The sequence below is a fragment of the Neoaquamicrobium microcysteis genome (assembly GCF_008180155.1).
In the GTDB taxonomy this organism is placed as follows: domain Bacteria; phylum Pseudomonadota; class Alphaproteobacteria; order Rhizobiales; family Rhizobiaceae; genus Aerobium; species Aerobium microcysteis.
In genome coordinates, this window is the sequence record NZ_VSZS01000067.1 from 1 (window position 1) to 425,000 (window position 425,000).

Below are 425,000 nucleotides of genomic sequence, written 5' to 3' on the forward strand. Positions count from 1 at the left end.
CCCCGTCGACCGGACGAGGCCAATCCCGCACGCCGCTCTTCCCCTTTGGTCAGCCCGGTGGCCACCCAAGCCCTCCGGGTAAGAGCGCATGCAGGATAAAGGCGCACCAAACGGGGGTGGACGAAATTCCGCAGAAAAAATTCGGGGGCCAGGACCGCGGTCGCGCGCAATGCTCTACTGGTGAAGCACGGATCATGAAATACAATCGCAAACCCACAGACTGCGAGGCAGCCACATGGTGCGGTTCGAATTCGAGGCCGAGGCTATCCACTGGCGGGGACCGTCCCCATACTTCTTCGTGCCGCTGCCTGCTCAGCATGCAGACGAGATTCGACGCCTGTCGAAGCTCGTGAGCTACGGTTGGGGCGTGATCCCGGTCGAGGCGACGATCGGCGACGTGCACTTCACGACTTCGCTGTTTCCTAAGGACCAGACCTACCTGCTGCCTTTGAAAGACGCCGTGAGACGCAGGTGCAGCGTGACGGCAGGCGACGTTGTGAGCGTCAGCATGGCGCTCAGCGTGAAGGACAGTTAGTCGTCAGGCTCGGCCTGTCACGCCGCGCCGAAGACCGCCCCAACGAAGCCGGTCAGCGCCATCGCTGCCGCTCCCCAGAAGGTGACGCGCAGAACCGGGCGCAACATGGGAGCCCCGCCCGCCCGCGCGCCGATCGCGCCCAGCAACGCCAGCGACAGGAGGGATATGGCCGACACCACGATGACCACGTTTTCAGGTGGGCTCACGACGGCGGCCATCAAGGGCAGCACGGCGCCGGCGGCAAAAGTGGCGGCCGATGTCATGGCAGCCTGCACGGGCCGGGCGGTCGAAACTTCCGTGATGCCCAGTTCGTCACGGGCATGAGCGCCCAAGGCATCGTGCGCCATCATCTGCTTGGCGACTTCTCGGGCAAGGTTATATTCCACGCCCCTCGCCTTGTAGATCTGCGCCAGTTCCTCCAGTTCCATGTCCGGCATATCCCGCAACTCGGCCCGCTCGCGGGCGAGATCGGCGTTTTCGGTGTCGGACTGCGAACTGACCGAGACGTACTCGCCGGCGGCCATGGACATCGCGCCCGCCACAAGCGCAGCCGTGCCGGCAACGAGTATCGCGCTGCTGTCGCTCGATGCGGCCGCTACGCCGACGACGACGCTGGCGGTCGAGAGGATGCCATCATTGGCGCCGAGCACGGCCGCACGCAGCCAACCTACGCGTTCGACCAGATGGCTTTCCCGGTGTGTGGAGGATCGCACCATAGCCTTTGCAAATGCCTCCTCTGTCCTGGCGGCTATCGCGCCGCGCGTTCAATGCCCATCGAACGAAACCAGCGTGCGAACGGAGACGCCCAGCGCTTCCAGCTTCGCGCGGCCGCCCAGGTCGGGCAGATCGATGACGAAGCAGGCCGCCTCGATCTGCGCGCCCATCTGGGTGAGCAGCTTGACGGCAGCCTCGGCCGTGCCGCCGGTGGCGATCAGGTCGTCCACGAGGATGACGCGCTGGCCGGGCGCGATGGCGTCCTTGTGCATCTCCATCTCGTCGAGCCCGTATTCGAGCGAGTAGGCGACGCGCACCGTCTCGTGGGGCAGCTTACCCTTCTTGCGGATGGGCACGAAGCCGGCCGACATCTGATGCGCGATCGCGCCACCGAGAATGAAGCCGCGCGCCTCGATGCCGGCGATCTTGTCGATCTTGGAGCCTGCCCAGGGGTGCACCAGCTCGTCCACCGCACGGCGAAAGGCGCGCGCATCGCCCAGCATCGTGGTGATGTCGCGAAACAGGATGCCCGGCTTCGGATAGTCGGGGATCGTGCGGATGGCGGAAAGAAGCGTTTCTTCGAGCGTCGATTTCACTGTAGTGTCCCTGTTGCCCGCCATTCATGACCGGCAACGGCCCAAAAGAAAAGGGCGGCCTAAGCCGCCCCCGATCTTTTGTGGCGAAGCGCGATCAGTGATCGACGCCGCCCCAGACCTTGCGCTTGGTGAGGTAGACCAGCCCGCCGAACAGGACGAGGAAGATCATGACGTTGAAGCCCATGCGCTTGCGCGCCTCCAAATGAGGCTCCGCGGTCCACATGAGGAACGCAGCCACGTCGTGGGCATACTGGTCCTGCGTCTCGGGCGCACCGTCGTCGTAGGTGATCTGGCCGTCGGAAATCGGGTCCGGCATCGACAGCGAGGTGCCGGCGATGAAGTGCGGGTTGTAGTAGGTGCCCGGCTGCTGGTTGTAGCCTTCCGGCGCATCCTGATAGCCGGTCAGCAGCGAGTAGATGTAGTCCGGCCCGCTCTCGGCATACTGGGTGAATATGTCGAAGACGAAGGTCGGAAAGCCGCGCTCGACCGCACGTGCCTTGGCGATGAGCGACAGGTCGGGCGGGGCCGCGCCGTTGTTGGCGGCGGCCGCCGCTGCGGCGTTGGGGAACGGCGACGGGAAGTGGTCTGACGGTATCGCCGGGCGGGTGAACATCTCGCCGCTGGAATCGGGGCCGTCCTCGACCTCGTATTCGGCGGCCAGAGCCCTAACCTGCGCTTCGGAATAGCCGAGCGCCTCGAGCGTGCGGAATGATACGCGCTCCAGCCCATGGCAGGCCGCGCAGCCTTCGCGATAGACCTTGAGGCCGCGCTGGAGCTGGCTCCTTTCGTAGGTGCCGAAAGGCCCTGCGAAAGACCAGTCCTGCTCCACCGGCTTGACCAGCGGATATTCCGCGGCCTGCACCGCATGTGCGGCGCCGAGTGCGATGCCGAGCGCGGCGAAACCCTTGATGAAAGAATTCATAATCAAGTCCTTGTCTGCCTTGAGCCGCTCAGCCTTTGGTTTCCGGGGAAGCCGTCGCACCGGTCGGATGTGCGGTGCCGCTGCCCTTGTTCTTCTCGAGCACCGCCTCCGTGATCGAGTTGGGCAGGCGGCGCGGCGTCTCGATCAGCCCGAGGATGGGCATCACGACCAGGAAGAACGCGAAGTAGAACAGCGTCGAAACCTGCATCGCCGGGATGTACCAGCCTTCGGCCGGACGCGAACCGAGCCATCCGAGGAAGACGGCGTTCACGAGGAACAGCCAGAAGAACAGCTTGTACCACGGGCGATAGACAGCCGAGCGAACCTTCGACGTGTCGAGCCACGGCACGAAGAACAGGACCGCGATGGCGCCGAACATGGCCAGCACGCCGCCGAGCTTGGAGTCGATCGGGCCGATGTTGAAGGTGATGGCACGCAGGATCGCGTAGAACGGCAGGAAGTACCATTCGGGAACGATATGCGCCGGCGTCTTCAGCGGGTCGGCCGGGATGTAGTTGTCGGCGTGGCCCAGATAGTTCGGGATGTAGAAGACGAAGTAGGCGAACATGGCCAGGAAGACGATCATGGCGAAGCCGTCCTTGATCGTCGCGTAGGGCGTGAAGGCCACGGTGTCGGTCTTCGACTTCACCTCGATGCCGGTCGGGTTGGTCTGGCCGGTGACGTGCAGCGCCCAGACGTGCAGCACCACGACGCCCGCGATCATGAAGGGCAGCAGGTAGTGCAGCGAGAAGAAGCGGTTCAGCGTCGGGTTGTCGACCGCGAAGCCGCCCAGCAGCAGCGTCTGGATCCACTCTCCTACCAGCGGAATGGCTGTGAAGAAGCCGGTGATGACGGTGGCGCCCCAGAAGCTCATCTGGCCCCACGGCAGCACGTAGCCCATGAATGCGGTAGCCATCATCAGCAGGTAGATGATGACGCCCAGAATCCACAGCAGCTCACGCGGCGCTTTGTAGGAGCCGTAGTAGAGACCGCGGAAGATGTGGATGTAGACGGCGATGAAGAACATCGACGCGCCGTTGGCATGCAGATAGCGAATGAGCCAGCCGGAATTCACGTCGCGCATGATCTTCTCGACCGAATCGAAGGCGAGCTCCGTCGAGGCTGCGTAGTGCATGGCCAGCACGATGCCGGTGACGATCTGAACCACCAGCATCAGCGAAAGAATGCCGCCGAAAGTGTAGGCGTAGTTCAGGTTGCGCGGAACCGGATAGGAGACGAACGAGTCGTGCACCAGCCGCGGCAGCGGCAGGCGTGCGTCGAACCAGCGTCCGATGCCGGTCTTGGGCGAATAGGTCGAGTGTCCACCGCTCATGGTCTAATGCTCTCTCTTTCCCTCAACCGATCCTGATGACCGTATCGGATATGAATTCGTAGTTCGGAATGTGCAGGTTCTCGGGCGCCGGACCGCTGCGGATGCGGCCGGCCGTGTCGTAGTGCGAGCCGTGGCAGGGGCAGAACCAGCCGCCGAAATCGCCGGCCTGGCCGAGCGGGACGCAGCCCAGATGCGTGCACGAACCGATCATGACGATCCAGTTTTCCTTGCCTTCGCCGGCCGAGCGCTCGAGGTCGCTGGCGGGGGCGTCGGCACCCAGGTTCTCGTTGCGGGCAAGCTGGTCGGGCAGTTGGTCGACCGAAACCGACTTGGCTTCCTCGATCTCGGCGTCGGTGCGGTTGCGGATGAAGATCGGCTTGCCGCGCCACTTGGCCGTCACCGACATGCCCGGCTCGATCGCCGAAACGTCGACCTCGACGGTAGCGAGCGCCAGCGTGGAGGCATCCGGGCGCATCTGGTCTATGAAGGGCCATACGACGGCGCCGGCGCCGACGACGCCGGTCATCGCGGTGGCGATGTAGAGAAAATCGCGGCGGTTATGCTCGGTCGATTCGTTCGCGCTCACGGGCACAGGGTCCTTTCGCCTCATTGTCGCCGGAAGGAACCCGCATGACCTTGTAAACCGTCCTGCTCACCACCCTGCGTCCGATGCGTTGGCGGCTGGCGACGGCTGGCGGATTCCCCCTGCATTTGGCGATGGTTTCTATGCGCGCGGTCATCGATTGTCCAGTATCACGAGACCGTGGGGGCAGATTGTCGCGCCCCCGCAGCTTAGGCCGCCGCGAAGGACGCACGCGCGGCCTGTCTGCTAAACCTTGCCTTAAGGCGCGGTATGTTTCCGTGTGGGGATGGAAGTACTCTTCACAGTGCTGATCGCTTTCGTCGCCGGCTGCGCCTCCATCGGCCTCGTGCTGCTGCGCCAGAGACGGCTGGCGGCCCGGATAGCGATGCTCGAGCAGCAGACGACATGGTATCACGATGCGCTGCGCATAGCCGGCGCGGGCATCTGGCAATGGAACATCGAGGAGGACCGGTGGCACTGGATGGAAGATATCTTCCAGACGCCGGGCTCCACGCTCGACTATCACATCGCGATGAGCGAAGATTTTCACCGCCACCTCCACCCGGATGATCGGGACCTTTACCGGTCCATCGAAGCCGCTTGCAGGGAAGGTCAGGAATCATATCTGGTCGAATATCGGTATCGCCTCGACAACGGCGAGATACGGTGGTTTCGCGACATAGCCCATCGCGTGGCTTCCGCCGGAGAGGGAGCACCGACCATCTTCGGCATCACGATCGACGTGACCGAGGAAAAGCAGCGGACCCTGGACAGGGAGCGGCGTTCCGATCAGGACGACCTGACAGGCCTGCCGAATCGTCGCGCCCTGATGGAGCATCTCGCGGATCGCCTCTTCGACGAGACCGAGTTCGCATTGGCTTTCGTGGATCTCAACGGCTTCAAAACACTCAACGACCAGCATGGACATGCTTCCGGCGACGCCTGTTTGAGACTTCTGGGGAGAACCCTGTCCGCCAGTCTGCACGACGACGAGTTCGCGGCGCGGATGGGCGGCGATGAATTCGTCATCATCATACCGGCAAGCGACGATGAAACCGCGATCGATCGCACATCATCGCTGATCGGCGATGCGTTGACGGTAGCCAACAGGGGCATCCCCAAGGGCCGCATCGGCGCCTCCGCCGGACTGGCGTTCCATCCCCGCCACGCAACCACCCGTGAAGGATTGCTTGGAGCGGCAGACAGCGCGATGTACAGGGCGAAAGCGAGCGGAAGGTCGCTCGCGCTCAGCGTTTATGGCGACGACGACGCCACGTCGCAACGCAGCGCATGACGGCCGGAGGCCGCTATCACATCGACCCGAGCCTTGCGAGCACCTCTGCCGGGATGGCGTAGTCGCGGATGGCGTCGTTGTGGCGGCGCATACCGCAAAGCTCGCGCTGGATGAAATAGACATAGACCGCATCGGCGGCGTCCCTGAGCAGTGCCGGGCGCTGCGGCGATTCTTTCCCCGCCTCGCCGAGCCGCCTCAACGCCCTTTCGACGCGCGCGCCCGCGCGGCCAAGGGAGGCAGCCTTTTCGCCGGCGATCTCGTGGTCGAGCGGATTGAGGCCGCCGGATGACGAGCGACCGGCAAGAGCGTCACCGGAATACCTCGAGGGCGGGCGCAGCGACATGGCAGCTACTCGGCTGCAAGGCTCGATGCCAGGAACCCGCCGGACTGGCGCTTCCAAAGCTGGGCGTAGAGCCCGTCGCGCGCGATCAGCTCGTCATGGGTGCCCTCCTCCACGATGCGCCCTTCGTCGATGACGACGAGGCGGTCGAGGGCCGCGATAGTGGAGAGCCGGTGGGCGACGGCGACGACCGTCTTGCCTTCCATGAGACGATAGAGGTTTTCCTGGATCGCCGCCTCGATCTCCGAATCGAGCGCCGACGTCGCCTCGTCCAGCACGAGGATAGGCGCGTTCTTGAGCATCATGCGCGCGATGGCGATGCGCTGGCGCTGCCCACCGGAAAGCTTGACGCCGCGCTCGCCCACATGGGCCTCGTAGCCGCGCCTGCCCTTGGGATCGCTGACGCCGACGATGAATTCGTGCGCAGCGGCACGCCTTGCCGCCTCGACGATCTCCTCGTCCGACGCGCCGGGCTTGCCGTAGGCGATGTTGTCGCGGATCGAGCGGTGCATGAGCAGCGGGTCCTGCGCGACGACGCCGAACTGCGCGCGAAGCGACGCCTGCGTGACGTCGCGGATGTCGGTTCCGTCCAGCAGAATGCGGCCGCCCTCGACATCGAAGAGCCGCAGGGCGAGGTTGACTACGGTCGTCTTGCCGGCTCCTGAAGGTCCGACCAGCGCGACCCGCTCGCCCGGTCTGATATGCAGGTTTAGCCCCTCGATCACGCCTTCGCCCTTGCCGTAGTGGAAGGTGACGTTCTCGAAATTGAGGTCGCCCTTTACGCGCGGCATCGTTTTCGCCGCAGGCGCATCGCGCAGCTCGGGCCTGACCGAGATGGTTCCGGTGGCGTCCTGCACGGTCGCGAACGAGCGGATGAGGCCGTTGATGTTGAACATCATGTAGCCGGACATCTGGTTGAGCCGGAAGACGAGGCCCATCGCGGCAGCGATCTCGCCAGTGGTGGCCGAGCCTGCCATCCAACCGCGCACGGCGAGCCAGAAGACAGCGGCCATCATGAAGCCGTTGAGGATCGCCACCGCCGAACGCACGCTGGTGATCGCCCGCGTCAGGCCCTTCACCGCGCCGAGATAGCGCTCCATGCCGTCACGCACATAGTCGTTTTCGCGGTGGCCGCTGTCGAACAGCTTCACCGCCATGATGTTGGTGAAGGCATCGACCAGCCGGCCGTTGAGGATGGAGCGTTCGTCGGCGGTTCTGCGCCCCGCCGCGCGCAGGGGCGGCAGGAGCATCCAGGCCGTCCCGACATAGGCGGCGAGCCACACCGCCAGCACGAGCCCCATCATCGGGTCGAGCAGGATCAGGATGGTTGCCGCCAGGACGAGGAAGGACAGGAAGCTCCACATCGTCTGCAGCGACGAGACGATGAAGTCACCGGTAGCTTCACCGCCCTGCAGTATCTTGGTGGCGATGCGGCCGGCGAAATCGTTCTGGTAGAAGGAATAGGGCTGCTCGATCACGCGTCGGAACGACTGCCAGCGAACGAGCTGGTAGAAGGACGGCACGATGATCTGCTGTTCGACCACCGCGTTGGCGACCATGATGGCCGCACGGATGACAAGCACGAGCACGAGAAATGCGGCAAGCTCCATCCAGTGGTCGGTGAGAAGCTGCGTAGGCGACGACGATTCCAGCAGGTCGATCAGCCAGCCGAGCGACCAGTAGAGCGCGGCATCGACGGCGCCTGATAGCCCGCCCACAATCAGAAGCAGGATGAACGGCCCCTTGGCCTGGCGGGCGAAGAACAGGATGAACTGCCACGCATCGCGCGGCAGCACGTCCCGTTCGGTGTCGGCGAATGGCTCGATGACACCTTCGGCCTTGCGCCAGATGCGCTCGGCAAAGCCATCATCCTTGCGTTCGTCGACTTCGCTCATTCGGCCGCGATTTCCTTTTCCGGTTCGGGCGCGGGGTCGTCGTGCAGCAGGAAGCCGCCGGACTGTCTCTGCCATAACTGGGCATAAAGGCCGCCCTTGGCAATGAGCTCGTCATGGGTGCCCTGCTCCAGCACCCGGCCCCTGTCCATCACGACCAGCCGGTCCATCGCGGCGATGGTGGACAGCCGGTGCGCGATCGCGATGACCGTCTTGCCTTCCATCAGCCGGTAGAGGTTCTGCTGGATCGCCTCTTCCACCTCTGAGTCGAGCGCCGAGGTCGCCTCGTCGAGGATCAGGATCGGAGCATCCTTGAGCATCACACGCGCGATGGCGATGCGCTGGCGTTGGCCACCGGAAAGCTTCACGCCGCGCTCGCCGACATGGGCGTCCAGTCCCTTACGGCCCTTCGGGTCCGTCAGGCTTCCGATGAAGTCGAGCGCTTCGGCACGGCGCGCCGCCTCCACGACCATCTCCTCGCTCGCTTCCGGACGGCCATAGAGGATGTTGTCGCGAACGGAGCGATGCAACAGCGAGGTGTCCTGCGTGACGACGCCGATATTGGCGCGCAGGCTGTCCTGCCCGACCGCGGCGATGTCCTGCCCGTCGATCGTCACGCGGCCGCCCTCGATGTCGTAGAAGCGCAGCAGAATATTGACCAGCGTCGACTTGCCGGCGCCCGAGCGGCCGACGATGCCGACCTTCTCGCCCGGCCTGATGGTCAGCGACAAGTCCTCGATCACGCCCTTCTGCTTGCCGTAGTGGAAGCGCACGTGGTCGAACGCGATCTCGCCCTTCGAGACGACGATCTCCTTTGCGTTCGGCTTGTCCTCCACGAGACGCGGCAGAGAGATCGAGCGGATGCCGTCCTGCACCGTGCCGATGTTCTCGAACAGGCCGGACACCTCCCACATGATCCACTGCGACATGCCCCAGAGCCGCAGCACGAGACCGAGCGCAACGGCGACCGCACCGATGGATACGGCGGCACCCAGCCACAGCCAGATCGCGATGGCCGCAACCGAGGCAAGCAGCATGGAATTGAGGAAATAAAGCGTGCCGTAGAGACCCGTCACCAGCCGCATCATGCCGTGCACGGTGACGAGGAAGTCACTCATGCCTTCTTTCGCGAAGGTGGCTTCCCGCTGCGCGTGGCTGAAGAGCTTGACCGTCTGGATGTTGGCGTAGCTGTCCACCACGCGGCCGGTCATCACCGCGCGCGCGTCGGCCTGCTGCTCGGAAACCTTACCCAGCCGCGGGATGTAGTAGTAGAGAAGCGCGACATAGGCGACGAGCCAGACGGCCAGCGGCGCAGCCAGCCTCCAGTCGGCCGAGCCGACCAGAAACAGCACGCCGAGGAAGTAGACCACCACGTAGTTCAACACGTCGATGAGCTTGATGACGCATTCGCGCACCGCCAGCGCCGTCTGCATCAGCTTGGTGGCGATGCGGCCGGCGAACTCGTCCTGATAGAACGTCATCGACTGTTTCAGCAGGTAGCGATGCACCTGCCAGCGGATGCGCATCGGGAAATTGCCGAACAGCGACTGGTGGTTGAGCCAGGAATTGAACAGCACGATGCCCGGCAGCGCGAACAGCACGACGAAGGCCATGCCCGCGAGCTTCCAGCCTTCGGTCTGGAGGAAGGTTTCGCGGTTCTGCGCGGAAAGCCAGTCGACGATGTTGCCAAGGAAGCCAAACATCCACACTTCGGTGAGCGCGATCAGCGAGGTGAGGATGGCGGAAACCGTGATGAGCGCCCACGAGCCCTTCGTGTAGTGCATGCAGAAGGCGACGAGCGTCTTCGGCGGCTCCACCGGTTCTTCGGGCGGAAACGGGTTCAGGAGGGATTCGAACCAGCGATACATGATGAAATCTTCTCTGCGTTTTACTTGTGCCCGCTGCGCGGACCAATATGGGCTTTGCGGGGCGATCCCTTGAGGGATGCGCCGGGATTGTCGGTCTTTGCCAGTCTGGCGATCTCCTGACCCCGCTTGAGCGGAGAAGCCGGAAGATGGGGTTCTCCAGCCTTCCCGCCAAGCGCCAGCCGGAAAGCTGCTGACAGCGGCGCGTCAGCAGCAGATGCAGGCTGGCCGACCGTTACGGGCAACGTTTCGATCTGCTTGTTTGTCGGCATGGTGCGGTTCCTTTCGATCAGGGACGGCAGCGGCGCTCAGGCCGCCAGCCTGTTCTTGTCGTTCTGATGTTTTGAGGCCGGCTGCGGCCTGGGCCGCCAGAAGCCGCACGAACCGTCATCGTCGGATGACGGTTCGTCTTTCTCCGCGCCTGTGAACAGGGCGATCAGCCGCGTGATGAATAACGGGCGCGTGGCTACCCACACATCGGGCAGATCGGACAACTGGCCGCGATGCGGCCGCTGCCGGGGCGCCGGCGCACCCGGCCCGAAGACCAGAAGCGACCAGGCATACTGGCGCGCGTCGTGCAGCGAATGCGGCCCCGAGCGGGGGCGCTGGTGGTGATAACGCATGGCGAAAATCCTCGAGGATCGGAACTTGCGATCCGGCGGATGCCGCGTCGATGCTGATCAGTCAGGGAAGAAGCGTCGAACCGACTCCGCCGTCAGGCGAAAAGCCCACGGAAGGGGCGAATGGCGTCAATGGTCATTTTGCAATCCATCATTGCTTCCCCTTCGGTTCGAGTTGACGATGGCAGCCCTATAGACCTGTTCCGCGCGTCTGGCTAGGTGAAAGCTGACGTTACGGAGCCACGCGGCACCGACTGTTGCATTCCGGTTACTCTTTAGAAGACGATGATCTTGCCCTCTCCTGCCCCGCACGACCTGCGCATCGCGCTCTACCAGCCTGACATTCCCGGCAACGCCGGCGCCATCCTGCGTATGGCGGCCTGCCTCGGGCTCGGCGTAGACATCATCGAACCTGCCGGCTTCGACATGACCGACCGCGCGCTGAAACGTGCCGGCATGGACTATCTGGAGATGGCCGCGCTGACGCGCCATGTCTCCTGGGAGGCGTTTCAGGAGTGGCGGGCTGGCGAGCGGCGAAGGCTGATCCTGTTCAGCACGCGAGCGAGCGATCCCTACACGGGTTTCAGATTTGCCGATGGCGACGTGCTTCTGTTCGGCCGCGAATCGGCAGGTGTGCCTGACAGCGTGCACGAAGCCGCGGACGCGCGCGTGACGATAAGGATGCAGCCCGGTGCGCGCAGCCTCAACCTGGCGCTGTCGGCTGCGATGGCGGCCGGCGAGGCGATCCGCCAGACGACCCGGTGATTGCGCGGGAAAGTATGATTTGTCGGCCATGAGGCATCCTTCTCTCGTTTCGAAGGACGCCTTGATACAACCTCAACAAAAGTTGAGGTCAAGAGCCGATAAGATGGAAGGTGTAGACGCGTCAATCCGCCGTAGGCAGGCGGCGGATAGTGAACTCGATGACATCGTCCGGCCGCTCGCACCAGCTTTCGATCTCGGTCCAGTAGGCCTGTTTCGGCCAGCGGTCGAACCACTCACGCGCCTTCTCGCGCGCGGCATTGCGGGGCAGCATGAAAGTCTCGCGAATGAATCCGTCGCGCACCTTGCGGCCGGTGTCCGCGCGGCGCCTTTCGAGGCTGCGCTTGAGACTGTCGAGCGGCGGTCGTGCGGGAACGCGCACCTGAAACTCCCCCGGAAAGTCCTTGACCCTCACAGGCAACAGATTAGGGATCGCAGCCAGACTTGACGAGTCCTTTTGCGTGCGCGCGGATTTGCCCGCAAAGCGGGGACCGAATGGAGACATGAATGCAGCGTCCGGAACTGCCGGCAGGATTGCCGGAAGGGATCGAGGATAAGAAGGCGGCGGCCAAGGCCTGGTTCGAGGAACTGCGCGACCGCATCTGCGACACGTTCGAGAAGATCGAGGACGACCTGTCCGGTCCGCAGGCCGGCTGGTCGCCCGGCCGCTTCGAGCGCACGCCGTGGGAACGCGACGGCGGCAAGGGCGGCGGTGGCGTCATGTCGATGATGTATGGCCGCGTCTTCGAGAAGGTCGGGGTCCACTGCTCAACCGTCCATGGTGAGTTCTCGCCCGAGTTCCGCAGCCAGATACCGGGTGCGGAGGAAGACCCGCGCTTCTGGGCGTCGGGCATTTCGCTGATCGCGCATCCGCAGAACCCGAACGTACCGGCCGTGCATATGAACACGCGCATGGTGGTCACCACCCGCCAGTGGTTTGGCGGCGGCGCTGACCTGACGCCCGTGCTGGAACGCCGGCGCACCCAGGAAGACCCGGACACCGTAGCTTTCCACAAGTCGATGAAGTTCGTGTGCGACAAGCACCCGGCCGTCGCCAGCCACGACAAGTTCAAGAGCTGGTGCGACGAGTATTTCTTCCTGCCGCACCGCAAAGAGCCGCGCGGCGTGGGCGGCATCTTCTATGACTGGCTGAAGACGCCGGAGGAAAATGGCGGCTGGGACGCCGATTTCCGCTTCACGCAGGATGTGGGCCGCACCTTCCAGATCGTCTACAACCACATCGTGCGCAAGAACTTCAACGAAAACTGGACCGAGGCCGACCGCGAGGAACAGCTGATCCGGCGCGGGCGCTATGTCGAGTTCAACCTGCTCTACGATCGCGGCACGATCTTCGGGCTGAAGACCGGCGGCAATGTCGATTCGATCCTTTCGAGCCTGCCGCCCGAGGTGAAGTGGCCATAGTCAGCAGCCGCACTCCGCGGTTCGCGCATGCGGATGGCCGATCGGCAGATCGCCGAGTTCGGCCTGGCTCATGGCTCGCAGAGCCGGATGCGACAGGGGATCGCTGCGCCAATGCTCGCCCTCAGTGTATGCGCGCGGCTCGAGCAGGCGGCTTGTGATATTCAAGATAAACTGGAGCATGACAACCTCCATCTCTGATGTCATGCCGATAACATTGCACCGATATGGCTTCGTCACTATGGAGTTTGGCTGCCGCTTCATATAGAAAAACTATATGAAGGAGCTGAACCGCGTCCATCTCAATGGCCTGCGCGCGCTGGAAGCAGTGGGCCGGCTCGGCTCTCTGCAGAAGGCGGCCGATGAGCTTGGCGTGTCAGTGGGTGCGGTGAGCCAGCAGGTGCTGAAGTCGGAGGCGCAGCTTGGCCGCGCCGTATTCGACAGGTCGGGACGCGGGCTGACGGCGACCGGGTTCGGGGCGGCGTTCCTCGCGCGGCTGACCAACGGTTTCCAGGCGCTCGACGATGCGGTCGCCTCGTCGCGCACCCATGCCGATTCGATCCTTACCGTCTCGGTCGCGCCCGTCTTTGCGTCCAAATGGCTGGTCCCGCGTCTGTCGGCCTATTCGCGGGCGGAACCCGACATCATCGTGCGCCTCGACGCCTCTGTCACGCTGATCGACCCCGATACATCGGATGTGGACATAGCCATCCGCGTCGGCGACGGAAAATGGCCGGGCGTGAAAACGGACTTTCTGCTGCCGCAGGAGGTGTTTCCCGTCTGCTCGCCGGCGCTGGCGGGGCGGTTGCGCGTGCCCCGCGACCTGATGAACGCACCCATCGTGCGCGACGCCAATTCGACGCTGAGCTGGAATGTCTGGCTGGAACGTTTCGGCATGGATGAAAGCCAGCTCGGCGACGGACATTCATTCACCGACGCCGCCTTGTGCCTCGACGCGGCGATCGCCGGACAGGGCGTCATGCTGGCATGGCAGACGCTGGCTCACTATGCGCTTTCGGTCGGGCAACTGGTTGCTCCCTTCCCGCAGCGAGCAAGCACCGGGCTGGGCTATTACCTCGTCAGTTCCGCCACCCGCCGGGAGCCTGCCAAGGTGACCCGCTTCAAGCGCTGGATCAAGGCGGAACTCGCCCGCGACTTCCCTGCAAACCGCCCTGTCGATCTGTAGCGAAAACGAAAATCAGGCACTGATGCAACGCGGCAACAGCGCGCCCAACCCTTTGCATATGCTCAGCTTTCCGACAGGTAAACCACGCAGGTTTCCATAGCGATGACGCAGTGCACAAATCCGTGAACGAAAAACGCGATCACGCCACGTGACAGACCGAAACAATGGCAGTAGACACCGCGCCGGCTTGGGGAGAGGCGGCCGTTTGAGGGCGGCCGCCTCTCGGGGAACCTACGTCGGCGCGGAGGTCGATCACATCTTCGCCGACGGTAAGGTTTCAGTAAAACTTTAACCATCAGGATCGCGCCATGGCGACCAGACGGACCCTCTTCCTATCATCGTTTCTCGCGCTCGCGGCAGCGGCGACGCCTTCACTGGCTGTCGAACCGCCGGTCACGACTGCGATGCTGCAGCAGGCTTCGGTCTCGACCGACGTGGTGACGCGGGAAAGCGGCTTCGTGCATCGGCTCTATCGCCCGGAAAAGCCGAGCGACCGCACCATCATCATGATGCACGGCTCGGGCGGCGACGAGACCACCCTGGCGGCGCTGGCCGCCAGCATCGCGCCGGACGCGACGCTCATCGGCATCCGCGGCCGCGTCGTGCAGAACGGCGTCAAGCGCTGGTACAAGCGCATCACGCCCACCGAGTTCGACCAGCAGGACGTTCGCGCAGAGGCCGATGCCTTCGTGTCGTTTCTGACCACGATGGCGAAGGAACAGGATCTCGATCTCTCGAAGGTGACGTTTCTTGGCTATTCGAACGGCGCCAATCTGATCGCGGCGCTCTCGCAACTGCATCCCGGCGTCGTGCGCAAGGCGGTGCTGTTGCGCCCGATGCCAGTGCTTGCCGAAGCGCAGCAAGTGGACCTGTCGGATTCGCGCTTCCTGACCATCGCTGGCGAAAACGACAAGCTTTACTACCCCTTCGCGCCCAAGCTGGAGACGATGCTGCGCGGATGCGGGGCGAGCGTGGAAGCGCGCGTCATCCGTTCGGGCCACGGGATCGGCGAGGAAGACGCCCGCATCGCTGCCGAATGGCTGGGCAGCCCTGCAAAATAGGCGAACATTTCGGCAACCGAATCCGAGCCTGCCGTGTTATCCTTTTTGCCCGTGACCAGACGGACAAGAAGGAGAAGAACGATGAAAGAGTTTCATTGCGGCTCGCTCGTCCCCGGCTGCGACTGGCACACCAGGCACCCGGAAGAAGCTGAAGTGATGCGCCGCGCGGTAGAGCACATGCGTGAAACCCACGGCGAGTCCACCATCCGCGAAACGATGGTCGAAGCAATCCGGTCGCGCATCGAGACCAAGCGCGACGCCGCCTAGTTCGCCTTGAGAAAACCCGCGGCGCGCTTGAGCAGCGCGTCGCGATCAAGCTGAAACCCGCTATCCACCCACGTGTCCTCGAGCTTTCGGAGCGTGTGGCCCAGACTCTTCTCCTGTTTTGCGCCGAGCGCGACGAGGTCGCTGCCCTTGAGAGGGAAGGTTGGCTTCGTCCAGTTGTCGAGCGCGCGCAGGAGGCGTGCATAGCCGCCGGCTTCAATCAGCGCGCCATCGTCCTGTGCGGACTGCGCAGCGCGTGCGCGCGAGGCGGCAAGAGATAGACGCAGCCGGTCGCCGATGCCACCGGCGTCACCGCGATAGGCCGCCTTTGCCAGCGCCATCTCGCTTGCCTGATGCTGCAGAGGCGCCGAACGAGCCCAGGCAGCCAGGCGCTCACCCTCCGCGTTCGACATCCTGAGCCGCTTCGCCAGCGCTTCCATGCGGACCTCATCAGGTACAACGATGGATGCGAGCCGCAGCAGCGGGTCGGGCGTCCATCCCAGATCCCGCTCGGCCGCCACAAGACCGTGGATGGCGTCGATGCCCCATTTCTCGCTCTCGGGCAGGATGGCGGTGAGCACGCCGGCCTGCCGCATCCACAGGAGCGCGCGGGAGGGGTCGGGGGCGCTGAGCAGCTTCTTCAACTCCGCCCAGACGCGCTCCGCGGATAGAAGCGAGAGCCCATCCTTCAGCCGCGCGCTGGCGCGGATGCCGTCAGCGTCGGGCCGCCCGGCCCCGTACCACGCGAAGAAGCGGAAGAAGCGCAGGATGCGCAGGTAGTCTTCGCGGATGCGCGCCTCGGCATCGCCGATGAACCGCAGCGTTCGCGATTGAAGGTCGGCCAGCCCACCCACCAGATCGATGACCTCGCCGTCCACGGTCGCGTAAAGCGCATTGATGGTAAAGTCGCGCCGCTCGGCGTCGCGCTTCCAGTCACGGCCGAAGGCGACGCGCGCACGCCGCCCGTCGGTCTCGACATCATCGCGCAGAGTGGTCACCTCATAGGTACCGCCGTCGGCGATCACGGTGATGGTGCCGTGGTCCTTGCCGGTGGGTATGGTCTTGAAGCCGGCGGCCTTCGCCCGCCGCTCGGTCTCGTCGGGCAGGTTGGTGGTGGCGATGTCGATGTCGGTGACCGGCTGGCCTAGCAGCGCGTTGCGCACCGCGCCGCCCGCTATCCGCGCTTCCTCGCCATCGATTGACAGGGCCGCCAGCAGCTTCTGGAGGCCGGCGTCGTTCAGCCAGTCCGCGCGACCGGCGATAGATGATGCGCTCACGCGTAGAGCCTTTCGTAGAGGGTGCGGATGATGCCCGCCGTCACGCCCCAGATGTAACGCTCGCCGAACGGCATGGTGTAGAAGAAACGCTCCTGCTCCTGCCAGACGCGGCTCGACTTGGTGTGGTTGGCCGGGTCCATCAGAAACGATAACGGCACCTCGAAGGCGTCGTCCACCTCGTCCTCGTTGATGGTCAGCATGAAGCCGGGCTTCACCACCGACAGCACCGGCGAGATGCGGAAGCCGGAGCCGGAAACGTAGTCGGGCATGCGGCCGACGACCTCGATAAAGTCCTGAGACAGGCCGATCTCTTCCTCGGTCTCGCGCAGGGCGGCGAACTCGGGCGTGGGGTCGGTCGGGTCGATGCGCCCGCCGGGAAAGGCCACCTGCCCGGAATGGCTGCGCAGCTTTTCCGTGCGCTTGGTGAGGATCACGCTCGCCTCGTCGCCGCGATCCACCACGGGGATGAGCACCGCCGCATCCCGCAGCCGGGCGTTGGCGAAAAGCGCCTTCAGGTCGGGGTTGAGGCTGTGGTCGCCATAGTCCGTCTCGCCGTGCGGAGCCTGCTCGGCCGCGGCGCGGCGGCGGAAATCGTCGGCGGTGAACTGGCCAAGCGCGGGAGCGTGCATTCAGGCGCTGAGCCTCTTGAGCTTGTCGACCGGCATGATCGGGAACACGGCACCCTTCGAGCGGACGGCGAACATCAGCACGCCGTCGATGTCGATCTCCTCGCCGAGTTCGGCAAGCTCGTACATCACCGGCCGCGCGACCAGCGCCTCAAGTCTGCCCCGCACCAGCAGGTAGGGCTTGAGCCCATCGGTATCTTCCTCGTCTACGAAACGGACCGGATTTTCCGGCCCCGCCTCCACCACGTCCCCGACATTCGTGCGGAAGGTGAGAACCTGCGCGTCGCCCTCACCGCTCGCGTTGACCTCGACGGCGACGAAATGCGCGTCCTCGACACGGATGCCCACCTTCTCGACGGGCGTGACGAGATAGGTCCTGCCGTCCTCGTCCTTGCGCAGCACGGTGGAGAAAAGCTGCACCAGCGGCATGCGGCCGATGGGCGTACCGAGATAGAACCAGGTGCCATCGCGCTTGATCTCCATGTCGAGATCGCCGCAGAAGTCCGGGTTCCAGCGCTCCACTGGCGGAAGGCCCTTTCCGGCGCGCGCCGCACGGCCGATCAGCGCCTCCAGCCCGGCGGTGTTGGAAGCCCCGCTCAAGCTGCCTTCGCTATCTCGGGCGCTATTATCTGTGCGTATGGTCATCGTCACGAAATAGTCACTGTTGTTCCGCTTGTCAGCCTTGTTGCGTGTTTTAAGTTCAGCGGACGCGCAACGCCAAGGGCGATGCCCGAGTCGCAACAGACGAGGAACCCGACGCTCATGAGCGTAATCATCAAGGAACCCGCCCTCAGCGAATCGCAGATGGTCGCCGAGGCGGAGAGCGCTTTGGCCGACATCTCCAGAGTGCGCGACGCGGTCGGCACCGTGATTTTCGGACAGGAGAGCGTCGTGGAGCGCACGCTGGTGGCGCTTCTGGCAGGCGGTCACGCGCTTCTGGTGGGCGTGCCGGGACTTGCCAAGACCAAGCTGGTGGAAACGCTGGGCGTGGTGCTGGGCCTGGACGGGCGGCGCATCCAGTTCACCCCCGACCTCATGCCTTCGGACATTCTGGGGTCCGAAGTGATGGAGCAGGACGAAAAGGGCACGCGCTCCTTCCGCTTCATCCGCGGGCCGATCTTCGCGCAGTTGTTGATGGCCGATGAGATCAACCGCGCCTCGCCGCGCACCCAGTCGGCCCTGCTGCAATCGATGCAGGAATATCACGTCACCGTCGCGGGCCAGCGCCACGACCTGCCCGCCCCGTTCCACGTGCTGGCAACCCAGAACCCGCTGGAGCAAGAGGGCACGTACCCGCTGCCCGAGGCACAGCTAGACCGCTTCCTGATGCAGGTGGACATCCTCTATCCCGACCTTGCCGCCGAACGGCGCATCCTGCTGGAAACGACCGGCGTGGACGACGCGAAGCCACACAACGTGCTGACTGCCGAGCGGCTACGGGAGATCCAGGCGCTTATCCGGCGCATGCCCGTGCCGGAAAGCGTGGTCGAAGCAATCCTCTCGCTGGTTCGTTCCGCGCGTCCCGGACAGGGCAATGCCGAGACCGACAAGCATGTGGCCTGGGGCCCCGGCCCGCGCGCCAGCCAGGCGCTGACGCTGTGCGCCCGCGCCCGCGCGCTGTTCGACGGGCGGCTGGCGCCTTCCATCGACGATGTGCGCGCACTGGCCGAGCCGGTGTTGCAGCACCGCATGGCGCTGACATTCGCGGCGCGCGCCGAAGGCATGAGCGTGCGCGACGTGGTCGGCAGGCTGGCGAAAGCGGCCGGCTGATGGCGCGCATAGGCGAGGCGGCAGCACCGGTCGCAGCACGCGACGCCCTCGCCCGCGCTCGCCTTCGCGCATCGCTTGTTCCCGACCTGCTGGTCGAGGCCCGCCGCGTCGTCAACACGGTGATCGCCGGCTGGCACGGTCGCCGCAAGCGCGGCATCGGCGAGAATTTCTGGCAGTTCCGGCCCTATGTCGAAGGCGAGACCATGTCGCGGATCGACTGGCGGCGCTCGGCCCGCGACGACCATATCTACGTGCGCGACAAGGAGTGGGAAGCCGCCCACACGGTCTGGCTTTGGGCCGACCCATCGCCATCCATGCTCTACAAGTCGCAGACCGCCACCGTATCCAAGGAATCGCGCGCGCTGGTGCTGACACTGGCGCTGGCCGAACTGCTTTCTCGCAGCGGCGAGCGCATCGCATGGCCCGGCCTGACCGACCCGTTCACCGCGCGCAACGGCGCGGAGCGGCTGGCCTCGCATCTGATCCATGCCGGCGAACTGCCAGCGCGACCCGAATTGCTGCCGCTGCGCCGGTTCAGCGATATCGTCGTCGTCAGCGATTTTCTCGACCCGGTGGATGAGACGCAGGCGTGGCTAGACCCGCTGGCGCGGCGCGGCGTACGCGCGCACCTGATCGAGATTTCCGACCCGGCGGAGGAGACGTTTCCCTATACCGGCCGCACCGAGTTCAGCGACCCCGAGACCGGGCAGAAGCTGACGGCGGGCCGCGCCGAGCTTCTGTCGGAAGACTACCGCCGCCTCTACACCGCGCGCCGCCAGTCGCTCGCGGCATGGTGCGGCAAGCTGGGCTGGAGCTACACGGTCAACCACACCGACAGACTGGCCTCCGAAGCGCTGGTCAAGGTGCACATGGCGATGACCGCCGACGTCGGATACGGGACACGCTGATGGGCTGGCTGCCGCTCTCCTTCGGCTTTCCAGCCATCCTCGTCGGCCTGCTGGCCCTGCCCGTCATCTGGTGGCTTCTGCGTCTCACGCCGCCCAAGCCGCAGACGGAAACCTTCCCGCCGCTGCGCATCCTCGCCCACGTGGTGAGGAAGGAGGAAACACCGCACCAGAGCCCGTGGTGGCTGACGCTGCTGCGGCTGCTGATGGCTGCGCTGATCATCTTCGCACTGGCCGAACCCGTGTTCAACGCGCGCGAGGCGACGCCCGCGAGCGGCAGCGCAACGGCAATCGTGATCGACAATGGCTGGGCCAGCGCCAATGACTGGGAGGTGCGCGTCGCCACCGCCGAGCGGCTGATCGCAGACGCCAACGATGCAGGCCAGCCCGTTGTTCTGGCATTCACCGCCGAGCGCGCCAACGAGGAAATCGGCCCCTTCGACGCGGCCACCGCGCGCGAACGGTTGAACGCCGCCGAGCCGCGTCCCGTGCCGACCGACAGGCAGGCGATCTACGCCCGCGTCGCGCAGGCGCTGGAAAGCATGCCGGGCGCCAGCGTCGCTGTCCTTTCCGACGGGCTTGCGGCGGAAGGCGACGAGACCGCCTTCACCACGCTTCTGGGCAACGGTGCCTCGCGCCTCGTCTGGGTGACGCCCGGTGATCTGGCGATGGTGGGCATCGCGGACAGCGAAAACCTCGCCGAAGCCTTCACGTTCACCGCCATTAGGCCGGACACCGACGCGCTGCCGAGGCAGGCCGTTGCTGCCGCTTTCGACGATCGCGGCAGGCGCATCGCCGAGGCGAACCTGACCTTCAGCGCGGGCGAGACCGAGGCGGAGGGCCGCTTCGCCGTGCCCTTCGAGCTGCGCAACGATTTCGTCTCCATCGCCGTGGACGGCGAGAACCAGGCGGCGTCCGTACGCCTGCTGGATGAAAATTCCCGCCGCCGCCGCGTGGGCCTCATCTCGCAGTCGGAGGCCGATGCCGCCCAGCCGCTGCTGTCGCCGCTCTACTACATACGACGGGCGCTGGAACCATTCTCCGATCTGGTCGAGGCGTCGAGCACCGATCTCGCCGAGGCGATCCCGCAAATCCTAGAACAGCGGCCCGCCATGATCGTGATGGCCGATGTGGGAACCCTGCCCGACACCGCGCGCGAGCGGCTGGTGGAATGGATGAACCAAGGCGGGACGCTGGTACGCTTCGCCGGATCCAGAATGGCGGCGGCCGGCGACGACGAGGAATTGCTGCCTGTACGGCTGCGAACGGGCGAGCGCGCGCTTGGCGGCGCACTGTCCTGGACCGAGCCGCAGCCGGTGACGGAATTTCCGGCAAGCGGACCGTTCGCCGACCTTGCCCCTCCATCCGAAGTGACGGTGTCGCGGCAGGTTCTGGCGGAGCCGACCTCCGACATCGTGGAGCGCACATGGGCCAACCTGGCCGACGGCACGCCGCTGGTGACAGGTGCGCGGCGCGGCGACGGAACGCTGGTGCTGTTCCATGTGACGCCGGAGGCGACTTGGTCGAGCCTGCCGATCTCCGGCTCGTTCGTGGAGATGCTGCGCCGCATCGTCCAGCTTTCACGCAACCAGGGCCGCATCGACGCGGCGGGCGACGGCAGCGCGGGAGCGCTCGCACCCTACCGCATGATCGCCGCCGACGGCCAGCTCGTACCCCCCGGCCCCGAAGCCCGACCGCTGGCGCAAGGCGCGACGCCCGCCGTCGAAATCGAGAACCCGCCCGGCTTCTACGGCACGGAGGAAGGCGTGGTTGCCCACAACCTGCTGCAGCCTGACGCTACATTCACACCAATCGCCCAGCCCCAGACAACGCTGCCCGTGACACGAGCGGCCTACGCCTTCGACGAGGCGGTAGACCTGAAAGGGCCGCTGATCGCAGCCGCAATCGCGCTGATGGTGCTCGACACGCTTGCGGTGCTGTGGATGGGCGGGGCATTCGCGCGCCGGCCGGCACGAAAGGCAGCTCCGTCGGCCGCCGCCGGCGCGCTGGTCGTCGCACTTGCAGGCGGACTTGCTCTGCTCCATGCCTCGCCCGTTTGGGCGCAGGACATCCAGCCCGGCGACGAGGAGGCAATCGCCGCCATCTCGCAGACGCGCATCGCCTATGTCGTCACCGGAAACGGCTCCATCGATTCCGTCAGCCGCGCCGGGCTTCAGGGCCTGTCGCGCTATCTCATCGACAAGACCGCGCTGGAGCCGGGTGACCCGGCCGGCGTGGACATCGAGACCGACGAGTTGGCCTTCTACCCGCTGATCTACTGGCCGATCGACGAGGCGGCGACCATGCCTTCGGAAGCCGCGCTCGCACGCGTGGACGCCTATATGCGCGAAGGCGGCACGGTGCTCTTCGACACGCGCGACCAGTATTCGACCGGCTTCGACGCCGGCTCCACCAGCCCGTCCACGCGCCGGCTGCGCGACATCCTTGCGTCCATGAACGTGCCGCCGCTGGAGCCGGTGCCGCAGGACCATGTGCTGACCAAAACCTTCTTCATCATGCCCGACTTCCCCGGCCGCTTCAGCGGCAGCCCGCTATGGGTGGAAGCCTCCATGGATGCCGCCAACCCCGACAACCGCCCCGTGCGCACCGGCGACGGCGTGACGCCGATCATGATTACCGCCAACGATTTTGCGGGAGCCTGGGCCATCGACGCCAGCGGCGCGCCGATGCTGCCGACCGTACCGTCGGACCCGATGCAGCGGATCTACGCCTACCGCGCAGGCGTCAACATCATGATGTACATGCTGACCGGCAACTACAAATCCGACCAGGTGCATGTGCCTATCCTGCTCGAACGGCTGGGGCAGTAGAAGATGAACTGGTCGCTGTCGCTCGAGCCGCTTCTGTCCTGGGGTTGGACCGCTGCAATCCTGCTGCCGGTGGCAGCGCTCGTTGCAGCCGGGCTGTTCCTGCGCCAGCGCGGATCGTGGCTTCGTCTGGCGGCGCTCGCCGCACTCGCCGTCGCGCTGCTGAACCCGGTGCTGCTGGACGAACAGCGCGAGCCGCTGCAAAGCGTCGTAGCCCTGGTGGTCGACCGCAGCCAGAGCCAGGATATCGGCGACCGCGCGGAAACCACCGACCGCGCTGTGGAGGAACTGCAGGCGCGGCTGGCCCGCTTCCCGCAATTCGACGTGCGGGTGGTGGAGGCCGGACGTGCGGATTCGGCCGACGACCGCACGCAGACGCGGTTGTTCGGTGCGCTCGACAGCGCCTTCCGCGACGTGCCACCCTCGCGGGTCGCGGGCTCGATCATGGTCACCGATGGACAGGTGCACGATGCACCCGCGCAGGCGGAAGCCGGCGGCGCGCCTTTGCACGTGCTGGTGACCGGCGACGAAGACGAGTTCGACCGCCGCATCCGCTTCGAGCGCGCGCCGCGCTTCGGCATCGTCGGTCGCCCGGTCGATCTGACTTATCGAGTCATCACCACGGGCGACGAGCGCGGCCCGGTTTCCGTGCGCGTGCTAGTCAATGGCGAGCAGGTATCGGTCGAGCAGGCCATCATCGGGCAGGAAACGCCGCTGGAACTGGTGATCCCCAATGCCGGCAAGAACATCGTCGAGCTTGCGATCGACACCGCGCCGGGCGAGCTGACCGACACCAACAACCGCGCCATCGCGATGATCGACGGCATCCGCGAGAACCTGCGCGTGCTGCTGGTCTCCGGCGAGCCGCATGCCGGTGAGCGCACATGGCGCAACCTCCTGAAGTCGGATGCCTCGGTCGATCTCATCCACTTCACGATCCTGCGCCCGCCGGAAAAGCAGGACGGAACGCCCATCAACGAGCTGTCGCTGATCGCCTTCCCCACCCGCGAGCTTTTCGTGGAGCGGATCAACGATTTCGACCTCATCATCTTCGACCGCTACCAGCATCGCGACGTGCTGCCGATCCTCTATTACGACTACATCGCCGAATATGTGGAGAATGGCGGCGCACTGCTGATCGCGGCAGGCCCTGAATATGCCGGCAACCAGTCGATCTCGCGCACGCCGCTGATGGCGGCCCTGCCTGCCATGCCGACGGGCAATGTCGTCGAACAGGGGTTCTACCCGCGCCTGACCGAAACCGGCGAGCGCCATCCCGTGACGCGCGGCCTCGAAGGTTCGGCCGCCGAGCCGCCTCAATGGAGCCGCTGGTTCCGCCTTATCGACATCCAGCAGCCGGACGGTGAGGTCGTCATGCAAGGGGCGGAAGACCGCCCGCTGCTGGTGCTCAACCGTCGTGGCGAAGGCCGCGTCGGCATGCTCCTGTCGGACCAGGGCTGGCTGTGGGCGCGTGGCTTCGAAGGTGGCGGGCCGCACGTCTCGCTCTATCGCCGCATGGCGCACTGGCTGATGAAGGAGCCCGAGCTTGAGGAGGAACGGCTGACGGCCGCCGGTCGCGGCATGACGCTGGACATAGCCCGTCAGACGATGAGCGAAGACCCCGGCCGCGCAACCGTGATCTCGCCCTCCGGCCAGTCGATGGAGGTAGCGCTGGAGCCGTCTTCGCCCGGCCTGTTTGCGGGTTCGGTCGAGACCGACGAAATAGGCCTTTACCAGATCGGCAATGGCGACCTGACGACGCTGGCCCATGTCGGCCCCGTCAACGCGCCGGAATTTCAGGATACGGTATCGACGACAGAGGTTCTGCAACCGGCGGCTGACGCTTCCGGCGGCAGCGTGAGACGGCTGGGTACGACGCTGACCGGCGGCATAGCCGTGCCGAACGTCGTGCCAGTTCGCGCTGGCGGCGAAGCCTCCGGCCGCGACTGGATCGGCCTGCGCACCACCAATGACAGCGTGCTGCGCTCTGTCAGCCGGGTGCCGCTCTTTGCCGGCTTCTTTGGACTGGCCCTGCTGCTGATGGCGCTCGGCTCGATGTGGTATCGCGAGGGGCGGTAGGCGACTTACTCCGCCGCAGCGCGCAAATCTTCCGCCGCTCCCGCAGCCAACCCCGCATGCTCTACCGCGCCCGCGAAGCCATCGAGCGCGCCCGCTTCAAGTTCGGCGGCCAGCAGCCGCCTGGGATCGACCGGGCGGGGCATGGTGAGCTGGCCGGCGGGCACCACTTTCGAAAAGCCGAGCGGCGCATAATACGGCGCATCGCCGACCAGGATCACGAGTGTCCAGCCATCCTTGCGGGCGGCTTCCAGCGCGATGGCGACCAGCTTCTTGCCGATGCCGAGGTTCTTGTAGGCCGGCCTCACCGCCAGCGGGCCGAGCAGCAGCGCCCTGCCCTTGCCCGCCGCGATCGGCGTCATCCGGACCGATGCGACCACCTGACCTTCGACAAGCGCCACGAAGGAAAGGTCGCGCCGGTGCGGCCCGCCCTCCCGGATCTTGTAGGCCGCGCGCGCAAAACGCCCCGGCCCGAACGCTTCGGCGTTGATGTCTTCGATTTCGGTATCGTGCGCGGCAAGTTCCTGCGCGTAGGCGACGTCGAGGCTCATGGTCGGTATCCGGTTTTCAAGCAGGGGAACGAACGGCGCGGCCATTGCCGCAGGCGCCTTGCGGCGCTTCAGCCCATTCGTCGTCGCTCGAAACGGATAGTCGTCACGGAAGTTTCCTCCGCCCGCATATCGCGGACCAAAATCCCGCTATCATCAAATTCCGCGCGCCGCAATCGAAGATTGGCGCATGCGGTGACGAACTGTTCAGCGCCGCGCACGTTTCCCCCTCATGGCCATGCACCTAAATAGATGGAAACAGCGACGGAGTTGAACGATGGGCCTTCTGGTCGACGGCATCTGGAAGAACGAGTGGTACGACACCGGCAAGGACGGCAAGTTCAAGCGTTCGGAATCGCAATTCCGCGACTGGATCACCAAGGACGGCAAGCCGGCCGAAGGCCGCGAGCGCGGCTTCAAGGCCGAGCCCGGTCGCTACCATCTCTTCGTTTCCTATGCCTGCCCGTGGGCGCACCGCACGCTCATCTTCCGCAAGCTCAAGAAGCTGGAGGATGTGATCTCCGTCGATGTCGTCCACCACTTCATGGGCAAGAACGGCTGGACCTTCGTCAAGGAAGACGGGGCCACCGGCGACACTCTGTACGGCAGCGAATTCCTGCACCAAATCTATACGAAGGCCGACCCCTCCTATTCCGGCCGCGTGACCGTGCCCGTCCTGTGGGACAAGAAAGAGCAGACCATCGTATCCAACGAGTCGGCGGAGATCATCCGCATGCTGAACTCGGCCTTCGACGAGTGGGGCGACGCATCGCTTGATCTCTCGCCGCTGTCGCTGCGGGGGCAAATCGACGCGGTCAACGAACGCGTCTATCCGGCGATCAACAACGGCGTCTACCGCGCCGGCTTCGCCACCACGCAGGAAGCCTATGAGGAGGCGTTCGACGATCTCTTCGACGGGCTGGACGAGATGGAGGAGCGGCTGGGCCGCCAGCGCTACCTCGTTGGCGACCGGATGACCGAGGCCGACTGGCGCCTGTTCACGACGCTGGTGCGCTTCGACGCGGTCTATTTCGGCCACTTCAAGTGCAATTTGCGCCAGATCGACGACTATCCGAACCTGTCGAACTACCTGCGCGATCTCTATCAGATACCGGGCGTGGCCGAGACGGTCGACATCCTGCACATCAAGGCGCACTACTACGCCAGCCACGAGACGGTGAATCCGACACGCATCGTGCCCAAGGGCCCGGAGCTCGACTTCCTCGCCCCGCACGACCGCAACCGGTTTAGGAAGGCGGCCTAGGCCTCACCACTCCGCGGCGGGCTCGTCGCCGCCGAAAATCTCGGCTATCCGCCGCCGGGTGGCGGGGCTGGTATGCTCCGGCAGCGCGTCGAGCGGGAAGAAGCCGGCCTCCGCGATCTCCATGTCCGGCTGCTTCGGAGCGGACTGGCGATAGTCGGTGATGAGATAGACGGCGACGTGGTCGCGGCGGCTCGAACGCCGGTTGAAGTGGATCGAGCGCAGAGGCGGCGCAGAGGGGAGCTCGATATTGCCTTCCTCCGCCAGTTCGCGCTGTAACGCCTCGAGCGCCGTTTCGCCCGTTTCCACGCCTCCGCCGGGAAACTGCCAGCCCGGAACGTAAGTGTGGCGAATGAGGAAGACCGTATTCGCGGCCTCGTCGTACACGACGCCCCGCACGCCCAGCGTCATCGGCCTGCGCAGTAGGAACCACGTGTGGAACAGCCGCCCGCGCACGCGCGCCCACAGGCGTTCCCGCATGAAAGTCGGTTCGTCGTCGCTCATGGGTAAATGGCCCTTCCAGCGTGCTTCAGCCGCGACATCACGCCGTAACCGGCATGAAATGTGGCCTTCGGCGGTTCCCACCCTTTGCCAACATGCTCTAAAGGTGAGGGATGTTCAGGCTCGCCCATCTCTCCGACATCCATCTTGGCCCGCTGCCCGACCTCGCTTACCGCGATCTCGTTTCGAAGCGGATAACGGGATACATCAACTGGCGGCGAAACCGGCGCACCAACCTGCATGAGGGCATCATCGACGCCATCGTCGATGACATCCATGCGTCGAAGGTCGATCATATCGCAGTTTCGGGCGACCTGATGAACCTCGCGCTCGACGGCGAGGTGGCACTGTCCACGCTGTGGCTGGAAACGCTGGGCAAGCCGAACGATGTATCGGTTGTACCGGGCAACCACGACGCCTATGTGCCGCGCGCGCTCGACAAGGCATGCGCCGCGTGGGCGCGCTGGATGCATGGCGACGGCATGAAGGAGCCTGCCAGACGCGGATCTTTCCCCTATATGCGGGTACGCGGGCCGATGGCGCTGATCGGCGTGTCGTCGGCACGCGCTACCGCGCCCTTCATGGCCAGCGGCTTCTTCGGCGAAAGCCAGGCCGAAAGGCTGGGCCACATGCTGGACGAGGCGCGCAGCAACGGGCTGTGCCGCGTCATCATCATCCACCATCCGCCGGTGCGTGGCGCCGATCCGGCACACAAGCGCCTGCTGGGCATTGGCCGGTTTCAAGACGTGATGCGCGCCCACGGCGCCGAACTCATTCTGCACGGCCACACACACAAGCCGACGACGCACTGGATCGGCGGGCGCGACAGCGACATACCGGTCGTCGGCGTAGCGGCGGCCGGACAAGGCCCCGGCGGCAGACGCCCTCCCGGCCAGTACAACCTGATCGAGATCGGCGGCGAGCAGAATGCGTGGCGCATCGCGCTGACGCGGCGCGGCCTCTCGGACACGAACGGCGAAGTTCACACGATAGGCGAGGAAAAGCTGGCGGGCTGAGTGCCGGCGCACCGGTTCAGAATCTCAGCCCCGCCGTGATCCTGTCCCATGACAGGAGAAGGATGATGACTGCGCCGACGAGGCCGCCCAGAAGCACGACGCCCACACCGCGCATGAAGGATTTGCCCTTGCCGGTCGTTTCGTCGGCCCTTTCCGGCATGTTGGCCGTGCGCGGGTCGACGGTCTCTACATCGCCTTCCAGAATGCGGCGGCGTTCCAGCACGCGCTCGGCAATGTAGCGCGTGACCTGACTGGCGACTGGCTTCATGTCGGCCGATTCGGCCAGAACCACGCGTCCCATCCGCGTGTCGCGCAGGAAGCGGTAGGTACGACGGTCGCGCCCCATGGTCACATGGGCGACGGAATCGATCCATAGTCGCGGCTGTGCGCCCGCAGAGATGGCGAAGTCGAAGCGGTCGTCATCTTCGGGAACTTCGTCAAACACCGGCTGGAGATCCTCGGCCAGCAGTTCCAGCCGCGTTCGCTGCGCTTCGCGGATGTCCACGACCACGTCGTCGCGGTCGGCGACCGCGTTCTTCACCTCGCGGATCGCCTCGGCAAGGCGTCCAACCGCCTTTGGCGGCTCATTGCGGTTTTCGACTGGCTCACTCATGCCCGCCTCCAATGCTTGGTTAAGCCTTGGTTAACACAGACGGCGGGCGAAATCACGGCGCGCCGGCGCTTGCACACCGGTTATCGCGTCAGCCGCCGAGGCCGGCGGTACGGGCGATGAGAGCCGCCATCTCGTCGGGCGCTTCGTCGGGCAGCATGTGGCCGAGGTCAGCGAACAGGTGGACGCCGAAGCGCCACGGCAGAGCGCGTGCCTGTCTGGAGGGCAGAACGTTGTCGAGCTCGCCCCAGGCGACGGTGACGGGCATGGCCAATGCCTCCAGCCGCTCGCGCGGGAGTTGCCCCTGCTTGCCGTCGCGCGCGAGCCCCTGCGCCATGGACATCAGCTTTTCCGAACGCCCCTCGCCTGCGCGCGCGGTCAATGCGTGTGCGACAGTCTCTTCCGGTACCGGCGACATCCAGCCGAACATCGCTTCCAGACAGGGACGAAGCGACGCCTCATCGCGCGCCGCGGCGTATCGCGTGAGCAGCCGATGGTTGATCTCCGGCCCGAACCCGCCCGGCGACAGCAGCGTCAGGGACGCCACACGGGCCGGGTCGAGGATCGCCATCAGAGCGGCTACCGCGCCGCCCATCGAATGGCCGGCGACATGCGCCTTCTCGATCCCGCGCGAGGCCAGTTCGCCCAGAATGGCCTGAGCGGCCACCTTGGCGGAACCGGCATCGGGATAGCCTAAAGAACCGGCGTGGCCGGGTAGGTCATAGGCAAGCGTCCTCGCTTGCGTCGCAAGCGTATTCTGGATCGGTGCCCAGACGGCATGGCTGCCGCCGAAGCCGTGCAGCAGCACGACGATCGGCCCATCATCGCCGACCTCCCGCACGAAAAGCGACATCGCTCACCTCCAGAATCGCATTCAACGAAGGCGGACGTTTTCACGAACGCGGCGTGGGGTAAAGCTGCGGGGTGGGACCCGGCACGGTCAGAAGATTTGGATCAAGCGCTGCCGGGCAGCACTCAGCTCGCGCCCATGAGCCCGGCGCTGCGCAGAGCGGCAACGAACCTCGCGGACAAATCTTCGGGGTAGTTGCCGTTGCGAAAGAATGTTTCGGGGTCGGCGGCCAGCAAAGACCGGCCGTTCTGCAGGTCGGCGAGCAGTCGCGTGGCTTCCTCCGTCTGCCCCAATTCATGCGCCGTCACCAGTCGGGCTGCGATGTAATGAGCGCGACTGCTGGAACCCAGAGCACTGACCGCGTTGGACGCCGCATCCAGGTCTCCTCGCATGAAATGGCCGAGGAAGAGCCCGTAGTCCCACCAGGTCGGATGCGAGCTGGCCGCGGCCACCGCGCGTTGCAGAATGGGCGTGCCCTGGTCGTAGTCGCCGGCGAAGATGCGCGCATAGCCATAGGCTGCCGCCATGCCGAGATCGAAAAGGTTCAGTTCGTACGCCTTACGCGTCCAGCGCAGGGATTCTGCCGGGCTTGCGGTGCGCGACAGCACATAACCCATGGAGCGGTGCGCGTAAGGGCTGTTGGGAGCCATCTGCACCGCCACCCGCGCATATTCGAGTGCTTCGCGCGCCGACGGCTGCGCCGGATAGCGGTAGCGGTTGACGATGGCCTGAATGTGCAGCGAGGCGAGCTCCGCATAGACGAGCGGCGACTTCATCTCGGTTTCAGCCAGTTCCTCAAGGCATTCATAGGCCGCCCGATGCGCCGCCGCGTTCTGGTTGCGATAGAACATCTCATTGAGCGCGAGGCAGCGGATCAGCACCGTCTCGGCGCCGCTTTCCGCCAGATCGGCATAGATGACGCCGGAAACCGGCGCGACCGAGGTCAGGAGATCGGCGATGTCGTCGTCCAGTTCCGCCTGGTCACTGCCCTCGGTGGCGAGGTTGCGCGCAAGCAGAACCTTGCCCGAAGCCATGTTCTGCAATTCCAGATGCACCTCTCCACCCGCCTGCTCGACCACGAAGAGGAAGTCGGTGCGGCGGCGTGGCCCGTCCATCTGACCACCACTGGCGCGCGCGATGAAATTGACGGTGTCGAACGCTACGAGGCCACGGCGCAGCGCTGCAGCAACCCGCTCGACCTCGGCGTTTCCTTCCTCGATCCTGATGAACACCGACGGCAGCATCACCTGCGAAACTGAGCCTGTCGCCTCCAGCGCAGCGAAAGGCGTCGTCGAGCCAGCCTGAATGCTCTCCCCAAGAGCCGGCGAGGAAGGCGAAAGCGAGCGATAGAACATCGCGCTGCTCAACAGGACAGCCAGCACGAGCCCAGCAGCGATCATGCCCAATGGCCGCGCCGGCCTCATGCTGGCCGCCGGTTTGCCCGCGGTTTCGCCGATGTGCGCGGCAGCAGCCGGATCGTCCACCATTGACCCATGGGCCGCGGGATCCGTATCCATCGTGTGGTATTCGGGCACGTAGCTGCCGCGCGGAATGGCGATGCGCAGCGCATCGCCGGCCCCCTCCCCGGCATAATAATGCTCCAGAAGGTCTCGCAGCCGGCCCGCCTGCACCCGCACCACGGTATCGGTGGCGGGATCGAAGCGCTCATCCTTGCCGAACACGTCGATGCCGATGGAAAAGCCCTTAAGCCGGTCGGCGTGACCCGACAAGTCCTGGCAGACGATGTAGCGCAGGAGGTCGCGCGCGCGTTCAGAGCGCGCAAAGACTTCGCTTGCGACAATTCGGTCAAGCGCTTCACGAACCTGATCGGCGGGGGGCATGGAACGCCGCAAGTATCGACCCTTCCCGGGAGCAAAGGTAAGGAGCCCATATAATACCTGCGATGGGGCGCCGCACAAACCGCCGAACGGTTGATAACGGCATCCGTCGGCACAACCCGTTGTCGCGCCGACGGAAAATATTTTGAGAACCGCGCCGGCGACCTCAGCGTGAGATGCGGTTGGCCGCCGAGACGACGGCTTCGAGCGATGCGGCGACGATGTTGGTGTTGATTCCCGCGCCGAAGATTCGCCCGCCCGGATGCTCCACCTCCATGTAGGAGATGGCCGCTGCGTTGGAGCCGCGCTGCATGGAATGCTCGGAATAGTCGAGCACGGAGAGCGCGATGCCCAAATGCCGCGACAGAGCATCGACGAAACCGTCGATCGGGCCGGTGCCCGTTCCCGAGATCGTCACTTCCTTGCCGCCGTCGAGAATCACCGCCTCCACCACGCGTTGGCCCTTTTTCGCTGTGTCCGGGTAGGTGTTGTGATCGACGAATTTGAGCCGCGCGCCGGGCTGATCGACATAGACCTCAAGGAAGCGCTCGTAGATGCGCTTCGCAGGCACTTCCTTGCCTTCCGTGTCGGTGATCTGCTGGATGTCCTGGCTGAACTCCACCTGCAGGCTGCGCGGCAGGTTGAGCCCGTAGTCGGCCTGGAGCACATAGGCGATGCCGCCCTTGCCCGATTGCGAGTTGATTCGGATGATCGCCTCGTAGCTGCGGCCCACATCCTGTGGGTCGATCGGGAGATACGGCACTTCCCAGAGCGGCTTGTTGGCGGTCTTTATCGCCTTCATGCCCTTGTTGATCGCATCCTGATGCGAGCCGGAGAACGCGGTGTAGACCAGTTCGCCGACATACGGATGGCGCTCGGGCACCTTCATCTGGTTCGAATATTCGAATACGTCCTTCATGCGGTTGATGTCGGTGCAGTCGAGCTCCGGATCGACGCCCTGCGTGTACATGTTGAGCGCCAGCGTCACGAGATCGACGTTGCCGGTGCGCTCGCCATTGCCGAACAGGGTGCCTTCCACGCGGTCGGCGCCCGCCATCAGGCCCAGCTCGGTCGCAGCGATGCCGGTGCCACGGTCGTTGTGGGGGTGCAGCGACAGGATGATCGAATCGCGCCGGTCGAGATTGCGGTGCATCCACTCGATCTGGTCGGCATGGATGTTGGGGGTCGACATCTCCACCGTTGCCGGCAGGTTGAGAATCAACCTGTTCTCGGGCGTCGGCTGCACGATCTCGGTCACCGCATTGCAGATCTCGAGCGCCACCTCCAACTCGGTACCGGTGAAGCTTTCCGGCGAATACTCGAAGCGGAAGCCGCCGCCGGCCTTCGCCGCCATGTCGGTTATCATCTTGGCCGCGTCGGTCGCGATCTGCTTGATACCGGCCACGTCCTTGGCGAAGACGACGCGGCGCTGCAGCTCGCTGGTGGAGTTGTAGAAGTGGACGATCGGCGTCTTCGCGCCCTCCAGCGCCTCGAAAGTGCGCGTAATCAGTTCCGGCCGGCACTGGACGAGCACCTGCAGGTCGACATCGTCGGGCACGTTGCCTTCCTCGATGCACCAGCGGGCGAAGTCGAAATCGGTCTGCGAGGCGGAGGGAAAACCGATCTCGATCTCCCTGAAACCCATATCGAGCAGCAACTGGAACATGCGCGCCTTGCGGTCGTGCCCCATCGGATCGATGAGCGCTTGGTTGCCGTCGCGCAAATCGACGGAGCACCAGATGGGCGCCTTCTCGATGCGCTTGCCCGGCCAGGTGCGATCCTTGAGGTCGATCTGCGGATAGGGCTGATACTTTTCGGCCGCGTCGGCCATGCCCCTGGGCTTGGCGTTCGCTGCAATGCGGGACTGTTCGTTCATCGTCGTCTCTCCGGCGCCGGCCGGGCGTCAATGCCACGGCGCGAGGCGCGCTTCCATGATTTTCTGGCTCTGGTTCTGGCAAGGAGCAGGTGCGCCGGCGGCGGCACGTCGACCGCCGGGCGCTCCTTCAGCGAGCCCGGCGATCGCCGCTAAGGCCGAGAAGAAGAAGCGTGGAGAAAAGCGCGCGCACGGTCTCGCCCGCGAAGGCGGACGGACGGACGGAAAAGGAGGCGCTGCGCTTGGTCATGGGCGGGTGATAGCCGAAGAGTGGGCGGGTGGCAAGCCGGGAGGCCGGCGCATGACCGGATCGCTTGGAGCCGGTCATGCGAGACGCCGCCTCAGTGCGGACGGATGTTCTGGTTCACGTTGAAGAAGTTGGTGGGATCGTATTTACCCTTCAGCGAAACGAGGCGTTCGAAATTGTCGCCATAGGTCGCCTTGAGACGATCGCTGTCCTCGTCATCCATCATGAAGTTCACGTAGCCGCCTCCGTCCGAATAGGGATGGATGGCGTTCCAGTAGCCCTTGGTCCATCGCGTGATCTCGCCGGCCTTCTGCGGGTTGGCATCGATGCCGGCGATGACCATCGACCACGTCGCGTCGCGCGTGTTCCAGGCGGTATCGTTTCTGCCGGCACGCCTTACCGCGCCGTCGATGGGATAGAGATGCATGAGCGAGAGCGTGCTCGGCAGTTTCTTCGCATGCTCGATGTGCACGTCGATCGCCTCGTCGGTCAGTTCCCTGACGAAATCGCCGCGCCAGTACCATTGCAGGCCCTTTGGCATCAGCGGGTCGAACATCGATTGCAATGCCGGGAACGGCATCATGCCCATCCAGTTGAAGAGCGGCTGGGGCAATTTCCCGAGCAGCCCGCCCATCACCCTCCTGGCCTCGTCCTCGGGACCGTTATAGCAGGAGATGACCGCGCAGACCCGCTTGCCCTGATGTTCGGCTGGAAACGGATCGACCGGGGGAACGGTCTTCAGGCCGACGAACGAGCCGAGCTCTTCCGGCGCCGACGGAAGAAAGTCGCGATAGGCCCGCATGACCTGGACGGCGTCGTCGAGGTCCCAGAAGATCGGCCCGCCATAGACCATGCTGACGGGGTGCGCCTGGAAAAGGAAGCTTGTTACGATACCGAAATTGCCGCCGCCGCCACGCAAACCCCAGTAAAGGTCCGTATTTTCCTTGGAGTTGGCGATGACCATGCGGCCGTCCGCCAACACGACATCCGCCTCGAGCAGGTTGTCGATCGTCAGGCCCCACTTGCGGGTGAGGTAGCCGGTTCCGCCTCCCAGTGTCAGCCCGGCGATGCCCGTCGTCGAAACGATGCCCGCCGGCACGGCGAGCCCATAGACATGCGTCGCGTGATCGACGTCGCCCTGCGTACAGCCCGGGCCGACGCGAACGGTACGTTTGTCGGGATCGACGCGTACGCCCTTCATCATGCCCATGTCGATGACCAGCCCGTCCTCGACACTGCCCAGACCCGGCCCGTTGTGGCCACCACCGCGGATGGCCACGCGCAGGCCGTTCTCTCGGGCGAACTTCACCGCGGCGACGACATCGGCCACGTCGGCGCACCGGGCGATCAGGCGCGGGTGCTTGTCGATCATGCCGTTGTATAGGCTTCGCACTTCGTCGTAGTCTGGGTGCCTTCGACCGATCACGGGTCCACGCATCGTCGAGGCAAAGGTTTCTGCAAGCGCATCCTGCATAGTTTCCTCCTGTGGATTGCCTCCCGGCCACCAGTCGCGGCAGACACGCTTCGTCGCGCCCGCGGCGCCTGCCGCACCCCGTGTGGAGCATACGGCGTGGACGCGCGGGTCAGACAAGTCGGATGGTTGATGAAAGCCGGTCCGACGCACATGGCACATCCCTCCTCCGACGCCCGGCGCCGGTGAAAGAAGCTCTGCCGCCCCTACCTGAGATTTACTGCGTCGATCGTCGCGGACGACCAGAAATGCGGAGATATCCCGCAATCGCTCGACTGCCGAAGAATACTCCCGGCCAATTTCGAGCGCAATTGATTCCTGCGTCCGGCATCACCGCTACGTCGATCGATCGCAAGCGCACGATGGCGCTGCGATCGACCGGCCCGGACGCCGGCGGCGTCTACTTGTCCACCCCACCCCAGACAGCTTCGGCAGTGCGAACGACGAGGTCGAGTTTCCGCTTCTGGTCATCCTCGGTGACCTTGTTGCCTTCCTCGGTGGAGGCGAAGCCGCATTGCGGGGCGATACCGAGTTGGTCGATGTCGGCGAACTTCGATGCCTCGTCGAACTTGCGCTTCAGGTCGTCGAGGTCTTCAAGATCGCCCGTCTTGGTGGTGATGAAGCCCGGCATTACGCGCTGCTTGCCCTTGGCCAGAAGCCGCAGGGGCTCCAGTCCGCCAGCGCGCTCGGTGTCGTACTCCATGAAGAAGACATCCACGCCGGTCTTGTTGAAGATCGCATCGGCGGCGGGGTCGTACGCACCCTCGGCGGCGTGGGTGGAGGCGAAATTGCCCCGGCACATGTGCATGCCAATGACCATGTCGGACGGGCGATCCTTGATGGCCTCGTGCATCATCCAGGCATAGCGGTCGATCAGCCAGTCCGGATCGTCGCCTTCAGCCTGCTTGGCTGCGCGGTGCTTGGGATCGCAGAGATAGGCGAAGAAAATGTCGTCCATCTGGAGATAGCGGCAACCGGCGTCGTAGAACGCCTTCACCGCCTTGGCGTAGGTCGTCGCCAGATCGGCAAATAGCACCTCGACGTCGTCGCGATATTCCTTCGGATGGATGTCGGCCTTGGCGACGCGGAAATGGCAGCAGCTCGGCCCGGGGATCGAGATCTTGGGCATCACGTTCGTCGCCGAGGCGACGAAGCGGTAGTGCTCCAGCATCGGATGGTCCGACGGGAAGTCGAGCTTTTCCTTGATGGTCGGGTAGATGGGGCGCAGCTTGACGCCGTGGAACTGCACGCCCTCGTCGCGCTCCTCCAGGTCGAAGCCGGAGAGTTCGCCCATGAAATCGTAGTGCCAGAACGAGCGGCGGATTTCACCATCGGTGACGACCGGCAGGCCGGCATTCTCCTGTGCCTTCACCACAGCACGGATCGCCTCGTCCTCGACGGCGGCAAGTTCCTCAGCGTCGATCGCTTTGTCCTCGTAGAAACGCTTGCGCGCATCCTTCACCGATTGCGGCCGCAGCAGGCTACCCACATGGTCGGCGCGGTAAGGCGGCCGGGCTATGCCTGCCTTCGGTTCGGTTGCAGCGGTCATGGCGTTTCCTCTCGCTTAGGCGTCGTGTGGCCGCCCGCTAACACGCCAGGTGCGCCGGCGCCATCCTCTTGACAGTGCTTTGTGTACTGAATGTATTTGCGGTACGACGTGCGGCGGAGACCACGCCGTCCCCGACGAAAGGACGCGACCATGGCTCAGGAGGCCCGCCACGAAAAGGGCTCCTCACAGACGCTCAAGGCGGTGCTGGGGGTGCGCGACCTGGTGTTTTCCGGCTCGATACCGCCCGGCGAGCGACTGTCGGAGGTGAGTGTCAGCGAGAAGCTCGGCCTGTCTCGCACGCCCGTGCGCGCCGCCCTCGCCCGGCTTGAGCAGGAAGGTATTCTGGAAGCGATTCCCTCGGGCGGCTATTCGGTGCGCCTGTTCACGGAAGCCGATGTGATCGACGCGATCGAGCTGCGCGGGGTGTTGGAAGGCACGGCCGCGCGGCTGGCTGCCGAACGCGGTGTGACGTCGGCGCGCCTCACCGCCTTCAAGGCGCTGGTGGCGAGGCTGGACGAGGTGGTCGAGGTGCCGCCGGAGACGATGGACCTTGACGACTACATCGCCCTGAACGCCGAATTTCACGAAATGCTCGGCACGCTTTCTGGCAGCCGCATCGTCCAGCGCGAGATCGAGCGGGTGATGAACCTGCCGTTTGCCGGCCCCAGCGCTTTTCTTAAGGCGCAGACCGACGTGCCTGCGTTTCGCGCATCGCTGGGGGTCGGGCAGGCGCAGCATCGCGCGATTGCGCTGGCGATCGAGATGCGCGAAGGATCTCGCGCTGAATCGGTGACGCGCGAGCATGCGCGTCTCGCCCGGCTCAACCTCGACTTCGTCATGAAGGACCGCACACTGATCGAACGCGTGCCGGGGCTTATGCTCGTCACCGGATGAAGGCGGGCCGCCGGCCGCGCAGGCCGTTGCAGCCACCAACGAAGGTCGGGCTTTCCCCGACAAACGTTCTATCGTATAACAATCGTCACTTGCTTGGGAGGATACCGAAATGCACAAGATCAAGACCATGCTTCTCACCGCCGTTGCGCTTGGCGCGATGACGGCCATGTCCTACGCGCAGGAAGTGACCCTGCGCCTTCACCAGATGCTGCCGCCGCAGGCCACCATCCCCGCCAAGGCTTTGACCCCGTGGCGCGAGAAGGTGATGGCCGACTCTGGCGGACGCATCCAGATCGACCAGTTCGATGCCATGTCGCTGGGCGGCACGCCGCCGCAGCTCGTCGACCAGGTCACCGACGGCGTCGTCGATCTGATCTGGACGGTCATCGGCTATACGCCCGGCCGCTACCCGACGACGGAAACCTTCGAGCTGCCGTTCTTCATGACGACCGGCGAGGCCACCTCCAAGGCGTTCCACGAATATTGCGAAAAGCACTGCGCCGACGAGTTCTCGGGCATGAAGGTCATCGCCTGGCACGCCCACGGCCCCGGCCTCATCCACTCCAAGAACCCGGTCAACACGCTTGAAGACATGAGGGGCCTGAAAATCCGCGGCGGCTCGCGCGTCATCAACCAGATGCTCGAGGCCCTCGGCGCCACGCCGGTCGGGATGCCGGTGCCGGCTGTTTCGGAAGGCCTATCGAAGGGCGTCATCGATGCCACCACGATACCGTGGGAAGTGACGCCGTCGCTGCGTGTCTCGGAACTGGTCAAGAACCACACCGGCTTCTCGGGTGCGCACGGTCTCTACACGCAGACCTTCGTGTTCGCGATGAACCAGGCCTCTTACGACCGCCTGCCCGACGACCTCAAGGCGATCATCGATGCCAATTCCGGCATCGAGACGGCTGCGCAGTTCGGCCGCGTGATGGACGAGGGCGACAAGGGCGGCCTCAAGATCGCTGAAGACCTGAACAACAACATCATCACGCTCGACGAGGCCGAGACGCAGCGCTGGAAGGACACCGCCACGCCGCTGATCGACGCCTGGATCGCGGAGATGAGCGGCAAGGGCCTCGACGCTGCCGCCCTCGTGGCGGAAGCGCAGGAGCTCATCAACAAGCACACGCCGGGGCTCTGACAACGGCAAAATCGAGGAAAAGCGGCCGGCATTGCCGGCCGCTTTTTTTATGTTTCGACGATAAGCAGCTCGAAGGTCACGCAAACGGGATTGCTGCCGCGCTGAAGCCTGCCTTGATGGATAGCGCCGTCCAGCCCGACGAGGGCGACATCCAGTGTGCAGCGCGGTTCACCATCGACACTGGTAACCGTCCCATTCGTGAAGAAGACCTCGGTGGCGTAGGACGGCACGTGGCGGCCATCCGTGAAATCGACACCGACGAGACTGCCGACTCCGTGCACCGTTGCAGCAGCAAAGCCATGCTCCCTGCAGACGGTTTCAATGGCGGACGAAATGTCGCCGTTGGGCTTCACCGTGCAGGCCAGCGCGCGTTGTGCGCCGCCGCCGGTTTTGCCTGGCGCGGTGGCCTCGGCTGCGAACAGTTTGAAGTTGGTCTCGGCATCGTCGCGGGCGATATAGGCCGCGCCATCGAGCCCCCAGCTCTGCACCTCGACATGCTGCGCCAAGAAAGCCTCGTGCGGCAGGAGGTGCCCGGCCCGCTCGGTCCCGTCGGCCTGCCGCCATATGCCGTGGCAGTGGATGAACGGCTCGCCGTCGCGCTCGCCGGCAATCACGCCAGCCTGCACGATCGTCACCACACCGTCGGGCGCGCGCGTGTCGCTATACCACGCCACGTGGGCGGCGTCGGGGGCCGGCGCTGGGATCACGTAGCGCATCGGCGCAACGCGCACGTCTTCCAGATGCACATAGCCGGACGCGAAACCGGCCTCGGCCAGCGCGCCAGTGACTGCGGCGTTGACGCTTTGCCCGGCCTCGAGTTGCAAGGTCAGCGGATGCGCGCGGCAGGCTGCGACTTTCTCCCGTTCAGGTGAAACCGGCCCCGGGTGGCGCAGCGACCGCATGCTAGTTTGCGAGCCCGGCGTGAATGAAGCCACCATCCACGGCCAGCACCTGGCCGTTGACGTAGCTCGCATCCGGCGACAGCAGGAAGGCGACGGCGGTCGCGATCTCGCGCGGCTCGCCGTAGCGGCGCTGCGGCACGCGCGCGCGCCACTGGCGGCGTACGTCGTCGGTGTGTACCGAGCGTGCCAGCGGCGTATCGATCGGCCCAGGCGCGATGGCATTCACACGGATTCCGCTCGGCCCCAGTTCGTTGGCGAGAACCAGCGTCAGCAGGTTCTGCCCGCCCTTCGACGCGCCGTATGCGGCGCGGCCCTTGTTGCCCGTAAGTCCGGAAACGGAGGTGATGTTGACGATGCCGCCTTCCTTCCCGTCGCGCAGCCACAGCCGTGCGGCAGCGCGCGCGACGATGAAGGTACCGGTGAGATTGACATCGACGATGCGGCGAAAATCTTCCACGCTCGTCTCGACGGCCGGGCAGTCCATGCCGATGCCGGCGCAGTTGACAACGCCGGCAAGCGTCTCCTCGCCCGCGACGACGGCCACCGCGGCTTCGACCGCACCCTCGTCGGTGACGCTCAGCGCATGGCCCCGCGTCCGCGCGATGCCAAGGGCGTCGCAAGCCTCATCCAGCGCTTCCCGTTTGAGGTCGAACAGATGCGGGGTCCAGCCACGCTCTTGGAGAACGCGGGCGGTTTCGAGCCCGATGCCGGACGCGCCGCCGGTGATGATGACGGCGCCGCTCAAGCCGCCGGCTCCAGTTCGCCCCGTTTGGCCAGTTCCTCGCGGATCAGCTTCTTGGCTATCTTGCCATAGGCGGATTTGGGCATCTCGCTCCAGAACACGAACCGCTTCGGCATCTTGTATCGGGCGATGCGTTCTTCCAGCCATGGTCGCAGGTCGATGTCGGCGGGTAAGAACCCGTCACGCGGCACGCACACGGCAACACCCACTTCGCCCCAGACAGGATCTGGGACGCCAAGCACGGCCACCTCGCTGATACCGGGATGCAGCAGGATCTTCTCCTCGATCTCGCGCGGATAGATGTTCGAGCCGCCCGATATGTACATGTCGGACGCGCGGCCGGTGATGTAGACGAAACCGTTCTCGTCCATGTGCCCAAGGTCGCCGGTGCGGAACCAGCCGTTTCGGAAGGCCTTCGCGTTGGCTTCAGGGTTGTCGTAGTAGCCGGCAAAAACGGCAGGGCCGACGACGCAAATCTCGCCGGTCTCGCCGGCCGCGACCTCCTCGCCCTTATCGTCCTGGATTTCGACCTGCATGCCGGTGCGCTCGAAGCCGCAGGTGCCGATACGGGTATGCGGCCCGTCTTCCAGCGAATGCAGCGCCGGCGGCAGGACGGTTATGTTGCCCGTCACCTCGCCCAGCCCGAAATACTGCACCAGCACCGTCCCCAGCGCCTCTAGCGCGCGCTTCTGATCGGCACGGTACATCGGCGCGCCGGCATAGATCACATAGCGCAGGGAGGAATGATCGACGCGGGCGACGGCCGGGTCCTCCACCAGCATCTTGAGAATTGTCGGCACGGTGAAGAGGTTCGTGACACGCCAGCGCTCGATCAGCGACCAGATCGCGCCGGCTTCGAACTTGTCGGACGCCGACAGGATCGTCTTGACGCCATGCGCAACCTGCACCAGCTGGTGGACGCCGGCACCGTGCGACAGGGGCGCCACAACGATGGATGCGTCACCCGGACCGGTGCCCGGCATGAGGTCGCAAAGATGGTTGGTCACGACGAAGCCCATCTGGCCGTGGGTGAGCACGGCGGCCTTCGGCCGCCCGGTCGTGCCCGAGGTGAAGAAGAACCAGCAGGGATCGTCGCGATCGACCGCCGCAGTCTTTACCGCCCTGCCCTCATGGCGCGCGACGATTTCGTCGTAGCCCTCGCCGAAGGGCGCTTCGCCGATGGCGATGACGAAGTCGAGTGCGGGCGAAGCCTCCTTGCATGTCCTCGCGTGTTCGGGGAACGCGGCCGAGCAGATCATGCCGCGCGCACCGCTGGCCTGGGCCAGCCAGGCGACCTCGTCGGGCGTTTGGCGGAAATTGGTCGGCACCCACACCGCGCCGACGCGGAAGCAGGCAAACATGGATTCGAACATCTGGTTGCAGTTGGCCGACTGCACGAGGATACGGTCGCCCTTCGACACGCCGAACTCGGTCGCCAGCGCATGCGCCATGGCGTTGACGCGCGCCTCCATGCGCGCCCAGCTCCACGTCTTCTCGCCCCAGACGAAGCCGATGCCGTCGGGATCGCGCCGCGCGGCCTGCGTGAGGAAATGCGACAGGTTCATTACCCGCGTCGTACTGGGTGCGACGCCGCCTGCTGCGCTCATTTCGACAGTCTCCTTTCAGCGGGCCGCGCGGCACCATTGTCGCGCGCGGAATGTCTCGATGCGAACATCTGCGCCAGCTTGCCCTCGACGAGGCGCGCTTCCTGCAGCAGGTAGCCGGCCAGCTCGCCCTGTCGCGCCTCTTGCATGCGGCTGTCGATGGCCGCGATGCTGAGCGCGCCTGCGATACGGTTCTCCGGCGTTTTCAGCACCACGCCGACGCCCCACGAATTTGCAAAGATCAGCCCCGGATTGAGCGCGTAGCCCTTGCGTCGCGTGGTCTCGACATCCTGCCGGATTCGCTCGGCCGGGAGCATCGGATACTTTTCTAGAAGCACCTCGGCATTGGCGGCAAGCGCGGCATCCACCTCGTCGTCTGGCAGCGCTGCTAGCATGGCAAGAGAGCCGGCGCCTACCCCCAGCGGGTGTTCGAAACCCGCCTGCAAGGCATGGGTGCGCACGGGATAGGTGCCTTCCTCGCGGTAGAGGCAGACCGACCACATGTCGCGCCGCACCGAGAGAAAGCTGGAATCCTCGGTCTTCTTGGACAGCCGCAGCAGGCTCTCCATCGTTATCTGAAGCAGCCCGAACCGCCGCGAGGCGAGGCTGCCGATCACATAGGCCTCCTCGCCCAGATAGTAGCGTCGGCTCTCCGGGTCCTGATCGACCATGCCTGCGCGCATCAGTGCCAGAAGCAGCCGCCGGCAGGTAGGCTTGTTGAGCCCGCTTTCCTCGACGAGATCGGACAGCGACACGCCCCGGTCGGCGTGCCGGCCGACCATCGAGAGCAGGCCAAGCGCGCGATCCACGCTTTGCGAGCCGGTGGCGTCCCTGTCAGTCGCGCGTAGGGATGACATGGTCAGGCGAACTCCGCGACCGCGCAGCTCTGCCCGCCATCGACAGGCAAACAGACGCCGGTGATGAAGCGCGCATCGTCGGATGCGAGGAACACGGCAGCGGCCGCCACGTCCCACGCCGTGCCCATCTTGCCCAGCGGCACCATGGCGTTGCGCGCGGCAACCATCTCGTCCACCGAGCCGTACTGGCCGGAAATCTGCTTGTAGATCAGCGGCGTGTCGATGAGGCCGGGCATGATGCAGTTGGCGCGGATGCCCTGTCGCGCGTACTGCATGGCCAGCGCCACCGTCGCCTGGTTCACCGCCGCCTTGGTGGCGTAATAGGCGAAATAGGGGTAGCCGACATAGCGGATGGCAGCCAGCGACGAGATGTTGACGATGGCCCCGCCGCCCGCCTTCAGCATGTGCGGCAGCACCGCCTTCGCCGTGCGGTAGACCGGGCCGATATTGAGGTCGAGCGCGGCCTGAAATTTCTTTTCGTCCAGTTCCACCGGCCCGCCCATATGGGTGACGCCGACATTGTTGTGCAGGATGCCGATGCCGCCGAAAGCCTCAGCCGTCTTCGTAGCGGCAGCCTCAATGGAAGCGAGATCCGTCACGTCGGCGGCGATGGCGATCGCCTCGAAACCTTCGTCGCGGATGATCGCCGCCGTTTCCTCAGCCGCCTCCGCTACGAGGTCCACGCAGGCCACCCGCGCACCCTCGCGCGCGAACGCGACGGCTGCAGCCTTGCCGTTGCCCCAACCGGGACCGGACGAACCAGCGCCGAACACGATGGCGGATTTTCCCTGAAGACGACCTTTCAATCCATGCTCCAAATAGTGCGATGACGCTGCCATCGGCCTGAAAGCGGGTTTGCGCCTTCAGGCCGACGCAGGTTCCGGTCAGCCGAGATCGGCGCCGACTGCCTTTTCGAGGATCGCCCAGGCGTCTTCGCCATAGGTGGACTTCCACTCCGCGTAGAAGCCCGCATCAGTTAGCTTCTCGCGGAAGGACGCGGCATCCGCCTCGTTGATGGCCATGCCGTTCGATTCCAGTTCACCGCGCAGGCCTGCGTTCAGCTCGGCCACGTCGGCGCGCTCGTTCAGCGCCGCCTCGTCGATGTTGCGCGCCACGATCTCGCGCACGTCCTCGGGCATGCGCTCCCATGCGCGCTTGTTGGCGAGGAACCAGAAGCCGTCCCACATGTGGTTGGTGAGCGAGAGGTACTTCTGCACCTCGAACAGCTTGGCCGTCGAGATAATGGCGAGCGGATTTTCCTGGCCATCGACGATACCGGTCTGCAGCGCCGAATAGACCTCGGCGAAGTTGATGCTGGCGGGTGCGGATTCGAACGCGGCGAACATTGAGGTCCACAGCGGGCTTACCGGCACGCGGATCTTGAAGCCCTTGAGATCGTCCGCCGTGGCGATCGGGCCGACCGACGAGGTGATCTGGCGGAAGCCGTTGTCCCAGATCTTCTCCATGACGACGAGGTTCGACTTCTCGATCTCGCCGCGCACATAGGCGCCCAGTTCGCCATCCATTGCGGGCCACACTTCGTCGTAGCTCGGGAAGGCGAAGCCAATGCCACTGATCGAGGCGTTGGCGACGAGCGTGGACAGGATCAGCGGCGACAGCGTGAAGAACTCGACGCCGCCCGACCGCACCTGGCTGAGCATGTCGGTGTCTGCGCCGAGCTGGTTGTTCGGGAAGATCTGGATCGCGACGCGCCCGCCCGTCTCCTCGCGGATCTTGTCCATCGCCTCCTGCGCGCGCACGTTCATCGGGTGCGTCAGCGGCAGGTTGTTGGCGTATTTGTAGTTGAACTCGGCCGCCTGTGCGCCGGCGTATCGGATCGTGCTGACCAGCGGCACGGCCGCCGCCCCGAGCATCAGTGTTCTGCGGTTCAGTTTCATGCAGGTTTCCTCCTTGGTTGCATGTGTGTTGACTGTCAGAGATAGGCGATCGACAGGGCCGGCACGGCTGCGATGATGAGCAGGCCTACGACGAGCGCGCCGAGATACGGCCAGATCGCTCCCATGGCCTCGTCGGGCGAGACCTGCCCGATCTTGCAGGCGATGTAGAAGCCGATGCCGATGGGCGGGGCCATCAGGCCGATGTTCATCGCGGTGACCACAACCATCGCGTAGTGCACATCGTGGATGCCCATCTGCTTGGCGATGGGGAACATCAGCGGCGCCATCAGCACGATTGCCGGCAGGCCTTCGAGCACGCAGCCCAGCACGATGAAGACGACGATGGTGACCAGCATGTAGGTGAACCAGCCGCCCGGCAGATCACGCATGTAGCCTGCAAGCTGATGCGCGAAACCGGTCTGGGTCAGCGCCCATGCCATGGCCGACGCCGTTCCGAGGATCAGCAGGATCGCGCCCGACAGGGCGGCCGTCTCGACCAGCATGCTGTACATCTTGGCAGGCCGGATGCCGCCATAGAGCACGATGCCGATGATGAAGGCGTAGAGCACGGCGATGGTGGAAACCTCGGTGGCAGTGGCTATGCCGCCACCCACGGCGCCTCGGATGATGAAGGGCAGGAGAAGCGCTGGAGCGGCGATCAGCAATGCTGTGCGGATGACCTTGAACGAGGCGCGCTGCACGCCTTCCATGCTTTCGCCGCGCGCCTTCCAGCGGGCCAGTACCGCCAGCGCGAGCAGCAGCACCATGGCGATGACGAAGCCGGATGTGAACAGCGCCGCGATGGAGACGCCCGCCACCGACCCCAAGACGATAAGCACGATGGAGGGCGGCACCGTGTCAGCCATGGCGGCGCCAGTCGCCAGCAGCGCGATCATCTCCTTGGGCTTGTGGCCGCGCCGCTTCATCTCGGGAAACAGCGCCGGCGCGACGGTCGCCATGTCGGAGACCTTGGAGCCCGAAATGCCCGAAACGAGGAACAGCGAGCCGAGCAGAACGTAGGACATGCCGGCCTTCACATGCCCCAGCAGCGACGCCATGAATTCGACGATGGCCTTGCCCATGCCGGTGGCGTCGAGAATGCAGCCGAGCAGCACGAAGATCGGCACGGACAGCAGGATGAGGCTCGACATGCCCTCGTCCATGCGGCCGATCATCACGATCATCGGAACGTGGGTGGAGAAGGTGAGGAAGGCGATGGTGCCCATGCCGAAGCAGAACGCGATGGGCACGCCGAGCACGAGGCAGAACGCCGCCACGCCGACGAGGAAAATGAGGATGTTGCTGTGGCCAAGGCCGAGAAAGACAGGCGAAAGCAGCCATCCGACCACGCCGAGCGCGGCTACGACCGCAACCGATTTGGCGATGTCTGCCATGCTGGAACTCGCCAGCAGATGCTTGATCGCGACCAGCAACATGAGTGCGAGACCAAGCACGATGGCCGAAACGCGATAGCTGACCGGGATTTTGAGCGCGGCGGAGGTGACATAGGATTCCTCGCGCACATATTCGACGGCCGGCAGGATCAACGCGGCAAGAACGGTGATGGCGATCACTAGCGCCAGCGTGTCGACAAAGCCGCGCAAGCGCTCCGGAAACAGCGACAGGAAGACTGTCAGCCGCAGATGCTCGTTGCGGTCGACGGCAATGGCGGCGCCGAGCATGGCCAGCCAGAGGAAGGAAATCGAGGCTGCCTCGTCCACCCAGACGATGGGTGTGTGCAGCACGTAGCGCGCCACCACGCCTGTCAGCAGCAGGCTGACGATCACAAGCAGCAGCGCGGCCGCAACGACTTCCACCGGCCGCATCAGCGCCGAGCCCGGCCGCGCACCGACGACCTCCGCCTGCGTTTCGATAGTCAGCGCTTCCTCGTTGGCAGACGCCATCGCTATGTCTCCTCCCGTAGGCCATCCGGGCGGGGCCGCCGGATGCCATGGCAGGCGAAACACCGGCTTCCGACCCGTCGAAGGGCCGGCCCTCCCGCCGGTTCGCCTGTCTTTTCCATTGCACCGATCAAGTGATCCACAATATGGACCATCGATACATAGTTTCCAGCCTTTGGTTACACAGAATCGATAGCAGCGCAATAAGTGATTGCCTCTTATGATCCACAATATGGATCACACTCCGTGACACCTCGCTCGGCTCAACTTGCTCACCTGTGGATGCAATCTTTTAGTGCAATCTTATACAACTTTCGAGTGCATCGCTGATCTACACTTCGCAGAGGTCCGCCTGCTTCAATTGCCGCATGGGCAAGCATTTCTTATCGAGGCGATTGATCGACGGGCTCCGCTCTCAACGGGCGGGTACAGCTGCAGTCGAATTCGCGCTGCTATGCCCGCTCTACCTGTTCCTTCTTCTGGGGATGAGCGCCTACGGCATCTATTTCGGCGCAAGCCATTCCGTGCAGCAGCTCTCGGCCGACGCAGCGCGGGCCGCAATTGCCGGCGCAAACGCGACCGAACGCAGCACACTGGCCGCCGGCTTCATCCAGCGAAACGGCAATGGCTACGCCTTCATCGACCCGGCCATGCTGGCCGTCACCGTCGGCGACAGCACGACTGACCCCGGCCAGTTCGACATTCTGCTGAGCTATGACGCGCGACACCTGCCGATCTGGGCGCTCTTCGACGGAATCGCAATGCCCGGCCAGACCATCGAGCGTCGATCCACCATCCGCATCGGAGGCATATGACGTCTTCACTTCGCCCGAAGGCGCGAGCCATCCGCCGGTTGCTGCACGACGGCTCCGGCCAGTTCGCGCTGATGACGGCAATCATGACGCCCGTCGCGATCACGCTGGCGGCGTTCGCGGTCGACGCCGGCTCGCTTTACGTGGAGAAGCGGCAGGCGCAAGCGCTGGCCGACCTTGCCGCCATCACGGCCGCTGCCAACATCGACAGGGCGCAACTGGCTGCGCGCACTACGCTGCAAGACAACGGCGCAGGCGACGCGCCGGGCGACAGCCTCGTCGCCACCACAGGGCACTACGACCCGGTCGCACCGGTCGGAAACCGCTTCGTCGCCGGCGGAATGCCTGTCAACGCGGTGAAGGTGGAATATCGGACCACCGGCGCGCGCTACTTTGCCGGCGCGATCATCCCGCCACCACCGATTGGCGTCTCGGCCGTCGCTGCCACTTCGGCAGACGCCGCTTTCTCCATCGGCTCGCGGCTTGCGGCTCTCGACGGTGGCGTCGTCAACGCGCTGCTGGGCGGGCTCACCGGCTCCAGCATCTCGCTCTCGGTGATGGACTACAACGCGCTGCTGAACGCAGATGTGAGCCTGCTTGCCTTTCTCGGAGCGCTGGCCGTGGAACTGGATCTCACCGCGGCAAGCTACAACGAGGTGCTCGGCGCCGACGCGACCATCGGCCAGATCGCACGCGCATTGTCGAAGACGCCGGGCCTTCCCGGCGACGTGCGCTCCGCGGCCGCCCACCTCGCCGCGCAAGCAAGCGGCAATCTGGCACGAACGCTCCGGCTCTCGCGGCTCATCGAGGTCGGCGGCGGTAGCGGTAACCTGCTGTCCACCGCCATCGAGCAGGTCGGTGCGCAGGTTAACGTGCTGGAACTGCTGACCACCAGCGCCATCGTCGCGGGACACGGCCGGCAGGTGGCACTGAACCTCGGCGCGAGCGTTCCCGGCCTGCTCGCCACGACGGTCGAACTCGCCATCGGCGAGCCGCCCCAGCATGCACCTTGGTTCCGCATCGGCTCCGGCGGCGAGGTGGTGCGCACGGCGCAGACGCGGCTGGCGCTGACGGCGGAAATCGGCGGGCTTGGCGGGCTTTTGGGCACACGCATCCGCATCCCGCTCTATCTGGAACTGGCCTTCGCCGAGGCGCGGCTTGCCAGCGTTACCTGCCCGTCGGGCCGGGCCGACAGCGTTCGCGTAGCGGTCGATGCACGCCCCGGCATTGCCAACCTCTACCTCGCCGAAGTGGATCGCACCAAGCTGGCGGGCTTCGCCAACCCGATGGCGCGCTCGCCGGCACGGCTCATACAGATGCCACTCGTGAACGTGACCGCACAAGCCCACGCCGAGATCGCCGAGACGGGCTATCGGACGCTGAATTTCACCGCTGCCGACATCAGGGCGCGTACGCCAAGGCAAGTATCGACGCAGGAGATAACGTCCTCGCTGACGAAATCGCTGTTCTCCAGCCTGTCGCTCGACGTGAACGTGATTGGACTTGGCCTCGGCCTGCCGTCGAACCTGACGGGACTGCTCGGCCAAACGGTGGGAGCGGCCGCACCCTCGCTGGACGCCGCCCTCGCACAGGTTCTTTCCACGCTCGGCCTTTCGCTCGGGCAGGCGGACGTGCGTGTGCATGGCGCAAGCTGCGGCCGCGCGGTGCTAGTGCAGTAGGTGGGAGCAGGCTCCGTCTAGGCAGCGACGATCGCCCAGCCTAGCGGCGGCAGCGCCGTTTCCGCGACGACCGTCTGCTCGGCGCCAAAATTGAACATGCACAGAAGCCGTTCGCCGTCGGCCTCGCGCACGAAGGCGAGCACGTCGTCGCCGTGGCCGTCTAGAATGGTGATGCTGCCGCGCGTCAGCGCCGGGCTTGCCTTTCTCATGGCCAGCATCCTGCGATAGTGGTGCAGCACCGAGCCCGCATCATTCTCCTGAATCTCTACCGCCTTGCCGGCGTGCGCTGCTGGAACAGGCAGCCAAGGCTTGCCACTCGAAAAGCCGCCGCTGGGTGCTCCTGCCTCCCACACCATCGGCGTGCGGCAACCGTCCCTGCCCTTGAAGCCCGGCCAGAAGCGGATGCCGTATGGGTCACGCAGATCCTCGAAGGCGAGTTCGGCTTCGGTCAGGCCGAGTTCCTCGCCCTGATAGAGGCAGATCGACCCGCGCAGGCAGCAAAGCAAAGCTATGGCGAACCGTGCGACGGCATCCGTGTCGCCGCCAGGTGGTGTGAAACGCGAGACGTGGCGGATCACGTCGTGGTTGGAAAACGCCCAGCATATCCAGCCGTCGGGTGCGGCCGCCTCGAAATCCTCCACGCATCGGCGCAGATGCGCGACGGAGAAATCGGGGCTGAGCAGGTCGAACGTGTAGCACATGTGCAGCTTGTCGCCGCCTGATGTGTAGGCCGCGACCGTGCGCAGCGAGCGGTCGGCATCGCCCACCTCCCCCACCGAGGCACGCGCTCCATACTCGTCGAGCAGTGCCCGAAACCGAGCCAGAAAAGCGAGATTTTCCGGCTGCGTCTTGTCGTAGAGATGTTCCTGATAACCGTAGGGATTGGTGTCGGGCACATCGTGAGCCGCGCCCGGCCGGAGCGCCGGGTTGTCGCGCAGAAGCTTGTCGTGGAAATACATGTTGACGGTGTCGAGCCTGAACCCGTCGACGCCGCGCTCCAGCCAGAAACGCACCGTATCCAGCAGCGCATCCTGCACCTGCGGATTGTGAAAGTTGAGGTCGGGCTGCGAGGTGAGGAAGTTGTGCATGTAATACTGACGGCGCACGGAATCCCACTCCCACGCCGGCCCGCCGAATATCGAGAGCCAGTTGTTCGGAGCGATGCCGTCGGGCTTCGGGTCTGCCCAGACATACCAGTCTGCCTTTGGGTTCGTGCGGCTCGTCCTGCTTTCCTCGAACCACGGATGCCGGTCGGAGGAATGCGACAGCACCTGATCGATGATGACCCTGAGCCCCAGCCGGTGCGCTTCCTTCACCACCGCGTCGAAATCAGCCAGCGTGCCGAAAAGCGGATCGACGTCGCAATAATCCGACACGTCGTAGCCCATGTCGGCCATGGGCGAGGTGAAGAACGGCGACAGCCACACAGCATCGACGCCCAGCGAGGCGGCATGGTGAAGGCGCTGCGCCACGCCCCGCAGATCGCCCAGCCCGTCGCCCGTCGTGTCCTGGTACGACCGCGGATAAATCTGGTAGATCGTGCAGCCCCGCCACCAATCCGCGTCAACCACCGGCCGTTTCCTTTCCTGCTATCGTCACGTCGTCAGGCCCGATCGTGACCCGCACGTCACTCAGAACCATAACCAGCGACCGCCGGGCGGGGTCTCCCCAGTCGGCGACCGTCATGGGTTCGCCGTCCTCGCGCAGCCACCGCACGTCGCCCTCGCCCAGAAGCGTGGTATCGCGCAAGACGGCATGGCGCGAGCGCAGTTCGCCCAGTTCTCGAACGAATGCTTCCAGGTCGCGGTCGCGCCCGGCCCAGTCCAGCCAGGTGATTTCGTTGTCCTGTGCGTAGGCGTTGTTGTTGCCGCCCTGCGTGCGGCCGAACTCGTCGCCCGCCGTCAGCATGATCGCCCCGCGCGAGGCAAACAGCAGCGCCAGCAGGGCCTTCAGGTCGCGCCTGCGCAGGGCGACGACACTGGTATCGCCGCTCGGCCCTTCGACGCCGTGGTTCCACGAGAGGTTTTCACTGTGGCCGTCGCGGTTATCCTCGCCATTGGCATGGTTGTGCTTGTGTTCGTAGGCGACGAGGTCAGCCAGCGTCATGCCGTCATGGGCGGCGAGGAAATTGACGCTGCGCGACCGCTCGCCGGTGAAGATGTCGGAAGAGCCCGCAAGCCGTGTCGCCAGCCGCCCGATCATGCCGGGATCGCCGCGTTGGAACCGGCGCACATCGTCGCGGAACATGTCGTTCCATTCGAGGAACGGTGCGGGGAAATTGCCAAGCTGATAGCCGCCGGGGCCGATGTCCCACGGCTCGGCGATCAGCACCCGACTACCGATTTCCGCATCCTCGACCATAGCCCGCAGCAGGGGCGCAGCAGGGCGGAAGCCGGAGGCATCGCGCCCGAGGATCGGCGCGAGGTCGAAGCGGAACCCGTCCACCCCGGCATAGCGGATGAAGGCGCGCAGGGTATCCAGCACGATTTCATGCACCATCGGATGGTCGCAGGCGACCGTGTTGCCCGTGCCGGTATCGTTGACGAGCCGTCCCTGACCATCGTGGCGATAGTAGGCCCGCGCGTCGAGCCCGCGCAGCGACAATGTCGGGCCGAGCACGTCGCTTTCGGCCGTGTGGTTGAAGACGAGGTCGAGGATGACGCCTATTCCCGCCTCGTGCAGCGCCGCCACCGTCTCGCGCAACTCCTGCCAGCCCCCCGGGGCAAGGCGCGGGTCGAGCGCCATGAACGAGATGGGGTTGTAGCCCCACGCATTCTGCAAGCCCAGCGACGGCAGGTGCCGCTCGTCCATCCACGCGGTGATCGGCATGAGCTCGACGGCCGAAACGCGCAAGGCCCGCAGATGGTCGATGATGGCCGGATGCGCGAGCGCACAAAGCGTGCCCCGCTGTGCCTCAGGCACCTCCGGGTGGCGCATGGTGAAAGCGCGCACGTTGATCTCGTAGATCAGCCCGCCCGGCTCGAAAAGCGGCGGGCGAAGCGGCAGATCGGGAAGTTTGCAGACCACTGTCTTGGGCATCAGCGGGGCGGTATCGCCACCCTCCCCGCGCGGCGCGGCAAGGCGCGCGTCGTAGCGATAGGGCCGGTCGATCTCCAGCGCATATGGATCGACGAGCAGCTTGTCCGGATCGAACCATAGACCGCTTTGCGGCTCGTAGGGTCCGTCGGCGCGAAAGCCGTATCGCGCGCCCACCTTCAGGCCCGGCACGAACACCGAGTACACACCGCCCTCGTCCTGTGTCATTTCCATGCGCGCAGATTCGCGGTCCTGATCGTCGAACAACGAAAGCCACGCCCGTTCGGCCGCGCCCGACCAGACGGAGAAGCGCACACCATCTGCCTGCACATGGGCGCCGAGCCGTGCTTCCCGCATCTTCAGGTGATGACGCTCGGGCTCGGGCGGCCGGTATGCTTGCGGATCCCTGCGATCCTGTCGGCCGCCGCGATGAGGTCGGCAAGCGCTGCCTGCGTTTCCATGTCGTGCCTTGAGGGCTCCGGCTCGAAGCGCTCGATATAGACGCGAAGCGTCGCGCCGGACGTGCCGGTGCCTGACAGCCGGAACACCACACGCGAGCCGCCCTCAAACAGCACGCGCACGCCCTGGTTTGCGCTGACGGAGCCGTCCACGGGATCGAGATAGGCAAAGTCGTCGGCCGTGGCGACCGTCAGCCCCTCGACACTCGATCCGGGCAAGGTCGCCAGCTTGCCGCGCAGCGCCTCCATCAGCGCGTTGGCGTCGTCGGTGTCCACGCCCTCGTAGTCGTGGCGCGAATAATAGTTGCGGCCGTAGGTTGCCCAGTGCTCGGTGACGATCTGCCTCAAGCTCTGCCTGCGCACGGCCAGAATGTTGAGCCACAGCAGCACGGCCCAAAGCCCGTCCTTCTCGCGCACGTGGTCGGAGCCCGTGCCCGCACTTTCCTCACCGCAGATCGTCGCCAGCCCGGCGTCGAGCAGATTGCCGAAGAACTTCCAGCCCGTCGGTGTTTCGTAGAGGCCGATGCCCAGCTTCTCGGCAACGCGGTCGGCCGCGGCACTCGTCGGCATCGAGCGCGCGATGCCCTTGAGACCGGCGCTGTAGCCGGGGGCGAGATGCGCATTGGCCGCCAGCAGCGCCAGCGAGTCCGACGGCGTGACGAAGATGCCCTTGCCGATGATGAGATTGCGGTCGCCGTCGCCATCAGAAGCCGCGCCGAAATCCGGCGCGTTCTGCGACATCATCAGGTCGTAGAGATCGCGCGCATGGACGAGATTCGGGTCCGGGTGATGGCCGCCGAAATCCTCAAGCGGCACCGCATTGCGCGCAGTGCCCGGCTCCGCGCCAAGCCGCCTTTCCAGGATTTCCACCGCATAGGGCCCGGTCACCGCGTGCATGGCGTCGAACACCATGCGGAAGCCAGACGAAAACAGCGCGCGGATGGCGTCGAAGTCGAACAGGATTTCCATCAGTTCGGCATAGTCGGTGACGGGGTCGACCACCTCCACCGCCATGTCTCCGGCCGAAAACACGCCGGTTTCGTCCAGATCTATGTCCGGCAGGTCGGCGATGGCGTAGCGATCGATCTCGCGTGTGCGCGCATAGATCGCCTCGGTGATCTTCTCCGGCGCGGGGCCCCCATTGCCCACATTGTACTTGATGCCGAAATCCTCGTCCGGCCCGCCGGGGTTGTGACTTGCCGAAAGCACGATGCCGCCAAACGCGTCGTTCTTGCGGATGAGGTGCGAGGCTGCGGGCGTGGACAGAATGCCACCCTTGCCGACGATCACCCGGCCGAAACCGTTGGCGGACGCCATCTTGATCGCCGTCTGGATCGTCTCCCGGTTGAAGAAGCGGCCGTCGCCCCCGATCACCAGCGTCTCGCCTCGATAGCCCGCAACCGAATCGAAGATAGACTGGATGAAGTTCTCGACGTAGTTCTTCTGCTGGAACACCGGCACCTTCTTGCGAAGGCCTGACGTGCCGGGCTTCTGGTCCTGATACGGCGTGGTCTCGACGATCGAGATCATCGGCTGTGTCTCTCCTGTTTATGCGGCAATCGAGCGGTACAGCTTGACATAATCCTTCGCGCTCGCTTGCCAGGATACATCCGCTTTCATGCCCTGTTTTTGCATCGCCGGCCAAGCCCCGTCGTCCCCAAACACGCCGACAAGACGCCACACGGCATCGACCAGCGCTTCGCCGGACTCGGGCGCGAACTGGAAGCCGGTGGCCACCCCGGCCGCGAGTGCTGCATGGTTCGCGTCCACGATCGTGTCGGCAAGACCGCCCGTGCGCGCCACCACCGGCACACAACCGTAACGCAGGCCATAAAGTTGCGTCAGGCCGCAAGGCTCGAAGCGCGACGGGATGAGGATCGCGTCAGCCCCGCCCTGCAGCAAATGCGACAGCCCTTCGTCATAGCCGACGACCACGCCGACACGGCCACGATGGCGGGCCGCACCCGCAAGAAGCACCCCTTCAAGGCCCTGGTCGCCAGCGCCGAGTATGGCAAGGCGCGCGCCTGCGGCGACGATGCGGTCCAGCTCGGCGGCAAGGATGTCCATGCCCTTCTGCCACGTCAGCCGGCTGACGACACAGAGCAGCGGCCCGGCGTCATGGTCGAGGCCGAAGCGCGTCTCAATCGCATGGCGGTTGGCACTGCGGTGCTTAAGCGTACGCACCGTGTAGCGCGAGGCCAGATGGGTGTCCGTCTCAGGGTTCCACTGGCCGGTGTCGATACCGTTGAGGATGCCGTGAAGCTGGCCGGCGCGCAGGTTTAGCAGCCCGTCGAGGCCCATGCCGAATGCCGGCGTGCGGATTTCACTGGCATAGGTGGGGCTGACGGTGGTGATGGCGCTTGCTGCCTGCAGCCCCGCCTTGAGGAACCCGACGCCGCCGAAATATTCGACGCCGTCCAACCCCATGGCATGGGCAGGCAGGCCCAGTTCGGCAAATATCGAGGCCGGAAACTGCCCCTGGAATGCCAGGTTGTGCACGGTAATCACCGAGGGTGGCGCGGAAGCATCCCCATAGCGCAGATAGGCTAGCGTGAGGGCCGCCTGCCAGTCGTGCGCATGCACGATATCTGGCCGCCATCCCGCAATCGCGCCCCCCGCAACGTCTGCGGCAGCGCGGGAGAAGGCGGCGAACCGCTTCCAGTTGTCGGGCCAGTCGACGCCGCCCGCATCGCCATACGCGCCGCCGGGGCGGTCGAAGAGATGCGGCGCATCCAGCACCAGAAGGTCGAGCCCGTCGATCTCGACGCCCAGCACCTTCGCCTTGCCGCCGAACAGATCCGGATAGCTATGCAGCGCCCTCGCCCTCTTCGGCAGGCGTGCGACGACGGAAGGGTAGCCCGGCAGCATCGTTCGCGTGGAAACGCCGAGCCCAGCGAGCGCGCCGGGAAGTGCACCGGTCACATCGGCCAGCCCGCCGGTCTTGATGAGCGGAAAAACCTCGGAGGCGACGGAGAGGATTTTCACGCGTGGCCTCCGGAACCGTTATCAGTAATGCGGTTCAACTGTAGCGATCCCAAATTCAGTCCAGCCTGTCGATCATAGTCTGGGTGATAAGACACACGCCCTTTTCCGTTCGGCGGAAGCGCTGTGCGTCGAGCTTGGGGTCCTCGCCAACGACCAATCCTTCGGGGATCTTCACGCCCCGGTCGATGACGACGCGGGTCAACTGCGCGTTGCGGCCCACATGGCAGTTGGGCAGCACCACCGCCTCGTCCAACGAGGAGAATGAGTTGACCCGCGCGCCGGTGAAGATGAGGCTACGCCGCAGAGCAGCGCCCGAGATGATGCAGTCGCCCGCGACCAGAGACGAGATGGCAGAGCCGCGCCGGCCTTCTTCGTCATGCACGAACTTTGCCGGCGGTTTGATCTCCGCATAGGTCCAGATCGGCCAGTCTCGATCGTAGATGTCGAGTTCCGGCGTGATGTCGGTGAGGTCGATATTCGCTTCCCAATAGGCGTCCACCGTGCCCACGTCGCGCCAGTAGGCCTCGCGCTCGAAGCTGGAACGCACGCACGATTTGGCGAAGCGATGCGCCACCGCCTTACCGTTCTTGACGATGTAGGGGATGATGTCCTTGCCGAAATCGCGGCTCGACTGAGGGTCGGATGCGTCGCGGCGCAACTGGTCCATCAGGAACGCGGTGCGGAAGACGTAGATGCCCATAGATGCCAGCGCGTAATCCGGCTTGTCGGGAATGGCGGGTGGATCGGCCGGCTTTTCCACGAAGGCGATGATCCGGTCCTTTTCGTCCACGTGCATGACGCCGAAGCCGGTCGCCTCCATGCGCGGCACCTCCAGGCAGCCAATGGTCACGTCCGCACCCTCATCGACATGCTGGCGCAGCATCAGTTCGTAGTCCATCTTGTAGATGTGGTCTCCGGCAAGGATGACCATGTACTCGACGCCGTAATCCTCGATGATATCGGCATTCTGGAACACCGCATCGGCGGTACCCTCGTACCATTGCGTTTCGGAGACGCGCTGGCTGGCAGGCAGGATGTCGAAGCTTTCGTTGCGCTCCGGCCGGAAGAAGTTCCAGCCGCGCTGGAGATGGCGGATCAGCGAATGGGCCTTGTATTGCGTCGCGACCCCGATACGGCGGATGCCCGAGTTGAGCGCGTTGGACAGCGCGAAGTCGATGATCCGCGTCTTGCCGCCGAAATAGACGGCGGGTTTGGCGCGTACATCGGTAAGCTCGGCGAGCCTGCTTCCGCGCCCGCCTGCCAGCACATAGGCCATCGCGTCGCGAGCCAGCGGCTGTGGTCGTTTCTGCTCCATCGTTCCCTCCTCCTCCCGACCTTTTACGGTACGTATTCCAGCATGATCGTCGCCAGCGGCGGCAGCGTCATGCGCGCCAGCCCTCCCGACGCCTCGACCTGCCCCCCATTGCCCTTGCCGCCACCGCCGTAGTCTTCGGCATCGGTGTTGACGATCTCGCGCCACGTGCCGTCGGCAGGCAGCGGCACGGCATAGCTCTCGCGGATGACGGGTGTGAAATTGGAGATGACAGCCACCAGTGGCGCATCAGGCGCGCTGCGCAGCCATGCGAACACGGAGTTCTGCGCGTCGTCGGCGATGAGCCACCGGAAGCCCTCCGGCTCGCAGTCGCGTGCGTGCAGTGCTGGCTTGTCGCGATAGGCGCGGTTCAGATCGCGAAGGAGCCTGCGCACGCCTTCATGCGCCGGCGCTCCGAGCAGGCCCCAATCGAGCGCGCGGGCCTCGCTCCACTCGCGCCGCTGCGCAAATTCCTGCCCCATGAAAAGCAGCTTCTTGCCAGGATAACCCCACATGAAGGCGTAATAGGCGCGCAGCGTCGCGAACTTCTGCCAGTCGTCGCCCGACATCTTCGACAGGAGCGTGCCTTTGCCGTGCACGACCTCGTCGTGGGAAAGCGGCAGTACGAAGTTTTCCGAGAAGGCGTAGAGCAGTCCGAAGGTGATGTCGTTGTGGTGATGCTTCCGGTGGATGGGCTCGCGCGCCATATACTGCAGCGTGTCGTGCATGAACCCCATGTTCCACTTGAAGCCGAAGCCAAGCCCGCCTTCGTGCACCGGATGCGAGACCTTCGGCCACGACGTGGATTCCTCGGCGATCGTCATGACGCCGGGATGCGCGCCGTAGACGGCAGCGTTCATCTCCTGAAGAAAGGAAACAGCTTCTAGATTCTCGCGCCCGCCATGCTCGTTGGGTATCCACTCGCCCGCCTTGCGCGAATAGTCGAGGTAGAGCATCGAGGCGACCGCATCGACCCTCAGTCCGTCGAGATGGTATTTCTCGGCCCAGAACAGAGCGTTATTGACGAGGTAGGACATCACCTCCCGCCGGCCGAAATTGTAGATCGCGGTGTTCCAGTCGGGATGGAAGCCTTTGCGCGGGTCGGCATGTTCGTAGAGCGCGGTGCCGTCGAACATGGCGAGCCCATGCGCATCCGTGGGGAAGTGCGCCGGCACCCAGTCGAGGATCACGCCGATGCCCGCCCTGTGCGCCCCGTCGATGAAGCGCGCAAAGCCCTCCGGCTCGCCGAACCGCGCCGAAGGCGCATAGAGCCCGGTTGTCTGGTAGCCCCAGGATGGGTCGTAGGGATGTTCGGTGATCGGCATGAACTCGATGTGGGTGAAGCCCATATCGACGACGTAGGGGATCAGCCGTTCGGCCAGCTCGTCCCATGAAAGGAACGCATCACCCTCGCCCCTCTGCCAGGAGCCGGCGTGTACCTCGTAGATCGAGACCGGCTGGCGGCGATGGTCGGCGCTGCGCCAGAAGTCGCGGTGTGCCCCGTCGCCCCAATGATGCGCGGGCGGATGATCGGTGATCGAGCCCGTCGCGGGGCGCAGTTCGGCGCGGAAGGCGAACGGGTCGGCCTTGAGTGGCACGCGCGACCCCTTCGCGCCGACGATCTCGTATTTGTAGATGCGGCCCGCGCCGATATCCGGCACGAAGACCTCCCATATGCCGGTATCCAGCCGCTTGCGCATCGCATGGCGGCGACCGTCCCAGTCGTTGAAGTCGCCGACGACGGATACCCGCCGGGCGTTGGGCGCCCATACGGCGAAGTGCACGCCGCTCGCTCCCTCGTGGTCGATGATGTGCGCGCCCAGCTTGTCGAACAGCCGCAGATGCGACCCCTCGCCGATATAGTAGTCGTCCATCGGCCCAAGCACCGGCCCGAAGGAGTAGGCGTCGGTCACCCACCACTCGCCGGCCGCGTTGCGAGCACGGTATTTCAGGGGCTGGCGTTTGCGGATGGAAAGCTTGCCGTCGAAGAAGCCGCCATCGTGGCGCCGGGTCAGCTCGCCGGCTTCCTTGCCGGCCAGTGTGAAGGCTTCAACACTTTCGGCGTGGGGAATGAAGCAGCGGGCGATGAAACCCTTGCCGGATTGATGCACGCCCAGGACGGCGAAAGGATCGCCATGCGAACCTGACACAATAGCGTCGATATCGCCGCGAGGCGTGATTTCAGGAACCTGCTTGCTGGCCCTGGTCCTCCCGGCTGGGGTCATCGAGACGCGGCCTTCTCCTCCACACAACTCACTCTACGCACGAACTATGCCCTCCGTCACGCGGGCACTTTCCAGATCTCCCGCGCATATTGCCGGATCGTGCGGTCGGACGAGAACCAGCCGACGCGCGCCGTATTGCGGATCGCCATGGCAAGCCAGCGCGGGCTGTCGCGCCACAACTCGTCGACATGGCGCTGCGCGTCGGCGTAGGCGTCGAAATCCGCCGCGACCATGAACCAGTCGTGGTCGTAGAGCCCGCCGATCAGCTCCTTGTAGCGGTCGGGATCGTCTGGCGAAAACACGCCGGACGAAATCGCCTCAAGCGCCTGTCTCAGCTCGGGCGAACCCTCGATCACCGCGCGGGGCTGGTAGCCGCCGGCCCTGCGCTCGGCCACTTCCTGCGCGGTGAGGCCGAAGATGACGATGTTCTCTTCGCCCACGCATTCGCGGATTTCGACATTCGCACCGTCGAGCGTACCGATGGTCAGCGCGCCGTTGAGCGCGAACTTCATGTTCCCGGTGCCCGAAGCTTCCAGCCCCGCCGTCGATATCTGCTCCGACAGGTCGGCGGCCGGGATCATCACCTCGGCGGTCGAGACGTTGTAGTTGGGCACGAACGCGACCTTCAGCAGGCCGCGAACCGACGGGTCGCTGTTGATGACGCGCGCGACATCGTTGGCAAGCTTTATGATGAGCTTGGCATTGTGGTAGCTGGGCGCGGCCTTGCCGCCGAAGAATTTGACGCGGGGAAGCCAGTCTTTCTCGGGATGCGAGCGTATCTGGTCGTAGAGCGCCACCGCCTCGATGATGTTGAGCAGCTGGCGCTTGTATTCGTGGATGCGCTTGATCTGGATGTCGAACAGGGCGGACGGATCGAGCCGCAGTCCCATGCGATCGGCCACCAGACCGACCAGCTTTTCCTTGTTGGCGCGCTTGACGCCGGCGAACCGCTCCTGAAACGCGCTGTCTCCCGCGAAGGCATCGAGCTCCTTCAGCGCGTCGATGTCGTCGAGGAACCGCTCGCCGATGGCGTCGCGGATAAGATCGGTGAGGCCGGGGTTGCACTGCATCAGCCAGCGACGCGGGGTGATGCCGTTGGTCTTGTTGTTGATGCGTGCGGGATAGAGCCTGTGAAGGTCGGCGAACACAGTCTCTTTCATCAGGTCGGTGTGCAGGGCCGACACGCCGTTGACCGAAAATGCCGCGACAAAGGCCAGATTGCCCATGCGCACGCGTCGCTCGCCGTCTTCGTGGATGAGCGAGATCGCCCGCACCTGCTCGTCGGAAAAATCACCCGTCGAGCGCACCTTGAGCAGCACCTCGGCATTGATCGCGTAGATGATCTGCATGTGGCGCGGCAACAACCGCTCGAACAGCGGCACTGGCCAGCTCTCCAGCGCCTCGGGCAAAAGCGTGTGATTGGTGTAGGCGAAGGTGCGGCACGTGATGTCCCACGCAACGTCAAAGTCGTGGCCGTGAACGTCCATCAGGAGACGCATCAGCTCGGCCACCGCGATGGCCGGGTGCGTGTCATTGAGATGGATCGACGCCTTTTCGGGCAACGAGGTGAGGTCCGGATATTGTGACAGGTGCCGCCGTACGATGTCCTGTATGGACGCGGCCGAGAAGAAATATTCCTGCCGCAGCCGCAGTTCCTGCCCGGCCTGATGGCTGTCGGCGGGATAGAGCACGCGCGTGAGCGCCTCGGCCTTGTTGCTCTCGCGCAGCGCCCCGATGTGGTCGCCCGCATTGAAGGCATCGAGCAGGATCGGGTCGATCGGCATCGCCGACCACAGCCGCAGCGTATTCACGCGCTTGCCGCGCCAGCCAACGACCGGCGTGTCGAACGCGACGGCGAGAAAGCGCTCCGTCGGCTTCCACACATGGCGCTCCAGTCGCCCGTCCTTCGACGTGACGGAGGTTACCGAACCGCCGAAGCCGACCTCGTATGCGCCTTCGCGCCGCTCGAACTCCCACGGATTGCCATGCTCCAGCCACGTTTCCGGCAGTTCAACCTGCCATCCGTCGTGAATTTCCTGCCGGAAGAGACCGTGGACGTAGCGAATGCCGTAGCCATGGGCCGGAATGTCCACGCTGGCCATGGACTCCATGAAGCATGCGGCGAGCCGTCCAAGACCGCCATTGCCCAGTGCTGCATCGGGCTCCAGCCCTGCGATGATGTCGATTTCCACGCCGTGGATCGCCAGCGCCTCGCGCATCTGGTCCATCAGCCCGAGATTGGAAAACGCATCGCGCATCAGCCGGCCGATGAGAAACTCCATCGACAGGTAGTAGACGCGCTTGTCGCCCCGCTCGTAGGCGCGACGGGTCGATTCGATCCACCGATCGACGACTCGGTCGCGCACCACCTTGATGGACGCAGTCAGCCAGTCGTGCCGCGTCGCGACCGACGGCTCCTTGCCGACGCGGTACTTCAGGCATTCGATAATTTCGGCTGCGAGTTTCAAAACATCCGCCTTCTTGGCTGCCGGATTGGCGGATGCGGAAGATCTGGTCAAAGTCATCATGCCCCCGATATGCCCGGCCGATTGCGACCGCGCATGAGCGATTATCCAGACTTCCTCCCGAATTGAAATGCTATCGGATTGAAGAGCCGCTTTCAATCGATTAAAGCAACCACATCCAAACGGAGGTGCCGATGATCCTGTGCTGCGGCGAAGCGCTGATCGACATGCTGCCGCGCAGCACGAGCGAGGGAGAGCCGGCCTTTGCGCCGTATGTGGGCGGAGCGGTGTTCAATACCGCCATCGCGCTGGGAAGGCTCGGTGCCCAGACGGCTTTCTTTTCAGGCATTTCCAACGACCTTTTCGGCCGCCGCCTCAGCGACGCACTCACCGCCAGCAAGGTGGACCTGCGCCACGTGCGCTTCTCCGACAAGCCGACGACGATGGCTTTCGTCCATCTGACCGACGGCCACGCCACATACACCTTCTATGACGAGAATACGGCCGGCCGGATGCTTGAAGAGGCTGATCTTCCGGCGCTTGATGATGAGATAAAGGCGCTGCACTTTTCCTGCATCAGTCTGATTCCGGAACCCTGCGGCTCGACCTATGAAGCGCTGATGCGCCGTGAGCACGAGCACCGCGTCACGATGCTCGACCCCAACATCCGCGCCGGCTTCATTCCCGACAAGGACCGGCATCTGCTGCGCATGCGGCGTATGATCGCCATGGCCGACATCGTCAAGCTGTCCGACGAAGACCTCGCCTGGTTCGGCGAGACCGGCAGTCATGACGAGATCGCCGGCCGCTGGCTGCACGCAGGGCCGAAGGTGGTCGTCATCACACGCGGCGGCAAGGGCGCTGTCGGCTACACGAAGGATGCGCGGGTAGACGTTCCGGCACGCCCGGTGACAGTCGCCGATACCGTGGGCGCCGGCGACACCTTCAACGCCGGCATCCTCGCATCGCTCGACGAGGCCGGCCTCCTGCACAAGGAAGAACTGGCAGTACTGTCGGAAACAGACCTGCGCGCTGCGCTGGATTTCGCCATGGGGGCCGCCGCTGTCACCGTCTCGCGTCCCGGCGCGAACCCTCCATGGCGGCATGAGCTTGGCTGAAACGATGGGCGAAGCTTCAACCTTGCCGCCCGTGGTGGTGATGGGCGTCGCGGGCTGCGGCAAGTCGGCCGTTGGGGCCGCGCTCGCCCGCGCGCTCGGTGCGGATTTCATCGAGGGTGATAGCTTCCATCCGCCCGAAAACGTTGCGCTTATGGCAGCCGGCACGCCGCTCACCGACGATAACCGCGCCGGCTGGCTAGACACGGTCGCCGGCGAGATCGCGGCACGAACGGCAAGAGGCGCGCCGGTCGTCGCCACCTGCTCGGCGTTGAAACGCAAATACCGCGACCGGCTGCGCGCGCAGAACCCGTCGCTTGTGTTCGTCCATCTAGCGCTCGATCGCGAGACGGCGTTTCGCCGCGTCGGCATGCGAAAGGGCCACTTCATGCCGACCAGCCTGGTCGAGAGCCAGTTCGCCGACCTGGAGCCCCCGTCCGGCGACGAAGCGGCGCTGGCGCTTGACGCGACGCGGCTGATCGAAAACCTTGTGAGCGAGGCTTCGTCGTACATACGCTCACGCGAAAAATAGTCTTTACGGGAAACCGGAGCTTCGGGAGGAGAAGGCATGTCGGAAGGCCCCTACGAGATTATCGACCCACGCTTTGCGCGCCTCGTCAACGGCACGGCAAAGGTGGAACGGCTCTACACCGGCTGCCGCTGGGCTGAGGGGCCGGCGTGGTTCGCGGCCGGACGCTACGTCGTCTGGTCCGACATTCCCAACAACCGGATGATGCGCTGGGACGAGACCGACGGCAGCGTCTCGGTCTTCCGTGAGCCCGCAGGCAACACCAACGGCAACACGGTCGACCGACGTGGTCGTCTGGTGAGTTGCGAGCATGGCGGCCGGCGCATCAGCCGCACCGAATATGACGGCCGCGTCATCACTATCGCCGACCGCTGGAAGGGCAAGCGCTTCAACTCGCCCAACGACGTGGTCGTGCGCTCAGACGGCACGATCTGGTTCACGGACCCGACCTACGGCATCGACAGCGACTACGAGGGCGACAAGGCCGAAAGCGAAATCGGCGCGTCCTACGTCTACCGCGTCGACCCGGTAACCGGCACGGTCGACGCGGTCGTCACGGACATGGTCAAGCCGAACGGGCTGGCCTTTTCACCCGACGAGACGAAGCTATACGTCGTCGATACCGGCCGCTCGCACGGTCCGGAGAACCCGGCCAACATGCGCGTCTACGACGTATCGGCAGAAGGCAAGGTGTCCGGCGGCACGGTCTTCGCCGACTGCACGGCTGGCTTCTTCGATGGTTTCCGTTTCGACACGGAAGGACGCATCTGGACGAGCGCGGCCGATGGCATTCACTGCTACGACACCGACGGTACGCTGATCGGGAAGGTGCTGATCCCTGAGGTGGTGTCGAACTGCGTGTTCGGCGGCGCCAAGCTCAACCGGCTTTTCATCACCGGCACCACCTCGCTCTACTCCGTCTACCTGCTGGTAAACGGCCACCGTACCTACTGAAACGCGGCGTCGTAGGCGGCGATCGAGGCACGGGCACGGGCACGCACCTCATCCGCGCTCATGCCTGGCCGGTAAAGGCTGGTGCCGAGGCCGAATGTGCGGATACCGGCGGCGGCGTAGTTCTCGAAGTCGGCTTCCGACACACCGCCCACCGCTCCGATCTCGAGTTCAGGCGGCAGCACCGCGCGCACGGCCTTGATGCCTGCGGGCCCAAGAACGCTGGCCGGGAAGAACTTCAGCGCCGACGCGCCGGATCGCACGGCAAGCAGCGCCTCGGTGGCCGTGAATACGCCCGGCATCGACACCAAGCCCTTCTCGCCGGCCCGCGCGATGACGGCTGGCTCGACGTTCGGGCTTATCATCAGCCGGCCGCCGACATCAGCCAGCCGGTCCACGTCGGCGACTTCCAGCACCGTGCCAGCGCCGACGAGGCAGCCCTGCGGCGCAAGCCGCACCGCCTTGCCGATGGAGACGAACGGCTCCGGCGAGTTGAGCGGGATTTCCAGCGCCTCGAACCCTTCCTCGATCAGCGCCGCAGCGATAGGCTCGATCTCGTCCGGCCCTACGCCGCGAAGGATCGCGACGAGCGAACGCCTGAGCTGCGGCCATGCGGTCATGTTCCGTCTCCCCATATCGTGTTTGCCGCGCGCAGCAGGCCGGCGCGCACCGCCTTGTCCGCATCGATGGCCTGCACCCGCGCACCTACCGCGTCCAGAGCGGCCGCATAAAGCGTGCCCAGCCGCCCGGAGGCGACGAGCGCGGTATCGCCGCTGCCAAAGCGCGCCCGCGCGCCGGCTATCTCCAGCCCGATGAGCAGGCCTGAAAGCCGCGCCCCGCCTTCCGCACCGTCGCGCAAGCCTAGCAGCGGGCCTGAGCGGATGGAAAACAGCCTTCCGATCGCCAGGTTCGGCTCGTCCACTGCCTCGCGCACCGCGCGGACGAAGACCGGGTCGTCGGCCGCCACCTGCTGCCCTTCGTCGATGGCCAGCCGCAGGATCGAGTGCGAGGCGAGTACCGCATAGGTCTCGCCGGTCATGAAGGTGGCGAAGCGTGCGACCGCGCCGTCTTCCAGCGCCACCCATTTGGAATGCGTGCCAGGCATGCAGACGAGACCCGCTCTCATGCCGCTGGCGATCACGCCCAGAAGCTGCGTTTCCTCGCCGCGCATCACGTCCGGCCAGTGCGGGTCGCGCTGCGCGACGCCCGGCAGAATGCGCATGTCTCGGGAATGCTCCACCTTCACCGCACGCGCAGCCGCATCGTCGAGGGAAGCCGGCGTGTCGATGTAGGCCGCTTCCTTCCATCCCTGCCGCGCGCCGACCATGCCGCATGCAACCGCGGGCAGGCCCTCGGGCGCGCCGAGTTCGGCCAGATGACGCTCGAGCACGGCGGCAAAGCCTGTCTCCATAGCCTTCATCATGCCTTCGTCGCTGCGCGCCTCGCCGAGCACGGCGCCATCGCGCGAAAGCAGCCACAGGCGGAACGACGAGGTTCCCCAGTCCACCGCAGCGACGAACGGCTCTCCTCCCATTCCCGCCTCCTCAGGCAAACGGCACCGCGGCCGTGCCAAGCGGCAGCTTGGCCTCGTCGTCTGGCTCGACATGGATAACAACGCGAACCGACGGTATTTCGTCGCCCAGCGCCGCCTCTATCCTGTCGCAGATGGCATGGCTTTCGCCCACGCTCATTGCCGCGTCTACCACCATGTGAAACTCGATGAAGGTCGCACGCCCCGCAATGCGCGTCTTCAGGTCATGCACCTCCAGCGCGCCGGCCGAATTGGTCGAGATGATGTCGCGGATGCGCATGTTCTCGTCGATCGGGACGGCGCGATCCATAAGCCCGTCGAGCGACGAGGTGATGACCTTCCAGCCCTGCCACAGGATGTTCAGCGCCACCAACAGCGCCAGCAACGGGTCGAGGAAATGCCATCCTGTCAGCACCGCGGCAACGAGGCCGATGATGACGCCCACCGATGTGACCACGTCGGTCATGACGTGGTGGCCATCGGCTTCGAGCGCCGGAGACTTGTCGCGCCGCCCGACGCGGATGAGCAGCAGCGCCCAGAAACAGTTGATGGCGGCGGCAACCCCGTTGATGGCAAGCCCCTCCCAGGGCTGCTCCATTGGCGAGAGATCCTGCCAGCTTCGCCATACCGCACCCATGATGAGCAACGCCGCGACGACGATCAGCACGCCTTCCAGCACCGCGGAGAAATACTCCGCCTTGTGGTGGCCGTACTGGTGATCACGATCGGCCGGCTTGTGGCTGACCGAGATCGCCCAGAAGGCGGCGAAGCCAGCGATCACGTTGACGATGGATTCCAGCGCGTCCGAATAGAGCGCCACCGAGCCCGTCACCCACCACGCGACGAACTTGAGGCCCATCACGCCGAACGCGACGACGATGGACCACGCCGCGAGGCGTCGTATGCGCTGCTTGGTGGTCATCGTCCCTAGGCAGCCTTCACCTTCGCCTTGCGCGGCAGATGCGCCACAACGTTCTCGATCATGCGCATCCCCGCATTCTGGCCAAGGGTCATGATCGATTCCGGGTGGAACTGCACCGCCGCGACAGGTTCGCTCCTGTGCTCGAATGCCATCACGACGCCGTCCTCGGTCTCCGCCGTTACGAGGAACTCGTCCGGCAGGCGAACCGGATCGGCGAAGATCGAATGGTAGCGCCCGACCGTCACCTCCTTCGGCAGGCCGGAGAAGATCGTACCCGGCTTGTTGACGCGGATGCGCGAAGGCTTGCCGTGCATGGGAACTGCAAGCTGGCGCAGTTCGCCGCCATAGGCTTCCGCCAGCGCCTGCAACCCGAGGCACACGCCGAAGATCGGCAAGTCACGTTTGCGCGCTTTCTCGATAGTCGCTTTCGTGTCAAAATCTTTCGGGCTGCCCGGTCCGGGCGACAGCACGACGAGATCGGGATTGATGCGGTCGAACACTTCTTCGGCAACCGGCGTGCGCACGGTCGAAACCGTCGCCCCTGTCTGGCGGAAATAGTTCGCCAGCGTGTGCACGAAACTGTCCTCGTGGTCGACCAGCAGGATCGACACGCCCTCGCCCACCTTTGCGCTCTCGCGCTCTGCCGCAGACGCATTGCCGGCCGACGCCTCGCGTATGGCGGCCAGCATCGCCGATGCCTTCAACTCCGTTTCGGCCTCTTCCTCGGCCGGGTCGGAATCGTAGAGCAGTGTCGCGCCGGCGCGTACCTCGGCAATGCCATCCTTGATGCGGATGGTCCGCAGCGTCAGCCCGGTGTTCATGTCGCCGTTGAAATGCACCATGCCGATCGCGCCGCCATACCAGCCGCGCGGGCTCTTCTCGTGGTTCTCGATAAAGCGCATCGCCCACAGCTTCGGGGCGCCCGTCACGGTGACAGCCCATGCGTGCGACAGGAAGGCGTCGAATGCGTCCATGCCCTCACGCAGGCGGCCCTCGATATGGTCGACCGTATGGATGAGTCGCGAATACATCTCGATCTGGCGACGGCCGATGACGCGCACCGAGCCCGGCTCACAGACGCGGCTCTTGTCGTTGCGATCGACGTCCGAGCACATGGTCAGCTCGCTCTCGTCCTTCTTGGAGTTGAGCAGCTTGAGTATCTGCTCGCTGTCGGAAATCGCATCGTCGCCGCGCTTGATGGTGCCTGAAATCGGACAGGTCTCGACCCGCCGCCCGTTGACCCGAACGAACATCTCCGGCGACGCGCCGATCAGATATTCGCCTTCGCCGAGATTGATGAAGAAGGAATAGGGCGACGGATTGATCTTCTTGAGCCGCCGGGTGATGTCCGAGGGCTTGGATTCGCAGCGCTCGAAGAACATCTGCCCCGGCACCACCTCGAACAGGTCGCCCCGGCGGAAGCTCTCCTTGGCCTTGTCCACCAACCGCGCATATTCGCCAGGCTCGTGGTCGCAGCGCGGCGGGATGCGGTCCGACGCGCGGAACGGCTCTTCCACGCTGTCGCGCGGCAGGCCCTCGGTGGAAAAGCCCTCGCCCGCATAGTCGTAGCGATCGTGCCAGGCCTTTGCCTGATGGTGATCGACCACGAGGATTTCATCGGGCAGGAACAGCACCAGATCGCGCTGGCTTTCGCCGCGCTTCAGCTTCTCCTCGACACGGTCGAACTGGAAAGCGAGATCGTAGCCGAATGCGCCATAAAGCCCGAGATTGCTGTCTTCCGGCGAGCGGAAAAGATCTACCAGCGCCCGCAACAGGGTAAAGACGGTGGGTGCCTTGCTGCGCTCCTCCTCGGCGAAGACACGGCCGGGTTCGGCCACCTGGATAGCGACCAGCTTGCCGGTCTGTTCACTGATCGTCACGTCCGGCGAAGCACCCACCGTCCTTGCGATCAGCGGCAGCAGCACCTCGCCACGCGCGTTCAGCGCTTCGATGCGCACCGCCCTGCCCTTGGCGCTGACAACCAGCGGTGGGTCGATCATCGCGGTGTCCCAGCGCGTGTAGCGACCCGGATATTCGTAATTGGAGGAAAAAACGCAGCCGCGCCGCGAATCCAGCGCGTCGATATAGGTCTCGATCGCACCTTCATAGGGCGTGTCGTGGCGCTGGCGGGTGATCGCGACGCCCCCGGCCGTCACGAAGCGCTCCGCGCCGTTTTCAAGCAGTTCCACCGTCATTCATCCGTCTCCATCGAGGTTTCCGGATCAGCTTGAAAACAAAATGGCCGCCCGGAAATCCGTTGCGGCCACCACATTTCACGCGCACGCGTTCGCTGGCCGCTAGCTAGCTGGCCCACCACCAAAGGGTCTTGTTCGAACGCGCGATCATCGCAAATTCATTAGCGATCTTGGCGGTCCGGCGCAACTGCCATGTCGCGCTTCCAGTAGATCATCTGCCGGCACCGAGCCGCAGCGACGCATCTTCAACATTCACCCGCCGCCAAAGCGCCTGCGTGACGGAATAGAGCGAGAACGCCAGCAGGCCGGCGCCCATCATCGCCAGCAGCACCCATCCCATAGGCAGGCCGATAATGAAATCCAGCGCGTCGCCAAGCCCCGGCGTATCGGCACCGTCGCCCGACCCTCTAACGCCACGGGTAATGAACAGGATCGCGATCACCGCGAACACCAGTCCACGCGCGCACAGCCCAGTGATCGCCACCGGGTCGAGCCATTCATCGAAGCGCGGCGGCACCTTGATATGATCGCGATAGCGCTTGCGTATCGCCTTGACGAAATGCGCACCGGCCACGACGAGAAATACACCGGCCAGCAACCAGGCAGCAGGCCGCGCGCCGACGAGGCCCGACAGGAACTCGGCAAATGCGCCGCCATTGCCCTCTCCCGCACCGTCGTCGGCGCCTCGCCAGAGCGAAAACGTGAAGATGGTCAGCACGGAGTAGCTGAACCCGGACGCGAGCAGCCCCGCCCTGACGCCGAGGCCCTTCGGGTCGAAGCCGTGGTGATCCGGATCGAAGATGGCCTGTATGAAGCGCCAGATCGCATAACCCGCGAGACCAGCTATCAGCACCAGAACGACGACATCGCCGAAAGCGCTGCTGGACATGAACTCCAGCGCGCCGCGCGTATCTTCCGTCTCACCGCCCCGGATCGCGGCGGAAAGGGCAAAGAGAGCAATCACTAGATAGACGACACCGCGAGCGGCATAGCCGAGCCGCGCGACGGGCTTTATCCAGGTGGGATCGACCTGGGCGGCGCGTGCGATTTTCATCGCGCCTTTTCCCGAGCGCGCTCGCGATACACACGCAACGCGGCGACGACGAGCCACGAAAGGCTGGCCCAGGCGACACCCAGCGCCCAGCCTGCGGCCACATCGCTCGGCCAGTGCACGCCGAGATAGACGCGGCTGATGCCGACTGCGAGCGTCAGCAAGACCGCTACCGACAGCACGTAGCCGCGCACAAGCGTGGAATCGACCAGCCGCATGATGAGCGAAGCGAGCGTGAGATAGACGACGGCGCTCATCGTGGCATGGCCGCTCGGAAAGCTGGGCGTGTGAATGGCAACCAGGTGATCGACAATATCGGGGCGCGGCCGATCATAGACCAGCTTGAGCACGTGGCCCGCTATCGTGCCCGTCACGATGGATGCCAGCACGAACAGCGCCGGTCCGGCCATTCGCATCATGAAGAGGTATCCGACGACGACGGCTACCATTACGACGAGGATCGGATAACCACCCAGTGCGGTGATCTCGACCATCGTTTCCTCGAGCCAAGGCGGGCCGATCACCTGAGAGCGGTCCGACGGATCGCGGAAGAGCAGCAGCAGCGCCTCATCGATCGCGCCCAGTTCATCCTCGCCCACCTCATCGGCCAGTTGCAGGAACGCGAAGACCGCCGCTCCCAGAAGTGCCATCAGCGCGACAGGAAGAAGTGCGGATCGGGTGTCGCGCATGCCGCGCACGAGTTCGCCGATCGCGGTCATGGCCTACCGCCCCCTGACTGCCGCTGCGGTGCATGAATGACTTGCAACTGATGCCCTCTCATCTTGGCTAAGAAATAATCCCGACGAAATTTGGTTCCGGCCATCGGCCGAGCAACAACGAAAGCGGGCGCGCTTCGTGTGGAAGCGCGCCCGCAAGCCCCGAGACGCCACCGATGGTGAGCGTCAGAAAAGCCCTTCGATCTGGCCGTGCTCGTTGAGGAATATCTTCTCCGACGACGGCGTCTTGGGCAGGCCCGGCATGGTCATGATCTCACCGCAGACGGCCACGACGAAGCCCGCGCCGGCCGACAGCCGCACTTCGCGCACCGGCACGACATGGTCGTTAGGCGCGCCGCGCAGGTTGGGGTCAGTCGAGAACGAATACTGCGTCTTGGCCATGCAAACCGGCAGATTGCCGTAGCCCGCCTGCTCCCACTGGTGAAGCTGGTCGCGCACCGACTTGTCGGCGATGGCGTGGGAGCCGCGATAGATGCGCTTGACGATCGTGTTGATCTTGTCGAACAGCGGCATGTCGTCGGGATAGAGCGGCGCGAACTGCGACGAACCGCTTTCGGCGAGTTCCACCACCTTGTTGGCAAGTTCCTCGATGCCGGCCGAGCCCTGCGCCCAATGCTTGCACAGGATCGCCTCCTCGCCCATCGAGGCGACATAGTCTTTCATCGCCTGGATTTCGGCGTCGGTGTCGGAATAGAAATGGTTGATGGCGACCACGGCCGGCACGCCGAACTGGCGCACGTTCTCGATATGGCGGCCGAGATTGGCGCAGCCTTTCTTCACCGCCTCGACGTTTTCGGTACCGAGGTCGTCCTTCTTGACGCCGCCATTCATCTTCATCGCACGCACCGTGGCGACGATGACAGCGGCGGCCGGCTTGAGCCCGGCCTTGCGGCACTTGATGTCGAAGAACTTCTCGGCACCAAGGTCCGCGCCGAAGCCCGCTTCGGTGACGACGTAGTCGCCCAGCTTCAGCGCCGTGGTGGTGGCGACGACGGAGTTGCAGCCATGCGCGATGTTTGCGAACGGCCCGCCATGGACGAAGGCCGGATTGTTCTCCAGCGTCTGCACCAGGTTCGGCTGCATCGCGTCCTTCAGCAGCACCGTCATTGCGCCGTCGGCCTTGATGTCGCGGGCGTAGACGGCGGTCTTGTCCCGGCGATAGCCGATGATGATGTCGCCGAGGCGCTTCTCGAGATCCTTCAGGTCGTTCGAAAGGCAGAGGATCGCCATGACTTCGGACGCCACCGTGATGTCGAAGCCGGCCTCGCGCGGGAAGCCGTTGGCCACGCCCCCGAGCGAGCAGATGATCTCGCGCAGCGCCCGGTCGTTCATGTCCATAACGCGGCGCCACGCCACGCGGCGCACGTCGATCTGCTGTTCGTTGCCCCAGTAGATGTGGTTGTCGATCAGAGCGGAGAGCAGGTTGTGCGCCGTGGTGATGGCGTGGAAGTCGCCGGTGAAGTGGAGGTTCATGTCCTCCATCGGCACGACCTGCGCATAGCCGCCGCCGGCAGCGCCCCCCTTGATGCCGAAATTCGGCCCCAGCGAAGCCTCGCGGATGCAGACCACCGCCTTCTTGCCGATGCGGTTGAGCCCGTCGCCGAGGCCGACCGTCGTTGTCGTCTTGCCCTCGCCCGCAGGTGTCGGGTTGATCGCGGTGACGAGGATCAGCTTGCCGTCCTTGTTGCCCTTTACCGACTTGATGTACTCGGCAGACACCTTCGCCTTGTCGTGGCCGTAAGGCAGCAGGTGCTCATGAGGGATACCTAGCTTCGCCCCGATCTCCATGATCGGCTTCTTTTTTGCGGCGCGCGCGATCTCGATGTCGGTCTTGAATTCGGCCATGTGTCTCCCCCGAAGGTCGGCTTGTTTGCGACGCGGCGAAAGCGCCGTCGTTGCGCGCATAGAAGCCCGACAGGGGCGCATGTCGCCGTCTCAAAACAGCCGCGCAATGCGCGAAATGCGACAGGCCCCGCGCCTGCCGCTGCCTGCGCTAACGGTCCAGCACCTGCCGGAGCTCAACCAGATTGGACCGAACCTGGAGCAGGTTGAAGCCCATCGTCGCCAGATGAGACGGGAAGAACGCGCTCGACTCGTTGCCGTTCGAGATGATCCACGGCTGCACGTCGAGCGACCTGCGAAGCTGTTGCTCCATGCGCGTCCACAGCGCCGTGAGGTTACGCTCGGCGATCACGGCCGCGAAGTCGGACCGCGCAGCCGTCAGGATGCCGTGATAGGCGTAGAGCTGGCCGTAGGCGAACCAGAACCGGTCGTCGGCGCGGAGATCGAACCAGCCTGCGTCCGACTGCTCGATGCGCTGGCGCAGGATATCCGAGGTCGAGCCGATATCGCCCGCGATGCGGTCGAGAAACTGCATCAGATTGTCGGCGCGCGCGTCGAACGTCGCCTGGCAGCTTTCGAGACTGGCGTTGAAGGCCAGCAGCTTTTCCCTGCCCTCTCGGAACACGCTCGGCGACGGGCGCGTCGGGCCCCGCCAGCCGATGTACCAGGCGGTTTCGCTCCACGCCATGGCCGTGCGAGCGTCCTGCAGGTTCTGGTCGATCTGCGAGGTGCCGCGCACGCGTCCCAGAGTATCGACCAGTTCGGTCGTGGTGCGGCGCAGAACCTGGTTGATGCCCAGCTGGAAGGCCGCTTTGTTGTCGAAGAACGGCGTGTAGCGCCAGTCGATGCCGAAAAGTCCAGCTTTCGACACCAGCATCGAGGAAATCCACGCATTCTGGTTCACGTTGAAATCCACCAGGTCGGCGGCCACAATAGTAATCGCCGATGGCTTGCAGCTCTGCGCGGCCTGCTGTCCCGTGGTGGTGCCTACAGGCTCGCCGGCAGCCGTCGTGCCGCCCGTCTGTACGATCTGGCTGGGATAGTCCGGATCGAAGTTTGTCCAGAACTGGGTGACGTAGAAGAAATATGCGTAGAGGATCACGATCCCCGCCAGAATGAGCCCGACCACGCTTCGCAATATCCAGCCGCGCTTCGCATACCAGCGCCCCGCCCATATGAACGGCATCAGCAGCACGCCGATGACCACGCCGATGCCCCGGCCAATGGCCTGGAAGACGCGGGTGAAGAAGCTGACGATCGGATCAAGCATTGGTTCGCCCTCAGTCTTTCAGGCCATAGAGCCGCGCGCGGAAACCCGCCTTGTCCTTCAGATACGTATCTTTCAGCGTGTCCACAACATGCTTGCGCCAGACTGCATTGAAACCCTCGTAGTCGGCGTAGAAGCCCTGCTTGTTGAAGATATAGCGCGACACGAAATCGAACGGTACGAAATCCGAGATCAACCGGTTGGTCAGCCACGCGTCGGGATGCTCGGGCTTTGCCCGCACCAGCAGGAAGCGACGGTCGGGCCGCACGTCATCCATCTTCATCTGGCCGAGCTGCGCCAGTTCTCGCTTGGCCGCATTGAGGAAGGGAAAGGTGCCTTCGCGATTGATGAGGTCGGCATGGCTGTGAATCCAGCTCTGCAGCCAGACCCGGTCGGCATTGGCAAGGTCGCGCTTCGGGTCGCCCTGATGGATCAGCATGCGAACGACCATCTCGGCGCGATGCTCCAGATAGTTTGACTGCTCGATCCACGATGCGCGCGGCAGCTCAACCCGGCCGGTCGAAACGAGGAAGTCGAACACGCGCTCGGCGTCGTGCAGCGACAGATAGCTCACCTGCCACGGCCGCGACCGGCGAAAGCCGGGAGCAGACGGGTCGCTGATGACCGTCGTCATGTCCGGATCGACGAAGACGTAAAGCCCGCCGAAATGGCTCGTCCAGTAGGCGTTGTGGCGGAAGATCACCTGATCGGGCACCAGCGCGTTCTGGCGGATGTCGCCCGTCACCTTCGCCAGTTCCACCATGTGCTCCATCATGGCGGTGTCGCGCCACGCTTCGGGCTCCTGCTTCAGCCGATCCACCAGCGTCGCCAGTTCGGCGGCCTTGCCCGTCACGTCCTCGGCAGACAGCACCCTGAATTCGACCTGATTGATAGACAGAAGATCCTCGATATCCTCGACCTTGGCGACCGAATCCTCGATCTCGCCATACAGAACGTCCTTGATCGTCAGCGCATTGATGACGCGGGCGTTGGCGGAGAGAAATTCGTAGAGGAGCTGCGAAGTGTTGGAGAACGCCGTGTGAACAACCGGCAGGTCGATCTGCTGCGGGGTCAGGATGATGAAGCGGCGGTTGATCTGGTTGGGGTCGAGATAGCTTGTGTCGCCCAGGTCCTCGGCCACCTGCGGCGAGAAACCGGTGCGGTCGATCTCGATCGTGTCGCGCTTCGTCGGCTTCAGCCCGAACGCCTTCAGCGCCTTGTTGTAGCGCTCTATCAGATGCGGCTCGTCGACGGTCAACAGCCTGCCATAGATCAGCTCGTTGTCGCGCAGCAGGTCCATCAGGCGCTCCACGCTCCCCGCGCCTTCATCGCCTCGATTTCGCCGACAGCCCTTTCGCGCAGCCTCGCGTCGCGGATCAGCTTCTTTACGGCCGAGTCGTCGGACTTGTCGGAGTAGCGGAATTCGGAGTCGGCGTAGCGGTTGATCTCCTGCATAACCATGTCCATCGTGAACGGCCGGCGCAGTTCCTCGATCATCGCCTTCTTGTCGTCGTAGCTCTTGCCCATGAATGCCTCGCGCGTCTCGAACCACTCGTCCGGCAGCTCGATGTCCATGGCGCGCATCTTGATCGCGTCGGTGACGTTCTTGATCGCGCGGCCGGTGAAGCGCGGTTCGGCCTCCTTGATGCGGTGGAGATAGTCGCCCACGTCGGCAAGCGACTTCGGCTCGCCTCGCTCATCGAGGAAGCGGTCGTAGACCCGCTTTAGCCCTTCTTCCCGCGGCTTCGCATGCTCCTCATAGGCGGTCTCGACCGCACGCTGGATTTCCTGTGCTTCGAAGAGCGCGTGCTCGCCCAGCGGTATCTTGTGGTTCTTGCCGGCCAGCAGCACGAAGATGTCGATGTAGTCCTCGCGCGTCTGCGGCCCGTCCACCAGCCAACGCGCGCCCGCACGTTGGCGCAGGGCATCATCGACATTCTCTGGATAGTTGGAGAACATCCCGAAAGAGCAGTTGCCGCGCACGACGGTGCCCGCACCCGCGAACGCATCCATCAGCACGCCTGTGATTTCCTGCTGGCCGGCAGATGCACGGTCGTCGGAACGCTTGGCCGCCACCTGGTCGATGTCGTCGATGGTGCCAAAGCCGATCGCACGTGGGTTGAGGATGTTGTTGATGAACTGGCGGCAGTTCTGGCCCGACTTGCCCTGATAGGACGAAATCTGGTCGACGCCGAAATTCTCGTAGTGGAACGGCACGCCCGCAACCTGCGCATAGTCGTTGACGATGCCCGCGATCATCTGGATCAGCGTCGTCTTGCCGGTGCCAGGCGCGCCGTCGCCGATGAAGGTGAACAGGAAGCCGCCCAGCTCCACGAACGGGTTGAGCTGCCGGTCGAGGTCGTACGCCATCAGCATCTTGGCGAGCTTGAGCGACTGGTATTTGGCGATGTGGTTGCCGACCACCTCTTCCGGCTTTCGGAACTGCATCACCAGCGGCTTCGCCTTGCGGCCCGGCGCGACGTCGAATCCGTCGATGGTGAAATCGTCGCGCTCGATACGGATATGCGCGTTCTCGAACGCCCCGAGGGCGTCGAAGCGGCCTTTGCGCGACAGGAGCCCCTCGATGGCGACCGTGGCGAAGGCACGCGTGCGCGCAGGCAGGTCGATGTCGTCCTTGGCTCCTGCAAGCGCAGCATCCAGCCCCGCGATCAGCGCCTTGAGCGCGTCTTGCTGGGTATCGAACGCGTACTCGGGCTCGGCCACGTCGCCAGGCGCTTCCGTATCGCTTTCCACCGTCTGGAGCAGATAGGATGCGAATGTGAAAGCGGCGACATAGGAGGCAGCCGAAAGCAGACGCTTGTAGTGGGCAACGTCGTCGCCCTCCAGCGGCGAGCGCGCGTTCTTCGCCTGCAAATCCTCCAGCGCCGTCGATTTCGCGAAAGTGTCGGCGACGGCCATGGCGATGGCGAGCCCGCGCCTTGCCCTATAGAGCAGCGTGTGCTGCGGGATCGATAGCAACTGGTCGTCCGGCCGCACGGCCTGTACGGTCTTCGACAGTTCCACCTCCCGTGTGCGTCGCACGGAGCCGGTCGACACGGTCGAGACGAACCGCCGCCCGGTGCCTGCCAGCTCCGTCTGGGAGCGCCCGGACGTATCCTCCAGCACCACGACACGTGTGATGAAGCTTTGCGCCATGGCGCGATGCTTCTCGATATCGGCTTCGGAAATCGCGGTCAGGCCGGTGTCCATCAGGCTTCTCCCCTACACATCGCTTATCACCTGCCCGTTGGAGATGATGTGCACCTGGTAGCCGGCGAAAATCTTCTGCGCCTCGCCTGCCGCGTAAAGCGCCTGATAGGCCTCGTGCGGAATCAGCGCGTGGCGCTCATAGGCCGAAACGCCCATGCGCGCGGCTTCGAGGTCGTCGGTGTTGATGTGAAATTCCTCGCGCGCCGGCTGGCTGGAAAAAAGCCCCTTGCGCGCCGGCTGCTCCGCCTTGGAGAACACCTCCTGCACCGTCCACGTCAGCAGCCAGGCGTTGTCCACCCGCCGCACCTTTGAAAGCACGTCGGCGACTGTCGAGTTGTGCTCGGTGATGCCCGCCGAATAGAACGGCCCCAGCACGACACGGCGCAGTTGCTTGGGATGCAGCGTATCGAAGTCCTTGTCGAGATTTCCTGCGATGGTGGCGGGCGACAGCGAATAGGACGAGTTCTTGCCCGCGAAATCGTCGAAGCGATGCGCCAGTTCGGGGTTCAGCAGTCCGTCCACCGGCAGGGGAATCTTCACGTCCTCGTTGAACTTGCCGTCGCGGCCCACAAGCTGCCGCACGACGTTGTCGGACGAATCCTCGATCGTCGCCATGTAGACGAGCGGCAGGTTTGCCGTGCCGTCGAACGCCCCCCAATGCACGACATAGATCGGCCGCCCTGTCTTGGGGTTAACCGAAACCCTCACGGTCTTGGGCAGCACGAACGGCGCGAAGACCAGCCCCCGCGACACTTCCTCAAGATACAGCCGCTCGGCCATCGATTTGCGCAGCGCGTCGGGCATGGCGCGATGGCGCAGGATGAAATCCGCCATCTCCGCGCGCAGCACGGCTGGTTCGGGGATCGCGGCCAGCCTCTTTTCGGCGCTGCGCTGGTCGTTGTCGAGCTCCAGCACGTTCTGGAAGACCGGGTAGCCGCTTTCCGCCCGCCCGATGCGGAAACTGTCCATGAACCCAAGCCGGTTGCGCCAGCAGGCAAATGAGTTTTCCAGCCGCACGATATATTCCGACATCACCTTGGCTACGAGGTCGTGCCGGTAGAACGGCGAACGCTCGTCGCGCAGGAAGATGTCGAGGCCGCCAAGCGCCGCGGAGATCGCGCCGAAATAGCGCGAGACAGGGTCGTTGGCGGAGCTCATGCGCAACGTTCCAGCAGCAAATACGACGATTGGTGCGGTTGGCCGCGATAGCCAATCTCCCCCCGTGCGGGGGAGATGTCCGGCAGGGAAGAGGGGGGGGACATAGGGCTCAAAGCTCCCGACGGAACGCCTATTGCCTCACATAGTCCGCCGCATTGTGCTTCTTGAGAACGTCGTCGAAGCGACGGGCGAACGCGTCGTCTGCCAGCTTCTTGCGGCGCTGGATATCGGCGGTCGTCACCATGTTCTTCTCGTGCAGTTCAAGCAGGTCGCCGATGTGGCGCTGCGCCGCAGCACCTATACCGGCCATCGTCTCTTCGGCGGTGTTGTCCACTTGGCTGCCCAGCGTGTTGATGCGGTGCGCGACTTCCTGCTGGGCGGCCGTCTTCAGCGAGTCTTCCAGCGCCTTGTAGAGGACGATGCGCTGCTCGGTATCGATGGTCAGCTTGTTGATGAGCGTGTTCTGCGCCGCGATCTGGTTGTTGAGCGAGTCCACGAAGGTCTGGAACATGGAGGTGTAGCGCTCCAGCGTCTGGCTCTCGGCGAGCAGTTCCTGTTCCTTCGCCTGCGCCTGGTTGTACTCGGTCGCGAGCTTCGAGCGTTCGCCTTCGAGCTCGGTGCGCTGGGTCTGGCTGGTGGAAGACGCGATGCGGTTCTCGATGTCCAGCAGCATCGGGTTCAGTTCCTCGATGCGCTTCTGCGTGGCGGTCAGCGCTTCGATGGTGCCCTTGCGGCGCTCGATCACCTGCGCGAGGCTTGTCTCGGAGGTCTTGTAGCGTGCGTCGAGGATGTTCTTCTGCTCGGTCAGGATACCCACGATGGTGTCGGACTTGGCCAGCAGCTCCTGCAGGTTCCCCGCCAGCGACATGTTGCGAACGCGCTCGGTCCGCATGCGCTGCTTGCGCTGCGCGGAGAAGACACCGACGAAGTTCTCCCAGCCCGTATAGCTCTTCATGCTCTCGAACTCGGCACCGAACACGTTGGTGGCGTCTTCCAGCCCGATGATGAGGTCGGCGATGTTGCCCTCCATCACCTTCTGCTGATTAAGCACGTCCTGGATGCGCGCATTCTCTATGTCGAAATCCGCCGCGCCGATCTTCTGGTCGGTCTGGGCGAACTTGTCCAGCACCACGCCGGACTGCTCTATCCTGGATCGCATGTCTTCGACAACTTGCTTGGTCTTGGCAATTTCGGCATCGAAATTCTGCAGCGTCGCCATGCGTTCTCTCCAACCCCGTGAAATGACTTTGCGGAATATATGTGGGGCGGATAGCGATTAAAAGACGCCGCACGCATCGCGCGCATCAAACCGCGCCGTTGGGTTGAGCCCGCAGCTACGCCAGCGCGCGCGCCTCGCGAAACGACACCAGCCTGCGCTGGTCCTCGTCCCAGAGCGCAAGCTTCACGCAGCCCAGGCTCTGGGCGATGGTTATCCGTCCAATCTCGCGCAGTTCAGGAAAATCGCGCAGCACCTCGGGAAGCCTGTAGCAGGGCACCTTGCTCGACAGATGGTGGACATGGTGGATGCCGATATTGCCCGTCAGCCAGTTCAGCGCTCCGGGCAGGTCGTAATACGACGACCCGTGCAGAGCGGCCTTGCGGAAATCCCATTCCGGGCCGCTCGACCAGTGGGTCTCCTCGAACTGGTGCTGCACATAGAAGAGCCAGATGCCGGCGGCTCCAGCCAGAATGACGATCGGGAGATGCACCAGAAGGAAGGGCACCAGCCCCACCATATAGACGAGAGCCGCCACTAGAGCCGCGATCCCCACATTGGTCGCCATCGTCGAAATCCACGGATCCCTGCCGGCCTTCATCATGCCCAGCGGCAGCCGCTGCGTGACGCCGAACACCCAGATAGGCCCGATACCGAACAGCACCAGCGGGTGACGGTAGAGCCTGTAGCCGAGCCTGCCCCATCGTGAGAGCGCGCCATATTCGGCCACCGTCAGCGTCGTGATGTCGCCCACGCCGCGCTCGTCCAGATTTCCGGCCGTCGCGTGATGCGTGGCATGCGCGCGCCGCCAGTAGCCGTAGGGCGTCAGCGTCAGCACGCCGATTATGCGCCCCGTCCAGTCATCGCTGGTACGATGCGCGAAGAACGATCCGTGTCCGCAATCGTGCTGGATCATGAACAGCCGCACAAGGAAGCCGGCGGCGGGGATGGTCAGAAGCAGCCCCGGCCAGAACCCGTAATGCACCGAAGCCCATGACAGCGCCCACAGCGCTGCGAACGGGACAATGGTGACCGCCAGCTCGAAGGCGCTGCGGCCGCGATGCGGCGTGCGATATGCGGCCAGCACTTTGGTCCAGCGGCGGATGTCGGGATCGACGGGAGCGTGCGCGAGCGGTGCGTTCATCGACGCTTATAGGCATCGGGCCGGGCCGGGCTCAAGTGCGTCGGGGCCGAAAACAGCGCTCCTGTGCACAATGTCGCGGCGGCCGACCCTATTCGCCCGCGAAGCCTATCATGTCTTCAGGCGGAAGGCGGCCCATTTCTTCCTCCCAATGCCGGCGGCAGAGCGACACGTATTTGTCTTCCCCGCCGATCTCCACCTGCGCGCCCTGGCGCACCACCTTCCCGTCGGCCCCCAGCCGCACGACCATCGACGCCTTGCGCCCACATCGGCATAGCGTGCGAATCTCGCGCAGGTCGTCGGCCAGCGCCAGCAGCGCCTCCGAGCCCGGAAACAGCTTGCCCTGAAAATCGGTACGCAGCCCGTAGCACATCACCGGCACGCCCAGTCGGTCGGCCACCCGCGCAAGCTGCCATACCTGCTCTTCCGTCAGGAACTGCGCCTCGTCCACGAACACGCAATGCAACAATCCCGCTTCCAGCCTGTCGCGCACCCGCTGGTAGAGGTCGTCCTCGGCCTTGAACATCTCGGATTCGGCAGAAAGCCCGATGCGCGACGCGATGCGCCCCTTGCCGGCCCGGTCGTCCAGCGCCGCGGTGAAGAGCATGGTCGCCATGCCGCGTTCGCGATAGTTGTAGGACGCCTGCAGCAACAGGGTCGACTTGCCGGCGTTCATCGCCGAATAGCTGAAATAGAGCTTTGCCATCGGCCTATTAAGCGCAAGACGGCAAGCGATGGGAGATACCCGCTGCCGCCCTCCACCGAAAAGCGCTTGCGTCGCTGACAGGCAAGGCCCCGCCGCGCACCGTCGGGGCGCAGCGCTTGAATCCGGTGCCAAATGATGTTTGGCTCATGACAATCATCTAAAGGATGGCGAATTCGCCACCGGCCACCAAATGGGAGACGTTATATGTCGCACGGCAGGACTGTTCTGATTTCACTCGCGCTTTCGACGGCGCTGGGCGCGGGAAGCGCTTTCGCCGCCGAGCCTGAGAGTTGCCGGTCCGTCACCTTCTCCGACGTCGGCTGGACCGACATCACGTCGACCACCGCGACCGCCTCGGTCATCTTGGAGGCGCTGGGCTACCAGCCGGACGTGCAGGTTCTTTCCGTCCCGGTCACCTATGCATCGCTCAAGAACGGCGACGTGGACGTCTTCCTCGGCAACTGGATGCCGACCATGGAAGCCGACATCGCGCCCTACCGCGAAGACGGCTCGGTTGAGACGATCGTGACCAATCTGGAAGGCGCCAAGTACACGCTGGCGGTGCCGAAATACACCTTCGACGCCGGCCTCAAGACCTTCGAGGACATCGCGAAGTTCAAGGATCAGCTCGGCAACCAGATCTACGGCATCGAACCGGGCAACGACGGCAACCGGCTCATCCTCGACATGATCGAGGGCGACCAGTTCGGCCTCGGCGGATTCGAGCTGGTGGAAAGCTCGGAAGCCGGCATGCTGTCGGCCGTCATGCGCGGCGCGCGGTCCGAGCAGCACATGGTCTTCCTCGGCTGGGAGCCCCATCCGATGAACGCCAACATCGAGATGGAATATCTGGCCGGCGGCGATGACGTGTTCGGCCCCGACTATGGCGGCGCGACTGTGCACACCAACGTGCGAAAGGGCTTCACCGAAGAATGCCCGAACCTCGGCAAGTTCCTGACCAACCTGGTCTTCTCGCTGCAGATGGAAAACGAGATCATGGGCTCGATCCTGAACGACGGCGACGAGCCGAACGCGGCGGCCACCGAGTGGATCAAGGCGAACCCGGATGCGCTCGACCCATGGCTGGACGGTGTCACCACCTTCGACGGCGAGGACGCTGCGGAAGCGGTGAAGGCAAGCCTTGGGCTTTGAGAGCCTCTATAGGCTTAAGCTGCCCGCTCCAGCCTGACGATCACCCTCTCCCCGCGAAGGTCGGGGAGAGGAAAGCCTGCCGCAACGTATCGGCGCGTCGGCGCCGGCGACCCAAACATGTAGGAAGCTATGGACCCGATTTCGCAATGGATCGCCGGATGGAAGATCCCGATCGGTCGATGGGGACGTGAGTTTTTCGACTTCCTGACGTTCAACTTCGCGTGGTTCTTCGATTCGATCGCGAACGGCATTTCGGCCATCCTCGGCGGGCTCACAGACGCTTTGCTGTGGATGCCGCCCATCGTGGTCGTGCTGCTCGTCGCAGCGCTCGCCTATGCGCTCAAGCGCTCGTGGACCCTTGCCGTCGGCGTGGTGATCGGCTTCCTGTTCATCATCAATCAGGGCCTTTGGAAGGAGACGGTCGAGACGCTGGTTCTCGTCGTGGCGGCCGCCACCTGCTCGATGGCTATCGGTGTGCCGGTCGGCATCTGGGCCGCGCACAACGAGCGCGTCTATCGCGTGCTGCAGCCCATCCTCGACCTCATGCAGACGCTGCCCACCTTCGTCTATCTCATCCCGGTGCTGATCTTGTTCGGACTGGGCGTGGCGCCGGGGCTGATCGTCACTGTCATCTTCGCGTCCCCCGCCCCGATCCGGCTCACCTATCTCGGCATCACATCGGTGCCCAAGCCGATGCTGGAGGCCGGCGAGGCCTTCGGCGCGACGAAGCGTCAGCTCCTGTGGAAGGTCGAGCTGCCGTCTGCCATGCCCACCATCATGGCGGGGCTGACCCAGTGCATCATGCTGTCGCTGTCGATGGTGGTGATCGCAGCGCTCATCGGTGCGAACGGCCTTGGCCGGCCGGTGGTGCGCGCGCTCAACTCTGTCAACATCCCGCTCGGCCTCGAGGCGGGCCTCGCCATCGTCGTGCTGGCCATCATCCTCGACCGCATGGCGCGCATAGGCGGGGAGCAGCGCAAATGAGCGCCGCCGTCGAGTTCAGGAACGTCGATATCGTATTTGGCAAGGAACAGGCGGCTGCCATCCGCATGATCGACGCCGGCGCGACCCGCGCCGAAATCCTTGAAAAGACCGGCGCTGTGCTAGGCTGCGCGGGCGCGAGCCTCACCGTCGAGCAGGGCGAGATTTCGGTGCTGATGGGACTGTCCGGCTCCGGCAAGTCCACGCTCCTGCGTGCCGTCAACGGGCTCAACCAGGTCACGCGCGGCGAGGTGGTCGTCCATGACGACGACTGGTCGGCCGATGTCGTCTCCTGCTCGCCGGCCGATCTGCGCCGCATACGCCGCGAGTGCGTCGCCATGGTGTTCCAGCAGTTCGCCTTGTTGCCGTGGCGTACGGTGGAGGAAAATGTCGGCTTCGGGCTTGAGCTTGCGGGCGTGCCTGCCGCCGAGCGCCGCAACCGTGTGGCCAGTCAGCTTGAGCTCGTCGTGTTGTCGCAGTGGGCAAAGAAATACGCCCATGAGCTTTCTGGCGGCATGCAGCAGCGCGTGGGCCTCGCGCGCGCCTTTGCCACCGAAGCGCCGATCCTGCTGATGGACGAGCCTTTCTCCGCGCTTGACCCGCTGATCCGCACCAAGCTGCAGGACGAACTGCTGGAGCTTCAGGCGCGGCTGCGCAAGACGATCATCTTCGTCAGCCACGATCTGGAGGAAGCCCTCAAGATCGGCAACCGCATCACGATCATGGAAGGCGGGCACATCGTCCAGACCGGCGCGCCGGAGGAAATCGTGCTCAGCCCGGCCAACGACTACGTGCGCGACTTCATCGCAAATGTGAATCCGCTGTCGGTGCTGACCGCTTGGAACGTAATGCGCGACCGTCGCGATCTCGAACATGCCGGCGAGGGCTGGCTGTGGCTTGATCGGCGGCGCACCACGCGTTTCAGGCTGGACGAAAACGGGTTGGTCGTCGGCGCGGAGCGCAACGGCGAACCGGCCATATGGACCTCCTGCGATCCATTCGAGGCGCTGCCGGCCGATGCGCATCAGGTCTACTGGGCGCGGCCAGGCACCTCGCTGAAAGCGGTGATGCAGGCCATGCACCAGTCGCAGACCGCGCCGGTCGCGCTGTTCGACGATTCCTCACGCTTCGTCGGCGCCATCGGCGTGCGCGACGTGCTGAAATCTGTGATCCGCAAATAGCGCCTCCGACAGCCCGGAGAAACGAATCCCACCAAGGGGTGGATTTCGCAATGCAGCACGGTTATGCTGCATTGCGATCTCGCGTTTGGCCTTTTTAGGCGCATAGCGGGAACGGTCACTGACGCGAGACGTTCACCTCGGCAGAAGCAGGAGGCAACGATGCTCGGCACCGGCCCATCCAAGGACAATCCATTCGCTCCGAAAGGCGCGCGCAAATCGCGTCCGCGCACGGTCAATCTCAAGGTTTCGCTGCCTGCCGGCAGCGACGGGTCGGCCAGACGTCTGGCCCGGAAGATACAGGAATCCGTCGCCCGTACGCTGATGCGCGAAGGCGAGGATGCTTCGGCCCTCTCGGTCGAGGCGAGCCCCCAGCCTCAGGCAGCCCCCGCCAAGAAGGAAGCGCCCCAAGCCCCTACGCCTGTCGGCGGCGGTGCATGGTGGGCGTTCTGATGTAGCCGATGCCCGAAGAAGACCAACCTGACCCCTATAGCGTCGCCCTGCTCCTCGATTTCGATGGAACGCTCGTCGAGATCGCAGATCATCCGGGCAGGGTCGTCATCCCCGAAGACATACGCTCCGCGATCAACAGCCTGCATAAAGCGACAGACGGCGCCCTCGCCGTCATCTCCGGCAGGCCCATCGCCGAACTCGACGCCTTTCTGTCGCCGCTACGGCTTCCGCTTGCCGGCGTGCACGGCCTCGAAATCCGCGGCCCCGACGGCAGGCTCCAGACACACGACTACGAGCACGCTGCGCTCGACCGGCTGATCGAGGCGGCCCGCATCTTCGAGCGTGGCCGCTCGGGCCTTCTGGTCGAAACGAAGCCCGGCTCGGTAGCGTTCCACTATCGGCAGGCCCCGGCTCTTGAGCCGGACGTGCGCGCGTTTGCCGCCGAGATGGCGCGATCGACGCCCGGTGCCCAACTGATGCATGGCAAGATGGTCGCAGAACTCCGCCTCGGCGACCGCAACAAGGCCCATGCAGTCGATCATCTAATGGAGCTGCCGCCTTTCGCGGGCAGGCAGCCCTGGTTCTTCGGCGACGACGTGACCGACGAGGATGCGTTCGAACGCGTCAACCACATGGGCGGTCGAACCTTCAAGATCGGCCCGGGCGACAGCGAGGCCGCTGGCCGCTTCGCAGACACCGCAGCTTTCCACCGCTGGCTTGTGAGCATGGCAAGGGCCTGCGCCGATGCCAACGACATGCAGGGAGGTCACCAGACCAAGGGAGGCAATCGCGGCGGGCTGGGGGAACATGCCCCGTCGCACAATCTCGGGAGCATGAAATGAGCAGACTGGTGATCCTTTCGAACCGCGTGGCCGACCTGCGCAAGACCAGCCAGTCGGGTGGTCTTGCCGTCGGCCTGGCCGATGCGCTGCGCCAGCGCGGCGGCGTCTGGTTCGGCTGGGACGGAGAGACACTGCGCACCCAACCGCGCGAAGCCACCGTTGAGCAGATCGGAAATGTCCGCATGATCTCGGCCGCGATGACGGTCGAGGACTACATGGACTACTATGTCGGCTATGCGAACAGCGTCTTGTGGCCGCTGTTTCACTACCGGCTCGACCTCGTGGATTTCAAAGCGTCGTATTTCGACGCCTACCAGCGGGTCAACGCGCATTTCGCAGGTCTCGTCGCGCCCTATCTGGAAGAAAAAGACCTCATCTGGGTCCACGATTATCACTTCATCCCGATGGCAAACGCGCTGCGTCGTCTGGGTAGCCGCCAACGTATGGGCTTCTTCCTGCACATCCCCTTTCCGCCCCCGGACCTGCTGGCCGCCTCGCCCAACCATCGCTTTCTGGTCGAATGCCTGCTCGACTACGACGTGCTGGGCTTCCAGACCACCACCGACACCATCAACTTCCGCCACTATCTGGAAGAGTGGGGCATAGGCGAGGTCGTTGACGACCGCACCATCCGTTTCAACGGCCGCACCATAACGCTGGACCGTTACCCGATCGGCATCGACGTCGACGCCTTCAGCCAGATGGCGAGCGAGGTGCCCGAAGACGTGCGCATCGACGCGTCGCGCCGCGCTCAGCTCGGCCGGCGTCAGATCATCGGCGTCGACAGGCTGGACTATTCCAAGGGCCTGCCCGACCGTTTCCAGGCGTTCGGCCGTCTTCTGGCACAGCACCCGGAACTCGAAAAGCAGGTCACCTTCCTGCAGATCGCGCCGCCCACGCGCGAGGATGTGAACGCCTACGGAGACATAAGGGCAGAACTAGAGGGCCTGACCGGCTCCATCAACGGGCGCTTCTCCGACTTCAACTGGACGCCGCTGCGCTACATCCACCGCCCCGTGCCGCGGGAAACGCTGGCCGCGCTTTTCCGCGTCAGCCACGTCGGGCTCGTTACGCCGCTGCGCGACGGCATGAACCTTGTCGCCAAGGAGTTCATTGCCGCGCAGGACGAGGAAGATCCCGGAGTGCTGGTACTTTCGCAGTTTGCCGGCGCGGCCGAAGACCTCGAGGAAGCGCTGATCGTCAATCCCTACGACACGGACACGATGGCCGAGGCCATTCACCGCGCGCTGACCATGCCTCTGACGGAGCGTCTTGCCCGCCACGGGGCTTTGCTTGCCCGCATCGCGCAGCAGGACACCCACGCGTGGCTGGCCGCGTTCCTTGCCGATCTAGAGGTTGAAGGAGCGGGCGCGGGTCCGCGAAGGCCGCAGGTGGTAGGCACCCACGCGGCGTGATCTGCGCGGCTTAAGCCCCCTGGCGGTCGCCCTCGGCAAGCTGGCGCTCGATCCCGAGTATCAGCTTGCGCAACAGTCCTGAAAGCGCTTCTCGCTCCGCGTTATCAAGCGCATCGAGAAACCGGATTTCGCTTTCCATATCGGCCCTGAACGCCTTTTCGGCAAGCGCCCTGCCCTCATCCGTCAGGGCCACCTGTACGCTGCGACCGTCGTTCGGCGATTTCTCACGCCGGATCAGCCCTGCCTTTTCCAGCCGGCCGAGCCGGTGCGTCAGCCCGCCGGACGAGATCATCAGCGAGGCGTACATATCCGTCGGCGTCAGGCGGTAGGGCGGTCCTGACCGGCGCAGCGTCGAAATCACGTCGAACTCGCCGCGATCAAGCCCGAAACCCGCGAATGTCGCCTCGATGCTCGGCCTCACCATGTTCGTCACCCGCAGCGCGCGGCCCAGTATAGCCATCGACGCGGTGTCGAGGTCAGGCAGTTCACGCGCCCACTGTCCGCGCAACCTGTCCACATGGTCGCCTTGCAGCCCGCCCTCTTCCGCCATTTCGACTTCTCCTGATCGCCTTTGGGGCACCCGGCGCTCACCCTACACGGCCGACTTCCGATCTCAAGATATCTCGGCGCGAAGATATTTATCTTGACGCTAAGATATATCCGCTTTAGATATCTTCCTGCAAAGATAAATTTCGCTCTCGACAGGAGACACCCGATGTTCACCGTACGCCGTCACAGCGAGCCCGAACCGGGCCAGAGCCGCACCGTCCGTTTCGAAGGCCGCGATTTCGGCAGCGAGGTTTCGTTCTTCCTCGTCGATGCCGATCCGGGTCGAGGCTCGGCAATGCACAAGCACTCGTATTCCGAGACGTGGATCGTCAGGAAGGGGGAGGCCGAGTTCACCGTCGGAGGGCAGACGACACGCGGTTTTGCCGGTGACATCGTCGTGGCCAGCGCCAACATCCCCCATCGCTTCGAAAATGTCGGCAATGACCGGCTGGAACTCGTCTGCATCCACCCGACCGACCATATGGTGCAGGAGAACGTCTGAGCGCCAGCCGCCTTGCGCCCGCTCGCCGACCCCCGCTAAGATGATGCAAGATTGTTTTACCACATAACAATATTTGCGGAGGACTACCCATGAACCCATCAGGACAGGTCGCGATCGTTACCGGCGGCGGCTCGGGGCTTGGCGAGGCCACGGCGCGCGCACTGGCGGCCAAGGGCGCGAAGGTCGCGCTGTTCGACATCGGTATGGAGCGGGCCGAAGCGGTCGCGAAGGACATTGGCGGCATCGCCGTCAAGTGCGACGTTTCCAGCGCGGAAGGCGCGGAAGCAGCCATCGCGGAAGTCGCCGAGAAGCTCGGCACGCCGCGCATTCTCGTCAATTGCGCCGGCATCGCCATCGCCATGAAGACCACGGGCAAGGACGGCCCCCACCCGCTCGATTTCTACCGCAAGATCATCGAGGTCAACCTCATCGGCACTTTCAACATGATCCGGCTTTTCGCCGCCCGCGCCGAACAGGCCGAGCCGCTGGAGGGCGGTGAGAGGGGCATCATAGTCAACACCGCATCGGTCGCTGCCTATGATGGGCAGATCGGCCAAGCGGCCTATTCCTCCTCAAAGGGCGGCGTCGTCGGCATGACGCTGCCGGTCGCGCGCGATCTTGCCCGTTCCGGCATCCGCGTGATGACCATCGCGCCCGGCATCTTCCGCACCCCCATGCTGGCGGGCCTGCCCGAGGACGCCCAGAAGTCGCTGGGCCAGCAGGTGCCCTTCCCCTCGCGCCTCGGCGACCCGGCGGAATACGGCGCGCTTGCCTGCCACATCGTCGAGAACCAGATGCTCAACGGCGAGGTGATCCGCCTCGACGGCGCGATCCGCATGGCGCCGAAGTAGGCTTCGAGCGGCGCGATGGAGGGAAGCGCACAGCGAAAATCCGGTCCGCTGGCTGGCTTCACCATCATCGAGATGGCGGGGCTTGGCCCGGTGCCGCATGCCGGCCTGATGCTGGCCGAGCTCGGCGCGCGCGTCGTGCGCGTCGAGCGGCTGGCGAAGGAACAGGCTTTCCTGACCCTGCCGCCGCGATACGACCTAGACCGGCACGGCCGGGAGATCGTGCGCATCGACCTCAAGCATCCCGATGGCAAGGCGTTGGTGCTGCGACTGGTCGGCGGGGCGGACGCCCTGATCGAAGGCTTCAGGCCCGGCGTCATGGAGCGGCTGGGTCTGGGGCCTGACGCTGCTCTCGCTGCCAATCCGCGTCTCGTCTATGGCCGGATGACAGGCTTCGGCCAGGACGGCCCACTTGCGCCCCGCGCCGGCCACGACCTTACCTACCTGGCGCTGTCGGGAGCGCTGCACGCCATAGGCCCAAAGGAAGGCCGGCCGGTCCCGCCCCTCAATCTCGTGGCCGACTATGGCGGCGGCACCATGTTTCTCATCATGGGCGTGCTGGCAGCCCTTCTGGAAGCCTGCCGCTCCGGCAACGGCCAAGTGGTGGACGCTGCCATGATCGACGGCGCGTCGATGCTGGCCGCTCCGTTCTTCGCCTTCATGGCCGCCGGCATCTGGCAGGACCGTCGCGGCGTGAACCTGCTCGATTCGGGCGCCCCCTTCTACGACACCTATGCCTGCGCGGATGGCCGCCACGTCGCGGTCGCCTGCCTCGAACCACAGTTCTTCGCCGAGTTCTGCCGGCTGCTGCCGCTGGATGGGCGTTTCACGCAGGCGCAGTACGACCAGACGCTGTGGCCGCAGATGCGCGAGGCTATCGCAGCGCGTATTGCGCAGCGCCCGCGCGACGAATGGGCCGCGCATTTCGAGGCGACCGACGCCTGCGTCGCGCCCGTGCTGTCGCTCCGTGAGGCCCCCGAGCATCCCCACAACCGCGCGCGCAAAACCCATGTGACGACTGATGGCCTGACGCGCCCTGCACCCGCGCCGCGTTTCTCACGCACGCAGGGCACCGTCTCTCCGCAACCGGTGCGAGACGTGTCTGCGATGCTCGGCGCGTTCGGCATCGACGCCGACGAGACGGAACGGCTTGCCAGAGAGGGCGTCATCGGCCGATAATAGGACTATCTTAGTCAACTTATCGGAGCCGTTCCTTGGAAGAACAGAAAAAAGACGTCCTGCGCGAGCCCGACGGCGAGGCTGTCAGGCTTGCACGGACGCTGCTGCGCGCCTCGCGCTACGGGGCACTGGCGGTGCTGAACCTGCAATCGGGCGCGCCGATGGCAAGCCGCGTCGCGGTGGCGAGCGACCATGACGGCGCACCGCTCATCCTCGTTTCCGCACTGTCTGCCCACACCGGCGGCCTCGAGGCCGATCCGCGCTGTTCGCTGCTGCTGGGCGAACCGGGCAAGGGCGACCCGCTGGCGCATGCGCGCATCACGCTCGCCTGCCTCGCAGAAAAGATCACGAAGGATGACCCGCGCCACGCGCGGATAAAGTGGCGGTTTTTGTCCCACAATCCGAAATCGAAGCTCTACGCCGGGCTCGGTGACTTCTCGTTTTTCAGGCTGGAGCCGCAGGCCGCCAGTCTCAATGGCGGTTTCGGGAAGGCGTACGCCCTGCCAGCATCGGACCTGCTGACGGCAGGCACCCACCTCGATGCCATCGCCGCAGCAGAGCAGGGCGCGGTTGCGCACATGAACGACGACCATGCCGATGCCATCGCCAACTATGCGGCATGGTTCGGCAAGGCGACGGAGCCCGCCGAATGGGTGATGACCGGTATCGACGCGGACGGTTTCGACATCGCGGCCGGCGACCGGATCATGCGTATTTTCTTCGAAACGCCCCTCGCCGACGCACAGGATATGCACAAAACCCTGGTCGCGATGGCGATAGAAGCTCGTCGCTCGCTATCCCAAGCCAAGGCGTGAAGGTGCGACACCGGTGCAATTGTGAAGCCTTCTCATAAACTCTTGAGATATCGAAACTATGCGCTACGTTAGGTTGCAGGCAGGCGACGAGGATGCTGATTTGCAACCTGCCATTTCCGTTGGGCGTTATTGCCCCCATAACACCCACGGAAGATGCGGCAACGGGGATACAATGGTTTCTGAGCAACTTGTCGACAACGCCGACATGGTCGCCGAGTTTCTGTCTGCCATCGGCAACGGAAAGCGGCTGGCGATCATGTGCCATTTGCTGGGCGGCGAGATGTCGGTCGGCGAGATCGCGGAGAAGGTGGAACTGAGCCAGTCCGCCCTCTCCCAGCATCTGGCCAAACTGCGCACCATGGGCCTCGTGGAAACGCGTCGCGAGCGGCAGATGATCTTCTATTCCTGCTCGTCGGCGAAGGTGCGCGAGGTGCTGCTGACGCTCGACGGCATTTTCGGCGCGAAGGCGGCTGCCGAATAATTTCCCGGCACGAAGAGCACGAAGCCACGAAAACGGCGAGTTCTTCGGCGCACCTCTCTTGCCCTGAAGAGGGGGTTCCGTCTTGATTCGCGGTCTCAGCCATATGACGTTCATCGTGCGCGATCTCGACCGCATGGAGACGATACTCACCACCCTCCTGGGTGCCCGAAAGGTCTACGATTCGGGCGATCACACCTTCTCCTTGTCGAGGGAACGGTTCTTTCTCGCAGGCGACGGCCCCCGCCGCGCTTTGGATCGCGGTGATGGAGGGTGAGCCGCTGGCGGCACGCACCTACAACCAAGTTGCGTTCAGCATCGACGACGCCGATTACGACGAATGCCTTGCCCGCGTTAGGGCGCTTGGTCTCGATCTGCGCGAGGGCCGCGCAAGGGTGGCGGGCAAAGGCCGTTCCATCTATTTCTACGACGACGACAACCACATGTTCGAGTTGCACACCGGCACACTCGACGAGCGCCTCGCGCGCTATGCCCAAGACAACGAGACGCCCCGTTCGTGATCCGCATCGAAAGCGCCGAAGACCCCCGCATCGCGCCCTACCGCGCCATCCGAGAGCGCGACCTGGTCGGGCGCGAAGGTCGCTTCATCGCCGAGGGCAAGGTCGTGCTCAACGTCCTGTTTTCCGCCCGGCGCTTCGAAGTCGAATCGGCGCTTATCCTGGAATCTCGCCTGTCGGGCATGGCCGCCACGCTCGCGCTGGCACCGGCCGAGATGCCCGTCTACGTGGCCTCGCAGGAGGTGATGGATGCCATCGCCGGCTTCCACATCCATCGCGGCGTACTGGCACTGGGCCGCAGGCGCGACGGCGGCGGAATGGACGCCCTGCTCGCCTCGTTGCCAGAGGATGCGTTGGTGGTGGCGCTGGTCGGCATTTCCAACCACGACAATGTCGGCGCGATCTTTCGCAACGCCGCCGCGTTCGAGGCCGACGCGGTGCTGCTCGACGCCTCCTCCTGCGACCCGCTGTACCGGAAAGCGATCCGCGTTTCGGTCGGCGCCGTGCTGAAGGTGCCTTTCGCTACGGCACCCGACGAGACCAGCCTGTTCGATACGCTGGCGCGCTACGGTTTCACGCAGATCGCCCTGTCGCCGGGCGGTGCGGAGGAAATCGGCGATTTCAGGCGAGCGGGTCGGACCGCGCTTTATCTCGGGACTGAGGGCGAAGGCCTGCCGACCACGCTGATGGCGCGGATGAAGACCATGCGCATCGCCATGTCGGATTCATTCGACAGCCTCAACGTCGCCGCTGCCTCGGCCATCGCGCTGCATCGGCTCTGGCGGGGACGCTGAGCCCTACTGCTTCCCTGCCGCCTGCTGCAGCGCGCGGATGCGGTCCGCAAGGCTGGTCGTTCCGCCTGACGCGCCGTTGGGCGTCTTTTCGGCCAGCGCCTTGCCTATCGGCGAATCGGGTCCGTCCAGCTTTGCCGTAAGATTTACGACCTCGGCCGCCAACTGGTGGATTTGCTCGCGCAGCATCGCCTCTCCCGCCTCGTCGCGGCGCGCGGCCTTGCCTCCGCCCTGATCCGGCTTGTCGCGAAGCCGACCAAGCTCGCGCTCGCGACGTTCCAGCCGGTCCTCCGCGTCTGCCAGCGAGGCGGTCAGTTGCTCGACGCGGCGCTCGAGCCCGGCCACCTTCTTGTGCTCTGCCTTCAGCGCCTCGCGCGCGGCCTTGTTGTCAGCGGTCACCTCGCGCGCTTTCTGGTCGGCCTCCTTGCGCTCGTTACGCAGTATGGAGATGTCGGCCTTGAGCTTGTCGAGCCGCGACTCATGCGCCACCGCCTCGATCTGGCGGCTCGATGCATCGAGGCTCGCCTCGTCATACATCCGGCCCAGCTTTTTCAGCTCGGCGTCGCGCGCCTCCAGCTTGCGCTCGTGCTCCACAAGCCGCTCCGACACGGCCTGAAAATCTTCCTCGCGGTGGGCCAGCTCTTCCTCAAGCTTTGCCGCGCGGGCCTCCAATTGCTGATAGGACTGGCTCTTGACGTCGCGCTCGGTCAGCGCGCGCTTCTGCTCGTCGCGGAGGGCGTTCATTTCCAGCATCTGCGCAGCGACCTTTTCCTTGGCCGCTTTCAGGTTCATTTCCAGCTTGCGGATGGTCATGGCGAGTTCGGCCCGCACGCTGTCCTTTCCGGCCTGTATTTCGTCCATGGTCAGCGGCACGGAGGCCTCGACGCGTCGCCGGGTGAGCGTCACCGCGCGCCGCCAGATCGCTGGCGCAACCAGCAACGCCAGAAATCCGGCGCTCAGAAAGCCGAGGATGAAGAAAAGCGTAGACTGGATCACCGTTTAACGTCCCGTTCGCGCTGCGGCTGCCGCGCAGGCAAATGTCCCGCCTCTATCTGACACGGCGGGCAAGGGTGAATCCAGTGCCGTGCGCGGGCGGCGTGCCTGTTGCGGCACGCACCCGCCGAAATGCGCTCAGAACGGGTTCCAGGTCGGCGACGACGTCAGCTTCAGATAGCCGATATTGAGGCCGAGGCGCGCGCCGACGCCGGTGCGCACGGGCACGAGCATCACCGGACCGTTCTTCAGGACGGTGAAGCCGAGACCCGCCACGACGTAGGCCGAGCCCGCCACGCCGGCATAGCGCTTGTAGAGCGAGGGCACCGCGTCGAGGTTGTAGACCAGAATCATCGTGCGCGAGCCCTGCCCGCCGAAATCCCAGCCGAGCGAAGGCCCCTGCCAAAACACCGAATGGTCGCCGACATTCTTGGTGTAGAGCATGCCTTCGCCGTAGGTGAGTCCGCCGATCAGCGCGCCCGAGCCTTCCTCGCCGAGGATGTAGCCGTTGGGCATCCCGTAGGAGGCGAAGATCTGCTCGACCACCGAGGCGAGGCCGCCCGATGTGGTGCCAAAGAAATGATGCCCGGAATCGAGGATTTCCTGGGCCGTGAAATTCTGGCCCGCGCTGGCGCGCGCCGGATTTGCCGTAGATGTCGCAGCGGCGACCGCGAAGAGCATCGCGGCAACCATGCTGATGACATCTCTGGGAAACAGCCTGCTCAACATGCCTTGAATCTCCGTATCGAACCGCCCCTTGCGCGCCCGTTGGCGCGGACGGCCCCGTCGGCCGCATCGACACGCCAATACGTCTCAAATTATGACGCAAACCTTATCCAATCATTAACCATTGCATTTGCGCCCCGGGCGTTTGTGTCGCAGTGCGCGGAATGCCTGTTTCGCCCGGTGTCGCGCTGCGGTTTGCGACATTGCAGACTTCGGGTTTCCTTGTCGCCGCGCCTTCCGTGTGTAACCAATGTCCACTGTTTGAAGGGGTGATTCGCTGGCCTCGCGCGGCGCGCGGCCCGGGGCGCCGAGTTGATGAATTGCACGATGGGGACGCCTGACGCATGGCCGATATTCTGACCCTTTCCGCCACCGATCTTGCCGCCCTGCTGTGCAGCCGGGTATGCCACGACATCATCTCGCCCGTGGGTGCGATCAACAACGGGCTGGAGCTGCTCGACGAGGGCGGTGCCGACGAGGACGCCATGCGCCTCATCCGCACCAGCGCGCGCAACGCGTCGGCCCGTCTTCAGTTCGCGCGTATCGCGTTCGGCGCCGCAGGCTCGGCCGGCATGCAGATCGACACCGGCGATGCCGAGGCCGTGGCCACCGCCTTTCTGGCAAATGAGAAGCCCACCTTCGAGTGGCGCGGCACGCGCGCGCTGCTGCCCAAGAACAAGGTCAAGCTGCTGCTCAATCTCATCCTCATTGCCAACGCCGCAATCCCGCGCGGCGGCAAGCTGACGGTCGAACTGCACGACACGGAAACCACGCCCCGCTTTACCCTGACGGCCAACGGCCCGATGGTGCGCGTGCCGGCCCGCTTCCTGGAGTTGCATTCGGGCGTCAAATCCGACGAGCCGATCGACGCCCACGCCGTCCAGCCTTACTATACGCTGCTTCTGGCGCGAGAGGCGGCCATGACCATCTCCATCCGCGCCACCGCAGAAGAGATCGTGCTGACGGCCGAGTGAAGCTCGTGCGTTAACCCAATTTTTAGCTAGCTGCTTACGGCGATCTTTACCGTCGGTCCCTACTCTGCCTGCCTATAGAGGCTTGGTGTCCGCACATGGGCGGCACGAAAGGGGTGGACCATGAAACGGTGCATGATCGTCGACGATTCGAGCGTCATCAGGAAAGTCGCGAAGCGCATTCTTGGCGGGCCGGACATGATCGTGGTCGAGGCGGGCCTCGGCGGCGAGGCGCTTTCGATGTGCTCGGCAGATATGCCCGACGTGATCGTGGTCGATACCAGCCTGCCCGACATGACTACCGAAGATTTCATCCGTCAGGTCATAGCTATCGACGAGCGGCAGAAGCCGAACATCGTCATCTGCATGACGGAGTTCGATGTTGCCGCGATCATGCGTGCCAAGCGCGCCGGCGCTATGGGCTACATCCTCAAGCCGTTCGACCGCTCGCAGCTTCTCCAGCGCTTCCGCGAGATGCAGGTGGCTGCTTAGTCAGGCATTCGGCAATGGCAAAAAAGTCGGCCGCCGGCAATGCCGACGGCCAACCCGATTCAAGCTTCTCTACTGCCGACAGCCTATTGCCGACTGCCGATTCTCAGGCGCTTTCACGAACCTCTTCCGGCTCGCGCAGCACATAGCCGCGACCCCAGACGGTTTCGATGTAGTTCTGCCCGCCCGACGCAGCGTCCAGCTTCTTGCGCAGCTTGCAGATGAATACGTCGATGATCTTCAGTTCCGGCTCGTCCATGCCGCCATAGAGATGGTTCAGGAACATCTCCTTGGTCAGCGTCGTGCCCTTGCGCAGCGAGAGCAGCTCGAGCATCTGGTATTCCTTGCCGGTCAGGTGGACGCGCTGTCCGCCCACTTCGACGGTCTTCGCGTCGAGATTGACCACCAGGTCGCCGGTGTTGATGACCGACTGGGCATGCCCCTTGGAGCGGCGCACGATGGCATGGATGCGCGCAACCAGCTCGTCCTTGTGGAAGGGCTTCGTCATATAGTCGTCTGCGCCGAAGCCCAGGCCCCTCACCTTGTCCTCGATGCCGGCCATGCCGGAGAGGATCAGGATCGGCGTCTTCACCTTCGAAAGCCGCAGCGTGCGCAGCACCTCATATCCCGACATGTCGGGGAGGTTCAGGTCCAGAAGGATGATGTCGTAGTCGTAGAGCTTGCCCAGATCCACGCCTTCTTCGCCGAGATCGGTCGTATAGACGTTGAAGCTTTCCGATTTGAGCATCAATTCGATGCTCTGTGCGGTAGCACTGTCGTCTTCAATGAGCAGAACGCGCATTATGTCCCCTTTCCCGCCGCCAAGCCGGGTTCAGCAAGCTTTCGGCGCCGGAATAGCCAAAATTCTGAATCGCAGGCTGCCATGCAATGGTTAACAAAATATGATTCCGCATGGCAAGCGATATTCATCCTTTTCAGCTTTCCGCCGCACCCTATTGAATCTAAACGTGAATCACAAAACAGAAAAGTTAATGTGACAGTTCAAGAAACGCCGCCAAGCGACTCAATATGAGTCACTTTGTCGGGTCCGGCCGTGGTGAGTATCTTTACCCCCCTTTAAGCCCTTCCACGCTATGATTAACAATGCGCGTAAACGAATGGTTACCGAGCGCGCCGGAGTTTAGGAATTTGTTTCCGGGTTGTGCCGTAATGTGCTGCGGCGGCCGGGGAAGAGCGCCAGTGTTTTTGGTGCGAGCGTAAGAGTAAGCGTTCGGGAGTAGCGAGTGATGAAGTCACGTGAGAACCTGGTGCGGCTGAAGCAGTTTCAGGTCAACGAGAAGCGCAAGCAGCTCTTGCAGCTCGACATGATGATCGCCGAGTTCGATCGCATGGCCACGGAACTCGATCTGCAGATCAATGCGGAGGAAAAGAAGGCGGGCATTACCGACACCAGCCACTTCGCCTACCCCACCTTCGCCAAAGCGGCGCGCCTGCGCCGCGACAACCTGAAGAACTCGCAACACGACCTGCAGCAGCAGCGCGAGGCGGCCGAAGCCGCCATGCACGAGGCCGAGGCGGAACTGGCAAAGGCCGAGATGCTGGAATCGCGTGACGGAGGCCGTGCCCGCGATGTCGAGACCGGCGGCCGCAGTGCGATGATAGGCTGACCGCCAGCCTTACAAGCTTTCCCCTATTGAGACCCTGGCCGCAATCGCGCCGGGGTTTTGTCGTTCAGTACGCGAGCCGTCCGCGATCTGCCTGAACCGGGCAGCCGAACGACGGCGCTGCTTGTCGGAAAACGAGCGCACTGGCCGGTTGGGGCGACGACCGAGGCTCCACGAGCAAAAGCCCGACGAAGCGCCGGGCTATTTGCTTCTCATCTGAATGTCGCAGGATCCAAAGATCTGTGCGAAGGTTACGCCAAAACTAGTGCCTGTATTGCTGGATGCGGGTCGTGCGCAGACCGGCCAGCCCATATTCGTCGATCGAGGCCTGCCAGGAAAGAAACTCTTCGACGGTCAGCTTGTAGCGCTGGCACGCTTCCTCAAGGCTCAGCAGGCCGCCGCGAACGGCAGCAACCACTTCCGCCTTGCGCCTGATGACCCAGCGCCTCGTATTGGTGGGCGGCAGGTCGGCGATCGTCAGCGGACTGCCATCCGGCCCAATAACATATTTGACCCGCGGTCTAACCAGATCGGTCATCGTACTCTCTACACAACAACTCTAGGAACCAATCGACACGACACTAACGCGCCGGCTTTAAAAATTGCCTAAGCGCCCTCTAATGCTTAGGTAAGGAATATGAATCCCGCGTTAGGGTTTTGGCGGGCCTTTTAGTCGAATGCCGCGCAAGCGGCTTTGCCCTGGGCCACGGTGGCGCCGAAGGCCTGCTTGACCTATATTGCCGGGGCGGGCATGTAGCCCGCGAAGAAGAGCTAAGCGGAAGCAAACGCGCCATGAACAGCCTCGATCTCCCCGGCCGGCCGGAAGAGACGCGCGTCGTCGTCGCCATGTCGGGCGGAGTCGACTCCTCCGTCGTCGCGGGTCTGCTCAAGCGCGAAGGCTACGATGTCGTCGGCGTAACGCTACAGCTCTACGACCACGGCGCGGCCGTCCACCGGGCCGGTTCCTGCTGCGCAGGGCAGGATATCGACGACGCCCGCCGCGTCTCCGAGACGCTCGGCATCCCGCACTACGTGCTCGACTATGAGCAGCGCTTCAAGGAAACGGTGATCGATCCCTTCGCCGAAAGCTACGTCGCTGGCGAGACACCAATCCCCTGCGTATCGTGCAATCAGACGGTCAAGTTCGCCGACCTGCTCGAAACGGCCAAGGAACTGGGCGCCGATGCTCTGGCCACCGGCCACTACATCCGCAGCCGCGCCAACGGTTCGCACCGCGCGCTCTATCGGCCCGTCGACGCCGATCGCGACCAGAGCTATTTCCTGTTCGCCACAACCCAGGCGCAGATCGACTTTCTCCGCTTCCCGCTTGGCCACCTGTCGAAGCCACAGGTCCGCGCCGAGGCCGAGGCCATGGGTCTCGTCGTCGCTGCCAAGCAGGATAGCCAGGACATCTGCTTCGTGCCTCAGGGCAAATATTCCGACATCATAGCCAAGCTGAAGCCGACTGCGGCCACCCCGGGCGACATCGTACATATCGATGGCCGCGTCATGGGCCGGCACGAAGGCATCCTGCGCTACACGATCGGCCAGCGGCGCGGCATCGGCATCGCATCCGGCGAACCGCTCTACGTGGTCCACCTTGATGCAGAGCGCGCACGTGTCATCGTGGGCCCGCGCGAAGCGCTTGAGACCCGCAAGATTTTCCTGCGCGGCCTCAACTGGCTTGGGGATAACGACCTTACCGCGCTGCCGCCGGAAGGGCTGGAGCTCTTCGCCAAAGTGCGCTCCACACGCCCGCCCCGTCCCGCGGTGCTGCATCACGGTGGCGGCGCGAGTTGGGTCGAGCTGGCCGATGGCGAAAGCGGCATCGCACCCGGACAGGCCTGCGTCCTCTATTCGGACGACGGGGACGAGGCCCGCGTTTTCGGCGGCGGCTTCATCGAGCGTTCCGAGCGTGGGGCAGAGGCAGAGGCGATGTTGTCGCGGCTGGCGTCCCAGCCGGTTCGCCAGAGCGCCTGAGTATTTTTCAGTCAGACGGTATCGGCCAAAGTCCGCATAAAGGCGGCTGGGAAACTGGGCTGGAGCGACGAAACCGCATTCGTCGGAACGCCCGTTGCTCTGAGCCGCTTTTCGATCAGTCGTGCGTGACGGTTCCCGCCGTCAGGATGCGCAGCACCCCGATCGCCTCTTCGCCGCTGGTGCGCGGCTCGGCCCGCGTGCCGATGCACTCAATGAAGTGCTCCAGCTCGCGCGTCAGCGGCATGCCTGCATTCACCGGCACATAGGAAGGCTCGTTGGTCGTGAACGCCCAGTGGCCGCTATCCTGCCACACCGCGTGGCGGTAGACGGCCAGCTTGCGGTCCCAAGGCTCGACATCGTCGAACACCGCCATGGCCTTTGTGCCGACGACGGTCAGCCTGCGCTCACGGTAGGGATTGAGCCTCGACGCGAAGAGATGGCTGCGCAATCCTCCCGGAAACCGCATGTGCAGATGCGCGAAGTCGCTCAGGTGATCGAGCAGAGCCGCTCCTTCACCGCGGATTTCCGTCGGCGCCGCTCCGGTGATTGCCAGGATCATCGACAGGTCGTGTGGCGCAAGGTCCCACAGCGCGTCGTTCTCGGTGTGGAACTTGCCGAGCCCCAGCCTGTGCGAGTGGATGTATTTGACCGTGCCGAGCTCGCCCGCATCGATGAGTTGCTTGAGCATCTCGAAGGCCGGATGGAAGCGCAGCACATGGCCGACCATGAAGACGCGCTTGTTGGCCCTGGCAGCCGCGACTGCCTTTTCCGCGTCTGGTACGGTCAGCGCGATCGGCTTTTCGACCAGCACGTCCTTGCCGGCCTCCACGGCGCGGATGGCTGCTGCGGCATGAAACTGGGGCGGCAGGGCCATGACGATGGCATCGATATCCTCGCGCGCATAAAGCTCGTCAGGATCGAGCGCGAGGCATTCCTGCTCGCTGGCGAAACCTTCGGCGCGCGCGGCATTGGCGTCGGACACCGCGTGCAACGCCCCAAGCGCTTTGAGAGTGCGGATGTGGTTGGAGCCCCAATAGCCGCATCCTAGGACGGCGATACGCGGTTTCATGAACCCTGTAGCTGGAAAACTTCGACGCCGAGACATAGTCGCGCGGCGGTGCGAACTCAACCCCCGCGGCCTGCGAAAAGCGTTGCGCCGCATAACCTTCCTATCGGGGTTCTGAATGCTTGACAGCCCCGCCACCGCCCCCTTATATCCGCGCGACCTTGGCAGACGCCCTGCCGCCCCGGGTAACCTGACCGGCGGCACGAAGCGGGCGAATGCAGCGTGGCGGAGTAGCTCAGTAGGTTAGAGCAGAGGAATCATAATCCTTGTGTCGGGGGTTCGAATCCCTCCTCCGCTACCAATAATTTCTTCAAGGCGAACCAAGCTCTTTCATCAGCCGTCGTGTAGCCGCCTTCTCGGCCGCGCGGGTCAATCTCGAGGCAATCCGCCGCGCTGAATGAATAGTATTGGGTCAGACTATCCACATCAACTTTAACGCTAAAGCGCTCCTGTCGATCTTAACCCTTGCCAATCTTGCACCTGATCACAGCCCAACAGCGTTTAGCAACTGCGACCGATTGTTGACGAGCAGGGTGAAGACAGGGCCAATTGCGCTGCGATGGCTATCGCCTAGGTTCAAAGGCCGCGCGCAAGGGTCTGTGATACACAAGAAGCTCATGTTCGTAACGCATCCTTGCGTAAGCTTTTGATCCAGCTTTAGTATTTGGCCCTTCTCAGGCGTGGTCGGCGATCACTGACAGGAAGGCAGGGCCGTAACGGTCGAGCTTGGCTTCCCCGATACCGGGAACGTTCTCCAGTTCGGCTCGTGAGGCCGGACGGGCCGCGGCCAGTTCGATGAGCGTCTTGTCGTGGAATATCACGTAAGGGGGAACGTTTTGCGTGCGCGCGATCTCCATGCGTTTCGCGCGCAAGGCCTGGAACAGTTCGCGGTCGCTATCCGCCAGAGACGATTGCGCTGCGCTGCGCGCAAGCTTGTCGCGCCGCGCGCGCGGTGGCTGCGGCACGCGCAGCATGAGCGTCGGCTTGTCACGCAGGAAATCGCGCCCGGCTGCCGCTATCGACAGTCCCCCGTGGCCGGCGAGGTCGACATCGACCAGGCGCAGCGCGATCAACTGGCGCAGTATCGCGCGCCATGTACGGTTATCGTGCTCGGTGCCGATGCCGAAAGTCGAGACGCGATCGTGGCCTAGCTGGGCGATGCGGTCGTTCTCGACGCCGAGCAGCACATCGACGACATAGGCCTGTCCGAAACGCTCTCCGGTGCGGTAGATGCAGGACAGGGCCTTCTGCGCCGAAGTCGTGCCGTCGAACAGCCGGGGCGGCTCCGCGCAGGTATCGCAATTGCCGCAAGGAGCGCTGCGGTCGCCAAAATAGGCGAGCAGCGCCTGACGGCGGCAGCCGGCGGTCTCCGCCAGACCCAGAAGAGCATCCAGCTTCTGGCGCTCCATGCGCTTGCGCTGGTCGGGCGCATCGGATTCCTCGATGAAGCGGCCGCGCAGTGCGATGTCCTCGGAGCCGTAGAGCATCAACGTTTCGGACGGCAGGCCGTCGCGACCGGCCCTGCCAGTTTCCTGATAATAGGCTTCGATGCTGCCCGGAAGGTCGATATGCGCGACGAAACGCACGTCCGGCTTGTCTATGCCCATGCCGAAGGCGATGGTGGCGACCATGACGACCGCCTCGCCGTGCTGGAAGCGCATCTGGTTGCTTTCGCGCGCGGCCTTGTCCATGCCGGCGTGATAGCAAAGCGCATCGTGGCCCTGCTCGCGCAGCCACGCGGCCGTTTCCTCCGTCTTGCGCTTGGACAGGCAATAGACAATGCCGCTCTCGCCGTCGTGCCGCTTGAGGAAGGCCTTCAGCTGCGCGCGCGGATTGTCTTTCTCCTCGATAGCGTAGCGGATGTTGGGGCGGTCGAAGCCTGCGATGAAGGCATCGGTCTCGGCGATGGCAAGATGGGAGAGGATTTCGGCGCGCGTCGGCTCGTCGGCCGTCGCCGTCAGCGCCATGCGAGGCGTATCCGCAAAACGTGCCACCACGGCGTCCAGCTGGCGATAGGAAGGGCGGAAATCGTGCCCCCATTGCGAAAGGCAGTGCGCTTCATCGATGGCGATCAGCGACAGCTTCACGCCGCCCAGCCGTTCCAGCACATCAGTGCGCATCAGCGTTTCGGGGGCAACGTAGAGCAGGTCGAGGGTGCCGCCATGGACGTCACGCCAAAGGGTCTGGCGATCATCGGCAGAGAGGTCGGAATTCAGCGCCGCCGCGCGCACACCGGCCTGCCGCAGCGCCGCCACCTGATCGGCCATGAGCGCCAGCAACGGCGACACGACGAGCCCCAGGCCGGGCCTCGCGATAGCGGGAATCTGGTAGCAAAGCGACTTGCCGCCGCCCGTCGGCATCAGAACGAAGGCATTGTTGCCCGCGATCACATGCTCGATGATCCGCTGCTGGGGTCCCTTGAACGCGTCGTAGCCGTAGACGGTCTTCAGGATTTCGAGAGCTGTGGCGGTCATGAGCGGCGGGCATCCAGAATCACGGTACCGCCGTTAATAGCAGTTTCGCCGCGTCCGCGAGCCCGGATGCGTCTTTTCGCCCCGCAGTCTACAGCTCTTCGATGCTCATGATGCCCCGCGCAAAGCGGCTCTGGACCAGCCCGGCGAAAGTGTCGGGATCATCTTGCGAAAGCCTCCGGCTTCCCGCTGAGATGTTGTCGATGAGGTAGGCGGCATGCGCGGCGCTGCCTGCGGCAAGCGCGTTGCCAAGCCCCGGCGCGTCCTCAATCCTGATCGTGATCGTCCGGGGATCGGCTTCCCCGTCTACGCGGCGCGAGCGGGCGTGGAGCAGGACGATGTCGCCCTCCGCCTTGTCGAGACCGTTCTGAAGGATCGTGCGCAACAGGTCTCTGCGGTGTCGAAGCCCGAAATCGTCGAGCAGAAGCTGCATGTAGTCGAGATGGCCGGGATAGCGGATCGTGCGGCATGTGAGGTTGCGTATGTTGGTGCCGGCGAAATTCCCGATCGACCCCACCACGCCCGCCGTGCTGAATGCTTCGTAGTCGGTTTGCCCGAGGCGAATGGTCAAAGGCCGCGAGAGAGGTGGTATCTCGACGAGCTCGAAATTCTCGATCGCTTCACAGGGCGAAGTGTATTCCGCATAGAGACCGTCGAGGTTCCATATGAGCGAATAGCCCAGCCGGTTGGTGCGCCGGGCCGGTATGGCGCCAACAGCCAGCTCCACGTCGATCGGCCCGTCTGCCTGCGCGGAAAGTCTTGCGATCATTAGATCGGCCAGCCCAGGCGACACTCCGCAACCTGACAGTTTTAGCGCGCCGTCGGCGTTCGCGGGTGTTTCAGAGGGCATCGAGAAGTCTAGATGGTGGGCGCCTGCTTGCGATGCCACGTTCATGATGCGGGACACGAGCCTGTCCGGCACCGCCGCGACGGCCACATCCGCGCTGCCAAGGAAGGCGTGCAATTGCGTGGCGCTGCTTGCATCCACCTGCCGCGCCTCGATGCCCAGCGAGATGGCTTGCGCACAAGCCTCGTCGGTGCAGTCGCCGACACGGACCTGATATTCCCCTGTCGCAACAAGCATCCGTGCCAGCGCGATCCCGACATTGCCCGCGCCGACGATGGCGACCTGCAGCCTGCTCCCCGCCATCAGTGGTTGAACCGTGACACGAAGCTGGCGAGTCGCTCATTGTCGGGATTGCGGATGATCTCCTCCGCCGAGCCTTGGGCGGCAATCGACCCCTGATCCAGAAACATGACGCGGTCGGACACGTCGGCGGCAAAGGCCATCTCGTGCGTCACGATAGCCATGGTCATGCCGTCCTGCGCCAGCCGGCGGATGACGGTAAGCACTTCGCCCACGAGCTCCGGATCGAGCGCACTTGTTACTTCGTCCAGCAGAAGCACTTCAGGTTTCATCGCGAGAGCCCTCGCTATCGCAACGCGCTGCTTCTGGCCGCCCGAAAGATGGTTTGGAAACGCGCCGTGCTTGTCCTGGAGGCCGACCTGCGCCAGCAGTTCCTTCGCCTGTTCCTCGGCTTCCGCCCGCGGGGTCTTGCACACCACGATCGGGCCTTCGGTCACATTCTCCAGAACGGTCTTGTGCGGGAACAGATTGAAGTGCTGGAAAACCATGCCGACATTCCTGCGAAGGGTTCCGATGCCGATCTTGTCGCCCGCGTCGCGGAACTTGCGGCCGATCTCCTTGCCCCGGAAGCGGATGGTGCCGGCGGTCGGCTGCTCCATCATGTTGAGACAGCGGATCAGCGTCGATTTGCCGGAACCGGAGGGGCCGATAAGCGCCACGACCTCACCGCGCGCCAGCGTCAGGTTCATACCCTTGAGCACTTCCAGCGTGCCGTAGGATTTGCGCAGTCCGATAGCCTGGATGACCGGGTCTCTGTCGATTGATGTATCGCTCATGGTCAGTCACTCGCTCTCAGTCGGCGCTCCAGCCAGTCTGCGGCCTGCGTGAGGGGGAAGAGCACGACGATGTAGAGCGCTGCCATCACCGTATAGGATTCCAGCGGCCTGTAGGTCTGCCCGTTCACCACCGCGGCCATGTAGGCAAGGTCGGCAACCGAGATCACAGATACCAGCGAGGTGTTCTTGAACTGGATCACCGACTGGTTGATGAAGGACGGCAGCATGCGCTTGAACGCCTGAGGCATGATGATGCGCGTTGCCGCCTGCGCCGGGCTCATGCCTATGGCCGCGGCCGCTTCCCGCTGCCCCTTGTCGATCGACAGGATGCCGCCCCGAAAAATCTCGGCGTAGAACGCGCCGACGTAGAGAGACAGCGTCAGCATCGCGGCCACGCGGTTGTCGATGGTGATGCCGACCAGCAGCGGAAACGCGTAATAGAACCACAGCAACTGCACCAGCAGCGGCGTGCAGCGAAATATCTCCTGATAGGTCCGTGCGATGAGATTGAGGATCTTCCAGCTAGACAAGCGCGCGCCGCAGGTGAGCAGACCGATGAGGATGCCGAAAAGGATCGAGCCGAAGGTGTAGACGACGGTGAGGCCGAGACCCCACATGAAAAGGTCCCAATACTGCCAGACGGCATCGAAGTTCCATCTGTACATCAGGTGTCTCCCTCCGGTATGCGAGCGTTTTGGCGCTGCTGCATTGTCGTGATCCCCTTTTGCCTTTGCCGCTTCGGCGCTGGTGGCGAAGCGTGTCTTTTGCTTGATCTCATCTTCGGTTCACGGCAGGCCAGCAACAATATCAGGCTTGCCCGCCGGCTTATCGGATTTCTTGGAAGAGCGGGTTTGCACGGAACCGCGACAGCACGCCCGACAGGTGGTCCAGACTGGTCGTTTCCATCGGCGCCATCGGTGCCCGCAGCTGCGCCGACGCGAGGCCGGCCAATTCCAGCGCGGCCTTCGCCGGTCCGGGGTTCGCTTCGATGAACAGCGCGTCGAACAGCTCCGACAGCTCATCGTGCAGGGCAAGCGCCATCGCCCAGTCGCCGCGCTGCCATGCCGCAACCATCGCGACCATCTCCGCGGGCGCGACATTCGACACGACGCTGGTAACACCCACCGCGCCTGATGCCATGAACGGAAGGGTAAGCCCGTCGTCGCCGCTGTGAATCGGAAAATCGGCGCCGCATGCGCGTCGGATCTGCGTGACGCGCGCCACCGACCCACCCGCTTCCTTGATGGCGACGACGTTCGGGCATTTCTCGCGCAGGATGGCGCAAGTCGAAACCGCGATCTCGATGCCGCAACGTCCCGGCACGCTATACAGCATGACCGGAAGGTCGGTAGCCGCGCAGACGCTCTCGTAGTGGCCGACCAGCCCCCTTTGGGTTGGCTTGTTATAGTACGGCGTTACGACGAGAAGGCCATCGGCACCCGCGGCCTGCGCGCGCTCGACCTTGGCGACCGCGGCGGCCGTGCTGTTCGAGCCGGCGCCGGCGACGACCATTGCACGGCCCCGTGCCAGCTGGACCGTGCGTCGGATGAGCTCGTCGGCCTCGTCTTCGCTGAGCGTCGCCGCCTCCCCAGTGGTACCCACTGGCACTAGGCCGTTTACGCCCGCGGCAAGCTGACGCTCGACAAGCGCATCGAACGCATCGAAGTCGATGCCACCGTCACGAAACGGCGTGACGAGCGCGGTGAAGACGCCGCTAAAGCGGTCGGCCGGAGAAGGTGTCATGGTTTGTCGTTCCCGGTGTTGGATGAATGAGGAAAGCCTCAGCGAGGGTGTAAAGCCCCGGCGCGGGGTTCGTCTCCACGAGCCAGCGCGCTGCCGCGAGAGCGCCGTCCGCATAGGCGGCGAGCGTGTTGACCCGGTGGATCAGCGTCACCTCGACGCCGCCCGCGTCGTAGTGAAACTCGGTGATGTCGGTCGTGCGCCGATCTGCCGGGATCGACAAGGCCGGCGGTTCGAGGATGCCGTCGCGACGCAGGCGGCGGTGCTCTACCTTCTTCGACATGGCGCCGGGCAGCGAGCGGGACAGCATGGACGCGATAGCCTCGACGCAATGCGATCCGGCGGCGAAGTTGTCGCTCATCACCATCGGCCGATGGCGCGCGTGGACGCGCAACATCCTGACCTGCCGCTCGGTGAGCCCGGTCGTACCGATGACGAACGGTATCGGCTTGGCGCCGGACAGGGCCTGGAGCGCCATGGTGGACTCGGGCGTGGAGAAGTCGATCATCACGTCGCAGCGTGCATTGATCGCGGCATCTGCGGCGCGATACGCGATACCGCCGCTCGAAACCGGCTGCCCCACTTGGCGGGACCGGGCCGGTACGATGCAGGAAGCCAACTCGAGACCCGGCGACGACAGGATCGTCTCCACCAATCGCGAACCGACACGGCCCGCAGCACCCACCACGCCTATCCGCAACGGCCCGCCCCCTCAGTCGATGACCACTTTCGGCTCCGACATTTCCCGCAGGGCGATGCGGACGCCTTCACGCCCGAGGCCGCTGGACTTGATGCCGCCGAAGGGGACGTGTTCTGCGCGGAAATCCGGACCTTCATTGACCATGACGCCGCCGACCTGCAACTCGCGCGAGAAGCGGCGGATGACGGCATGATCGTTGGTGAAGATGCCGGCCTGAAGCCCGAAGGCGGACGCGTTGACTTCGGCGATGGCGGCTTCAGTGTCGTTGAAGCTGCGGATTGCGATGACCGGGCCAAAGGTTTCATCGGCCACGACCGGATGATCCGGCTCGACATCGTCGAGGACGGTCGGCGCAATCATGGTCCTCGTGCGGGTGCCGCCCGTCAACAGCCGCGCACCCTGATTTACTGTGGATGCGATGCGTGCGGCGACGGTTTCGGCGGCGGCCTCGTCGATGACGGGACCCATAGCGGTCGCCTCATCCAGCGGATCGCCGAAGCGGACCGCCTGGACCGCCGGCACGAGCCGCTCGATGAAGCGGGCCCTGATGTCTTGATGCAGATAGAGCTTTTTCACCGCCGCGCAGGACTGCCCCGCAATCTCGAAGCGGTGTCCGATGGCCGTTGCCACCGCCTTGTCGAGATCGGCATCGGGCATGACGAAGAGTGGGTCGTTGCCGCCCAGTTCCATCAGGCAGCGGACAAGGCCGCTTGCATTCTTCAGCGCAAGCCCGGCGGCCGGCCCACCCGTAAAGCTCAGCAGGTCGATTGGAGAACGGGCAAGCGCCACGGCCGCTTCCGAACCGCCGTGCACGATCTGGAAGAGCCCGACGGGAAAGCCCGCCTCCTGCGCGAGGTCTCCCAGGCGTCCCGCCGTCAGAGGGGCCTTCGGCGAAGGCTTCGCGATCATCGCGTTGCCCGCCGCTATCGCCGGTCCGAGCTTGTGGCAGAGCAGGTTCAGCGGATAGTTGAACGGTGTGATCGCGCCAACCACGCCGACCGGTTCATAGGTGATGGTCGCTAGGCGATCCACGCCTCCCGAGACGATGCCGCAGTGAAGAACCTCGCCGTCCAGGAAGGTGGCCGCGTCGCCCGAAAGCCTCAGCGTGTTCTGCGACCGCCGCACCTCGTTGCGCGCTTCGGCAATCGTCTTGCCCACTTCGCTGGCCAGAAGCTGCGCCAGCTCTTCCGCGTTGGCGGCAATGCGCGCCGCCAACGCGTCGAGCAACGCGCGGCGTTCGTATGGCTGCGAATGACGAAACGCGGCCTGCGCCTTTCGAGCCCGCGCAACCGCAGCCGCGATCTCGCCCGCGTCGGCAGGCGCGACCTCGCCGACCACGCTCTGGTCGTAGGGGTTCAGGACTTCGATCGCTGCGAAGGGGTCGTGACGGCGGATGGGTGCGGTCTTCATGGCATCCTCATTGTGGAGTGCTGGAGTTGGGATCGTCCGCATCGCGGATGAGCGAAGCGATGGCGATAGGCCTGATTGGCCATCGCGTGCCGGTGAGCGCGTCGGCGGAGACCGGCCCGGTTTCACCGCCGTGTTCGAGGAGCGCGGCAACGTTGTCGGCGCAAAACCGCCCCTGGCAGAGGCCCATCGCGAAACGGCCATTGAGCTTGACTTCGCGTGGGGAAATGCCGGGATGGGCTGCGAGCAGCGTGCGCAAATCTCCGACCGTCCTTCCTTCACAACGGCACAGGATGGTGTCGTCGGGAAGATCGGCGGGCACTGCGTCGCCATGGGGCCGAAAAAGCGAAGCCAACGTGTCCTGCGCACGCCGTTCGGCATTCAACATGGGGTGCGGCTTCGGGGCCGGCTCTCCGCGCAGCCGCGCGATAACACGCCGGGCCGCCTGCTTGCCGTCGACCTCGGCCGCAACCGCACCCAACGCTTCACGGCAATCGCCGGCGCGAATGATGAAGGGCCGCGCTTCCCCCTCCGGCAAGCCGAACGTGTTGGGGCGAATGCCGTCATGCAATGCGATGTGCTCGACATCGAAGGTTTCGACATAGCCGTTTTTCGCCACCGAACGGACGCGCAGCGCACCTCCGTGGCTCTCGATCGCCACGACGCGGCGGCCCCGCTTCCACGGGATACGGGCAAAGGCGACCCTTGTGGAATAGTGCAAGGCCTCTCCGACGAGGCGCGGGCTGCGCATGAGGGCGAGTGCATGTGAGGGTCTGCGGAAAGGATCGCTCGCCTCGAGCACCGCGACCGGTGGATTGCCCGCAGCGGCCAGTTGGGTCGCAAGCGCTAGGGTAAGCGGGCCATTCCCCGCGACAAGCACCCTGCCGCGCGGGGGGCTTCCGGTTTCCTTCAGCATCACCTGCATGCCGCCGGCGGTGCAGACGCCCGGCAGGTGCCAACCGGGCCGGGGAAGCACGCGCTCGACCGCCCCCACGGCGAGGATGATGGCCTTTGCGCGCACACATGTCGTGGTCCCGCTGTGGCGCTGCTCCAGAATGGCGACGCCGTCGCTGTCGATGCCGGCGAAACCCGTTTCCCCGGTGAGCGAAACCCCTGTCCCCTGAAACCGCGCATGCAAGCGGCGCCACTGATTGCGGACCGAGGCTGGCCCAAAGGCGATCGCGGTCGAAGCGGCCGATGGCTGCCGGTGGATCGCGCCGCCGGGACGGTCGCGCTGATCTATCCACAGAACGGACAGTCCGGCCGCGGCAAGCTCCGCCGCGGCCGATATGCCGGCCGGGCCGGCGCCGACCACAAGGACATCGGGATCGCGCATCGCCTAATCCTCCGACCCGCTCACGGATGCGCCGGTTCGCGCCGGCGTGACGCAGGCTTCGACGCGACGACCGTCGCACCACACGACGCAGGACTGGCACGCGCCGATGCCGCAGAAATATCCAAGCCCCGCGTCGCTCGGCCCGGCGCGCAGGATCGCGGCGGCCAGCGTTTCCCCTTCCCGGAAAGGGATGTCCGCACCGTTCCACCTGAAGCGCGCCTCTCTCATGCGGCCTGCTCTTGCGTCGCAAAGCGCGCCGGGTCGAAGGGCGACAGATCGATCGCCGTCGGCTCGCCGCGGGCAAGCTGGCTGACGATCTTGCCGGTCAACGGCCCAAGGCAGATGCCGTCGCCTTCGAAACCGGTGGCAACCAGCACATTGTCGAAGCCCCGCACCCGCCCGATAAGTGGACGACCGTCGGCCGTCGCCGTACGCACGCCGGCAAATGTTCTCAGAAGCCGGACCTCGCGCAGTCGCGGCACCAGCGCGACGGCCTCTACCAACAGCCGCCTGACGGCATCCGCGTCGGTGCCGCGCTCTGCCGTTTCCTCGCGAGTACCCCCTATCAGGAATTGCCCTGTACGCAGCGGATCGACGACCAACCCGAAGCGGCGGCCGCTGCCTGTCATACGCGTCTCGGTCGAATCCTTGCTCATGAGATAGCGGCACGACATCAGCGAGCCCCGGATGCCCGCATTCAAGGCCGGCGCACGTTCCGTGACGAGAAGCTGGCCCTTGCGCGGTCGCAGAGCGGATGCCAGCCCCAGCAGCGATGCGCTGCCGCCGCCCGCGGCAAGCACCACCAAATCCGCCTCGATCGTCCCTGCGGACGTCTCCAATGCGTCGAGCGAGCCCGACCGGCTAGCCGTTCGAAACCCGTTTACACGGCAGCCTCGCGCTACGGTTGCGCCAGACGCGGCGATCAGCCGGCTCGTGACCTCGTAGCCTATGGCGTGCCCCTCGCCGCGCACCTCGATAGCCGAGCGGATAGCCCTGGAGAGGTTTTGAACCGTCCTGTGCAACGCGTCCTCGCGGTGAAGCCGGAGCTCGACACCGTTGCCCGAGAGCGCCACGGCGTGGGCTTCGAGCACGGCATCCTCCGCGGCGTCCTGCGCCAGCATGAAGGTGCTGCGCTCCTTGAAAACGCCCTCGAAGATGCCCGCGCCGTGAAGGTCGCGATAGGTTTCCACGCCCCGTATCGCCGCCTCCATCATCGGACCCGGCCGTTTGCTGGCGACGGAGACCGCGCCGTCGGCGGAACCGGTCGCGCCCGACGCCGGGGCGGCAGCGTCCAGCATCTGCACCGCAAAGCCGGCGCGCGACAGGAAATAGGCGGACGCGGCACCGACGATGCCGGCGCCGACAATGGCCGCCCTGAGTTTTCGTGTCACTGCCATCGCAGGGGAACCCCGATACGTTTGATGGCAACATTGTTGAAATCGCCGGCTTGCAAGTCGATGCAAGAACCCAAACTTGGCTACTCATATTTTTTGTATGGCGATGCGGCGGCCAGGTGATCGCGCGGCGGCGGCGGGCATGGTAACGCTTGACCATCATGGCCAAGATCAGCCTCACGCTTATCCAGACCTTCTATGAAGTCGCGTCCCACGGCTCGTTCTCAGGCGCGGCGCGCGAACTCAATCTCAGCTACCAGTCGGCGGCCAACCACGTGCGACGGCTGGAGCAGATCCTGCGCGAGCGGCTGATCGAATCCGAGCAGGGCGCGAAGCGCATTTCGCTGACGCCGCGCGGCCGCGCGCTCTACAATCTGCTGCATCCCGAACTCGACGTGATGCTGGAACGCCTGACGAAGCTGATAGAGAACCAGCGCACCGCCCTGCGCATCGGCATGCCGCAGGCCATCTTCTTCCATCTGCTGCCCAAGGTGCTGAAGCGCTTCAGGCAGGACAATCCCGACATGGAGATAACCGTGTACGAGCGCGACACGGTGCTGGCCGAGCTCGTCAAGAACGGCAGCCTCGATGTCTGCATATCGGAACGGTATTTCGGCGACCCCGTGGTGCCGCAGAAGCTATTGGGAACCTACCGGCTCAGCCTCGTCTATCCGAGCGATTGGGGGCGTGCGCCAGAGCCTGCCGACGTACCGCACTGGGCGGCCGGACGCCCCTTCATCACGCACGAGCCGGGGCAGACGCTTCGAAATCTTGCATTCGACTTTCTCAACAGCGCCGGCAACACCGTCCAGCCCGCCATCGCCACATCGGGCAGTTCGTCGGTCATGCGCTGCGTGGAGGAAGGACTGGGCTTCGCGATCCTGCCCTCCTGGTGCATCGAGGACGACGACGAGCGGCTGACGAGCGTGACGCTCTCCAACCTTCCGGAAGTCAGGGTCTATTTCGGCCACGCTGACTTCCTGCGCAAGAACGAAGGCGTCAGGATGCTCTACGACGTATGCCTGGCGGAGCTGGTCGGGACTGAACTCGACGAGCCCTCCACCGACATCGCGTACCCGCGCTGAGAGCTGCCACCACCTACAAAAAAAGAGGTAAGTGGCCGTCTCTCTCTAGCATTGTCCGGGTTTCAGGCTGGGTTACGCTTGCCTTCCAGCGGCCAGAAGACGGGTCGTCCAACAACAACACCGGGGAACATCGGAGGTTATAAAATGGGAACTTGGAAGAATATCGTTGCCGGCGCGACCGTGGCGCTTGGCCTTCTCGGGGGCGCCGCCCAGGCTGACACGATCGCCGAGATCAAGGAGCGCGGGGTGCTTCGCATTCCCGGAATTCTCAACGAAGTGCCCTATTTCAACAAGGACCCGCGCACCAACGAGTGGCAGGGCTTCGTCATCGACATGGCCAAGGACATCGCCACGACGCTGAACGTCGAACTCGAAGTCGTGGAATCGAGCTGGCAGAACGCCATTCTCGACGTGCAGAGCGGCAAGGTGGACATGGCCTTCGCGGTGACCGCGACGCCCGCCCGCGCCCTGTCGGTGTCGTTTTCCGACCCGACCTACTTCAACTCGTTTATCATCGTCAGCGCCAATGAGGATGTGCAGGGCAAGTCGTGGAGCCAGCTCAACGACGCGCAATACACCTTCGCCGTCGATATGGGGTCCGCGCAGGATCTTATTACGCAGCAATATCTCCCGAAGGCCAACATACTGCGGTTCAAGACCCGCGACGAAGCGATCGTCGCCGCCACCACCGGCAAGGCCGACGGCCTCGTCAACACCATGCTCAACGGCCTCGTGATGACGAAGCGTGCGCCCGACCTGGGTGAGGTTATGGTGCCGACGCCGGTACTTTCCACGCCGTCGGTCGTTGCGATCAACTACAGCGCGGACGAAGTTTTCAAGAGCTTCGTATCCGGCTGGGCAGAGTACAACCGCCGCATCGGCAACAACCAGACATGGATCGTCAACAGCCTCGAGCCCTTCGGCGTCACCCTCGAGGACATGCCCGAAGGCTTCGGCTTCGGCGGCTGACCGTCTGACAAAAACCCGACCTCACAGTGGACCGCGCCTGTGCGCGGTCCTGCTCGCACCCCGCCGCTCTGCCTCGCAATACGCATTGGCCCTCTCAGCGGCGGTTGCCGACCCTCATACGGCCGGCCACCTACAACATGAGGTGGCGGCGGATTTCGGGGTCGTCGAGACCGGCGGGATCGCCAGCATAGACAACCTGCCCTCGATCCATGATCGCCACGTGGTCGGCGAGTTCTCGGCAGAAATCCAGATACTGCTCCACCAGCAGTATGGTCAGGCCGAACGTGTCTCGAAGGTAGGTGATCGCCCGGCCGATATCCTTGATGATCGACGGCTGGATGCCCTCCGTCGGCTCGTCCAGCACCAGCAATTTCGGACGTGTCACCAGCCCTCTGCCAATGGCGAGTTGCTGCTGCTGGCCGCCCGAAAGGTCGCCGCCGCGGCGCGACAGCATTTCCTTGAGAACCGGAAACAGCGAAAAAACGTGGTCGGGTATCGTCCGTTCACCGCGCTTCAGCGGCGCGTATCCGGTTTCGAGGTTCTCGCGCACGGTGAGCAGCGGGAAGATTTCGCGTCCCTGCGGCACGAATGCGATGCCCGACCGGGCGCGATCGTACGCCGCGCTCCGGTCGAGCGTTTTCCCTTCGAAGGAAATCGTGCCGCCGCTGAGGTGATGATGGCCGACGATGGCGCGCATGAGGCTCGTCTTGCCGACACCGTTGCGTCCAAGCACGCAGGTGATCTTGCCCTTCTCGACATCGAGCGACACGCCGCGCAGCGCCTGTGCGGCTCCGTAGTGAAGGGTGGCATCGGAAACGGTCAGCATCTTCACCTGCCCAGATAGACTTCGACGACACGCTCATCGGCCGAGACGAAATCCAGCGAGCCCTCGGAGAGCACCGAGCCTTCGTGCAGACACGTCACCTTGACGTCGAGCTCGCGCACGAAATGCATGTCGTGCTCGACCACGATAACCGAATGGGTCTTCGCGATGTCGCGCAGCAGGCGCGCGGTCTCGGCCGTCTCCGCGTCCGTCATGCCTGCCACCGGCTCGTCCACCAACAGCAGCTTGGGGTCCTGCGCCAGCAGCATGCCGATCTCCAGCCACTGCTTCTGCCCGTGGGAAAGGTTTTCCGCCAGATCGTGGCGGCGTTCCTCCAGCCTGATGACGGCGAGGATTTCGCCGATGCGATCTTCTTCCAGGGTCGAACGGCGGTGAAACAGTGTCGGGAATATCGACCGCTTCCCCTTGAGCGCCAGCAGCAGGTTGTCCTCGACGGTGTGGCTCTCGAACACGGTCGGCTTCTGGAACTTGCGGCCGATGCCCAACATGGCGATGTCGGCTTCGTCGTGCCGTGTGAGATCGATGGTGCCGTCGAAGAATACCTCGCCCGTGTCGGGCCGCGTCTTGCCGGTGATGATGTCCATCATGGTTGTCTTGCCCGCGCCGTTGGGACCGATGATCGCGCGCATCTCGCCCTTGTCGAGCACGAGCGAGAGGTTGTTGATCGCCCTGAACCCGTCGAAGGCTACCGAAACGCCGTCGAGATAGAGCATGGTGTCGGTGCGCGGCATCGTCCTACTCCGCGGGCTGGGGTTTGCTGGCGCCCAGCGGCGCAGCAGGATCGGCGGATCGGGCGCGCACCACCTTGGGCGGGTCCGAAGAATCGTCGGTGCCGGAAGGCGCGATCTTCGCAGCCGAAATCGCCCTGCGATCGCGCCAGCGGGTCCGCCAATCGCCGACGGTTCCCACTATGCCCTTCGGCAGGAAAAGCGTCACCGCGACGAACAGGCCGCCCAGCGCAAACAGCCATAGTTCCGGATACGCGCCCGTGAACCAGGTCTTGGCGTAGTTGACCAGCACCGCGCCGATGATGGGCCCATAGAGCGTGCCCCGCCCGCCGATGGCGGTCCACACCACCACTTCGATCGAGTTGGCCGGCGCGAACTCGCCGGGATTGATGATGCCCACCTGCGGCACGTAGAGCGCACCGGCTATGCCCGCGGTGATGGCCGAGACGACGAAGGCGAAGAGCTTCACATATTCCGGCCGGTAGCCGATGAAGCGCGTCCGGCTTTCGGCGTCACGTACCGCCACCATCACCTTGCCGAGCTTGGAGCGCGTGATGGCCGAGCAAACCAGCAGCGCCGCGGCAAGCGCGATCGCGGTGACGGCAAACAGCGTCGCGCGGGTGGCGGATGCCTGTACAGGGTGACCGAGAATGTCCTTGAAATCGGTCAGGCCGTTATTGCCGCCGAAACCCATGTCGTTGCGGAAGAAGGACAGCATCAGCGCGTAGGTCATCGCCTGCGTGATGATCGACAGGTACACGCCCGTCACTCTGCTGCGGAAGGCGAACCAGCCGAAGACGAAGGCGAGCAGGCCCGGCACCACCATCACCATCAGCATGGCGAACCAGAAATTGCCGAACCCCCACCAGTACCACGGCAGCTCCGACCAGTTCAGGAACACCATGAAGTCGGGAAGGTTGGGGTTTGCATAGACCCCGCGATCGCCGATCTGGCGCATCAGGTACATGCCCATCGCGTAGCCGCCGAGCGCGAAGAACGCGCCGTGCCCGAGCGAGAGGATGCCGACATAGCCCCACACCAGGTCGAGCGCGAGCGCCAGCATCGCGTAGGTCAGGTATTTGCCCAGCAACGCGACCATGTAGTTGGGCACGCGCAGCGGATGGCCAACGGGCAAAAGCAGGTTCGAGGCGGGCACCAGCACCGCAATGACGAGCAGGATCGCGGCGACCCAGAGTACCTTGCCACCAAGCGCGTTGAGTAGGCGTTGCGTTATCATGCTTCCACCGCCCTGCCCTTCAGCGCGAACAGGCCGCGCGGGCGCTTCTGGATGAACAGGATGATGAAGACGAGCACGAATATCTTCGCGAGCACCGCGCCGGCATAAGGCTCGAGGAACTTGTTGACCACGCCCAGCGTCAGGGCGCCCACCAGCGTGCCCCAGAGATTGCCGACCCCGCCGAAGACGACGACCATGAAGCTGTCGATGATGTAGCCCTGCCCGAGATTGGGCGACACGTTGTCGATCTGCGACAGCGCTACGCCTGCCAGCCCGGCGATGCCGGAGCCCAGCCCGAAGGTCAACGCATCGACCCATGGCGTGCGGATGCCCATGGATGACGCCATGCGACGGTTCTGCGTGACCGCGCGCATCTGCAATCCGAGCGATGTGCGCTTCATGACGACGAGCAGGATCGCGAAGACCGCAAGCGCGAATAGCACGATCCAGAAGCGGTTCCACGTGATCGCGATGCCGTAGAAGTCGAACGAGCCGGACATCCAGGAAGGGTTTCCGACCTCGCGGTTGGATGCGCCGAAGATCGAGCGCACCGCCTGCTGGATGATGAGCGAAAGGCCCCATGTCGCCAGCAGCGTTTCGAGCGGGCGGCCATAGAGCCAGCGAATGATGCCGCGCTCGATCGCGATGCCGATAAGCCCCGTGACCAGAAAGGCGGCTGGCAAGGCAATGGCCAACGACCAGTCGAACAGGCCGGGAAACGATACGCGGATGACGTTCTGCACCACGAATGTCGTGTAGGCGCCGATCATAACCATCTCGCCATGCGCCATGTTGATGACGCCCATGACACCAAAGGTGATGGCAAGGCCGATGGCGGCGAGCAGCAGCACCGAGCCCAGTGATATGCCGTACCAGACGTTCTGTGCGACGTTCAGAAGCGCCAGCCTGTTCTCGATCGCGCGGATACCGGCCTCGATTGCCGGCCGTGCTTCGTCGGAAGCGGCAGGCAGCGCGGAGGTGAGTATGCCGAGCGAGGCGCGCCCGCCGCGCGCGGCGATGACGTCCACGGCGGCGGCGAAGTCGTCCGCCGACGCCTCTGTGCGCAGCATGGAAGCTGCGCGGGCCTCCTCCATGGCGCGGCGCACGCCGTCGTCGTCTTCCTGTGCGATGGCTTCATCGAGAAGCGGGATGTTTTCGGGGTCCGCCGCCTGGAACATCGCACCGGCGGCCGAAAGGCGCGTGTTGCGGTTGGGGCTCATCACCGTGAGTTGCCCGATCGCGGCCCGCACTGCGCGGCGCAGGCTGTTGTTGACGCGGATGCGTTCGACCGACGCCTTGGCGACTTCACCGACGCCCTCGCCGGTGAGCGCGTCGGTGGCGTCCAGCGGATCGCCCCGGCCTGAAAGCGTGACGACTGCCCCCGTTTCCTCGACGACGTTCAGGTCACCGGCCGCCAGCGCTTCGAGCAGCGAGACCAGCCGCGCATCGCCGGTGGCGGCGAGTTGGGAAACGACGGCTGCGCGGTCCGAGAAGCTGCCCTCGGGAAGTTGCCGCACGAGGTCCTCGACGGACTGCGCCCTGGCCGGCGCCAGCAGCAGCAGGGCCGCCAGAAGGGAAAGCACAAACATTCTGACCGCGCGGAACGCGGCAGGCCAGAGCGGGGTGTCGGAAAGTGAAAACATCGGCCACCGGCTGGCTTGAAACGAGTGGCGAAGGCGGGTCTCCCCGCCTTCGCATTGACGAGCGGTGGAGGTCAGGAGCCGCCGCAGGTCTTGGTTTCGGTGTTGTAGTTGCCGCAGTTGATCGGAGCGGTCCAATCCGCCTCGAGCACTGCCGATTCCGGCAGGTAGTCGGACCATGCGTCACCCGGCACGAGGTCTTCCGTCTCCCACACCACGTCGTACTGGCCGTCGGCCTGGATTTCACCGATCAGCACCGGCTTGGTGATGTGGTGGTTTGGCAGCATGACCGCCGTACCGCCGGTCAGGTTCGGCACCTCGACGCCCACAATGGCGTCGATGATCGCATCGGCGTCGGTGGAGCCGGCCTTCTCGACGGCAGCGGCCCACATGTTGAAGCCGATATAATGCGCTTCCATCGGATCGTTGGTGACGCGCTCGGCATCGCCGATGAAGGCGTGCCAGGTTTCGATGAACGAAGCGTTCTCCGGCGTATCGACCGACATGAAGTAGTTCCACGCCGACAGGTGGCCGACGAGTGGGGTCGTGTCGAGACCGGCAAGTTCCTCCTCACCGACCGAGAAGGCCACGACAGGGATATCCTCGGCCGCGATGCCCTGGTTGCCCAGTTCGCGATAGAAGGGAACGTTGGCATCGCCGTTGATGGTGGAAACCACGGCGGTCTTCTTGCCGGCAGAGCCGAAATTCTTGATGTCCGACACGATCGTCTGCCAGTCGGAATGACCGAACGGCGTGTAGTTGATCATGATGTCTTCGGCGGCCACGCCCTTGTCCTTGAGATAGGCCTCGAGGATCTTGTTGGTGGTCTGCGGATAGACGTAGTCGGTGCCGGCCAGCACCCAGCGCTCCACGCCTTCCTCGTTCATCAGGTAGTCGACGGCGGGGATGGCCTGCTGGTTGGGCGACGCGCCCGTATAGAAGACGTTGCGCTGGCTTTCCTCGCCTTCATACTGGACGGGATAGAACAGCAGCGAGTTCAGTTCCTCGAACACCGGCAGGACGGACTTGCGGCAGACCGAGGTCCAGCAGCCGAATACGGCATCGACATTGTTGACCTCAATCAGCTCACGCGCCTTCTCGGCGGCCAGCGGCCAGTCGGAAGCGATATCGACGACGACTGCCTCGAGCTGCTTGCCGAGCAGGCCGCCCTTCTTGTTCTGCTCGTCGACGAGCATGAGCATGACGTCCTTGAGGGTCGTCTCCGAAATCGCCATCGTGCCCGACAGCGAATGCAGCACGCCAACCTTGATCGTGTCGTCCTGGGCATGCGCAGTGACCGCCTGGGCGAGCAGCGCGGCCATGGCAGCGGCTCCGAGCAGACGGCTCTTGAGTGTGAACCTGTGATTCATGGCGCCTTCCCCTTTCATATTGTGCACCGCATCAACAAAAAGCAGAAAGCGTGCCAGATCGGGGCGTTTGAAACTATGCTCGTAGAATCAGCATCTTAAGCCCCCGCCAACTGAAACCTTGCATTGGTGCTGAACGATTAATCGCCTGATATATGTGCATTGGTGTGCACTTGCATAATTCTTGTACATCCCTGCGCAGAATGGCAGGCCACCGCTCTCTCCGCAAAGCCCCGATCCAGGCAAACTGGTGCCGCCCGACGTCATCTCCGGTAAATTTACTTGACGGATAGCCGGCTTTCAGAATGAATATTCCAACGGCAGAATTGACGGCACATCTGTTCCGTTTTTCGCCAAAGCGTTCCGCCGGGAGGATGATGGCAGCACGCGAGGGAGAGATTTGCGGGAGGAATCCGCTCCGAACAGCCTTGGCGCGACGCCCCCCTTGATGCGGGGTTTGTCATAAGTGCGTCATGCGCACCCAATAGCTCACAACGATAATCAAGACAGGGAGAACGACCATGATCCGCTATTCCGCATTGCTTGCAGCCACTGCACTGATGGGTCTTGCTGGCGCCGCGCCGGCATCGGCCCAGCAGGGAGAACTGGTGCTCTACTGCTCGGTGGACGAGAGCTGGTGCCGCGTCATGTCAGAGGCATTCCAGCGCGAAACCGGCATCAACGTCCTGATGACGCGCCGTTCTTCTGGCGAGACCTACGCTCAGGTCAAGGCCGAGGAAGGCCAGCCGCGCGGTGACGTGTGGTGGGGCGGCACGGGCGACCCGCACCTCCAGGCGGCCGAGGAAGGCCTGACCACCGCCTACGAATCCCCCCGCCTTTCGGAATTGCAGGACTGGGCCGTGCGGCAGGCCGAGACCGCCGGCAACCGCACGGTCGGCATCTATGCCGGCGCGCTCGGATACGGCTATAACAAAGACCTGGTCGCGCAGAAGGGCGGCGAAGCTCCGGGCTGCTGGGCCGATCTGCTCGACGAGCGCTTCCGCGACGACGTCCAGGTGGCAAACCCCAATTCGTCGGGCACCGCCTACACCATGCTCGCCACGCTGGTGCAGCTGATGGGTGAGGAAGAGGCCTTCGAATATATGAAGAAGCTGCACCTCAATGTCAGCCAGTACACACAGTCGGGCTCTGCTCCCGTCCGCGCCGCAGCAACCGGCGAGACGGCCATTGGCATCGTCTTCATGCACGACGCGGTGACGCAGGCCGTCTCCGGAGCACCGATTACGGTTGTGGCTCCCTGCGAGGGCACCGGATACGAGGTCGGCTCGATGAGCCTGATCGAAGGCGGGCCGAACCCGGACAACGCGAAGATCTTCTACGACTGGGCTCTGTCGCCAGAAGCGCAGGCGCTCGGCGCACAGGCCAACTCGTTCCAGGTGCCTTCCAACAAGGCGGCTCCGACGCCCGAAGAGTCGCCTGATCTCGAGTCGGTGAAGCTCATCGACTACGACTTCGCCAAGTACGGCTCGGCCGAGGAGCGCAGCCGCCTGCTGGCGAAGTGGGATGCAGAGGTAGGCTCGCTGCCCAAGTAAGGCCGGCACGTTGAGACGGCTGGGCGAGGCGATAGAGCGCGCCGGCGGCTTGTGGCTGCTGGCGGGGCTCGTGGCCGTCGTCCTGTTGCCGTGGTATCGCATCGCCCCGCCTCCTCTCGAAGGCGGGACGACGATGCTTGGGTCGGCGCTGGCAGAGGGCCTCGCCGGCCGTCTCTGGCTCCTGCCTGTCGTCGCCGCCATGCTGGCGCTCGCCGCCATGCGCGGGGTGGCTGGTGAGCGGTGGCGCGCCCACGGCGCGACCCTGCCTCTGGCTGTCGCAGGCCTGGCCCTGCTGATCTTTCAAGCATTCGCCGTGGGGCTGCGCGGCCCTTCCGTGGACTGGATCGCGGCGCTCGCGCCGGCCGCCTCGCTGGGGCAGACGGGCATCGGCCTTGGCGGATTTCTGGCGGGGCTCGCCTTCTGCGGCCTGATTGCGGATGCGCTTGCCGCCCGCGGTTTTTGCCGCGGTGACCGCTTCGCGTCTGCCGGTGTCGTCATCGTGGTGGCGCTGCTGTCGCTATTCGTCTTCTTCCCGATATTCAAGCTTGCAACCGCCTCGCTGGTTCGGCCCGACGGCACGCTGGCCTTCGCCGCCTTCGGCGAGCGCCTGATGGCCGGCGACCTTTGGGGGACGGCCTGCCTCTATTCGTCCGCGCGCTGTGGCGTTGTCGTCAACACGCTCATTCTCGGCATCCTCGCGGGCGTCATCTCCACGGCGCTCGGGCTGGCGCTGGCGCTGCTGGTCGCGCGCACCTCCATCCCGTTCAAGAACACGCTGCGCGCCGTCTCCATCCTGCCGATCATCACGCCGCCCTTCGTGGTGGGCGTCGCCATCGTCGTGCTGTTCGGCCGTACGGGCCTCGTCACCGGCTGGATGTACGACTGGTTCGGCATCGTGCCGTCGCGCTGGATTTACGGCCTCCCCGGCGTGCTGCTGGCACAGGTCCTGTCGTTCGCGCCGGTCACCTTCCTCGTGCTGCTCGGCGCGGTCGAGGCGATCAACCCCACGCTCGAAGAAGCCTCCAAAACGCTCGGCGCACGGCCTCTGGCAACGTTCCGCACGGTGACATGGCCTCTGCTGCGGCCTGCGCTGGCGGCGGCGTTCCTGCTGGCCTTCATCGAAAGCCTCGCCGATTTCGGCAATCCCATCGTGTTGGGTGGCGGCTACGAGGTGCTGTCGATCAAGATATTCTTCGCCGTGGTCGGCGCACGCTACGATCTCGGCAACGCGGCCATGCTGGCGATGATCCTTCTCGCGCTGACGCTTGGCGCATTCTGGCTTCAGCAGCGCTGGGTCGGGCGCAAGAGCTACGTAACCGTCACCGGCAAGTCGGACGCGGGCCTCTACGCCCCGCTGCCCAAGGCGATGACGATCCCGGTCGCGCTCGCCGCCGTCTCATGGGTGGCCGTTACCCTCGGCGTCTATGCGGTCATCGTAATCGGCGGCTTCGTCACCGATATCGGCAGATGGGACCTGACGCCGACCTTCCGTCACCTGTCGACGGCGTTCTCGTTCGAGGTCGGGATGGACGGCCTTCGGCTATACGGCTCGGCATGGAACTCGCTGCAGACGACGCTTTGGGTCGCCGCCATCGCGGCGCCGCTCACGACTGCCATTGGCATTCTGACGGCCTATCTCGTGTCGCGGCAGGAGTTTTTCGGCAAGCGCGCCTTCGAGTTCGGCACGATGCTCTCCTTCGCCATCCCCGGCACGGTCGTCGGCGTCTCCTACGTTGCCGCGTTCAACGTGCCCCCGGTCGACATTACCGGCACGGCGGCGATCCTCATCATCTGCTTCGTCTTCCGCAACATGCCCGTCGGCATGCGCGCCGGCATCGCAGCGCTTGCGCAGATAGACCGCAGCCTCGAGGAAGCCTCGCAGACCCTCGGCGCACGCGGCATGGCATCCATGCGCACGGTTGTTCTGCCGCTGGTGCGGCCGGCAATCTTCACTGCCATGATCTACTCCTTCGTCACAGCGATGACGGCGGTCAGCGCGGTCATCTTCCTGGTCAGCGCGCGCCACAACATGGCCACAGCCTACATTATGGGCCGCGTGGAGAACGGCGAATACCCGCTCGCCATCGCCTATTCGGCTGTCCTGATGATTATCATGATCGTCTGCGTGCTGCTCATCAGCCTTGTGATCGGCCGCCGCAAGCTTGGCCGCCGCACCGAACTTCAGGGCGTGGCCGCACCGGCCGCAGCCATATAGGAATACCCATGAGCGAAAACGCCATCGAGTTCACCAAAGTGCAGAAGCGCTACGGCGCTGTCACCGCGGTCGACGACATCTCGTTCGGGATCAGGCGCGGCGAGCTCGTCACCTTCCTCGGCCCCTCCGGCTGCGGCAAGACGACGACGCTGCGCCTCGTCGCCGGCCTCGAACTGCCCACGGCAGGACAGGTCCTGATCGCCGGCAAGGACGTCTCCAAACAGCCGGCATCCGAGCGCAACGTCGGCATGGTGTTCCAGTCCTACGCGCTGTTCCCACATATGAGCGTCATGGACAACGTGGCCTACGGCCCCGTCATCCGCGGCGGAAACAAGGCCGAGGCCGTCGCGCGCGGCCGCGAAATCCTGTCGCTGCTGGGCCTCTCGGGATTGGAAGAACGCCTGCCGTCGGAGCTTTCTGGCGGCCAGCAGCAGCGCGTCGCGGTGGCCCGCGCCATCGTGCAGCAGCCGGACGTGCTTCTGTTCGACGAACCGCTTTCAAACGTCGATGCAAAGCTGCGGCGCCGCGTGCGCGAGGAAATCCGCGACCTTCAGCGGCGCTTCAATCTGACGGCCGTATACGTCACCCACGATCAGGAGGAGGCGCTGGCCGTGTCCGACCGTATCGTGGTCATGTCCAACGGGCGCATCGCGCAGATCGGCACGCCATCCGACCTTTACGAGCGGCCCAACTCCCGCTTCGTCGCTGACTTCATCGGCGATGCCAACCTCATCGAGGGCACCGTCGAGGCAGGTCAGGGCGGCCCCATCTTCAGGGCCGACGATGCGGCGATGCAACTTGCCGGCGATGCGACGCCCGGCAAGGCGACCCTCTCGATCCGCCCGGAGCGCATCGCCCTTCGCGCCGGCGAGGGCCAGTTGCAAGGCACGATCGAGACGGCGACCTATCTTGGCGGGCGCACAGAATACCGCGTCGGCACACCGTTCGGCCCGCTGCTCGTCTCCGCCCCGGCCACCGCGCCCACCCACAAGGTCGCGGATCGGGTGGCAGTCGAGATCGCGCCGGACGCCCCCACCATCGTCGAACACGAACGAAAGCAGTAGCATGCAGGACACCGAAACGAAGGCCAGGCAGGAACTGGCCGAACGCGTCGCGCGCGAAGCCGGCGCATTGGCGCTTTCCTATTTCACCGACCGCGACCAGCTTGTCATCGAGACCAAGGCGGACCCGCAGGACGTGTTCTCAATTGCCGACAGGAACGTCGAGACGCTGGTGCGCGACGCGGTCTCGCACGCCTTCCCAGACGACGGCTTCCTGGGCGAGGAATATGGCCTGACGGAAGGCACCAGTGGCTTCACCTGGGTGGTCGATCCCATCGACGGCACCAGCGCCTTCATCTTCGGCATTCCCGCGTGGTGCGTTTCGCTGTCCCTGCTCCATGGGGACGAGGCTGTAGCCGGCGTAATCTATGCGCCGCCGACCGACGAGCTGTTTTCCTGCATGAAGGGGCATGGCGCGACGCTCGACGGCAGGCCGCTGAAACTCACGGCGGACACAACCCTGCGCAACGGCCTCACCGGGCTCGGCGCCAACTTCCGCGTCCCGCGCGAGACGGTCGTGCAGTTTCTCGACGGGCTGATGCAGCTTGGCGGCATGTTTATCCGCAACGGCTCGGGCGCGCTCATGCTCGCGCATGTCGCGGCGGGCCGGCTTGCCGCCTACTACGAGCCGCACATGAACGCATGGGACTGCGTGGCCGGAATGCTCATGGTGCGCGAAGCGGGCGGCTGGATCGGCCCGATGCCGGTCGGCGACCTGCTCATGGAGGGCGGCCCCGTACTTGCGGCAGGGCCCGGCGCGCGCGACGAGTTCGAGGTTCTCGCTAGCCGCGCGCTCGCATCGGCCGGTTAAGCCGCCATCGCCTCGGGCGGCGGCGCCTTCGCGCCGGTCATGAAGGCCACCGCGTCCGACATGGTGTGCTGCTTGGGGTCGATCACGCACAGCCTGCGGCCCAGCCGGTGCACGTGGATGCGGTCCGCCACCTCGAAGACGTGCGGCATGTTGTGTGAGATCAGCACGATGGGCATGCCGCGCGACTTCACGTCGAGGATGAGTTCCAGCACGCGCCGCGATTCCTTGACGCCGAGTGCGGCGGTCGGCTCGTCCATGATGACGAGCTTGGAGCCGAAGGCCGCCGCCCGCGCCACCGCCACGCCCTGCCGCTGGCCGCCTGACAGCGTCTCCACCGCCTGACTGATGTTCTGGATCGTCATGAGGCCCAGTTCGGACAGTTTCTCCCGCGCGATGCGTTCCATCGCCTGCCTGTCCAGCAGTTTCAGATACTGGCCCATGAAGCCTGGTTTGCGGATTTCGCGGCCCAGGAACATGTTGTCGGCGATCGACAACGCGGGCGACAGCGCGAGGTTCTGGTAGACCGTCTCGATGCCCGCTTCCCGGGCCTCCATCGGCGATCGGAAATCCACCACCTGCCCATCGAGGCGGATTTCGCCTTCGTCGGGGCGGATGGCTCCCGAGATCGCCTTGATGAGCGAGGATTTACCCGCGCCGTTGTCGCCGATCACGGCTAGGATTTCACCGGGATATAGATCGAAATCGGCTTGGTTTAGCGCGGTGACGCGGCCGTAGCGCTTGACCAGACCGCGCGCGGTGAGAAGGGGCTGGGTCATGACGAAAGCTTCCTGATCCACTGGTCGATGCCGACCGCGATGATGGTGAGCCAGCCGATGGCGAAGACCTGCCACAGCACGTCCACGCCGGCGAGCCTTAGACCGGAATTGAACACGCCGACGATCAGCGCGCCGATCAGCGGCCCGATGATCGAACCGCGCCCGCCGAAGAGCGAGATGCCGCCGATCACCACTGCGGTGATGGATTGCAGGTTCGCTTCCTGAAAGCTCTGCGGCGAGACGGAGCCGACGCGCCCGATGGAAGCCCATGCCGCGATGCCGCAGACGAGCCCCGCCAGCGCGTATACGGAAAGCAGCGTCCGGTTGGTGCGGATGCCCGACAACTCGGCCGCTTCCTTGTCATCGCCGATTGCGTAGACGTGCCGCCCCCATGCCGTGCGGTTGAGCATGTACCAGAGCACGGCGAAGATCAGCACCATCAGGATCGAGCCGTAGGTGAACTGCGCGCCGCCGATGCGGAAGCTCTGGCCGAAGAATTTCAGCAGCGGGGCGGTGGCGTCGATGTCCTGGCTGCGGATCGACTGTGCGCCCGAAAGCCACAGCGTCAGCGCGAAGAAGATGTTCCACGTGCCCAGCGTCACGATGAACGGCGGCAGCTTGAAGCGCGTGACGAGCAGGCCGTTCATCATGCCCGCCAGCGTTCCGCCCGCCATGCCCGCGCCCACGGCCAGCGGCGCCGGCACACCCATGCTGACGGCGAGGTTTCCCGTCACCACCGACATCAGCACCATGATCGCCCCGACCGACAGGTCGATGCCGGCGGTGAGGATGACGAGGCTCTGCGCAGCCGCCAGAATACCGATGATGGAGACCTGCTGCATGATGAGCGACAGATTGAACGCGCTGAAGAAATTGCTGCCTGCCACGAAGCCGAATGCGATGACGCTGACGAGGAGCACGATCACCGGCACCATGGTCGGGTTGCCGTGCAGGAAATGTTGCAGACGGTCGAGGGCGTTCTTCTCGTTGCCCTCGAAGGCGGCCACCGTGCGGTCGCTCATGTCGAGGGTATTTTCGAAGTCCTGCTTCTTCGGCCTGGTGCCAGCAGCTTCGCTCATTGTGCTTCCTCCCGAAAAGCCAACGGCAAGGTGATAGTGATCCCAAACGACGACACGGTCAAAGGGTGTTGCTCAAAGGGCTTCATGTCACCCTGTGACGTCCGCCGATCGCGCCACGCTCCTCCCTCCCCCCGTCACGGGGGAAAGGGTATGGAAGTAGGACGACGGCTGGCTGTCGCTATGGGGACCGCTTCTCCGCCGGCGATCCGCTGCCTTCGGCAGCGCTCCGGCGCTCAGAACATTGCATCGTGCCAGTGGCACGATGCCTTCGCCCTCACGAACCGGCCCCTCACCCCCAGCACTTCTCCAAGCCTTCGGCCGAGTCGATGGACTCGACGCCATCCACCGGCATGTCGGTGATGAGCGTCACGCCTGTGTCGAAGAAGTCGAGGCCTTCAGTTGGCTTGGGCAGCTCGCCGGACTCCGCATATTTGGCGATCGCCTCGATCCCCAATGCAGCCATCAGGAGCGGGTATTGCTGCGAGGTCGCGCCGATGATGCCTTCCTTGACGTTCTCGACACCCGGGCAGCCGCCATCGACCGACACGATCAGAACCCCATCCGTCTTGCCGAAGGCGCGAAGCGTCTCGTATGCGCCGGCAGCTGCAGGCTCGTTGATCGTATAGACGACATTGATGTCGGGATCTTTCTGGAGAAGGTTTTCCATCGCCGTGCGGCCACCCTCCTCGTTCCCGTTGGTCACGTCGTGGCCGACGATGCGCGCATCGTCCTCGTCGCCGATCCGGTTCTCGTCCTTGATATCGACGCCGAAGCCCTTGAGGAAGCCTTGGTCGCGCAGCACGTCCACCGAGGGCGCGCTAGGCGTCAGGTCGAGTAGCGCGATCTTGGCGTTGGCAGCCTCGTCGCCCAGCGTCGCGGCGGCCCACTGGCCGATCAGCTCGCCTGCCTTGAAGTTGTCGGTGGCGAAGGTTGCGTCGGCGGCGTCGATGGGCTCGAGCGGCGTGTCGAGCGCGATCACAAGCAGGCCAGCATCGCGCGCCTGCTGCACCACCGGCACGATGGCCTTGGTGTCGGACGCCGTAATAAGGATGCCCTTGGCGCCGGAAGCGATGCAGGTCTCGATCGCCTGCACCTGCGTTTCATGGTCGCCATCCACCCGTCCGGCATAGGTCGAAAGGTTGACGCCCAGTTCGGCCGCCTTGGCGGTCGCGCCTTCCTTCATCTTGACGAAGAACGGGTTGATGTCGGTCTTGGTTATCAGGCACGCGCCGACCTCCTGCGCGGAAGCCGGGGCAGCCAGCGCCAGCATCGCGGCGGCAGCGGCGCCGAAGACGGTGGTTTTGAAACAAGTGGTCACGGTAGTCCTCCCGGTTGCTGAGCAGGGCCGCAGGGCGGCCCCGGCACGAACGCATCGGCCGTCTCCTCCGGCCAATGCCGAGACAAAATTTGCACCAAGCTGCCAGTGAGTCAATAACTAAATCACTCTTATTTATTTATTGACGAAATAGGTCCCCGCCCTCATTGTGAAACGCTGAGGAATGCGCCATCAGGGAGGAAGGTGGTGGCGGGCATGATGAAGACCGAAGGGGCGCTGAAAAGCGAAATCGCCTTTCATCGGGGAACGAACCAGAGCGGGATGCGCGACAACAACGAGCGTCTCGTGCTTTCGCTCGTGCGCTTTCACGCCAGCCTTTCCAAGACCGAGATCGCGCGCATGACCGGCCTTTCGGCGCAGACCGTTTCGGTCATCATGCGGGAGCTGGAAGCGGACGGGCTGCTGCTTCGCGGCGAGAAGGTGCGCGGGCGCATCGGCCAGCCCTCGGTGCCGATGTCGCTCAACCCCGACGGCGCGTTCTTCCTCGGCCTCAAGGTCGGGCGGCGCAGCGCGGAGCTGGTGCTTCTGGATTTCCTCGGCCGCCAGCGCGCCATGCTTCACAGCGCCTACGCCTATCCGACCCCGTCGGCGACCATCGAGTTTGCTTCCGATGGCATCCAACGCCTGTGCGCCGGCCTCTCGCCGCAGCAGAAGGGCCGCATCGCGGGGCTGGGCATCGCCATCCCCTTTCAGCTATGGAACTGGGAAGACGCCAGCGGCGCACCCAAGGGCGCAATGGATGCTTGGAAGACGGTGGACATCCGCGCCGAGGTCGCCGCACGCTGCCCGTTCGACGTCTATCTCCAGAACGACGCGACATCGGCCTGCGGGGCAGAGCTGATCTTCGGCAATGAGGCTGCCTTCCGCGATTTCCTCTACTTCTATGTCGGGGCTTTCATCGGCGGCGGCGTGGTGCTCGACCGCAGGCTCTACGCCGGGTCCAGCGGTAATGCGGGCGCTATCGGACCGATGCCCGTTCCGGGGTCGCAGGGCACGATGCGCCAATTGATCGACGTCGCCTCGATCACCGTCCTGGAAGCGGCATTGAAGGCGAAGGGCGAGGATACCGATCGGCTCTGGGTGCTGCCCGAGGAATGGTGGGACATCGGCGAGGAACTCGACCGCTGGATAGACCATGCGGCGGCGGGCCTCGCCCACGCCATCCTCGCCGCGTCCTCGATCATCGACTTCGAAGCCGCCATCATCGACGGGTGGATGCCGCTCGACGTGCGTGCGCGGATGGTCGAGGCGGTCCGCAACAAGCTGGCACTTCTCGATTCCGAAGGGGTCGCGCTGCCGGCCGTCCGCGAAGGCTCGGTCGGCCACCATGCGCGCGCCATAGGCGGGGCCAGCCTGCCGCTGTCCGACCGCTTCCTGATCGGCGCTGCCGCCCGCTAGCTCTGCTGGTGCAGGTCCGCCATGCCCTTCGGCTGGCCGTCCAGCGGGTGCCGCCCCGTCGGCCGCTCGATCATGCGGCGCACTATAGGCGGATTTTCGCCGGCATGCAGCTTCCTGATCTGCTCGCCCACGATCGCGTCTGCGTGCGTCAGGCGCAGGTTGTAGCGCACATATTCCATCCAGGTCGGCAGATGATACGCCTCGATCCAGTGGCGAGGATGCTCCAGATCGCGCGTCAGGCTCCAGCGCCGCGCACCGTCGCGCTTCCTGATGCGGCGTCGCTCGGCCATCATCTCCAAAAACTCGCGCGTGTCCTTCTCGTCGATCTCGTATTCGATCATGATCTTCACCGGCCCGCTTCGGGGCGTGATGTCGAGTTCGAGATGCGGCTCGCGCCAGCGGTTGAGCGGGTCCAGGTTGAGCGAGGCAAGGGCGGGCAGCGCGAACCGCCCGAGACCCAGCAACGCTCCGCCTATCATCACCAGCGCCGCAAGCTGCAGCGCCGTATCAGGCCCGTAGGCCTCCGCGGCGAGGCCCCAGATCCAGCTGCCCAGAGCCATGCCTCCGAATGTTGCCATCTGGTAGAGCGACAGCGCGCGGCCGACCACCCAGCGCGGCGTGGACATCTGCACGGTGATGTTGAACATCGACAGCGCGATCACCCAGCAGGCTCCGCCGACCATCAGCGCCGTGAATGTCAGCCAAGGCCACGGGCTCAGCGCGATGATGAGCGCGCTGAGCGCAAAGCTGGTGAAGGAAAGCCGCGCGATCCACTCGGTGGACAGTCGCTGCCTCAGCGTGCCGCTGACGAACGCGCCGCCCACAGCCCCTGCCCCGAACGCGCCGAACAGAACGCCGTAGAGCAGCGCGCCGCCGCCCAGCAGGTCGCGCGTCACCAGCGGCAGAAGCGCGACGACCGAAATGACGGCGAAGCCGAAGACAAAGCCGCGCAGCAGCACCTTCTCGATATTGGGAGACATCGCCATGTAGCGAAGCCCCGATATGATCGCCAGGCCCAGCGGTTCGGGAGGCAGCGTGCTGGTGCTTGCCGGCGGTTTCCAGCGCAGCAGCACGAAGATGAGCGTGAGATAGCTGACGGCGTTGATCGCGAACGCCGCAACCGCACCGAAGGCCGCGACGATGGCGCCGCCGATCGCAGGCCCGACGCTGCGGGTGAGGTTGAAGCCCATGCTGTTGAGCGCCACCGCCGCCGGCAGGTCGGCTCGCGGCACCATGTCGCCGACCGACGCCTGCCAGGAGGGATTGTTGAGCGCGGCCCCGCAGCCGATGAGAAAGGTGAAGGTCAGAAGCAGCCACGGCGTCATCAGGCCCGTCCACGCGGTCAGCGCCAGCGCCACCGAGACGACCAGCATGAAGCTCTGCGCCACCAGCATCACCCTGCGCCGGTTGAAGTTGTCGGCAATGGCTCCCGATATCAGCGAAAACAGCATGATCGGCAGCGCCGTCGACGACTGCACCAGCGCTACCAGATCGGCGGAGGTGGAGATCAGCGTCATCATCCACGCCGCGCCGACCGTCTGGATGAGCGAGCCGAAATTCGTCACCAGACTCGCGATCCAGACCGACCGGAAAGTCCGGTGTCGGAAGGGAGCTAGGGTTGGCAGGCGTTCGATCACGATGGATATGGCACGGCGGGTCTGGGTCGAGAGCTGAAAGCCGCCTTTTGAGGGCGACTCGGGGTCAATTATCCTAGACATGAATGCGCCAGCAGCACAGGCGTAACGACTGTGCCACCGCCTGCCACGCCGCCGCCGCGCGTCCAAGGAACTCCCGCTCCTGTCGAGCATTATTGATTCATAATATTCGCTGGGGGATCCCATGGCCGTGAACGACGCCGACCAAAACACCGATGCGGCGCTTCCCGAGCCGATTCCAGGCCCCGATTCCACGTCGCGCCGCAACTTCGCGATCACCGGCATCTTCATCATCATGACGATCTACGCGCTCTATTTCGGGCGCGAATTTTTCATGCCGGTCATCCTCGCCTTCCTGTTCGCGCTCACCTTGACGCCAATCGTCAGGTTCGCTTCCAAACGCGGCATCCCCGCTCCCGTTTCCGCAACGATGCTGGTCGTCGCGTCGGCCGTCATCATCGCGGTGGGCGGATACCTCCTTAGCGGTCCGGTCATGCAGCTCGTCAACGACGCACCGCAGATCGGCCGCTCGCTCACGGAGCGCATGCATGAACTTCGCACGCCGCTGAACCGGCTGCTGGCGATTTCACAGCAGATAGACGAAGTCGCCGACACCAACCGCGACGAAGGCGTGCTGAAGGTGGCCGTCCAACAGCCCGGCATCCTCTCGCAGGCTGCCGGCAACATGCTGAGCGCCGGCACGACCATCGCCATCGTCTTCGTGCTGTCGCTCTTCCTTCTGGCCTCCGGTACGCTCTTCTACGAGAAGATCGTTCAGTCCTTCACGAAAATGAGCGAGAAGAAGCGTGCGCTACGCGTCGTCTACGACGTCGAGCGCGAAGTCTCCCGCTACCTGCTGACCGTTGCCATTATCAATGCAGGCCTGGGGGCCGTGATCGCCTTCGGTCTCTGGATCCTCGGCATGCCCACCCCGCTCCTGTGGGGCGTCATGGCAGCGCTTCTGAACTTCCTTCCCTATGTCGGCGCGCTGCTGGTGATGAGTGTGGTGACGGTGATCTCCATAATCACCTTCGACAGCCTCGGCTACGCGATGCTGGTTCCCACCTTCCTCATCATCTGCAACGTTCTGGAGGGTCAGATCGTGACGCCGTTGGTAGTCGGCCGCCGGCTGGAGCTCAACGCAGTCTCGATCCTGATTGCCGTGGCGTTCTGGTCGTGGCTCTGGGGCTTCATCGGCGCACTGATCGCCGTGCCTCTGCTGGTGGTCATCAAGGTCTTCTGCGACCATTTCGAAGGGCTCCAGCAGATCGGCAACTTCCTGTCGGCCCAACAGACGATGGACCGGGAGGAGTAGCGAGCCTCTACGCCTCCCCGCCGACAAGCGGCACGAACGCGACGCCGCCCAGGTCTTCCGTCGCGTACCCGTCCGACGAGTCGCGTGTCAGGCGCAGAAGACGCTGGCCGCCCCGCTGCGGTCCCACCGGCATGACCAGCACGCCGCCCGGCGCTAGCTGTTCCTTGAGTGCCGGGGGCACGGCCTCGCCACCGGCCGAGACGATGATGGCGTCGAACGGTGCGGCTTCCCTCCACCCGGCAGTGCCGTCGCCGATGCGAAGTTCGACATTGTCGTAGCCGAGTACCGCGAGGCGTTCGGAGGCAGCCCGCCCAAGTGCTGCATGCCGTTCCACCGCGTAGACCCTGTCGGCGATGCGACTGATGGCAGCCGCCGCATAGCCCGAGCCCGCGCCGACCTCCAGCACTCGCTGGCCGGGCCCGACGCCGGCGGCCTCGATCATCAGGGCCACGACGAAAGGTTGCGAGATCGTCTGGCCTTCGCCGATGGGAAGCGGGGTGTCGTCATAGGCGCGTTCTTGCAACCACTCGTCCACGAAACGCTCGCGCGGCACGGCACGAAACGCGTCCAGCACCAGCGGGCTCTCGATGCCGCGCGCAACGATCTGTTCCTCGACCATACGCCGGCGCGCGGCCTCCATCCCTTCGCGCTCCATCGACCCGTTCCTACAGGCGACAGAGGGTGATGCCATGCGCAACCGGGGCATACCCCATCGTCTGTCTTTTGCCGCCGATGGTTGCGCTGCCGGCGATCCTGGTCAATGCTGGCGGGGCTAGAAAATGAGAATTTCGGGAGGAAAGAAATGCTCAGAAGATCGGTCCTCGGACTGACGGCCGCCGGCGCGCTTGCCGCCGTCCTGCCCTTCACCGCTCCAGCCATGGCGCAATATCCGGATCGTCCGCTGACGATCATCGTTCCCTGGGGCGCTGGCGGCGGCACGGATGCCACTGCACGCATCATCGGCTCGGTACTCGAAAAGGAGCTTGGCCAGCCGGTCAACGTCGTCAATCGCACGGGCGGTTCGGGCGTCGTCGGGCACTCGGCGATCGCGGAAGCCGAGCCTGACGGCTACACGCTCGGCATCGCCACCGTCGAGATCGGCATGATGCACTGGCAGGGCCTGACCGACCTGACCTGGGAGAACTACACGCCGCTCGCGCTCATGAATGAGGATCCTGCCGGAGTGCAGGTGGCGGCCGATTCCGAATACGACACGATCGAGGCTCTTCTGGATGCGATCGAGGCGGGTGAACCGTCCACGTTCCGCGCATCGGGCACTGGCCAGGGCGGCATCTGGCATCTGGCCATCGCAGGCATGCTCAACGATCGCGGCATCGACCCGGCAAAGGTTCCGTGGGTGCCAAGCGAAGGGGCCGCACCGGGCCTGCAGGACCTGGTCGCCGGCGGCGTCAACATCGTGCCCTGCTCGCTGGTGGAAGCGCGGGCGCTGATCGATGCAGGCCGCGTCAAGTCGCTGGCCATCATGTCGTCCAGCCGCGCCGACCTGTTCCCCGACGTTCCGACCCTTGAAGAAGCCGTGGGCTCTGACTGGCAGATCGGCGCGTGGCGCGGCATCGTCGGCCCGTCCGGCCTGCCGGAGGACGTCGCTACGCGCCTCACCGAGGCGCTGGAGGCCGTCTACAACAGCGAGGAATACGCCAGCTTCATGCAGGGCCAGGGCTTCGGCGTTCGCTGGGCCGCAGGGCAGGAGTTCGCGGACTTCATGGCGCAGAGCAACACGGCGCTCGGCGACACGATGAAGGCCGTGGGACTGGCGCAGTAGCAACCACGCAGCCTGCTGAGGAGCGGGAGGGATTGCACGGATCGCCGCGCGTCCGCAAGGACGCGGCTTGGACGACCCGACACCCTTCCGCTCCCGCTTTCCTGCTGCTTGCGACGGGTGTTTTCGATGCGACTGAGCGACACCATGTTCGGCGTGCTGCTGCTGCTCTTCGGGGTTGCTGTCGGCTTATACGCGCAGACATTTCCCGATATCCCCGGCCAGCGCTACGGGGCAGCCGCGTTCCCCACGGCCATCGCCATCGGCTTTGCAGGCTGTGGGCTAGCCATGCTCGTGCGCGGCCTGCGAACCGCCTCCGGGCCGCTTTTCACCCGCACCGAGTGGACACGCAAGCCGGGCGCGCTGACCAGCGTGCTGGTGACGATACTGTGCGTCGTCGCTTACATTCTTCTGGCACGGCGCGTAGGGTTCATCCCCATGGCGGTCGTCATCCTGATCGTGCTTTTCCGCATGCTGCGCGTGCCGTGGTGGCAGAGCCTGCTGCTTGCCGTGCTGGCGGCCTTCGCATGCGACTACGTCTTCCGTTCGATCCTGCTGGTGCCGCTGCCCTTCGGGCTGATGCCGCGCCTGCCGTGGTGAGGAGAAGAGCGACATGAACGCCATCCTCGCCGCCTTCGAACTGGTCTTCACCTGGGACGTGATGCTCACCCTCGTATCGGCCGCACTCTTCGGGCTGCTCGTCGGCGCGGTTCCAGGCCTCACCGCCACCATGGCCACCGCGCTTCTGGTGCCCCTCACATTCTTCATGGACCCGATACCAGCCGTCGGCGCGATGGTGACATGCGCGGCGATGGCGATCTTTGCCGGCGACATTCCCGGCGCGCTGCTGCGCATTCCAGGTACGCCTGCGTCCGCCGCCTATGTCGACGAAGCCTACGCAATGACCAAGAGGGGCGAAGCCGAAACGGTGCTTGGCGCCTGCGTCCTCTTTTCCGCCATCGGCGGCCTTTTCGGCACGGCGGTGCTCATCTTCGCCGCACCCGCGCTCGCCGAAGTGGCGCTGAAATTTTCCTCGCAGGAATATTTCTGGATGGCGCTTCTGGGCCTCACCTGCGCCGCCTTCATCGGAGCGTCGTCCCCGGTCAGAGGTCTTGTGAGCTTGCTGATCGGACTGCTCATCTCGACCGTGGGCCTTAACAACCCGGCCGGCGTGCCGCGCTTCACGTTCGGCTCCACCGAGATGCTGGCGGGCATCGACTTCATACCGGCAATGATCGGGCTGTTTGCCGTCTCGGAAGTGTTCCGCACCATCGCCGCCGGCGCTCCGCCTTGGGACACGGTTCAGACCCGCGTCGGCAACATCTTCCGCAACTGGGGCGGCATGGTGCGAACCTACTGGCGTCAGCAGCTTCGTGGCAACGTACTGGGCACCGCTATCGGCGCGATCCCCGGCGCTGGCGCGGACGTAGCCGCCTATGTCAGCTACGCGGTCAGCAGGCGGTTCTCCAAAACGCCCGAAAAATTCGGCACCGGCCACGTCGAGGGCATCATCGAGAGCACATCGGCCAACAACTCGTCACTGTCGAGCGCTTGGGTGCCCGCGCTGGTGTTCGGCATCCCCGGCGACACCATCACCGCAATCGTTATCGGTGTGCTCTACGTCAAGGGCATCAATCCCGGACCGACGCTGTTCCTGTTCAACCCGCAGACGATCTACGCCGTCTTCCTCATTTTCATCCTCGCGAACCTGCTGATGATCCCGCTTGGCTGGCTCGTCATCAAGTTCGCCAAGCACCTGCTGCGCACGCCGCGCCAGGTGCTGATGCCGATCATCCTCGTCTTCTGCATCGTCGGTGCGTTCGCTTCCAACAACGCAGCCTACGGCATCATCCTCATGCTCGCCTTCGGTGTTCTGGGCTTCTTCATGGAGGAGAACCAGATACCCATTGCGCCGTGCATTCTCGGCATCGTCATCGGGCCGATCCTCGAGCGCAATTTCGTGACGACCATGATCAAGGCCGACGGCTCGTTCATCGCCTTCTTCGACCGGCCCATCGCCGCAGGGCTCGGCCTCTTCGTGCTGGCGATCTGGCTGTCGATGCTCGTCAGCGCGATCCGCAACCGCCGCCGCGGCGACCTGGACGAAGCCCTGTCATGAACCCTTGCGGTCGACGCCGTTGAGTTCGGCGACGATGTCGGAAAGCATCGGCAGGTAGTCGTCGCCCCGGCCGATGGCCTCTGCGGTCGCCAGCCCGTTCTTCACGGCGGAGGAAACGTAGCCGGCAATCCCGCTCTCCGTCGCAAGCGACACCAGATAGCGCATGTCCTTGTGCGCGTTGCGCAGCGTGAACTTGTGGGCGTCACGGTCGCGCTCGACGACGTATTTCATGAAGGTCTGGTAGAAGCCGCAATCCATGCGCCCTCCCCCGATCACGCTGTGAAAGGTGGCTGCATCGATGCCGTTCTTCGCGCCTATCGCCAGCGCTTCCGAATAGATCGCCGCGTAGCCGAGCGAGAGGAAGTTGTTGAGCAGTTTCATCGTGTGGCCGGCGCCCACCTCGCCGACGCGCACCGCCTTGCCCGCCCAGCAGTCGATCACCGGGCGCAGACGCTCGAAATCGTCCTGCGATGCGCCGACCATCGTGTCCAGCGTGCCTTCCCATGCTTCCTTGGGCGTGCGCGAGAGCGGCGCATCCACCAAAACGCCGCCCGCCTTGCGAAGGGCCGCTTCGAGCGCGCGTGTGGAGACCGGGTTGCTGGTCGAGCAGTCGACCACGGTCTTGCCTTCGCAGCCCGCGGAAATGATTTCGCCAACCACCGCCTCCACCTGCGGGCTGCCGGGAAGGCACAGGAAGATCACGTCGCACGCGCCGGCCAGCGTCGCCACGTCTGCCGCCTCGGTCGCCCCGCGCCTGAGGAGATCTTCCACCGGCTCGCGGTTGCGATGCCCCAGCACCGTGAGGGCATAGCCCGCCTCGACCATGTTCTTCGCCATGCCGTGCCCCATCAGGCCGACACCCACGAAGCCGATACGCGGTTTCTCGGTCATTGCTGCATCCTTTCGGTCAAGTCACGTGATGGAATAGCCGCCATCGATTGTCAGCACGGTGCCGGTGATGAAGGAGGCCGCCGGCGAACACAGGAACAGCACCCCGCCGGCAAGCTCATGCGGCTTGCCCCACCTTTTCAGCGCCGTGCGTTCCACGATGGCCGCGCTGCGCTGGGGGTCGGCGCGCAGTCCGGCCGTCAGCGGCGTCTCGATCCAGCCGGGAGCTATTGCGTTCACGCGGATGCCGTCGGCCGCATAGGCGATTGCGAGCGACTTGGTCATCTGGGCTATGCCGCCCTTGCTGGCTGCGTAGCCCGGAACCAGCCCGCCGCCGAAGAAGGACAGCATGGATGCGAGGTTGACGATCGCGCCGCCTTGTCGCGCCAAGAGCGGCCGTGCTGCGGCGCAGACCCGCATCGAGCCGGTGAGGTTGACATCCACCACCTCCGCGAACACCTCGGGGTCCAGTTCCTCGCCGCGGCGGATGATGCCGGCGCAGTTCACCAGCACGTCAAGGCGTTCCAGCGATGCGACCAGCGTAGACACCTCTTCGGCCTCCCGCACGTCCAGTCGTCTTATGTCGGCGCGTGAAAGCTCAGGGCTGCCCAGCGCCGCGTCGATCTCGCCGTCGCTCACGCCCGTGATCGTGACGGACGCGCCCGCATCCAGAAACGCAGTCGCGATCGCAGCGCCTATGCCCGATGTGCCGCCCGTGACGAGAACACGGCTTCCGCCCACCAGCGATGCCGCCCAGTGGGCCTCGTCGCTCGAAACGTTCTCAGGACTCATCGGATGAACTGGTCCAGATAGTCCGCCCCGAGGCCCACTTCGTCATAATGCTTGCGGCACATGTCGATCTTGGTGAACACGTCCTCGTAGCCCACCTGCCGGTTGTTCTCGTCCATGTAGACCATGCAGCCGGTGATGTTGAAGAAGGTGATCATCTCCTCGACATCGTCGGGCACCGTCAGGGTGTGGATTTCGCCCGGCGGCTCGAAGACGTAGGAGCCGGTTTCAGCGATCCAATCGTGCTCCAGATAGTGCCACCGCCCCTTGATGACGTATCCGTGCACCGGGTTGGGGTGGAGATGGCGCGACAGGATGCCTGACCGCCGCACGCGCAGGAGGTTGCACCACTGGCCCTGCATCGTGTTGAGCATCAGCGGCCTGAACCAGACATCCTTCGCCTGCGGCACCCATACCCGCTCGTCGTCGGGCACCGCCTTCACGGCTATCTCCGCCGCCGCGCACTGGTGGGCCGAATTGTTCATGGCTGCATACATGCGGTCTCCTCCCTCGCTTGCATCGGCCAGTATCGGCATTCGCCGGGCAATGCCAAGCCTTGCCGCCGCACAAAGAGGAGTTTGGCTATCGCAACGCGGTGACGCGCACGACTTCGGCCGGCGAGGTCAGCCCGTCCCGCGCCTTGCTCACGGCATCGTCCGCCATTGTCGTCATGCCGGCGCGCAGCGCCGCCGCTTCGATCCGGGCGTTGTCGCTGCCCTCGGAGGCCAAGGTCACCACCTCGTCGCTCAGCGTCAGGATTTCAAACACGGCGATGCGCCCGCGATACCCCGCGTCGGCGCAGCGCGCGCAGCCCACGGCCTCGTATGCGCTGTCGCCCGCTGCAAAGCCGACCGCAGCATAGCGTGGTTCGGCGTCGAGCATCTCCTGCGTGATCGTCATGGGCCGCTTGCAGTGCTCGCAAAGCCGGCGCACCAGCCGCTGCGCGACCACGCCTCGCACCGCTCCCACGAGAAGATAGTTCTCGATGCCGAGGTCGCGCAGGCGGGTGAAGGCGGCAGCAGCGGTGTTTGCGTGAACGGTAGTCAGGACGAGGTGACCCGTGAGACCGGCCTGGATCGCCGCGCGCGCCGTCTCGGGATCGCGGATTTCGCCGACGAGGATGATGTCTGGATCCTGTCGCACGAAAGCGCGGATCGCCGAGGAGAACGTCAGGTCGATGGCCGGCTGCACCTGCGACTGGACGATGCCGGGGATCTGGTATTCGACCGGGTCCTCGATGGTGACGATCTTGCGGCCGGGATCGTTCAGCCGCGACAGGGCGGCGGCCAGCGTGGTGGTCTTGCCGCTGCCGGTCGGGCCGGCGACCACGATCATGCCATGGGTGTGTTCGAGCAGATGATGCAGGGTCTCGGTATCGCGACCGCGCAGCCCTATGCTGCCCAGATCGACCAGCGCGCCGTCGCGCTGCAGGATACGCAACACAAGTGTTTCGCCGTGGATGGATGGCAGTGTCGCCACACGCATCTCGATGTCGCGGTCACGCACCTTCAGCCGCATTCCGCCGTCCTGCGGTCTGCGGCGCTCTGCGATGTCCAGCCCCGCCAGAACCTTCACGCGCGAGACGATCGGCTCGCCCATCTCCAGCGGCGGCGGCGCCATCACCCGCAGCACGCCGTCGATGCGGAAGCGCAGCACCAGCCTTCCGCGCATCGGTTCCAGATGGATGTCGGTGGCGCGAAGGTCGATCGCTCGGCGGAAGATGTCATCCACCGCCATGACGACAGGCGCACCGCTCGCCATGTCGCGAAGGTCGGCAATCGCCTCTTCCGAAGCGAAGGCGGTTTCGTCTGACGTGCCCGCGTCGGACCCGCCCGCCAGGCGTTCCAGTCTCGCCTCCATGTCCGGGGCGGATATGACGCAAACCTCGACACCGTCTTCCAGAACCGACAGCAGCGCATCGATGGGCTCGCTGTCACCGGGGTGCAGCGCACCCACGAGGCGCGACCCGTCCGGCGCGCGCAGCGGCAGAAGCCAGTTGTCGACGAGGAAACGCGGCGAAAGGTCGGATGCCGCTATATCCAGTTCGTCCAGCGCGTCGCCTGCAAGCAACCGAACGCCGTACCTTCCAGACAGGAACGCTGCCAGCGCATCGGCATCGACGAGTTGGGCGTCCACCAGCCTGTGAAGGTCCGAAGCGCGCGCCACACCGCCCGCTCCCAGAACCCGCTCCATTGCGGTCAGCCCGGCGAGTCCGGCCTGCGCCAGCGCCTCGACCATCGCGCGTCCGGCAAGCGATGAATCATGGATATTCATTACGTTTCCTGTCGTGCCGGCCCCGTCGGCTGCATGCGTGAAGTGTGTTTAACCAACGCGCATAAACGATAAGATGGGAAAACAGGTAGTACCCGTTGTCAAGTTCAAGCGCGCTGGGATACAGTCATTAACATTAAGTAAATATTGCGCGTTTGTTGAGGGCGTAAAGTGAAAATCGGCGGGGGCATCCACGCGAGCAGGCTGGCACGCGTCGCGGCGGCGGTTGGCGCATTCGCCCTCCTGTTGTCGGCGTGCGTTTCCGGCACCAACCTCGAAGAGGCGATGAGGCCTGACCCGCTCGACCGGGCAACCAACGCCGACCTCAGTGCGCGCACTCCTTCTGGCGGCGGCTTCCTGGCGGGGCTTGGCTTCGGCCGCTCGGGCAATCGCCAGGCCCAGATCTATACCGGTTCCGGCAATGGCGGCTCCATCGTGGCACAGGCTAGCCAGATGTCAGGCGTCATCTCCAGCGGCGAAACCTTCGAGGTCAATCTCGACAATGCCGAGGTCGCGGTCGCCGCCCGCACCATCCTGGGCGAAATCCTGCGCATCAGCTATGTCATCGACCCGCGCGTTGCCGGGCAGGTCAGCATCGTCACCGCGCGCCCGGCGCCGGCCGCCGAAATCCTGACGCTGTTCGAGGCCGCGTTGCGCAGCAACGACACGGCGCTGGTGCGCGAGGGCGACCGTTTCCGGCTCATGCTCGCCGCCGATGCCATGGGCGTGGCGCAGCTCGACCAGGGTGTAACCATCCAGCCGGGATACGGCGTCACCGTACTTCCGCTCCGCCATGTTTCGGCGGCCAACATCCTGCCATTGCTGGAAAACTTCGTCACGCGTCAGGGCATGGTGCGGGAGCATTCCGGTGGAAACGCGCTCATCTTCCAGGGCACGGCCGCCGAGCGCCGCGCCGGCATCGAGGCCGCACGCTCCTTCGATCAGGACTGGCTGGCCGACCAGTCGGTCGGCCTTTTCCCGATCGAGAACTCGACCCCGCAGGCCATGATCCCGGAGCTTGAGCGGGTACTCGACCTGCGCGAGGGCGGGCGCGGCCGCAACACGATCAGCCTCCAGCCGATCGACCGCACAAACACCATCATGGTCGTGGCGCGATCCAGCAGCCAGCTCCAGCGCGCGGCAAGCTGGATCAAGCGGCTCGACACCACAAACGTCGCGGGCTCGAACCTGCGCGTCTATCGTGTGCAGCATGTCGATGCGCGCCGGCTGGCCTCCATGGTCAACGCCATCTTCGTCGGCGGTGCTTCGGCACAGGAAGATCCCTCGCAGCAGTTTCCGCCCGGCTCCAGCCCCACCATGCAGCAGGGCGAGGAACTGACGGCACTTGCGTCAACGGGCAGCGAAAGCGGCGACGTACCCTCGTTCGGCGGGGCCGGCAACAGTTTCGGCGCCCAGAACTCCGCTTTCGCCGGCGGGCAGGATCAGGGCTTCTCCATGGGCGGTGGCGGCGGCCAGGGCGCCCTGCTCCAGAATGTTCGCATCACGGCAAATCAGGAAAACAACTCGATCCTGATCTACGCGCGGCCCGATCAGCAGCAGGTCATCGAACAGGCCATCATGGCGCTCGACCGGCCGTCGGCCCAGGTCGCCATCGAGGCGACGATCGCCGAAGTCGTCCTCACCAACGAGCTTCGCTACGGCGTGCAGTTCTTCCTCAAGTCGCGCGATCTGGGCGGCGGAGATGACGACGGGTCCATCGGCCTTTTCCGCGATGTCGGCGAAGCGGCGCTGTCGCGCGTGCTGCCCGGCTTCAACCTCCTGCTCGGTCCTGAAACGGACCCGCGTCTCATCATCGACGCGTTGCGCGGCGTGACCGAAGTGAAGATCCTGTCCTCGCCCTCCGTCGTTGTGATGGACAACCGGCCCGCCAGCCTACAGGTCGGCGACGAGGTGCCGATCGTGACGCGCACGGCGCAGTCGATCACAGACCCCGACGCGCCGGTCGTCAACAATGTCGAGTTCCGCAACACCGGCGTGATCCTCAACGTGCTGCCGCGCATCACCGCCAACGGCACCATCAACCTGCTGGTCGAGCAGGAGATCAGCTCCGTCGCGCGCGGCTCGGCATCGCTCACGCCGACGATCTCGCAGCGCAAGGTCAACTCCACCGTCTCCATCGCCAGCGGCCAGACCGTGCTTCTGGGCGGCCTCATCAGCGAGCGACAGACCAAGGGCCGCGAAGGCATTCCGATCCTCGGCGACGCGCCGATAATCGGCGACCTCTTCCGCACTAACACCAACAACGCCACGCGCACCGAACTGATCGTCCTGATCCGCCCGCAGATCATCCGTGACAGCCTCGACGCGCAGAACGTTGCCGAGCAGATGCGCTCCCAGCTGCGCCTGATGAACACGCCCGGCCGCAACGTTCCGCTTCCGCCGCCTGCCCAGACCCTGATCGAATGAGCGGCGCGGCCGGGCGCCGCCGCTTCGCTACCGCCTTGCTGGCCGGCGCACTCCTGCTTGCGATATCGCCGACCTTGCCCGGCCAGCCGGGGTGGCTGATGGCTGCTTCAATGCTGCTTTGCGTCCTCGCGGCAGCCGTTGCGATAGAAGATCTCGCCCGCATGCTGATTCCGGACGGCTACACCGCCGCAATAGCACTGGTCGCCTCGTCTATCGCATACGGGCTGGGAGGCTGGACGCTTTTGGGCCTCGCCCTGTTCGACGCGCTTCTTGTCGGCGGGTGCCTGCTTGCGGTCACCCTCGTCTACGAGCGGCTGCGCGGCCGGTCCGGTCTCGGCTTAGGCGATGTCAAGCTGCTTGCGGCCTCTGCCATCCTGTTGGGCATCTGGGGCGTCGGAGTGCAAGTGCTTTTGGCCTGCGTCGCCGGGCTGGCATTCGCATCGATCCGGGCCGTTCGACGTGGGCGCCCGCTACGCGCCATCACCCGCATCCCCTTCGCCACCTTTCTGGCTCCGGCAATGGTCCTCGTCTGGGCGTGGGGGCCCTATTAGGCAAGGCCCGCGCAAGCCATATGCGCTAGCCTGTTTGCCGTGGGATTCCGCCTTTGGATCGGCTGTCCCGACGCAGCGCGCGAGGAACGCATGACGACGATCTCCGGCACCAACCCGTTCTCGCCCAATTCCGCCAAGGGGCAGGAAAAGCCTCATCAGGAAGCCGCTGGTAAGCAAAAGTTCACCGACGCGTTGAAGCTTCTCGAAGCTGCCAAATACGGCAAGCTGGTTGCCGACGGGCTACCCTTTCTTCCCGGTCCGATAGCGGATGGCCTGCCGTTCACCCCGTCGCCGCGTCCCGACGGTCTTCCCTACAACCCCGGCCCGATAGCGGATGGCCTGCCGTACACGCCGTCGCCGCGTCCCGACGGGCTTCCTTTCAACCCCGGCCCGATAGCGGACGGCCTGCCGTTCGTGCCACCGCCGCGTCCCGACGGGCTTCCCTTCAACCCAGGCCCGATAGCGGATGGCCTGCCGTACACGCCGTCGCCGCGTCCCGACGGGCTTCCTGGCCCGATAGCGGACGGCCTGCCGTTCGTGCCACCGCCGCGTCCCGACGGGCTTCCTTTCAACCCCGGCCCGATAGCGGACGGCCTGCCGTTCGTGCCATCGCCGCGTCCCGACGGGCTTCCCTTCAACCCAGGCCCGATAGCGGACGGCCTGCCGTTCATGCCCGGGCTTCGTCCTGATGGTCTGCCTTTCACGCCGGGCCCAGTGGCGGACGGCCTGCCGTATAATCCGGACATTCTCCCCGACGGCTTGCCTTTCTTTCCGGGCCATAAGGACGACGAAGACAGCATCGCTCTGATGAAAAAGAAGCTTGCGCTCGAGTTTCTGGACAAACCGAAGCCCGACGGCCTGTTCGGCGAGTGACGCCCTTCCGCAGGGCTACGGCGTCTCACGCATGAGACGCAGGCATTCGTCGGCCTCTTCGGCGGTCGCGCATGAGGCTGGAAGCTCGGCGCGCGGCCGCGCATAGGCAACCTGCCGCCAGGGTCGCGGCGTCGTTCCCGATATCTCGATGCGTATCAGCCAGGGCAGCCGCCTCATCCCGCTCCAGCTTTCCGTGAAAGCTCCATCCGGCCCGGCATAGGACAACTGAAGCGCTGCATCGCCGCGCATCAGAGGCAGGTCTTCGCCGCCGCTTCCCGCCTCGACTCCGTAATTCCGTCTCAGCCTCATGATCGCACGTTCGCCGTCGATCGCACCGCCCAGATACGCGACCCTGTCCAACCCTGCCCTCGGTTCGAAGCCGAGGGCGGGCCGCACGAAAGTGACCTGCCCCGCGTCACCCTCGAAGGTTCCGCGCACATCCGCCCCGTCCACCACAAGAAGCGGCAGCGCCGCCTCGATCTCCTCCACCATCCGGTCCAGCACGGTAGCGGCGATGTCCTGCCGCGCGCCAAGAAGCGTTATGCGCTGCCACTGGCCGGCCCAGCTTCCGGTGTAGAGTGCGATGCCGGCAAACAGCACCGTTGCCAACAACAGCGCCAGCAGTGCTTCGAGCAGGGTGAAGCCCCGGCGGCGCGCATTGCGCTTCGTCACAGCGGCGCGCTCCGCACCGTCACGGCAAGCACGGCGGGGGAAGACGAGGGGCGGCGCACTGCCAGCGTGTAAAGCTCCCAGCCGGCTCGCCGGAGGTCGCGCGTTCCCTCGTCGATGCGCGGGCGCACTTCGATCTCGTATTCGCCGATGACGAACTCACCGGCGCGCAGCGGCTCAAGTGCCATGGCGGCAGCAATTGCCAACTGCAGCTCCGCCCGCCGTTCCATGGACCGCTGCACGCCTGCGAAAGACGCCGAAACGCTCGAGACGATAGCGCCTACGGGCAGGATGACCAGCACGGCGACCACGAAGGCCGCCATCACCTCGACAAGCGTAAAGCCTCGCCTTGCCCGTCTCATCGCGCGGTCATCTCGACGCGGCCGGTCAGCCAGTCCACGCGCAGCAGCGCCTCGTGTCCGGAGCCGGAAAGCGACAGCACTCCGCCGCACGAGCGCCCATCGGGCAGGAACCTCAGCGCGCGGCGTCCCCTGTCCAGCGGGCATTGGCTCGACGTGCTCCAGACAAGGCGGATGTCCTGCCGCACGCTGACGATCTCGCCGGGGCCTTCTATCTCGCCGGTCATCACGTCGACCACGACATCCGTTGGAGAGCGATCGCGGATCGCCATCGTCCGGCCATACCGGAAAACGGCGCCGACACGCACCGCCTCGGCCATCACGTCGTTGCGCGAAAGCGAGCCCGTCGGAACGGGCATCAGCACATAAGCGGCAAGCGCCATGACGGCCAGCGCCAGAACCACGTCGAGCAGAACTATGCCGCGCCGGGCCTTGCGCGTGCGCAGCATGGTCAGCGTGCGCATAATGCTGTCACTACTGGGTCGCGCCGACTCCATCGGGTCCTCTGGACACGATGTTGTAGGTCCCGCCGCCAGCCGAGTAGATGTAGTCCTGCCCCCACGGATCGCGCGGGAGCGAGCTGCCGCGCAGATAGGGCCCGTTCCAGGAGGTGGCTCCCGAGGGCGGCTCCATCAGCGCGCGCAGCCCCTCGGCCTGCGTCGGATACCGGCCGACATCGATGAAGAAGATGTCCAGCGCGCTGGAAAACGCCTCGATCTGCAGCTGCGCTGCCCGCTCGCGCGATTCGGTAAGCTGCCCCAGGACACGCGGCCCGACCAGCGCGGAGATGAGCCCGATGATGGCCAGCACCACCAGCATCTCCACCAGCGTGAACCCTGCGCGTCTGCGCCGGCTGCCCGCCTTGCGCGCCGCAATGCCGGATTGGACGACCTTTTTCATGCTCCCACCCCTAACGAACCAGGTCATTGAAGGACATCAGCGCCGACATGATTGACACAATCATACCGCCGATCAAGACGCTTATAATGATGACCGCGGCCGGCCCGATAAAGCCGACCAGCCGCGACAATTGCCGCTCCAGCCTCGCCTCATAGAAATCTGCCGCGCGATAGGCAAGCCCGCTCAGATCGCCGCTTTCTTCACCCAGCCGCAGCATGCGCACCGCGAGCGCAGGGAGGCGCAGGATCTCAAGCGCCTCGCCCAGCCTGCGCCCTTGCCGCACCGCGTCCGAGGCGCGCTCTGCGCGAAGCTCGGGATCTGCCGGGTCGATCGCGTCGCCAATCAGCTTGACGGCGACTGGCACGGCCACGCCGGCTTCCACCATGATGCCCATCAGGCGGGCGAAACGCGCGGTGCGATAACTCACCGCTATTTCTGAAAGGAATGGCAGTCTGCTCACCGCCTTGCGCAGCCGGGCGCGAAATGCAGGCCGTCTCCCGGCCAGCAGGCCCACCAGCAGCAACCCCGCAAGCCCGCCCAGTATCAGGTCGCTGTTGTTGCGCACCCAGCGCGACAGGCCGAACATCACCTGGACGAACTCGTTGCCCTGCCCCGTCTGCGCCAGTACGGGCTCGAACTGCGGTACGACGCCGACGAGGAAAAACACCATCACCGCGACGACGCCTGCGAGCAGGAAGGCCGGGTAGCGCAAAGCCTCCGAAACCTTGGCGGAAAGCGTCTCGAAGCGCTGGCGTTCCTCGGCCACGCGCGCCAGCAGCACCGGCAGCCGCCCGGACCGTTCCGCGATCCTTATCATCGCCACCTGAAACGGCGGGAAGAGACCCGGCCAGTCTTCCAGCGCCTGAGAGAACGACCGCCCGTTGGCCAGTTCGCCGCGCAGGTGCGAGACGACCGGCCGCAGCCGGCCATTGTCGAACTCCCGCTCCATGATCGACAGCGCCTCATCGACACGGATGCCCGCATTGATCATGATCGAGAGGTCGGAAAGAAACCTGGTGACCTGCGTCGCCGCGACGTTCAGCCGTCGCCCCGTCCGCGGCGTAGATGCCTTGCGCTGGTCCACGCTGACGGGGATGAGGCCCCGCCGGTCGAGGATGCGCAGCACCGCATCCGCGTCGGCCGCGTCCAGCTCGCCGGTTTCCACGCGCCCCTCTGGCGTAACCGCTTTGTAGGCGAACGCCGTCATCGCGCCGCTTCGCCTTCGCGGCGCAGAGGAACCATGAAAGACTTCATCTAACGTCTCGCATCACCAATCGTGTCTGCATCGGCGCACAATCTGGCCTTCAAAATACATCCTCGCAATAACCAGCGACTGCACGTCGCCCCATACCGCACGCAACCCGCGCCCCAAATCGGCACGGCCGGCATTTCCTGCCATACACCGGCGCGATTCCCTCAAAAGAATAAAGCGCCGGATAAGCAAATGAGACAAGCGCGACTTTCTTCAATTCCCACAATCGGTTCATCATAATACTTCCAATGAAGGCCGACTTGGTTCACTCAAGGATTTCGATAAGCCTAAGACTGGATTCAGCCATCAATCGTTCCCCTCCCCTTGACGCGGTTTGCGGCAAAGGCTTCTGCTTCGACGGAAACGATGCGGTCTGGGCCGCAGTTGCCTGACTTGCAACCGATCGAAACGGAGACGACGACATTCATGCCGCAAACCGCCGGCTTCGTTTCGGGCAGACGGTCGCGCCGGGGGGCTATCCTCGTCGGGGTGCTGTGGGTCACGATTCTGCTGTCGGCGCTCGCGGTGGCTCTGCGCGTCCACATGAGCAGCATCGCACAGAGCGTTCGCATCACGGAGGACAAGGCGGCCGCCAGCGCCCTCGCCGATGCCGGGCTTGCAGTGGCCGCTGCCCGCATACATGGCGCGCCGATCGAAGGTCCGCAGAGGCTGGGCTACACGCTGGACGAAAGCGTGGAACTGCCGGCAGGACGGGTGGACGTCTCGCTGCGAAACGAGGTTCTGCGCGTGGACTTGAACAGGGCCGAGCCCCCATTGATCGAGGGCGCGTTAATCGCCGCCGGTGCGGCGCCGAACCAGGCCGACCGGCTTGCGCAGAACCTCGTCGAGATGCGTGAGAAGGCGGATGGCTCGCCGTTCGGTGTGTTGCAGACCATCGACGAACTGGTGACGGTGCCCGATATGGCTCCTGCCCTCGCATTGCGGGCCGCCCGGTTCGCCACGGTTTCATCGGGGCTCGAGACCCTCCCCCTCGACGCGGTCGACGACGAGCTGCTGCGCGCGATCCCCGGCCTGCCTCGATCGCTGCTCCAGGCTATCGCCGGCTGGCGGGCGGGGCACGTGCCGCGCGCGCAACTCGACCAGCTTCTTGCAGAGAGCGGGCTGCACACCTCGGAACGTTCGCTCGTCTGGCGGGCATCCGTCAGCGTCAGCCTGACGTCGGGCCATAGCGAGGCCTATGAAGTGTTGATGCTGGTGAGAGAAGGTGATGAGGCAGCATATCGCGTGCTTGACTGGCGCCGCCCCTCGGACGAAGTAAACTGACGGCACAACGCGAAGACGCGACACTTATCGGCAAAGGATGGCGGCACTGATGGACTTGTCGCTGCGCACCGCCTGGCACACGCTGGACGACTGGCTGGAGGGCCCCGCCTCGCTGATGGCGCAGCGCTGGCGCAAAGGGCGGCCGAGCCATGTCGTGCAGGCGCGTATGGAGGAAAGCGGCAAGGCCGTCTTTCTGCGTTCGGGGCGCAAGCGTGGCGCCGGCGAATTGACCATGGCGGCGGGCCAGCACGAGCGCGAGCAAGGGCAGGTCGAAGCCCTGTCGTCGCTCATCAATGGACGCCACGTCGAATTGTCGACCCCTCGTGCCTGGGTCATAGAACGGCGCATCGAACTGCCCCTGGAAGCGGGCGAGCATCTCGACGGCATCGTCGCATCGCGGATCGCGTCGCTCTCTCCCCTGCCGGCGCAGGATACGCTCTATGGTCATCGCGTGGCCGCGCGCGACAAGGCCGCCACGCGTGTCAGCGTCGACATCGCGCTCATTCCCAAGGGTCGCGTGGCCGCAGCGCTCGACATCATCGAAGCCGCTGGCGCACGATCCACCGAGGTGATCGCCCACACATCGCACGGGACGACGATAAGCCTTTATCCGCGGCGGACGGGGCGGCACGGCGCGCTGGGACGCATAAAGCTCGTGCTCGCGGTTGCCTTGATCGCCGCGGTCACGTCCGCCGGCGTGGCTCTCGGAGCCAGAACCGTCTACGGCATGAACAAGGCCGCCCAGCGCACGGAGCTCGAGGCGCGCGCTGCCACGGCGCGGGCCACCATCGGCGAGATCATGGCGCCGCAGGAAGCGGGCACCGCGCCGGAGCAGGCCGCGTTGCAGATAAAGAACGAGGCGGTCAGCGCGCTTGGTGCGCTCGACGACCTTGCCGAGGCGCTTCCCGCACACTCCTTCGCGACAGAGATCACGCTGATGGACGGCCGCCTGCGTCTTGCGGGGCGCACCTACGACCTGCCCGATGTGCTGACCGCGCTGGAATCGTCCGGGCGCTTTGCCGAAAGCGCGCTTGTCGGCCCGGCGGTGCGCGGCGAGGACGAGCGTTCGTCGCTCTTCACGCTGGAGACCCGCCCCCTGATCCGCACGGGAGGCGCGCTGCAATGACCAACGACGACAGCCGCTGGCGGGACAGCCGGATCCTCAGCCTTGCCGTCTACGCCCTCGTGCTGGCCACCGCACTCTTCGTCGTGGTCGATTCCATCGCGGCGATGCGCGAGGAAAGGCGCGAGGTCAGGCTGCTGCGGGAGCGCACTCAGATGCTTGAGGCGCGGGCGACGGCGCTGGTCAACGGCCAGTCCGACCCGCAAGGTCAGGCGGCCGTGCCCGCCGGACGCCTCATCGTCGGCCAGACGGCGGGGCTGGCTTCGGCCGAGTTTCAGCGCGACCTCACCAATCTGGTCGAACAGTCGGGCGCGCTCGTGCGATCGCTGGACATTCGCGAAGGCGAAGCGGTTTCCGGCGTGGCGGCCGGCGACGGCACGGAACTGGTACGGCTGCGCCTCGAGGCGGGCGTCGAGGTGATGGAGCAGACCCTGCCCGACCTGCTCTACGCCATCGAAACCAACCTGCCGCTGCTGATAGTCGATTCGGTCACCGTTCGTCCCAACAGGGCTGCAGGCCCCGGCTTCGACGGCGTCTCAGACCCCACGGCCGATCGGGCGCTCAATCTGCGGCTTGCCGTTTCCGCGTTCTGGATCAGGGACCTCTGATGGCAAGGCGGCTTGCTCCTCTTTTCCTCTGCGGCCTGCTCGCCACCCCCGTGGCCGCGCAGTCTGCGGGCGAGCTTGCTGTTGGCTCGAGGCTTGCCGGCGACTATTCGGCGCTGCGAGAACGCCCGCTTTTTTCGCCCGACAGGCAGCCGCCCACGCGTTTCGCACCGGCGGAAACACCCGTAATCGAGCCCGAAAAGCCCAAGGAGCCCGTCCTGCCTGTCGCAAGCCAGCAGGAGGCGCCTCAGTGGCAGCTCATCGGTGTGGTGCGCTCCGAGCGACTGCGAAGCGCGCTCTTCCGGGTCTATGCCGACAACTCCGTGTTCAGCATGCGAAGCGGCGAAAGCCGCGACGGGTGGACCCTGACCCGAGTGGAACCCTTCGAGGCGGTGCTCGACAGCAGCAATGCGCGCGCCTTCATCCGTTTTTCCGATGGTCAGTGACGAAGGTGTCCTATGCGTCATCGGGAGAAAGGGCTAGGTTTGCGCGACATCCACGCTTGGAGTGTTTCGTGACGCGTTCGGCAATGCCCACCTTGATCGCAGGCTTTCTCGCAGCCCTGTCGGCGACGGCAGATGCCCGCGCCGAAGTGGCGGTGGAGGGCGACCTTCAGCGCCTAACAGTCGTCGCGACGCAGGCCGACCCTTCGGATGTCATCGTCGCCATCGGCAGCCGCTTCTCCATACCATTCGAAAACCTGCAGATGACGGGCGGCATGGTCACCGGCCGGTTCAGTGGCACATTGAGCGAAGTTCTGAGGTCGGTTACGGGCGGCAACGGCTTCGCCATCGCCTATCGCAACGGCCTGCCGGTTCGCGTCACCTTCACGGCGATGAGTGCGGGCTCGACCTACATGTCCGGCGGCGCACCCAGCACCTCCAAACCCCGCACGGAGCTGGTCCTCAAGGAAGGCGCCGCCGCCCAGCCGGCACTGCCAGTTTCAGGCACTGCGGCCCCTGCGGACGATGCGCCACCGCCGGCATACGCGGTCACCTCCGATGAGGGGCTGGAGGATTTGTCTCAGGGCGAGGCGACCAGACAGGCGGTCAGCGAACTCGAAACCCTGCTCCAGGCACTGCGCGAAGATCTCGGAAAATAGCACCGCGCATTACGCGGCCAACCTGCTCAGCATCGCGGCCGTCCAGAATGCGGCTGCCATCACCAGGGCGCCCGCCAATATGACGATCAGCACCGCGTCGTAGCTGCCGCTGGCCGCCCAAAGCCACGCCGCTACCAGCGGTGCGGCCGCCTGCACCATGTGCGATGGCGCGAGCAGCGCGCCGTTGATCGCGCCATAGGCCTCGCGCGACAGCATCTCCGGTACGGCCAGCCCGCGCACGATTGTCATCACGCCGTTGGCCGCGCCGTAGAGCGCGGCGATCCCGCCCATTACGAGCACATCGGGCGGGGCAAGCGCGAAACCAATCACCGCAAGCGGAAAGACGGCGACGATGACAGAGCCCACGCTTCGCACCGACGCCCGCTTGGCGATCACCCAGATGAGCACGCGTCCCGCCACCTGCGATGGCCCGATCACCGCCAGAACCGCGACGACGCCTGCCGCCGAAAGCCCACGCTCCAGCAACAGCGGATAGAGATGGAAGATCAGCGCTGAAAACGCAGCCGCGTAGGCCAGCATGGTAATCATCAGCGCCCAGAACACCGGCTGGCGAAATGCCCACGACACCGCCCTTCGGCCGGCGAGCGGCCGGTCTTCATGGGCTTCGCGCACCGGCACGGGATGGTCCCGCTTCGGGTCGATGAAGAGATAGTTCAGCCCCGCACAGATGACGATATTTATCAGCCCGAGCCAGACCAGCGCGCCGCGCCATCCGTACCATTCGATCAGCAGTTGGATCAGCGGGATGAACACCGTCGAGGCGAAGCCGCCCCACAGGGTGAGCATGGTTATCGCATCTCGCGCGTTGCCTGCCCCCACCCGTCGCGCCACCACGGCGAAGGCGGCCTCGTACAGGGTCGCTGCCTGCAGGCAGCCGATGGCTGCAAAGACGATGTAGAACAGCACGATGTCGTCGAGTTGCGACCACGCGATGAGCAGCAGCCCGGCGGCGACGGAGGCGAGGCTCATCACGTACCGTCCCAGCCCGCGGTCTATCGCAGCCCCCACCGGGTAGGAAGCGAAGCCGGCCAGCGCCAGCCCAAGCGTCGCAGCACCGTAGATTTCAGGCTTCGACCAACCGAGATCGGTCCGCATCGCCTCCGCGATCAGCGGGAAGCTGTAGAACAGCGAACCGAAAGCGCAGATCTGCACCACGCCCAGCGCAGAGATCATCCATCCGTTGCGCGGCGCTGGCTGCCGGAGGTCCGCTTCTTTCGTGGTGTCTGTCATGCGGCGCTCCGACAGGAGGACGACTCAGGGCTCGATCCTTTTCTACCGGCTCGTATCGCTTTTGGGCCATGGGCCTTTGCCGGGTTCATTCTTGGGGCAGCGTGCGCCCGCGGTCCCGCCATTTCATGTTCCACAGCCTCTTGATGCACGCTGAAAGTTCATCTTGCGTGACCATTAATCATACGTATGATGATTGGATGAGCACCTTGCGCACCCGTCATCAGGAAGCGGTGGACCAGATTGCCAACTGGATAGTCGGCGGCCGTTTCTCCGCAGGTACAGTGCTGCCCCGCGAGGAGGACATCGGCGGTGAACTGCGCGTCAGCCGCACGGTGGTGCGCGAGGCGATGCGCACGCTGGTTGCCAAGGGCATGGTCGAGGTCAGGCGTCGCCACGGCACACGCGTGACACCGATCGATTCATGGAGCCTGTTCGACCCGCAGGTGGTGGACTGGCGCATGACGCGCGGCCTCACGCGCGAGTTCATCGAGGATCTCATCCGTTTTCGCCTTGGCATCGAGCCCTATGCGGCTGGACTGGCGGCTGCCAATCCCGATTTTCCAGTGCATCGGCTGAACGACGCTTTCGCCCGCATGAGCACGGCGGTCGATGGCATCGGCAGTTACCACGAGGCCGACCTCGATTTTCACGAGACGATCATTCTTGGCGCGAACAACCAGTTCCTGCGCCAGCTGGTGCCGTTGATGACCAACACGCTGCGCGCGTCGTTCAGTCTCTCTGTCATCAGTTTGGAGACGGCGCGCGGTTCGCTGCCCATGCATCGCGCGGTTGCCGACGCCATCATCGTCGGGGATTCCGAGGGCGCGCGACGGGCGTTGACGACGCTCATCGAGGAGGCGCGCAAGGACATCATCGGCGTTCTGCCGAACATCGTCAGGGAGGAGAGAGCACATGCAGAACGGGATCGCGTGGCTGATCCGGGGGATTGAAATCCTCATGGTCTTCCTGCTTGGCGGGATGGCCGTGATGGTCTTCACCAACGTGGTGCTTCGCTACGGCTTCAACACGGGAATCACCTTCTCCGAGGAAGCCGCACGCTATTTCTTCGTCTGGCTCACCTTTATCGGAGCGGTCATCGCGTTCCGCGAAAACGCACATCTCGGCGTCGAGAGCTTCGTTCGCCTGTTCGGCCGCAGCGGCCGCCTGGTGCTGATGCTCGCCACAAACCTCGTCATCATCCTGTGCATGGCGGTGCTGTTCTGGGGCACTTGGAAGCAGGCCCCCATCAACGCCTCGATGAAGGCGGCGGTCACCGGCATGCCGATGATCTGGATTTTCGGCATCACCTTCTTCACCTCCGTCGGCATCGGCCTCATCGCCCTCCTGCGCATCGTCCGCATTGTTACCGGCCAGGTCACCGAGGAGGAGATCGCCACCTTCGCCGGCGAGTTCGATGAAACCGCTCACGTGGGGCGCGCAGAATGACCATCCTCGTCTTCCTCGCCTCCCTTCTCGGGGCCATGGCCATCGGCGTGCCGGTCGCGTTTGCGCTGATGTTCTGCGGCATCGTGCTGATGACCTATATGGGCATCTTCAACACCCAGATCGTCGCCCAGAACATGATCGAGGGTGCCAACACCTTCACCCTGCTGGCCATCCCCTTCTTCATGCTCGCCGGAGAGCTGATGAACAGGGGCGGCCTGTCCAAGCGCATCATCGACTTCGCCATCTCGTTCGTCGGCCATCGCAAGGGCGGGCTGGGCGTCGTCGCCATCGTCGCGGCCGTCATCATGGCCTCGCTGTCGGGGTCTGCTGCCGCCGATACGGCCGCACTGGCGGCGATCCTCATCCCGATGATGCGCCGGGCCGGCTACAACGTGCCTCGTTCCGCCGGCCTCATTGCGGGCGGCGGCATCATCGCGCCTGTCATTCCGCCCTCCATCGCCTTCATCATCTTCGGCGTGGCGGCCAACGTGTCGATCACGCAGCTTTTCCTCGCCGGCATATTCCCCGGCCTGCTGATGGCCGTGGGTCTTTTCATCGCCTGGCAGATCGTGGCCCGCAAGGACGATGTCGCCACGCTGCCACGGCAGAGCTGGGCCGAACGCGGGCGTGCAACCGTTCGCGCGGGATGGGCGCTTCTCATGCCCGTCATTATCCTGGGCGGCATCCGCTTCGGCATCTTCACGCCGACGGAAGCGGCCGTCATCGCGGCTGTCTACGCTTTGTTCGTAGGCATGTTCATCTACCGCGAGCTCAAGATTTCCGATCTGTACGGCGTCCTGCTCAGCGCCGCCAAGACGACCTCGGTGGTGCTTTTCCTCGTCGCGGCCGCGCTCGTGTCCGCCTGGCTTATCACCAGCGCGAACATCCCGGCCGAGATCGGCGGCATGATCCAGCCGCTCATCGACAGGCCCATCCTGCTGATGCTGGTCATCATGCTTCTGGTGCTGGTGGTCGGCACCGCGCTCGACCTCGCGCCCACCATCCTGATTCTGACACCGGTTCTCATGCCCATCATCAAGCAGGCCGGCATCGACCCGATCTATTTCGGCGTACTGTTCGTGATGAACACCTGCATCGGGCTCATAACGCCGCCGGTGGGCATCGTCCTCAACGTGGTCAGCGGCGTCGCGCGCGTTCCGCTCGGCAAGGTTATCGGCGGCGTCGCGCCGTTCTTCCTGGCCCATGCGGCAGTCCTGCTGCTGCTGATCCTGTTCCCCCAACTCGTGCTCGTCCCGCTGCAATGGCTGAGAGGTTAGCCTACGGACGTGCGAGGCATGCAAAGAACCCAAACCGGAGGAGACTGAAATGAAACACGCAATCACCGCAGCACTCGGCGCCATGCTCGCCCTCAGCGTCGCAATGCCCGCATCCGCCCAGTTCACGGACCGCAACCTGCGCATTTCCAACGGCGTCAACGCGGACCATCCGGCCGGCAACGGCGTATCGGCGATGGAAGCGTGCCTGACGGAGAAGTCGGGCGGCGCGACCAAGATCACCGCCTTCTGGGGTGGCGCGCTCGGCGGCGACCTTCAGGCGACGCAGGCGCTTCGTTCCGGCACGCAGGAAATGGTCGTCACCTCGTCGTCGCCGCTGGTCGGCATCCTGCCGGCGCTGGGCGTGTTCGACCTGCCGTTCCTGTTCGCCAACGAAGAGGAAGCCGACGCGGTGCTCGACGGCGAGTTCGGCGACTACATCGCCGAGATGCTGCCGGAAGTGGGCCTCATCAACCTCGCCTACTGGGAGAACGGCTTCCGCAACCTCACCAACTCGCGCAACCCGGTCGAGAAGTGGGAGGACCTCGAAGGCATGAAGGTTCGCGTCATGCAAAACAACATCTTCCTCGACACCTTCCAGAACATGGGTGCGAACGCCACGCCGATGGCCTTCGGCGAGGTGTTCTCGGCGCTCGAGACCAAGGCAATCGACGCTCAGGAAAATCCGTTCGTCACCATCGACACGTCGAAGTTCTACGAAGTGCAGGAGTACCTGTCGGTCACCCGTCACGCCTACACGCCGTTCCTCGTACTGTTCTCCAAGCCCATCTGGGACACGCTGTCGGCCGAAGAGCAGGCCGCGCTTCAGGAATGCGCCATTGTCGGGCGTGACGCCCAGCGTGCGGCAAGCCGCGAGCTTTCCGAGAAGTCGCTGGCTGCGGTGACCGAGGCAGGAATGCAGGTCAACGAACTGAGCGCGGAAGAGCAGGCCCGCATGGTCGAGAAGGCGCAGGTCGTCTACGAGAAGCACGCGGCCGATATCGGCCCGGAAGTGGTCGAGCGCGTCCAGGCCGCCCTGGCTGAAATTCGCGGCAACTGACATCCATCGGCGCGGGCGGCCTCTCCGCCGCCCGCGCCTCCCAACTTCTGACCCGACTGCATTCCCGAACATCGCCCGCAGGCACAGCATGAAGATCACGTCGCTCGAAACGATACGCCTCGGCGAGTTCGCCAATCTCGTCTGGGTGCGGCTGCACACGGACGAAGGCATCACCGGTCTTGGCGAAACCTTCATGGGCGCGGCGGCCGTCGAGGCGTATCTGCATGAGACGGTCGCGCCGAAGCTCATCGGACGCGACCCGATGCACATCGAGGCGATCAACCGCGATCTTCTCGGCTACCTGGGATGGCGCGGCGCGGGCGTCGAGACGCGCGGCAATTCCGCTGTCGACATCGCGCTGTGGGACATCTTCGGCAAGGCGCTGGGTGTGCCAGTCTCCATCGCGCTGGGCGGGCGCAGCCGCGAAAGCGTGCGCACCTACAACACCTGCGCGGGCTACAAATATGTGCGCGATGCCCGCGCGCAGGCGGTCGCCAACTGGGGCGTCGGCGAGGCTGAAGGCCCCTACGAAGACCTCGACGGCTTCCTCCACCGTGCAGACGAGCTGGCACATTCCCTGCTGGAGCAGGGCATCAGCGGCATGAAGATCTGGCCGTTCGACATCGCCGCCGAGCGCACCGACGGTCTCGACATTTCGGCTGATGAGCTGCGCAAGGCGCTGGAGCCGTTCGAGAAGATACGCAACGCGGTCGGCGACCGCATGGACATCATGGTCGAGTTCCACTCGCTGTGGAAACTGCCGGCCGCGCAGCGCATCGCCCGCGCACTGGCCGACTACGACACCTACTGGCACGAAGATCCCGTGCGCATGGATTCGCTGGAGACGTTGAGGGCCTATGCGCCGCATTCGCGTGCCATGATCTGCGCGTCCGAAACGCTCGCCTATCCGCACGCCTTCCGCGATTATCTGGCGACAGGCGTGGCAGGCGTGGCGATGCTCGACCTGTCGTGGTGCGGCGGTCTTTCGGAAGCGCGCAAGATCGCCGGCATGGCGGAGGCCCACCAGATACCCGTGGCTCCGCACGACTGCACCGGCCCGGTCGTCTTCATGGCCTCGTGCCAGTTTTCGCTGCACGCGCGCAACACGCTGATCCAGGAATCGGTGCGCGCCTTCTACACCGGGTGGTACAAGGAGCTGGTCACCGCCCTGCCCGACGTGTCGAACGGCGAGATACGCCTCACCGACGCGCCTGGCCTTGGCATCGAACTGCTGCCCGACATCGACAGGCGTGCCGACGCTATCGTGCGGACAAGCAACGGGAAGTAGCAGGCGATGACGACCATTCTGACCGCCGCACAGCCCGGCACGACCTCGGCGGCCCGCCTCGGCATCATCGTCATGCTCATCGGCATCATGCTGTTCGCGCTTAACGACGTGATGGGCAAGTGGCTGGTCGCGACCTACTCGGTCGGGCAGGTGCTGCTGATCCGCAGCGCCGCAGCCCTTCTCATCCTCGCGCCCTTCATCTGGCGAAGCGGCCTCCGGCCGCTGTTCTCGGTCGAGCGCCCCGGCATGCAGTTCCTGCGCGTGGTGATGTCGTCGGCGGAAGTCTACTGCTTCTACTTCGCCGTCATCACCCTGCCGCTTGCTGATGTGATGACCTACTGGCTGGCCGCGCCGATCTATGTGGCGGCCCTTTCGCCTTTCCTGCTTGGCGAACAGGTCGGCTGGAAGCGCTGGACTGCGATCTTCATCGGCTTTGCCGGCGTTGTCGTCGCGCTCGAACCCTCGGCCGCCACGCTCACCGCGCCGGCCCTCATCTCCATCGTCGGCTCGTTCTGCTTCGCGTTCATGATGCTGTCCGGGCGCGCGCTTCGCGGCACACCGGATACGACGCTGGTGTTCTGGCAACTCGTCGGGGCCGGCGTGCTCGGCCTCGCAACGGCGCCAATGGGCTGGGTCACGCCGTCGGGCTTCGATTTCGTGCTGCTCGGCCTCTTGGGCGTGGTGGCGATGGTGGCGCATATGTGCGTCAACCGCGCACTCAAGCTCGCCGATGCCGCGACCGTCGCACCCTTCCAGTACACGCTTTTGTTCTGGGCAGTCGTTTTCGGCTGGCTGGTCTTTGGCGACATCCCGCGCACGGCGATGCTCGCCGGCGCGGCGATCATCGTCTCGGCCGGGCTGTTTATCTTCATGCGAGAGCAGAAGGCCAAGGCGCGTCAGTAGGTGGCGCGCCCGCCCGAAACGTCGAAGACGGAGGCGGTCGAGAACGAGCATTCCTCGGACGCCAGCCAGCACACCAGAGCAGCCACTTCTTCCACCAGCCCGAAACGGCCGATCGGAATCTTCGACAGCATGAAGGCGATGTGCTCCTCCGTCATCTGGTCGAAAATCTCGGTCTTCACAGCAGCCGGCGTTACGGCGTTGACGCGTATCCCGGTCTTCGCCAGTTCCTTGCCCAGCGACTTGGTAAGTCCGATCACGGCGGCCTTCGAGGCGGAGTAGGCCGACGCCAGCGGGTTGCCTTCCTTGCCGGCCACCGAGGCGATGTTGACGATGCGCCCGTAGTCGGCACCGCGCATCAAGGGCACCACCGCCTTGCAGGCCAGGAACGTGCCGGTCAGATTGACCTCCATCACCTGCCGCCAGGCATCCACCGGATAGTCCTCCATAAGGACGTTCGGCCCGGTGATGCCCGCGCTGTTCACCAGTATGTCGATCCGCCCGAAGCTCTCGAACGCTGCCTGCATCGCCCGGTTGATCGAGTTTTCGTCGGACACGTCGCCAGCCAGCCCGAATGCCTTGCCGCCGATGCGGTCGGCTGCCGCTTCCGCCCGCACCACGTCGAGATCGAGCAGGAATGCCGTGCCCCCCTCGCGCACGATCCGCGCCCCGATCTCGAGGCCTATCCCGCCCGCACCGCCGGTAATGGCCGCCACGCGATCCTTGAATCGTTCGCTCATCCAGTTGTCCCCGGTTGTCGTTCTGCTCACATGTCCAGTCGATAGGTGCTCATCGCGTTGTCGCGCCAGAAGGATAGCCGCTGCTGCGGGCTGGCGTGACGCAGCAGATCGTCCAGCGTTTCGATCCAGCGCATCGGCTCTATCGCCAGCAGCATCACCGGCCAATCGCCGCCATACATGGTCCGCTCGAACCCGAACTCGGAGAACGCCACCTCGATGAAAGGCTTCAGCTCGTCCGCCGTCCAGTCCGCCCGCGCCTCGGTCGCAACACCGGATATCTTGCACGCCACGTTTGGAAACTGCGCCAGCTCGCGCATCTGCGCGGCCCATGGCTGCAACAGTCCGTCGCGGATGCCCGGCTTGCCGATGTGATCGAGGATCATCGGAACCTCCGGCAACGCCTCCACGAAGCGCAGGATGTTCGCCATGTGCCGATGCTTGATGCAGATGTCGAAGGAAAGGCCGAAATCCGCAAGCGCGCGCACGCCCTCGATGAAATGCGGCCGCAGGCAGAACGCGGGGTCTTCGTCCTGCAGCAGGCGGCGCACGCCGCGCACCAGCGGCCGCTTTTTCAAAGCGGCCAGTTCGGCTTCCACCGCCCTGCCCTTTTCAAGCGGCGCAAAGGCGACGATCGCCTTGATGCGCGGCTCTTGGTCTGCCTGCGCGGCGACCCAGTCCACCTCGTCGAGATAGGCGGAAGCTTCCGCGTCGCATTGCACGAACACCATCGCCTCGACATCCACGCCCGAAAACGCGGCCGCGTGGTCGCCCGGCAGATATGGGCGGTCGAGCAGGTCGTTGCCCTCGATCCACGGATAGCGGATCAGCCGCGGATCCCAGATATGCAGATGCGTGTCGATGATGGCGGTGTCGGGCACCTTGTCCTCCCTGTGCCGCGAAGGGCTGCTTCGCAGGTATCAGGCTCGGACAATAACGTCATTCCCCGGCGTCTCAAATTCGGACGCGGGCCCTACCCCCAGACCGCACCCTCCAGCGCGTCAATGGGTATCTTCAGGTATCGTCGGCCATTGTCTTCCGGTTCCGGAAGCCGACCGCCCCTGATGTTCACCTGCAGCGCATGCAGGATCAGCTTCGGCATCGGCAGCGTTGCGTCGCGCGCCTCGCGCACGGCGACGAACTCCGCCTGGGTCCGGCAGTTCGCCATATGCGAATTGGTTGTCTTCTGTTCGGCGACGCTCGCCTCCCACAACGGCTCGCGCCCGCCCGGCTGGTAGTCGTGCCCGGTGAAAAGCCGCATCTCGTCGGGCAGCGCCAGGATTTGCTGTATCGAGTTCCACAGCCGCGCCGCGCTGCCGCCGGGAAAGTCGCAGCGTGCCGTGCCGCTGTCCGGCATGAACATCGTGTCGTGGATAAACGCGGCATCACCCACGACATAGGTGATGGAAGCCAGCGTATGACCCGGCGAAAACAGCACCCGCCCTTCCAGCTCGCCGATGGCGAAAATGTCGCCTTCCGCAAACAGCCTGTCCCACTGGGAGCCGTCGGCGGCAAAGTCGGGCCAGTTGTAGATGTCCTTCCACAGCTTCTGCACCTCCACCACATGGTCGCCGATGGCCGTGGGCGCGCCGGTCTTTCCCTTGAGATACTGGGCGGCGGAGAAATGGTCGGCATGCGGGTGCGTGTCGAGTATCCATTCCACGCTCAGCCCGCGCGCGGCGATGAAGTCGAGGATGCGATCGGCGTTTTCCGTCTTCACCGAACCAGACTTTTCGTCGAAATCGAGAATGGGGTCTACGATCGCGCACTTCTTCGTCGCCGGGTCGGCAACGACATATTGTATCGAGAACGTCCGCTTGTCGTAGAACGCAGAAACATCGGGGCGCAGTGTTTTGCGCATGCTCGTCTCCATGGAATATTTTTCTCTGCATACGGCCGTTTTTAGCATTTGAATAGTGCCTCGATAGGCTTGCGCTCGCTGCTTTTCTCCGCTGTCCTTGGGCCGCATTTGCCGGGAGGATCGACAAGGATGCTGCGCGACATACACCCGCTGCTGGGCCCCAATCTCCTGTTTGCGCTGGCCACCATGGGCCACGGCGACGAGATCGCCATCGTGGACGCCAACTTTCCCGCCGCAACGCTCGGCCCCGAGGTCGTTCGTGCCGACGGCATGGCGGCTTTGCCGCTGCTGGAAGCCGTGCTGACCCACATGCCGCTCGACACGTTCGACCCCGCCGCCGCGTGGCGCATGGAGATGGTGGATACGCCGCAGATCGTCCCTCCCATATGCCTTGCCTTTCAGGAAGTCGTGGACAGGCTGGCAGGCCCGTTCTCGATCGAGCCGCTGGAGCGCTTCGCATTCTACGAGCGCGCAGCGAAGGCAGCCTTCATCGTCGCAACCGGAGAGCAGGCGCTCTACGCCAACATCATCCTCAAGAAGGGCGTGGTGACGCCCGACGAAGCCGCGCGCTTCGCCCGAAACTGAAATCGCGCAGATTTTTTTTGGCCTGTCCGCCAATAGCGGGAAGGCACGATCCGTTCGCGCAACGGCGCTTGCCGGCAACAAAAGAAAAGCCTGCACTCCGCGCCAGGAAACGAACCTCAACTTTCCCGTGCCGCGCACCTTTTCGGCTTGAAAGCGGGGCGCCTGCGTCCACTTTCCCCCTGTAGACAAGCGGCTTTGCTTTACATTAGCTGGCTGCGAGCTTGGGTTGGCGAGGAGACGAAAATGGCCGAAGCGAACAGGCTGAGCCTTCACGTGCCGGAGCCCGAGGTGCGCCCCGGCGACACGCCCGACTTTTCCAGGGTCGTGATTCCCAAGGCTGGCTCTGTCGAGCGCCCGCCGGTCGATGTCGACCCGCGCGAAATCCGCGATCTCGCCTATTCCATCATCCGCGTGCTGAACCGCGACGGCGAGGCTGTCGGTCCCTGGGCGGGCACCCTCACCGATGACGAGGTTATGGAAGGTCTGCGCCACATGATGACGCTGCGTGCCTTCGACGCGCGCATGCAGACCGCGCAGCGGCAGGGCAAGACCTCGTTCTACATGCAGCATATGGGCGAGGAGGCGGTCAGTTGCGCCTTCCGCAAGGCGCTCGAGCCGGGCGACATGAACTTCCCGACCTATCGACAGGCCGGCCTGCTGATCGCGGGCGGCTATCCGATGGTCGAGATGATGAACCAGATCTATTCCAACGAGGCCGACCCGCTGAAGGGCCGCCAGCTCCCGATCATGTATTCGTCCAAGGAGCATGGCTTCTTCTCGATCTCGGGCAATCTCGGCACACAGTTCATCCAGGCGGTCGGCTGGGCGATGGCGTCCGCCATCAAGAACGACACGAAGATCGCGGCCGGCTGGATCGGAGACGGCTCGACGGCGGAGAGCGACTTTCACGCCGCCCTCGTCTTCGCCTCCACCTACCGCGCGCCCGTGGTGCTCAACATCGTCAACAACCAGTGGGCGATCTCGACCTTTCAGGGCATCGCCCGCGGCGGCTCGGGCACGTTTGCGGCGAGAGGCCACGGCTTCGGCATCCCCGCGCTGCGGGTCGACGGAAACGACTATCTGGCCGTCCACGCTGTCGCCAAATGGGCGGTCGAACGCGCGCGCAAGAACCTCGGCCCCACGCTGGTCGAATACGTCACCTACCGCGTCGGCGCCCATTCCACCTCCGACGATCCCTCCGCCTACCGCCCCAAGACGGAATCGGACGTCTGGCCGCTGGGCGACCCGGTCATCCGGCTCAAGAACCACCTCATCAAGCGCGGCCTGTGGTCGGACGACCGCCACAAGCAGACCGAGGCCGAAATACTCGACACGGTGATCGCCGCGCAGAAGGAAGCCGAAAAACACGGTACGCTTCACTCCGGCGGCAAGCCTTCCACCCGCGACATGTTCGAAGGCGTCTACGAGACCATGCCGCCGCACCTGCGCCGCCAGCGCCAGAAGGCGGGAGTCTAGCCATGCCGCGCATGACGATGATCGAGGCGATCCGCTCGGCCATGGATGTCTCCATGGAGCGCGACGACAATGTCGTCGTGTTCGGCGAGGATGTCGGCTATTTCGGCGGCGTGTTCCGCTGCACCGCCGGCCTCCAGCAGAAATACGGCAAGACGCGCTGCTTCGACGCGCCGATCTCGGAGCTGGGCATCGTGGGCGCCGCCATCGGCATGGCGTCCTACGGCCTGCGCCCCTGCGTCGAGGTCCAGTTCGCCGACTACGTCTACCCGGCTTACGACCAGATCGTGTCCGAGGCCGCACGCCTGCGCTACCGCTCCAACGGCCAGTTCACCTGCCCCATCGTGATCCGCATGCCCACCGGCGGCGGCATCTTCGGTGGACAGACCCACAGCCAGAGCCCGGAAGCCCTTTTCACGCACGTCTCGGGCCTCAAGGTCGTCGTCCCGTCCAACCCGCACGACGCCAAGGGCCTGCTCATCGCGGCCATCGAGGACCCCGACCCGGTCATCTTCCTGGAGCCCAAGCGGCTCTACAACGGCCCGTTCGACGGTCACCACGATCGTCCCGTCACGGCATGGTCCAAGCATCCGCTGGGCGAAGCGCCTGAGGGACACTTCACCGTACCGCTCGGCAAGGCGCATGTGGCGCGCGAAGGGTCTGCCGTCACGGTGCTGGCCTATGGCACGATGGTCTATGTCGCACAGGCCGCCGCCGAGGAGACCGGCATCGACGCCGAGGTGATCGACCTGCGTACCCTGCTGCCGCTCGACCTCGACGCAATAGTGGCGTCCGTCACCAAGACCGGCCGCTGCGTGATCGTGCACGAGGCGACGCTCACCTCCGGCTTCGGCGCGGAGCTTGCCGCGCTGGTGCAGGAGCACTGCTTCTACCATCTCGAAGCGCCCGTAGCCCGCGTCACCGGCTGGGACACGCCCTACCCGCACGCGCAGGAGTGGGACTACTTCCCCGGCCCCAGGCGCGTCGGCGAAGCGCTTCTCGAAGTGATGGAGGCTTGAGACATGGCTGAGCACACCATCAAGATGCCCGACGTGGGCGAAGGCGTGGCCGAGGCCGAACTTGTCGAATGGCACGTCAAGGTCGGCGATCTGGTGCGCGAGGACGCGGTTCTCGCAGCGGTCATGACCGACAAGGCGACGGTCGAAATCCCCTCGCCCGTGGAAGGCAAGGTAAGCTGGTTGGGTGCGGAGATCGGCGAGACCGTCGCCGTCGGCTCCGCCATCGTCAGGATCGAGACCGCCGGCGACGCTACCAGCGCGCCGATGGACGACGGCGAGGGCGAAGCACCGATAGCCGAAGGCATGGCCCCCGAGGGCGAAAAGCTCCCGCCACCGCCCACGCAAAAGTCCGAGGCCGCCGCCCCTTCCAAACCTGTCGCGAAGTCGGAGCCGGCCAAAGCGCCATCGCGGACTGCGACCAACGGCTCCACCGGCGCACCCCGACCGGAAGGCGAAAAGCCGCTGGCATCGCCCGCCGTGCGCCTGCGCGCGAAGGAGGCTGGTATCGACCTTCGGCAGGTGCCCGGCACCGGCCCGGCCGGCCGCATCACCCACGAGGACATCGACCACTTCCTCAGGCAGGGCAGCCAGCCGGTGGCCACCGGCCTGCGCCCCGACACGTCCGTCGAGGAGGTCAAGGTCGTAGGCCTGCGCCGCCGCATCGCCGAAAAGATGGCACTGGCGAAGTCGCGCATCCCGCACATCACCTATGTCGAGGAAATCGACGTCACCGCGCTTGAGGAACTTCGAGCGAAGCTCAATGCCGAGAAGCGTCCCGATCGCGCCAAGCTGACGCTCCTGCCTTTCCTTGTCCGCGCCATGGTCAGGGCGATTGCCGAGCAGCCGCAGTTGAACGCCATCTACGACGATGAGGCGGGCATCATCCATCGGCATGGCGGCGTGCATGTCGGCATCGCCGCGCAGACGCCTTCGGGCCTCGTCGTGCCCGTGCTGCGCCACGCCGAAGCACGCGATCTGTGGGATTGCGCAGCCGAGATCAACCGGCTCGCGGAAGTCTCCAAGGCCGGCACGGCGACCCGCGAGGAACTTTCCGGCTCCACCATCACCATCACCTCGCTCGGCGCGATGGGTGGCGTCGTCACGACGCCGGTCATCAACCATCCCGAGGTCGCCATCGTCGGCGTCAACAAGATGATGATGCGCCCGGTCTGGGACGGTTCGCAGTTCATCCCGCGCAAGATGATGAACCTCTCGTCCTCCTTCGACCACCGCGTCATCGACGGCTGGGACGCCGCCGTCTTCATCCAGCGCATCAAGACGCTGCTGGAAACCCCGGCGCTTATTTTTGTGGGGGATTGATCCATGAAAGAAATCTCCTGCAAGCTCCTCGTCATCGGCTCCGGCCCGGGCGGCTATGTCTGCGCCATTCGCGCCGGGCAACTCGGCGTCGATACGGTCATCGTCGAGGCCGGCAAGCCCGGCGGCACCTGCCTGAACGTCGGCTGCATTCCCTCCAAGGCCATCATCCACGCGGCAGACGAATATCTGCGCGTCACCGAGATGGCCGGCGGCAAGGATCCCATCGGCATCAGCCTGTCCAAGCCCGCCATCGATCTGAAGAAGACCGTCGCATGGAAGGACGGCATCGTCGGCCGTCTCAACACAGGCGTTGCCGGCCTGCTCAAGAAGGCAAAGGTCAAGTCCGTGCAGGGCTGGGCGCGCTTCCGCGACGGCAAGACAGTCGAGGTCGAGACCGAGACGGGCACGCAGGTGATCCGCGCCGAGGCTATCGTCATCGCCACCGGGTCGAAGCCGGTCGAGCTGCCATTCTTGCCCTTCAGCGGTAACGTCATTTCTTCGACCGAGGCGCTTGCGCTCAAGAAGGTTCCCGACACACTGGCCGTCGTGGGCGGCGGCTATATCGGGCTGGAACTGGGCACCGCTTTCGCCAAGATGGGCACGAAGGTCACGGTAGTCGAAGCCCTGCCACGCATCCTGCCCCTTTACGATCAGGAGCTCACCAAGCCCGTTGCGAAGCGCCTGGAAGCGCTGGGCGTAACGGTGCTGACCGGCGCAAGGGCAAAGGGGCTTTCATCGGACGGCAGCGCATTGCTGGTCGAAACCGCCGATGGCGCCGAAGAGAAGATCGCGGCCGACCACGTTCTCGTCACCGTCGGCCGCAAGCCTGCCACCGAAGGCTGGGGCCTGGACGAGATCGACCTCGACAGGACCGGCCCCTTCATCCGCATCGACGACCAGTGCCGCACATCCATGCGCGGGATCTATGCCATCGGCGATGTCACCGGCGAGCCGATGCTGGCCCACCGCGCCATGGCGCAGGGCGAGATGGTCGCCGAGATCGTGGCGGGCAACAAAAGAAGCTGGGACAAGCGCTGCATCCCCGCCGTCTGCTTCACCGACCCCGAAGTGGTGTCTGCCGGCCTGTCACCCGATGAAGCGCGCGCGACGGGCGCCGAGATCAAGATCGGCCAGTTTCCGTTCTCCGCCAACGGTCGCGCCATGACGCTCCAGAACGAGGCCGGCTTCGTGCGCGTGGTCGCGCGGGCCGACAACCATCTCGTGCTGGGCATCCAGGCCGTTGGCGCGGGCGTGTCGGAGCTTTCGGCCGCCTTTTCGCTCGCCATCGAGATGGGCGCGCGCCTGGAAGACATCGCCGGCACGATCCACGCCCACCCGACCCAGAGCGAAGGCTTCCAGGAAGCCGCCCTCAAGGCGCTCGGCCACGCCCTGCACATCTAGGACGCATCTATTTCATCAGCCGCAGCCGCCCCGCCACTTCGCCGATCTGCTCGGCGTCCACATTGGCGAAGGCAATGCGCAGGTGGCGTTCCAGCCCCGTGCCGAAATAGCTGCCGGGGATGGTGACGACGCCGAGGTCGCGCGCCATCGTCTGCGCGACGCTGGCGGCATCGACCCCATCGAACGGGTGGCGCACGAAGGCGAAATAGGCGCCCATAGCCTCCATCTCCCATTCCGGCAGCGAGGCGAACGCCGCCCGCATGGCGTCGGCCCTGCGCTCTATTTCCAGCCGGTTGCCCTCGCGCCATTCCACCAGCGCCGGCAGCCCTCTTGCCACCGCCTGCTGCGGCGCGCGCGGCGCGCAGATTTGAAGGTTGTCCATCACCTTCGCCATTTGCGTCACGGCCTCAGCACCTGCCGTGATCGCGCCCAACCGGTGGCCGGGAATGCAGAACGACTTGGAGAAGCTGTAGAGCTGGATGAGGTTTTCCTCCCAGCCGTCAACGTCGAACAGCCCGTGCGGCCGTCCGCTTCCCGTTGCGATGAAGTCGCGATACGTCTCGTCGAGGATCAGCCACACGCCCCTTTCGCGGCACAGCTCGAAGATTTCGCCCAGCAGCTCCGGCGGATACACCGCGCCCGTCGGGTTGTTGGGAGACACCAGCGCCAGCGCCTTCACCCCATCCAGCGCGGCCGCCACATCGGCAACTCGCGGCACGAAGCCGGCTTCTGCGTGGCACTCGAAATAGCGCGGCGCGACCCCCATCATCTGCAGCGTGGTCTCGTGGTTGAAATAGCACGGGTTTGTCATCAGCACCGCATCGCCCGGTCCTGCAACGGCCATTACGGCAGCGACGAACGCCTGGTTGCAACCGGCCGTCAGGTGAACGTTGGCGGCTCCCAGCCGCGCCCCGTAGAGTTCGCTCACATGCGTCGCATAGGCGGCGCGCAACACGCCGTCTCCCTCGATAGCGCCATAGCCCGCATAGGCGGCGGAGCCGGCCGCATCCGCCAGCCAGCCCAGCAAGTCGGGATGCGGCGGATAGCCGGGCACGGCCTGCGACAGGTCGATCAGCGGCCCGTGCGCGCCGTCATAGGAGCGTGCCCAGCTCTGCACGGCAGGAATGGGAGGCAGGGAAAGCCGCGCGACCAGCGCGTTGAAAGCCGCCTTGGGCATGTCAGAAAGTCCTCGTCATGTGATCTTGGGCGCCCTCGGCGCAGACTTGCGCTTGGCGCGCGCCTCGTCGGAGCTTCGCCTTATCGCGCGTCTGGCCGAAGCCTGCGGTTCGGCGCGTGCGTCGTCTTCGGCCAGTTGCGCGAAAAGCCAGTCGATGAACACCCCGACGATCGGCGCGCCGCGCAATTCGTTGCTGCATGCGACATAGAACGCGTCCGCCGCCGGCACCGCCAGGTTGAACGGCGCGACCAGCTGCCCCTTGGCGAGCAGCCCCGCCGCCGTCATCGTGTCGCCAAGGGCCACGCCGTGGCCGTGCATCGCGGCCTCAATCCCCAGCCTTGCATCCGAGAAATGATGCTGCGGTCCGCGCGACAGGTCGAGCGCGTCGGCCGCCGCAAGCCACTGGTGCCATTCCCGGCCATCGTCGGCATGCAGCATCACGTGGCTGCCCAGGTCGCGGATCGTGCGCAGCGGCCGGTTGTTCATCAGCGTCGGGCTCAGCACCGGAAACAGTTCGAGATGCGACCAGCGCTTGAGCCAGCAATCGGTCCAGTTCCCGTCGCCATAGAGGATCGAGACGTCGATGTCGGGCGAGCGGATCGCCAGCGGATCGTTCGACGCGTCGAATGTCAGCCTGATCTCGGGAAACTGCGCCGTGAAGCTCCCCAGCCGCGGGATGAGCCAGAAGGACAGCAGCGCCGGCACGCACGACACCGAGAGCGCGCCCGAACTGGTCGGCCGCGTCATGCGCGCCGTGGCCGATGCGATGTTCTCGAACGCCGACGACACCGCCGGCAGCAGCTCCGCCCCCTGCGGCGTCAGCTTGAGCCTCTGGCCTATGCGCTCGAAGAGGCGCACGTCCAGCGAAGCCTCCAGTGCCCTGATCTGATGGCTGATGGCGCCGTGCGTCACGTTCAGTTCGCCCGCCGCCCGCGTAAGCGAGCCGTGGCGCGCGGTCGCCTCGAACGCTCGCAGCGGATTGAGAGGAGGTAGGCGCCTTGTCATGCCTGTCACATTCAGGTGTGAGGATTACTCACAAACAAGCGTACAACAATATCAATTGTGTTTTCAATCCACCTGCCGCACCATCGGCACCGGATCGCGCATGGGGCATCCCGTCAAGAGGGATCGGCGCGAAGGCACGATTGCGGGAGCCGGCATGGACTGGACGGACGAGAAACTCGCGGCACTTAGGGCTCGCTACGGCGCGGGCCACGGCGGCGACATTTTCGACGAGCGCTTCAGGCGCGTCGCCGACCGCATCTTCTCGGCCAGCGGTACGCGTCTCGCGCCCTATGCCGGCCTGCCCACCTTCCTCGACGCGCCCTATCGACAGGTTGATCCGCAGAACCCCGATTTCACCGACCTTCAGGTCGCCATCGTCGGCATGCCGATGGACCTCGGCGTCACAAATCGTCCCGGCTCGCGCTTCGGGCCGCGTGCGGTGCGCGCCATCGAGCGTATCGGCCCCTACAACCATGTGCTCGACTGTGCGCCCGTCTATGAACTCGCCGTCGCAGACATCGGCGATGTGCCCTTCCGCAGCCGCTACAGGCTGGAGCAGAGCCACGAGGACATCGAGGCCTGGATCGGCAGGATCGTCGCTGCCGGCGCAGCGCCGCTCTCGGTCGGCGGCGACCACTCCATCAGTCATCCCATCCTCAAGGCGGTCGGCCGGGACCGTCCCGTCGGCATGATCCATATCGACGCCCATTGCGACACGTCGGGCGCATTTGACGGCACCAAGTTCCACCATGGCGGCCCGTTCAGAAACGCGGTGCTGGACGGCGTGCTCGACCCCACCCGCACGATCCAGATCGGCATTCGCGGCTCGGCCGAATATCTGTGGGAGTTTTCCTACGAGGCGGGCATGACCGTGATCCACGCCGAGGAGATGCCCGCTATGGGTATCCCCGCCATCATCGAGAAGGCGCGGCAGGTCGTCGGCGATGGGCCCACCTACCTGTCCTTCGACATCGACAGCCTCGACCCGGCCTTCGCGCCCGGCACCGGAACGCCGGAGATCGGCGGCCCTTCCACGCGCGAGGTGCTGGAGCTCGTGCGCGGCCTCAAGGGCGTCAACCTGGTCGGCGGCGATGTCGTCGAGGTCGCGCCGCAATACGATGCCACCACCAACACGGCCCATGCGGGCGCCCAGATGCTGTTCGAGATACTGAGCCTCATGGTGTTCAGCCCATCCATCACTGGAAAGCGTTGAACATCGGACTAGAATAGCCACAAACGTCGTCATCAAACGGGGCGCAGACCCCGCCAAAGAGGAGAACACGAGATGAAGAGACTTCTGAACACCACCGCCAGCCGCCGCGCGGTCCTGGGCGGGGGCATTGCCGCTGCCGGCATGCTCGCCATGCCGTCGATCCTGCGCGCGCAGGACCGGTCCATCAAGGTCGGCGTCTATGGCGGTTACTTCAAGGATTCGTTCGACAAGCACATCTTCCCGGGCTTCACCGAGGCCACCGGCATCGCGGTGGAATCCATCGCCGAGCCCACCGGCGAGGCCTGGCTGGTGCAGCTCGAGCAGGCCGCCCGCGCGGGCCAGGCCCCGGCCGATCTTTCGATGATGTCGCAGGTCGCCATGCTCAAGGGCCAGTCCACCGAGCTGTGGACGCCGATCGACACTTCGAAGCTCGAAAACGCCGGCAACCTTCTCGACCAGTTCGTCAACAAGTACCCGGATGACCGCGTCGCCGGCATCGGGGCGGTCGCGTGGTACATCACGCTCGTCACCAACACCGACGCCTACCCGGAAGCGCCCGACAGCTGGGCGGCATTCTGGGACGAGGCCAACCGCGACAAGCTCGGCCTGCTCGCGCTCGTCTCCAACTCCTTCCTGCTGGAAGTCACGGCCAAGACCTTCATGGGCGGCACCAACGCGCTGGATACCGAAGAAGGCCAGATCGCCGCATTCGAGAAGCTCGCCGAGGTCAAGCCGAATGTCAGGCTGTGGTACCGCGACGAGGCCCAGTTCGAGCAGGCTCTGAAGTCGGGTGAAATCCCGATGGGCCAGTACTACCACGACGTGACCGGCCTTGCGGCTGCCGATGGCAACCCGGTGCGCTCCACCTTCCCGCAGGAAGGCGGCATTCTGGATTCGGGCTGCTGGGCGCTGTCGCGGGCATCCGAGAAGGGCGAGGAAGCCCATCTCTTCATCGACTATATGAGCCAGCCCGCCATTCAGGCCGAGATGTCCCGCAAGGTCGGCACCGCGCCGACGGTGCGCCGCGATCTCCTCGACCTGACCGACGAGGAATTCGGCGCCGTGTCGTCGGATATCGATCCGATCATCCCGCGCTACGACCTCTACACCTCGAAGGCCGATTGGCTTAACCAGAAGTGGACCGAGATGATCGCCAGCTAGCGATCTCGTATCCCCCTCCCGCCCGGTTTGCGGGAGGGGCTTCCGCCGAAACCCCTTGTCTGACGGGACACGCAATGTCCGGCCTTGAGCTACAGGATGTCACCAAGCGCTTCGGCGATTTCACGGCCGTCGATGGTGTCTCGCTGAAAATCCCGCAGGGCACGTTCGTGTGCATGCTGGGGCCTTCCGGTTGCGGCAAGACCACGCTGCTGCGCATGATAGCCGGGCTGGAGGAGCCGACCGGCGGCGCAATCGTGCTCGACGGCGGCGACATCACGCCGATCCCCACCCACAAGCGCGACTTCGGCATGGTCTTCCAGTCGCTCGCCCTGTTCCCTCACCTCAACGTCGGCGACAACATCGCCTATCCCCTGCGCATCCGTGGGATCGCCAAGGCCGAGCAGCGCAGGCGGGTCGACGAGCTGCTGGCGATGATCCATCTGAAGGGTTACGGCGACCGCCCTGTGTCCCGACTATCGGGCGGCCAGCGCCAGCGCGTCGCAATCGCCCGCGCGCTGGCGCTTTCGCCCAGGCTTTTCCTGCTGGACGAGCCGCTTTCCGCCCTCGATGCAAAGCTGCGCGAGGCGATGCAGGTGGAACTGCGCCAGTTGCAGCAGCAGCTCGGCGTCACCACCATCGTCGTGACGCATGACCAGCGCGAGGCGATGACCATGGCCGACATGGTCGTGGTTATGGGCGAAGGCCGTATCAGGCAGGCCGCCCCGCCGGTGCAGATTTACCGCAAGCCGGCCGACGCCTTCGTCGCCGATTTCATCGGCTCGACCAACCTCATCCCGCTGGGGCGCGACGGCACCTTGCTCGGCCGCCCCGCACCCGGCCTCGCGCTCACGGTCGGCGCGGACGGCGGCAAGCTTTCGATCAGGCCCGAGGACGTGCAGCTCGTAGCCCCCGGCGCGGGCGAGTTCACCGGAACGGTCACCTTCGTGCGCGACCTCGGCGGCACGATCGAAACCTTCGTCGACGTCGGCGGCACGCCCGTCACGGCGGTCGCCACGCCGCGCGAGCGCCCCGGTTTCAAGCCCGGTGACGCGGTGGGCGTGACACTGCCGCTGCAAAGCTGCGTGGTCCTGAAGGGATGAGGGTGACTCTCGTGCTCGCAAGCCCGTTCCGTCGCGACTTCCCTGGCGATCGAACCAGCTTTGCGCCTGCCATTGCTCCCACCTCTAGAGGCAGAGGGGGTCACCGGCGCCTCAGAATCCCCCTCCCCCTTGAGGGGGTCCGAAGGACGGGAGAGACGCGTGGCTCTCCCCGGCAGAGTAAGGGGTGGGGGTATCGGACGACCCGTATATTGACGCCAACGCTGCCCATCGCTTCGTCCGGACGCAGACCATGAGACGCGAGCCGCCGCGCGGACTGGCAGACTACGCCCCGCTGGCATTTCCGGCGATCATGCTGGTCGTCTTCTTCGTCGTGCCGTTCTCTACGATGATAGCGGTTTCCTTCTTCCAGCGCGATGCGGCCGGCTTCTATTCGCCAGCCTTCACGCTCGACAATTACGAGCGCTTCCTCTCGGCCTTCTTCGGCAATGTGCTGGGCTTCTCCATCATGCTCGCGGTCATGGTGGCCGTGGTGTGCGTGCTGGTCGCCTTTCCGTTCACCTACCTTCTCTCGCAGGCCTCACGACGGGTTCAGATCGTATGGCTGGTGGCCATCCTGTCGGTGCTGTCGCTGTCCGAGGTCATCATCGGCTTTGCCTGGTCGACGCTGTTCTCGCGCACGGCCGGCATTACCAACCTTCTGGTGATGGCAGGCCTGATGGGCGAGGCACGCGCGCTTACCCCCGGCTTCGGCGCGGTGCTTACCGCCATGGTCTATCAGGCACTGCCCTATACGGTGCTGGTGCTCTACCCCGCGATCGTGCGGCGCGACCCCACGCTGCTGGAAGCAGCGCGCACGCTTGGCGCTTCGCCCCTCCGCGCCTTCCTCAACGTGGTCGTGCCGGCACTGCGCAACACCATCGTCGCCACGCTCATCATGGTCTTCGTCTTCGCGCTCGGCTCCTATCTGCTGCCGCAGATCCTCGGCCGCCCGCAGCATTGGACCCTGTCGGTGCTCATCACCGACCAGGCGATCTACCAGTCCAACATGCCGTTCGCAGCCGCCATGGCGGTGTTCCTCGTCCTGATGTCGCTTGCGCTGGTCGGACTCACGCTTCTGGTCGGCGGCCGCAGGGAGGCGCAGGCATGAGCGCTACCTTCTTGCGACGCATCCTGTTCTCGCTGGTGGCGCTGTTCCTCGCCGCCCCGCTGGTCGTGGTCGCCGGCGTGTCGGTCAACGAGCGCCAGTCGCTCACCTTCCCGCCGCAGGGTTTCTCGCTGTCGTGGTACGGCCAGATCTTCACCGATCCGGGCTGGCGCTCCGCCCTCGTCAATTCGCTCACGCTGGCAGCAAGCTCGGCGGCACTCGCCGTCATCATCGCGCTGCCGCTCGCATGGTTCCTGTGGCGGCGCATCGCGCCATGGGCCAACGTGTTCCAGCTTCTGGGCGTCGCGCCCTTCATCCTGCCGCCTGTCATCACCGCGCTCGGCTTCCTCACGTTCTGGGCAACCGTCGGCGCCTACGGCCAGCCGTGGACGGCGGCCATCAGCCACGCCATCTTCTTCGTCACCCTGCCGCTGGTCACGCTCTCGCTCGGCTTCAATTCGATAGACCGCAGCCTTGTCGAGGCAGCCGCCACCATGGGCGCCGACGACCGCACCGTCCTGCGCACCGTCGTCCTGCCGCTGATCCTGCCCTATCTAATTTCCGGCTACGCCTTCGCCTTCGTGCTGTCGCTCAACGAGTACATCGTCGCCTACATGACCGTCGGCTTCACGATGGAGACGCTGCCGATCAAGATTTTCAACGCGCTGCGCTACGGCTACACGCCGACCATGGCGGCGGTTGCCGTGTTCTTCGTCGCGCTGGCCGCCGTCATCTTCGGGCTCATCGCGCGCTTCGGCGACCTGCCCAAGCTGCTGGGCGCGCTGTCGGGCGACGACAAGTGAGGCTTGCCGCGCTCCAGATGCGCGCCGTGCCGGGCGACCGGGATGCCAACCTCGCCCGCATCGAACGCGCCGCCCGGGATGCCGCCGGCCGCGGCGCTTCGCTGCTCATCGCGCCAGAGCTCGCGGTGACGGGCTACGGCGCGGGCGATGCCGTCAGGGCGCTCGCAGAGCCGGCCGATGGCGATGCAGTCGCGCGGCTCAGGGCCGCCTCGCTCGACACAGGCATAGCCATCCTCGCAGGCTTCGCGGAGGCAGCCGACGGCTCGGTCTGGAACAGTGCCGTCTTCGTCTCGGGCGACGCCGCCCCCGTCGTCTACCGTAAGTCGCATCTCTACGGCGATTACGAGAAGTCCCTGTTCAGGCCCGCCGCACCGTCCGCGGTCGTCATCGACCACGCCGGAACGAGGCTCGGCATTCTCATCTGCTACGATGTGGAGTTTCCTGAAAATGTCAGGCGGCTGGCGCAGGCCGGCTGCGCGCTCGTGGCCGTGCCCACCGCCCTGCCCGTCAGCGATCACGATGCCTTCATCGCGCAGAGCATGGTCCCCGTCCGCGCCTTCGAGAACCAGATTTTCGTGGCCTACGTGAACCACTGCGGCGCGGACGAGCGTTTCGCCTACGCCGGCCTCTCCACCATCGCCGCGCCTGACGGCGGCATCCTCGCCTCGGCTGACCGGGAAGACGAGGAACTGCTCATCGCCGAAATCGACCCGTCCGCCTATGCGGCGTCGGCTGCGCAGAACACCTACCTGCGCGACCTCACCCTATAGCTTCGTCCACGCACCGTTCTTCTTGGACGACTTCACGCAGGCTTCCACGAAGGCCACTCCCTCCACACCGTCGTCCACGGTGGGAAACACCACGTCCCTCGGCACCTTGCCGCCCTTCCGGCGCAGCGCCTTTATCGCGCGCGCGGCCTCGGCATAGATGGTGGCGAAGCCTTCGAGATACCCTTCAGGGTGGCCGGCCGGGATGCGGCTCACCCGCGCCGCACTCGCTCCGGCACCCGCACCCCCGCGCGTAATCAGCCGCTTCTCCTGCCCGAACGGCGTGAACCACAGATGGTTGGGATGCTCCTGCTCCCACTCCAGCCCGCCCTTCGTTCCGTAGACGCGCAGCTTCAGCGCGTTCTCGTTGCCCGGCGCGACCTGGCTTGCCCACAGCATGCCCTTGGCCCCCGGCGCCTTACCCTGCGGCTTGAAGCGCAGCATCACATGGGCGTTGTCGTCGAGCTGCCTGCCCGGCACGAAGGCCGAAAGGTCGGCTGCGAGGCTGTCCAGTTCCAGCCCGGTCACGAACCGCGCCAGATTGTAGGCGTGCGTGCCGATGTCGCCCGTCGCCCCGCCTGCGCCCGACTGCTTGGGGTCGGTCCGCCACGCGGCCTGCTTCGATCCGGTGGCCTCCACCGCCTCGGTCAGCCAGTCCTGCGGATACTCCGCCTGCACCACGCGCAGGTCGCCCAGCATGCCCTTGGCAACCATCTCGCGGGCCTGCCGGATCATCGGATAGCCCGTGTAGTTGTGCGTCAGCACGAACAGCACGCCGCTTTTCTTCGCTGCCGCAGCCAGCTTCTTCGCATCGGCAAGGCTGGAGGTCAGCGGCTTGTCGCAGATCACGTGGATGCCGGCATCCAGAAACGCCTTCGCCGCCGGGTAGTGCACATGGTTGGGCGTCACGATCGCGACCGCCTCGATGCCGTCGGCGCGCATCGCCTCGGCCTTCGCCATGTCCGCGAACGACGCATAGCAGCGTTCGGGGTCAAGCCCCAGTTCCGCGCCCGATGCGCGCGAGCGCGCGGCATCGGAAGACAGCGCGCCGGCCACTAGCTGGAACTCGCCGTCGATGCGCGCGGCGATCCTGTGCACGCCGCCGATGAACGCGCCCTGCCCACCGCCCACCATGCCGTACCGGATCGGGCCTGCCGCCGTCCCGCTTTTGCCTTCGCTTGCCAACTGAACCTCCTCGTTTCGATGCCGGGCGACTGAACCTGATCTTTTAAACCGATTCAAGTGCCGTTTCGGCGACAACGACGCGACACAACCCGGCTCAACCGCCGGTGGCCCGCCTTTTGCAACCCACCCCTGTCGAGAGCAGCGGATGTAACGAAACCAGCGTCGGGGTGGGTAAATTGTCTCTAAAAGACACAGAACTTCTCGAAACGCGCTTTGCCCGTTCATTCGGGATGAGCGGAAGGGGCGGCATCGACCTGGGCGTCGATCCGCAGTCGGTAAGCACGCACGTCACCGGCCAGGTCTATGCGGCGCTGGAGCTGGTCACCACCCTGTGCATCGGCATGCTGGTGGGCCACATCTACGTGTTTTCGCACCTCGACCAGCACGATTTCCTCCAGACCTATATCTGGCCGTCCATCCTCATCGTGGTCACCTTCGGCTACCTGAACTACAGGGCCAGGCTGTACCACGTCGACCGGCTGTCCCGATTTCTTACATATTCGAGCGCGGCGGTCGGCAATCTCATCGGCGCATTCGTCATCGTCGCGCTCATCGGCCTGGCCATCGGGGCGGCAAACGAGTTCTCGCGGCTGTGGTTCGGCGTCTGGCTGCTCGCCTCGGCGGTTTCCGTCTGGACGATGCGCGCGGTAGCCGCCAGCGTCTTCACCAGCCAGGCGGTGCGCGGCGCGATCTCGCGCCGTGTGGCGATCTTCGGGGCCGATGCTCCGTTGCGCCGCGCGGTCCAGGCGCTCGGCATGCCCGACAGCGGCGTGCGGATCGCCGGCATCTTCGGTCCGGGCGAAAACGACAATTCGGGACACGGCGCTGTCCGGCGCAGCGGCGGTCTCGCCGAACTCATCGCGTTCGGTCAGGCCAACGATCTCGACACGGTCGTCATCGCGCTGCCGCCCTCGCAGCGCCGCCAGCTCGGCGACGTACTCGCCCGGCTCAGCGTGCTTCCCTCCGAGATCAAGCTTCTGCCCGATATCGAGACACACGCCATCCCGTTCCACGGCGTCAGCTCGCTCGCCCGCGTCCAGTTCATAGACCTCCAGCAGAAGCCCATCTCCGGCTGGGGCCGTATGCTGAAGGCCATCGAGGACTACACCATCGCGGCCATCGCCACGATCCTGCTCGCGCCGTTCCTCTTGCTCGTCGCTGCGGCCGTCAAGCTCGACAGCCCCGGTCCCGTGCTTTTCAGGCAGAAGCGTCATGGCCTCAACAACCGGGTCATCAACGTCCTCAAGTTCCGCACCATGCACGTCCAGCCCGAAGGCGAGGCGTTCAGGCAGGCGACGCGCAACGACAACCGTGTGACCCGGGTCGGCCGCGTGCTGCGGCGGCTTTCAATCGACGAGTTGCCCCAGCTCCTCAACGTGCTGCGCGGCGAGATGTCGATTGTCGGCCCGCGTCCGCATGCGGTCGAGCAGAACGCCGCCTATTCGGACCTTCTGCCGATGTACAGCAACCGCCACCGGGTCAAGCCGGGCATCACCGGCTGGGCGCAGGTCAATGATTTTCGCGGGCCGACCTTCACCGTCGAGGCGATGAACAAGCGCCTCGAATACGACCTCTACTACATCGAGAACTGGTCGATCCTCTTCGACATTTCGATCATCGCCGCCACGCCCTTTATCGGGCTGGTCCACAAGAATGCCGTCTGAGGAAGATCGATGCGCAACAAGAAAATCAGAGACTCCATCCCGGTCTGCAAGCTCGGCGGCATGGCCAATGCACGCCTCAGCCTGCGCGAGACGGTGCGCCTCATGGACGACGCCATTTCCGGCCGCCTGCCCGAGATGGAGCAGCCCCTGTTCATGACCTCGTCCAACGGCCAGGTCCTGTCGATGTACGCGCGCAGCAGCCGGATGAGGAAGCTGTTCGACCAGGCGGACGTCATCAGCGCCGACGGCCAGCCGATGGTGACCATATCGCAGCTCCTCACCTCCAATCCCGTGCCGGATCGCACCAGCACCACCGACCTTTTCGAGGATGCCAGCCTGCTGCTGCCGGAAGGCACGACCTACTACATGTTCGGCACCACGCCAGATGAGATCGAGCGCGCCGCATCGGCCGTGCGCCGTCGTTTCCCTCGTGTCAGGCTGGTCGGCTACTCGCACGGCTATCTCGACGCCGAGGGCGAGGAGGAGCTGTTCGAGGAACTGGACAGGCTGAAGCCCGACATCCTGTGGATCGGCCTCGGCGTGCCCCGCGAGCAGGAATTCGTGCTCAAGAACATCGACCGGCTGAAAAGCGTCAAGGTGGTCAAGACCTCGGGCGGCCTCTTCAACTTCCTGTCCGGTTCGCGCTCGCGCGCACCGTCATGGATGCAGAGCGCCGGGCTCGAATGGCTTTACCGTACCATTCTGGAGCCGCGCAGGCTGGCCTGGCGATACCTCGTAACCAACCCGCACAGCCTCTATCTGCTGCTGACGCGTACGGGCTGACCCGGTCATGGCGGCGGTAACCGGCACGGGAGGCAAGGGCGCGCGGTCGGCAACGCCGATCGTCACCGACGCGTGGGCGCTGCAGTGCTTCCTCGTCGCCTCCACGATCGTGATGCTCCCCCTTCACTGGGCGCTGGGCACCGAGCTGCCGTGGATCTTCCTGATCGGCCTCGTGCTCGCCTTCGGCATGGTGCGATTCTCGCTGCTCGAATGGCAGATGCTGGCGCTGGCCGCCGCCCTCTCCCTGTCGCTGCTCGTTGCGATGATGCAGCACTTCCAGGGCGAACGCGCATTCGGCGCGGTCTACAACATCGCCGTCCTCGTTCTCCTCGTGGTCTTCATCAATTTCGGCAGGCAGCTCGACCATGCCGGGCGCGGCAGAACGGGCCTGTGGCCCAAAGACGGCATCTACCGCGCCGCCCTATTCGCCTACGCCGCCTACGTCGTGTTCATCGTCGTCGTCACCGCCTATGCCAGTGTCAGCGGCCAGTCGCGCATCACCTTCAATTCGCTCATCCTCGGCAATCTCGGCGAGCTTCCGGGCATCCTCGGCACCTATGCCGCCAATCTCGTCGTGGAAACGGACTGGATCAACGGCGGCACCGTCTCGCGCAACCACGGCATGGGCGTCTACGCAACCGAGAGCGCCATCCAGGTCGTCATGCTCGGCGCCATGGGCGCGATCTACCTGATCCGTCGGCGCATGTACGGCTGGGCGTTTCTGGTCGAACTGTCGATCCTGCCGATGCTGATCCCGTTCGGCAGCCGCACCACCGGTCTCGCCTATGTCGCCTCGCTCCTGTTCTTGGGGCTGATCTGGCGTGGTGGGCTTTTGCTGGGCGCGGTGCTCGTCGGCCCCTTCGTGCTGGCAGGGATGGTGCTGTTCGGACCCGACCTTCTGGGTGCGGTGCAGTCTTCCGCCCAGTCGCTGGCCGACGCCCGCGCCGGCTCCACCGAGACGCGGCTTGAAACCTACAAGCTCGCGGTCCGCATGGTGCTGGACCACAACCTGATCCTGGGGCTGGGCATCAAGCCGGTGGACCCGTCATTGGCGGAGATCCCCATCGGCTCGCACTCGAGCGTCGTGTCCACCTTCACCCGCGCTGGCCTGATCGGGCTGGGTCTGTTCCTCGCCTACTATTTCACGCTGGCCGTTCGTGTCATCGCGGTGCAGCTTGCAGCGCTGGCGCGCGCTGCGCGGCTCAACATCGAATCGCGCCTGGAACTGGCCTATCTGGGCCGCGCCATCTTCGTCGTGCTCGTCTGGTATCTCACCGAGGACCTCGACGTGCCGCTGTACCACACCCTTCTGTCGGGCCTGATTATCGGCATCTTCTGGAACATGAGCGAACGGCTGCGCCACGTCTGACGACGCGGTTCAGCCTCATCCCTCAGCGGTTAGTTCCGGAACAGAAGCAGGATGTTCTCTGCATAGGAATTGGCGATCTGGAGCGACTGGATACCCAGTTGCTGCTGCACCTGCAGCGCCTGCAGCCTTGTCGACTCGCGGTTCATGTCGGCATCGACGAGCTGGCCCACACCACGGTCGATGGAGTCCATTAGGCTCGACGTGTAGTCCTTCTGCATGTCGACGCGCTTCTTGATGGCGCCGACCGTCGTGGCCGCATCGGCCATCTCGGCCAGCGTCGCATCCACGACCGCCAGCATCTGTTCCAGCTGCTCGTCGGAGTGCCCGACGACGTTCAGTGACGCGACCGCGTAGCCGTCTGTGGCGGCTAGCGTACCGGGCGTGCCTGCCACGGCCGTGTTGTCGCGCTGGCCCGTCGTGCCCAGCCTCAGCCCTTCCAGCAGGCCCATCGTCTCGTTCGTGGTCGCCGCCGCGTCGTAGAGCTTGATGCTCTGCACGTCGATTTCGATGTAGCCCAGAATGATCGCGCCGTCCTGGTTGCGCGTGAAGGCCGAGACGATCTGCTCTTCCTTGTGCGTTCCGTCGGCAGGGTGGCCGTTGGTCGCCAGCGAATTGACCGACAGCCAGTTGGCGCCCGAGAAGGTCGCGGCCATGGCTGTGAAGCGCAACTGCTCCTGATAGGCCGAGATTTCAGCCTGGATGCGCTCCTTGTTGTCCTCGCTCATGCCGACTGCGGCGAGCACCTTCTGCTTGATCTCGTCGACGATGGCGATGGCGCTCTCCAGCGCGGTGTAGGCCGTATCGACCCGGCTCGCGCCCAGGCCAAGCGTGTCCTGCACGGTCGACAGCACCCGGTTGTCGGAGCGCATCGTGGTTGCGATCGACCAGTAGGCGGCGTTGTCGGACGCCTGCGCGACGCGCATGCCTGTCGAAATCCGCGACTGCACCACGCCGAGGGCCTTGTTGGTCACGTGAAGGACCTGAAGGGCCGTCATTGCGGAGGGATTCGTGTTGATGCTCGACAAGATGCGACCTCTTCCGACCGATCGGGTAAACACTGGTTAACCATGAGTAGGAGTTCATGGTTAACGGCGCGTTAAACGACTGGCCTGAAGACACGACGGAAGGACCGCTCCCCGAAGGAGAGCGGCCCTGTCCGACGATTTCAGATCGCGAGGATCAGCTGCGGAACAGCGCGAGGATGTTCTGGCTGTTGGAGTTCGCGATCGAGAGTGCCTGGATGCCGAGCTGTTGCTGAACCTGCAAGGCCGACAGCTTGGCGGATTCCGCATTCATGTCCGCATCGACGAGTTGTCCGACGCCGCGGTCGATGGCGTCGATCAGCTTGGACGTGAAGGCAAGCTGCGTTTCCAGGCGGATTTTCTTTGCACCCAGTTCCGACGCCGCTTCACGCAGCGCGTAGAGCGTCATTTCGGTCGTGTCCGCGTCGGTCATCGCCGCGGTTTCGGCCTCGAGGTCGAAGTGGTCCAACGTCAGCGTCAGCACCTGGGTGGTGCCGGCCGTGCCATCGCCCTTGATGTAGCCGGTGACGATGGTGACGTTGCCGCCGCCATTGGCCGCCGATGCCAGCAGGTTCTGGCCTTCGAAATTGGCGGCCTGTGCGATTTCTTCGATTGCCAGCTTCAGTTCCGCGATTTCGTTGTCGATGGCGGCGGTATCGACGCCGTCCTGTTCGCGGGCCAGGTAGCGCTGGTGGATTTCCTTGGTCAGTTCGATCGCTTCATGGATGCCGGTATAGGCGGCATCGAGGATCGCCGAACCGAAGCCGATGGAGTCCTTCACCACGCCGAGCAGATTGCTCTGGTTCTTCATGCCGACCGAGATCGACCAGTATGCTGCGTTGTCGGAAGCTTCGGAAACGCGCTCGCCGGTGGCGATGCGGTTCTGGGTGACACCGAGTTTCTTGTTGGTGAGCGAAAGGGTCTGCAGCGCCGTCATCGCGGCGGCATTCGTCAGGAGACTAGCCATTTATCTACGCCTTGAACGTTGTACTGGACAAACATGCCGGGCTGTTGCCGGCGAGGCGGCGTGGCGTCATGCCACCGGATACTGGAACTCGGTCCGGCCCGCTCGTTGACCCTACTTATGAACAAGGATGGCTAACGGATAACTAAAAAACGTGGTTAACAGATAGTAAAACTTAAATTATTTGGTTTTTTATTAGTTAATATTATGTTCCTTCATTAACTGTTTGAATATAATCGTTACCAAAAAGCAAAGGCCGCGCTCCGGAGAGCGCGGCCCTGAAAATCGGGAAGGCGCGTGCGCCCTCCCCTGTTCGTATCGCTTAGCGGAAGAGCGACAGAATGTTCTGGCTCGACGAGTTGGCGATCGAGAGCGCCTGGATGCCGAGCTGCTGCTGGACCTGAAGGGCCGACAGACGGGCCGACTCTGCGTTCATGTCGGCGTCGACCAGCTGGCCGATACCACGGTCGAGAGCGTCCTGGAGCTTCGAGGTGAACGACAGCTGCGCGTCGAGACGGGTCTTCATCGCGCCGAGCTCCGAAGCGGCCTCACGCATCGCAACCAGCGAGGCTTCGGTCGTGTCGGCGTCGGTCATGTTGCCGGTTTCGGCTTCCAGATCGTAGGCGTTCAGCGTCAGGGTCTTGGTCTCGGTCGAACCGGCCGTGCCGTCGCCCTTGATGTAGCCCGTGACGACCGTCACGCTTGCGCCGGCGGAAGCCAGCAGGTTCTGGCCCTCGAAGTCGGCAGCCTGTGCGATTTCTTCGATAGCCGTCTTCAGCTCGGCGATTTCGGCGTCGATCGCATCGGTGTCAACGCCGTCCTGCTCGCGGGCAAGGTAACGGGCGTGGATTTCCGAGGTCAGCTTGATGGCTTCGTCGAGACCGGTATAGGCGGCGTCGAGGATGGCCTTGCCGAAGCCCATGGAGTCCTTGACGACGGACTGCAGGTTGCTCTGGTTCTTCATGCCGACCGAGATCGACCAGTAGGCGGCGTTGTCGGAAGCTTCGGAAACGCGCTCGCCGGTGGCGATGCGGTTTTGGGTCGTCGAAAGGTTCTTGTTGGTCAGCGAAAGGGTCTGCAGCGCCGTCATTGCGGACGCGTTGGTCAGAAGACTCGTCATTTGGGATACGCCTTGTACACGGTACACAACTGACATGCCGGGCAACAGCCGGCTGAGCGGAGGGGCTTCATGCCAGCCGGAAACTCATGTTTTTCCTCCCGGCCCGCTCTTGACTGCATTGGTAAACCGCAATGGCTAATCGCCACCTAAGAAACGTGGTTAATGAATTGCTTTCGTTGAAAATTTTAGCGATCGGCTTAATTCCCGGCGGATTTCCCAACTCCTGAAACGACGAAAGCCCCGCCATTTCGGGCGGGGCTCGCTGAAAGAGGGCAGGCTTGAGCCTGCCCCGTTCCGGGTCTGCTTAGCGGAAGAGCTGCAGAATGTTCTGGCTCGACGAGTTGGCGATCGAGAGCGCCTGGATGCCGAGCTGCTGCTGGACCTGAAGAGCCGACAGGCGAGCCGACTCTGCGTTCATGTCGGCGTCGACCAGCTGGCCGATACCGCGGTCCAGAGCGTTCTGCAGCTTCGTGGTGAACGACAGCTGTGCGTCCAGGCGGATCTTCATCGCGCCGAGCTCGGAAGCGGCCTCACGCATCGCAACCAGCGAAGCTTCGGTCGTGTCGGCGTCGGTCATGTTGCCGGTTTCGGCTTCCAGATCGTAGGCGTTCAGCGTCAGGGTCTTGGTCTCGGTCGAGCCGGCCGTGCCGTCGCCCTTGATGTAGCCCGTCACGACGTTGACGCTTGCGCCGGCGGAAGCCAGCAGGTTCTGGCCCTCGAAGTCGGCTGCGAGCGCAATTTCTTCGATAGCCGTCTTCAGCTCGGCGATTTCGGCGTCGATCGCGTCGGTGTCAACGCCGTCCTGCTCGCGGGCAAGGTAACGTGCGTGGATTTCCGAGGTCAGCTTGATGGCTTCGTCGAGACCGGTATAGGCGGCGTCGAGGATGGCCTTGCCGAAGCCCATGGAGTCCTTCACGACGGACTGCAGGTTGCTCTGGTTCTTCATGCCGACCGAGATCGACCAGTAGGCGGCGTTGTCGGAAGCTTCGGAAACGCGTGCGCCGGTGGCGATGCGGTTCTGGGTCGTCGAAAGGTTCTTGTTGGTCTGCTGAAGCGTCTGCAGAGCCGTCATCGCGGATGCGTTGGTCAGAATGCTGGACATATGGATACGCCTTGTAACTCGATACTCGTCAGCATGCCGGATTTAAACCGGCGAAGCGGCGCGGCTTCATGCCCGATCAGGCCGGATACACCGGAAAACCAATCTGCCCCTCGCAATCCGTTCTAGGTTCCAAAGCCTACGGAACGGATAAGCAAGGTGGTTAATTTTTGTCGGGAAATCATATAGTTAACGCGTACTGAATCACGCGTTTAAGATTGTCAGGCGAAAGATCGCACGAGGCTTCCGACCAGCAGGTTCCATCCGTCTATCAGGACGAAGAACAAGATCTTGAACGGCAGCGACACCACCACCGGCGGCAGCATCATCATGCCCATCGACATGGTGATCGTCGCCACGATCAGGTCGATGACGAGGAATGGCAGCACGATCAGGAAGCCGATCTCGAAGCCGCGCCGGATTTCGGAGATCATGAAGGCGGGCACGAGAATGCGGAAATCGGCCTGTTCGATCGATACGTCCGCCTGCTCGCGCTCGCGCGCGAGATCGGCGAAGAGGTCGAAGTCCTTGTCGCGCACGTTGGCCACCATGAAGTCGCGGAACGGCTCGGCGATGCGCCCCAGCGCTTCCTCCTCGGCGATCTCGTTGGCCACCAGCGGCTGCACGCCCTCGTTCCACGCACGGTCGAAGGTCGGCCCCATCACGTAGAAGGTCATGAACAGCGAAAGGCTAACCAGGATGAGGTTGGCCGGCGTGCTGGGCAGGCCGATGCCGGAGCGCAGGATCGAGAACACGATGATGAAGCGCGTGAAGCTCGTCACCATGATGAGGATGCCCGGCGCCAGCGATAGCACCGTCAGCAGGCCGAACAGCTGGATGATGCCGCCGACGGTCTGGCCCTGCAGCTGGTCGGTTATGCCGCCGAGGTCGAGCTGCTGGGCCGAGGCCGGCGCAGCAGACACCGCCAGCAGCAGTGCGAGGGTGAAAAGCCGGATCATTCGAACAGCAGCGTCCGTATGAGGATGCCCTTCACCGCGCCGCCGCTGCGCACGGAGGCGCGCTCCTCGAGGTCGGACCGCAGATGCTGGAAGCCGCTGGCCCCTTCGATCTGGTGGATTTTCACCGTGCGGAGATAGGACAGCGTGTCCTGATGGATGGTCTGCGCCATCATCACGTCGGGCGCGCCCTCGAACACGAGCGCCAGTTCAAGCCGCGCCCAGGTGCCGGTCGGTCCGGCAAGATTGGTGGTTATGGGCTCCAGATAGACGACGCCCATCGCCTCCTGCGCTTCGGCGATATTGGTTTCCGTCGCCTTTGCCACGTCGGTGTCGGCCGTGTGCTCGACGCTCGGCTGCTGGCTGTTGAGATAGAGGCCCGAGCCCCATCCGATGCCGATCGCAACCACCGACAGCCCCACAAGGAGCGCGATCTGCAGCAGAAGGGATGGTCCTCCCTTCTTTTCCGGCGCGGTATCGTCGACTATCGCCACGGTGCGGTCCCTAGAACGGAAGCAGATTGTCGAGGATCTGATGCCCGTAGGCGGGCTGCTGCACCTCGGTCAGACGGCCCCGGCCGCCATAGGAGATGCGCGCCTCTGCGATCCGCTCGTAGGAAACCGTGTTCGCCGCGCCGATATCGGACGGCCGCACGATGCCGGTGATCGTCAGCACCCGAAGTTCGGCGTTCACCAGCACTTCCTGCGAACCGCTGATCACGAGGTTCCCGTTCGGCAGCACCTCCGTCACCACTGCGGCCACCTGAAGCTGGATGTCCTCGGAGCGGGCGGTCGCCCCTGCCCCCTTGGAGCTGGTGTTGGAATCCACCTCGGCATTCGCTTCGCCGCCGGTGCCGATCCCGAGCCACGACAGGTCGGCGCCGAAGCCGATGCCGCGGCTGCCGGTACGGCTGCGCTCGGATTCGTTGCGGAATCGCGCCCGGTCGTTGATGCGGATGTCGACGGTCAGGATGTCACCCGCCCTCAGCGCGCGCGCATCGGTGAAGAACTTGCTCTGCCGGTCGTCCCACAGCGAATATTTGCGCACCTGCGGCTCGGGCGGCGTCGGGTAGGTGTAGATGGCCTTGGAGTCGCCCACGCCGTATCCCACGGGCGATAGCGTCGGCGGCACGCCGACCTCCTCCTTCACGGTGGAGCAACCGGCAAGCGCAAGCGCTGTAATGAGAAGAAGCGGCTTGCGCATCATGTCGGGTCCTGCTTGCGGGTCGCGCTCGCCATGATGCCGGTGAGCGTCGCAGCCGCGTCCTTGTTCATTTCGTTGAGGATGACGCCCGCCTTGCGGACGTTCAGCTTCATCAGAATACCTGCCGCCACTTCGACATTCACCGCAGCCAGCCTTTCAGCGGCGGCGTCCGGGCGCATGACGGAGTAGATTTCGACGAGGTTCTCTTCAGCCTTGGCGAGGAAATCGTTGCGGCGCGCAAGCCACTCCTCGTATTCCTCGCGCTTTTCCTCCAGCGCCACGATGCGCTGGTCGATGTCCTTCTGGAGCGTTTCCAGTTCTGCACGTTGCAAGGCATAGCGGCGGTCGCGCGCGGCGTCTGCGATGTTGGAGCAGAAACGGCGGATGTCGTCATCCAACTCACCTGCCGCTTCCGTGATCGCGTTCACGGCCTGCGTCGCCGCCGGCGTTCCGCCGAAGACGAGCGCGCCGAAGACGATGCCGGCGCCTGCGGCCAGCGCGCTGGCGCTGCGGGTTCTGAGGATGGAATGCCTGCTCATTGCGGTCGTCCTACTGCAGCACGAGTTCGGCCTGGAGCGCGCCTGCCGACTTGATGCCCTGCAGGATCGCGATGATGCCGTCGGGCTTCACGCCGAGGCGGTTGAGACCCGAAACCAGCGTCTCGAGATCGGGGCCGTCCAGCAGCGCGATGTGAGCGTCCGGCTGGTTGACGTCGATCGCGGTGAAGGGCTCCACAGCCGTCTCGCCGCGCGAGAACGGTTCGGGCTGCACCACGCGTGGCATCTCGGTGATGCGCACAGTCAGCGCGCCATGGGTGATCGCAACCCGCGAGATGCGCACCTGCTGGCCGATCACGATGGTGCCGGTGCGTTCGTCCACCACCACCCGGGCCGGCGCGTCGGATTCGACCACGATGTTTTCAAGCTCGGCAAAGAAGCGCGCCGACGAGATGTCCACCGGTCGCTGGATCGTCACCGTGCGGGCGTCCTGTTCCATCGCGACGCGCTGGCCGAAGCGGCTCATCGCATATTCGTTGATCGCGTCGGTCACCCGCACCGCGGTCGAGAAATCGGGATTGCGTAGCTGGAGCGTCAGCGTGTTGTCGTGTGTGAACGACTCTGGAACCTGCCGCTCGACGATCGCGCCGTTGGGCACGCGCCCGCTGGTCGGCACGCCCTGCGTAACGGTCTCTGCCTGTCCCTGCGCCGAAAAGCCGGAGACGATGACCGAGCCCTGCGCGACCGCATAGATTTCGCCGTCCGGTGCGCGCAGTGGAGTCATCACGAGCGTGCCGCCGGCCAGCGAGGCCGCGTCGCCCATCGAGGAGACGTTCACGTCGATGCGTGCGCCCGACTGCACGAAGGGCGGCAGGTTCGCCGTGACGATCACGGCCGCGACGTTGCGGGAGCGTGATGTCCCGCCGCGCGTGGAGATACCGAGATTTTCCAGCATCGCGCGCATCGACTGCTCGGTGAAGGGCGAGTTGCGCAGCCCGTCGCCGGTGCCTTGCAGGCCGATAACGAGGCCGTAGCCGACGAGCTGGTTGTCGCGCGCGCTTTGCAGCGTAGCTACATCCTTGATGCGGGATACAGGCAGCGACATGCCCGAAAGCCGGTCGTGGCGGTGCACGCCGCCATAAGCAGCCCCACCACGCAGTTCGCCCGCCGGCTGCGCACCGTTCGCAAGCGCCTCGTCGGCGCTCGATACGCTCACCAGTCCGACCGCGAGGCAGAATGCGAGTGCCAGTGCGCGGATCATGATGCGGAGACCATGATGCTGCCGTCATTCATGACGGTGCCGGTGAAGACGGCTCCGCTGTCGACGTTGCGCACCCGCACGAGGTCGCCCGCGCCGCCCGCCTGCAACGGCACGCCGGCAATCGAGATTTCCAGCCCGCCATGCACGAACCGCACCTGCACCGGCGTCCCCGTTTCCACCAGATAGGCGTTGCGCACGGACGTCAGCCCGATCAGGCGACCGGGCAGCAGCGTGCGCTGCGCCACCTTGCCTTCGAGCTGCTGGCGTTCGCGCGCGATGGAGGCGAGGTTGTTGAGCTGCCGGCGAAGCGGCACTTCCTGCAAGGCGTCGGTGGTGACGGTCTCGCCCGGATAGATGACGCGCGTCGCCACGACCACCATCTCCTGCGCGAACGCCGGCAGAACACCCGTCAGCGCGGTCAGCGCGGCAGCCAGCAATGTCGTGCGCAGGAAACGGCGCATCATCTGTCCTATCTCAGTCCCTGGGAGACGACCGCGGCCATCTCGTCGGCCGCCTTGATGACCTTTGAATTCATCTCGTAGGCGCGCTGGGCCGAGATCAGCTCGGTGATTTCCTTCACCGGGTCGACGTTGGACGACTCCAGATAGCCCTGCTCCACGGTGCCGAAGCCCGGATCACCCGGAATGCCCACATTGGCGGGCCCGGAAGCCGCCGTTTCCTGGAACAGCTTGTCGCCCAGCGGCGTCAGGCCTGCCTCGTTCGAGAAGCTCGCGACGGTCAGCTGGCCCAGATCCTCCAGCTCGATCTGCCCGTCGAAACGCGCGAAGAACTGGCCGGACTTGTTGACGACGATCTCGACCGCGTCTTCCGGAATGACGATGCCGCCTGCCAGCAGGAAGCCGTCGGCCGTCACAAGCTGACCCTCGCCATTGGTGTTGAAGCTGCCGGCGCGGGTATAGAGCGGCTCGCCGTTCACGCCTTCCACCTGGAACCAGCCGCCGCCCACCAGCGCCACGTCCAGCTTGTTGCCGGTGGAGGTCAGCGCGCCCTGCGTGTGGATGTTGCGGATCGCGCTCGTCTTGACGCCGAGGCCGATATGCGAGCCTTCCGGCACGATCGCCTGGTTGGCCCGGTTCGGCACGCCCTGCATGCGCTCCACCTGGTAGAACAGGTCCGAGAACTCGGCGCGCGCGCGCTTGAACGAGGTGGTGTTGATGTTGGCGAGGTTGTTCGCGATGACCTCGAGATTGGTCTGCTGCGCGTTCATGCCGGTGGCGGCGATGGCCAGAGCTTTCATGATTCAGGTTCCTCAGATCGCCATGCGGCTGATTTCGAGATAGGAGCTGACGATCTTGTCCCGGATCGCGATGGCCGCCTGCAGCGTCTGCTCGGCGTTCATCACCGCATCGACCACTTCGCGGGTGTCCGCTTCGCCCTGCAGCGCCTTGAGCGACAGGCCCTCGGCGTTGCGCAGCGTTTCCACCGCCTGCCCCGATGCCGCCGAAAGCGCGGCCGTGAACGTCGCTTCGGGCGCGATGTTGGGGCGGGTGAGGCCGGGTCCGGCGATGTTGGCCAGCCCGTCGAGCATGCCCGTCACCTGTCCGGCCTTCTCTACCCCTGCAAGTCCCTGGATCATTACTGGCCTCTCATCAGGTCGATGGTCATGGAAATCAGCTCACGGGCCTGCTTGATGGTCTGCAGGTTGGCTTCGTAGCTGCGGTTGGCCTCGCGCATGTCCGCCATCTCGACGAGCACGTTGACGTTCGGCATCTTGACGTAGCCCAGATCGTCCGCAGCCTCGTGGCCCGGCTGGAACTCGGTCGTGAAAGGCGTCTTGTCCGGCGAAATCGCCGAAACCTCGACCATGCGCGCGCCCGACGCGCGGTCGAGCTCGGCATTGAAGGTGATGGTCTTGCGCTGGTAGGGATCGGCGCCCGGAAAGCTGCCTGTCGACTGCGAGTTGGCCAGGTTTTCCGAAACGATGCGCAACCGTTCGGACTGTGCGCCCAGGCCCGATGCGGCCACCTTCAGCGAGGAAATCAAAGGGTCCACGATCAGCCTCTCGTCGTCATCAGCAGCATGCGGTGGAAGGATTTGACGATGGCGGTGTTCAGCTCGAACGTGCGGCGCACCTCGCCCGACTTCATCAGCTCGTTTTCAAGCACCACCGAGTTGCCAGAAGGCATCGCCGGCTTGTCCTCGTTCACCTGCCGCACGCTTGCAGCTTCGGGCCCGCCGCCGAACGAAATGTGCCTGGGATGCGTCGCGCGCATCGAGACGTCTGTCTGCTTCAGCACGGCCTCGAAGGGCTGCACTTCCAGCGTTCCGTAACCGGGCGTGTTGGCATTGGCGATGTTGCTGGACACGGCGGTGTGCCGCACGGCAAGCCACCGGGCCTGCTGGGAAGCCAGATCGAACAGGTTTACGGGTTGCATCGCTACTCCCTTGGCGCGTAGCGATACCCTAGGGAGCCAGTCTTGCGCGGACCTTGCGCGGGCTTACCGCTCCAGTTCGACGACCCTGTCGAGCGTGGTGACCAGCACCCAGTGCCCGTCGCGCTGCTCGATGGATGCGACGGTGCTGGCGTCCGGCAGGCGCGAGCCGCGCTGCACCACCCACAGGCCGTCGCCGTCCTGGATCATGGCGCGGCCGTTGGCGACGTGCACCAGCCGGAAACCGATCAGGTCGGAAGGAAAGGGCTGCTCCGAGGCCGGCACCGCGCGCATCTGTTCTTCTTCCGCCGGAACCGTGGCGGTCGGGAAGAAGTCGAGCTGCATCTTCGGCACTTCGCCGCTCGAGATCGGCTTCATCGCCAGCGCAGGCTGGAAGACGACCTGCGAAGGCGCGGTCATCGATCCGCGTCCCTCGAACACGAACTCCCTCACGCCGAACTTCTCCTGGTTGAAGAAGATGTACCAGGGAAACAGCGCGCAGGTCAGGCCCAGCACCGCACCCAACCCGCCCACGACGAAGTCGCTTCTGTCACGCTTCTTCTTCTGCGCCGGGCGGGGCGGAATGGCGGGAGCCACCTTCGGCTTCGCCGCCCCTTCCCGGGGCTTGGCCGGCACGGCAGGCGCCGTCAGTTCCGCAAGCTGCACCGGCGCGGCTTTCGCCGGCGCCAGAGGCGCCTTCAACTCGGCAAGCGCCAAGGGCGCCTTCAGCTCGGCGAGCGCCACGGGTTTCTTGGCTTCGGCCAACACCTTCGGCGCGACAACCGCTGGCGGCGTCTTCGCCTCGGCTGCCACCGCCACCGACACCTTGCGCTTGGCCTTCGGCTTCTTCGGCTTCGGCTCCACCTTCGGCGCCTTCACCTCTTCGAACGGGTCGGCAACCTTGGTCCGGCGCAGGCCCAGCCTCTCCAGCAACCCTTTGCGCTTGACGGGAAGAGATGCGTTGTATGCCTCGCGCTCCGCCTTGTCGCGCAGGTGGTGCAGCGTGCGGATCGTCACTTCCGGCGTCAGCGTCTCGGTGCGGTTCTTCACCGCCCCGCCGTTGAGGACGATGGCGTCGGCCGGCGCCGGCTCGTCGCCTGCAAGGCTCATCCCTTTTGCACGGCCAAAGCCGAACCTATTCGACAGGTTCATCTGCCGGCTTCTCCCTGCTTCTCAGATGGCGCGCCAGATCGGCGAACGGGTCCGGCGACGGACGGTCCTGCGGAGACTGCGACAGCGCCTCGTATATGACCGGCACCTGCCGCACGGCCAGGTCGAGTTCGGCATCCGCTCCCGGCTGGTACGCACCCAGCAGGCGGATGTCGCGCGTATCCTCGAACCGCGCGATCATGCTGCGCAGCCTCGTCACCAGCGCGCGCTGTTCCTTCGTCCACGCCTTCGGCGCAAGGCGCGAGATCGACGCCAGCGGATCGACGGGCGGATAGCGCCCCTGCTCCGCGATGGAACGGTCGAGCACGACGTGCCCGTCCAGGATGCCGCGGATGGAATCGGCTACCGGGTCGTTGTGGTCGTCGCCGTCCACCAGCACCGACAGGATCGCGGTGATCGAGCCCGCCCCGTCGACGCCCGGCCCGGCCCGCTCCAGCAGCTTGGGCAGGTCGGTGAATACCGATGCGGGATAGCCCCGCGCGACCGGCGGCTCGCCGACGCCGATGGCGACTTCGCGCAGCGCATGGGCGAAACGGGTAATCGAATCCAGCACCAGCAGCACCCGCTGCCCCTGCTCGCGGAAATGCTCCGCCACGCGCATCGCCATTTCGGGCGCGCGCTTGCGCATCATGGCGCTTTCGTCGCTGGTCGCCACCACGGCCACAGTCTTGGCGAGGCTTTCCGCCCCGATCGTGTCTTCGAGAAACTCGCGCACCTCGCGCCCGCGCTCGCCCACCAGCGCAACCACCACGGTGTCGAACGCCTCCGCGCTGGCCAGCATCGCCAGCAGCGTGGACTTGCCGACGCCAGAGCCCGCAAAGATGCCAAGGCGCTGGCCGAAGCAGATCGGCGTGAAGATGTCGATCACGCGCACGCCGGTCATGAAGCCGGTGGCCACGCGCTGACGCGACATCGCCAGCGGTGCGGCGGCGGTTCCCTCCACCTTGCCCGCAACCAGCGCGCCCTTTCCGTCCACCGGGCGGCCCAGCGCGTCGATGGCGCGGCCGCGCCACGAGGCATGCGGCGCTGCGCCCCGCGCGGTCCGGATCACGACCGCATCGCCGATGCCGGCGTCCGGGTTGCGCTCGTAAGGTGCGATGAGCACGTCTTCGGGTCCGATGCGCACGATCTCGCCCGAGCGCGCGCCCGACGACGACCGGTGCTCGACGACATCGCCCAGCCGCGCCGTGGACGAGATTCCCCGTACGCGATAGTGGCTCGGCGAAACCTCGTCGATGCGTCCACCGTTGCGCAGCAGCATGCGGTCGTTGGCAAACAGCGAGTGCGCGCGTTCCAGCGCCAGCAGCGGCGTGTCGCGCTGCGGCGTCGGCAGATGGGCTGCCTCCGACTCCGGCGTCGGTTTTGCCACGGCGGTCATCGCACGTTACCGCGGCCCGAGAGTGCTGATCGCCTGATCGAGCGTGGATTCGCTGTCGCGGATCAGCCCCGATACCTGCTCGAACGCGCGCTGCACCTGGATCAGCCGTGTGATCTCCAGCACCGGATTGACGTTCGATTCTTCGACGAAGCCCTGCTTCACGCCCACGTCGATCCGGTCGACGACCGGCTCTGGCGGCCCCCATGGCACGATGCCGGAATTGGCGTAGCGGGTGAAGTTCAGGCCCGGCTGGAACTCGTAGAGCCCCAGCACGCCGATCTGCACGCCGTTCTGGCGCAGCGAACCGTCCGCGCCCGCCTCGGGCGGCCCGCCCTGCGGATCGAGCTGGATGGGCGCACCGCCCGCGTCGAGAACACGGTAGCCTTCAAGCGTGACCAGTTCGCCCGTATCGAGCATGGTGAAGCGGCCGTCGCGCGTCATCACCGGCCCTACCGGCGTTTCGATGGCAAACCACGCGTCGCCCTGAATGCTGAAATCGAGCGGGTTGCCCGTCTCGCGCAGCGAGCCGACCTTCTGCGACAGGTATGTGTCGCCTGCCGAGACGAATGACACGGATTCCGTGCCGAGGCCGCTGACGATGTCCTCGAACTTCACCCCCGTCGCGCGGAAGCCGACGGTGCCGGCATTCGCGACGTTGTCGGCGATGGTGGTCAGGCGCTTGTCGAGCGCGATCTGCGAGGAAAGGGCTACGTAGATTCCAGACTGCAAGGGGCGTTCCTATCTCTGCATCTTGGCGATCGCCATCATCGTGTCCATCGAGATGCCGAATTCCATCGGCTGGAACAGGCTGACGAGCATCGATTCCGGCGAGGTCGTGGGATTGTTCATCTCCCACATGGTGGTGAAGCGCTGCATCAGCTTGCCGAGCTTCTCGGGATCCTGAAAATCCTCGAGGTTGATCTTGGACTCGATCAGCGCGGCCTGCTTGTCGATGTCGAGCTGTGCGACGGCGTCCGGCAGGCCCAGCAGCGTGCGCACGACCGTGCCGAGCGCCTTGTCGCCGAGGATCTGGTAGGCGTTGGTGATCTCGCCGGCCTTGCGCGAGAAATAGAGCGCGAGCCGCACGCCCTCGTTCTGGGCGCCGGCATCTTCTTCCAGCGCCTGGCGCAGATATTTGTCCACAGCCGGCCGCTGCGAGAGGTTGTAGGTGGTCGCGGCCTCGCCCAGCCCCGCGAAATCGAATGTCTTTGCGAACGCCGCCCACTTTTCGTTTTCGTCGACGTTGGCGGGACTTTTCGGATCGTCGATACCGCCCTCGAGCATCTTGCGGATAAGCTTCGGGTCGTCGATCGCGTCGTCGAGGCCGATGGCGTTCAGCGCGTAGGTCAGCAGCCGCTCATTGTCCTTGTGCAGGAAATCGTCGATCGATTTCACATTGCCGATGTTCTGCGCGTAATAGGCGCTTTCCTGGATGTGAAACTGCGACGGCGCTCCGTTCGGAGGCGTGTTGACCTTGAGATACAGGTCGATGACCGGATGTTCAGCCGCCGCATAGGTGGTGGCGAACTCGCCATAGGCGGCGAAGTTGAAGCTCTTGACGAACTCTGCGTAGCGCTTGTCGATCAGCTTGTTGGCGAAGCTGTCCGGATCGGTGACGCCCTCTTTGAGCGCCTTGACCATGAACGCCTTGGCGTAGGTCATGTCTTCGAGGCCGTGGGCCTTCATCGCATAGTTGAACAGGCGCGGGTTGTTGACGAACTCGTCGATCGTCTTAACCTTGGTGATGTTGGCGAGGTAATATTCGGTGTCGCGTTGCACGACCGGCTGCTTCTCGACACGGTCGAGAGACTTCCCCAGATCGCGGGTTATCAGGTTGTAACTCATATACGTATTGATCACGCACGCCTCCACTTCACCGGATGGACCTGTCGTCAATACCGAAAAATGCTTGCGCGAAACTGAACGGCCTTGGTTGCATCCTATGCAGCGCCTGCCATTCAGCCTCGCGCAAGCCATGCGCGATAGTCAGCAGGATGACAGCGCGCATGTAGAGGTGAACCTGTGGGCATAGTGATCGGATTTGTGGTGATCTTCGGGTGCGTCCTTGGCGGCTACATGGCCATGGGCGGACATCTCGGCGTGCTCATGCAGCCGTGGGAGCTGGTCATCATCGGCGGCGCGGGCGTCGGCGCCTTTCTCATCGCCAATCCGATGTCCACCGTTAAGGATGCCGGCAAGGCGATCATGGAGGCGTTTCGCCAGGACGTTCCCAAGGAGCAGCACTATCTGGAAACGCTGGGCGTGCTGCACAGCCTGATGCGCGAGCTGCGCACCAAGTCGCGCAACGAGGTCGAGGCCCACATCGACAATCCGCAGGATTCGGCGCTCTTCCAGGCATACCCGCTGGTGCTCGCCAACACCGACCTCACCAACTTCATCTGCGACTACTGCCGCATCATCATCATCGGCAACGCGCGGCCTTTCGAGATCGAGGCGCTGATGGACGAGGAAATCCACACCATCAAGCACGACAAGCTCAAGTCCTATCATGCGCTGGTGGTGCTGGCCGACGCCTTCCCCGCGCTGGGCATCGTCGCCGCCGTGCTTGGCGTCATCAAGGCCATGGGCGCCATCGACCAGTCGCCCGAAATCCTTGGCGGTCTGGTCGGCGCTGCCCTCGTCGGCACCTTCCTCGGCATCTTCCTCAACTACGCCGTCGTCGGCCCGCTGGCCCAGAAGATCAAGATCGTGCGCGACAAGAAGAACCGGCTCTACATCATCGTGAAGCAGACGCTGCTGGCCTACATGAACGGCTCGCTGCCGCAGGTCGCGCTGGAATTTGGCCGCAAGACGATCTCGGCCTATGATCGCCCGTCGATCGATGCGGTCGAGCAGAGCACGCTGCACGGCGCAGACGCTGCGCGCAGTGCGGCCTGAACGGGCGGGGCGATAGCGTGACAGAGGCTGCAGCAACAACCAGAAACCCGATCGTCGAGCGGCTGATCGGCGACACGGGCGAGCCGGACCACATCATCAAGGCGGCCCGCGCGCTTGGGCTTCGTGCCCTCCCTGCCATCCGCCAGAGCCTCAACGAGCAGGTCTCCTACCCGATCGAGATCGAGGTCGACTCGGTTTCGCTGGCGCGCATGTCGGAAGCGCGCAGGCCCGATGTGGACAACGACGCCCTCGTCGTCGCCTCCTCCGCAACCTCGCCCGACGCGCTGATGCTGATCGCCGATGCCGGCGCCATCGCGCTTCTGGTCAGCGCGCTGTTCGGCGGCGACCCCGACATGCCGGCCACGCCCATCGAGCGCGCGCTCACCTCCATCGAGCTGGAGCTGGCCTCCGTCGTGTTCGAGGCGACCGCAAAGGCGCTCAACGGTTCTGGCGTGCGCGCGCTCTCGATCAAGTTTCCGATGTCGGCTGCGATCTCCGGCAAGGACCTCAAGAAGCTCGTCATCCGCGACGGGCCGGCGGTCCGCATCGCCTTCACGCTCATCGCACCGTCTGGCGAGGGCCGCTTCATCGTCATGATGCCGCAGCGCGTTCTGCTTCTGCATCGTGGCGAAGGTCAGGCCGAAATGCCCGAGCCGGAGCAGGGCGCGGCCTGGACCGCGCGCTTCAGCGAAGAGGTCATGCGTTCGGCCGTCAGGCTCGAGGCGACGATCCCGCTGTCGCGCATGACGCTTGGCGAACTGTCCGAGCTGTTCGTGGGCCAGGTCATCGAGATGCCCGAGACCGCACCGACCAACACGCGCCTCTCGGCACGCCGCAAGACGCTGTTCACCTGCGAGTTCGGCAAGATCGGCCAGAACTTCACCGTCCAGATCATCGAGCCCTACGACGCGGGCAAGGAATTCATAGACGGGCTTGTGACGCGCTGAGCCGTGCACCGGCTGAAAGCGACATGCCCTCAAGGAGACGACCATGAACCCATCCATCCCCGACTTCGACAACCTCGGCGCGCTCGGCGACGCCCCCGGCGGGTTCGGTGAAGACCAGCAGGAAGCGGAGCTCAACAAGGCGATCGAGGAGCTTCGCGGCGTTCTTCACGACGAAGAAGCTGTGGATACTCCTGCCTTCGGCGACGAGCCGGCCGGCTTTGCCGCACCTGCGGCCAAGGAGCGTTTCCAGAATTCCGGCATCATCATGAACATCCCGGTCGACGTGCAGATCGTGCTGGGAAGCGCCGAAATGCCCGTTTCGGAGCTGATGGCGCTGCAAAAGGGCTCGACCGTGGCGCTCAACCGCCGCATCGGCGAGCCCGTCGACGTCGTCGTCAACGGCCGCAAGATCGCCTGCGGCGAGATCACCGTGCTGGAGAACGACCCGTCGCGCTTCGGGATCAAGCTCACGCAGATCATTGATACTGCCAAGCCCGGATAAGCCAGTATACTGTTTTGGTGCGAATCGGGGACAGTGTCGGAATGAGCCTGGAAGGCAAGCTGACAAAGGCTCAGAAGGCCGCCGCCATCATGGTGGCTATGGGCAAGCCGTCGGCGGGCCGGCTTCTGCGTTTTTTCAAGCATGAAGAGCTGAAATCGCTCATCGACGCCGCGCGCATGCTGCGCACCATCCCGCAGAGCGAACTCGAGAACATCGTCGCCGAATTCGAGGAAGAGTTCACCGAGGGTGCCGGCCTTCTCGATTCCGGCGACCAGATGGACACCATCCTCAACGAGTCGCTGTCGCCCGAAGAGATCAGCGCCCTGATGGGCTGGGGCAAGCCGTCGCTGATGAGCGACGAAGCGCCCCCCATCTGGCCGGAGCTGGGCGAGCTTCCCGCCGCCCGCCTGGGCGCCCTGTTGGCGGGTGAGCATCCGCAGACCATCGCGATGGTGTTCTCCAGCCTGGAATCCCAGCCCGCCGCCAACGCCCTTCTCACCTTCGAGAAGCCGATGCGCCGCGAGGTGCTTCGCCGCATGCTGTCGATGACCACCGTGCAGCCTGCCGCCAAGCAGCTCGTCGATAACCAGCTCAGGGCGCGCCTGGCTTCCGACACCGGCGGCAAGGATGCGTCCGCCGGCCAGACCCGCGTCGCCAGCCTGCTCAACGAGCTCGACAAGCCCATCCTCGACGAGCTGGTTTCCGAGCTCGAGGAAAGCGGCGTCGAGGGCATCGAGGCCGTCAAGGCGCGCCTGTTCACCTTCGAGGACATCGTGATGCTCGACCAGAAGGCGCGCGTCACCCTGTTCGATGGCCTGTCCACCGAGCTGGTCACGCTGGCGCTTCGCGGCGCCTCGCGCGATCTTGCCGAGGCGGTCCTGTCCTCCATCGGCGCGCGCTCGCGCCGCATGATCGAGTCCGAACTCACCATCGAATCCGACGCGGCCACTGCCGCCGAGATCGCCAAGGCGCGCAAGCGCATCGCCGCCACCGCCATCGGCCTTGCCGCCACCGGGGCCCTCGAACTGCCTTCCATGCAGAGCGCCGCCTGACCGCCGCAAGCTCTGCGCTGAACGGGTCGCCCCATGGCCGAACAAGCGGACAAGGAAAGCAAGACAGAAGAGGCCACGGAAAAGAAGATCCGTGATGCCATCGAGAAGGGCCAGCTTCCTTTCGCCAAGGAAGTCCCCGTCGTCGGTTCGTTCCTGGCCATCCTCGTCTTCATGATCTTCATCGCCCAGTCCGGCGCGGTCGAACTCGGCAGCTTCCTCTCCATGTTTCTGGAGCGCCCCGATTCATGGTCGCTGGCGACCAGCCACGACGCCGTGCTCCTCTACCGCCAGGTCTTCCTCGAACTCGCCAAGCTGCTGGCCGCGCTGATGGCGCTGCTGATCGGCGCGGGCATCGCCGCCTCCGTCTTCCAGAACGTGCCCCGCATGGTGCTCGACCGGGTCCAGCCGAAATTCTCGCGCGTGTCGCCCAAGGAAGGCTGGAAACGGCTCTTCGGCGGCAAGGGCCTGGCCGAGTTCGTCAAGTCGATCGGCAAGCTGGTGTTCGCCGGCGTCATCCTGGCCTTCGCGATGCGCGATGCGCAGACGCGGCTTCTGTCCGGCATGATTACGCAGCCCGAGGCCTTCGGCGCGGTCATCCGCGACATCGCCATCGAAATCGTGGTGTCGATTACGGTCATCATGGTCCTGATCGCGCTGATCGACCTGCTGTGGACCCGCTACCACTGGCGGCAGGATCTGCGCATGACCAAGCAGGAGGTCAAGGACGAGATCAAGCAGGCCGAAGGCGACCCGATTATGAAGGCGCGGCTGCGCTCGCTGCAGCGCGACCGTGCCCGCCGCCGCATGATGGCCGACGTGCCCAAGGCCACGCTGGTCATCGCCAACCCGACCCACTACGCCATCGCGCTGCGCTACGTTCGCGACGAGACGCCGGCCCCCGTCGTCATCGCCAAGGGGCAGGACCTGGTGGCCTTGAAGATCAGGGAGATCGCCGAGGCGAACGAGGTGCCGGTTTTCGAGGATGTCGCGCTCGCCCGCTCCATGTACAATCAAGTTTCGGTGGATAGTGTGATTCCGCCTCAGTTCTATCAGGCGGTCGCCGAACTCGTTCGGGTCCTATACACAAACAAGGCAGCTCCGGCTGCCGGCAGGGTGCCGTCATGAACCGCCAGCCGCATTCATCGACACGCGAGATCATCGTCGCCGAAGCCATCAAGGAGGTGGTCAGCGAGCTGCGCCTCGTCGATGTCGGAGACTACATCGCCTATATCCGGCTGGAGCGCTTCGCCAGCGTGGCCGATCTGGTCGATTCGGCCGCCGAGCTGTTTTTCGTGCCCGGCACGTTGAAGCTCGGCCATGGCGGCGAAGCCCATTCGAGCTGGGAAAATCCCCCGCGCATCGTCCTCGACCTTGAACTGCGCCCCGTGGGCGTCACCGTCTATTTCGCGCTGACCATGACCGCGAAGCACGCCTCCGTCGAAGTCAACTATGTGGCCTTCGAGGACGCCTCGCCCGATCCGCTGGAAAACAACGCCTTCCTCGAACGCGCCCTGGAAGAAGCCCGCATCCGCAAGACCGAGCCGGCGGTGGCGCACAAATAGCGCCTCCGGCAACAAGCGGCACATTTCATCGGCCGTCAGCTGCAAGCCGCTCGCCGTCACCTTGCCTGATAAGGGAACGTTTGCCTGCAAGGCCGCTCACGGATCGTTTCAGGTTTACGCCAGAACGCCCCCTCCACCACCTTCGGCGGTCCTTTGGGGTGAGCCACTTGTCTCACCCGTCCTTCGGACCCCCCGCTTCGCAGGGGAGGAACCAACGGTAGCGGCCGTCCGCAGCGCGGATTCTTCCCTGCAAAGTGGGGGTAGGAATCTACTAGGTAGCGGCCGTCCGCAACACAGGTTCTTCCCCCGTTTACGGGGGGTCCGAAGGACGGGCGAGACAAGTGGCTCGCCCTTAAGGACCACGAAGTGGTGAAGGGGGCGTTTGGCTGAAACGGATTTTCCGTGTAGGTCTGAAAGGCTCTAAAGGCGCGAAGCGCCGTAGGGCCGTTCTGGCGAAAATCTGCAGCGATCCAAGTCAAAACCGCCGGCACCCGACGCGGCACGGCTTCAGTCGATAAGCCCGCTCCGCAACGCCTTCGCCACCGCGTGGATGCGGTTGACGGCGTTGAGCTTCTGCGTCGAGTTCGTGAGATACTGGTTGGCGGTGTGGACCGAAAGGCCGAGCGTGGCAGCGATGTCTTCGCTCGTCAGGCCGTTGGCGGTCAGCCGCAGGCATTCCACTTCGCGCTTCGAGACGGGCGGCGTCTTGGCGCAATCCTGCACCCGCTGGCGCGCCACGTCGGCGAAGATCGCAAAGCAGCGCGCATGGGCGTCGCACAGTTCGCCTTCGTCCACCGCCATCGCGTCGCCTGCAAACACGACGACGCCGCTGCGCCCCCGCTCTATCGAAACCGGAAAGGCGATACCTGCTCTGTCGACCGTGCCGGGGTTGGCGATCTCGCTTGCCCAGCATCGCGCCGCCGCGCCCAGAAAGGGCGGCTGTTCCGCGTCGCGCCACCACGCGGGCGCTGCCGCGCCGAACATGGCGCGGGCGAAGCCCTCGGCCGCTTTCGAGGAAAGCGACCGCGAAAGCAGCGACAGGCCGGGAAACTCGCTGTCGAAGACCGGCGCCAGCCGGCGGCTTTCGCCCTGCGGCGCCACGAAAAGCAGGCTGAAATGGTCCGCGCCCAGCGCGTCCGCAAGGCTGCGGCACAGGCGCGCGGCGTCGCCGAGCGACACCGCCCTTTCCTGGCACTGCGCCTCCGTCCCGTCCGATAAGCCGGGGCCTGCCCCGTCGGGCAACTGCCCTGCCGGTGGCACGAAAACAGGCTGCATCAGATGATCCCGCTTCTGATCGCGGTGGCGATCGCCATGGCGCGGTTGTTTGCGCCGAACTTCTGGATGGCGTGCGCCACGTAGCTGTTGACGGTGTTGGACGACACGCCGAGGATCAGCGCCACCTCGTCGGTGGTCTTGCCTTCAGACACCCACAGCAGGCACTCGCGCTCGCGTTCGGAAAGCGGGTCGCGCGACGAGCGGTCGCCGCATGCGGCAAACAACTGGCTCAGCGCATAGCGCATCGCCATGTGGGCACGCAGCAGCCCCGTGCGGTCGATGCGCTGGGGCGCGGAGGCCGACAGCAGCGCGAAGATTGCCGCGCCGTCCACACACAGCTTCAGGCAGTAGAGTTCGGCATGGTCGTGCTCGCGCAGCGCGCGCTTTTCCTCGGCCGTCAGGAAGCACGTCGCAGCCGGCGTCATTGCGCGGTGGACCGTACCCGCCCCCGTCGCGTAGTCGCTTTCGATGATCTTGGCGATGCCTTCCGAGCCCAGATCTTCCAATGCGTCGAAGACCCAGTTGGACGTGAGAATGCGCACCGATTTCGGGCCGCGCTCTACCGAGGGCTCGACCAGCATGTATCGCTCGGCCCCCATCTCCGCGCAGATGCGGCGCATGAAGCGCGCAAGCCCGGCCCGGGACGTCACCGGTCCGGGAGCCTCCTGGGCGAGAGAAACTGAAGCGAGAAGCGTCATCGTTCGTGGTCCGATATTGCGGTTGGGCCGCATGGCGGCCGAAAAACTCGAGCACACGAATCCGCCCACCGCCCCGCGCAAGCACGAGGCTGTCCAGCGATACGCAAATTACGGACAGAACACTTCCGGCAACGAGCACCAGCTCGCCGCAGAACAGCGGAACAACACTCTGAATCTGGAAAGACGCCGCAGATATAACGACACATCACGAAAGATGTGCCTCCTGCAACAAACCCTGACCGCCTCAGATCCGCCTACATTTAAAGTGATACGTATCCGATTGATTCGCGTCAAGATTCGGCGGAGGCGCCGGACGCAAAAAGATCACGCGGCGCGCGATTGTGGCAATTTTGACTCACCTGCCAGCGCCATCGCATCGCGCACAGGCAGCACCTCGCACCCCGCCGCCAGCGCCGCTTCGACAGCCCTTTCCATCAGCGCCGGCGAGCAGCCATGCTCGCTCGGGCCGTCCTGCACATCGTGCGTGTAGAAGACCAGCCACGCCTTGCTGCGCACTGTCTCGGCGATGATCTCCGCAAGCCCCTCGGCGTCGAGCCGGCAATCGTAGAGCTGCACCGCGCGAAGCTGCGCGCGATCCACCCGGCCCACGTTCAGCCCGTGCCGTACGCCCCGGCAGCTGGTGAACCGGTCCGCCGTCCAGGCTTTCTGGAAAAAGCCGACCGAGCCGTATGGAAAAGCCATGCTTTCCAGCTTCACGCGGGGATCGGCCGCTGTCAGCCATTGTCTGTTGCGGTCCAGCTCGTCCGTAAGCCTCGCTCTGTCGAGCGTCTGGACGACTGGGTGAGAGAAGGTGTGGCAGCCGACTTCGTGTCCCTGATCCAGCAGCAGCGACACGTCCGACGGCGAAAAGAAGCGCCACGGCCCGAACGAGGCATCGGCCAGTCCGCCCGCCAGATAGAATGTGCCGCCGCACCCGTGCTCGGCCAGGATGCGCGCCCCGTTCGTCACGGCGCTGTCGGGCACGTCGTCGAAGGTGAAGCTGACGACCGGCCGTTCCAGCGCCAGCGGCACGTTCCTCTGCCTCAGCCACAGAGCTGCGGCACGGTCCGCCCTGCTGGCGATGTCGTGGCTGACGCCTTCGGCGAGCGTTACGGGTCTGGCTTGCATCGAACTCTCTCCTCCGAACTCCAGACTGTCAGCGCGCAAAGGCGAACACCTTGCGGGCCACGAACCGCACCGCGAACAGGTCGTAGTACCACAGCACCACCCCCGCGCTCGTCGCCACCAGCGTCATGTCGGCCGCGATGCGCGCGATCTCGTTGTCGATGGTGCGGGCAAAGACCATGTGGATGACCCAGACGCCGAGCCCCACCGTCGCGATCCTCAGCATGTCGCCCATCGGCAGCGGCAGCCGGTACGACGCAGACCGCCACAGCGCCACGACCGCGCAGCTCGCGCACTGCCCGGCGATCAGCGCGATCGCCGCGCCGTGCTCGCGATGCTCCGGCACCAGCAGGAAGACGAGCCCCACCGTCACTAGCAGTTGCAGCGCCGATGCGTAGAACTGCAGCATGCCCGACGGCAGGAAATAGACGATCTGGCCGAAATAGTACGTCCTGAACACGAGGATCGAGCTCGCCACCAGCAGCAGCGGCAGAAGCTCAATGGCTGCGGCGTGAAACTGCGGGCCGAAGAAGATCGCGACGATCGTGTCCTTCAACGCCAGCACCAGCACCGAGCCGAACACGGTGATGACGGCGATCGACCGCATAGCTTCGCTGAGCGCTCGTTGCGCGTCGCCGTGCCTGCCTTCGGAGGCCGCACGCTTGGCAACCGTGATGAGCGACAGCGCAACCACCTCACCGAAAACGAAGAAGCCCTGCTTGAGAAAATCGGCCATCGCGCCGTACGGGCCGATGCTGGCCGAGCCGTGGAAATGGCCGAGCGCGAGCCGGTCGATGTTCTGCGCCAGCGCCCATGTGCCGCCTGCCAGCATCAGCGGCCAGCCATAGCGCAGCAACTCACGCACGACGTCGCGGCTGAACCCGCGCAGCAGGTCGGCCCGGTAGACGATGAACATCGGCACCGCCGAAACCAGATAGGCGGAGGCCACGGCGATTGGCAGGGCAACCGCGCTGCCGGCAAACGCGATCAGCACGGCGCTGCCCAGCGTCACCGTCAGTGCCGCGCGCAGCAGCGTCGCCGTCGCCGACATCTTCGGGTTCATGCGCGTGCGCGGCACCGTCACCGCGAACTCGTGCGCCGCCAGCCCCGCCGTCATCAGGAACAGCGACAGCGCGAACGACGCGGACAGCGCGCCCTGCCACACCAGCAGCGCCATCGGCGTGGCGACCAGCACCAGCGCCACCGCCTTCATCGCCAGCGCGCTCGACATGTACTGCCTGCGCCCCTGCTCCTGGTAGCGGGCGAAGAACGCCTCGTCGATCCAGAACGTCACGGTGCCGTGCAGGATGAACGACCATGCCAGCACCAGCAGGTAGGTGCCGTAGGTCTCCACATCCCCGAGACGCGTGAAGACCGCCACGGCAAGCAGGTTCAGGCTTGCCGAGGCGACCCTCGATCCCAGAAATACCAGCAGACCGTTCTGGTGGTGCATCAACCCGCCTTGTTCACCTGCGTGCGTCCCGAAAAATCCGTTCGCCTCTGTCAAAGCAAGGCGCGTGCCGGTTCCGCCATTCGCCTGCCTTGCCGCCTGGTAAGCCGTTTCCGCGTACTGGCCCGTCCCTTGCAACCATTCGGACAGTGCATGCGGCAAACCGGCATCCGTGCCGTTTCGAAACAGGATGGAGTGCAGAACGTGGACAGCCTTTCACCGTCGAAGCTGAAATGGGACAGCGCCTCGCAGCCGTCCGCGCCCGGCCCGGTCAGCGTCATCGTCCCGGTGCGCAACGGCGAAGCCTTCATCGGCGCCACCATCGACAGCATCCTCGCCCAGGGCGACGTCGTCGGCGAGATCGTCGTCGTCGATGACGGCTCCACGGATGACAGCGCCGCCGTGGCGCTGGCCGCCGGCGACCCGCGCATCCGCATCGTTCGCACCACCGGCCTCGGCCTGCCCGCCGCGCGCAATTGCGGCGTGCGCGCATCGTCCGGTGCGTGGCTCTACTTCCTCGACGCCGACGACCTCGTCCAGCCCGGCGCGCTCGCCCGCCTGCTGGAAGCGGCTGAAAGCGCCCCGCAGGCCGGCCTCGTCTATGGCGACTACGACCGCATCCACGCCGACGGCACGCCCTTCGGCCGCCGCAAGTTCTTCATGCGCTTTCGCCGCAAGCCCACGGGCGACGTGCTGGAGAGCCTCGTGCGCAAGAACTGCATGGTCGTCGGCACCCAGATCGTCAGCCGCTCCGTCTACGACGCCTGCGGCGGCTTCGAGGAAAGCCTCAAGAACCTCGAGGACTGGCACTTCTGGTGCCGCGTCGCCGCCCGCAGCGAATTCCTGTTCGTGCCCGATCTCTATGTGATGAGCTATCGCGTGCACCACACTTCCATGATGCACACCAGGCTCCTGCCCTTCGAGGCGATCGAGCCGGCCATCGAGATCGTCTACGGCGATCCCGCGATCGCCCGGCGGCTGGATGCGGACCGCCGCGCCCGCTACCGGCGCAGCACCGAGGCCGCGATGATGAGCTACCTCGCCTCGGTCGCCATCAGGCTCGGCACCTACCGAGAGGGTTTGCGGATGATCCTGCGCTCCATCAGGCGCGACCCCGCCCACAGCCCCCGCGCCGTTGCCCAGTTCGCCGGCGCGTTCGTGGGCCTGTAAGCGGATTTGTTTTCAAAAGCCGGAAGCGGACCGGTAGAATGAGGATGCGGCAATGACAATGGCTAACTATCAGGACATGACCTCCTATCGCGGCGGCAATCCTCGGGACGCAAACGGGCCCGCCTTTCTCGACCTGCGCAGGCTGACGACGACCTTGCGCGAAGGCCTGCGGCTCATCATCGTCACTATGATCCTGCTGGCCACGGCGGCGGTATTGGTCGCCGCCCTGCTTCCCTCCACCTACGTTTCGTCCACCCGCATCCTCATCGACCCGCGCGGCCTGCGCGTCGTCGACAACGAGGTCACGCCCCCCTCTCAGACAGCCGACGCCAACACGGCCATCGTCGAGAGCCAGATGCGCGTCATGATCTCAGACAGCGTGCTGCGTCGCGTGGTGCTTCAAGAAGGCCTCGCCAGCGACCCCGAATTCGTCGGCCGCGGGGGCCTCGGCTCGGCCATCCGCGACATGCTAGGCCTCTCCGCCTCCGGCCCCACCGAAGCGCCCGAGGTCCAGGCCCTGCGCGTCCTGTGGGATTCCGTCTCCGTCTGGCGCGCGCCCGACAGCTACGTGGTCGACATCTCCGTGCGCACCGAGGACCCGCACAAGTCCGCGCGCCTGGCCTCGGCCATCGCCGACATCTACGTCAATTCCGAGATCGAGCAGCGCGGCGACACCGCCCGCTCGGCGTCCGCCGCCCTCTTCGGCCGCCTCGACGAACTGCGCGCCAACCTCGCCAGGGCCGAGGAAGCGGTCGAGAGCTACCGCGCAGAAAACCGCATCGTCGACGCCGACGGCGCGCTCATCAACGAGCAGCAGGTCAGCCAGCTTCGCGCCGAGCTCACCCGCGCCGAGGTCGAGGCCTCGCGCGCCGAGGAGCGTTACCGCCAGATCCGCAGCATCACCGGCAGCGGCGCGAGCATCGACTCGCTGCCCGAGGCGCTTCTGTCGAGCACCATTTCCCGCCTGCGCGAAGCCTATGTCGCCACCGTGCGCGAAGAACGCTCGCTCAGCCGTGAGCTGATGGACCGCCACCCCTCGCTCATCCGCGCCCGCGAGCAGGTCGCCGCCCTGCGCGCCCAGATCGACGACGAGCTTGGCCGCATCGCCGTCTCCGCCGGACAGGAGCTCGACCGCGCCCGCCAGAACCTCGCCCAGCTCACCGCCATGCTGCAGACCTCCGAAAACACGACGCTGGATACCAAGCAGGCCCTCGTCCAGCTTCGCGAATTGCAGCGCGAGGCGCAGGCCAGCCGCATGGTCTACGAATCCTATCTCGTGCGCGCCCGCGAGATCGACGAGCAGCAGGGCCTCAACACCACCAGCGCACGCATCATCTCGCCCGCCCTCGCCCCGGTGAAGCCGCGCGGCCTCTCGCTTTCGGCGGTGCTCGTTCTGGCGCTTGCCGCCGGCGCCGGCCTAGGCGCGGTTCTGGCCCTCACCCGCGCCGCGATGGACTAGATCGTTTCAGGTTTTCGCTGAAACGCCCCTCCGGCGCTTCGCGCCACCTCCCCCGCTTCGCAAGGGAGGAACCAAGGGCGCGGATGGCCGCAACGCAGGTTCATCCCCCGTTTACGGGGGGTCCGAAGGACGGGCGAGACAAGCGGCTCGCCCTTAAGGACCACGCGAAGCGTGGTGAAGGGGGCGTTCGACCGCGCGGCCTGTCGGGTAGACCAAGACGCTCCAACCAACGTCCGTTCCTCGCCGCTTTTCTCGGCTCGCCTCGCGGGGCGGCCCGATTTCATTTTCGCACAAGCTTCGCTCCCTATTCTGCAAAGGCCGATATTCCGGAGCGTGAAGCCGTGCCTGAACAGATCCAGTCCCTCATCGACAATCTTCGCAGTTTTGGGCCCAAGCGCCTTGCCATGCTCGGCGGCGTGGGAGCGGCGGTGATCGCCGTCATCCTCACGGCTTCGCTCTATCTCAACCGACCGTCATACGAGACACTCTATGTCGGCCTCGACCGTACCGATGTCGGCCAGATCGGTATCGCGCTCGCAGAAGCCGGCATCCGCTACGACGTGACGAGCGACGGCACCAGCGTCATGGTCCCGGTCGGCAGCACCGGCCACGCCCGCATGCTGCTTGCAGAGCGCGGCCTGCCCACCAGCGCCAATGCCGGTTATGAGCTTTTCGACAATGTCGGGTCGTTCGGCCTCACCTCCTTCATGCAGGAAGTGACTCGCGTGCGCGCGCTGGAAGGCGAGATCGCCCGCACCATCCAGTCCATCGCCGGCATCAAGTCGGCCCGCGTCCACATCGTCATGCCCGAGCGCGCCAGCTTCCGCCGCGAGGAGCAGGCCCCGACCGCGTCGGTCGTTATCCGCGCCGACCGCGAGGACGGCGTGCGCGCCGCGCTGGCCATCCGCCAGCTCGTCGCGGCTGCCGTGCCGCGCCTCAATGCCGACAAGGTCACGGTGCTCGACGCCTCGGGCGACCTGCTCGCCGCCGGCGACGATCCGGCCAACAACAGCTTCGCCCGCTCGCTGACGGTGGAGCGCACCGTCGAGACGCAGATCGAGGACAACATCCGCCGCGCGCTCTCGCCCTATCTGGGCCACGAGAACTTCCGCACCAGCGTCAAGGCCGACGTCAACACGGATACGCGCCAGACCGAGGAGACGATCTTCGATCCCGAGTCGCGCGTCGAGCGTTCGGTGCAGATCGTGCGCGCCAACGACCAGGCAAACCAGCGCCAAGCCGCGCCTCCCACCACGGTGCAGCAGAACCTGCCGGAAGAAAACGTCGAAGGCGGCGAAGGCCCCTCTTCTTCCGAACAGCGCGAGCGCCGCGAGGAAACCACCAATTACGAGCTGAACTCCAAGCGCGTCGCCACCATCAGCAACGGCTACAGCGTCGAACGCCTGTCGATCGCGGTCGTCGTCAACAGCGAGCGTCTGGCAGCCGTGCTCGGCGAGAACGCGACGCCCGAGCAGCTTTCGGAGCGCATCGCCGAAATCCGCGGCGTGGTCGCCTCCGCCACCGGCTTCGATGAAGCGCGCGGCGACGTCATCAACGTCTCGTCGGTGCAGTTCATCGAAAGCATGGTCGGCACCGAGATGGCCGCGCCTGGCTGGCTGGAAACCGCCGGCCGCCACACTGGCACGATGATAAACGCGCTCGCCTTCGTGATCGTGGTGTTCCTCGTGTCGTGGTTCGGCCTGCGCCCGATGATGGCCGCCATCACCAAGAAGGACGGCGCCGATGCGATGAGCTTCGACGACATCCAGCTTTCGCTGCCCAACCCGCTCGACGCGATGCAGCTTCCCGACGTCATGGGCGGCGACGGCGAAGGCTTCGCCTTCCCCGACCACATGGCCGACGACATCCGCTTCAAGATCAAGCCTGCGCCGCAGGACAGGCTGGCCCAGATGGTCGATCTCAATGAAGAACGCAGCGCGCTGATCCTGCGTAAATGGGCGGGCCAGGAGGCCGCGGCCTGATGCCTTCGCGTTCGCTCGCCACTGCCCTGAAGGACTTCGGCGCGCCCACGCGCCCGAATTCCGTTCGGGTTGCGGCGCCACCGAGCTTCAGCATGCCGGAGATGGACCTGCCGGCCTTCCCCGATTTCCCGGCCATGGAGCCCGTCGATACAGACGCGTTGGTCGCCGAGGCTGTCGCTGCCGCCGAGGCGGCGTTGAGGGAGCAGCTGGAGCAGGAACACGCCGAGGCGCTGGAAAACGAGCGCAAGCGCCATGCCGAGGAGCTTGCCGAGTTCCAGAACCAGTTCGCCGACGATGCCAGCGCGAAGATACTCGCCGGCATCGAGGAGATGGAAAACCGCGTCGTGGAACTGACCAGCGCGGTCACGGCCCGCATCCTTGGCGTGGTGCTGAGCGACGACGTGCGCGAACGCTCGATCCAGCGGCTTGCAGACGTGATCCGCGGCGCGCTGGACGACGACGAGGCCGTGCGCCTGCGCGTGCGGGGCAGCCTTCCGCTCTACGAAGCGCTGAAGGCAAAGCTGCCGCAATACGAAAATCAGCTCGATTTCACCGAGACGGTCAATTTCGACCTTTCGGTCACTATAGATGACAGCGTGTTTGAAACCCGGCTTGCCGAGTGGTCTGCGGCGCTGGCGGAGGCAATGGCATGAGTGCCTTCGACGCCGAAGACTCAAGACGCGAGATCATCATCGTCAAGCGCGGCGGCGGCGATCACGAAGAAGGCCACCACGGCGGCGTCTGGAAGATCGCGTTCGCCGACTTCATGACCGCGCTGATGTGCTTCTTCCTCGTCATGTGGCTGGTCAACGCCACCAACGAGGACACCAAGGCCGCCATCGCCAGCTACTTCAACCCGATGACGCTGGTGGACTCCGCCCCCAGCAGCAAGGGGCTGGACGATCCGGGCGAGGATTCCGGCGCGCAGAACAGCTCGAACACCCTTACCGAACCGCCGGCACAGGAATCTGCCGGAAGCTGGGACGACCGCTCCGGCCCCGCCCAACATGCCAATTCGCTGGATCACGACGCCGACCGCAAGACGTCAGACCAGCACCTGTTCTCGGACCCCTATGCGGTGCTGGCGGAGATCGCCGCGCAGACGGCCACGCTCCAGAACGTGTCTGCCAAGGGCGACGGCGGCGCGCAGACATCCGGTCCCGCCACCGGCGCACAGGGCGGCGAATCCTACCGCGACCCTTTCGCGCCGGATTTCTGGTCGCAGGAAGTTGCAGCCTCCGACGACGCCGAGCTCGACGTGTTCCGCACCGCGCAGGAAGACCCGGCGCCCGCTGTCGAACAGCAGGAAGCCACCGTCCCGCCCGTCGAGATGGCGGAAATGGTGGAGCCTGCCGTCGTGGCCGCCGATGAGGAACAGCTTCTCAATGAGGAAGTCGTGCCTGCCGAAGCCGCCGTTCAGCCTCGCACCGCACAGGTAGCCGAGCAGATCAGGCAGGAAATCCTCGACGCCTTCGGTCGCGACTCCGAGCTCAACCGGACGATTTCGGTGGTGCCGCAGGAAGACGGCATCATGATCTCCGTCACCGACGAGCTCAACTACGGCATGTTCCAGGTCGGCTCGGCCGTGCCGCAGGGCCAGCTCGTGCTGGCGATGGAAGATATCGGCCGCACCCTTGCCCAGCACACCGGCAAGATCCGCATCAACGGCCATACCGATGGGCGTCCGTTCCGCAACGCCGACTACGACAACTGGCGGCTTTCCACCGCGCGCGCCCACGCGGCCTACTACATGCTCGTCCGTGGCGGCATGGACGAGGCCCGCATCGGCGAGGTCGCCGGCTTTGCCGACCGCCAGCTCAAGATACCGGAAGAGCCCTTCGCCGACGCCAACCGCCGCATCGAGATCTTCCTGGAGGTGGACAGGTGACGAGGCGGCGCGGCAACGGGCTGCGTGCTATGGCGCTCATGGCGCTGGGGTTTGCCTCCACGCAGGCGCATGGCGAGGACGCGGGCCTGCAACCCTACCAGATGGTGCGGTCGCTGCAGCTCGTGCAGGACCGGATCGCCGGCGGCGACCATGCGGCCCTGCCGATGCAACGCAAGCTGCTCGAGATGATCGACGCGCGTTATCGCGCGGCCGTCGATGCAGACTTCGAAGACAGGCGTAATTTCCAGTCTCTGATGATCTACGCGATGAGCGGCGGCAACCCGGCCACCATCGCCGACCTGCTGGCGCGGATCGACATCGACGAGGCGGACCGTGCGGCGGGCGCCGGCGTGCTCGGCTACCTCACCGGCGATGTCGCGCAGGCCCGCAATGCGCTCGCCACGATCGACACCACCGTCCAGACCCCCGAGCTCGCCGCCTTTCTCTCATTGGTGAAAGGCTCCGTCGTCGCCGGCGAGGACGCGGCCACCGGCGTGGCCCTGCTCGACCGCGCGCGCCTGCTCGCTCCCGGCACTCTAGTCGAGGAAGCGGCCCTGCGCCGCACGATCACGCTGGCCTCCAGCGCCGGCGACACCGAACGGTTCGTCTCGGCCGCGGAGCAGTATGCCCGCCGCTTCCTGCGCTCGCCCTATGCGAGCCAGTTTGCCGAATCCTTCGTCTCCGGCATCATCTCGCTGAAACAGTCGGACCTCGACCTCGACCGCATCGAGCAGACGATAGCCTGGATGACGCAGGAGCAGGGCCGCACGGTCTATCTGCGCCTTGCCCGCCGCGCCGCGATCGACGGCGACGCCGAACTTCTCGCCTTCGCCACCCGCAACACCAGCGAGCAGGATCGCGAACGGCCGGATGGCAGCGATCCGCGCAACGAGCTTTATTCCAGCATCTCGTCGGTCACGTCGGAAACGGTCGAGGAGGTGCTGTCGCGCCTCAAGGATCTCGATCCGACCGGTCTGAACGCGCGTGACCGCGCGCTGCTCACGGCCGCAAAGACGATCGCCGCTGAAGTAGTCGCCCCCGTCGAGGCCCGCACATCCATGCCGCCGAGACGCCCGCCTGCCGAAGACATAGAAGAACCAGCCCTTCAGGACGAACCGTCGGATACCGACGCAGTCGTGGTTTCCGCCCGCTCGAAACTCGAAGCCATCGACAAACTGCTCGAGGAAACGGAAAGATGATGCCCAACGTCGCAATGGGGAATGCCGTCTCCGGCACGCATGCGAAGTCCGGCGAACGTGGCGGCAAGAACGCCGATGCAGCCGACCAGCGTTTCGCCGAAGCGCTCGACAAGGGCGCTGACAAGCGCAAGCCGGCAGACGCGCGCGAAGGTGAAAAACCGGCCGGCGCGACATGGCGGACGGCCCCCTACGCCTCGCCCATGGCCATGCCGCCACGGGCAGAAGTCGACGCCCTGGACGACGGGACGACCGACGCCCTTCCGGCCGATGCCGAGGGTTTGCCGGCAGTCGCTCCCATGCCTGACGACGAGCCTTCATCCGAGGTTGGATCGGACGAGCCGAAAAAAGTTACTGGGGATGATCCGATAGCCTTGATCGACGCGCTCACCGCGCCGCCGTCAAAGCCTTGGCCAGCAAGCGTTTCAGGCCCTGCAACGGCCTCGAATGAGGCCCCGGAAGCGGCCGCGAAGCAGGCCGTCCCGTCTGATGTTATCGAAAACAGGCCCGCAAATCCTGTTACGTCGACCTTAACCCCTTCAAATCCTTCGGTTTTCGTCGCCGCGTCAGCCACCACGGCCGCGCCTGCGCGGCCGGCCGGCGAACAGCCGTCTGCCCGTCGCGCCGACCCGAAATCGCCCGCCCAGCCGCAGTTCTCAACCGCCCGAAACGCCCCTCAGCCCGATGCCGAGGCCGCCCCGAAGCCGTCCTCCACGCAGGCCGATCTCATGCAGCTCGTGCGTCCCGGAGAGGCTGTTTCCGCCCGTTCCGACGCCCGCTCGCGCTCCTTCCAGGCCATGCCCGACGCGCTTTCCTCACGCGTCAACGTCGTCTCCTTCAACGCCACGCCCGCCTCCGCACCACCGGTCGCGATGCCGCTTCTGGGCGCCACGGCAGCCGGCCTCGTCTCCGCGATCGAGGGCGACGGCGCCTGGCGCGCCATGGCTCGGGAAGCCGCTGTGACCACCCAGCAGAACGGCGCGCCGCCCCACGCCGCGTCCAACTCCCTGCGCATCCAGCTCAATCCGGCCGAGCTCGGCATGGTCACGGCGCGTCTGGTGACCAGCGGAACACAACTTACCGTTGAGTTGCAGGTCGAGTCGGCCGAGGCCCGCCAGAAGCTGACCACCGACAGCGATTCCATCGTCAAGGCGCTGCGCGCGATCGGCTACGACATCGAGAAGGTCACCATCCAGCAGGGTCCGCAGAACAACCTGTCCAACCAGCAGCAGGGTCAGGGCATGGCCGCCGGCCGCGACCAGCTGCATTCGGACCAGCAGCAGGGTGACCGCAATGCGCGCGGCCGCGGCAACGGCGCAGCCGGAAACGGGAACGAGGGAACGGGCCATGGCATGGGCGAAACTGCTGCGGAACGTTCTGGCGGCGGCATCTATATCTAGCGCGCTTGCGTCGCCGGCACTCGCTGCCGGCAACGCGTGCGAGGCCGAAATCCTGCGCGCCGCCGAACGCTACGGCGTACCGGCCGGGATCCTTTATGCCGTTGGACTTACGGAGACCGGGCGTAAGGGCAGCCTGCATCCCCACGCGCTCAACATCGAGGGGCGAGCCGTCTTCGCACGTTCGCAGCAGGAGGCGGTTCGCGAGTTCGAGACGGCCCGGCGAAACGGCGTCAAGCTCATCGACCTGGGCTGCATGCAGATCAACCATCACTATCACGCCGAGAAGTTTTCCGGCGTCCGGCAGATGCTCGACCCGCGCACCAATGTCGATTACGCAGCGCGCTTTCTGGTGCAGCTCAAGCGTCGGCACGACACATGGTCGATGGCCGTCGCCCGCTACCACGCCGGCCCGAACAACGACCCCGCGCAGAAGCGATACGTCTGCCGGGTGATCGCCAATATGGTCGCCACCGGCTTCGGCCAATGGACGCCCGAGGCCCGAGGGTTCTGCAACTCATGATTGCCAACGCCACTGAAAAGAGTGCCCGCTGAGTCGGCTCCGGAGACTCCCAAAAAACCATCTATAAGAAATGATGGTTGTCGATGATTCGCCCCAACGGTTAACCCTTTATCCACAACTTGGATTAACTGATTCGGGGGGCGGCCGATGATAGTGATAGTAGACGAGCGTGAGCTCGTAAAAGACGGATACCACTCGCTTTTCGGCCGTGAAGGCGTGGCGAGTGCAGGCTTTGGCTCCAGCGACTTCGGCGAGTGGGTTTCCACAGCCGCTGACGACGACCTCAAGGCGGTTCGCGCATTCCTTATCGGCGAATGCTCCAGCGAGTTCGTATCCCCGCGCAAGATCAGGGACCGCACCTCGGCCCCGGTGATCGCGCTGTCGGACCAGCATTCGCTGGAGAACACGCTGCGGCTGTTCGAATCCGGCGTCGATGACGTCATTCGCAAGCCGGTGCACATCCGCGAAATCCTGGCCCGCATCTCGGCGATCAGCCGCCGCGTGCAGGAAGACAAGCCCTACTCCGAGTTCGGTGCGATGCGCATCTTCATGGATGGTCGCGATCTGGAGATCGACGGCGAGCCGCTGCCGCTGCCGCGCCGCGAGCGTCGCATCCTGGAGTTTCTTGCCAGCAACGCCGGCCGCCGCGTCACGAAGACCCAGGTTTTCAACGCGATCTACGGCATCTTCGACGAAGAGGTCGAAGAGAACGTGGTGGAAAGCCATATCAGCAAGCTGCGCAAGAAGCTCCGCGAGAAGCTGGGCTACGACCCGATCGATTCCAAGCGCTTCCTCGGCTACCGGCTCGTCACGTGAGGCTCCCCTGTTCGCCCGCACCATCCGATGCGGGCGAAATCTGCGTTCTGGCCCACCGGCACCGCGTCGCAAGCCAGCCTCACGCAAGACAGGGCCGCTAACCTCGTGCCCAGCGCCTGAATCTCGAGGAGAATTTTCACATGAGCTTGTACGGAATGATGCGCACCGGCGTGTCGGGCATGGCGGCACAGTCCACCCGCCTCGGCACCGTGGCCGACAACATCGCCAACTCCGGCACCAATGGCTACAAGAAGGCCAGCGTCGAGTTCTCCTCGATGATTATCCCCAATTCGGGCTCCAGCTACATTTCAGGCGGCGTCGCCACCCAGGTCCGCTACTCGATCACCCAGGCCGGCCCCATCCAGTACACGACCTCGGGAACCGACCTCGCCGTCGATGGCAACGGCTTCTTCGTCGTGCAGAACAGCAACGGCCAGCCCTTCCTCACCCGCGCCGGCTCCTTCGTGCCGGACGGTGAAGGCCGCCTCGTCAACGCCGCCGGCTTCCAGCTGATGGGCTACAGCTACGAGAACGGCATCCCAAGCACCGTCGCCAACGGTTTTGCAGGCCTCGTGCCCGTGCAGATCTCGGGACAGGAACTGCAGGCAACCCCGACCACCATCGGCAACTTCGCAGCCAACCTTCCCTACGCCGCGCCCGACTGGACCGGTGTCGATCTCTCCACCAACCCCGCCAACCCCGTCGGTCTCGACGAGGGCCTGGAAGACGGGTCGGTCATCAAGACGTCGCTCGTCGCCTACAACAATGTCGGCGAAGAGGTTCTGCTGGACATCTACTTCGCCAAGCAGACGACCGGCGAATGGCAGATGTCGGTCTACTACCAGCCCGACGGCACCGCCGGATCGTCGTTCCCCTACAGCGGCCCGGCGCTGGCGACCGGAACGCTTGAGTTCGACATCTCGACCGGCAAGCTCGACGCTGCAAGCATGAGCACGCTGACGATCGACCTGACGGGACTGAACGGACAGGCCATCGACCTCGATCTTTCGAAGATGACCAACCTGGCGACCGGCTACTCGCGCGGCACTGCCACGATGAACGGCAACTCGCCTTCCGCCGTAGAGCGCATCTCCATCGCCAAGGACGGCGTGATGTACGCCGAATATGCCAATGGCGCGCGCACGCCTCTCTACAAGCTGGCGCTGGCAACGGTGCAGAGCCCCGACATGCTGCGTGTCGAGCCGGGCAACGTTTTCTCGGCGGGGCTGGAATCCGGCAACGTCCAGATCGGCTTTGCCGGCGGCGGCGGCCTTGGCGACATTCTCTCCGGCGCGGTCGAGAACTCGAACGTCGATATCGCCGAAGAGCTGACGAACATGATCGAGTCGCAGCGCAATTACACCGCAAACTCCAAGGTCTTCCAGACCGGGTCCGATCTCATGGACGTTCTGGTCAACCTCAAGAGGTAGGTGAAGGCGCTGGGTATGAAGTAGGGAAACGATGTCACTTTCGACTGCATTAAACATCGCGCAGAATTCGCTTCTGAACACCCAGCGTCAGACCTCGGTCGTTTCGCGCAACATCGCCAATGTCTACAACAACGACTACGCGCGGCGCACGGCCGTGCTGTCGAGCCTGGCGCCCGGCGCAAAGCTTATCGAGATAAGACGCGCGACCGATGCCGCGCTGTTCCAGCAGAACCTGTCTGCGCTGTCCGGCTGGACGGCGCAGAGTTCGGTTATGAGCGGCCTCGAGCGGCTGAGCATATCCGTCAACGGCGTCGAGAACGCCACCTCGCCCGCCAAGATGATAAGCCAGTTGCAGGAAGCCCTGCAGCTCTATTCCTCGACCCCGTCCAACCGGACGCTGGGTGAAAATGCCGTGGAGATGGCGCGACAGGTCCTGGGCACCCTCAACCAGGGCACCAACGCGGTCCAGGCGTTCCGCACCGACATGGACGGCCAGATCGGCACGGCGGTCGGCGAGCTCAACCAGCTTCTGTCAGACTTCAAGACGGTCAACGACGCCGTCATCAAGGGCACCAATTCCGGCCGCGATATTCTCGACGATCTCGACCGCCGCGACGCGCTCCTCAAGAAGATCTCGGAATACGTGCCGATCTCCACCATCGGCCGCGCCAACAACGACCTGATGATCGTGACGGCGGACGGCACCACGCTGTTCGAGACCATTCCCCGTCACGTCGGTTTCGAACCGACTGCTGCATACGGCGCAGCCACCGTCGGCAACCGGATCACCGTGGACGGCGTGCCGATCTTCAAGGCGACCGGCGCCAACACCAGCGCGTCGGGTTCGCTCGCGGCCATGCTGCAGATGCGCGATAGCTACGCTACCGGAATGCAGGCACAGCTCGACGAGGTCGCGCGCGGCCTGATCAAGGCGTTTTCGGAAACCGATCCGAACCCGCCGAACGACACGCTGCCGGGCCTCTTCACGTGGCCGGGCGCGCCGGCCATGCCGGCCGACGGCACGCTGATAAACGGGCTTGCGGGTCTCATCACGCTCAATGCGCTCGTCGATCCGCAGCAGGGGGGCAACCCGGAACTGCTGCGCGACGGCATCAATTTCGACGTCAACCCGAACAACCATGGCAGCTTCAACGGGCTGCTCCTAGGCTTCGTCAACGCGCTCGATGCGCCGGTCGATTTCGTGACCGTCGATGGGACGACCGTTAGCAGCGGGCTTCTGAACTACGCGACGGCAAGCATCAGCTGGCTCGAGGATGCACGCAAGACGGCCAATGGCGCTGCCGAGACCAAGGGTGCGTTGATGATCCGCACCGCCGAGGCCCTTTCAAACCTGACGAGCGTCAACGAAGACGAGGAAATCGCCCTGATGCTCGAACTTGAGCGCTCCTACGCCGCGTCGGCCAAGATGATGCAGATCATCGACGAGATGCTCAAGACTCTGCTGAATGTGGTGAGATAGACCGATGAAAGTTTCCTTCGTTTCATCCCAGGCCATTTCGCAGGCCATACGCTATCAGATGTCGCGCATGCAGGCTGACCTGGTGGTGGCACAGAAGGAAGTTGCGACCCTGCGTGTCGCCGATGTCGGTCTGGCGCTGGGCGCACGCACCGGCGTGTCGGTTTCGCTCTACCGCGAGATCGACCGGCTCAAGGGCATTACCGATACCAACCAGCTTGCCGCGTCGCGGCTGGATTCGACCCAGATCGGCATGCGCCAGCTGCGCGAGTCGGCCAGCGACCTGATCGCCACGCTGACCACCGCGGTGTCGGGCGCGTCCGACCCGGCGATCGTCAAGCAGCAGGCCGACCAGGTGCTTGGCCAGATGACCTCGGTGCTCAACGCCAACCTCAATGGCGAGCATCTCTTTGCCGGTATCAACACCGACGTTCAGCCGTTCAACGACTTCCTCGACCCGACCTCGCCAAACCGCGTCGCGTTCGACAACGCCTTTACCACGCATTTCGGCTTCCCTGCCGGTGACCCGGCAGCGGCCGCGATCACCGAAGCGGAGATGAACGACTTCCTCGACAACGTCGCGGACCCGCTCTTTTTCGGCGCCGGCTGGGCCGACTGGTCCAACGCCACCGACCAGCAGATCACCTCGCGCATCACGCTGACGGAAACGGCGCAGACCTCGGTTTCGGCCAACATCCCCGGTTTCCGCAAGCTTGCGATGGCTGCCGCCATCGTCTCGGCGGCGTTCGACGATTCGATGAGCCAGGCTGGCCGCTCGGCCATCCTGGCGCGCGGGCTCGACCTGCTCGGCTCGGCCGTCAACGACCTCGCCAACCAGGAAGGCAGCACCGGCATCACCCAGCAGCGGATCGAGAAGGCCAACGAGCGGATGTCGATGCAGATCGACATCTTCACCACCAGCCTGCTCGATCTGGAAGGCGTGGACGGATACGAGGCCTCGACCAAGGTAACCGGGCTTCTCGCCCAGATCGAGATTTCATACTCGCTTACCGCAAGGATGCAGCAGCTCAGTCTTCTCCGATACCTGTAGTAACGCCGGCCCAGACGCAGACCCAGACAGACAAAACGGAAACCGCATGTATCAATTCTCCTACGCCGAAGTGCAGACCGACTCCGTGGCGGATGCAAAGGACCGCGAAAGGCAGCTGCTGTCGCGCTCCATCGATCTTCTGATCGCCGCACGGGAGAAGGGTACGCGGTCCAACGAGGCGATCCGCGCGATCTACTTCCTCAACCGCGTCTGGACGACCTTCGTCGAGGATCTCGGCAGCGAGGACAACGAGCTGCCGCAGGAACTGCGCGCCAACCTCATCTCCATCGGCCTGTGGCTGCTGCGCGAGGCCGAGGAGGTCCGCCAGGGACATTCCGACAATTTCGAAGGTCTCATCGAGGTGTCGCAGATCATCCGCGACGGCATTCAATGAAGAACACGCTGAAAATCACGCTGAAGGCGAACGAAAAGATCTACGTCAACGGCGCGGTCATCAAGACCGACCGCAAGGTCTCCCTGGAGTTCCTCAACGACGTCCAGTTCCTGCTGGAGGGACACGTGCTCCAGCCGGAGGACGCCAAGACGCCGCTGCGTCAGCTCTATTTCATCATCCAGATCATCCTGATGAACCCGGACGGCGCGACCGACGCGCGCGACATGTTGCGCAAGTCGCTGCCGCTGATGCTGTCGTGCTTCTCCAACGACCAGATCCTTGCGTCGCTAAAGCATATCGACCAGCTCGTCAGCGAAGGCCATGTCTACGAAGCGCTCAAGGCGCTGCGTGCCCTCTATCCTCTGGAAGCCAGCATCCTCGCCGCCGAAGGCGACATGCCGGCGCCCATCACACTCACCGCAGCGGAGTAGCACACATGAACGTTTCCGCGATCACCGGCAGCCTGAATACGCAGAACGCGACCGGCACGCCGCAATCGGTCGACTACCAGGCATTCCTGCGCCTGCTGGTAGCCCAGATGCAGAACCAGGACCCGACCGCCCCGATGGATTCGACCGACTACGTCGCGCAGCTGGCGACGTTCTCGCAGGTCGAGCAGTCGGTGCAGATCAACAACAAGCTGACCGAGATGCTGCAAGCGTCCTCGATGGCGCAGGCGACCGGGCTTATCGGCAGGCATGTCGAAAGCATGGACGGCGAGATCAGTGGCGTGGTCCGCCAGGTCGAGATATATTCGGACGGCATCGTCGCCGTGCTGGAGGATGGCACCAAGCTGGCGATCACGCCCGGCGTGATCATTCGCGATGCCGACTTCACGCCGCCGCCCGAACAGACGCCCGGTGACGACGAGACCGGAGGCGAAGAGACCGCATGAACGAAGCCGACGCGCTCGACATCGCACAATACGCGGTCTGGACCGTCCTGACCGCGTCAGGCCCGGCCGTGGCCGTGGCGATGTTCGTCGGCGTCGGCATCGCCTTCATCCAGGCGCTCACGCAGGTTCAGGAAATCACCCTCACATTCGTGCCCAAGATCGTCTCGATCCTGCTGGCCGTGGCGATCTCGGCTCCCTTCGTCGGCGCGCAGATCGCAAGCTTCACCAACGTGATGTTCCAGCGCATCGAAACCGGCTTCTGAGCGGCGCTCCACCTTCCTGCTCCGCGGCAAAAGACCGTCGCTGCCGCCAACCACATTTTCGCGCAAGCTTGACCTCCTAGTCTCGGCCGCAGGCGTGCGTTCGCGCGCCCGTGAATCGGTATACGGTCGGCAGGCATGGCACTCAGCGAAAGCGTCTCACTTCCAGCAACGCGGAACTATGGCCGCGACGTAGCGCTGGCGATCGGCGTCATCACGATCCTGTCGATCCTGTTCCTGCCGATCCCGCCGTTCCTCATCGACTTCGGGCTGGCACTCTCGATCGCCGTTTCGGTGCTGATCCTGATGGTCGCGCTGTGGATGCAGCGGCCGCTCGACTTCACCTCATTCCCGACGATCCTGCTCATCGTCACGATGCTGCGCCTGGCATTGTCCATCGCCACGACGCGGGCGATCCTGTCGCACGGCAACGAAGGCACGAACGCCGCAGGCTACGTCATCGGCGGCTTCTCGAACCTCGTGATGGCCGGCGACTTCGTCATCGGCCTGATCGTGTTCCTCATCCTCATCACGGTGAACTTCATCGTCATCACCAAGGGCGCTACGCGTATCGCGGAAGTCGGCGCGCGCTTCACTCTCGACGCCATTCCCGGCAAGCAGATGTCAATCGACGCCGACCTTTCGGCAGGCGTGATCGACGACAAGGAAGCACAGCGCCGCCGCCGCGAGCTGGAAGAGGAAAGCTCCTTCTTCGGCTCGATGGACGGTGCGTCGAAATTCGTGCGCGGCGACGCCATCGCCGGCCTCATCATCACCGCCATCAACATCATCGGCGGCATCGCCATCGGCTACACCCGCCATGGCATGAGCATGGCGGAATCCTCCGACGTCTTCGTCAAGCTGTCGGTGGGCGACGGTCTGGCGACTCAGATCCCCGCACTGATCGTCTCGCTGTCGGCCGGCCTCGTCGTCTCGAAGGGCGGCACGCGCGGCGCAACGGACGAGGCGGTCTTCGGCCAGCTCGGTGCATACCCGCGCGCTCTGTCGGTCTCGGCGCTGCTGATGTTCGCCATCGGCCTGATGCCGGGCCTGCCGGCATTCCCGTTCATGGCGCTGGCGCTTTGCCTGGCCACCATCGCCTACGTTATCCCTCAGCAGCGCAAGAAGCAGGCAGCCGCCCTGCAGGCCGTGGAACAGCAGGCAAAGGACGCCAAGGACGAGGAAGAGAAGCAGTCGATCAAGTCGTCGCTGAAGACCGCCGAGATCGAGCTTCTCATCGGCAAGCAGCTTTCCACGCGCCTTCTGACCTCGCATCAGGAATTGGCGTTCCGCATGGGCAAGATGCGCAAGAAGTTCGCCACACAGTACGGTTTCGTGGTGCCCGAGGTCCGGCTCACGGACGACTTCTCGATCCCGCCCAAGAGCTACCAGATCAAGATCCACGGCACCGTGGTCGCCGAATACCAGATGCGCGTCGGCGAGGTGACGGTGCTGCTCGGCAACGGGCCGCTACCGGAGGTGCCCGGCGAGGAAGTCCGCGAGCCCGCCTTCGGCATGCGCGCATACTCCGTGTCCGAGATGTTCTCCGAGGATCTGAAGCGCGAGCGCTTCACCTTCGCCGACAACATGTCCGTGCTTCTGACGCACCTTTCCGAGGTCATCCGCAACAACTTGCCGCAGCTCCTCTCCTACAAGGACATGAAGGCGCTGATCGAACGGCAGGACCAGGAATACCGCAAGCTGATCGACGAGGTCTGCACCTCGCACATCTCCTATCCGGGCCTTCAGGCCGTGCTGAAGCTGCTGCTGGCCGAGCGCGTTTCGATCCGCAACCTGCACCTCATCATCGAGGCCATCGCGGAGATCGCGCCGCATGTGCGTCGCACCGAGCAGATCGTGGAGCACGTGCGCATTCGCATGGCGCAGCAGATTTGCGGCGACCTGACCGAAAGCGGCGTGCTGAAAGTGCTCCGCCTCGGCAATCGCTGGGACCTCGCCTTCCATCAGGCGCTCAAGCGCGACGCCAAGGGCGAGATCCGCGAGTTCGACATCGACCCGCGGCTGCTGGAGGAATTCGGCAACGAAGCATCGAAGGCGGTGCGCCAGCATCTCGATGCCGGCGAGCGTTTCGTGCTCGTTTCCTCGCCCGACGCGCGGCCTTACGTCCGCATGATTATCGAACGGCTGTTCGCCACGCTGCCCGTGCTGTCGCATGTGGAGATCGCGCGCGGCGTGGAAGTACGCGTCCTCGGCTCCATTTCCTGAGGTGACGGCCGATGTTTGCCGCCGGCCTCAATCTGGAAACGATCGCCTTCGCGGCGTTCCTGGCCTTCTGCCGCATCGGCGCCTGCTTCATGCTGATGCCCGGCCTGTCGAGCATGCGTGTAGCCATGCACGTCAGGCTGTTCGTCGCCATCGCCGTGACATGGGCGCTGCTGGCGCATCTGTGGGACTCGATCATCCCGCATCTGGACCGCACGCCGGACGGCATGGTGCTGCTTGTGGCATCGGAACTTCTGATCGGCGCAACGATAGGGCTCGTGACTCGATTCTACACGCTCGCTCTGCAGTTCGCCGCATCAGCCATCGCCATGACGGGTGGCTTCGGCGGCATGGCCGGGACGGTGGTCGAGGAAAACGAGCCGCAGGCTCCCCTTGCCGCCCTCATCACGCTCTGCGCGCTGATGGTGCTTTTCATCTTTGATTTCCACCACGAGATATTCAAGGCGCTGGTTCTCTCCTACGAGGTCGCGCCCGTCTCGGGCTTCTTCGGCGCGCAGTCTGCGCTGATCGACCTCGTGGATACGCTGGCGCAATCCTTCTACATCACGCTGAGGCTGGCGAGCCCGTTTCTCGCCTATGCGATCCTGTTCAATCTCGCGATCGGCTTCGTCAACAAGCTGGCGCCGCAGATACCCGTCTACTTCGTCTCGCTGCCGTTCATCATCGTGGGGTGCCTGACGCTGCTTTATTTCGGCATCGGCATGATGCTCAGCCTGTTCGTCGACGGCTTCATTCCGACCACCCTGGGAGGCTGACATGGCCGAACGCTCGGACCGCCTCAAACGGCTCGTCAGGCTGCAGAAGCAGATCAAGGCGCTGCACGAGACCCGTCACGCTACCCATCTGTCGAAGGCCGCTACCGCAAAGCAGGAAGCGGCCGAAATGCTGGATGCCCTCAACGCGGCATCGCCGCTGCCGGGCCTGTTTCCAGACCTCTACAACCGCCGCATCGTGGCGGCTATCGACCGCGAGGTCCGCGAGACCGACCGCGCCAGGCAGGAAGCCGACCGCGTGGCCACGGCCACAGCACGCACCAACATCGCCGAGCGCGCATGGCGTGAGGCGATGACCGCAGAAGAACGCGCCGCGGCTGAAAAAGAGCAGCTCGAGAACGTCGAACGCAAGCTGACTAATCTCAAGTAAGCCTGCCACAAGCTTGTCGCTGCATATTCACGCCAACGAAATCAATATTTAGGGAGACCCTGCCATTGGCGATTTCCACCCCCGGCGACATCGTGCTGGACGTGGTGCGCGCTGCCGACCCGGCAGCCGCGGAAGCCGCCCGGGCAAAGCTCGCCTCGTTTGCCGGCAAGGCACCGGGGGTCGAGTTCTCAGCGGCGGGTTCGCCCTCGCCGGCCGGCGCGCCGTCGGGCTCCGCCACTGCAGAAACCTTCAGGAAATTCGAAGCCGTCGTGCTGCAGACCTTCGTCCAGACCATGCTGCCCAAGGAGACCGAGGCGGTCTACGGGCAAGGCATGGCGGGCGAGATGTGGCAGTCGCTGCTGGCCGAGCAGCTGGCAAATGCGATGGCTGCGCGGGGCGGAATCGGCATAGCCGACCGCATCCTGCGCGACCACTATCAGGCGGAGGAAAACGCTTCGCTCGACCCTACCCGGCATGATGCCGCGGCCGACCTGTCCGAACGGGATGCGCAGGAAATGTTGTCCGTCGCGCTCGTTCAGGAAATCCAGCGCAGGACGGCGCAATCCCTAAACGAAGACCGTGCGGCCGTCACACCGACCACCGGCCGCTAACATCAGTCAGAGTCAGATGAGAAAAGCTCAATGCCAGACAACGCGGATTTCATGCAGCCTTCCCACCCCAGCGGCGAAAGCGCCGGGGCGGCGCTCATGAACCTCTCCGCCATCATCGGCCGCATCGAGGAAACCGTGGACGCCGAGACCGCGTCGATCCGCACCGACGTGCGCTTCGACATCAAGGCATCCAACCTTCGCAAGAGCCGCTATTTGTACGAGCTCAACAGGGCGGTCTCCAACCTCGGCAACATCACGCTGGGCGACGAGCATCGCAGCGACATCATAAGGCTGCGCGAGAAGCTGACGGCCAACGAAGCGGCCATCCTCGCCCACCTCAACGCGGTGACGGAAGTCGCCACGCTGATGCAGGAGGCCATCCAGCGCGCCGAGGCCGACGGCACCTACACCGCGAGCGAGTTCGGCAGGATGGATAGCCCTGCATGATAAAGTTCATGGTCGCTGCGCTCTGGATCAGCATCGCAACGACGGGCGCGATGCTGTACTCGTTCCAGTCGGCCCAGCAGCCCGAGGGAGCGGCGGAGGCGGAACCCACCGCGTTCCACGGGCTCGACTATGTGCAGACGGGCATCATCTCGGTGCCCGTCTTCGATCACGGCCGCGTCTACGGATATTTCCTCGCCCGGCTCGTCTTTACGGCCGAGGGCAAGAGGCTGGCAACGCTGAAGCTGCCTGCCGAAGCGCTGCTTGCCGACCAGGTCTATACGCATCTCTACGCCAATCCGGAGATCGACTTCACCAAGCGCGACGACCTCGACATCAACGCCTTTCGCGAAAGCATCCGCGCGGGCGTGAACGAGCGGCTCGGCGAACCGCTGATCCACGAAGTCCTCGTCGAGCAGATCGATTTCCTGCCGAAGGACGAGGCAGGTTCCAGCAAGGCGCAGCCGGCGGCAGCCGTAAACTGACCGTTATTCGAAGCGTGGCTTGCGCTTCTCCAGAAAGGCCTTGAGGCCTTCTTTCGCATCCGCGCCCGTCTGTGACAGCGCGGCGCTCAGGCTTTCCGTATAGAGCCCGTCCTCGTGCGACATGCTGCCGATGCGCGCGATGGACTGGATGATGAGATAGTTGACCAGGGACGCGTTGCCGGCCACCTCGGCGGCCAGTTCGCCAGCCCTGGCAACGGCCTCGCCGTCCTCGACCAGATGATGCGCCAGCCCCAGCCGCACGCCTTCCTCGCCGTCGTAGCTGCGCCCCGTCAGCATCATCTCGGTCATGCGGTCCGGGCCCAGAATGCGCCCTACGCGCACCGTCGCGCCGCCACCCACGAAGATGCCGCGCTTGCCTTCCGGCAGCCGGAAGATCGCGGACCGCTCCGCCACGCGCACATGCGCGGCAGCGGCCAGTTCAAGCCCGCCACCCATGACCGCGCCAGTCAGTGCGACGACCACCGGCACGCCGGAAAACTGGATCATGTCGGTCAGCCGGTGCCAGTTGCGGGAATGGCGCATGACCTGTTCGGGCTCGCGCTCGACCTGTTCCGAAAGATCGAGCCCGGAGGAGAAATGGCCGCCCGCGCCGCTGATGACGATTGCGCGCACGCCTTCAGGAATCGCTCCGAAGAAGCTTCGCAGCCCGTCCAACATGGCATCGTTGACCGCATTGCGCTTTTCGGGCCGGTTGAGAACCAGCCGCGCGATTGACCCCTCGATACTGATCAGAACCGCCGGGTTTTCGCTCTCCACCGGCTTTGCCCCGCCATTGTTGCCGCTTGCGTCACTCACGCTCGACACTGCCCCATAATTGTTTCATCATATAACAATATATCGGTTTTGCAGGGCGCCGTCGAGGGGATCGGCAAAACGGGTGAAAACCATCTGCCGCCACGATAGGATGGCGATACGCAGCCGCGATTCGAGAGCCGGCAACGCATCGATCCGTCGAACCGGAACGTTTTCCGGCCGCGAGCATGTGAGGAGACGCGTCGAGGACTCATGGCAGGCAGCACGGACGGCGAAAAACGAAACCACACCTCCGGCGTGCCCGCCGGCATTCCCGAGATGGGCGAGATCGTCGGCTACAAGCTGCGGCGGGCACAGCTCTTCGTGTTTCAGGATTTCATCGAAAGCTTCGCGAAGATGAAGCTGCGGCCGGCCGAGTTCTCCGTGCTGGCGATCATCGCCCGCACGCCCGGCCAGAAGCAGACCGAAATCGCCGAGCAACTCGGCATCAAGCGTGCGAACTTCGTAGCCCTCATGGACGGGCTGGAGCGCCGCGGGCTTGCGGAACGCCGAAAGGCCGCGACCGACAAGCGCTCGCATTCGCTTCACCTGACGCCGGAGGGCGCACGCTTCGTCGACAAGATGACCAGCGTCTGGCGCAATCACGAGGAGCGCCTGATCGAGCGCTTGGGCGGACCCGAGGCGCGCGCCGCTCTGCTGGATCTGCTCGGTCGACTGCTCGACGACCCGGAGCGCTGAAGGCGCGCTATCGGTTGATGGCGATGACGTGGGGCGGCAAGGGTTCGGCATAGAGGTCTTCCACCAGACCCGCGCGCGCTTCCATGACGGCGCGCTGGTTGATCGAGCCCTTGTCGGTGATCTCGTGCGCGTCGATCGCCGGGGGGCTGTCGAGGATGATTGCACCCGCTACCCGATTGGAACTGCCGGTGGCCTGTGCCGCCAGCCGCGCCAGACCTTGCGCGATGGACTGCCGGATTGCGGGATGCGCGGCGAGTTCCGCCTCGCCGGCCGCATGCAGCGACGCATCGGCTTTGCGGGCGGCATCCACGTCGAGGAACAGCAGCGCGCCGATATGGTTGCGGTCGAGCCCGGTCAGCACCGCATCGCGCACCAGCGGCGCGCAGGCACGCACCACGCCGGCCCGCACGGCCGCCATGTTCACCCATGTTCCGGTCGAAAGCTTGAAGTCTTCCGACACGCGGCCATCGAAGAGAAACCCCCTGGCCGGGTCGTTCTCGTCGACAAATTTCAGCGCGTCGCCGATGCGGTAGAAGCCCTCCTCGTCGAAGCTCTCCGTGGTCTTGTCGGGTTGCCGCCAGTAGCCTGGCGTGATGTTGGGGCCGCGCAGCCGCGCCTCCAGCTTTCGGCCGTCGGGCACGAGCTTCAGTTCCAGCCCCGGCGCAGGCAGGCCCACCTCGCCCGGCCGCTCGACGGCCCATGTCGTGGTGCAGGCGAACGGCGCGGTCTCGGTCGAGCCGTAGCCGGTGATTATCATGATCTTCTCGCCGACGGCCTCACGCGCCAGACGCTCCAGCGCATCCCACACATGCTGGGCAAGCCCGGCACCGGCATATTGCAGCAGCTTGACGCGTGAAAAGAAATTGTCGCGCAGGGTGGCATTGGCGGCCAGATGCTCGCTCAGCATCTCGTAGCCCTTGGGAACGTTGAAATAGAGGGTAGGCGCCACCTCCTCGAGATTGCGCACCGTTTTCGCGATGCCGGCAGGCGTCGGCGCTCCGTCGTCGATATGGAGCGTGCCGCCATTGTAGAGCGCGATGCCGAAATTGTGGTTGCCACCGGCGGTGTGGTTCCAGGGCAGCCAGTCGACCATCACCGGCGGCTCATCGCGCAGGAACGCCAGCGCCGACGCGATCATCATCTGGTTGGAGCACATCATACGCTGCGTGTTGATGACCGCCTTCGGCATGCCGGTGGAGCCGGAGGTGAACAGGAACTTCGCCACCGTATCGCCATCGACGGCGGCGTTGGCGTCATCGACCGCATCGGTCGGCTTCGTCGCCAGCATGTCGTCGAAACTGTCGGCGGCCATGCCGACGACCGGATCGCGCGCGACGACCAACTTCATCTGCGGGGTCGCCACCGCAGCAAGCGCCTTCGCAAAAGCCCCGCCATCGGCAGCGAAGACCATGCCCGGGTTCAGTAGCGAGAAGACGTGGCGCAGCTTTGCGTGGTCGCTGGAGACCAGCGAATAGGCTGGAGAGATCGGCGCGAACGGCACCCCGGCCATCATGCAGCCCAGCGCCAGCAGGCCATGCTCCAGACTGTTGCCCGAAAGGATCGCCACGGGACGCTCCGCACCGAGGCCGAGGTCGAGCACATATTGCGCGATGGCGCGCGCCTTTTCACGCGCCTGTGCGAACGAGCATCTGCGCCATTGGCCGTCGGGACCACGGTCTGCAAGGAATGTGCGGTCGGGCGCGGCGTCTGCCCAATGGTCGAGGCAGTCGATCATCGAGCGCGGATAGTCGCCGAGCGGCTGACGCGAACGCACGACGACGACGCCGTCAGCGCGCCGCTCGACATCCACCGCCAGTTCGCCCATGTGAACCGGGCGCATGCCCGCAACGGACACTATCGGCATCAGCAACCTCCCTATTGTTATCAACCATAACAATATCGGGTACACGGATCAAGCATCGTCGCGCCGGCCCGGAGATGAAGGATTATTCGCTGTCGGCGATTTCCGCCAGCACGTCGCCCGAACGCACCTGCCCGCCGGCCCGACCGCCCACGCGCATGACGATGCCGCCGCACGCGGCAGTCAACGTGGTTTCCATCTTCATCGCCTCGACCACGGCGACCACATCGCCGGGCGCGACCGTGTCTCCCTCCGCCACAGCCAGATGGCGCAGCAGGCCGGAAACCGGCGAGACGACGAGGCGGTCGTCGCCTGCGCTGCTCTTGCGTTCTAGCGGATCAGGCTCGTCGAAGACGAAAATCCGGCCGCCGCTGACAAGCCAGAGCGCACGCCCCTGCCTTGTGCTGACAACGGTAGCCGGGTCGAGCCCCGCGACGTCGTGCACGGTCGCGCCGACCTCGACGCCGGTAAGCCGGCCTCGCTCGAACAGCACTGAGCAGTCGCGCCTTTCGCCACCGCCAAGCAGGGTAACCGGACAGCGGCGCAGGCCGGTGGAGGAGAACCAATCGTCGCCGTCGGCCAGCGCGAGGATCGCCGAGGCAATGGCGAAATCGCTGTCGGACGGCGCGCCGCCATCCCAGCTTTCCGCGTCGATCATATCCGTCGTCACTCCGCCGACGCGGAAAACGTCTCCACCGACGAGATCGAGCAGGAAATCGCGATTGGTTTTCACGCCAAGCACGGGCGTGTCGGCCAGCGCAGACCGCAATCTGCCGATCGCCTCCTCACGCGTTTCCCCATGCGCGACGATCTTCGCGATCATGGGATCGTAGAACGGCGTCACCTCCCCGCCCTCGGCAAGGCCGTGGTCGATGCGAATGCCGGCACGTTCAGCCGCTTCCGGCCTCCAGCGCAGCACCTTGCCTGTCTGCGGCGCGAAGCCGGCTGCGGGGTCCTCGGCGCACAGCCGCGCCTCGATCGCGTGGCCGGAGAAGCCTATCTCGTCCTGCTGGAGCGGCAGCGCCTCGCCGGCCGCGACGCGCAACTGCCATTCGACAAGGTCCAGCCCAGTGACCATCTCGGTCACCGGATGCTCCACCTGAAGCCTGGTGTTCATTTCGAGGAAAAAGAACTGGCGGTCAGCGCTGACGATGAACTCGACGGTCCCCGCCCCGATATAGTCCACAGCCTTCGCGGCCGCGACGGCTGCGTCCGTCATCGCACTGCGCATGGCATCATCGACGAATGGCGACGGCGTCTCCTCCACGATCTTCTGGTGGCGGCGCTGGCTGGAACAGTCGCGTTCCCCCAAGTGTACGATGTTGCCATGCGTGTCGCCGAAGACCTGCACCTCGATGTGGCGAGCATTTTCGACCAGTCGTTCAAGAAGAAGCGTACCGTTCCCGAACGCGTTCTCGGCCTCCCGCCGCGCACCTTCGAGCGCAGCGGGCAGATCGTCGGCGCGATCGACCCGGCGCATGCCACGCCCGCCCCCGCCAGCCGCAGCCTTGACGAGCACAGGAAAGCCCATGCGTGCAGCCTCGGAAGCAATCCGCTGCGGCGACTGGTCTTCGCCGTCATAACCAGGCACGACCGGCACACCGGCCGCGCGCATCAGCGCCTTGGCCCTCCCCTTGTCGCCCATCGCGCGGATGGTGGCCGGCGAAGGCCCGACGAACGCGAGGCCGGCGCGCCCGCAGGCTTCCGCGAAATCGGCATTCTCGGACAGGAACCCGTAGCCGGGGTGCACGGCGTCGGCACCCGTGTGGGCTGTCGCTTCGAGAATGGCGGCGATGTTCAGGTAGGAGTCGGCGGCCGCCGCGCCGCCGATGCGCACCGCGTCATCGGCCATCCGCACATGCAGGGCCTCCGCGTCCGCGTCGCTGTAGACCGCCACGGTGGCGATGCCCATCTGCCTCGCGGTGCGTATGACGCGGCAGGCGATCTCACCCCGGTTCGCCACAAGAAGCCTGGCGATCATGTCCGGTTGCTCGTGCCCGGCAACGTGCCTTCCAGCTTGGCGATGATGCCCAGCATGATCTCGTCGGCCCCTGCCCCGATGGATATCAGCCGCGTATCGCGATAGGCGCGGCTGACGGGATTGTCGGCCGTATAGCCCATGCCGCCCCAATATTGCAGGCAGGCATCGGTGAGCTCGCGCGCCAGCCGTCCGGTCTTCAGCTTCGCCATCGATGCAAGCTTCGTCACGTCACCGCCCGCCACATATTTCTCGATCGCGCTCCATGTCAGCGCGCGCAGCGCCTCGACCTCCGTGCGCAGTTCGGCCAGCCGGAAATGCACCACTTGATTGTCGAGCACCGGGCGGCCGAACGTCTTGCGCTCGCGCGTATAGTCGATCGTCAGGTCGATCAGCCGGTCGAAGCTTTTCAGCGAGCTTGCAGCCGCGTAGAGCCGCTCTTCCTGAAACTGCAGCATCTGCATCATGAAGCCGGTGCCCTCATGGCCGATGAGATTGCGGCGCGGCACCCGCACCTCATCGAAGAACAGTTGCGCCGTATCCGACGAGTTCATGCCGATCTTGTGTATCTTCTGGCGGCTGATGCCCTTTGCGTCCATCGGAACGCAGATGAGCGACTTGTTCTGGTGCGGCTTTCCTTCAGACGTGTTGGCGAGCAGGCAGCACCAATCGGCCTTCATGCCGTTGGTGATCCACATCTTGGTGCCGGAGATGATGTAGTCGTCGCCATCCTTGCGCGCGGTGGTCTTCACCGCCGCGACGTCCGATCCGCCGCCGGGTTCCGAAACGCCGAGACACCCGACGACATCGCCTGCGATGGAAGGCGCCAGAAACGCGCGCTTCACCTCATCCGAGCCGAAGCGGTTGAGGGCGGGCGTGCACATGTCGGTATGGACGCCGATGGCCATCGGCACGCCGCCGCAATGAACGAGCCCCAGTTCCTCGGCCATCACCATCGAATAGGAAAAATCGAGCCCGAGCCCGCCATAAGCAGGATCGTACTTGATCCCGAGCAGCCCGAGATCGCCCATCTTCTTGAACAATGCCTGCGAGGGAAACTCCTCTGCCGCCTCCCATTCATCGACGTGGGGATTGATCTCGGCATCGACGAACTTCGCCACCGTGCGGCGCAAATCTTCATGCTCGGGCGTGAACTGCATCTGTCGCCTCCCTTGTCAGCCGTCCTATCCCCGCGCAACTCCGAACGCGTTGGGACGCAGCACGCGCGCGTCGCCTTCGGCTGCGATCGACAGGCACAGGCCCAGTATGCGCCGCGTGTCGCGCGGGTCGATGATCCCGTCGTCCCACAGCCGCGCGGTCGCAAACAGCGCGGTCGACTGCGCCTCGACACCGGCGCGGATCATCGCGCCCTGCTTTGCCAGCGCATCCTCGTCGGCCTGCCTGCCCTCGCGCTCCGCCTTGCCGCGCGCGACGATCTCCATAACCCTGGCTGCCTGCTCGCCACCCATCACGGCCGTGCGCGCCGACGGCCACGAGAAGATGAAGCGCGGCGAGAACCCGCGCCCGCACATGCCGTAATTGCCGGCCCCGTAGGAACCGCCGATGACGATGGTGAACTTAGGCACGCGGGCGTTGGCGACCGCCTGGATCATCTTGGACCCGTGCTTGATCGCACCCTCGCGCTCCGCTGCCGAGCCAACCATGTAGCCGGTGGTATTCTGCAGGAAGACCAGCGGCGTTCCCGTCTGGTCGCAGAGCTGGATGAACTGCGCCGCCTTCAGCGAACCGGTCGGCATGATCGGGCCGTTATTGCCGATGATCCCGATGCGATACCCCTCGATGGCCGCGTGGCCGCAAATCGTGTCCGGCGAATACGCCGCCTTGAATTCGAGGAAATCGGAACCGTCGGCGATGCGGGCGACCACCTCCTTCATGTCGAAGGGCGCGCGTTCGTCTGCCGGCACGATGCCCGGCAGCTCATCGACGGCATATTTCGGCTCGCGGCTCGGGCTTCGTTCCGATGCCGCGTCCCATGACAGGTTTTCCATGATCGCGCGGCCCAGCGCCAGCGCCTGCGCATCGTCTTCGGCGACATACTCGCCAAGGCCTGTGACGCTGCCGTGCAGGTCTGCCCCGCCGAGCATCTCGTCGTCCGCATCCTCGCCGATCGCCGCCTTCACCAGCGGCGGACCGGCCAGAAAAATCTTCGACCGCCCGCGAACGAGCACGACGTAGTCGGAAAGGCCGGGCAGATAGGCCCCTCCGGCAGTGGACGAGCCGTGCACGATCGCGATCTGCGGAATGCCCGCCGCTGACAGCCGCGCCTGATTGGCGAAGGAACGCCCGCCTTCCACGAACATCTCGGCCTGATGCAGCAGGTTCGCCCCGCCGCTCTCGACCAGATAGATCAGCGGCAGCCGGTTCTCGAACGCGATCTCGTGCAGGCGCAGCGCCTTCTTCAAGCCGATAGGGGGAATGGTGCCGCCCTTGATGCCGCTGTCGGAGGCCGAGACGATGCAGCGGCGGCCGGCCACCACGCCGATGCCGGCGATGGTGCCGCCGCCCATGATGTTCTTGTCGCCATCATCGTCGTGCATGCGATAGCCGGCGAGCGTGGACAGTTCGAGGAAAGGCCGGCCGCGGTCGAGCAGCCGCTCGACGCGTTCGCGCGGAAGCAGTTGCCCACGCTCCTCGAAGCGGGCCTTTTTTGAGGCGGAGTTGTCCCGCACCGCCCGTTCCATCCGTCGCACCTCGGCGAGCCGCGCGTCCATCGCCTCGACGTTCTCGCGAAACGCCGGGGCGTGGGTGTCGAGACTGGATGACAGGACCGGCATCAGGCCACGCACCCGGCGAGACGTTCGCTACCGGTGCGCACGTTGCCTGCAAAACAATCCTTGCGCAGGATGCTGGCGTAATTCACCGTGGCGCTCCTCCCTTGGCCATGGAGGGGAAACGCTAAATCACGTTGACGTAAACGTCAATTGCTTGCTATCTGGGCGCAGCACATCAACCGCGGCATGGACGCGCCGCCACGAGGAGATTTTTCATGAGCCTTGACGCCATCGCAGACAAGATTCGCCAGCGCGTCGCCGGAAGCGGCTTCGACAAGTCGGTGAAGTTCGACCTCGGTTCGGACGGCGTCATCGTCGTCGACGGCCAGAACGTCTCGACCGAGGATGCAGGCGCGGACTGCACCATCAGCATGTCGCGCGACGATTTCGAATCGCTCATCGCCGGCGAACTGAACCCGACCATGGCCTTCATGAGCGGCAAGCTGAAGGTGACCGGCGACATGTCGATCGCCATGCAGCTCAGCCAGGTGATCTAATCCGTCGCAGGTTCAACGGAACATCGGAAAAGGCGGCGCAAGCCGCCTTTTTCTTTTGCGTGAAGCGCATCGAATATTCCTGTGCGGTCCAGCCGCCCCTCCTTCACGCGACACAGGCACTTGACCTAGAAACGCCGGACACCCCTCGTCCGGAGCGACATCCATGTTTTCTTTCAACTATCTGTCGCTGGCCGCGGCTGCCCTGCTCGTTCCCTCGGTGTCGCATGCGGAAGACTTGGTTTTCAGCTTCGAAAACCAGACGAGCTACGCGATCGTCGAGCTTTACGCTTCGCCCAGCACCACCGCCGAGTGGGAAGAAGACATCCTCGGCCGCGATATACTGGAGGCCGGCGAGGCCGCGCGCGTGACCATCGCCGACGGCCGCAGGGCCTGCGAGTACGACCTGCGCGTGGTGTTCGAGGACGGCGATGTCATCGAAGACACCACCGACCTCTGCGAGACGGAAAGCTACACGATCACGGAGTGAGCCGGCAGGCGCTCAGGCGGCCCGTGCGAACAGCGCGCTCTTCGCCTTGCGGCCGGTGGCTCTGAGAACGCCATGGGCGCCGTCGAGCGCGCCGGGCACGAGTTCGAGCGCCAGGAAACGGTCACGCTCGTAGGGGCCGGGCATCGAAAGCTCGCCAGTCCTGTCGGCGCAGAAGCCGAACCTCGCGTAGTACGGTGCGTCGCCCACGAGCAGGATTGCCCCGTGGCCGAGGCGGCGCGCCTCATCAATCGCGTGCCGCATCAGCTTCGAGCCGATGCCGGCCGACTTGAGCGCAGGATCGACGGCGAGAGGCCCGAGCAGCAGGGCGGCCGGACCGCCCTCGCGCGCCGAGACATCCCACAGCCGCACCGTGCCCACGAGCGAGCCGTTCGCGTCGCGAGCAACGAAGGCAAGGCCTTCGGACGGGCGACGACCGCGCCGCAGCTTCTCCGACGACTTCCTCTTGCGGCCGCTTCCCATCGCGCGGTCGAGCAACGCCTCACGCGCGGCAATGTCGGTTGCCGCTTCCACGGCAATCACGAAATCCGCAACGGGTGCGAAATTGTCCTGCTGAAATTCCATCTCCACGGTCCTTCACGAGCGGAGGTTGTTCCACAAGCGAGCCCGCCGCCGGCACCGGCCGGCGACAGGATGATCCGAAGGGCTTGCGCCGCTTCAGATCACGTAGGATCGGAGCGGCTCGAAGCCATTGAAGGCAACCGCCGAGTAGGTGGTCGTGTAGGCGCCCGTGCCCTCGATCAGCACCTCATCGCCGATGGTCAGCGAGACCGGCAGCGGATACGGCGTCTTCTCGTAAAGCACGTCGGCCGAGTCGCAGGTCGGGCCAGCAAGCACGCACGGCTCCAGCGTGTCGCCGTCGCGCGGCGTCACGATCGGGTAGCGGATCGCCTCGTCCATCGTCTCGGCGAGACCGCCGAACTTGCCGATGTCGAGAAAGACCCAGCGCACATTGTCGTTGTCGGCCTTCTTCGAGATCAGCACGACTTCCGACTTGATGACGCCGGCGTTACCGACCATGCCGCGGCCCGGCTCGATGATCGTCTCGGGCAGGCGGTTGCCGAAGTGGCGCGACAGCGCACCGAAGATCGCCTGGCCATAGGCCTGCGCCGTCGGCACATCCTTGAGATAGCGGGTCGGGAAGCCGCCGCCCATGTTGACCATGCGCAGCAAGATGCCCTCGTCGGCCAGCGTCGAGAACACGAACTTCGCGTCCGCCAGAGCCTTGTCCCAGGCGCCGAGATCGGTCTGCTGCGAGCCGACATGGAAGGAAACGCCATAGGCGTCGAGGCCCATCGAGTAGGCGTGGCGCAGCACATCGACCGCCATGGCCGGCACGCAGCCGAACTTGCGCGACAGCGGCCATTCCGCACCTTCGCCATCGGTCAGGACGCGGCAGAACACGCGGCTGCCGGGAGCGGCGCGCGCGACTTTCTCCACTTCCTCGACGCAGTCGACCGCGAACAGGCGGATACCGAGCTGGAAGGCGCGTTCGATGTCGCGTTCCTTCTTGATGGTGTTGCCGTAGCTGATGCGCTCGGCCGGCGCGCCTGCATCCATCGCCATCTCGATCTCGGCGACCGAGGCGGTGTCGAAGGAGGAGCCGAGCCCGGCCAGCAGGCGCAGGATTTCCGGCGCGGGGTTGGCCTTCACAGCATAGTAGATCTTCGATTCGGGCAGTGCCCGCTCGAAGGCGTGGAAATTGTCGCGCACGACGTCGAGATCTACGACCAGGCAGGGGCCGGCCGGACGGCGGGTGGCGAGGAAGTCGAGAATACGCTGAGTGGCCATGTTCGTTCTCCGCATCTGCTCAAGCTGCAGGGCTTCGGCGCGCGGCCACGGCCCTGCGGTGGACAAAGGACGCGTTGCGGTGAGTCAGGGTCCAGCCGGTGGAGACACCGGACCGTGAAACGCGCATCGCGTGGCGGTGAACCCTCGCCTTGCGGCGAAAGTTCGCTTTGTCTGCCTCAGCTTTGGAAGGGGAGAACCATCCGCACTGCCGGCAATGAAGGTGTGCCTCTTCAGTAACCCCGGTCTATGGACGACCGGCAGAACACCAGAAAGGCCCGCACCGTCGTTGCTTCAAGGTGTCCTCGGTTCAGGCGGTTGGCCGACTGACCGACTGGAGTGGTTGGCTCCAGGTACCTTACCGTTTTCCTCACCGAACGAGGGGACGGCGGACACCCACAGGCACGTGCGACTTTGGGCAAGCGCGATATAGGGATAAGCCCCGTCACAATCAACGAAAAATTCGTGTCGGGTTGAAAAAAGCCGTGCGCTGAACGAAGCTGCGCACATCGTTTCCAAAGGTCGAACAATGCCGAGCCGCCACGATCCCTACAACGCGTTTCTGGACCACTCCGAACAGCCCGTCACAAGCGCCGGAAACGGCCCGCTTGCCGGGCTTTCGTTGGCGGTGAAGGACATCTTCGACATCGCCGGGCAGCGAACCGGGTGTGGCAACCCGCAGAAGCTGGCGGAGGCCCGGCCTGCCGAAGCCACTGCGCCCGCGCTCCAGGCGCTGTTCGATGCGGGCGCGCGATTCGCAGGGCGCACCCAGACCGAGGAACTGGCTTTTTCGCTGACCGGACAGAATGCGCACTACCCGTTTCCAATCAATCCGGTAGCGCCCGACCGTGTGACCGGGGGCTCGTCCTCCGGTTCGGTCGCAGCGGCCGCAGGCGGGCTGGCGGACATCGCGACCGGCTCCGACACCGGCGGATCGATCCGCGCGCCGGCAAGCTTCTGCGGGGTTATCGGATTGCGCACGACGCATAGGGCGATTTCTCTGGAGGGGGCGATGCCGCTTGCGCCGTCGCTCGACACGTTCGGCTGGTTCGCGAAGGATATCGGCACATATGAGAAGGTGGGCGAGGTGCTGCTGGGCGCGGCCCGCGGGCGGCTGAAGGCGGGCAATTTGCGAGTGCTTCGCCTGCCGGTGCTGGAGGCATTTCTTCTCGGCGATGCGGAAGCGCAGGAATATCGCCGTATGGAGGCTGCTGTCGGCGCAATCGTCGGCGCGCCCGCAAATGTCGCCCTGACCCACGAGATCGATGCGCTCTACTGGTGCTTTCGCAATATACAGGCGCACGAGGCCTGGGCTTCGCACGGCGCGTGGATCGGCGCGGCGGACCGGGGGCTTGGGCCGGGCGTCAAGGAGCGCTTCGCCTTCGGCTCGACGGTCAGTGCCGAGACCGCGCGGACCGAAACGGCGCGACGGCAGGCCTTCCTCGAAGAGCTGACCGCGCGTCTGGGGGACGACGGCGTATTCGTCATGCCGACGGTGCCGAGCGCCGCGCCTTTCAAGGATGCATCGTTCGACGACATCCAGACCTATCGCGAGGCGGCGCTGCGGCTGTTGTGCCTGTCCGGCCTTGCAGGCCTGCCGCAGATCACTTTGCCGCTAGGCACCGTCCACGGCGCGCCGTTCGGCATTTCGCTGCTGGGGCCGGCAGGCTCCGACATGGACCTGATCCACCTCGGGCGCACGATCCTGGAAGCAGAAGGGAAAGCCTGACCATGGACACGCTGACGCGGATGCGCGCATTCATCGACGTTGTCGAAGCCGAGGGTTTCTCCGCCGCAGCGCGAAAGATCGGACGGTCGAAGGCGCTTCTATCCAAATATGTGCGCGAGCTGGAAGACGAGCTTGGCGCACTGCTGCTCAACCGCACGACGCGCCAGTTCTCGCTGACGGAGACCGGCCACACCTATTTCAAGCGCGCGTCCGAGATCGTGCGCGAGATAGACAGCCTTGCCGACACGGTGCGTGATTCGGCTGGCGACGTGCGCGGGCGCATCAAGATCACCGCACCGCGCACCTTCTCCGACGCGCCCATCGGCCTGTCGCTGATCGACTTCGCCAAGGCGCATCCGGACATCGTGCTCGACATCCACCTCGACGACCGCTTCGTCGATCTGGTCGAGGAAGGCTACGACCTCGCCATCCGCATCACGCGGCTGGAAGATTCCTCGATGATCGCGCGCCGGCTTTCGCCATTCTCGCTCAAGATTTGCGCAGCACCCGCCTTTATCGAAAAGCACGGGATGCCGGAAAAGCCGCAGGATCTGGCGCGCATGCCCTGCATTATCGACACCAACGGACGCTGGCTTTCCAACTGGCCCTTCATGCGCGAAAACGGCGAGATGTTCTCGGTCGCCGTCTCCGGCCCGATCGAGGCGAACAGCCCGCTGACCACCCGGGCCGCCGCCGTTGCCGAACTGGGCTTTGCGCCGTTGCCGGACTTCATCGCCCAGCCGGCGCTCGACAGCGGCCAGCTTGTCTCTGTGCTGGACGACTGGGTGCCACGCGGCGGCGGCATCTTCGCCGTCTATCCGCACAGGCGCTACCTGCCGGCCAAGATCAGGGTGTTCGTAGACTTCCTCGTCCAGTGGTTCAAGCTGCGCGAGGGCGAGTGAGCCGTTCGCGCAAAACGGGGCGTCGAATGTCCCATTTTCGCCCCCTTTGTGCGGATGCTCGGGCGCGCATCGAAAAGGGACGGGCGACCTTGAGGCGAATCACCAGACGCGGACTGATCGCGGCCACCGCTGTCGCAGGCTGCCTTGTCGGCGCAGCGCCCGCTATGGCGCATCCGCACGTCTTTGCCGAGGCCAATCTGGAAGTCGCACTCGACGATGGCGGGATGGTCGTAGCCCTTCGCCACGTCTGGCGGTTCGACGACCTGTTTTCCAGCACCGTGCTGCTGGAGTTCGACAAGAACGCCGACCTCGTGCTGGACAATGCCGAACTGGAGGACGTCGGCGCGGTGATCCATGAATCGCTGGCCGAGTTCGACTATTTCCAGTTCGTCACGGCAAAGGGGCGCGACGTGAAGATGCAGGCGCCCGAACGCATCATGGCGAATTTCGAGGACAACCAGCTCATCATCCTTTTCGAGTCCCGCCCGGTGGAGCCGCTGAAGCTCGACGGCACCGTCGATTTCGGCGTATACGACCCGACCTTCTACACCGCCATCGACTTCTACGACGACAAGAGCCTCGTGGTCGCGGACCTGCCGCAGGGATGTACCCGCGCCGTCGTGCGCCCGGACCCCGACGAGGCGATAGCCATGAACCAGCAATCGCTCACCGACGCCTTCTTCAACGACCCGACGGGCGTCGACTACTCGAAGCTCTTCGCCACGAGACTCGAGCTCAACTGCACCGGACAGGGTTGACCGTGAAGAAGACCGCCACCCGCATCGTTTTCGCGCTGCTCGCGCTGACGTTCCTGCTCACGCATTTCGTCGGCCACGGCCACGCCCAGAGCTCGCTAGGCATCGGCACGAACGAGGCGACGCTGCCCTCGACCGGGCTGTTTGCAGGCGTCCTGAACTGGATCAACGTCCAGCAACAGGGTTTTTACCGCTCGCTGACGGGCGCGCTGCGAACCATGCGCGACGGCGGGGGCGGCACATGGCTTCTGGTGGGCCTGTCCTTCGCGTACGGGGTCTTTCATGCCGCCGGCCCCGGCCACGGCAAGGCTGTCATCTCATCCTACATGCTGGCCAACGAGGTGGCACTGCGCCGCGGCGTGATGCTCTCCTTCGTTTCGGCGATGCTGCAGGGCGTCACGGCCATCCTCATCATGAGCGCGGTGTTTCTGGTGCTGCGCGGAACCTCCGTTTCCATGACGGATGCGACCCGCTTTCTGGAGATCGCCAGCTACGTGCTGGTGATGGGCTTCGGCGCCTGGCTGCTGTGGCGCAAGGCGGGCCCACCGCTGCGCAGGCTTCTGGTCGGGGCGCCGGCGCACAGCCTGTCGTCCGCCGTGTCGCCCCATCACCATCACGACCATGCGCACCACCATCACCAGCACGACGATCATCATCACGATCATGCGCATCACCACCACCATGATGGCGAAGTCTGCTCGACCTGCGGCCATGCCCATGCTCCAGACCCGAAGCTGATTTCCGGCGACCGTTTCGACTGGAAGACTGCGTGGGCGGCCATCGTCGCAGTTGGCCTGCGGCCCTGCACCGGCGCGCTGATCGTGCTGTCGTTCGCCTTCCTGAACGGCCTTTGGGCCGGCGGCGTGCTTTCCGTGTTCGCCATGGCGCTTGGAACCGCGATCACGGTCTCGGCCCTTGCCATCATGGCGGTGACGGCCAAAAACTGGGCTGTCGCCTTCGCTGGCGATGGACGGGCCGGCAACCGCGTTCACACCACCATCGAAATCGCCGGCGCGGCCTTCGTGTTCCTGCTCGGCGCGGTGCTGCTGACGGCTGCCCTGTCAGTCTGACAGCTCATCCTCGATATGCGCACGGACGATGTCGTCGAAGCTGGCTTCGGCGGTGAAGCCCAGTTCACGCGCACGCCTGGCCTCGAAACGCGTGGGCCAGTTCTTGACCAGCGCCCAGATCGCATCGTCATGCTCCTCGCGGATGAGCGCGACGGCATCGCTGCCCGCCACGCGCTGCAGCGCCTCGATCTGCTCGCCGACGGTGACCGCGACACCCGGCAGCGTGATGTTGCGACGCGGGCCGACAGCAGCGCCATCCAGCGTGGCAGCATGCATGAGAAAGCCTACGGCCGAGCGCGGGCTGGCATGGGTGTGCATCACGTCGCGCGGGACCGGCAGCACGGCCGGCTGCCCTGCAAGCGGCTCGCGGATGATGTTGGAAAAGAAGCCCGACGCCGCCTTGTTGGGCTTGCCCGGCCTGACGCAGATGGTGGGAAACCGCAGGCCGATGCCGTCGAAATAGCCACGCCGCGTGTAATCGGTCAGAAGCGCTTCCGACATCAACTTCTGCGTGCCGTATGACGTTAGCGGCACGGTGTGGAAATCGTCGGGGATCACGTCGGGATACGGCCCGCCATAGACGGCGATGGACGAGGTGAACACCACGCGCGGCGCGTACTCCGCTTCGCGGATCGCATCGAACAGGGCGCGCGTGCCGTCGAGGTTGACGCGGTAGCCGAGTTCGAGATTGGCTTCCGCTTCGCCGGAGACCACGCCCGCCAGGTGGAAGATCAGGTCCGGCCTCTGCGCCACCAGTGCAGCCGAAGCGCCCACATCCGAAAGGTCGCCGACATGGACCGCGACGTGAATCTTGGGCGAGGAGACCGCGTCGAAAGGCACGACGTCGTGGAGGTCGAGCGCAGCGATGGCCCTTCCGCCGACGGCTCCTTCCTCCATCAGCTGACGGGTCAGTTTGCGCCCGACCATGCCGGCAGCGCCCGTGACGAGTATCCTCATGTCAATCCTCCCGATCGCGACGACTGCGCCCGCGCAGCCAGAACACTCCAAAAAAGGCCGCGACGAACAGCACGGCCATGATGCCCCCGACAACGGGCGAGGATTCGCCCACCGCCAGCATCAGCGTGGGCATGTAGAAGGCCACGAGGCCGAAGCCGAACAGGATGATGGCTGCGGCGATCGCAGAGTTGCGCGTGTTGCGGTCCATCAGTTGGTCAACCCGCCGTCGACGGGAATGGCGGTGCCCGTGGTGAAGGCCGCTTCGTCGCCCGCCAGATAGACCGCAAGTGCGGCGATCTCGGATGCCTCGCCGACGCGCCCCATGGGCTGGCGTGCGACGAACAGTTCGAGCGCCTTGTCCTTGCCGCCCATCGACCTGCCAAGTTCCTCCACCCGCTCCTCCCATGAAGGCGAGCGCACGGTACCGGGGCAGATGGCGTTGCAGCGCACGCCCCTGGTCACGAAATCCATCGCCACCGCCTTGGTCAGGCCAATGACGGCAGCCTTGGACGCCCCATAGGCGTAGCGGTTGGCGACCGCCTTCATCGATGAGGCGCATGAAGACATGTTGATGATCGAGGTCGTCGCACCGGTCTCGGCCGCCCGCTCGAGCATGCCGGGCAGAAAGGCGCGGATGGTGCGGTGCATGGCCTTGGCGTTGAGGTCGAAGGAGAAATCCCAGGCCTTGTCGTCGCACTCCAGCACCGTGCCATGATGCACGTAGCCGGCGACGTTGACGAGAATGTCGATCTTGCCGATCTTGGCCGCGTAGGCGTCCACGGCGCGCGTGGACAGGACGTCGAGCTTCCCCTTCTTCGCCCTCGCCAGTCCTTCGAGCTTGGAGCGGTCCACATCGGTCGCGTGTACGGTCGCGCCTTCCTTGACGAAGGCCTCCGCGATGGCGCGTCCGATGCCCTGCCCTGCCGCGGTCACCACCGCGACCTTGCCTTTCAGTCTTCCAGCCATGCGATGCGTTCTCCCTGGAGCATGTTGCAGACGGGTGGAAACACCCGGCGTCGCATACATGCGGCTAAACCAACAAGTTGGACCATGATGTCGTTCGAAAACCGGTTCCCACTTTTCGGCATCATGGTCTAGTGCAGGTGTGCGTGAGGCCGGCCGTCGGCGCAATGGCCGAATTCCGGCTCGACGGTGACATGCTCGATGCGATGCACCTTGGCCATGCGCAGCTTGATGTCGCAGATCGCTGCATGCGCATCCGCGCCGTCACGCAGGCAGGCGTGCAGCGTCGCCATGTTGCGCGCGCCGTCCAGCGACCAGACATGCATGTGATGAACGCCGACGACGCCTTCGATGTTCTTCTCGATATCGCGGGCGATGTTGTCGCGGTCGAGGCCGTGCGGCGCGCCTTCGAGCAACATGTGGCCGGCCTCGCGCACAAGCGTCCACGCGCTGCGGAAGAGCAGCAGCGCGACCAGCGCCGAAAGCATCGGGTCGATCGGATACCAGCCCGTGAGCAGGATGATGACCGCCGCCGCGATGGCAGCCACCGAGCCCAGCAGGTCGCCCACGACATGCAGGATAGCGCCGCGCATGTTGAGGCTCTCGCGGTCGCCGCCATGCAGCACGAAGAACGCGCCGATGTTCACCAGCAGCCCCAGCACCGCGATGGCCAGCATAGGGCCGCCGAGGATGGGCGAAGGTTCGGCCATCCGGTGCCACGCCTCGTAGACGATCCACATGCCGATGGCGAAGATGGTGAGGCCGTTGGTGTAGGCCACCAGCGTCTTGACCCGGTCGAAGCCGTAGGTCAGCCGCGAGGTGGCCGCGCGGCCGGCAAGGTGGAACGCGTACCACGCCAGAACGAGCGCCACCGTGTCAGACAGCATGTGGCCGGCATCGGCCAGCAGCGCCAGCGATCCCGTCAGCAGCCCACCGACGGCCTCTGCGATCATGAAGCCGCCCGTCAGGCAGGCGGCGATGAGAACGCGCGTCTTGTCGCTCGTGCCGTGGGCATGGCCATGCCCCCCGTGCGAGTGACCGTGGCTGGAATGGTCGTGCGCGTGACCGTGCGCCATTGCGACGTCCTCAATTGCCGAGGCTGGCTCGAATCTCGCCCAGCCGCCTGTTCTGGCGACCTTCACTATCGAAATTTTGCGGATCAAGCCACTCCTCGAAGGCGCGGCGGATCGTCGGCCAGTCCTTGTCGATCATGGCGAACCACGCCGTGTCTCGATTCCTGCCCTTCACGACGAGATGCTGGCGGAAGATGCCCTCGAAGTCGAAGCCGAAGCGAAGCGCCGCCTGTCGCGACGGATGGTTCTCGGCATTGCACTTCCACTCGAACCGTCGATAGCCGAGATCGTCGAAGGCATGGCGCGCGAACAGGAACAGCGCCTCGGTCGCAGCCGGCTTGCGGGCCACGGGATCGTTCCACAGTATGTTGCCGATCTCGATGACGCCATTGGCGGTGTCGATGCGCATGAAGCTCTGCCTGCCCGCGATCCGGCCGCTCTGCCTGTCGATGACCGTGAAATAGAACGGGTCGGTGCTCGCGGCGGCCTTGTCCAGCCACGGCTGGAACGCTGCCCAGTCCTGCGGCGCTTCGTCGTAGAGCCAGCGGAAGCGCTGGTCGCGATCTTCCGTCGCGACGGCGGCAAAAAGACCATCGCCGTGACACGCGATGTCCATCGGCTCCAGCCTCACATAGCGCCCTTCGAGCGGGCTACGGGCAGGCCGTTCGCGCGGCGTCCAGTTGCTGAGATCTTCCATCGGGGCCCTGCACGATTGACAAACCGGCGACGACGCTCACAAGAACACCCTGCCGGGACAAGAACCAGGGAGGGTAGCCCGAATGCTCCAAACCATCGACGCCTTCGATCGCATCGGCGAGGAAAACGCATTCGCGGTGCTGGCGCGCGCTACCGCGCTGGCCCAGTCGGGCAAGGACATCATCAATCTCGGCATCGGGCAGCCGGACTTCCGCACGCCGGAGCACATCGTCGACGCCGCCATCAAGGCGTTGCGCGACGGCCACCACGGCTACACCCCGGCGACCGGCCTGCTCGCCACGCGCGAGGCGGTCGCACGCCGCACGCTGACGACGACGGGCGTCGAGGTGTCGCCGGAAAACGTGATGATCATGCCCGGCGGCAAGCCGACCATGTTCGCCGCCATCCTGATGTTCGGCGCGCCCGGCACGGAAGTCCTCTATCCCGATCCCGGATTTCCCATCTACCGGTCGATGATCGAGTTCACCGGCGCCAAGCCGGTACCCGTACCAATTCGGGAAGAAAACGGCTTTGCGTTCTCGGCAGACGAAACCCTGTCGCTCATCACGCCGAAGACGCGGCTGCTCATCCTCAACTCGCCGGCAAATCCCACCGGCGGTGTGACGCCGCGTGCCGAGATCGAGAAACTGGTCAAGGGCCTCGCGGCGCATCCGCACGTCGCGATCATGTCGGACGAGATTTACGACGTGATGACCTATGACGGCGAGGAGCACGTCTCGCTTCTCACCTTCCCCGAAATCCGCGAGCGGCTGATCGTGCTGAACGGCTGGTCGAAGACCTGGGCGATGACTGGGTGGCGGATGGGTTGGTCTATATGGCCCAACTCTCCCGAGAGCGGCCGCCTGTACGACAAGGTGCGCAAGCTGGCTGTCAATTGCTGGTCTTGCGTCAATGCGCCGAGCCAGTTTGCAGGCATCGCCGCCATCGACGGCCCGCAGGACGAGGTGGAGAAGATGCTGCGCGCCTTCGACCGCCGCCGCAAGGTCGTGGTCGAGGGTCTGAACGGGCTTGAAGGCTTTTCCTGCATCACGCCGAAGGGCGCATTCTATGCGTTCCCCAACATTGCGGCCACCGGCAGGCCAGCCAAGGCTTTCGCCTCCGCTCTGCTTGAAGAGGCAGGCGTCGCGCTTATCGGCGGGCCGGATTTCGGCGTGCTGGGCGAAGGCTATCTGCGCCTGTCGTATGCCAACTCGGAAGAAAACATCCTTCGCGCCATCGAGCGGATAGCGGCCTTCCTCGGCCGCTGATTAAAGCATGTCTCCCGACAGTGGGAACCGGTTTCGGGACAAGGACATGCGTCCAAACAAGTAGCTAAAGTGCATGGCGCGAATCTCAAAGATCGCGAAGCACTTTAGAGCCCGTAGTAGAAATAGATCGTCGTGCAGGCGGCCAAGCCTGCAATGATGTTCATGGGTATGCCGACCCGCAGAAAATCCGCAAAGCGGTAATTGCCCGCACCGTAAACCAGCGTGTTCGTCTGGTAGCCGATCGGCGTGGCGAAGCTGGCACTGGCGGCGAACATGACGGCCACTACCAGCGGTCGCGGATCGATGCCGATCTGCGCGGCAAGTCCGATGACGATGGGTGTCACGACGACGGCCACGGCGTTGTTGGTAATCATCTCCGTCAGCACCGAGGTGAGCATGTAGATCGCGATCAGCGTGAGGAACGGCGGCGCGTTCGTCAGCATCGGCGCAACGGCCGATACGATCAGGTCGATGGCTCCCGTCTTCTGCATGCCGGCCCCGATTATGAGCATGGCGAAGATGAGCACGAGAATGGCCCCGTCGATCGAGCCCCAAGCCTCGTCGCTGTCGATGCAGCGCAGGAGCAGGATGCCGGCAACCGCGATCATCGCCAGTATGCCGATGTCGGCGACGTTGAAGGCGGCAAGCAGAACCACCGCCATCAATGCGATGAGCGCGATCGGCGCCTTGGAGCGGCGGAATGCACGCCCGCTGGTCTGAGTCACCGACACGAGGAAACCCTGCTGCGTCATGCGGTCGATGCCGTCGGGCGGGCCTTCGAGCAGCAGTTTGTCCGCGGGGCGCAGCAGCACGGTGTCCAGATCCCTGCCCGGCACGTGCTGGTGCCGGTGAACGCCGAGGATGCGAACGCCGAAACGGCTGCCCAACCCGAGCGCGCCAAGCGCCTGCCCCATCGATGCGCGATGCGGCGCGACGATGGCCTCCACGATCTGGGTATCCGAAGGCATGCCGCCCAGGCGGGCGCGCCCAACCCGCAGCGCCTTGTTTTCCCCCAGCGTCAACAATTGGGAGGACGTTGCCGCGATGATGAGCCGGTCGCCCTTGGCAAGCGTTTGCTCGGCCACGCCTTCGCGGATGACCTCGCCCGCCCGCTTCAGCCCCAGAACACGCAGCCCCGGCAGCTTGAGAGCGCCGATATTGCCGACGGGTTCAGTGGTGAAGTCGCCCTCGGCCAGGACGGCGATCTCGGTGAGGAACTCCGTATCGTCGGATTTGGACGAGGTGTCCGGCCGGTCGGGCAACAGCCAGCGCCCGAACACCAGCATCAGCGTGACGCCGGCTGCCGCCGTGATGATACCCACCGGCGTGATCTCGAAAATGGAGAATGCCTGCAGGCCCTGGTCCCGTGCCACGCCGTCGACGAGCAGGTTGGTGGACGTACCGATCAGCGTACAGGTGCCGCCCAGTATCGCGGCGTAGGAAATGGGGATCAGCAGCCGCGTCGATGCGATGTTGAGCTTCTGCGCAAGCTTGATGACGACGGGGATGAGGATGAGGACGACCGGCGTGTTGTTGACGAAGGCGGAAAACAGCACGGCCGCCGACAGCATCATGCCGATCGCCAGCAACGGCCGGTTGGACGACCAAGCCAGAATGAGCCCGGAGAAGCCTTCCAGCACGCCGGTACGCACCAGCGCGCCCGTCAGAACGAACATCGCGCCGATCGTCAGAGGCGCGGAATTGGAGAACACCGCCATCGCGTCTGCGGCCGGCAGAAGGCCGAGCACGATAAACATCGCCGCGCCCCCTGCGGCGGTCACCTCTGGCGGAAACCTCTCGAGAAGGAACGCGACGAAGGTGCCCAACACGATGACAAGCGCAACGTAGGGTTCGTAGCCGGCAATCAGGCTGTGCATCTAGCGGTCCGCTCCTGTACCTGCAGACAATAGGAAGCGACGGTACCCGGCTACATCGCCGGATGCGGAATCCCGCGTCAAGCTTATTATCCGCGGCCGACGAACGGCATCTTGGAAGCCATTACGGTCATGAAAAGCACGTTGGCCTCCAGCGGCAGGCTGGCCATGTGCACGACGGCATCGGCGACGTGCTCCACATCCATGAGTTGTTCCGGCGCGATCTCGCCATTGGCCTGCGGCACGCCCTCGCCGATGGGTGCTGCAAGCTCCGTCAGCGCGTTGCCGATGTCGATCTGGCCGCAGACGATGTCGAACGGGCGTCCGTCGAGCGCCAGCGTCTTGGTAAGCCCGGTGATCGCATGCTTGGTGGCGGTGTAGGGCACCGAGCCCGGTCGCGGCGCATAGGCGGAGATCGACCCGTTGTTGATGATGCGACCGCCCATCGGTTTCTGCCGCCTCATCATCCCGAACGCGGCCCGTGCGCACAGGAACGACCCCGTCAGGTTGACATCGACCACGTCGTGCCAGACCTCGACGGGTATCTCGTCTATCAGCGTCGATTTGTAGCCCATGCCGGCATTGTTGAAGAGCAGGTCGAGCCTGCCGAACTCGGCGTCGATGCGACCGAAAAGCCTTTCGACCTGGTCGGCGCGGGAAACGTCGCAGACCACCGCCAGCGCCCGCCCGCCATCCGTGCCCGCCGCGGCGACGGCTTCCTCGAGCTTGTCGATTCGCCTGCCGGTAAAGACCGTGTCCCAGCCGCTCTTCACCAGCGCGATTGCGACGCTTCTGCCCACGCCGGTGCCTGCGCCCGTGACAAGCGCGATCTTTCCTTCAGCCATGCGAACTTCCTCCACGTTTCAGTAGAGTTGATTTGCAGATGGTAACGGGGATGGCAAGCGGTGAGGGCTCAAAGAAAGGGCGGTCGTGGGGACCGCCCTTAATCTGAATCGAGCTTGGGAGGAGGAAAGCCGATCCGACTTCGTTCAGATTGAACCTGATTCGTTAACGATACGTTAACGCCGTTCAGCCGAGCGCCGGCAGGAACGGGCTGCCCGCAAGAGCTTGCGCGAAGACCAAAATGACGAACAGCGAGAACGCCGCCGCGACCATCCGGACCGGCCGGCGCTCGTGCGGGCCGAACAACGCCACGGAGAGAAGGCCGAACACCGGCAGGAAGTGCATGGCGTGCGTGGCGAAGAAATGCGCCACCCGCAGGTCGCCGCCGTCGCGCGCCCACCCCATCAACGCGAGGCCTTCGCTGCCGGCCTGCGTACCGCCGACCCAGTGCGACCCCATGCTGCTCATGACGCCGGCGGTCAGAAGCGTGAGCGGCAGCGTCAGTGCAAGGCCGAGCACGACGCTCTCGCGAAACGCCGGCGGCAGCCTGAGGGCGCCGTTGCGCGCGATCTGCCACGCATAGACGGCCGACACGGAAGTAATGAGAACCGCCGCGGCACCCATCGCCCCGTAGATTGCCTGCCCGAACGCGGTGGGGTTGAAATGCGACGAGGTGCCCATGGCGGCCGCGCCGCCGATCCACAGGATCTCGACAATGGCAGCGAGCACCGCCGATGCCGCAAACACGCGGTACCAACGCTTGTCGCGAGTGCCGGCGGGCAGCCAGCGCGCGAAGAACGCGAGCGTGAGAAAATAGACCGCCAGCGAAAACTGAAACTTGAGCGGCTTGAGCCAGACATTGACGCCCTGAAACGTTCGTTCATCCACAAGGTAGGCAAATAAGGTCGGCGCCATCAGCGCCAGCATCATTAGTCCCAGCACGCCGAACGCCGGCTCGTGGCGCGTGATGGCGTCCAGCGCCCTGCGGCGATCCATGGTGATGAAGCGTGCGTCCTCGATCATGGCCGTGGTCATGGCGAAACTCCTCGATGCGATCAGTTGGCGGGACGAAGGCGATGCGCCGGCAAGACCGCGCGCAGCGCGACGAAGGCCAGATAGCCTGCGGGGCCGAACAGGAACGTCAGCGGCAGGCAGGGCAGCACCAGCCAGAAGGCGATACCTTCCTTTCGCGCCGTGCGGACGATCCACGCGCCGACGAAAAGGTCGAACGCCAGATAGTGCAGCCAGCCGGCCAGCAGCAGCTCCCGCGTCTCAAACAGCAGAGCGACATTGTCGAGCGTGTCGAAACCACCCTCCGCTCCGCTCCAGAACGCCAATATCAGCCCGACATAGGCGACTGACAGCAGGGCAGGCACGAAGAGCCCGGCGACACGGTCCGAAATCGCGGGGATCAACGGGCTGGCCAGCAGCGTGACCCAACCAGCCATCGCAACCAATCCGCTGAACTGAAAGATCGTGTCGGGGTCCATCTCGCCTCTCCATTCTTGTCACCGTCAAGATTGGTGATTATCTTTACGACGTCAAGATTTATTTTTACGATGGAAAGATTGAAATGCTCTGAGGCATCGGGCAAGCACAGGATGAGCAGGCGAAAGGACGACGCACGAGCATGACACGCAAGAAGGCCACCGAACGCGGCAGCTACCACCATGGCGATCTTCGCCGGGCGCTGCTCGTGGCCGCGGAACAGGAACTGACGGAAAAGGGCTTCGAGGGTTTCACGCTGCGCAGCTGCGCCAAACGGGCGGGCGTGTCGCATGCCGCGCCCGCGCATCATTTCGGCGACATGACCGGCCTGCTGTCGGCACTCGCCGCCGAAGGCTTCGAGCGCTTCCTGAAGGTGACGACCGCGCGGGTGGAGAAGGCCGGGACCGACGATCCGGACGCGCGGATGATTGCGATGGGGCTCGGCTATGTCGAGTTCGCCCGCGCCAACCCGGCTTTGTTCACGCTGATGTTTTCGTCCAAGAAGCCCGATCACGACGACGAGCGGCTGAGGCAGGCCGGGACGGCCGCCTTCGCGCAGCTCGTGGGGGGCGTCGCCGCGATGATCGGCAGCGAAGACCCGCTTTCATCCAGGGAAGGCCGGCGGCGCGTCGCCGCCACCTGGGCAATCGTCCACGGCCTGTCTCACCTGCTGCTTTCGCAGCAGATGAAATTTCTCGAAGGCCAGAGCGAGGAAGAGCTTCAGGCGGATATCGCCGCGATCATAGGCGTTATCAGACCACGCTGAATCCCGTCAAACCGCCGCGTCGGTCTTTACCTCGGAGACGGTCGCCTCGATATGGTCGACCAGCGCATCGGGCAGCTTGAGGCGACCGGCGAGCATGTCGAGGTAGCCGCGCTCGGCACGGGTTCTCGGCTCGATCGCGAGGCGCGACGCCGTGTAAAGCTCCACCTTCTGTGCGTCGGTCTGGGCGGCATTCACCAGCGCATCGAGATCGACCGGCTTGTCGATTTCGGCCAGCAGGAACTCCTCGGCCTCTGCGCCGATGCCCGAAAGCTGCAGCTTGTCGGCAATGCGGGCGCGCTCGGCGGCGTCGATATGGCCGTCAGCGCGGGCAGCGGCAATCATGGCGCGGGCGACAGCCAGCGCAAATTCGCCTTCGCCCTGCGGTGCCTGCGCGGGATGAAAGGGAGTGTCGGAAGGCGGCGGCAGCAGCTCGGGTTGGGTGCTTGCCGGCGCGGCACTCCCGGGCTGGTCGCCGTTCTTGTAGTTCTGGTATGCCTTGTAGGCCAAACCTGCGACAGCCGCCATGCCGCCAAGCTTCAGCGCCGAGCCGGTGATCGACCGCCCTGCCCCGGTACCCAGAAGCACCGCTGCGAGCGCACCTGCGGCCAGCGGGTTGTCGCGCGCCATCTGGGCAGCCTGCCCCGCCTTGTCGCGCACGGTCCCTTCCGTCCCTGGCACCTTGGAACCCAGCAGGTCGTCCAGCAGCTTTCTCGCATCGAGCATTGAGCGTTCCTCGCAGTTTTGACGTGATCCCGAACCATGAAGGCGCAGGGTCCGTCAGAGGTAGGCAGGCCACCCCGTCATTGCAATGACACCGCGCGAATTATGCCTCAACGGCCGATATGGGGCGGGGTTCCGCGTGCAGCGGCCAGTTCCACCTGCCGCTGCCGCTCCGCATATCGGACGCGATCGTCCTCGCTGCGTGCATCGTGACAGCGATGGCACGACACACCCTCGACATAGTGAGGCAGGAGCCGCTCCTCCGCGGTGAGCGGATGGCGGCAGGCGCGGCACAGCGCGGCTTCGCCTTCCTTCAGCCCATGGGTCACGGAGACGCGCTCGTCGAAGACGAAGCATTCCCCCTGCCACAGACTTTCCGCCTCCGGCACCTCTTCCAGATATTTCAGGATGCCGCCCTTGAGGTGATAGACCTCCTCGAGCCCGAGGGAGCGCATGTAGGCCGTCGCCTTCTCGCAGCGGATGCCGCCGGTGCAGAACATCGCCACCTTGCGCCCCTGCAGCTCGTCGCGATGCGCCTGTGCCCATTCGGGAAACTCGCTGAAGCTGCCCGTGCCGGGATCGACCGCGCCGCGAAACGTGCCGAGAGCCGTTTCGTAATCGTTGCGCGTGTCGATGACGACCGTATCGGGATCGCTCACCAGCGCATTCCAGTCTGCGGGGTCGACATAGGTTCCCGCATTTGCCACCGGGTCCAGATCTTCGACGCCCATGGTGACGATCTCGCGCTTGACGCGGACCTTCATGCGGTGGAACGGCATCTGAGAGGCCGAGCTGTATTTCAGTTCGAGGCCGGCGAGTTCGGGAATGGCTTCCAGATGCGCGATGAGTTCTTCTATCGCTGCTGCGCTTCCCGCCACCGTGCCGTTGATGCCCTCATGGGCCAACAGCAGCGTACCCTTGATACCGCGCGAGCAACACAGGCTGGCCAGCGGCTCGCGCAGGGCGCGCCACTGCGGCAGCGCCGCAAAGCGATAGAGCGCCGCGACCACGATCGGCCCCGAACTGGTTGGTGAGTTGGTTTCCATCGCGCGCTACTATCTCCACTCGGTGGCGCTTTCAAGTTTGTCCACGCCCCTCGCTCCCGCCCGACAATGCGCGCGGCAACGGAGGCGAATGCATGCTGGACACGACGGTGATGGCGGAAATCGAGAAGGTCGCGAGGGGATTGGGGATCGAGACCGCCGCACTGGCAGCGGTGGCACATATCGAGAGCGGCCTGAGGACGCACGCTATCGTCAATGGCAGGCCGGAGCCTCTCATCCGCTTCGAAGGCCACTATTTCGATCGTCGCCTGTCGGGCCCGAAGCAGCAGCAGGCCCGGCGCGAAGGCCTGTCCTCGCCCAACGCGGGCGCTGTCGCCAACCCCGCCACGCAGGCAGCGCGATGGAAGCTCGTGGCGCGTGCGGTCGTCATCGATCACACGGCCGCGCACGAGTCGGTCTCATGGGGCATAGGTCAGGTGATGGGCGCACACTGGTCGTGGCTGGGCTATGCGAGTGTCGATGCGCTCGTGCGCGAGGCGAGAGACGGCGTCGCCGGCCAGATGCGGCTAATGGCGCGCTATATCGACAAAGCCGGCCTCGCTGACGCGCTGAGGCGGCGCGACTGGGCAGCCTTCGCGCGCGGCTACAATGGCCCCGGCTTTCGGGCTAACGACTACGACCGCAAGCTGGCCAGAGCCTATGCGCGATACCGGCTACGCACGAACGGTGTGCCGGCTTCGAGGCTGCTCAGGCTCGGCGCAAAGGGCGACGCGGTGCGCGAGCTCCAGCAGGCACTTGCGCGTCATGGCCATCCGCTTGCACAGGACGGCGTCTTCGGCCTGAAGACCGATGCGGCGGTGCGCTCGTTCCAGCGCTGGAACGGCCTTGTGGAGGACGGTATCGTCGGACCGCATACCCAGGCGGCGCTGGCCGAACCCGATCGCTCAAACAGTACGCTGGCACACTGGTTGAAGAGCCTCTTCACCAGCATTTTCGCGCCACGGCCGATTTGACCGCAGCCGTCCACGCGGCGTATGGCGTGGACAGCAAGGGACGCGTCTGCTAGATGCGTCGGCGGTTAAATCGATTGAAATTTCGCGGAGCGCTCGACATGACTGCGACAGGACAGAGAACCGACAAGCTTCTGGCCATCATGGAAAGCCAGCCCGTGATACCGGTGCTCAAGATCGACCGTGTCGCAGACGCTGTACCGCTTGCCCGGGCGCTGGCACGCGGCGGCCTGCCGGCAATCGAAATCACTCTGCGTACGCCCGCTGCGCTCGACGCGATCCGCGCGGCAAGCTCGGAGGTACCGGAAGCGCTCGTAGGCGCCGGCACGATCCTCAATCCCGAGCAGTTTGCGCAGGCCGAGGCTGCGGGCGCCCGTTTCATCGTCAGCCCCGGGCTCACGCCGGCGCTGATCGAAGCGGCATCGAAAAGCGACGTGCCGCTTCTGCCGGGCGCGATCACGCCCGGCGAACTGATGGCTGCAGCCGATCGCGGCTATTCGCTGCTGAAATTCTTTCCCGCCGAACAGGCAGGCGGCGCGGCGTTTCTCAAATCGCTATCCTCGCCCTTTGCCGGCATTCGCTTCTGCCCCACGGGCGGTGTTGGCGAGAAGAACGCGACCGACTACCTGTCGCTGCCCAACGTCGTTTGCGTGGGCGGCTCGTGGGTCGCGCCCGACGCGCTCGTCGCGGCTGGCAAATGGGATGAGATAGAGGCGCTTGCGAAGGCGGCGTCAACGCTGAAGCGCTGACGCCGTCTTTCTCAGATCAATTCGTTGCGAAACGTGCCGCCGGCAGGAACGTCACGGCCTTGCCGGTAAAGCGGTTCACGTCGGCACTGCTCGGCGCGTTGCGCTGGAAACCGGCAGTATAAACGGTCTGCGGAGCGGACCAGACGACTTGGTGTGCTGCTGCCGGTTGAGCACTGCCGCCGGCATTCGCCACGGTCACGTCACGCTGGAAAGCCCAGCGGGTCAGTTCATGCTCCACCGGGACCGCCACCGAGCGGCGGTCCGGGCGTGCATCCGCCGCACGCGGCTTGGACGACTTTCCGGTGGTGCGCACGCCGGAGTCGAGTGCGGCAACCGCGTCGGAGCCCGCTGCTCGGCCCATCACGGCCACCCTCGGCGATGCCGTGACCGAAGCGAGCGACCCCTGCTTGCGAGGCTCCATGCCCAGCGCTGCCGCAGGAAGATCACCGATCGGCCCGTCGGACACGGTCGTTCTCTCGGTGCTCGGCAGGGATGCCAGCACGAACACGTCGCCACTCGCGTCGCTGGCATCGGGCAATGCCGCGACCTGCAATCCGGCCGGTTCTTCACTGTCGATCCTCGGGCGCAGGCTCGGCACAGGCGCGTTGATGATGACGTCTGCGCGCGCCTCGGTAGCGGTCATCGCCAGCATCTCGGAGATTGCATTCGAGCCGCCGCCACGCTGCGCATCACCCGCAATGGCCGAGATCGGCAAATCCTCGGATGGCGTTTCGGCTGCCGCGACCTGCACCGCCGGAGCCGGCGAATAGTCGGGCCTGCGGGTCGGGATGGGCATGTTCAGGGCGACAGCCGTTTCCTCGGCCGCCGGTGCGACCGGCTGCTGCGCTTGCGGCATGTCTGCGATCAGCGGAGCAGCGGGTGCGGCGCCGATATCGACCGTCGGTCGTGGTGCAGCGCCCGGCACAGGAACGCTGCGCGCCGGCAGGGCCGCGATGATGGTCTCCGGCGTGTTGCGGGCCGGAGCAGGCTCTGCTGCCGGTGCCGGGCGTGAAGCCGCGACCGCTGCGGCCGGCACAGGAGCCGCCGCTGCCGGAGCGTTGTTGGCATTGTTGTTGCGATTGTTGCCGCCGAAGAGCGTGGCCAGAAGCCCGCCGCCGGAACCGCCGCGCTCGCTGCCGGAATCCGATGAGGCGCTGGCGATCTGAACACTAGCGCCGGAACGCTGACGGGACTTGTAAGCGGCCATGGCCTGCTCGTAGCCCGGAAGCGGCTTGCCATCGCTGGGAACGTGGATCGTCCTGCCATCCGGGAACAGCGCCATCAGCTCGCTGCGGTTCATACGCGGCCATGAGCGAACATTGCCGACATCCAGATGCACGAAGGGCGAGCCCGACTTGGGATAGAACCCGACGCCGCCACCCTCGGCCCTGAAGCCCGCGGCGCGGATCTTCGAGATCGGTATGCCGGGAATGTAGAAATCGATGGCCTTGCCGAGCGTGTGCTGGCTGTTCTTGGCGACACCCGAAGAGCGGTTGCGCAGCATCGAATTGGTCGCCGGCGAGCGGTAGGCCGACACGACGTGGATATAGTCGCTCGCGCCGACCGAGCGATAGACTTCCCAGAGAAGGTCGAGAACCTTCGGGTCCATCTTCGCCGGCTCGTTGCGTCGCCAGTCGCGCAGGAAGCGGTTCACCTCGTTCAGGCCGCGCTGGTCGTAGCGGCCGTTGCGCATGTAGGTGATCTCTGCGCGTTCCTTAGTGTGGATGAAATACAGCTTGAGACTGCGGGTCTGCGCGCTGGCAGGAGCTGTGGCGGAGAGTGAGACAATCGCTGCAACGACGAGACATCCCAGCCATTTCAGCCGGGCAATCCCCTCAAACCGCCGCACGATTTCAGTTCGGTCCAGTATGCTCAAAACGCGTCGCCTTATCGGCTGTTGATTGGTCCCCGGAACAGAATGCTCGGGCTCGAATAACGCCCAACTATCATTCCTAATGGTTAATCCCCGCTTATTGAAGCACGAATGCGGGCAGACCATGGCGACATGATGGCGCTTATCCACAAAGGCCGGCATGGTAAACCGATCAATAACAGCAGGTTCCGGATAAAGCCAATCAGGAGGCGAGCCGTTCCGAACGCCCCTCCTCAGGCTCGATCCCAAGCTCTTTCAGCTTGCGATAGAGCGTCGAGCGGCCGATGCCCAATCGACGGGCGACCTCGCTCATCTGGCCGTTGTAATGCTCGATGGCGAGCTTGATCATCTCGCTCTCCACGTCGGCCAGAGGCCTTACATTTCCGCGATCGTCCAGCGCACGCACCAGCCCGAAACGGCCGCTCATGCCGGATTCCGCCTCGTCGCCGACATAAGGCGTCTCGTCTTCCGGGGCGCCGTCGTCTACCGGCAGGGTGCGATCGACAACCGAGGGCACGACCCTCCCCGCATCTGCCGTTTCCAGCGCCGATTCGTCTATGCCCTCGACCTGCGCCTTGATCTGCGGAAATTCGTCGGCCGTCAGAACACTGCCTTCGGCCAGCACCACCGCGCGGAAGATCGCATTTTCGAGCTGGCGGATATTGCCCGGCCAGTCATAAGCCTTGAGCATCGCCAGCGCCCCGGCGGAGATGCCGGTGATTCGCCCGCGCGCTTCGGCGGGCGCGACGCGCGAGATGAAATGCTGGACCAGCATCGGTATGTCCTCGCGCCGGTCGCGCAGAGGCGGAACTTGAATCGGGAAAACGTTGAGCCGGTAGAACAGATCCTCGCGGAACTCGCCGTCCTTCACTCGCTGGAGCAGGTCGCGGTGCGTTGCCGAGATCAGCCTGATGTTCACCTTCACGGTCGAACGCGCGCCGACGGGATCGACCTCGCCTTCCTGCACCGCGCGCAGAAGCTTTACCTGAACGTCGAGCGGCAGGTCACCGATCTCGTCGAGGAAGAGCGTACCGCCATTGGCTTCGACGAACTTGCCGGTGTGCTTTTCGGTTGCGCCCGTGAACGACCCCTTCTCGTGGCCGAACAGGATGCTTTCGACCAGATTGTCCGGGATCGCGCCGCAGTTCACCGTGACGAAGGGTTTGCCCTGGCGTTCGCTCGAACCCTGGATGGCGCGCGCGACCAGTTCCTTGCCGACACCCGACTCGCCCTCGATCAGGATCGGGATGTTCGATGCGGCGGCCTTGCGCGCGAGCTGGATGACGCGCTCCATGGTCGCACTACCGGTGACGAGGTCCTTGAAGGTGAGCGAACCGGCAGCACCCTTCTTGGCGCGCTTTGCCTCGCCTTCGTAGGCCTCGACCTTCATGGCGTTGCCGATAGCCACCTGCAGCCTGTCCGGCGAAGCAGGCTTGACCACGAAATCGAAGGCTCCGGAGCGCATTGCCGAAACGGCGGTGTCGATGCTGCCCTTTGCGGTCTGCACGATCACCGGCACATGGATTTCGCGCTCGCGCATGCGCTTGAGCACTTCGAGCCCGTCCACTCCGGGCATGACGAGGTCGAGAATGACGACTGCGACATCACGCCCACGCGCACCGTCCAGCACGTCGAGCGCGGCCTGCCCGCCATCGGCCACGAGCGTTTCGTGACCGAACTTCGAGACCGCCGCCTCAACGATTCGTCGCTGGACGGGATCGTCATCGACAATGAGTACGGGTCGGGCCATGGAACTTTCGCAGAATATCGCTAGGCTATAGGTGAACGAGTTGGATCAACATGGCACAGGCGTCTAAACAGGGCCTCAAGAAACCCGGTGAACGATTGCTTGCCGCTTCCCCTAAAACCTGAACGAATGATGAGAGCGGAGCTCGATGTCGTCTCTGGATACTGAACTTTTCTCCCTCCCCCGCCCGGTTTATGGCTTGAGCCAGGGCTCTGCCGCGCTGGATGGTCTGCCGGAGTGGAACCTCGCCGACCTCTATTCCGGCATGTCCGCGCCCGAACTCAAGCGCGATCTGGAGCGCGTCTCCAAGGACGCCATCGCGTTCGAGCAACAGTGGAAGGGCAAGCTCGCCGCACAGGCCGAGAAGGGCGCGGCAGGCTCGCTCGGCACCGCGGTGCGCGACTATGAGGCGCTGGAAGATCTGATGGGCCGCATCGGCTCCTATGCCGGGCTGCTCTACGCCGGCGACACTTCAGACCCGGCGCGCGCCAAGTTCTACGGCGACGTGCAGGAAAAGCTGACCGATGCCAGCGCCCACATGCTGTTCTTCACGCTGGAGCTGAATCTCGTCGACGATGCGGCGATCGCCAGGGCTCTCGATGCCGACCCGATCTTCGGCCACTACCGTCCCTGGGTGCTCGACCTTCGTCAGGACAAGCCCTTCCAGCTCGAAGACCGCATCGAGCAGCTTTTCCACGAAAAGTCGATCACCGGGCGCGGTGCGTGGAACCGTCTATTCGATGAGACGATGACCTCACTGCGCTTCCAGGTCGGCGACGAGACGCTGGCGCTGGAACCGACGCTCAACAAGCTGCAGGATCCCGACGGCGCGGTGCGCAAGCAGGCGGCTGACGCTCTGGCCACCACTTTCCGCGAAAACCTTCGCACGTTTACGCTCATCACCAACACGCTCGCCAAGGACAAGGAAATCTCCGACCGCTGGCGTGGTTTCGAGGACATCGCCGATTCGCGCCATCTCGCGAACCGCGTGGAGCGCGAGGTGGTGGATGCGCTGGCGACGGCCGTGCGCAACGCCTATCCGCGCCTGTCGCACCGCTACTACGCGATGAAGGCCAAGTGGCTCGGCATGGAGCAGATGAACCACTGGGATCGCAACGCGCCGTTGCCGGAGACGCCGCAGTCGGTGATCGGCTGGGAGGAAGCGCGCAACACGGTGCTGTCGGCGTACCACCTGTTCGATCCGCGCATGGCCGAGATCGCACGCGGCTTCTTCGACAAGGGCTGGATCGATGCGCCCGTTCGTCAGGGCAAGGCGCCCGGGGCGTTCGCGCACCCGACCGTGCCCTCGGCGCATCCCTACGTGCTGCTGAACTACATGGGCAAGCCGCGCGACGTGATGACGCTCGCGCACGAGCTCGGCCATGGCGTTCACCAAGTGCTGGCCGCGCGGCAGGGCGCGCTCATGGCGTCGACCCCCCTTACACTGGCCGAGACGGCTTCCGTGTTCGGCGAGATGCTGACCTTCCGCTCGCTGCTCGACCAGACGAGGGACCGCCGCGAGCGCAAGGCGATGCTGGCGCAGAAGGTGGAGGACATGATCAACACCGTCGTCCGCCAGATCGCGTTCTACGAGTTCGAGCGCAAGCTGCACACCGAGCGGCGGCAGGGCGAGCTGACCTCCGACCGCGTCGGCGAATTGTGGCTGGAGGTGCAGGCAGAAAGCCTTGGGCCGGCGATCGGCATCCGCGAGGGTTACGAGACCTTCTGGGCCTATATCCCGCACTTCATCCATTCGCCGTTTTACGTCTACGCCTACGCCTTTGGCGACTGCCTCGTGAACTCGCTCTACGCCGTCTACCAGAACGCCGAGAGCGGCTTTCAGGAGAAGTATTTCGAGATGCTGAAAGCCGGCGGCACCAAGCACCATTCCGAGCTTCTCGCCCCGTTCGGGCTCGATGCCTCGGACCCGGCGTTCTGGGACAAGGGTTTGTCGGTCATCGAAGGAATGATCGACGAACTCGCTGCTATGGACGGCTGACAGGCGAAACGTCCGGCACCGGCGGAAACCATGCAGAGGCGACGGCACATAGCCCTTTTCCAGAACGATCTGGATGGGCGGGAGATGCTGTTCTCCGACCCGCGCGACATGATCGTCGCGTGGGAGGCGGACGAGTTCCTGCCGGCGCTGGCGCGGGTGGAGGAGGCACGCACAGCGGGCAGATGGCTTGCGGGCTACATTTCCTATGAAGCGGGCTACCTGCTGGACCCAGCGCTGGAAGACGCCCTGCCCTCTGACCGGCGCGCACCGCTGCTTTGCTTCGGCGTATTCGACGGGCTGGACGACGGGCCGGAGATGGCCGGCAACGAACTCACCAACGCCTTCATCGCCGACCCGCGCGCGACGTGGTCACAGGCCGACTATGGCCATCGTTTCGAACGACTTCACCGTCATCTGCGCGAGGGCGACTGCTACCAGGGAAACCTGACTTTTCCAGTCGAGGCCAAATGGGGCGGCGATGCGCTGGCGCTGTTCCAGAGCCTGCGGCGGCGCCAGCCGGTGCGGCACGCAGCCTTCATCGACCTCGACGGTCCGGTCGTGCTTTCCCGTTCGCCGGAGCTGTTCTTCGGCGTCAATCGCGACCGCTGGATCGAGACCCTGCCGATGAAGGGAACCGCGCCGCGCGGCACGACGAGGCAGGAAGACGAGGCGCAACGCGAGTTCCTGCGCAACGACCCGAAGAACCAGGCTGAGAACCGGATGATCGTCGATCTCCTGCGCAACGACATATCACGCATCAGCGAGGTGGGCACGCTGGACGTTCCCGAACTTTTTCGGGTCGAAACCTATCCGACCGTGCACCAGATGGTCAGCCTCGTACGGGCGCGCCTGCTGGACGGCCTCACCTTTCGCGACATTCTCGCAGCGCTGTTTCCCTGCGGCTCAATAACCGGCGCGCCCAAGATAAGCGCGATGAAGATCCTGCGCGCGCTGGAAGACCGGCCGCGCGACGTCTATTGCGGCGCCATAGGCTGGATGGCACCCGACGGCACGATGCGCTTCAATGTCGCGATCCGCACGATTTCCCTTTTCCCGGAAGGCCGTGCCGTCTTCAATGTCGGCGGCGGCGTGGTGTTCGATTCAACGGCCGACGGAGAATATGCGGAATGCCTTCTGAAGGGCCGCTTCGCGACGGGCGAGAAGCCGGCTTCCACCTGATCGAGACGATGCGTTTCGAGCCGGGCACCGGCATCGTGCGCCGTAGCCTGCATCTCGCACGGCTGGAGGATTCGGCGCGCACGCTGGGCTTCGTCTTCGACCGGCGCGAGATCGAACGCGACCTCGCTCGGCTTGAAGGCGAGCTTCAGGCCCTACGCGTGCGCCTGTCGCTGCAACCAGATGGAGGCGGCGCCATCGAGACACAGGCCTTCACGCCACTTGCTGCAGGGGCGGTGTGGACGGTCGTGATCGCCGCCACGCGGCTCGGCTCGAACGACCCGCTCCTGCGGCACAAGACCTCGCGGCGTTCGCTCTACGAGTCCGCGCGCCGGGAATTTGCGCCCGCAGAAGCCGACGAAGTGATCCTCACGAACGAGCGGGGCGAAATTTGCGAAGGCACGATCACAACGGTATTCGCGCGGATCGACGACGGCCCGCTGGCGACGCCTCCGCTTGCAAGCGGGCTTCTCGCAGGTGTGCTGCGCGCCGAAATGCTGGCTGCCGGAAAGGCACGTGAAACCGTTCTGCATCGGGCCGATCTCGAACGCGCGCAGGAAATCTTCGTCGGAAACTCCCTTCGCGGCTTGATACCGGCAAGGCTGAGACGCGAAACTGGCGCATGAGCATCGCCCACACGCCTTATGACGGATCGTCGAAGCCCTTCACCATCGGCCTCAGGCCCCTGCCGCTCGGCGAATGGATCGAGGTCGATGCGAACCGCGATGCCCATCTGGCCGAGAAGCGCAGGCTGTTTGCCGAGCGTCCCGCCGACGTGTTCGCGGAAGAACCGGAGACGCAAGCGGCCCAGCGTGAGGTGCTGGAGCTGTTGCGCGACCATCTCGCCAACCATTTCCCGCATCTGCTGGAGACAGGGGCAGATCCCGCCGAACCGCCGCTGAAAACCGCTTCCCTTATGGTTCAGGAGGATTTCGTCCTGATGCGGCGTGGCGACGACGGATGGCGCCTGGCGGCGGCCTCCTTGTGCTTTCCATCCTCGTGGTCGCTGGCCGAGAAGTTCGGCAGGCCGCTGGCCGACATCCACCAGCCCGTGCCGCAATTCGGGCGCGCCACCCGCAATGCAAAGCTGATCGAGCGCATGTTCGACAAGCTTCAGGGCCAGCTCGTCATCCGCTGGAACTGGTCGCTGCAAAACAACCCCGACCTCTATCATCCGCTCTCGGGTACGCAGCGCGACGAACGCGCCATCGAGCGGCCCTCACGGTTTCCCGGCGACGACGCGGCGGCGGCCGCCTTCATCCGCGTCGAGCGCCAGACGCTGCGCAAGCTGCCGCTCTCCGGCGACATTCTTTTCACGATCCGCATCCATCTCGACCCGCTGAAAGCGCTGCGCAAGCATCCTGACAAAGCGGTCGTCGCCGCCTCGCTGGCCGAACAGCTTCTGGAGCTGGACCAGCACCAGCTCGACTACAAGGGGCTGACCGCTGACCGCGATCGGCTGGTCGCGTCCCTTCGTGCCATGGCGGCGCTGGAGGGAACGGCTTCGGCGCCGCCGTGTTGATTGTGTCATGGTTCCGTGGTTTAGCCCGACCGTAATATCCAGCCGGGAGCTTTCCAGATGACCGACTACGCTTATCCCATTCATGGCGACATCACCGGTCCCGTCGTCATGATCGGCTTCGGCTCCATCGGGCGCGGCACGCTGCCTCTCATCGAACGGCACTTTCGTTTCGACCGCTCGCGGCTGGTGGTGGTGGAACCGCGCGAGGACCGAGGCGACCGCCGCATCATCGCCAGCCACGGCGCCAAGCACTTAAAGGCGCATGTGACGCGGGACAACTACCGCGAACTGCTGACGCCGCTGCTCACCGCCGGCGAAGGTCAGGGTTTCTGCGTCAATCTCTCCGTCGATACCGGCTCGCTTGACCTGATGAAGCTGTGTCGCGAACTCGGCGTTCTCTACATCGACACCGTCGTCGAGCCTTGGCTGGGCTTCTACTTCGACAAGGATGCCGACAACGCCGCACGCACCAACTATGCGCTGCGCGAGACGGTGCGCGAGGAAAAGCGCCGCAACCCCGGCGGCACCACCGCCGTCTCCACCTGCGGTGCAAATCCGGGCATGGTGTCGTGGTTCGTCAAGAAGGCGCTGCTGAACCTCGCGACCGATCTCGACATCGTACACGAAGAGCCCGAGACAGAGGACCGCGCAGGCTGGGCCGCACTGATGCGCAAGGTCGGCGTCAAGGGCATCCACATCGCCGAGCGCGACACGCAGCGCACCAAGAACCCGAAGCCGCTCGAGACCTTCTGGAACACATGGTCTGTGGAAGGCTTCATCTCGGAAGGGCTCCAGCCCGCCGAACTCGGCTGGGGCACCCACGAAAAATGGAAGCCTGACAACGCGCGCGAACACACTAGCGGCAACAGGGCGGCCATCTATCTCGATCAGCCCGGCGCGAACACCCGTGTGCGTACATGGTGCCCCACGCCGGGGCCCCAATACGGCTTCCTTGTCACCCACAACGAGGCGATCTCCATCGCCGATTTCTTCACCGTGCGTGACGACAAGGGCGAGGTCGCCTATCGCCCGACCTGCCACTACGCCTACCACCCGTGCAACGACGCCGTACTTTCGCTGCACGAGATGTTCGGCGCGGCCGGCAAGGCGCAGCCTGTTCAGCATGTGCTGGACGAGCACGAACTTGTCGATGGCGTGGACGAGCTGGGCGTCCTTCTCTACGGCCACGGCAGAAATGCCTACTGGTACGGTTCGCAGCTCTCGCTGGAAGAGGCGCGCGGCCTCGCCCCCTACCAGAACGCGACCGGCCTTCAGGTCACGTCGGCGGTGCTCGCCGGAATGGTATGGGCGCTCGAGAACCCGGAAGCCGGGATCGTAGAGACGGACGAGATCGACTACCGACGCTGCCTTGAGGTGCAGATGCCTTATCTCGGCCCGGTCGAAGGCTATTACACGGACTGGACGCCGCTCGAGGGGCGGCCCGGGCTCTTCCCCGAAGACATCGACACGAGCGATCCCTGGCAGTTTCGAAACATTCTTGTTCGTTAGGCGTTGTTCGACAGAGGGGGGAACGTACCCACCTTGCTTTCGCCCCGGAAAACGGCGAATGAGATTCCAGTCGTACCGACAAGAGGACTATCGGCATGATGAATGCGGGCAAATTTCGCGCAGCCGCCGCGACGACAATGGTATTGGCGCTGGCAGGCTGCCAGATGGCGGGCGAGCCGCCTATGCGCAATCGCCCGATGACGCCGCCGCCCATGCAGCAGAGCGGCTTCGAGGGCGACTGGGTCAGCACCGACGGCGTAGCGCTCTCCCGCTTCACCAGCGGCAGGTTCGAGACGCTGGCGACCGACACCGGCAACAAGCTGGCTGAAGGCAGCTACACCCAGTTGAACCCGACCACGGTTTCGATTTCCGTCACCTCGCTCATCCGGCAAACGACCACGCAGGTCAATTGCGCGATGGTCACGCAGACGCAGCTCAACTGCACCAGCTCGGCCGGCCAGCAGTTCTCGCTCATCCGGCGCAGCGCCGGCACGGCCTGATCCGGCTTTACGCCGGCGGCGTTCCTCCCTGCGCCGCCGGAAGCCACCTTGCACATTCCGCATCGCTGCTGCGATAACCGTTTCTGCGGGATTTAGGGAGGAACGATGGCCGCACATTTCGACGCGCTCGAACATCGGGCGCCTGAGCAGCGCGAGGCCGATCTGTTCTCGCGCCTGCCCGGCTTTCTCGCTTCCGCAATGCGCGACGCGCCGGGCCTGGGCCGCTGGTTGGCCGATCTCGATCCGGCATCGGTGACATCTCGGTCGGCATTCGCCAGACTGCCGATCCTGCGCAAGCCAGAACTCATGGAAATGCAGGCGAAGGAGCCGCCCTTCGGCGGTTTCGCCAATCCCGCGCACCTGACGGGCGGCCGCGTGTTCATGTCGCCCGGCCCGATCTGGGAGCCGCAGGGGGTGGGGTCCGATCCGGGCCGCTCGGCCCGCGCCATGTTTGCTGTCGGCATCCGCCCCGGCGACATCGTCCACAACAGCTTTTCCTATCACATGACACCCGGCGGCTTCATCATGGACGAAGGCGCGCGCGCGCTGGGATGCACCGTGTTTGCCGCAGGCACGGGCAACACCGACATGCAGGTCGACGCGGCCGCCGCACTCAAGCCGGCCGTCTATGCCGGCACGCCCGATTTCCTCAAGGTGATGCTCGACCGCGCCGCAGAAACCGGCCGCAACCTGTCGTCCTTTAGGCTGGGGCTGGTGTCCGGCGGGGCGCTTTTTCCCTCGCTGCGCGACGAATATTTCGCGCGAGGCGTCAAGGTCTACCAGTGCTACGCCACCGCCGAGTTCGGGGTCATCGCATATGAGAGCGCCGGCGACGGCGGCACGCCCAACCCCGGCATGATCGTCAACGAGGACCTGATCGTGGAGATCGTGCGCCCCGGCACCGGCGACCCGGTACCTGAGGGCGAGGTGGGCGAACTGGTGGTCACCAGCCTGAACCCCGCCTATCCGCTGGTACGCCTGGGCACCGGCGACCTGTCGGCGATCCTTCCCGGCCGCTCACCATGCGGCCGCACGGGCACGCGTCTCAAGGGCTGGATGGGCCGTGCCGACCAGCGCACCAAGGTCAAGGGCATGTTCGTCGACCCCAGGCAGATTGCCGAGGTGCTGGCACGCCATCGCGATGTGGTGCGCGCGCGTCTGGTGGTGACGCGTGACGGCGCCCGCGACGCCATGGCGCTGCATGTCGAGGCAGCACCCGGCGCAGCGCCCGACACGAACGCCATCGAGGCCTCGCTGCGCGACGTCACCAAGCTGGGCGGCGCGGTGCTGCTCGCGGAGCACGGTTCTCTGCCGAACGACGGCAAGGTCATAGCCGACGAGCGCGACTACGCCGGTTGATCCCCGTCAAGGTGCGGCAAGCAGGACACTTGCATTGCGGAGGCCAAGGACTAGTTTCCGGCCACCTGCAAGGAGTTGCCCGGCATGAACATCCAGACGGCGATCGACAGTGACAAGGCAAAGGCGGTTGGCCCCCTCCCCGCCGGCCATCCGCCCGTGCGACAGGGGCGCATCGGCGTGCTTTTGAGCAACCTCGGCACGCCCGACGGAACGGACTACTGGTCGCTGTGGCGCTACCTGCGCGAGTTCCTGTCGGACCCGCGTATCATCGAGCTCAACAAGGCGATCTGGTATCCGATCCTTTACGGCGCGGTGCTGACGACACGGCCGCAGAAGGCGGGTGCGAACTACGCCAAGATCTGGAACCGCGAAAAGGACGAGTCACCGCTGCGCACGATCACGCGCAGCCAGACCGAACGGCTGGCGGCCGCCTTTGCCGATGACGACCGGGTGGTGGTCGAGTGGGGGATGCGCTACGGCAATCCCTCGATCGAGGGTGCGGTCGAACGGCTGACAGCGCAGGGCTGCGACCGCATCGTCTTCTTCCCGCTCTATCCGCAATACTCCGCCACGACGACGGCCACCGCCAACGACCAGCTCTATCGCGGGCTGATGAAGATGCGGCGGATGCCGACGGTGCGTTCCGTGCCGCCTTACTACGACGAACCTGCCTATATCGAGGCCCTGGCTCGTTCGATCGAAACGCACCTGACGAAGCTGGATTTCGAGCCGGAGGTGATCCTCGCGTCTTACCACGGCATCCCGAAATCCTATTTCGAGAAGGGCGACCCGTATCACTGCCACTGCCTCAAGACGACGCGCCTCCTGCGCGAGCGGCTTGGAATGGACGAAAAGCGCCTGATGACGACTTTCCAGTCGCTGTTCGGCAAGGCCGAATGGATCAAGCCATACACCGACAAGACGGTGGAGAGGCTGGCTTCGGAGGGTGTCAAATCCATCGCCATCGTGAACCCCGGTTTTTCCGCTGACTGCATCGAGACGCTGGAAGAGATCGACGGCGAAGTGCGCGAGGTTTTCATGCGCGCAGGCGGCGAGAAGTTCGCGCACATTCCGTGCCTGAACGATAGCGAAGACGGCATGGCGATGCTGGAGCAGCTGGTGCGCCGGGAACTCGCCGGCTGGTTGTGAAGCCTGCCCGCCTGTCATTGTAACATCGGGCAAACACCCTTAAGTCTGACCTGAACGAACCGGCGCGCGGCGCAGCCGGATTGGCATAGCGATGGAGGGCACCATGCCGTTTTCTGGCTTCGACATTCTCATTCCGGTTCTGGTCGTTCTCGTCCTTTTCCTCATCTTTGCGGGGATCAAGACGGTACCGCAGGGTCACAACTACACCGTCGAGCGCTTCGGCCGCTACACGCGTACGCTGACGCCGGGCCTCAACCTCATCGTCCCGTTCATCGACCGCGTCGGCGCGCGCATGAACATGATGGAACAGGTGCTCGACGTTCCGACCCAGGAGGTCATCACCAAGGACAACGCCATCGTGTCGGTCGATGGTGTCGCCTTCTACCAGGTGCTCAACGCCGCCCAGTCCGCCTATCAGGTCTCGGGGCTGGAAAACGCCATCCTGAACCTGACGATGACCAACATCCGTTCGGTCATGGGCTCCATGGATCTCGACGAACTGCTGTCCAACCGCGATGCGATCAACGACCGCCTGCTGCGCATCGTCGATGATGCCGCGAGCCCCTGGGGCATCAAGATGACGCGCGTCGAGATCAAGGACATCAACCCGCCCAAGAACCTCGTCGACTCGATGGCGCGCCAGATGATGGCGGAACGCGACCGGCGCGCGGAAATCCTCGTGGCCGAAGGCCGCAAGCAGGCCCAGATCCTCGAGGCGGAAGGCCGCAAGGAAGCTGCTTTCCGCGACGCCGAAGCCCGCGAGCGTGCGGCGGAAGCCGAAGCGCGCGCGACGCAGATGGTGTCGGAGGCCATCGCCAAGGGCGACGTGCAGGCGATCAACTACTTCGTCGCCCAGAAGTACACCGAGGCGATGGCTGCAATCGGCTCGGCCACCAACAGCAAGATCGTGCTGATGCCGCTTGAGGCATCCTCGCTGATCGGTTCGCTGGGCGGCATCGGCGCCATAGCCAAGGAAGTGTTCAGCGAGGACGCGCAGCAGATACGCACACAGCGCGCGGCCGGCCGCACACCCACGGTTTCGCCGGATCAGTCGCGCTAGTCCGGCTGCGTCGGACGGTTCTGGAGGTTCGTCATGATAATGGATTGGCTCTCCCAACTCGGTCCGTGGAACTGGATGGTGCTGGGCGCCGTGCTGCTGACGCTGGAGATCGTCGCCCCTGGCGCCTACCTGCTGTGGCTCGGGATCGCCGCCGTCCTGACCGGCACGCTGTCGCTCCAGCTTTGGGAGAGCGCGGCGTGGGTATGGCAGGTGCAGGTGCTTGTGTTCCTGGCGCTGTCGATCGCCTCCGTGCTCATCGGCAAGCGGTTCTTCCCCAACAGCAGCCCTGACGACACCGACCAGCCGCTTCTGAACCAGCGCGAACGCCAATTGATCGGGCGCACCGCCACGCTTCAGGAGCCGATCACGGAAGGCTATGGACGTATCCGGCTCGGCGATACGCTGTGGCGCGTAAACGGACCGGATTTGCCCGCCGGTGCCCGCGTCCGCGTCGTGGCCGCCGAAGATGGCCATCTAAGGGTGGAAGCGCTTTAGGCAGCGCCTATCCTGAGCAGGTCGTGCAGGTGGACGAGGCCTACCGGCTTCCTGTCTTCCACCACCATGACCGAGGTGATCGACGACGCATTGACCATTTGCAGCACCGCACCGGCCAGTGCATCGGCGGGCACGCATTTGGGCTGGCGGGTCATCACATCCTCGACGGTCATTGACAGCAGATCCGCACCGATGTGACGGCGCAGGTCGCCGTCGGTGATGATGCCTTCCAGCGTACCGGAGGCACCCACTACGGCAACACAGCCGAATCCCTTGCGCGAGATTTCCAGCACCGCCTCGCGCATGCCGGTTCCCGCCTGCACAAGCGGCAGCTTCTCGCCGCGATGCATGATCTCGCCGACCTTCACGAGGCTAGCGCCCAGCTTGCCGCCGGGATGGAAGGTGCGGAAATGGTCGGGCGTGAAGCCTCTCGCTTCAAGCAGCGCCACGGCCAGCGCGTCCCCGATAACCAGTTGCATCATCGTGGAGGTCGTGGGCGCCAGCCCCAGCGGGCAGGCTTCGGCCGCCTTGGGCAGTCCGATGACGACGCTCGCCTCGCGCGCCAGCGCCGAATCGACCCCCGAGGTGATGGCGATCAGCGGTATGGCGAACCGGCTGGCATAGGCGACGATGGTCTTGAGTTCCGCCGTCTCCCCCGACCATGACAGCGCTATGATGGCGTCGTCAGCGGCGATCATGCCGAGATCGCCATGGCTCGCCTCGGCTGGGTGCACGAAGAATGCGGGCGTGCCGGTGGAAGCGAGCGTCGCGGCAATCTTCGAGCCGATGTGCCCGCTCTTGCCGACGCCGGTGATGATGACACGGCCGGTGATGCCGCCGATGATCTCGACGGCTTGCGCAAAGACCTCGCCCAGCCCGTTGTCCAGCGCGCCTTCCAGCGCCGTCAGCCCGCTCATTTCGGTACGCACGGTGCGCAGCGCCGACGCGATCGCCGAGCTTCTGTCCACTGGAGCGCTGATTGCCTTTCTGTGCATGCGCAAGCGCTTAGCGCTTCCGCGTTGTCATGTCCATCGCGACGCGAGCGCAAGGCGAATGGCGGGCGGGTCAATCATCCGTTAACCATCGCTGTTTACGGTCCGGTAAAGTTTCGCGCTTCCCGCGCCACACCGATCGGGCGACGATGGCACCAGTTCCGCCGCACAGACAACGGATGCAGCGTTGCGCAAGCGCGCTTGCGCTTGCCGCGGCCGGCGTGTTGCTGGCGGGCGGCGATGCATTCGCGCAGATGCGGGACGGCCTGCGCGGCGAGGTGCAGGAGACGGCGATCACCACCGATCTTCTGGGCCGGTATCCGCGCACGCTGACGAACACGTCGCCTCTCGACGGGTCGACCTCTCTTGTCGAGGAACCGGCCGCACGCCGCTACAGCCCTGTCAGCAGCGGCGCGATCGACGATGACGCGGCACCCGCTCCGACTTCCGGCCTGCTCGGCGACGGGCTTGCCCAAGGCGGCGCGCAGACGGGAGCCGAACCCGTGACACGCACAGGCCGGAGCGGGGCGGCAAACCCAGGCGAGAGCGCGCCGACCGCCAACGCGGCAACCGATGAAGATTTGACCACCGGCACGGTGCGGGCGGCCCCGGTGGACGGTTTCGAGGAAGACCGCAGCACGCGGATCGGCCCCGACGGCGAGCGCGCGGGCGCCATCGACGCGCTTTCGCGAACGCCCGAGCCCAACCCCTATGGCCCGCTCGGCATGCGTGTCGGCACGTTCGAGCTGAACTCGACGCTGGAACAGGGGATCGGCTGGACATCCAACGCCAATCTGACGACCGAGGCGAGATCGTCGACCTATTCGGAGACCGGATTGCGCCTCAACGCGGTCTCCGACTGGTCGCGCCACAGCGCGCGCATCGACGGCGACGTTCGCTACAGGAAATCGCTCGGCGGCGAGGAGATTTCCGACGCGGAGGGTGGGGTCAACGGCGAGTTGCGGCTGGAGCTCGGAGACCAGTGGAACGCCTTCGCATCGGGCGGCTACCGGGTATCGCCCGAATCCGCCTCCTCGCCCTCGACGGTCACAGGGGCGGTCTCACGTCCCCTGCGCCATACGTTCACCGGCAGCGCGGGCCTCTCGCGCGATGTGGGCCGCGTGCGACTTGGCATGTATGGCGATGTCGCACGCAACGTCTATGGCGATGCTAGGCTCGAAAACGGCGACCGGCTTTCTCAGAGCGACCGCGATTCGACCTTGTCGACGCTGCGCCTGCGCACCGGCTACGAGATTTCGCCGGCGCTTCGCCCTTTTGTGGAGGCGGAGATCGGCCGGCGATCATACGACGAGGCGTTCGACCGCGACGGGTACGAGCGCTCGGCCGACCGATACGCCCTGCGCAGCGGCTTCGAGCTGGATATGGGCGAGAAGCTGCGCGGCGAGATCGCCGCCGGGTGGGTCAGCGAGCGGCCGGACGACGCCCGCCTCGACGAAATTTCCGGCCTGTCGCTTGCGGCGAACCTCGCCTGGTCTCCGGTCCACGGCACTACCGTCGAACTGAACGGGTCCACCGAAGTCGAAGGCTCAACGGTCGCCGGCAAATCAGGCTCGCTCTACCATTCCGGCAGTGTGTCTCTGACCCGCCAGTTGCGGCACAACCTAACCGGCAGCGTGCTGGCGGGCATCGGCTGGCGGGAATATTTCGGCCACGACGAAACCGACCTCGTGCTGCGCGGCGAGGCCAGCCTGACCTGGTGGATGAACCGCTATGCCGGCATTACCGGCCGCGCCAGCTACGAAAGCCAGCGCGGAACCTTGCCAGACCGCGACTACGACGCCACCAGCCTCTATCTGGGCATGACGCTGCAGCGCTGAGCGGCCTAAGGCGTAGGCTTGCCCATCAGCCTTTCGACGGCGTTGATCACGACATCGCGCAGATTTTCCTGCTGGAAGGCGAATGCCACGTTCGCCTCGACGAAACCTTCCGGCGAGCCGCAATCGTAGGTGCTGCCGCGATAGTGGTAGCCGAACAGCGTTTGCTCCTTGCCCAACCGGATCATCGCATCGGTGAGCTGGATTTCCCCGCCCGCGCCCTTTTCCTGATTGGCCAGTATGTCGAAAATCTCGGGCTGAAGGATGTAGCGGCCGTTGATGTAGAGGTTGGTCGGCGCGGTGCCCTTGGCCGGCTTCTCCACCATCTCGGTAATCTCGAAGCCAGTGTGGATTTCCGCGCCCTTGCCCACGATGCCGTATTTGTGCGTCTCCTCGGGGTCGCACTCCTGCACCGCGACGACGTTGTTGCCGGTGCGCTGGAACAGCTCCACCATGCCCTTGAGACAGCTTTTTTCGGATTGCATGATCATGTCGGGCAAAAGCAGCGCGAAGGGCTCGTTGCCCACAAGATCGCGCGCGCACCATACCGCATGCCCCAGCCCCATCGGCACCTGCTGGCGGGTGAAGCTGGTAGCGCCGGGCGCGGGCTGCATCTTGCGCAGCCGCTCGAGCTGCTCCTTCTTGCCGCGCTGCTCGAGCGTGTCGTAGAGCTCGAACTGGAGATCGAAATGATCCTCGATCACAGCCTTGTTACGGCCGGTGACGAAAATGAAATGCTCGATGCCCGCCTCGCGCGCTTCATCCACGACATACTGGATGACCGGGCGATCCACGACCGTAAGCATCTCCTTCGGCACCGCCTTCGTTGCTGGCAGGAACCGGGTTCCAAGTCCGGCCACGGGGAAGACGGCTTTTCTTACTTTTCTCATCTGCGCTCACTGTTCCATTTTTGGCGGCGGCGGCACTTTCCGCGGCGACATTTTCATGCCGACATTGACCATTATTGAATCAAAACTGTCGAGGAGGGGGTTGCGATCGGAAAATCCCGATAATCGTAAAACCTATGGTAAACTTTTTCCTAACCCGAATGGTCGATGAATGGTTCCACCAGAGCAACAGGCAATTGGAGGCATGAACATGGCCAACGCAACGGCAGGACGTTTCGCATCGTTCCTGAAGACCGCCGGACTGACGCTCGCGCTGGTGGTTTCGGCGCAGATCGCGCCAGCATCGGCGGACGCGCAGTTTCAGCGCTGGGTGAGCCAGTTTCGTTCGACGGCGACCAGCAGCGGCATATCGGGCGCGATATTCGACAGGGCATTTTCAGGCGTCACCGCCCCCGATCCCGAGGTGCTGCAGCTGGCGCAGAACCAACCCGAATTTAACGCGCCCGTATGGCAGTATTTCGACAACCAGATCACCGACGAATCCGTCGGCAACGGCCGTCGCATGGCGCAGCAGCACCGCCGCACGCTCGACGCGGTCGAGCAGCGCTTCGGGGTCGACCGCAACGTCGTGCTGGCGATCTGGTCGATCGAATCGCGCTACGGCGAGGCGCTCAACAATCCGCGCATCGTGCGCAACATCGTGCGCTCACTGTCGACGCTGGCCTATGCAGACCAGCGCCGGCAGAAATTTGCGCGCTCGCAGCTCATCGCGGCGCTGAAGATTCTCCAGAACGGCGACGTCGACGTCAGCCAGATGACCGGCTCATGGGCCGGTGCCATGGGCCACACGCAGTTCATCCCCACCAGCTACCAGACCTGGGCCGTCGATATGGACGGCAACGGCAAGCGCGATATATGGAATTCGATCCCCGATGCGCTCGGTTCGGCCGCCAATTTGCTGCGCCAGAACGGTTGGCGTCCCGGTCATGCCTGGGGGTATGAGGTGACGTTGCCTGCAGGCCGCAAATTCCCCGGCGGTCGCCAGACGCTTGCCCAGTGGCAGGCAATGGGCGTCGTGCGTGCCAACGGCCAGGCATATCCCCGCATGAACGACCAGGCGGAGCTTAAGGTGCTGGAAGGCCGCGACGGACCCGCCTTCCTCGTCCTTCACAACTTCAACATGCTCAAGCGCTACAACAACTCGGACCGCTACGCGCTGGCCGTCGGCCTTCTGTCGGACCAGATCGCCGGCCACGGCCAGCTCTCGCGCGACTGGAACCGCCCGTTCACACGGCTTTCCTTTGTAGAGACGCAGGAATTGCAGAAGCGTCTTTCGGCGCACGGCTATTACGACGGCGAAATCGATGGCAGGATAGGGCCTGCCTCTCGAGAGGCCATCAAGGCGCTGCAGGGCCGCATCGGCATGTCGGCCGACGGCCACCCGAGCAAGGAGCTTCTGACCCGACTGCGCGGTCAGTAGCAAGGAGTACCGATGAGAGTAACCGCTTCCCGATTGCCGCGCGTCCTGCGGCTGTGCAGTGCGGCACTGGCCCTGTTGCTGGTGCTGCCTGCGGGCGCCCATTATCCGGGCGTCGCGCACGCGCAGCAGGCGGGCGAACGGCAGACGGGCGGCGGCATTCTTCGCTTCCTCTTCCAGCGCAGCGAGCCCCCGCGCCGGGACCGCGTCGTCGCGCCGCCTCCGGGCGCCGAGGCGCCACGCCGGGCAAACCCGACGGTAAGACGCACCCAGCCGGGGCCGGTCGCGGCGCCGGCTGAGCCTGCTGTCGAGAAGGCGGAAAACGCAAAGCGCGTTCTCGTCGTCGGCGACTTTCTGGCGGGCGGCATGGCCGACGGCCTCGAGGTCGCCTTCGAGCAGAACCCGAATGTGCTGGTCGTCAATCGCTCCAACGGCTCGTCGGGCCTCGTTCGCGACGACTACTATGACTGGCCGGGTAGTGTCGGCTCCATGATCGAAATGGAGAATCCGTCGGCGGTGGTCGTCATGATCGGCTCCAACGACCGCCAGCAGATGCGCATCGACGGCAATCGAGAGCCACCGCGCACCGAAGCGTGGACGGCCGAATATGAGCGGCGCGCCACGGCGCTGGTCAAGGCGATCCGCGACAGGAACCTGCCGCTCATCTGGGTCGGCAATCTGCCATTCCGACCCGGCGCGATGTCGTCCGACATGATCGCGTTCAACGACCTCTACCGGCGCATCGTCACAGATGCCGGAGGAGAATTCGTCGATGTGTGGGACGGCTTCGTCGACGAGACCGGCGCGTTTGCGGCCAACGGCCCCGACATGAACGGCCAGCCGGCCCAGTTGCGTTCCAGCGACGGCATCAACGTCACGCGGCAGGGCCGCCGCAAGATCGCGTTCTATGTCGAAAAGCCGCTAAACCGGCTGCTCGACCTCGGCACGGACGCATCCGGCGTGGCACGGCTGGGTCCAGACAGCGAATTGCTGGGCGCGCCCTCGGTCGAAGAGGCCGCGCCTGCTATCATAGACCGGACGGCGCCGATGGCGCTCGACGATGTGAGCGCGGACGCCGCGTCCGGCCTGCTCGGCGCTCTCGTGCAACCTGCCGGCGGCGAGGCCCACACCGCGGCCGAGAAACTTTCGCGCGAGGGTGTGGGGCCCGAGGCGACACCCGGACGCGCAGACGATTTTCAGATAAGGCGGCAGAAAGCCCCCGCGCAGCCAGACCCCGGCAAAACCTCTGCCGTGACGCGCTGATTTGGACGTATCGTCCTACCGGGGCAGGACAGTCTCGCCCATCAGGAACTTGTCTATCGCGTGCGCGGCCTGCCGGCCTTCGCGGATGGCCCAGACCACCAGCGACTGCCCGCGCCGCACGTCGCCGGCAGCAAACAGCCGGTCCACATTGGTCATGTAGTCGCGGTCGTTGGCCACCACATTGGTCGAGCGTCGCGCATCGACGTTCAGGGCCATCTGCCCTTCCATCTCCTGCGTGACGCCGCCCGAGATGGGCCCGGCGAAGCCGATGGCGATGAAGGCGAGGTCGGCGCGGATGACGAATTCGGTGCCGGCAACCGGCTTGCGCTTATCGTCCACCTCGCAGCACTTGACGCCGGTCAGCACGCCGTCTTCGTCGCCGATGAACTCAAGCGTCGCCACCTGGAACTCGCGCTGAGCGCCTTCCGCCTGCGATGAAGACGTGCGCATCTTGGTCGCCCAGTAGGGCCACACGGTCAGCTTGTCTTCCTTTTCTGGCGGCTGCGGGCGAATGTCGAGCTGGGTGACGCGCACCGCGCCCTGCCGGAAGGCAGTGCCGACGCAATCGGACGCCGTGTCGCCGCCACCGACGACCACGACATGCTTGCCGCCGGCAAGGATGGGGTCGGCAGCCCACGCAACAGACTGGATGTCCTCGCCCCCGACGCGGCGGTTCTGCTGGACGAGATAGGGCATGGCATCATGCACACCGGCAAAGTCCGCACCGGGAATGCCCGCCGGGCGCGGCGTTTCGGACCCGCCGCAATAGAGCACCGCGTCATGCTCGGCCAGAAGCTCGGACACCTTCCTGTCGACGCCGACATTGACGCCGCAGTGGAACACGACGCCTTCGCCCTCCATCTGCTTAACGCGGGCATCGACATAGTGCTTCTCGATCTTGAAGTCGGGAATGCCGTAGCGCATCAGCCCGCCGGGCTTCGATTCGCGCTCGTAGACATGCACCTCGTGGCCGGCACGTCCGAGCTGCTGCGCCGCGGCCATGCCGGCTGGACCGGAGCCGATGACGGCGACCCTCTTGCCGGTGCTTGTGGCAGCCGGCATGGGGCGGATATAGCCTTTCTCATACGCCTTGTCGGCGATGGCCTGCTCGACGGTCTTGATGGCGACCGGAATGTCCTCGAGGTTCAGCGTGCAGGCTTCCTCGCAGGGCGCGGGGCAGATGCGGCCCGTCCACTCCGGAAAATTGTTGGTGGAATGCAGGTTGCGGATCGCGCCTTCCCAATCGCCGTTATAGACGAGGTCGTTCCAGTCCGGGATCTGGTTGTGGACGGGACAGCCGGTCGGGCCGTGGCAGAACGGAATGCCGCAATCCATGCAGCGGGCGGCCTGCTTCTCGACCTCCGGCTCCGACATCGGCAGGGTGAACTCCCTGAAATGCCGGATGCGGTCGGAAGCCGGCTGGTACTTGTGCACCTGCCGGTCGATCTCCAGAAAACCTGTAACCTTGCCCATAGCTCATCCTCGGACTTGCGTTCGACCCGGGACAGTCATGTCGCCGGACGGTCGTGCGTTGATTTGATCGGTGCTCCGGGGCCGAACCCCGGCATTGAAGGCCGCCGCAGCAGCCTGGTCAATCAGCGCGGCCGCGCCCCGGGTTTGAGTGTCGCACGCGTCATCATTCCGCAGCCACCCCCATCCGCAGACGCTCCATCTCCAGCAGCGCGCGGCGGTATTCGACCGGCATCACCTTCCTGAACTTCGGACGGTAGTCCGCCCAGTTGTCGAGTATCTCGCGGGCACGCGTCGAGCCGGTGTAGTGCATGTGGTTCGAGATCAGCTGCACCAGCCGTTCCTCGTCGTGGCGGGTCATGTCGCCCGACACGTCCACTCGGCCCTTGTGGTCGATGTCGCCGCCGTGATGGTGCAGCTTCTCGAGCATGTCGTCCTCTTCGGGAACGGGCTCGAGCTCCACCATCGCCATGTTGCAGCGCTCGGCGAAGTCGCCGGCCTCGTCCAGCACGTAGGCGACGCCGCCCGACATGCCGGCCGCGAAGTTGCGCCCGGTCTGGCCTATGACGACGACGACGCCGCCGGTCATGTATTCACAGCCATGGTCGCCCACGCCCTCCACGACTGCCGCAGCACCCGAGTTGCGCACGGCGAAACGCTCGCCCGCGACACCGCGGAAGTAGCATTCGCCTTCGGTCGCGCCATAAAGCACGGTGTTGCCGACGATGATCGACTCTTCCGGCACGATCCTGGAATCTTCCGGCGGGCGGATGACGATGCGGCCGCCCGAAAGCCCCTTGCCGACATAATCGTTGCCGTCGCCGATCAGCTCGAACGAGACACCGCGTGACAGGAACGCACCGAAGGACTGGCCGGCCGTGCCGGTCAGCGTCACCGATATGGTGTCGTCCTTCAGGCCCTTGTGTCCGAAGCGCTTGGCTACCGCGCCCGACAGCATCGCGCCGGCAGAACGGTCGACGTTGCGGATGGGTTGCTCGATCTTCACCGGCTGCTTCGTTTCAAGCGCCTCTGCCGCCAGTTCGATCAGCCTGCGGTCGAGAACGTCATCGATCGGATGCTCCTGCCGCTGCGTCCAGAAGGTCTGTTCCTTCGGCGCGTCGGGCTTGTGGAACATGCGGCTGAAATCGAGGCCCCTCGCCTTCCAATGCTCGATCATGGGCTGCTTCTCGAGCAGGTCGGTGTCGCCGATGATCTCGTCGATCGTGCGATAGCCCATCTCGGCCAGCAGCTCGCGCACCTCTTCCGCCACGTAGAAGAAGTAGTTGATGACGTGCTCCGGCGTACCCTTGAAGCGCTTGCGCAACACCGGGTCCTGCGTAGCCACGCCCACCGGGCAGGTGTTGAGGTGGCACTTGCGCATCATGATGCAGCCCGCCGCGATCAGAGGCGCGGTCGAGAAGCCGAACTCGTCGGCACCCAGCAGCGCGCCGATGATGACATCGCGGCCGGTGCGCAGGCCTCCATCGACCTGCAGCGCCACGCGGCTGCGCAGGCCATTGAGCACCAGCGTCTGGTGCGTCTCGGCCAGGCCCATTTCCCACGGGCTGCCGGCATGCTTGAGCGAGGTGAGCGGCGAAGCGCCGGTGCCGCCGTCATAGCCTGAAATGGTGATGTGGTCAGCACGCGCTTTTGCGACGCCCGCCGCGACCGTGCCGACGCCGACTTCCGACACAAGCTTCACCGATACGTCGGCCGTGGGGTTGACGTTCTTCAGGTCGAAGATGAGCTGCGCCAGATCCTCGATCGAGTAGATGTCGTGATGCGGCGGCGGCGAGATCAGGCCAACGCCGGGCGTCGAGTGGCGCGTCTTGGCGATGGTGGCATCGACCTTGTGGCCGGGCAGCTGCCCGCCTTCGCCGGGCTTTGCGCCCTGCGCCACCTTGATCTGCATCATGTCGGAGTTGACGAGGTATTCCGTCGTCACGCCGAACCGGCCCGACGCGATCTGCTTGATCGCGGAACGCTCCGGATTGGGCGACCCGTCGTGCAGCGGCATATAGCGGTCCGGCTCCTCGCCGCCCTCGCCCGTATTCGACTTGCCGCCGATACGGTTCATGGCTACGGCCAGCGTGGAATGCGCCTCGCGGCTGATCGAGCCGAAAGACATCGCCCCGGTCGAGAACCGCTTTACGATCTCGGATGCCGGCTCGACCTCGTCGAGCGCCACCGGCGCGCGGCCGGTGTCCACCGCGGTCCTGACGCGGAAGAGGCCGCGAATGCTTTTGGCGCGCGCCGCCTCGCCGTCGATCTGCTGCGAGAACTCCTTGAACGTTTCCCAGGAGCCCTTGCGCACGGCGTGCTGCAGCGTGGCCACTGCATCGGGCGACCACATATGCGCCTCGCCGCGCATGCGATACATGTATTCACCGCCGACTTCGAGCGCGCTGCGCAGCACCGGGTCGTCGCCGAAAGCCTGCTCGTGGCGGCGTACGGTCTCTTCCGAGACCTCTGCCAGTCCGACGCCCTCGATGGTGGTTGCCGTGCCGGTGAAGTAGCGCTCGACGAACTCGGTCGAAAGCCCGATGGCGTCGAAGATTTGCGCGCCGCAATAGGACTGGTAGGTCGAGATGCCCATCTTGGACATGACCTTCAGGATGCCCTTGCCGATCGACTTGATGAAGCGCGTCACAACCTCGTTGGCGTCCACCTCCGGCGGGAAATCGCCACGCTTGTGCATGTCGGTGAGCGTATCAAACGCCAGATAGGGGTTGATGGCTTCCGCGCCGTAGCCGGCAAGGCAGCAGAAATGATGGATTTCGCGCGGCTCGCCCGATTCCACCACCAGCCCAACGGACGTGCGCAGCCCCTTGCGGATGAGGTGATGGTGCACGGCGGCCGTAGCCAGCAGCGCTGGAATGGCGATGCGATCGGGACCGACCTGCCGGTCGGAAAGGATGATGATGTTGTAGCCACCGGCGACCGCAGCCTCGGCGCGCTCGCACAGGCGCTCCAGCGCGCCGTGCATGCCGGCAGCGCCCTCCATCACCGAATAGGTCACGTCCAGCGTCTTGGTGTCGAACCGGTCTTCGGTGTGGCCGATGGAGCGAATCTTTTCCAGGTCGCCATTGGTCAGGATCGGCTGGCGCACTTCCAGACGCTTGCGGCGCGAAGACCCCACCAGATCGAAGATGTTCGGGCGCGGGCCGATGAAGGAGACGAGGCTCATCACCAGCTCCTCGCGGATCGGGTCGATCGGCGGGTTGGTCACCTGCGCGAAGTTCTGCTTGAAATAGGTATAGAGCAGCTTCGACTTGTCGGACATCGCCGAGATCGGCGTGTCGGTTCCCATCGAGCCCACCGCTTCCTGTCCGGTCGTCGCCATCGGTGACAGCAGCAGCTTGGTGTCTTCCTGCGTGTAGCCGAAGGCCTGCTGGCGATCGAGCAACGACACGTCCTTGCGCAGCGCGCGCGGCTCCACCGCGTTCAGGTCCTCGAGGATGAGCTGGGTGTTGGCCAGCCACTTGCGGTAGGGATGCTTGGTCGCGATTTCCGACTTGATCTCCTCGTCGGAGACGATGCGCCCCTTCTCGAGGTCGATCAGCAGCATGCGGCCCGGCTGAAGCCGCCACTTCTTTATGATCTTGTCTTCGGCAACCGGCAGCGCGCCCGCTTCCGAAGCGAGGATGACGCGGTCGTCGTCCGTGACAACGTAGCGGGCCGGCCGCAGGCCGTTGCGGTCGAGCGTCGCGCCGATCTGCCGACCATCGGTGAAGGCAACGGCGGCCGGGCCGTCCCACGGCTCCATCAGCGCCGCATGGTATTCGTAGAACGCCTTGCGCTCGCTATCCATCAGCTTGTTGCCGGCCCACGCTTCGGGGATCAGCATCATCATGGCGTGCGCGAGCGAGTAGCCGCCCTGCGTCAGGAATTCGAGCGCATTGTCGAAGCAGGCGGTGTCCGACTGCCCCTCGTAGGAGATCGGCCACAGCTTGGCGATGTCGTTGCCGAACAGCTCGGAATCGACCGACGCCTGCCTTGCGGCCATCCAGTTGACGTTGCCGCGCAGCGTGTTGATCTCGCCATTGTGGGCGACCATGCGATAGGGGTGCGCGAGCTGCCAGGACGGGAAGGTGTTGGTCGAGAAGCGCTGGTGCACGAGGATCAGCGCGGTTTCGAAGCGCGGATCGCTCAAGTCCTTATAGTAGGCGCCCACCTGATAGGCGAGGAACATGCCCTTGTAGACGATGGTGCGCGAGGACAGCGATACCGTGTAGGAGCTGTTCGCCCGCCCCCCGGTCTCGGCATAGATGCGCGCGGAGATGACCTTGCGCAGGATGAAAAGCCGCCGCTCGAACTCGTCTTCCGTCTCGATGGCTGGGTTGCGGCCGATGAAGACCTGGCGGTGCACCGGCTCGGACGCCGCGATGTCGGGAGCCTTGGACAGCGAGGAATTGTCGACCGGCACGTCGCGGAAGCCCAGCAGCGTCTGGCCTTCCTGCTGCACCACCTCGGCGATGATCTCTTCGGTGCGGGCCTGGAGATCGGCATCGCGCGGCATGAAGATATGGCCCACGGCGTAGTGGCCGGGCTCGGGCAGCTCCACGTTCTGCTTCGCCATCTCCTCGCGGAAGAAGCGGTCGGGTATCTGTACCAGCACGCCCGCGCCGTCGCCCATCAGCGGATCTGCCCCCACCGCGCCGCGATGCGTGAGGTTTTCGAGCATGAACAGACCGTCCTTGACGATCTGGTGGGACTTCTCCCCCTTCATATGCGCGATGAAGCCCACGCCGCACGCGTCGTGCTCGTTGCGCGGATCGTAGAGCCCACGCGCGGCAGGCAGGCCGAAGGTCGTGGCGTCGGTTTTGACGGCGGCCGCTTTCGTCTGCGCGGCCGGCATGTGCACGGTCGTTTCAGATGGCGTCAGGTCCGTCATCGCCTTTTCCTCCTCGGCTACCCTTTCGGGCGTTCGGTACGATCCGGCAGGCACATCGAGCGCTCGTCCGGCATTCTGTCGGCATATCTTGCGAAAGGCCGTTCGGGAAGGCTTGCGCCGCTGGCGGCCTTGCCTCCCTCGGCCGGACGAAACCGCCGCCGCTTTCGCGGTTGCCGGCCTGTCCGGTGCCGCCCGCATCGAAAGCCGGACTGGCGGCAATCATACCCCATATCCGGCCGGCGAGGCGCGCGTTAAATAAGACAGCAATACTGTCCTAAATTCCGTATGCCATAAACCATAAGCACACACAAGACGGATGTGCAAAAAAATGCGGCGGAATGCGAAATTATGTTGCGTCCAGAAGCGTCATGTCGACTTTTCCGTTCGATACCGCCATCTCCCGCAGGCCACCGCCGCACCTACGGTTTCGTGCGAGGAGCCGGCCCTTGCCCGGATGCGGCCCGTCGTTCACATTGCCGGGCCTTTCGACAGATCGCATATGGGTTTCCCTACAAATGTTCTTTGCATCCGACAACTGGGCCGGCGCCCATCCCAGCATCGCAGCCAACCTGACGCGCCATGCCGCCGGCTTCGCCTCGGCCTACGGTTCCAGCGAGTTGGACCGGCAGGTCGACCGCACCTTCAGTGAAATCTTCGAACGCGATGTCGCGGTCTTCTTCGTCGCGACCGGGACTGCGGCCAACTCGCTGGCGATGACGGCCGTGGCAAGGCCTGGCGGCGTAGCCTTCTGCCATCGCGAGGCGCACATGATCGCCGACGAGGGCGGCGCGCCTGAATATTTCACCGGCGGCGGACGCCTTTGCCCGGTGGATGGGCCTCTCGGGCGCATGGACCCGGCCATCCTCGAGAACGAGATCGGCCGCTACCCGCCTCAGTTCGTCCATTCCGGCCAGCCCGCCGCCGTCTCGATCACCCAATCGAGCGAGATCGGCACGGTCTATTCATTGGATCAGATCGACGAGATTTCCACCATCGCAAAGAAGCACGGCCTCCCGCTGCACATGGACGGCGCGCGCTTTGCAAACGCGCTTGTGTCGCTGGACGTTTCGCCTGCAGAGATGACCTGGAAGCGCGGCGTGGACATCGTATCCTTCGGCGGGACGAAGAACGGATGCTGGTGTGCAGAAGCCGTCGTCTTCTTCGAGCCGGAAAAGGCCGCTGCCTTCCCCTTCATCCGCAAACGCGCGGCGCAACTCTTCTCCAAGTCGCGCTTCATCGCCGCGCAATTCGAGGCCTATTTCGACAAGGGGTTGTGGCTCGACACCGCGCGGCACGCCAACGCGATGGCAAAGCGGCTTGCCGGCCATGTGCAGGCGTCCTCAAAAGCCCGGCTCGGTTGGGAGCCGCAGGCCAACGAGGTGTTTCCGATCATCAGGCTTTCGGAAGTCGAAAGACTGAAGGAGGCAGGCGCGGCCTTCTACCCGTGGCACCCGCCGCACGGCTTTGCCGGAGGCATCGGCGAGGACGAGACGCTTACCCGCTTCGTCACCAGCTTTGCCACGACCGAAGATGAGGTGGACCGTTTTGGCGACCTCATAGCCTGAACGAAAAAAGGCGGCGCTAAACGCGCCGCCTTCTGGTTTCCGGTTGCCGGAAAGGCTTATTTCGAAGCCTGCGCCTCGATCTGCTTGGCCTTTGCGGGCGCAGCGCTGATCTCGATCCGGCGCGGCTTCATCTCCTCGGGAATGTTCCGCTTGAGGTCGATGTGGAGCAGGCCGTTCTTGAGGGCGGCACCCTGCACCTCGACGTGATCGGCAAGCTGGAAGCGACGCTCGAAAGCGCGCGCTGCGATGCCGCGATGCAGGAACTCCGAGCCGTTCTCCGACTGCTCGTCGGTCTTTTCACCCTTCACCGTCAGCACGTTGCGATGGGCCTCGATCGAAATCTCGGTCTCCGAGAAGCCCGCCACCGCCATGGAGATGCGGTAGGCGTCGTCGCCGGTGCGTTCGATGTTGTAGGGCGGGTAGGTCTGGCCGTTATCGGGCTGTGCGAGCGAGTCGAGCATCGTGAAGAGACGGTCGAAACCGACGGTTGAACGATAGAGCGGCGAAAAATCGACGTGACGCATGGTCTGTTCTCCTGTGAGCAACACTGTTTTGCGCTTGGACGCCTGACAGAAATCCTTTGTGGCATTTCCTAGCGTCCAGTGGCCCCGTCATCGGCGACCACGACCCAGATTTGGGTGCGCCGAGAGGCGCTTTCAAGAGGTTCGGCAGCGTCTGGAACATGAACGCCAGATGAACCGACGCTTCGGACCCCGTTCAGCCGGGCCGGGCTAAATTCACCCCAACAAACGAACAGGCGGCTCTCACCAACCAGCCGTCAACGATGCCGAGCCGGGTGTATCGTCCCTTCCTCCCGGATCGTCAGGAGGCCGGAAGCTGTCCCCTCAAAAGGCGCTTCCGGCCTTTCCATTTTTGCAGCCCGGCTTCGTGCCAACCTCCCGAAATCCTTTGCATTTGCTACACGGCCTTCCTATCACGAAGGTCGAAATCCGCCCGAGGCAACCCAGCCGCCCATGCAAGACCTGCTTTTCGAGACACCGGGAAACCCGATACCCGCCAACGCCTATGCCGGCATGCTCACCATGGCAGACGGCAAACGCATCCGCTACGCGCGGTTCGCGGCGGACGCGCGGCCGCTGCAAGGCACGGTGGTCATCCTCACCGGGCGAAACGAGTGTATCGAGAAGTATTTCGAGACCATCCGCGACCTGTCGGCGCGCGGTTTCGGCGCGGCCATCTTCGACCTGCGCGGCCAAGGCGGCTCCGATCGCCTGCTGAAAGACCCGCATCGCGGCTATATCAACGATTTCGATGACTACGTGGCCGATATTGGCCCGTTCTTCCAGGATGTGGTGTTGCCCGACTGCCGGGGGCCATATTACCTTCTCGCCCATTCCACGGGCGCGCTGGTGGCACTTATGGCGACGCCATTGTTGACCAACCGCGTGCAGCGCATGGTTCTCACCGCGCCCCTCATGGGGTTCGCCAACCAGCCACTGTCCATGCAGAACACGTTGCGGCTGGCCAGCTTGCTGAATGCCGTAGGGCTGGGCTCCATCTATATGACCGGCCGGAGAAAGGCGGGCACGCTGCCTGCCTTCCCAGGCAACACGCTGACGACCGACGCGGCGCGTTTCGCCCGCAACATCGATATCTATCGGCACCACCCAAAGCTCGCCATAGCCGGCCCGACCGCGTCGTGGATACGCGCCGCCTGCATCGCCTGCGAGCGCGTGCAGGAGCCGGATTTCATCGCCGATCTCAACATCCCGACGCTGATCGTCGCGGCCGGCGCCGATCGCGTGGTCGATACGCCGACGATCGAGCGTTTCGCGCGCTGCCTTCGCACAGGTTCGCTGGTGACCATCGACGGCGCCCGCCACGAAATCCTGCAGGAGGCCGACGCCTACCGCGAGCAGTTCTTTGCCGCCTTCGATGCATTCATACCCGGGAACGGATCGGTCTAAAGCATGTCCCCGAAAGTGGGCACCGGTTTCGGGGACAAAGACATGCGACAAAACAATTAGCTAAAGCCCATGGAGCGAATCTGAAAGATCGCGACGCGCTTTAGCGGTTCAGCATCTCGAGTGCTGCGGCATGAAGCGCAGGCGTGGCGGCGGCCACGATGTCGCCTGCCTTTTCAGCCGGCCCGCCGTCCCATGTGGTGATGATGCCGCCGGCGCGCTCGATGATCGGCACCAGCGCCACGATGTCGTAGGGCTGAAGCCCCGTTTCCACCACAAGATCGATATTGCCGGCCGCGAGCATGGCATAAGCATAGCAGTCCGTGCCGTAACGCGCGAGGCGCACAGAGCTTTCCAGCCGGTCATAGGCTTCGCGCAGCGCGCCGGTGAAAAGTGCCGGCGTCGTCGTGCACATCGTTGCGTCGGCGATGCTCGAGGTGTCGCGCGTGGCAAGCCTCCGAGCGCCGCCCGGCCCGTCATAGTGCGATGCGGCATCGTCGGCCCAGAACAGTTCGCCGGTAAACGGTTGCGACATCATCCCGGCGACCGCGTCGCCATGGTCCGTCAACCCGACCAGCGTGCCCCATAGCGGCAGCCCAGAGATGAACGCCCGCGTGCCGTCGATAGGGTCGATGACCCAGACGTGGCGGTTGCCGACGTTCTCCGCGCCGAACTCCTCGCCCAGAATGCCGTGGTCGGGAAAGGTGTCACGAATAAGTGAGCGGATGGCGAGTTCGGCCTCGCGGTCGGCCTCGGTGACCGGGTCGAACCCCGCGGCGAGCTTATTCGTCACCAGCCCCGCCTGCCGGAAGCGCGGAAGCGTCTGCGCAGCCGCGGCATCGGCGACGCGCCGCATGAAGTCCGCTTCGATCCTCATCATTTCACCCTCGAAAACGCGGCCTATGGCGACCGCCTATTTTTTGCACAGGCCAAAACCGCCGCTTGACATTTGTGCAACGCAGCATACACTCAAATTCGGACAGGGCGACCTGTCTATGCCCTCCTTGGGCGTTTCCTCCCTAGACTTCGACCGCGTCGTGCAAACGGTGCGGTCTTTTTTTCGTCCGGTGCTGGAAAGTTGAGGCGCGTCCTATTCGGCGGCCAGCGGTAGCCCGCCGAAATATTCGTCCGGCAGGGCCATAAGGTCGGCGGCAAGGCGGGTCAAGTCGTTCGCCAGTGCGGTGAAGCCGGTCGTAGGCTCAAGCGTCTTCTCGTCCATGTAGAGCCCGCGATTGACCTCGATCTGCAACGCATGCAGCCGGCGGGCTGGACGGCCGTAGTGCTCCGTGATGAAACCGCCTGCATAGGGCTTGTTGTGCGCGACGCGGTAGCCGAGCCTGGTCAGGATCGTGATCGCCGCATCCGACAGCGCCGGCGCGCAGGCGACGCCGAAGCGGTCGCCGATGATGAAATCCGGCCGCAGGCCGCTGTCGCCCAGCCGGATGCTTGCCGGCATGGAATGGCAGTCGATGAGGACGGCATAGCCGAACTGCGCGTGCGTATGCGTCAGCAGGCGCTTGAGTTCCTCGTGATAGGGCTTGTAGAGCGTCTCGATGCGCATGACGGCTTCCGACAGCCGCAGCTTGCCGGCATAGATTTCCTGCCCCTCCCCCACCAGCCGCGGCACGGTGCCGAGCCCGCCGGCCACCCGTGCCGATCGGATGTTGGCATGCGCGGGAAGCGGGTCCACGAACATGCGCGGGTCAAGCTCCCAGGGCTCACGGTTGGCGTCGAGATAGGCACGGGGGAAATTGGCCGCCAGCATCGGCGCGCCCAGCGTCACGGCGCCCGCGAAAAGCTCGTCGACATAGCAGTCTTCCGACCGCCGGATCGCCTTCGCGTCCAGCCGGCTCATCGCAAGGAAGCGCGGCGGATAGTGGCTGCCGCTGTGGGGCGAATTGAAGACGTACGGCACCCGCTGCACGGCGGTGCTTCTGACCACGAAAGGCGGCGTCGCGGTAAAATCTCCTGCTGCCGTCATGGAACTCCCGAAATGGCTGCCTTCGCGGATGCTGTCTTGAGAGCGTGCCATCTGCAACGCGGCCTGTCCAGACTGCCGCAACGTCGCCAAGGGCTTGAAAAGACCGGTTTTGCGGGTGCACGGCTCGCGTGCCATTCACTTGATCTTTACTCCCGCACGCGCATATACGCGAAATGGTTAACGCGTCCGCAGAGTGGCGGGCGCTGAAGCGATTGATTCGGACGGGAGCCATGGCAAGAATTCTTCTGGCAGAAGACGACGACGACATGCGCCGCTTTCTCGTGAAGGCTCTGGAAAGGGCCGGCTACGATGTGAGCGATTTCGACAACGGCGCCAGCGCATACGAAAGACTGCGCGAGGAGCCTTTCTCACTGCTCCTGACCGACATCGTCATGCCCGAGATGGACGGCATCGAGCTGGCGCGCCGTGCCACCGAGATCGACCCCGACCTGAAGGTGATGTTCATCACCGGCTTCGCAGCGGTCGCGCTCAACCCCGATTCCAAGGCGCCCAAGGACGCCAAGGTTCTCTCCAAGCCCTTCCACCTGCGCGACCTCGTCAACGAGGTCGAGAAGATGCTGCACGCCGCCTGAAAGCCCTGAACAGGGCGCTTCGCGCGCCGGGCCGGCCACCGCCGCAAAGCAAGGCCGGCAGCCGCCGAAACTTCGATTTTCGGCATTGACGACAAGGCCGGCCTGTGGTGTATGCGCCTCGTCGGATGGGCGTGTAGCTCAGCGGGAGAGCACTACGTTGACATCGTAGGGGTCACAGGTTCAATCCCTGTCACGCCCACCATCCGGTTCTCCAAAGCACAATATTCTCAGCGACGAGAAACGCTGACGCACATTGCGGTTCGCAGGGTCACGCGGATGGCATGAGTCGTCAACTCGCCTGCGCCTCCGCATCGAAGCCGCAGGCAGGCCATCGTTGTAGTGCGCCCTAAAGCCGGCCTTCGATCGCCGCGTCCAGCAGCGACTGCGCGCCATCCTTCGTCAGTTCTACCGGATTGCCGCCTGCGGTTGGGTCCACGATCGCCATGTCGGCGATAAGGTTCTTTCGCGCGTCGTCCGGCGCGAAGTCCTTGATGAAGTCCGCAAGCGTATGCGGCACATTCAGCTGCGTTCGCAAATCCAGCACTGCCTTTGCAAAACCGTCGAACCCGCCGTCGATGCCGATATAGGCGGCGGCACGCGCGATGCGGTCCTCGATGGCGGATCGGTTGAAAGCCAGCACGTAGGGCATGAACACGGCGTTCGTCATGCCGTGATGCGTGTCGTACAACGCGCCGATGGGATGCGACAGCGAGTGGATGGCGCCCAGGCCCTTCTGGAACGCGGTCGCGCCCATCGCGGCGGCGGACATCATGTGCGCGCGCGCAGTCAGGTCCGATCCATCGGCAAACGCCTTGGGCAGGTTCTCGAACGACAGGCGCATGCCTTCCAGCGCGATGCCGTCGGCCATGGGATGGTATCCGGGCGCGCAATAGGCTTCCAGGCAGTGCGCCAGCGCGTCCATGCCGGTGCCGGCGGTGATGAAAGGCGGCATGCCCGCCGTCAGCTCCGGGTCGGCGATGACGATCGCGGGCATCATCTTCGGATGGAAGATCACCTTCTTGGTGTGGCTGGCCTCGTGTGTCAGCACGCCGGCACGGCCGACCTCCGAGCCGGTGCCGGCCGTCGTCGGCACGGCCACGATGGGCGCGATCTTCGACGCATCGGCGCGCGTGTACCAGTCGCCGATATCCTCGAAATCCCACACCGGGCGGCTCTGATGCGCTTGAAAGGCGATCAGCTTGCCGAGATCGAGCGCCGAGCCGCCGCCGAAAGCGATGATGCCGTCATGTCCGCCGGCCTTGAACACCTCGACACCGGCATAAAGGTTCGATTCCACAGGATTGGGCTTCACCTCGGAAAACACGCCGTGCGCAACGCCTGCGTCGGCAAGAATCTTCAGCGTCGATGCCACCACCGGCAGCTTCGCAAGGCCCGGATCGGTCACGAACAGCGGGTTGGAGATGCCGACATCCTTCAGCACTTCCGGCAGTTCGGCGATGCGGCCGGCGCCAAAGCGCACGGTGGTCGGGTAGTTCCATTTGGAGACGAGCTTGGTCATGTCGGTACCTTGAAATCAGATCGCTTCGCGCAGGTGATAACTCTTCGGCTGCGTCAGATTCTCGTAGCCGACGAGGCCCATTGCACCACCCTTGCCGGTGTCCTTGACGCCGGTCCACACGAGACCCGGATCGACATAGTCGCAGCGGTTCATGAACACCGTGCCGGTCTCGATCCGGTCGCCCAGCGCGGCTGCGTGGTCCGTGTCGGTCGTCCAGATTGAAGCCGTGAGGCCGTAGGGGCTGTCGTTCATGAGTTGAACCGCCTCCTCGTCGTCGCGCACCTTCATGATGCCGACGATCGGGCCGAAGCTCTCCTCACGCATCACGCTCATCTGATGGTTGACGTTCGTCAGCACCTCCGGCGCCAGATAGGGCGAGCCATCCTGATCGCCTTCCACCTTCATGCCGATATGCGCGGTCGCGCCCTTGCGCAGCGCCTCGGCCTTCTGTTCGCGGATGAAATCCGCGAACCGCGCCTGTGCCATCGGGCCCATGGTGGTGGACTGGTCGAGCGGGTTGCCGACGACGTAGTTCCTAGTCTCGGCGATGAAGCCCTCGACGAAGTCGTCATACACCTTCTCGTGCACATAGACCCGCTCGATGCCGCAGCAGCACTGGCCGGTGTTGTAGAATGCGCCGTCGACGAGGTTCGCGATGGCGTGGTCGAGCTTGGCGTCAGGCAGCACATAGGCCGGGTCCTTGCCACCAAGTTCGAGGCCGAGCGTCATGAAGGTGCCCGCAGCTGCCTTCTCGATGGCTCGGCCGCCCCCGACCGAGCCGGTGAAGTTGCAGTGGTCCACCTTGCCCGAGCCCAGCAGCTTCTCGGTCTGGCCGTGGCTGAGCACGATGTTCTGGAACAGGCCTTTCGGCAGGCCGGCCTTGTCGAAAGCGGCCTGGAACCGCTCGCCCACCAGCAGCGTCTGCGCGGCATGCTTGAGGATCACGGCATTGCCCGCCATCAGCGCCGGGACGACGGAGTTGACCGTGGTGAGATAGGGGTAGTTCCACGGAGCGATGGTGAAGACGATGCCCAGCGGCGCGCGCTTGAGATAGCGGCGGAAGCCTGGACGATCCTCGGGGACGTAGGGGGCCAGCGCCTTTTCAGCCAGGGCCACCATATAGCGTGTGCGCTCCTCGACGCCGCCCTTCTCGCCGCCGTAGCGCACCGGGCGGCCCATCTGCCAGGCGATCTCCGGCACGATCTCGTCGTTCATCGCCAGCAGCGCTTCGAGGAAGGCGAGCAGATACCCGCCGCGCTCGTCGATACTGGTCTTCGCCCATTGCGCCTGCGCCGCGCGAGCACGGGAAACGGCCGCGTCGATCTCGGCTTCGGAGGCGACGGGGCGCTCGGCGTAGATCGAACCGTCGACGGGGGATGAGAGCTTTACCGTTTCGGCCATGATAACCTCGTTCATTCAGTCTCGGATCAATACCGCTCGAACCCCCGATGCAGCTCCCAGTCCGTCACGCGGCGGTCGTATTCGAACTGCTCCCAGCGCGCCGTATGAACGTAGTGCTCGATCACGTCGGCGCCGAACGTCTCTTTTAGCATTTTCGACTTCGCCATTGTCTCAGTAGCTTCGCGCAGCGTCTTGGGAATTTCGGGCAGGCGGTTGGCCTGGTAGGCGTCGCCGACGAACGGATCCTGCAGTTCGAGCTTCTCGTCGATGCCGGCGAGGCCGGCCGCGATCAGCGCCGCAAACGCGAGATAGGGGTTGAGGTCCGCGCCGCCGATGCGGCACTCCATGCGGATGCCCTTTGTGCCCATGCCGCATAGGCGGAAACCGGCCGTGCGGTTGTCCTCGCTCCACATGATCTTGGTGGGCGCGAAGGTGCCGGCCTGAAACCGCTTGTAGGAGTTGATGTAGGGCGCCAGGAACCAGGTGAATTCCTTGGCGTAGCGCAGCTGTCCCGCCGCCCATTGCTGGCCCAGCTCGCTCAGCGTCCACTTGGCCTGCTTGTCGAAGAACAGCGGTGTCTTGCCGTCGGCGCTCCACAGCGAGTTATGGATGTGGCTGGAGTTGCCGGCCAGTTCGTAATTATACTTGGCCATGAAGGAGATGGCCTTGCCCTCGGAATGGGCGATCTCGCGCGCGCCGTTCTTGAGGATGACGTGCCGGTCCGCCATTTCAAGCGCCTCGGCGTAGCGCACGTTTATCTCTTCCTGCCCCGGCCCCCACTCGCCCTTGGAGTTCTCGATCGGGATGCCGGCGGCTTCCATCTCGTTGCGCAGCCGGCGCATCACGCCTTCTTCCTTCGAGGTCAGGCCGATCAGGTAGTCCTCGATATAGGGCGAGGCCGTGTCGAGGTTCTTCCAGTGCTTGGCGCGCGCCGTGTCGTAGGTCTCGTCGAACAGGTAGAATTCCAGCTCCGAGGCGAAATAGGCGAGGTAGCCGCGCTCCTTCAGCCGCGCCACCTGCCTGCGCAGGATCCCGCGCGGCGAATGAGGCAAGTCCTCATGCGTGTGGTGGTCCTGAAGATCGCACAGGACCATGGCCGTCTTTTCCAGCCACGGCAGCACGCGAATGGTGTCGAGGTCGGTCTTCATGACGAAATCGCCATAGCCCTTCGACCAGCTTGCCGCCTTGTAGCCGGGCACAGGCTCCATATCGATGTCGTTGGCCAGCAGATAGTTGCAGCCATGCGTCTCGTCATAGGCGGATTCGACGAAGAACTTCGCCAGGAAGCGCTTTCCGATCAGCCGCCCCTGCATATCCACGGCGCAGGCCAGAACCGTGTCGATGTCACCCGCCGAGACGAGCTTCTTCAGCTGATCGAAGGAAATCGTGCCTGCCATCGTCTGCTCCGCGGTTCGGCGTTGGTGTCGGCCTGTAACGAATGATACGGGATTGGTCGGATTGCGCTCTGATGGATGATTTCATACACTTCGCCGCGCTTTGTCAAACACGTTGTCGGGCCTCCGCATGAGCACGAGCATTGCCGAAATGATCGCAGAGCGGATGGCTGGAATGCCCGCCGGCGAACGGCGCGCGGCGCAAATCCTCATCGCCAACTACCCGCTCATCGGGCTGCGCACCGTGGCCGAGTTTTCCACCCAGGCGGGGGTGTCGTCGCCCACCATCCTGCGTTTCGTGTCGCGGCTCGGCTTCCAGAACTACGCGGACTTTCAGGCGCGGCTCCAGGATGAGCTCGCGGCCCAACTCCAGTCGCCGCTGACCCGCGCCATCGACGCGGGAGCGGATCGCGACACCACGCCCTTCGTCGCCGCCGCCATCGAGAACGTGCGCGAAACCTTCCGCCACCTGCCGGAAAGGCAGATGGCCGCCATCGTGGCCGCGCTTGCCAACCGGCGGGGCAAGGTCTTCCTCGTCGGCGGCCGCTTCACCGATCCGGTGGCGGCATACATGGCGGCCCACCTCGCCATCGTGCGGCCGGGCGTGCTGCACCTGTCGGGCCAGGAGAGCAACTGGCGTGACCGGCTGATCGACATGGGCCGCAACGACGTGGTCGTCGTCTTCGACATCCGCCGCTATCAGGACAGCCTGATGCGGCTGGCCGAAGCCGCCCACAAGCGCGGCACTCAGATCGTGCTCTTCACCGACCAGTGGCTTTCGCCCATCACGCGCCATGCACGCCACGTGGTTGCCGGCCGCACGGCGGTGCCTTCGGCGTGGGATTCGTCCGTCGCGCTGTTTCTTGTCGCCGAAGCGGTGATCGGCGAGCTCACCCGCAAGCTCGAGGACGAGAGCGCCCGCCGCATCCGCGAGATGGAAAGCCTCAGGGGCGGTTGATTCGCATCCGTAACGGCCCGGTCAAATTACCGATATTTAATGATATACCGGGTGCATTGGGCCGAAACTGTTGTCATAAAGGCATTGGAGGAATGCGACGCGCTGAGTGACGCGGCGACATTCCCATTTTGTTTGTCCGGTGGTTGCCAGGCCCATGCGGGTACCCCGCCACAACCCGGAGTGACGGATGTCGTTTTGGAAGCAACTGGTCGCGTCGCTGGTCGTGATCGCTGTCGCAGTCGTCCTGTGGGCGCGGTTTTTTCCCAGCGCGCCCGAAACGCTGGAAAGCTGGGGCCTCGATTGGGCAGCGGCCGCCGTGCCAGAGCGCGAGAGCAGCGCTCCGCAAGGCGAGCAGCCTCGCGGCGGCTTCAACCAGCAGCCGGCACTCGTGGTCGCCACGACCATCGGCACCGCGACCATAAACGACCGGCTTTCGGCCATCGGAACCGGCCGGGCGACGAGCTCGGTCTCGGTTACGCCATTCGCCACCGGCCGGCTGACCGAGGTGCTGGTGGAATCCGGCTCACGGGTTGAGGCGGGCGATCCTATCGCCAAGCTCGACGCGGACGCTGAGGAAATCGCGCTCGACCGCGCGCGCATCGCATTGGAAGACGCCGAGGCGCGGCGCGACCGCATCCAGGCACTGCGCACGTCCAACACCGCTACAGCGGTCCAGGTCACCGAAGCCGAACTCGCCGTCAGCAATGCACGCCTCGCGATACGCGACGCCGAGCTGACGCTGGAGCGCCGCTCCATCGTCGCCCCCATCTCCGGCATCGTCGGCATCCTGCCGGTTTCGGCCGGCAACTACGTCACCACCCAGACCGAGATCGCGACCATAGACGACCGCTCGCGCATCGTGGTCGACTTCTGGGTGCCGGAGCGCTTCGCCGGTATGATTTCGGTCGGCGACGACGTGTCGGCGGCCTCCGTCGCTCGCCCCAACGAGACCTTTCGCGGTGTGGTGAGCGCCATCGACAACCGCATCGATGCGCAAAGCCGCACCCTGCGCATCCAGGCCCGCATCGCCAATGACGACGACATGCTGCGCGCCGGCATGTCGTTTCAGGTGACGATGACCTTCCCCGGCGACAGCTACCCGGCGGTCGATCCGCTGGCGATCCAGTGGGGGACCGAAGGCGCATTCGTATGGCTGGTCGAGGAGGGCAAGGCGCGCCGCGCGCCCGTCACCATCATCCAGCGCAACACCGACAGCGTTCTGGTGGCAGGCGACTTCGGCGCGGCCGGCGCTGTCGTCACCGAGGGCATCCATTCGGTGCGCGAGGGCGGCGAGGTCCGTGTCGTGCGCGCGCAGGAAGACCAGCAGCCGGCGGTCATCACCACCACCGGCTCGTAGAGCCCGACAAACTTAAACGAGGAGCCCGCGCTTGAGCCAGGAACCCACTGCCTCGACAGAGACAGGCATCACCGCGCTCTTCGTGCGGCGGCCGGTTCTGGCCTTCGTCATCAACACGCTCATTGCAGTCGCCGGCCTCGCCGCGTTCTTCGGCGTCGAGGTGCGCGAGCTTCCGGACGTCGACCGCCCGGTCATCACCGTCAACACCGATTTCCCCGGCGCGTCGGCGGAATCCATCGACCGCGAGCTCACCGCCGTCGTTGAAGGCGCCATCGCGCGCGTCTCGGGCGTGAAGTCGATCTCGTCGTCTTCGTCCTTCGGCCGCAGCCGCATCACCATCGAGTTCAACGACGGCGTCGATCTGGACACCGCCGCCTCCGACATGCGCGACGCGGTCGGCCGCATCCAGAACCGGCTTCCCGAAGACGCCGATCCACCCCGCATCGTCAAGGCGGATGCCGACGCTCAGGCGGTCGTACGCCTCGCCATGACGTCCGAGACGATGACGGTGCACGACATGACGCTGCTGGTCGAAGACCAGATCGTCGATGCGTTCGCTTCCATCGACGGCGTGGCCGAGGTGCAGATATTCGGCGGGCGCGACAAGATCTTCCGTGTCGACATCAACCAGTCGCGGCTGGCGAGCCTCGGCCTCACGGTGGCCGATGTGCGCAACGCGATGGCCTCGATGGCCTTCGACACACCGGCCGGCTCGCTGACCAGCAACAGCCAGGATCTGATCGTGCGGGCCACCGCCCCGGTCACGACGCCCGAGCAGTTCGAGAACATCATCATCAACAGCACCGCCAGGCTGGGCGACGTGGCAACGGTGACGCTGGGCGGCGACGAGGGCGAATCCCAGCTTCGCGCCAACGGGCGCACCGGCATCGGCATGGGCATCATCCGCCAAGCGCAATCCAACACGCTGCAGATTTCGGCAGGCGTGCACGAGGCGGTCGAGCGTATCAAGCCGACGCTGCCGGAAGGCGTGGACATCTTCATCACCGGCGACGAGGCGGTGTTCATCAACGGGGCCATCCACGAGGTGGAGATCGCGCTCGGCATCTCCGTCACCGTCGTGTTGCTCATCATCTTCATGTTCCTGCTCGACTGGCGGGCGACCATCATTCCCGGGCTTGCCCTGCCCGTCGCTCTCATCGGCACGATCGCGGCGGTCTATCTCGCCGGCTTCTCGATCAACATCCTCACCCTTCTGGCTTTCGTGCTGGCGACTGGCCTCGTCGTGGACGATGCCATCGTGGTGCTGGAAAACATCGTGCGACGCCGCAACGAAGGCATGGGTCCACGTGCAGCCGCCGTTCTGGGCACGCAGGAAGTGTTCTTCGCCGTGCTGGCAACCACTGCCACGCTGGTGGCGGTGTTCGTGCCGCTGTCCTTCTTGCCGGGGCAAACCGGCGGCCTCTTCCGCGAGTTCGGCTTCGTGCTGGCGATTGCGGTGTTCCTGTCGTCGATCGTGGCGCTGTCGTTGTGCCCGATGCTCGCCTCGCGCATGCTGTCGGGCAGGGTCGACCACGAGCATCACGGCATTCTCGGACGGGTTGGCTCCTGGTTCGCAAACCTGTACCGGGTAACCCTGCGGGCAGCGCTCAACGCGCCCCTCATCGTCATCATCATCGCTGCCCTGTTTTCGGCTCTGGCCGCAGCCATCTTCCCGACGATCCGCTCGGAGCTGACGCCGACGGAAGACCGCTCGGCGGCCTTCGTGCGCGTTTCCGCGCCGCAGGGCGTGAGCCTCGATTATCTCAGCACCCAGATGGGCCGGATCGAAGGTCTCATCCAGCCGCTGCGCGATTCCGGCGAGATCGTCTCCACCTTCGCCATCGCAGGCCAGGGCGGTTCGCAGAATTCGGGCTTCATCGTGATGTCGCTGGCGCCGTGGGACCAGCGCGAACGCACGCAGCAGGAAATCCTCGCCGAGATCACCACGCTGGTCGAAGACGTGCCGGGCGTGCGTGCCTTCGCCTTCCAGCCCAACAGCCTCGGCATCCGCGGCGCGGGCAGCGGCCTGCAGTTCGCCATCGTCGGCAACAATTACGCCGAGCTCACCGCCGCCGCGCAGGCCGTGGTGGCCGATCTGGAACAGGACAGCCGCTTCCGGCAGCCGCGCCTGTCGCAGGAAACCACACAGCCGCAGCTTTCCGTGGAGATCAACCGCGAGCGCGCGTCCGACCTCGGCATCAACATCACCGGCCTGGCGGAAGCCATGCAGGCGATGCTCGACGGGCGCGAGATCGGCTCCGTCTTCATCGACGACCGCTCCTATTACGTGAAGCTCCTGTCCACGACCAACCCGGTCAACGACCCGACCGATCTGGAAAACATCTTCCTGCGCGCGCAGGACGGGCGCTTCGTCCCGATGTCCACCATCGCGACGTTGTCGGAGCAGGCCGTGGCCCCGTCGCTCGCCCGCGAGCAACAGACCCGCTCTGTGGCGTTGACGACGGCGCTCGCGCCCGACATAGCGCTTGGCGATGCCTACATCGCCGCGCAGGAGATCGCCGCGCAGCACATGCCGGCCGGCAGTCGCATCGTGCCGCTGGCCGAGGCAGCCACGCTGGAGGAAACGTCCGGCGGCATGATGACCATCTTCGGCTTCGCCATCGTCATCATCCTGCTGGTTCTGGCCGCCCAGTTCGAAAGCTTCGTCTCGGCCGTCATCATCATGGCGACTGTGCCGCTGGGGCTCGCCTGCGCGGTGTTCGCGCTGCTGCTGACCGGCACCAGCCTCAATGTCTACAGCCAGATCGGGCTCGTCCTGCTGGTCGGCATCATGGCCAAGAACGGCATCCTGATCGTGGAATTCGCCAACCAGCTCCGCGACCGCGGCATGGACGTGCGAGAGGCCATTGAGGAGGCGTCCAACATTCGCCTTCGCCCCGTCGTCATGACCATGCTGTGCACCATCGTCGGCGGCCTGCCACTGATCCTCGCGAGCGGCGCCGGCGCGGAAGCGCGCATCGCGCTGGGCTGGGTCATCGTCGGCGGGCTGGGTCTCTCCACCATCTCGACGCTGTACCTGACGCCCGTTGCCTACCTGATGCTGGGCCGCTTCGTCACGCCCAAGGTGGAGGAGGAAAAGCGCCTCCACCGCGAGCTGGCAGAGGCAAGCGCGCCCAAGGTTCAGCCGGCGGAGTAGCCTCCGGCTTCAGGGGTGCTTTGCAATTTCCCTTACATGGCTCGGCGCAATGAAAAAGGCCGCGCGGCAAACCGCGCGGCCTTTCGTGTTAAAGCCGTTTAAGCTCAGTTGCTCTCGCCGGCGGAATCGACCCGGCCGACCTCGACCCACTTGCCACCCTCGATCTTGGAAATGACCACGAGCGTCGAGCCCAGATGGTCCTCGCCATAGTTCACATCCGCATCGTTGATGGGGTCGTTGTACTGCACGCCTTCCATCGCGGTGCGGAAGCTCTCGGCAGTCAGGTCACGCCCGGCAGCTTCCAGCGCCATCACCAGCGTCTTGGCCGCGCCGTAGCCAAGCTGCGCTGCCGTGCCGACCGGCTCGCCATGCGCGTCCTGATAGGCCTTGGCCCATTCGGCCACTTCCGGCACGTCCATGCGGTTTTCGAAGTCCACCCAGCCGGCAGCGGCATAGTAGCCCTCTGTCACGCCCTCGGGCACCTTGGCGATGGCCGTGTTCATGCCCGCCGACGAGCCGATGAACGACACGTCGGTCCAGCCGAGGCGCTTGGCAGTGCCGACGGCGATGATGGTCGGGCGAACGGCGATGCCCATGGTGACGATCTCGCAGCCGGAATCGCGCAGCTTCTGGATCGAGCCGACGAACTCCTGCTCGTCGGGGCGATGCGTCGTCTCGTCTACATACTCGAGACCAGCGGCTTCGGCCTCGTCGCGGGTCGCCTCGAACACCTCCTGGCCGAAATCGGACGGGATGTACATCGAGCACAGCTTGGTTGCGCCCTTCTCCTCGACGAGATGGCGGATGCCCGCCCGCACCTGGTCGTAGTAGGACGAGAAGCCCGCATATTTGTAGTCGATGTTGCCTTCCAGCATCTGGCGCGCTGCGGTCAGCGGCGAGATGTTGGCCACCTGCTTCGATTCCATCAGCGGGAAGCCGGCGATGTTGTGCGGCGTGCCGAGGTTCAGGATCATCGCGAAGACTTGGTCGGAATTGACCAGCTTGTTGAAGTTCTGCACCGCGCGCGGCACCTGGTAGCCGTGGTCCTCCACCACGAAGCGGATGGTGCGGCCATGGATGCCACCGGCCGCGTTCACCTCGTCGAACATCTGCTGCGCCGCCTTGATGGCGCCGACGTTGAACGCTGCGAACACGCCCGAAAGGTCGCCGTTCGAGCCGATCACGATCTCGGTGTCGGAAACGCCCTGCGTGGCATGTGCGGCCGAGGCCATGCCGGCCGCGAGGCCCATGGCGACGATTGACTTTGCAATGATGCTTTTCATGTCACTCCTCCTGATTGTTGTCTTGTCGTTCCAGTGCGGCCTTTCTCACTCCCGGCCGTACATGTCGTCGATCAGCGCCTTGTGCTTTTGCTCTACGAAGCTGCGCTTCAGCTTCATCGTCGCTGTCAGTTCTTCATCTTCTGCGGTGAGCAGCACGTCGATCAAGCGAAAATCCTTGATCTGCTCCACTCGGGCAAACTCCTTGTTGGTTTCTTCGATGATGCCTGCGATCAGGTCGCGCACCTCCTGTGCGGCGCATAGCGACTTGAAATTGTTGAAGGGAACCTTGCGGTCCTGCGCGAACTTCTCGACGTTCTCCTGGTCGATCATGACGAGGCACGTCAGGAACTTGCGCTTGTCGCCGATGACGACGGCATCGGAGATGTAGGGCGAGAACTTCAGCCGGTTCTCGATCTCGGCCGGCGTGATGTTCTTGCCGCCAGCGGTGATGATGATGTCCTTGACGCGGCCGGTGATGAACAGGAAGCCCTGATTGTCGAGCCGCCCGACATCGCCCGTCTTGAGCCAGCCATCCTCCGAGATCGTCTCGGCGGTCTTCTCCGGCTTGTTCCAGTAGCCCTGGAAGACGTTCGGCCCCTTGTACTGGATTTCCCCGTCGGGTGCGATCCGTACCTCGCCGCCGGGCACCGCGGGGCCGACGCTCGCCGTCTTCTGCTTTTCCAGCAGGTTGACGGAGATGACGCCCGAGCTTTCGGTCATGCCGTAGCCTTCCAGGATGGTGACGCCGATGGCGCGATACCAGCGGATGAGGTCCGGCGAGATCGGGGCGGCACCCGTCGTGCCACGGCGCAGCCGGTCGAAGCCCAGCATCCGGCGCACGTTGGACAGCAGGAAGAAGTCCCAGAATGCGTAGGCGAGCTTCGTGCCCAGCGGCACCGCCACGCCCTCCTCCAGCGCTTCTGCGCGGCGCTTGCCGGCCTTCACTGCCTGCGCGAACGACCACTTGCCGATCAGGCTCGCCTCGCTCGCCATGATCGTCACGCGGCTGTAGACCTTCTCCCAGACGCGCGGAACGGCCGTGAACACGTGCGGCGAGACCTCGCGCACATTGTCGAACACCGTCTCCGGGCTTTCGGCGAAGTTCACCGTGGACTTCAGCCCGATCGGCGTGAAAACGGTAATCAACCGCTCCAGAATGTGGCACAGGGGCAGGAAGCACACCTGCTCGTCGCTCGGTCTCACCGGCAGCGTCAGCACCGAGCCGATGATCGAGGCGATGATGTTGGAATGGCTTATCATCGCGCCCTTGGGCGGTCCGGTCGTGCCCGAGGTGTAGACGAGGATCGCGGTCTCCCCCGGCTTCGATTTTGCGATCTCCTCGTCGAAGCGGTTGGGATTTTCCTTCAGGAAGGCGCGCCCCGCCGCGTAGAGATCGTCGAGGAAGATGACCTTGTCGTCGGCGAAGTCGTGCAGGCCGTCGCGGTCGAACACGATGACCTTCGCAAGCCCCGGCATCTCGTCCTTGACCGACAGGTACTTGTCGAGCTGCTCGTCGTTCTCCACCAACAGGAAGCGGCTGTCGGAATCGTTGACGAGATATTTGAGCTGGGATGCGGAATCGGTGGTGTAGACACCGGACGAAATACCCCCGACCGACTGCACGCCCAGATCGGAATAGATCCACTCCTTGTTGTCTTCCGACAGGATGGACACCACCTCGCCTCGCTTCAGGCCGAGCGAGAGCAGCCCGAGCCCGATCAGGCGAGCGTGGTCGTAGAAATCGGCCCACGTATAGGACAGCCAGATGCCGTAGTCCTTCTCGCGGTGGGAAACCTTCTGCCCCAGTTCCTGGCAGCGCTGCCTAAACAGCTTCACCAGCGTGTCGCAGCCGTCGAAATAGAACGGCCCTGTCGTCAGGTCGGCATTGAAGGAATAGCCGTCCACGACCTGCTGGGGCGGGATTTTTTCGGCGATCGTCATGTCACTTTCCTCCCGAAAGTCATATCCGAAGCGCGGCGATCCTCACCGCCACGTCTTCTTCTGCTTCCACCGCTTCTGGCTGCGCTGCGTCTCCTCCGTCTGCATGCCGAGATAGAACTCTTGCACGTCCTTCGACTGTAGCAGCCGGTCGGCCGTGTCGGCCATCACGATGCGGCCGAGCTCCATCACGTAGCCGTAGTCGGCCACTTCCAGCGCGACCTTGGCGTTCTGTTCGACGAGGATCATCGTCACACCCTGCTCGCGGTTCAGCCGGCGCACGATCTGGAAGATTTCCTTCACAAGCAGCGGCGACAGACCCAGCGAAGGCTCGTCCAGCAGCATCACCTTCGGCTTGCCCATCAGCCCGCGCCCGATGGCCAGCATCTGCTGCTGCCCGCCCGAAAGCGTGCCTGCGGCCTGCGCGCGACGTTCCGCAAGGATGGGGAAATAGGAAAACACCATCTCCTCGTCGCGCCTGATGCCGTCGGTGTCGGAGCGCGTGAACGCGCCCATCCTTAGGTTTTCTTCCACAGTCAGAAGCGGGAATACCTCGCGGCCTTCGGGCACGTGTACGATGCCCGCGCGCACCACCTTGTCCGGGTTCGCGCCCGCAATGTTGCGGCCCTGATAGACGATCTTGCCCTTTTCGGGGTCCATCACGCCCGAAATGGTCTTCATCAGCGTCGTCTTGCCGGCTCCGTTCGCGCCCAGCACGGTGACGATCTGGCCCTCGCGCACCTCGAGGCTGACGCCACGGATCGCCATGATCGGCCCGTAATAGCTCTCGACATTCTGGATCGACAGGATCACCTCGGTGCCGGCCGCCGTCACAGGGGCTGTCGCGGTCATCGTCATGCCAGCACCTCCTGATGTTCGTCCGCGACGCCGATATAGGCCTCGATCACCTTCGGGTCGTTCTGCACCTCGTGCGGTGTGCCGAGCGACAGCATCTTGCCGTCGGCCAGCGCCAGCACGCGATCCGATACGGCGGAAACGAGATGCATGTCGTGCTCGACCATCAGCACCGTCACGCCCATCTGCTTCTTGATGTCCTCGACCCAGAAGGCGACGTCCTGCGTTTCCTCCACCGACAGGCCGGACGCCGGCTCGTCGAGCAGCAGCAGGCGCGGCTCTATGGCGAGCGCGCGGCCCATCTCCACCACCTTGCGCACGCCATATGGCAGCCCCGCAATATACTTGTCGCGATAGGCCTGCAGGTCGAGGAAATCGATCACCTTCTCGATCGCCTCGCGATGGCGACGCTCCTCGGCGCGGACGAACGGCGTGAAGCCGAGCTCCGTCCACATGTTGCTCTGTCGGTGGCGATGACGGCCAACCAGCAGGTTCTGCATCACGGTCGCCTGCTCGAACAGTTCGATGTTCTGGAAGGTGCGCGCGATGCCCAGCCGCGCGATCTGGTGCGGCGGCGTCTGGAGGATCGACTTGCCGTCGAACCGGATATCGCCCTCCACCGGGTTGTAGATGCGCGAGATGAGATTGAAGATGGTCGACTTGCCGGCCCCGTTTGGCCCAACGAGCGCAAACACTTCGCCCTCCTCCACGTTGAAAGACACCTTGTTGACGGCGGTGACGCCGCCGAAGCGAAGGGTGACGTTTTCGAGTTCGAGCAGGCTCATCGCATCCGCTCCGTCTTCAGGTAGCTCTTCTGGCGACGGAACATGTCGCGGCGATAGAACGGAAACAGCTCGAACCACGTGCGGATCTTGAACCAGCGCCCGTAGATGCCCTGCGGCTCGAACAGGATGAACGCGATAAGTATCCCGCCGAAGATCGCTGCTTCCAGACCGGGAATGGCGATCGATCCGCTCGCCATGAACTTGTTGAGGAAGTCGCGCCCCATGGCGATGGTCTGTGGCAGCAGAGCGATCACGGCCGCACCGAAGAACGCCCCGTGGATGGTGCCGAGCCCCCCGATGACGATGGCCAGCAGCAGCTGTATCGACAGGATGATGTTGAACGTCTCGTTGTTGAAGATGCCGGCAAAGTGGCCCATCAGCGCGCCGGCAAGGCCGGTGACACCGGCCGAGATGCCGAAGGCTACCGCCTTGGTCCGCGCCACGTTCACGCCCATCGCCTGCGCCGAGATTTCCGAGTCGCGGATCGCGGCGAACGAGCGCCCCAGCGGCGAGCGCTGGAGATTGCGGTAGCCGAGCACCACCAGCAGCGTGATGCCGAGGATGAGGTAGTAGAGCCCGACCGGGTTGCCATAGCGGTTGAAGCCGTAGCCGAAGATGGAGATGTCGGGCGCGAACAGCCCCATCACGCCATTGGTCAGCGGCGTGGCGATGACGATGAAATCGTCGGTCAGGATGGCGATGGCGATGGTGCCGATCGCGAGGTACACGCCGTGCAGCTTGGTCATCGGCATCGCGATCAGCGCGCCCGCCACGCCGGCAATCAGCCCCGCCAGCGGAAACGACAGGATGAAGGGCAGGCCCAGCCGCTCCTGCAGAAGCACATTGGCGTAGCAGCCGACGGCCAGGAAGGCCGCATGCCCGAGGCTCGCCTGCCCCGTCTGGCCGACGAGGATCATCAGCCCCATGCAGGCGATGGCCCAGATCAGCAGGTTCGTCGCCTCACCGATGGCGAAGCTGGAAATCAGGAACGGCAGCGCCAGGGCGAAGGCGAGCAGGAGGATGTACCAGTTGCGCTGCGCACTATGCTTGAACAGGTTGATGTCGGCGTCGTACGAGGTCTTGAAAACCGTCCTCATGGGCTCACACCTTCTTCTGGTGGACCTGGGCGAGAATGCCGTGCGGTCGGAAGACGAGGATGATGAACAGCAGCAGGTACGGCATGATCTGCGAGTAGCCTGACGGCATGTACCGGCCCGAGAACGGCTCGATCAGCCCGACGATGATGCCGCCCAGAAGCGCGCCCGGCAGCGAGCCGAACCCGCCGATGACGGCCGCCGCGAACGCCTTGATGCCCAGCAGGCCGATGGACGGGTCGATGGAGCCCTTGGAGGCGAAGAGGATGCCGGCCACCGCCGCGACCATGCCCGCCAGCGCCCAGATCAGCGAATGGATGCGCTTGACCGGGATGCCCATGTAATAGGCGGCGAGCTGGTTTTGCGAGGATGCCTGCATCGCGACGCCCAGCTTCGTGCGGTTGAAGTAGAAGTAGAGCACCACTGTCAGCACGACCGTGACCGCGATCACCATCATCTCGTCCAGCCCGAGGACCACGCCGAGGAACCGCACGTCGCGGCCTGCTATGGGCGAGGCCAGCGAGATCGGCTCGTGCCCCCAGATGAGGCCGGCCACGAAGCGCAGCACGAAGCCCAGCGCGATGGTGAGGATGATGATGGCAACCTGGCTCTGCCCGAACATGCGCCGCAGCACGACGAGGTCGAGCGCGTAGCCGAACGCTCCCATGATGCCGATGGCGATGGGCACCGACACCCAGAAGGGCAGCCCCATGAATTGCGGATTGGTGAGCCCGAGACAGATGAAGGCGCCGAGCATCATGAAATCGCCCTGGGCGAAGTTCACCGCTTCCGTGGCCTTGTAGATCAGCACGAAGCCCATCGCGACCAGCCCGTAGACACAGCCGTTTGCAAGCCCGCTGACGATCAGCTGCAAGACGTCCAAATGCGTTCCTCCTCTTCACGGTCGCACGGTCTTCGCCGCGCGCCCGAAATCTCCTCCCTGTCGAAGCCGCCTCCCCGCGGCTCCGCCTCCCCTTCGCGCTCAGGGCGCGATGAAAACCTTTCCGTTCGGCTTCGCCAGTTCGGCCGGCACGCGCGAAACGGCGTCCGCAAGCGGCACGACGGCCGTCACATCCGTTGCCCAGCGCCCGTCGGAAAAGCGCTTCTGCGCCTCGATCACCGCTTCCATGCGGCGCTCCGGCCCCATTGACCTCATCCACTCCGTGAGCCAGAAACCCTCCACCCGCTTGCGCATGAAGATGAGTTGCCCCGGCTCGGGTATAGGCGTGGTCGCCGGGTCGAGCCGGCCATAGATGATCCAGCGTGCGCCCTTACCCATCGCGTTGAAGATGGTGCCGGCCAACGGCCCCGTGACGGCATCGAGGAAGATGCGCGGCTTTTCCTCGCGCAGCACGGCGGAAAGCTGCTTTGCGAACTCCGGCGCATCGGCATTGAGCACATGCGCGGCACCCATCTCCTTGAGCATTGCGATCTGCTCGTCGCGGCGCACGATGGCGATGGGGCGAAGGCCCTCATCTTTCGCAACCGCGATCATCAGCTTGCAAAGCTGGCTGGCGCCGGCCGTTATCACGAACGCCTTCTCGCCTTCCTCGCGCACGATCCCGAGCATGGCGAGCGCCGTAAGCGGATTGACGATCATCGCGGCTGCATCCTCGTCGCGTACGGTATCGAGCAACGGGATGCAGGCCGGCGCTTCGGCGACTGCATACTCGGCCCAACTGCCCCAGTTGGTCAGCCCGGTTGCAAACGCGATCCGCTTGCCGACAAGCGCCTGCGCGGCCGGGTCGTCGCCTGCCGCCACCACCTCGCCAACGCCCTCGAAGCCCGCCGGCCGCCCCTGCGCGCGCGGCTGGCCGTACATTCCCTTCACGAACATCACGTCCGATGGGTTGATCGATGCCAGCGCGACGTTGATGAGAACTTGACGACCCTCGGGTTTCGGCACGGCGATGGTGCCGGCTTCGACATAGGGCTCCATCGCCTCCAGAGCGGTGCCGGAAGGCTGCGCGGCATATCCGTCGTTCTTGAGCAGCAGCGCCTTCATCGTTTCGGGTATGGACATGGGCTGCACCTACGGTTTGAGGACGATCTTGCCGGTCGCGCCGCGACCAAGCACGCGTTGCAGGACCGCCGGTGCGTCGGCGAGCGGATAGACCCCTTCGATCACCGGCTTGACCTTGCCGGCGAGATGCCAGCCGACCAGTTCCCGCATGTTCTCCGCGTAGACCGCCGGCTCTTTCTGCGTGAACGCACCCCAGAACACGCCGACAAGCGAATAGCCCTTCACCAGCGTCAGGTTCACCGGCAGCTTGGGGATCGTGCCCGACGCGAAGCCGATGACCAGCAGCCGCCCGTTCCACGCCATCGAGCGCGACAGCGCGTCGAACGCCTCGCCACCCACCGGGTCGAACGCGACGTCCACGCCCTTGCCGTCGGTAGCGTCCTTGAGCGCATCCTTGAGGTTCTCGTAGCCCAGCACGACATCCGCGCCGGCGTCCTTCGCCACCTGCCGCTTCGCCTCGCTGGAAGCGACGCCGATGACGGTCGCGCCCATGGCCTTGCCGATCTGCACCGCCGCCACCCCGGTCGCGCCCGACGCACCCAGCACGCAAAGCGTCTCGCCCGGCTTGAGCTGCCCGCGCTGCTTGAGCGCGTGATGAGACGTGCCGTAGCCGCACAGCAGCGCGCAGGCGTCCGCAGCCGAAATCGCGTCGGGCAGCTTCATGACCGATGCTTCATGCGCACCGACCTTCTCGGCATAGGCGCCCATCGCAGACACCGACGCCACGCGGTCGCCGACCTTGAAGCTCGTCACCCTGTCGCCCACCGCGACTACCCTGCCGGCCACCTCCATGCCAGGCACGAAGGGCGTCGGCGGCTTCATCTGGTAGAGCCCCTGCACCAGCAGCCCGTCGGGAAAGTTGACGCCGATAACCTCCGCCTCGATCACCACCGTGCGCCCCTCGGCGACCGGCTCCGGCCAGTCGGCGTAGCTCAGCTGGTCGATCGGCCCGTAGTCGCTGGCGACGATGGCTTTCATGACGGCGTACTCTGGGAGTTTTTCAACGGTCTAAACCTTCTCCTGCGTGTACTTCTTGAGCTCTTCGCGCGCCACCTGCCGGCGGTGCACGGCGTCCGGGCCATCCGCAAGCCGCAGCGTGCGAAGATGCGTCCACGAGCGCGCCAGCGGCGTATCCTGGCTGATGCCCTGCCCGCCATACATCTGCACAGCCTCGTCGGTGACCTTGAGCGCGACGCGCGGCGCGACCACCTTGATCTGGCTAATCCAGGGGGCGGCGGCCTTCTTGTTGCCCTGGTCGATCATCCACGCTGCCTTCAGGCACAGCAGGCGCGCCATCTCGATCTCCATGCGGCTTTCCGCGATGATATCGAAGTTCGCACCCAGCTGCGCCAGCGGCTTGCCAAAAGCTTCGCGGCGCATCGAACGCTGGCACATCAGCTCCAGCGCCATCTCGGCCTGCCCGATGGCGCGCATGCAATGGTGGATGCGGCCCGGCCCGAGCCGGCCCTGCGCGATCTCGAACCCCCTGCCCTCGCCGAGGATCAGGTTCTCGACCGGCACCCGCACATCCTCGAACTTGAGATGCAGATGGCCGTGCGGCGCGTCGTCGTCGCCATAGACCTTCATTGCCCGCAGCTTGGTGACGCCCGGCGTGTCGGCCGGTATCAGCACCATCGAGTGCTGCTCGTGCTTGCGGCGCGCCTCGTCCGGCGTGCGAACCATGGTGATGTAGATCGCGCAGCGCGGGTCGCCCGCGCCCGACGACCACCACTTCTCGCCATTGATGACGTAGTGGTCCCCGTCGCGCTCGCACCGCATGGCTATGTTGGTCGCGTCGGAAGAAGCCACGTCCGGTTCGGTCATCAGGTAGGCGGAGCGGATCTTGCCTTCCAGCAGCGGTGCCAGCCACCGGTCCTTGTGCGCCTGCGTGCCGTAGCGTTCCAGCACTTCCATGTTGCCGGTGTCGGGCGCCGAGCAGTTGAACGTCTCCGCCCCCAGATGCGCCTTGCCCATCTCTTCGGCCAGATACGCGTATTCGACGGTGGAGAGGCCGTAGCCGCTGTCGGAATGGGTGAGCCAGAAATTCCACAGCCCGCGCTCGCGCGCCTTGGCCTTCAGCCCTTCGAGAATTTCGGTCTGGCGCGGCGTGTAGCTCCAGCGGTCGCCGTCCTTGCCCACCTCGGCCAGAAACTCTTCATCCAGCGGGATGATCTCGTCGCGCACCATGCGCGCGACCTTTTCGTGGATCGGCTTCAGCCGCTCGGTCATGCCGAGGTTCATTTCCGGGTTTGCCGTCATGTCTTCCTCTGTTCGTCCTTGCCGCCCAGTCCGCGCCACGCGCAGGTCACCACCTGCCGCGCCAGTTCCTCGATGTCGGCCCGCGTTTCGCCCACGCGCGGCGCGTACCAGAAGATCGGCGAGTTCAGCGTCGTGAACATCAGCTGGTTGGCGATGCTGGGATTGTCGAAATCGAAATCGCCCTCGTCCCGCGCCGTCAGTATCGCCTCTCGAAAGACGTTGCCGTATTCGGTGCGGTACGTGATGAGTTCGGCGAAGACGCTGCGCTGCTCGGGCGTCGTCGCGCCGCGCAAGTGCATCTTCACGCCCATCCAGACAGTGCGCTGGAACGACCGCGTCACGATCATCTGCAGCACGTGCGCGAAGGCCATGTGCCGCCAGCGCGTTGCCGCGCGGCCGGACAGCGCGCGATAGGGCTCGATCGCGGCGTAGTTCATTTCCATGCCGACGCGGAACAGCTCGGCGAAGATATCGGCCTTGGAGCGGAAGTGATGGTAGATGCGGCCCTTGGTGGCGCCGAGGCTGCGGGCGATGTCGTCTATCGAGGTCTCGGTGTAACCGCGCTCGGTGAAGCAGTCGGCGGCGGCCTCCAGTATGTCGGCGCGCGAGCTTTCCTGAATGTGGTCCCTGACGCCAAGCATCATCGGGCCTCTACCTCCCTCCCGCCGGCTCCTCGTTTTTGCGAACCATGGGGAAATTCGCATCGAGCCTTTACGGGTATCGAAATGATGAACATACTACCGGGTATGTTGTCAACGCGGCTTCCGGCTTTTCCTGTCCGGGCGCGGATACCGGGAGGATTTTCGATGACGTATCTGGAGGATTTGTTTTCCGTGGCGGGCAAGACCGCGCTCGTCACCGGGGCTGCGACCGGCATTGGCCGCATGGCGGCCACCGGGCTGGTGCAGGGCGGCGCCAACGTGCTGATCGCCTCGCGCAAGGGGGCCGACTGCGCCCGCGTGGCCGAAGAGCTCAACCAGCTCGGCGGCGGCAAGGCCGAGGGCTTCTCCGGCGACGTCTCGACGGAGGAAGGCATCGCGGCACTCGTGGGCGAAGTGCGCCAGCGCACCGACAGCCTCCACATCCTCATCAACAATGCGGGCGTCTCATGGGGCGCGGACTACGAGAACTTCCCCTATTCGGCGTGGGCCAAGGTGCTGGGCGTAAACGTCACCGGCCTTTTCCACCTGACGCGCGAGTTGACCCCGTTGCTGGAAAAGGCCGCGAGCCAAGAAGACCCGGCGCGGATCATCAATCTGGGCTCCGTCATGGGCACGCAGCCGCTGGCCGACGGCGCCTATTCCTACACGGCATCGAAGGCTGCGGTTCACCACCTTACGCGCACGCTCGCCAACGAGTTCGCCGAGCGCCACATCACGGTTAACGCGTTTGCCCCCGGCCCTTTCCAGAGCCGCATGACGGCGTTTGCCACCGCCAGCGACGAGCAGGCCGAAACCGTCGGCCAGCGCGTTCCGATCGGCCGCATCGGCGCTCCGGATGACATTGCCGGCGCAACCCTGTATCTGTGCAGCAGAGCGGGGAGCTATGTCACTGGCGCCATCCTGCCACTGGACGGCGGACAGCATGTCCAGCATGGGATGTCGCTGTTCAAGGAATGATGCGGGCCTGAGATGAGCAACAGCGAGAATGAACCGCTTCCGCTTGAGGAAGCTATGAAGGCGGTCGGCCAGGAGGTCGGGGTGTCGCCCTGGCGTGTCGTGTCGCAGGAGATGATCGACAAGTTCGCCGATGCGACCGACGACCACCAGTTCATTCATGTCGACCCCGAGCGCGCGGCGGCCGAAACGCCCTTCGGCGGCACCATCGCGCACGGCTTTCTTTCGCTGTCCCTGCTCTCGGCCATGGCCTACGAGACGATCCGCCCGATCCGCGAGGCCGGCGTGGGCATCAATTACGGTTTCGACAGGCTGCGCTTCGTCTCGCCGGTAAAGTCCGGCGCGCGGGTGCGCACGCGCTTCAAGCTGGCCGAGATGACCGCGCGTCCTTCGGGCTGGATACACATCAACTACGACGTGACTATCGAGATCGAGGGTTCGAAGAAGCCGGCGCTCACCGCGCGCTGGCTGACGCTCGCAGTCATGGAGCGCAACAAGGAGCAGGCATGAGCGACCCCAACGCGCTCGATGCGCAGGCGCTGGCACCCTATCTGGAAAAGCATGTTCCCGGCTTTCGGGGACTGAACGACATCCGCAAGTTCGGCTCCGGCCAGTCGAACCCGACCTATGCGCTGGAGGCCGAAAGCGGCCGCTACGTCCTGCGCGCCAAACCGCCGGGCGAACTCCTCAAGTCTGCGCATCAGGTGGACCGCGAATACCGCGTCATGAAGGCGTTGAAGGGCACCGCCGTGCCGGTGCCGGACGTGCTGCACCTTTCGGGTGAGGATTCGCCGATCGGCCGCATGTTCTACGTCATGGCCTTCGTCGAAGGGCGCATCCTGTGGGACCCCGCCCTGCCCGAAATGCGCTCCAACGAGGAGCGCGCGGCCGCAAGCGATGCCATGAACCGCGTGCTCGCAGCCTTGCACGATATCGACATCGACGCGGTCGGCCTCTCGGATTTCGGCAAGCCGGGCAGCTATTTCGAGCGCCAGCTCTCACGCTGGACCAGCCAGTATCGCGCTTCGGAAACCGAAACCGTACCGGACATGGACGCGCTCATCGCATGGCTGGAAAGCAATCTCGTGCCAGACGACGGGCAGGTCTCGCTGGTGCATGGCGATTTCCGGCTCGACAACATGATTTTCGCCAGCGAGCGGCCCGAGGTCGTGGCCGTGCTCGACTGGGAACTGTCGACGCTGGGCCATCCCTTCGCCGACATTTCCTACCAGTGCATGCAATGGCGGCTGCCGCACGATTCCGGCTTCAGGGGACTTGGCGGCATCGACCGCGCCGCCCTCGGCCTGCCGGGCGAGGCTGAATATGTCGCCGCCTATTGCCGCAAGCGCGGCATCGCAGGCATCGACAACTGGGTGTTCTACCTCGCCTTCTCCTTCTTCCGGCTGGCTGCCATCTGCCAGGGCGTCTACAAGCGCGCGCTCGACGGCAACGCCTCCAATCCGGAAAAGGCGAAGACCTACGGCCAGGCAGTCAAGCTGCTCGCCGGCCTCGCCGTGGCAGCCATCGACAAGGGGGAGTGAGAGCATGGCGCGTTTCGACGGCCTGACGGTGCTGATTACGGGTGCTGCGGGCGGCTTCGGCCGCCGGGCGGCCGAACGCTTCGCCGCCGAGGGCGCGCGACTGGTGCTGTCCGACATGGATGAAACCCGGCTCGCAGCGCTCGCGTCGTCTCTCGACACTGAAGTCGCAACGCTGGCCGGCGACATCGCCGACGAGACGCTGTCGGAAAGGCTTGTCGCGCTCGCGCCGGAGCGCTTCGGCGGGCTCGATGTGGCGCTCAACAATGCCGGCATCGTGCACGACATGATGAAGCTGCCGTCCATCGCGTCCGAAGATGCACGCAAGGTTATCGAGATCGACCTTCTCGGCGTCTTCTACGCGATGAAGCATCAGCTTCCGGTGATGGAACGCCAGTTCCGCAAGGACGGACGGCGGGCCGCTGTCGTCAACATCGCCTCGGTGGCGGGCATCGCCGGCGCACCGCGCCTTTCCGTCTACGCCGCTGCCAAGCACGGCGTCGTCGGGCTCACGCGGTCAGCCGCTGCCGAATACGCGACCAAGGGCGTTCGTGTGAACGCCGTATGCCCCTCCTTTGCCCGCACGGCGATGGTGGAGAAATCACTGCCGCAGGGCGAGGCGGAACGCGGCGCGACCGAGGCCGAACTGGTGCGCGGCGTGCCGATGAAGCGGCTGGCCGAGGTGGACGAGATCGTCGAGGTCATCCTGTTCGCCGCCGACCCCAAGAACTCCTTCATGACCGGCCAGACGCTGGCCGCCGACGGCGGGATCACGGCGATCTAGTCCAAAAGCGGCCTACCCGAGCTTGGCGATGAGGGTCTTCAACTCGCCCAGATGCTCGATCTGCCGGTAGCGCGGGTGCTTGTCGGGGGCCTCGATGCGCTCCAGCACCCATGTCAGCTCGTGCGGGACATAGACGCCCCAGCTTCCCGCCTCGATGGCAGGCGCGATGTCCGACTTCAGCGAGTTGCCCACCATCATCGCCCGCTCCGCGCCGTCGCCATGACGCGAAAAGACCCGCTCGTAGGTCGCCGCATTCTTGTCGCTGACGATCTCGACGGCGTCGAAGAGGTCGCCGAGGCCCGACTGCGCCAGCTTTCGCTCCTGGTCGAACAGGTCGCCCTTGGTAATCACGACCAGACGGAAGGATCCCGACAGTTCCTCCAGCGTTTCACGCACATGCGGCAGGGTCTCCACAGGATGGCGCAACATCTCTCGCCCGGCCGCGAGGATTTCGCCGATCACGGCCGCTGGCACCCGCCCCTCCGTCACCTCCACGGCAGTCTCGATCATCGACAGCGTGAAACCCTTGATGCCGAACCCATAGTGGCCGAGATTGCGTTTTTCGGCTTCCAGAAGCCTTTCCTGAAGATGATCGGCATCCGCGTGCTCTGCCAGGAGCTCGGCAAACCGCGCTTCGGTCAGGCGAAAGAACTGCTCGTTCTGCCACAGCGTGTCGTCGGCATCGAAGCCTATGGTGGAAAGTCCGGTGCGCATGCCCTAGCCTTCTCACAGGCCCTTTGCCAATTCAATCACCGGTCCGTGCCGGCTAAGCCTAATTTAAGCACTTCGTGCAAGGGTCGCCCGGATGTCGGAGCCTGAGGGGGCTGCCTCACGCGAGGATGGGCAATGTGAAACTGTCAGTCATCGGGCGCCGTCTGGCGCGCAGGTCTATCTTCCGGGCAACCTATATCCCGGCCCTGCTGGCCCTCGTCGTCATTGCAGCCGCTTGGCTTTTCGCCGAACACCTCAATCGCAGGGTATTTGAACAGAACCTTCGCGCCGACGTGTTGGGCAAGGTCAGCGTCATTCGCGCCAATCTCGAAGGCAACATCAATTCCAATATCCAGCTCGTGCGCGGGCTGGTCGCGACGTTGGCCACCGAACCCGACATGGACCAGCAGCGCTTCTCCGTGCTTGCGGCGAACCTGCTGGAGGAAAAGTCGCAAATCCGGAACATCGCCGGCGCACGCAACCTCGTCGTTGGCCTGATGTACCCGCTTCGAGGCAACGAGCGGGCGATGGGGCTCGACTATCGTTTGAACGAGGTTCAGCGCGAAGCCGCCGAGCGAGCGCGCGACACCCGCGAACTCACCCTCGCCGGCCCGCTCGATCTTGTGCAGGGCGGGCAGGGGTTGATCGGGCGTTTTCCTGTTTTCGCCGCACCGGCCGGCGAAAACGACGAAAGCTTCTGGGGCATAGTGTCAGCGGTGGTCGACGTCGAAAGGCTTTACGCAGACAGCGGCATTCTGGACCCGGCCCTGCCGCTGGAGATCGACATTTCCGGCCTCGACGGCATGGGCGCCAAGGGCGCGCGGTTCTACGGCTCCGGCGCGGCGCTGGCCAACGATCCGGTGCTGGTGGACGTGGTGCTGCCCTCCGGCTCGTGGCAGATCGCGGCAATCCCCAAGGGCGGCTGGTCCGCCACGCCCACCAATGTCTGGTGGCTGCGCCTGCTGATGTTCGTTGCCGGCGCTCTCATCATGGTTCCCGCCATCATCACCGGCCGCCTGATCGAGGAGCGGCAGAAGAATATCGGCGAATTGAAGCGGCGGGAAACCCAGCTTGCGCACCTTTCGAGCCGCCTCGGCCTCGCGCTCGACACGTCCAAGGTCGCGGTGTGGGAAACGGTCGTCGGCAGCGACACCGAATACTGGGACCCCCGGATGAACGAGATGTACGGCCACCCGGTAGACGATGGGCCGCGCACCTTGCAGGACTGGGAACAACGGGTGCATCCCGACGACCGCGAGCGCGCCAGCGCCGAGTTCATGGGCATATTCGAAAACGGCAGCTACACCTCGCAGTACCGCATCGTGCTGGACGACGGAACGGTGCGTCACATCCGGGCATTGGGCACGCTACAGGCCGAGGAAGGTCAGCCTTCCCGCATCGTGGGGGTCAACTGGGACGTGACGGCCGACGTATCGCTTCACGAAGAACTCAAGCGCGCCAACGCGCTGACCGAAGCCCGCAACGCCGAGCTCGAAATCACCAAGGCGCGGATCGAATACAACGCGCTGCACGATTCGCTCACCGGCCTGCCCAATCGCCGCTACCTGGACGATCTTCTGGCCGAGCACGCTGCCCGTTTCGCGCGGGGCGAGGAAACTGCGGCCCTGCTGCAGATCGACCTCGACCGGTTCAAGCAGATCAACGACACGCTGGGCCATGCAGCCGGCGACGCCATGCTGGTCCATGCGGCCGAAATCCTGCGCTCTACCGTCGAACCCGGCGATTTCGTCGCTCGCATCGGCGGCGACGAGTTCGTGGTCGTGCGCCGCTGGGCAGCAGACGATGCGCACGCTTCGGTGCGAAGCCTCGCCAAGCTGGCCGAACGCATCATCGAACGCATGCAGCAGCCGCTGGCCTATGAAGGCCACGACAGCCGCGTCGGCGTCTCCATCGGCATCGCCACCGACATGGATTCGCTGGCAGACCCGCTGCGCCTTCTCGTCAATGCCGATATCGCGCTCTATCGCGCCAAGGATCGCGGCCGCAACCGCCATCAGTTCTTCAACGACGCGCTGCAGGCCGAGATCATCACGACGAAGCGTGTGGCAGACAACATCCTCACCGGCCTTGAGGAGAACCAGTTCACCGCGCACTATCAGCCGCAGTTCCACGCCGAGACGCTGGAGGTGATCGGCGTCGAGGCGCTGGCGCGCTGGAACCACCCGACCGACGGGCTGCTCGCCCCCAACGCCTTCCTCAAGATCGCGGAGGAACTCAACGTCGTCGCCACCATCGATCGCCTGATCCTGGAACGCGCGTTGCTGGACTTCCACCAATGGGAGTCCGTGGGGCTCAACGTGCCCAAGGTGTCCGTCAACGTTTCCGCGCGCCGCCTGCACGACGACGAGTTGATCAAGAGCCTGCGCCAGATGAACATCAGGCCCGGCGCGGTCGCGTTCGAGCTGGTGGAATCGATCTTCCTGGACGAGAACGACGAGCTGATTACCTGGAACGTCGACCAGATCAAGGAACTGGGCATCGACATCGAGATTGACGATTTCGGCACCGGCTACGCCTCGATCGTCAGCCTGATGAAGCTCAAGCCGCGCCGGCTCAAGATCGACCGCCAGCTCGTCATGCCTATCGTGCACTCGCCGGGCCAGCGCCAGCTCGTCGGCTCCATCATCGACATCGGCCGTTCGCTGGGCATCGAAGTGCTGGCGGAAGGCGTGGAAACGATGGAGCACGCGCGCGTGCTGCGTCAGCTCGGCTGCAACGCGTTGCAGGGCTATGCCTTCGCAAAACCCATGAGCGCGGGCGACCTTGTCGAGTTCATCCGTTCGCGCCGCTGGCGCGACGCTGGCTGATTAGACCGCCGCGTCCCTTGCAGCTTCGGAAAGAAACGTGAAGGCGTAGTCGGAAAACGACCGCCAGCACTCCACCCGGAACGTCGTATCACCCGTCCGCCACAGCACGATCTCGATCTTGCCCAGCACCGTGCGCGAGCAGGCGCCGACGGGGAACGTTGCAAGCAATATGTCCTGCGGGCAGCCGGCGGCGATGGTGGCTTCCGCGCCGGGCCCGGATACGACGATGCCGACATTGCGGTGCGACACGTCCACCGCCGAGTGGAAGGCCTTCACCTTGCCCAGCGCGGGCGAAATCTCGCTGCCGCTCTCGTCGATGACCAGCCATTCGTCCGGCCCCAGCCAGAGTGCGGCGCGACCGTTCTTCTGCGCCGATGTCTTGGGCTTCTGCGGCAGCGCGAAACCCAGCGCCTTCGACACCGCGCCCACGCTGTCTGCTGGCGTCCGCAGCGACAGGCGCGAGGCGGGCGCGGCCGGCGTCACGCTCACCCATGCGTGGCTTGCCGCGCGTCCTTCCAGCGCCGGGCGGCGCAGCGCTTCGTTCGACCTAGCCATTGAGCCGCTCTCCCTTCTCGTCGAAGAACACCGTTCCGCTTACTTCGACCTCTATCGTTCCATCGGGCATGGGCACGTAGAGCGTGTCTCCCATGCGATCGCGCCCACCTTCGACCAGCGCCAGGGCGATCGAATGGCCGCAATTTTCCGACCAGTAGCTCGACGTGACATGACCAATCATCGTCATGGGCACCGCCTGCTTCGGGTCGGCCACGATCTGCGCGCCCTCTTCCAGCACGACCTTGGGGTTCTTCGTGCGAAGGCCCACGAGCTGCTTTCGGCCCGGCGCCACGAGGTCCGGGCGCATCATCCCGCGTATGCCGACGAAATCGGCCTTCTTCTTGCCGACGGCCCAGTCCAGCCCGGCATCGTTGGTCGTCACGGTGCCGTCGGTTTCCTGCCCGACGATGATGTAGCCCTTCTCGGCGCGCAGCACGTGCATCGCTTCGGTGCCGTAGGCGCAGGCGCCGTGTTTCTGGCCCTCGGCCCACACCGCTTCCCAGACCGCCTGCCCATAATCGGCCGGCACGTTGATCTCGAAACCGCGCTCGCCTGTGAACGACATGCGGAACAGCCGCGTCGGCACGCCGCAGATCGTACCTTCGCGCACCGACATGTGCGGCATGGCCGCGTCGGAAAGGTCGATGCCTTCCACCAGCGGCGCGATGATCTCGCGGCTTTTCGGGCCCTGCACCGCGATCACGGCCCACTGCTCCGAGATCGAGGTCAGATACACCTTGAGATGCGGGAATTCCGTCTGGAGGTAATCCTCCATATGGTTCATCACGCGGGCTGCGCCGCCCGTCGTCGTGGTCACGTGGAAGCGGTCGTCCGCCAGTCGCCCCACGACGCCGTCATCGTAGATGAAGCCGTCCTCGCGCAGCATGATGCCGTATCGGCAGCGGCCGGGTTCCAGCTTCTGCCACGGGTTGGTGTAGAGAAGTTCCATGAACGCGGCCGCATCCGGCCCCACCACCTCGATCTTGCCCAGCGTCGATGCGTCGAAGATGCCGGCCGACTGCCGCACCGTGACGCATTCGCGATCGACGGCGGCGTGCATGTCCTCGCCCGCCTTCGGGAAATACCATGCGCGTTTCCACTGCCCGACATCCTCGAACACAGCGCCGTGCCTTTCGGCCCACCCATGCATCGGCGTGCGCCGGGTCGGGTCGAACAGGCTGCCGCGCGCGTGGTTGACGATCGCGCCGAACGTCACCGGCGTATAGGGCGCGCGGAAGGTGGTCAGGCCCACTTCCGGGATAGGCTTGCCCAGCGTCTCGGCGGCGATGGCCAGCCCGTGCATGTTCGATGTCTTGCCCTGGTCCGTCGCCATGCCGTTGGTGGTGAAGCGCTTGACGTGCTCGATCGAGCGCATGCCCTCGCGCACCGCCTGGCGTATATCCTTGGCCGTCACGTCGTTCTGGAAGTCGATGAAGGCTTTCGCCTTGGAATCGGCCCCCGCGCCGGGCGCCGCGCCCAGCATACCGCCGCTCCAGCCTTCGCCCGATGCCTTCAGCTTCGCACCCGCCCTGCCTGCCTTTGCGCCAGCCGCCTTGGCGGCTGCGTGCCCCGCTCCCGCCGCTTCGGCCAGAGCCGCTTCGAGATCGTCCGTGCCGTTGCATGCGCCGACCGAGACGCAATCCTGCGCGTAAGCGCCGGGCAGGAAGCGCCGCGTCTCGTCGTCGAAGGCCACCTTGCCGCGCGACTGCGAGAACAGGTGCACCGATGGCGTCCAGCCTGCCGAGGTCAGCAGCGCGTCGATCGCGATGGACCGTGACGCGCCGCCGTTCTTCGGCTGCACCGTCATGGCGGAAACCCGCAGCTTGCCCGCAACGCCGACGACCGCCCGGCCGGCATTGATTTCGATGCCCAGCGCGCGCGCCTCGTCCACCACCGGCCCCTGCGGGTTGTCGCGAAGGTCGACGATGGCGACGACGTCGACGCCCGCCTTCTTCAGGTCGATGGCCGCATGATAGGCGGAGTCGTTGGCGGTGTAGACACCCACCTGCCGGCCCACCGCCACGCCGTAATGGTTGAGATAGGTGCGCGCGGCGGATGCCAGCATCACCCCCGGCCGGTCGTTGTCGGGAAATACCATGTGCCGCTCGATCGCGCCGCTGGCGATCACGACGCGTTTCGCCCGCACCTGCCAGAGCCGCTCGCGCGGCAGGTCGGGCAGCGGCGCTGCAAGGTGGTCGCTAACCCGCTCGGTCAGCCCGACGAAGTTCTGCGCGTAGTAGCCGAAGGCGGTGGTGCGCGTCAGCACGCGCACGTTCTCCATCGCCCGCAGCCTCGCAACCGTCGCCGTCGCCCAGTCCCATCCGTTCCGGCCGTCGATCACCGCGCCGCTCTCGAAGCGCAGCGCGCCGCCCGGCTCAGCCTGCTCGTCGGCAAGGATGACGCGCGCTCCGGCCTCGGCTGCGGCAAGGGCCGCCGCAAGGCCGGCGGCACCGCCCCCCAGCACCAGCACGTCGCAATGCCCATAGTGCGCCGCGTAATGGTCTGGATCGGGCTGGTCGGGCGCCACGCCGAGGCCTGCCGCCTCGCGGATGCGCGGCTCGTAGAGATGCTTCCACGCTGCCTTCGGCCACATGAAGGTCTTGTAGTAGAAGCCGGCGGAGAAGAACGGCGAGGCCAGATCGTTGACCGCGCCGACATCGTGTTTCAGCGACGGCCAGCGGTTCTGCGACACCGCGGCCAGCCCGTCATGCAGTTCCTGAACCGTGGCGCGCACGTTTGGCGTCTTGCGCGCGGCATCGCGATGGATGCCCACCAGCGCGTTCGGCTCTTCCGCGCCGGCCGACAGGAACCCGCGCGGGCGATGGTACTTGAACGAGCGGCCGACGAGATGGACACCGTTCGCAAGCAGGGCCGACGCCAGCGTGTCGCCCTCCAGCCCGGAATAATGCTCGCCGTCGAAGGTGAAACGAACCACCTTGGCTGGCGTGAGCCGGCCCTTGCCGGCAACGCGGAACGGCGCGGTCATTCGGCGGCTCCCTTGATGACGGGCTTCTTCTCGCCGGCCTTGTAGGTCGTCACGAACTTGTCGCTCACCGTGTCTCGCACCGCGTTGAAGAACCGGGCGCAGCCATGCACGTGCCGCCAGCGCTCATAGACCAGACCCTTCGGATTCTGGCGGATGAAGAAGAACCCCTCGAAATCCTCGTCGCTCATTTCCGCGATGTTGCCGGGGCGCACCAGATGGGCCTCGCCGGCATGGCGGAACTCGAGCTCGGGGCGCTCTTCCTCGCAATAGGGGCAACGGATCAGAAGCATGATTGGTCCTGTCTTTACAATTCTGCGGGGCCGATTGATGTGCCGCGTGGCTGGTCGCACAAGCGCCGGCCCAGATTCACGAACGGTGCGAGACGCAGCAGAAGCTGCTCGATGCTCTCATAGGGCTGGAAGGCGTCAGCCTTGCCGGCATTGACGATCATCAGGTCGAACGGATCGGTCGAGACCAACAGGATGCGGTCGAAATTCTCCTGCTCGGCGTCCGCAGACGGCTCCCCGAAATAGACTGCGCGCGCGCCTGTAACCCACGCACATATCAGGTAGCCCGAACTCGCCGCGAATGGCCATTCGCGCTCGTTATCGGTCCGCTCGATGCGCTGGAAGCGATATGCCTCCTGCCCATCCGGAAAATGGAAAAAACTGCGCTCGTTGATGGCGATCAACGGCGTGGTAACGGCCAGAACTGCCGCCAGCCCGCTCATCAGTGGGCGACGGCGGCGGCGGCCGCCTCATCGATCAGCCGGCCGGTGCGGAAGCGCTCCAGCGTGAACGGCGCATTGATGCGGTGCGGCTCGTCGCGCGCGATGGTGTGGGCAAAGACATGCCCCGATCCCGGCGTTGCCTTGAACCCGCCCGTGCCCCAGCCGCAGTTCACGTACAGGCCCTTCACCGGCGTCTTGGCCAGGATGGGCGAGCGGTCGGGCGTCACGTCCACGATGCCGCCCCACGAGCGCAGCATCTTCATGCGCGTGAACATGGGGAACATCTCGCAGATCGCGTCGAGCGTATGGTTGATGATGTGCAGCCCGCCCGTCTGCGAATAGGACGTGTACTGATCGGTGCCGGCGCCGATCACCAGCTCGCCCTTGTCGGACTGCGATATGTAGGCGTGCACAGTGTTGGACATCACCACGCACGGAAACACCGGCTTCACCGGCTCCGATACCAGCGCCTGCAACGGGTAGCTTTCCAGCGGCATGCGCACGTCGGCCATCTGCATGATCACGGAGGAATGCCCGGCGGCCACCACGCCCACCTTCTTGGCCCCGATGAAGCCCTTCGTCGTCTCCACGCCCAGCACATGGCCCTGAGGCGAGCGGCGCACGCCGGTCACCTCGCAATTCTGGATGATGTCCACGCCGCGCGCCGACGCGCCGCGTGCATAGCCCCACGCCACCGCGTCGTGACGCGCGGTGCCGCCGCGCCTTTGCAGCGCCGCGCCCACCACCGGGTAGCGCGCGCCCTGCGATATGTTCAGCGGCGGGCAATAGTCCTTCGCCTGCTCCGGCGTCAGCCATTCATTGTCGATGCCGTTCAGCCGGTTGGCGTGGATGTGACGCTTCAGCACCTGCACATCGTGCACGTTGTGGGCGAGCATCATCACGCCGCGTGCCGAATACATGACGTTGTAGTTCAGTTCCTGCGACAGCCCGTCCCACAGCTTCACCGCGTGGTCGTAGATGCCGGCGCTCTCGTCATAGAGGTAGTTGGAGCGGATGATGGTCGTGTTGCGGCCGGTATTGCCGCCGCCCAGCCAGCCCTTTTCCACGACGGCGACGTTGGTGATCCCGTGTTCCGCGGCCAGATAATAGGCCGTCGCCAGCCCGTGCCCGCCCGCGCCGACGATCACGACGTCGTACTCGGCCTTGGGTTCGGGCGAGTGCCACTGCTCTTCCCAACCCTTGTGGCCGCGAAAGGCTTCCCGGGCGATGGCGAAGGCGGAATATTTGCGCATGGACTGTCGGTCTCGCGATTGTGTGCGTGCTTCGGCGTCGCCGCCGCTGACCGTTTATCACTAGCGAAATGCCGCGGCCACTCTTGCGCTGTTTGCGACGGCGAATGCCGTATTGCCGAATGCCCGCATGCAACGCGCTTAGTGTGTGGACAAGGGGATTGGCTTCTGCTATGAGCCGCCGCAATTCGTGGTGTATCCGCCGCGGGGGCGCTCGGGTATGCGTCCTGAATTTTTGATAACGCACATCAACCGGAAGACAGGAACGCACGTGCAGGTACTCGTCCGCGACAACAATGTTGACCAGGCGCTCCGCGCTCTCAAGAAGAAGATGCAGCGCGAAGGTATCTTCCGCGAAATGAAGATGCGCGGACATTACGAGAAGCCGTCCGAGAAGCGTGCCCGCGAAAAGGCCGAAGCCGTGCGCCGCGCACGCAAGCTGGCCCGCAAGCGCGCCCAGCGCGAAGGTCTGGTTGCCGGCGGCCGCACCGCGGCTCCCGCGCGCTGACATCGCCAAGTTTTCGTCCTTTTCCAGGGATACCGGGTAAGGTGGCGCGATGCGAATCGTTGCCGCCTTTTCTGTTTGGAGCCGCGTGCGCCCGCGTGCGCAACGATTGCACGCCAAAGACGTTGTGGCAGGCGACGAATGAGGGGAACCCGACGATGAATGCCGATGCCGTCCGCAGCCGCAAGGCGAGCCTCAAGGGAGGCATGTTCGCCTTCGCCGCCGCGCTCATGCTCGCAGGGTGTCAGACCGCGACGGGGCCTCTTGGCGAAGTCGCCGCCATCGACACGGCGCAGGGCTCTACCGAGAACATCTCGTCCCTCAGCGCGGTGATCGACCGCACCCCCAACGATCCCGAAGCCTACAACGTGCGCGGCTCGGCCTATGGCCGCGGCGGCCGCTATCAGGAAGCGCTGAAGGATTTCGAAACCGCCATCCGGCTCAACCCGAGCTACTATCAGGCCTACGCGAACCGCGCGCTCATCCATCGCATGATGGGTAACCAGCAGGCCGCGCTGCAGGATTACAACCAGGCCATCCAGCTCAATTCGAGCTACGACGCCGCCTATATCGGGCGCGGCAACGTCTACCGCCTGTCTGGCCGCAACCAGGAGGCGTTCCGCGATTTCGAGCGCGCCATCCAGCTCGACACGACCGATCCGCGCGCCTACCACAATCGCGGCCTGCTCTACCAGTCGCAGGGCCAGCACGACTTCGCCATCGCCGACTTCGCCCAGTCGATCTCGCTGGCGCCGAGCGCTGCCGAGCCCTACACGGCTAGGGGCCTGTCCTATCTGGCGATCAACAACGAAGACAACGCGCTGGCGGATTTCAACACCGCGATCCAGCTCGACCGGCGCAACGCGGAGGCATGGGCCTATCAGGGCCTGATCCTCGAGCGCCGCGGCGACAAGACTCGTGCCTCGCGCTCCTATGCCGAGGCCGCGCGTCTCGACCCCAACCTCAAGGCGGCCAAGGACGGGATCGCCCGTACCAGAAGCTCCTGATCCGGTATCGCGGGGACGACCGGCCTCCATGCGCTGCCTGATCGTCCTCGCCCACCCGCTCGACAAGAGCCTCAACCATCGCTTCGCTGATCTTGCCGCCCAGACGCTGGCGGCCGCTGGCCACGATGTCGCGCGCATCGACCTTTATGCCGAGGATTTCGACCCTCGGCTGACGCGGGCCGAGCGTGAAACCCACTACACCGAAACGCCCGACCACTCCGGCATCGCCCCCCACGCGGCTGCCCTGCGAGAAGCCGACATGCTGGTGCTCGTCTTTCCGACATGGTGGTTCGGGCTTCCAGCCATTCTGAAAGGCTGGATCGACCGCGTCTTCGCGCCCGGCATCGCCTTCGACCACGGCACTGATTTCGGCCCCATAGTACCGAAGCTGGACCGGCTGCGTCGCATGGTGGCAATCACCACGCTGGGCACGCCGTGGTGGGCGGACAGGCTGGTCATGTGGCGGCCCGTGCGCCGCATGCTAAAGACGGCCGTGCTCGGCAGCTGCGCTTCCCAAGCGCGCTTTTCCTACCTCCCCTTCTATGCCGCCGAAAAGCCGACGGCGGCCCGCATCGACGCCTTCGAGAAACGCGTGCGCGCCGCCCTGACGCGCTGAGCGCATCTGGCACAATCACACACACTTTCGTGGCAGCGCATTGCAATATAGAAACCAAATGGTTTTTATATAGGATGATCGTATGCAAGCCCCCGCCAGCAGCGACGAGCGCCTCCTGCGCTTCCTGAAATTCCGCGGCCCGCAAACCGCCGAGGCGATATCGCGCCATCTCGGCATCACAGTCCCCGGCGTTCGCAAGCATCTGGCATCCTTGCAGCAGGGTGATCTGATCGACCATTTCGACGAGGCCGGCAGCGTCGGCAGGCCACGGCGGCACTGGCGTCTGACGCAGAGGGCGCAGGCCCGCTTTCCCGATAGCCACGCAGTGCTGAACGTCGAGATGATCGCATCGATCCGCGCCGTCTTCGGCCAGGAAGGCCTCGACCGGCTGGTCGGCGAGCGGGAGCGGCAGACGCTGGCACGTTATCGCCTGGATCTCACAGAGGCCGACGGCCTCGCCGCCCGCGTCGAGCGCTTGGCCGCCCTGCGCACCGAGGAAGGCTACATGGCCGAGTTCGAGCGGCTGGACGACGGGACGCTGCTGCTGGTCGAGAACCATTGCCCCATATGCGCCGCCGCGCGAGCCTGCCAGAACTTCTGCCGATCCGAACTGGAGGTGTTCCGCGCCGCGCTGGGACCGGGCGCGGTCGTGGAGCGCGACGAACACATGCTTGCCGGCAGCCGCCGGTGCACCTACCGCATTACCCCTCGTCCGGAAGCCCGCCATGACGACCGCTGAGAACCGCCCCAGCTGGCGCGAACTGTGGGAGAGCGGGGATCTCGGCCGCTTCTGCTTCATCTCGCTGGGCATCGTGCTGCACGCTTCCAACGAAACCATGATCGCCACCATCATGCCCAGCATGGTGGCCGACATCTCCGGCGTCGAGATGGTCGGCTGGTCGCTGTCGATCTACGAGATCGGCTCCATCACGGCGGGTGCCGCCGCAGGCCGCCTGATGAGCTACATGGCGCTGCGCACCAACATGGTGCTGGCAGCGCTCATCTACGCGGCCGGTGCGGCGGTCTGCGCGGCCGCGCCCGACATGCACTGGTTCCTCGCCGGCCGGCTGCTCGAGGGCTTCGGCGGCGGCGCGCTGGTGTCGCTTTCCTATGTCTCCATCGAGAGGCTGTTTCCGCGCCTCATCTGGCCGCAGCTTTTCGCGATCATATCGGTGGTCTGGGGCGTGTCTGCTTTCGGCGGGCCGCTCATCGGCGCCCTGTTTGCCGAGGCCGCGTCGTGGCGGTACGCGTTCTGGACGTTCGCCTTCGCCGGCGCAGGCATGGCGCTGGTCAGCTTCGCCGTGCTGCGCGGGCCGCAATCCACGCGGCGCAAGGAAAGCCCCGATGGCGTGCCGCCCTTCCCGTGGCTGCCGCTGCTCGTGCTCGCCGCAGCCATCATGGCCATCGCGGTCGCGGGCGTCGGCTCCGGCATGGTTCGCTCCGGCCTGCTTCTCGGCCTCGGCGTCGTCGGCATCGCCTGCTTCTTCCTGCTCGACGCGAGAAACCCGCGCTCGCGCCTGTTTCCCACCCGCCCGCTCGACATGAACACGCAGGTCGGCAACGGCATCGTCATGATGGCCGCGTTCTCGGCCGGAACCATCACCTTTTCCATCTACGGCCCGCTGATCCTCACCAGCCTGCACGGCATCTCGATCCTGACGACCGGCTACATCATCGCGGCCGAATCCATCGCCTGGTCCGTCATGTCCATTCTGGTCGCCAGCGCCCGGCCGCAATACGAGCGCCCGATCATCCTCGCAGGCGCGGTGATGATCTTCGGCGGCATGATCGGATTCATCTATGCCGTACCCTTCGGCTCGATCCCCCTCATCCTGGCCTGCGCGATCCTTCAGGGCGGCGGCTTCGGCATCGCGTGGCCCTTCGTCACACGGCTCATCGTATCGTCGGCGAGGGAAGAGGAGCGCACCGTCACGTCTTCCGCCGTGCCGACCATGCAGCGCATCGGCTATGCCGTGGGTGCGGCCTTCGCCGGCATCATCGCCAACACGGCAGGTTTCTCGGGCGGCCTCTCGGGCGAAACGGCGCAGAGCGTGGCCCAATGGTTGTTCGTTGCATTCATACCGTTCGGCGTGGTCGGTTGCATCGCGGCGATGCGGCTCCTGAACGCCGAGCGCTCGCGCCTCGCAACCCTGAAGGAATAGACCATGCCGGACACCACCAGCCTGCTCGCCTTCGCGCTGATCGCGCTTGGCATGGTGCTCACCCCCGGCCCGAACATGATCTACCTGATCTCACGCTCCATCAGCCAGGGGCCGGTCGCCGGCCTCATCTCGCTGGGTGGCGTGGCGCTGGGTTTCGCCTTCTACATGCTGGCCGCCGCCTTCGGCATCACGGCCCTCATCTTCGCGGTACCTTATGCCTATGACGCGCTGAGGCTGGCGGGCGCGGCCTATCTGTTGTGGCTCGCGTGGCAGGCGGTACGCCCCGGCGGGCGCTCGCCTTTCGAGGTGCGCGAGCTACGGCGCGACGGGCCGCGCAAGCTGTTCCTGATGGGGCTGTTCACCAACCTGCTGAACCCCAAGGCGGCGATGCTCTATCTGTCGCTGCTGCCCCAGTTCATCGATCCCGCCGCCGGCAACGTGCTGATGCAGGCCGTGACGCTCGGCTCGCTGCAGATCGCAATCAGCGTCACCGTCAACGCGATGATCGCCATAGCCGCCGGCGGCATCGCGCTGTTCCTGATGCGCCATCCCATGTGGCTTGCGGTTCAGCGCTGGCTGATGGGCACCGTGCTTGCCGGGCTCGCCTTCAACATGGCCGTGGAAGCCAGACGATAAGCGCGCCTCAGAGCGACGTCGCCCACTCGATCACCGTGTCGGCCACTTTCTCATAGCCGGGCTCCGTCATAAGGAAATGCGACAGGCCCGGAAACTCCACGAAATCCGTGCGCGCCGAAGACTTGTTCTGCTTGCGGTAGATCGCACGAGAAAGGGCCGGCGCGACGGTCCGGTCTTTCTCACCGGCAGTGATGAGCAGCGGCTGCTTGCGCAATTCCGGCTGCACTCCGATACCGATGCCGGTCGCTGCCTGCGCAAAAAGGCGGCCCGATGTCGGCACCATGTATTTCTCGTAGGCTTCCGCACGCAGCGCGGCCGGCGCCGTGTTGGCGAAGCGGTTGTCGAACTGCGCCTTGCTCAGCGTGTAGGTGCGGTTCCACGCGTTCCACCGCGCCAGAACGGGGAAGGCGGCCCCCAGCGAGACCGGATCGGCTATCACGCCCGCGACCGGCGCGGGATCCAGCGCAACCCCCGCCACGCCGTAGCCCCGGTCGAGCAGCAGTTGCGTCACCAGCCCGCCCATCGAATGCCCGATTATCAGCGGCTTCTCCGGCAGCGTATCGATGAAGCGGGCGTAGTGGTCGGCGATGGCTCCGGCAGTCAGCCTGCCCAGCCCTTCCGGCGGATTGGCCCGCAATTCGGCGGCCGTGCCCCGGTCCAGATATGGCCAGGTGGGTGTATGGACGGTGTATCCCGCCTCTTCTAGCTTGCCGCGAAAATTGTCCCACGAGGCCGGCGTCATCCACGCACCGTGGATGAGTACGACCGTCTTGGTCAGCCGTGAGGTCCGGTTATTGCCTGCATCGGTATCGGCATTCATGTCGGTCTCTCCTTCGGCAATGGCCGATCTGATCGTGAGCGACGTAGCGGATGCGAATGCGTGGAGCGAGACGGTGGCAGGCGCTTGAGGTCACGCCCTGCCGTCCGTCCGTAGAAAGAATAGGATCAAAATCGACTTTGGGGAAAACCCCTAATTGAATGATGGCCCTACGCGGACAACCCCTCTTGCCATCCGGCGAGCCGTGAACGAGCTTATGCCGCCCGCTGGGCTGCGGCCGCGGCCTGCCTGCGTCTCGCCACCTCGTAGGCGATCGCACCAATCACGGTGATTGCGATCATGATGAGAGCCAGCGCGTTGACGGCGGGCGTAAGCCCGGTGCGCACCTTGGTCGCGATGAAGACCGTCAGCGGCGTATCGAACCCGCGCACGAACAGCGTCGTGTTGTAGTTCTCCACCGATTGCAGGATGGCAAGGAACGCGGCCGCGATCAGCGCCGGCTTGAGGAACGGCAGCAGGATGCGCCGGAACACCATCACCTTGGACGCGCCGAGCCCGAGGGCCGCTTCCTCCTGCGTACGATCGAACCTTTGCAGCCGTGCAGCGACCATCAGCATCACGTAGCAGATGATGAAGCTTGCCTGCGCCACCACGATGAGAAACACGCCGCCTCCCACGCCAAGCTGGCGCCACAACACCAGCGTCGCGATGCCGATGACGACGCCGGGCGTCAGCAGCGGCGAAACCATCAGCGCATAGAGGAAGCCGCGCGCCCGCGCATGCAGGCTGGTGAGGATGAGGGCCGCCGCCGTGCCGACCGGCAGCGCGATCAGCACCACGAAGAAGGCGATCACCATCGACGTCCAGACCGACTGCCACATCGCCCGGTCGTTCCACAATTCGTTGAACCACTGGAGCGTCGTGCCCTGCCAGGGCGTCACGGTCGGGAACCGGCTGGTGTTGAACGTCGCCGCGCCCATGATGACCAGCGGCGCGAACAGATAGACGAAGAACGCCACCATGTAGAAGGCGAACAGGAAACGCGCGATGCGGTCGGTGGCAGTCATTTCGCGACATCCGTCAAATTGACGCGCGCGAGCTTGAGCGTCACCAGCACGACCACGAGGCACAGCACCAGCAATACCAGCGCATAGGCAGCACCCCGGTTCCAGTCGCCGCCCTCGAAGAACCAGTTGTAGATGATCTCGGTGAACCAGCGGCTGCCCGGCGCGCCCAGCAGCGCCGGCGCCACGTAGGAGCCTGCCGCCAGCATGAAGGTGAAGACGCAGCCGGTTGCGATGCCCGCCTTCGCATGCGGCATCACCACCCGCCAGTGGATGCGCCACGTCGAGGCGCCAAGGTCGCGCGCCGCCTCGATCTGCGCTTTCTCAAGGCTCTCGATCGCATTGTAGATCGGAAACAGCATGAACAGGATGTAGGCGTAGATCATGCCCGCCAGCACGCCGCCGTTTCCATACCACCGCATCGGCTCGTCGATGATGCCCAGCGAAAGAAGCAACGCGTTCAGCGGGCCGCGAAACGCCAGGATGATGTACCACGCCAGCGTGCGCAGCACCTCGTTGATCCAGAACGGGATCGTCAGCGCCAGCAGCGCTATGGCGGTCTGCGAGGGCGTGGCATGCTGCGCCAGCCAGTAGGCCAGCGGATAGCAGACGACGAACGTCGCAAACGCCACGAAGGCGCTCGCCCAGATCGTCTTGAAGAAGATGGAGCGATGCACGGCCTCGTTGGCGAGATACATCACGTTGTCGAGCGAATAGACGTCGTTCGGACCGCCGATCTGGGCCGGCGGCAGGTTGGGCCGCAGCGCGTAGTCGACCATCATGATGTTCGGGGCGAGCACCATGCCGGCCAGCCACATCAGCACCAGCGCAACGAAGATGGTGGAAAGCCCGCCGCCGAAGCGTCTGTACAGCTCAGCCATCGGGAAGCACCACGGCGTGGCGTGTGTCGAAGCCGAATGTCGCGCTGCCGCCGATGGCGGGCGCTCCCCCAAGGTCGGTGCTGGAGATGGAGGCTACCATCGCGCTGCCGTCGGCTAGCCGCCCGTGCGCCAGCGCAAACGCGCCCTCGAAATCGATGCGCTCCACCGTCGCGCTCAGCGTATTGTCGCCCTTGCCGCCCGGCACCAGAGCCTCCGGGCGCACATAGAGCCTCACCGCCTGCCCCGCGGCAACGCCCGGCCCCGCACGCCCGCGCATCGTGCCCAGCCCGGTCTCCACCGTCGCGATACCCGCCTCGACCGCGGTTGCCTTGCCCGCAACGACGTTGGTTTCGCCCACGAAGGTCGCGACGAACGGGGTTGCCGGGTTGTCATAAAGCTCGCGCGGCGCGCCGACCTGTTGCAGCACGCCAGCGCTCATCACCGCGATCCGATCCGACATCGCCAGCGCCTCGGACTGGTCGTGCGTGATGTAGATGAAGGTCACGCCGGTGCGCTTTTGCAGCGCGCGCAGCTCGGCGCGCATATGCTGGCGCAGCTTGAGGTCCAGAGCCGAAAGCGGCTCGTCCAGCAGAAGCACCTGCGGCTCGACAGCCAATGCGCGCGCGATCGCCACGCGCTGCCGCTGGCCGCCCGACAGCTCGCCCGGCATCCGGTCGCCATAGCCTTCCAGCGCGATCAGCTTGAGAAGTTCGTCGGCTTTACTGCGGCGTTCAGCCTTGGATGCGCCCCGCGCCTCCAGCCCGAATGCGATGTTCTCCCACACCGGCATCAGCGGAAACAGCGCCAGCGACTGGAAGATCATCGCGGTCGGCCTCTGGTTGGGCCCCAGCCCCGCCATGTCCTTGCCGCCGATGGTGATGCGGCCCTCGGTGGGCTGGAGGAACCCCGCGATCATCCGCAGGATGGTGGTCTTCCCGCAGCCCGACGGGCCGAGGATCGAGAAGAACTCGCCGCCTTCCACGTTGAACGAGACATCGCCCACGGCGCGTGTCGCGCCGAAGGTCATGCCGACCTTATGCAGTTCTACGGAATGCGACATGCGTCCCCTTGAGCGGTGGGAGGAAGGGCGGCAGAAGCCGCCCCTCCCGATATTTCATCAGGCCGAGAGGAAACGGTCCTGATATTCGTTGCGCTTGGTCACGTACCAGCTTTCCTGGATCGGCCACCACCACAGCTTGTCCAGCGCGTCGCCCGGATAGGCGGCTGCGAAGAACGCCTTGGCGTCGTCGGAAAGCAGGTCGGCCGCGCCCACCGCCGTCGAGTTGATCGACGTGGCGTTGGAGTACATGGCGCCGGCTTCCGGCGTCAGGAACCAGTTGATGAAGGCGTAGGCCTGGTCGAGGTTGGCAGCGCCAGCCGGGATAGACACGCCTTCCATCCACGCCAGCGCGCCTTCCTTCGGCGCGATGAAGCCGACCGGCAAGCCTTCCTTGCCAAGCGCGGCGGCCGTGGAATCCCACGTCTGGCCGACGGCTGCTCCGTTGACGCGGAAAGCGCCCTGCGCCTCGTTCTCGTTGTTCCAGAACTGGACGATGTTGCCCTTGCGTGCGATGGCTTCCGCGACGATCACGTCGAAGATTTCCACCTGCGCCTCGGGCGTTTCGAAGGCTTCGAGCAGCGGGCGCGGCAGCTTGCCTTCCGCTTCCAGCCACAGGCCGAGGCCGACGAGGCTGGAGTGGGCGCGCACGGTCGCCTTGCCGGCCATGTCTTCCTTCCAGATGTCGCCGTAGGAAGCGGTGCCGTATTCCAGCGGCGCCTGTTCCTTGTCGAAGGCCAGCGCCTCGGTGCCCCAGTCGGTCGGCACCTGGTAGCGCTTGCCATCCACCACCGCGCCGAACTTGGCAGAGTTTTCCCACGCGCTCGGCAGGCAGCGCGCGACCTCGACCTTGGCCTCGTCGATCTCCTGCACCAGCCCGAACTCCACATAGTTCGGCACGCGGTCCACGCTCGGCCAGATGATGTCGAAGCCGCCGCCATTGTTGGCGCGCAGCTGGTTCAGCAGTTCGTCGTTCGTGCCGTAGGGCGTGTAGTTCGGCTTGATGCCCGTCGCCTGCTCGAACGCGGCGAGGATCTCGTCGTTGATGTAGCCGGCCCAGGCGAAGATGTTGACCGAGCCGGACGAGCCCTGCGCGTAGGTCTTCGAGATGAAGGGGGTTGCCAGCGAAAGGCCCGCGACACTTGCCGCGCCCTTCAGCAGTGTGCGCCGTTTGAACGTTGCCATGAAAGTTCTCCCTGTCTGGTTGCGAATTGCCCGCGTTTATTTTCGCTATGATACATTTGGATGACAGTCCTGCAATCGTCTCGATGCCGCAGCGAAAGGTCTTCCCGGTAAATTCATGCGGAGCGGCAAGCCGGCTAAAGAGGTATGTCGGCCGCACGCCGCAAATCCACCGCGTCGCGCAGCACTTCCAGATGCGTCCGACCGCGCACGCCGTCCGCGCGCACCTCGTAGCCGGTGGCCTCGCCGTCCCAGTAGCGCGTGTGGGTGAACAGCCTCCCCCAGCGCCGGCTTTCCATCTCCACCCTCACCTCCTCCACCCCGCCGCCGAAATTGTCGGCCATCGCGCCCGAGATCGGGTCGCCGGTCGTCAGCAGGTTGCCGAGATCGTATATATTGGTCCAGCGCGTTGCGGCAAAGACCGCGCCATGATGCACGGCGCGCACGCGCGGCTTCTCGTAGTAGAGCAGCCGGGGGATCGCGGCCGAATCCGACAGCGGCGGGCAGATGCCGAACAGCCGCTCGCCAATCCCCTTGCGAAATTGCGCCTCGTTGAACGTCACCAGAAACTCGGCGTGGGTAAGCGGGCTCCCGATCGTGACGAAGTCGCTGATCTTCCACGGCATCTGGCCAACGCCCCGCAACTGGCTGTGAAGCTGCCACTGTGCATGGCGAAACTCCGCCCGGCGGGCGGCATCCAGCCTGGTGGGCGCAATACCGGTCAGCGCAGCGAACGGCTCGACCGCGCGCACCGCGTTCGTCACCGCGCGATCGCGGGGCCATTCCAGCCCGCGTGGACGCCGCTCGACCCACAATATGTGAAGCAGGTCGTAGACGATGATCGAGCCAAGGCTGTGCGACACCAGCACGATCCGGTCGTACCGGTCGTCGTCCGACAGTGCCCGCAGCAGCGCCAGCCCGCGCTCGCGCACCTTCGCCCGGTTCTCCACCGTGGCCGGCGTTGCCTGCACATAGGCCGCCACGTCGCCGAACCACGGCAGCACGAAATGATCCAGCGCCCACAGCACGCCCGAGGCGACCACGAAGATCGCCAGCCCCGCCACCGGCCCCACCCAGTCGAGCCACATCGACAGGGCCAGCAGCACCATGCTCGCCGCGACCACCAGCACGAACACCCACGTCGCCCAGTACAGCCGCCGCGCGTCCGCGGGAATGTCCTCGCGCCGCCGCAGCAGCAGTTCCTTGATCCAGGCGAACAGCCGCCCCCGCGTCGTGCCCTGCACCAGATCGGCCCAGTAGAGCTCGTAGAAATCGGTGCGCCGTCCGTTCAAATCGTAGGGCGTCGTGATGCGGCGAAGCTCGTGCGAGCCTGTATGCCGATCTGGCGTGATCCAGCTTTTGTTGGGTTGCCCTCCGGCTCCGCCGTAGTTGGGCGTGATGTCGGGATCGCTGGACCACACCGCATCCACGAAGGCGCGGATGGTCGACATGGGCCGCTGCTCGCCCATGCCGTGGATGACCACGACCGCCTGCATCGGCTTTCGCTCGACCACCTCTTCCGCGCTGTCGTCCTGCGGCTCGTCGTCATCAGCGCCAGACATCGCTTCCTCCTCGAAGTCCTGTCCGTCCCGGGCCATCATAACACGGGATGGAAAAGGCGGGCGCAAATGAAATGGCCCGGCAGGAGACCGGGCCATCACACGTGTCGGCAGTTGCCTGCGATCAGTGATCCATCGCCTTGACGATTTCCTCGGTCATCTTCTTGGCATCGCCCAGCAGCATCATCGTGCCGTCCTTGTAAAACAGCGTGTTGTCGATGCCGGCATAGCCCGAGCCGAGCGAGCGCTTGACGAACAGGCAGGTGCGCGCCTTGTCCACGTCGAGGATCGGCATGCCGTAGATCGGCGACGACTTGTCGTCGCGCGCCGATGGGTTGGTCACGTCGTTCGCGCCGATCACGTAGGCAACGTCCGCCTGCGCGAACTCGGAGTTGATGTCCTCCAGCTCGAACACCTCGTCATACGGCACGTTGGCCTCCGCCAGCAGCACGTTCATGTGGCCGGGCATGCGGCCCGCGACGGGGTGGATCGCGTACTTCACCTCCACGCCGGCGGCCTTCAGCTTGTCGGCCATCTCGCGCACGGCGTGCTGCGCCTGTGCCACCGCCATGCCGTAGCCCGGCACGATGATGACCTTCTGCGCGTTCATCATCAGGTATGCCGCATCGTCGGCCGAGCCCTGCTTGACCGTGCGCTCGATGCCGTCGTCGGCCACGGCCGCCGTCTCGCCGCCGAAGCCGCCGAGAATGACCGAGATGAACGAGCGGTTCATGCCTTTGCACATGATGTAGCTGAGGATCGCGCCCGACGAGCCCACCAGCGCGCCGGTGATGATCAGCGCCAGATTGCCCAGCGTGAAGCCCAGTGCCGCCGCGGCCCAGCCCGAATAGGAGTTGAGCATGGAGACGACCACCGGCATGTCCGCGCCGCCGATGGGGATGATGAGCAGCACGCCCAGCAGCAGCGACAGGATGACGATCAGCCAGAAGATCGTCGTCGACTGCGTCGTCACCATCATGATGACCAGCACCACCAGCGCGACGGCGATGCCGGCATTGATGACATGGCGCATCGGTAGCATGATCGGCTTGCCCGACATGCGGCCATCGAGCTTCAGGAACGCGATGATCGAGCCGGTGAAGGTCACAGCGCCGATCGCCACGCCCAGGCTCATCTCGATGATCGCCTGCGTGTGGATCGCGCCCACGATCCCGATGCCGAAGCTTTCCGGCGCATAGACGGCGGCAGCCGCCACCAGCACCGCGGCCAGGCCGACGAGGCTGTGGAAGGCTGCGACCAGTTGCGGCATCGAGGTCATGGCGATGCGGCGCGCGATGAACGCGCCTGCCCCGCCGCCGATGGCGAGGCCGGCCAGGATCAACACGAAACCGGATGGCGACGGGATCGCCAGCGCCAGCGTGGTCAGCACGGCGATCGTCATGCCGATCATGCCATAGACATTGCCCTGCCGGCTGGTCGTGGGGTGCGACAGGCCCCGCAGCGCCATGATGAACAGCACGCCGGAGACGAGGTAGAGGAAGGAGGCGACGTTCTCGCTCATGGCTGTCGCCTCACTTTTCTTTTTTCTTGTACATCGCCAGCATGCGCTGGGTTACAAGGAAGCCGCCGAAGATGTTTACCGATGCGAGGATCACGGCGATGAAGCCGAAGCCCATGGCCGCGCCCGACACCGAGATGCCGACGGCCAGCAGCGCGCCCACGATGATGACCGAAGAAATCGCGTTGGTCACCGCCATCAGCGGCGTGTGCAGAGCCGGCGTCACCGACCAGACCACGTAGTAGCCGACGAAGATCGCCAGGACGAAGATGGCGAAGCGGAAGACGAACGGATCGATGCCCGAGGCAGCGCCCGCTCCGGCGGCAAGCGCCTCGGCGGCCTGCGCGGCCCTCTCGTCCTGAAACGCCAGGCGAACGGCGGCGGCAGCTTGCTCCAGCTGTTCGATGGCGCGTTCCAGCGTCGTGCTTTCTTCCATCACGCACCTCCCTTGGGTTTTGATGCGGCGGGTTTCTTCGCGGCCGGCTTCTTCGGCGCAGCGGGCTTTTTGGCCGATGCGGGCTTTGCCGTTGCGGTGGGTTCAGCCGCGACAGTCGCAGCGCCGGCGAAGTTCGCGTGCACCACCTTGCCGCCATGCGTCAGCAGCGTGGCCTTCACCAACTCGTCGTCGTGGTTGACGACGACGGCCTTCTTTTCCTTGTCCACCATCGTCTCGAGGAAGGTGTAGAGATTCTTGGCATAGAGCAGCGAGGAAGACGCCGCCACGCGGCCCGGCACGTTCAGGTGGCCGACGATCTTCACGCCGTTCTCGAGTGTGATCACCGCTCCCGCAACCGAGCCCTCGACATTGCCGCCGCGCTCCACCGCCAGATCGACGATCACCGAGCCGGCCTTCATCGAAGCCACCATCGCCGCCGAAACCAGCTTCGGCGCGGGACGGCCCGGTATCAGCGCCGTGGTAATCACGATGTCCTGCTTGGCGATGTGTTCGGCCGTCAGGGCCGCCTGCTTCGCCTGATACTCCTTGGACATTTCCTTGGCGTAGCCGCCGGCCGTTTCGGCAGCCTTGAACTCCTCGTCCTCGACCGCGAGGAACTTCGCGCCCAGCGACGCGACCTGTTCCTTTGCGGCGGGGCGCACGTCCGTCGCCGTCACCACGGCGCCCAGCCGGCGCGCGGTCGCGATCGCCTGCAGGCCGGCCACGCCGACGCCCATGATGAACACCTTGGCCGCAGGCACAGTGCCCGCCGCCGTCATCATCATCGGCAGCGCCCGGTCATATTCGGCGGCGGCGTCGATCACGGCCTGATAGCCGGCGAGGTTTGCCTGCGACGACAGGATGTCCATCGACTGCGCTCGCGTGATGCGCGGCATCAGCTCCATCGCGAATGCGGAAATGCCTGCTTTCGCCATTGCCGCCACGGCGGCGTCGTTGCCGTAGGGGTCCATGGCGGCCAGCACCACCGCGCCCGCCTTATAGCCTTTCAGCTCGACGTCGCTTGGCCGGCGAACCTTGAGAATGACATCTGCCTTGGCGGCATCGCCCGGCTTGCCGATCGTCGCGCCCGCGCCGGCAAAATCGGCATCGGTTATGCGCGAGGCCTCGCCCGCCCCCTTCTCCACCACAACGGCAAGGCCGAGGCCCGCAAGACGCTTCACCGTTTCCGGCGAGGCCGCGACCCTCGTTTCCGTTACGTCACTTTCTTTCGGCACGAATACCGTCTGTCCCACCGGCAAAATCCTTTCGGTTGGAACCTCACTCCCGACATGCAGGCAGCCCGCATCGCGGGCCGCCGAAGCTTACTCGACGCTGCCCCGAAGGCTAGCGGAGAAGATACCCGCCAAGCGCGGTTATCAGAACGAAAAGGATGGTGGCGGAGAAGAAACCGGCCGACGTGAAGAAGCCGAACGCCATCGCGATCAGCAGCGCGACGGTAACGATCGTGCCGTATTTCAGCACGCCGAGGAACAGCGAGTAGGTCTGCTCGTGTTCGGCGTAGTCCATTTCGGCGCCCAGTTCGACCGGACCGGTCGGTGTGTTGTCTGCCATCGCGGGTATCCCCTCCGGAACTGCTCTGGTGCGCTGATAGCGAAATCGGCGCTCAAGGGCAATGGCAAGGATTGTCGCGGAAGAGGCTTACGCGGGCTCCACGCGCCGCCACGGGCGCGCGCCTGCAAGTGCCGCGCCGGCGACGCCCCACAACAGCACGCCCCCAAGCACGAACGTCGCCTGATACCCCCATGCAACGACTACCGGCTGGCTCGCCACGGGCGACAGGAACTGGCCCAGAAAGATGCTCGACACCAGCAGGCCCGAAAGCCGACCCCGCAGCCGCGCCGGCGCAGAGGCCAGCAGCGTGGTGCTCAGATTGGGCATCACGAGGCCGAATCCCAGCCCCGCTACCGCCATTGCCGCGACCAGCAACGGAAAGCTCGGCGCGATCCCCTGCAGCACGAAGCCAAGCCCCATCACCGCGAAGCCCAGCGCGAAAAGCGCCCATGGCGACATCGCGTGCCGCAACCGCCCGAACGCCAGCGAACCCGGCAGCACGCCCAGCGTCGATGCGCCGAAGGCCAGCGCGATCTTCAGCGGCGTGCCGTCATAACTCTCGGCGATCAGGAAGGGCGATTGGGTCGGAAGCGTCATGTAGAGAAGCGGGCACAACAGCGCCAGCGCATAGACCGCCGCGACCGCGCCCAGCCCCGCCTGCCCGCCATCGGCCGCCGGCGCATCGCCCGGCATTGCGGCGTGCACCTTGCGCGGCACGAACACATAGAACGCGGCGACCAGCGGCGCGGCGGCCAGATAGATCAGGAAAGCCCCGCGCCATTCGATCTCGGCCAGCGCGCCTGCCGCCAATATCATCGAAAGGGCTATCAGCGAGTTGGCGCTGACCTGCCGGCTCATGATCGCGCCTCGCGCATGCGATGGAAACAGATCGCCGATCAGCGAGGTCAATCCCGCCATCAGGAATGCGACCGAGAGGCCCAGCCCCACCCGAGTCGCCAGCAGCATCTCCAGGCTGCTCACCACCGCCCCGGCCCCGCCGAAGACGACGAACCCGACAAGCGCGCCGAGCACGACGGGCCACCGCTCGACGCGATCGAGCACGAGGCCCGCAACGGGTGCTGCGAGCGCGATCGCCAGCGCCGGCAGGGTCACGATCAGCCGCACCAGATAGTCGGCGCCCGGATTGCCGGCGAAATGCGCCTCGATGGCGGGCAGTGCAGGCGCGACCACGGCGGTGGCCATCACCACCAGCGAGCCGACGAGGACCAGCGTCGCCTGCGCCGCGCGGCCGGGTGCTTCCTGTACCGGCCCGGCATCCGCCAGAACCTCCATCTTGATGATCGCGTTCATGCCGCCTCTCCGTGATTTGCAATGAGCCGGCCTCTTCGCTACAACCTCAACATTAGTTCAGGTCAACAGGAAAAATCATGCAGGCCGAGAAACCGCAAAAGCCGTCTCGCCCGCTGACGCAGGATTTGAGCGTCGGCGAGGTCGCCGCCCGCAGCGGCGTCGCCGTCTCCGCCCTGCATTTCTACGAGCGCGAAGGGTTGATCCGCAGCTGGCGCAGCAGCGGCAATCAGCGCCGCTATGCCCGCGAGGTGCTGCGCCGCGTCGCGGTCATCAAGGTCGCGCAGCGCACCGGCATCCCGCTCGCCTCCATCAGGGATGCGCTGGCCGCGCTGCCCGATGAACGCACCCCGACCGCGCAGGACTGGCGAAACCTTTCCGAAGGCTGGCGCGCGGAGCTGGACGAGCGCATCCGCAAGCTCACGCAGCTTCGCGACAGCCTCACGGGCTGTATCGGCTGCGGCTGCCTTTCGGTGCGCGATTGTCCGCTGCGCAACCCCCGCGACGAGCTGGCCAGCGAAGGGCCGGGTGCCCGTTTGCTCGAACGGTAGGCATGTTTCCGTGTGCTTGATGCAACACCCGTCCTGCAACTTCGCATTGCACAAATTCACGGGGTAGAGCCGCCATCGACGAACTGTTACAGGGCGATAGATTTCGTTACCGAGTGACGTGCCGCCCAGTTCGTTCGCGCAAAGCACCCTGTCATGAAAAAGCTGCTGATATCCGGCGTCGTTGCCGCGCTTCTGTTCGCACTGTCGCCTGCTACGGCACAGGAGCGGCCCCTGATCTGGAATTTCACACGCTCCGGCGAATCCGCCTTCGGCGCAAGGCTCGGCGCGCATTTCCACGCGCCGTGGAAGTCGAGCGCTGGCGTCGATATCGCCATGGGCGGCCAGCGCATCTTTGATCGCCAACCCGTGACCGCCTGGGGCGCTGTCGAACTGCCCGGCGTCGAAACTTCCGCCCGCAAGCGGCGCACCGAGCTTCGCGTCACCGCGCGCGGGGAAAACGGCCCCCGCACGGCCACCGCCACCCATTCGGTCCGGACGATGCTGCCCGGCATGGATGCCGAGTTCGACCAGACCGTCACCGTTCGCAGCCTGCCGGGAGAAGACGCGCATCCCACGCTGCGCTCCACGCAGACGCTCAAGCTCACCGCCTCGCGCAGCCGCACGATGGTCACGGCCACCACGACGGCCTCGACGGTCGAGCGCAGGAAGACCACCGTCAGCATCGAGCAGCCCGTCCGCGACGCGCTAAAGCTGCGCGCAGCGATGGAAGATGCGGCGACGCGTCAGCGCAAGGGCCGCTTCTCGGCCACCTACAGCTTCAAGTGGTGAGCAGGTCGCGCCACCTCCCCCGCTTCGCAAGGGAGGAACCAAGGCCGCGGATGGCCGCAACGCAGGTTCTTCCCCCGTTTACGGGGGGTCCGAAGGACGGGCGAGACAAGCGGCTCGCCCTTAAGGACCGCGCGAAGCGGGGTGAAGGGGGCGTTCGGCAGAACGGGATGTTCCGCATAAACGTCAAAGTCTCTCAGACAGAGGCGCAGCTCCGCAAAGAGAGCCCGCAGAACTGCAAAAGCTCTAAGAAAGCCAGCGCTTGCGGCGCTTGTAATGCTTCACGTCCTTGAAAGAGCGCCGCCCCTCGCCGCCGACGCCCAGATAGAACTCCTTGACGTCCTCGTTCTCGCGCAGGGCCGTCGCCTCTCCGTCCAGCACGATGCGGCCCGATTCGAGGATGTAGCCGTATTTGGCGTAGCGCAGCGCTATGTTCGTGTTCTGCTCCGCCAGCAAAAAGGACACGCCCTGCTCCTCGTTGAGCTTTTTCACGATCTCGAAGATTTCCTCCACCAGCTGCGGCGCCAGCCCCATCGACGGCTCGTCGAGCAGGATCATCTTCGGACGGCTCATCAGCGCGCGGCCGATCGCCGTCATCTGCTGCTCGCCGCCCGACGTGTACCCCGCCTGGCTCGAACGCCGCACCTTCAGGCGCGGGAAATACTGGTAGACGAGTTCGAGGTCGTCGCGGATCGCCGCATTGCCGTCGCGCCGCGTGAACGCCCCGGTCAGAAGGTTGTCCTCGACCGAAAGATGGCCGAAGCAGTGCCGCCCCTCCATCACCTGTATGCAGCCGCGCCGCACCAGCTCGTTGGGCGACAGGTTCTGCACCTGCGCGCCCTCGAACATGATGTTTCCCTTGGTCACCTCGCCGCGTTCCGCCTGCAGCAGGTTGGAGATCGCCTTCAGCGTCGTCGTCTTGCCCGCGCCGTTGGCGCCCAGCAGCGCGGTGATCCCGCCGCGCGGAACGCTCAGCGAAACGCCCTTCAGCACGAGGATGACGTGATCGTAGATCACCTCGATATTGTTCACCGCGAGGATCGTCTCGGCCTCGTTCCGCATTTCTGCCTTCGCCTGGCCCGTCATCCGTTTTTCTCCACCAGCCGCGCAAGCCGCCCCGGCGCTATCATCATGTAACTGCGCCGGACGAGCTTCTCGACATCCGCCCAGTCGGGAGCGGAATCCAGCCTCATTCCCACCCAGCCTTTCGCCCCGACATAGGGCGGGACGAAGAACGTGTTGGGGTCAGCCTCCACGAGCATGGCCTGGCTTCCCTCCGGCGCCTTGCACCAGACCGATGTCCTGCCGTCACCGAACTTCGCCATCGCGAAAATCTTGTCCTTCACGCGAAAGGTCGGATCGCCCCACGCTTCCTTCTCATGGGCGTCGGGCAGCTTTAGGCAGATGGAACGCAACTGCTCGACCGGCCCTTCCATCGTCGCCTCCGCCTGAAGTGTCGGCCGGCGCCAAGGCCGGCCGACATCGTGATTGCGTCAGAGGCTGCACTCGTCATTGGCGGGCCAGGGCGCGTTGGCCTCGGCATACTTCGCGGCCTCGGCTGCCTCCAGCGGCTCGATCACCTCGCGGTCCGGCGACAGGATGTCGGACACCCGCTCGAACTTCGAGCCGTCCCATTCGATGATCCACCCGCCGCCATGGCCGGTATGGTTGGCGCAGGTCGTCTGGAACGGCACCACCATGCCCGACATGCCGAGCTCTTCCAGCTTGGCCTCGTCGATGTTCAGGTTTTCGAGGCCCCAGCGCATCTGCTCGGGCGTGATGACGGTGGCGTCGAACTCCTCCTGCGCGGCTTTGATCGCCTCGGCCGCCATCATCGAGATCACCAGCCCGCGCTGGTAGAACACCCAGTCCAACTCGCTCTGGTTGCCGATCTGCGAAAGACCCTTTTCGATGACATGCTGGCGGATGTCGTTCATCAGCGGCGAGTCGGAAACCGGCACGTTCCACGACACGGCGCGGTAGCCCTTGCCCTGCTCACCCACTGCCGCCATGTCGCCGTCATGACCCGACCACCAGATGCCGAGGAACTTCTCCATCGGGAAGCGTGTGCGCGCGGCTTCCGTCAGCGCGCCGGCATTCATCGCGCCCCAGCCCCACATGAAGACGAAGTCGGGGTTCTCGCGACGGATTTGCAGCCACTGCGCCGACTGGTTCTGCATCTCGGTCACGCCGACCGGGATCGGCAGGAAGGTGAAGCCGTGTTCGGCCGCATACTTCTCGAACAGCGGGATCGGCTCGCGCCCGTATGGTGCATCGAGGTGGATGAGCACGATCTTCTTGCCGTTGAGGCTCGACAGGTCGCCGTCGGCCACATAGTTCAGCAGCATCGACGCGCCGTCCCAGTAGGATGATGGCGGATTGTAGGCCCACTTGAACACCTTGCCGTCGGCCATCGGCGAGAAGCCGTAGCCCGGCGCGAGAACGGGGATCTGGTCGACGTTGGTGCGCGGCAGCACCTGCAGGGTGATGCCGGTCGACCATGGCTGGGTCACGATGGCGTTGGCCTTGGTGGCCTCGTAGCACTCGACGCCCTTTTCCGTGTTGTAGCCGGTTTCGCATTCGTCATAGGCGATGCGCACGCCGTTGATGCCGCCGTCGCGCTCGTTCAGCAGGGTCATGTAGTCGCGCTGGCCATTCATGATCGGCGTGCCGGTGGCGGCGAACGGGCCGGTGCGGTACGACAGGTTCGGCACGTAAAGGGAATCCTGCGCCAGCGCGGCGGGCGCGACGAAGGCGGCGGCCGCGGCGAATGCCGCCGATAGCGCCGTCATTCTCATCATTGTCTGCATTTCGCTTCCTCCACTCGTTTGCTTTCCATATCGCGCCGGGCGCTTCCGTCCGGCTCCGGCGCCGCTGCCCTCCTTGCAGCGCCGCCGGCGATCTCAGTGCGGGAATGGCCAGATAATCAGCTTCTCCCGGATTATTTGCCAGTAGCGCGCCAGCCCGTGCGGCTCCAAAATCAGAAAGGTGATGATGAGCGCGCCGATGATCATGATGTTGAGATGCTCCACCATGGCCGAACTGATCGGCAGGCCGAACATGCGCGGCACCACGCCCAGCAGCACCGGCAGCGCCACGATCAGGATCGCGCCGAGGAAGTTGCCGAGGATGGAGCCCAGCCCGCCGATGATGGCGATGAACAGCACCCGGAACGAAAGCTGGATGTCGAACAGCTCCGCTTCCGCCGCGCCGCGCCACAGGAACACGAACAGCGCGCCCGCCACGCCGACAATGTAGGATGAGACGAAGAACGCCAGCAGCTTGGCCTTCATCAGGTTGATGCCGACCAGTTCGGCCGCGATGTCCATGTCGCGCACCGCTTTCCAGATGCGGCCGATGCGCCCGCGCGTGATGTTGATGGCGAAGAAGGTGACGACGCACACGATCCCCAGCACGAAATAGTACTGCGTGATCGCCTTGGCGTTCGGCCCTGCCACCGGCACGCCGAACATCGAGATGTTGGGCACCTGGATCGCACCCGACGCGTTGTAGTTGTACAGCCACGCCCATTTCTGGAACAGCCAGACGAGGAAGAACTGCGCCGCCAGCGTGGCAATCGCGAGGTAGAAGCCCTTGATGCGCAGCGAAGGCAGGCCGAACGCCATACCCACGGTTGCCGAAAAGAACCCGGACAGCGCGATGGCGACGACGATGTTCATCTCGGGAAAGATCGTCACCAGCTTGTAGCAGGCATAGGCGCCGACGCCCATGAATGCCCCGGTGCCCAGCGAGAGCTGGCCGGCATAGCCCGTCAGGATGTTCAGCCCCAGCGCCGCCAGCGAATAGATCAGCACCGGGATGAGCAGCGCCCGGAACGTGAACTCGTTCGCCGTCATCGGGAACACGACGAACGCAAGCAGCAGGATGAACGTCAGCAGCCACGCGTCCTGCCGCACCGGAAACAGTGCGTAATCGGCCTTGTAGCTGGTCTTGAACTGTCCGGCGACGCGGTAGAGCATGTCAGTTCCTCTTGCCTCCGAGCCCGGGCGCGACGCTCCCCTCCCCCTTGAGGGGAGCGTCGGCGCTCGCGGCCATCTTGTCGGCTGAACGGAGGTTTACGCCGCTCATCGTCATCACACCCGCTCGATGATCTTTTCGCCGAACAGGCCCTGCGGCCTGAACAGCAGCACCAGCAGCGCCAGCATGTAGGCGAACCACGCTTCCGTGTTGCCGCCCAGCAGCGGCTGGCCCCAGTAGATTTCGAACAGCTTCTCGAGGATGCCGATCATCAGCCCGCCGATGATCGCGCCCGTCACCGATTCCAGCCCGCCCAGCATCAGCACCGGCAGCGCCTTGAGCGCGATGACCTCCAGCGCGAAGGACACGCCGGCCCGCGAACCCCAGACGATACCCGTCGCAAGCGCGATCATGCCGGCGATGAACCAGACCAGCACCCAGATGGTCGACAGCGAGATGCCGACCGAAAGCGCCGCCTGATGGTCGTCGCCAAGCGCGCGGATCGCGCGGCCCATCTTGGATTTGTTGAGGAACAGCAGCAGCGCGCCCACCAGCACGATCGCGCCCACCACCGCCGTGATGTCGCGCTGCTCGATCGACACGAAGCCCCCGAACGGCTCGAAAATGTAGCTGCCGGTCGGGATGCCCAGCTCCTGCGTTATCATCCGCTTGTTCTCGCCGCCGAAGATCGTCTCCCCCAGCCCGATCAGGAACAGGGTGATGCCGATCGTCGCCATGAACAGGATGATGTCGGGCTGGTTGACCAGCGGCCGCAGCACCACGCGCTCGATGGCCACGGCGAGGATGAACATGACGCCCAGCGTCAGCGGCAGGGCGAGCCACGCCGGCACGCCGCGCTCGTAGAGCCCTACGAGCGTCAGCGCCGCGAACACCACCATGATGCCCTGCGCGAAGTTGAATATCCGCGACGACTTGAAGATCAGCACGAAGCCGAGCGCGATGAGCGAATAGAGGACCCCGGAAACCGTGCCTTCCCACAGCACCTGCAGCAGGAAGTCCGGCGCTGCCGCCATGTCGGTGAATGGCTTGACCAGGACCGAATGCAGAAAGTCCATCTCCGGCGTCCCCCTTAGACTTCGTCCGCCGCGGCGATCAGCCGGTAAGTTGCGGAAACAGGCCGACCAGCCCGATGATGATGAGGTAGATCGCGACGATGTAGTTCAGCAGTCGCGGAATGATGAGAATGATGACGCCTGCGATCAGCGAGATGAGCGGCGTCAGAGCCAGATTTTCCATGATGTATCCTTTCCATCAGTGAGCCACGCCGAGATAGGCGTCGATGACAGCCTGGTCGCTCTTCACCGCATCCGGCGTTCCGTCGGCAATCTTCTTGCCGTAGTCCAGAACGACGACGCGGTCGGAAAGGTCCATCACCACCCCCATGTCGTGCTCTATCAGCGCGATGGTCGTGCCGCGCTGCTGGTTCACGTCGATGATGAAGCGGCTCATGTCCTCTTTCTCTTCGAGGTTCATGCCCGCCATCGGCTCGTCGAGCAGCAGCAGCGAGGGCTCCATCGCCAGCGCGCGGCCAAGCTCCACCCGCTTCTGCAGGCCGTAGGGCAGCTTGCCCACCGGTGTGCGGCGAATGTGCTCGATCTCCAGGAAGTCGATGATCTCCTCGACCTTTTCGCGATGCTCGATCTCCTCGGCCAGCGCCGGCCCTCGCCACAGCATCTGCCAGCCGATGTTGCGCGTCATATGCACCGAGCGCCCGGCCATGATGTTTTCCAGCGTCGTCATGCCCTTGAACAGCGCGACGTTCTGGAAGGTGCGGGCGATGCCCTGCCGCACGGCGTGGTGCGGCTTCATCGCGCGGCGCTCGTTGCCGCGAAACGTGATCGTGCCTTCCTGCGGCGTGTAGAAGCCGTTGATGACGTTCAGCATCGACGTCTTGCCGGCCCCATTCGGCCCGATGATCGCGCGTATCTCGCCCTTCCTTACGTCGAACGAGATGTTGGTGATCGCCTTCACGCCGCCGAAGGCCAGCGACACGTTATCGACCTTCAGCAGCACGTCGCCCTTGGCGATGCCGTCGTCCTGGGTCGCAAACTGCGTGGTCGCGGGTTGGTGGTTCATGCCGCCGCCTCGCGCGCAGGCTGCGCCGCGCCCTCGTGCACGGCGGCGTCCTCGATCTTCACCGTCGCCCTGATCTTGCCCTTGCGGCCGTCCTCGTAGGTCACTTCCGTCTCGACATATTTCTCGGTCGAGCCGTCGTAGAGCGCGCCGATCAAATCGTGGTAGCGCTCGTCGACGAAGGCCCGGCGCACCTTCTGGGTGCGCGTCAGCTCGCCGTCGTCCGCGTCCAGCTCCTTGTGCAGGATCAGGAAGCGCCTGATCTGCGCGCCTGCCATCATCGGCTCCTTCGCCAGCCGCCGGTTGGTCTCGTCCACGTTGCGCGCGATCATCTTGTAGACGTCCGGGTGCCCCGCCAGTTCCTGGTACGACGCATAGGCGATGTTGTTGCGCTCGGCCCAGTCTCCCACCGCCTGAAGGTCGATGTTGATGAAGGCTGTGGCGAAATCGCGCCCGTTGCCGAAGGCCACCGCTTCCTTGATGTTGGGGAAGAACTTCAGCATGTTCTCGATGTATTTGGGCGCAAAAAGCGATCCGTCGCGTAGCCTGCCCACATCCTTGGCGCGGTCGATGATCTTGAGCTGCCCGTCACTGTCGAAGAAGCCCGCATCGCCGGTCTTGATGAAGCCGTCCGGCGTCATCACCTCGGCGGTCTTCTCGTCTTCCTTGTAGTAGCCCGAGAACTGCCCCGGCGAGCGGAACAGAACCTCACCGTCCTCCGAAATCCGGATATCAACGTTCGGCGTCGCCGGCCCCACAGTGTCGGCGCGCACCGCGCCGTCCTTCTGTGCGGTCACGTACAGAAACGCTTCCGTCTGGCCATAGAGCTGCTTGAGGTTGATGCCGAGCGAACGGAAAAACGAGAACAGGTCGCCGCCGATGGCCTCGCCCGCCGTATAGGCGACACGGATGTTCGACAGCCCCAGCACGTTGCGCAGCGGGCCGTAGAGCAGCAGGTTGCCCAGCGCATAGGAAAGCCTGCCTGAAAGCGGCACCGGACGCTTCTCCAGTATCGCCTCGCCATGCTTTCGAGCCACCTCGATGAAATGCCGGAATATCCACTTCTTCAGCCGGCCTGCATCCTCCATGCGGATGGTCACGCTGGTCAGCAGCCCCTCGAACACGCGCGGCGGCGCGAAGTAGAAGGTCGGCGCGATCTCGCGCAGATCCTGCGGCACGGTCTGCTGGCTTTCGGGACAGTTCATGCAAAAGCCCGCGACATAGCCCTGGGCGTAGTTCAGGTAGTGGTCGCCCACCCACGCCAGCGGCAGATAGGCCAGCACGCTGTCCTTCTCCGTCAGGCTGTCGAAGGCGACGGTGTCGGATGCCGCGTTCACCGCCGCAGACGCCTTTATCATCACGCCTTTGGAGCGCCCCGTCGTGCCGGATGTATAGAGCATGACGGAGATCTCGTCGCCGCTGCCCTGCCTGATGCCTTCTTCCCACAGGCGCGCGCGCTCAGGGTCAGACGAAAGCAGCGCCCGGCCCGCCGCCTGTATCTCTTTGAAATCGTGCAGCCCTTCGCGTGCATAGTCGCGCAGGCCGCGCGCCTCGTCGTAGATCACCTCTGTCAGCGCGGGGATCTGATCGCGGAACGACAGGATCTTGTCGACCTGCTCCTGGTCCTGCACCACGGCGAAGCGAACCCCGGCATGGTCGAGCACATAGGCCATCTCCTCGGCCACCGCATCCCCGTAGACCGGCACCGGTACGCCACCGAGAGATTGCACCGCGGCAAACGTCCAGTAGAGCCGCGGCCGGTTCGCGCCCACCACCGCCACCTTGTCGCCGCGCGAAAAGCCGATCGTCTCCAGCCCGATGGCGAAGGCGCGCACCTCGTCCATCTGCTGCGCCCAAGTCCAGCTCTGCCAGATGCCGTAGTCCTTGTGGCGCATGGCCGGGCGATCGCGAAAACGATCCGCGTTCAGCAGCAGATATTTCGGAAACGTGTCGAGCGAGGTCGCAGCTTGCGCCAAAACCTGTTCCTCCCGTCAGGCGGTTGAACCGCCCTTCCTCCCGACGCCGCGTGCTCCCGCACCGCCGGAACTCCTCTTCTTCGGATGAAGTTTTCACGAAATCGCAAGTCAGGCAACACGCCCCTTGACAGACAGGACGCCACCTTGTCTTCTGGACTGGGCGCTTTATTGGCGCTCTTCCCTGACAGTCGCGAAAGTTCCAGCCGCAACGTTCGCCGTTGTGCGCCTCACGCGTCGTACGTAGTCAGCGCCTGTATATCCAGCGGCGTGATGCGGCCATGCTCGACCTTGAGCAGCCCCTCATCCTGCAGTTCCTGCAGACAGCGGTTCACCACCTGCCGCGACACGCCGACCAGCAGTCCCAGCTCCTCCTGGTTGATCTCCACCGCCGGGCCCGCCTTGGGGTAGAGCACCCGGTTGAAGAACCATGAGAGGTTGCGCGCCACCCGCGCCTTGGGGCCGAGGATGCGGTCATATTCGATGGTGGCCAGAAACTGCCCCATACGCTCGTTCAGCGCACGCACCAGATAGCGGTTGAAGCCGGTGCTGTTCTCGTAGAGCCACACGAAGGTCGCGCGCTGCATCAGCGCCATGCGCGTGTCGCGGATGGCGACCACGTCGTATTTGCGCGGCTCGTCCTTGAGCACCGAGCCCTCGCCGAACCAGCTTCCGTCGGTGGCCCCCGCAAAGGTCATCGCCTTGCCGTCGCGCGAGATGGCGCTGATCTTGACGAGGCCCGCCGTCACGCCGGTCCAGTGGTCGAGGCGGTCGCCGCGATGGCAGATATAGGCACCCTTGGCGAACTGGCGTTCGACGACGCCGCGCCGTGCCCTTTCCAGTTCGTCCTCGGTCAGTTCGCCGGCCCAGATCGCCGCGCGAACGATGTCTTCCCGTGCGTTCATCAGCCCTCGGCTTGCGGGCCCGTTCGCCTGACGCCCGCGTCTTTACCGGCTTATGAACGCCCGTCCCCCGAAAGACAAGAAGCCGATGGCCGCATCCGCCTCAGGCGGCCTGCTGCATGTATTTGGCCGTCGGCAGGATCGTCAGCGGTGCCAGTTCGCCCTTCGGCGGACGCGCAAACAGCATCCGCTGCTCGAACGGCGTCGACTTGAAGAACGGGAAGCGCTCGATCGTCTTGCCCATGTTTTCCGAGCACTTCGACTGAAACAGATAGACGGGGCAGACGAGGCCCGGATAGTCGCGCGAGGGCATTGCCTGCTGCGAGCCGAAGATGCGGCGGTAGAACCCGGTATGCTCCTGCTTGATCGCCGTCAGGCAATAGTCGGTGTCGAAATAGGCGCAGGCCGCAACCGCCAGCCGCAGCGTCACATAGGGCAGCGCCTTGTAGGCGCGCGAAAACTCGGTGTGGGCCGCAAACCGGCTCGGGTCGATGAAGCTCTCGCCCGCTGCAAGCCGCGGCATCAGCTCGTCGTTGAACACGGTGATGCTGGGCGAAACCGGCATCTTGCGGTGCACGTGGTGGATGCGGATCGTGCTGGCCAGCTCGCCGTCGATGAAGATGCCGAAACGGTAGGAGTTGGAAAGGTCGTCGTAGTCGTCCGTCACCATGCGCGACGGCATGTCGGTTATCATGCCGCTGGCGAGATAGGCGTCGTAGCGCAGGCGGTAGATCGCCTCGAGGTCCTCGCCGCTTTCGCAGCGGCGGTACTCCACCTGCTCCAGCAGGGCGGATACGCTTCTGGAAAAGCCCGACTCCGACGCAGAAGCCGCAACGCCCGTCGTTTCCGCCGCCTCAGCAGGCGCGGCTGCACGCGTTTCCATGCACATTCCCCGTATTCCGCCACATCGCAGCGTTAACGGTACATTAACCTCACCCCCAGTAAAGGCGAAAATCCCATCGGAGACGTTTACCGAAAGTTAACCTTAACAGTTAGTTAAGGCCGCAACTGCATCCATAACGTGCATTTCGGGGAATATCAGGCGGTGGAAACGGCGGGTTTGGTGCTGATCTGGCTCGCAAAGGGCCAGGTCGTGTTGGACATCGCTTCGATGCCCGAAGCCGTCAGCGCCGAGCCGAACAGGAAGCCCTGCACCAGTTCGGGCTTCACGTCGTGCGACAGCACCTTGAGCTGCTCGAACGTCTCCACCCCTTCGATGGTCACCGTCAGTCCCAGGAGGCGCGACAGGCTGACGATGCCGCTCAGAAGCTCCAGCGAACGCTTGCTGCGGGTCACGTCGACGAGGAAGGAGCGGTCGATCTTCACCTTGTCCAGCGGCAGCGTGTGCAGGTAGCTGAGGCTGGAATAGCCGGTGCCGAAATCGTCCAGCGCGATCCGCACGCCCATCCGCTTCAGCTTTTCGATATAGGTCCGCGTCTGCGACTTGTCGTCCAGCAGCGCCGTTTCTGTGACCTCGATTTCGAGGCGCTGCGGTGCCAGTCCCGACACGTCCAGCGCCCTGCTCACCTTGGCGATGATATCGTCGTTGCGGAAGTCCTTGGCCGAAAGGTTCACGGACACGCAGATCTGCGTCGGCCATTTGACGCATTCGGTGGTGGCGGCGTTCAGCATGAAGGTGCTGATTTCCGACACGATCCCCATCTCCTCCGCCAGCGGGATGAATACCGACGGCGAGATCGGCCCGATCTCCGGATGGTCCCAGCGGCACAGCGCTTCGCAGCTCACGATGCGCATCGTCTCCATCGACACGATCGGCTGGTAGACGACGCGCAGGCCGCCCGTCTCCACGGCATGGCGCAAATCGGCCTTCATCACCTGCCGGTTGCGGAACGCCTGGTCCATCACCGCCTCGAACAGGCGCCAGCCGTTCTTGCCGTTTTCCTTTGCCTTGTAGAGCGCAAGGTCGGCCTTCACGATCATGGCGTCGACATCGGCATCCCTGGCTGTAGCCAGTACCGCGCCTGCGCTCGACTGTATGCGCAGCGCGTGGCCGGCCACGTCCACATCACCGTTCAGGCTCGCGAAGATGTCGTCCAGCAGCAGGCCGAAGGTATCCGGCTCCTTCACGTCGTTGAAGAAGATCATGAACTCGTCGCCACCGAAGCGGCTGACCTTGACGTCCTCGCCGGCGAACCGGTTCAGCCGTTCGGCGACCGCATAGATCAGCCCGTCGCCCACCGGATGCCCGAGCGTGTCGTTGACGCTCTTGAAGTCGTCGAGGTCGAAGACGGCGAGCGCGACGCTGCGGCTCTGGTCGCCGGTCGAGACCGCGTCGCTGACCATTTCGTGAAAGTAGGCGCGGTTGGCGAGCCCGGTCAGGCTGTCGTAGCGGGCCATGAAGCGGATGCGTTCTTCCGCCTCGATGCGCGCCGTCACCTCGTCGAAGGTGATGACGCCGAGCTCGTCATGGCCCTCGCGGGCCGAGAACTCGAAATAGCGGCCGTTGGAAAACCGGATCAGGACCTTGCGGTCCTTGCCCTCGCGCAGCGCGCGCGTCAGCTGGGTTTCGGCGTAGCGGGAATCGTTGAGGCTCAGTATGCCGCCGGCAACGCCGCGCATCAGCAGGCCGCGCAGCGTGCGCCCCAGCAGTTTGTCGCCCTTCTTGACCGACATCAGCCGCGCGGCTTCCGCGTTGGCCACCACCACCCTGCCCTCGGGGCTTAGCATGATGAGGCCGGACGACATGGTGTTGAGCGCGCGGTCGAAGCGCTGCGCGATCTGGTCTGCGCGCCGGTGCCCGATGACGGCCGAAAACAGCACCTCGCGCACGCCCTTCGCAGTACCCGAGATGATGAAGAAGAACGGGATGATGAGCAGGCCCAGCACCACGTTCTGCATGTCGCCGCGCATCAGCAGGCCGACCGCGATGGGCGACACGAAGGTCAGCGAGAAGATCGCGACCATCCGCGGCGAGCCATAATTGCGCCCCGCCACCGTGACCATGGAGCCCATGGTGACGGCGACAGCCGCGAGCTCGGCATAGGGGTCGGGATAGAGATAGATGGCGATGAAGCAGAACGTGCCCAATGTCAGGCCCTGGATGCTTCCCTTGAGGATGTAGTCGGCCTCGCAGCGCTTGGCGCTCTCATAGTCTCGAATGGCCGATGTCTTGACCACGCGGCGCATGCTCACGAAACGCCAGGCGCCCATGGCGGCCATCAGGAACGCCATCCAAAGATAGGCGTGCGCCCCGGTCTTCAGGTAGGACATGATGGCGACGATGGCGTGGCAGAACGCACCAATGAGGATCATGTGCACGTTGTCATACAACGAGCGCACGAACTGCACGTATACGTCGGCAGGGACCTGTTCGGGCTTTACTCGGTTCATCTCACGCGCCATCCCAGCCTCTGATGCCACAGCCACATTAAGAAAGGCTTATGGAACAATGGCAGTTTGACGTTACGGAATGCGCGAGAACCCTGAGTTTGAAGCCTATTCCGCCGCCTTCAGAGCCTCTGCAGAAACGGGCGCGGCAAGCCGCTCGAGCATGCGCTCTCTTTCCTTGCCTGCCTTCACCGCATTGGCATGCTTCACGTGGCCGAACCCGCGGATCAGCGACGGCACGGAGGCCAGCGCCGCCGCTGCCTCGATCCTGCCGGGTGAAAGCGCGGTCTCGATGCGGGTGAGATCGCCCTCGTATTCGGCGAGCAGCCGTCGTTCCATGCGCCGCTCGGCCGTGTAGCCGAAGATGTCCAGCGCCGTGCCGCGCAGGCCCTTCAGGCCGGCGAGGATCGAGAACCCCTTCATCATCCACGGCCCGAAGCTCGACTTCCTCGCCTTCCCCTCCGCGCCCTTGCGCCCGAGGATGGGCGGCGCAAGATGGAACTCGAGCCTCTCCCAGCTCTGGAACTGGCCGGCGATCTGCTTCTGGAACGAGCCGTCGGTGTAGAGCCGCGCGACTTCGTACTCGTCCTTGATCGCCATCAGCTTGAACAGGTTCTTCGCGACCGCCTCGCTCACCGCCGTCGAGCCCGGCACCGCGCGCTCCTCGGCATTGCGGATCGCATCGACGCGCTGGCGATAGCGCGCGGCATAGGCTTCGTTCTGATAGGCGCGCAGGAAGTCCGCGCGCAGGTCGACGATCTCGTCCAGCGATGTCGCGATGGTCCGCTCGGCCATCGGGCTGCGGGCGCTGTCCACCAGCTCCTTCACCGAAAGCGGATCGTGCGCGGCGCGGCGCCCCCAGCGGAAGGCATCGACGTTCATCGCCACCGCCTGCCCGTTCAGCTCGATGGCCTTCTCGATGGCTTCTGCCGAAAGCGGCAGTCCGCCATGCTGGTATGCGAAGCCGAGCATGAACATGTTCGCGCCCAGCGAATTGCCGAACAGCACGGAAGCCGTCTTCGTCGCGTCGAAGAAATGCGCGTTGTCCTCGCCCGCCGCCTCGCGGATCGCCTTCTTCACCCGCTCGGTTGGCAGCGAGAAGTCGGCCGACCGCGCGAAGTCGCCCGGCATCACTTCGGCCGTGTTGGCCACGAAGATCGTCTCGCCCTGCCGCACCGACGCCAGCACCTTCTTGGAGCCGGAGACGACGAGGTCGCAGCCCAGGATGAGGTCGGCCTTGCCTGCCGAAACGCGGATGGCGTGAATGTCTTCGGGTGTGTTTGCCACGCGCACGTGACTGAACACCGCCCCGCCCTTCTGCGCCAGCCCGGCCATGTCGATCATGCCGCAGCCCTTGCCTTCCAGATGGGCGGCCATGCCCAGCACCGCGCCGATGGTCACGACGCCCGTCCCGCCGATGCCGTCGATGATCGAAGCCCAGCCGTCGCGGCCCAGTTCGAAAGGCTTCGGTTCCGGCACGCCCGCCAGCGGGTCGGCCTTGCCTGCGACGCCTTCCGCCTTGCGTATCTTCGCCCCGTGCACCGTCACGAAGGACGGGCAGAAGCCGTTGACGCAGGAAAAATCCTTGTTGCACGACGACTGGTCGATCCGGCGCTTGCGGCCGAACTCGGTCTCCAGCGGCTGCACCGACACGCAGTTCGACGCCACGCCGCAATCGCCGCAGCCCTCGCAGACCAGCTCGTTGATGATGACGCGCTTGTCGGGGTCGGGAAACGTCCCGCGCTTGCGCCGGCGGCGCTTCTCGGCCGCGCAGGTCTGGTCGTAGAGCAGCACCGACACGCCGCTCACGTCCCGCAGCTCGCGCTGCACGGCGTCCAGATCGTCGCGGTGGTGGATGGTGGCACCCATGGGGAACGACGCCTTGCCGGCATATTTGTCCGGCTCGTTGGTGACGACCGCGATGCGCTGCACGCCCTCGGCCCGCACCTGGTTGGCGATCATGTCGGCCGTCAGGTTGCCTTCGTGCGGCTGGCCGCCGGTCATCGCCACGGCGTCGTTGTAGAGGATTTTGTAGGTCACGTTCGCCTTGCTCGCCAACGCGAAGCGCAGCGCCAGCGAGCCTGAATGGTTGTAGGTGCCGTCGCCGAGGTTCTGGAAGATGTGGTCGCGCTTGGAGAACGGCGCCTGCCCAAGCCACTGCGCGCCCTCGCCGCCCATGGCGGTGAAGCCCACGGTCGAGCGGTCCATCCACAGCGCCATGAAGTGGCAGCCGATGCCGGCCGCCGCGATCGAGCCCTCCGGCACCTTGGTCGACGAGTTGTGCGGACAGCCCGAGCAGAAATACGGCGTGCGGCTGGCCACGTCCTTCGTGTCCGCCAGCATCGCCTGGAACTGGCGCAGCCGGCTGACGCGCGCGGCGACCTCTTCCGAGTGGCCGACCGTCCTGAGGATGCGTTCGCCCAGCGCGATGGCGATGTCGTTCGGGTCCAGCGCGCCGGCTGCCTGAAACAGCGTCGCGCCGCGCTCGTCCTTCTTGCCCACGATGGTCGGCTGGTTGGCCACGCCATAGAGGTTTTCGCGCAGCTGCGTCTCCAGCAGCGAGCGCTTCTCCTCCACCACGATGATGTGTTCCAGCCCGCGCGCGAACTCCGCGACATGCTCGTAGTCGAGCGGCCAGGGACACGCGACCTTGAACAGCCTCACGCCGATGCGGTTGGCCGCAGCCTCGTCGATGCCGAGGTCGTCCAGTGCCTGCCGCACGTCGAGATAGCTCTTGCCGACGGTGACGATGCCGAGCTTGGGCGCGGCCCCGCCGGAATAGACGATCCGGTTGAGGTCGTTGGCGCGGATGAAGGCTGCGGCAGCCGCGCGCTTGTAGTCGTGCAGGCGGCTCTCCTGCCCGAACTGGTCGAGCTCGTGGCGGATGTTGAGCCCGCCGGGCGGCAGGTCGATCTCCGGCAGCACTATGTTGAGCCGGTCGAGCGACACGTCCACCGACGCCGTCGATTCGATGTTGTCCTTCACGCATTTGATGCCGGCCCACGTGCCCGCGAAACGCGACAGCGCATAGCCGTAGAGGCCGTAGTCGATCAGCTCCTGCACGCCGGCCGGGTTGAAGATCGGGATCATCGCGTCGACGAAAGCGAACTCGGTCGCATGCGCGTTTGTCGACGATTCGGCCGTGTGGTCGTCGCCCATCAACGCCAGCACGCCGCCGTGTCGCGAAGAGCCCGCAAGGTTCGCGTGCCGGAACACGTCGCCCGTGCGGTCGACCCCCGGCCCCTTGCCGTACCAGACGGAAAAGACGCCGTCATACTTGCCTTCGCCCAGCAGCTCAGTCTGCTGGCTGCCCCAGCATGCGGTGGCGGCCAGTTCCTCATTGAGGCCCGGCTGGAACACGATGTCGTTGGCTTCGAGCTGCTTCTTCGCCTTCCATAGCTGCTGGTCGAGCCCGCCCAGCGGCGAGCCGCGATAGCCCGACACGAAGCCCGCCGTCGAAAGCCCCATGCGGCGGTCGCGCTCGCGCTGCATCATCAGCATGCGGATGACCGCCTGCGCTCCGGAGATGAAGATGCGCTCCTTGGAAAGATCGAACTTGTCGTCGAGCGCGACTTCATGCAGCGTCATCGCTGTTCTCCTTCTCGGTGGCCGCAACGCGGTCGCGGCGTGCCATGCGTCCAGTGTTTCCGCCGCAGCTGCCGCCGTCAAACGAAATCGCCTGAGCCAGCCGGCCGGCTGACAAGGCGGTGCATCGTGGGAAGAAAAGGCCCGCGCGCGCTTTCCAACAAGTTCGCAAGCTGCTAATGCGCGCTGTCAAAATCTCCGCCGTGCGCCCTCGGCGTGCGCGGAGCCTCGCGCAAAGAAACGAAGAACATCGAGGGGTCCCAAGCCTTGGGGAGGCAGGACCTGCGAAGGGAGCCGAGAGGATGGCGGACCTGTTTTCGCACCACCCAGGATTCACCGGGAGGCAGGCATCATGAGCGTCCTGGCCTTTATCGTCCGCGTGATCAACGTGTTCAACCGGCTGGTGGGCAATGTCTTCGCCTGGCTGTCGCTGGCGATCGTGCTGGTCTGCTTCGCGGTCGTCGTGCAGCGCTACGCGCTGTCCACCACGCGCCTGTGGATGCAGGACCTTTATGTCTGGCTGAACGGCGCGATGTTCACCGCCGTGGCTGGTTTCGCCCTGCTGCGCAACGACCATGTCCGCGTCGATATTTTCTACCGGCCCGCCACCGTCGAGCGTAAGGCGCTGGTCGATCTCATCGGCGTCATTTTCTTCCTCATGCCCTTTGCATGGGTGGTCTACGCCTATGGCTGGAACTTCGTCGCCCGGTCTTGGCGCATCTTTGAAGGCTCCGCCAACATCGGCGGCATGCCAGGCCTGTTCATCCTCAAGAGCTTCATCCTCTTCTTCGCCTTCGTCATCGCCATACAGGGCCTTTCCATGGCGCTGCGTTCCATCCTTGTCCTGACGCGCAACGAACACCTGCTGCCGGCAGAATATCGCTACGAAAACCAGCAGGAGACCCACTGATGGATCCCGTCCTTCTCGGAGAGATCCTCTCCGGCCTGATGTTCTTCGGGATCATCGGCTTCCTCATGCTCGGCTTCCCGGTCGCGTTCACGCTGGCCGGCGTTTCGCTCATGTTCGGCCTCGTCGGCATGTCGTTCGGCGTGTTCGATCCGTCGAATTTCGGCGCGCTGGCCAACCGCTATCTCGGCTTCATGACCAATGAGGTGCTGGTGGCGGTGCCGCTGTTCATCTTCATGGGCGTGATGCTGGAGCGCTCCAAGATCGCCGAGCAGCTCCTGCTCACCATGGGCAAGCTCTTCGGCAACATGCGCGGCGGCCTAGGCATCTCGGTCATCATCGTGGGCGCGCTGCTTGCGGCATCCACCGGCGTCGTCGGCGCAACCGTCGTCACCATGGGCCTGATCTCGCTGCCGGCCATGCTGCGCGCCGGCTACGACCCCAAGCTCGCCTGCGGCGTCATCTGCGCGTCCGGCACGCTGGGCCAGATCATCCCGCCCTCCACCGTCCTCATCTTCATGGGCGACATGCTGGCGGGCATCAACGCTCAGGTGCAGATGGCCAAGGGCAATTTCGCTCCTACGCCGGTTTCCGTCGGCGACCTGTTCGCCGGCGCGATCTTCCCCGGCCTGCTGCTCGTCGGCCTCTACCTTGCCTGGATGATCGTCAAGGCGATCTTCTCGCCCGAATCCTGCCCCGCGACGCCCGTTCCGCCTGAGGAGAAGAAGGATCTGGCCAGGGAAGTCGTCGTCGCGCTCGTCCCGCCGCTGGCGCTCATCGCCGCCGTTCTGGGCTCCATTCTCGGCGGCATCGCCACCCCCACGGAAGCCGCTTCCGTCGGCGCTGTCGGCGCGATGCTGCTGGCCGCCCTGCGCTGGCGCCTGTCGTTCCGCGTCGTGCGCGAAGCCGCGATCTCGACGGCCACCATCACCTCGATGGTGTTCATCATCCTTTTCGGCGCGTCCGTGTTCTCAATCGTCTTCCGCCTCATGGGCGGTGACAATCTCGTTCACGAGTTCCTGTCGAACCTTCCCGGCGGCGTCACCGGCGCGGTCATCGTCGTCATGGCGATCATGTTCCTGCTGGGCTTCATTCTGGACACGTTCGAGATCATCTTCATCGTGATCCCGATCACCGCGCCCATCCTGCTCAACCTCGGCGTCGATCCGATCTGGCTGGGCGTGATCGTGGGCGTCAACCTGCAGACCTCGTTCCTGACGCCGCCGTTCGGCTTCGCGCTGTTCTACCTGCGCGGGGTTGCGCCCAACAGCGTCACCACCGGCATGATCTACCGCGGCGTCGTGCCGTTCGTGATGCTCCAGATACTGGCGTTGGCCATCATGTTCATGGTGCCCGGCATCGCGACCTGGCTGCCCAAGTGGATTTACAGCTGACAAACCATATGTAGCTAGAAAGGGCCGGCGGAGCGATCCGCCGGCCCTTTGCATTTGGAGCAAGCCCGCCATGTCCCTGCACTACGCAGATCGCACGGAGACGGTACGCGACGCTCTGGAGCGCGCCATCGCGTCGTTGACGCGTCCCACAGTCACCCTGCGCGAGCTTCTGGCCATTATCGGCGACCATGGGCCACTGCTGCTCTGCGCGCTGCTTTCCATCCCGTTCCTGATCCCGGTATCCATCCCCGGCGTCAGCACGATATTCGGTCTGGCCATCCTGCTTCTGGCCATCGGCATCACGCTCAACCGCACCCCGTGGCTGCCCGCGCGGGTCATGGATCGGGCCGTCGATGCGCAGAAGCTGAAGGGCGTTCTGGAACGCGGCGTCAAGCTCATCCTGCGCATAGAGGCGGTCATTTCCCGGCGGATAGAGGTGTTGACCGCAGGCTCGTTCGCAGGTCGCGTCAACGGGCTTGCCATCGTGGCCGGCGCCCTGCTGCTGATGCTGCCGCTGGGCCTCGTGCCGTTTTCCAACACGCTGCCTGCTTTCGCCATCCTGTTTCTGTCGATCGGCATGAGCCAGAGAGATGGCTTTCTGGTGCTGGCGGGTTACGCGGCGCTCGCCGCGACCTGCGTCTATTTCACCATCCTCGCCTATGCGGCCTACGCCGCCGGCAACGGCCTGCTGTCCATCTTCGCCGAGTAGGCGGCGACAAAGAAAAGGCCCGGGATCGCTCCCGGGCCTTTCGCGTTTCGGCTCTCGCCGGATCAGAGCTGGAAGTACTTCTCGCGTGCCTGGATGAACAGCGAGTCGGTGCCTTCCGTCTTCTGGCGCACGATGTTCAGCGCGGAGACGAAGCTCTCGGCGGTCTTCTTGGTCAGCGCGTCGCTGGAGTCCAGCAGGCCCTGCATGATTTCCTTGGCGGCATTGGCGCCCGCCTCGAGGATTTCATCGGGGAACTGGCGAACCTGCACGCCGTGGTCGTTGACCAGCGTTTGCAGAGCGCGCGGGTCGTTGGCCGCGAAGTCTGCGGCGACGTTGTCGTACTCGGCCGCGCAGCAGCCCTTGACGATTTCCTGCAGGTCGGCCGGCAGTTCCTGGAACTTCGCCTTGTCGACGACCAGCTCGGTCGCCAGACCCGGCTCGATGAAGCTCGGGAAGTAGTAGTTCTTGGCGATCTGGTAGAAGCCCAGCGCGAGATCGTTGTACGGGCCGACGAACTCGGCCGCGTCCAGCGTGCCCGACTGCAGCGCCTGGAAGATTTCGCCTGCCGCCATGTTGGTCACGGAAGCGCCCAGCTTCTCCCACACCTGGCCACCGAGGCCAGGCGTGCGGAAGCGCAGGCCCTGCACGTCGGAAACGCCGGTCAGTTCGTTGCGGAACCAGCCGCCGGCCTGCGTGCCGGTGTCGCCCGACAGGAAGCCCTGAACGCCGAACTGGTCGTAGATCTCGTCCCAGATTTCCTGGCCGCCAAGGTGGCGCACCCACGCGGTCAGCTCGCGCGAGGTCATGCCGTAGGGAACGCCGGTGAAAAACGACAGGCCGGTCGACTTGTTCTGCCAGTAATAGGCCGCGCCGTGGCTCATCTCGGCCGAGCCTTCGATGACGGCGTCGAGAGCCTGCAGCGGCGGGACCAGTTCGCCGGCGGCGTAGAGCTGGATGGTCAGGCGGCCGCCCGACGAGGCGGTGATGCGGTCGGCCAGGCGCTGCGCGCCGACGCCGAGACCGGGAAAGTTCTTCGGCCAGGTGGTGACCATGCGCCAGGTCTGATTGCCCTGCGCGATGGCCGGCGCGGCAAGCGTGGACGCGGCGACTGCGCCGGCCCCGGCAAAGCCGGCCTTGGTGATGAATGAACGACGATCCATAGAGTACCTCCCAGATGTGGAATCGAACTGTCAAAAGACGGAGATCGGGAAAAGGCCGCGCGTTTCGCGCCCGCTCCCCCCGAAGCCGGGCCGTATAAATACACGCGTCAACGGGCAAGTCCAGCCGATTGCGCGGGTTAGCAACGAATGCGCAAGCATTGCGCAAACCGCCCTTTCTGCCTCATTCGCAGCACCGTTCAGGCGCTTGGAAATAAGCGCGAACAGGACTAGATGTTGATGGACGTTTCCCGAAAGGCCGGTCTTGCCAGACCGGAATACAAATGCGCCAGCCTCTCATCGCCGTATCGACCGACGTTCGCCAGTTCGAGAACTACACTTGGCACGCGGCCCCGCAGCAATATCTGGAAGCGGCCCTTTCCACGGCCGGGGTGTTGCCTGTGCTCGTTCCGTCTTTCGGCGACAGGCTCGATCTCGAGACGTTGCTTGCCTCGGTCGACGGCGTCATGGTCACCGGGTCGAAATCGAACGTGCACCCCTCGCTCTACGGTGGCGAAGCCTCCGAAGCCAACGGCCCCTACGACGAGGCGCGCGACGCAACAACCCTGCCGCTGATCCGGCTGGCGATAGAGCGCGGCGTGCCGCTGCTGGCCATCTGCCGTGGCATTCAGGAACTGAACGTCGCTCTGGGCGGCACGCTCGCCACCGAGATACAGGAGCAGGACGGCATACTCGACCACCGCGCGCCCGTCAGCGACCTCCAGGACGAGCGCTTCGCCATCCGGCAGCCCGTGGCGATCAAACCCGGCACCTGCCTGGCTGGCGTCTTCGGCGCGGGCGAGATCATGGTCAACTCGGTTCACCGGCAGGCCGTCGGCCGGCTGGGCGAGAGGCTGCAGGTCGAGGCCGCGGCACATGACGGCACCGTCGAGGCGGTATCCGTCATCGGCGCGCGTGCCTTTGCCGTCGGTGTGCAGTGGCATCCGGAATACTGGGCGAAGACCGACGACGCCTCGGCGCGCATCTTTCGTGCCTTCGGCGATGCCGTGCGCGACCATGCAGCCGGCCGCACCGGCCAGCTCGCCGCCGAATAGCCGCTTCTACTCGCTGGCGAAGAGCGTCAGGATAGGCTCGCGCGGCCTGAACGATTCGAGTGCCGCACCGTCCGCGGCGGCAAACTCGGCAACCACGCTGCCGTCATCGCGCACGAAGGCGACCGATCCGTCCTTTTTCTGCATCCACCGCTGGGCGCCGGCCAGTTCCGGCGCCACGGCGCTGCATCTCGGTTCGAGATCGAGCGTGCGCTCGCCCGCACCGGGATTTGCCGTGCCGTGAGCCGTCAGCGAGCAGCCGATGTCGGCTGCGCTCGACTTCAACGTGAAGTGGATTGCCGGGACCACCGGCCGCGAGATCGACGAGACGACCATCGGGTCTATCTCGTCAGCTCGCGGTATCGGGTCGGAGCCCGGAAAGACCGCCGCCAGTCCCATCAGGGCGGCTACGCATGCATATGTGCCATTCATTCGACCGGCCTTCGGCTTATCGACTTTGTGGCAGGATCGGAACTCATGGTTAATCTGCGGTAAACGTCCCGATCCCGGCTGACGATCCTGTTGCTCAGCGCTTCGGCAGCGCCACGTCCTTGGTCTCGACGACCGGCGTGATCGGCTTGCCGCGCTCGAACCATTCCACCAGATTGTCCGCCACCAGATCGGCCATCGCCTGGCGCGTATGGATGGTGGCCGAGCCGACATGCGGCAGCAGGCTGGCGTTCTCGGCCTTCATCAGCGCTTCCGGCACGTTCGGCTCGTTTGCGAAGACGTCCAGTCCGGCCGCCATGATGGTGCCGTCCGCCAGCGCCGCCGCCAGCGCGTCCTCGTCCACAGTCGAGCCGCGCCCGATGTTCACGAACACGCCCGACGCGCCCAGCGCCTTCAGCACTTCCGCGTTCACCGCCTTCTCGGTCGAGGGGCCGCCCGGCGCGATCGAGATCAGCGTGTCGACGTTGCGCGCCAGTTCCACCAGCGACGGATAGTAGGTGTAGTCCACGCCCTCCACCGGGCGGCGGCTGAAATAGCTGATCGGCAGGCCGAAAGCCTCGAGACGCCGTGCGATCGCCTGTCCGATGCGCCCCAGCCCGAAGATGCCGACCTTGCGGCCGCGCAGCGTGCTGCGTGTCAGCGGATAGTTGCCCGTGCCGGCCCACTTGCCCTCGCGCAGCCAGGCCTCGGCCTTGGGCAGCTCGCGCACTGTATTGATGAGCAGGCCGACGGCCGTGTCGGCCACTTCCTCGGTCAGCACGTCGGGGGTGTTGGTCACCATCACGCCGTTCGCGCCGGCATGCTTGGCATCGACATGGTCGTAGCCGACGCCGAAGCTGGCGACGATCTCCAGATTGGGCAGTGCGTCCATGAATGCGGCGTCGGTGCGCGTCATCACCGCCAGACCCCTGACTTTCTCGCGTTCGCTTTCGCCCAGCAGCGCGGCGTCGGCGCGGTCGATCCGCAGCACCCGAAACGCGCCGGAAAGACGTTCCACGGCGTGGGGGTGAAGGTTCCCGGGTATCAGGATGGTGATGTCGCTCTTGTCCGTCACTGTCTTTGCATGCTCCCTGCTTGCTGAGGCTGCGCGACCCTAGTGCATTTTGCGGGCGGAAGTAATCGCCCGGCGCCGCATAAATTCGGGCAGCGAATCCCGGCGGAGGATCGAGCCAATTCTGTCCGTTCCATGGCAGGCGCGGTGGCGCTCGCCGCTCCGGATGCACGCGCAGGTCGCACAAGACACGCGAGGCGCGCAATGTCTTAGGGCGACCTCCTGCCTTGCCAACCGCTTGAGCCGCGTTGTTCGCCTCAACAAATCGTGTGTTTCCCATTCCGATTCGTTTTGGAACGGCGTCTCCGGCGCGTCGTTGGTTCGGCATCCGCAAGCCCTGCGGATCTGAAAAGACCAGGGTCATAACAAGAAAGGAACCAGTCATGAGGAACAAGCTTCTCACCGCCGTCGCGTTTTCGTTCGCGCTTTCCACCGGTGCCGCCTTCGCGCAGGCTTCCGGCGAGCAGCCCGTGATCCACGATCCGGCCGCGATGCTCACCCCGTTCCACACCGACGACACGATGACGACGCTGCGCACCGCCGAGGAAAATCAGGAACACTTCCTGTCGCTGGATGTCGCCGAGCAGCAGGCGCTGCGTGAACAGTGCCAGACCAACGTCGCCAGCGAGGTGATGGGCGATGACGCCGCCGTCGACGAGCAGACAACGGCCTCGATCGACGAGAACGGCATGCCGTCCACCATGGCCGACCTCTGTGCCCAGGTCGAAACCTGGTAACCGCCTGGCACTGAAAGCCGGATTTCTCCCACGGGAGACGAAACGCGGCGGGCCGGTCCTGCCGCGTTTATCGTTCCACCGGCTTGCCGGTGGATTGGCGCACGTGCAGTTCCGGACGTGTCAGCTCCTGCCCGCCATGCACCTCCACGCCGTTCAGCCGGTCCAGCAGCGCACGCGCCGCGCGCCGCCCCACTTCGCGCTGGCCGTTCCACACCGTGGTCAGCGCCGGCGTGGCGATGGCCGCTTCTTCCAGATCGTCATATCCCGTCACGGAAATGTCTATGCCGGGCGTCAGCCCCGCCCGCGCGATGCCATTCATCAGCCCGATCGCGACCAGATCGTTCCAGCACACGGCGGCCGTCGGCTTGTCCTTGAGCGCCAGAAACTGCTGCGAAGCCTCGAAGCCTCCCTGCTTGGTGCGCGGTCCGGGTATGCGCCAGCCGGGCTTCACCTCCAGCCCGGCCTTTTCCATCGCCATCACATAGCCGCGATAGCGGTCGCGCCCGGTCGACGTCTGGTCCGTGCCGCCGATCATGACGATCCGTTTGTGGCCGAGCGAGATCAGGTGGTTGGTCGCAAGCCCCACGCCATAGGCGTCGTCGCCGCGAAACACCGGCACGTCGGCTCCCTCCACCGACCGCGCGATCAGCACGGCGGGCAGCCCGTTGTCCTCCGCGAGCTGGATGTCGGCCGCCGGCGTGCCGATGGCCGGCGACATGATCACCCCGTCCGCGCCCAGCTGCAGCAGCGTGTCGATGAAGGTGCGCTGCTTTTCCAGCTGGTCGTAATGGTTGGAAAGCAGGAAGGTTTGCCGGCTCCGGTCCAGCTCGGTTTCGATCGAGCGCAGGATTTCGGCGAAGAACGGGTTCATAATGTCGTGCACCACGACGCCCACGATGCCCGAGCGCGAAGTGCGCAGGCTGGCGGCGCGGCGATTGTAGATGTAGCCGATCTCGCGCGCGTGTTCCTTGATCCGCTCCCGGGTGGCGTCTGCCACCAGCGGGCTGTCGCGCAGCGCCAGCGACACGGTGGCGGTCGATACGCCGAGCGCCTCGGCGATCGTCGACAGCTTGATCTTCTGTGCCAGAGAACCCCCTCCCGGAGCGAATGGACGCGCGCTTAAACTGTTTAAACGATCCTATGCCATCCGGGCGGCGCTTTTCAAAGCTTTTTCGCCAGGTCCTCGTTCTCGCTGTTCGGCGCGGTGCGGCTGGCCAGCCGCAGCCTGTGTTCGCGATGCACGATGTAGAGGCCGCTGCTCACGATGATCGCCGCGCCGCCCAGCGTCCACAGGTCGGGCAGGTCGGCGAAGATCAGGTAGCCCAGCGCGATCATCCAGATCATCTGCGAATAGGGATAGGGCGCCAGCGCCGTCGTCGTCGCCTGCTTGTAAGCCTTTATGAGCAGGAAGTGGCCGAACGCGCCGATGGCTCCGAGACCGAGCAGCAGCACCCAGTGCAGCGGCTCCTGCGGGATCGAGCCGTAGAGCGGCACGAACGGGAACATCAGCACGGTGGGCGCCAGCGCCGAATAGAAGATCAGGCTTTCCGAGCTTTCGGTCGCGCCCATGTGGCGTGTCATGATGACGTAGAGGCTGTAGCTCGTCATCGACATCAGCGCGAAGACGTGGCCGATCCCGAAGGTGCCGACGCCCGGCCGCGTGATGACCAGCACGCCCACGAACCCGACCAGCACGGCCATCCACCGCCGCCACCCGGCCCATTCACCCAGCAGCGGTCCCGCCAGCGCGGTGATCACCATCGGCGCGAAGAAGTAGATCGAGATCGTTTCCGCCAGCTGCAGCGTCTGCAAAGCGAGGAAGTTGAAGATCGTCGAGCCGAACAGGAAGACGCCGCGCACGAGCTGCGCGGGAATGTTCTTCGCCCGGAACATGGTCCTGTTCGACCATGCCCGGAAGAACACCATCACCAGCACGAGATGGATGGCAAACCGCATCCAGGCGAGGAACGGAGCCTCCACCCCCTGAAGAACGAGATATTTCGCGCTTGCATCGAGGAAGGCGAAGGAGAAGCAGGCCGTCAACACCAGCAGAATGGCGGATGTCGGCGTCGCCGCCTCGGGTGTACTTTTGCGCGGATTCAATGTGCTGGCCGGTCTGGGAGGACGGATTTGGGTTACTTCGGCCAACCAGCCGCCCGGCGCAAGGAAAAACTGCATTTCGGCGGCTTATGTGACGCAAGCTGATCGACAGGACTTGTGCCCGCGCTGCGGTACCGATTGCTTCGTACAGGAACTGTCTCGCTGAACATGGACCTCGGTCTCCCCCCACCCCTTACCCCTTCCCTCAAGGGGGAGGGGGTTCTGGTTCGTCGGCAATCGACACGACCGCACTTGTTTGAGAGGTCCGGTCTCCGATGTTCCCCTCCCCCTTGAGGGGAGGGGTAGGGGTGGGGGTAATTGCGCGCGACTGCCTTGCCATGAAAAAAAGCGAAACCGCGAATTGGCGGTTGGAGGGGGCGTTTCAGCGACAACCTGAAACGCTGGCCTATTCTTCCCCGTCCACCTCCGCGTCTTCGGCCTCGTCGGGCATCGTCGCGCCGTTCGACAGGTTGGCCTCGATGCGGCCGAGCAGCTTGGTCAGCGTCTTCTGCTCTTTCTTGTCGAGCCCCTTCAGCGCCTGCTTCTCCGTCTTGCGCACCGCCTTCTCGATGGCGCGGATGGCGTTGCGCCCTTCGTCGGTGAGGAACACATTGGCCTGCCGCGCATCCGATTCAGACGCGCGCTTGTCGACATAGCCCTGTGTCTGGAGGCGGTTGATCGTCTTGGTCACTGTGGGCGGGCGCACGCCCAGCCGGATCGCCAGCTGTCCCGGCGTCTGCCCGTTCTCGCGGTCCAGCGCGATCATCACCTGGTCCTGTCCGGCATAGAACCCGTGCGAAAGCAGCCTTGCCGCCAGCGCCGTGCGCGACAGGCGCGCCGCCGAATGCAGTTGCGTCATCGCCGCCGTCTTGTCAGCCTTGGCCATGGACGAAATTCCCTCGCTGTTGCATTGCTACCCTGACTGGAACGCGACGAAGCCATGGCAGAGCCACATAACAGATAGATGACAGCCAACGAAACAATTCAACCTTCGTCGCGGGCCATCGCGGTGCTGCCGCTTGGCGCGACGGAGCAGCACGGCCCTCACCTGCCTTTCGAGACCGATACGATCATCGCGCAGGGGGTGGCGGCGCGCGCGCAAGGTATGATGCCGGCAGCGCTCGACGTGACGTTCCTGCCCGCCGAGCCCGTCGGCTATTCCATCGAGCACATGGATGTCGAAGGCACGCGCACGCTCGCCTTCGACGAGGCCGTGAACCGCTGGATCGGCATCGGCGAAGCGTGCTTCCGGCAGGGCACGCGGCGCTTCGTGATGCTCAACGCCCATGGCGGCAACTCACCCCTGACAACCGTCGTGGCGACCGAACTGCGCGTGCGGCTGGGCATGCTGGCGGTCGCGACGAGCTGGACGCGCTTCGGGTACCCCGCCGGCATTGTGTCTCCGCGCGAAAAGGCACTCGGCATCCATGGCGGCTTCATCGAAACCTCGGTGATGCTGGCCCTGCGCCCCGATCTGGTCGACATTGCGCGCGCGCAGGATTTCGCCTCGGCACAGGAAGATTTCGAGCGCGACTTCACCCATCTGCGCGCCTACGGCCCCCACGCCTTCGGCTGGAAGATGAGCGACCTGTCACCCCACGGCGTCACCGGCAACGCCGCCGCCGCCACGCGGGAAGCCGGCGAAGCGATCCTCGACCATGCGGCAAGAGGCTTCGTCGAGCTCTTGGAAGACGTCGCCCGCTTCGATCTTTCGCGCCTGAAGTGAGTTGTGTTATCTTGTGTACATCCGAACACAGATATCGGGAAAGCCGCATGTCCTCCACGACCATGACCGTACGGCTGCCGAACGAGACCAAAAGCAAGCTCGAGCGTCTGGCGGAACACACCAACCGAAGCCTTTCGTTTCTGGCGGGCCGGGCGATCGCCGACTATGCCGAGCGCGAGTTGGCCATAGTCGAAGGTATTGAAGAAGGGCTGGAGGATGAGCGGGCGGGGCGCGTCATCTCGCACGACGACGCCATGCTGCGGATAGGCCAGGCCATCGAAAAGGCCTCCAAAGGATGAAGAAGCTGGTCTGGTCGGAATCCGCGTTGGCGGATTTCGAGCAGGCAATCGCGTACATAGCCGGTCAGGATCCTCATGCCGCCCGGTTGGTCGCCGAACGCATCGACGTGGCAATCCGGGCGCTTGGCAGGCATCCCACCGGGCGGCCGGGTCGCGTCGGCGGAACATACGAAAAGTCGGTGGCTGGGACGCCCTATATCGTCGCCTATTCCAATGCCGACACCACCATCACGGTGTTGCGGGTTATCCACGCGCATCGTGACTGGCCCAGCGAAAAGTGGCCGGGCTGACCACGTGCAATCGCGACCGTAACATCCTATATGGACGCCACGACAATCCAGAATGACGTGCGAGAGGCTCCCATGGCGCAGGCACAAATCCCGGTGACCGTCCTCACCGGCTATCTCGGCTCCGGCAAGACGACGCTTTTGAACCGCATCCTCACCGAGGACCACGGCAAGCGTTACGCCGTCATCGTCAACGAGTTCGGCGAGATCGGCATCGACAACGACCTGATCGTGGAGTCCGACGAGGAAATCTACGAGATGAACAATGGCTGCATCTGCTGCACGGTGCGTGGAGACCTGATCCGCACCGTGGAAGGCCTGATGCGTCGCCCCGGCCGTTTCGACGCCATCCTCGTCGAGACCACCGGCCTCGCCGACCCTGCCCCCGTCGCGCAGACCTTCTTCATGGACGATGACGTGCGTTCCAAGACGAAGCTCGACGCCGTTGTGGCGCTGGTGGACGCCAAGCACCTGCCGCTGCGCCTGAAGGACTCGAAGGAGGCCGAGGACCAGATCGCCTTTGCCGACGTGGTCGTGCTCAACAAGACCGACCTCGTCACCGAGGACGAACTGCGCGACGTCGAGGCCGCCGTGCGCGCCATCAACCCGGCCGCGAAGATCCACAAGACGCAGCGTTCCGGCGTGGCACTGACGGAGGTGCTGGATCGCGGCGCCTTCGACCTAAAGCGCGCGCTCGACAACGACCCGCATTTCCTCGATGCCGACGATCACGACCATGACCACGAGTGCGGTCCGGACTGCGACCACGATCACGGGCATGGCCACCATCACCACCACGGCGTCTCGCCCATCCACGATGTCGGCGTCACCTCGATCTCGCTGCGCGGCGGCGAGATGGACCCGAAGAAGTTCTTCCCGTGGCTCGAAAAGACCACCCAGATGGACGGCCCCAACATCCTGCGCCTCAAGGGCATCATCGCGCTCAAGGACGACCCGGAGCGCTATGTCGTGCAGGGCGTGCACATGATCCTCGAGGGCGACCACCAGCGCCCTTGGAAGGACGACGAAAAGCACGAAAGCCGCCTCGTCTTCATCGGCCGCGAACTCGACGCCGAACGCCTGAAGCGCACCTTCGAGGCGTGCCAGGCGTGATGCCCACAGTCGCTCCCCTCGACCTCGAAGGTCATTGCGTCGCCGCAGCATGGCTCGGCGGCGTTCCGCATTTCGCGCTGGCCGACGGCTCGGTGCATCGCCTCGACAACGGCCACAAATCGGTGGAAGCCCATGACGGCCTGCTCGCTGCCGTTCCCACGGAGGACGGCAGACAGCTCGTGACCGGCGGCGAGGATGGCCGCGTCTGCCTCGTTTCCGCCGACGGAACGGTCGCCGAAGTGGCCAAGGTCGGTCGCAAGTGGATGAACGCCGTGGCCGCCGGGCCGCGCGGCGCGGTTGCCTTTGCCAGCGGCAGGACAGCGTGGGTGAAACTGCCCGATGGCAGCCTCAAGGAGATCGCCCATCCCCGCAGTGTCGAGGGCATCGCCTTCGCGCCCAAGGGGTTGCGCATCGCGGTCGCCCGCTACAATGGCGCGACGCTGCATTTTCCCGCCGCGGCCGGCAAGCCGGTCGAGCTGGAATGGGCCGGCGCCCATACGGCCGCCACCTTTTCGCCCGACGGCAATTTCCTCGTCACCGCCATGCAGGAAAACGCGCTTCACGGCTGGAAGCTGGCCGACGGCAAGCACATGCGCATGGCCGGCTACCCCGCCAAGGTGAAGTCTATGTCGTGGAGCGCCAAGGGCCGCTGGCTGGCAAGTTCCGGCGCGCCGGCCGCGATCTGCTGGCCGTTCCTCACCAAGGACGGCCCCATCGGCAAGGCCCCTGTCGAGCTCGGTACACGCGGCGACGCGATGGTCACCGCTGTCGCCTGCCACACCACCGACGACATCGTCGCCATCGGTTATGCCGACGGCATGGTGCTGGCGGGCCGCATCGCCGACCAGAAGGAAGTCCTGCTGCGCCGCGCCGGCAAGGGCGCCGTCACCAGCATGGCGTGGGACGCCGAAGGCCGTCGCATCGCCTTCGGCACCGAGACCGGCGACTGCGGCGTCATCGACGTAGCCGGCTGATTACTCCACCGAACAGGCAACCGGGCCCATGAACTGCACCGGCTCCACCTCGCCGTCGACGGCATCTTTCATGTCGTAGACGGCGACGATGTATTCGCCCTGGTCGTTGCCGTCGTCGTCCATCGTGGTCTCCACGATGGCCTCGACATAGCCGTGCGGATCGCCCTCGCGCTCGCGATAGAGCCGCAGCTTCAGCGTGTCGCCGTCGAGCCAGTATTGCGCCACGTGCTCGCGCGAAAATTCGGTAACGCGCAAATCCTCGGCCACGTCACTAGAGCGCAGCTCGATCCTACCGGTGAAGCTGAACAGCGCGCTGCCCATGCCGCGCGACACCCCGCCCTCGAGTGCCATCACCACCTCGTCATCATCGACCGCGCAGGAAATCCCGCCCGTCGCCGTCGCGCTCCCGGCCGAAACCAGAAGCATCGCAAGCCCCGCAACGATCCGCATACCCACCTCCTCTGCTCGAACGGCGTCAACCTTGTTGATGGCGCGCAGTTGCGGCTCCTTTGCGGCAACGCTAGGAGTTTCACGGAGAACGGGGGAACCGCGTGGCGAAGACGAAAACCAAAAGCATCGGCGGCGTAGCGGCCGAACGTCTGGCAGCCTTTCGCGCCCGCGAGGCCGCAGCCTACGCGCACGCCCGCCCGCGTTCGGCCGAGGCCATGGCCAACGGCGCCGCCGGCTACCTCGACGGCGTCCCGATGCACTGGATGCGCGACTGGCCGATGCCCTTCCCCTTCGTCGTGGAGCGCGCGCATGGCGCGACGCTGACCGACATCGACGGCCACGAGCTGGCCGATTTCTGCCTCGGCGACACGGGCTCCATGTTCGGCCATTCCCCTGCCCCCGTGGCCAGGGCCATCCGCCGGCAGGCCCGTCGCGGCCTCACCTACATGCTGCCAAACGACGACGCACTGGCGGTCGGCACGCTCCTGCGCGCGCGTTTCGGCCTGCCCTACTGGCAGGTCGCCACCACGGCCACCGACGCCAACCGCTTCGCGCTGCGCGTCGCCCGCGCCGTTACCGAACGACCCAACATCCTCGTCTTCAACGGCTGCTATCACGGCGCGGTGGACGAGACGATGGTGCGCCTTCTGGACGGCAGGCCGGTCAACCGCCCCGGCCTCGCCGGCGAGTTCCGCGACCTCACCCAGGGCACCCGCGTCGTGGAGTTCAACGACATCGCGGCCTTGGAGAAGGCCCTTGCGCATGGCGACGTTGCCTGCGTCATCACCGAGCCGGTGCTGACCAACTCCTGCATGGTTCTGCCCGAGCCCGGCTTCCACGAAGCCCTGCGCGAAGTCACGACGCGCCACGGCACGCTGCTGCTCATCGACGAGACCCACACCATTTCCACCGGCCCCGGCGGCTACACGAGCGCCCACGATCTCCAGCCCGACCTGTTCGTCCTGGGCAAGCCCGTCGCCGGTGGCGTGCCGGCCAGCGTATGGGGCATGAGCGAGGATGTCGCCACGCGCTGGGCCGCCTACCAGCAGGTGAAGCAGCCGGGCTATTCCGGCATGGGCACCACCCTGTCGGCCAATCCGCTCCAGTTCGCCGCCATGCGCGCCACGCTGGAAGAGGTGATGACCGACGAAGCCTACGCCCGCATGGAAAGGCTTGCCCACCGGCTCGAGCTGGGCCTCGCCGCCGCAATCGCGCGCAATGTCCTGCCGTGGCACGTCGCCCGCGTCGGCGCACGGGTCGAGTTCATCTGCGCCCCCGGCCCGCTGAGAAACGGCGCCCAGGCCGAAGCTGCCCACATGCCGGCGCTGGAAGCCGCCATCCATGTCGGCCTCATCAATCGCGGCTGCCTCATCGCGCCATTCCACAACATGATGCTGATCTCGCCGGCGACGAAGAAGCCGCAGGTCGATCGCCTGATCGACGCCTTCACCGACATCGCCTCGGAGCTTGTCCGATGACCTCCCCCTCCGGCTCCACGCCGTCCGAAGCTGAAGCCTTCCTCGCGGTCCACCCGGAAATCGAGGCGTTCGACATCGTGCTCACCGACGCAAACGGCGTCGGGCGCGGCAAGATCATCCGCCGCCACGAACTCGCCGCGCTCTACGAGAACGGACGCCATCTGCCCATCTCCATCCTCGGCCTCGACATCGTCGGCGAGGACGTTCACGAAACCGGCCTCATCTGGGATCAGGGCGACGGCGACCTGCGCGCATGGCCCATCCCCGGCACGCTCGTGCCTCTCCACGGCACCAACCCGCCGCGCGGGCAGGTGCTGATGTCGATGTACCTCCTCGACAGCACACCCATGACCAGCGATCCCCGCCACGCGCTCCGACGACAGGTGGACGCCTTCGCCGCGCGCGGCCTGCATCCGGCGGGCGCGTTCGAGCTGGAGTTCTTCCTGCTCGACCGCGAGCGCGATGCCGATGGCCGCGTCCAGCCTGCCCGCGCGGTGCTCGACGGCCGCGCCAGCGGCAAGACCGAGGTCTATTCCGTCGATCACCTCCACGGCATGGAGCCGCTGTTCTCCGACATCTACAAAGCCGCCGCCGAACAGGGCATCCCCGCCGAAACGGTCATCTCGGAATACGCGCCCGGCCAGTACGAGCTGACGCTGAACTACCGCGCCGACATCATGCGCGCGGCCGACGACCTCACCATGCTCAAGCGGCTGGTGCGCATGCAGGCCCGCCGCCACGGCGTCACCGCCTGCTTCATGGCCAAGCCCATCGAGCGCTACGCCGGCTCGGGCATGCACCTGCACGTGTCGATGCTGGACGAGGCGGGCCGCAACGTCTTTGCCGAAGAAACCGAGGGCACATGGAAACCGGCGCTGCTCCACGCGCTCGGCGGCCTGTCGCACACCATGGCCGAATCCATGCTGGTCTTCGCGCCGCACGCCAATTCCTGGCGCCGCTTTGTGGCGCAGTCCTACGCCCCCGTCGCGCCCACATGGGGCGTCAATAACCGCTCTGTCGCGCTGCGCGTGCCCGCCGGCAGCGTCAAGGCGCGCCGCATCGAGCACCGCCCGTCAGGGGTCGACGCCAACCCCTATCTCGTCGCCGCCACCGTACTTGCCGGCATCGCGAAGGGCATGGACGAAAAGCTCGATGCCGGCCCCGAAACCACCGGCAACGGCTACGAGGAAACGGCTGCCGCCGCAGGCTCCATGCCGGCCGACTGGCTCTCCGCAATCAAGGCGGCGGAAACCTCGGCCTTCCTCGCAACGGCGCTCGGCCAGGACATGCACCGCACCTTCACGGCGGTAAAGCGCGCCGAATACCTGCGCGTCGCCCGCACCGTCAGCGAGCTCGACTACCACCTCTATTTGCACGAGGTGTGAGCGCCGGGCGGACCTTTCGAGGCACCCAACCTCACCCTATTCGGAGGTGTGAGCGCCGAGCGCGCGGCACAGACCGTTTCAATCTTTTCCGAAACACCCCCTCCACCGCCTTCGGCGGTCCTTTAGGGCGAGCCGCTTGTCTCGCCCGTCCTCCGGCCCCCCGCTTCGCAGGGGAGGAACCCAGGTTGCGGACGGCCGCGACGCGGATCCTCCTCCGTTTACGGGGGAGGGGGACCAACGAAGGCGGTGGAGGGGGTGTTTGCCATAGTTGGAGGGCGTCTTTTCCTCCACGAACGTCTGCCTATGACAACGAACGCCCGCTTTCGACACCCCGACCTCCCTCATCCTGAGCCTGTCAAACGACGCACCCGCCCCTCTACATCAAAGTGAATAGACACCACCCTTGCCGGAACATACCATGAACGAATGTCCAGTCTCTCGACTCGCGAAAAACTCGCCATCCTCGCCGATGCGGCCAAGTACGACGCCTCCTGCGCGTCGTCCGGCGCGGCGGGGCGCAACTCGCTCAAGAGCAAGGGTATCGGCTCCACCGAAGGCAGCGGCATCTGCCACTCCTACGCGCCCGACGGCCGCTGCATCTCGCTGCTGAAGATCCTGCTCACCAACTTCTGCATCTACGACTGCGTCTACTGCGTGAACCGCTCGTCGTCCAATGTGCGCCGCGCGCGGTTCACCATAGACGAGGTCGTCAACCTCACGCTGGATTTCTACAAGCGCAACTACATCGAGGGCCTGTTCCTGTCGTCCGGCGTCATCCGCTCGCCCGACGAGACGATGGCCGAGATGGTGGAGATCGCGCGTCGCCTGCGCATCGACCATGCCTATCAGGGCTACATCCATCTGAAGACGATCCCCGAGGCGAGCGACGAGCTGATCGAGCAGGCCGGCCTCTACGCCGACCGCCTCTCCATCAATGTCGAGCTGCCGACCGATGCCGGCGTCAAGCAGCTCGCCCCGCAGAAGAAGCCCGAGACCATCCGCGTCTCCATGGCGCGGCTGCGCAGCAAGATCGAGGAAAAGGCCGAGCCCACCCTGCGCACGAAGAAGCGCGTCCGCTTCGCGCCCGGCGGCCAGTCGACCCAGATGATCGTCGGCGCGGATGCGACGACCGATGCGGATATTCTCTCCACCTCCGCGCGGCTCTATTCCGGCTACCGGCTGCGCCGCGTCTATTATTCCGCGTTCAGCCCGATACCGGATTCCTCCGCCGTCCTGCCGCTGGTGAAGCCGCCGCTGATGCGCGAGCACCGGCTCTATCAGGCAGACTGGCTGATGCGCTTCTACGGCTTCGAGCGCCGCGAGATCACGGCGGGCCGGCCCGATGGCATGCTCGATCTGGAAATCGATCCCAAGCTGGCGTGGGCGCTGTCCAACCGGCACCTTTTCCCGCTCGACGTCAACCGCGCGCCGCGCGAGATGCTGCTGCGCGTGCCGGGTCTCGGCGCGAAGGTGGTCGACCGCATGCTTGCCGTGCGCCGTCACCAACGGCTGCGCATCGAAGACCTCGGCCGGCTCTGCGCCTCCATCGCCAAGGTCCGCCCCTTCATCGTCGCCGACGGCTGGTCGCCCCGCGCGCTGACCGACGAGGAAAACCTCCGCGCCCGGCTCGCCCCTCCGGCACGGCAGCTCAGCCTGTTCTGACGATCATGGTCCCTGCCCTCACCCCCACCCCTTACCCCTCCCCTCAAGGGGGAGATGTCCGGCAGGACAGAGGGGGGTCGATCCAGAGCCAAACCTTCCGCCGGCGTGACACGATATGATGCCAGCCCATAACAGCAGATCGCGCCACTTCTCCGTCCGCCTCGCCTCGCAGATCGATTTCGAAGGCTGGCGCAATACCGCCCGTGCGCTGGCGCTGAACGATGTCAGGCCCGAAGACGTTTCCTGGCAGACCGGCGAAGGCGGCGATCTTTTCGCGTCCGAAACGCCCCTGCCCGCGATCCCGCCCGGCGCGGCCCTGAACGTCTCGCGCGCGTTCGTCGACAAGGCGCAGGCCGTCATCTGCCATTCCGATCCCGGCCGCTTCGCCCTGCTCTATCGCCTGCTTTTGCGCATGCGCGAGACCCCGCATCTCCTGAAGATCGCATCCGACCCGGATGTGATCGCCCTGCGCGATCTGGAAAAATCGGTACGCCGCGACATTCACAAGATGCGCGCTTTCGTGCGCTTCGTGCGCGTGGGCGATGGCGGCGACGAGCGCTTCGTCGCGTGGTTCGAGCCGGACCACTTCATCGTCGAGCGCAACGCGCCCTTCTTCGTGCGGCGGTTCGCCGGCATGCGCTGGACGATCCTGACCCCGCACGGCTCGGCCGACTGGGACGGCGAGGAACTCACCTTCGGGCCCGGCGCCACAAAGGCCGATGCGCCCAAGGAAGACGCCTCCGACGCACTCTGGAAGACCTACTTCGCCAACATCTTCAACCCCGCGCGCCTGAAGGTGAAGGCGATGCAGGCCGAGATGCCGAAGAAATACTGGCGGAACCTGCCGGAGGCCTCGCTCATTCCCGGTTTGATCAAGGGCGCGGAAGGTGCGGCCCGCGACATGCTGGAAAGGATGCCGACCATGCCGGCTCCCCATCACGCGAAGATTCAGGAGCGCCTGTGGAGCGCGCCCGCCGAAGAGCCGCCGGCCGATGCGAAGTCGCTGGCCGACCTGCGCCGACAGGCCGAGGGATGCCGGCGCTGCCCGCTCTGGCAGGATGCGACCCAGACCGTGTTCGGCGAAGGGCCGCACGACGCCCGCATCGTCTTCGTCGGCGAGCAGCCCGGCGATCAGGAGGACATCGCCGGCAAGCCCTTCGTGGGACCGGCTGGCAGGGTTTTCGATCAGGTGATTTCAGAAGCGGGCATCGAAAGGCAGAAGCTCTACGTCACCAACGCGGTCAAGCATTTCAAGTTCGAGCCGCGCGGCAAGCGCCGCATCCACCAGAAGCCGAACGCCGGCGAGGTGAAAGCCTGCCGCTGGTGGCTGGATCATGAGCTGGGCTTCATCAAGCCCGACCTGGTGGTCGCCATGGGTGCCACCGCCGCCCAGTCGCTGCTCGGCGCTCCCGTCCCGATCACGAAGATGCGCGGCGAAACGGTCACGCGTGATGATGGCCTGCGTGTCTTTCTCACCATCCATCCCTCCTTCATCCTGCGCATCCGCGAGCCCGCCGAGGCGGACGCCGAACGCACCCGTTTCCTCGCCGACATGCATAAGGTGAAGGAACTGATAGGCTGACGGAAATCCCGCATGTATCCTCGGATCAAGCCGAGGATACATCCGTGACCGGTCGGGGCATCCGGCAACACCGCCCGCTCAGACGATCAGGATCGCCCGCAGATCGTTGACGTTGGTTCCCGTCGGACCCGGCACGAACAGGTCGCCGATCGCATTGAACGCTGTCCAGGCGTCGTTTCGCGCAAGCACCGCCTTCGGGTCGAGCCCCGCCTCGCGCATTCGTCTGGCCGTCGTGAAGTCCGCAAATGCCCCGGCATTGTCCTGCGAACCGTCGATCCCGTCCGTGTCGGCGGCGAATGCGTGGATGCCGGCCACCCCGTCGATGGCCAGCGCGAAAGCCAGCAGGAACTCGGAATTGCGTCCGCCCTTTCCGCCCTTCTCGCGGATCGTCACCGTCGTCTCGCCGCCCGAAAGGAGCACGACAGGCTTTGCAAATGGCCTTCCGCGCGTCGCGATCTCGCGTGCGATGGCGGCATGGACGCCCGCCACCTCACGCGCCTCGCCCTCGATGGCGTCGGAGAGGATAACGGCTTGCAATCCATGCCTTCTTGCCTCGTCGGCCGCCGCCTCCAGCGAGCGCGCGGCGGATGCTATGACGAGGTTACTGTTTTTGACAAAAAGGGCATCATGGGGTGAAGGCGCGTCGGCAGCGGCACTTTCAAGGTGTTTCATGGCCGATTCCGGCAGATTCAGCCGGTAATTCTCCACAATACCCAGCGCATCCTGCCTCGAAGCAGCATCGGGCACGGTCGGTCCCGACGCGACGAAGGCCGGGTTGTCTCCGGGTATGTCGGAGACGATCAGTGAGACCACTTTCGCCGGGTGCGCCGCCATCGCCAGACGGCCACCCTTGATCGTCGAAAGGTGCTTGCGCACTGTATTCATTGCAGAAATCGGCGCGCCGGACGCCAGCAGCGCCTCGTTCACCGCGATCTCGTCGGCGAGCGTCATGCCCTCCGGCGGCGACGGAAGCAGCGCCGACCCGCCGCCGGAGATCAGCGCGACGACCAGATCGTCTTCGCCAAGTCCTTGAACCATCTGGAAAATTCGGCGCGAAGCCACCAGCCCCGCCTCGTCCGGAAAGGGGTGCGCTGCCTCGATGATTTCGATCTTTTCGCATCGCGCGCCATACCCGTAGCGGGTCACCACCAGCCCTTCCAGCGGTCCGTCCCATGCCTTCTCGAACGCTGCCGCCATCTGCGCCGAGCCCTTGCCCGCGCCGATAACGACGGTCCTTCCCTTTGGCTTTTCCGGCAGGAAATCGCGGATGACATGCTCCGGATCGGCCGCCGAAACGGCCGCGGAAAAGAGCGATTTGAAGAAGGAATGCGGCTCGATTTCCGCTTTCATTACAACCACTTCCGTCTCAGTTACGGCCCAACCCGCTCTTGGCAGGCGCCCCCGCCAGATAGACCTCGCGCACCGCGCGGTCGTCCCCCAGCGTTTGCAGCAGAAACAGTTCCTCGGCAAGGGACCGCACGGTTTCCATGCGCAGCGCCATGGCCGGCGTGGCCGCTGCATCAAGCACGACGATGTCGGCATCCGTGCCCATTTCCAGCGTGCCCACCCTGTCCGCGATGGAAAGCGCGGCGGCATTACCGAGCGTGATCTGCCAGAAGGATGCCAGCGGATTGAGCTTCTCGCCCTGCAGGGCGATGACCTTGTAGCCCTCGTCCATGGTGCGCAGCATTGAGTAGTTCGTACCGCCTCCAACATCGCTCGCAGCCGCAATTTTCAAGGGTTTCGGCCTTCTTGAATAACGCTGCCAGTCGAACAGGCCCGAGCCGAGAAACAGGTTTGAGGTGGGACAGAAAACCGCCACCGAGCCCGCATCCGAAAGCGCGTCCGCTTCGCGCTCCGAGAGGTGGATGCAGTGCCCGAGCAGGGTCTTTTCCCCCAGAAGCCCGTAATGAGCGTAGATGTCGGTGTAGTCCTTCGACCACGGATAGAGTTCCTGCGTGAAGGCGATCTCTGCGTGGTTTTCCGACAGGTGCGTCTGGATGTGCAGGTCGGGATGCTCCCGCGCCAGCACCCCGGCCATCTCCATCTGCTCCGGCGAGGACGTGATCGCGAAGCGCGGCGTGATCGCATAGTGAAGCCGCCCCTTGCCGTGCCATTCCCCGATCAGCGCCTTCGTATCGTCGTAGCCCGATTGCGGCGTGTCGCGCAGCGCTTCCGGCGCGTTGCGGTCCATCATCACCTTGCCGGCGATCACCAGCATGTCGCGAGACAGCGCCTCGGCGAAGAAGGCATCAGCGCTCTCCCTGTGTACCGAGCAGTAGGCGGCGACCGTCGTCGTACCGTGGCGAACTGTCTCGTCGAGGAAAAGCCGGGCTATCCGCCGCCCGTGCTGGGTGTCGGCGAACTTGGTTTCTTCCGGAAAGGTGTAGGTGTTCAGCCAGTCGAGCAGTTCCGCCCCGTAGCTGGCGATCACCTGCATCTGCGGAAAATGCACATGCGCGTCGATGAAGCCGGGCATCAGCAGATGCGGCCGGTGATCGACCGTCTCGACCCCCTCGCCCGCCTGCGCCTTCACGCTCGTGAAGTCGCCCACCGCCTCGATCCTGCCGTCGCGGATGAGAATGCCGCCATCTTCCTCGTAGTGGTAGGAAGCATTGTCGTCGATCGTCTCGGGCTTGCGCAGGAAGGACAGAACCCGCCCGCGCAGGAGGGTGGCGCTCACCGCCGGGTCTCCTCGAACCACGTCACCAGCAGCGCGCGTTCCTGGGCCGTCATGTGGGATACGTTGCCGGGCGGCATGGCGTGGCTGCGGCCGGCCTGCAGGTAAATCTCGCGGGCGTGCTCGGCGATCTGCACCTCCGTCTCCAGCTTCACCCCCTTGGGCGTGAACGTGATGCCCTCCCAGCCGGGCTCGGCCGAATGGCACATGGCGCAGCGGCCCATCACCGTATCGCGCACGGCAGGGAAGTGCGTCGATGCCATGAAGGCCTCGCCCGTTGCAGAGACGCGCTCCTCACCGGTCAGCACCTTCGGCACGGTGGAAAGCCACATGATGAGGATGAAGAGCACCGTGGCCGCAGCCCACGTCCAGTGCGGGTTGCCCTTGCGCGCGTGGACCGTGTTGAAATAGTGCCGGATCAGCACGCCGATGATGAAGATGAGCGCTGCGATGACCCAGTTGAACTCCGTCGCGAATGCCAGCGGATAGTGGTTCGACAGCATCAGGAAAATGACGGGCAGCGTCAGGTAGTTGTTGTGCAGCGACCGGGTCTTGGCGATCTTGCCGTATTTGGGGTCCGGCTTGCGGCCCGCGATCAGGTCCGCAACGACGATCTTCTGGTTCGGGATGATGATGAGGAAGACGTTGGCCGACATGATCGTGGCGGTAAACGCGCCCAGATGCAGGAACGCCGCGCGCCCGGTGAAAAGCTGCGTATAGCCCCACGCCATCGCGACGAGGATGGGAAACAGCACCAGCATCAGCACCGTGTCGTTGTCCGAAAGGCGCGACTTGCAAAGCTGATCGTAGATCAGCCAGCCAAAGGCCAGCGAACCGACCGAAATGAGGATTGCGACGGGGGCCGATACGTCCAGCACGTTGCGGTCGATGAGGTAGAGGTCGGCACCTGCGTAATACACGATGGCCAGTAGCGCGAAGCCCGACAGCCACGTCGCGTAGGATTCCCATTTGAACCAGGTGAGGTGCTCGGGCATCCGGGCCGGCGCAACCAGATATTTCTGGATGTGGTAGAAGCCGCCGCCGTGGACCTGCCATTCCTCGCCATGCGCGCCTTCCGGCATGCCCTCGCGCCGCACGAGTCCGAGATCGAGTGCTATGAAATAGAAGGATGAGCCGATCCACGCGATGGCCGTGATGACGTGCAGCCAGCGCACGCCGAAGCTCAGCCACTCCCAGAAGATCGCGAAATCGTACATGCCTTCCCCTCGCATTGTCGGTTCCGACTTTACGGACTCACGTTCAAACGGAAAGGGGATAGATGCGCGATGACTTTCAAAAAAATATGGAAAATAATGCTGCGCTAGCAAATGGTGAGCAAGCAATGGCCTATCTGGACAATGTCGCGGTGTTCGTGCGGGTGGTGGAACTCGGCAATCTTTCGGCAGCCGGGCGCGACATGCGCATCTCGCCGGCGGTCGCGTCTAACCGCATCAAGGAGCTTGAAAAGCATCTTGGCGTGCGGTTGTTCAACCGCACGACGCGGCAATTGATGCCGACAGAGCACGGCCGCGTGTTTTATGAGGGCGCAAAGAAGGTATTGGACTCGGTAGCGGAGGCGGAGGCGGCCGTGAGCGCGCTTTCAGGCCAACCGCGCGGCACGATCCGCATCACCGCGCCGCTAGGTCTAGGGCGACGGCTGATCGCATCGGGCATTCCCGAATTTCACGACAGATATCCCGACATCGAGGTGCGGCTGCGCCTGTCGGACCACAATGTCGATATCATGAAGGAAGGCATCGACATCGCCTTCCGGCTTGGTTTGATCGAGGATTCAAGCCTGCGCATGCGCGGCGTGATGGATTGCGAGCGCGTGCTGGTCGCTTCACCGTCCTACCTCAAGGCGCGCGGCGAGCCGACGACGCCGCAGGAACTGGTCAGCCGCAAGCATGACTGCCTGCTTCTGCGCTTTCCCGGCACGAAGGAATATGTCTGGACGCTGAAGACGCCGGAAGGCCCGCAGAAATTCGAGGTCCACGGGCCGTTCGATTCCGATGATGGCGATGTGATTACGGGGTGGGCGCTGGCGGGGCGCGGCATCATCAACAAGCCGCGTTTCGACATCGAGCCGTTCATCCGCGACGGACGACTTCAGATCATCCTGCCCGATACACCGCCGATGCCAGTGCAACTGGCGGCCGTGTACCCGCACCGCAAGTTCCAGGACCCCAAGGTGCGCCTGCTGCTCGACTTCATGGCCGAGCGCTGCCAGCGGATGATCCGCGACATGCTTGCAGGCCGCTGACCCGTCCCTTAGCCGAGGCCGAGGAACGACAGGATAGCGACGACGATCACGACCAGTCCGACGATATAGACGATGCTGTGCATGGGTTCTCTCCGTTTGCTTACTCCGCATAGAAACATTCGGAGGTGGCAAACGGTTCCAGCATTGTGTCAAGCAAGTGTCTTCAGTCTACGTCTTTTCTTGCAGCCACCGCGCGGATGATTTCCGCTGCGGCCAGCGCAGCGATCACCGCCGGCCGCTTGTCTTTCACGTCGGCACCTCCGATCGGGCAGATCAGGCGGGCGAAAAGCGCGTCCGTCCCGCTGGCTTCCCTGAGATACCAGCTGCGAAATGTCGCCTTCTTGGTCTTCGACCCGATCATGCCGACATAGGCCGCATCGTCGCGCCTCAGCGCCTCGGCGACGATTAGAAAGTCGAGCGCGTGGTCGTGCGTCAGCACGAGGAAGACCGAGCCTGAAGGCGCTTCGCGCACCGCCTCTTCGGGCACGGCGGTCAGCCGGGTTGTGACGGTTTCGGGCATGCCTTCCAGCGCTTCGGCCCGCGTTTCCACCACGGACACGTTGAGCGGCAGTAGGCTGAGCGCGGAGGCGAGCGCATGGCCGACATGCCCGCCACCAAACAGAAGCACATGCGGCTGCAACTTCTCTTCCGCCGCGACGCGCTGCGGGATCGCATGGCGTAGCTGATCGTCCACCAGCGCGAGATCGATCGTGACGCGGCCGCCGCAGCACTGGCCGATCTCGGGGCCCAGCGGCACGTCCAGCAGGCCCGTCGCCGCGCCCGTCTCGATCATCTCGCGGGCGCGGTCTATCGCCATGAACTCGAGCTGCCCGCCGCCGATGGTGCCGAAGATCGCTTCGGGCGAGACCAGCATCCACGCGCCGGCCTCGCGCGGGGTGGATCCGGCGGCGGAGCGGACCTCGACCAGCGCAAGGCCCGGCGAGGCGTCGAGAAAGGCGTGCAGGCGAGGTAGCGATGTCGTCACGCGTCGAACCTCTTGCCTCCGAGACCCGCCTCTGGCCTGCCGGCCATCTCCCCCTCCAGGGGAGAGATTGATCTCGTCATCGCTCTGCAAAAGCGATCAAAGGATTGGCCGAAGCGGTGACGTGCATGATCTCGCCCCTTGAGGGGGAAATGGCCGGCAGGCCTGAGGGGGGTGACCGGGCGCATTCGCATCCGGCTAGCCACTCGCAACCTTGCGAACCCGCTCTACCGCCATCAGCACGCGCTCGGGCGTGGCGGGGGCGTCGAGCCGTGGACACACCCGATGCTCGGCCACGCTGGCGACCGCATCGGACAGCGCGTGCAGCACGGCCATGCCCAGCATGAAGGGCGGCTCGCCCACCGCCTTGGAGCGATGCACGGTCGGCTCGAAAGCCTCCGACCAGTCGGCCAGCGCGACGTTGAAGATTTTCGGACGGTCGGATGCCAGCGGGATCTTGTAGGTGGAGGGCGCGTGGGTTCGCAGCCTCCCCTTGTCGTCCCAGACCAGCTCCTCCGTCGTCAGCCAACCCATGCCCTGGATGAACGCGCCCTCGACCTGCCCGAGATCGATGGCGCGGTTCAGCGACCGCCCGGTCTCGTGCAGGATATCGGTGCGCTCCACCACATATTCTCCCGTCAGCGTGTCGATCGACACCTCCGAGCACGCCGCGCCATAGGCGAAGTAGTAGAACGGATGGCCCCTGCCCTTGTCGCGATCCCAGTGGATTTTCGGCGTCTTGTAGAAACCGGCCGCCGAGAGCTGGATGCGGGCCATGTAGGCCTGCTTGACGAGGTCGGCGAAGGGGATTTCCTGGTTGCCGACGCGCACCCGGTTGGGCAGGAACACGACCTGCTCGACGGGGACCTCGTATTTTTCCGCTGCAAAGGCCGTCAGCCTGTCCCTTATCTGGCGCGCGGCGTTCTGGGCCGCCATGCCGTTGAGGTCGGAGCCCGACGACGCAGCCGTGGCGGACGTGTTGGGCACCTTGCCCGTCGTCGTCGCGGTGATCTTCACCTGTTCGATGTCGATCTGGAACTCTTCGGCCACCACCTGCGCGACCTTGATGTAGAGGCCCTGCCCCATCTCGGTGCCGCCATGGTTCAGATGAACCGAGCCGTCGGTGTAGGCATGCACCAGCGCGCCGGCCTGGTTGTAGTGCGTGGCCGTGAACGATATGCCGAACTTCACCGGGGTCAGCGCGATGCCGCGCTTGACGATGGGAGAATTGGCGTTGAACGCGGCAATCTCACGCCGCCTGCCGGCATAGTCGCAGGACTGCTCCAGCTCGGCGACGATGCGATGGACGACGTTGTCTTCCACCGGCTGGTGATAGGGCGTCACTCCGCGCCCGGAACTCTCGCCCGCCGCGTCGTAGAAGTTAAGCTTGCGGATTTCCAGCGGGTCCTTGCCCACCGCGAAGGCCACTTCCTCGATCACGCGCTCCGCGCCGACCATGCCCTGCGGCCCGCCGAAGCCGCGAAACGCGGTGTTGGAAACGGTGTTGGTGTAGAGCGGTGCGGACACCGCCTTCACCGCCGGCCAGAAATAGGCGTTGTCGCAGTGAAACAGCGCCCTGTCGGTGACCGGGCCGGAAAGGTCGGAGGAAAAGCCGCAGCGCGCCGCATAGACGAAATCGACGCCGAGGATGTTGCCCTCGTCATCGAACCCCACTTCGTAATCCACCACGAAATCATGACGCTTGCCGGTGGCGGTCATGTCGTCGTCGCGGTCAGGCCTGATCTTCACCGCCCTGCCTAGCCTCTTTGCGGCGATGGCGGCGATGGCGGCGAACTGGTTCGACTGCGTCTCCTTTCCGCCGAAGCCGCCGCCCATGCGCCTGATCTCGACCGTCACGGCATGCGACGGCACACCCAGCGCGTGGGCCACCATGTGCTGCACCTCGCTGGGGTGCTGGGTCGAGGAATAGACGGTGACGTCGTGGTCCTCGCCCGGCACGGCGAGCGCGATATGGCCTTCGAGGTAGAAATGGTCCTGCCCGCCGATGGCCATCCGGCCCTTGAGGCTGCGCGGCGCGCCCGCTATGGCGGCCGCCGCCTCGCCACGCTTGAGGGTCAGCCCGGGCGTCACCAGCCTGTCGCTGAGCGGGTCGAGACCGGCGATGTCGAACACGGCCGGCAATTCGTCGTATTCCACCTTCGCAAGCCGGCAGGCCCGCCGCGCCTGCTCGCGCGTCTTCGCGATGACGGCGAAGATCGGCTGGCCGAAGAACTGCACCTTGCCGACCGCCAGCACCGGCTCGTCGTGCTTTCCGGTCGGCGAGATGTCGTTCTCGCCCGGCACGTCCTCACCCGTCAGCACGTCGATGACGCCGGGGGCCGAACGCACCGCCGACAAATCCATCGAGCGGATGGTTGCGTGCGCGGCCGTCGAAAGGCCAAGGCAGGCATGAAGCGTTCCGGCCGGTTCCGGCATGTCGTCGATGTAGACCGCCTCGCCGGTGACATGCTTGTGCGCGGAATCGTGCCGGCGGTCGGTTGCAACGCCACCGGAGATTCTGCTCGACGTGAGATTAGACTGATGCGCGGTCATCCTGCGTCCACTCCTGGAAGGCAGATACCTTCACCCCCACCCCTTACCCCTCCCCTCAAGGGGGAGGGGGTCGCGGGCGCCTCAAAATCCCCCTCCCCCTTGAGGGGAGGGGTAAGGGGTGGGGGTCCGGCAACAAAAGAACTTTGGAGATAAGACCTCATCTCACGCCTCCTCGTACCGCTTCACGGTGAAGGGCTTCTTCGTGCCCGTCGTCTCGATGAAGAACCGCCGCAGCAGGTTCTTCGCCGCCAGCATGCGATACTCTGCCGAGGCGCGCATGTCACTGATCGGCTGGTAGTCCTCGTCATACGCGGCCAGCGCCGCCTCCACCGTCTCCTGGCTCCACGGCTGGCCCGTCAATGCGGCCTCCACGGCCCGCGCCCGCTTGGGCGTCGCGGCCATGCCGCCATAGGCGATGCGCGCCGAACTGACCGTTCCGCCCTCGATGCCGAGATGGAAGGCGCCGAGCGCGGCCGTGATGTCCTCGTCGCGGCGCTTGGTGACCTTGTAGACGGAGAAATGCGCACCGTCCTTCGGCAGCGGCACGTGAAGCGCTTCGACGAATTCACCGGGACGCCGGTCTTGCTTGCCGTAGGCGATGAAGAAATCCTCCAGCGGCACGCTGCGCCGCTCGCCGCCCCGGCGCAGTGTCACAGTCGCGCCGAGCGCGATCAGCGGCGGCGGCATGTCGCCGATGGGCGAGCCGTTTGCGATGTTGCCGCCGATCGTACCCATGTTGCGCACCTGATCGCCGCCGATCCGGTCGATGAGCGTTCCCAGCGCGGGGATACGCTGCGCCAGGAAGCTGCGCGCCTGGCTATAGCTGACGCCCGCACCGATGGTGACGAAGCCGTTCGCCTCGGAGATCGCCTGCAATTCCTGGAGCCCGCCGATGAACACCGCCGGCGATATCTCGCGCATGAACTTGGTCACCCAGAGGCCGACATCGGTGGACCCGGCAACGATGGTCGCGGCAGGCTCGGCTTCCAGCACCGCCGCCAGATCGTCGACCGAGGCGGGCACGACGAGCCGCTGGCGGCCCTCGCCGATCTCGACGCGCCGGCCATCGCGCATCGCTTTCAGGCGGGAGGCAACGGCATCTCGCTCCAGCGCAAGCGCGTCGGTGCCGCCCTGCCCGTAGGACGACACCGCGCGCGCAGCGCGGATGATCGCCTCATAGCCGGTGCAGCGGCACAGATTGCCCTGCAGAGCCTTCTCGATCTCTTCGTCGGAAGGATCGGGCGACCGCATCCACAGGCCGTAGAGCGACATGACGAAGCCCGGCGTGCAGAAACCGCATTGCGACCCGTGGAAATCCACCATGGCCTGCTGAACCGGATGTAGCGTGCCGTCGCGGCCCTTCAGATGTTCGACCGTGACGACATGGCAGCCGTCGAGCGATCCCAGGAAGCGGATGCAGGCATTGACGCCCTCATAGACGAGCTGCCCGCCGCAAAGCCGCCCGACCAGCACCGTGCACGCCCCGCAGTCACCCTCCGCGCAGCCTTCCTTGGTGCCGCGCAGCGACCGGCGCAGGCGCAGCCAGTCCAGCAGCGTCTCGTCCGGCGCGGCATCGGCCAGCGCGATCTCTTCGTCGTTCAGCAGGAAGCGGAGTCCGCGGCGAGCCTCGATCATCAGCTTCCCCTGTAGGTCGAGTAGCCGAAGGGCGAGATCAGCAGCGGCACGTGGTAATGCGTGTTCTCGGCCATGCCGAACCGGATGGGTATCTGGTCGAGGAAAAGCGGCTCAGGCAGCGTCGCCCCCGAGGCGCGCAGATAGTCTCCGGCGAAGAACACCAGCTCGTACTGCCCCGTCTCGAAGGCATCACCTTCAAGAAGCGGCGCGTCGCAGCGCCCGTCGGCGTTGGTGATGACGTCCTTGACCTTGCGGTGCGCGTTGCCGTCGACGCGGTAGAGCGCGATCTTCAGTCCCGCCGCCGGTCTGCCGGACGCCGTATCCAGAACGTGGGTCGTGAGCCTTCCGCCCGCTTCCTTCGCCATCGATCCTCCTTGTTGCCGTTGGCCGGCATTGTCTTTATCCAAACCTCGGCAGCCTATGCCATACAGGCATATAGGCCGAGGCCGGGCAGGACAAAAACACTTTCAAACTTTCCGGGGGGAATGTCCCGCCGGTTTTAAACTATCCTTGTGGTGTGACGAGGCGGAGAGGCAATGCGTTATCCCAGAGACATGCGCGGTTACGGGCAGAACCCGCCGGACCCGAAATGGCCGGGCGGCGCGCATGTGGCGGTGCAGTTCGTCGTCAATTACGAGGAAGGCGGTGAGAACTGCGTCCTGCATGGCGACGCCGCTTCCGAGGCATTCCTGTCGGAGATCGTGGGTGCTGCCCCGTGGCCCGGCAAGCGCCACTGGAACATGGAATCGATCTACGAATATGGCGCGCGCGCCGGCTTCTGGCGTCTGCACCGCATGTTCACGCAGGCCGCGATCCCCGTCACCGTCTACGGCGTGGCGACGGCACTGGCCCGCTCGCCCGATCAGGTGGCCGCGATGCAGCAGGCCGGCTGGGAGATTGCCAGCCACGGCCTGCGCTGGATCGACTATCGCGACCATGACGAGGAGGCCGAGCGTGCGGACCTGAATGAAGCGATCCGGCTGCACGCGGAAGTGACCGGCGAACGCCCCCGTGGCATGTATCTCGGCCGCACGTCGGTTTACACGGTGAGGCTTGCTGCGGCCGAAGGCGGCTTCGACTGGATTTCCGACACCTATGACGACGACCTGCCTTACTGGCTCGATCATGACGGCCACGGCAACGCCATCCCGCCGCAACTCGTCATCCCCTATACGCTCGACGCAAACGACATGCGGTTCGCCACGCCGCAGGGCTTCAATTCCGGCGACCAGTTCTTCGCCTATCTGAAGGACGCGTTCGACACCCTCTACGCCGAAGGACAGGCCGGGCATGCGGGCACGATGAGCATCGGCCTGCACTGCCGCCTGATCGGCCGGCCCGGACGCGCGGCCTCGCTGCAGAAATTCATCGACTACGTGAAGGGCCATGACAAGGTCTGGCTCCCGACGCGCGCCGACATCGCGCGGCATTGGCGCGAGACGCACCCCTACGCCTCGGCGGCATCGCGTCCCAGCCGCATGAGCCGGGAGGACTTCATCGCGAAGTTCGGCGGCATCTTCGAGCACTCGCCATGGATTGCCGAGCGCGCATTCGATCTGGAACTGGGGTCTGCGCACGACTCTGCCGGCGGCCTGCACAACGCGCTAGCGCGCATTTTCCGCACGGCCAGCGCGACGGAGCGTCTGGGTGTTCTCAATGCCCACCCGGACCTTGCCGGAAAGCTGGCGCAGGCTAAGCGGCTGACCGCGGAATCGACCGCCGAGCAGGCATCGGCCGGGCTGGATGCGCTGACCGACGACGAACGCACCGCCTTCACCAAACTGAACGAGGCCTACGTGTCCAAGTTCGGTTTTCCCTTCATCATCGCGGTGAAGGACAACACCAAAGCCAGCATTCTGGAAGCGTTCCATACCCGTATCGACAACGACCGTGAGACGGAATTCGCCACCGCCTGCAAGCAGGTGGAACGGATCGCAATGCTGCGTCTCAAGGACATCCTGCCCGCCTAGAGGAAATGACGATGGACGGCCGCACATACTACGCGCCGCATGGGGGCCTGCCCCCGCAAACCCAGCTGCACACCGGCCGCGCGGTCTTCACCGACGCCTATGCCGTTATACCCAAAGGCGTGATGAGCGACATCGTCACGAGTTGCCTGCCCTTCTGGGATGATACCCGCGTCTGGATACTCTCGCGTCCGCTATCCGGCTTCGCCGAGACGTTCTCGCAATACATCATGGAGGTCGGGCCCGCCGGCGGCAGCGAAAAGCCTGAGCCGGAGGCCGACGCCGAAGCGGTCCTGTTCGTGGCAGAGGGCGAGATCGTCGTTACCATCGATGGCCAGAAACGCACTCTCACCCCCGGCGGCTATGCCTATCTGCCTCCGGCCAGCGGGTGGACGCTGCGCAACGAAGGCACCGATACCGCCCGCTTCCACTGGATCAGAAAAGCCTACGAGTTCGTCGAGGGGCTCGACGCGCCCGATCCGCTGTTCCTCAACGAAAAGGATATCGCCCCCGCCGCCATGCCGGACACCAACGGCAGCTGGGCGACGACGCGTTTCGTGGACCCGGCAGACCTGCGCCACGACATGCACGTCACCATCGTCACCTTCCAGCCGGGCGGGCTCATCCCCTTCGAGGAGACGCACGTCATGGAGCACGGGCTCTACGTGCTCGAAGGCAAGGCGGTCTACAAGCTCAATCAGGACTGGGTGGAGGTCGAGGCCGGCGACTATATGTGGCTGCGCGCATTCTGCCCGCAGGCCTGCTATGCTGGCGGGCCGGGCGCTTTCCGCTACCTGCTCTACAAGGACGTCAACCGCCACGCCAAGCTGGCCTTCCGATGAACCGCATCGTCACCGCCAAACCGCTGACCCGCGCCGCCTTCGCCGAATTCGGCGACGTGCTGGATACGGACTGCGACACGCATTTTCCGATCAACAACGGCAAGTGCGAGCGCTATCACGATCTGGCGAAGGTGGAAGCGGAAGGGCCTAACGCACGTGTGCTGATTTCGCTGTTCAAGGGAACGCCCTACGAATTCCCGCTGAAGCTGACGATGGTCGAGCGCCATCCCTTCGGCAGCCAGGCCTTCATGCCTTTGTCGCCCGCTCCCTTTCTCGTCGTCGTCTGCCATGACGGGCCGGAAGGCCCGGCCGAACCTCAGGCTTTCGTCACCCGGCCGGGACAGGGCGTCAGCTACCCGCGCAATGTGTGGCACGGCGTGCTGACCCCCATCGGCGCACCGCAGGATTTTCTCGTGGTCGATCGCGGCGGCGACGGCACGAACCTCGAGGAACACCATTTCGACGAGCCGTGGGAAATCCGCCTTCCTGAATGACGTGGAAGGACTTTTTCCTGCCGCGCTGAAGCATTGAATTTCAAGGCCGTTCCGTGCGTGATACCCGCATGAAAACCGTCACCAGCTTTCCCCGCCAAATCGTCGAAACTCCCGATCTCGGCATCGTCATGCCGGATGGGTGCCGCCTGTCGGCGCGTGTGTGGATGCCACAGGACGCGGTGACAAACCCGGTGCCGGCGATCCTCGAACACCTGCCCTATCGCAAGCGTGACGGCACGACAGCGCGCGACAGCCTCACGCACCCCTATTTCGCCGGCCACGGCTATGCCTGCATCCGTGTCGACATGCGCGGCAACGGCGAATCCGAAGGGCTGATGCAGGACGAATATTCGCAGCAGGAATGGCAGGATGCCTGCGACGTCATCGCCTGGGCAGCAAGCCAGCCATGGTGCAACGGCAATGTCGGCATGATGGGCATTTCGTGGGGCGGCTTCAATTCGCTTCAGGTCGCGGCCATGCAGCCGCCCGCGCTCAAGGCCATCATCACGCTGTGTTCGACCGACGACCGCTACGCCGATGACATCCACTACAAGGGTGGCCTGCCTCTCAACGAGAACATGGGCTGGGGCGCGACCATGCTGTCCTATTCCTCGCGCCCGCCGGACCCGGCACTGGTGGGCGACAAATGGCGCGATATGTGGCTGGACCGACTGGAGAACGAGCCGTTCCTGCCTGCCGTCTGGCTCGCGCACCAGACGCGCGACGCGTACTGGAAACGCGGCTCGGTCTGCGAGGATTTTTCGAAGATCAGGGCCGCGACGCTGGCCGTCGGCGGCTGGGGCGACGCCTACAAGAACACCGTCTCGCGCCTCGTTTCCGGCATCACCAATGCGCCCGCCAAGGGCATCGTCGGACCGTGGATACACAAATACCCGCATTTCGCCGTGCCGCAGCCGTCGATCGGCTTCCTGCAGGAAGCGCTGCGCTGGTGGGACCGGTGGCTGAAAGGGATCGACACTGGCGTCGAGAACGATCCGGCGATGCGGCTCTATGTGATGGATTCTGTGCCGCCCCGCGACTGGTACGAGGAACGCCCCGGCCGCTGGATCGCCGAGCGGGAATGGCCTTCTCCTTCCATTCCACTCCGCAGCCTGTCGCTCGGTGGAGACCTGAGATCAGAGGATGCATTACCCGCGACGGTCGCCTCGCCGCAGGATACCGGTCTCGCCTCGGGTGAATATTGCGCCATCTGGCTCGGCCCCGAGATGCCGGGCGACCAGCGCGACGACGACGCGAAGTCGCTGTGTTTCGACATGGAAGTGTCTGACGATATCGAAATCGTCGGCGCGCCCGTCATCGGCCTGAAACTGTCTGCCGACAAACCGTCGGCCATGGTCGCGGTGCGTCTATGCGACGTTCGCCCCGACGGCGCCTCGACGCGCATCTCCTACGGCTTGTTCAACCTGACGCACCGCGAAAGCAACGAGTTTCCGCAGCCGGTCGTGCCCGGCGAGATCATGGACATCTCGTTCAAGCTGGACGACATCGCCTACCGCGTGCCTGCCGGGCACCGCCTGCGTGTCGCGATCTCGTCCGCCTGCTGGCCGCTGGTGTGGCCATCGCCCGAAGCGGCAGCGCTGACGATCCTCGGCGGCGAGCTGGCGCTGCCTTTGCGCCAACCCGGCACGGAGGCCCAATGGACTTTCGAGGAACCGGAGGGCGCCTCCCCATGGCGTACCGAGACGCTGCGCCCGAGCGCCAACAGCCGATCGTTCGAACGGGATCAAGCGACCGGCGAGGTGAGCCTCGTCATCCGCGACGATTTCGGCGAGGTGCGCGATCTCGATCACGGGCTGATCCACGGCGAGATCGCGCGCGAACGCTGGACGATCCAGCCCGACGATCCGCTGTCGGCGCACGGGGAAACGCACTGGACCCAGACCTATGCGCGCGACGACGGCTGGTCGGTGCGCACCGAGACCCTCGCCGGCATGACCTCGACCGCCGACGCTTTTCACCTGAAAGGACGGATCGAGGCCTACGAAGGCGACCGTCTGGTGTTTGAGCGCGACTTCGACGAGACGCTGCCGCGAAACGGCGTTTGATTTTCAGTAATGCCAGTGCCTCTGGCCGAGCGCATGCACCGCGTCGCATATCCGCGAGAAGCTGGCGGCGGCGCGCGGCACGGAATGGCGGGCGCGCAGATAGCCGTGCACCAGCCCCTGCTCGTCGAACCACACGGCCCTGCCGCCCGCCGCGACGATGCGGTCACGATAGGCCTCGGCGTCGGACGCCAGTGGGTCGCACTGGGCCGTGACGATGACGGTCGGGGGCAGCATTGAAAAATCGGTGTCCGCAAGCGGCGAAAAGCTCACGTCGCCTGCGACATCGCGGCCTGCCGCGCGCATCCCGGCATAGTATTGAACGTCGCGCGTCGTCAGCATCGGCGCTTCGGCGTGCTCGACATAGGAGCCGGCGGTCTCGTCGCCGCCAAGGCCGGGATAGATCAGCACCTGCCCGGCGGGCGCGCGGGCATGACCTCGCGAGAAATGCGCTACGGCGGCCGCGAGATTTCCGCCGGCCGAATCGCCGGCAAGCACGATGGCCCGGTCGTAGCGCGCTGAGGCCCAGTCGAATGCCGCCATCGCGTCGTCGAAGGCGGCGGGGTGGGTGTGCTCGGGAACCAGCCGGTAGTCGACCGAAACCACTTCGTATCCCGTGCTCCCGCAAAGCTCGGCGCAGACATCGTCATGGCTGTCTAGCCCGCCGAGAATGCACCCGCCGCCGTGGAAATAAAGCACCACCGCTGCATTGTCGGGTTGGGCACGGCGATAGATGCGGACCGGAATGCGGCCGCCGATGCTCATCGTCTCGGCCGTGACGTTTTCGGGGTAGCCGGCATGAAACTCTCGGCACATGCGGTCGTAGATCGCGCGCTGTTCGCCGATGCCGTGGTCGACCGTATCGGCCGGGTAGAAGCTGTTCGTACGCTCGATGAACGCCCACGTCTCGGCGTCGATCAGCTTCGAATAATCGGGCACGTCAGCGTCCCTTCCACACCGGCTCGCGCTTTTCGGCAAAGGCGCGGAAACCCTCCATCCCGTCCTCCGAATCGTAGAGTTCGTCCACGGTGCGGAACTTGCGCTTGGTGATGCGGTTCATCGCGTCCTGGAAGGTCATCGCCTCGGCTTCGCGCGCCACCTCCTTGATGGCGGCGAAGACCAGCGGCGGGCCGGACGCCAGCAGCCGCGCCACATCCCACACGCGTTCCTCGAGCTGGCTGGGCGGATGCACCTCGTTGACCAGCCCCCAGCGATGCGCTTCCAGCGCATCCATCCAGCGGCCGGTGAGCAGCAAATCCATCGCGACGTGATAGGGCATGCGCTTGGGCAGCTTCACGGTCGCAGCATCGGCCAAAGTGCCGGCGCGGATTTCCGGCAGCGCGAAGGATGAGGTCTCGGAAGCGTAGATGAGATCGCACGACAGCGCCAGCTCGAACCCGCCGCCGACCGCCATGCCGTGCACGCAAGCGATGACCGGCTTGTTAAGGTCGCGCAGTTCCTGCAGGCCGCCGAAGCCGCCGACGCCATAATCGCCGTCCACTGCATCGCCGTTCGCGGCTGCCTTGAGATCCCAGCCTGCGGAGAAGAACTTGTCGCCCGCAGTCCTGACGATCGCGACCCGCAATTCCGGATCGTCGCGAAACGACTGGAACGTCCTGCCTAGCAGCCTGCTGGTGGCGAGGTCGATCGCGTTGGCCTTGGGCCGGTCCAGCGTGACCTCCAGGATGGTGCCCTCGCGGCGGGTTTTGACCACGTCTTCCATGCAAGCTACTCCCTTGTCACCAGCAGCGCGTCTGCGATCCACGCGCCCTTGCCACTCTCGCAGACGATCAGCGGGTTGATGTCCAGTTCCTCGATCAGGTCCGCATTGTCGACCGCGAAGGCGGCAATGCCAAGGATGGCGTCGATTGCCGCCCCGAGATCGGCCTTTGGCCTGCCGCGGTAGCCGTCCAGGAGCGGAAACAGCCTGAGGCTGCGCAGAGCGGCGTCGACCTCTTCTCGCGAGGCGGGCAGCAGCAGCGTGGCCGAATCTTTCAGGAGTTCAACCAGAACCCCGCCCGTCCCGATGGTCATGACCGGACCGAACAGCGGATCGCGCGTCACGCCGACGATCAGTTCGGCGACGCCGCCCTCGACCATGCGCTCGACATACAGGCCGGTGCCGAGCGGCAGAAGGCCGCGCGCCGCGCCCGTCACCGTCATCTCGTCGGGCAGGTTGAGACGCACCGCGCCATGCTCCGACTTGTGTGCCAGCCCAAGCGCCTTCACGGCAACCGGATACCCCATCTCGCGCGCCACCTGCACCGCTTCCTCGACGCCCGAGACACGCCGGCCTTGCGGAATTGGGAGCCCGGTTCGGGCAAGCAATGCCTTCGCTTCGGCCTCGTCCAACTGGCGGCCTTCCTGCGCGCGTTGCGGCAGCTCGCTACCCCCGCCCCGTACCCCTCCGCTCAAGGGGGAGGGGCTCACCAACGTGCCAGAATCCCCCTCCCCCTTGAGCGGAGGGGTACGGAGTGGGGGTGCGTCCAGATGTGACCGACCTGACCCGTTCGCCCGCCTCCAGGCCTCGCCGATGAACGCCGCAGCTTCCGCCGCATCCATGGCTTCCGGTATGCCGTAAAGCGGCACGATGCCGCGCGCCATCAGACCGGCGCAGTAGTCTTCCGGCAGGTTTTCGGGCATCGACGCGACGATGGCGCCGGCAGCCTCGTTGGTTTTCAGCGCACTCTCGAAAGCGCTGACCGTCGGCCACCAGTCGGCGTCCGAGCAGCGGTCTGCACGTGGGAAATCCAGCACCAGCATGTTGAGGTCGAAGCCGCCCGACACGAAGGCGTTGAAGGCCGCCGTCATCGCCGCTTCGTCGTTCCAGATGAAGGTGTGGTAGTCGAGCGGATTGGCGATGGCGACGAGCGGGCCCAACGTCGCGCCCACCCTGTCCTTGTGTTCATTGCTCAATGCCGGGAACAAGACCTTCCGGCCCTCCGCCGCGTCCGCCATCACCGAGGCTTCGCCGCCCGAACAGCTCATCGACGAGATGCGATTGCCCGTCAGCGGCCCGCTAGCGTGCAAGAGCTTCAGCGTCTCCAGGAATGACGGGATGGTGTCGACACGCGCGATGCCCAGCCGTCTCAGAAACGCATCCGACGCGGCGTCCGAACCGGCCAGCGAGGCGGTGTGCGAGACGGTTGCGGCGCGCGCCTGCGCGGAACGGCCGACCTTCATCGCGACAATGGGCTTGCGCAGTTCGCGCGCACGCGTCGCCAGCCGCTCGAAACCGGAAATGGCGTCGAACCCTTCGATATGCAGCCCGAGCGCGGAAACACGCGGGTCCTCGATCAGCCCCAGCGCCATTTCCGACAGTCCGGTCTGCGCCTGATTTCCGGCGGTCATCAGATAGGCGAGCGGCAGGCCGCGCCGCTGCATCGTCATGTTGATGGCGATGTTGGAAGACTGGGTGATGATAGCGACGCCGCGCTCACCCTCGGCCAGACGCACACCGCCATGCTGGTCGGGCCACAAAAGCGCGCCGTCGGCGTAGTTGATGAGCCCGTAGCAGTTGGGGCCGATGATCGGCATGTCGCCGGCGGCTTCGATCAGTTCCCGCTGAAGCCGCGCACCGTCCGCATCATCCGCGCCTGCTTCCAGAAACCCCGCCGCAAAGCACACCGCACCGCCCGCACCGCGCGCAGCCAGTTGCCTGACGATGTCGATCGTGGCGAAACGGTTGACCCCGATAAAGGTGGCATCGGGCGCAGTCGGAAGGTCGGCGACGGAGGCATACGCCTTCACGCCCGCCACCTCCGCGCGGCTCGGGTGCACCGGCCAGACCTCGCCTGAAAACCCCATTTTCAGGCATTGCCTGACGACGTTGGGCGCAAAGCCGCCGCCGCCGATAACGGCAATGGTGCGCGGCCGTAGCAGGCGTTCGAGACGGGTCATGGCGACGTCTCAAGCGTCGCCGGCAATGGTGCGGGGTTTCCAGCGAGATTTGCCAGTTCGGCAGCATATTCCTCGACTGCTCCGCAGCCCTTGGGGCTGAGCGCGTAGATGCCGGTCTGGACCCGCTCGAACCAGCCGTAGTGATTGTCGGCCATGAGCCGTCTTGCGTGGATGACGTTCGTCTGCTTCGCCACATGCGCCGCCTTTGCCGGCCCCACATCGCTCAACAGCTTGAGGCACAGCAGCGCATCCTGCCTGTACGCGGTGACAACGCCGCGCCGGGTCGCGCCGCCCCTGTTCGGGTCACCGACGAGCCTGGCGAACTCACGCAGCAGCCTTGTCTTGCGCGGTTTCGACTGCCGAGGCCTGTAAGGCTCCGGGTCGCAATGCAGCTCGACCAGCCCGTCGGCAAGGCGCACCGTCATCAGGCCGAGGCCGAGCCGCCGGCACATCGCACGATTCTGGGACAGAGCCTTGAGGCCGGCCCTCCCGCCCGAATGCGGCACGGCGACATAGACCGCGTCCGTCAGCGCCTGGCGCTGGATAGCCTGATGGAACAGGGACAGCGAGAAGCCGGTTTTCAGCTCGACGATCACCGGCTCCTCGTCGCCGCGCATCGCCACGACATCGACGGCGCCGATTTCGCCCTTGACGGTATAGCCCTGCCCTTCCAGCAAGCGCTTTACCGGCAGGTACAGGTCCGTCTCCTTCACACTTGCCATCCCGGCCGTCGCCTCATCCGCCAACCGCCCGCAAAAGCGCGCGGCTGATGATGTGCCGCTGGATTTCGCTCGTGCCTTCCCAGATGCGTTCCACCCGCGCGTCGCGCCAGATGCGCTCCAGCGGCAGTTCGTCCATGAGGCCCATGCCGCCATGAATCTGGATCGCTTCGTCGGCGACGAAGGCGAGCATCTCGGTCGCCTTGAGCTTGGCCATCGCCATGTCCTCGTCGGTGACCGTTCCGGCGTCGTATTTCCAGCCGGCCTCGAAAGTCAGCAGGTTTGCGGCCTTCAGTTCCGTCGCCATGTCGGCAAGCTTGAACGAAACGCCCTGAAACTTGCCGATCTGCTGGCCGAACTGCTGCCGCTGCGCTGCGTATTCTATCGCATGACCGAGCGCCCGCTCGGCGCGGCCGAGGCAGGTCGCCGCCACCTGAAGCCGCGTCGCCCCCAACCAGGAATTGGCGACCTCGAAGCCCTTGTGCACCTCGCCCAGAACCTGTTCCTTCGGCAGGCGGCAGTCGTCGAACTCCAGCACCGAATTGGTGTAGCCGCGATGCGAAACGTTGCGGTAGCCGTCGCGCACGGTGAAGCCCGGCGTGCCCTTGTCGACGAAGAAGGCGGTGATCTTCTTTCGCCTGCCCCCTCTTGAACCGGGACCCGGCGTTTCCTCCTCGCCGGACGCCATGAAGACGATCGCGAACCCTGCAATGTCGGCATGGCTGATGAAATGCTTGGTGCCGTTGAGCACCCAGTCGTCACCGTCCTGAAAGGCCGTCGCCTTCATGCCGCGCAGGTCGGAGCCCGCGCCCGGCTCGGTCATGGCCAGGCAATCCCAGGTTTCACCTCGCATGCAGGGATAGAGGTACTTCTCGCGCTGCTCGGGCGTTCCGGCCAGCAGAATGTTCGACGGCCGCGCCACGCAGGTCCAGTGCAGCGCGTAGTTTGCCCGACCGAGTTCCTTTTCGTAGAGCAGCCACGTCAGCGTATCGAGCCCTGCACCGCCGACTTCTTCCGGCATGTTGGCTGCGTAGAGCCCGGCCGCGATGGCCTTCTCCTTGATCTCCTCGATCAGGTCGCGGCGCAGCACGCCCGTCCGCTCCACTTCGGCCTCGTGCGGGTAGAGTTCGTTTTCCACGAAGGCCCGCGTCGTGTCGACGATGAGCTGCTGTTCCTCGGTCAGGCCGAAATGCATGATGCGGCCTCCGCAGTTGCTATGCCGGCACCCCCACCCTCTATCCCTCCCCTCAAGGGGGTGGGAGACATCAGCGCCTCAGAATCCCCTCCCCCTTGAGGGGAGGGGTAAGGGGTGGGGGGTTTGCTGCGGATGCCGTCAGCCGATCCGTTCATCCCTTTAGCCCTTCTTCTTCTTCGGCTTCTCTGCTTTGGCCTTCTCGGCAGCCACGGAAGCCTTCGCAGGCTTCGCCAGCTTGGCGAGCTGCTTCGTGTAGGCGTTGTGCAGTTCTCCGGCACCCCAGCCCTTGCCCTTGTTCTGGCGGCCCAGCGCCTCCATGATCGCCACCAGATTGTCGTCGCGGATCTTTTCCAGCTCGCGGATCGACCAGCGGTCGGACTGTTCGTCGGACTGGGTAGCGATCAGGTCGACAAGCTCGTCGTTGAACTCCGGCACGTCCATCAGCTTGGTCCACGGCCAGGACAGGCACGGCCCGAACTGCGCCATGAAGTGACGCATGCCGGCCTCGCCGCCAGCGACGCGATAAATCTGGAACATGCCCATCTGCGCCCAGCGCAGGCCGAAGCCGTAGCGCATGATGTCGTCCAGCTCCTCGACCGTGCAGATGCCGTCCTTGATGAGCCACAGCGCCTCGCGCCACATCGCCTCCAGCAGCCTGTCGCCCACGAAGGCCTCGATCTCCTTGCGGATGACCACCGGCTTCATGCCGATGGAGGCGTAGAGCGTCCTGGCCTTCTCGACCGCTTCCGCCGAAGTCTGCTCCCCACCGACGATCTCCACCAGCGGCAACAGGTAGACCGGATTGAACGGATGGCCGACGACCAGCCGCCCGGGATGCTTCTTCATCGCCGGCTGCATGTCGGTGGGCTTGATGCCCGACGTGGAGGACCCGATGATCGCGGCGGGCGGCGCATGCGTGTCGATCTCGGCCAGCACCCTGTGTTTCAGGTCCAGCCGCTCGGGCACGCTCTCCTGGATGAATTGCGCGCCGGCAACCGCGTCGGCAATGGTCTTGGCGTAGGTGATCTTGCCTTCCTTCGGAAGGCCGTCCGGCAGCATTTTCCTGTATGCCCGCCGTGCGCCCTTCAGCACCTCGCCTACCTTCCGGTCGGCTTCGGGGTCGGGATCGTAGATGCAGACATCGATGCCGTTCAAAACCAGCCGCGCGACCCATCCCGCGCCGATGACACCGCCTCCGATGCAGGCCGCCTTGGTGATCGTACTCATCGCTTCCTCCACGAAAATAATCAGGCGGCCACCGGCGCGCGCTTGGTGAGGCCCAGCTTCTTGCGAACCTCGTCGGGCCCGATCACGCGGGCGCCGAGGTTTTCGACGACGGTGACCGCACGCTCCACGAGCTGCGCGTTGGTGGCCAGCACGCCCTTGTCGAGCCACAGATTGTCTTCCAGCCCGACGCGCACATTGCCGCCTGCCAGCACCGCTGCCGCCACATAGGCCATCTGGCTGCGGCCGAGCGAGAAGGCCGAGAAGGTCCACTCCTTCGGCACGTTGTTGACCATCGCCATGAAGGTGTTGAGGTCGTCGGGCGCACCCCACGGCACGCCCATGCACAGCTGCACCAGAGCATCGGGCTTCAACACGCCTTCCTCGACGAGCTGCCTGGCGAACCACAAATGGCCGGTATCGAACGCCTCGATCTCGGGCTTCACGCCCATCGCGGTCATCAGCCCGCCCATGGCGCGCAGCATGCCGGGCGTGTTGGTCATCACGTAATCGGCCTCGGCGAAGTTCATCGTGCCGCAGTCGAGCGTGCAGATTTCGGGCAGGCACTGGCGCACGTGCTCAACGCGCTCCGAAGCGCCCGCCATGTCGGTGCCCTTTTCCTTAAGCGGCAGCGGGCTTTCGACACCGCCGAACACCATGTCCCCGCCCATGCCGGCGGTCAGGTTCAGCACGACATCGACCTCCGCATCGCGGATGCGCTCCGTCACTTCGCGGTAAAGCTGGATATCGCGACGCGGCGCGCCGGTCTCCGGATCGCGCACATGGCAGTGCACGATGGCCGCACCCGCCCTGGCCGCATCGATGGCGGCATCCGCGATCTGCTTCGGCGAGCGCGGCACGTGCGGGCTGCGGTCCTGCGTGCCGCCCGAGCCGGTCACGGCACAGGTAATGAAGACTTCGCGGTTCATGGCGAGCGGCATGGCGACCTCCCCTGTTTGTCGTTCTCGCAGCATGCCCGACTTGCAAGCCCATGTTTTCCAAATTACGAATTTGAATTGATGAATAGCGAACCATCTTCGATCTTTCGCGCCGATACTACGCCGCTTCGGCTGACCTTCCTGATCTTCTCGGGCTCGTCGGTCATGTGCGTGGCATCGGCCATCGACCCGCTGCGCGCGGCCAACCGCATCGCCGGCTCCGTGCTGTTCGACTGGAAGATCGTATCGGCGGATGGCGAGCCTCCGCTGACGACCGCCGGCCTGCCGATCGCCGCCAGCGGCCGTTTCGACGCCAGCGCGCCGACCGACGTGATCGTGGTGGTCGGCGGGTTCGGCACGCGACTGCAGGCAACGCCGTCGCTGGTGGCCGGCCTGCGGCGCGCCGCCCGCTCGGCACGCGCCGTGTGCGGCGTGGAAGCCGGCACATGGCTCCTGGGCCGCGCCGGTCTGCTGGAAGACCGGGCCGCCACGACGCACTGGGAGGACATGGAGGATTTCGCGGCCGCCTTCCCAGGCTGCGACCTGCGGCCGGACCGATACGTCATCGACGGGCCGGTCATCACCGCCGGCGGCGCATCGCCGGTGTTCGACCTGATGCTGCATCTGGTGCGCTCGCGCCTCGGCATGGCAGTCGCACTCGATGTCGCCAGCGTCTTCATCTACGATCAGGCGCGTGCGGCGACCGACGCCCAGCCGCTGGTCTCTCTGGGACGGCTCGATGGCTACGATCCCCGGCTGGCGCAGGCGATCCGCCTGATGGAAACGCATGTCGACCGGCCGCTCACCATTGCCGCGATTGCGCGACGAGCAGGCGTCACGGCGCGAACGCTCGAGAAGATTTTCGCGTCCGCCATCGGCGAGACGCCGGGCGCCTACTATCTGCGGCTGAGGCTCAATGCGGCGCGCAGGCTTGTGCTCGACACGGCCGAACCGATGGCCGACATCGCGGCCCGCACCGGTTTTTCCAGTGCGGCATCATTCAGCCGCGCCTTTTCCCACGCCTTCGGGGTGCCGCCCACGAGGATGCGGCGGGGATAAAGATCACCGCTCCCCCAAGCGGCCGGAAACCTCAAGCGGCTAGCTTTCCAGATGTGCCGTCATATCCATGCGCCGATGCAGTATCCGGATCACGTCGATAGTCGTCGGCGAATGGCGAAAAACGATGAGATGAGCCCCGGCGGGCAGCGCCAGATAGTTGCTTCGGACCTGGTCGATCCGGCGCCCCTTTGACGTGCCGCTGCAAAGATCGTTCACGGCGTCGATGAGTTCGCGCGTGTAGCGATCTGCCTGATCGACGCTCCAGCGATCCGCTGTGTAATCCCAGATGGAACTGAGGTCGGCGCGCGCGGCAGGCGATAGGCGATATCGCCTCAAGCGTTGCGTTCGCGCCGCTTGCGGCTGAGGAAGTCCTCGACGTCGAAGGCTTCGGGCTCGCCGCTGGCCTCCCCGGCTATGATGGCCGCGCGCAGTTTTTCGATCTGAAGTTCGCGTTCTTCCAGAAGCCGCAGTCCGGCGCGAACGACCTCACTGGCCGTCGCGTATCGTCCGTCGCCGACCTGCTTTTCTACGAAGCCGGCAAAGTGCTCCCCCAGGGAAATGGACGTATTCCGGCTCATGGCATCACCTCTGATACCAAAAAATGATACATCCACCGGTCGCTTTAATCAATTCCCAGCGCTTTCCATGCGCCGTCCGGCGATCGCTTTTTCCAGCCAGCCGATCTCCATCTCGGGAACCGACGAGAGCAGAAGTTCGGTATAGGCGTCGAAGGGCGGCGCCAGCACCTGGCTCTTCGGTCCGTAGCGCACCACCTCGCCGCGATACATGACGGCGATGGAATCGGCGATCGACTTCACCGTGGCGAGGTCGTGGGTGATGAAGAGGTAGGCCACGTCCTCCTCCGCCTGCAGGTCGAGCAGCAGCCGCAATATGCCGTGCGCTACCAACGGATCGAGCGCGCTCGTCACCTCGTCGCAGATGATGAGCTTCGGCTTGGCCGCCAGCGCCCGCGCGATGCAGACGCGCTGCTTCTGCCCGCCGGACAACTCGGCCGGGTAGCGGTCGGCGAAGCCCTTGCCCATCTCGATCTTGTCGAGCAGTTCGGCCACGCGCGCGTCGCGCTCCCGCCCGCGCATGTTGAAGTAGAACTCCAGCGGACGGCCGATGATCGTCGCCACCGTCTGGCGCGGGTTCATGGCGACGTCGGCCATCTGATAGATCATCTGCAACTCGCGCAGATCCTCGCGCTTGCGGTCGCGCAAGGCATTCGACAATTTGCGCCCGGCAAAGGTTATCGACCCCTCGCTCGGCGGCAGAAGACCGGTGATGGCGCGCGCAAGCGTGGATTTCCCCGAGCCGGATTCGCCCACCACGGCGAGCGTCTGGCCGGGGAAGATGTCGACCGACACGTCCTTCAGCACCTTGACCGAGCCACCATAGGACGCCGTCACGTTCTTGACCGACAGGACCGGGCTCACGCCCGGCGCCTTCTCCTGATGTTCGATCTCGTGAACCGAAACGAGCTGGTTGGTGTATTCCTGCCGCGGTTCCTTGATAATCTGACGCGTGCCGCCCCATTCGACCAGCCGGCCATGGCGCAGCACCATGATCTCGTCGGCCACCTGCGCCACGACGGCGAGATCGTGGGTGATGTAGAGCGCGGCGACGCCGGTATCGCGGATCGCATCCTTGATCGCGGCAAGCACGTCGATCTGGGTCGTGACGTCAAGCGCGGTCGTCGGCTCGTCGAAGACGATCAGGTCGGGCTCCGAACACAGTGCCATCGCCGTCATCACGCGCTGGAGCTGGCCGCCCGAGACCTGATGCGGATAGCGGTTGCCGATATTGTCGGGGTCCGGCAGGCTCAGCTTGCGAAACAGCGCCTTGGCGCGCTTCTCGGCCTCCGCGCGCGTGGCGGTGCCATGCTCCAGCGTTGCCTCGACCACCTGGTCCATGAGCTTGTGTGCCGGGTTGAAGGCCGCCGCCGCAGACTGCGCGACATAGCAGACCTCGCGCCCGCGTATCTTGCGGATGCCGCCCTTGCCGGCCTTCAGGATGTCGCGTCCGTTGAGCACGACTTCACCACCGGTGATGCGCACGCCGCCGCGACCGTAGGCCATGGACGACAGCCCGATGGTGGACTTGCCCGCACCCGACTCCCCGATCAGACCGAGCACCTTGCCGCGCTCCAGCGTGAGCGAGACGCCATGCACGATGGTCACGTCGCGGGGGTCTTCGCCCGGCGGGAACACCGTCGCCTCGATCTTGAGGTCACGGATTTCCAGCAGCTTGCCGTCATGCGTGGGCTTTTGCTTTGGCTTTCTTGCCATCAACCACGCCCTCCCTTGAGGCTCGTCGTGCGGTTCAGCACCCAGTCGGCCACGAGGTTGACCGATATCGCCAGTGCGGCGATTGCCGCGGCCGGTATGAGCGCTGCGGGAATGCCGAACACGATGCCTTCCTTGTTCTCCTTGACCATGCCGCCCCAGTCGGCTTCCGGCGGCTGAACCCCGAGGCCGAGGAACGAAAGCGCCGAAAGAAACAGCACCGCATAGATGAAGCGCAGGCCGAGTTCGGAGACGAGCGGCGACAACGCGTTGGGCAGGATTTCACGGAAGATGATCCAGCCCATGCCCTCGCCACGCAACTTGGCCGCCTCGACGTAGTCCATGACGTTGATGTCGACGGCAACCGCGCGCGACAGGCGATAGACGCGCGTCGAATCCAGTATGCCCATCACGAGTATCAGGGTTACGATCGTCGTAGGCAGAACCGACAGCACGACCAGGCCGAAGATCAGCGTCGGGATCGCCATCAGCAGATCGACGAAGCGCGACATGATCGTGTCGAACCAGCCGCCGAGCACGGCGGCTGCAAAGCCCAGGATGGAGCCGAGCGAAAACGACAGCGCGGTCGCCATCGCTGCGATGAACACGGTGGTGCGCGCGCCGTAGATCATTCGCGAGAGCAGGTCGCGGCCCAGATTGTCTGTGCCGAGCCAGTATTGCGAGGACATCGGCTCCCACACCCCGCCGACGATCTGCGCCTTGCCGTAGGGCGCGATCCACGGCGCGAAGATGGCGCAGAACAGGAACAGTGCGGTGAAGAACAGGCCGATCCAGGCGCTGATCGTGATGCTTTTGAGATTGAACATGCCGCCGCTCCTACTTCGGGTGCCGCAGGCGCGGATTGGCGAGAATGGCGGCGATGTCTGCGATCATGTTCAGCGTGATGTAGACGGCCGCGAAGATCAGGCCCACGGCCTGCACCACCGGCACGTCGCGCTTTGTGACGTGATCGACCAGATACTGCCCCATGCCCGGATAGACGAAGATCACCTCGACCACGACGACACCGACGACGAGGAAGGCGAGGTTGAGCATCACCACGTTGACGATCGGGGCGATGGCGTTCGGGAAGGCGTGGCGGCGGATGATGTCGAACTGGGAAAGCCCCTTCAACTCCGCCGTCTCGACATAGGCCGACTGCATGACGTTGAGGATCGCCGCGCGCGTCATGCGCATCATGTGCGCCAGCACCACCAGCGTCAGCGCGGTCGCCGGTAGCGCGATAGCCCTCATTCGCTCGATGAACGGCATGCCGTCATAGACCGTCGAGATGCCGGGAAACCATTGCAGCTTCACCGCGAAGAAGAATACCAGAAGGTAGCCGATGAAGAATTCCGGCAGCGAGGTCGAGGCCAGTGCGAAGCCGGAAATCGACTTGTCTATCACGCCATTGCGGTACCGCACGGCCAGAAGGCCGAGCAGGATCGCCAGCGGCACGGAGACGATCGCAGCCCAGAATGCGAGGAACAGCGTGTTCCAGAGCCGCCCGCCGATTGCGGTTGCGATGTCCTGCCTGCTGGTCAGCGCCGTGCCCAGGTCGCCGGTCAGCACGCCGCCGAGCCACTGGAAGTAGCGCACGATGGCGGGCTCGTTGAGCCCCAGCTCGGCACGCAAATTGGCGAGCGCTTCCGGCGTCGCCGACTGCCCGAGGATGGACTGGGCGACGTCGCCGGGAAGGATCTGCGTGCCCACGAAGATAAGCACGGAGACGGCGAAGAGGAGCAGAACGCCCAGCGCGATGCGCTGGGCGATCAGCCGCAAGATCGGCGATCCCATTTTTCGTGATCCGCCTAGGAGATCAGCCAGCACCGGGACAGCGCGTAGCCGCCCGACATCTCCTGATTTCCGTCATCGACCCAGCCGCCGACCTTGTCGGAGGTTGCGTCGATGAAGTCGTTGAACATCGGGACGATGACGCCGCCCTCGTTGCTCACCATCACGTTCATGTCGCGATAGATCGCCTTGCGCTTCGCCTCGTCGAGTTCCGAGCGCGCCGCAAACAGCATCTTGTCGAAGTCGTCGCGGAAGAAGCGCGTGTCGTTCCAGTCTGCCGACGACAGGTAGGCGGTGGTGAACATCTGGTCCTGCGTCGGCCGCCCGCCCCAGTAGGATGCGGAGAATGGCTGCACGTTCCAGACTTCCGACCAGTAGCCGTCGCCCGGCTCGCGGCGGATGTCGAGCGTGATGCCGGCGGCAGCCGCGCTCTGCTGGTAGAGCTGTGCCGCATCGACCGCGCCGGGGAACGCCACGTCGGACGTGCGCAGAAGGATCGGGCCGCTATGACCGGACTTCTCGAAATGGAACTTCGCCTTGTCCGGGTCGTAGGTGCGCTGCTCGAGATCGTCCGAGAACAGCGGATAGGACGAGTTGATCGGGGTGTCGTTGCCGACAGAGCCGTAGCCGTGAAGGATCTTCTCGACCATCTCCTCGCGGTTGATGGCGTATTTAAGCGCCATGCGCAGGTCGTTGTTGTCGAACGGCGCGGTGTTGCAGTGGGCGATGAAGACGTAGTGCCCCTTGCCCGCGATGTTGCGGATCGTCACGCCCGGCACGCGGCCGATCATGCTCACGATGCGGGGTTCGACGCGGTTGATCATATGCACCTGCCCGCCCTGGAGAGCGGAGGTACGGGCCGTCGCGTCGTTGATGACGATGATCTCGATCTGGTCGGCAAAGCCACGGTCGTCGCGCCAGTAATTGGCGAACTTCTCGCCGACATGGCGCACGCCCGGCTCGTTGACCGCAACCTTGTAAGGTCCGGTGCCGACGCCCTCGGTCGGGTTGTCCTTGCCGCCGTTCGGCTGGATCATCAGATGGTAGTCGTCGAGCATGTAGGGGAGGTCGGCATTGCCCTCGGCAAGCGTGATGATCACCTCGTTCCCGCTGGCGCGAACATCGGAGACGCCGCGCATGATGCCGAGCGCGCCAGACTGGGAGTTTTCGTCGGAGTGACGCTCCAGCGTGGCGACCACGTCTTCCGCCGTCACCGTCTTGCCGTTGTGGAACTCCACCCCCTGGCGGATCTTGAACGTCCACTCCTTGGCGTCGTCCGACGCGCCCCACTCTTCTGCGATGCAGGGCTGCACGGTACCGTCTGGTGCGAGTTGGACGAGCTGCTCGCCCCATTGGCGGCCGAACTTGTAGGGAACCTGGCTCTGCCACGATGCGGGGTCGAGGCTGTTGGTGGATTCGCCACCCTGCATGCCGGCCTTGAGGATACCGCCGCGAACCGGCCCCTGCGCCAGTGCGGCGCTGGAAAGCAGCGTGTTCGCGAATGCCGAGCTTACGCCCAGCGCGGCGGCGCGCCCCAGAAAGGCGCGCCTGCTCAGTTTGCCCGCAGCGACTTTCCTGCTCAAGTAATCGAGTTCGTTTGACATCTAAATTCCTAGCTCCTCTGGGGTCGTCGGTTCTGATGTCCAGGCATCATTCACGTGCCCAGCTTTCGTCATAATGAAGCGAGCCAAGACATCCGACAAGACAGTCTGCGACATTACTTGGCGCAATTGATCTTGCGCCGCTGCCACAATGATGAGGTGAGCGCCGAACGAATCGGCGACGCCCGTTGGATCGCGCGGAAAGGTTGTCCGGGTCAACCTCGAGAAACCAGAAGATGTGCAAAAGGGCGACCGCGCTATGCGGCCGCCCCTTTGTTTTGCTTCGACAAAATGCCGATGTCAGACGCGTTCGAGCACCACCGCGATGCCCTGGCCGACGCCGATGCACATGGTCGCCAGCGCCAGCTTGCCACCGCGCTCGGCAAGCTCCAGCGCCGCCGTGCCGGAGATGCGCGCGCCTGACATGCCGAGCGGATGGCCGAGCGCGATCGCGCCGCCGTTCGGGTTCACGTGCGCCGCATCCTCGGCGATGCCCAGTTCGCGCAGCACGGCGATGCCTTGCGAGGCAAAGGCCTCGTTGAGTTCGATCACGTCGAAATCCGAAGGCGAGAGGCCAAGTCGCGCGCACAGCTTCTTCGTCGCCGGCGCCGGTCCGATGCCCATGATGCGCGGTTCGACGCCGGCAGCCGCGCCGCCGACAAAGCGCGCGATCGGCGTGAGGCCATATTTCTTAACCGCTGCCTCCGAGGCGACGATCAGCGCCGCAGCACCATCATTGACGCCGGATGCGTTGCCGGCGGTCACCGTGCCGCCCTCCTTCCTGAAGGGCGTGCCCAGCTTCGCCAGCGTCTCGACGGTCGTGCCCGCGCGGGGATGCTCGTCCTTGTCGACCACGATCGGATCGCCCTTGCGCTGGGGTATAGTCACCGCGACGATCTCCTTCGCGAGCCTACCGTTCTGCTGCGCGGCGACCGCCTTTTCCTGGCTGCGGACCGCAAACGCGTCCTGGTCCTGGCGGGACACGCCGAACTGCTCGGCCACGTTCTCGCCCGTCTCGGGCATGGAATCGATGCCGTACTGCTTCTTCATCAGCGGGTTGACGAAGCGCCAGCCGATAGTCGTGTCGTAGATTTCGGCATTGCGCGAAAAGGCGGTGTCCGCCTTCGGCATGACGAAGGGCGCGCGGCTCATCGATTCCACGCCGCCGGCGATCATGATCTCCGCCTCGCCTGCCTTGATCGCACGGGCGCAGATCGTCAGCGCGTCCATGCCGGAGCCGCACAGCCGGTTGACGGTGGAGCCCGGAACCGCCTGCGGCAGCCCTGCCAGCAGCAGCGCCATGCGCGCGACGTTGCGGTTGTCCTCGCCGGCCTGGTTGGCGCAGCCATAGACGACGTCTTCTATGGCTTCCCAGTCGATGCCGGCATTGCGCTCCATCAGCGCCTTCAGCGGCACCGCGCCCAGATCGTCGGCCCGGACGGATGACAGCGAACCACCGAAACGGCCGATCGGGGTGCGGACATAATCACAGATATAGGCTTCGGCCATTTCAAACCTCCGGTACGATGAGATCGCCGATAGTGCCTTCGACGACGAGTTCTGCGCCGGTGACCGCCTGAAGCTCCGCCAGGCTCATGGCCGGCAGCTTCTCGCGCAGCACGAAGCGCTGGTTGACGATATCGATGACGGCGAGGCTGGTATAGACCGTGGTCACGCAGCCGACACCCGTCAGCGGCAGGCGACACTCCTTCAGGAGCTTCGGCTCGCCCTTCTTGGTGACATGGTCGGTCACGACCCAGATCTGCTTGGCACCGTGCACGAGGTCCATCGCGCCGCCGACGGCCGGAACCGAGCCCGGCCCGGTACTCCAGTTGGCGATGTCGCCGTTCTCGGCGATTTCGTAAGCGCCCAGCACCGCGATATCCAGATGTCCGCCGCGCACCATGGCGAACGAATCCGCGTGGTGGAAGAACGACGCGCCGTCATTGAGCGTCACCGCCTTCTTGCCGGCATTGATGAGATCCCAGTCCTCCTCGCCGGCAGGCGGGGCCTCGCCGAAATCGAGAATGCCGTTTTCGGTGTGATAGATCACCTCGCGTCCGTCGGGCTTGAACTTGGCAATCATTTCGGGAAAGCCGATGCCGAGATTGACGTAGGCACCGTCGGGAAGGTCCTGCGCGGCACGCCATGCGATCTGCGCGTTGGTCAGCTTGCTGGTCATCACTTCGCTCCTTCGCGCAACAGGGCTTCTTCCTGCTTCGGGTCCGGGATCTCCACGATCCGGTTCACGAAGATGCCGGGCGTAATCACCTGCTCGGGGTCGATCTCGCCCGGCTCCACGATCCGCCCTGCCTGCACGATGGTCGTCTTCGCGGCAGTGGCCATCAGCGGCGAGAAATTGCGCGCCGCCTTGCGGTAGGTCAGGTTGCCCTTGCGGTCCGCGACCTCTGCCTTGATGAGCGCCACGTCGGCCTTCAGCCAGCGCTCCTGCACGTAATGCTTGCCGTCGAACTCGGCGATCGGCTTGCCGTCCGCTACCTGCGTGCCGTAGCTCGATGGAGTGTAGAAGGCCGGGATGCCGGCACCCCCGGCGCGGATGCGCTCGGCCAGCGTGCCCTGCGGCACCAGTTCCAGCTCGATCTCGCCGGCCAGATATGCGTCGGTGAACGCCTTCGGGTCCGACGAGCGGGGAAACGAGCAAACCATTTTGGCGACCATGCCGGCATAGATCATCGCCGCGATGCCGATCGCGCCATTGCCGGCATTGTTGTTGATGACGGTCAGCCTGCCCGGCGAACCCGTCTTCTTGTAGCGCTCGACAAGCGCGTGGATCAGCTCGATCGGTGCGCCGGCGCCGCCGAACCCGCCGATCATGACGGCCATGCCGTCTTCTATTCCGGCCAGGGCCTCATCGAAATTCGGGCAAATCTTGTTCATGGGCGATTATGACTCCCGTGCAGCCTGACAACAGCGCCAAGTCAAGCCTATAAAGTTCGTATTGCGAACATAAGTTCTTTATGCGATACACGCATAGATGACACAGGATCGCGAGTCAATCGAGGATGGCCCGGCGCACGAGACCGCGCGCGACCATGTAGGCTCGTTCGCGCGCGGGCTGGCGGTGATGGAGATCCTCGCCGCCCACCCTGCGGGGCTCACGCTGAGCGAGATGGCGGCACTGGCGGGGCTCACCCGCGCCGGCGCACGCCGTTTCCTCCTCACGCTCACGACAAGCGGCTACGCCGTACAGGACGGGCGGAAGTTCCTCCTGTCGCCGAAGCTCATCTCGGTCGCGCGCACATGGCTTTCCGGCTCGTCGCTCTGGGCCTTCGCCGAGCCGCACATGCGGGCCGTCTCGCAGAAGCTCAACGAATCCTGCTCCGCCGCCATCCTCGCCGATGAAGACGTGGTCTACGTCGCGCGGGTCGCCGGCCGGCGCATCGTGTCGGTCGGGCTCCATGTCGGAACCCGCCTGCCCGCCTACTGCACATCGATGGGAAGGGTTCTTCTGTCGGATCTTTCGCCGGCCGAACTCGACGCTTTTCTGGCCCGGGCGACGATCCGCGCGAACACGCCCAAGACCGTCACCGACAGAACCGGCATCGCGGCGCTCATCCGCAAGGCGGCGCTTGACGGCTATGCAGCCGTCGACGAGGAACTCGAGATCGGCCTGCGCTCCATCGCCGTCCCGATCCGCGACCGGTCGGGCAGGATCGTGGCTGCCGTCAACGTCTCAACGCAGTCGGCGCGCTTTTCCGTATCCGGGATGGAACGGGAAATCCTGCCGCATCTGCAAGAGGCGGCCGCAGCGATCGAGGACTATTTCGTCGTTCAGTAAACATCGCTCAGGCAGCCTCCTGTCCGCGGTGATCGGCGCCGAGCGCATCGCGCATCTTACGCGCCAGCGCAGCCTGGAATGCCCTGCCCGTCGTGTCCGGCCCTTCTGCGTTGGCCGCTTCGTCGGCAAGCACCAGCAGCGCGTCCAGAAACGAGCTTTCGGACGGCGCAAGCAGCGCCTCGACGACAGCGTCATCGCGGGCGGGCGGGTTGGGCAAATCAGTGCGTTCCATGGCGCGCAAGATACAGCGCCGGCCATGACGGAACGAAGACACGAGGGAGGCGATACGGCGGCGGTACGGGGACATTTATTCCCCGAACCGCCGCAATGGTAAACGCGGCTTCCCGCGCCGGGTCAGACGTAGCGGTTGACCACGTTTTCCAGATATTCCTGACGCCCCGAGCGCGGCTGCGGCTCGATACCCTCCGCAAGCGCGCGATCTGCGATCTCCTCCAGCGAGCGCTTGCCCGAAAGCATCGCCTGCGCCTCGACGCTTTCCCAGCCGGCGTAGCGCTCGTCGAGGGGTCCGGACAGCGCCTTGTCCTCGATCATCTTCGCTGCAGCCTTCAGCCCGCGCGCGCAGCAGTCGATGCCGCCTATGTGCGCGATCAGCAAATCCTCAGGGTCGAGCGACTGGCGGCGCAGCTTGGCGTCGAAATTGGTGCCGCCGGTGGTAAAGCCGCCCGCGCGCAGAACCTCGTAATAGGCCAGCGCCATTTCCGGCACGTTGTTGGGGAACTGGTCGGTGTCCCAGCCGGACTGGTAGTCGTTCCGGTTCATGTCGATCGAGCCGAAGATGCCGAGCGCGCTCGCCAGCGCCAGTTCGTGCTCGAAGGTGTGGCCGGCGAGAATGGCGTGGCCCTGCTCGATGTTGACCTTGACCTCCTTCTCGAGGCCGAAATCCTTGAGGAAGCCGTAGACGGTCGCAACGTCGTAGTCGTACTGGTGCTTGGTGGGCTCCTGCGGCTTGGGCTCGATCAGGATCGTGCCCTTGAAGCCGATCTTCTTCGCATACTCCACCACCATCGACAGGAAGCGCCCGGCCTGCTCGCGCTCACGCTTCATGTCGGTATTGAGCAGCGTCTCGTAGCCCTCGCGCCCGCCCCACAGCACATAGTTCTCGCCGCCGAGGCGTTTGGTGACGTCGATGCAGCTCTTCACCGTCGCTGCGGCATAGGCGAACACGTCCGGGTCCGGATTGGTCGCCGCACCCGCCATGTAGCGGCGGTGGGAGAATAGGTTCGCCGTGCCCCAAAGCAGCTTGACGCCGGTTTCTTCCTGCTTGCGCGCGAAAACGTCGGCAATCTCGTCCAGCCGTGAGATGCTTTCTCTTAACGTGTCGCCTTCGGGCCGCACGTCGGCATCGTGGAAGCAGTAATAGGGCGTGCCCAGCGTGGTGAACATCTCGAAAGCCACGTCGGCCTTCAGCCGCGCCAGTTCCATCGTGTCCCCGAACCAGGGCCTCTGGAAGGTCTGGCCGCCGAAGGGGTCGCCGCCCGGCCATGCGAAGGAATGCCAGTAGGCGATGGCGAACCGCAGATGGTCCTCCAGTCGCTTGCCCATCACGACCTCGTCCGGGTCGTAGTGGCGGTAGGCCAGCGGATTGGCCGAGTTCGGGCCTTCGTAGCGGATCGGCTTTGTGTCGCCGAAGAAGCCGGTGCTCACGATGAAACTCCTCTGATCGCAGGGTAGAGAGCGCGATAGCGCTGGTATGCCTCGCCATAGGCGGCGGAAAGCCCGGCATCGGGCTCTATGGTTTCCGAGGTCGCCGGCGGCGTGAAGATCGCCATGGGATCGGCCTTCTCCGCAGCGACGAGGCCGAGCCTTGCCGCGCCGAATGCAGCGCCGAAATCGCCGTCGGCGGGGATGTTTACGGGAATGCCGAGCGCCGTGGCGATGGCCCTGAGCCAGTAGCGCGAGCGCGACCCGCCACCGATTGCGGTGACGGCCGTCAACTCCGTTCCGGCCGCGCGCAGCGCCTCCAGATTGTCGCGCAGCGCGAAGGCAACACCTTCCAGAACGGCCTGCGTCAGCGCCACGCGATCCGACTGGTGCGCCAGGCCGATGAGGGCGCCGCGTATCACGGCATCGTTGTGTGGGGTCCGCTCGCCGGACAGGTAGGGCAGGAAGGTGACGCTGCCCGGCGCGCGAAGCGCCTCGCCCAGTTCGCTGGTCAGCGCCTGCGCGTCCGCGCCGGTTACCCCGGATAGCCAGTTGAGCGAGTCTGTCGCAGAAAGGATCACGCCCATCTGGTGCCAGGCATTGGGCAGAGCATGGCAGAATGTGTGCACCGCGCTCTCGGGATTGGGCAGATAGCTGTCGTTGGCGGCAAAGAGCACGCCCGACGTGCCCAGCGAAACGAAGGCCTGCCCTGGCCGCACGGTGCCCATGCCGCAGGCGGATGCCGCATTATCGCCCGCGCCTCCGGCAACCACGACCTTGCCGCCCATGCCCCACCGCGCAGCCAGTTCCGCCTTCAGCGTTCCCGCCGGTTCGGTGCCTTCCACCAGCGCCGGCATATGGCTTTCGTCGAGCCCGGTTGCGGCAAGCAGTTCGGGCGACCATTTGCGCGTAGCCACGTCGAGCCACGAGGTGCCCGCCGCATCCGACATCTCGGAAAAGAACTCGCCCGTGAGCCAGAGCCGCAGATAGTCCTTCGGCAGCAGCACCTTCGCCACGCGCTTGAAAATGTCGGGTTCGTTCTCCTTCACCCACGCCACCTTGGGCGCGGTGAATCCCGGAAACACGATGTTCCCGGTGATGGCGCGAAAGCGCGGATCGGCATCGAGCGCGGCGGCCTGCCGGTAGCTGCGGGTGTCGTTCCAGAGCATGCAGGGCCGCAGCACGGCTCCCTCGGCGTCGAGCAGCGTCGCACCATGCATCTGGCCCGAAAGTCCGATGCCCTTTACCGCCGCAAGCTCTGCAGGGTGCGACTGCTTCAGCGCGGTTACCGCCGCTTGCGTCGCCTCGATCCAGTGTGCGGGGTTCTGCTCGGACCAGCCGTCATGCGGGCGCGATACGTCGAGTTCACCGTTGGCCGAAGCCACCGGGTTCTGATCCGCGTCGATCAGCAATGCCTTGACGCCGGACGTGCCGAGGTCGAGCCCGAGATACATGGAACGGTCCTCCCGAGCGGACTTCTCCATGGTCCGCCGCCAAGGCACCATAGCGCGGAATCGAATTATTTCGCAATCCGCAAAAAATCAGATCCGCGCGGTCCCGATATCCGCGAGCCCTGCCCGGGAGGCAAACAGATGCGACAGCGGACTTTCGGGCCTCGCATCGCGCCGCTCGCCGGTTAGTGCGGCCGCAAGGGCGGCATGGCCGGCGCGCAGGGCCGCCTCGATCAGGGTCAGGTCGATCACGTCGCGCTGGGCGTGGCTGCCACCGAAGCGGTGGGCGATGCCGCGTATCGGCTTCAGCAACCGCACCGTCTCCGCGTAGTTGCCATCGCCGAACGCGAAGATGGCGCGCGTCACCGGCTGGCCGACATCACGGGTGAAGGCCGCATTATCGCCCTCTCCGGCAATCGCCTCGTCTTGCGCCGCGAGCAGCCGGCGCGCCAGATCGGGCCGGTTCGCACCCACGAAGGCCATCATCGCATGGGCGTCGTTGAAGGCGTAGTTTGCGGCATCGGCGTGTGGCGCCCAGTTTTCCGCGAGCGCGTTCCAGCGGCCGCCGACATCGACACCGCCCAGATGCAACCGCCACAGCAGCGCGGATGCATCCACCATGTTCAGCGCGATGTTCGATCGGTCGCCGAATATCGGCCCGTCGTAGAGGGCCAGCACCTCGTCCACCTCGCCAAGCTCGAGATGATACAGCGCGAGGTGCCACCAGTTGTGAACCTGCAGGAAGCTTTCGCGCGTCCAGTTGTCGGTGTTGGCGCGCATCCACGCGATGCCGTCGCGCTGGCGGCACTGCATCTCCATGACGTGCGCGACCGCGTGTTGGGCCCAGCCGTCGCGCGGCTCCAGTTCGACCGCGCGTCGCCCCTGCGCTTCCGCTTTCACATACTCCGCCATTTCCTCCAGCCCGAAGGCGTGCATCCCGAGGATGGCGTGGAAGCCCGGCATCGTATCATCCCATGCCGGAAGCGCCCGCGCGATGCGGTCACGCAGCATGCGCGCATTGCCGGTGAAGAAATCGATCTGGTGCCCGGCCTGGAGCGCCAGCGCATCGCGGGGATGGTCTATCGTCAAATCTTCGAGGATGGCTCCCGCGCGATGCCAGTTGCCCGCCGCCAGCGCGCCCAGCGCCGCGACATGGCGTTGCTCGCGCTCGGTTGCCGGCAGGCCGGATGCGGCATCAAAACATGCCTTCGTCACCGACTGGGCCGCGCGCTCGGTCGAAAGCCCGTAGAGGTAGCCTTTCAGCACATGGGCCATCACGAATGACGGCTGGGCTGCAATCGCCCTGTCCAGCGCCCCGACAGGGTCGCCAACGAAACACTGAAGACCGCGCAGCGCCTCATGATAGAGGCCGAGGCTCGTCGGCTCGGCACCGCTGACGAGAAGATCGAGGCTGTCGTGAAGGCGCAAAGGAGATGCTCCGGTTCGCTCGATCCACAATAATCCCATCGCGCGCCGGATAGAAGACGATTTTAACGGTCTGCAAAACGGCATTTTCATGCCGCCTGCACTATCCCCTTGTTCTGGCGATACAAACAGGGGGAGCCAAGATGAAGTCGAGCACCATGAAAGTCGCGGCCGCGATGCTTGCAGCCGGCGTTCAGGCGGCATCGGCCGACACGATCGTCACGGTCGCGGGTCAGAAATCCGGCACCGGCATCGGCAACAGCGTTGCCGTACAGATCGTCGATCTCGATACGCTCGACGGCGCGCCCTACGACCACAACGGCTCGGTCATGATCGTGGATGCGCAAAAGGGCATCATCGCCTACGCCCGACCGAAAGCCTCCATCGCCAAGACGGTCAAGCCGGGAACCGTCCTGTTCAAGGGGCAGCCCTGGGACTCGTCCAGAACGGACGACGCCATCATCCGCGGCGAAGCCTACGTGTTCCGCGCGGGATGCGAGGCGGCCGGCTACGAGGTGCGCGGCATGTATCACTTCGCTTACGGCTTCGCACAGTTCACGCTGGAGGGCATGGCGCCGGTGCGAGCACGCGGTTCATGCGACATCACGGGGCACGACATGACGTCGTCCAACAGCAAGCTGACATTCGACGGCACGTGGGATTGAATGGGCTCGAGCCGCGAGCATCAAGTGCGCTGGCCCTGCCCCATCTTGCCCTGAACTTGGCCACTGCTGCGAGGGAAGACTTAGGCAACGGAAAGTTGCACTGAAAAGCTTGAAATTGCATGCACTTCCCGTGTTTCGAGAACGCAGGCACAACCCAACACTTCTGTTCTTCACAATAGGAGTTTGCTAGAATTCCACAATCGCAGGTAGGATACTGCCATGCAGGATTCTCGCGACATAAATGCGATAATATTGTCGATCTACGACGCCGCGCTGGAGCCGGCGCGGTGGCCTGCAATACTTGATCGTATCGCCGAGCTGGCCGATGCGAGGGGCGCCTTCATATTCGACATCGACACGTCGCATGACGCCAAACCGCGCGTCTGCGCGACCTATCACACCACGAACTACGAGAGCTCCCTGATCGAGGCGTATCTGCGCGCGCATAACGAGCAGGAACTGAAGGATCAGGCGACCTTCGCCGCTTCCTCGCGCGAAGGCGACAATGTCGAGCTGGTGCCCGATACGGTGCTCGCACCATCCCGCGAAGAGATGATGCAGCGCGCCAACGCCCAGACCATGGCGAGCTACGGCATCCACTACCGCGCGGGCGCGCTGCTCAACAAGGACCACTATTATTCTGACCGGTTCGCGGTGCAGTTCTCGAAGCGGGCCGGCCCGGCCACCGGCGAGCGTCTGCACCTGCTTCACACCTTCATGCCGCACATCGCCAAGGCGCTGAACATCGGGCGTCATACGAGCCGCCTTTTCAACGTGCGCCGCGCGATGCTCGACGTGCTGGATTTGCTGCGCATCGGCATATGCATCGTGACCTCGGCTGGCGAGGTCGTCATGACAAACCGGGAGTTCGATCGCCAGCTGGATGAAGTCGGCGCATTCCGCGTCGACCACACCAAGCGGCTGGTCGCCAGCAACGAGACGGTGCGCAAGCAGCTCGCGACGCTCTATGCCAGCGCCAGCAACCACGGCAAGTTCGGCGCGCGCCCACGCAAGGAAGCCATCCTTCACCCGCTCGAGGAAGAAGGCATGGGGCTCTGCATCGAGGTGTCGCCTCTGTTCATGCCCGAGATGCTGGGCGACCGCGGCTTCAAGGGCTTCGCCCTGTTCAGCCTCGACGCCAGCCAGTCCTACAACATCGACACGAGCTTCCTCGCCCAGGCCTTCTCGTTGACCAGATCGGAAGAAGCCATCCTGTCGATGCTGGCCGAGGGGCTGACCAACGCACAGATATCCGAGCGCCGCGACCGCTCGCTTGAAACGGTGAGCAGCCAGGTGAAGACGCTGCTCGCCAAGACCATGTCGCACAACCGCACGCAGCTCATCAGGCTAGCGACGGAATTCAATCCCCGCATCTTCATAGACCCCAACATCCCCCATTCGGGGGATGAGGAGAAATTGCCGTTGAAGTAGACATCGGACGGGAGGACCCGGAAATGTCCGGTTTTCGAATGATGCTCAAGTATACCGGCCTCGTAGCGATGGCTCTGTCGTCGGCAGGCGGCGCGGCCGCGCAGGAAGCGACGGTCACCCCCCAGGGCAACGACCAGTTCCTCTGGCGCTCGGAAGTCCTCAACCGCGACGACGTTCAGGCAGACCTCGCCCGGCTTTACGTGACCCTTCACGAGAACGGCGCGCTCGAAACGCAGCATGTCGCCATCCAGAAGGGCGAGACGCCCACCGACGTCATGATCCGCAGCGGCGTCTGGCCCCATTGGCTCAAGAACCGCATGCCGCTCAGCGTCGATGCCATGCTGTGCGACCTCAACCCGGACATATGCCGGACGGCCAAGGGCGCGAACGACTGGACCCGCGCGTGGCCCGGCCGTGAGATCAACCTGCCCGACGTTTCGCTCAAGCTATCCTACGATGTCGGCGTGCGCAGCACCGGCGAGCTGGCTGCCGGCAAGTCCGACATCGAGATCGTCGAAACCCCCGACCTTTCGGCCCTGTGGTGTCGGGGGACCGGGCCCGACCACGAGCTGTGCCAGGGCAACGACATCGTCGGTGGTTGGACCGAGGAAACGCCTGCGATCTTCCAGTATATCTACGACGAGAGCGTGGACGTGGACCAGTTCGCCAAGGTGGCAAGCCCTACCGCGCTGCGCGATCTCGGTGCCGAGGCATCGCCGGTGAAGATGGTCGCCATTCCCGTCGTCGAAGCGACGGTGGAGACCCGCAACGCGTCTCAGGGCGAGTTCTCGCGCGTCATAAACAACCTGTCCGACAAGGTGCTGGTCGACCAGAAGCTGCAACTGCAATCGTTCTACGAAAGCAACGTCGCGCTCCTGCGCCGCATGGGTTTCGTCGATGCCGACGGCAAGCCGGTACAGCCCTACAAGGAAGGCGAGAGCCTGTCTCCGCTGCGGGTCGCGCACATCGACGCGTCCGCCGAATTGACCCACTGCGCCTTCGGCCGGGGCATAAGCTTCAAGCGCTGGAACTTCGACACGAGGGCGTTCGAGGATGTGGCTCGCCCCGACAGCATGTCGGCGTCCGCTGCACCTCACACCACCAACGATGCGGCTCCTGCCTGCGGAGGGCTCAATCGCACGCCCCTCGCCGAGAAGAGCCACGGCACCCACACGCTCGGGTTGCTGGTCGATCTTCTGACGCTGGGCGGCTCACTTCCGCCCCCGCCCGGAACCACCGAGCCGCCGATCACGATCTACCACATACCGATCGGCCTCACGCAGGCTAACCAGATCGGCCTCGAGGCGCTTGACCGCGCGTTGAAGCTGCTGCCGTGGTGGGACATCAAGGTCGTCAACATGAGCATCACGTGGAACAAGGCTGACACGCGGCTCATGGAAGACACCATCGCCAGACTGCCCAACACCATCTTCGTAGCCGCCGCCGGCAACCATGACGAGACCACGGGCTGCAGCATCAGCCCCGCCTGCATCGAGAGCAAGAACGTCATATCGGTGATCGGCCTCGACCTCGATGAACAGGACCATCTCAAGATTCTCAAGCACAGCAACCACGGCTCGCGTTATCACGACATCGGCGCGATCGGCGCCAATGTGGTCTCGTCTGTCGATGGCGGCATGATCGGACCTCTTTCTGGAACCTCCCAGGCTGCACCTCTGGTGTCGGCCGCAATTGGCCACCTGATCCGGCGGGGTACGACCGGGATCGACGATATCTACCAGCGGATCATGACGACGGCGGTTCTCGACAGCACGCTGCTCGAAGCCTCGAAGGCGACCATGATCGACATGAGGCGGGCGATGGATTTCGACGTCGACTTCGTCGAACTGAGCGACGGCTGCAAGATGCGCGGCACGTTCGGGCAGTTCCTTACGCCTGGCGATATCGTTGCGACCGAGGTCGGATCGGGTGGCCGCTTTTATCTGAACGGGGGAGATTTGCGCCGCGTGTTCTACAACGAACGCCGGGACTGGCACCTGCTCATGCATGTGCGCGGACGCGATTTCCTGCGCCGTGCCTACCAGATCGAGCCCGACCACCTGCAGCGCGAGTTTCAGTTCGACCCCACGACGGTGGAGAACTGCGGCAACCGGCAGGCGGGCTTCGTGACGAGGGTCAGGCTATCGGATGTCCGCGACATGATGCTGGCATCGCGCTGAGAGCAAGGAGTGGGACAATGCGCCTTCTCGCCGCCATCTGCTTTACCATCGCCTCGCTCTGCGCTGCCTCCGCGCAGGACGATCCGCCGGCGCTGTCCGTGCCGCATACCGAGGGCGTGGTGGAGGAAGTCGCCATCAGCTTCCCTCCCCCGCCGGAAGAGAGCGGCGGTCGTCCCACCGGTCCCGCGATGTGGGCGCAGTCCATCATGCGCCCCGGCGCCACCCTCATCCAGCTTCGCCTGTCGGACATCAGTTTCGAACCGGACGAGTTCTTCGAGATCGAGCTGGTCGATCAGAACGGCACCGTCGTCCAGAAGCTGACGGCAGAGACGCTGGCCGATGTCGACGCGCTGTGGACCAACATCGGCTGGGGTCAGTCTCTCGGCATTTCCGTATACGGCAATCGCGGCGGCACGCTCGGCTTCACCATCGACGCCGTCAGCTATGACCGGCGCGGGCCGGTGCTGGAATCGATCATCGGGCAGGACGACCGACAGCATATCCATCTGTATCAGGGAGCCCTGCTCCCCGTGGTCGACCGCGTGCAAGGCGCCGTCGCCAAGCTTTCCTTCATCCGCACCGAGGGCGGCAGGCAGTTCCGCGAGGTCTGCACCGGCTTTCTGATCCGCGACGACACGCTGGTCACAAACGAGCATTGCGTTGCCGATCAGGCGACCTGCTTCACCACCAAGATCCTCTTCGGATATGCCTACAACAGCATCGGCCAGACACCGGGACTGGAGCAGTATGATTGCCTCGCCGTCGCCGCGGTTAGCGACCCGCTGGACATCGCGGTCCTCAAGGTCGCAGGCAGGCCGGGACAGCGCTGGGGCACGCTGAGCCTCGCCGCTCAGGACGTGCTGGCAGACCAGCATCTGTTCGTTCTCCAGCACCCCCTTGGCGAAGCCAAGCAGATTTCGGAAGTCGGCTGCTCGGTTTTCGAGCCCGTCTCTCCGGGCCGGCAGACGGCCAGCGACTTCGCGCATCTGTGCGACACGCTCGGCGGATCGTCCGGCTCCCCCGTCTTCAACGTCGCGGGCGAGGTGACGGGCCTGCATCACTGGGGCAAGGCCTTCGGCGGCCGCTACGGCAACGCCAACCGTGCGGTGCGCATCGGCCTCATAAACGCATTTCTGGCGGAACACATAACCGACGAGGGGGAGCAGGCATATGAAGGGCAGAAGCCGGTGGATCAGTAACTGGTCGGGGGCGGCGGTCTTCGCGTTCGCCTTCCTCGGGGGAGGTACGGGCGACGGGAAGATCGGAACGGCGGCGCAGGCGCAGGACGTCTGCGCCGCCGGCCTCGTCTGTCTCGACCAAGGCTGGAGCGATGCCGACAGGATGGCGTGGTACACCACCACGCAGGGTTCGCGCCTTCTGCCGCTCGACTGGGCGCTGGCGCTCGAGGAGGCAGAGCGCGAGAACCCGTTCTTCTCCGAAGAGAACATACGCGCGCTGGGCTACCTGCCAGCCCCCGTCAGCACCCTCAATCCCCACGGCCTGCCCATCGGTTTCGTCGTCGACAAGGAAGAGTCGAGCCGTGCCGACATCATGTGCGAGACGTTTCCCGAAACCTGCAACGGCTTCGTGATGCGCAAGCCGTGGCTCGGCATGACGTGTTCGGCCTGCCACACCAACGAGATCGAGTATGAAGGCACGCGCATCCGCGTCGAAGGCGCGCCGGCGCTCGCCGACTTCCAGTCCTTTCTGGAACGCATTCTCGCCGCGCTCGAAGCCACCGCGGCCGAAGATGACAGGTTCGACCGTTTCGCACGCTCCGTGCTGGGCGCAAATCTCTCCGTGCCCACGCGCCTTGCCCTGCGTGCGCAGCTTGCCGAACAGATCGCCTGGCAGCAGCGGCTGATCGACGCCAACCACACCGAACTGCGCTACGGCTATGGCCGCCTCGACGCGCAGGGTCACATCCTCAACAAGGTCGCGGCCGTAGGCGGCGGCGCCCCCTATGAAGGCGGCGTGGTCTCCGATGCCCCGGCCAGCTATCCACACATCTGGAATACCGCCCAGCAGGACAAGATCCAGTGGAACGGGATTGCGCGAAACATCCTCTCCATCCCGATCTTCAACAAGAACACCGACATCGGCGCGCTGGTGCGCAACACGTCGGAAGTGATCGGCGTCTTCGCTCACATCGAGATCAGCCCGCGCTGGATGTCGGGCCTGCTCGGATACCGCTCGAGCCTGCGCGCCGAGAAGATGATCGACCTCGAGCAGCAGCTCGCACGCCTCAAGTCTCCCCGCTGGCCGGAAGAGGTCCTGCCCGAGATCGACTGGGCCAAGGCCGAGCGCGGGCGCGCCCATTTCGAGGTTCATTGCGCCAGCTGCCATACGGATCTGGCATGGGATGACCTCGTCACGCCGATCAAGGTGCAGATGCAGCCCATCATAGATGGCGGTACGGACATCTTCCTCGCCTGCAACACATTCGTGCACCGCGCCAATGCGGGCAAATACGAAGGTCGCAGGCCTTTCATGCTCAAGGGGCCTAAGATCGAGGCCGAGGACTTCACCCGCGACATGCTGACGAATGCCGCCGTCGGCGCGGTCATCGGCCGGGCAGACGAGCTGGCCGGAAGCCTGTTCGATGACATCTTCCGCCGCGCCGGTGCGCCCGAGCGCGTCGAGCGAAGCGACGGCTTCGACTACCTGCCGGGCGTCACCGATCCGGCAAAGAAGGAACTGGCGCAGGCCTGCCTGACCTCGCGCGATGCGAAGCTGCCGGGTGAGGAAACCATCCTTGCCTACAAGTCACGCCCGCTCAACGGCATCTGGGCGACCGCACCCTATCTGCACAACGGCTCCGTGCCGACGCTCTACGATCTTCTGCTGCCCGCGCCTCTGCGAGTGTCGGTGCCTGAGGGCGATGTGCTGCCGGCACCCGGCGCGGGCGACCGGCCAGCCTCATTCCATGTCGGCAGCCGGATCTTCGACCCTGCCAGGGTCGGCTTCGCAACCCAACCCTCGCAGCTCCTGGTGCGCAGCGATGGCGAGATTGTCGAAACCTTCGAGTTCAGGGTCTACGAGCCCGGCGGCGCGCCGATCCCCGGCAACTTCAACTCCGGCCACGAATACGGCACGCAGGGCCTGAGCGACCCGCAGCGCTGGGAACTCGTCGAGTATCTCAAGACGCTTTGACGCCCGGCGGCCCTGCTGCGTCGTCGCGAAAATATCGGCCGCCTCGTCCCCTGATCGGGTGAGGTGGCGGCCGGGAAAAGGTGGTTTTCTCTTCATCGGGCACGGGTGGTTGTTCGATCCTGAAGGGAGATCGCCATGAAGAAGATGCTTTCCCGATCCGCACTCCATGCTGGACTTCTGCTTTGCGCCTGCGCCGCGCTGCCTGCTTCGGCGCAGGATTCCGCGCCACCGGCAGACATGCCGCCCGAGATCGCCGAGATGTTCGCCGATGCGGCTGGAGAGGGCGCGACCGTCACCGTCGCCGAATCCGAGCAGCCGCAGGATCCGGGTGCGGCGATCGGCGCCGATCTCGTCGGCAGCCGCTATCTCTACACGACGCTTCGCGTCACCACGAGCAGCTCCAACCGCGGCTGCGGCGTCAGCGACTGGAACTGCATGACCCGCCTGTGCAAGGCAGACCTCGGCCAGAGCGCATGGCGCGGCTGGGCCGGCTGCTGGCGCGATGGCAACAATTTCATCTGCTACTTCGAGTGCGGCCAGTCCCGCACCGCCTTCTAGCTGCGGTCAAGGAGGAAGACATGCGCATCACGACACTCAGGACCCTGCTTGCGGGCGCCGTAGCGGCGATCGCATGCCAGGCGGGCGCGGCCGAAATCCGCGACGTGGCGGCATTGATCGCCAACGTCGAAAGCATTCAGGAATCCGGAGGCACGCCGGAATCGCTGGGCGCCAGCACGGCCAGCGCGATAGGTCTGGACGAGGCGAGCAACCTCGACGTGCTGACGGTTCGCGACCTGCCCGACGATCTGGGCCGCGTCGTACGCTTTCAGCAGACGCTCAACGGCATTCCGGTATGGAACCAGCAGGTTCTGGTCGAGCAGGACGCGAGCGGCCAGACCATCAACCTGCAGGGCACGGCCGTGTTCGACATCGCGCCGGCGGAAAGCGGCGCGGCCGACCCGGCCCTCAGCCCTGAAGAAGCGCTGGAGCGCGCCAGGGAAGCGATCACGCGCGAGAACGTCCGCGCGCCGATCTCGCCCGAAGAAAGCGGCGGCGCGCTTGCGCCATTCGAGAACGAGGAGGCGCAGCTCGTCTATTTCGTCGATGGCGAGAACAGCCTGCACCTGTCCTACGCCACCAGCTTCTTCACCACCGTCATCGACAGCGGCGGGGGCATCAAGCCGACGCGCCCGGTCCTCATCATCGATGCACAGACCGGCGAGACGCTGGATCACTACGAAAACATCCAGTTCATCGAAAGCGGCACCGGGCCCGGCGGCAACACCAAGGTCGGTTCGTACCAGTGGGGTACCGGCGTGCCGCCGAAATACGAGGTGGAGGAACAGGGCGCGGATTGCCGGATGGACAGCACCATCCTCAAGACCGAGGATCTCAACCACGGTGTTTCCGGTTCAGGCGCGCCTTATCAGTTCACCTGCCACGAAAACCTGCACAAGCAGATCAACGGCGCATCCTCGCCGCTCAACGACGCGCAGGGCTACGGCAAGGTCGTCTTCGACATGTTTGACGCCTGGTACAACACCAGCCCGCTGACCAACAAGCTGCATATGCGGGTGCACTATTCCAGCAACTACGAAAACGCGTTCTGGAACGGCCAGCAGATGACGTTCGGCGACGGCGCGACGCGTTTCCATCCGCTCGTTAGCCTCGACGTGAGTGCGCATGAGGTCGCCCACGGCTTCACCGAGCAGAACTCCGGCCTCGTCTACCGCGACGAATCGGGCGGCATGAACGAGGCCTTCTCCGACATGGCCGGCGAGGCGGCGGAATTCTACTTCGCCCAAACCTACGGCCAGCTGTTCTCCAACCGCACGATGCCGGACCTCAACACCGGCGCCGACATCTTCAAGGGTGCCGACCAGTCCCTGCGCTACATGTGCGATCCGCCGCGCGACGGCCGCTCCATCGGCCATTTGCGGGACTATCGCGCAGGCATGGACGTCCACTATTCTAGCGGCATCTACAACAAGGCGTTCTGCATCCTGTCGAAGCGACCCGGCTGGGACGTGAAGAAGGCGTTCGACATCTTCGTCTTCGCCAACCAGAACTACTGGGTGCCCAACGAGACCTTCACCGCCGGCGCGCGCAAGGTTCTGGATGCCACGCGGCGGCTGCAATATGCCGAGGGCGACGTGATCCAAGCCTTCCGCGAGGTCGGCATCGAGCTGGCCCCGCCGAAACGCTATCTCTACACAACGCTGCGCGTCATCACGAGCGGAGCGAATCGCGGCTGCGCCGTCAATGACTGGAACTGCATGACCCGCCTGTGCAAGGCCGACCTGGCCGACCAGAGCGCATGGCGAGGCTGGGCAGGCTGCTGGCGCGACGGCAGCAACTACATCTGCAACTTCGAATGCGGTCAGACTCGTAACTTTTACTGATCGCTTCCGCGAATGCGGGCCGACCCTGCCCGGCCCGCATTCGCATTTTTTCAAGACGACGTGGCTCACAGCCACCGCCGTCAGCGCCTCGCCTGAACCTGCCGGCCCCATAAACGAAAAAAACCCCGCCAAACCGAGAGGTTTGCGGGGCTTGATCTTGGTTGCGGGGGCAGGATTTGAACCTGCGACCTTCAGGTTATGAGCCTGACGAGCTACCGGGCTGCTCCACCCCGCGCCATGCGGACGTAAGCAGAAGCTTACGAAACTGGGTTCCGGAAATGACAAAGGCCGCCGAGCGGCCCATGACCGCTCCAGAAGAGCGGCAAACGTAAAGAGAAGCTGGAAACATGCACTTTGCAGACCTGGCAGCGACCTACTCTCCCGCGTCTTGAGACGAAGTACCATCAGCGCTGGAGCGTTTCACGGCCGAGTTCGGAATGGGATCGGGTGCAGCCGCTCCGCCATAACCACCAGGTCGGCAAAGTGCATGTTCAATTCGAGAAGCTGTGCTTTGTGCTGTCCCATCAAAATGGGCATGAGCAATGCGAACAATCAAGCCGATCGAGTTATTAGTACCGGTAAGCTTCACACATTACTGTGCTTCCACACCCGGCCTATCAACGTGGTCGTCTACCACGACTCTCAGGGAATACTCGTTTTCAGGTCGGTTTCCCGCTTAGATGCCTTCAGCGGTTATCCGTTCCGTATATAGCTACCCTGCTATGCGGCTGGCGCCACAACAGGTCCACCAGAGATACGTCCATCCCGGTCCTCTCGTACTAGGGACAGATCCTGTCAATATTCCTACACCCACGGCAGATAGGGACCGAACTGTCTCACGACGTTCTGAACCCAACTCACGTACCGCTTTAAATGGCGAACAGCCATACCCTTGGGACCTGCTCCAGCCCCAGGATGCGATGAGTCGACATCGAGGTGCCAAACAACCCCGTCGATATGGACTCTTGGGGGTCATCAGCCTGTTATCCCCGGCGTACCTTTTATCCGTTGAGCGATGGCCCTTCCACGCGGGACCACCGGATCACTATGACCGACTTTCGTCTCTGCTCGACTTGTCAGTCTCGCAGTCAGGCAGGCTTATGCCATTGCACTCAGCGAACGATTTCCGACCGTTCTGAGCCCACCATCGCGCGCCTCCGTTACTCTTTAGGAGGCGACCGCCCCAGTCAAACTACCCACCATACACTGTCCCGGATCCGGATAACGGACCGCGGTTAGACATCCATGTAGATAAGGGTGGTATTTCAAGGGTGACTCCACCCGAGCTGGCGCCCGGGCTTCAAAGTCTACCACCTATCCTACACATGCCGACACGAATGCCAGTGTAAAGCTATAGTAAAGGTGCACGGGGTCTTTCCGTCTAACCGCAGGAACCCCGCATCTTCACGGGGAATTCAATTTCACTGAGTCTCTGCTGGAGACAGCGGGGAAGTCGTTACGCCATTCGTGCAGGTCGGAACTTACCCGA

At 64.8% G+C, this 425,000-nt stretch carries 394 protein-coding genes, 3 tRNA genes, 2 rRNA genes and 1 pseudogene (1 of these 400 running past the window's edge); 177 read left to right on the top strand and 223 right to left on the bottom strand.

Annotated features, from left to right (window positions below; genetic code table 11):
- Positions 1-235 precede the first annotated feature (235 nt).
- Positions 236-535 carry a DUF1905 domain-containing protein gene (locus FY036_RS18785; protein WP_148916307.1) on the top strand — a complete coding sequence of 100 codons (300 nt, stop codon included), beginning with the start codon at positions 236-238 and terminating at the stop codon, positions 533-535.
- Between the two features lie 17 nt (positions 536-552).
- Here FY036_RS18785 and FY036_RS18790 read toward each other — a convergent pair whose 3' ends face one another.
- From FY036_RS18790 to petA, 5 genes are all read right to left on the bottom strand, one after another.
- Complete coding sequence (locus FY036_RS18790; RefSeq protein WP_148916308.1) at positions 553-1,251, bottom strand: VIT1/CCC1 transporter family protein; 699 nt, start codon at positions 1,249-1,251, stop codon at positions 553-555.
- Between the two features lie 48 nt (positions 1,252-1,299).
- Positions 1,300-1,845 (bottom strand): adenine phosphoribosyltransferase, encoded by a 546-nt coding sequence (locus tag FY036_RS18795; protein WP_148916309.1) that lies wholly within the window; start codon positions 1,843-1,845, stop codon positions 1,300-1,302.
- A 94-nt stretch (positions 1,846-1,939) separates the two neighbouring features.
- Positions 1,940-2,767 carry a cytochrome c1 gene (locus FY036_RS18800; RefSeq protein WP_148916310.1) on the bottom strand — a complete coding sequence of 276 codons (828 nt, stop codon included), beginning with the start codon at positions 2,765-2,767 and terminating at the stop codon, positions 1,940-1,942.
- Between the two features lie 28 nt (positions 2,768-2,795).
- Positions 2,796-4,100 carry a cytochrome b gene (locus FY036_RS18805; protein WP_148916311.1) on the bottom strand — a complete coding sequence of 435 codons (1,305 nt, stop codon included), beginning with the start codon at positions 4,098-4,100 and terminating at the stop codon, positions 2,796-2,798.
- A 22-nt stretch (positions 4,101-4,122) separates the two neighbouring features.
- Positions 4,123-4,686 (bottom strand): ubiquinol-cytochrome c reductase iron-sulfur subunit, encoded by a 564-nt coding sequence (gene petA / locus FY036_RS18810; protein ID WP_407941194.1) that lies wholly within the window; start codon positions 4,684-4,686, stop codon positions 4,123-4,125.
- A 283-nt stretch (positions 4,687-4,969) separates the two neighbouring features.
- Here petA and FY036_RS18815 point away from each other — a divergent pair, with 283 nt between their 5' ends.
- Complete coding sequence (locus FY036_RS18815) at positions 4,970-5,977, top strand: sensor domain-containing diguanylate cyclase (RefSeq protein WP_148916313.1); 1,008 nt, start codon at positions 4,970-4,972, stop codon at positions 5,975-5,977.
- A gap of 16 nt (positions 5,978-5,993) precedes the next feature.
- Here FY036_RS18815 and FY036_RS18820 read toward each other — a convergent pair whose 3' ends face one another.
- From FY036_RS18820 to FY036_RS18840, 5 genes are read right to left on the bottom strand one after another with little or no spacing between them, the layout of a single operon-like run.
- The gene (locus tag FY036_RS18820) at positions 5,994-6,320 is read right to left on the bottom strand and encodes a DUF6665 family protein (RefSeq protein ID WP_148916314.1); all 327 of its coding nucleotides are present in this window, start codon (positions 6,318-6,320) and stop codon (positions 5,994-5,996) included.
- A gap of 5 nt (positions 6,321-6,325) precedes the next feature.
- A complete protein-coding gene (locus FY036_RS18825) occupies positions 6,326-8,212 on the bottom strand; it encodes an ABC transporter ATP-binding protein (RefSeq protein WP_148916315.1) in 1,887 nt (628 codons plus the stop codon).
- Complete coding sequence (locus tag FY036_RS18830; protein WP_148916316.1) at positions 8,209-10,077, bottom strand: ABC transporter ATP-binding protein; 1,869 nt, start codon at positions 10,075-10,077, stop codon at positions 8,209-8,211. Before FY036_RS18830 ends, FY036_RS18825 begins: the two co-directional genes overlap by 4 nt.
- A gap of 20 nt (positions 10,078-10,097) precedes the next feature.
- On the bottom strand, positions 10,098-10,346 hold the full coding sequence (locus FY036_RS18835) for a hypothetical protein (RefSeq protein ID WP_148916317.1): 249 nt from the start codon (positions 10,344-10,346) through the stop codon (positions 10,098-10,100).
- A 36-nt stretch (positions 10,347-10,382) separates the two neighbouring features.
- A complete protein-coding gene (locus FY036_RS18840; RefSeq protein ID WP_148916318.1) occupies positions 10,383-10,697 on the bottom strand; it encodes a hypothetical protein in 315 nt (104 codons plus the stop codon).
- A 312-nt stretch (positions 10,698-11,009) separates the two neighbouring features.
- Here FY036_RS18840 and FY036_RS18845 point away from each other — a divergent pair, with 312 nt between their 5' ends.
- On the top strand, positions 11,010-11,459 hold the full coding sequence (locus FY036_RS18845; protein WP_268932205.1) for a tRNA (cytidine(34)-2'-O)-methyltransferase: 450 nt from the start codon (positions 11,010-11,012) through the stop codon (positions 11,457-11,459).
- Between the two features lie 121 nt (positions 11,460-11,580).
- Here FY036_RS18845 and FY036_RS18850 read toward each other — a convergent pair whose 3' ends face one another.
- On the bottom strand, positions 11,581-11,838 hold the full coding sequence (locus tag FY036_RS18850; protein WP_148916320.1) for a hypothetical protein: 258 nt from the start codon (positions 11,836-11,838) through the stop codon (positions 11,581-11,583).
- Between the two features lie 125 nt (positions 11,839-11,963).
- Here FY036_RS18850 and hemF point away from each other — a divergent pair, with 125 nt between their 5' ends.
- Positions 11,964-12,878, top strand: coding sequence for an oxygen-dependent coproporphyrinogen oxidase (gene hemF, locus FY036_RS18855; RefSeq protein WP_148916321.1), 915 nt, complete (start codon positions 11,964-11,966; stop codon positions 12,876-12,878).
- Here hemF and FY036_RS18860 read toward each other — a convergent pair whose 3' ends face one another.
- Positions 12,879-13,058 carry a hypothetical protein gene (locus tag FY036_RS18860; protein ID WP_148916322.1) on the bottom strand — a complete coding sequence of 60 codons (180 nt, stop codon included), beginning with the start codon at positions 13,056-13,058 and terminating at the stop codon, positions 12,879-12,881.
- A 94-nt stretch (positions 13,059-13,152) separates the two neighbouring features.
- On the opposite strand from FY036_RS18860, the gene FY036_RS18865 reads away from it, so the two are divergent.
- The 3 genes from FY036_RS18865 (at position 13,153) to FY036_RS18875 (ending at position 15,389) form a co-directional block, all read left to right on the top strand.
- Positions 13,153-14,061 (top strand): LysR substrate-binding domain-containing protein, encoded by a 909-nt coding sequence (locus FY036_RS18865; protein ID WP_148916323.1) that lies wholly within the window; start codon positions 13,153-13,155, stop codon positions 14,059-14,061.
- Positions 14,062-14,369: 308 nt separating this feature from the next.
- On the top strand, positions 14,370-15,122 hold the full coding sequence (locus FY036_RS18870) for an alpha/beta hydrolase (RefSeq protein ID WP_235897716.1): 753 nt from the start codon (positions 14,370-14,372) through the stop codon (positions 15,120-15,122).
- Positions 15,123-15,203: 81 nt separating this feature from the next.
- Positions 15,204-15,389 carry a DUF1059 domain-containing protein gene (locus tag FY036_RS18875; RefSeq protein ID WP_148916324.1) on the top strand — a complete coding sequence of 62 codons (186 nt, stop codon included), beginning with the start codon at positions 15,204-15,206 and terminating at the stop codon, positions 15,387-15,389.
- Here the strand turns inward: FY036_RS18875 and FY036_RS18880 are convergent.
- From FY036_RS18880 to FY036_RS18890, 3 genes are read right to left on the bottom strand one after another with little or no spacing between them, the layout of a single operon-like run.
- The gene (locus FY036_RS18880; protein ID WP_148916325.1) at positions 15,386-16,663 is read right to left on the bottom strand and encodes a CCA tRNA nucleotidyltransferase; all 1,278 of its coding nucleotides are present in this window, start codon (positions 16,661-16,663) and stop codon (positions 15,386-15,388) included. The two genes, FY036_RS18875 and FY036_RS18880, sit on opposite strands and share 4 nt — an antisense overlap.
- Positions 16,660-17,292, bottom strand: a complete 633-nt coding sequence (locus FY036_RS18885) for a CoA pyrophosphatase (RefSeq protein ID WP_148916326.1) — start codon at positions 17,290-17,292, stop codon at positions 16,660-16,662. Before FY036_RS18885 ends, FY036_RS18880 begins: the two co-directional genes overlap by 4 nt.
- Positions 17,293-17,934, bottom strand: coding sequence for a DUF1285 domain-containing protein (locus tag FY036_RS18890; protein ID WP_148916327.1), 642 nt, complete (start codon positions 17,932-17,934; stop codon positions 17,293-17,295). It lies immediately after the preceding gene.
- A gap of 117 nt (positions 17,935-18,051) precedes the next feature.
- On the opposite strand from FY036_RS18890, the gene FY036_RS18895 reads away from it, so the two are divergent.
- Genes FY036_RS18895 through FY036_RS18910 form a run of 4 tightly spaced genes read left to right on the top strand, consistent with a single transcriptional unit; the run spans position 18,052 to position 24,871 of the window.
- Entirely contained in the window at positions 18,052-19,059 is a 1,008-nt protein-coding gene (locus tag FY036_RS18895; RefSeq protein ID WP_148916328.1) for an AAA family ATPase, read from the top strand.
- Positions 19,059-19,967 (top strand): DUF58 domain-containing protein, encoded by a 909-nt coding sequence (locus FY036_RS18900; RefSeq protein WP_148916329.1) that lies wholly within the window; start codon positions 19,059-19,061, stop codon positions 19,965-19,967. The genes FY036_RS18895 and FY036_RS18900 overlap by 1 nt, the downstream gene beginning before the upstream one ends.
- Complete coding sequence (locus FY036_RS18905) at positions 19,967-22,795, top strand: DUF4159 domain-containing protein (RefSeq protein WP_148916330.1); 2,829 nt, start codon at positions 19,967-19,969, stop codon at positions 22,793-22,795. Before FY036_RS18900 ends, FY036_RS18905 begins: the two co-directional genes overlap by 1 nt.
- A gap of 3 nt (positions 22,796-22,798) precedes the next feature.
- Positions 22,799-24,871, top strand: coding sequence for a hypothetical protein (locus tag FY036_RS18910; protein WP_148916331.1), 2,073 nt, complete (start codon positions 22,799-22,801; stop codon positions 24,869-24,871).
- 5 nt (positions 24,872-24,876) lie between these two features.
- Here the strand turns inward: FY036_RS18910 and FY036_RS18915 are convergent, their stop codons facing one another.
- Entirely contained in the window at positions 24,877-25,419 is a 543-nt protein-coding gene (locus FY036_RS18915; protein WP_148916332.1) for a GNAT family N-acetyltransferase, read from the bottom strand.
- Positions 25,420-25,693: 274 nt separating this feature from the next.
- Between FY036_RS18915 and FY036_RS18920 the strand changes: the two genes are divergently transcribed.
- Positions 25,694-26,680, top strand: a complete 987-nt coding sequence (locus FY036_RS18920; RefSeq protein ID WP_148916333.1) for a glutathione S-transferase family protein — start codon at positions 25,694-25,696, stop codon at positions 26,678-26,680.
- Positions 26,681-26,683: 3 nt separating this feature from the next.
- Here FY036_RS18920 and FY036_RS18925 read toward each other — a convergent pair whose 3' ends face one another.
- Positions 26,684-27,181: an NUDIX domain-containing protein gene (locus FY036_RS18925; protein WP_148916334.1), complete on the bottom strand. Its 498-nt coding sequence runs from the start codon at positions 27,179-27,181 to the stop codon at positions 26,684-26,686.
- 110 nt (positions 27,182-27,291) lie between these two features.
- Here FY036_RS18925 and FY036_RS18930 point away from each other — a divergent pair, with 110 nt between their 5' ends.
- A complete protein-coding gene (locus FY036_RS18930; protein WP_148916335.1) occupies positions 27,292-28,194 on the top strand; it encodes a metallophosphoesterase family protein in 903 nt (300 codons plus the stop codon).
- Between the two features lie 16 nt (positions 28,195-28,210).
- Here FY036_RS18930 and FY036_RS18935 read toward each other — a convergent pair whose 3' ends face one another.
- The 7 genes from FY036_RS18935 to FY036_RS18965 all read right to left on the bottom strand — a co-directional run bounded on the left by FY036_RS18935 (position 28,211) and on the right by FY036_RS18965 (position 36,632).
- Entirely contained in the window at positions 28,211-28,807 is a 597-nt protein-coding gene (locus tag FY036_RS18935) for a hypothetical protein (RefSeq protein WP_148916336.1), read from the bottom strand.
- A gap of 88 nt (positions 28,808-28,895) precedes the next feature.
- Positions 28,896-29,657: an alpha/beta fold hydrolase gene (locus FY036_RS18940; protein ID WP_148916337.1), complete on the bottom strand. Its 762-nt coding sequence runs from the start codon at positions 29,655-29,657 to the stop codon at positions 28,896-28,898.
- Positions 29,658-29,779: 122 nt separating this feature from the next.
- Complete coding sequence (locus FY036_RS18945; RefSeq protein ID WP_148916338.1) at positions 29,780-31,495, bottom strand: tetratricopeptide repeat protein; 1,716 nt, start codon at positions 31,493-31,495, stop codon at positions 29,780-29,782.
- 163 nt (positions 31,496-31,658) lie between these two features.
- Positions 31,659-33,323, bottom strand: coding sequence for a 2-isopropylmalate synthase (leuA, locus tag FY036_RS18950; RefSeq protein WP_201744822.1), 1,665 nt, complete (start codon positions 33,321-33,323; stop codon positions 31,659-31,661).
- A gap of 172 nt (positions 33,324-33,495) precedes the next feature.
- Complete coding sequence (locus FY036_RS18955; protein ID WP_148916340.1) at positions 33,496-33,693, bottom strand: hypothetical protein; 198 nt, start codon at positions 33,691-33,693, stop codon at positions 33,496-33,498.
- A 13-nt stretch (positions 33,694-33,706) separates the two neighbouring features.
- A complete protein-coding gene (locus FY036_RS18960; protein ID WP_235897717.1) occupies positions 33,707-35,086 on the bottom strand; it encodes an FAD-binding oxidoreductase in 1,380 nt (459 codons plus the stop codon).
- Between the two features lie 397 nt (positions 35,087-35,483).
- Positions 35,484-36,632 carry a 5-methyltetrahydropteroyltriglutamate--homocysteine S-methyltransferase gene (locus FY036_RS18965; protein ID WP_148916341.1) on the bottom strand — a complete coding sequence of 383 codons (1,149 nt, stop codon included), beginning with the start codon at positions 36,630-36,632 and terminating at the stop codon, positions 35,484-35,486.
- A 150-nt stretch (positions 36,633-36,782) separates the two neighbouring features.
- Between FY036_RS18965 and FY036_RS18970 the strand changes: the two genes are divergently transcribed.
- Together FY036_RS18970 and FY036_RS18975 are read left to right on the top strand one after the other, a co-directional pair.
- Complete coding sequence (locus FY036_RS18970; RefSeq protein ID WP_148916342.1) at positions 36,783-37,526, top strand: GntR family transcriptional regulator; 744 nt, start codon at positions 36,783-36,785, stop codon at positions 37,524-37,526.
- A gap of 109 nt (positions 37,527-37,635) precedes the next feature.
- Positions 37,636-38,667, top strand: a complete 1,032-nt coding sequence (locus FY036_RS18975) for a TRAP transporter substrate-binding protein (protein WP_148916343.1) — start codon at positions 37,636-37,638, stop codon at positions 38,665-38,667.
- 47 nt (positions 38,668-38,714) lie between these two features.
- Here the strand turns inward: FY036_RS18975 and FY036_RS18980 are convergent, their stop codons facing one another.
- The 7 genes from FY036_RS18980 to FY036_RS19010 form a co-directional block, all read right to left on the bottom strand.
- Positions 38,715-39,569 (bottom strand): PCC domain-containing protein, encoded by an 855-nt coding sequence (locus FY036_RS18980; RefSeq protein WP_148916344.1) that lies wholly within the window; start codon positions 39,567-39,569, stop codon positions 38,715-38,717.
- Position 39,570: 1 nt separating this feature from the next.
- Positions 39,571-40,314, bottom strand: a complete 744-nt coding sequence (locus tag FY036_RS18985; RefSeq protein ID WP_235897718.1) for an SDR family NAD(P)-dependent oxidoreductase — start codon at positions 40,312-40,314, stop codon at positions 39,571-39,573.
- Complete coding sequence (locus FY036_RS24165) at positions 40,311-41,918, bottom strand: acyl-CoA synthetase (protein ID WP_148916346.1); 1,608 nt, start codon at positions 41,916-41,918, stop codon at positions 40,311-40,313. The genes FY036_RS18985 and FY036_RS24165 overlap by 4 nt, the downstream gene beginning before the upstream one ends.
- On the bottom strand, positions 41,915-42,772 hold the full coding sequence (locus FY036_RS18995) for an IclR family transcriptional regulator (protein WP_148916347.1): 858 nt from the start codon (positions 42,770-42,772) through the stop codon (positions 41,915-41,917). Before FY036_RS18995 ends, FY036_RS24165 begins: the two co-directional genes overlap by 4 nt.
- Positions 42,773-42,774: 2 nt before the next feature.
- Positions 42,775-43,578 (bottom strand): SDR family NAD(P)-dependent oxidoreductase, encoded by an 804-nt coding sequence (locus FY036_RS19000; protein ID WP_148916348.1) that lies wholly within the window; start codon positions 43,576-43,578, stop codon positions 42,775-42,777.
- A 78-nt stretch (positions 43,579-43,656) separates the two neighbouring features.
- Positions 43,657-44,670, bottom strand: coding sequence for a TRAP transporter substrate-binding protein (locus tag FY036_RS19005; RefSeq protein WP_148916349.1), 1,014 nt, complete (start codon positions 44,668-44,670; stop codon positions 43,657-43,659).
- Positions 44,671-44,705: 35 nt separating this feature from the next.
- Complete coding sequence (locus FY036_RS19010) at positions 44,706-46,574, bottom strand: TRAP transporter large permease (RefSeq protein ID WP_148916350.1); 1,869 nt, start codon at positions 46,572-46,574, stop codon at positions 44,706-44,708.
- A 392-nt stretch (positions 46,575-46,966) separates the two neighbouring features.
- On the opposite strand from FY036_RS19010, the gene FY036_RS19015 reads away from it, so the two are divergent.
- Both FY036_RS19015 and FY036_RS19020 read left to right on the top strand, forming a co-directional pair.
- Positions 46,967-47,386 carry a TadE/TadG family type IV pilus assembly protein gene (locus tag FY036_RS19015; protein WP_328593111.1) on the top strand — a complete coding sequence of 140 codons (420 nt, stop codon included), beginning with the start codon at positions 46,967-46,969 and terminating at the stop codon, positions 47,384-47,386.
- Complete coding sequence (locus tag FY036_RS19020; RefSeq protein ID WP_148916352.1) at positions 47,383-49,062, top strand: pilus assembly protein TadG-related protein; 1,680 nt, start codon at positions 47,383-47,385, stop codon at positions 49,060-49,062. The genes FY036_RS19015 and FY036_RS19020 overlap by 4 nt, the downstream gene beginning before the upstream one ends.
- Positions 49,063-49,079: 17 nt before the next feature.
- On the opposite strand, the gene bglA is transcribed toward FY036_RS19020, so the two are convergent.
- From bglA to FY036_RS19055, 7 genes are read right to left on the bottom strand one after another with little or no spacing between them, the layout of a single operon-like run.
- The gene (bglA, locus tag FY036_RS19025) at positions 49,080-50,633 is read right to left on the bottom strand and encodes a beta-galactosidase BglA (RefSeq protein WP_148916353.1); all 1,554 of its coding nucleotides are present in this window, start codon (positions 50,631-50,633) and stop codon (positions 49,080-49,082) included.
- Positions 50,626-52,455: a glycogen debranching protein GlgX gene (glgX, locus tag FY036_RS19030; protein ID WP_148916354.1), complete on the bottom strand. Its 1,830-nt coding sequence runs from the start codon at positions 52,453-52,455 to the stop codon at positions 50,626-50,628. The genes bglA and glgX overlap by 8 nt, the downstream gene beginning before the upstream one ends.
- Before the next feature lie 2 nt (positions 52,456-52,457).
- The gene (locus FY036_RS19035) at positions 52,458-54,086 is read right to left on the bottom strand and encodes an alpha-D-glucose phosphate-specific phosphoglucomutase (protein WP_148916355.1); all 1,629 of its coding nucleotides are present in this window, start codon (positions 54,084-54,086) and stop codon (positions 52,458-52,460) included.
- Between the two features lie 18 nt (positions 54,087-54,104).
- Positions 54,105-55,541, bottom strand: a complete 1,437-nt coding sequence (gene glgA, locus FY036_RS19040) for a glycogen synthase GlgA (RefSeq protein WP_148916356.1) — start codon at positions 55,539-55,541, stop codon at positions 54,105-54,107.
- A 55-nt stretch (positions 55,542-55,596) separates the two neighbouring features.
- Entirely contained in the window at positions 55,597-56,856 is a 1,260-nt protein-coding gene (gene glgC, locus FY036_RS19045; RefSeq protein ID WP_148916357.1) for a glucose-1-phosphate adenylyltransferase, read from the bottom strand.
- A 23-nt stretch (positions 56,857-56,879) separates the two neighbouring features.
- Entirely contained in the window at positions 56,880-59,078 is a 2,199-nt protein-coding gene (glgB, locus tag FY036_RS19050) for a 1,4-alpha-glucan branching protein GlgB (RefSeq protein WP_148916358.1), read from the bottom strand.
- 56 nt (positions 59,079-59,134) lie between these two features.
- Positions 59,135-61,603, bottom strand: a complete 2,469-nt coding sequence (locus tag FY036_RS19055; protein ID WP_148916696.1) for a glycogen/starch/alpha-glucan phosphorylase — start codon at positions 61,601-61,603, stop codon at positions 59,135-59,137.
- Between the two features lie 134 nt (positions 61,604-61,737).
- Between FY036_RS19055 and FY036_RS19060 the strand changes: the two genes are divergently transcribed.
- From FY036_RS19060 to FY036_RS19070, 3 genes are read left to right on the top strand one after another with little or no spacing between them, the layout of a single operon-like run.
- Positions 61,738-62,661: a carbohydrate kinase family protein gene (locus tag FY036_RS19060; protein ID WP_148916359.1), complete on the top strand. Its 924-nt coding sequence runs from the start codon at positions 61,738-61,740 to the stop codon at positions 62,659-62,661.
- A 4-nt stretch (positions 62,662-62,665) separates the two neighbouring features.
- Positions 62,666-63,190 carry a gluconokinase gene (locus FY036_RS19065; protein ID WP_235897719.1) on the top strand — a complete coding sequence of 175 codons (525 nt, stop codon included), beginning with the start codon at positions 62,666-62,668 and terminating at the stop codon, positions 63,188-63,190.
- Between the two features lie 36 nt (positions 63,191-63,226).
- Positions 63,227-64,141: an SMP-30/gluconolactonase/LRE family protein gene (locus FY036_RS19070; RefSeq protein WP_148916360.1), complete on the top strand. Its 915-nt coding sequence runs from the start codon at positions 63,227-63,229 to the stop codon at positions 64,139-64,141.
- Here FY036_RS19070 and FY036_RS19075 read toward each other — a convergent pair.
- The 14 genes from FY036_RS19075 to FY036_RS19140 form a co-directional block, all read right to left on the bottom strand.
- Positions 64,135-64,758 (bottom strand): 2-dehydro-3-deoxy-6-phosphogalactonate aldolase, encoded by a 624-nt coding sequence (locus FY036_RS19075; protein ID WP_148916361.1) that lies wholly within the window; start codon positions 64,756-64,758, stop codon positions 64,135-64,137. The genes FY036_RS19070 and FY036_RS19075 overlap by 7 nt on opposite strands.
- Positions 64,755-65,672 (bottom strand): 2-dehydro-3-deoxygalactonokinase, encoded by a 918-nt coding sequence (locus FY036_RS19080; protein WP_148916362.1) that lies wholly within the window; start codon positions 65,670-65,672, stop codon positions 64,755-64,757. Before FY036_RS19080 ends, FY036_RS19075 begins: the two co-directional genes overlap by 4 nt.
- Positions 65,673-65,682: 10 nt before the next feature.
- Positions 65,683-66,591 carry a cation diffusion facilitator family transporter gene (locus FY036_RS19085; protein WP_148916363.1) on the bottom strand — a complete coding sequence of 303 codons (909 nt, stop codon included), beginning with the start codon at positions 66,589-66,591 and terminating at the stop codon, positions 65,683-65,685.
- Between the two features lie 5 nt (positions 66,592-66,596).
- Positions 66,597-68,786 (bottom strand): anthranilate synthase, encoded by a 2,190-nt coding sequence (locus FY036_RS19090; protein ID WP_148916364.1) that lies wholly within the window; start codon positions 68,784-68,786, stop codon positions 66,597-66,599.
- Positions 68,787-68,997: 211 nt separating this feature from the next.
- The gene (locus FY036_RS19095; RefSeq protein ID WP_148916365.1) at positions 68,998-69,840 is read right to left on the bottom strand and encodes a DUF1206 domain-containing protein; all 843 of its coding nucleotides are present in this window, start codon (positions 69,838-69,840) and stop codon (positions 68,998-69,000) included.
- Entirely contained in the window at positions 69,837-70,556 is a 720-nt protein-coding gene (locus FY036_RS19100; protein WP_201744810.1) for a phosphatase PAP2 family protein, read from the bottom strand. Before FY036_RS19100 ends, FY036_RS19095 begins: the two co-directional genes overlap by 4 nt.
- A 183-nt stretch (positions 70,557-70,739) precedes the next feature.
- Positions 70,740-72,419 (bottom strand): formate--tetrahydrofolate ligase, encoded by a 1,680-nt coding sequence (locus FY036_RS19105; RefSeq protein WP_148916366.1) that lies wholly within the window; start codon positions 72,417-72,419, stop codon positions 70,740-70,742.
- Positions 72,420-72,567: 148 nt separating this feature from the next.
- Positions 72,568-73,686 (bottom strand): DUF2333 family protein, encoded by a 1,119-nt coding sequence (locus FY036_RS19110; RefSeq protein ID WP_148916367.1) that lies wholly within the window; start codon positions 73,684-73,686, stop codon positions 72,568-72,570.
- Positions 73,687-73,696: 10 nt separating this feature from the next.
- Positions 73,697-74,983, bottom strand: coding sequence for a DUF6638 family protein (locus tag FY036_RS19115; protein WP_148916368.1), 1,287 nt, complete (start codon positions 74,981-74,983; stop codon positions 73,697-73,699).
- Positions 74,983-76,893: an ATP-binding protein gene (locus tag FY036_RS19120; RefSeq protein WP_148916369.1), complete on the bottom strand. Its 1,911-nt coding sequence runs from the start codon at positions 76,891-76,893 to the stop codon at positions 74,983-74,985. Before FY036_RS19120 ends, FY036_RS19115 begins: the two co-directional genes overlap by 1 nt.
- A gap of 12 nt (positions 76,894-76,905) precedes the next feature.
- A complete protein-coding gene (locus FY036_RS19125; RefSeq protein WP_148916370.1) occupies positions 76,906-78,051 on the bottom strand; it encodes a hypothetical protein in 1,146 nt (381 codons plus the stop codon).
- 130 nt (positions 78,052-78,181) lie between these two features.
- Positions 78,182-79,270, bottom strand: a complete 1,089-nt coding sequence (locus FY036_RS19130; RefSeq protein WP_148916371.1) for a GumC domain-containing protein — start codon at positions 79,268-79,270, stop codon at positions 78,182-78,184.
- A 115-nt stretch (positions 79,271-79,385) separates the two neighbouring features.
- Positions 79,386-80,411: a fatty acid desaturase gene (locus FY036_RS19135; protein WP_148916372.1), complete on the bottom strand. Its 1,026-nt coding sequence runs from the start codon at positions 80,409-80,411 to the stop codon at positions 79,386-79,388.
- Positions 80,412-80,499: 88 nt separating this feature from the next.
- Positions 80,500-81,114 carry a thymidine kinase gene (locus FY036_RS19140; protein WP_148916373.1) on the bottom strand — a complete coding sequence of 205 codons (615 nt, stop codon included), beginning with the start codon at positions 81,112-81,114 and terminating at the stop codon, positions 80,500-80,502.
- A 204-nt stretch (positions 81,115-81,318) separates the two neighbouring features.
- Between FY036_RS19140 and FY036_RS19145 the strand changes: the two genes are divergently transcribed.
- The 6 genes from FY036_RS19145 to FY036_RS19170 all read left to right on the top strand — a co-directional run bounded on the left by FY036_RS19145 (position 81,319) and on the right by FY036_RS19170 (position 87,135).
- Positions 81,319-82,266: a choline ABC transporter substrate-binding protein gene (locus FY036_RS19145; protein WP_148916374.1), complete on the top strand. Its 948-nt coding sequence runs from the start codon at positions 81,319-81,321 to the stop codon at positions 82,264-82,266.
- Positions 82,267-82,395: 129 nt separating this feature from the next.
- Positions 82,396-83,250 (top strand): choline ABC transporter permease subunit, encoded by an 855-nt coding sequence (gene choW, locus FY036_RS19150; protein ID WP_148916375.1) that lies wholly within the window; start codon positions 82,396-82,398, stop codon positions 83,248-83,250.
- The gene (gene choV, locus FY036_RS19155) at positions 83,247-84,428 is read left to right on the top strand and encodes a choline ABC transporter ATP-binding protein (RefSeq protein ID WP_148916376.1); all 1,182 of its coding nucleotides are present in this window, start codon (positions 83,247-83,249) and stop codon (positions 84,426-84,428) included. Before choW ends, choV begins: the two co-directional genes overlap by 4 nt.
- 159 nt (positions 84,429-84,587) lie before the next feature.
- The gene (locus FY036_RS19160) at positions 84,588-84,878 is read left to right on the top strand and encodes a hypothetical protein (protein ID WP_148916377.1); all 291 of its coding nucleotides are present in this window, start codon (positions 84,588-84,590) and stop codon (positions 84,876-84,878) included.
- A gap of 8 nt (positions 84,879-84,886) precedes the next feature.
- The gene (gene otsB, locus FY036_RS19165) at positions 84,887-85,720 is read left to right on the top strand and encodes a trehalose-phosphatase (RefSeq protein WP_148916378.1); all 834 of its coding nucleotides are present in this window, start codon (positions 84,887-84,889) and stop codon (positions 85,718-85,720) included.
- Positions 85,717-87,135 carry an alpha,alpha-trehalose-phosphate synthase (UDP-forming) gene (locus FY036_RS19170; protein ID WP_148916379.1) on the top strand — a complete coding sequence of 473 codons (1,419 nt, stop codon included), beginning with the start codon at positions 85,717-85,719 and terminating at the stop codon, positions 87,133-87,135. Before otsB ends, FY036_RS19170 begins: the two co-directional genes overlap by 4 nt.
- 10 nt (positions 87,136-87,145) lie before the next feature.
- On the opposite strand, the gene FY036_RS19175 is transcribed toward FY036_RS19170, so the two are convergent.
- Positions 87,146-87,685 (bottom strand): MarR family winged helix-turn-helix transcriptional regulator, encoded by a 540-nt coding sequence (locus FY036_RS19175; RefSeq protein ID WP_148916380.1) that lies wholly within the window; start codon positions 87,683-87,685, stop codon positions 87,146-87,148.
- A gap of 165 nt (positions 87,686-87,850) precedes the next feature.
- On the opposite strand from FY036_RS19175, the gene FY036_RS19180 reads away from it, so the two are divergent.
- The 7 genes and pseudogenes from FY036_RS19180 (at position 87,851) to FY036_RS19210 (ending at position 92,818) form a co-directional block, all read left to right on the top strand.
- Positions 87,851-88,186, top strand: coding sequence for a cupin domain-containing protein (locus tag FY036_RS19180; protein ID WP_148916381.1), 336 nt, complete (start codon positions 87,851-87,853; stop codon positions 88,184-88,186).
- Between the two features lie 89 nt (positions 88,187-88,275).
- Complete coding sequence (locus FY036_RS19185; protein WP_148916382.1) at positions 88,276-89,037, top strand: 3-hydroxyacyl-CoA dehydrogenase; 762 nt, start codon at positions 88,276-88,278, stop codon at positions 89,035-89,037.
- A 15-nt stretch (positions 89,038-89,052) separates the two neighbouring features.
- A complete protein-coding gene (locus FY036_RS19190; protein WP_148916383.1) occupies positions 89,053-90,213 on the top strand; it encodes a CaiB/BaiF CoA transferase family protein in 1,161 nt (386 codons plus the stop codon).
- 35 nt (positions 90,214-90,248) lie between these two features.
- Complete coding sequence (locus tag FY036_RS19195) at positions 90,249-91,028, top strand: HugZ family pyridoxamine 5'-phosphate oxidase (protein WP_148916384.1); 780 nt, start codon at positions 90,249-90,251, stop codon at positions 91,026-91,028.
- Between the two features lie 172 nt (positions 91,029-91,200).
- On the top strand, positions 91,201-91,509 hold the full coding sequence (locus FY036_RS19200; RefSeq protein WP_148916385.1) for an ArsR/SmtB family transcription factor: 309 nt from the start codon (positions 91,201-91,203) through the stop codon (positions 91,507-91,509).
- A gap of 82 nt (positions 91,510-91,591) precedes the next feature.
- Positions 91,592-92,027: pseudogene (gene fosX / locus FY036_RS19205) on the top strand (FosX/FosE/FosI family fosfomycin resistance hydrolase).
- On the top strand, positions 92,024-92,818 hold the full coding sequence (locus FY036_RS19210; RefSeq protein WP_148916386.1) for a TrmH family RNA methyltransferase: 795 nt from the start codon (positions 92,024-92,026) through the stop codon (positions 92,816-92,818). The pseudogene fosX and the gene FY036_RS19210 overlap by 4 nt, the downstream one beginning before the upstream one ends.
- Positions 92,819-92,821: 3 nt before the next feature.
- On the opposite strand, the gene FY036_RS19215 is transcribed toward FY036_RS19210, so the two are convergent.
- The gene (locus FY036_RS19215) at positions 92,822-93,811 is read right to left on the bottom strand and encodes a coiled-coil domain-containing protein (RefSeq protein WP_148916387.1); all 990 of its coding nucleotides are present in this window, start codon (positions 93,809-93,811) and stop codon (positions 92,822-92,824) included.
- Between the two features lie 135 nt (positions 93,812-93,946).
- Positions 93,947-94,537 carry a DUF1134 domain-containing protein gene (locus FY036_RS19220; RefSeq protein WP_201744811.1) on the bottom strand — a complete coding sequence of 197 codons (591 nt, stop codon included), beginning with the start codon at positions 94,535-94,537 and terminating at the stop codon, positions 93,947-93,949.
- A gap of 341 nt (positions 94,538-94,878) precedes the next feature.
- On the opposite strand from FY036_RS19220, the gene chpT reads away from it, so the two are divergent.
- The gene (gene chpT / locus FY036_RS19225) at positions 94,879-95,508 is read left to right on the top strand and encodes a histidine phosphotransferase ChpT (protein ID WP_148916388.1); all 630 of its coding nucleotides are present in this window, start codon (positions 94,879-94,881) and stop codon (positions 95,506-95,508) included.
- A gap of 120 nt (positions 95,509-95,628) precedes the next feature.
- Positions 95,629-95,997 carry a response regulator gene (locus FY036_RS19230; RefSeq protein WP_148916389.1) on the top strand — a complete coding sequence of 123 codons (369 nt, stop codon included), beginning with the start codon at positions 95,629-95,631 and terminating at the stop codon, positions 95,995-95,997.
- Positions 95,998-96,100: 103 nt separating this feature from the next.
- Here the strand turns inward: FY036_RS19230 and ctrA are convergent, their stop codons facing one another.
- A complete protein-coding gene (gene ctrA / locus FY036_RS19235) occupies positions 96,101-96,796 on the bottom strand; it encodes a response regulator transcription factor CtrA (protein ID WP_148916390.1) in 696 nt (231 codons plus the stop codon).
- Positions 96,797-97,241: 445 nt separating this feature from the next.
- On the opposite strand from ctrA, the gene FY036_RS19240 reads away from it, so the two are divergent.
- On the top strand, positions 97,242-97,622 hold the full coding sequence (locus FY036_RS19240) for a flagellar export protein FliJ (protein WP_148916700.1): 381 nt from the start codon (positions 97,242-97,244) through the stop codon (positions 97,620-97,622).
- Positions 97,623-97,881: 259 nt separating this feature from the next.
- Here FY036_RS19240 and sciP read toward each other — a convergent pair whose 3' ends face one another.
- Complete coding sequence (gene sciP, locus FY036_RS19245) at positions 97,882-98,157, bottom strand: CtrA inhibitor SciP (RefSeq protein ID WP_148916391.1); 276 nt, start codon at positions 98,155-98,157, stop codon at positions 97,882-97,884.
- A gap of 254 nt (positions 98,158-98,411) precedes the next feature.
- Between sciP and mnmA the strand changes: the two genes are divergently transcribed.
- Positions 98,412-99,599 carry a tRNA 2-thiouridine(34) synthase MnmA gene (gene mnmA / locus FY036_RS19250; protein ID WP_148916392.1) on the top strand — a complete coding sequence of 396 codons (1,188 nt, stop codon included), beginning with the start codon at positions 98,412-98,414 and terminating at the stop codon, positions 99,597-99,599.
- A gap of 115 nt (positions 99,600-99,714) precedes the next feature.
- Here mnmA and FY036_RS19255 read toward each other — a convergent pair whose 3' ends face one another.
- Positions 99,715-100,668, bottom strand: a complete 954-nt coding sequence (locus FY036_RS19255) for a Gfo/Idh/MocA family protein (protein ID WP_148916393.1) — start codon at positions 100,666-100,668, stop codon at positions 99,715-99,717.
- Between the two features lie 221 nt (positions 100,669-100,889).
- Between FY036_RS19255 and FY036_RS19260 the strand changes: the two genes are divergently transcribed.
- Positions 100,890-100,966: transfer RNA gene (locus FY036_RS19260), tRNA-Met, on the top strand.
- A 373-nt stretch (positions 100,967-101,339) separates the two neighbouring features.
- Here the strand turns inward: FY036_RS19260 and recQ are convergent.
- From recQ to FY036_RS19310, 10 genes are all read right to left on the bottom strand, one after another.
- A complete protein-coding gene (gene recQ, locus FY036_RS19265; protein WP_148916394.1) occupies positions 101,340-103,139 on the bottom strand; it encodes a DNA helicase RecQ in 1,800 nt (599 codons plus the stop codon).
- 88 nt (positions 103,140-103,227) lie between these two features.
- Complete coding sequence (locus FY036_RS19270) at positions 103,228-104,286, bottom strand: saccharopine dehydrogenase family protein (protein WP_148916395.1); 1,059 nt, start codon at positions 104,284-104,286, stop codon at positions 103,228-103,230.
- On the bottom strand, positions 104,286-105,059 hold the full coding sequence (locus FY036_RS19275) for an amino acid ABC transporter ATP-binding protein (protein WP_148916396.1): 774 nt from the start codon (positions 105,057-105,059) through the stop codon (positions 104,286-104,288). The genes FY036_RS19270 and FY036_RS19275 overlap by 1 nt, the downstream gene beginning before the upstream one ends.
- A gap of 2 nt (positions 105,060-105,061) precedes the next feature.
- Positions 105,062-105,724, bottom strand: coding sequence for an amino acid ABC transporter permease (locus tag FY036_RS19280; RefSeq protein WP_201744812.1), 663 nt, complete (start codon positions 105,722-105,724; stop codon positions 105,062-105,064).
- Positions 105,725-105,884: 160 nt separating this feature from the next.
- Entirely contained in the window at positions 105,885-106,802 is a 918-nt protein-coding gene (gene dapA / locus FY036_RS19285) for a 4-hydroxy-tetrahydrodipicolinate synthase (RefSeq protein WP_148916398.1), read from the bottom strand.
- Positions 106,774-107,484 (bottom strand): Rossmann-fold NAD(P)-binding domain-containing protein, encoded by a 711-nt coding sequence (locus FY036_RS19290; RefSeq protein WP_161601171.1) that lies wholly within the window; start codon positions 107,482-107,484, stop codon positions 106,774-106,776. Before FY036_RS19290 ends, dapA begins: the two co-directional genes overlap by 29 nt.
- 27 nt (positions 107,485-107,511) lie before the next feature.
- Positions 107,512-108,909, bottom strand: a complete 1,398-nt coding sequence (locus tag FY036_RS19295) for an aldehyde dehydrogenase family protein (protein WP_148916400.1) — start codon at positions 108,907-108,909, stop codon at positions 107,512-107,514.
- A gap of 7 nt (positions 108,910-108,916) precedes the next feature.
- The gene (locus FY036_RS19300) at positions 108,917-110,242 is read right to left on the bottom strand and encodes an FAD-dependent oxidoreductase (RefSeq protein WP_148916401.1); all 1,326 of its coding nucleotides are present in this window, start codon (positions 110,240-110,242) and stop codon (positions 108,917-108,919) included.
- Between the two features lie 3 nt (positions 110,243-110,245).
- Positions 110,246-110,470, bottom strand: a complete 225-nt coding sequence (locus FY036_RS19305; RefSeq protein ID WP_148916402.1) for a 2Fe-2S iron-sulfur cluster-binding protein — start codon at positions 110,468-110,470, stop codon at positions 110,246-110,248.
- Positions 110,467-111,639 carry an NAD(P)/FAD-dependent oxidoreductase gene (locus FY036_RS19310; protein WP_148916403.1) on the bottom strand — a complete coding sequence of 391 codons (1,173 nt, stop codon included), beginning with the start codon at positions 111,637-111,639 and terminating at the stop codon, positions 110,467-110,469. Before FY036_RS19310 ends, FY036_RS19305 begins: the two co-directional genes overlap by 4 nt.
- Before the next feature lie 158 nt (positions 111,640-111,797).
- On the opposite strand from FY036_RS19310, the gene FY036_RS19315 reads away from it, so the two are divergent.
- Positions 111,798-112,721 (top strand): LysR family transcriptional regulator, encoded by a 924-nt coding sequence (locus FY036_RS19315; RefSeq protein WP_148916404.1) that lies wholly within the window; start codon positions 111,798-111,800, stop codon positions 112,719-112,721.
- 144 nt (positions 112,722-112,865) lie between these two features.
- Positions 112,866-113,690 carry a transporter substrate-binding domain-containing protein gene (locus FY036_RS19320; protein WP_148916405.1) on the top strand — a complete coding sequence of 275 codons (825 nt, stop codon included), beginning with the start codon at positions 112,866-112,868 and terminating at the stop codon, positions 113,688-113,690.
- A 130-nt stretch (positions 113,691-113,820) separates the two neighbouring features.
- Here FY036_RS19320 and urtE read toward each other — a convergent pair whose 3' ends face one another.
- From urtE to urtA, 5 genes are all read right to left on the bottom strand, one after another.
- Positions 113,821-114,516 carry an urea ABC transporter ATP-binding subunit UrtE gene (gene urtE, locus FY036_RS19325; protein ID WP_148916406.1) on the bottom strand — a complete coding sequence of 232 codons (696 nt, stop codon included), beginning with the start codon at positions 114,514-114,516 and terminating at the stop codon, positions 113,821-113,823.
- Positions 114,517-114,518: 2 nt separating this feature from the next.
- Positions 114,519-115,265 carry an urea ABC transporter ATP-binding protein UrtD gene (gene urtD / locus FY036_RS19330; RefSeq protein ID WP_148916407.1) on the bottom strand — a complete coding sequence of 249 codons (747 nt, stop codon included), beginning with the start codon at positions 115,263-115,265 and terminating at the stop codon, positions 114,519-114,521.
- A 4-nt stretch (positions 115,266-115,269) separates the two neighbouring features.
- Positions 115,270-116,499 carry an urea ABC transporter permease subunit UrtC gene (urtC, locus tag FY036_RS19335; protein ID WP_148916408.1) on the bottom strand — a complete coding sequence of 410 codons (1,230 nt, stop codon included), beginning with the start codon at positions 116,497-116,499 and terminating at the stop codon, positions 115,270-115,272.
- Positions 116,496-118,088 carry an urea ABC transporter permease subunit UrtB gene (gene urtB, locus FY036_RS19340; RefSeq protein WP_148916409.1) on the bottom strand — a complete coding sequence of 531 codons (1,593 nt, stop codon included), beginning with the start codon at positions 118,086-118,088 and terminating at the stop codon, positions 116,496-116,498. The genes urtC and urtB overlap by 4 nt, the downstream gene beginning before the upstream one ends.
- 125 nt (positions 118,089-118,213) lie before the next feature.
- Positions 118,214-119,509, bottom strand: coding sequence for an urea ABC transporter substrate-binding protein (gene urtA, locus FY036_RS19345; RefSeq protein WP_148916410.1), 1,296 nt, complete (start codon positions 119,507-119,509; stop codon positions 118,214-118,216).
- A 518-nt stretch (positions 119,510-120,027) separates the two neighbouring features.
- On the opposite strand from urtA, the gene FY036_RS19350 reads away from it, so the two are divergent.
- Genes FY036_RS19350 through FY036_RS19365 form a run of 4 tightly spaced genes read left to right on the top strand, consistent with a single transcriptional unit; the run spans position 120,028 to position 125,146 of the window.
- Entirely contained in the window at positions 120,028-121,059 is a 1,032-nt protein-coding gene (locus tag FY036_RS19350; RefSeq protein ID WP_148916411.1) for an ABC transporter substrate-binding protein, read from the top strand.
- Positions 121,060-121,069: 10 nt separating this feature from the next.
- Complete coding sequence (locus tag FY036_RS19355; RefSeq protein ID WP_235897720.1) at positions 121,070-123,274, top strand: ABC transporter permease; 2,205 nt, start codon at positions 121,070-121,072, stop codon at positions 123,272-123,274.
- Positions 123,275-123,282: 8 nt separating this feature from the next.
- Positions 123,283-124,338 (top strand): ABC transporter ATP-binding protein, encoded by a 1,056-nt coding sequence (locus tag FY036_RS19360; protein WP_148916412.1) that lies wholly within the window; start codon positions 123,283-123,285, stop codon positions 124,336-124,338.
- A 1-nt stretch (position 124,339) separates the two neighbouring features.
- Entirely contained in the window at positions 124,340-125,146 is an 807-nt protein-coding gene (locus FY036_RS19365; RefSeq protein ID WP_148916413.1) for an inositol monophosphatase family protein, read from the top strand.
- Here FY036_RS19365 and FY036_RS19370 read toward each other — a convergent pair.
- From FY036_RS19370 to FY036_RS19380, 3 genes are all read right to left on the bottom strand, one after another.
- Complete coding sequence (locus FY036_RS19370) at positions 125,143-125,922, bottom strand: ATP-binding cassette domain-containing protein (protein WP_148916414.1); 780 nt, start codon at positions 125,920-125,922, stop codon at positions 125,143-125,145. The two genes, FY036_RS19365 and FY036_RS19370, sit on opposite strands and share 4 nt — an antisense overlap.
- Positions 125,919-127,001 (bottom strand): ABC transporter permease, encoded by a 1,083-nt coding sequence (locus tag FY036_RS19375; RefSeq protein WP_148916415.1) that lies wholly within the window; start codon positions 126,999-127,001, stop codon positions 125,919-125,921. The genes FY036_RS19370 and FY036_RS19375 overlap by 4 nt, the downstream gene beginning before the upstream one ends.
- A gap of 289 nt (positions 127,002-127,290) precedes the next feature.
- Complete coding sequence (locus tag FY036_RS19380) at positions 127,291-128,271, bottom strand: sugar ABC transporter substrate-binding protein (RefSeq protein WP_148916702.1); 981 nt, start codon at positions 128,269-128,271, stop codon at positions 127,291-127,293.
- Between the two features lie 261 nt (positions 128,272-128,532).
- On the opposite strand from FY036_RS19380, the gene FY036_RS19385 reads away from it, so the two are divergent.
- Positions 128,533-129,735, top strand: coding sequence for an ROK family transcriptional regulator (locus FY036_RS19385; protein ID WP_235897721.1), 1,203 nt, complete (start codon positions 128,533-128,535; stop codon positions 129,733-129,735).
- Here the strand turns inward: FY036_RS19385 and FY036_RS19390 are convergent.
- Positions 129,732-131,372, bottom strand: coding sequence for an MFS transporter (locus tag FY036_RS19390; RefSeq protein WP_235897739.1), 1,641 nt, complete (start codon positions 131,370-131,372; stop codon positions 129,732-129,734). The genes FY036_RS19385 and FY036_RS19390 overlap by 4 nt on opposite strands.
- Positions 131,373-131,574: 202 nt before the next feature.
- Between FY036_RS19390 and FY036_RS19395 the strand changes: the two genes are divergently transcribed.
- On the top strand, positions 131,575-132,705 hold the full coding sequence (locus FY036_RS19395; RefSeq protein ID WP_148916417.1) for an AI-2E family transporter: 1,131 nt from the start codon (positions 131,575-131,577) through the stop codon (positions 132,703-132,705).
- A 7-nt stretch (positions 132,706-132,712) separates the two neighbouring features.
- Here the strand turns inward: FY036_RS19395 and FY036_RS19400 are convergent, their stop codons facing one another.
- Positions 132,713-133,360 carry a protein-L-isoaspartate(D-aspartate) O-methyltransferase gene (locus tag FY036_RS19400; protein WP_235897722.1) on the bottom strand — a complete coding sequence of 216 codons (648 nt, stop codon included), beginning with the start codon at positions 133,358-133,360 and terminating at the stop codon, positions 132,713-132,715.
- Between the two features lie 147 nt (positions 133,361-133,507).
- On the opposite strand from FY036_RS19400, the gene FY036_RS19405 reads away from it, so the two are divergent.
- The 3 genes from FY036_RS19405 (at position 133,508) to FY036_RS19415 (ending at position 136,604) form a co-directional block, all read left to right on the top strand.
- Positions 133,508-134,488 carry a tripartite tricarboxylate transporter substrate binding protein gene (locus FY036_RS19405; protein ID WP_148916418.1) on the top strand — a complete coding sequence of 327 codons (981 nt, stop codon included), beginning with the start codon at positions 133,508-133,510 and terminating at the stop codon, positions 134,486-134,488.
- Positions 134,489-134,614: 126 nt separating this feature from the next.
- Entirely contained in the window at positions 134,615-135,085 is a 471-nt protein-coding gene (locus FY036_RS19410) for a tripartite tricarboxylate transporter TctB family protein (RefSeq protein WP_148916419.1), read from the top strand.
- Positions 135,086-135,098: 13 nt separating this feature from the next.
- A complete protein-coding gene (locus FY036_RS19415) occupies positions 135,099-136,604 on the top strand; it encodes a tripartite tricarboxylate transporter permease (protein ID WP_148916420.1) in 1,506 nt (501 codons plus the stop codon).
- On the opposite strand, the gene FY036_RS19420 is transcribed toward FY036_RS19415, so the two are convergent.
- The 4 genes from FY036_RS19420 to FY036_RS19435 all read right to left on the bottom strand — a co-directional run bounded on the left by FY036_RS19420 (position 136,599) and on the right by FY036_RS19435 (position 140,555).
- Entirely contained in the window at positions 136,599-137,495 is an 897-nt protein-coding gene (locus FY036_RS19420) for an NAD(P)-dependent oxidoreductase (RefSeq protein ID WP_148916421.1), read from the bottom strand. The two genes, FY036_RS19415 and FY036_RS19420, sit on opposite strands and share 6 nt — an antisense overlap.
- 21 nt (positions 137,496-137,516) lie before the next feature.
- Positions 137,517-138,284, bottom strand: coding sequence for an SDR family NAD(P)-dependent oxidoreductase (locus FY036_RS19425; RefSeq protein ID WP_148916422.1), 768 nt, complete (start codon positions 138,282-138,284; stop codon positions 137,517-137,519).
- Positions 138,281-138,778 carry a 2,4'-dihydroxyacetophenone dioxygenase family protein gene (locus FY036_RS19430; protein WP_148916423.1) on the bottom strand — a complete coding sequence of 166 codons (498 nt, stop codon included), beginning with the start codon at positions 138,776-138,778 and terminating at the stop codon, positions 138,281-138,283. The genes FY036_RS19425 and FY036_RS19430 overlap by 4 nt, the downstream gene beginning before the upstream one ends.
- An 85-nt stretch (positions 138,779-138,863) precedes the next feature.
- A complete protein-coding gene (locus FY036_RS19435; RefSeq protein ID WP_148916424.1) occupies positions 138,864-140,555 on the bottom strand; it encodes a GspE/PulE family protein in 1,692 nt (563 codons plus the stop codon).
- Positions 140,556-140,723: 168 nt separating this feature from the next.
- Between FY036_RS19435 and gspD the strand changes: the two genes are divergently transcribed.
- The 3 genes from gspD to FY036_RS19450 all read left to right on the top strand — a co-directional run bounded on the left by gspD (position 140,724) and on the right by FY036_RS19450 (position 144,403).
- Positions 140,724-142,979, top strand: coding sequence for a type II secretion system secretin GspD (gspD, locus tag FY036_RS19440; protein ID WP_148916425.1), 2,256 nt, complete (start codon positions 140,724-140,726; stop codon positions 142,977-142,979).
- A complete protein-coding gene (locus tag FY036_RS19445) occupies positions 142,976-143,530 on the top strand; it encodes a prepilin peptidase (protein WP_148916426.1) in 555 nt (184 codons plus the stop codon). Before gspD ends, FY036_RS19445 begins: the two co-directional genes overlap by 4 nt.
- Positions 143,531-143,620: 90 nt before the next feature.
- Positions 143,621-144,403, top strand: a complete 783-nt coding sequence (locus FY036_RS19450) for a hypothetical protein (RefSeq protein ID WP_148916427.1) — start codon at positions 143,621-143,623, stop codon at positions 144,401-144,403.
- A 15-nt stretch (positions 144,404-144,418) separates the two neighbouring features.
- On the opposite strand, the gene FY036_RS19455 is transcribed toward FY036_RS19450, so the two are convergent.
- The 6 genes from FY036_RS19455 to FY036_RS24235 form a co-directional block, all read right to left on the bottom strand.
- Entirely contained in the window at positions 144,419-145,075 is a 657-nt protein-coding gene (locus tag FY036_RS19455) for a prepilin-type N-terminal cleavage/methylation domain-containing protein (protein ID WP_161601172.1), read from the bottom strand.
- Positions 145,072-145,434 (bottom strand): PilW family protein, encoded by a 363-nt coding sequence (locus FY036_RS19460; RefSeq protein WP_161601173.1) that lies wholly within the window; start codon positions 145,432-145,434, stop codon positions 145,072-145,074. The genes FY036_RS19455 and FY036_RS19460 overlap by 4 nt, the downstream gene beginning before the upstream one ends.
- Positions 145,431-145,895, bottom strand: coding sequence for a hypothetical protein (locus tag FY036_RS23825; protein WP_161601174.1), 465 nt, complete (start codon positions 145,893-145,895; stop codon positions 145,431-145,433). Before FY036_RS23825 ends, FY036_RS19460 begins: the two co-directional genes overlap by 4 nt.
- A 10-nt stretch (positions 145,896-145,905) precedes the next feature.
- Positions 145,906-146,331, bottom strand: coding sequence for a type II secretion system major pseudopilin GspG (gene gspG / locus FY036_RS19465; RefSeq protein ID WP_148916430.1), 426 nt, complete (start codon positions 146,329-146,331; stop codon positions 145,906-145,908).
- A gap of 10 nt (positions 146,332-146,341) precedes the next feature.
- On the bottom strand, positions 146,342-147,538 hold the full coding sequence (locus FY036_RS19470) for a type II secretion system F family protein (protein ID WP_148916431.1): 1,197 nt from the start codon (positions 147,536-147,538) through the stop codon (positions 146,342-146,344).
- A gap of 344 nt (positions 147,539-147,882) precedes the next feature.
- The gene (locus FY036_RS24235; protein WP_268932200.1) at positions 147,883-148,011 is read right to left on the bottom strand and encodes a hypothetical protein; all 129 of its coding nucleotides are present in this window, start codon (positions 148,009-148,011) and stop codon (positions 147,883-147,885) included.
- Here FY036_RS24235 and FY036_RS19475 point away from each other — a divergent pair.
- The 5 genes from FY036_RS19475 (at position 148,010) to FY036_RS19495 (ending at position 151,697) form a co-directional block, all read left to right on the top strand.
- Complete coding sequence (locus FY036_RS19475) at positions 148,010-148,867, top strand: hypothetical protein (RefSeq protein ID WP_148916432.1); 858 nt, start codon at positions 148,010-148,012, stop codon at positions 148,865-148,867. The two genes, FY036_RS24235 and FY036_RS19475, sit on opposite strands and share 2 nt — an antisense overlap.
- A 49-nt stretch (positions 148,868-148,916) precedes the next feature.
- Complete coding sequence (locus FY036_RS19480; RefSeq protein ID WP_148916433.1) at positions 148,917-149,993, top strand: PilN domain-containing protein; 1,077 nt, start codon at positions 148,917-148,919, stop codon at positions 149,991-149,993.
- A complete protein-coding gene (gspM, locus tag FY036_RS19485; RefSeq protein WP_148916434.1) occupies positions 149,990-150,598 on the top strand; it encodes a type II secretion system protein GspM in 609 nt (202 codons plus the stop codon). The genes FY036_RS19480 and gspM overlap by 4 nt, the downstream gene beginning before the upstream one ends.
- Positions 150,598-151,041 (top strand): hypothetical protein, encoded by a 444-nt coding sequence (locus FY036_RS19490; protein ID WP_148916435.1) that lies wholly within the window; start codon positions 150,598-150,600, stop codon positions 151,039-151,041. The genes gspM and FY036_RS19490 overlap by 1 nt, the downstream gene beginning before the upstream one ends.
- 68 nt (positions 151,042-151,109) lie before the next feature.
- Entirely contained in the window at positions 151,110-151,697 is a 588-nt protein-coding gene (locus FY036_RS19495; RefSeq protein WP_148916436.1) for a hypothetical protein, read from the top strand.
- A 9-nt stretch (positions 151,698-151,706) separates the two neighbouring features.
- On the opposite strand, the gene FY036_RS19500 is transcribed toward FY036_RS19495, so the two are convergent.
- Positions 151,707-152,948 (bottom strand): MFS transporter, encoded by a 1,242-nt coding sequence (locus tag FY036_RS19500; RefSeq protein ID WP_201744813.1) that lies wholly within the window; start codon positions 152,946-152,948, stop codon positions 151,707-151,709.
- 125 nt (positions 152,949-153,073) lie between these two features.
- On the opposite strand from FY036_RS19500, the gene FY036_RS19505 reads away from it, so the two are divergent.
- The 6 genes from FY036_RS19505 (at position 153,074) to FY036_RS19530 (ending at position 158,919) form a co-directional block, all read left to right on the top strand.
- The gene (locus FY036_RS19505) at positions 153,074-153,898 is read left to right on the top strand and encodes a FadR/GntR family transcriptional regulator (RefSeq protein WP_235897723.1); all 825 of its coding nucleotides are present in this window, start codon (positions 153,074-153,076) and stop codon (positions 153,896-153,898) included.
- Positions 153,861-154,394 carry a TRAP transporter small permease gene (locus tag FY036_RS19510; RefSeq protein WP_235897724.1) on the top strand — a complete coding sequence of 178 codons (534 nt, stop codon included), beginning with the start codon at positions 153,861-153,863 and terminating at the stop codon, positions 154,392-154,394. Before FY036_RS19505 ends, FY036_RS19510 begins: the two co-directional genes overlap by 38 nt.
- Positions 154,391-155,671, top strand: a complete 1,281-nt coding sequence (locus FY036_RS19515; RefSeq protein ID WP_148916437.1) for a TRAP transporter large permease — start codon at positions 154,391-154,393, stop codon at positions 155,669-155,671. Before FY036_RS19510 ends, FY036_RS19515 begins: the two co-directional genes overlap by 4 nt.
- 49 nt (positions 155,672-155,720) lie before the next feature.
- Positions 155,721-156,728 carry a TRAP transporter substrate-binding protein gene (locus FY036_RS19520; RefSeq protein ID WP_148916438.1) on the top strand — a complete coding sequence of 336 codons (1,008 nt, stop codon included), beginning with the start codon at positions 155,721-155,723 and terminating at the stop codon, positions 156,726-156,728.
- 88 nt (positions 156,729-156,816) lie between these two features.
- Positions 156,817-158,016, top strand: a complete 1,200-nt coding sequence (locus FY036_RS19525) for a mandelate racemase/muconate lactonizing enzyme family protein (protein ID WP_148916439.1) — start codon at positions 156,817-156,819, stop codon at positions 158,014-158,016.
- Positions 158,017-158,022: 6 nt separating this feature from the next.
- A complete protein-coding gene (locus FY036_RS19530) occupies positions 158,023-158,919 on the top strand; it encodes a DMT family transporter (RefSeq protein WP_148916440.1) in 897 nt (298 codons plus the stop codon).
- Here FY036_RS19530 and FY036_RS19535 read toward each other — a convergent pair.
- From FY036_RS19535 to FY036_RS19545, 3 genes are all read right to left on the bottom strand, one after another.
- Positions 158,913-159,656, bottom strand: coding sequence for an SDR family NAD(P)-dependent oxidoreductase (locus tag FY036_RS19535; protein ID WP_148916441.1), 744 nt, complete (start codon positions 159,654-159,656; stop codon positions 158,913-158,915). The two genes, FY036_RS19530 and FY036_RS19535, sit on opposite strands and share 7 nt — an antisense overlap.
- 26 nt (positions 159,657-159,682) lie before the next feature.
- Positions 159,683-160,534 (bottom strand): amidohydrolase family protein, encoded by an 852-nt coding sequence (locus tag FY036_RS19540; RefSeq protein WP_148916442.1) that lies wholly within the window; start codon positions 160,532-160,534, stop codon positions 159,683-159,685.
- A gap of 92 nt (positions 160,535-160,626) precedes the next feature.
- Positions 160,627-161,514 (bottom strand): MBL fold metallo-hydrolase, encoded by an 888-nt coding sequence (locus tag FY036_RS19545; RefSeq protein ID WP_201744814.1) that lies wholly within the window; start codon positions 161,512-161,514, stop codon positions 160,627-160,629.
- Between the two features lie 129 nt (positions 161,515-161,643).
- Here FY036_RS19545 and FY036_RS19550 point away from each other — a divergent pair, with 129 nt between their 5' ends.
- The 5 genes from FY036_RS19550 (at position 161,644) to lpdA (ending at position 167,312) form a co-directional block, all read left to right on the top strand.
- Positions 161,644-162,099, top strand: coding sequence for an RbsD/FucU family protein (locus FY036_RS19550; RefSeq protein WP_148916444.1), 456 nt, complete (start codon positions 161,644-161,646; stop codon positions 162,097-162,099).
- Positions 162,100-162,342: 243 nt separating this feature from the next.
- Positions 162,343-163,575, top strand: a complete 1,233-nt coding sequence (locus tag FY036_RS19555; RefSeq protein WP_148916445.1) for a 3-methyl-2-oxobutanoate dehydrogenase (2-methylpropanoyl-transferring) subunit alpha — start codon at positions 162,343-162,345, stop codon at positions 163,573-163,575.
- 2 nt (positions 163,576-163,577) lie between these two features.
- Entirely contained in the window at positions 163,578-164,591 is a 1,014-nt protein-coding gene (locus FY036_RS19560) for an alpha-ketoacid dehydrogenase subunit beta (protein ID WP_148916446.1), read from the top strand.
- Between the two features lie 3 nt (positions 164,592-164,594).
- Complete coding sequence (locus tag FY036_RS19565; RefSeq protein WP_148916447.1) at positions 164,595-165,911, top strand: dihydrolipoamide acetyltransferase family protein; 1,317 nt, start codon at positions 164,595-164,597, stop codon at positions 165,909-165,911.
- A gap of 3 nt (positions 165,912-165,914) precedes the next feature.
- The gene (gene lpdA / locus FY036_RS19570) at positions 165,915-167,312 is read left to right on the top strand and encodes a dihydrolipoyl dehydrogenase (RefSeq protein WP_148916448.1); all 1,398 of its coding nucleotides are present in this window, start codon (positions 165,915-165,917) and stop codon (positions 167,310-167,312) included.
- A gap of 7 nt (positions 167,313-167,319) precedes the next feature.
- Here the strand turns inward: lpdA and FY036_RS19575 are convergent, their stop codons facing one another.
- Both FY036_RS19575 and gcvA read right to left on the bottom strand, forming a co-directional pair.
- Positions 167,320-168,489 (bottom strand): aminotransferase, encoded by a 1,170-nt coding sequence (locus FY036_RS19575; protein WP_148916449.1) that lies wholly within the window; start codon positions 168,487-168,489, stop codon positions 167,320-167,322.
- Between the two features lie 15 nt (positions 168,490-168,504).
- Positions 168,505-169,494 carry a transcriptional regulator GcvA gene (gene gcvA, locus FY036_RS19580; RefSeq protein ID WP_148916450.1) on the bottom strand — a complete coding sequence of 330 codons (990 nt, stop codon included), beginning with the start codon at positions 169,492-169,494 and terminating at the stop codon, positions 168,505-168,507.
- 154 nt (positions 169,495-169,648) lie between these two features.
- Between gcvA and speB the strand changes: the two genes are divergently transcribed.
- From speB to FY036_RS19610, 6 genes are all read left to right on the top strand, one after another.
- Positions 169,649-170,707: an agmatinase gene (gene speB, locus FY036_RS19585; protein WP_148916708.1), complete on the top strand. Its 1,059-nt coding sequence runs from the start codon at positions 169,649-169,651 to the stop codon at positions 170,705-170,707.
- 72 nt (positions 170,708-170,779) lie between these two features.
- Complete coding sequence (locus tag FY036_RS19590) at positions 170,780-171,868, top strand: ABC transporter substrate-binding protein (RefSeq protein WP_148916451.1); 1,089 nt, start codon at positions 170,780-170,782, stop codon at positions 171,866-171,868.
- Positions 171,869-171,942: 74 nt separating this feature from the next.
- Entirely contained in the window at positions 171,943-172,968 is a 1,026-nt protein-coding gene (locus FY036_RS19595; protein ID WP_148916452.1) for an ABC transporter ATP-binding protein, read from the top strand.
- 250 nt (positions 172,969-173,218) lie between these two features.
- Positions 173,219-174,076, top strand: a complete 858-nt coding sequence (locus FY036_RS19600; RefSeq protein ID WP_148916453.1) for an ABC transporter permease — start codon at positions 173,219-173,221, stop codon at positions 174,074-174,076.
- Entirely contained in the window at positions 174,073-174,876 is an 804-nt protein-coding gene (locus FY036_RS19605) for an ABC transporter permease (RefSeq protein WP_148916454.1), read from the top strand. The genes FY036_RS19600 and FY036_RS19605 overlap by 4 nt, the downstream gene beginning before the upstream one ends.
- Positions 174,873-175,646, top strand: a complete 774-nt coding sequence (locus FY036_RS19610) for a carbon-nitrogen hydrolase family protein (RefSeq protein WP_148916455.1) — start codon at positions 174,873-174,875, stop codon at positions 175,644-175,646. The genes FY036_RS19605 and FY036_RS19610 overlap by 4 nt, the downstream gene beginning before the upstream one ends.
- Here FY036_RS19610 and FY036_RS19615 read toward each other — a convergent pair.
- Entirely contained in the window at positions 175,641-176,828 is a 1,188-nt protein-coding gene (locus FY036_RS19615) for a Gfo/Idh/MocA family protein (RefSeq protein ID WP_407941195.1), read from the bottom strand. The two genes, FY036_RS19610 and FY036_RS19615, sit on opposite strands and share 6 nt — an antisense overlap.
- A 230-nt stretch (positions 176,829-177,058) precedes the next feature.
- Between FY036_RS19615 and FY036_RS19620 the strand changes: the two genes are divergently transcribed.
- Genes FY036_RS19620 through FY036_RS19630 form a run of 3 tightly spaced genes read left to right on the top strand, consistent with a single transcriptional unit; the run spans position 177,059 to position 180,644 of the window.
- Positions 177,059-178,492, top strand: coding sequence for an undecaprenyl-phosphate glucose phosphotransferase (locus tag FY036_RS19620; protein WP_148916456.1), 1,434 nt, complete (start codon positions 177,059-177,061; stop codon positions 178,490-178,492).
- Between the two features lie 9 nt (positions 178,493-178,501).
- The gene (locus tag FY036_RS19625) at positions 178,502-179,275 is read left to right on the top strand and encodes a WecB/TagA/CpsF family glycosyltransferase (RefSeq protein WP_148916457.1); all 774 of its coding nucleotides are present in this window, start codon (positions 178,502-178,504) and stop codon (positions 179,273-179,275) included.
- Positions 179,276-179,282: 7 nt separating this feature from the next.
- Positions 179,283-180,644: an O-antigen ligase family protein gene (locus tag FY036_RS19630; RefSeq protein ID WP_148916458.1), complete on the top strand. Its 1,362-nt coding sequence runs from the start codon at positions 179,283-179,285 to the stop codon at positions 180,642-180,644.
- Between the two features lie 29 nt (positions 180,645-180,673).
- Here FY036_RS19630 and FY036_RS19635 read toward each other — a convergent pair whose 3' ends face one another.
- The 18 genes from FY036_RS19635 to FY036_RS19720 all read right to left on the bottom strand — a co-directional run bounded on the left by FY036_RS19635 (position 180,674) and on the right by FY036_RS19720 (position 195,567).
- Positions 180,674-181,669 (bottom strand): flagellin N-terminal helical domain-containing protein, encoded by a 996-nt coding sequence (locus FY036_RS19635; protein WP_148916459.1) that lies wholly within the window; start codon positions 181,667-181,669, stop codon positions 180,674-180,676.
- Positions 181,670-181,823: 154 nt separating this feature from the next.
- Entirely contained in the window at positions 181,824-182,633 is an 810-nt protein-coding gene (locus FY036_RS19640) for a flagellin N-terminal helical domain-containing protein (RefSeq protein WP_148916460.1), read from the bottom strand.
- A 319-nt stretch (positions 182,634-182,952) separates the two neighbouring features.
- Complete coding sequence (locus tag FY036_RS19645) at positions 182,953-183,750, bottom strand: flagellin N-terminal helical domain-containing protein (protein ID WP_148916461.1); 798 nt, start codon at positions 183,748-183,750, stop codon at positions 182,953-182,955.
- 304 nt (positions 183,751-184,054) lie between these two features.
- Positions 184,055-184,852 (bottom strand): flagellin N-terminal helical domain-containing protein, encoded by a 798-nt coding sequence (locus tag FY036_RS19650; RefSeq protein ID WP_148916462.1) that lies wholly within the window; start codon positions 184,850-184,852, stop codon positions 184,055-184,057.
- Positions 184,853-185,070: 218 nt separating this feature from the next.
- Entirely contained in the window at positions 185,071-185,808 is a 738-nt protein-coding gene (gene fliP, locus FY036_RS19655; protein ID WP_201744815.1) for a flagellar type III secretion system pore protein FliP, read from the bottom strand.
- Positions 185,805-186,299: a flagellar basal body-associated FliL family protein gene (locus FY036_RS19660; RefSeq protein ID WP_148916463.1), complete on the bottom strand. Its 495-nt coding sequence runs from the start codon at positions 186,297-186,299 to the stop codon at positions 185,805-185,807. Before FY036_RS19660 ends, fliP begins: the two co-directional genes overlap by 4 nt.
- Positions 186,300-186,309: 10 nt before the next feature.
- Positions 186,310-187,011 carry a flagellar basal body L-ring protein FlgH gene (gene flgH / locus FY036_RS19665; RefSeq protein WP_148916464.1) on the bottom strand — a complete coding sequence of 234 codons (702 nt, stop codon included), beginning with the start codon at positions 187,009-187,011 and terminating at the stop codon, positions 186,310-186,312.
- On the bottom strand, positions 187,008-187,547 hold the full coding sequence (locus tag FY036_RS19670; RefSeq protein ID WP_148916465.1) for a MotE family protein: 540 nt from the start codon (positions 187,545-187,547) through the stop codon (positions 187,008-187,010). The genes flgH and FY036_RS19670 overlap by 4 nt, the downstream gene beginning before the upstream one ends.
- Before the next feature lie 10 nt (positions 187,548-187,557).
- Entirely contained in the window at positions 187,558-188,766 is a 1,209-nt protein-coding gene (locus FY036_RS19675; RefSeq protein WP_148916466.1) for a flagellar basal body P-ring protein FlgI, read from the bottom strand.
- The gene (flgA, locus tag FY036_RS19680; protein WP_148916467.1) at positions 188,763-189,230 is read right to left on the bottom strand and encodes a flagellar basal body P-ring formation chaperone FlgA; all 468 of its coding nucleotides are present in this window, start codon (positions 189,228-189,230) and stop codon (positions 188,763-188,765) included. The genes FY036_RS19675 and flgA overlap by 4 nt, the downstream gene beginning before the upstream one ends.
- Before the next feature lie 5 nt (positions 189,231-189,235).
- Positions 189,236-190,024: a flagellar basal-body rod protein FlgG gene (flgG, locus tag FY036_RS19685; RefSeq protein WP_148916468.1), complete on the bottom strand. Its 789-nt coding sequence runs from the start codon at positions 190,022-190,024 to the stop codon at positions 189,236-189,238.
- A 12-nt stretch (positions 190,025-190,036) separates the two neighbouring features.
- Positions 190,037-190,363 (bottom strand): flagellar hook-basal body complex protein FliE, encoded by a 327-nt coding sequence (locus FY036_RS19690; RefSeq protein WP_235897725.1) that lies wholly within the window; start codon positions 190,361-190,363, stop codon positions 190,037-190,039.
- Entirely contained in the window at positions 190,363-190,779 is a 417-nt protein-coding gene (flgC, locus tag FY036_RS19695) for a flagellar basal body rod protein FlgC (protein WP_148916469.1), read from the bottom strand. The genes FY036_RS19690 and flgC overlap by 1 nt, the downstream gene beginning before the upstream one ends.
- Positions 190,780-190,781: 2 nt before the next feature.
- The gene (gene flgB, locus FY036_RS19700; protein ID WP_148916470.1) at positions 190,782-191,162 is read right to left on the bottom strand and encodes a flagellar basal body rod protein FlgB; all 381 of its coding nucleotides are present in this window, start codon (positions 191,160-191,162) and stop codon (positions 190,782-190,784) included.
- Positions 191,163-191,225: 63 nt separating this feature from the next.
- The gene (locus FY036_RS19705; RefSeq protein ID WP_148916471.1) at positions 191,226-192,311 is read right to left on the bottom strand and encodes a hypothetical protein; all 1,086 of its coding nucleotides are present in this window, start codon (positions 192,309-192,311) and stop codon (positions 191,226-191,228) included.
- Entirely contained in the window at positions 192,295-193,590 is a 1,296-nt protein-coding gene (gene fliI / locus FY036_RS19710; RefSeq protein WP_235897741.1) for a flagellar protein export ATPase FliI, read from the bottom strand. The genes FY036_RS19705 and fliI overlap by 17 nt, the downstream gene beginning before the upstream one ends.
- Before the next feature lie 123 nt (positions 193,591-193,713).
- Positions 193,714-194,436, bottom strand: a complete 723-nt coding sequence (gene flgF / locus FY036_RS19715) for a flagellar basal-body rod protein FlgF (RefSeq protein ID WP_148916473.1) — start codon at positions 194,434-194,436, stop codon at positions 193,714-193,716.
- Positions 194,437-194,445: 9 nt separating this feature from the next.
- A complete protein-coding gene (locus FY036_RS19720) occupies positions 194,446-195,567 on the bottom strand; it encodes a DUF1217 domain-containing protein (protein WP_148916474.1) in 1,122 nt (373 codons plus the stop codon).
- 162 nt (positions 195,568-195,729) lie between these two features.
- Between FY036_RS19720 and motA the strand changes: the two genes are divergently transcribed.
- Genes motA through FY036_RS19750 form a run of 6 tightly spaced genes read left to right on the top strand, consistent with a single transcriptional unit; the run spans position 195,730 to position 200,668 of the window.
- Entirely contained in the window at positions 195,730-196,605 is an 876-nt protein-coding gene (gene motA / locus FY036_RS19725) for a flagellar motor stator protein MotA (RefSeq protein ID WP_148916475.1), read from the top strand.
- 17 nt (positions 196,606-196,622) lie between these two features.
- The gene (locus FY036_RS19730; RefSeq protein WP_148916476.1) at positions 196,623-197,552 is read left to right on the top strand and encodes a FliM/FliN family flagellar motor switch protein; all 930 of its coding nucleotides are present in this window, start codon (positions 196,623-196,625) and stop codon (positions 197,550-197,552) included.
- Between the two features lie 43 nt (positions 197,553-197,595).
- Entirely contained in the window at positions 197,596-198,054 is a 459-nt protein-coding gene (fliN, locus tag FY036_RS19735; protein ID WP_148916477.1) for a flagellar motor switch protein FliN, read from the top strand.
- 41 nt (positions 198,055-198,095) lie between these two features.
- Positions 198,096-199,106 carry a FliG C-terminal domain-containing protein gene (locus tag FY036_RS19740; RefSeq protein ID WP_148916478.1) on the top strand — a complete coding sequence of 337 codons (1,011 nt, stop codon included), beginning with the start codon at positions 198,096-198,098 and terminating at the stop codon, positions 199,104-199,106.
- 33 nt (positions 199,107-199,139) lie between these two features.
- Positions 199,140-200,231 carry a flagellar biosynthesis protein FlhB gene (flhB, locus tag FY036_RS19745; RefSeq protein ID WP_148916479.1) on the top strand — a complete coding sequence of 364 codons (1,092 nt, stop codon included), beginning with the start codon at positions 199,140-199,142 and terminating at the stop codon, positions 200,229-200,231.
- Positions 200,228-200,668 (top strand): hypothetical protein, encoded by a 441-nt coding sequence (locus FY036_RS19750; protein ID WP_148916480.1) that lies wholly within the window; start codon positions 200,228-200,230, stop codon positions 200,666-200,668. The genes flhB and FY036_RS19750 overlap by 4 nt, the downstream gene beginning before the upstream one ends.
- 507 nt (positions 200,669-201,175) lie before the next feature.
- Here the strand turns inward: FY036_RS19750 and FY036_RS19755 are convergent.
- The 4 genes from FY036_RS19755 to FY036_RS19770 form a co-directional block, all read right to left on the bottom strand.
- On the bottom strand, positions 201,176-201,943 hold the full coding sequence (locus FY036_RS19755) for a helix-turn-helix transcriptional regulator (RefSeq protein WP_148916481.1): 768 nt from the start codon (positions 201,941-201,943) through the stop codon (positions 201,176-201,178).
- The gene (locus FY036_RS19760) at positions 201,943-202,593 is read right to left on the bottom strand and encodes a helix-turn-helix transcriptional regulator (protein ID WP_235897726.1); all 651 of its coding nucleotides are present in this window, start codon (positions 202,591-202,593) and stop codon (positions 201,943-201,945) included. The genes FY036_RS19755 and FY036_RS19760 overlap by 1 nt, the downstream gene beginning before the upstream one ends.
- A 372-nt stretch (positions 202,594-202,965) precedes the next feature.
- Positions 202,966-203,769 (bottom strand): polysaccharide deacetylase family protein, encoded by an 804-nt coding sequence (locus FY036_RS19765; protein WP_148916483.1) that lies wholly within the window; start codon positions 203,767-203,769, stop codon positions 202,966-202,968.
- A gap of 28 nt (positions 203,770-203,797) precedes the next feature.
- Positions 203,798-205,219, bottom strand: coding sequence for an oligosaccharide flippase family protein (locus FY036_RS19770; RefSeq protein ID WP_148916484.1), 1,422 nt, complete (start codon positions 205,217-205,219; stop codon positions 203,798-203,800).
- Between the two features lie 201 nt (positions 205,220-205,420).
- Here FY036_RS19770 and FY036_RS19775 point away from each other — a divergent pair, with 201 nt between their 5' ends.
- The 22 genes from FY036_RS19775 (at position 205,421) to FY036_RS19885 (ending at position 226,081) form a co-directional block, all read left to right on the top strand.
- Entirely contained in the window at positions 205,421-206,386 is a 966-nt protein-coding gene (locus FY036_RS19775; protein ID WP_161601175.1) for a glycosyltransferase family 2 protein, read from the top strand.
- 52 nt (positions 206,387-206,438) lie between these two features.
- On the top strand, positions 206,439-207,845 hold the full coding sequence (locus FY036_RS19780; protein WP_148916486.1) for a GumC family protein: 1,407 nt from the start codon (positions 206,439-206,441) through the stop codon (positions 207,843-207,845).
- 341 nt (positions 207,846-208,186) lie between these two features.
- Entirely contained in the window at positions 208,187-209,827 is a 1,641-nt protein-coding gene (gene fliF / locus FY036_RS19785; protein ID WP_148916487.1) for a flagellar basal-body MS-ring/collar protein FliF, read from the top strand.
- Positions 209,827-210,480 (top strand): FliH/SctL family protein, encoded by a 654-nt coding sequence (locus tag FY036_RS19790; protein WP_148916488.1) that lies wholly within the window; start codon positions 209,827-209,829, stop codon positions 210,478-210,480. Before fliF ends, FY036_RS19790 begins: the two co-directional genes overlap by 1 nt.
- Entirely contained in the window at positions 210,477-211,715 is a 1,239-nt protein-coding gene (locus FY036_RS19795; protein ID WP_148916489.1) for a MotB family protein, read from the top strand. The genes FY036_RS19790 and FY036_RS19795 overlap by 4 nt, the downstream gene beginning before the upstream one ends.
- Positions 211,712-212,914 (top strand): chemotaxis protein MotC, encoded by a 1,203-nt coding sequence (locus FY036_RS19800; protein WP_148916490.1) that lies wholly within the window; start codon positions 211,712-211,714, stop codon positions 212,912-212,914. Before FY036_RS19795 ends, FY036_RS19800 begins: the two co-directional genes overlap by 4 nt.
- Positions 212,911-214,311: a flagellar hook-length control protein FliK gene (locus FY036_RS19805; RefSeq protein ID WP_148916491.1), complete on the top strand. Its 1,401-nt coding sequence runs from the start codon at positions 212,911-212,913 to the stop codon at positions 214,309-214,311. Before FY036_RS19800 ends, FY036_RS19805 begins: the two co-directional genes overlap by 4 nt.
- Entirely contained in the window at positions 214,259-214,831 is a 573-nt protein-coding gene (locus tag FY036_RS19810) for a lytic transglycosylase domain-containing protein (protein ID WP_148916492.1), read from the top strand. The genes FY036_RS19805 and FY036_RS19810 overlap by 53 nt, the downstream gene beginning before the upstream one ends.
- Positions 214,832-214,978: 147 nt before the next feature.
- Entirely contained in the window at positions 214,979-215,647 is a 669-nt protein-coding gene (locus FY036_RS19815; RefSeq protein ID WP_148916493.1) for a response regulator transcription factor, read from the top strand.
- Positions 215,648-215,787: 140 nt separating this feature from the next.
- Positions 215,788-217,077: a flagellar hook protein FlgE gene (locus FY036_RS19820; protein WP_148916494.1), complete on the top strand. Its 1,290-nt coding sequence runs from the start codon at positions 215,788-215,790 to the stop codon at positions 217,075-217,077.
- A 31-nt stretch (positions 217,078-217,108) separates the two neighbouring features.
- Positions 217,109-218,557, top strand: coding sequence for a flagellar hook-associated protein FlgK (gene flgK, locus FY036_RS19825; protein ID WP_148916495.1), 1,449 nt, complete (start codon positions 217,109-217,111; stop codon positions 218,555-218,557).
- 4 nt (positions 218,558-218,561) lie between these two features.
- The gene (locus FY036_RS19830; RefSeq protein WP_148916496.1) at positions 218,562-219,605 is read left to right on the top strand and encodes a flagellar hook-associated family protein; all 1,044 of its coding nucleotides are present in this window, start codon (positions 218,562-218,564) and stop codon (positions 219,603-219,605) included.
- 46 nt (positions 219,606-219,651) lie between these two features.
- The gene (gene flaF / locus FY036_RS19835; protein WP_148916497.1) at positions 219,652-219,999 is read left to right on the top strand and encodes a flagellar biosynthesis regulator FlaF; all 348 of its coding nucleotides are present in this window, start codon (positions 219,652-219,654) and stop codon (positions 219,997-219,999) included.
- A complete protein-coding gene (gene flbT / locus FY036_RS19840) occupies positions 219,996-220,430 on the top strand; it encodes a flagellar biosynthesis repressor FlbT (protein WP_148916498.1) in 435 nt (144 codons plus the stop codon). Before flaF ends, flbT begins: the two co-directional genes overlap by 4 nt.
- 5 nt (positions 220,431-220,435) lie before the next feature.
- Entirely contained in the window at positions 220,436-220,894 is a 459-nt protein-coding gene (gene flgD, locus FY036_RS19845) for a flagellar hook assembly protein FlgD (protein ID WP_148916499.1), read from the top strand.
- Positions 220,891-221,157 (top strand): flagellar biosynthesis protein FliQ, encoded by a 267-nt coding sequence (gene fliQ, locus FY036_RS19850; RefSeq protein ID WP_148916500.1) that lies wholly within the window; start codon positions 220,891-220,893, stop codon positions 221,155-221,157. Before flgD ends, fliQ begins: the two co-directional genes overlap by 4 nt.
- Before the next feature lie 135 nt (positions 221,158-221,292).
- Positions 221,293-223,380 carry a flagellar biosynthesis protein FlhA gene (flhA, locus tag FY036_RS19855; protein ID WP_148916501.1) on the top strand — a complete coding sequence of 696 codons (2,088 nt, stop codon included), beginning with the start codon at positions 221,293-221,295 and terminating at the stop codon, positions 223,378-223,380.
- 11 nt (positions 223,381-223,391) lie between these two features.
- The gene (fliR, locus tag FY036_RS19865) at positions 223,392-224,153 is read left to right on the top strand and encodes a flagellar biosynthetic protein FliR (RefSeq protein WP_148916502.1); all 762 of its coding nucleotides are present in this window, start codon (positions 223,392-223,394) and stop codon (positions 224,151-224,153) included.
- Between the two features lies 1 nt (position 224,154).
- On the top strand, positions 224,155-224,541 hold the full coding sequence (locus tag FY036_RS19870; protein ID WP_148916503.1) for a hypothetical protein: 387 nt from the start codon (positions 224,155-224,157) through the stop codon (positions 224,539-224,541).
- A 65-nt stretch (positions 224,542-224,606) separates the two neighbouring features.
- Positions 224,607-225,152 (top strand): rod-binding protein, encoded by a 546-nt coding sequence (locus FY036_RS19875; protein WP_148916504.1) that lies wholly within the window; start codon positions 224,607-224,609, stop codon positions 225,150-225,152.
- A gap of 30 nt (positions 225,153-225,182) precedes the next feature.
- Positions 225,183-225,599 (top strand): hypothetical protein, encoded by a 417-nt coding sequence (locus tag FY036_RS19880; protein WP_148916505.1) that lies wholly within the window; start codon positions 225,183-225,185, stop codon positions 225,597-225,599.
- On the top strand, positions 225,596-226,081 hold the full coding sequence (locus tag FY036_RS19885; protein ID WP_148916506.1) for a hypothetical protein: 486 nt from the start codon (positions 225,596-225,598) through the stop codon (positions 226,079-226,081). Before FY036_RS19880 ends, FY036_RS19885 begins: the two co-directional genes overlap by 4 nt.
- Positions 226,082-226,084: 3 nt before the next feature.
- Here FY036_RS19885 and FY036_RS19890 read toward each other — a convergent pair whose 3' ends face one another.
- Complete coding sequence (locus tag FY036_RS19890) at positions 226,085-226,897, bottom strand: crotonase/enoyl-CoA hydratase family protein (protein ID WP_235897727.1); 813 nt, start codon at positions 226,895-226,897, stop codon at positions 226,085-226,087.
- A gap of 210 nt (positions 226,898-227,107) precedes the next feature.
- Here FY036_RS19890 and FY036_RS19895 point away from each other — a divergent pair, with 210 nt between their 5' ends.
- Positions 227,108-227,593 carry a MarR family winged helix-turn-helix transcriptional regulator gene (locus FY036_RS19895; protein WP_235897728.1) on the top strand — a complete coding sequence of 162 codons (486 nt, stop codon included), beginning with the start codon at positions 227,108-227,110 and terminating at the stop codon, positions 227,591-227,593.
- A 7-nt stretch (positions 227,594-227,600) separates the two neighbouring features.
- Here FY036_RS19895 and FY036_RS19900 read toward each other — a convergent pair whose 3' ends face one another.
- The 4 genes from FY036_RS19900 to FY036_RS19915 form a co-directional block, all read right to left on the bottom strand.
- On the bottom strand, positions 227,601-229,457 hold the full coding sequence (locus FY036_RS19900; RefSeq protein ID WP_148916507.1) for a feruloyl-CoA synthase: 1,857 nt from the start codon (positions 229,455-229,457) through the stop codon (positions 227,601-227,603).
- An 82-nt stretch (positions 229,458-229,539) separates the two neighbouring features.
- Entirely contained in the window at positions 229,540-231,435 is a 1,896-nt protein-coding gene (locus FY036_RS19905; protein WP_148916508.1) for an acetyl/propionyl/methylcrotonyl-CoA carboxylase subunit alpha, read from the bottom strand.
- Positions 231,432-232,592, bottom strand: coding sequence for an acyl-CoA dehydrogenase family protein (locus FY036_RS19910; RefSeq protein WP_148916509.1), 1,161 nt, complete (start codon positions 232,590-232,592; stop codon positions 231,432-231,434). The genes FY036_RS19905 and FY036_RS19910 overlap by 4 nt, the downstream gene beginning before the upstream one ends.
- A 24-nt stretch (positions 232,593-232,616) precedes the next feature.
- Entirely contained in the window at positions 232,617-234,227 is a 1,611-nt protein-coding gene (locus tag FY036_RS19915) for an acyl-CoA carboxylase subunit beta (protein WP_148916510.1), read from the bottom strand.
- A gap of 212 nt (positions 234,228-234,439) precedes the next feature.
- On the opposite strand from FY036_RS19915, the gene FY036_RS19920 reads away from it, so the two are divergent.
- Together FY036_RS19920 and FY036_RS19925 are read left to right on the top strand one after the other, a co-directional pair.
- Positions 234,440-234,721 (top strand): SCP2 sterol-binding domain-containing protein, encoded by a 282-nt coding sequence (locus FY036_RS19920; protein ID WP_148916511.1) that lies wholly within the window; start codon positions 234,440-234,442, stop codon positions 234,719-234,721.
- A 163-nt stretch (positions 234,722-234,884) separates the two neighbouring features.
- Positions 234,885-235,208, top strand: coding sequence for a hypothetical protein (locus FY036_RS19925; protein WP_148916512.1), 324 nt, complete (start codon positions 234,885-234,887; stop codon positions 235,206-235,208).
- A 12-nt stretch (positions 235,209-235,220) separates the two neighbouring features.
- On the opposite strand, the gene FY036_RS19930 is transcribed toward FY036_RS19925, so the two are convergent.
- Together FY036_RS19930 and odc2 are read right to left on the bottom strand one after the other, a co-directional pair.
- A complete protein-coding gene (locus FY036_RS19930; protein ID WP_148916513.1) occupies positions 235,221-235,790 on the bottom strand; it encodes a GNAT family N-acetyltransferase in 570 nt (189 codons plus the stop codon).
- 93 nt (positions 235,791-235,883) lie between these two features.
- On the bottom strand, positions 235,884-237,017 hold the full coding sequence (gene odc2, locus FY036_RS19935; RefSeq protein WP_148916514.1) for an ornithine/lysine decarboxylase: 1,134 nt from the start codon (positions 237,015-237,017) through the stop codon (positions 235,884-235,886).
- A 526-nt stretch (positions 237,018-237,543) separates the two neighbouring features.
- On the opposite strand from odc2, the gene FY036_RS19940 reads away from it, so the two are divergent.
- The 4 genes from FY036_RS19940 to FY036_RS19955 all read left to right on the top strand — a co-directional run bounded on the left by FY036_RS19940 (position 237,544) and on the right by FY036_RS19955 (position 241,470).
- Positions 237,544-238,743, top strand: coding sequence for an amidase (locus tag FY036_RS19940; protein ID WP_148916515.1), 1,200 nt, complete (start codon positions 237,544-237,546; stop codon positions 238,741-238,743).
- Between the two features lie 2 nt (positions 238,744-238,745).
- Complete coding sequence (locus FY036_RS19945; RefSeq protein WP_148916516.1) at positions 238,746-239,645, top strand: LysR family transcriptional regulator; 900 nt, start codon at positions 238,746-238,748, stop codon at positions 239,643-239,645.
- An 89-nt stretch (positions 239,646-239,734) separates the two neighbouring features.
- Positions 239,735-240,403, top strand: a complete 669-nt coding sequence (locus FY036_RS19950; protein ID WP_407941196.1) for a DUF1007 family protein — start codon at positions 239,735-239,737, stop codon at positions 240,401-240,403.
- Between the two features lie 2 nt (positions 240,404-240,405).
- A complete protein-coding gene (locus tag FY036_RS19955) occupies positions 240,406-241,470 on the top strand; it encodes a nickel/cobalt transporter (RefSeq protein WP_201744816.1) in 1,065 nt (354 codons plus the stop codon).
- Here FY036_RS19955 and denD read toward each other — a convergent pair.
- From denD to FY036_RS19980, 5 genes are all read right to left on the bottom strand, one after another.
- Positions 241,462-242,427, bottom strand: a complete 966-nt coding sequence (gene denD, locus FY036_RS19960) for a D-erythronate dehydrogenase (RefSeq protein WP_148916518.1) — start codon at positions 242,425-242,427, stop codon at positions 241,462-241,464. The genes FY036_RS19955 and denD overlap by 9 nt on opposite strands.
- Position 242,428: 1 nt before the next feature.
- Positions 242,429-242,635, bottom strand: coding sequence for a hypothetical protein (locus FY036_RS19965; protein ID WP_148916519.1), 207 nt, complete (start codon positions 242,633-242,635; stop codon positions 242,429-242,431).
- On the bottom strand, positions 242,635-243,393 hold the full coding sequence (locus FY036_RS19970) for an SDR family oxidoreductase (RefSeq protein ID WP_148916520.1): 759 nt from the start codon (positions 243,391-243,393) through the stop codon (positions 242,635-242,637). Before FY036_RS19970 ends, FY036_RS19965 begins: the two co-directional genes overlap by 1 nt.
- Positions 243,394-243,521: 128 nt before the next feature.
- Positions 243,522-244,466 carry a cation diffusion facilitator family transporter gene (locus tag FY036_RS19975; RefSeq protein WP_148916521.1) on the bottom strand — a complete coding sequence of 315 codons (945 nt, stop codon included), beginning with the start codon at positions 244,464-244,466 and terminating at the stop codon, positions 243,522-243,524.
- Between the two features lie 10 nt (positions 244,467-244,476).
- Positions 244,477-245,160: a GNAT family N-acetyltransferase gene (locus tag FY036_RS19980; RefSeq protein WP_148916522.1), complete on the bottom strand. Its 684-nt coding sequence runs from the start codon at positions 245,158-245,160 to the stop codon at positions 244,477-244,479.
- 82 nt (positions 245,161-245,242) lie between these two features.
- Between FY036_RS19980 and FY036_RS19985 the strand changes: the two genes are divergently transcribed.
- Positions 245,243-246,427, top strand: coding sequence for a pyridoxal phosphate-dependent aminotransferase (locus FY036_RS19985; RefSeq protein ID WP_148916523.1), 1,185 nt, complete (start codon positions 245,243-245,245; stop codon positions 246,425-246,427).
- A gap of 104 nt (positions 246,428-246,531) precedes the next feature.
- Here the strand turns inward: FY036_RS19985 and FY036_RS19990 are convergent, their stop codons facing one another.
- The 4 genes from FY036_RS19990 to FY036_RS20005 all read right to left on the bottom strand — a co-directional run bounded on the left by FY036_RS19990 (position 246,532) and on the right by FY036_RS20005 (position 250,634).
- Positions 246,532-248,304: an SLC13 family permease gene (locus FY036_RS19990; RefSeq protein WP_148916524.1), complete on the bottom strand. Its 1,773-nt coding sequence runs from the start codon at positions 248,302-248,304 to the stop codon at positions 246,532-246,534.
- Between the two features lie 86 nt (positions 248,305-248,390).
- Positions 248,391-249,146 (bottom strand): SDR family oxidoreductase, encoded by a 756-nt coding sequence (locus FY036_RS19995; protein ID WP_148916525.1) that lies wholly within the window; start codon positions 249,144-249,146, stop codon positions 248,391-248,393.
- 184 nt (positions 249,147-249,330) lie between these two features.
- Positions 249,331-250,179 carry a hypothetical protein gene (locus FY036_RS20000; protein ID WP_148916526.1) on the bottom strand — a complete coding sequence of 283 codons (849 nt, stop codon included), beginning with the start codon at positions 250,177-250,179 and terminating at the stop codon, positions 249,331-249,333.
- Positions 250,180-250,199: 20 nt separating this feature from the next.
- Positions 250,200-250,634 (bottom strand): ABA4-like family protein, encoded by a 435-nt coding sequence (locus FY036_RS20005; RefSeq protein WP_148916527.1) that lies wholly within the window; start codon positions 250,632-250,634, stop codon positions 250,200-250,202.
- A gap of 140 nt (positions 250,635-250,774) precedes the next feature.
- On the opposite strand from FY036_RS20005, the gene FY036_RS20010 reads away from it, so the two are divergent.
- The gene (locus FY036_RS20010) at positions 250,775-251,398 is read left to right on the top strand and encodes a TetR/AcrR family transcriptional regulator (RefSeq protein ID WP_148916528.1); all 624 of its coding nucleotides are present in this window, start codon (positions 250,775-250,777) and stop codon (positions 251,396-251,398) included.
- A gap of 6 nt (positions 251,399-251,404) precedes the next feature.
- On the opposite strand, the gene FY036_RS20015 is transcribed toward FY036_RS20010, so the two are convergent.
- Together FY036_RS20015 and trhO are read right to left on the bottom strand one after the other, a co-directional pair.
- Entirely contained in the window at positions 251,405-252,121 is a 717-nt protein-coding gene (locus tag FY036_RS20015; RefSeq protein ID WP_148916529.1) for a tellurite resistance TerB family protein, read from the bottom strand.
- Positions 252,122-252,228: 107 nt separating this feature from the next.
- Positions 252,229-253,164, bottom strand: a complete 936-nt coding sequence (trhO, locus tag FY036_RS20020) for an oxygen-dependent tRNA uridine(34) hydroxylase TrhO (RefSeq protein WP_148916530.1) — start codon at positions 253,162-253,164, stop codon at positions 252,229-252,231.
- A 92-nt stretch (positions 253,165-253,256) separates the two neighbouring features.
- Between trhO and FY036_RS20025 the strand changes: the two genes are divergently transcribed.
- On the top strand, positions 253,257-254,135 hold the full coding sequence (locus FY036_RS20025; RefSeq protein WP_148916531.1) for an N-acetylmuramidase domain-containing protein: 879 nt from the start codon (positions 253,257-253,259) through the stop codon (positions 254,133-254,135).
- A gap of 98 nt (positions 254,136-254,233) precedes the next feature.
- Positions 254,234-254,881: a 2-dehydro-3-deoxy-phosphogluconate aldolase gene (locus tag FY036_RS20030; protein ID WP_148916532.1), complete on the top strand. Its 648-nt coding sequence runs from the start codon at positions 254,234-254,236 to the stop codon at positions 254,879-254,881.
- A gap of 16 nt (positions 254,882-254,897) precedes the next feature.
- On the opposite strand, the gene FY036_RS20035 is transcribed toward FY036_RS20030, so the two are convergent.
- Both FY036_RS20035 and FY036_RS20040 read right to left on the bottom strand, forming a co-directional pair.
- Complete coding sequence (locus tag FY036_RS20035; protein WP_235897731.1) at positions 254,898-256,757, bottom strand: DUF882 domain-containing protein; 1,860 nt, start codon at positions 256,755-256,757, stop codon at positions 254,898-254,900.
- A 199-nt stretch (positions 256,758-256,956) separates the two neighbouring features.
- Positions 256,957-258,504: a sigma-54-dependent transcriptional regulator gene (locus FY036_RS20040; RefSeq protein ID WP_148916533.1), complete on the bottom strand. Its 1,548-nt coding sequence runs from the start codon at positions 258,502-258,504 to the stop codon at positions 256,957-256,959.
- A gap of 196 nt (positions 258,505-258,700) precedes the next feature.
- On the opposite strand from FY036_RS20040, the gene FY036_RS20045 reads away from it, so the two are divergent.
- From FY036_RS20045 to FY036_RS20090, 10 genes are all read left to right on the top strand, one after another.
- Positions 258,701-260,500 carry a M3 family oligoendopeptidase gene (locus FY036_RS20045; RefSeq protein WP_235897732.1) on the top strand — a complete coding sequence of 600 codons (1,800 nt, stop codon included), beginning with the start codon at positions 258,701-258,703 and terminating at the stop codon, positions 260,498-260,500.
- A gap of 30 nt (positions 260,501-260,530) precedes the next feature.
- Positions 260,531-261,679, top strand: coding sequence for an aminodeoxychorismate synthase component I (locus tag FY036_RS20050; protein ID WP_148916535.1), 1,149 nt, complete (start codon positions 260,531-260,533; stop codon positions 261,677-261,679).
- On the top strand, positions 261,628-262,302 hold the full coding sequence (locus FY036_RS20055) for an aminotransferase class IV family protein (protein WP_148916536.1): 675 nt from the start codon (positions 261,628-261,630) through the stop codon (positions 262,300-262,302). The genes FY036_RS20050 and FY036_RS20055 overlap by 52 nt, the downstream gene beginning before the upstream one ends.
- The gene (locus FY036_RS20060) at positions 262,299-263,198 is read left to right on the top strand and encodes a heme-dependent oxidative N-demethylase family protein (RefSeq protein ID WP_148916537.1); all 900 of its coding nucleotides are present in this window, start codon (positions 262,299-262,301) and stop codon (positions 263,196-263,198) included. The genes FY036_RS20055 and FY036_RS20060 overlap by 4 nt, the downstream gene beginning before the upstream one ends.
- Before the next feature lie 57 nt (positions 263,199-263,255).
- Positions 263,256-264,707: a homospermidine synthase gene (locus FY036_RS20065; protein WP_148916538.1), complete on the top strand. Its 1,452-nt coding sequence runs from the start codon at positions 263,256-263,258 to the stop codon at positions 264,705-264,707.
- 98 nt (positions 264,708-264,805) lie between these two features.
- A complete protein-coding gene (locus FY036_RS20070; RefSeq protein ID WP_148916716.1) occupies positions 264,806-265,207 on the top strand; it encodes a hypothetical protein in 402 nt (133 codons plus the stop codon).
- Between the two features lie 105 nt (positions 265,208-265,312).
- Complete coding sequence (locus tag FY036_RS20075) at positions 265,313-266,566, top strand: phenylacetate--CoA ligase family protein (RefSeq protein WP_148916539.1); 1,254 nt, start codon at positions 265,313-265,315, stop codon at positions 266,564-266,566.
- Between the two features lie 84 nt (positions 266,567-266,650).
- On the top strand, positions 266,651-267,715 hold the full coding sequence (gene hemH / locus FY036_RS20080; RefSeq protein WP_148916540.1) for a ferrochelatase: 1,065 nt from the start codon (positions 266,651-266,653) through the stop codon (positions 267,713-267,715).
- A 103-nt stretch (positions 267,716-267,818) separates the two neighbouring features.
- Entirely contained in the window at positions 267,819-268,775 is a 957-nt protein-coding gene (locus FY036_RS20085) for an SPFH domain-containing protein (protein WP_148916541.1), read from the top strand.
- Between the two features lie 33 nt (positions 268,776-268,808).
- Positions 268,809-269,270, top strand: coding sequence for an NfeD family protein (locus FY036_RS20090; RefSeq protein ID WP_148916542.1), 462 nt, complete (start codon positions 268,809-268,811; stop codon positions 269,268-269,270).
- On the opposite strand, the gene FY036_RS20095 is transcribed toward FY036_RS20090, so the two are convergent.
- A complete protein-coding gene (locus FY036_RS20095) occupies positions 269,267-270,265 on the bottom strand; it encodes a KpsF/GutQ family sugar-phosphate isomerase (RefSeq protein ID WP_148916543.1) in 999 nt (332 codons plus the stop codon). The genes FY036_RS20090 and FY036_RS20095 overlap by 4 nt on opposite strands.
- Positions 270,266-270,441: 176 nt before the next feature.
- Between FY036_RS20095 and FY036_RS20100 the strand changes: the two genes are divergently transcribed.
- Positions 270,442-272,100: an outer membrane beta-barrel protein gene (locus tag FY036_RS20100; protein ID WP_148916544.1), complete on the top strand. Its 1,659-nt coding sequence runs from the start codon at positions 270,442-270,444 to the stop codon at positions 272,098-272,100.
- Between the two features lie 5 nt (positions 272,101-272,105).
- On the opposite strand, the gene galU is transcribed toward FY036_RS20100, so the two are convergent.
- The gene (gene galU, locus FY036_RS20105; RefSeq protein WP_148916545.1) at positions 272,106-272,987 is read right to left on the bottom strand and encodes a UTP--glucose-1-phosphate uridylyltransferase GalU; all 882 of its coding nucleotides are present in this window, start codon (positions 272,985-272,987) and stop codon (positions 272,106-272,108) included.
- A gap of 202 nt (positions 272,988-273,189) precedes the next feature.
- On the opposite strand from galU, the gene FY036_RS20110 reads away from it, so the two are divergent.
- Both FY036_RS20110 and FY036_RS20115 read left to right on the top strand, forming a co-directional pair.
- Complete coding sequence (locus FY036_RS20110; RefSeq protein ID WP_201744817.1) at positions 273,190-274,425, top strand: lytic murein transglycosylase; 1,236 nt, start codon at positions 273,190-273,192, stop codon at positions 274,423-274,425.
- A 12-nt stretch (positions 274,426-274,437) separates the two neighbouring features.
- Positions 274,438-275,685 carry an SGNH/GDSL hydrolase family protein gene (locus tag FY036_RS20115; protein ID WP_148916547.1) on the top strand — a complete coding sequence of 416 codons (1,248 nt, stop codon included), beginning with the start codon at positions 274,438-274,440 and terminating at the stop codon, positions 275,683-275,685.
- Positions 275,686-275,700: 15 nt separating this feature from the next.
- On the opposite strand, the gene FY036_RS20120 is transcribed toward FY036_RS20115, so the two are convergent.
- Both FY036_RS20120 and gltB read right to left on the bottom strand, forming a co-directional pair.
- A complete protein-coding gene (locus FY036_RS20120) occupies positions 275,701-277,158 on the bottom strand; it encodes a glutamate synthase subunit beta (RefSeq protein WP_148916548.1) in 1,458 nt (485 codons plus the stop codon).
- 163 nt (positions 277,159-277,321) lie between these two features.
- Complete coding sequence (gene gltB, locus FY036_RS20125) at positions 277,322-282,049, bottom strand: glutamate synthase large subunit (RefSeq protein WP_148916549.1); 4,728 nt, start codon at positions 282,047-282,049, stop codon at positions 277,322-277,324.
- 515 nt (positions 282,050-282,564) lie between these two features.
- Between gltB and FY036_RS20130 the strand changes: the two genes are divergently transcribed.
- Complete coding sequence (locus FY036_RS20130) at positions 282,565-283,614, top strand: threonine aldolase family protein (RefSeq protein ID WP_148916550.1); 1,050 nt, start codon at positions 282,565-282,567, stop codon at positions 283,612-283,614.
- 56 nt (positions 283,615-283,670) lie between these two features.
- On the opposite strand, the gene FY036_RS20135 is transcribed toward FY036_RS20130, so the two are convergent.
- Complete coding sequence (locus FY036_RS20135) at positions 283,671-284,138, bottom strand: Hsp20 family protein (protein WP_148916551.1); 468 nt, start codon at positions 284,136-284,138, stop codon at positions 283,671-283,673.
- 450 nt (positions 284,139-284,588) lie between these two features.
- On the opposite strand from FY036_RS20135, the gene FY036_RS20140 reads away from it, so the two are divergent.
- Positions 284,589-285,542, top strand: a complete 954-nt coding sequence (locus tag FY036_RS20140; RefSeq protein ID WP_148916552.1) for an alpha/beta fold hydrolase — start codon at positions 284,589-284,591, stop codon at positions 285,540-285,542.
- 100 nt (positions 285,543-285,642) lie between these two features.
- Here FY036_RS20140 and hisN read toward each other — a convergent pair whose 3' ends face one another.
- Together hisN and FY036_RS20150 are read right to left on the bottom strand one after the other, a co-directional pair.
- Positions 285,643-286,416, bottom strand: a complete 774-nt coding sequence (hisN, locus tag FY036_RS20145) for a histidinol-phosphatase (protein WP_148916717.1) — start codon at positions 286,414-286,416, stop codon at positions 285,643-285,645.
- Between the two features lie 213 nt (positions 286,417-286,629).
- Positions 286,630-287,571 carry an N-formylglutamate amidohydrolase gene (locus tag FY036_RS20150; RefSeq protein ID WP_407941197.1) on the bottom strand — a complete coding sequence of 314 codons (942 nt, stop codon included), beginning with the start codon at positions 287,569-287,571 and terminating at the stop codon, positions 286,630-286,632.
- Positions 287,572-287,750: 179 nt separating this feature from the next.
- On the opposite strand from FY036_RS20150, the gene cpdR reads away from it, so the two are divergent.
- Positions 287,751-288,113: a cell cycle two-component system response regulator CpdR gene (cpdR, locus tag FY036_RS20155; RefSeq protein WP_091915315.1), complete on the top strand. Its 363-nt coding sequence runs from the start codon at positions 287,751-287,753 to the stop codon at positions 288,111-288,113.
- Between the two features lie 127 nt (positions 288,114-288,240).
- Positions 288,241-288,315 (top strand) — tRNA-Val (locus FY036_RS20160).
- A 144-nt stretch (positions 288,316-288,459) separates the two neighbouring features.
- Here the strand turns inward: FY036_RS20160 and FY036_RS20165 are convergent.
- Genes FY036_RS20165 through FY036_RS20175 form a run of 3 tightly spaced genes read right to left on the bottom strand, consistent with a single transcriptional unit; the run spans position 288,460 to position 292,430 of the window.
- Entirely contained in the window at positions 288,460-289,632 is a 1,173-nt protein-coding gene (locus FY036_RS20165; RefSeq protein WP_148916554.1) for an iron-containing alcohol dehydrogenase, read from the bottom strand.
- 15 nt (positions 289,633-289,647) lie between these two features.
- Positions 289,648-291,033 (bottom strand): aldehyde dehydrogenase family protein, encoded by a 1,386-nt coding sequence (locus FY036_RS20170; RefSeq protein WP_148916718.1) that lies wholly within the window; start codon positions 291,031-291,033, stop codon positions 289,648-289,650.
- Between the two features lie 26 nt (positions 291,034-291,059).
- Positions 291,060-292,430: a glutamine synthetase family protein gene (locus tag FY036_RS20175; RefSeq protein WP_148916555.1), complete on the bottom strand. Its 1,371-nt coding sequence runs from the start codon at positions 292,428-292,430 to the stop codon at positions 291,060-291,062.
- A 127-nt stretch (positions 292,431-292,557) separates the two neighbouring features.
- On the opposite strand from FY036_RS20175, the gene FY036_RS20180 reads away from it, so the two are divergent.
- From FY036_RS20180 to FY036_RS20190, 3 genes are all read left to right on the top strand, one after another.
- Positions 292,558-293,385, top strand: coding sequence for a MurR/RpiR family transcriptional regulator (locus FY036_RS20180; RefSeq protein WP_148916556.1), 828 nt, complete (start codon positions 292,558-292,560; stop codon positions 293,383-293,385).
- A gap of 187 nt (positions 293,386-293,572) precedes the next feature.
- Entirely contained in the window at positions 293,573-294,742 is a 1,170-nt protein-coding gene (locus FY036_RS20185) for an efflux RND transporter periplasmic adaptor subunit (protein WP_148916557.1), read from the top strand.
- Positions 294,743-294,773: 31 nt separating this feature from the next.
- Complete coding sequence (locus FY036_RS20190) at positions 294,774-297,899, top strand: efflux RND transporter permease subunit (protein WP_148916558.1); 3,126 nt, start codon at positions 294,774-294,776, stop codon at positions 297,897-297,899.
- A 104-nt stretch (positions 297,900-298,003) separates the two neighbouring features.
- Here FY036_RS20190 and FY036_RS20195 read toward each other — a convergent pair whose 3' ends face one another.
- The 10 genes from FY036_RS20195 to FY036_RS20240 all read right to left on the bottom strand — a co-directional run bounded on the left by FY036_RS20195 (position 298,004) and on the right by FY036_RS20240 (position 308,780).
- Complete coding sequence (locus FY036_RS20195; RefSeq protein WP_148916559.1) at positions 298,004-299,182, bottom strand: ABC transporter substrate-binding protein; 1,179 nt, start codon at positions 299,180-299,182, stop codon at positions 298,004-298,006.
- A gap of 45 nt (positions 299,183-299,227) precedes the next feature.
- Positions 299,228-301,123, bottom strand: a complete 1,896-nt coding sequence (locus FY036_RS20200; protein ID WP_148916560.1) for an AMP-dependent synthetase/ligase — start codon at positions 301,121-301,123, stop codon at positions 299,228-299,230.
- Between the two features lie 42 nt (positions 301,124-301,165).
- Positions 301,166-301,972, bottom strand: a complete 807-nt coding sequence (locus FY036_RS20205) for an ABC transporter ATP-binding protein (protein WP_148916719.1) — start codon at positions 301,970-301,972, stop codon at positions 301,166-301,168.
- Positions 301,973-301,974: 2 nt separating this feature from the next.
- Positions 301,975-302,760, bottom strand: coding sequence for an ABC transporter ATP-binding protein (locus tag FY036_RS20210; RefSeq protein WP_148916561.1), 786 nt, complete (start codon positions 302,758-302,760; stop codon positions 301,975-301,977).
- A complete protein-coding gene (locus FY036_RS20215) occupies positions 302,757-303,857 on the bottom strand; it encodes a branched-chain amino acid ABC transporter permease (protein WP_148916562.1) in 1,101 nt (366 codons plus the stop codon). The genes FY036_RS20210 and FY036_RS20215 overlap by 4 nt, the downstream gene beginning before the upstream one ends.
- A 4-nt stretch (positions 303,858-303,861) precedes the next feature.
- Positions 303,862-304,737, bottom strand: coding sequence for a branched-chain amino acid ABC transporter permease (locus tag FY036_RS20220; RefSeq protein ID WP_148916563.1), 876 nt, complete (start codon positions 304,735-304,737; stop codon positions 303,862-303,864).
- A 99-nt stretch (positions 304,738-304,836) separates the two neighbouring features.
- Positions 304,837-305,877: a zinc-binding dehydrogenase gene (locus FY036_RS20225; protein ID WP_148916564.1), complete on the bottom strand. Its 1,041-nt coding sequence runs from the start codon at positions 305,875-305,877 to the stop codon at positions 304,837-304,839.
- Between the two features lie 9 nt (positions 305,878-305,886).
- Positions 305,887-306,855 carry an NADPH:quinone oxidoreductase family protein gene (locus FY036_RS20230; protein ID WP_148916565.1) on the bottom strand — a complete coding sequence of 323 codons (969 nt, stop codon included), beginning with the start codon at positions 306,853-306,855 and terminating at the stop codon, positions 305,887-305,889.
- Between the two features lie 30 nt (positions 306,856-306,885).
- The gene (locus FY036_RS20235; RefSeq protein ID WP_148916566.1) at positions 306,886-308,136 is read right to left on the bottom strand and encodes an acyl-CoA dehydrogenase family protein; all 1,251 of its coding nucleotides are present in this window, start codon (positions 308,134-308,136) and stop codon (positions 306,886-306,888) included.
- Positions 308,133-308,780, bottom strand: a complete 648-nt coding sequence (locus FY036_RS20240) for a TetR/AcrR family transcriptional regulator (RefSeq protein ID WP_161601176.1) — start codon at positions 308,778-308,780, stop codon at positions 308,133-308,135. The genes FY036_RS20235 and FY036_RS20240 overlap by 4 nt, the downstream gene beginning before the upstream one ends.
- Before the next feature lie 162 nt (positions 308,781-308,942).
- On the opposite strand from FY036_RS20240, the gene FY036_RS20245 reads away from it, so the two are divergent.
- From FY036_RS20245 to FY036_RS20260, 4 genes are read left to right on the top strand one after another with little or no spacing between them, the layout of a single operon-like run.
- Complete coding sequence (locus FY036_RS20245) at positions 308,943-309,755, top strand: SDR family oxidoreductase (RefSeq protein WP_148916568.1); 813 nt, start codon at positions 308,943-308,945, stop codon at positions 309,753-309,755.
- Between the two features lie 12 nt (positions 309,756-309,767).
- Positions 309,768-310,262: a MaoC family dehydratase gene (locus tag FY036_RS20250; RefSeq protein WP_148916569.1), complete on the top strand. Its 495-nt coding sequence runs from the start codon at positions 309,768-309,770 to the stop codon at positions 310,260-310,262.
- Entirely contained in the window at positions 310,259-311,293 is a 1,035-nt protein-coding gene (locus FY036_RS20255) for a phosphotransferase family protein (protein WP_148916570.1), read from the top strand. The genes FY036_RS20250 and FY036_RS20255 overlap by 4 nt, the downstream gene beginning before the upstream one ends.
- Before the next feature lie 4 nt (positions 311,294-311,297).
- Complete coding sequence (locus tag FY036_RS20260; RefSeq protein WP_148916571.1) at positions 311,298-312,074, top strand: SDR family NAD(P)-dependent oxidoreductase; 777 nt, start codon at positions 311,298-311,300, stop codon at positions 312,072-312,074.
- A gap of 12 nt (positions 312,075-312,086) precedes the next feature.
- Here the strand turns inward: FY036_RS20260 and FY036_RS20265 are convergent, their stop codons facing one another.
- Positions 312,087-312,788 (bottom strand): HAD family hydrolase, encoded by a 702-nt coding sequence (locus tag FY036_RS20265; protein ID WP_148916572.1) that lies wholly within the window; start codon positions 312,786-312,788, stop codon positions 312,087-312,089.
- Between the two features lie 125 nt (positions 312,789-312,913).
- Here FY036_RS20265 and FY036_RS20270 point away from each other — a divergent pair, with 125 nt between their 5' ends.
- On the top strand, positions 312,914-315,613 hold the full coding sequence (locus FY036_RS20270) for a bifunctional diguanylate cyclase/phosphodiesterase (protein ID WP_148916573.1): 2,700 nt from the start codon (positions 312,914-312,916) through the stop codon (positions 315,611-315,613).
- On the opposite strand, the gene FY036_RS20275 is transcribed toward FY036_RS20270, so the two are convergent.
- Genes FY036_RS20275 through FY036_RS20295 form a run of 5 tightly spaced genes read right to left on the bottom strand, consistent with a single transcriptional unit; the run spans position 315,614 to position 321,137 of the window.
- Positions 315,614-316,168: a sarcosine oxidase subunit gamma gene (locus tag FY036_RS20275; RefSeq protein WP_148916574.1), complete on the bottom strand. Its 555-nt coding sequence runs from the start codon at positions 316,166-316,168 to the stop codon at positions 315,614-315,616.
- Positions 316,161-319,154 (bottom strand): sarcosine oxidase subunit alpha, encoded by a 2,994-nt coding sequence (locus FY036_RS20280; protein ID WP_148916575.1) that lies wholly within the window; start codon positions 319,152-319,154, stop codon positions 316,161-316,163. Before FY036_RS20280 ends, FY036_RS20275 begins: the two co-directional genes overlap by 8 nt.
- A complete protein-coding gene (locus FY036_RS20285; RefSeq protein ID WP_148916576.1) occupies positions 319,151-319,444 on the bottom strand; it encodes a sarcosine oxidase subunit delta in 294 nt (97 codons plus the stop codon). Before FY036_RS20285 ends, FY036_RS20280 begins: the two co-directional genes overlap by 4 nt.
- A 14-nt stretch (positions 319,445-319,458) precedes the next feature.
- On the bottom strand, positions 319,459-319,884 hold the full coding sequence (locus FY036_RS20290) for a hypothetical protein (protein WP_148916577.1): 426 nt from the start codon (positions 319,882-319,884) through the stop codon (positions 319,459-319,461).
- The gene (locus FY036_RS20295; protein ID WP_148916578.1) at positions 319,884-321,137 is read right to left on the bottom strand and encodes a sarcosine oxidase subunit beta; all 1,254 of its coding nucleotides are present in this window, start codon (positions 321,135-321,137) and stop codon (positions 319,884-319,886) included. Before FY036_RS20295 ends, FY036_RS20290 begins: the two co-directional genes overlap by 1 nt.
- Positions 321,138-321,405: 268 nt before the next feature.
- Here FY036_RS20295 and rpsU point away from each other — a divergent pair, with 268 nt between their 5' ends.
- From rpsU to FY036_RS20325, 6 genes are all read left to right on the top strand, one after another.
- Positions 321,406-321,642 (top strand): 30S ribosomal protein S21, encoded by a 237-nt coding sequence (rpsU, locus tag FY036_RS20300; RefSeq protein ID WP_148916720.1) that lies wholly within the window; start codon positions 321,406-321,408, stop codon positions 321,640-321,642.
- A 155-nt stretch (positions 321,643-321,797) separates the two neighbouring features.
- On the top strand, positions 321,798-322,646 hold the full coding sequence (locus FY036_RS20305) for a tetratricopeptide repeat protein (RefSeq protein ID WP_148916579.1): 849 nt from the start codon (positions 321,798-321,800) through the stop codon (positions 322,644-322,646).
- A 28-nt stretch (positions 322,647-322,674) separates the two neighbouring features.
- A complete protein-coding gene (locus tag FY036_RS20310) occupies positions 322,675-323,262 on the top strand; it encodes an NAD(P)H-dependent oxidoreductase (protein WP_148916580.1) in 588 nt (195 codons plus the stop codon).
- Between the two features lie 82 nt (positions 323,263-323,344).
- On the top strand, positions 323,345-324,001 hold the full coding sequence (locus FY036_RS20315) for a helix-turn-helix transcriptional regulator (RefSeq protein WP_148916581.1): 657 nt from the start codon (positions 323,345-323,347) through the stop codon (positions 323,999-324,001).
- Complete coding sequence (locus FY036_RS20320) at positions 323,988-325,424, top strand: MFS transporter (protein WP_148916582.1); 1,437 nt, start codon at positions 323,988-323,990, stop codon at positions 325,422-325,424. Before FY036_RS20315 ends, FY036_RS20320 begins: the two co-directional genes overlap by 14 nt.
- A 3-nt stretch (positions 325,425-325,427) precedes the next feature.
- Positions 325,428-326,060 carry a LysE family translocator gene (locus FY036_RS20325; protein WP_148916583.1) on the top strand — a complete coding sequence of 211 codons (633 nt, stop codon included), beginning with the start codon at positions 325,428-325,430 and terminating at the stop codon, positions 326,058-326,060.
- Between the two features lie 7 nt (positions 326,061-326,067).
- On the opposite strand, the gene FY036_RS20330 is transcribed toward FY036_RS20325, so the two are convergent.
- The 11 genes from FY036_RS20330 to FY036_RS20380 all read right to left on the bottom strand — a co-directional run bounded on the left by FY036_RS20330 (position 326,068) and on the right by FY036_RS20380 (position 337,419).
- A complete protein-coding gene (locus tag FY036_RS20330; RefSeq protein ID WP_148916584.1) occupies positions 326,068-326,880 on the bottom strand; it encodes an alpha/beta hydrolase in 813 nt (270 codons plus the stop codon).
- Positions 326,881-327,092: 212 nt separating this feature from the next.
- Positions 327,093-327,905: an ABC transporter permease gene (locus FY036_RS20335; RefSeq protein ID WP_148916585.1), complete on the bottom strand. Its 813-nt coding sequence runs from the start codon at positions 327,903-327,905 to the stop codon at positions 327,093-327,095.
- Positions 327,902-328,783: an ABC transporter permease gene (locus FY036_RS20340; protein ID WP_148916586.1), complete on the bottom strand. Its 882-nt coding sequence runs from the start codon at positions 328,781-328,783 to the stop codon at positions 327,902-327,904. Before FY036_RS20340 ends, FY036_RS20335 begins: the two co-directional genes overlap by 4 nt.
- Positions 328,776-329,843, bottom strand: a complete 1,068-nt coding sequence (locus FY036_RS20345; RefSeq protein ID WP_148916587.1) for an ABC transporter ATP-binding protein — start codon at positions 329,841-329,843, stop codon at positions 328,776-328,778. The genes FY036_RS20340 and FY036_RS20345 overlap by 8 nt, the downstream gene beginning before the upstream one ends.
- A gap of 57 nt (positions 329,844-329,900) precedes the next feature.
- Positions 329,901-331,025 (bottom strand): extracellular solute-binding protein, encoded by a 1,125-nt coding sequence (locus FY036_RS20350; protein WP_148916588.1) that lies wholly within the window; start codon positions 331,023-331,025, stop codon positions 329,901-329,903.
- Between the two features lie 134 nt (positions 331,026-331,159).
- Positions 331,160-332,584 carry a hypothetical protein gene (locus FY036_RS20355; RefSeq protein WP_148916589.1) on the bottom strand — a complete coding sequence of 475 codons (1,425 nt, stop codon included), beginning with the start codon at positions 332,582-332,584 and terminating at the stop codon, positions 331,160-331,162.
- Between the two features lie 121 nt (positions 332,585-332,705).
- Positions 332,706-334,103 (bottom strand): NAD(P)(+) transhydrogenase (Re/Si-specific) subunit beta, encoded by a 1,398-nt coding sequence (locus FY036_RS20360; RefSeq protein WP_148916590.1) that lies wholly within the window; start codon positions 334,101-334,103, stop codon positions 332,706-332,708.
- A gap of 10 nt (positions 334,104-334,113) precedes the next feature.
- Entirely contained in the window at positions 334,114-334,536 is a 423-nt protein-coding gene (locus tag FY036_RS20365) for an NAD(P) transhydrogenase subunit alpha (protein WP_148916591.1), read from the bottom strand.
- Positions 334,536-335,789, bottom strand: a complete 1,254-nt coding sequence (locus FY036_RS20370) for a Re/Si-specific NAD(P)(+) transhydrogenase subunit alpha (RefSeq protein ID WP_148916592.1) — start codon at positions 335,787-335,789, stop codon at positions 334,536-334,538. Before FY036_RS20370 ends, FY036_RS20365 begins: the two co-directional genes overlap by 1 nt.
- 91 nt (positions 335,790-335,880) lie before the next feature.
- The gene (locus FY036_RS20375; RefSeq protein ID WP_148916593.1) at positions 335,881-336,108 is read right to left on the bottom strand and encodes an aa3-type cytochrome c oxidase subunit IV; all 228 of its coding nucleotides are present in this window, start codon (positions 336,106-336,108) and stop codon (positions 335,881-335,883) included.
- 87 nt (positions 336,109-336,195) lie between these two features.
- Positions 336,196-337,419 (bottom strand): MFS transporter, encoded by a 1,224-nt coding sequence (locus FY036_RS20380; RefSeq protein WP_148916594.1) that lies wholly within the window; start codon positions 337,417-337,419, stop codon positions 336,196-336,198.
- Positions 337,420-337,496: 77 nt separating this feature from the next.
- Between FY036_RS20380 and soxR the strand changes: the two genes are divergently transcribed.
- Both soxR and FY036_RS20390 read left to right on the top strand, forming a co-directional pair.
- Positions 337,497-337,967, top strand: a complete 471-nt coding sequence (gene soxR / locus FY036_RS20385; RefSeq protein WP_148916595.1) for a redox-sensitive transcriptional activator SoxR — start codon at positions 337,497-337,499, stop codon at positions 337,965-337,967.
- A gap of 153 nt (positions 337,968-338,120) precedes the next feature.
- Positions 338,121-338,756 carry a hypothetical protein gene (locus FY036_RS20390; protein ID WP_148916596.1) on the top strand — a complete coding sequence of 212 codons (636 nt, stop codon included), beginning with the start codon at positions 338,121-338,123 and terminating at the stop codon, positions 338,754-338,756.
- 243 nt (positions 338,757-338,999) lie between these two features.
- Here the strand turns inward: FY036_RS20390 and FY036_RS20395 are convergent, their stop codons facing one another.
- From FY036_RS20395 to FY036_RS20450, 12 genes are all read right to left on the bottom strand, one after another.
- Positions 339,000-339,839 (bottom strand): ABC transporter ATP-binding protein, encoded by an 840-nt coding sequence (locus tag FY036_RS20395; protein ID WP_148916597.1) that lies wholly within the window; start codon positions 339,837-339,839, stop codon positions 339,000-339,002.
- Positions 339,836-340,189: an MmcQ/YjbR family DNA-binding protein gene (locus tag FY036_RS20400; protein ID WP_148916598.1), complete on the bottom strand. Its 354-nt coding sequence runs from the start codon at positions 340,187-340,189 to the stop codon at positions 339,836-339,838. Before FY036_RS20400 ends, FY036_RS20395 begins: the two co-directional genes overlap by 4 nt.
- Before the next feature lie 57 nt (positions 340,190-340,246).
- The gene (locus FY036_RS20405; RefSeq protein ID WP_148916599.1) at positions 340,247-341,563 is read right to left on the bottom strand and encodes an ABC transporter substrate-binding protein; all 1,317 of its coding nucleotides are present in this window, start codon (positions 341,561-341,563) and stop codon (positions 340,247-340,249) included.
- A 93-nt stretch (positions 341,564-341,656) separates the two neighbouring features.
- A complete protein-coding gene (locus FY036_RS20410; protein WP_148916600.1) occupies positions 341,657-342,733 on the bottom strand; it encodes a branched-chain amino acid ABC transporter permease in 1,077 nt (358 codons plus the stop codon).
- Positions 342,734-342,847: 114 nt separating this feature from the next.
- Complete coding sequence (locus FY036_RS20415) at positions 342,848-343,807, bottom strand: branched-chain amino acid ABC transporter permease (RefSeq protein ID WP_148916601.1); 960 nt, start codon at positions 343,805-343,807, stop codon at positions 342,848-342,850.
- Positions 343,808-343,844: 37 nt separating this feature from the next.
- Positions 343,845-343,988 (bottom strand): DUF3096 domain-containing protein, encoded by a 144-nt coding sequence (locus FY036_RS20420; RefSeq protein WP_148916602.1) that lies wholly within the window; start codon positions 343,986-343,988, stop codon positions 343,845-343,847.
- Between the two features lie 15 nt (positions 343,989-344,003).
- Entirely contained in the window at positions 344,004-344,828 is an 825-nt protein-coding gene (locus tag FY036_RS20425; RefSeq protein ID WP_148916603.1) for an ABC transporter ATP-binding protein, read from the bottom strand.
- On the bottom strand, positions 344,825-346,801 hold the full coding sequence (locus FY036_RS20430; RefSeq protein WP_148916604.1) for an AMP-dependent synthetase/ligase: 1,977 nt from the start codon (positions 346,799-346,801) through the stop codon (positions 344,825-344,827). Before FY036_RS20430 ends, FY036_RS20425 begins: the two co-directional genes overlap by 4 nt.
- A 227-nt stretch (positions 346,802-347,028) precedes the next feature.
- A complete protein-coding gene (locus FY036_RS20435; RefSeq protein ID WP_148916605.1) occupies positions 347,029-347,703 on the bottom strand; it encodes a Crp/Fnr family transcriptional regulator in 675 nt (224 codons plus the stop codon).
- A gap of 100 nt (positions 347,704-347,803) precedes the next feature.
- The gene (locus tag FY036_RS20440; RefSeq protein ID WP_148916606.1) at positions 347,804-348,583 is read right to left on the bottom strand and encodes an N-acyl amino acid synthase FeeM domain-containing protein; all 780 of its coding nucleotides are present in this window, start codon (positions 348,581-348,583) and stop codon (positions 347,804-347,806) included.
- A gap of 155 nt (positions 348,584-348,738) precedes the next feature.
- A complete protein-coding gene (locus FY036_RS20445) occupies positions 348,739-351,051 on the bottom strand; it encodes a putative bifunctional diguanylate cyclase/phosphodiesterase (RefSeq protein WP_148916607.1) in 2,313 nt (770 codons plus the stop codon).
- A 105-nt stretch (positions 351,052-351,156) separates the two neighbouring features.
- Positions 351,157-354,636: an indolepyruvate ferredoxin oxidoreductase family protein gene (locus FY036_RS20450; RefSeq protein ID WP_148916608.1), complete on the bottom strand. Its 3,480-nt coding sequence runs from the start codon at positions 354,634-354,636 to the stop codon at positions 351,157-351,159.
- A gap of 349 nt (positions 354,637-354,985) precedes the next feature.
- Between FY036_RS20450 and FY036_RS20455 the strand changes: the two genes are divergently transcribed.
- From FY036_RS20455 to FY036_RS20465, 3 genes are all read left to right on the top strand, one after another.
- A complete protein-coding gene (locus tag FY036_RS20455) occupies positions 354,986-355,543 on the top strand; it encodes a TRAP transporter small permease subunit (protein WP_148916609.1) in 558 nt (185 codons plus the stop codon).
- The gene (locus FY036_RS20460; protein WP_148916610.1) at positions 355,543-356,934 is read left to right on the top strand and encodes a TRAP transporter large permease; all 1,392 of its coding nucleotides are present in this window, start codon (positions 355,543-355,545) and stop codon (positions 356,932-356,934) included. Before FY036_RS20455 ends, FY036_RS20460 begins: the two co-directional genes overlap by 1 nt.
- Before the next feature lie 70 nt (positions 356,935-357,004).
- Positions 357,005-357,643, top strand: coding sequence for an exopolysaccharide biosynthesis protein (locus FY036_RS20465; protein WP_148916611.1), 639 nt, complete (start codon positions 357,005-357,007; stop codon positions 357,641-357,643).
- Between the two features lie 62 nt (positions 357,644-357,705).
- On the opposite strand, the gene FY036_RS20470 is transcribed toward FY036_RS20465, so the two are convergent.
- A complete protein-coding gene (locus tag FY036_RS20470; RefSeq protein WP_148916612.1) occupies positions 357,706-358,803 on the bottom strand; it encodes a TRAP transporter substrate-binding protein in 1,098 nt (365 codons plus the stop codon).
- A 281-nt stretch (positions 358,804-359,084) separates the two neighbouring features.
- Here FY036_RS20470 and FY036_RS20475 point away from each other — a divergent pair, with 281 nt between their 5' ends.
- A complete protein-coding gene (locus FY036_RS20475; RefSeq protein WP_148916613.1) occupies positions 359,085-359,855 on the top strand; it encodes a gamma-glutamyl-gamma-aminobutyrate hydrolase family protein in 771 nt (256 codons plus the stop codon).
- Positions 359,856-359,861: 6 nt separating this feature from the next.
- Here the strand turns inward: FY036_RS20475 and FY036_RS20480 are convergent, their stop codons facing one another.
- Together FY036_RS20480 and FY036_RS20485 are read right to left on the bottom strand one after the other, a co-directional pair.
- Positions 359,862-360,284 carry a hypothetical protein gene (locus FY036_RS20480; protein WP_148916614.1) on the bottom strand — a complete coding sequence of 141 codons (423 nt, stop codon included), beginning with the start codon at positions 360,282-360,284 and terminating at the stop codon, positions 359,862-359,864.
- A gap of 94 nt (positions 360,285-360,378) precedes the next feature.
- Complete coding sequence (locus FY036_RS20485) at positions 360,379-361,356, bottom strand: 2-hydroxyacid dehydrogenase (RefSeq protein ID WP_148916615.1); 978 nt, start codon at positions 361,354-361,356, stop codon at positions 360,379-360,381.
- 380 nt (positions 361,357-361,736) lie between these two features.
- On the opposite strand from FY036_RS20485, the gene FY036_RS20490 reads away from it, so the two are divergent.
- Positions 361,737-362,090, top strand: a complete 354-nt coding sequence (locus FY036_RS20490) for a hypothetical protein (RefSeq protein ID WP_148916616.1) — start codon at positions 361,737-361,739, stop codon at positions 362,088-362,090.
- 67 nt (positions 362,091-362,157) lie between these two features.
- Here the strand turns inward: FY036_RS20490 and FY036_RS20495 are convergent, their stop codons facing one another.
- From FY036_RS20495 to FY036_RS20505, 3 genes are all read right to left on the bottom strand, one after another.
- Positions 362,158-363,177 (bottom strand): LacI family DNA-binding transcriptional regulator, encoded by a 1,020-nt coding sequence (locus tag FY036_RS20495; RefSeq protein ID WP_148916617.1) that lies wholly within the window; start codon positions 363,175-363,177, stop codon positions 362,158-362,160.
- Between the two features lie 74 nt (positions 363,178-363,251).
- Entirely contained in the window at positions 363,252-364,193 is a 942-nt protein-coding gene (locus tag FY036_RS20500; RefSeq protein ID WP_235897734.1) for a DMT family transporter, read from the bottom strand.
- Between the two features lie 403 nt (positions 364,194-364,596).
- Positions 364,597-365,076 (bottom strand): MarR family winged helix-turn-helix transcriptional regulator, encoded by a 480-nt coding sequence (locus FY036_RS20505; protein ID WP_148916619.1) that lies wholly within the window; start codon positions 365,074-365,076, stop codon positions 364,597-364,599.
- 78 nt (positions 365,077-365,154) lie between these two features.
- Here FY036_RS20505 and FY036_RS20510 point away from each other — a divergent pair, with 78 nt between their 5' ends.
- The 5 genes from FY036_RS20510 (at position 365,155) to FY036_RS20530 (ending at position 368,589) form a co-directional block, all read left to right on the top strand.
- Complete coding sequence (locus tag FY036_RS20510) at positions 365,155-365,916, top strand: creatininase family protein (RefSeq protein WP_148916620.1); 762 nt, start codon at positions 365,155-365,157, stop codon at positions 365,914-365,916.
- Positions 365,917-365,963: 47 nt separating this feature from the next.
- Positions 365,964-366,215, top strand: coding sequence for a CopG family ribbon-helix-helix protein (locus tag FY036_RS20515; RefSeq protein ID WP_148916621.1), 252 nt, complete (start codon positions 365,964-365,966; stop codon positions 366,213-366,215).
- Positions 366,212-366,505 carry a type II toxin-antitoxin system RelE/ParE family toxin gene (locus tag FY036_RS20520; protein WP_148916622.1) on the top strand — a complete coding sequence of 98 codons (294 nt, stop codon included), beginning with the start codon at positions 366,212-366,214 and terminating at the stop codon, positions 366,503-366,505. Before FY036_RS20515 ends, FY036_RS20520 begins: the two co-directional genes overlap by 4 nt.
- Before the next feature lie 72 nt (positions 366,506-366,577).
- Positions 366,578-367,615: a CobW family GTP-binding protein gene (locus tag FY036_RS20525; RefSeq protein ID WP_148916623.1), complete on the top strand. Its 1,038-nt coding sequence runs from the start codon at positions 366,578-366,580 to the stop codon at positions 367,613-367,615.
- Positions 367,615-368,589 (top strand): WD40 repeat domain-containing protein, encoded by a 975-nt coding sequence (locus tag FY036_RS20530; protein WP_148916721.1) that lies wholly within the window; start codon positions 367,615-367,617, stop codon positions 368,587-368,589. The genes FY036_RS20525 and FY036_RS20530 overlap by 1 nt, the downstream gene beginning before the upstream one ends.
- Here the strand turns inward: FY036_RS20530 and FY036_RS20535 are convergent, their stop codons facing one another.
- A complete protein-coding gene (locus FY036_RS20535; protein ID WP_148916624.1) occupies positions 368,590-369,039 on the bottom strand; it encodes a hypothetical protein in 450 nt (149 codons plus the stop codon).
- A 101-nt stretch (positions 369,040-369,140) separates the two neighbouring features.
- Here FY036_RS20535 and FY036_RS20540 point away from each other — a divergent pair, with 101 nt between their 5' ends.
- The 4 genes from FY036_RS20540 (at position 369,141) to FY036_RS20555 (ending at position 375,146) form a co-directional block, all read left to right on the top strand.
- The gene (locus FY036_RS20540; protein ID WP_148916625.1) at positions 369,141-370,517 is read left to right on the top strand and encodes an aspartate aminotransferase family protein; all 1,377 of its coding nucleotides are present in this window, start codon (positions 369,141-369,143) and stop codon (positions 370,515-370,517) included.
- Positions 370,514-371,902 carry a glutamine synthetase family protein gene (locus tag FY036_RS20545; protein ID WP_148916626.1) on the top strand — a complete coding sequence of 463 codons (1,389 nt, stop codon included), beginning with the start codon at positions 370,514-370,516 and terminating at the stop codon, positions 371,900-371,902. Before FY036_RS20540 ends, FY036_RS20545 begins: the two co-directional genes overlap by 4 nt.
- Before the next feature lie 426 nt (positions 371,903-372,328).
- Positions 372,329-373,564 (top strand): putative DNA modification/repair radical SAM protein, encoded by a 1,236-nt coding sequence (locus FY036_RS20550; protein WP_148916627.1) that lies wholly within the window; start codon positions 372,329-372,331, stop codon positions 373,562-373,564.
- Between the two features lie 115 nt (positions 373,565-373,679).
- Positions 373,680-375,146, top strand: a complete 1,467-nt coding sequence (locus FY036_RS20555; protein ID WP_148916628.1) for a UdgX family uracil-DNA binding protein — start codon at positions 373,680-373,682, stop codon at positions 375,144-375,146.
- Between the two features lie 78 nt (positions 375,147-375,224).
- Here FY036_RS20555 and FY036_RS20560 read toward each other — a convergent pair whose 3' ends face one another.
- The 3 genes from FY036_RS20560 to FY036_RS20570 are packed head-to-tail and all read right to left on the bottom strand — an operon-like array spanning position 375,225 to position 379,043.
- Positions 375,225-376,496 carry a glycerate kinase type-2 family protein gene (locus tag FY036_RS20560; RefSeq protein WP_148916629.1) on the bottom strand — a complete coding sequence of 424 codons (1,272 nt, stop codon included), beginning with the start codon at positions 376,494-376,496 and terminating at the stop codon, positions 375,225-375,227.
- 16 nt (positions 376,497-376,512) lie between these two features.
- The gene (guaD, locus tag FY036_RS20565) at positions 376,513-377,829 is read right to left on the bottom strand and encodes a guanine deaminase (RefSeq protein ID WP_148916630.1); all 1,317 of its coding nucleotides are present in this window, start codon (positions 377,827-377,829) and stop codon (positions 376,513-376,515) included.
- On the bottom strand, positions 377,826-379,043 hold the full coding sequence (locus FY036_RS20570) for a urate hydroxylase PuuD (RefSeq protein WP_148916631.1): 1,218 nt from the start codon (positions 379,041-379,043) through the stop codon (positions 377,826-377,828). The genes guaD and FY036_RS20570 overlap by 4 nt, the downstream gene beginning before the upstream one ends.
- 125 nt (positions 379,044-379,168) lie before the next feature.
- Here FY036_RS20570 and FY036_RS20575 point away from each other — a divergent pair, with 125 nt between their 5' ends.
- On the top strand, positions 379,169-380,089 hold the full coding sequence (locus FY036_RS20575) for a LysR family transcriptional regulator (protein ID WP_148916632.1): 921 nt from the start codon (positions 379,169-379,171) through the stop codon (positions 380,087-380,089).
- Positions 380,090-380,252: 163 nt separating this feature from the next.
- On the opposite strand, the gene xdhC is transcribed toward FY036_RS20575, so the two are convergent.
- The 4 genes from xdhC to uraH form a co-directional block, all read right to left on the bottom strand.
- Complete coding sequence (gene xdhC / locus FY036_RS20580) at positions 380,253-381,074, bottom strand: xanthine dehydrogenase accessory protein XdhC (protein WP_148916633.1); 822 nt, start codon at positions 381,072-381,074, stop codon at positions 380,253-380,255.
- Between the two features lie 195 nt (positions 381,075-381,269).
- Positions 381,270-383,624, bottom strand: coding sequence for a xanthine dehydrogenase molybdopterin binding subunit (xdhB, locus tag FY036_RS20590; RefSeq protein WP_148916635.1), 2,355 nt, complete (start codon positions 383,622-383,624; stop codon positions 381,270-381,272).
- 162 nt (positions 383,625-383,786) lie between these two features.
- Positions 383,787-385,259 (bottom strand): xanthine dehydrogenase small subunit, encoded by a 1,473-nt coding sequence (gene xdhA, locus FY036_RS20595; RefSeq protein ID WP_148916636.1) that lies wholly within the window; start codon positions 385,257-385,259, stop codon positions 383,787-383,789.
- A complete protein-coding gene (uraH, locus tag FY036_RS20600) occupies positions 385,259-385,624 on the bottom strand; it encodes a hydroxyisourate hydrolase (protein ID WP_148916637.1) in 366 nt (121 codons plus the stop codon). Before uraH ends, xdhA begins: the two co-directional genes overlap by 1 nt.
- A 171-nt stretch (positions 385,625-385,795) precedes the next feature.
- Between uraH and puuE the strand changes: the two genes are divergently transcribed.
- From puuE to FY036_RS20620, 4 genes are all read left to right on the top strand, one after another.
- The gene (gene puuE, locus FY036_RS20605; RefSeq protein WP_148916638.1) at positions 385,796-387,229 is read left to right on the top strand and encodes an allantoinase PuuE; all 1,434 of its coding nucleotides are present in this window, start codon (positions 385,796-385,798) and stop codon (positions 387,227-387,229) included.
- 11 nt (positions 387,230-387,240) lie between these two features.
- On the top strand, positions 387,241-388,068 hold the full coding sequence (locus FY036_RS20610) for a bifunctional allantoicase/(S)-ureidoglycine aminohydrolase (protein ID WP_148916639.1): 828 nt from the start codon (positions 387,241-387,243) through the stop codon (positions 388,066-388,068).
- Positions 388,065-388,562 (top strand): ureidoglycolate lyase, encoded by a 498-nt coding sequence (locus FY036_RS20615; RefSeq protein ID WP_148916640.1) that lies wholly within the window; start codon positions 388,065-388,067, stop codon positions 388,560-388,562. The genes FY036_RS20610 and FY036_RS20615 overlap by 4 nt, the downstream gene beginning before the upstream one ends.
- 68 nt (positions 388,563-388,630) lie before the next feature.
- Positions 388,631-390,628 carry a CocE/NonD family hydrolase gene (locus tag FY036_RS20620; protein WP_148916641.1) on the top strand — a complete coding sequence of 666 codons (1,998 nt, stop codon included), beginning with the start codon at positions 388,631-388,633 and terminating at the stop codon, positions 390,626-390,628.
- Between the two features lie 3 nt (positions 390,629-390,631).
- Here the strand turns inward: FY036_RS20620 and FY036_RS20625 are convergent, their stop codons facing one another.
- The 7 genes from FY036_RS20625 to FY036_RS20655 all read right to left on the bottom strand — a co-directional run bounded on the left by FY036_RS20625 (position 390,632) and on the right by FY036_RS20655 (position 398,604).
- Positions 390,632-391,564, bottom strand: coding sequence for an alpha/beta hydrolase (locus FY036_RS20625; RefSeq protein ID WP_148916642.1), 933 nt, complete (start codon positions 391,562-391,564; stop codon positions 390,632-390,634).
- A gap of 1 nt (position 391,565) precedes the next feature.
- Complete coding sequence (locus tag FY036_RS20630) at positions 391,566-392,348, bottom strand: carnitinyl-CoA dehydratase (protein WP_148916643.1); 783 nt, start codon at positions 392,346-392,348, stop codon at positions 391,566-391,568.
- A 5-nt stretch (positions 392,349-392,353) separates the two neighbouring features.
- Positions 392,354-394,525: an acetate--CoA ligase family protein gene (locus FY036_RS20635; protein WP_148916644.1), complete on the bottom strand. Its 2,172-nt coding sequence runs from the start codon at positions 394,523-394,525 to the stop codon at positions 392,354-392,356.
- Positions 394,522-395,247, bottom strand: a complete 726-nt coding sequence (locus FY036_RS20640; RefSeq protein WP_201744819.1) for a DUF2161 domain-containing phosphodiesterase — start codon at positions 395,245-395,247, stop codon at positions 394,522-394,524. The genes FY036_RS20635 and FY036_RS20640 overlap by 4 nt, the downstream gene beginning before the upstream one ends.
- Before the next feature lie 13 nt (positions 395,248-395,260).
- Positions 395,261-396,439, bottom strand: coding sequence for an acyl-CoA dehydrogenase family protein (locus tag FY036_RS20645; protein ID WP_148916645.1), 1,179 nt, complete (start codon positions 396,437-396,439; stop codon positions 395,261-395,263).
- A 159-nt stretch (positions 396,440-396,598) separates the two neighbouring features.
- On the bottom strand, positions 396,599-397,666 hold the full coding sequence (locus FY036_RS20650; RefSeq protein ID WP_148916646.1) for a 3-hydroxyacyl-CoA dehydrogenase NAD-binding domain-containing protein: 1,068 nt from the start codon (positions 397,664-397,666) through the stop codon (positions 396,599-396,601).
- 20 nt (positions 397,667-397,686) lie between these two features.
- The gene (locus FY036_RS20655) at positions 397,687-398,604 is read right to left on the bottom strand and encodes a BKACE family enzyme (RefSeq protein ID WP_148916647.1); all 918 of its coding nucleotides are present in this window, start codon (positions 398,602-398,604) and stop codon (positions 397,687-397,689) included.
- Between the two features lie 78 nt (positions 398,605-398,682).
- Between FY036_RS20655 and FY036_RS20660 the strand changes: the two genes are divergently transcribed.
- On the top strand, positions 398,683-399,660 hold the full coding sequence (locus tag FY036_RS20660) for a GlxA family transcriptional regulator (protein ID WP_148916648.1): 978 nt from the start codon (positions 398,683-398,685) through the stop codon (positions 399,658-399,660).
- Positions 399,661-399,699: 39 nt separating this feature from the next.
- Here FY036_RS20660 and FY036_RS20665 read toward each other — a convergent pair whose 3' ends face one another.
- The 9 genes from FY036_RS20665 to FY036_RS20705 form a co-directional block, all read right to left on the bottom strand.
- The gene (locus FY036_RS20665) at positions 399,700-399,996 is read right to left on the bottom strand and encodes a type II toxin-antitoxin system RelE/ParE family toxin (protein WP_148916649.1); all 297 of its coding nucleotides are present in this window, start codon (positions 399,994-399,996) and stop codon (positions 399,700-399,702) included.
- Positions 399,993-400,238 carry a type II toxin-antitoxin system ParD family antitoxin gene (locus tag FY036_RS20670; RefSeq protein WP_148916650.1) on the bottom strand — a complete coding sequence of 82 codons (246 nt, stop codon included), beginning with the start codon at positions 400,236-400,238 and terminating at the stop codon, positions 399,993-399,995. The genes FY036_RS20665 and FY036_RS20670 overlap by 4 nt, the downstream gene beginning before the upstream one ends.
- Before the next feature lie 48 nt (positions 400,239-400,286).
- Entirely contained in the window at positions 400,287-401,951 is a 1,665-nt protein-coding gene (locus FY036_RS20675) for an ABC transporter ATP-binding protein (RefSeq protein WP_148916651.1), read from the bottom strand.
- Positions 401,951-402,775 (bottom strand): ABC transporter permease, encoded by an 825-nt coding sequence (locus tag FY036_RS20680; protein WP_148916652.1) that lies wholly within the window; start codon positions 402,773-402,775, stop codon positions 401,951-401,953. Before FY036_RS20680 ends, FY036_RS20675 begins: the two co-directional genes overlap by 1 nt.
- Positions 402,776-402,785: 10 nt before the next feature.
- Positions 402,786-403,745 (bottom strand): ABC transporter permease, encoded by a 960-nt coding sequence (locus FY036_RS20685; RefSeq protein WP_148916653.1) that lies wholly within the window; start codon positions 403,743-403,745, stop codon positions 402,786-402,788.
- 14 nt (positions 403,746-403,759) lie between these two features.
- Complete coding sequence (locus FY036_RS20690) at positions 403,760-405,346, bottom strand: ABC transporter substrate-binding protein (protein WP_148916654.1); 1,587 nt, start codon at positions 405,344-405,346, stop codon at positions 403,760-403,762.
- Between the two features lie 297 nt (positions 405,347-405,643).
- Positions 405,644-406,852: a 3-oxoadipyl-CoA thiolase gene (pcaF, locus tag FY036_RS20695; RefSeq protein ID WP_148916655.1), complete on the bottom strand. Its 1,209-nt coding sequence runs from the start codon at positions 406,850-406,852 to the stop codon at positions 405,644-405,646.
- A gap of 1 nt (position 406,853) precedes the next feature.
- Entirely contained in the window at positions 406,854-407,525 is a 672-nt protein-coding gene (locus FY036_RS20700) for a 3-oxoacid CoA-transferase subunit B (protein WP_148916656.1), read from the bottom strand.
- Complete coding sequence (locus FY036_RS20705) at positions 407,525-408,241, bottom strand: 3-oxoacid CoA-transferase subunit A (RefSeq protein ID WP_148916657.1); 717 nt, start codon at positions 408,239-408,241, stop codon at positions 407,525-407,527. Before FY036_RS20705 ends, FY036_RS20700 begins: the two co-directional genes overlap by 1 nt.
- 97 nt (positions 408,242-408,338) lie before the next feature.
- On the opposite strand from FY036_RS20705, the gene FY036_RS20710 reads away from it, so the two are divergent.
- Positions 408,339-409,142: an IclR family transcriptional regulator domain-containing protein gene (locus FY036_RS20710; RefSeq protein ID WP_148916658.1), complete on the top strand. Its 804-nt coding sequence runs from the start codon at positions 408,339-408,341 to the stop codon at positions 409,140-409,142.
- A gap of 7 nt (positions 409,143-409,149) precedes the next feature.
- Here the strand turns inward: FY036_RS20710 and FY036_RS20715 are convergent, their stop codons facing one another.
- The 4 genes from FY036_RS20715 to FY036_RS20730 form a co-directional block, all read right to left on the bottom strand.
- Positions 409,150-409,383 (bottom strand): hypothetical protein, encoded by a 234-nt coding sequence (locus FY036_RS20715; protein WP_148916659.1) that lies wholly within the window; start codon positions 409,381-409,383, stop codon positions 409,150-409,152.
- A 113-nt stretch (positions 409,384-409,496) separates the two neighbouring features.
- Positions 409,497-410,807 (bottom strand): xylose isomerase, encoded by a 1,311-nt coding sequence (gene xylA, locus FY036_RS20720; RefSeq protein ID WP_148916660.1) that lies wholly within the window; start codon positions 410,805-410,807, stop codon positions 409,497-409,499.
- On the bottom strand, positions 410,804-412,258 hold the full coding sequence (xylB, locus tag FY036_RS20725; RefSeq protein WP_148916723.1) for a xylulokinase: 1,455 nt from the start codon (positions 412,256-412,258) through the stop codon (positions 410,804-410,806). Before xylB ends, xylA begins: the two co-directional genes overlap by 4 nt.
- An 87-nt stretch (positions 412,259-412,345) precedes the next feature.
- Positions 412,346-413,683 carry a tetratricopeptide repeat protein gene (locus tag FY036_RS20730; protein ID WP_148916661.1) on the bottom strand — a complete coding sequence of 446 codons (1,338 nt, stop codon included), beginning with the start codon at positions 413,681-413,683 and terminating at the stop codon, positions 412,346-412,348.
- Positions 413,684-413,823: 140 nt separating this feature from the next.
- Here FY036_RS20730 and FY036_RS20735 point away from each other — a divergent pair, with 140 nt between their 5' ends.
- From FY036_RS20735 to FY036_RS20765, 7 genes are all read left to right on the top strand, one after another.
- Positions 413,824-414,345, top strand: a complete 522-nt coding sequence (locus FY036_RS20735; RefSeq protein ID WP_148916662.1) for a hypothetical protein — start codon at positions 413,824-413,826, stop codon at positions 414,343-414,345.
- A gap of 219 nt (positions 414,346-414,564) precedes the next feature.
- Positions 414,565-415,776 (top strand): helix-turn-helix transcriptional regulator, encoded by a 1,212-nt coding sequence (locus FY036_RS20740; RefSeq protein WP_148916663.1) that lies wholly within the window; start codon positions 414,565-414,567, stop codon positions 415,774-415,776.
- Positions 415,777-415,799: 23 nt separating this feature from the next.
- Positions 415,800-417,956: a S8 family peptidase gene (locus FY036_RS20745; protein ID WP_148916664.1), complete on the top strand. Its 2,157-nt coding sequence runs from the start codon at positions 415,800-415,802 to the stop codon at positions 417,954-417,956.
- 17 nt (positions 417,957-417,973) lie between these two features.
- Positions 417,974-419,155, top strand: coding sequence for a trypsin-like serine peptidase (locus FY036_RS20750; protein ID WP_148916665.1), 1,182 nt, complete (start codon positions 417,974-417,976; stop codon positions 419,153-419,155).
- On the top strand, positions 419,127-421,109 hold the full coding sequence (locus FY036_RS20755; protein WP_148916666.1) for a di-heme-cytochrome C peroxidase: 1,983 nt from the start codon (positions 419,127-419,129) through the stop codon (positions 421,107-421,109). Before FY036_RS20750 ends, FY036_RS20755 begins: the two co-directional genes overlap by 29 nt.
- Positions 421,110-421,244: 135 nt before the next feature.
- A complete protein-coding gene (locus FY036_RS20760; protein ID WP_148916667.1) occupies positions 421,245-421,667 on the top strand; it encodes a hypothetical protein in 423 nt (140 codons plus the stop codon).
- Between the two features lie 20 nt (positions 421,668-421,687).
- Positions 421,688-423,511 (top strand): M4 family metallopeptidase, encoded by a 1,824-nt coding sequence (locus FY036_RS20765; RefSeq protein WP_201744820.1) that lies wholly within the window; start codon positions 421,688-421,690, stop codon positions 423,509-423,511.
- 158 nt (positions 423,512-423,669) lie between these two features.
- Here FY036_RS20765 and FY036_RS20770 read toward each other — a convergent pair.
- The 3 genes from FY036_RS20770 to FY036_RS20780 form a co-directional block, all read right to left on the bottom strand.
- Positions 423,670-423,746, bottom strand: a tRNA-Met gene (locus FY036_RS20770).
- 125 nt (positions 423,747-423,871) lie between these two features.
- Positions 423,872-423,986, bottom strand: a 5S ribosomal RNA gene (rrf, locus tag FY036_RS20775).
- A gap of 73 nt (positions 423,987-424,059) precedes the next feature.
- Positions 424,060-425,000 (bottom strand): 23S ribosomal RNA (locus tag FY036_RS20780); it runs 1,859 nt beyond the window's last position.

Coding starts and splice junctions, on each gene's coding strand:
- odc2 (WP_148916514.1), bottom strand. CDS start 237,017: ATGGCCACTCAGCGTATTCTCGACTTCCTCGCCACCCGCCGTCCGGCC.
- FY036_RS20305 (WP_148916579.1), top strand. CDS start 321,798: ATGAATGCCGATGCCGTCCGCAGCCGCAAGGCGAGCCTCAAGGGAGGC.
- FY036_RS20270 (WP_148916573.1), top strand. CDS start 312,914: ATGGGCAATGTGAAACTGTCAGTCATCGGGCGCCGTCTGGCGCGCAGG.
- FY036_RS20280 (WP_148916575.1), bottom strand. CDS start 319,154: ATGACCGCGCCGTTCCGCGTTGCCGGCAAGGGCCGGCTCACGCCAGCC.
- chpT (WP_148916388.1), top strand. CDS start 94,879: ATGGCCGATATTCTGACCCTTTCCGCCACCGATCTTGCCGCCCTGCTG.
- FY036_RS20365 (WP_148916591.1), bottom strand. CDS start 334,536: ATGGAAGAAAGCACGACGCTGGAACGCGCCATCGAACAGCTGGAGCAA.
- flgD (WP_148916499.1), top strand. CDS start 220,436: ATGAACGTTTCCGCGATCACCGGCAGCCTGAATACGCAGAACGCGACC.
- FY036_RS18885 (WP_148916326.1), bottom strand. CDS start 17,292: ATGCACGCTCCCGCGCTTGGCCAGTTCACCGCCGACGATTTCCGCCGC.
- FY036_RS18975 (WP_148916343.1), top strand. CDS start 37,636: ATGCACAAGATCAAGACCATGCTTCTCACCGCCGTTGCGCTTGGCGCG.
- FY036_RS18930 (WP_148916335.1), top strand. CDS start 27,292: ATGTTCAGGCTCGCCCATCTCTCCGACATCCATCTTGGCCCGCTGCCC.
- FY036_RS19415 (WP_148916420.1), top strand. CDS start 135,099: ATGAACGCCATCCTCGCCGCCTTCGAACTGGTCTTCACCTGGGACGTG.
- FY036_RS19630 (WP_148916458.1), top strand. CDS start 179,283: ATGGCGGCGGTAACCGGCACGGGAGGCAAGGGCGCGCGGTCGGCAACG.
- FY036_RS18825 (WP_148916315.1), bottom strand. CDS start 8,212: ATGAGCGAAGTCGACGAACGCAAGGATGATGGCTTTGCCGAGCGCATC.
- FY036_RS19705 (WP_148916471.1), bottom strand. CDS start 192,311: ATGAACCTGTCGAATAGGTTCGGCTTTGGCCGTGCAAAAGGGATGAGC.
- FY036_RS20440 (WP_148916606.1), bottom strand. CDS start 348,583: ATGGAAACGCGTGCAGCCGCGCCTGCTGAGGCGGCGGAAACGACGGGC.
- FY036_RS19185 (WP_148916382.1), top strand. CDS start 88,276: ATGAACCCATCAGGACAGGTCGCGATCGTTACCGGCGGCGGCTCGGGG.
- FY036_RS20230 (WP_148916565.1), bottom strand. CDS start 306,855: ATGAAAGCCATCGTCGCCAGCGACTACGGGCCGATCGACCAGCTGAGC.
- FY036_RS19985 (WP_148916523.1), top strand. CDS start 245,243: ATGCTCCAAACCATCGACGCCTTCGATCGCATCGGCGAGGAAAACGCA.
- FY036_RS18945 (WP_148916338.1), bottom strand. CDS start 31,495: ATGCCCCCCGCCGATCAGGTTCGTGAAGCGCTTGACCGAATTGTCGCA.
- FY036_RS20055 (WP_148916536.1), top strand. CDS start 261,628: ATGCCTTCTGAAGGGCCGCTTCGCGACGGGCGAGAAGCCGGCTTCCAC.
- flgG (WP_148916468.1), bottom strand. CDS start 190,024: ATGAAAGCTCTGGCCATCGCCGCCACCGGCATGAACGCGCAGCAGACC.
- FY036_RS20760 (WP_148916667.1), top strand. CDS start 421,245: ATGAAGAAGATGCTTTCCCGATCCGCACTCCATGCTGGACTTCTGCTT.
- FY036_RS19095 (WP_148916365.1), bottom strand. CDS start 69,840: ATGAAAATCGCACGCGCCGCCCAGGTCGATCCCACCTGGATAAAGCCC.
- FY036_RS20025 (WP_148916531.1), top strand. CDS start 253,257: ATGCTGGACACGACGGTGATGGCGGAAATCGAGAAGGTCGCGAGGGGA.
- FY036_RS20550 (WP_148916627.1), top strand. CDS start 372,329: ATGTCCAGTCTCTCGACTCGCGAAAAACTCGCCATCCTCGCCGATGCG.
- FY036_RS20200 (WP_148916560.1), bottom strand. CDS start 301,123: ATGACGATCGCCGAAAAAATCCCGCCCCAGCAGGTCGTGGACGGCTAT.
- FY036_RS18820 (WP_148916314.1), bottom strand. CDS start 6,320: ATGTCGCTGCGCCCGCCCTCGAGGTATTCCGGTGACGCTCTTGCCGGT.
- choW (WP_148916375.1), top strand. CDS start 82,396: ATGGACCCGATTTCGCAATGGATCGCCGGATGGAAGATCCCGATCGGT.
- FY036_RS18790 (WP_148916308.1), bottom strand. CDS start 1,251: ATGGTGCGATCCTCCACACACCGGGAAAGCCATCTGGTCGAACGCGTA.
- FY036_RS18935 (WP_148916336.1), bottom strand. CDS start 28,807: ATGAGTGAGCCAGTCGAAAACCGCAATGAGCCGCCAAAGGCGGTTGGA.
- FY036_RS20515 (WP_148916621.1), top strand. CDS start 365,964: ATGTCCTCCACGACCATGACCGTACGGCTGCCGAACGAGACCAAAAGC.
- urtC (WP_148916408.1), bottom strand. CDS start 116,499: ATGATAACGCAACGCCTACTCAACGCGCTTGGTGGCAAGGTACTCTGG.
- FY036_RS19305 (WP_148916402.1), bottom strand. CDS start 110,470: ATGAGAGAGGCGCGCTTCAGGTGGAACGGTGCGGACATCCCTTTCCGG.
- FY036_RS19130 (WP_148916371.1), bottom strand. CDS start 79,270: ATGGCGACGCTGCAGAATTTCGATGCCGAAATTGCCAAGACCAAGCAA.
- FY036_RS19110 (WP_148916367.1), bottom strand. CDS start 73,686: ATGCTTGATCCGATCGTCAGCTTCTTCACCCGCGTCTTCCAGGCCATT.
- FY036_RS20060 (WP_148916537.1), top strand. CDS start 262,299: ATGAGCATCGCCCACACGCCTTATGACGGATCGTCGAAGCCCTTCACC.
- FY036_RS20685 (WP_148916653.1), bottom strand. CDS start 403,745: ATGGGATCGCCGATCTTGCGGCTGATCGCCCAGCGCATCGCGCTGGGC.
- gltB (WP_148916549.1), bottom strand. CDS start 282,049: ATGACGGACCTGACGCCATCTGAAACGACCGTGCACATGCCGGCCGCG.
- FY036_RS20350 (WP_148916588.1), bottom strand. CDS start 331,025: ATGGCAACGTTCAAACGGCGCACACTGCTGAAGGGCGCGGCAAGTGTC.
- FY036_RS19315 (WP_148916404.1), top strand. CDS start 111,798: ATGGCCAAGATCAGCCTCACGCTTATCCAGACCTTCTATGAAGTCGCG.
- xdhB (WP_148916635.1), bottom strand. CDS start 383,624: ATGACCGCGCATCAGTCTAATCTCACGTCGAGCAGAATCTCCGGTGGC.
- FY036_RS20295 (WP_148916578.1), bottom strand. CDS start 321,137: ATGCGCAAATATTCCGCCTTCGCCATCGCCCGGGAAGCCTTTCGCGGC.
- FY036_RS19640 (WP_148916460.1), bottom strand. CDS start 182,633: ATGGCTAGTCTCCTGACGAATGCCGCCGCGATGACGGCGCTGCAGACC.
- urtD (WP_148916407.1), bottom strand. CDS start 115,265: ATGCCGCGCACCGACACCATGCTCTATCTCGACGGCGTTTCGGTAGCC.
- FY036_RS19475 (WP_148916432.1), top strand. CDS start 148,010: ATGCCGCAAACCGCCGGCTTCGTTTCGGGCAGACGGTCGCGCCGGGGG.
- FY036_RS19995 (WP_148916525.1), bottom strand. CDS start 249,146: ATGGCTGAAGGAAAGATCGCGCTTGTCACGGGCGCAGGCACCGGCGTG.
- FY036_RS20620 (WP_148916641.1), top strand. CDS start 388,631: ATGAAAACCGTCACCAGCTTTCCCCGCCAAATCGTCGAAACTCCCGAT.
- FY036_RS20395 (WP_148916597.1), bottom strand. CDS start 339,839: ATGACGGGCCAGGCGAAGGCAGAAATGCGGAACGAGGCCGAGACGATC.
- FY036_RS19480 (WP_148916433.1), top strand. CDS start 148,917: ATGGACTTGTCGCTGCGCACCGCCTGGCACACGCTGGACGACTGGCTG.
- FY036_RS19470 (WP_148916431.1), bottom strand. CDS start 147,538: ATGACGGCGTTCGCCTACAAAGCGGTTACGCCAGAGGGGCGCGTGGAA.
- FY036_RS20210 (WP_148916561.1), bottom strand. CDS start 302,760: ATGAGCCTGCTCGAACTCGAAAACGTCACCCTTCGCTTCGGCGGCGTC.
- FY036_RS20435 (WP_148916605.1), bottom strand. CDS start 347,703: ATGAACGCACGGGAAGACATCGTTCGCGCGGCGATCTGGGCCGGCGAA.
- FY036_RS20100 (WP_148916544.1), top strand. CDS start 270,442: ATGCAGCGTTGCGCAAGCGCGCTTGCGCTTGCCGCGGCCGGCGTGTTG.
- FY036_RS20120 (WP_148916548.1), bottom strand. CDS start 277,158: ATGGGCAAGGTTACAGGTTTTCTGGAGATCGACCGGCAGGTGCACAAG.
- FY036_RS20095 (WP_148916543.1), bottom strand. CDS start 270,265: ATGCACAGAAAGGCAATCAGCGCTCCAGTGGACAGAAGCTCGGCGATC.
- FY036_RS19220 (WP_201744811.1), bottom strand. CDS start 94,537: ATGTTGAGCAGGCTGTTTCCCAGAGATGTCATCAGCATGGTTGCCGCG.
- FY036_RS19005 (WP_148916349.1), bottom strand. CDS start 44,670: ATGAAACTGAACCGCAGAACACTGATGCTCGGGGCGGCGGCCGTGCCG.
- FY036_RS18955 (WP_148916340.1), bottom strand. CDS start 33,693: ATGACCGGCTCCAAGCGATCCGGTCATGCGCCGGCCTCCCGGCTTGCC.
- FY036_RS20075 (WP_148916539.1), top strand. CDS start 265,313: ATGGCCGCACATTTCGACGCGCTCGAACATCGGGCGCCTGAGCAGCGC.
- fliP (WP_201744815.1), bottom strand. CDS start 185,808: ATGATCCGGCTTTTCACCCTCGCACTGCTGCTGGCGGTGTCTGCTGCG.
- FY036_RS20215 (WP_148916562.1), bottom strand. CDS start 303,857: ATGAGGACGGTTTTCAAGACCTCGTACGACGCCGACATCAACCTGTTC.
- FY036_RS20000 (WP_148916526.1), bottom strand. CDS start 250,179: ATGACCACGGCCATGATCGAGGACGCACGCTTCATCACCATGGATCGC.
- FY036_RS20390 (WP_148916596.1), top strand. CDS start 338,121: ATGAAAAAGCTGCTGATATCCGGCGTCGTTGCCGCGCTTCTGTTCGCA.
- FY036_RS20090 (WP_148916542.1), top strand. CDS start 268,809: ATGATAATGGATTGGCTCTCCCAACTCGGTCCGTGGAACTGGATGGTG.
- urtA (WP_148916410.1), bottom strand. CDS start 119,509: ATGAATCACAGGTTCACACTCAAGAGCCGTCTGCTCGGAGCCGCTGCC.
- FY036_RS20325 (WP_148916583.1), top strand. CDS start 325,428: ATGCCGGACACCACCAGCCTGCTCGCCTTCGCGCTGATCGCGCTTGGC.
- FY036_RS19105 (WP_148916366.1), bottom strand. CDS start 72,419: ATGGCCGAATTCAAGACCGACATCGAGATCGCGCGCGCCGCAAAAAAG.
- FY036_RS20130 (WP_148916550.1), top strand. CDS start 282,565: ATGTTCTTTGCATCCGACAACTGGGCCGGCGCCCATCCCAGCATCGCA.
- FY036_RS19905 (WP_148916508.1), bottom strand. CDS start 231,435: ATGATCGCCAGGCTTCTTGTGGCGAACCGGGGTGAGATCGCCTGCCGC.
- FY036_RS19915 (WP_148916510.1), bottom strand. CDS start 234,227: ATGCCGGTCCTGTCATCCAGTCTCGACACCCACGCCCCGGCGTTTCGC.
- denD (WP_148916518.1), bottom strand. CDS start 242,427: ATGAGGATACTCGTCACGGGCGCTGCCGGCATGGTCGGGCGCAAACTG.
- FY036_RS18995 (WP_148916347.1), bottom strand. CDS start 42,772: ATGTCATCCCTACGCGCGACTGACAGGGACGCCACCGGCTCGCAAAGC.
- FY036_RS20195 (WP_148916559.1), bottom strand. CDS start 299,182: ATGAAAAGCATCATTGCAAAGTCAATCGTCGCCATGGGCCTCGCGGCC.
- FY036_RS20265 (WP_148916572.1), bottom strand. CDS start 312,788: ATGCGCACCGGACTTTCCACCATAGGCTTCGATGCCGACGACACGCTG.
- flgB (WP_148916470.1), bottom strand. CDS start 191,162: ATGCAACCCGTAAACCTGTTCGATCTGGCTTCCCAGCAGGCCCGGTGG.
- FY036_RS20765 (WP_201744820.1), top strand. CDS start 421,688: ATGCGCATCACGACACTCAGGACCCTGCTTGCGGGCGCCGTAGCGGCG.
- glgC (WP_148916357.1), bottom strand. CDS start 56,856: ATGGAGCAGAAACGACCACAGCCGCTGGCTCGCGACGCGATGGCCTAT.
- FY036_RS18915 (WP_148916332.1), bottom strand. CDS start 25,419: ATGAGCCTCGACGTCGCCTACGCGCAGGAACTTGCCGCGCACGATACC.
- FY036_RS19140 (WP_148916373.1), bottom strand. CDS start 81,114: ATGGCAAAGCTCTATTTCAGCTATTCGGCGATGAACGCCGGCAAGTCG.
- FY036_RS18900 (WP_148916329.1), top strand. CDS start 19,059: ATGGCGCGCATAGGCGAGGCGGCAGCACCGGTCGCAGCACGCGACGCC.
- FY036_RS20575 (WP_148916632.1), top strand. CDS start 379,169: ATGGCCTATCTGGACAATGTCGCGGTGTTCGTGCGGGTGGTGGAACTC.
- FY036_RS19920 (WP_148916511.1), top strand. CDS start 234,440: ATGAGCCTTGACGCCATCGCAGACAAGATTCGCCAGCGCGTCGCCGGA.
- FY036_RS20250 (WP_148916569.1), top strand. CDS start 309,768: ATGAGCAACAGCGAGAATGAACCGCTTCCGCTTGAGGAAGCTATGAAG.
- FY036_RS19010 (WP_148916350.1), bottom strand. CDS start 46,574: ATGGCGTCTGCCAACGAGGAAGCGCTGACTATCGAAACGCAGGCGGAG.
- trhO (WP_148916530.1), bottom strand. CDS start 253,164: ATGGAAACCAACTCACCAACCAGTTCGGGGCCGATCGTGGTCGCGGCG.
- FY036_RS19750 (WP_148916480.1), top strand. CDS start 200,228: ATGAACCGCCAGCCGCATTCATCGACACGCGAGATCATCGTCGCCGAA.
- FY036_RS19605 (WP_148916454.1), top strand. CDS start 174,073: ATGAGCGCTACCTTCTTGCGACGCATCCTGTTCTCGCTGGTGGCGCTG.
- FY036_RS19135 (WP_148916372.1), bottom strand. CDS start 80,411: ATGAACGCACCGCTCGCGCACGCTCCCGTCGATCCCGACATCCGCCGC.
- FY036_RS20135 (WP_148916551.1), bottom strand. CDS start 284,138: ATGCGTCACGTCGATTTTTCGCCGCTCTATCGTTCAACCGTCGGTTTC.
- FY036_RS20535 (WP_148916624.1), bottom strand. CDS start 369,039: ATGCGGATCGTTGCGGGGCTTGCGATGCTTCTGGTTTCGGCCGGGAGC.
- FY036_RS20115 (WP_148916547.1), top strand. CDS start 274,438: ATGAGAGTAACCGCTTCCCGATTGCCGCGCGTCCTGCGGCTGTGCAGT.
- FY036_RS19450 (WP_148916427.1), top strand. CDS start 143,621: ATGACGACGATCTCCGGCACCAACCCGTTCTCGCCCAATTCCGCCAAG.
- FY036_RS19510 (WP_235897724.1), top strand. CDS start 153,861: ATGCAGAACGGGATCGCGTGGCTGATCCGGGGGATTGAAATCCTCATG.
- FY036_RS20700 (WP_148916656.1), bottom strand. CDS start 407,525: ATGACCAGCAAGCTGACCAACGCGCAGATCGCATGGCGTGCCGCGCAG.
- FY036_RS19535 (WP_148916441.1), bottom strand. CDS start 159,656: ATGAGCGAACGATTCAAGGATCGCGTGGCGGCCATTACCGGCGGTGCG.
- FY036_RS20680 (WP_148916652.1), bottom strand. CDS start 402,775: ATGTTCAATCTCAAAAGCATCACGATCAGCGCCTGGATCGGCCTGTTC.
- FY036_RS19740 (WP_148916478.1), top strand. CDS start 198,096: ATGAGCCTGGAAGGCAAGCTGACAAAGGCTCAGAAGGCCGCCGCCATC.
- FY036_RS19060 (WP_148916359.1), top strand. CDS start 61,738: ATGATCCTGTGCTGCGGCGAAGCGCTGATCGACATGCTGCCGCGCAGC.
- recQ (WP_148916394.1), bottom strand. CDS start 103,139: ATGACCGCCACAGCTCTCGAAATCCTGAAGACCGTCTACGGCTACGAC.
- FY036_RS19590 (WP_148916451.1), top strand. CDS start 170,780: ATGAAGAGACTTCTGAACACCACCGCCAGCCGCCGCGCGGTCCTGGGC.
- FY036_RS19975 (WP_148916521.1), bottom strand. CDS start 244,466: ATGGCGCACGGTCACGCGCACGACCATTCCAGCCACGGTCACTCGCAC.
- hemH (WP_148916540.1), top strand. CDS start 266,651: ATGAACATCCAGACGGCGATCGACAGTGACAAGGCAAAGGCGGTTGGC.
- choV (WP_148916376.1), top strand. CDS start 83,247: ATGAGCGCCGCCGTCGAGTTCAGGAACGTCGATATCGTATTTGGCAAG.
- urtB (WP_148916409.1), bottom strand. CDS start 118,088: ATGTTTGTGCTTTCCCTTCTGGCGGCCCTGCTGCTGCTGGCGCCGGCC.
- fliR (WP_148916502.1), top strand. CDS start 223,392: ATGTTTGCCGCCGGCCTCAATCTGGAAACGATCGCCTTCGCGGCGTTC.
- FY036_RS19175 (WP_148916380.1), bottom strand. CDS start 87,685: ATGGCGGAAGAGGGCGGGCTGCAAGGCGACCATGTGGACAGGTTGCGC.
- FY036_RS20425 (WP_148916603.1), bottom strand. CDS start 344,828: ATGAACCACCAACCCGCGACCACGCAGTTTGCGACCCAGGACGACGGC.
- FY036_RS20310 (WP_148916580.1), top strand. CDS start 322,675: ATGCGCTGCCTGATCGTCCTCGCCCACCCGCTCGACAAGAGCCTCAAC.
- FY036_RS20645 (WP_148916645.1), bottom strand. CDS start 396,439: ATGCATTTCGGCCTGACCGAGGAACAGCAGCTCATCGTCGACACGACG.
- FY036_RS19965 (WP_148916519.1), bottom strand. CDS start 242,635: ATGGACCGCAACACGCGCAACTCTGCGATCGCCGCAGCCATCATCCTG.
- FY036_RS20040 (WP_148916533.1), bottom strand. CDS start 258,504: ATGGCCCGACCCGTACTCATTGTCGATGACGATCCCGTCCAGCGACGA.
- FY036_RS20650 (WP_148916646.1), bottom strand. CDS start 397,666: ATGAGTACGATCACCAAGGCGGCCTGCATCGGAGGCGGTGTCATCGGC.
- FY036_RS19500 (WP_201744813.1), bottom strand. CDS start 152,948: ATGACAGACACCACGAAAGAAGCGGACCTCCGGCAGCCAGCGCCGCGC.
- flhB (WP_148916479.1), top strand. CDS start 199,140: ATGGCCGAACAAGCGGACAAGGAAAGCAAGACAGAAGAGGCCACGGAA.
- FY036_RS20175 (WP_148916555.1), bottom strand. CDS start 292,430: ATGGCAGGCACGATTTCCTTCGATCAGCTGAAGAAGCTCGTCTCGGCG.
- FY036_RS20180 (WP_148916556.1), top strand. CDS start 292,558: ATGAGCACGAGCATTGCCGAAATGATCGCAGAGCGGATGGCTGGAATG.
- FY036_RS18805 (WP_148916311.1), bottom strand. CDS start 4,100: ATGAGCGGTGGACACTCGACCTATTCGCCCAAGACCGGCATCGGACGC.
- FY036_RS20410 (WP_148916600.1), bottom strand. CDS start 342,733: ATGCTCTACCGCGTCGCCGGACAGTTCAAGACCAGCTACAAGGCCGAT.
- FY036_RS19365 (WP_148916413.1), top strand. CDS start 124,340: ATGCAGGACACCGAAACGAAGGCCAGGCAGGAACTGGCCGAACGCGTC.
- FY036_RS23825 (WP_161601174.1), bottom strand. CDS start 145,895: ATGCGCACGCTGACCATGCTGCGCACGCGCAAGGCCCGGCGCGGCATA.
- FY036_RS19350 (WP_148916411.1), top strand. CDS start 120,028: ATGATCCGCTATTCCGCATTGCTTGCAGCCACTGCACTGATGGGTCTT.
- FY036_RS19255 (WP_148916393.1), bottom strand. CDS start 100,668: ATGAAACCGCGTATCGCCGTCCTAGGATGCGGCTATTGGGGCTCCAAC.
- FY036_RS20675 (WP_148916651.1), bottom strand. CDS start 401,951: ATGGCAAGAAAGCCAAAGCAAAAGCCCACGCATGACGGCAAGCTGCTG.
- FY036_RS18920 (WP_148916333.1), top strand. CDS start 25,694: ATGGGCCTTCTGGTCGACGGCATCTGGAAGAACGAGTGGTACGACACC.
- hemF (WP_148916321.1), top strand. CDS start 11,964: ATGCAGCGTCCGGAACTGCCGGCAGGATTGCCGGAAGGGATCGAGGAT.
- FY036_RS19560 (WP_148916446.1), top strand. CDS start 163,578: ATGCCGCGCATGACGATGATCGAGGCGATCCGCTCGGCCATGGATGTC.
- FY036_RS19100 (WP_201744810.1), bottom strand. CDS start 70,556: ATGACCGCGATCGGCGAACTCGTGCGCGGCATGCGCGACACCCGATCC.
- FY036_RS19600 (WP_148916453.1), top strand. CDS start 173,219: ATGAGACGCGAGCCGCCGCGCGGACTGGCAGACTACGCCCCGCTGGCA.
- FY036_RS18895 (WP_148916328.1), top strand. CDS start 18,052: ATGAGCGTAATCATCAAGGAACCCGCCCTCAGCGAATCGCAGATGGTC.
- fliI (WP_235897741.1), bottom strand. CDS start 193,590: ATGCTGCTGCGCAACGGTGGACGCATCGACGAGGTTTCGCCGAGCCAC.
- otsB (WP_148916378.1), top strand. CDS start 84,887: ATGCCCGAAGAAGACCAACCTGACCCCTATAGCGTCGCCCTGCTCCTC.
- FY036_RS20480 (WP_148916614.1), bottom strand. CDS start 360,284: ATGAATGGCACATATGCATGCGTAGCCGCCCTGATGGGACTGGCGGCG.
- FY036_RS20070 (WP_148916716.1), top strand. CDS start 264,806: ATGAATGCGGGCAAATTTCGCGCAGCCGCCGCGACGACAATGGTATTG.
- gcvA (WP_148916450.1), bottom strand. CDS start 169,494: ATGACAAGGCGCCTACCTCCTCTCAATCCGCTGCGAGCGTTCGAGGCG.
- FY036_RS19435 (WP_148916424.1), bottom strand. CDS start 140,555: ATGAATATCCATGATTCATCGCTTGCCGGACGCGCGATGGTCGAGGCG.
- FY036_RS19555 (WP_148916445.1), top strand. CDS start 162,343: ATGGCCGAAGCGAACAGGCTGAGCCTTCACGTGCCGGAGCCCGAGGTG.
- FY036_RS20705 (WP_148916657.1), bottom strand. CDS start 408,241: ATGAACAAGATTTGCCCGAATTTCGATGAGGCCCTGGCCGGAATAGAA.
- FY036_RS18815 (WP_148916313.1), top strand. CDS start 4,970: ATGGAAGTACTCTTCACAGTGCTGATCGCTTTCGTCGCCGGCTGCGCC.
- FY036_RS18865 (WP_148916323.1), top strand. CDS start 13,153: ATGAAGGAGCTGAACCGCGTCCATCTCAATGGCCTGCGCGCGCTGGAA.
- FY036_RS18970 (WP_148916342.1), top strand. CDS start 36,783: ATGGCTCAGGAGGCCCGCCACGAAAAGGGCTCCTCACAGACGCTCAAG.
- FY036_RS19595 (WP_148916452.1), top strand. CDS start 171,943: ATGTCCGGCCTTGAGCTACAGGATGTCACCAAGCGCTTCGGCGATTTC.
- FY036_RS20240 (WP_161601176.1), bottom strand. CDS start 308,780: ATGATGCTTGGCGTCAGGGACCACATTCAGGAAAGCTCGCGCGCCGAC.
- FY036_RS20670 (WP_148916650.1), bottom strand. CDS start 400,238: ATGAGCCGGAATACGTCCATTTCCCTGGGGGAGCACTTTGCCGGCTTC.
- FY036_RS19895 (WP_235897728.1), top strand. CDS start 227,108: ATGGCAGGCAGCACGGACGGCGAAAAACGAAACCACACCTCCGGCGTG.
- FY036_RS20380 (WP_148916594.1), bottom strand. CDS start 337,419: ATGAACGCGATCATCAAGATGGAGGTTCTGGCGGATGCCGGGCCGGTA.
- FY036_RS20490 (WP_148916616.1), top strand. CDS start 361,737: ATGAGGAACAAGCTTCTCACCGCCGTCGCGTTTTCGTTCGCGCTTTCC.
- FY036_RS20545 (WP_148916626.1), top strand. CDS start 370,514: ATGACCTCCCCCTCCGGCTCCACGCCGTCCGAAGCTGAAGCCTTCCTC.
- FY036_RS20245 (WP_148916568.1), top strand. CDS start 308,943: ATGACGTATCTGGAGGATTTGTTTTCCGTGGCGGGCAAGACCGCGCTC.
- pcaF (WP_148916655.1), bottom strand. CDS start 406,852: ATGGCCGAAGCCTATATCTGTGATTATGTCCGCACCCCGATCGGCCGT.
- FY036_RS19830 (WP_148916496.1), top strand. CDS start 218,562: ATGAAAGTTTCCTTCGTTTCATCCCAGGCCATTTCGCAGGCCATACGC.
- speB (WP_148916708.1), top strand. CDS start 169,649: ATGGACTGGACGGACGAGAAACTCGCGGCACTTAGGGCTCGCTACGGC.
- FY036_RS20735 (WP_148916662.1), top strand. CDS start 413,824: ATGAAGTCGAGCACCATGAAAGTCGCGGCCGCGATGCTTGCAGCCGGC.
- FY036_RS20360 (WP_148916590.1), bottom strand. CDS start 334,103: ATGAGCGAGAACGTCGCCTCCTTCCTCTACCTCGTCTCCGGCGTGCTG.
- FY036_RS18960 (WP_235897717.1), bottom strand. CDS start 35,086: ATGCAGGATGCGCTTGCAGAAACCTTTGCCTCGACGATGCGTGGACCC.
- FY036_RS19780 (WP_148916486.1), top strand. CDS start 206,439: ATGACAATGGCTAACTATCAGGACATGACCTCCTATCGCGGCGGCAAT.
- FY036_RS19820 (WP_148916494.1), top strand. CDS start 215,788: ATGAGCTTGTACGGAATGATGCGCACCGGCGTGTCGGGCATGGCGGCA.
- FY036_RS20330 (WP_148916584.1), bottom strand. CDS start 326,880: ATGAATGCCGATACCGATGCAGGCAATAACCGGACCTCACGGCTGACC.
- FY036_RS19755 (WP_148916481.1), bottom strand. CDS start 201,943: ATGCAGCCTGTTTTCGTGCCACCGGCAGGGCAGTTGCCCGACGGGGCA.
- FY036_RS20520 (WP_148916622.1), top strand. CDS start 366,212: ATGAAGAAGCTGGTCTGGTCGGAATCCGCGTTGGCGGATTTCGAGCAG.
- hisN (WP_148916717.1), bottom strand. CDS start 286,416: ATGAGGATCGAAGCGGACTTCATGCGGCGCGTCGCCGATGCCGCGGCT.
- FY036_RS20355 (WP_148916589.1), bottom strand. CDS start 332,584: ATGTCTGGCGCTGATGACGACGAGCCGCAGGACGACAGCGCGGAAGAG.
- FY036_RS18785 (WP_148916307.1), top strand. CDS start 236: ATGGTGCGGTTCGAATTCGAGGCCGAGGCTATCCACTGGCGGGGACCG.
- FY036_RS19070 (WP_148916360.1), top strand. CDS start 63,227: ATGTCGGAAGGCCCCTACGAGATTATCGACCCACGCTTTGCGCGCCTC.
- FY036_RS20015 (WP_148916529.1), bottom strand. CDS start 252,121: ATGCTCGATGCGAGAAAGCTGCTGGACGACCTGCTGGGTTCCAAGGTG.
- FY036_RS19690 (WP_235897725.1), bottom strand. CDS start 190,363: ATGATCCAGGGACTTGCAGGGGTAGAGAAGGCCGGACAGGTGACGGGC.
- FY036_RS19370 (WP_148916414.1), bottom strand. CDS start 125,922: ATGACCCAGCCCCTTCTCACCGCGCGCGGTCTGGTCAAGCGCTACGGC.
- FY036_RS18835 (WP_148916317.1), bottom strand. CDS start 10,346: ATGCCGACAAACAAGCAGATCGAAACGTTGCCCGTAACGGTCGGCCAG.
- gspG (WP_148916430.1), bottom strand. CDS start 146,331: ATGAAAAAGGTCGTCCAATCCGGCATTGCGGCGCGCAAGGCGGGCAGC.
- FY036_RS20750 (WP_148916665.1), top strand. CDS start 417,974: ATGCGCCTTCTCGCCGCCATCTGCTTTACCATCGCCTCGCTCTGCGCT.
- FY036_RS20555 (WP_148916628.1), top strand. CDS start 373,680: ATGATGCCAGCCCATAACAGCAGATCGCGCCACTTCTCCGTCCGCCTC.
- FY036_RS20560 (WP_148916629.1), bottom strand. CDS start 376,496: ATGAAAGCGGAAATCGAGCCGCATTCCTTCTTCAAATCGCTCTTTTCC.
- FY036_RS19145 (WP_148916374.1), top strand. CDS start 81,319: ATGTCGCACGGCAGGACTGTTCTGATTTCACTCGCGCTTTCGACGGCG.
- FY036_RS19530 (WP_148916440.1), top strand. CDS start 158,023: ATGACGACCATTCTGACCGCCGCACAGCCCGGCACGACCTCGGCGGCC.
- FY036_RS20335 (WP_148916585.1), bottom strand. CDS start 327,905: ATGACTGCCACCGACCGCATCGCGCGTTTCCTGTTCGCCTTCTACATG.
- flaF (WP_148916497.1), top strand. CDS start 219,652: ATGTATCAATTCTCCTACGCCGAAGTGCAGACCGACTCCGTGGCGGAT.
- FY036_RS19765 (WP_148916483.1), bottom strand. CDS start 203,769: ATGCAAGCCAGACCCGTAACGCTCGCCGAAGGCGTCAGCCACGACATC.
- FY036_RS20140 (WP_148916552.1), top strand. CDS start 284,589: ATGCAAGACCTGCTTTTCGAGACACCGGGAAACCCGATACCCGCCAAC.
- FY036_RS19650 (WP_148916462.1), bottom strand. CDS start 184,852: ATGTCCAGCATTCTGACCAACGCATCCGCGATGACGGCTCTGCAGACG.
- FY036_RS19310 (WP_148916403.1), bottom strand. CDS start 111,639: ATGGCAGTGACACGAAAACTCAGGGCGGCCATTGTCGGCGCCGGCATC.
- leuA (WP_201744822.1), bottom strand. CDS start 33,323: ATGGCCGACGCGGCCGAAAAGTATCAGCCCTATCCGCAGATCGACCTC.
- FY036_RS20450 (WP_148916608.1), bottom strand. CDS start 354,636: ATGACGCTGCATGAAGTCGCGCTCGACGACAAGTTCGATCTTTCCAAG.
- FY036_RS19380 (WP_148916702.1), bottom strand. CDS start 128,271: ATGCTGGCGCTGGCTGCCCCGGCTTCCGCGCAGGAGGTCGGCGCGTGC.
- FY036_RS19930 (WP_148916513.1), bottom strand. CDS start 235,790: ATGGAATTTCAGCAGGACAATTTCGCACCCGTTGCGGATTTCGTGATT.
- FY036_RS19515 (WP_148916437.1), top strand. CDS start 154,391: ATGACCATCCTCGTCTTCCTCGCCTCCCTTCTCGGGGCCATGGCCATC.
- ctrA (WP_148916390.1), bottom strand. CDS start 96,796: ATGCGCGTTCTGCTCATTGAAGACGACAGTGCTACCGCACAGAGCATC.
- FY036_RS19115 (WP_148916368.1), bottom strand. CDS start 74,983: ATGGACCTGCTGCGCGACAACGAGCTGATCTATGGCAGGCTGTTGACC.
- FY036_RS19270 (WP_148916395.1), bottom strand. CDS start 104,286: ATGGCGGGGAGCAGGCTGCAGGTCGCCATCGTCGGCGCGGGCAATGTC.
- FY036_RS18965 (WP_148916341.1), bottom strand. CDS start 36,632: ATGACCGCTGCAACCGAACCGAAGGCAGGCATAGCCCGGCCGCCTTAC.
- FY036_RS18870 (WP_235897716.1), top strand. CDS start 14,370: ATGGCGACCAGACGGACCCTCTTCCTATCATCGTTTCTCGCGCTCGCG.
- FY036_RS19625 (WP_148916457.1), top strand. CDS start 178,502: ATGCGCAACAAGAAAATCAGAGACTCCATCCCGGTCTGCAAGCTCGGC.
- FY036_RS19575 (WP_148916449.1), bottom strand. CDS start 168,489: ATGCCCAAGGCGGCTTTCAACGCGCTGGTCGCGCGGCTTTCCCTGCCT.
- FY036_RS19900 (WP_148916507.1), bottom strand. CDS start 229,457: ATGCCGATAGTGTCCGTTGCGGGCATGCGCCCGGTTCACATGGGCGAA.
- FY036_RS20655 (WP_148916647.1), bottom strand. CDS start 398,604: ATGCCGCTCGCCATGAACCGCGAAGTCTTCATTACCTGTGCCGTGACC.
- FY036_RS19420 (WP_148916421.1), bottom strand. CDS start 137,495: ATGACCGAGAAACCGCGTATCGGCTTCGTGGGTGTCGGCCTGATGGGG.
- FY036_RS18875 (WP_148916324.1), top strand. CDS start 15,204: ATGAAAGAGTTTCATTGCGGCTCGCTCGTCCCCGGCTGCGACTGGCAC.
- FY036_RS20170 (WP_148916718.1), bottom strand. CDS start 291,033: ATGGCCGAAACGGTAAAGCTCTCATCCCCCGTCGACGGTTCGATCTAC.
- sciP (WP_148916391.1), bottom strand. CDS start 98,157: ATGACCGATCTGGTTAGACCGCGGGTCAAATATGTTATTGGGCCGGAT.
- FY036_RS20465 (WP_148916611.1), top strand. CDS start 357,005: ATGTCCCTGCACTACGCAGATCGCACGGAGACGGTACGCGACGCTCTG.
- FY036_RS18940 (WP_148916337.1), bottom strand. CDS start 29,657: ATGTCGCTTTTCGTGCGGGAGGTCGGCGATGATGGGCCGATCGTCGTG.
- FY036_RS19425 (WP_148916422.1), bottom strand. CDS start 138,284: ATGAGTCCTGAGAACGTTTCGAGCGACGAGGCCCACTGGGCGGCATCG.
- FY036_RS20525 (WP_148916623.1), top strand. CDS start 366,578: ATGGCGCAGGCACAAATCCCGGTGACCGTCCTCACCGGCTATCTCGGC.
- FY036_RS18800 (WP_148916310.1), bottom strand. CDS start 2,767: ATGAATTCTTTCATCAAGGGTTTCGCCGCGCTCGGCATCGCACTCGGC.
- FY036_RS20340 (WP_148916586.1), bottom strand. CDS start 328,783: ATGGCTGAGCTGTACAGACGCTTCGGCGGCGGGCTTTCCACCATCTTC.
- FY036_RS20690 (WP_148916654.1), bottom strand. CDS start 405,346: ATGTCAAACGAACTCGATTACTTGAGCAGGAAAGTCGCTGCGGGCAAA.
- FY036_RS19620 (WP_148916456.1), top strand. CDS start 177,059: ATGAGCGGAAGGGGCGGCATCGACCTGGGCGTCGATCCGCAGTCGGTA.
- fliQ (WP_148916500.1), top strand. CDS start 220,891: ATGAACGAAGCCGACGCGCTCGACATCGCACAATACGCGGTCTGGACC.
- xylB (WP_148916723.1), bottom strand. CDS start 412,258: ATGTATCTCGGGCTCGACCTCGGCACGTCCGGCGTCAAGGCATTGCTG.
- FY036_RS18840 (WP_148916318.1), bottom strand. CDS start 10,697: ATGCGTTATCACCACCAGCGCCCCCGCTCGGGGCCGCATTCGCTGCAC.
- FY036_RS20320 (WP_148916582.1), top strand. CDS start 323,988: ATGACGACCGCTGAGAACCGCCCCAGCTGGCGCGAACTGTGGGAGAGC.
- FY036_RS19035 (WP_148916355.1), bottom strand. CDS start 54,086: ATGATCTCGATCGTCGAGACCACGCCGTATCAGGACCAGAAGCCCGGC.
- FY036_RS19550 (WP_148916444.1), top strand. CDS start 161,644: ATGCTGCGCGACATACACCCGCTGCTGGGCCCCAATCTCCTGTTTGCG.
- mnmA (WP_148916392.1), top strand. CDS start 98,412: ATGAACAGCCTCGATCTCCCCGGCCGGCCGGAAGAGACGCGCGTCGTC.
- FY036_RS19280 (WP_201744812.1), bottom strand. CDS start 105,724: ATGTACAGATGGAACTTCGATGCCGTCTGGCAGTATTGGGACCTTTTC.
- FY036_RS20610 (WP_148916639.1), top strand. CDS start 387,241: ATGGACGGCCGCACATACTACGCGCCGCATGGGGGCCTGCCCCCGCAA.
- FY036_RS19230 (WP_148916389.1), top strand. CDS start 95,629: ATGAAACGGTGCATGATCGTCGACGATTCGAGCGTCATCAGGAAAGTC.
- FY036_RS20205 (WP_148916719.1), bottom strand. CDS start 301,972: ATGACCGCGACAGCCCCTGTGACGGCGGCCGGCACCGAGGTGATCCTG.
- FY036_RS19945 (WP_148916516.1), top strand. CDS start 238,746: ATGGACACGCTGACGCGGATGCGCGCATTCATCGACGTTGTCGAAGCC.
- FY036_RS20225 (WP_148916564.1), bottom strand. CDS start 305,877: ATGTCCATACCCGAAACGATGAAGGCGCTGCTGCTCAAGAACGACGGA.
- FY036_RS20005 (WP_148916527.1), bottom strand. CDS start 250,634: ATGGACCCCGACACGATCTTTCAGTTCAGCGGATTGGTTGCGATGGCT.
- FY036_RS19405 (WP_148916418.1), top strand. CDS start 133,508: ATGCTCAGAAGATCGGTCCTCGGACTGACGGCCGCCGGCGCGCTTGCC.
- FY036_RS19810 (WP_148916492.1), top strand. CDS start 214,259: ATGGCATGGGCGAAACTGCTGCGGAACGTTCTGGCGGCGGCATCTATA.
- FY036_RS20165 (WP_148916554.1), bottom strand. CDS start 289,632: ATGACCAAGCTCGTCTCCAAATGGAACTACCCGACCACCGTGCGCTTT.
- flbT (WP_148916498.1), top strand. CDS start 219,996: ATGAAGAACACGCTGAAAATCACGCTGAAGGCGAACGAAAAGATCTAC.
- FY036_RS20275 (WP_148916574.1), bottom strand. CDS start 316,168: ATGGCTAGGTCGAACGAAGCGCTGCGCCGCCCGGCGCTGGAAGGACGC.
- FY036_RS19460 (WP_161601173.1), bottom strand. CDS start 145,434: ATGAGACGGGCAAGGCGAGGCTTTACGCTTGTCGAGGTGATGGCGGCC.
- FY036_RS19805 (WP_148916491.1), top strand. CDS start 212,911: ATGATGCCCAACGTCGCAATGGGGAATGCCGTCTCCGGCACGCATGCG.
- FY036_RS18905 (WP_148916330.1), top strand. CDS start 19,967: ATGGGCTGGCTGCCGCTCTCCTTCGGCTTTCCAGCCATCCTCGTCGGC.
- FY036_RS20660 (WP_148916648.1), top strand. CDS start 398,683: ATGAATAGCGAACCATCTTCGATCTTTCGCGCCGATACTACGCCGCTT.
- FY036_RS20745 (WP_148916664.1), top strand. CDS start 415,800: ATGTCCGGTTTTCGAATGATGCTCAAGTATACCGGCCTCGTAGCGATG.
- fliN (WP_148916477.1), top strand. CDS start 197,596: ATGAACCCATCCATCCCCGACTTCGACAACCTCGGCGCGCTCGGCGAC.
- FY036_RS20740 (WP_148916663.1), top strand. CDS start 414,565: ATGCAGGATTCTCGCGACATAAATGCGATAATATTGTCGATCTACGAC.
- flgH (WP_148916464.1), bottom strand. CDS start 187,011: ATGATGCGCAAGCCGCTTCTTCTCATTACAGCGCTTGCGCTTGCCGGT.
- FY036_RS20455 (WP_148916609.1), top strand. CDS start 354,986: ATGAGCGTCCTGGCCTTTATCGTCCGCGTGATCAACGTGTTCAACCGG.
- FY036_RS19885 (WP_148916506.1), top strand. CDS start 225,596: ATGATAAAGTTCATGGTCGCTGCGCTCTGGATCAGCATCGCAACGACG.
- FY036_RS19275 (WP_148916396.1), bottom strand. CDS start 105,059: ATGAGCGATACATCAATCGACAGAGACCCGGTCATCCAGGCTATCGGA.
- puuE (WP_148916638.1), top strand. CDS start 385,796: ATGCGTTATCCCAGAGACATGCGCGGTTACGGGCAGAACCCGCCGGAC.
- FY036_RS20315 (WP_148916581.1), top strand. CDS start 323,345: ATGCAAGCCCCCGCCAGCAGCGACGAGCGCCTCCTGCGCTTCCTGAAA.
- FY036_RS20615 (WP_148916640.1), top strand. CDS start 388,065: ATGAACCGCATCGTCACCGCCAAACCGCTGACCCGCGCCGCCTTCGCC.
- FY036_RS19085 (WP_148916363.1), bottom strand. CDS start 66,591: ATGACCACCAAGCAGCGCATACGACGCCTCGCGGCGTGGTCCATCGTC.
- dapA (WP_148916398.1), bottom strand. CDS start 106,802: ATGACACCTTCTCCGGCCGACCGCTTTAGCGGCGTCTTCACCGCGCTC.
- FY036_RS20460 (WP_148916610.1), top strand. CDS start 355,543: ATGGATCCCGTCCTTCTCGGAGAGATCCTCTCCGGCCTGATGTTCTTC.
- FY036_RS20375 (WP_148916593.1), bottom strand. CDS start 336,108: ATGGCAGACAACACACCGACCGGTCCGGTCGAACTGGGCGCCGAAATG.
- FY036_RS20010 (WP_148916528.1), top strand. CDS start 250,775: ATGACACGCAAGAAGGCCACCGAACGCGGCAGCTACCACCATGGCGAT.
- FY036_RS19240 (WP_148916700.1), top strand. CDS start 97,242: ATGAAGTCACGTGAGAACCTGGTGCGGCTGAAGCAGTTTCAGGTCAAC.
- FY036_RS20405 (WP_148916599.1), bottom strand. CDS start 341,563: ATGCAGACAATGATGAGAATGACGGCGCTATCGGCGGCATTCGCCGCG.
- FY036_RS19675 (WP_148916466.1), bottom strand. CDS start 188,766: ATGATCCGCGCACTGGCACTCGCATTCTGCCTCGCGGTCGGACTGGTG.
- FY036_RS19505 (WP_235897723.1), top strand. CDS start 153,074: ATGTTCCACAGCCTCTTGATGCACGCTGAAAGTTCATCTTGCGTGACC.
- FY036_RS19160 (WP_148916377.1), top strand. CDS start 84,588: ATGCTCGGCACCGGCCCATCCAAGGACAATCCATTCGCTCCGAAAGGC.
- FY036_RS20345 (WP_148916587.1), bottom strand. CDS start 329,843: ATGTCGCATTCCGTAGAACTGCATAAGGTCGGCATGACCTTCGGCGCG.
- flhA (WP_148916501.1), top strand. CDS start 221,293: ATGGCACTCAGCGAAAGCGTCTCACTTCCAGCAACGCGGAACTATGGC.
- FY036_RS19525 (WP_148916439.1), top strand. CDS start 156,817: ATGAAGATCACGTCGCTCGAAACGATACGCCTCGGCGAGTTCGCCAAT.
- FY036_RS19795 (WP_148916489.1), top strand. CDS start 210,477: ATGAGTGCCTTCGACGCCGAAGACTCAAGACGCGAGATCATCATCGTC.
- FY036_RS20420 (WP_148916602.1), bottom strand. CDS start 343,988: ATGGAAAATCTGGCTCTGACGCCGCTCATCTCGCTGATCGCAGGCGTC.
- FY036_RS19815 (WP_148916493.1), top strand. CDS start 214,979: ATGATAGTGATAGTAGACGAGCGTGAGCTCGTAAAAGACGGATACCAC.
- FY036_RS19190 (WP_148916383.1), top strand. CDS start 89,053: ATGGAGGGAAGCGCACAGCGAAAATCCGGTCCGCTGGCTGGCTTCACC.
- FY036_RS18860 (WP_148916322.1), bottom strand. CDS start 13,058: ATGCTCCAGTTTATCTTGAATATCACAAGCCGCCTGCTCGAGCCGCGC.
- FY036_RS18830 (WP_148916316.1), bottom strand. CDS start 10,077: ATGTATCGCTGGTTCGAATCCCTCCTGAACCCGTTTCCGCCCGAAGAA.
- xdhA (WP_148916636.1), bottom strand. CDS start 385,259: ATGATCGAGGCTCGCCGCGGACTCCGCTTCCTGCTGAACGACGAAGAG.
- FY036_RS19870 (WP_148916503.1), top strand. CDS start 224,155: ATGGCCGAACGCTCGGACCGCCTCAAACGGCTCGTCAGGCTGCAGAAG.
- FY036_RS19490 (WP_148916435.1), top strand. CDS start 150,598: ATGGCAAGGCGGCTTGCTCCTCTTTTCCTCTGCGGCCTGCTCGCCACC.
- FY036_RS20710 (WP_148916658.1), top strand. CDS start 408,339: ATGACACAGGATCGCGAGTCAATCGAGGATGGCCCGGCGCACGAGACC.
- FY036_RS19880 (WP_148916505.1), top strand. CDS start 225,183: ATGCCAGACAACGCGGATTTCATGCAGCCTTCCCACCCCAGCGGCGAA.
- FY036_RS20285 (WP_148916576.1), bottom strand. CDS start 319,444: ATGCTTCTGATCCGTTGCCCCTATTGCGAGGAAGAGCGCCCCGAGCTC.
- FY036_RS19395 (WP_148916417.1), top strand. CDS start 131,575: ATGGCCGTGAACGACGCCGACCAAAACACCGATGCGGCGCTTCCCGAG.
- FY036_RS19295 (WP_148916400.1), bottom strand. CDS start 108,909: ATGAAGACCGCACCCATCCGCCGTCACGACCCCTTCGCAGCGATCGAA.
- FY036_RS19320 (WP_148916405.1), top strand. CDS start 112,866: ATGGGAACTTGGAAGAATATCGTTGCCGGCGCGACCGTGGCGCTTGGC.
- FY036_RS19360 (WP_148916412.1), top strand. CDS start 123,283: ATGAGCGAAAACGCCATCGAGTTCACCAAAGTGCAGAAGCGCTACGGC.
- cpdR (WP_091915315.1), top strand. CDS start 287,751: ATGGCAAGAATTCTTCTGGCAGAAGACGACGACGACATGCGCCGCTTT.
- FY036_RS19180 (WP_148916381.1), top strand. CDS start 87,851: ATGTTCACCGTACGCCGTCACAGCGAGCCCGAACCGGGCCAGAGCCGC.
- FY036_RS19020 (WP_148916352.1), top strand. CDS start 47,383: ATGACGTCTTCACTTCGCCCGAAGGCGCGAGCCATCCGCCGGTTGCTG.
- FY036_RS19645 (WP_148916461.1), bottom strand. CDS start 183,750: ATGACGAGTCTTCTGACCAACGCGTCCGCAATGACGGCGCTGCAGACC.
- FY036_RS19430 (WP_148916423.1), bottom strand. CDS start 138,778: ATGTATGCAGCCATGAACAATTCGGCCCACCAGTGCGCGGCGGCGGAG.
- FY036_RS19080 (WP_148916362.1), bottom strand. CDS start 65,672: ATGGGAGGAGAGCCGTTCGTCGCTGCGGTGGACTGGGGAACCTCGTCG.
- uraH (WP_148916637.1), bottom strand. CDS start 385,624: ATGGCGAAGGAAGCGGGCGGAAGGCTCACGACCCACGTTCTGGATACG.
- FY036_RS20630 (WP_148916643.1), bottom strand. CDS start 392,348: ATGGAAGACGTGGTCAAAACCCGCCGCGAGGGCACCATCCTGGAGGTC.
- FY036_RS19545 (WP_201744814.1), bottom strand. CDS start 161,514: ATGCGCAAAACACTGCGCCCCGATGTTTCTGCGTTCTACGACAAGCGG.
- FY036_RS19055 (WP_148916696.1), bottom strand. CDS start 61,603: ATGACTTTGACCAGATCTTCCGCATCCGCCAATCCGGCAGCCAAGAAG.
- FY036_RS19120 (WP_148916369.1), bottom strand. CDS start 76,893: ATGGACACCGGCCTGACCGCGATTTCCGAAGCCGATATCGAGAAGCAT.
- FY036_RS20635 (WP_148916644.1), bottom strand. CDS start 394,525: ATGACCCGTCTCGAACGCCTGCTACGGCCGCGCACCATTGCCGTTATC.
- FY036_RS19410 (WP_148916419.1), top strand. CDS start 134,615: ATGCGACTGAGCGACACCATGTTCGGCGTGCTGCTGCTGCTCTTCGGG.
- FY036_RS19520 (WP_148916438.1), top strand. CDS start 155,721: ATGAAACACGCAATCACCGCAGCACTCGGCGCCATGCTCGCCCTCAGC.
- FY036_RS20755 (WP_148916666.1), top strand. CDS start 419,127: ATGAAGGGCAGAAGCCGGTGGATCAGTAACTGGTCGGGGGCGGCGGTC.
- FY036_RS19910 (WP_148916509.1), bottom strand. CDS start 232,592: ATGCAGTTCACGCCCGAGCATGAAGATTTGCGCCGCACGGTGGCGAAG.
- FY036_RS18925 (WP_148916334.1), bottom strand. CDS start 27,181: ATGAGCGACGACGAACCGACTTTCATGCGGGAACGCCTGTGGGCGCGC.
- FY036_RS20510 (WP_148916620.1), top strand. CDS start 365,155: ATGACAGCCAACGAAACAATTCAACCTTCGTCGCGGGCCATCGCGGTG.
- FY036_RS20150 (WP_407941197.1), bottom strand. CDS start 287,571: ATGGCACGCTCTCAAGACAGCATCCGCGAAGGCAGCCATTTCGGGAGT.
- FY036_RS19200 (WP_148916385.1), top strand. CDS start 91,201: ATGGTTTCTGAGCAACTTGTCGACAACGCCGACATGGTCGCCGAGTTT.
- FY036_RS20640 (WP_201744819.1), bottom strand. CDS start 395,247: ATGGCAAGTGTGAAGGAGACGGACCTGTACCTGCCGGTAAAGCGCTTG.
- gspM (WP_148916434.1), top strand. CDS start 149,990: ATGACCAACGACGACAGCCGCTGGCGGGACAGCCGGATCCTCAGCCTT.
- FY036_RS20085 (WP_148916541.1), top strand. CDS start 267,819: ATGCCGTTTTCTGGCTTCGACATTCTCATTCCGGTTCTGGTCGTTCTC.
- FY036_RS19940 (WP_148916515.1), top strand. CDS start 237,544: ATGCCGAGCCGCCACGATCCCTACAACGCGTTTCTGGACCACTCCGAA.
- FY036_RS19990 (WP_148916524.1), bottom strand. CDS start 248,304: ATGCACAGCCTGATTGCCGGCTACGAACCCTACGTTGCGCTTGTCATC.
- lpdA (WP_148916448.1), top strand. CDS start 165,915: ATGAAAGAAATCTCCTGCAAGCTCCTCGTCATCGGCTCCGGCCCGGGC.
- FY036_RS18890 (WP_148916327.1), bottom strand. CDS start 17,934: ATGACCATACGCACAGATAATAGCGCCCGAGATAGCGAAGGCAGCTTG.
- FY036_RS19925 (WP_148916512.1), top strand. CDS start 234,885: ATGTTTTCTTTCAACTATCTGTCGCTGGCCGCGGCTGCCCTGCTCGTT.
- FY036_RS20475 (WP_148916613.1), top strand. CDS start 359,085: ATGCGCCAGCCTCTCATCGCCGTATCGACCGACGTTCGCCAGTTCGAG.
- FY036_RS20570 (WP_148916631.1), bottom strand. CDS start 379,043: ATGTACGATTTCGCGATCTTCTGGGAGTGGCTGAGCTTCGGCGTGCGC.
- FY036_RS19375 (WP_148916415.1), bottom strand. CDS start 127,001: ATGAGCGAAGCTGCTGGCACCAGGCCGAAGAAGCAGGACTTCGAAAAT.
- flgA (WP_148916467.1), bottom strand. CDS start 189,230: ATGATGCGCCGTTTCCTGCGCACGACATTGCTGGCTGCCGCGCTGACC.
- FY036_RS18980 (WP_148916344.1), bottom strand. CDS start 39,569: ATGCGGTCGCTGCGCCACCCGGGGCCGGTTTCACCTGAACGGGAGAAA.
- FY036_RS20505 (WP_148916619.1), bottom strand. CDS start 365,076: ATGGCCAAGGCTGACAAGACGGCGGCGATGACGCAACTGCATTCGGCG.
- FY036_RS19065 (WP_235897719.1), top strand. CDS start 62,666: ATGGGCGAAGCTTCAACCTTGCCGCCCGTGGTGGTGATGGGCGTCGCG.
- FY036_RS19445 (WP_148916426.1), top strand. CDS start 142,976: ATGAGCGGCGCGGCCGGGCGCCGCCGCTTCGCTACCGCCTTGCTGGCC.
- FY036_RS19385 (WP_235897721.1), top strand. CDS start 128,533: ATGATGAAGACCGAAGGGGCGCTGAAAAGCGAAATCGCCTTTCATCGG.
- glgB (WP_148916358.1), bottom strand. CDS start 59,078: ATGACCCCAGCCGGGAGGACCAGGGCCAGCAAGCAGGTTCCTGAAATC.
- FY036_RS19400 (WP_235897722.1), bottom strand. CDS start 133,360: ATGGAGCGCGAAGGGATGGAGGCCGCGCGCCGGCGTATGGTCGAGGAA.
- FY036_RS20030 (WP_148916532.1), top strand. CDS start 254,234: ATGACTGCGACAGGACAGAGAACCGACAAGCTTCTGGCCATCATGGAA.
- FY036_RS19980 (WP_148916522.1), bottom strand. CDS start 245,160: ATGGAAGATCTCAGCAACTGGACGCCGCGCGAACGGCCTGCCCGTAGC.
- FY036_RS20400 (WP_148916598.1), bottom strand. CDS start 340,189: ATGGAAGGGCCGGTCGAGCAGTTGCGTTCCATCTGCCTAAAGCTGCCC.
- galU (WP_148916545.1), bottom strand. CDS start 272,987: ATGAGAAAAGTAAGAAAAGCCGTCTTCCCCGTGGCCGGACTTGGAACC.
- FY036_RS20110 (WP_201744817.1), top strand. CDS start 273,190: ATGAACATGGCCAACGCAACGGCAGGACGTTTCGCATCGTTCCTGAAG.
- FY036_RS19790 (WP_148916488.1), top strand. CDS start 209,827: ATGCCTTCGCGTTCGCTCGCCACTGCCCTGAAGGACTTCGGCGCGCCC.
- FY036_RS20235 (WP_148916566.1), bottom strand. CDS start 308,136: ATGACGGCAAACCCGGAAATGAACCTCGGCATGACCGAGCGGCTGAAG.
- FY036_RS19090 (WP_148916364.1), bottom strand. CDS start 68,786: ATGACGGTGGAACTGCTTGAAAACGGCGCGGAGCGCTTCGTGACGGCC.
- FY036_RS24235 (WP_268932200.1), bottom strand. CDS start 148,011: ATGAATGTCGTCGTCTCCGTTTCGATCGGTTGCAAGTCAGGCAACTGC.
- FY036_RS20065 (WP_148916538.1), top strand. CDS start 263,256: ATGACCGACTACGCTTATCCCATTCATGGCGACATCACCGGTCCCGTC.
- FY036_RS20260 (WP_148916571.1), top strand. CDS start 311,298: ATGGCGCGTTTCGACGGCCTGACGGTGCTGATTACGGGTGCTGCGGGC.
- FY036_RS20415 (WP_148916601.1), bottom strand. CDS start 343,807: ATGGACTTTCTGCATTCGGTCCTGGTCAAGCCATTCACCGACATGGCG.
- FY036_RS19770 (WP_148916484.1), bottom strand. CDS start 205,219: ATGCACCACCAGAACGGTCTGCTGGTATTTCTGGGATCGAGGGTCGCC.
- FY036_RS19075 (WP_148916361.1), bottom strand. CDS start 64,758: ATGACCGCATGGCCGCAGCTCAGGCGTTCGCTCGTCGCGATCCTTCGC.
- FY036_RS20470 (WP_148916612.1), bottom strand. CDS start 358,803: ATGGATCGTCGTTCATTCATCACCAAGGCCGGCTTTGCCGGGGCCGGC.
- FY036_RS18910 (WP_148916331.1), top strand. CDS start 22,799: ATGAACTGGTCGCTGTCGCTCGAGCCGCTTCTGTCCTGGGGTTGGACC.
- FY036_RS19565 (WP_148916447.1), top strand. CDS start 164,595: ATGGCTGAGCACACCATCAAGATGCCCGACGTGGGCGAAGGCGTGGCC.
- urtE (WP_148916406.1), bottom strand. CDS start 114,516: ATGCTGACCGTTTCCGATGCCACCCTTCACTACGGAGCCGCACAGGCG.
- FY036_RS19970 (WP_148916520.1), bottom strand. CDS start 243,393: ATGGCTGGAAGACTGAAAGGCAAGGTCGCGGTGGTGACCGCGGCAGGG.
- FY036_RS19670 (WP_148916465.1), bottom strand. CDS start 187,547: ATGAGCAGGCATTCCATCCTCAGAACCCGCAGCGCCAGCGCGCTGGCC.
- flgK (WP_148916495.1), top strand. CDS start 217,109: ATGTCACTTTCGACTGCATTAAACATCGCGCAGAATTCGCTTCTGAAC.
- FY036_RS20050 (WP_148916535.1), top strand. CDS start 260,531: ATGCAGAGGCGACGGCACATAGCCCTTTTCCAGAACGATCTGGATGGG.
- FY036_RS20290 (WP_148916577.1), bottom strand. CDS start 319,884: ATGAGCGGGCTGGCGGCAGTTCTGGCCGTTACCACGCCGTTGATCGCC.
- FY036_RS20185 (WP_148916557.1), top strand. CDS start 293,573: ATGTCGTTTTGGAAGCAACTGGTCGCGTCGCTGGTCGTGATCGCTGTC.
- FY036_RS20530 (WP_148916721.1), top strand. CDS start 367,615: ATGCCCACAGTCGCTCCCCTCGACCTCGAAGGTCATTGCGTCGCCGCA.
- FY036_RS19300 (WP_148916401.1), bottom strand. CDS start 110,242: ATGCGCGATCCCGATGTCCTTGTGGTCGGCGCCGGCCCGGCCGGCATA.
- FY036_RS20255 (WP_148916570.1), top strand. CDS start 310,259: ATGAGCGACCCCAACGCGCTCGATGCGCAGGCGCTGGCACCCTATCTG.
- FY036_RS20445 (WP_148916607.1), bottom strand. CDS start 351,051: ATGAACCGAGTAAAGCCCGAACAGGTCCCTGCCGACGTATACGTGCAG.
- soxR (WP_148916595.1), top strand. CDS start 337,497: ATGCAGGCCGAGAAACCGCAAAAGCCGTCTCGCCCGCTGACGCAGGAT.
- glgX (WP_148916354.1), bottom strand. CDS start 52,455: ATGCGGGAAGCACGGCTCGGCGCCCATGTGCAGGCAGATGGTGTGCGC.
- FY036_RS19170 (WP_148916379.1), top strand. CDS start 85,717: ATGAGCAGACTGGTGATCCTTTCGAACCGCGTGGCCGACCTGCGCAAG.
- FY036_RS19125 (WP_148916370.1), bottom strand. CDS start 78,051: ATGAGCTCCGCCAACGACCCTGTCTCGCGCTATTTCGGCGCGATCTCC.
- FY036_RS24165 (WP_148916346.1), bottom strand. CDS start 41,918: ATGAGCGCAGCAGGCGGCGTCGCACCCAGTACGACGCGGGTAATGAAC.